Raw genomic sequence first — 446,473 nt, 5'->3', positions numbered from 1 at the left:
GCGCACGGCCTGAAGCGCGCGCTCCATCTGGTCGAAGGCTTCGCTCAGGTGCGCAGCGAGGGCGCTGCCGGCTTCGGTCAGGGTCAGGCCGCGAGGTGTGCGTAGGAATAGGCTGATTCCGAGGTATTCCTCCAGCTGCTTGATCTGCCGGCTGACGGCGCCCTGGGTGACGCTCAGTGCTTCGGCCGCACGATTGAAGCTGCGATGGTGAGCCACTTCTTCGAAAACGCGGAGCATGGTCAAGGGCGGCAGATTGCGCATGGCGGGGCCATCGGTAGGTACGCTCGGGGCGCGGGCTTTTTTTGCTGATTCTAGCGATGGCGATGCCTTTGGAATATGCGTTTCTCGGCATGGGCCTGCGATTCGGTCGTCGCTGGGCGGCTTCGGCTGGAGTCGTGCCTCGTGGCGCTGTAGTAGCGGCGTATTACCCGTCGCCCGCGTGACTGACTAAGCTCTCCCGCATGCCCGGCCATCAAGGCCGGGCCCTGCCGGGAGGATGCCCAAGATGGCCGCGAAGAAGATCCTGATGCTGGTCGGCGACTACGCCGAAGACTACGAAACCATGGTGCCGTTCCAGGCGCTGCTGATGGTCGGACACACCGTCCATGCCGTCTGCCCGGACAAGAAGGCCGGTCAGAGCATCCGCACTGCCATCCACGATTTCGAAGGCGACCAGACCTACAGCGAGAAGCCGGGTCACAACTTTGCCCTCAACGCCAACTTCGCCGATGTGCGCGCCGAGAACTACGACGCGCTGCTGATCCCTGGCGGCCGCGCCCCGGAATACCTGCGCCTGAATGCGAAAGTGATCGAGCTGGTGAAAGCCTTCGATGCGGCGAAGAAACCGATCGCCGCCGTTTGCCATGGCGCCCAGCTGCTGGCCGCTGCTGGTGTGCTCAAGGGCCGTGCCTGCAGCGCCTACCCGGCCTGCGGCCCGGAAGTGACCCTGGCCGGTGGCGAATACGTGGACATCCCGGTCGACGCCGCCCATGTCGACGGCAACCTGGTCACCGCCCCCGCCTGGCCGGCGCATCCGGCGTGGCTGGCGAAATTCCTCGAGGTACTGGGCACGAAGATCAGCCTGTAAACTGGCCCGTCATCGAAGCTGGAGCTGCTGTCCATGTGCGAACTCTATGTAAAGGCCGACCCGATTCTCTACGAGTCGCGCTCGCGCTCGCTGCGTATCCGGGGCGTGGTCACTACGCTGCGGCTGGAGAACCAGTTCTGGGACATCCTGCGCGAGATCGCCGAGGTGGACGGCATGACCACCAACCAGCTGATCACCAAGCTCTATGACGAAGTGATGGATTACCGCGGGGAGGTGGTGAACTTCGCTTCCTTCCTGCGGGTGAGCTGCACGCGCTTCCTCGCCCAGCGGCGAGACAATGTGGTGGAGCTGAGCCGGGTCCCGCGCAGCGCGTCCTGATTCAGCTTCCACGCACGGTAATTGCCGAATAGTCCGATCCCGGATGTTGGTGCGGTCTTCCTAGACTGCTGCGTTGCCAGCTTCCAGGAGTTTCTCCATGTCATCCAGTATCCGCTCGTTGCTCCTCTCTGCCCTGCTGGCGGGAGGCATTGTCGGCCTGTCGATCGCCGAGCCCAGCTCCGTGGAGCGCGAAGCGATCACGGCCTATCAGCAGACGGCATTCGTCGAGCAACTGCGCGACATCCACGAGTCCGCCGGCTTTGCCTTGCCTGTCGAGGTGGACTGGGAAAGCATCGCCCTGCCGGGGCAGGCCGCGAACTACGGTACAGAGGACTACTGGACCAACGTGTACTTCGTACCGCTGGCCGAGGCGCTGGAGATGCTGACCTCCTATCACCAGGGCAAACAGGCGGTGCAGGAAAAGCTGAAGCGGGTCGTGGTCCGCTACGACTCCCGCCAGGCTTCGACGGGAGATTACCGCAGCAAAGTGGCACTGGAATCGGGTGTGCTGAACATAAACTTCAAGCCTGCCTCGGCGGCCGAGCAAATCGAAGAACGCACCGAGGCCATCCAGTCGACCCTGGAAACCCTGCTCTGAATTCACCCGCCCAGCCGCGGCGTTCCCGGTGACGCTGTTCGCGGGCAAGCTCCGCTTGTACAGAAGAACACCGCAGCCGCAGGTCTAGGAGCGGGTTTGTCCGCGATTGGCCTGCCCCTGCGGAGAAAGTACGGATCGCACCGGCATGAAAAAGCCCGGCACATGGCCGGGCTTTTTCAGGGAGCGGTCACGCAGTGATTACTGCACTTCCACCGCCAGGTTCTCGGCGATCTTCTTCTGCCAGATGGCCGGGCCGGTGATATGCACCGACTCGCCATTGGTGTCGACCGCAACGGTCACCGGCATGTCCTTCACCTCGAACTCGTAGATCGCTTCCATGCCCAGTTCGGCGAAGGCCAGGACCTTGGACTTCTTGATCGCCTGGGCGACCAGGTAGGCGGCGCCGCCTACGGCCATCAGGTAGACAGCCTTGTTGTCCTTGATCGCCTCGATGGCGATGGGGCCGCGCTCAGACTTGCCGATCATGCCCAGCAGACCGGTCTGCTCGAGGATCTGGCGGGTGAACTTGTCCATGCGGGTCGCGGTGGTCGGGCCCGCCGGGCCAACCACTTCGTCACCGACCGGATCGACCGGGCCGACGTAGTAGATGAAGCGGCCCTTGAGGTCCACCGGCAGCTCTTCGCCCTTGTTCAGCATGTCGACCATGCGCTTGTGCGCAGCGTCGCGGCCGGTGAGCATCTTGCCGTTGAGCAGGATGGTCTCGCCCGGCTTCCAGCTCTGCACTTCTTCCGGGGTGATACTGTCGAGGTTGACGCGGCGCGCGGACGGGCCGGCTTCCCAGACGATTTCCGGGTAGGCGTCCAGGGACGGCGCTTCCAGTTCGGCCGGGCCGGAACCGTCGAGCACGAAGTGCGCGTGGCGGGTGGCGGCGCAGTTGGGGATCATGCAGACCGGCAGGGACGCTGCGTGGGTCGGGTAGTCCATGATCTTCACGTCGAGCACAGTGGTCAGGCCGCCCAGGCCCTGGGCGCCGATGCCCAGCTGGTTGACCTTCTCGAACAGCTCGAGGCGCATTTCCTCGATCTTGTTCTGCGGGCCGCGGGCCTTCAGTTCGTGGATGTCGATCTCGTCCATCAGGACTTCCTTCGCCATCACCGCGGCCTTCTCGGCGGTACCGCCGATGCCGATGCCGAGCATGCCTGGCGGGCACCAGCCGGCGCCCATGGTCGGAACGGTCTTCAGCACCCAGTCGACGATGGAGTCGGACGGGTTGAGCATGGCCATCTTCGACTTGTTCTCGGAGCCGCCGCCCTTGGCTGCGACGTCCACTTCCACGGTGTTGCCCGGGACGATGGAGTAGTGGATCACCGCCGGGGTGTTGTCCTTGGTGTTCTTACGCGCGCCGGCCGGGTCGGCCAGGATGGAGGCGCGCAGGACGTTCTCCGGCAGGTTGTAGGCGCGACGTACACCTTCGTTGATCATGTCGTCGACGCTCATGGTGGCGCCGTCCCAGCGAACATCCATGCCGACGCGGACGAACACGGTGACGATGCCGGTGTCCTGGCAGATCGGGCGGTGGCCGGTGGCGCACATGCGCGAGTTGATCAGGATCTGCGCCATCGAGTCCCGGGCGGCCGGCGATTCTTCACGCAGGTAGGCCTCATGCATGGCCTGGATGAAATCAACCGGGTGGTAGTAGGAGATGAACTGCAGGGCATCGGCGACGCTCTGGATCAGGTCGTCTTGCTTGATCACGGCCATGGAGCACGGTCCTCTTCAGGCAGGAAATACAGGCGCAAGGCCTGTTACGTCGGGAGTACGCCGGCACGGTTCCGGCGAAAAAAGGCGCCGTAGTATACCGCTGCGGCCGCTCGCCGCGCACCCGCCAGTGATCCGACCTTGGTCCCAGATGGCTCCGCAGACAGTGCCGGCTCGGTAAAGGAAGGCCTTCGGTCGCCCACATTCCGATCGGCTAGGCACTGGGGCGCTTTGATAGTAGAGTGAAGGCCAGGTGCCATTACGGGACGGAGCCCCATGAGCACGCTGAAACCACCTCTGAAGCAGCACGCCTTACAAAAACTACTCATCAGGCGATTCGGCATGGCCCTCGGGACCTATGCCTTGGCGCTGCTGTTGTTGTGGTTGGCCGTGTTCGGCGAGTTCTACCGCGCCCCCGCCAGCTTCGCCCTGACCTGCACGCTGCTGGTGGCCGGCAGCCAGGTGGTGTTCGCCTGGCTGTTTTTCAGCGGGCGCAACCAGCGCTTCAACGACCCGAGCATGACCGAGCCGCAGGTGCTGGTGGCGGTGGTCTGGCACACACTGTTCCTGGCCAATGTCGACAGCGCACGCGGCACGCTGATGGTGCTCTACGTGCTGATCCTGCTGTTCGGCGTGTTCCAGTTGCAGCCCCGGGTGTTCGCCCGCTGCGCGGCCCTGGCCTTCATTGCCTTCGCCGGACTCAATCTTCACGAAGCCTTCCAGCAACGCTTGCAACTGCCTGCCCAGGCGGTGCTGCAGTTGCTGGTGCTGTTCATCGTGCTGACCTGGCTGAGCCTGTTCGCCGGCTACGTGCAGTCGCTGCGCCAACGCATGCGCCAGCGCCGCTACGCCCTGCAGGCGCACCAGGACACCCTGCGCGGCATGATGCGCCAGCTCGAAGACCTGGTGGCCACCGACGAACTCACCGGGCTGTTCAACCGCCGGCACTTTCTGCGCCTGGCCGGCCGCGCGCTGGAGGAAATGCGTCCCGGCCAGCGCCATGGTCTGGCACTGATCGACCTGGACCACTTCAAGCGGATCAACGATGTCCATGGTCATGCCGCCGGCGATCGCGTGCTGCAGACCTTCGCAGCGGTGGCGCGGGCGTGCCTGCGAGAAGGCGACATACTGGCGCGCTACGGCGGGGAGGAGTTCGTCCTGCTGCTGCCTGACGCCGACGCCGACCGCCTGACCACCTGCTGTGAGCGCCTGCGCATGGCCTATGGGGCGGCGGAGCCGGTGGGGGTGAACATCGAAGTGCTCAGCCTCTCGGCGGGCATGACGCTGCTCGACGCCGACGATGATCTTGACGAGGCCTTGCAACGGGCCGACCAGGCGCTCTACCGTGCGAAACGCAGCGGGCGCAACCGCTGCGATGCCGCATGGGAGTGGACGCGTGCCTGAGATACAGGCCGGATCGCAACGCTTTTCGGTCAGCCCCGGAGTCAACCTGCTCGATGCCCTGCGCGGGGCCGGCGTCGCTGTGCCTTACAGCTGCCGGGCCGGCAGTTGCCACGCCTGCCTGGTGCGTTGCACCCGGGGTGAGGTGCTGGATGCCCTGCCCGATGCCCTGGATAGCGCGCGGCGCGAAGCAGGCTGGCGACTGTCCTGCCAATGCAGGGTCATCGAAGACCTCAGCGTGGAAGCCTTCGACCCGCAACGCGATGGCCTGCCCGCGAAGGTCGCCGAACTGGACTGGCCGGCGCAGGACGTGCTGCGCCTTCGCCTCACCCCGCAACGCCCGCTGCGCTACCGCGCCGGGCAACACCTGGTTCTCTGGAGCGCCGATGGCACAGCGCGCCCGTACTCGCTGGCCAGCGTGCCGGGGCTGGACCCTTGGCTCGAATTCCACATTGACTGCCGCGACCGCGGTGCTTTCGCCGATTTTGCCCGTAGTCTGAAGGTTGGCGACGAGCTGCGCCTGGGTGAACTGCGCGGCGGCGCGCTGCATTACGACCCGGAGTGGCACGAGCGGCCCATGCTGCTGATGGCTTCCGGTACCGGCCTGGCGCCACTCTGGGGTGTGCTGCGCGAAGCGTTGCGGCAGCATCACAGCGGGCCGATCCGCGTCATTCACCAGGCCCATGACCGCGACGGCCATTACCTGGCCGAGCCCCTGCAATCCCTGGCCGCGAGTCATCCGGAGCTGGATGTCACGCTGATGACCACGGCCGAGTCGGCCGAGGTTTTGGCGCAACTCCGGCTTGTTTCGCGGCGAACCCTCGCCTTACTCTGCGGCCATCCTGCCAGTGTCGATGCTTTCGCACGCCGTCTTTACCTCTGCGGCGTGCCCCGTGGCCAGACGCTGGCCGACCTGTTCTTGCCCCACGCCTGAACCGGTCCTCTCCCTTCAATAAGAACAAGGAAATGCCATGAGCGAACAGATTCTCGTCGAGCGCGAAGAGGGCCTGCTGACCCTGCGCCTGAACCGTCCGGACAAGATGAACGCGCTGACCCGCACCATGTACGCGGGGCTCGCCGATGCCCTGGAAGCGGCGCAGGAGGATCGTTCGGTGCGTGTGGTGCTGATCACCGGCAACGCCGAGTGCTTCACCAGCGGCAACGACATCGTTGATTTCCTCCAGGAGCCGCCGAGCGGCCCGGACAGCGCGGTGTTCCGTTTCATGCGCGCACTGATGGAGTTCACCAAGCCGGTGGTCGCCGCCGTCGCCGGCCCCGCCGTGGGCATCGGCACCACGCTGCTGCTGCATTGTGACCAGGTATTCATCGCCAAGGGCGCCAAGCTGAAGATGCCCTTCGTCAACCTGGGCCTGTGCCCGGAGTTCGGTTCCAGTTTCCTGGTGCCGCGCCTGGTCGGCCCGGTGAAGGCTTCCAGCCTGTTGCTGCGCGGCGAAGGATTCTCCGGCGAGCAGGCCGTGGCCTACGGCATCGCCAATGAGGCGCTGGAAGACGGTGCGGCTGCGCTGGAGCGTGCCCGCGAGGTTTGCCAGGCTTTCCAGCAGTTGCCGCCGGTCGCGGTGGCGCTGAGCAAGCGCCTGCTCAAGGCACCTTTCATCGAGGAACTGCGCCGCGTGGTGGCGGAAGAGGGCCAGCACTTCGTGCAGCGCCTGCATTCGCCGGAAGCCCATGAAGCGCTGAGCGCCTTCACCCAGCGCCGTCAGCCGGACTTCTCGAAGTTCCTCTGAGGCAGGTTGCTCACACAATCTGTGGAACGCGCTGTGGATAAGCTCTGGGGCAACCCGGCTACCTCCCGCCAGCCGTGGCCTGCAAGAGATTGAACGGTATTTGAACGATGTTCCGCAGGTTGCCCACATAAGGTGTGGAAGGTGCTGTGGATAAGCTTGGGGCCAAGGTGCCGAAGCCACGTGGCGTCTGGCTTTCAGCCGATTGGTTGCCCTTTGAGCAACCGCAAAGCAAAAGGCCGCCCCGGGGCGGCCTTTTCTTTTTCATTACAGCAGGATCAGACCAGCAGGTCGCCCACATGCAGCACCTTCATGGTGTTGGTGCCGCCCTGGGCGGTGTAGCTGTCGCCCTTGGTCAGGATCACCCAGTCACCCGTGGTCACCACGCCACGCTGCAGCAGCGCGTCGACGGCTTCCTGGCTGACGCGCTCCGGCGGCAGGGCAGCCGGATCGAAGGGGATGGTCTCCACGCCACGGAACAGCGCCACGCGGGCCTGGGTTTCGCGGTGCGGGGAGTAGGCGAAGATCGGCACCGACGAGCGGATGCGCGACATGATCAGTGGGGTGTAGCCGCTTTCGGTCAGGCAGATGATCGCCTTGATGCCCGGGAAGTGGTTGGCGGTGTACATGGCTGCCAGGGCAATGCTCTCGTCGCAGCGCTCGAAGGTCTGGCCGATACGGTGGCTGGACTTCTTGGTGGTCGGGTGCTTCTCGGCGCCGGCGCAGATGCGCGCCATGGCCTTGACCGCTTCCACCGGGTATTCGCCGGCGGCGGATTCGGCCGAGAGCATCACGGCGTCGGTGTAGTCGAGCACGGCGTTGGCCACGTCGGAGACTTCCGCGCGGGTCGGCATCGGGTTGTGGATCATCGACTCCATCATCTGGGTCGCGGTGATCACCGCCTTGTTGTAGCGGCGTGCGTGCAGAATGATCTTCTTCTGGATGCCCACCAGTTCGGCATCGCCGATTTCCACGCCGAGGTCACCGCGGGCCACCATCACGGCGTCGCTGGCGCGGATCAGGCCGTCGAGGGCTTCGTCGTCGGCCACGGCTTCGGCGCGCTCGATCTTGGCCACCAGCCAGGCGGTGCCGCCGGCTTCGGTGAGCAGGCGGCGGGCGTATTCCATGTCCTTGGCGTCACGCGGGAAGGATACGGCGACGTAGTCCAGGTCCATGCTTGCCGCCAGCTTGATGTCGGCCTTGTCCTTTTCGGTCAGGGCCGGCGCGGTGAGGCCGCCGCCACGGCGGTTGATGCCTTTATGGTCGGACAGCGGGCCGCCGATGATCACTTCGCAGACCAGCTCGTCCGCCTTCACTTCCTTCACCGCCATGACCACGCGACCGTCGTCCAGCAGCAGTTCGTCGCCTACACCGCAGTCCTTCACCAAGTCCGGGTAGTCGATGCCGACCACTTGCTGGTTGCCTTCGGTGCGCGGGTGGCTGGTGGAGAAGCGGAAGGTGTCGCCGACGGCCAGTTCGATGCGCTTGTTGGCGAACTTGGCGATACGGATCTTCGGACCCTGCAGGTCGCCCAGCAGCGCTACGAAGCGACCGTGCTTGGCGGCGATGTCGCGCACCAGCTGGGCACGCGCGCGGTGTTCGTCGGGAGTGCCGTGGGAGAAGTTCAGGCGGGCGACATCGATCCCGGCGAGGATCAGCTGCTCCAGGACTTCGGGGGAATTGCTGGCTGGGCCGAGGGTGGCGACGATCTTGGTGCGGCGAAGGGACATGCGGGACTCCTAGGGGAAAGCAGCGGTCAGGCCGTTCCCGGAGTGGGTCCGGAACGGCCAGGGCGCCATCTTACTCTCTTTCGGATGACTCTTTCAGGTAGCCCGCTCAGGGGCAGGCCTGATCACCAACAGATCGCATTCGACTTCCTCGAAGACCCGCTCGGCGGTCTGGCCGATCAGCGCATTGTCGAGCTGGCCACGGGCGACGGCACCCATCAGCAGCAGGTCGATGGCTTGTTCTTTCACGTAAGCCGGAATCACTTCTTCGGCGAAACCCTGGCCCAGATGGGTGAGCCGGCGATCGATCTGTGGATAGTCTGCCAGCAGCGTGTCGAAGGCTTCGCGGTGGTGGGCCTCGGTGCGCGCCACATAGTTATCGTAGTCCGCCAGCAGCTCGGCATTGAAGGCCAGGGTGTGCGGCAGGGCTATATAGGCGTGCAGGTAGTGGGCATCGAGCTGCAGGCGCTGCTCCAGCTCGCGAGCCACGCTGATCAGCCGATGGTCCAGCGCGGCCGGGGCATCGCCGGCATGCAGCGGGTCGACGGCGGCACACAGGTTTTTCCCGGCCCACTCGCCGTGCTGCACCAGCCACAGCGGCTGTGGGCAATGGCGGATCAGCTGCCAGTCGTTGTTGGTGAGGAACAGGCGCTTGAGCAGGTTGTGGTGGTGCGCGGACTTGAGCACCAGGTCCGGCGTGGTCTGTTCGCAGTGCAGGACCACCTGGTGATGCAGGGACTTGCCCCAGCGCACCTGGCAGTGCACGTCGAGGCCGGAGTCGCGCAGCGGCGCGGCCAGTTGCTGCAGCCAGGCCAGGCGTTCGTCGAGCAGGTTGCGCTGGGCAGCGTCCAGGTCGCCGCGCTCCAGCAGCAGGGCATTGTCCAGCGCCGGGTTGTACTCGCAGGCCAGAAGATCCAGACGTGCGCCGCAGCGCTGGGCGATCCAGCGGGCGCGGGTGAGGGCGGGCTGGTCCTCGCGGGTGGGGTCGATGATGACGAGCAGGTGCTGCAGCTTCATGGCGGAGTCCTCGCGCGCTCTGCGTTCTTTGCAGGGCAAGCGTAGACACTGGCGCCGGCCGCGCGCCTTGACCTGGCTCAGCGGTGCGCCGGTCCTGCCATCAGCTGCGCGGCGAGGTCTGGTTCAGTGCGCGGTCCAGATGCCGGGCACCCTTGGCGGCCAGTTCCCCGCTGGGGAATTCGGCGAGCTGGCGGCGCAGGTAGGCGATGGCCTTCTCGCGGTCCGGATGGGGATTGTCCGGCGCCATGTACATCAGGCCAAGCTGGTACAGCGCCTTTTCGCGGATGTCCGGCGGAATGGCCGGGTCATTGGCGCCCAGCAGGTAAAGCTGCGCCGCTTCGTCGACACGGCCCTTGAGTACGGCGCGGCGCGACAGCAGGGTCATGTCCGGGTCGAGGGTCGGCTTGTTCAGGTCCAGGTTGTACTGCGGCTGCCAGTCGGCCAGCAGCTGCCTGGCGGTTTTCTGTACCGGGTCCTTGGCGCGCTGGGCGATGATCAGCTCGCGGGCGTCGGCGTGTTCGGCAGCCTTGGTGCCGGTAAACTCGCGGTCGATGCGCTGGAAATAATCCATGGCTTTGCGATCGTCGCGCTGGTCGTTGTAGCGGCTCATGTAGATCAGGCCGATCTGGTACAGCGCGATGGCGCGCACTTCCGGGCCATAGTGGGTGTTGTCGTAGCCGGTGAGGTAGAGCTTCTCGGCATCCGCGCTCTTGCCGTCGCGAATGGCCTGGGCGCTGTAGGTCAGCAGGTCGCCTTCCTCTTCCACGGCGGCGGTCATGCGCTTGTTCTTCAGCTGCTTGTATTCGGCCACTTCACCGGTGGTGATCTGCGCGACGAACAGCGGCGTGGTAGGGGCGCAGGCGGCGAGCCAGGGCAGTAGCGCGGCGAACGGCAGGGCAATCGACAGGGAATGTGCGAAACGCATGGCAACTCCTTTGCGCCAAGGCGAAGTCCACGTGAGTCTAGTGGCGGGCTACAGTACGGCCAAGACGGGCCGATACACTTCCCAACGGAGGATATGCCCATGCGAACCCTTTTCCTCGCGCTGCTGGCGCTGAGTGTTACCGGCTGCACCAGCTGGTCGATGAACTATCACCTGAACAACGCCTATCGCGCGTACAAGAGCGGCGATTGCCAGCGTGTGCAGCTGGAGCTTTCGGAGACCGAGCGCAAGGCCCGCGCGCGGCCGTGGATCCAGCCGGAAATCTCCATGCTGCGCGGTCAGTGCCTGGAGCGTGAGAAGTTCTACGTTGATGCGGCGCAGACCTACCAGTTCATCATCGCCCGCTATCCCACCAGCGAGTATGCTTACCGGGCCAAGGCGCGGCTGGAAACGCTTCGGCTCAACGGCCGTCTTCCCGGCGACTCGCGCACCTACCCGGCTACGCCCTGACCGGCGGTCGTGGGCCGACTTGAGGCGGGCCGATAGCTGGCTAATCTCATGGATGCTTCACGCAAGGAGGTAGCAATGCGCGCCCTGTGGCTTTGTGCCTGGTGTTTCCCCCTGCTGGCTTCGGCGGATATCTACCGCTGGACCGACGCTCAGGGAAAGGTGCACTTCAGCGAAACGCCACCGCCAGGGGCGCAACGCGTCGAGGTCAAGCCGCAGGTCGTCGAACGTGATGCGGCGACCCGCGAGCGCGAAGAGCGTACCCGCCGCTTCTACGACGCGCGTCGAGATGAAAGCGCCGCCGCCCGGAACCAGGCAGCGGAGCAGCAGGCCAAGCTGGACCAGCAGTGCGCTCAGTGGCGCCATGACCTGGAGTCAATCAGTCACGGCGGGCGCTACTTCACGCAGGACGGCAGTGGTGAAAGGACTTACTACAGCGATGCACAGCTCAACGCCGCTCGTCAGGCGCTTAGCGCACGGCTGGCGGAAGGTTGTCGTTAGGACTGGCCCTGCGGGGGCGGCATCGTCATACTGGACGATATCTCATAGCGAAACGCCATTATGCGTCATCAACGACATATCGAGCGCCATCAGCTGCCCTACTACCTGAAGGTGTTCAACAGCATCACCGACAAACCGATGGGTTACCTGGGCAACGTGTCGCTGGATGGGCTGCTCCTGATCAGCCAGCTGCCGATGCTGGTGGGCGGCCGCTTCGAAATGCGCCTGAAGATCCCCAGCCACGACGGCAAGCTGCAACTGATCGAGTTCGCCGCCACCTGCCAATGGTGCCGCGAGGACGTCAATCCAGGTCACTACGATTCGGGTTTCAGCCTGGCGGCGCCACCAATGGAATACGTCGAGCTGGTCGATGCGTTGCGCCGTTATTTCAGTTTTCGCCGGCAGGTGGAGTCGGTCTGAAGCGCAGGACGCGCTGACCGATCTGCACGGTGTGGGACTCCAGGGAGTTGGCGTCCGGATTTGCCGCGACGCTACAGCGCGCCAGCCTTCTTCCAGCCCAGATAGCGGCTGATCAGTTCCGGCCCCAGCTGGCTCGGCCGCGCATCGAGCACCGGCACGCCATGGGCCATCAGCTTCTCGTGCAGCCCGGCGCGGGCGTTCAGGTAATCCACCGCGCCGCAGTAAGCCAGGGCTTCCTCGAAACCTTCCACCGGCGACTGGCGCAGGCGGTCGAGGACTTCCTCACGCAGGCTCGCCACCAGCACACGGTGCTGACGGCCCAGGCGTTTCACCGCCGCCACCAGTTCCTCGTCATCCTCGTCGCGCAGGTTGGTCACTATCACCACCAGCGCGCGGCGGCGCTGGCGGGTGAGCACGGCCTGCACCGCGGCGGGGAAGTCCGCCGGGCGCTGGCTGCTGCGCAGGTCGTAGACGCTGTTGAGCAGGGCGGTGAGCTGGGCGCTGCCCTTGGCTGGCGGCAGATGGCGTGGCTGGTCGCAGGCAAAGGTCATCAGGCCCACCGCGTCGCCCTGGCGCAGCGCGACGTAGGCCAGCAGCAGGCTGGCGTTGAGCGAGTGGTCGAAGTGCGAAAGGTCGCCGTCGTGGCTGCGCATGCGCCGGCCGCAGTCGAGCAGGAAGAGAATCTGCTGGTCGCGCTCGTCCTGGTACTCGCGGGCGATGGGCGTGCGCTTGCGCGCGGTGGCCTTCCAGTCGATCTGCCGCAAGGTGTCGCCGTCGCGGAATTCGCGCAGCTGGTGGAAATCCAGGCCCAGCCCACGGCGCTGCCCGGAGCGCACGCCGATGCGGTTGAGCCAGTGGTCCACGGCCATCAGTTCGGCGCCGTAGAGGCGGGCGAAATCCGGGTAGACGCGGGTTTCGTCGCGCTGCTCCAGGTAGCGCCGCCCTTTCCACAGGCGCAGCGGGCTGGACAGTTCGATCTCGCAGCGCGGGAAGACGAAATGCCCACGGGACAGCGGGCGCACGCGATAGCCCAGTTCGGTCTGCTCGCCGGGACGCAGCTCCACGGTCTGCGGCAGATATTCGAAGTCCATGCCGGCGGGCAGGTGGTCGAATACCGTGATGCGTTGCGGCTGGGCATAGCGGTGATGGAATTGCAGGCGCACCTCGCTCCAGCGGCCCAGCGGCAGGTTGCCGCTGAGCTGGCGCCTCAGCTCGGGCGACGGCGTGCGGCGCAGCCACAGGGCATCGGCCAGCGCCAGCAGGATCAGCGCGCAAAGCGCACCCCACCAGAGGCGACCGAGCAGCGCCGAACCCAAGTCCAGTGCCTGCGCCGCCCCCAGGGCGATGGCGATCGCCAGCAGGACGCCGAGCAGCGCGAGGAGCGCGCGCGAGGGTTTCATACGCGCGGCGCCGGTACCTGGTCGAGCAGCTGTTGCAGCACCTGGTCTACCGACAGGCCTTCGATCTCCAGTTCCGGCGACAGGCGCACGCGATGGCGCAGCACGGCCAGGGCGCTGCCCTTGACGTCGTCGGGGATGACGAAATCGCCGCTGCGCAGCAGGGCGCGCGCGCGGGCGCAACGCACCAGGGCGATCGAGGCCCGCGGTCCGGCACCCAGCGCCAGGCCCGGCCAGTTACGCGTGGTGCGGGCGATACGCACGGCGTAGTCGAGCACCTGGTCGTCGATGGGCAGGTCGGCGGCGATCTTCTGCAGGGCCAGCACGTCCTTGTCCTTGAGCAGGGCACGCATGGGCGCCACGTCGAGCATGTCGCTGCGCGCCGAGCGGGTAACCTGGCGCACCAGGGTCTGCTCCTCGCCTTCCAGCGGATAGTCGATGCGCAGCTTGAGCATGAAGCGGTCGAGCTCGGCTTCAGGCAGCGGGTAGGTGCCTTCCTGCTCGATGGGGTTCTGCGTGGCCAGCACCATGAACGGCTGCGGCACGGCCAGGGCGCGACCCTCGAGGGTGACCTGGCGCTCCTGCATCACTTCCAGCAGGGCGGCCTGGGTCTTGGCCGGCGCGCGGTTGATCTCGTCGGCCAGCAGCAGATGGGTGAACACCGGGCCCTTGCGCAGCTTGAACTGCTCGGTTGCCAGGTCGTACACCGCGTGGCCGGTGACGTCGCTGGGCATCAGGTCGGGAGTGAACTGGATGCGCGCGAAACCGCCGTCAAAGCAGCGGGCGAGGGCGCGCACCAGCAGGGTCTTGCCCAGGCCGGGAACGCCCTCGATGAGCACATGGCCGCCGGCGAGCAGGGCGGTGAGCACGTCGTCGATCACCTCCTGTTGGCCGATCAGGGCCTTCTGCAGTTCGTGGCGCAGTGCCTGGGCCAACTGGCTGGCGCGCTGGCGCTGGGCTGCCGCATTGGGTGTGGGGGTAGCGGGCTGTTCAGGTTGGTCACTCATAGGGCATTCCTGAGGCTTTGCAGGTGCGCGACCTGGCGGGTGAATTCGGCGACGGCCATGCGCTGTTGCGGATAGGGGCGCATGGCCTGGCTGATGGCGCTGACCGGCATGCGCGTCATGCGGCCCAGAGCTTGCCATTGTTCGGCGACCGGCAGGCGGTCGAAGCCGGGCTGGCGTTGCCGCGCCCGGCGCATCACGTCACGTTGCAGGCCCTGCAGCAGGGCGAGCTGGCCGCGCTGGCGGAGGATGAAGTCGGCGCCGGCGCGCAGGTGTTCTTCCAGTTGCCGGCGGCTGCGGTCCGGGTTGGGCTGCAGCGGGCCCTGGCGCAGGCCATTGCGCCACAGCACCAGAACGAGCAGCAGGACGGCGGCCAGCAGTGCCTGGGGGAAGTAGCGCATCAGCAAAGTCATCAGGCTGGTGCCGTCGGCGCGATAGACCAGGGTGACGGCGCTGTCCTGGGTCAGGTACCAGAGCAGCCAGGCGTTGTCGTAGGCGTCGAGTTCGCCGTTCTGCCAGATCCAGTTATCGGTGAGCACGGTGATCAACCCCTGGCCCTGTTGCAGTTGCAGCAGGTGGGTGGAGTCGGCGCTGTTGGCCCAGGCGTAGGCGAGGTTCTTCGAGTCGAACAGGTGGTAGTCGGTGTCGAAGTCGATGTAGGCCGGGGCCTTCTCGTTCTCCAGGTAGAGTTTGGTCAGCTCGGGGTAGGGATCGGCTTCCGCTGCCTCGCTTTCGTGGGCGCTGGAAGCCTGGTCGGGATGATCTTCTTCCGCTTCCGGCTTGTCCGTTTCTTCCTGCTGTTCGTCCTGGGACGCAACTGCTGAATCTTCTTCGGGCGTGGTGGATTTTTCCTCTTCCTTGTCCTTCAGGTCGGCGGTGAGGAATTGCTGCACGCCCAACTGGTCCAGCAGCGCGTCGCCGCTCTTGCCTTCTTCTTCGTCCCACAGGCTCTCGGCGGTGACGATGAGGTGGCCGCCGCGATTGGCCCAGTCGAGCAAACGGGCGTTCTGGGTAGGCGTGACGTTCTCGCGGGTCCCCAGCAGGATCAGGGTCTGGCCCTTGCTCGGCAGCTTGTCCAGCACTTCCATGCCGTGGGCGGTGGTGACTCGGATGCCGCGGCCGCGCAGGTACATCTCGGCGGCGAGATAGGGATTGGCGCGGGCTTGCGGGGAGGCGCCGTGCTCGATGGTCTCGGTGTAGGGCTCGAGGTTGCGGTACAGGTAGTAGCCGATGCCGCCGAGCACGAGCACGGCGAGCAGCACCAGCAGGACGAGGTTGCTGCGCTTCATGCCCGCACCTCGGTGCCGAACAGATGACGCCATTCGCCGCATAGCTGCTGCTTGAGTTCAGCCCGCGGCGCCCGGTGGCCGTAGGCGAGGGTCTGCCACTGCTGGGTCAGGCTGCGGGCGAAATTGTCCAGCGGCGGGTCGTTGAGCTCGGCCACGCGCACCAGCACTTCGCCTTCGGTGGTCGATTCGCGCAGCGGCACGCGGAAGTCGTGCAGCAGGCGGCTGAGCAGGGCCCGATAGAGCAGGCCGAGCGCCGCTCGGGGTTGCTCGTCCCACAGGCGCTCGGCTTCGCTGGCGACGTCGCAGGGCAGGGTTTCGGGCGCCAGGTCCAGTCCGAACAGCACGCTGGGTGCTTCGCGGCGCGGCTTCTGCGGCAGCCCGATGCGCTCGACGAACAGCCGCAGCCATTCGCGGTAGCGCCAGATGACCAACGCGATGACCGTGAACAGCAGGCCCCAGAGCAGCACTTCGATGCCTTGCGCCGCGAACTTGAAGGCCTTCCAGTTGCCCAGCGCCTCGAAGAAATTCTTCAGCCGCTTGGCCTCGTCCGGGTCTGCCGGCTTCTGTTCTTTCTTGTCTTCGTGAAGACGCCAACGGGTGACTTGCTCGCTGTTCCTGAACGGCGGCGCGGCGAGGATCTTTTCCGCGGCGCTGCGCGAGTCCTCGCTGTTGAGCTTCTGCTGGGTCAGCCGCGCGCCCTGGGGCCCGTCGGGGTTCTGATCGGGCAGCGGGCAACTCTGGCTGGCCTTGCTGCTGGTATCCGAGCCCGCAGCCAACGCGTCGTCGGCTGGCAGCAGGACGAACGCGCCGGCCATTGCCAGCAGCAGGGCATAGGCGCTGCCGACCAGGCGCTGGCGCAGGCGGCGGAATACCAGCTCGATATCCCAGGCTTCCAGTTCGGTGCGGCGGTTGAGGTAGAGGGTGAAGCCGCAGGCGACGTACACCGGTTCCCAGACGATCAGCAGCAGGGCGTAGATCAGGTTGCTGATGTGCTCCAGCCACGCCCAGTCGCCTTGTGCGGCACTGATCAGCGACTTCCATTCCCAGTCCTCGACCCACTGGTTGGGCAGCATCAGGTACATCAGCGTGGTCAGGCCCAGCCACAGCGCCAGTTCGAAATGCATGCCGATTATGGTCAGCCAGGTGGCGCCGCCGGCATTGCGCTGGCCGAGCACCACCAGGCGCTGGCTGCGCGCCTGGCCGGCGAGGCCTTCGAGCTGCAGCACCGGCAGGTCGAAACTGCGGGTCGGGCTGAAGCGACGCCAGAGCAGGCTGGGCAGCAGTTGCGCCTTGATCAGGCCGGGGAAGGCACGCAGCGCTTCCCTGAGCGTTGGCGTGTCGCCGAACAGCGAGCGCGACAGGATGTACAGCGGCAGGCGTTCGAAGGCGGGCTTGAGCCACCAGAAGATCAGGATCGCCCAGCTGGAGTAGTTCCACAGCAGCACGGACAGCAGCACGAATACCGGCAGGGTGACGATAGCCCAGCTGGCCATCAGCACGCCGGCGTGACGACGAGCGAGGAGGATGCCCAGGTCCAGCGCCTCCCAGGCGCTGCGCGGGCGAATGGCGACGCTGGCGTCAGTCAGGCGCATGGCGTCTCCGTCCGGCAAGGAGGAAATAGCTGGCCACCAGCAGCCACAGGCAGGCGCCGACCCCGTACTTCACCGTCGCCGAAAAGTGCGTGATGGAGGACCAGTAGCCCTCGACGAAGGCGGCGATCAGCAGCATCAGGATCACCCCGCCGATCAGCTGCACGGCGCGGGAGGCAGCCTGGCGCAGGGCTTCGAGGCGACTCAGGCGGCCGGGGGAGAGCAGCGCCCAGCCGAGCTTCAGGCCCGCGCCACCGGCGAAGGTGATGGCGGTCAGCTCGAAGGCGCCGTGGCCGATGACGAAGGACCAGAAGGTCTCGATGTAGCCGACCTGGGTCAGGTGACCGGCGACGGTGCCGATCACCACGCCGTTGAACAGCAGGAAGAACAGGCTGCCGACGCAGAAGAGCAGGCCGCTGGCGAAGGTCTGAAAGGCGATGCCGATATTGTTCATGATGTAGTGGCCGAACATCTGCCAGTCATCGCCGGCATCGCGCGTGCTAATGGGACCCAGGCGCGTGGTGTCCGGCGAGTACATCGATTCCATCTCGGAGACGCGCTCCGGCGTCATGACGCTGTAGACCAGGTCGGGGAAGTGATAGACCAGTACGCCCATCAGCAGCAGGCTGCCATAGAACAGCAGGCTGGCGAGGGCGATGCAGCGCCACTCCTCACGCACCAGCCGCGGGAAGCCGGCGACCAGGAAGCCGAGGATGCGCGCACCCAGGTGGCTGCGGTGGCGGTAGAACTGCTGGTGCCCGCGCATGGCGAGCTGCTGCAGCTGGTCGATCAGGTGGCTGCTGTAGCCGCGTTCCTGGGCCAGGGCAAGCTGCTGGCAGATGCGCCGGTAGTCGGCGGCGAACTCCTCGGGCTTGTCGCTGGGCTCCTGGCGCTTGCCGCCTTCCAGTTGTTCCAGGCGCTTGGCGAAACGCTTCCAGCTGCCCTGGTGGCGTTGTTCGAAGTAGGCCTGCTTCATGGGTGGCCCGTCCCGTTGCCCAGCAGGCCGCTGGCGATGCGGTTGAGGCGTGCTTCGGCCAGTTCGGGCGCGATGCCCAGTGGCGGCGCGAGGATGCCGGCGAGTTCTTCACGGCGAGCGGCCGAAAGCTGCGTGCCGCGTTCGGCGAAGCTCATCAGTGCGCGCTGCTCCTCCAGGCTCAGGGGCCAGGGGGCGAGTTCGGGCGTGGTCTGCGGCACCTGCGGGCGGCTCGGCGGCGGGTCGCGGTAGATCACCAGGGTGCCGGCGGCGAGGTCGCCCAGGCGCTTGAAGCCGGAGTTGGACAGGCAACTGAGCAGGCCGAGCGTGTAGGCGAACGGCAGGATATCGGCGAAGCGCAGCAGGTTGCGCAGCAGCGAGGCGGACCAGCCGATGGGGGTGCCGTCGTCGTGCACCACGCGCAGCCCCATCACCTGCTTGCCGGGGGAGCGGCCCTGGTTGAGCACTTCGAAAAGCACCATGTACCACCAGGTCATGATGAAGGTGAGGATCAGGCCCAGGCCCGTGCCCAGTTCGCCGAGGAAGGCGAGCAGCATGAACAGCGCCACCATCAGCAGGATGCGAATACCCAGGTCGATCAGGTAGGCGAGGGCGCGAGGCACGACACCGGCGGGACGCAGCAGCAGGTCGATGCCTTCCGGGGTCTCCACGTGGTAGCGGGTATCCAGGACGGGCGCCTGGGGAGACGCGTTGGAATGGAGGTCTGCTGGGCTCAAGGGAAACCGCTGTCGATGGCGTAGGTGCCAGATGCTAGCCAGCGCGGTGCGACGAGGCAACCGCGCTGGCAGGATTGGCCGATGCTGTCTTAGGGCGAGGGCGGCAGGACACCGAAGATGGTGCGGTAGAGCACGCCGATGGCAATGATCGACAACGGCAGCGTCCAGATCAGACCGATGCCCAGCGGAATGGCGCTGACGATCAGGATTACGCCGAGCACCAGGAACATCCCGAAGACCTTGAACCAGTGCTGGGTGATCGCCTTGCGCGAGGCTTCCAGCGCCTGCCAGGGGCTCAGCTTGCGCTCCACTACCAGCGGGATCGCCAGGATGTACGCGACGCTCAGGTAGATGCCGGGCAGCAGCAGGAACAGCACGCCGAGGTAGACCAGCAGGGTCATCACCAGACCCGTGATGAACAGCGGCACGAACAGCCCGAAGTGGCTGAACATCTCGTTGAAGGAGATGGGTTGGTCGGCGGCGCGGCGGATACCGAGCATGTTGATCCCGGCGAGGAACGGGTAGCCGACCGCCGCCGCGAGTATGCCTACCACCAGTTGCAGGATGGCCATGCCGAAGCCGGCCTCGGAGCCGCTGGCGACGTAGCCCAGGCCCAGCACCATGCCCAGGACGAAGCTGATCGCCTGCACGATGACCATGTAGATGATGAAGCCGACGATAATCGGCCCCTTGGTGCCGTTGACACGCTGCCAGGCATCCTTGATCAGGCTTTCGATGGAGAAGTCGTAGCCGCGGGCAAGGGCCTCCTCGATGCTCGGCACCGTGCCGCTGGCGACAGGGTCCTGCAGCGAACTGGTGGGCGGCGCGAAGGGGTTGGAGGAAGTATCGGTAGTCATGGTTTGCTCCTTTGGCTCGGGTCGGTAACGGCGCGGGAGTGGGTAAGGCAGGCTAATGCCGGTGATGCGGGCGACGCTCGGTGTGGCTCGTCCCGAAGGTGCGGAAGGGGCGCAGGGCGCCACTTCCAGCCGGGTTTCAGGCCTTGGGCGGCAGAACACCGAAGATGGTGCGGTAGAGCACGCCAATGGCGACGATCAGCCAAGGCATCACCCAGATCAGCGCGATACCCAGGGTCAGGGTGCTGAGCATGAACAGCAGGCCGAACACCAGCAGCAGGCCGAACACCTTGAACCAGTGCTGGGTGATGGCCTTGCGCGAGACTTCCATCGCCGCCCAGGGCGACAGGCCGCGTTCGACCACCAGCGGGATGGCCAGCATGTAGGCGATGCTCAGGTAGATGCCCGGCAGCACGAAGAGGAAGTAGCCGATGAAGATCATGAGGGTGCTCAACAGCACGCAGACCACCACCTGGAAGGTGCGGCCGAAGTGGCTGAAGACCTCGTTGAAGCGCAGCGGCTGATCGGCAGCACGGCGGATGCCGAGCATGTTCACGCCTGCCAGCAGCGGGTAGCACACCGCCGTGGCGACGAAGCTCAGGACGATGGAGCCGATGAAGAAGGCCACCAGTGCGCCGACCGCCATGCCGCCCGCGGCTTCGCTGTCGCCGAGCAGGCCCATGCCGGCGATGCCGGCGACGCCGACCACGGTGAGGAACAGGCTGAGCACGTTGACCAGGGCGAAGATCGCTGCGTAGAAGACCACGAAGCCGCCGATGATCAAGCCCTTGGTGCCCTTGGTGCGGCGCCAGGATTCGCCCAGCAGGTCGCCGATGCGGAAGTCGTAGCCGCGGCTCAGGGCGTCGGCGAGTGACGGCACGGAACCATGCGCTGCGCCCGGCTCGAGATTGCTCAGCGGGGCGCTGTAGGGATTTTGTGCAGCGATGTCTTGCATGAGGAAAGTCCTTTCCAGTGGGTGTGTCCTTGCGACGCCCATCATAAAGGTCTGGGCTGTCCATGTGCCAGCGAGGCGTTTTGGAAGTGTGGCAGGTCGCACTGTTAGACTGCGACGCACTCGCTTGCAGGCAAGGAAAAACAATGAACGCCAGTATCTTCTGGTACGACTACGAAACCACCGGTATCGACCCGCGCCGCGACCGTCCGCTGCAGGTGGCCGGCATCCGCACGGACGAAAATCTCAACGAGATCGGCGAATCGCTGAACCTCTATTGCCGCCCCAGTGACGACATCCTCCCGCACCCGGCGGCCTGCCTGGTCACCGGCATCACCCCGGATCGCCTGGAGGAGCGCGGCCTGGGCGAAGCCGAATTCATGACCCGCCTGTATGCCGAGCTCGCTCAGCCGGCCACCTGCGTGGCGGGTTACAACACCCTGCGTTTCGATGACGAGGTGACGCGCTACAGCCTGTACCGCAATTTCTTCGATCCCTATGCCCGCGAGTGGCAGGGCGGCAACAGCCGCTGGGACCTGATCGACATGGTGCGCACCGCCTATGCCCTGCGCCCCGAAGGCATCGTCTGGCCGCAGCAGGACGGCATCGTCAGCCTCAAGCTGGAGCGACTCACCGCGGCCAACGGCATCGACCACGGGCAGGCCCACGATGCCCTGTCCGACGTGCGCGCCACCATCGCCCTGGCGCGACTGGTACGCGACCGCCAGCCCAGGCTCTACGACTACCTCTATCGCTTGCGCGGCAAGCAGGGCGTGCTCGATCAGGTGCGCGTGCTGCAACCGATGGTGCACATCTCCGGCATGTTCTCCGGCGCCCGTCATTATCTGTCGGTGGTGCTGCCGCTGGGCTGGCACCCGCGCAACCGCAACGCGCTGATCGTCTGCGACCTGGGCGCCGATGTGTCGCCCCTGCTGGAACTGGACGCGGAAGCCCTGCGCAAGCGCCTCTATACCCGTCGTGATGAGTTGGCCGAGGGCGAGCTGCCGGTGCCGCTGAAGCTTTTGCACATCAACAAATGCCCCGTCGTGGCGCCGCTGTCCGTGTTGCGTCCGCAGGATCGTGAACGCATCGGCCTGGACCTCGACGCCTGCCTGGCGGCGGCGCGGACGCTGACCGATGCGAAAGCGAACTGGCAGGACAAACTCGCGCCCTTGTATGCCGAGGAAAGTTTCGCCGGCAGTGAAGATCCCGAACAGCAGTTGTATGACGGATTTATCGGGGACCGGGACCAAAGATTGTGCGAGCAGGTGCGCCAGGCCGATCCCTCGCGGCTGGCGAAAGAACAATGGCCATTCGACGATGCGCGACTTCCGGAACTGCTCTTCCGTTATCGGGCGCGGAATTTCCCGGAAACTTTGAATGCCACGGAACAGCAACAATGGCAGGACTTCTGCCGTGCGCGTTTGAGTCGGGCCGAGTGCGGCGCGCCGAATACGCTGGATAACTTTGCCGCGGCAATGAGCGAACAGTTGGTCAATGCCACGCCGGCCGGTCGTCTGGTGCTGCAAGAGTGGGAGAAGTATGCGCAGGTGCTGCGCGCGCGCTATGGCCTGTAGCGCGCTGTACTTTCCTTGCGGGCAATAAAAAACGCCAGCACCTGCTGGCGTTTTTCATCTCCGCAAGGCTTAGCCCAGCAGTGTGGCCCAGCCTTCCACGGCTTCGGCGCCCCACTTGGCTTTCCATTCCTTGAGGGTCTTGTGGTTGCCGCCCTTGGTTTCGATCACTTCACCGTTGTGCGGGTTCTTGTATTGCTTGACCTTGCGAGCGCGCTTGCTCACGGTGGTCTTTGCGGCGCGCGGCGATTTGCTCAGCTTCGCGTCCGGATCGAGCAGGGCGATGACGTCACGCAGGGACTTGCCATAGCTGCCCATCAGCGCGCGAAGTTTCTCTTCGAACTCAAGCTCTTTCTTCAGCTTGTCGTCCTGCTCCAGGGATTTCAGGCGCTCCTGAAGTTCCTTGATGGCTTCTTCGGTAGCGCGGTACTCGTTGATCAGCGACATGTTGGGTACCTTGTTCTGGGTCCAGCGGTGGCGGAAAGTTTGTAGTAGACATAATAGTCAGCGAAGTTGTTCAAGTAAATGCTTGGGAAAAGTTTTGTGAGTAATTGTCCGCTTATTTAAATAATTCATTCGCAGGTAATTATTCGGCGCACTGCGCAGCGCTGAACTGACTCTCGTCGGCGCACCGCGGCAATGGCTGATCTTTTCCCCGGCAGCCGCTAGAATGGCCGCCTTCGCGATGTATCTGGAGTACACCCATGCGCACTTTCCGACTGGTGATCGCCTGCCCCGACGGGGTTGGCATCGTCGCCAAGGTGAGTAATTTCCTGGCCACTTACAACGGCTGGATCACCGAGGCCAGTCACCATTCCGACAACGACAACGGCTGGTTCTTCATGCGGCATGAGATTCGTGCCGACTCCCTGCCGTTCGACATCGATGGTTTCCGCCAGGCCTTCGCGCCGATTGCCCGTGAGTTCTCCATGGAATGGCGCATCACCGACTCCTCGGTGAAGAAGCGCGTCGTACTGATGGCCAGCCGCGAGTCGCATTGCCTGGCCGACCTGCTGCACCGCTGGCACAGCGGCGAGCTGGACTGCGAGATCCCCTGTGTGATCGCCAACCACGATGACCTGCGCAGCATGGTGGAATGGCACGGCATTCCGTACTTCCATGTCCCGGTGGACCCGAAGAACAAGCAGCCGGCTTTCGAGCAGGTCTCGCGGCTGATCGACGAGCATCAGGCCGACAACGTGGTGCTGGCGCGCTACATGCAGATCCTGCCGCCGGACCTGTGCCAGAAGTACCGCCACCAGGTGATCAACATCCACCACAGCTTCCTGCCGTCCTTCGTCGGCGCCAAGCCGTACCACCAGGCGTCGCTGCGCGGCGTGAAGCTGATCGGCGCGACCTGCCACTACGTGACCGAGGAACTGGACGCCGGCCCGATCATCGAGCAGGACGTGGTGCGCATCAGCCACCGCGACAACATCGAAGACCTGGTGCGCCTGGGCAAGGACGTGGAGAAGCTGGTGCTGGCCCGCGGCCTGCGCTACCACCTGGAAGACCGCGTGCTGGTGCACGACAACAAGACCGTGGTGTTCGACTGATCCTCTCGTTCTAGACTGGGTACTCCGCAGGCTTCCGCCGTCATCGGCGGCGGATGCTGCGCTCAAAGGAGATGGCCGACATGAGCGACCCGAAGAACCCCGGCACCGCCACCCCGCCGCCCACCCTGGGCGAAGGCTGTACCAGCCGCTACGATCCCGACGCGCTGAGCGACGAGGACGGCACCGAGTTTCCCGGCGCCGCCGAGCTCTGGGATTCGCTCAAAGGCGAGGCGCCGTCCGAGGATGATACGACCTCCGGCGACTGAGCCTCAGGCGCGTTCGCGCATCCCGATCAGCTTGCGCAGCAAGGGCCGGCCCGCCATCAGGGCGAACACCGGCGCGCCCATCACCAGGTAGAAGTAGTAGGTCACCACGCGCCAGATCAGGATGGCCGCGGCCGCCGTGGACTTGCCCACCAGCGGGGCGAGCAGCGCGGCGCTGGTCAACTCCGTACCGCCAGCGCCACCCGGCAGCAGCGTCGCCAGGCCCGCCGCCAGTGACAGTAACTGGATCAGGAAAGCCCAGGCCCAGTGCAGGTCCACGCCCAGTGCTTTCAAGGTGATATAGAGCACCGAGAAGCGCAGGATCCAGTGGCAGCAGGTAAAGAAGAAGATCAGCAGCAGCCGGCGCTTGGGCTGGAGCAGGCAGCTCACCAGGGTGTCGCGGAAATGCAGGGCCTTGCGCGCCCAGTGCAGGCGCGTGCGTGGCTTCATCCCCAGGCGCTTGAACAATCGGCCGTTGGCCTTGATCACCCGGCGCTGGAAGCGCGCCAGCAGCACCACGCCGAAGAAGATCCCGCCCAGCAGCACGCCGCTGGTGATCAGTGAGGTCTCCAGGTTCGGGCTGACGCTGTGGGACAGCGCCCAGACCAGCACCGCCGCCAGCGCGCAGAGGAAGAACAGCAGATCGCTCAATTGGTCCACGGCGAAGATCGCGCTGCTGTGCGCCGGGCGCATGCCGTGGCGTGCCAGCAGGGCCATCAGGGTCAGCGGGCCGCCGGTGCCGCCGGGGGTGGCGTAGAAGGCGAACTCGGAGGCCATGATGATGCCCACCGAGCGTGCCTTGCCGATCTCGCCTGCGCGGCCGTTGAGCAGCACCCGCAGCTTCTGAGCATTGATCAGCCAGCACAGGCAGATCATGCCGAACATGATCAGCAACTGGTCGCGGGGAAAGGCGAGGACATGCGCCAGCATTTCGCGCCCGCCAAGCGCCAGCGGGATCAGTGAGGCGCCTATCAGGCCGAGCAACAGCCACCAGGCACGGCTCACGGGCGCACCTGCGAAGGAAAAAACGGAACGAGCGAGGCGAAGCGGATGGGCAGAGCCTCCGGTCGGAATCGAACTGTCATGCTGAGTGGACCGTGATCGGCATGTGGCGTTCGCCCAACTTTCCGTGGGAGCGGCGCCGCCTTGCGGCGGCGCCGCTGCCTCACTCGGCGGGCTTCTCGGTGGGAGACTCACCGGCGCCTTGCTCCAGCGCCTTGTTTTCCCAGCCTTCCTCGCCCGGAAGGATCAGGTTCAGCAGGATGGCGACAATGGCGCACAGGGCGATGCCCTTGAGGCCGAAATCGTCCGGGCCGGTGCCGGTGCCGATCAGCACGCCGCCGATGCCGAACACCAGGGTGACCGAGACGATGCACAGGTTGCGCGCCTGGGACAGGTCCACCTTGTGGCGGATCAGGGTGTTCATGCCCACCGAGGCGATGGTGCCGAACAGCAGGCAGAGGATGCCGCCCATCACCGGTACCGGAATGCTCTGCAGGATGGCGCCGAACTTGCCGATGAAGGCCAGACCGATGGCGAACACCGCCGCCCAGGTCATGATCTTCGGGTTGTAGTTCTTGGTCAGCATCACCGCGCCGGTCACTTCCGCGTAGGTGGTGTTCGGCGGGCCGCCGAACAGGCCGGCGGTGGAGGTGGCGATGCCGTCGCCCAGCAGGGTGCGGTGCAGGCCCGGGGTCTTCAGGTAGTTCTTGCCGGTCACGCCGCCCACGGCGATGACGCCGCCGATGTGCTCGATGGCCGGAGCCAGCGCCACCGGGACGATGAACAGGATGGCCTGCCAGTTGAATTCCGGCGCGGTGAACTTCGGCAGCTCCAGCCAGGGCGCGGCGACGATCTTCGCCACGTCGACCACGCCGAAGGCGAAGGACAGGCCGTAGCCCACCAGCACGCCGGCAATGATCGGCACCAGGCGCAGCATGCCCTTGCCGAACACCGCGACGATCAGGGTGGTCAGCAGGGCCGGCATGGAGATGAACATGGCGGTCTTGTAGGGGATCAGTTCGGTGCCGTCACCGGCCTTGCCCATCGCCATGTTGGCGGCGATAGGCGCCATGGCCAGGCCAATGGAGATGATCACCGGGCCGATGACCACCGGCGGCAGCAGGCGGTCGATGAAGCCAGTGCCCTTGACCTTCACCGCCAGGCCCAGGAAGGTGTAGACGAAGCCCGCCGCCACCACGCCGCCCATGGTCGCCGCCAGGCCGAACTGGCCCTTGGCGAGGATGATCGGGGTGATGAAGGCGAAGCTCGAGGCCAGGAACACCGGTACCTGGCGACCGGTGACGATCTGGAACATCAGGGTGCCGAAGCCGGCGGTGAACAGCGCGACGTTCGGGTCCAGGCCGGTGATCAGCGGCATCAGCACCAGCGCGCCGAAGGCCACGAAGAGCATCTGCGCGCCAGAAATGACCTGGCGCCACAGCGGTTCGTTGAATTCATCGGCCATCGATCAGGTTTCCTTCTGCTTGGTGCCGAAGATCTTGTCACCGGCATCGCCCAGGCCCGGCATGATATAGCCGTTCTCGTTCAGACACTGGTCGATGGATGCGGTCAGGATGAGCACGTCCGGATGCGCATCGTTGACTGCCTTGATCCCTTCCGGCGCCGCCACCAGCACCATGGCGCGGATGTCCTTGCTGCCGGCCTTCTTGAGCAGGTCGATGGTGGCGACCATGGAGCCGCCGGTGGCCAGCATCGGGTCGATGATCAGCGAGCGGCGCTCGGCAATGTCCGGCGCGAGTTTTTCCAGGTAGGTGTGCGCTTCGAGGGTTTCCTCGTTGCGCGCCACGCCCACGGCACTGACCTTGGCGCCCGGAATCAGGCTGAGTACGCCGTCGAGCATGCCGATGCCGGCGCGCAGGATCGGCACCACGGTGATCTTCTTGCCGGCGATCTTTTCCACCTGCACGGGGCCGGCCCAGCCTTCGATCTCGTAGTTTTCCAGCGGCAGGTCCTTGGTCGCCTCGTAGGTGAGCAGGGCGCCTACTTCCTGGGCCAGCTCGCGGAAATTCTTGGTACTGATATCGTGACGGCGCATCAGTCCGATCTTGTGGCGGATCAGGGGATGGCGGATCTCGAGGACGGGCATGGACGGGTTCTCCGGGCGGGCTGGCAAAAAAATTGCGGTAGCGTAATGCATCCTAGCTATCTTGGGCCACGATTGTCGGCGACATTCGTCCGCTGACCCTTGCTCCACGGCACGCCGATAGGTACCTTTGCGCACTTTTTCACGGGAGAACCCCATGTCCGTCGATCTCGCGCACATCCGCCAAGTCATGGCCGAAGCCGACTGCCTGTACACCAACGCCGAGGTAGAGGCCGCCATCGCCCGTGTGGCCGAGGCCATCAACGGCTCCCTGGCCGACACCAATCCGGTGGTGTTCTGCGTGATGAACGGCGGCCTGATCTTCTCCGGCAAGCTGCTGCCCCTGCTGAATTTCCCGCTGGAAGCCTCCTACCTGCATGCGACCCGTTACCGCAACGAGACCACCGGTGGCGAGCTGTTCTGGAAGGCCAAGCCGGAAATCTCCTTCATCGACCGCGAAGTGCTGATCATCGACGACATCCTCGATGAAGGGCACACCCTCTCGGCGATCATGGACTTCTGCAAGCACGCCGGCGCCAAGCGCGTGCACACCGCCGTGCTGATCGACAAGGATCACGACCGCAAGGCCCGTCCGGACCTGAAGGCCGACTACGTGGGCCTGTCCTGCATCGACCGCTACATCTTCGGTTACGGCATGGACTACAAGGGATACTGGCGCAACGCTGCCGGCATCTTCGCCGTCAAAGGCTTGTGACGATGAACGGGCCGCGTTTTCTCGACAGCGTGCTGTTCGACGAGGTCGCGGCCCGTGCCGCCGCCAGCCCCCGGCGCCGGCAGAACCACAACTTCCATGAGCAGACCGAGCCCTGCCATCGCCTGCTCAATGCACTGCAGCCGGACAGCTACATTCCGCCGCACTGCCATCGCCATCCGGACAAGGCCGAAAGCCTGCTGGTGGTGAAGGGCGCGCTGGGGCTGCTGATCTTCTCCGACAGTGGTGAACTGCTGACGACCCGCGTGCTGCGCGCGGGCGGCGAGTGCGTCGGCGCCGACCTGCCGCCCGGCACCTTCCACGCCATCGTCGCGCTGGAGCCGGACAGCGTGATGTTCGAAGCCAAGGCTGGCCCCTTCGTGCCGCTGGGCGAGGACGAGCGCGGCCAGTGGGCGCCGCGCGAGGGCGAGCCGGGCGCTGCCGAGTACCTGGCCTGGATGCGTTCGCACTTCCCGCTCTGAATGCCGCACGGGCGTAGAAGCGGACTCTGTCCGCGATGGGTTGGCCCAACTCCCGGTTCGAGCAAAGCGGCGATGAATCAATCGCGGACGGAGTCCGCTCCTACCCAAGGTCACGCATCGAGCTGTGTCGATGTGTGCATGGGTAAACGCGCATTTTTACCGATGCATGCTTTGCCTATCCTGCGACCCTCACCAGACAACCGTTCGAGGTTCGCATGTCCCGTCTCCTATATATCGATGGCCAATGGCAGGCCGCCGACAGCGGCGCCGTCCTGCGCCCGGTCGCTCCCGCCACCCGTGAGGCGCTGCCGGAAGTCGCCTGCGCCGGTGTGTCCGATGTAGAGCGCGCCGTTGCTGCCGCCAGGCGCGCCTTCGCCGACTGGAAACTGACCAGCGCCGCCCAACGCGCCGGTTACCTGCGGGCTTTCGCCGAGCAGCTCGAAGCCCGCCGCGAAACGCTGATCACCCTGCAGATGCAGGCCAGCGGCAAGCCGCGCCTGGAAGCCGAAATCGACATCGGCGACGCCATGGCCACCTTCGCCTACTACGCCGAACTGGCCGACCAGCTGGACGCCCGGCAGAACGCCGAGGTAGCCCTGCCTGACGCCGGCTACCGCTCGCAGACCCGCTTCGAGCCCATCGGCGTGGTCGGCCTGATCGTGCCGTGGAACTTCCCGTTGGTGACCAGCGCCTGGAAGGTCGCACCGGCCCTGGCGGCGGGCTGCACCGTGGTGCTCAAGCCCTCGGAAATCACTCCGCTGATCGAACTGGTGCTGGGCGAGATCGCCGACGCCATCGGCCTGCCGGCCGGCGTGCTGAACCTGGTGCCGGGCCTGGCTGATGCCGGCGCGGCGCTGTGCAGCCATCCGGGCATCGCCAAGCTGTCCTTCACCGGCAGCAATGTGGTTGGCCGCAAGGTCATGGAAGCCGCTGCAGCGCGCACCCTGCCCGTGGGCCTGGAGCTGGGCGGCAAATCGCCGATCCTGGTGTTCGAGGACTGCGACCTGGACGAAGCCGTGCAGTGGATCATCGCCGGCGTCTACTGGAACGCCGGGCAGATGTGCTCCGCCACCTCGCGCCTGCTGGTGCAGCAATCCATCGCCCAGCCGCTGCTGGCGAAGCTGAAGGTGGCGGTGGAGGGCCTGCGCGTCGGTGACTCGCTGCTCGGTGAGACCGACATGGGCCCGATGACCAGCGAAGCGCAGTACCGCAAGGTGCTCGACTATTTCGCGGTCGCCCGCGACGAAGGCCTGGCCTGCCTGACCGGCGGCGAAGCGACCGAGGGCTGGTTCATCCAGCCGACCGTCTACACCGACGTACCGGCGGACAGCCGCCTGTGGCGCGAGGAAATCTTCGGCCCGGTGCTGTGCGTGCGCACCTTCAGTGATGAAGCGGATGCCCTGCGTCAGGCCAACGACAGCGATTTCGCCCTGGCCGCCACCGTGTGCAGCGCCGATCTCGAGCGCGCCCAGCGTGTCGCCGAGTGCCTGGAGGCCGGCAACGTCTGGCTGAACTCGCCGCAAGTGGTATTCCCGCAGACCTCCTGGGGCGGCGGCAAGCGCAGCGGCATCGGCCGCGAGCTGGGCCCCTGGGGGCTGTCGGCGTTCTTCGATATCAAGCACATCACCGCGCCGCGCTGACCGGCGTCACCCCGTGCTCCAGGCGCAGGTCTTCGACCAGCGCCTGGAGCGCTTCGTTGTGCCCCGGCTCGTCGCGCACCACCAGGCTGTGGGTGATGCCGTAGCCGAGGCTGTCCGGCAGCAGCGCGCGCATCTCGCCCTGCTGCACCCAGCGCTCGGCATAGTGCGTGGGCAGGTAGCCCAGGTGAGTGCCCGCGCGCACGGCGTGGAGCACTGCCTCCATGTGCTGGGCGAAGGCCGTGCTGCGTTGCGGGTCGGCCGGCAACTGCACGTCGGCGACCGCATAGCCGTGCTGGATCCAGTCGCAGCTTTCCAGCTCTCCCGCGTCCTTCACTGGTTTGTCGAACAACGGATGCTCGCGCCCGCAGAACACCGCTACCCGCTCGTGGTACAGCGGCTCGTAGCGCAGGTTCGGCAGGCGCCGGCTGAAGCAGGCAATGGCCAGGTGCAGGCGGCCGCTGAGTACCAGGCGCTCCAGTTCGCTGGAGGATTCGATGAGGAAATGCAGGCGCACGTCCTGGTCGCGGCGGTTGAAGCGCGCCAGGGTCTGGTGGATGCGTGCGTCGGGGAGGGTGGCGATATTGTCGGCCAGGCCCAGGTGCAGTTCGCCGACCAGTCGCCCTGCGAGGGATTGCACCTGGTCGCGGAAGTCACCCAGCGCGGCGAACAGGTTCTGTGCGTAGTCCAGCACCCGCTCGCCTTTCTCGGTCAGGCGAAAGCCGCTCTTGCCGCGTTCGCACAGGCGATAGCCCAGTCGCGTCTCCAGGCTGGCGATGTGCGTGCTGATGGTCGACTGGCCCATGCCCAGTTCGCCCTGTGCGGCGGAGAATCCCCCGCAGCGCACCACGCAGGCGAAGATGCGCAGCAGGCGCAGGTCGAGGTCGGAGACGTTGTGCAGCATGGCGGTTTTCGATTCGTGAGTGGCGATGTATTGGGGGTGTTGCTTTGAAGGCTATCAATGTATCGCCGGGCTTGCCATGAGCGCCTGTCGTGGCGCTTCGGGCGCGTGCTAGAGTGCTCGGCCCTGTCCCGCGGAGGTGATGATGTCCGTTCGCATACCAGGCGCCTTGCTGGCGCTGTTGTTCTGCCTTCCGCTTGGTGTTGCCGCAGAGGCTGGTGCCGCACCGATGCACAGCCAGTTCCTGCCGCCGGACGACGCCGGCCTGCGCCAGGGCGAGCCGGAGCAGCAGCAACTGCTGCAGGTCACCGAATACAGTGTGGTGCTGGGCAACCAGCGCCAGTCCAACCAGCAGCCCATCCCGATCACTACGCCCGCGATGCTGCGCCTCAAGGGCAAGCCGCTGAACAAGGGCGCGCAGATCAGCCAGGTGGTGATCAGCTTCGATGGTGAGGGCAAGAGCCTGAAGAAGCCGGTCTACGACGAGAAGACCCGCGTGCTCAGCCTGTACTACCCGCAGGCGGCTTATCCACAGTTGCTCGACCTGTTGCGCAACGGCACCGTCTACGTGCAGTTCCTCACCTACGGCAACGGCCATATCTGGGCCGACCTGCACACCGGCGCGGTGCGTGCGCGTTGAGCCGCGCCCGACGCGGGGGTAAACTGCCCGACCCGTGGTGCCCGGCCTGAGCCGCTGCCGGCCGCGATTCCCGAGACAGCCGTAGAGAGAAGCGAGCGATGCGTAAAGACAAGAAGCAGGTGATTGGCGAAGAGATCAACGACGACGCCATCAAGCTGTTCCTCGACGTGGAACCGGCCGACGACACCCCGGCGTCCCTGCACAAGCTGGTCAAGGCCTACCGCGGCCTGCGCATCGACGACTTCGAGCGCTTCGTCGGTTTCTTCGTCGAAGCCGGCTACGACCTGTCCGCCAAGGATGCCCAGGGCCAGGACTTCATCGCCCTGATCCAGGATCAGCGCCAGGCCGAGCCCTACATCGAAGTGATCAAGGCAGCCCGCGGCTGATCGGTTCGATTCGCCGAAAAGCCCGCCTTGTGCGGGCTTTTTTGTTCGGGAACTCAGCGGGAAAACTCCATGTAGGATGGCGTGGAGCGAAGCGATACCCATCACTTCCGAGCCGCGAACGGCATGGGTATCGCTGCGCTCCACCCATCCTACGAACAGACTCGCCGGACCCTCGTCGAATCCCCGCCTAGACTTCTCCTCAGAACGATAACGACAAGGCGAGGACGAAGCCGTGCAAGTACAGCCCTATCTGTTTTTCCATGGTCGCGCCGATGAGGCCATTGCCTTCTACCAACACGCGGTGGGGGCTCAGCTGGGGGCGCTGATGCGCTTTGAGGAGGCACCGGGCCCCGCACCGGTACCCGATGGCTGGCTGGACAAGGTGATGCACGCCAGCCTGCAGATCGGCGAGACGGAAATCTTCCTGTCCGATGGCCGCGGCGAGCATAACGCCGCTTTCAATGGTTTCTCCCTGCACCTGACGTTGCGCAGCGTGGTGGCGGCGGAGCAGGCGTTTGCCGCATTGGCGGAGGAGGGGCGGGTGGAAATGCCGCTGGAAAAGACCTTCTGGGCGCAGCGCTTCGGCATGCTCACCGACCGCTTCGGCGTTGGCTGGATGGTCAGCTGTCACTGAGCCGCGCCGAACACGGAAACGAAAAAGCCCGCCGGATGGCGGGGCCTTTTCATGGGTACAGCACTCAGGACGCGGCGACGATCTGCAGACGGTCGGCGGTCATCTGGTTGACTTCGCGATAGGTCGCGGCGTCGGTTTCCAGCTGCTTCTCGCGGGCCGGGAAGATCTCCTTGAGCTTCGCGGTCCACTCGGCCGATTTGTAGCGCTCCGGGAAGCAGCGCTCCAGCAGGCCCAGCATGATCGAGACGGTGACCGAGGCACCCGGCGATGCGCCGAGCAGGGCGGCGATGCTGCCGTCCTGGGCCGCCACCAGTTCGGTACCGAACTGCAGGATGCCGCCTTTCTTCGGGTCCTTCTTGATGATCTGCACACGCTGGCCGGCGGTTTCGAGGCGCCAGTCGGCCGGGTTCAGCTCCGGGTAGAACTTGCGCAGGGCTTCGATGCGCTGGTCCATGGACTGCATGACTTCCTTCACCAGGTAGCGGGTGAGGTCCATGTTGTCGCGGGCCACGGCGAGCATCGGCAGCAGGTTGCTGGTGCGCACCGAGAGCGGCAGGTCGAGGAACGAACCGTGGCGCAGGAACTTGGTGGAGAAGCCGGCGTAGGGGCCGAACAGCAGCGAGGTCTTGCCCTCGACCACGCGGGTGTCCAGGTGCGGCACGGACATCGGCGGGGCGCCCACTTCGGCCTGGCTGTAGACCTTGGCCTGGTGCTGCTTGACCACTTCCGGGTTGTCGCAGCGCAGCCACTGGCCGCTCACCGGGAAGCCGCCGAAGCCTTTGCTTTCCGGGATGCCGGACATCTGCAGCAGCGGCAGTGCGCCGCCGCCGGCGCCGAGGAAGACAAACTTCGCCTTGACCTTGCGCGCATCGCCCGTCTGGGTGTTCTTGATGTCCACCAGCCAGCCGTCGCCGGAGCGTTCGAGGCCCACGACCTTCTGGAAGTAACGGACTTCGCTGCCTTCGCGGCTGGAAAGGTAGCCCAGCAGCTGGTTGGTCAGGGCGCCGAAGTTGACGTCGGTGCCGCTTTCCACACGGGTCATCGCGACCTGCTCGTCGGCCGGGCGGCCGGGCATGGTCAGCGGGGCCCAGTCGGCGATCTTCGCGCGGTCCTCGGTGTACTCCATCGAGGAGAAGGCGTGGTGCTGGCTGAGCAGCTCGAAGCGCTTCTTCAGGAAGGGAATGTCCTTGCCGCGCACGAAGCTCATGTGCGGAACGGGGTTGATGAAGTTGCGCGGTGCGCCGAAGGCGTCCTTCCCGGTCAGGTAGGCCCAGAACTGCTTGGACACTTCGAACTGGGCGTTGATGTTCACCGCCTTCTTGATGTCGATCGAGCCGTCGGCCGCCTGTGGTGTGTAGTTCAGCTCGCAGAGGCCGGCGTGACCGGTGCCGGCGTTGTTCCACGGGTTGGAACTCTCGATGGCTCCGGATTCCTGCAGTTCGACGATCTCGAGCTTCACGCCCGGATCGACTTCCTTGAGCAGGACAGCCAGGGTTGCGCTCATGATGCCGGCGCCGACCAGCAGCACGTCCATCGATTCGATTTCGTTCTGCGCCATTAACGCGTCTCCAAAACTATCAGCAGCCAGTTGTGACAGGGGGCTTTCGCTCAGGTGCGTAAAAATTGCCTGTCCGAATTCTTCTCAGGTCGCAAAGGACCTTTCGCGGATGTCTCGGGCCGTGGGCAGAGGAGGGAAATGCGCTCCTTCTCGGCAGTCCACGGCGGAACAGTTCATCCGCAAGTGCATGCGAAAGTGGCGCTTACGCGCGGCTTCCGGTGCCGAAAAAGCGATTCAGTGCTGCGGGGTCAGACGTCAATGGTGCTACCAACGCAAAACTCTTCATTGCTCGCCACACTCTCATGAAGTAGTGAAAAACCTTCGATCACGCTCTTTTGGAGGCGTGAAGCTCAAAGGGGATCGTCGTCGCGGGCCGGTCCGGTCTCCGTGCGGAGGGGGCGGCTGCATCCTTGCCAAGTTCTGCGCAACGAACGTACAAAGCGCGACGGCCAGTGACCGAGGCGAGTGGCGACTCTCTTTGAGGGGTGGCAGAGGCGAGACACGGTGTGTCGGCATCGTGCGGGGCCCGACCAGGAGGCGTCCTTATAATCGGGGGGCGATTATAACGGCGAAACACAAAAAAAAGCTCTGTACCTTAGACTTTTTTCCTAGTGTGTACCCCTTGATTGGCCATGTGTAACCCTCCCGCTACGTCTGGTCCGCACAGGGGGCAAGGCGGCTTATCGACGCGCAGTGAGGGAACCCTGAGAACGGGTTCCGCGTCCAATGGCCAAGCGCTATCTGACCGCGCTGCCCGCCGGTATACTGCCGGCCATCGCTTACCCCATGGAGAGATGAGCATGCTGCCTCGCCTGTTGCTCGGCTTTATTGCTGCCGCCAGCCTGACCTTGACCGGCTGCGCCCTCAGCCCGCAACAACTCAACCCGACGCCCGAGTTCAAGGGCCCGGTCGCCGCCGTTGGCCAGGGCCAGCCGGTGGTGGTGAAAGTCGTCGACGGTCGTCCGAGCACCGCGCTGGGTACCCGTGGCGGCCTGTATTCGGAAACCAGCCAGCTGACCGTGCGCAGCGAAGACGTCATCCCCAAGCTGCAGCTGCAGGCTGAGACCGCCGTGCGCCTGCTGGGCTTCACCCCGTCGGCCAACGCCTACAACGCGCCGCAACTGACCCTGACCCTGGCCGAACTGAAGTACCAGTCGCCCAAGGAAGGCATGTATGTCACCGAGGCCGACATTGGCGCCACTTTCCGCGCCGACGTGCAGAGCGGCACCCGCCGCTACAGCGGCCGCTACGGCGCCTCGACCAACCAGCGCTTCGGCATGGCACCCAACCAGGCGACCAACACCAAGCTGGTGAGCGAAGTGCTCAGCGACGCGCTGACCCGCGTGTTCAAGGACCCGACCATCGGCCAGACGCTGAACCAGCGCTGAGCGACGGGGAAATGAAGAAGCCCGCCGGAAGGCGGGCTTTTTAATGGGCGCTGAGTGGAGGCGATCAGGCGGCCTGGCGGTACGGGTCGACCTCGAAAGAACGCATGCGCTCGTCGGTTTCCGGCAGGTCCAGGTGCTCGTGGCCGCAGGCCTGGGTGTAGACCAGCCAATGGTCGTCCTGGACGTTGAACGACAGTTCGACGACCACGGCTTCGATTTCTTCGAGGTGTTCGATCAGGTAGGCATTTTCGTGGGGGATGATGTCGAGCATGGCGAATCTCCTTGGCGAAAGACCGGGTTTGCAGAATTCGATGAAGCCAGCACCGTGCCAGGGCGCGGGAAAGGCCTTAGACCATTTCTCGATAATTCTTACGCTCGTCGTAAATAAGCGTTGCGCGCTGGCTGCGAGGGCGACCCAGCGGATAAAATGCGCGTCGATTGTTTCTCATCCATGACGGGCCATGCCCGTTCGTCCAGACTGACCCCGCTTTGCTTCGAAGTCGTTGGCGTGCAGTTCTGAAGCGGAGGTTGTGATGTCGCTGCAGGCGCTCTGGAGTCTGTTCCAGGCCCATCCCGGTCGTATCGTGAACGACCTGGCCCTGTTCTTCGCCCTGGCCGGAGGCTGGCTGCTGCTGGCGACACGTCGCCGCGAGCGCCTGGCCCTCGCGCGCCTGGCCGCCGAGAGCGAAGTCGCGCCGGTGCCGCTGGACAGCCTTGAGCCGACCGCGCGGATGAACCGCTTCTTCTACCGTTTCGGCTTCGCCTGCATGGCGCTGGCCGTGACGGTAAGCTGGTACAGCACCCAGCTCTGATCCAGGACGGAAAATCGAAAAAGGCGCCCGAGGGCGCCTTTTTTCATGCCGGCTGCTTGAGCCGGTACTGGTTCAGCACAGGGTTGGCGTACTGCAGGATCAGGTGGCCGCGCTGCTCGCTGGGGCATTCGCCCAGGCGGCGCTCCCATTCGGTGCGTGCGCGCTGCAGTTCCTCGGCCTTGAACAGGGTCTCCGCGCGCGGCACGTTCAGTGCGGCGTCGCGCAGGTCGGAGGCCTCGTACGCGAGGTAGTGCACCGGGAACAACCGGTAATTGCCGAGGATCTGCCGGTCCAGCTCGGCGGCGAGCTGCTTGGCATCGGCGAAGTCGCCGGTGATCTCCTCGCCGAAGTTGATGTGCACCCGGCCCTTGTAGCCGGTGATGCCCTGGACGATGCTGCGGTCGTCCTCGCCCGGCGCCTTCCTGTATTCGCCGGTGGTGGCGCGGGTGAACAGCTCGCGGGCCTTGGCGGCATCGCAGGGGTCGTATTCGTAGCTGATGGACACCGGGATCAGGTGCAGTTGGCGGATCACCTCGGCGAAAGGCTCGTCCTTGCGGCTCATGTGGAACATCTTGAGGATCGCCGAATCGGTGCGGTCGTCACCGTCCTTGGCCCGTCCTTCGGCCTGGGCGATCCAGATCGACTGACCGTCCTGGCAGATCGAATGATTGATATAGGCCGAGAGGTTCTGGTACGCCGCCAGCTTCTCGCGGCGGCCGCTGATCGAGCGGTGCACGATGAAGCTCTTGTTCAAGCGCATCAGGTCGCTGACGAAGGGCTTCTGCAGCAGGTTGTCGCCGATGGCGATGCGCGGCGTCGGCAGCTTGGCGTGGTAGATCGCGTAGTTGCAGAAAGCCGGGTCCACCACGATGTCGCGGTGGTTGGCGATGAACAGGTAGGCACGGCCGGATTGCAGGCGCTCGACGCCTGAATAGGTGACGCCGTCTGTGGCATGCTCGATGGTACGGTCGACGTAGGGCTCGACTTTGTGCTGCAGCTCGCTGACGCTGCGGATGCCGGTGACTTCGCGGGCCAGCCGATGGGCTATAAGAGGTCTGAGCAGCCAGCCGAACGGACCGGACAGACGCGGAAAACGGTAACGCGCCAGCGCGCCGAGGAAGGCGTCGTCGCTCAGCAGGCGCTGCAGGACAGCCGGGACTTCGGTGTCGTTGTACGGTCGGATGGCTTCGAACTCGCCCATCATGCTCTCTATAGAATTCCAGGGGTATCACGGGACGGGCCGCGAACTAGACGGCCCGGACGGGTATGCCGCCGACTCGCCGGCCGGGCGGGCACCCAAAAAGACCGCGCGATTATAAACGGAAGTCACGGGGGAACCAGCGATGCTCGAAAGTCAGGCCTATTCCTGTCCCTATTGCGGAGAGCCGGCCGAGGCCGTGCTCGACCTCTCCGGAGGCGACCAGAGCTACTATGAAGATTGCCCGGTGTGTTGCCGGCCGATCCTGTTCCAGCTCCACACCGATGGGGTGGAATGGTCCCTGGAAGTCCAGCGCGAGGACGATTGATGCAGCGAATCTACGCACCTGCCGACCTGATCGAAGCCGAACTGCTGGGCGGCATGCTGGCCAACGAGGGCATTTCGTCGCACCTGGGCGGGCGCCACCTGGTCGGCGGCATCGGCGAGCTGCCGGGAATGGACCTGCTGCACTTGTGGGTGGAGGACGAGGTGGCGGAGCAGGCGCGCGAACTGATCGCCGCGTACAATGCCGCGCAACCCTTGCCGGGCTGTGCCGACGATCATGAAGGCGGTCCCGGCGTCCTGCTCTGCTGATGTCGCTTATCGAGTTCCCATGACGAGCCGCTACGCCCTGTTCCGCTGGAACCGCGAGCTTGCCGAAAACGCCGGCTTCCCCGCCGACCTGCAGCCGCAGTGGAATGTCGCGCCTGGCGCCCGTGTGCTGATGCTGCGCGAGGAGAACGGAGTGCGCCATGCCGACCTCGCCCGCTGGGGGCTGACGCCGGCCTGGCTGAAGGACCTGTCGCGAACCCCCGCTCACGCCCGCACGGAAACCATCGCCGAACAGCCGATGTTCCGTGACGCCTTCGCCCAGCGGCGCTGCCTGCTGCCGGCCAACGGCTTCTACGAGTGGCGCGGCGTGCGCAAGCGGCCGCACTGGGTATCAGGAGGTGGACTGATCTGCTTCGCGGGGGTGTGGGAGGCGTATCCGGTGGAAGGCCACATTTATTACAGCGTGGCGATGCTCACCCAGGCGGCGGGCGACCTGCGCCGGCCCTTGATCCTCGATGCGGCCGAGCAGGCGCAGTGGCTGTCGAACGAGACGCCAACGGCGCGCTTGCTGGAATTGCTGCAGTTGCCCCAGGCGCGGCTGCGCGAGCAGGCGCTGGCGAACTTCATCAATGACCCCGCCTGCAACGGGCCGGAGTGCCTGACGCCGGCCTGAGGGCATTCCCGCAGGTGCGGACAGCGGCGGCCGCTCCTGCGAAACCCCTGTCGCCCCAGGTGGCCGGTTGACGCCGCAGCGTCAGCCGCCGCGCGTCACACCTTGAACTGATTCACCAGCCTGCGCTGCTGCTCGGCCAGCTTGGTCAGCTCGGCGCTGGCCTGGGAGGCTTCGTCGGCGCCGCCGGCCACCTGGTTGGCGACCATGCCGATATTGGTGACGTTGCGGTTGATATCCTCGGCCACCGCGCTCTGTTCCTCGGCTGCACTGGCGATCTGGGTGTTCATGTCGTTGATCACCGACACCGCCTGGGTGATCGACTCCAGCGCCTGGGCCGCTTCGCCGGCATGACGCACGCTGGCCTCGGTCTTGTCCTGGCTCTGCTGCATCACCTGCACCACTTCGCGGGTACCGTTCTGCAACTGTTGGATCATCGACTGGATTTCCTGGGTGGCCTGTTGGGTCTTCTGCGCCAGGTTGCGCACTTCGTCGGCGACCACCGCGAAGCCGCGGCCCTGCTCGCCAGCGCGGGCGGCTTCGATGGCGGCGTTGAGCGCCAGCAGGTTGGTCTGCTCGGCGATGCCGCGGATGGCCACCAGAATCGCATTGATGTTCTCGCTGTCACGGGCCAGCGACTGCACCACGCCCACGGCGCGGCCGATCTCGCTGGCCAGCGCCTGGATCGCCGCCGAGCTGCTTTCGACGATGCGCTTGCCGTGGTGCGCGGCCTGGTCGGCATGGTTGGCTGCCTCGGCGGCGTGGGTGGCGTTGCGCGCCACGTCCTGGGCGGTGGCGGTCATTTCGTGGACGGCGGTGGCCACCAGCTCGATCTCCGCCAGCTGCTTCTGCACACCCTGGTTGGTGCGGATGGCGATGTCGGCGGTGTGCTCGGAGGAATCGCTGACATGCTGCACCGAGGTCACCACCTGGCCAATCATGCCCTGCAGTTTGACCAGGAAGGTGTTGAAGCCCTTGGCGATGGAGCCCAGCTCGTCGGCGCGGTCGCTGGAGAGGCGGCGGGTCAGGTCGCCTTCGCCCTGGGCGATGTCGTCGAGCATGCCGACCAGTTGGCGCAGCGGGCGGGCGATGCCGTGGCCGACCAGCCAGATCACGGCGAGGCCGATGGCGGCGATCAGCAGGCCGACCAGGGTCATGCCCAGGGTGTCGCTGTCGCGCTGGGTTTTCAGGTCGCTCTGCAGCCGGTTCAGGTCGCCCAGCACGGCTTCCTGCGGCAGTTGCAGCATGAGCGTCCAGCGCGCGCCGGAGTCGGCGATGGTGAAGGGCAGGAACAGCTCGATATGGCCGTGCTCCTTGTCCACCGACGTCAGCGGCTGGTCGAGGGTGAGCTTGGCGAGGTTGGCCACCTCATTGGCATCGAGCACGCTGCTCGCGGCTTCGCCGAGCTTGGCCGGGTCCTTGGTGTAGGCGACCAGGCGGCCGTTGGTGGAGATCAGCGCCATCTCGCCGGCGCCGTCGTAGAGCTGGCTGTCGGCGGTCTTGAGCAGGTCCTGGATAAAGTCCAGCGACAGGTCCACGCCGACGGTGCCCTTGAATTGGCCCTTGACCATGATCGGCGCGTTGAACGAGGACATCAGCACCATCTTGCCGGCCATCTCATAGGGGGCCGGGTCGATGATGCAGGGCTGGTGCTTCTCTTTCGGGCACAGGTAGTACTCGCCTTCGCGCACGCCGGTGGGCTGCATCTTCTGGCTTTCCAGGGTGTCGCCCATGGCTTCCACGGTCAGGCCGCCGTCCTTGCGGTACCACCAGGGCATGAAGCGCCCGCTGGCGTCGTAGCCTGGCAGGCCCGAGTACTGGCTGTCGTTGCCGGCGAAGGCGTTGGGTTCCCAGCCGGCGAAGGCGTCGAGCAGCTTGGGGTTCTGCGCCACGGTCTGGCGCAGCAGGTTGGACATTCCGGCGCGGCCGATGCCCAGCAGCGGCTGGCCATTGGCGTCGGTCTCATCCAGCAGGGCATTGGTGTTGGCCAGGTCGCGGGCAACCGTGAGGGGGTATTCCAGTTCGCGCTGGATCTGCGCGACCTGGCCACGGGCCAGGGCCACCAGGCGTTCGTTGATGACCTGTTCGAGCAGCGCCTGGGTGCGCTCCTGCACCAGCGCCTGGGTGCGTGATCCGGCGAACAGGGCGTAAAGCACCAGCGCCGCGACCACTGCCAGAACGCTGGCACCGGCCAGCGCCACCACGGAAAACTGGATCGACTTGAATTTCATACGGGTACCCGGAATGCGCCAGAGGTCTGCGTGTCTATCTGTATCGGCAGGCCCAGGTGTTTTCCTTAGGGGGCCGTTGTAATGGGTTGTAACGCGACCGTTCGCCGTCTGTCGCAGGATTGTCGGCGCTGGCCGGGAGGTCTAGCATGTGATGTCAAAATGAAATTATCTGGCCGCGATGAGCACCCGATACCGGTAATTGGATAGGGGGGAAGGGTGTCATCCGCGCTTATCTCGCAGGGAGGAACGACCTCCATCGAGTCCGCCACGACGAGCGATCCATGGCTCCATCCGCTGAGCCGGTCCGGTTTCCTAAGTCACTGCTGTGCCGGCTGTTTTCTGCCAGTTGCCGGGCATCGGGGGTGGGCCTACCATGCGCGCTGTCCGTGGGAGATTGCATTGTTTCGGGAGAGCAACATGCCCAGAGTTTTCCGTATCGCCGGCCTGGCCGCCGCGCTGATGCTGACCGCCTGCCAGCAGGTGAACACCACCAGCGGTGGCGTCGTCGGCGTCGAGCGCAAACAGACCATGTTCAGCATGCTGTCCAGCGCACAGGTCGACCAGATGTACGCGCAGTCCTACCAGCAGACCCTCGGCGAGGCCTCCAAGGCCGGCAAGCTGGATGCCAGCAGCAGCGACGCCAAGCGCGTGAAGGCCATTGCCGCGCGGCTGATTCCGCAGACCGGCGCGTTCCGCTCCGACGCGCCGTCCTGGCAGTGGGAAGTCAATGTGATCAAGAGCGACGAGCTCAACGCCAACTGCGGTCCGGGTGGCAAGATCATCGTCTACACCGGGCTGATCGATCAGCTCAAGCTCACCGACGATGAGCTGGCCGCGGTGATGGGCCACGAGATCGCCCACGCCCTGCGTGAGCACGGCCGCGAGGCCATGTCCCGCGCCTATGCCGAGCAGATGGGCCTGGGCATCGGTGGCGCCTTGCTGGGGTTGGGGCAGAACAGCGTGGACCTGGCCCATCAGGTGGTCGAGTACAGCCTGACCCTGCCCAACAGCCGGCAGAACGAGAACGAGGCTGACCTGATAGGCCTGGAATTGGCGGCGCGAGCCGGCTATAACCCCAACGCCGCGATGACCCTCTGGCAGAAAATGGGCCAGGCATCGAACGGCGATGCACCGCCGGAAATCCTCAGCACGCACCCGGCGGACAGCACGCGGATGGCCAACCTGCAGGCCGCCATCCCCAAGGTCATGCCGCTCTACGAGCAGGCCAAGACCCGTTAAGCAGTGGTTCGTGATTCTCTCGAACGGCCAAGGGTGGCGTAAGGTTGCGCTGCCCGATCCAGTGAACAGGGAGCACCCGTGAAAATCGCTGTACTTGGAGCCACCGGGCTCCTGGGCCACCATGCCGCCCGCGCGATCAAGGCGGCCGGCCACCAGTTGGTGCTGATCCACCGACCCTCGTCGCAGATCCAGCGCCTGGCCTACCTGGAGCCAGAGTGCCGGGTGGCCGAGCTTTTCGACCACCAGGGCATGGCCCGTGCACTCAGTGGGCTGGACGCAGTGATCTTCAGCGCCGGTTACTATCCGGTGCGCCCGCGTCGCTGGCAGGAAGAGGTCGCCAGCGCGCTGGACCTGACCAACCATTTCTACGCCGCCTGCCTGCAGGCGAAAGTGCCGCGCATCCTCTACGTCGGCTCGGCCTTCGCCATGCCCTCGCACCCGCAAGGGCTGCCGGGGCACGAGGGGCTGTTCTATGAAGGGCTGCCCACCGGCAAGAGTGCCTACGTCATGTGCAAATGGGCGCTGGACGAGCAGGCTCGCGAGCAGGCCCGCGGCGGCCTGCCGGTGGTCATCGGGATTCCCGGCATGGTCCTGGGCGAGCTGGACATCGGCCCGACTACCGGGCGCCTGATCACCGCCATCGGCCGCGACGAGATGCTGCATTACGTACCAGGCCGGCGGAACGTCATCGATGCTTCCGAGGCCGGGCGCGGTCTGTTGACGGCGCTCGAGCGCGGCCGGGTGGGGGAACGTTATCTGCTCACCGGGCATAACATCGAGATGGGCGCGTTGACCGCGACCATCGCCAGGCTGCTGGGCAAGCCCGCGCCGACCCCGATGCCGCTGCACCGTGCCCGCGCACTGGCGACGCTGGGCCGCTGGCGCTATCGCCTGACCGGCAAGATGCCGTTGCTGGACGACACTGCCATCGAGGTGATGGCCGGCGGGCAGTTCCTCGATGGCCGCAAGGCACGGGAGGAACTGGGCTTCGAGTCCCATGTGCCGCTGGAGGACACACTGGAGCGGGCCATTTCCTGGTTCCACGCCAACGATTACCTCTGATTGGCAACTCGTAGGATGGCGTGGAGCACAGCGATACCCATCAGCGCCGCGCATGGATTGCATGGGTATCGCTGCGCTCCACCCATCCTACAAAGACGTCGGCAGTTGTGCGTGAGCGCGGACCCAAAGAAAAAGCCCGGCAGATGCCGGGCTTTTTTGTCAGGGCAGTGCTTTCTCGGCGAAGGGCCGGTTGGGCAGCCCCATCTGCGCGCGGAAACTTTCCATGTCGAACAGCGTGCACAACTCCTGCACCTGATCCTGGCTGTTGAATACCCAGAAGCCCATGGCCGAGATGCTGACGATGCGGTCGCTGACCGGATACCCCAGCACCGGACGGGCGATGCTGCCCATCAGGGTGCTCCAGGTGAAGACCTTGTTGCCTTCGCGGATGCATTCTTCCACTGCCACTTCCAGGTCCTCCATGCCACTGCGGATTTCCTCCACCAGTGTCCGGTAGCCGGCATTGTCCAGCGGCTGGGCGGTGAAGGCACTCTTGTAGATGAAGTCCGGGCTGTGCAACTGCTCCACCAGCGCCAGGTGTCCCTTGTTCCAGGCGAGGTCGATGTGGTGGCGGGCGATTCGCTTCAGGTCTTTTTCCGGCATGGCGACGTCCTTTGTCATGGGAGGCTCAGGCGCCACTGTGTATCGCGGGCGATACACAGGCATTGGCCGGCGCGCCGGCCTCCTCGCGAAAAGCTGTCGGTCAGAATACCCCGGAGAGCTTCAGCGCATGGTAGATCGCGGCCAGGCCGAGGATGGCGAAGGCGGCGGCGGCCAGGCGACGAATCAGGTTCAGCGGCAGGCGCTCGGCGGCGAAGTTGCCGGCCAGTACCACCGGCACGTTGGCGATCAGCATGCCCAGGGTGGTGCCGATGACTACCAGCCAGAAATGCGGGTACTGCGCGGCCAGCATCACGGTGGCGACCTGGGTCTTGTCGCCCATCTCGGCGAGGAAGAAGGCGATCAGCGTGGTGAGGAAGGGGCCGAACTTCTTCAGCGAGCCCTCTTCGTCGTCATCCAGCTTGTCCGGAATCAAGGTCCAGCCAGCTACCGCCAGGAAGCACACGGCCAGTACCCAGCTCAGCGTGCTTTCCGAGAAGAACGAGGCGACCCAGCTGCCCACCGCGCCGGCGGCGAAATGGTTGGCCAGAGTGGCGGCGATGATCCCGGCGATGATCGGCCAGGGCTTGCGGAAACGCGCGGCGAGAACGAGCGCGAGCAGTTGCGTCTTGTCGCCGATTTCCGCGAGGGCAACGATCAGGGTGGGGACGAAGAGGGATTCCATCAGGCTTCCTAAAGGGGGCGGGTCGACTAAACACCATGACACGCGCCACCTGCCCGCCCCGGGTCAGGTTGCTCGTGTCATAGGTCTTGTCAAACCCCGGCCTGAACACTGCAGGCCTGGATCGTACGCGCCATGGTCTGCGGACCAAGTGTGTTGACGCGTACCGGGCGAGCAGGGCGCTCGCGGGAGACTACTCCCCTAGGACGGGGCGCATTCTGCCCAAGTCGCAGGACTTGGGCAAGCCTGCGCGGCAGATCAATCGCGGGCGGGGCGGATGTCCATGTCCTCGTAGCGGACGAAGCGGGTGCCGTTCTTGAAGCGGTAGCCCAGCCAGATCGCCAGGAACAGCGGGATGGTGATGTAGGTGGCAACGAGGCCGGCCCAGTCCACGTGATCGCCGACGAAGGCCTGGTAGTTCTGCCCCAGGGTGATGACCAGGCAGAGGCAGAAGGCGAAAAGCGGGCCGAAGGGGAACCACTTGGCGCGGTAGGGCAGGTCGTTGAGATTGCCGCCCTGCAGCACGAAGCCTTTGCGGAAGCGGTAGTGCGACACGGCGATACCCAGCCAGACGATGAAGCCGCACATGCCCGAGGCGTTGAGCAGCCAGGTGTAGACGGTCTTGTCGCCGATGAAGCTGGTGAGGAAGCACAGCGCGCCGATCAGCGTGGTGGCGTAGAGGGCATAGCGCGGCACGCCGCTTTCGGACACCTGGGTGAACAGGCGCGGCGCCTTGCCCTGGGTGGCCATGGTGTAGAGCATCCGGGTCGAGGCGTACATGCCCGAGTTACCCGCCGAGAGGATCGCCGAGAGGATCACCGCGTTCATTACGCCGGCAGCGGCAGCCAGGCCCGCGCGCTCGAACAGCAGGGTGAAGGGCGAGGTGCTGATGTCGCTGCTGTCGGTCTTGAGCAGGTTCGGATCGGTGTAGGGGATCAGCATGCCGATGACGAAGATCGACAGGATGTAGAACATCAGGATTCGCCAGAACACCTGGCGGATGGCGATGGGAATGGATTTTTGCGGATTCTCCGATTCGCCCGCGGCGACGCCGATCAGCTCGGTGCCCTGGAAGGAGAAGCCGGCGATCATTGCCACCCCGATCATCGCCTGCAGGCCGCCGACGAAGGGCGCATCCCCTGTGGTGAAGTTGCTGAAGCCGGGACTGTCGATACCATGCATGATGCCGATGATGCTGGCCAGGCCGATGCCGATGAAGACCACCACGGCCACCACCTTGATCAGCGCGAACCAGAATTCGCTCTCGCCAAAACCCTTCACCGAGAAGAAGTTGAGCATGAACATGATGCCGAGGAAACCGGCGCTCCAGACCATGCCCGAGACTTCCGGGAACCAGAACTTCATCACCAGCTGCGCGGCCACCAATTCGGCGGCGATGGTCACCGCCCAGTTGTACCAGTAGTTCCAGCCCATGGCGAAACCGAAGCCATCGTCGATGAAACGGCTGCCATAGGTACAGAAAGAGCCGGAATCGGGAATGTACGCCGCCAGCTCGCCGAGGCTGGTCATGAGGAAAAACACCATCAGGCCGATCAGCGCATAGGCCAGCAGCGCGCCGCCAGGACCGGCGGTGGCGATGGTGCTGCCGGAGGCGACGAACAGACCGGTGCCGATGGAACCGCCGATGGCGATCATGTTCAGGTGACGCGGCTTGAGAGAGCGCTTCAGATGATGTGGCTTCTCCTTGGGCCCCATGGCGAAAGTCAGTTCGACGTCATCTCTAATTCTTCGGTTCACAGGTGTCCTCGATAGTTCAGGGCGAGCGGCGATGCGCCGATCCAGCGGGCTGCGTGGAGTGTAGTGCGAGCCTTGGATCAGCGCCGGGCGCTGTAGATACGGAAGCCGTCGGCCTCGGCCAGGGTGCGGCAGGGACCCAGGTGCTGTTCGATCAGCGGCGGGTATTTCAGGAAGCTGTTGGCTACCAGGCGCAGCTCGCCGCCACTGGCCAGATGCCGGGCCGACTGGCGCAGCAGGTGCTCCGTGGCGGCGTAGCTGGTGTGCACGCCCTGGTGGAAGGGCGGGTTGCTGACGATGGCGGCGAGGCCTACCGGCGCGGCGTCGATGCCGTCGCCGGCGATCACTTCCCCGTCCAGGCCGTTGGCGGCGAGGGTCAGGCGGCTGCTCTCGATGGCGAAGGCGTCGACATCCAGCAAGGTCAGGCGGCTTTGTGGATAACGTCGCTTGAGCGTGGCGCCGAGCACCCCGGCGCCGCAGCCGAAGTCCAGTACGTGGCCGGCTGGCAACTGGTCCAGGTGCTCCAGCAGCAGCGCGCTGCCTCGGTCCAGGCGGCCATGGCTGAATACGCCGGGCAGGGTAACGACCTGCAGCGGGCCGTCGGCCAATGGCAGCTCGTAGCGTTGCGCAAGGGCATGCAGGTCAGGCGCTGCCGGTGCACCGTCGATGCGCGTGTGCCACAGCTGGCAGTGGCGGGCGCTGTCCAGCTTGCTGGCGCGGCCGAATTCACCGAGCTGCTTGCTGGCGCGTTCGACGCCGGCGCGCTTTTCGCCGACCAGGTACAGCTCGCCGTCCGGCACGCAGCTGGCCAGCGCGGCGAGCAGGTAGTCGGTCAGCTCGCGGGACTTGGGCAGGAACAGCACGGCGGCATCGAACCGGCCCGCGGGAGGCGTGGCGCCGAAGTGGCAGCGGCCGGGATAACGACCTTCCAACTGGCGGGCTTCACCGGCGTGCCAGCTCCAGCCCTGGGCTTGCGGCAGATCGCCGAGCAGGGCGTCGGCGGGCAGGCCGGCGAGCAGGACGCGGCCCTGGAAGCGCTCGATCTGGCGCAGCAGCACTTCACTGGTGGGGGCGTTGGACATGCGGCCTCCTGGCGAAAAAGGGCGCGAGTTTAGCAGGGCTGCCGCGGCAGAGCCTAGGCGAGCCGCACCTCGGCGTTCGTCCAGAAGTCGTCGCCACGCAGCTCCAGCGCGCCGGCCGCGACCTGTTCGCGCAGGCGCCAGGCGGCCAGCAGGTCGCTGACGAACAGCCCGTCGACGTAGGCCATGGTCGGGCCGATCAACGATTGCACCGGGCGCCAGGCCTCGCTGGCGCTGTCCAGCAGGATACGGTCGATGTGGGCGTAGCCGGCCCCGCTCAGCTGGCCATCCAGCCACAGGCGCAGCTCGGCGTTTTCCGCCAGGGCGCGTTGCCAGTCCGCGGCCAGATGCTGGCGCTCTGAGGCGTCCAGTTCGTGGCTGGCGGCCAGGGCGTTGGCCAGTTCGACGGGTTTGAGCATGGCGATGGCGTGGCGGTCTTCGCTGCGGCACTGGCCGCTGCCGGCGCCGACGCTGCGCAGGCTGACGCTGGCGGGCAGCAACGCACAGACGCGGCGTAGCAGCATCTGCTCGCTGGCACTGTCGCCGTGCCAGAGCGTGACGGAGGCGGCGTCCGGGCTGCGCAGCCAGGTGGCGTCGCTGGCCAGTTCGCTGGCGATCGCCCGCTCCTGCAGGGCTTCGCCGCCCAGCTTGTGCCAGAACGCAGCGCGCTGCCGGCAGGGCGGGACGTCTACATCGTTCAGAGGGCCGACCGCGAGGTCGTCCGGCAACACGCGGATCTTCTTCTCGGTCAGCACGCCTGCCTCGACCGCGCGGCGCAGGGCATCGGCGGCGCCGTCGCCGCAGACCAGATGCAGGCTCATGCCGCCACCACCCGGCGCGGCTCGCCGGCGAAGAAGCCGGCGGCGTTCTCGCTCAACTGGCCGACGATGCGCTGCCGGGCCTCGCGGCTGCCCCAGGCGCTGTGCGGGGTGACGATGAAGCGCGGGATGTCGCCAGCCAGCAACGGGTTGCCGTCCCTGGGTGGCTCGACGCTGAGCACGTCGAAGGCTGCGCCGCCCAGATGGCCCCGGCGCAGGGTGTCGGCCAGCGCCTGCTCCTCCACCAGGCCGCCGCGGGCGGTGTTGATCAGGAAGGCGCCGGGCTTCATCAGGTCCAGTTCGCGCTGGCCGATCAGGTTGCGCGTGGCATCGGTGAGCGGGCAATGCAGGGTGAGGGCGTCAACCTGCGGCAGCAGCTCGTCCAGCGCCAGGCGGTCGGTGCGCGGCGGGCGGCCGGGCAGGGCGCCGAGCAGCACGCGCATACCGAAGGCTTCGGCGAGCTTCGCCACCGCGCCGCCCAGTTCGCCGTGGCCGAGCAGGCCGAGGGTCTTGCCTTCCAGTTCGACAATGGGGAAGTCCAGCAGGCAGAACTGCGCAGCCTTCTGCCAGCGGCCCTCGCGGATCGCTGCCTGGTAGTCCGGCAGGCGTGTGGCCAGGGCGAGCAGCAGCATCAGGGTGTGCTGGGCCACCGACGGGGTGCCGTAGCCCTGGCAGTTGCTCACGGTCACGCCGTGCTGGCGCGCGGCTTCGAGGTCGACGTTGTTGGTGCCGGTGGCGGCCACCAGGATCAGCTTGAGGTCCGGGCACTGCTCGAACACCTCGGCGCCGATGCGCACCTTGTTGCTGATCGCCACCTGGGCGCCCTGCAGTCGCTCGGCCACCTGCTGCGTGTCGCTGCGCTCGTGCAGCACCAGTTCGCCGAACGGCGCGCGCAGCGGCGCGAGGTCGAGGTCGCCGAGGTCGAGGGAGGCATGGTCGAGGAAGACGGCGCGAGCAGGATTCATGAGCGATGACACCTTGATCGGAAGGGCGGGATGAAGGGGATTCTCGGCAGAACCGTCGCCGTGGACAACCCGGTCTGCCCGCGGACTTGGACGGACGGAACCGCGTATTGATGGTAGATGTTTGAGTGAAAAGTCTGACAGACGTTTCGGTTTTCCCTCATCTGCGACCGCGGGCCCGCTTCTTAGAGTGATTCCGTCGATTTCCCGAGGTGACTTGCGATGATGGGTTGGCTGATCTCCGGTCTGACGCTCTTTGGCATCACGACCGCTGGCGTATGGAGCGCACGGGTCTGGTCCCGTGTGGGCTCCGCCGCGTCCTTTTCCCTCACGCCCCGCACGCGACGCCGCCGTCCGGCGCGCTCCAGCGGCCCGGAGGCGCTGCTCTGCTTCGGCTCGCTGATGGCCGCCTGCGAAGGGCCGGCGGGAGCCGCGCTGGTACGCGAGCGCGGTGAAATGGCCGAACGGCTGGCAGCCGAACTGGCGGAATGCTGGGGCATCCGCGATGCCGGCTCGGCGCGCGCCACCCTGCAGGGCATGCTGCTGGAAGCGCACAGCCTGCCGCTGGACCAGGACTTCCGCCGCCTGCAACGCAACGAGCCGAGCGCCTTCGATGGTGAGCAGCGGTTGCGCTGGCAGCGCGCGAAGCAGGCCTGGAGCAAGGCCGGCCTGACCCTGCCGAAGGACATTTCCATGGCGGCCCACGACTACGAGTGCATCGCCTGGCTGGCGCGGCGCTGCCATGCCTGCGGTTATCTCGGCGAGGCCGAGGCCTGGCTTTGCCTGGCCTGGGTCGCCGAAGCAGCCGTACGCCATTTCGCTGACTGGCAGGCCTATGCCGCATCCTATGTGCTGGTGCGGGCCACCCTGCAACGTGACGGCCAACAGGATCCGCTGGCCATCCGTGCCTACAAGGAGCTGATGGAGGAGACGGGACAATGGCGGGCCAACCCTCTTGCGGGCATCCGTGTAGAGGACGTCGTGCTGCAGATCGAGCATGAGATTCCGCAGCGCGCCTGCCAGCCTGGCCAGTCACTGCTGGCCTTCGGATCGCTGATCGCGCTCTGCGCCGGCCTTCGCTCCGATCGACTGGCGATCGCCCCCGATGAACCCGACCTGCACCGCTTGTGGCTGGCGCGGCACTGGCGCGCCGAAGGCAAGGAGCAAGTGAAGGAACGTCTGCACTGGCTGCTGGAGACCGGCAGCCGGACACGCTTCGATGCCCAGCTGGAGCGTAACGTCGGTGGCCTCGGCGATGCCGCTGGCGAGGCCTGTCAGGAGCGTTTCGAGCAGGCGCGTCGGGCTCTGCTCAAGGCCGGACACGATCCCGAACTGGTTGACGGCTGCCGCACGGTGCTGGCCTACGACCTGGAGCGGGCCGCCTTCGGCGCGCGCCTGGCGTTCGCCGCCGGTCTGCTGGATGAGGCGAGCCTGTGGAATGCCCTGCGGCACATGGCGCGTCAGGCTCGCTCTGCATTCGACGACTGGGAGCAGTACCTGGTTTCGATGGTCGTCGGCCATGCGTTGGCCAACCAGGATCGGGATGCCGGCCGGCAACTGCTGCGTAGCGGTATGGCACTGCTCGATGGCATCAGCCCGTTCGCCGAATACCTTTCGCCCTGGCAGACCTGCCCGCTGGACAGACTGCCGGTACTGCACGCGGTGCCCTCTGCGGTCGCCCGCTGAGGCCGCCCCGGCGCCGGCCGGGCGCTTGTCGAAGTCCCGCCTGTTCGTATAAGAAGTGGAGCTTTCTCGACGGCTGTTCGGAGGCGCGATGTACTGGGCGGAATTTCTCACGGTGGCGTTCATTCACCTGCTGGCGGTGGCCAGCCCCGGCCCGGATTTCGCCGTGGTGGTGCGCGAGAGCGTGACCCACGGTCGGCGCGCCGGCACCTGGACGGCCCTGGGCGTGGGCAGTGCGATCTTCCTGCACGTGACCTACTCGCTGCTGGGCATCGGCCTGGTCGTGTCGCAGTCCATCGTGCTGTTCAACGCGCTGAAGTGGCTGGCGGCGGCCTACCTGCTGTACATCGGCTTCAAGGCCCTGCGGGCGCGTCCTGCCGAGCCGGCAACGGCTCAGTCCCTCGCCGCGCCCGTCGCCCGCACTGCGCGGGGTGCCTATGTCGCCGGCTTCGTCACCAATGGCCTGAACCCCAAGGCCACGCTGTTCTTCCTCTCGCTGTTTACCGTGGTGATCAATCCGCACACGCCGCTGCTGGTTCAGGCGGGCTATGGCGTGTACCTGGCGTGCGCCACGGCCGCCTGGTTCTGCCTGGTGGCACTGCTGTTCAGCCAGCAACGCGTGCGCGCCGGCTTTGCCCGCATGGGCCACTGGTTCGATCGGCTGATGGGCGTGGTGTTGGTGGGGTTGGGAATCAAGCTGGCGTTCAGCGAACTGCGTTGATGCCAGGAAGAAGGGCGCCTTGCGGCGCCCTTTGGGTTCTACTTCAGCGCCCGCAGATGGGCCACTTCCTCCGCCCTGACCGGCGCTGCCTGGTAACCCCAGGCCGAGCGCAGGAAGCTGGTCAGCTCCGCCACCTGCGCGTCGTCCAGGCGCCAGCCGAACGCCGGCATGCTCAGGCCTGTCGGGGCGCTCTGGGTGACCGGCACGCTGGAGCCATTGAGGATGATGCGGATCAGCGAGTCGGCGCTGGCGCCCAGCACCGCCGAGTTGCCCGCCAGGCGCGGGAAGGTGCTGCGGTAGCCGCGGCCGTCGCTGCGGTGGCAGGCGGCGCAGTTGTCCAGGTAAAGCTCCTCACCCAGGCTGGCCGGTTTGCCTTCGACCAGTTTCACCGTGGTGCTGTCGCTGCCTACGGCCGCCACCTCGCGTCCGGCCGAGAGCGATTTCAGGTACACCGCCACGGCCTTCAGGTCGGCATCGTTGAAGTATTGGGTGCTGTGCGCCACCGCCTCGCCCATCGGTCCGAATGCGGCTGTGTGGGTGTTGCGCCCGGCCTTGAGGAACTCCACCAGATCGGCCTCGGACCAGCCCTGCAGACTGCTGTCGGTGGCGCCCGCCAGGTCGGCGGCGTACCAGCCAGCCAGTTTGGCGCCGCTGAGGTAGGCGGCGCCGGTCTGGTCCAGGGCCTTCTCCTGGAAGGCGATGCCGCGCGGCGTATGGCAGGTGCCGCAGTGGCCCAGCCCCTGAACCAGGTAGGCGCCGCGGTTCCACTCCGGGGTCTGCGCAGCGACCGGCTGGTAGGGCTTGGCGTCGGTGAACAGGGCGTTCCAGATGCCCAGCGGCCAGCGCATGTTCAGCGGCCAGGGGATGGCGGAGGCCTGGTTCTCGGTGGGGTCGGCCTGTACGCCGTGCTTGAAGTAGGCGTAGAGGTCGCCGACGTCCTGGTCGGTAAGCCGCGAGAAGGACGGGTAGGGCATCGCCGGATAGAGGTGACGGCCGTCGGCGGCGATGCCCTTGCGCAGCGCATCGCCGAACTGCTCCAGCGTATAGGAGCCGATGCCGTTGCGGGTATCCGGGGTGATGTTGGTGGAGTACATCGCGCCCAGCGGCGACTGTAGCGCCAACCCGCCGGCGAAGGGGCGCTTCGCATCGGCGGTATGACAGGCGGCGCAGTCGCCCAGTCGGGCAAGGTATCTGCCGCGGGCAATGGCGGCGTCCAGGTCCTGGGCGGCATCGGCCTGGACCGATTCCATGGCCAGCAGGAGGGCCAGCGAAAGCAGAACGGTTTTCATGGCGTCTCTCCTCAGGCGGATACCAGCGGGCCGGGGTTCTTCAGGTACTGACGGCGGATGGCGTTGGCCGACCAGTACGCCAGTGCGCCGACGATACCGGTGGGGTTGTAGGCCATGTTCTGCGGGAAGGCGCTGGCGCCCAGGACGAACAGGTTCGGCACGTCCCAGCTCTGCAGGTACTTGTTCACCACGCTCTGCCCGGAGTGCTCGCCCATGATGGCGCCGCCGGTGGTGTGGGTGCTCTGGTAGTTCCGCCAGTCGAAGTGCGAGCCGGGCCTGGGGCCGCTGGAGACGCTGTATCCGGGGTTGAGCACACGGGCCATTTCTTCCATGCGCTGGATCATGAACTGCGCCTGGAGAATGTCGTTCTGCTTCCAGTCGAAGGTCATGCGCAGCATCGGCAGGCCGTGCTCGTCGGTGTAGCTGGGGTCCAGGTCCAGGTAGCAGTCGCGGTAGGCCATGCTCGAACCTTCGGCGTGCAGGCCCATGTTGTGGTTGTAGTTGTCCTTGATCGCCTGTTTCCAGCCGCTGCCCCAGCCCGGCGCGGTGTCCGGCAGGACCATCTGCTGGATCGGCCGCCCGCCGCTGGTGGAGGAGGACAGGTAGGCGCCGCCGACGAAACCATTGTTCTGGCTGAAGAAGGCCTCGTTGTTGAAGTCGTCCATGCAGGTGTAGCCGGCACCGGCGCCGACGAAGGGATTGAAGTGCTTGTCCTTGCCGAAGAACAGGTTCACCGCGGTGTTGGTCTGGTAGGCGTAGTTCTTGCCCACCACGCCGGTGCCGCTGATGGGGTCGTAGGGCTTGCCGATCTTCGAAAGCAGCAGCAGGCGCACGTTGTGCAGCTGGAAGGCGCTGAGGATCACCAGGTCCGCCGGCTGCTCGACCTCGCGGCCCTGGGCATCGATGTAGGTCACGCCGGTGGCCTTGCGCCCGGTGGAGTCGGTATTGATGCGGATGACCTTGGACTGGATGCGCAGCTCGAAATTCGGTTGGGTGAGCAGCACGGGAAGGATCGTCGACTGCGGCGAGGCCTTGGAATAGTTGAAGCAGCCGAAGCGCTCGCAGTAGCCGCAGTAGTTGCACGGTCCCATCTGCACGCCGTAGGGGTTGGTGTAGGGTTCGGTGCAGTTGGAGGCGGGGCAGGGGAAGGCGCTCAGGCCCAGTTCCTTGCCGGCCTGGGTCATCAGTTCGCCGGCGTAGAGGGTCTTCATTGGCGCGGTGGGGTAGGGGTTCTGCCGTGGCGCTTCGAACGGGTTGCCTCCGGCGACCCGCTGGCCGCGCAGGTTTCCGGCCTGGCCGGCGGTGCCGCAGACCTTCTCGAAGTGGTCGAAGTACGGCTCCAGTTCGTCGTAGGTCACGCCCCAGTCCTGGATCGTCATGTCCTCGGGGATTGCGCCGGCTCCGTGGCGCTCCAGGGTGTTGCTGCGCAGTTGCAGGTCATAGGGCTGCATGCGCCAGTGCTGGCCATTCCAGTGCACGCCTGCGCCGCCTACGCCATTGCCGGGCAGGAAGGCGCCAAGGCGACGGTAGGGCACGGCCTGGTCGGCAGGAGTGTGGCGGATGGTGAGGCTTTCCTTGGCGAGGTTCTGGAACAGCTTGTAGCGGATGCCGTAGGTCAGCTCGTCGGCCATGCGCGGGTAGGCGAAGTCGGGATGGGTGTTGCGCATTTCGCCGCGCTCCAGCGCGACGACCTTGAGGCCGGCGTCGATGAGTTCGCGGGACATGATCGAGCCGGTCCAGCCCAGGCCGATGACCACGGCATCGACGGGTGCCATTTTCAGTGCGCTCATGGGTTCAGCTCCTGCGCCCGGCGATGTTCACCGGGCCTTGGGGATAGCGGGCATTGGGGCGCGAGGCCCAGTCGGCGAAGTCGGCGCGGGCGCCAGGGAAACCGATCAGCTTCCACGAGGCCATGGTCCGGTTGCCGCCGTGGATGGGGTCGCTGAGCCAGCCTTCGCGGGTGTTCTGCAGCAGTTGCTGGAAGAACATCGGGGCAGGGCAATCATCGGTCAGCGTCAGAGCGCCTTTCTCCAACTGGCCGAGCAGCGCGTCCTGCCGGGCGGGCTCCAGTTCGTGGAAGTACTTGCCGGAGAACTGCTGCTGGCAGTGCGCGTTCAGCGCGGCGATGCCGACCCGGTAGATGTCGCGCGGCGCCAGCAGGCTCTGGAAGCCAAGCTCTGGCGCAGCCGGCAGGGACCGGCCCTTGAGGTACCAGATGCCGCCGTGGCCGTAGAGCGTCTCCATCTGCCGGTCGATGAATTCCGGCACGCCTTCGGCGACTGCGCCCGGGCCGTTGTCGTCGCTGGGGATCAGGCGCTCGCAGGCAGCCAGCAGGAACAGCCATTCAAGGTCGTTGAAGTACAGCGGCACATGGCTCGCGGAAGTCGGCTGGGCCTTGTCCGCAGGGGGTGGAGAGGCGTCGGCGCTGGCGCTTGCGGTGACCAGGCTGGCGCCGCCGAGCAGGGTCACGGCGGGGATGAGGGTGAGGGTGTTCTTCAGGAAGCGGCGGCGAGCGGGCTCGTCGTCGTTGAAGTCGTTGGACATGGGAAAGCACTCTCAGATGAAGAGACTTCCCATGCTAGGGAGTGCGGCGCCGGGTTCTTGTCCCCGTGTTCGGATGATGGGTGGGGAATTTTCCGTGCTTTCGGGCCCGGCAGCGGCGTGACCCGCTCAGTGTCGTGATCGACGGACCACAACGAAAAAGGGACGCCGAAGCGCCCCTGTTGCATGCCGGGTGAGGGGTCAGGCCAGCTCGATCGCCACCGCGGTGGCTTCGCCCCCGCCGATGCACAGCGAGGCGACGCCGCGCTTGCCGCCCTTCTTCTGCAGGGCGTTGATCAGGGTGACGATGATCCGCGAGCCGGTGGATCCGACCGGGTGGCCCTGGGCGCAGGCGCCGCCGTAGACGTTGACCTTGGCGTGGTCCAGGCCGTGTTCGCGCATGGCGAGCATGGTGACCATGGCGAAGGCTTCGTTGATCTCGAACAGGTCGACGTCGTCCTTGCTCCAGCCGGCCTTCTTGAACAGGTTGGTCATGGCGCCGATCGGGGCCAGGGTGAACTCGGCCGGGTCCTGGCTCTGGGTGGCGTGGGCGACGATCTTCGCCAGCGGCTTGAGGCCACGGCGCGCGGCTTCTTCAGCGGTCATCAGGACCAGCGCGGAGGCGCCGTCGGAGATGGAACTGGCGTTGGCCGCGGTGATGGTGCCGTCCTTGCGGAAGGCCGGACGCAGGCCGGGAATCTTGTCCAGGTTGGCGGTGAGCGGCTGCTCGTCGTCCTTCACCACGGTCTCGCCCTTGCGGGTGGTGACGGTCACCGGGACGATTTCCGAAGCCAGCGAGCCGTCCTCGATGGCGGCCTGGGCGCGCTTGAGCGACTCGATGGCATAGGCGTCCATCTCTTCGCGGGTGACCTTGTACTGGTCGGCGGTTTCCTGGGCGAAGGAGCCCATCAGGCGACCGGTGCGGGCGTCTTCCAGGCCGTCGAGGAACATGTGGTCCTTGATCTCGCCATGGCCCATGCGCAGGCCGGTGCGGGCTTTCTCGATCACGTAGGGAGCGTTGGACATGCTTTCCATGCCGCCGGCGACCATCACGCTGTTGGTGCCCGCCTTGAGCAGGTCGTGGGCCAGCATCACGGCCTTCATGCCCGAGCCGCAGAGCTTGTTGATGGTGGTGCAGCCGGTGGCGGCGGGCAGGCCGGCGTTGAGCGCCGCCTGGCGGGCCGGGCCCTGTTTCAGGCCGGCGGGCAGCACGTTGCCCATGATCACTTCCTGCACGTCCTCGGGCTGGATGCCGGCACGGGAAATGGCTTCGCGGATGGCGATGGCGCCCAGGTCGACGGCGGAAATGCCGGACAGGCTGCCCTGGAAGCCGCCCATGGGAGTGCGGGCGCCGCTGACGATGACGATCTCGGACATGACTAACCTCTTCGCTCTTGTTGTAGGAATCCCCGTAGGACCGGCTGCGCGTCGGCATAACTGCGTTGGAAGCAGGCTCGGAAGCCGCTTGCGGCTAACGCGCTTCAGCGCGGCCCCGCAGGGGCGAGCGAAGCGAGTCATGCTCATTTACAAGATGTAAACTCCGCTCCCTCGCCTGCTTCCGCCTTGTTCTGCTCTAGCTCGCAGGCCCTACACGGACTCCGGGTAAAGGTACCGGCCGTGAACGACCGGGCGTCAGGATTCTACCGCGTGACCGGATGTGGCCATAGAGTCATCGGCAAATCACTCTTTTGACTGATGAATGGACACACCGGGCGCTCTAGAGTCGGTCTCATCCTGATGAGATCCCGCCTTGAGAGTGCGTACGCCATGCTGAAGACCCGCGTCATCCCCGCTGCACAGAACGCCTACCAGTACCCGCTGTTGATCAAGAGCCTGCTGTTGTCGGGCAGCCGTTACGAGAAAGGCAGGGAAATCGTCTACCGCGACACCGTGCGTTACACCTATGCCACCTTCAACGAGCGCGTCGCACGCCTGGCCAACGTGCTGACCGAGGCCGGCGTAAAGGCTGGTGACACCGTGGCGGTGATGGACTGGGACAGCCACCGTTACCTGGAGTGCATGTTCGCCATCCCGATGATCGGCGCGGTGCTGCACACCATCAACATCCGCCTCTCGCCGGAACAGATCCTCTACACCATGAACCACGCCGAGGACCGCTTCGTGCTGGTCAACAGCGAGTTCGCCGCGCTCTACCAGGGCATCGCCGGGCAATTGACCACGGTGGAAAAGACCCTGCTGATCACCGACGGCGCCGACAAGACCTGCGCGCTGCCTGACTGCGTGGGCGAGTACGAGGCCCTGCTGGCCGCCGCCAGCCCGCGCTACGCCTTCCCCGATTTCGACGAGAATTCGGTGGCGACCACCTTCTACACCACCGGCACCACCGGTAACCCCAAGGGTGTGTACTTCACCCATCGTCAGCTGGTGCTGCACACCCTGGCGATGGCCTCGACCATCGGCAGCCTGGACAGCATCCGCCTGATGGGCACCAATGACGTCTACATGCCGATCACCCCCATGTTCCACGTCCATGCCTGGGGTGTGCCCTACGTGGCGACCATGCTGGGGGTGAAGCAGGTGTATCCGGGCCGTTACGAGCCGGAGCTGCTGTGCAAGCTGATCCGCGAGGAGAAGGTGACCTTCTCCCACTGCGTGCCGACCATCCTGCAGATGATGCTCAACGCAGCTGGCGCCAAGGACCACGACTTCGGCGGGCTGAAGATCATCATTGGCGGCAGCGCCCTCAACCATGCGCTTTACGACGCCGCCAAGGCCCGAGGCATCCAGCTCACGGCGGCCTATGGCATGTCCGAGACCTGCCCGCTGATTTCCTGTGGCTACCTCAACCAGGAGCTCTGCGCCGGCAGCGAGGATGAGCGCACCACCTACCGCATCAAGGCCGGCGTGCCGGTGCCGCTGGTGGAGGCGGCGATCATGGACGAGCACGGCCAGTTCCACCCGGCGGACGGCGAGTCCCAGGGCGAGCTGGTGCTGCGCGCGCCCTGGCTGACCCAGGGCTACTTCCGCGAGCCGGAGAAGGGCGAGGAGCTGTGGGCGGGTGGCTGGATGCACACCGGCGACGTGGCGACCCTCGACGGCATGGGCTTCATCGATATCCGCGACCGCATCAAGGATGTGATCAAGACCGGCGGCGAGTGGCTGTCGTCCCTGGAGCTGGAAGACCTCATCAGCCGCCACCCGGCGGTGCGCGAGGTGGCGGTGGTCGGCGTGCCCGACCCACAGTGGGGCGAGCGCCCGTTCGCCCTGCTGGTGCTGCGCGACGGCCAGGCGCTGGACGCCAAGGCGCTGCGCGAACACCTCAAGCCTTTCGTCGAGCAGGGCCACATCAACAAGTGGGCGATTCCCTCGCAGATCGCCGTTGTTACTGAAGTTCCCAAGACCAGTGTCGGCAAGCTCGACAAGAAGCGCATCCGGGTAGACATCGCCCAATGGCAGGAGGCGGGTAGCGCCTTCCTCTCCACGGTGTGACCGACGACCGGCAAGTCACGGTTTTCGGGCGCCGTGCCAAGCAAGCGCTTGGCACGGCGCAGCCCAGTGATCACGCCGCCTCGGGCCTGCGCAAGCGTCTAGTCAGGGCCTTTGTAAGAGAAATCACACTTTCGAGCGATCAAGCACCGTAGGACGCTGGCTATAGTCGCCACTACTCATAACAAAAAACACATGGAGTAGCGTCGATGAAAACCATGCAACATATCTGGCGCCTGGCGCGGTTGCCGCTGGCAGTCAGCCTGGCATCCACGCTGGCGACGCCGGCATCCGCCGTCAGCTTCAACATCGGGGAAATCGAAGGTTCGTTCGACTCGACGCTGTCCGTGGGGGCCAGCTGGTCGACGCAGAATCCGAACAGCAACCTCATCGGCATCAACAACGGCGGCAAGGGTCTGTCCCAGACCTCCGACGACGGCCACCTGAACTACAAGGCCGGCAAGACCTTCTCGAAGATCTTCAAGGGCATCCATGACCTCGAGCTGAAATACCAGGACACCGGCGTCTTCCTGCGCGGCAAGTACTGGTACGACTTCGAGCAGAAGGACGAGAACACCGAATTCAAGCCGCTGTCCGACCACAACCGCAAGGAAGCCGCCCAGGCCTCCGGCGCGCAGCTGCTCGACGCCTTCATCTACCACAACTACACCATCGGTGAACTGCCCGGCACCGTGCGCCTGGGCAAGCAGGTGGTGAACTGGGGCGAGAGCACCTTCATCCAGAACGGCATCAGCGTGATCAACCCGTTCGACGTCACCGCCTTCCGCCGCCCGGGTTCCGAGATCAAGGAAGCCCTGGTACCGGTGAACATGTTCTACCTCTCGCAGAACCTCACCGAGAACCTCTCTGCCGAAGGCTTCTACCAGCTGGAGTGGGATCAGACTGCGGTCGACAACTGCGGCACCTTCTTCTCCCAGCCGGACGTGGTGGCGGATGGTTGTACCCAGAACCTGGCGGTGCTGACCAACAACGCCGCTTCGATCCGCACCCTGAACGGCCTGCTCGGCCCGAACCTGGCGGTGACCCCGTCGCCCTGGAACGAAGGCCTGGTGGTCCAGCGCGGTCCGGACCGTGACGCCCGCGACAGCGGCCAGTATGGCTTCTCCCTGAAGTACTTCGCCGACAGCCTGAACACCGAATTCGGCGGCTACTACATGAACTACCACAGCCGCCTGCCGATCTTCTCCGGCCGTGGCGCCGACGCCTCCAAGGTCACCCAGATCAACCAGCTGATCACCAACATCGCGCGGATCAGTCCGACCCTGGCGGCCCAGGCCGGCGCGGCGGCGATGGCGGGCAACTCCAGCTACTTCATCGAGTACCCCGAAGACATCCGCCTGTACGGCCTGAGCTTCTCCACCACGCTGCCCACTGGCACCGCCTGGCAGGGCGAGATCAGCTACCGGCCGAACGCCCCGGTGCAGCTGAACACCACCGACATCCTGTATTCCGGCCTGGACCCTGTGTCCATCGGCGGCAACCACGTCTACGACAACGCCTCCGTGCTGACCGGCACCGCAGGCCAGGACCTGCACGGCTACCGCCGCAAGGAAGTCACCCAGCTGCAGACCACCTTCACCCACTTCTTCGACCAGGTCATGGGCGCCGAGCGTCTGACCCTGGTGGGCGAAGTCGGCTGGACCCACGTCGGCGGCCTGGAAAGCCAGAACAAGGCGCGCTACGGCCGTGACCCGGTGTTCGGCCCCGGCCCGCTGAACGGTAGCCTCAACGGCCGTCCGACCTGCGAAGCGCTCAACGTCTCCACCCTGGGCACCGCCAACGCCAACAACGTCAGCCGCAACTGCGAAAGCGAAGGCTTCACCACCGCTGATTCCTGGGGCTACCGCGCCCGTGCGATCTGGGACTACAACGACGTGTTCGCCGGCGTGAACCTCAAGCCCAACGTGGCCTGGTCCCACGACGTGGACGGCTACTCCCCCGGCCCCGGCGGCAACTTCGAGGAAGGCCGCAAGGCCGTCAGCCTGGGTATCGACGCCGACTACCTGAACACCTACACCGCCAGCCTGGCCTACACCAACTACTTCGACGGCAAGTACTCCACTGTCGACGACCGTGACTTCGTCAGCCTGAGCTTCGGTGTGACCTTCTAAGCCGGCCGTTCAACCGGCAAGCGGCCCGCCCTCGCGGCGGGCCATCCGGGCGGCCGGGTGACCTGCCGCCCCGGGCAGCAGACAAGACCCGCGATGCGCTGTTGGAAAGGCGGCCATCGCGGTGGGCAAAGACTCAACGAGGACGATAAACGCATGAGAACAACAAAGATCCTGCTGCACACGGGCGCCCTGGCGCTCAGCCTCATCGCCTCCCAGGTGATGGCGGCCGTCTCTGCCGATGAAGCGGCCAAGCTCGGCACCACCCTGACCCCGATGGGCGCGGAAAAGGCCGGCAACGCCGATGGCTCGATTCCGGCCTGGACCGGTGGCCTGGCCAAGAACGCCGGCACTGCCGACAGCAAGGGCTTCCTCAGCGATCCCTTCGCCAGCGAGAAGCCGCTGTTCACCATCACCGCGCAGAACATGGACCAGTACAAGGACAAGCTGACTCCTGGCCAGCAGGCCATGTTCAAGCGCTACCCCGACACCTACAAGATGCCGGTGTACCCGTCGCACCGTACCGCCACCGTGCCGGCGAACGTGCTCGAGGCGACCAAGAAGAACGCCACCAGTACCAAGCTGCTGCAGGGCGGCAACGGCCTGGAGAACTTCCAGGTGGCCAACCCCTTCCCGATTCCGAAGGACGGCCTGGAAGTCATCTGGAACCACATCACCCGCTATCGCGGCGGCCACGTGCGTCGTCTGGTGACCCAGGCCACTCCGCAGGTCAACGGCTCCTACTCGCTGGTGTACTTCCAGGACGAATTCGTCTTCCGCACCGACCTGAAGGACTACGACGCCAGCAAGCCGAGCAACGTGCTGTTCTACTTCAAGCAGCGTGTGACCGCGCCGGCACGTCTGGCCGGTAACGTGCTGCTGGTGCACGAGACCCTCGACCAGGTGAAGGAGCCGCGCCTGGCCTGGCTCTACAACGCCGGTCAGCGCCGCGTTCGCCGCGCCCCGCAGGTTTCCTATGACGGCCCGGGTACCGCCGCCGACGGCCTGCGTACCTCCGACAACCTGGACATGTACAACGGCGCGCCGGACCGCTACGACTGGAAACTGGTGGGCAAGCAGGAGCTGTACATCCCGTACAACAACTACAAGATGGACGATCCGAAGCTGAAGTATTCGGACATCATCAAGGCTGGCCACCTGAACCAGGACTTGTCGCGCTACGAGCTGCACCGCGTGTGGCACGTGACCGCCACCCTGAAACCGGGCGAGCGCCACATCTACGCCAAGCGTGACTTCTACATCGACGAGGACACCTGGCAGGCCGTGGCCATCGACCACTACGACGGTCGTGGCACCCTGTGGCGCGTGGCCGAGGCGTTCAACCAGTTCTACTACAACTACCAGGTACCGTGGTACACCGCGGAAACCCTGTATGACCTGCTGTCCGGTCGTTACCTGGTGCTGGGCCTGAAGAACGAGGAGAAATCCGCCTACGACTTCAACTACAGCGCCTCGGAAAGCGACTTCACCCCGGCAGCGCTTCGCCAGGAAGGCGTGCGCTGATCCCCCGATCCCCACGGGTGGTTCCGCGGTGAGAAAAGACCGGCCTTCGGGCCGGTTTTTTTATGGCTCATCATCTGTCAGATGAATGGAGGACGGAATGTCGGATGTCTTCCGGTCATCTTGTGGGCAAAGGTAACAAAATCGGCTTCTATTCCCGTTCGCGAGCGGCTAGGCTCGGTCCACAGTGCGACCTTCGTTGACCGCTACAAGAGCTAGAGCAATAGCCAGGCCGATGACCGACTTCTCGACTCTGCCAAGTCTGACCCCTGTACCGCCCGGTGTGGCCGGCAGCCGCTTCTTCCGGCCGCCGCTGCCACATGGCCACGTCGCGCGTTCGCGCCTGTGCCAGCGCATGGCTGCAGGGCTGGAGGGACGGCTGATCCTGGTATCCGCGCCGGCCGGGTTCGGCAAGAGTTCCCTGGCCATCGAATTCTGCCAGACGCTGGAAGAGCAATGGCGCAGCCTGTGGTTGGGGCTCAGTGCCAGGGACAGCGACCCCGGGCGCTTCCTCGAGCGCCTGCTCGAAGGCTTGCGCCTGCATTTCCCCACCCTCGGTGAAGAAGCCCTGGCCCTGCTGAAGATGCGCCAGCGCCACCAGCCGTTTGCCTTCGAAGCCTGGCTCGACGACCTGCTTGATGAACTGGTGGACAGCCTCTGCGTCGACCGCCCGCTGCTCCTGGTGCTGGACGACTACCACCTGGCCCAAGGGGCGGTGCTCGACCGCTGCCTGCAGTTCCTCCTCAATCACCAGCCCGCCGGCCTGGTCGTGCTGGTCACCAGCCGCCAGCGCCCGGACTGGCACCTGGCGCGCCTGCGCCTGTCGCGCCAGCTGCTGGAATTCACCGAACAGGACCTGCGCCTGACCGTCGAGGAGACCGCGCAACTGGTCTGCGCCACCGGCGCCCAGCTCGACGACAACGCCCTCGACAACCTGGTCGAGCGCAGCGAAGGCTGGATCGCCGGGCTGCGCCTGTGGCTGCTGGCCCATGGCGACGAACTGGCGGCCAACGTGCCTGATCTTTCGGTGCACGGCGCCGAAGAGCTGATCCGCGACTATCTGTTGGAAGAGGTGATCGACAAGCAGACTCCGGAGGTACAGATATTCCTGGCTCAGACGGCACGCTTCGAACGCTTCTCCGCCGAGCTGTGCGATGCCCTGCGGGACTCCCATGACAGCGCCTCGATCCTGCGTCATCTGCAGCAGCACCAGGTATTCCTCGTGCCGCTGGACGAGCAGGGCCAGTGGTTCCGTTATCACCACCTGTTCTCCGACCTGCTGCTGGCCCGCCCGCTGCCCGGTTCCGGGCCCTCGGCTGCCGCGCTGCACCTGCGCGCGTGCCGCTGGTTCAGCGCCCAGGGCTTGTTCGATGACGCCGTGGAGCAGGCCCTGCGCGCCGGCCATCCGGAAGTCGCCGCGAGCCTGGTGCAGAGCCTGTCCGAAGAACAATTGCTGGCCGAGCAGAACGTCGCCACGCTGCTGCGCTGGAAGATGGACCTGCCCGACAGCCTGCTGGCCAGCACGCCGCGCCTGATCGTGTTGTACAGCTGGGCGCTGGCGCTGGCCTGTCAGCTGGATGCGGCCGAGGAACTGGGCGCGCAGCTGTCGCGCTTCCTGCCCGCGGCGGATGACACCACCCAGCGCGACCTGCTCGCGCAATGGCAGGCCCTGGCAGGCGTGATCGCCCGTGGTCGTGGCGAGATCGAAGCGGCGGAGCGGCACTGCGAGGAGGCCCTGCAAGGCCTCGGTCCGGAGCGCTTCGGCCCGCGCCTGCTGTGCCTGTCGACCCTGAGCAATATCTCCATCGTGCGCGACGACCTGTGGCGTGCACGGGGGCTGAACAGAGAGGCGCTGGAACTGGCGCAACGCTTCGGCAATCCGCTGTTCGAGGCCATGGTGCATTACGACCGAGCCCGCGTGCTGCAAGCGCGTGGCGAGGTGCTGCGCGCCGAGGACGAAGTGCGTCAGGGACTGGCGCGGTTGGCCGGTCTGTCCTCGCAGCGTCGCTATGCGGTTCGCGGCCGGCTGATGCTTTACCAGGGCTACCTGCGCAGCTTGGCGCTGCAGCCGGACGAGGCGCGCAAATGCCTCAAGGCCGGCATCGAGGAGGCTCGCGCCTGCCGCGATATCAGCCTGGTGATCGGCTTCTGCGTGCTGGCCAGCCTGGAAGGGCGGCTGGGCAACTACACCCGCGCCTTCGCCTACCTCGCCGAGGTCGAGCGGATGATGCACGTGTGGGACGTACCGCCGGTCTACTACCTGTCGGCCATTACCCTGATCAAGTGCGAACTCTGGCTCGGTCAGGGCCAGGTCGAACTGGCCACTGCCTGGCTGGAGCGGCTGCGCGACACCTACACCGGCGACGAGCCGGCCACCCCGCCGGAGTGCTCGCCACAGTTGCCGCGCAACGTGGAGATGCTGCAGTCGCAGCTGGAGCGCCGCGAGGGTCGCATGGCCGACGCCGAGGCTCGGCTGCGCGCCGTGGCCAGCGGCGCCCTGCAAGGCGGTGCGCAGTTGCAGGCACGTTTCGCCCAGGGCCAGCTGGTTGCCCTGCTGCTGCAGGACGGCCGTGAACGCGAGGCTTCCTTCGAGCTGGGCGAATGCCTGAATGGACTGGCGGTCGGCCTGCTGATCCCGTTGCATGAAGTACTGCTGCAGCATCCGGACTGGCTGCGCGAGCAACTGGCCGTGCGGGCTTCTTCGCCGGCCATCGAGGCCTTGCGCGAACGACTGCCGGCTGCGCCGGAGCGCGGCATGGTGCTCCCCGATTGCCTGAGCGGCCGTGAGCTGGCGGTCCTGGAACTGATCGCCCAGGGCTGCTCCAACCAGGAAATCAGCGAACGCCTGTTCATCTCCCTGCACACGGTGAAAAGCCACGCCCGCCACATCAACGACAAGCTCGGCGTCGAACGCCGCACGCAGGCGGTAGCGCGGGCAAAGGAGATGGGGCTGTTGCGCTAGGGCGCTGGCCGAGCCTTCCGACGTCAACGGCTGGTATGGGAGCGGACTCTGTCCGCGATTGGCCCGAGACTGTACAGCGGTGGCAAGCGATCGCGGACGGAGTCCGCTCCTACCCATGCCGGTTCGAGCAGGAGCGGGCACCGGCGCAGCAAGCCGCCACGGCTGGCGCCAGACTCACATCCCCTTCTTCTTCTCCGCCTCCGGCGGCGCGCTCAGGTCCAGCCCCTTGGGCACCGGCTGTCCCTTGGCCGGCGCGGCCAACTGCTTCTGCACGTCCGCCTGGATTGCCTGCAGCACCGGCAGCAGGTCGCGCATGTTCTCGCGCACTTCCGGGTAGGCGTGCTTCTGCGCCAGTTCGTCCACGCGCATCAGCAACTGCACGCGCACTTCCGGTGGCAGGTGGATGAAGAGTTCCGGCAACTGCTTGGCGAGCTCCGCGCTGTAGAGCACCAGGTCCTGGCGGTCGAACTGCGCTGTCAGGCCGAGGTAGTCCAGCGCGCTGCTGGTCAGCATCGAGGCGGCCGCCTTGGCCTCCTGCATGCCTTGCAGGCGCACCGGGTTGCGCTGCTCGCTCTGCGCCAGGGTCATCCAGAACTCCACCGTCAGGTTGAACAGGATCGCCTGTTCGCGCAGCGAGTAGCTCATCAGGCCCAGCGCCTCGGCGCCGTAGGGCTGCTTGGCGGCGCGGAAGTTGAAGTACAGGCGCATCAGCTCCTTGAGCTTGAACAGCACCTCGCGCGCCTCGTTCTGCCGCAGCTCCAGCGGCGCGTAGATGTTCAGCTGCGGGCGGAAGTTATCCTCGCTGACCATGCGCTGGTAGATCGGCCCGGTGAACTCGCCGCTGCGCCGGGGCAGGCCGTTGACCTGGGTTTCGTCGATCTTCTTCAGCGCGTCGATCAGCACCTGGTAGTCGGCGCTGGTCCAGTTGCGCTGGATGTCGGGGATCTTCTGGCCCAGGTAATACAGGTCGGCGGACAGGGCTGGGCGGCACAGGAGCAGCAGCAGGACGACCAGCGGCCACAGCGAACGGCGAATGAGGATCGGCACGAACGGGCTTTCCTTGCGCGAAGGCGGGTCGGGCTAGGTTAGCGGGGCGAGCGGCCTGCGTCATCCGTCCTGGACCTCGACACTACCTAGGTTGGGCGCGGCGCTGCGGGCGCTGTGGTGTGATGGGGCTTTAGAACAACAAGCACGGGAGTCACTCGTCCATGACCGCCACATTGTCTGTGCAACCGCCGCTGGCCGAGGGCCTGGCCCGCTACGGTTTCGGCCCGCTGCCGCTGGCCGCGCTGAAGGCGCGCTACGCCTCGCCCGAATCCGGTTCGAAGTTCATCCAGGTCGACGGCTTCGACATCCACTACCGCGACGAAGGCAGCCCGGACAAGCCGGTGCTGGTGCTGGTCCACGGTGTAATGGCCTCGTTGCACACCTGGGACGGCTGGGTCGCCGAGTTGTCCCAGCACTTTCGCATCATCCGCCTCGACGTGCCCGGCTTCGGCCTCACCGGTGGCGGCCAGGATCGCGAGTACGACGGCGAGCGCCTGGTGAAGGGGTTCGGCATGTTCCTGGATCGACTGGACCTGAAGCACGTATCCATCGCCGGCAACTCGCTGGGCGGCTACATCGCCTGGAACTACGCACTGGCCAACGCCCACCGCGTCGAGCGGCTGATACTCATCGACCCGGCCGGCTACTACATGCAGAAGGTCCCGCTGATGATCGCCAGCGCGGTGCTGCCCGGCGCCGGCATCATGATGCCGATGTGGATGCCGCGTGCCCTGGTGGCCCAGGGCATCAAGGAAGTCTATGGCGATGCGCGCAAGATCAAGCCGGGCGTAATCGACCGTTACTACGACATCAGCCGCCGGCCGGGCAACCGCCGCGCGATGATCGATATCTTCCGCGTGCTGGTGAAGGCCAACCGCGAGGAGCTGCCTACCACCCCCAACCGCGTCGCCGCGCTGAAGGTACCGACGCTGCTGATGTGGGGCGAGCGCGACCGCTGGATTTCACCGCGCCACGTGCCGATGTGGCAGCGCGACGTGCCGGGGATCGAAGTGAAGGTCTATCCCGGCGTGGGGCATATCCCGATGGAGGAAATCCCCGAGGAGTCGGCGGCGGATGCGCTGCGTTTCCTGCATGCCTGATTGCTCGTCGCGCCACAAAAAGCCCGGCCAAGCGCCGGGCTTTTTCATGGGCGTAGGAGCGGACTTCGTCCGCGATGGTTTTCCCTCGGCAGGTCCTCCACCTGGGCGATGCCGATCGCGGATGAATCCGCTCCTACAGGGGAATACCTTGCCTGGCGCCAGAAACGACACCGCCCCGGCAAGGCGGGGCGGTGTTCGAAGCGAAAGGCGGATCAGCCAGCGTGAGCCAGTGGCTGCGGGTCGTACTCCTTGCGCACTTCGTAGAGCACATCGAGGTTGTTGTGCTGCCAGGGGTGGAAGTCGGACTTGAAGAAGTCCATGTATTCACGCAGCAGCGGGCGGAACACGCCGTGCTTGCCCCAGGTCCACTTGATGCCGTCGCGCCAGACGCGCCAGTTCCACAGCAGGCCGTCCACCTTGAGCATGTGCACCAGCCCGCGGAAGGTATCCAGCACGAAGAAGAAGGTGGCCATGCGCATCGCCCGGCGCAGCAGCTTGCGGCTGCCGCAGACCTGGTTGTAGACGTCGAAGGCCACCGCCTTGTGCTCGGTTTCCTCCAGCGCGTGCCAGCGCCACAGACGCTGCATCACCGGGTCGGCGCCCTCCATGGTGCGTGGGTCGGTCAGCAGCCCGTTGGCCATGATCGCGGTGATGTGCTCCAGCGCGGCGGTCGCGGCCAGCTGGCGCCTGGCCGGGAATTTCTTCTGGGTGAAGCGGATGCGCGCCTGGGCGCGTTTCTCGATGGCGGTGACATCGTAGCCCAGGTCGCGCAGACGCTGGCTGTAGGTCAGATGTTCGCGGCTGTGGTGGCCTTCCTGGCCGATGAAGCCGCGGATCTGCTCCTTGAGCACCGGGTCGCTGATCTGGTCGCGGAACTGCCGCACCGAGTCGATGAAGAAGCGTTCGCCGTCGGGGAAGAGCACCGACATGGCGTCGAACAGATGGGACTTGAAGGCGTCTCCACTATGCCAGTGACGCGGCAGCGGATCGGGCAGATCGAAGTCCATGTGCCGGGGCTTGATCTCCAGTCCTGCGGGGGTGGTGCTGGCCATGGCGGCTCCAGTGTTGTGGTTGTCCATGGTCAGTACTCTGGGCTTGTAGGGAAAGCGTCACAAGGTTATTGTCTGCCAACTTTCCGGTCATATCCGGCCAGCGGTCAACCTATAAGAAGAACGATGAAACAACCGCTCAATTTCACCGCCGAACTGGTGCCCGTCGCCTATGCGCAGGCACTTCTGGACCTCGCCGAAGAACTGGGCGTGCCGCGCACGCGCCTGTTCGAGCTGTCCCGCGTGCGCCCCGAGGTGCTGCAGAGCCCGAACGGCCGCCTGTCCTTCATCGACTTCAACCTGCTCGCCGGCTCTGCCCTGGCGTACTGCAACGAGCCGGCCTTCGGCCTGCTGCTGGGGCAACGGCTGAACGTCTCCACCCACGGCATCCTCGGCTACGCGGTGCTGTCCAGCGCCAACCTCGAGCGCGCCATTGCCTTCGCCTTGAAGTACTACCGGGTGCTAGGCCTGGCCTATGACCTGGAGATGGTGGAGGACAACGGCGTCTCCTACCTGCGCGCCAGCGAGTCGATCCCGCTCGGGCCCATGGGCCGCTTCGCCGCCGAAGGCCTGATGACCAGCCTGCACACCATTGCACGTTTTCTCGTCGGCGAGCCGCTGCAGGGCGTCAGCGTCGGCTTCGCCCATGCCGCGCCGGCCTACGTGCAGCGCTACACCGAGGTGTTTGGCGGCGAGGTGCTGTTCGACCAGCCGTTCCATTTCATCGGCCTGCCCAGCGAATACCTGGCGCGGCCCATGGCGTTGGCCAACCCCGCCACGGTGCAGATGTGCGAGCAGCAGTGCGAGGCGCTGCTGGCCACGCTGGACGTGCAGGAAGGCCTGCTGACCCGCATCCGCCGCCTGCTGCTGGCGCGCCCCGGCGAATTCCCCGACCTGGAGAGCGTGGCCGCCGACCTGCACACCAGCGGCCGCAGCCTGCGTCGACATCTTTCGAACCTGGGCACCACCTACCAGGAGGTGCTCGACGATGTGCGCAAGCGCCTGGCCCTGCAATACCTCACCACGACCCACCTGCCGCTCTACGAGATCGCGCTGCTGCTGGGCTTCAACGACCCGTCGAACTTCCGCCGGGCCTTCCGCAAGTGGACCGGCAAGCTGCCCACGGACTACCGCCAGGACGATTGAACACTCGATCCATCGACTCGCCAGGGCAGGGCGGAATCGGCGAAAATGTGCGCCGTGTTCTTCCGCAACCGAGCGAGTCTTCGATGAGCGACCAGCCTGCCCTGATCCGCGAAACCTTCCCCGTCGGCCCCTTGCAGTGCAACTGCACCATCATCGGCGACCCGCTGACGAAGAAGGCCATCGTCGTCGATCCGGGCGGCGACCACGAACTCATCCTGCAGCGCCTCGACGCGTTGGGGCTGAAGGTGGTCAGCATCATCCACACCCACGCGCACCTGGACCACTTCCTCGCCTCCGGGCAGATGAAGGAGAAGACCGGCGCGACGCTGCATCTGCACAAGGAGGACCAGTTCCTCTGGGACAACCTGGAGATGCAGTGCCGCATGTTCGGCGTACCCTATAAGCCGGTGCCCTCGCCGGACCAGTGGCTGGCCGACGACGAGGAGCTGGCCTGCGGTTGCGGCGTGGCGCTGCACACGCCGGGGCACACGCCCGGCTCCATGAGTTTCTGGTTCCCCAAGGACAAACTGCTGATTGCCGGCGACACCCTGTTCCGCCGCAGCATTGGCCGCACCGACCTGTGGGGCGGCGACTACGCCACCATCGAGCGTTCGATCCGCGAGCGCCTCTATTCGCTGGACGAAGAGGCGACCGTGGTCACCGGCCACGGCCCGGACACCAACCTGGGCGACGAGATGCGGGAAAACCCCTTCATCCGCGCTTAAGGTTGCTACGGAATTATTTGCACGACCTAAGCTCTAATCAGCCGCCCGCTAATGGGTGTTGCGCTATTTCGAGGAGTCATCCGACATGTTCACCGCACGTAGTCTGTCCATGGTTGCGGCTGCCACCGCCTTCGCCCTCATGGCCGGTTGCGCCTCCCAGAACCCCTATGACCCCAACACCCAGGCCCCGCCGGCCGAGGGCGGCATGAGCAAGACCGCCAAGTACGGTGCGCTGGGCGCGCTGGCCGGCGCTGTTGCCGGTGCCGCGATCAACCACGACAACCGCGGCAAGGGTGCGATGATCGGCGCCGCCGCCATCGGTGCCGCCGCCGCCGGCTACGGCTACTACGCCGACAAGCAGGAAGCCAAGCTGCGTCAGCAGATGCAGGGCACCGGTGTGCAGGTGGAGCGCCAGGGTGACGACATCAAGCTGATCATGCCGGGCAACATCACCTTCGCCACCGATTCGGCGAACATCGCGCCGTCCTTCTACACCCCGCTGAACAACCTGGCCAACTCCTTCAAGGAGTTCAACCAGAACAGCATCGAGATCGTCGGCTACACCGACAGCACCGGCAGCCGCCAGCACAACATGGACCTGTCCCAGCGTCGTGCGCAGTCCGTTGCAACCTACCTGACCTCCCAGGGCGTCGACGGCACTCGCGTCAGCACCCGCGGCATGGGCCCGGACCAGCCGATCGCCTCCAACGCCGACGCCAACGGCCGCGCGCAGAACCGCCGCGTGGAAGTGAACCTGAAGGCGCTGCCGGGCGCACAGACCCAGCAGTACCAGCAGTAAGCAGCGCCCATGAAAAAGCCCGCCGATTGGCGGGCTTTTTGTGCCTGACGGGAAGGGGGCGTAGGAGCGGACTCTGTCCGCGATCGGTTTCCGGCGCGTTGCGGGCCTATCGCGGACGGAGTCCGCTCCTACACAAGTCTGTCAGGCCTTGGCGGCGGGGAATTCGCGGTGCAGCTGGGCCAGCAACTGGTCCTTGCGCTCCCACAGCTGGTTCACCCACAGCTGGAACTCGGCGCGGTAGCCCTCGTCCTGGTCGTAGCTCCTGCCGATGAACTGGCGGGGGATTTCCATCTCCTCGAAGCGCACCACGACCGAGCGAAGGCGACCGGACAGCAGGCACCAGAAGGTTGGGCGGCCGTCGGGATAATGGATGGTGACGTTCACCAGGGTGCGCAGCTGCTCGCCCATGGCGTCGAGGACGAAAGCGATGCCGCCGGCCTTGGGCTTGAGCAGGTGCGGGAAGGGCGATTTCTGCTCGTCATGCTTGGCCTGGGTGAAGCGGGTGCCTTCGAGGAAATTGAAGATTGCCACCGGAATGCGGCTGAACTTGGCGCACGCCTTGCGGGTGGTTTCCAGGTCCTTGCCTTTCTTTTCCGGGTGCTTGGCGAGGTAGGCCTTGGTGTAGCGCTTCATGAAGGGGAAATCGAGCGCCCACCAGCACAGGCCGATCACCGGGACCCAGATCAGCTCCTGCTTGAGGAAGAAGCGCAGCAGGGGAATATGGCGGTTGAGCTGGTATTGCAGGACGAGGATGTCCACCCAGCTCTGGTGGTTGCTGGTGACCAGGTAGGAGTGGTCGTAGTGCAGCCCCTGCAGGCCCTTTACGTCCCAGTCGGTGTTGCGGACCAGGTTCATCCAGCCCTTGTTGCAGGTGATCCAGCTTTCGGCGATCACGCTCATGACTTTGCTGAGCGCCAGCTGGGCCGCATTGAAGGGCAGCAGCAGCTTGATGATCGACATGCCCAGCAGCGGAATGCACCAGCACAGCGTGCTCGTCACCAGGATCAGGGTGGCGAGGATGCCGCGCAGGGTGTGCGGGAGGAAACTCAACATCGAGGAATGGTCCTTGTACGTAGGCGCCCGGTCGGCCGGGCGCGTGATGCGTTCATGGGCACATCCCTAGTGCCTTGGTTGTCAGCCGTCCTTGCCGGAGTCCGCCTGGATCGCCGTCAGCGCGATGGTGTAGACGATGTCGTCCACCAGCGCGCCGCGTGAGAGGTCGTTCACCGGTTTGCGCAGGCCCTGCAGCATCGGCCCGATGCTGACGCAGTCGGCGCTGCGCTGGACCGCCTTGTAGGTGGTGTTCCCGGTGTTCAGGTCGGGGAACACGAACACGTTGGCGCGTCCGGCCACCGGGCTGTCGGGCGCCTTCAGGCGACCCACGCTGGCGATGGCGGCGGCATCATACTGCAAGGGGCCGTCGATCAACAGATCGGGGCGTTTTTCCCGCGCGATGCGCGTAGCTTCGCGGACTTTCTCGACATCTGCGCCGGTTCCGGACGCGCCGGTGGAGTAGCTGATCATCGCCACTCGCGGGGTGATGCCGAAGGCCTGGGCCGAGGCGGCACTTTGCAGGGCGATCTCCGCCAGGTCACTGGCCGAAGGGTCGGGATTCACCGCGCAATCGCCATAGACCACCACCTGGTCGGGCAGCAGCATGAAGAACACCGAGGACACCAGGTTGTAACCCGGCGCGGTCTTGATCAGTTGCAGGGCCGGGCGGATGGTGTTGGCGGTGGTGTGGATGGCGCCGGAAACCAGCCCGTCCACTTCGTCCAGGGCAAGCATCACGGTGCCCAGCACCACGTTGTCTTCCAGCTGCTGCTCGGCCATCGGCGCGTTCAGGCTCTTGCCCTTGCGCAGTTCGACCATGGGTTCGACGTAGCGGCTGCGCACCAGGTCCGGATCGACGATCTCCAGGTCCTCGGGCAGCACGATGCCCAGCATCTGCGCCACGGCCTGTACGTCGTCGGGCTTGGCCAGCAGCACGCAGCGGGCGATGCCGCGGGCGTGGCAGATGGCGGCGGCCTGCACGGTGCGCGGTTCGCTGCCCTCGGGCAGGACGATGCGCTTGTCGGCGCGGTTGGCGCGCTGGGTGAGCTGGTAGCGGAATACCGGCGGCGACAGGCGCAGCTCGTGCGGCGCGCCGCAGCGGTCCTTGAGCCACTCGAAGTCGATGTGCTCGGCGACGAACTCGGTTACGCGCTCGGCGCGCTCGCGGTCGTCCACCGGGATTTCCTTGTTCATCCGCGACAGGTCGCCGGCGGTGTCGAAGGAGCCGGTCTTCACCGTCAGCACCGGCAGGCCGCTCTGCAGTGCGCTGCGGCACAGCTCCATGATCCGCGCGTCGGGCGTCAGCCCCGAACACAGCAGCAGGCCGGCCAGCGGCACGCCATTCATGGCGGCCAGGCAGGCGGCGAGGATGATGTCGTCTCGGTCGCCCGGCACCACCACCAGCACGCCGGGCTTGAGCAGGTGCACGGTGTTCGGTGCCGAGGGCGCGCAGAGGATGATCTTCTGTACGCGGCGTTGTTCATAGTCGCCGGCGTTGAGCACGCTGGCGTCGAGCAGGTCCGCCACGTCGCGGGTGCGCGGGGCGTTCATCTCGTCCTGCCAGGGGATACAGCCGAGCAGCCGGACGTCGCCGTCGCGCAGCAGCGGGGAGTGTTCCTTCAGGCGTTCACCGAACAGGCGTGCGGCCTCGACCGCGTCGCGCGGCATGTCTTCGCTTTCGCCGCCACGCACCTTGTTCACGATCAGGCCGGCCAGGTGCGGGTCGCGCGGGCCGCCGAACAGCTGGGCGAGGATCTCGATGCGGTCCGACAACTCGCTCACCGTCTCGTTGTCGGGCGCAGAGACCAGGATCACCTCGGCATCGACGCTGCGCGCCAGGTGGGCGTTGATGCGCGCGGCGTAGCTGGCGTGCTTGGTCGGCACCATGCCCTCGACGATCATCACGTCCTTGTCGGCGGCGGCGCCGTTGTACATCCCGACTATGTCCTCGAGCAGTTCGTCGAGCAGGCCGTCGCCGAGCATGCGCTCGACCTTGGACAGCGACAGCGGGGTAGGCGCGTTGAGGCCGTGGGTGCGTGCGACCAGTTCGCTGGAGCGCTCCGGGCCGTCGTCGCCGATGTGCGGCTGGGCAATGGGCTTGAAGAAACCGACCTTCAGGCCGGCGCGTTGCAGGGCGCGGATCAGGCCCAGGCTGGTGGATGTCAGGCCGACACCGAAACCGGTCGGCGCGAGGAAGAAGGTGTGCATCCGGGCTCCTTAAGCCGTGCGGGAGTGGTCTGCGCCCTTGTGGGGCGCAACCGATGAATCTTCAGTCGAGGACCGCCAGTGTGTCGAGTGCGATCTGCTTCTCTTCATTGGTGGGGATCACCAGCACGCGGGGATGGCCGGGCAGGTGGATCGGCCCGCCGACGCCGCGTACGCAGCGGGCGTTGGCTTCGCCGTCGAGTTCGAGGTTGAGCACGTGCAGGTGCTTGACCGTGAGGTTGCGCACCAGCGCGGAGTTCTCGCCGATGCCGCCGGTGAAGATGATGCCGTCCAGCCGCGGCAGCGCACAGGTCAGCGAGGCCAGGGACTTGGCCAATCGGTAACAGAATACTTCGATGGCCAGCGCCGCATTGGCGTGGCCCTGCTCGCGGGCGTTTTCCAGGGTGCGCATGTCATTGGACAGCCCCGACAGGCCGAGCAGGCCGCTGTCGTGGTTGAGCATGTGGTCGATCTTCTCCAGGCTCCAGCCCAGGGTACGCGCCAGGTGGCTGTGCAGGTTCGGGTCGACGTCGCCGGAGCGGGTGCCCATCATCAGGCCTTCCAGCGGAGTGAGGCCCATGCTGGTGTCGCGGCTCTGGCCGTTGGCGATGGCACAGGTGGAGCTGCCGTTGCCCAGGTGCGCGGACAGCCAGTAGCTGTCGCCTACCGCCAGCCCGCTCATTTCCGCCGCCCGGTGGCTGACGTAGCGGTGGCTGGTGCCGTGGAAGCCGTAGCGGCGCACGTGCTGCTCGCGGTACAGCGGCTCGGGGATGGCGTAGCGGTAGGCGCGCTCGGGCAGGCTCTGGTGGAAGGCGGTGTCGAACACCGCGATATGCGGCAGGTCCGGGTAGAGCGCCATGGCGGCGTCGATGCCCACCAGGTTGGCCGGGTTGTGCAGCGGCGCCAGCGGCGAGGTCTCGCGGATGGCGCTGAGGACTTCATCGGTCAGGCGCGAGGCCTGGGTGAAACGCTCGCCGCCATGCACCACGCGGTGGCCGATGGCGTGCAGCTCGCCCTGTGCGGCCTGGGCTACCAGCGGCAGCAGGCGGGCGAGGGCGGCCTTGTGGTCGGCGCCGGGCAGCTCGAGGGTTTGCGGCTGCTCGTCGGTCTCGCCCTGCCAGCGCAGGCTCGCGCCGTTGGCGCCAAGGCGTTCGGCCAGGCCGTGGAGAATGAAGTCGTCGCGCCCCTCTCGAACCAGGGCGAACTTGATCGAAGAACTGCCGCAGTTGATCACCAGGATATTGCGAGCCGGCATGCCTACTCCTTGTTGCTGTCGGAATCCTTGGCGCACCAGCCGCAGGGGAATAGCCGGCCGATCTGCGCCTCGCGCTGTTGCGGGTCCAGCACCCAGGGCCGCGATTGCCACGGCGGCTCATGGCGCAGGTGCTGGGTGTGGCCGCAGGACAAGACTGCCACCCAATGGCCGTCTTCGTCCTGATGAAAGTCAAGCAGGCGCGGCGGGACCGCGTGATCCCGTCCGTCCGTCTTCGGGTCGCATTCGGGGGCGTCGCCGCGTAGACTTACGCGCTCAACTTCTATATCAGATAGGTTTCGAACCATGCAGATCGCGGCCAACAAGGCGGTTTCCATCGACTATACCCTGACCAACGACGCAGGTGAGGTCATCGACAGCTCCGCCGGCGGCGCTCCGCTGGTTTACCTGCACGGCGCCCACAACATCATCGGCGGCCTGGAAAAGGCCCTGGAAGGCAAGCAGGTCGGTGACGAGCTGGACGTGACCGTCGAGCCGGCCGATGCCTACGGCGAATACAGCGCCGAGCTGGTCGCCACCCTGACCCGCGAGATGTTCGAAGGCGTGGACGAGCTGGAAGTCGGCATGCAGTTCCACGCTTCCGCTCCGGACGGCGGCATGCAGATCGTCACCATCCGCGACATCGAAGGCGACGACGTGATTGTCGACGGCAACCACCCGCTGGCCGGCCAGCGCCTGAACTTCAAGGTGAAAGTGGTCGACATTCGCGATGCGTCCGCCGAAGAAGTTGCCCATGGCCACGTCCATGGCGAAGGTGGTCATCACCACTGATGGCTGTCGCCCGGTCGGCCATCGACCGGGTGAAGCCATCATTGAGCTGCTACGCTCAATCTTGAAAGGCGCCTTCGGGCGCCTTTCTCATGCAACCTGATCGACTGCAACAAGGCCAGGGCATTTTTCCCGCATCGACTGGGATTGCGCAGCACGACGGACACGTTGTCCGCTCCCTGCGCGGGCACTTCGTGCCTACTTCTTCAAGGAGCAAGCAATGAGCGCTTTTCACGATCTGACGCTGCATGGCCTCGATGGCCAGGATCTGCCGTTGGCCCCGCTCAAGGGCAAGGTCGTGCTGGTGGTCAACGTCGCCTCGAAATGCGGCCTGACCCCGCAGTACGCCGCTCTGGAAAACCTTTACCAGCAATACAAGGACCAGGGGTTCGTGGTTCTCGGTCTGCCGTGCAACCAGTTCGCCGGGCAGGAGCCGGGCAGCGAAGCCGAGATCCAGTCGTTCTGCTCGCTGAACTATGGGGTCAGTTTCCCCATGTCGGGCAAGCTCGAGGTCAACGGCTCCGAGCGCCATCCGCTGTACCGCCTGCTGGCGGGCGAGGGCGCCGAGTTCCCCGGCGACATCACCTGGAACTTCGAGAAGTTCCTCCTCGGCCCGGATGGCCGCGTGCTGGCCCGCTTCAGCCCGCGCACCACGCCGGATGATCCGGCGCTGATCCAGGCCATCGAGAAGGCGCTGGGCGCCTGATCCACCGGCGGGAGAGGGCGCATGCGCCAATCCCGCCGGCATTTCTCCCCTCCGTCTTGTTCCACGCCAGGTGTGGCGGCTTAATCGGGCGACCTGTTTCCGGAGCCCGCCATGAGCCGTTTCGCCGCCGAGTCCGCCTGCCTGCCCGCCACGCCCGATGCCTTGCGCGCGCTGATCGAACAGCGCCGCGCGGTGCGCCGTTTCCTCGATGATCCGGTGCCGGAAGCGGTACTGCGCGACTGCCTGGAACAGGCGGTGCTGGCGCCCAACGCGTGCAACCTGCAGCCCTGGAGCTTCCAGGTGATCCGCGATGCCGAGCTGCGCCGGCGGCTGGCGCCGGTGTGCCTGGGCCAGAACGCGGCGCGCACCGCGCCGGTGCTGATCGCCGTGCTGGCTCGGCCGGATACCTGGCGCGAGTCCTGCGCAGCGGTCCTCGAGCAGTGGCCGGAGCCGGAGGTGCCGAAGAAGGTGCGCGACTTCTACCAGCGCACCGCGCCCTTCCAGTACAACCAGGGCGTATTCGGGCTACGCGGAATGTTCAAGCGCGCGCTCTATGCGGTATTCGGCCTGCGCCGCGCGCTGATGCGCCAGCCCAACAGCCACGCCGAGATGCGCCTGTGGGCGGTGAAGTCCACCGCACTGGCGGCGCAGAACCTGATGCTGGCCCTGCAGAGCCACGGCTACGCCACCTGCCCCATGGAAGGCTTCGATGAAGTGCGGTTGCGCAAGGTGCTGGATATTCCTCGCCGCGCGGTGCCGATCATGCTGCTGGCGGCAGGGCGGGCGGCCGACAACGGCGTCTACAACCCGCGCCTGCGCTTCCCGCTGGAGCAGCGCGTCAGATGGCACTGACCGCATCGGGCTTGGTCAGCACGCCCATGCGACCGCCACCGAAGGACCAGTCGTCCGCCTCGCTGGTGGTGATCTGCACCATCACGTCCTCGCTGGCGATTCCCAGCCGCTCGCCCAGCAGCGCGTTCAGCCGCCGGTAGAACGCCTGCCTGGTCTGCGAATCCCGTGGCCGGCCGATGGTGATGGCGATCAGCACGAAATCGTCGCTGCGCGGACCGCCCAGGTAGTGGCGATTGAAGACGAACTCATGGGGCTCATGCTGGTGGATCATCACGAACTGGTCGCCCTCGGGCACGTTGAAGGCCTCGTGCATGGCGTCGTAGACGGTGTCGGCGAGTTCGCGCAGGTACTCGGGTTGCTTGCCCTTGCGCAGGGAGATGCGGACGGTAGGCATGGCGCCGTTCCTCGGTGAGTGATTGACGGGATCAGGCTAGCCCGGCAATTTGATCCTGAAAATCGGGAAATATTTAACAGATAGTTCGAATATTCAGGATGGTTGCCATGCCCCGTATCAACTTCGACCTGGACGTGTTGCGGACCTTCGTGACCGGCATCGAACTGGGCAGCTTCGCCCGCGCGGCGGATCGCCTGGGGCGCTCCACCTCTGCCGTCAGCGCTCAATTGAAGAAGCTGGAAGAGCAGGCTGGCACCCCGGTATTGCGCCGCGAAGGGCGCGGTATGGCGCTGACCGAGGCGGGCGAGACGCTGCTGGCGTATGCCCGCCGCCTGCTGGAATTGAACGACGAAGCAGCCGGCGCCTTGCGTGGCGGTGCGCTGGAAGGCCGGGTGCGCCTCGGCCTGCAGGAGGATTTCGGCGAAACGCTGCTGCCCGCAGTGCTGGCGCGCTTTGCCCGTGCCCATCCCAAGGTGCGCATCGAGGTGCGCACCGCGCGTAACCAGCAGCTCATCGAAGGAGTGCGCAACGGCGAGTTGGACCTGGCGCTGGCCTGGGAGACCGGCGAGCGCACGCCACACATGGAGCGCATTGGTGCGGTGGCGCAGTGCTGGATCGGCGCGTCGCAAGCGCTGCTGTCTCCCGGCGCGGAACCCCTGCCGCTGGTGATGCTGGAGGCGCCTTGTCTGCTGCGCAGCGCGGCGACGGCGGCGCTGGACCGGGCCGGCATTGCCTGGCGCGTGGCGTTCACCAGCGCCGGGTTGTCCGGCATCTGGGCAGCGGTCGGCGCCGGGCTGGGCGTTGGCCTGCGCACGCCGATCGGCCTGCCGGCCAGCGTCGAGCGGCTGGATTCCCAGCGCGCCGGGCTGCCGGTGATGGCGCCGCTGGGCCTGTGCCTGCACCGCAGCGAAGCCGAGCCGGAAGCAGTGGTCGAGCGCTTGCGTGAATTGCTGCAGAAAGGTGTGGCGGAACTGCTGGAAAGCCCGGCGATCCGCTGATCCGCTTCTGAGGGAAAATCACTGCGATCAATGGTGCTGGAGGAAGCGAGACGACCGGTCATATTCTTGCGCCCATGAACAGCATCCGACTCGACAAGCGTGACCTGATCCTCGCCAAGGGCTCCCTGGCGATGACCCGCAGCGGCTACCACGGCACCGGCGTGCAGGACATCGTCCAGGCCGCCGGCATCCCCAAGGGCTCCTTCTACCACTACTTCGAGAGCAAGGAAGATTTCGCCCTGCAAGCCCTGGAGCATCTGTACGCGCCGCGCCTGGCACGTTACGCCGAGGCGCTGGGCAACCCGGCATTGGGTCCGCGTGCGCGCATCCTTACTTATTACCGCGAACTCCTGGCGCATTTCGCCCGCCAGGAGAAGCTCGAATACCACTGCTTCATCGGCAGCCTGAGCTTCGAGATGGCCGAGCTGTCGCCGCCGATCGCCGAGCGCGTCGACGGCATCCTTCAGCAGTCCATCGATACCCTGCGCGACTGCCTGGCTGACGCCCAGCGCGCCGGGGAGTTGCCCGCCTCGGAGAACGTCGAGCAACTGGCCGAGTTCATCGGCAATGCCTGGCAGGGCGTGCTGGCGCGCATGAAAGTCAGCGCTTCGCTCAAACCGGTGGAGCGCTTTATCGAGCGCCTGGAGCACTTGCTACAGGCCTGATCTGCCTGAGTCATCACTCATTTTTCAGCCCAACTCAAAAAACGAGACGACCGGTCGCCTGGCCGTCATGGAGACTTCAATGACTGCATCCGTAGATACCCTGTTCTCGCCCTTCCGCCTGGGCGGCCTGGAACTGCCCACGCGCATCGTGATGGCGCCGATGACCCGCAACTTCACCCCGGGCGGCGTCCCCCACGCCCAGGTCGTCGAGTATTACCGCCGCCGCGCCGCCGCCGGTGTCGGCCTGATCGTGACCGAAGGCACTACGGTCAACCACAAGGCCGCCAACGGCTACCCGAATGTGCCGCGCTTCCACGGCGAAGACGCCCTGGCCGGCTGGAAGCAGGTGGTCGACGCCGTACACGCCGAGGGCGGCAAGATCGTCCCGCAACTGTGGCACGTCGGCGCCGTGCGCCGCCTGGGCACCGAGCCGGACGCCAGCGTTCCGGGCTACGGCCCAAGTGGCAAGGAAAAGGACGGCACCGTGCTGGTCCACGAGATGACCAAGGAGGACATCCAGGAAGTCATCGCCGCCTTCGCCCAGGCCGCCGTCGACGCCAAGTCCATCGGCATGGACGGCGTGGAGATCCACGGCGCCCACGGCTACCTGATCGACCAGTTCTTCTGGGACGGCAGCAACAAGCGCACCGACGAATACGGCGGCAGCCTGGCCAACCGTTCGCGCTTCGCCATCGAACTGATCCAGGCTGTGCGCGCGGCCGTCGGCCCCGACTACCCGATCATCTTCCGCTTTTCCCAATGGAAGCAGCAGGACTACAGCGCCCGCCTGGTGCAGACCGCCGAAGAGCTGGAAGCCTTCCTCAAGCCGCTGTCGGATGCCGGCGTGGATATCTTCCACTGCTCCACCCGCCGCTTCTGGATTCCGGAATTCGAAGGCTCCGACCTCAACCTGGCCGGCTGGACCCGCCAACTCACCGGCAAGCCGACCATCACCGTCGGTAACGTCGGCCTGGACGGCAGCGAGTTCCTGGCCTTCTTCGGCAACACCGAGGAAGTCGCCCAGCCGTCGGGCATCGACGGGCTGCTGGAGCGCCTGAACAAGGAAGAGTTCGACCTGGTGGCTGTCGGCCGCGCCCTGCTGGTCGACCCGGACTGGGCGGTGAAAGTGCGTGACGGTCGTCTGGAGGACATCAAGCCCTTCAGCCGAGATGCGTTGATGTCGCTGGCCTGATTCGCCATTCGGTGAATGAAAAGCCCCTGGCGCCCTCGGTGCCAGGGGCTTTTGCTATTGCTGAACCCTCGCGCAGCCGCTCCTTGGAGGAGCAATGTATTTTCTGAAAATCCGTGCTGGAGTTGCCCTCTCCCTCCAGGGAGAGGGCAAAGCCTGGCGCAGGATTTCCCCGGTCGGCCTGCGCTCTGGTTATGATTGATCATAAGCAATCTGAATGGTCTGAAAGCACCGTCCTAGGCGTTTACAAAACTTTTCCGAGACCCACCTTTCCGCATGCTGACTTCCCAGTCCGAAACGGGCAGAGTATGACCGCGTTCACACAAAAATAAGGCCGGGATACGGCCATAGGAGTAAGACATGCGGATCGGCTTGGTGGTCGATGCAACCTGCGACCTTCCCCCGGAGTTCCTTGCTGCCCACGACATTCGCGTACTGCCCATCGGTATCCGTGTGGGCGAACGGCGCATCGTCGATGACCGCGATCCCGACACCACCCTCAGGTTCTATTCCCAGGACCTGCCCAAGGTCGGCCCCGAGGACGGCAGCGAACCGCTGACGCCGGCGCAGACCCATGACTGGTTCCTGGAGCAGCTGGTCACCGACTTCGACTACGTGATCTGCCTGACCGTGACCAGCCAGCGCAGCCCGATCTTCGAGCACGCCACCCAGGCTTCCTTCAGCCTGCTGCAGACTTACAAGGAGCGCCGCGCCGCTGCCGGTATCGCCGGGCCGTTCGCGCTGCGGGTAATCGACAGCCAGACCGTGTTCGCCGGCCTCGCCGTGCTGGCCGCCGAAGGCATACGCCTGCTCGGCGAAGACCAGCACCCGAACGCGGTACGCACCCGCCTGGAGCAGCTCAGCCAGCAGATGAATACCTTCCTGGTCGCCAGCGACCTGGGACACATCCGCCGGCGCGGCTTCCAGAAGGGCGACCGCAGCAGCATCGGCGACCGCCTGCGCGGTGCCTTCCTCGGCCTGGGCTCGATGCTCGACATGAAACCGGTGCTGAGCCTGGTGCAGGGCGAGGACAAGCCGGTGTCGGTCTCGCCGAACTACGAGAAGTCCGCCGAGCGCCTGCTCAACTTCGCCCGCGCGCGGGTCGAGGCGGGCGAGTTGCTGGCGCCGCAGATGTGCCTGAGCTATGCCGGCGATCCCTCCGCCCTGCGTGACCTGCCCGGTTTTGCTGCGCTGGAAGCGGCCTGCCAGGCCAAGGGTGTGCAGGTGCACCTGGCGATGCTCAGCCCCACCGGCGGCATCAACCTTGGCGAGGGCGCCATGAGCCTGTCCTTTGCTGCCGAGCCCAAGCCTTTCGCCTGATCCTATTTGTGGATTTCGGGCTGGCCCAGACCGCCGGGGTGCTTCCCCGGCAGGGCTGTGCGGCAGGCTTCCTGAAGATAGCCTTCGAAACGCTCGATCACGTTGTCCCACGCCTGATGGATGGCGTGGTGACGCGCGTTGAGGCGCACCCGGCGCAAGCGCTCCGGGTCGCCCAGCAGCCAGCTCGCCGCTTCGAAGAAGCTCTGGTTCTCACCCGGCACAGCGAGCACACCGTTGTGGCCGTGGCGAATGTGCTGGCCGGCTGCCGCCTGGTCGAAAGCCACCACCGCCAGCCCTGAGGCCAGTGCTTCCAGCACCACGTTGCCGAAGGTTTCCGACAGGCTGGGAAAGAGGAACAGGTCGCCACTGGCATAGTGCCGGGCCAGTTCCTCGCCGCGCTGCAGCCCGCAGAAGACGGCTTCGGGCAGCTGCTTCTGCAGTAAGGCGCGTTGCGGTCCGTCACCGACTATCACCAGCCGGAGCTTGAGCTGCGGGTGCGCCGCGCACAGCGCACGGAAGCTGCTGCCCAGCAGCGGCAGGTTCTTCTCCGCCGCCAGCCGGCCGACGTGCAGTACGGCGATGTCCCGCTCGCCCAGGCCCCACTCGCGGCGCAGCGTTTCGTCGCGCCGTGATGGATTGAACAATTGGCTGTCGACGCCGCGCGAGAGTTGCGCCAGGCGCTCGAAACCGCGCCTTTGCAATTCCACGGACTGGCTGGCGCTGGGCACCAGGGTCTGCTGGGTGCGGTTGTGGAACCAGCGCAGGTACAGCGTCACCAGGCGCATCAGCGGGCCGAAGCCATAGTGCGCGCTGTACTGCTGGAAGTTGGTATGGAAGCCGCTGATCACTGGGATCCGCAGGCGCTTCGCGGCTCGCAGGGCTGCCAGGCCGAGCGGGCCTTCGGTGGCGATGTAGAGCACGTCCGGGCGGGTGCGCTTCCAGTGACGCAGCAGCTTGTGCAGGCACGACTGGCCCCATTGCAGGCCGGGATAGCCGGGCAGCGGCCAGCCACGGGTGAGGACGAGTTCGCCGTCGCTGTGCCGGCCTTCGTCGCCTTGCTGGCGCGGTCGCACGATCTGGATCTGGTGTCCGAGGCGCAACAGCCCCGAGGCCAGGCGGCCCAGGGTGTTGGCGACGCCATTGATTTCCGGCGGAAAGGTTTCGCTGATCAGCGCAATGCGCAGGGGAGTCGTGGTCATGCTCGCAGTGTCCCGGCGTGCGGTGGCGCGCCGATGACAGAGGGATGATCGATAGGTGACAGCGGCTCAGTCGCAGCCGAAGGAGGGGAACTTGCCCTGGTCGGCGACGCGCTGGCGAATGCGCTGGCAGTTCGCCCGTTCACGAGTCTCGTCGGAGTCGAGCAAGGGATTGCCGCTGTCGATCCGGCGCTCGTCGGGCGGACGAACGAGCGATCCTTCCTGGGTAATGCGGAAGGCGGGCTGACTCGGTTGCTCCCTGGGGGCGGCCGGTTGCGTCGGCAGTGTGCTGCTGAACCGGCTGTCGTAATCGTCAGCCAGGGCTGAACCCGTGGGCAGGGCGAGGAAAAGGGCAAACAGTGCGCGCATGGACATCTCGAGGCCGGGGAAAAACGTCATTGGACGGATTTTCCCGGCCGCGGTCAGCAGTCGCGAGGCAAACAGGAAGTTTCGGGCGGCGCCGGTGATCACTTCACCAATGCTTTCTCGCCTTCCTCGCGCACCCAGAACAACACCGCACCGGCCACGGCGGCGGGCATGGCGACCAGGTTGACCAGCGGGATCAGCAGCGCCAGGTAGGTCACCCCGCCAAAGCCCATGCAGGCCCAGCGCTTGCTGCGCAGCCAGGCGAGCATCTCGTTCCAGCCCAGCTTGTGGTTGTCCGCAGGGTAGTCGATGTACTGCACAGCCATCATCCACACGCCGAAAATCAGCCACAGCGGGGCGGCGATCAGGTTCAGGCCGGGGATCAGGCTGAGGATGAACAGCGCGATGGCGCGCGGCAGGAAGTAGCCGAGCTTGCGCAGTTCGCGGCCGATGGTGCGCGGGACCATGGCCATCAGCTCGCCCCAGCTGAACTCGGGGAAGTCGTCGGTGCCGCGCACCACCACTTCGACCTTTTCCGCGAGGAAGCCGTTGAAGGGCGCGGCGATGATGTTGGCGATCATGGTGAAGGTGAAGAACACGATCAGCAGTACCAGCGCCACGAACAGCGGCCAGAGGATGAACTGCAGGAAGCTGAGCCAGTCCGGCAGGCTAGGCATCAGCCAGTCTACCCAGTGGCTGAACTGGTTGATGGCGAAGCCGATCAGGCCGACGAACAGCAAGAGGTTGATGCTCAGGGGCAGCAGCACGAACAGCCGCAGGCCGGGGCGCATCATCAGTTTCAGGCCTTCGCTCAAGTATTGCGGGCCGCGCAGGGTGGACATTGGCTTCTCCAGGTGTGAACCGTTGGCGACCTTAGCAGACCCGGCGGACGACCGGCGAGCCGTCTGTTTTGCCGGGTATGTGCTGGCGTGGCAGCAGTCAGGCGACGGTATAGCGATAGCAGCGATTGCGTTCCTGCTTGGCCTGGTACATGGCGATGTCGGCGGCGCGGGTGAGGGCATCGGCGTCGCCGGCATCCTGTGGATAGAAGGCGATGCCGATGCTGGGCGTGACGAAGTCGATCACCTGGCCGCCCAGGTGGTACTGGGCGCCGAGCACGGCCAGCAGGCGTGTGCCCAGGGCTTCGGCCTGGTCCGGCTCGGCGTTTTCCAGCAGCACGGCGAATTCGTCGCCGCCCAGGCGGAAGGCCTGGTCCGGCTGGCGCAGGCTGCTGCGCATGCGCTCGCCTACCGTTCCGAGCAGGGCATCGCCGATGGCATGGCCGAAGCGGTCGTTGACCTGCTTGAAGCGGTCCAGGTCGATGTACAGCAGGGCCACGCGATTGGCGTGCACGACGACCTGCTGCAGTTGTTCGTTGAACGCCTTGCGGTTGCCCAGCCCCGTGAGGGTGTCGCGGTAGGCCAGGTCCAGCAGCTGCTTCTGATAGGCCACCTGATCACTGATGTCGCGCAGGATGCCACGGAAGCCCTGGAACCCGCCCTGGGCGTCGCGGATCGCCGAGAGCCGCGTTTCGCAGCTGACCAGCCGGCCATCGCGGCGCTTGAAGGGAGCGGAGAAGGTGGTTTCCTGTTCGTCGTCGCGAGCCTGCTCATAGAGGCTGCGGGCCCGGATCAGGTCCGCCTCCTGCAGCAGAATGCCGAAATGCTGGCCAGCGAGCTGCTCGGCGCTGTAACCGAGCATCCGGCACAACGCCGGATTGAGGGTGAGGATGATGCCTTGCGTGTCCATCTCGAAGAAGCCATCGCGGATCGCGTCGAGGATCGCCCGGTCCCGCGCTTCGCTCTGCTCCAGGCGGTCGAGCATGTGGTTCATCTCGCTGGCCAGCTGGCCCAGCTCGTCGGCTCCCTGGGGACCCAGGCGCGAAGGCGCGTCGTCCTGGCCGATGACCGCGACTTCCCGGTTCATGGTGGACACCCTGCGGATGATGCGGAATTCCAGTGCCACATAGGCGAGCAGCGTGGCGCCACCGAGCAGGCCAATGGTCAGGTAAAGGAACAGCCGGACGGACTGCCGGCCCTGCTGGTACAGCGGCCTGGGGCTGGTGAGCTCCAGGCGCAGTTGTGCCCGCCCGCGCGAATCGAGGTAGAGCAGGGACATCTGCTGGTTGTTTTCATCCAGCAGGCGCCGGGGACTGATCAGCGTGGCGCCGCGCCCGGTGGGAATATTCAGGGTGCGCCAGTCGTTGCCCTGCACCGGGTCCTGTGCCAGACGCAGGCTCGCGCCCATCTGGGTCTGCAGGCTGGACATGCGCGCGCTGTCGAGCAGCACGCCGGCGATGACCACGCCAGCCGGCTCGGCGGTGCCGGCGCTATTGCTGATCGGGTAGCTGAGCAGCAGCTGCGGCAGGCCTTCTATCTGCAGCAACTGGTCCAGGCTGTGGCGCGGATCGCCTTCGATATCCAGCGCGCCCAGTTCCAGGGCGGTCCGCAGGATGCCCTGGCGCAGTTGGTTGGCGTCGGGAACCTTCTGCTGGGGAAAACGCCGGGCCAGCCCGTCGAGTTTCCATTGCTGGGCGACTATCCGGCCTTTGCGGTCGACGTAGAGCACGTAGTCGAATCCCAGGATGCCCAGCAGGTCCTGGTCGAGATTTTCCTCGACGAAGTTTGCCTGCGGCAGGCGCATGAACCGGTAGCTGGCGTCCCACCAGGCGTAGCTGTGAACGACGTCAAGGTTGCGCTGTTTCTCGTAGGCGACGCGCTTGTGGACGATGCGCACCTCATCGGCCAGGCGCTGGCGGTCGCCGCGGTCGAAGCGGTCGAGCAGGATCAGGTCCGATAGCAGCCAGACCCCGGCAAGGCTCGCGACGAACAGGGGCAGGCACAGCCAGAGCAGGCGGGCACGAAGGTTCATGGTAATGCGTGTGACCTTTGTTCTGCTTGAGTCTAGCCATCCGGGCCGTGGGCGCGCGCTGCATAGGCCAAGCCTATGAGGCGCATTGAGATTGGACATTTCAGCAGGCCGCGAGCGCGGCGGTAAGCTACGCGCCAGGTGCTATCGAACCAGTTCGAGGGTCGTTTCGAGACTTCCTGACTTATCTCAACGAGCCGGGCGCGACAGCGGAAATCCCTGACTTATCTCAAGGGTTTCCCGGAGTTCTGCAGGAGAATGCAACTGTGATTTCGGTCACACCGCATTGCCTCCAGTCTCCGGGCGATGCGGTCCGCGCAACAAACCTTTCCGTGGAGCTGCCGTTCTCCCAACCTTCCCCCTGGTGCTTTGGCAGCTCCCTTTTCTTTTGCCCGCTTCAGTACTGGAGGCTGTCATGTCCGATCGTCATGCGCGCGTCATCATTCTGGGTTCCGGTCCGGCCGGCTACAGCGCCGCCGTCTACGCCGCCCGCGCCAATCTCAAGCCGCTGCTGATCACCGGGATGCAGGCCGGCGGCCAACTGACCACCACTACCGAGGTCGACAACTGGCCGGGCGACCCGCACGGCCTGACCGGCCCGGCACTGATGCAGCGCATGCAGGAACACGCCGAGCGCTTCGAGACCGAGATCGTCTTTGACCACATCCATGGCGTGGACCTGGCCGGCAAGCCCTTCGTACTCAAGGGCGATAGCGGCACCTACACCGCCGATGCGCTGATCATCGCCACTGGCGCCAGCGCGCGTTACCTGGGGCTGCCCTCGGAAGAGCGCTTCATGGGCAAGGGCGTGTCCGCTTGCGCCACTTGCGACGGGTTCTTCTACCGCAATCGCGAAGTAGCGGTGGTGGGCGGCGGCAACACCGCCGTGGAGGAGGCCCTGTACCTCGCCAATATCGCCAGCAAGGTGACCCTGGTGCACCGCCGCGACAGCTTCCGCGCCGAGAAGATCCTGCAGGACAAGCTGCGTGCCCGCATCGCCGAGGGCAAGATCGAATTGCGCCTGAATGCGCAGGTGGAGGAAGTGCTGGGCGACGACATGGGCGTCACCGGCGTGCGCCTGCGCCACAATGATGGCGAGGCTTCGGAGCTGAAGGTCGACGGCCTGTTCGTCGCCATCGGCCACACACCCAACACTTCGCTGTTCGAAGGCCAGCTCGATCTGAAGGATGGCTACCTGGTGGTCAGCGGCAGTCGTGATGGCAACGCCACCGCCACCAATATCCCCGGCGTCTTCGCCGCTGGCGATGTGGCCGACCATGTCTACCGCCAGGCCATCACCTCCGCCGGCGCCGGTTGCATGGCCGCGCTGGACGTTGAACGTTACCTGGATTCCCTGTAACGGCCCGAAGAGCCGGCGTGCAGGAAGGGGCCCCGCTTGGCGGGGCCTTTTTCTGTGCGGGCCGAACGTACTCTTTGTAGGGGCGAGCTTGCTCGCGAACCGCTTGGCACCCTGCCTGGCAATTTCGCTGCTAGCCTTGCCGGATGACGCCAGGTGTTCGCCCAAGAAAAAGCCCCGCATCAGCGGGGCTTTTCATCGAGCCAGGCGGCCTCAGCCGCGGCGCGACAGCGGCTGACGCTCGAAGTTGACGCCGGCCAGGCCCGTGCTCAGCAGGGCGCGTATGTTGGCATGGTCGGTGCCTTCGGGATTGTCGCGCACGGCGCGGTAGTGCTCGCCAAAGGCCAGAAGCGACTCTTCCTGGCTCAGGCCTTCGAGAATCGCGAAGCCCAGGGTCTTGCAGGAACCTTCGTTCTGCCCGGCGGGGTTTTCCACGCTGCCGTTGGTGAAGGCGCTGGGGGTGTAGCTGTAGTGCTCGGCGATGTACGCCAGGGTATCGGTGAACAGGTGCTGCTCGCTGCGCAGACGCGAGCGGAAATCGTTGAGGGTCATCAAGGCAAACTCTTAGTGTTTCTTCGCGGTATCGAAGGCCGCCTGTTGCTCGGGCGAGGCTTCCGTCTGGTACTTGGCCTTCCATTCGGCGTAAGGCATGCCGTAGATCTCTTCGCGGGCCTGGTCCGGGCTGACCGGCAGGTCCATGTCGTCCGCGGCCGCCTTGTACCATTTGGACAGGCAGTTGCGGCAGAACCCGGCAAGATTCATCAGATCGATGTTCTGCACATCCTTGCGGGTACGCAGGTGCTGCACCAGGGTGCGGAACGCGGCGGCTTCAAGTTCGGTGCGCTGCTCGTCGGTCAGGTTCATCGGCTCGGTCATGGCATGTCTCTCTACTAAGGCGCATCAGAGGCGCATGGCGGGGCTGGCGAGATTCTAAGAGGCGGGCGATCTGCCAGCAACGCCCGTTGGCCGACTGGCACGGGCGTGCAGGGTGGCTGCTGGGTAACTTCGCGGCTCAGCGCTGGGCGGCCAGGGCGATGGATACCGACTCGGCGAAGCGCAGGGCGTGGGGCTTGTCGACTTCCACCTCGGCGTAGCGCACGGCCGGGTTGGCCATGACCAGGTCGAGCAGTTCCTGGGTCAGGCGCTCGAGCAGGGCGAAACGGTTTTCCTCGACGTGGGCGATGATCGCCTTGGTGATGGTGCGGTAGTTCAGCGCGTGATCGATGTCGTTGACCTGCACCGCATCGCCAGCCGGGTAGAGGATGGTGAGGTTGATCAGCACATCCTGCTTGTTGAGGATTTCCTCCTCCTTGATGCCGATGTAGGTGCGCACGCGCAGGTCCTTGACCCGGATTCGCGCCATGCCCGGCTGCAATTGCGTCATATCACTTGCTCCGTCCGATCAGTTGCAGGAATTCCTGGCGGGTATTGGTGGATGCGCGGAAGGCGCCGAGCATCACCGAGGTGTTCATCACCGAGTTCTGCTTCTCCACTCCGCGCATCATCATGCACATGTGCTGCGCCTCGATCACCACCGCCACGCCGGCGGCACTGGTGACCTGCTGGACTGCCTCGGCGATCTGCCGGGTCAGGCTTTCCTGGATCTGCAGGCGGCGCGCGAACATGTCGACGATGCGTGCGACCTTCGACAGGCCCAGCACCTTGCCGGTGGGAATGTACGCCACGTGGGCCTTGCCGATGAAGGGCAGCAGGTGATGTTCGCACAGCGAGTAGAGCTCGATGTCCTTCACGATCACCATTTCGTCATTGTCCGAGGCGAACAGCGCGCCGTTGACGATCTCCTCCAGCGTCTGCCCATAGCCGTGGCAGAGGTACTGCATGGCCTTGGCCGCGCGCTTGGGAGTGTCCAGCAGGCCTTCGCGGGTCGGGTCTTCGCCGAGCCCTTTGAGAATCTCACGGTAGTGGTGAGACATGTCTTCGATCATGGTGGGAGTTCCTCGCGCCCGCGCCGGGCGGGTCATTTGAGGTGCCGGCCGCCGTTGACGGTGAGGGTAGTGCCGGTCACGTAGGGGCTGTCGAGCAGGTAGCGCACGCTCTGGTAGATCACGTCCGGGCCGGGCTCGATGCCCATGGCGGATTTCGCCAGGGTGCGGGCGCGGTAGGCGTCGTCGTCGCCTTCGTTGAACAGGATCAGTGCCGGCGCGATGCCGTTGACCTTGATACGCGGCGCAAGGCTCGCGGCGAAGGACAGGGTGAGGTTGTCCAGGCCGGCCTTGCTGGCGCAATAGGCGATGCGGTTGGCGCTGCCCTTGCGGGCGACGTCGTCGGAGAGGTGGATGATATCCGCCGGGGCCCCGCGCGCGGTCGCGTCGCGTTCGAGCAGGGGCGCGCAGCGCAGGTTGATCAGGTAGGGCGCGAGCATGTGCAGGCGGAACAGCGATTCGAAAGCCTGGGCCTCCTCGCCGGGGGTGTCGCCGATCCAGGCCGAGGCGTTGTGGATGATCGCGCGCAGGCGATTGGTATGGGACTTCAGTTGGTCGACGAAGGCGAGGATGCCGGCTTCGTCGGCCAGTTCGGCGTGCAGGCAGGTGGCGCCCAGTTCACGCAGTTCGGCAATGCCGGGCTTGTCCTGGCGATAGCTGACGATGACCGGCTGGCCGTCCCCCAGCAGGCGTTTCGCGCTATGCAGGCCGATGCGCTGGCTGGCGCCGGTGATCAGGATGGGGGCTGGGGTCTGGCCCATGCGCGCCTCGCGAAAATCCACTTCAGGGAGCGCCGCGGCGGACAATGTCCTAGCGGCCGGGTAGGGCAAAACTATACCAGCCCCGGCGCGGTGCGGCACGAATGGGGCATAATGGGCGGCCTTGTCTTGCCTTGTGGGAGTGAACATGAAAGTCGCCATTGTGTCCGGCTCGGTCTACGGCACCGCCGAAGAAGTCGCGCGCCATGCCAGGCGCCTGCTCGAAGCCGCCGGCTTCGAAGCCTGGTACGACCCGCGTGCAACCCTGGACGCCATGCTCGAGTTCGCCCCTGAAGCCTTCCTGGTGGTGACTGCCACCACTGGCATGGGCGACCTGCCCGACAGCTTCCAGCCGCTGTTCCATGCCATCCGCGACCGCCTGCCGGGCGAGTGGCGCGGCCGCCCGGGCGCTGTGCTGGCGCTGGGCGACTCCAGCTACGGCGATACCTACTGCGGCGGTGGCGAGCAGGTGCGTGAACTGTTCGCCGAACTGGGTGTGCAGGAAGTGGTGCCGATGCTGCGCCTGGATGGCAGCGAGACGGTGGACCAGGAAACCGATTCCGAACCGTGGCTGGCCGATTTCATCGCCGCGCTGAAGGCCTGATGCATCCGCGCGCCCGCTTTCTGATCGACACCCTGCAGCTCGCCCCGCATCCCGAGGGCGGCTTCTACCGGCGGGTGTTCGAATCGGGGCTCGTGGGCGCCGCTGGCCGGCTGCAGTCCTCGGCCATCCTCTTCCTTTTACCCGCCGGCACCGTCAGCCGCTGGCACCGCGTGGACGCCGACGAGCTCTGGCATTTCCACGAAGGCAGCCCGCTGGAGTTATTGATCGCCGAGCGGGCGGATGCCGAGGTACGTCGTGAAACGCTTGGCCCGGTGGGCGAGGGCAGCCTGCCGCAGCGCGCCGTGCCCGCCCATGCCTGGCAAGCGGCGCGTTGCCTGGGAGATTACGTGCTGGTGGGTTGCACTGTGTCGCCGGCTTTCGAGTTCGCCGGTTTCAAGTTGCTCGCCGACGATGGCCAGGCGCAGCGGGAATGGCCGCGCCTGATGGAGTTCACCGATCTGCTCTGAGGGACAAGGATGATCCCGGTACCGCTGTTTTCCCCGGCCCTGCTGATCACGCTCGGCGTGTCCGCACTGGCCGTCCTGGCCCTGCTGCTGTGGCTGCTGGCCTTGTGCTTGTTCCTCCGCGCGCGCCAGGGGTGGAGGCGCCACCGTACGGTTTCCTGGAGCCTGCTGGTGGTGCTGCTGGTGCTGTGTATTCCGCAGGCCTACATGGCTTACGTCTGGCATGTGGTTGGCGAGGAGATGCGGCAGGAAGAGGCGGCCCGTCACCCGACGCTCACTGAGCCGGCGCGCATCCGCGGCCTCGACGTGCCGGCCGGCTCGCGCCTGTCGTTGCCCGGCTCCCATGATTGGCAGGCCGCCGAGGAGGTCGAGTTTCCGGTGCCGACACCGGTTCACGGGATTCCCGCGCTCTCCGTGCGCTTCAGCTTCACCTGGGACGAGCAGGCGCCAGCGGGCGCTTCGGTGGAGTTGCCCGTCCATGAATTGCGCATCGCCGCGCCGGCCTCGGTCGATGGCTGGCACTGCGGCCCGCAGGCGCCTCTGCGCCTGGCGATGCGGGCGGAGTCGGAAGTCCTGCTGATGGGCTGCCAGATTGCGGCGGGCAATCATGCTGCCGGCCTGGATATTCCGACGGACAGCGAACTGATGCGCTACACCACGACCTACGGCGATGGCTTGCGCGACGCTGACGTCTGGCGCATCGACGTCCACACGCCGCTGCAGTTGGCGCAGCTGCCCCTGTCCGGCGTCACCCTGCTGCTGGACCGCGAGCGCAGGCTGTATGGCTTCGAGAGCGCCAACCTGGCGCGGGATTTCACCCTGGGCGAGATCAGCTACCCCGCCGGGACACAGGTTCAGTCGGTCAATCGCACCCTGCGTGACCGCGCTCCGGGCGCATGGCTGTTCACTCCCGTGAATGGCAAGGCAGCGCGGCGAGCGGACGGCGCGACGATCGCCGAAGGCATGACCGTGGTCCAGCAGCCTGACGGGCGCATCGAAGCCGAGTTGCCCAACGATAAGGCCGGCGTGATCGTCTTCGACACTTTCGACTTCTCGCCGGGGGACTCGGGTTCGTAAGCCCGCTTCACTCCGAGCCCTGCGGATGCAGCGGCATCTCCACCATCAACGCCAGCCAGGCCTTCGCCGCGTTCGACAGGTAGGCATCGCGGCGCCAGATGAAGCTGATGTCCCAGCGCAGGTCCGGCTGGCTCAGCAGTACGCGCACCAGCCCCGGCCGCTCAAGGTCCTTCGCCACCACCCGGGGCAGCAGCACTGCGCCTTGCCCGGCGGCGACCAGCGCGCCGAGGAAGTCCGCCTGGCCGCTGCGGCCGCCTTCCTTCGGCTCGAAACCGACCTCGCGGCAGGCTCGCAGCAGCCGGTCGTTGAGGGTGAAGCTCTGCTGGTAGAGCAGGAAGGGCGTGTCGGAGAGCTCCGCGAGCTCCAGGCTCTCGCGCCCCGCCAGCGGGTGTGCGGCGGGCAGCAGCACATCCAGCGGCTCGTTGCAGAAGGGCTGCCAGTCGAAGCCGGGATCGTCCGGCGTGAGGCCGCCGCCCAGTTCCAGTTCACCGCTGTAGACCATCTCTTCCATGGTCTTGCTGCCGCCCTCGATCAGGTGCACGTCGATGTTCGGGTAGCGCCGCCGGTATTCGGCGAAACGTCCGGCGAACAAAGCATCGGCGCCGAGCAGCGGCAGGCCCAGGCGCAGTTCCCCGCGGTGCAGGTGGGTGAGGTCGTCCAGCTCGGTGTGCAGTTCGCGGCGCAGGCGCAGCATGTCCTCGGCGCGGCGCAGCACTACTTCGCCAGCGGCGGTCAGGCGCAAGTGCGGGCCGCTGCGCTCCAGCAGTTGTACGCGCAGGCTCTGCTCCAATTGCGCGACCTGCTTGCTCACCGCCGACTGGCTGGCGTTCAGGTGTACTGCCGCCTGGGTGAAACTGCCGTGGCGCACGACTTCGGCGAAGGTGCGCAGCTGCTTGAATTCCATTCTGGAATGGCTCCGATTCGATCTATTCGCTTTGGGGATGATAGGCGTGGGAGTAGGCTTTGCGCCATTCCCCATCGATTTTCCTTCCCGCTCAACGCATCGAGATCGCCGCCATGTTCCGCCGTGCCGCCCGCCTGATTTTCGAACTCGCCGTCCTTGCCGCCTTCTGGTGGGTGGGCGGCTGGATCGCCACGCTCAGCGGCCTGCCGCTGCCGGGCGGGGTGATCGGCCTGGCGCTGCTGCTGGTGCTGTTCGCCTGCGGGGCGATCCGCCCGGCTCTGCTGCAGGGCGGTGCCGGCCTGCTGCTGGCGGAGATGCTGCTGTTCTTCATCCCCGCGCTGATGAGCCTGCTGGACTACGGCCCGCTGCTGCGCAGCGAGGGCTGGAAGATTCTGCTGGTGATCACCGCCAGCACCGTGATGGTGATGCTCTCCACCGCCCTGGCAGTGGAATGGATGTGCAACAGGAGTTCGCGCCATGAGCCTCGATAAGCAAGCCCTGTTCTGGTTGGCCGTGACCCTGGGCGGGTATCTGCTCAGCCGTACCCTCTACCGTCGTTTCCAGCAGTACTGGCTGTCGCCCATCGTCTTCGTGCCGGGGCTGCTGTTTGCGCTGGCCATCCCTCTGCAGGCCCGCTACGCCGACTACGCCCGCGACACCAGCTGGCTGGTGGCTCTGCTCGGCCCGGCCACCGTGGCCTTTGCCATCCCGATCTGGCAGCAGCGCGCCTTGCTCGCCCGCCACTGGCCGGCGCTGCTGACCGGCATGCTGGCCGGCTCGACCATGGCCATCGGCAGTTCCTGGGCGCTGGCCCATGCGCTGGCGCTGGACGGCCAGGTGACCCTGTCGCTGATCCCGCGCTCGATCACCACCCCCTTCGCCATGGAAATGTCCCACGACCTGGGCGGCGTGCCGGCGCTGACGGCGGCCTTCGTGATGATCACCGGGGTGTTCGGCGCGCTGATCGGCGGCGTGCTGATGAAGCTGCTGCGCCTGCGTTCCGCCCTGGCCCGTGGCGCACTGCTGGGCGTCGGCGCCCACGGCGCGGGCACCAGCCGGGCCTACGAGTTCGGCGGTGAGGAGGGTTCGGCGGCCGGCCTGCTGATGGTCCTGACCGGGCTGTTCAACCTGCTGCTGGCGCCGGTCCTCGCGTGGTGCCTGTAAGGCCTAGCTCAGCTCGTAGGCATCGAGCATGCGCGAGACGTCGGCGGGGGAGTTGAACATCATCACGTCGATGATCGACAGGCCCGCCTCGAAGGTCGGGCGCTTCTGTTCGTAGGGCACCAGCTTGGGTTCCTGGAAGCGCAGGATCAGTCCGGCGGCGTCGTACTTGCGGCGATCGAAGAAGCTCTGCCCGCCCGGCGGGTTCCAGTACTCCTCTACCCCCCCCAGCGCCTTGCAGATGTTCAGCGCCCATTCGTCCGGCGCGGTCGGTCGCTCCATCGGCAGGTCCATGCGCGAGAGCACCGGCATCTGCCGAGGGAAGCCCAGGTAGGCGCAGGTCGCCTCCAGGGTGGCCTTGTTCAGCGAGACGATGTCCTGGAACGGGTGGTCGAGGGAGGCTGCGATCATCTCGCGCACGTCACGGTAGTAAGGCGCTACCTTGCGGTACACGTCCAGCTGGGAGAACAGGCTACGCCGCCAGTCCCGGCGGTTGTCGACCTGCACGTCGCAGATCAGCGTCTCGCGGTGGTGCTTGACCCGTGGCACGCGGATGTACAGCCAGCCGTCCTGCTGCTTGAGGATGCGGTTGCGCTCGATCCAGCCGTGATGGATGTACTGCACCGTATCGAACAGCACGAACAGGTCGGTGTGCTTGATCAGGCTGAAGTAGCCCAGGTATGGAAAGAAATAGGGCTGCATGATGGCGGTTCGTTTCACGTCGGCTGCCTCGTTGGCCGAACTGGAGTCTCCTCCCGACTCCCGGGTACTACGCGAGCGTGTTGCAAAAGATATTGCGAAATGTTTCCAAATGGGTTGGAGACGCCGCAAAGGGCGTCGGGGCAGGTGCGAAAATCGGGCACGCTTCCGCCAGCCCTGACGTGCGAGCTGGCTGCCGCACTGTCTGGATAGCGCTTCTGGAGGGGATCGCCATGGCGCCCGGGAATGCCGGCGCCGCTGCAGGCGACTGTGCCCACTATAGGTGGGGATATCGTCCGCGCAAGGCGGATTGGCAGCCCGCGCTTATAGGGGAACATTCGCCAGACGCTGACGCAGGACAACTGTCAGTTCCGTGACAGTCGCCGGGCCGCCGGGCTGACTAGACTGCGCCATCGGACAACAACAACGAAGAGGCTACCGACATGCACGCCGCTCACCCGCTGCCCACCGTGAACGTCAAGGACCAGGTCTCCGCCGCCGAATGGCAGACCCGCGTCGACCTCGCCGCCTGCTATCGGCTGATCGCCCTGCAGGGCTGGGACGATCTGATCTTCACCCACATTTCGGCCAAGGTCCCCGGCACCGAGGACTTCCTGATCAACCCCTACGGCATGATGTTCCACGAGATCACCGCCTCGAGCCTGGTGAAGGTGGACCTGTCGGGCAAGAAGCTGATGGACAGCCCCTACGACATCAACCCGGCGGGCTACACCATCCACAGCGCCATCCATGAAGTCCGCCACGACGTCGAATGCGTGCTGCATACGCACACTGCCGCCGGCATCGCCGTGTCCGCGCAGAAGCAGGGCCTGCTGCCGATTTCCCAGCAGTCGCTGTTCGTCCTCTCCAGCCTTGCCTACCACGGCTACGAGGGCGTGGCGTTGAACCATGACGAGAAGGCGCGCCTGCAGGCTGACCTGGGCGAAGCCAACTTCATGATCCTGCCCAACCACGGCCTGCTGACCTGCTCGGGCACCATCGCCGACACCTTCCTGATGATGTTCACGATGCAGCGCGCCTGCGAGATCCAGGTGCTGGCCCAGGGCGGCGGCGCCGAGCTGATCATGATCCCGCAACAGATCCTCGACGGCGCCCGCGCCATGGCTGCCGCCGTCACCAAGAGCAAGCAGGGCATGGGCGGCGCGCTGGCTTGGCCGGCGCTGCTGCGCAAGCTGGACCTGCAGAACCCTGGCTACCGCGACTGATGGCGCTGGCCGGCATCGCCCTGCGCGACTGGCGCGCGCAGGGCAGCGACTTCACCTTCCGTGGCCTGCCGATCCGCTATTGGAGTGCCGGCAGCGGCGCTCCGCTGCTGCTGATCCACGGTTTCCCCACTGCCTCCTGGGATTGGCACACCCTCTGGCAACCGCTGGCCGAGCGCTACCGGCTGATTGCCTGCGACATGCTCGGTTTCGGCGATTCCGCCAAACCCAGGGGGCACGACTACCGCATCCTCGAACAGGCCGACCTGCAACAGGCGCTGCTGCAGCACCTGGGCGTGCGCGAGCCGGTTCACCTGCTGGTGCACGACTACGGCAACAGCGTCGGCCAGGAGCTGCTGGCACGACACGAGGAGGGCGGCTTCGCCCTGGCCTCGCTGGTCTTCCTCAACGGCGGGCTGTTCCCGGAAACCCACCGCGCGGTGCTCTCGCAGAAGCTGCTGCTCGGCCCGTTCGGTTTCCTGTTCGGCCGGCTGTTCGACCGAAAGCGTCTGGCGCAGAACTTCGCCAGGGTGTTCGGCCCGCAGACCCAGCCGTCGGAGGCGGAGCTCGATGCCTTCTGGGAGCTGATCCGCCACAACGACGGGCCGCGCGTCATGCACCGGCTGATCCATTACATCCTCGACCGTCGCCGGCATCGCGAGCGCTGGGTGGGCGCAATGCAGCGCACTTCGGTACCGCTGCGCCTGATCGATGGACCGGAAGACCCGATCTCCGGCGCGCACATGGTGGTTCGCTACCGGGAGTTGATCCCGCAGCCGGATACCGTCGAACTGCCCGGTATCGGCCACTACCCGCAGGTCGAGGCGCCGGAGCAGGTGCTACAGCACTATCTGGCGTTCCGACAGGAACGGGCTCCTTAGGTACGGACCGATCCATCAGCAGTTTCGGAACTGACTGATAGATCACCCCTGAGCGGCAACGGTAGTTTCCCCGGCTTTGTCCAGCCGGAGGCCGCTGCCATGCCACTCAGATCCGTCATTCCCGTCCGCCAGCCGCAGGGTTCGCTGCTGTACCGGGCGTTGCTGCACTTGCGCCGGGACTTCGCCTTCATCGCCGTTCCCGTGCTGCTGGTGCTGGTCGCTATCTGCGCGGCCGGCGGCTATTACGCCTGGCTCACGCAGGACTGGGTGCCGGCCGCACTGGGCGCACTGGCGCTGCTGCCGGCCTTCGGCCTGCTGCTGTTCTGGAGCGAGTACGACTGGTGGCTGTTCAAGCTCGGCCCGCGCTCGGAGCTGAACCTGCCGATGCGCTGACGGATCATCCCCTGGCCTTATCGGGCACCATTCAGCCTTGGTCGTCTTGGTTGTGACCGGATCGTGACTGCCGGACACTCCGGGAAAAACCATCCTGCCTGGAGCCCCAATCATGAGTGATGCCCTGCACTTCGACGGAAAAGTCGTGATCGTTACCGGAGCCGGTGGCGGCATCGGCCGTGCCCACGCCCTGTTGTTCGCCAAGTACGGCGCCAAGGTGGTGGTGAACGACCTGGGCGGCAGCACCCATGGCGAAGGCGCCAACGCCTCGGCCGCCGACCGCGTGGTGGCGGAAATCCGTGAAGCCGGCGGCATCGCCATCGCCAACCATGACTCGGTGACCGACGGCGAGAAGATCGTCCGCCAGGCCGTCGAGGCGTTCGGTCGTATCGACGTGGTGGTGAACAACGCCGGCATCCTGCGCGACAAGACCTTCCACAAGATGGAAGACGCCGACTGGGACCTGGTCTACAAGGTCCACGTCGAAGGCGCCTACAAGGTGACCCGCGCGGCCTGGCCGTTCATGCGCGAGCAGGGCTACGGGCGGGTGATCTTCACTTCGTCCACCTCCGGCATCTACGGCAACTTCGGCCAGAGCAACTACGGCATGGCCAAGCTGGGTCTCTATGGCCTGACTCGCAACCTGGCCATCGAAGGCCGCAAGAACAATATCTTCGTCAACGCCATCGCCCCCACCGGCGGCACCCGCATGACCGAGGGCCTGATCCCGCCGCAGGTGTTCGAGGCGCTCAAGCCCGAACTGGTCAGCCCGCTGGTGGTGTACCTGGGCAGCGAGGCCTGCCAGGAAACCTCCGGCCTGTTCGAAGTCGGCGGCGGCTGGATCGGCAAGGTGCGCTGGGAGCGCAGCCTGGGCGTGGGCTTCGACCCGCGCGAAGGCTTCAGCGTCGAGGATGTGGCGGCCAACTTCGCGCAGATCTGCAACTTCGACAACGCCGTGCACCCCAAGGACAACGTCGAGGCGCTGCGCGAGATGATGGCCAACCTGCAGAAATACGCCGGTTGATCCGGCCAGGCTGACCGGCGGAACGGCCAGCGGGGCTGTTCCACGGCGGCGAACGCAGTAAGGTGAAAGGGCCGGCTCAAAACCGGCCCTTTCGCTTTTCTGATTCCTGGCCCTAGGAGTTCGCCATGAGCGTGATAATCCAGAAGAACGGCCCGGTGACCACCCTGGTCATCGCCCGCCCTGCGGTGCGTAACGCCGTGGACCTGCCCACCGCCCAGGCGCTGGCCGATGCCCTGCGCGATTTCGAACAGGACGAGGAAGCCCGTGTCGCCGTGCTCACCGGCGCCGGCGGGACTTTCTGCGCGGGGGCGGACCTGGCGGCGGTGGCCGAGGGCGGCGAGCGGCGCAACCGCCTGGAGATGGAAGGCGACGGGCCCATGGGGCCGAGCCGGATGCAGTTGTCCAAGCCGCTGATCGCTGCCATTGAAGGTTATGCCGTCGCCGGGGGACTCGAGCTGGCGTTGCTGGCGGATTTGCGGGTGATGGCAGAGGACGCGGTGTGCGGGGTGTTCTGCCGGCGCTTCGGCGTGCCGCTGATCGACGGCGGCACCGTGCGCTTGCCGCGCATCGTCGGCCAGGGGCGGGCGCTGGACCTGATCCTGACCGGTCGCCCGGTGGGCGCGCAGGAAGCTTTGGCGATGGGCTTGGCGAACCGCGTGGTGCCCAGCGCAACGGCATTGGAAGCGGCGGAAGAACTGGCTCGGGAGATTGCCGACTTCCCGCAGCGCTGCATGCTGGCTGACCGGGCGAGCGTGTTCGCGCAATGGGAGCTGTCGTTCGACGTGGCGCTGGCCAACGAATTCCAGGGTGGGATGGCGGTGATCGAAAGCGGCGAGACGGCGGACGGGGCGAAGCGTTTCGCCGGTGGGGAAGGGCGGCATGGGCAGTTCTGATGAACTGAGGGCAACCTGAGAGCTCCCTCTCCCTGAAGGGAGAGGGGACTGTCCAGCGCGGGCTGAAGAACCGACGCTCGCCGGCTGACTCCTTGGACGAGCCATCGCTGCAGACGGCTCCCTCTCCCTTCAGGGAGAGGGCGGGGGAGAGGGAAAAGCCCGGGCGCCGGGCTTACCCCTTACATCTCCAGACAAAATCAATCGCGCTCGATGATCACGTAGGTCTTGCGCGTGGTTTCCTGGATATCCCAGATGCCCAGGCTGTTCTGCGGCAGCAGGAAGGCGTCGCCGGCCTGGAAGGCGATCGGCTCGCCGCCGTCCGGGGTGAAGGTGCCGCGGCCGGAGATGAAGTGGCAGAACTCCTGCTCGACGATCTGCCGGCGCCAGCGCCCGGGAGTGCATTCCCAGATGCCGGTTTCCACGCGATCGGTGCGCTCGACGGATTCCACGCGGGTCTGGGAGACCGGCTCGCCCAGCGGCACGGCGACCGGGCTGGCTTCACCGAGTTCGGCGTGCAGGGTGTTTTTCAGGTGGGTCAGTTTCATACGGGGCTCCAGTGGGCTTTCTATCCGGGGACTGGCTGTTGGCAAGCCGGTCGGCGTTTCAGCCGACCTTCCAGGTCATCAGGTTTTCCATGCTGGCGGCGACCTTCTCGGCCAGCCGGCGGCGCCAGGGCGCGCTGTGCGGGTTGGCCAGCACATCGTCCTCGTGCACGAAGCTGCGGATGATGGCGTTGTAGCCCAGCCAGCGGCAGGGCTCCGGCTCCCAGCCGCGCAGGCCGTCCTGCACGCTGCGGTCGTTGATCACCCAGGGCTGGCGGGTGAGGGCGCTGTCCTGGCCGAGGATCAGGTCGGCGAGGGTGCGGCCGCCCAGGTTGGTGGCGCCTACGCCTTCGCCGCCATAGCCGCCGGAGAGGGCAATGCCGTTGCGGCGGTCGATCAGCATGTGCGGGTGGAAACGCCGCGACATGCCCAGGTTGCCGCCCCAGGTGTGGGTGATGCGCACGTCCTTGAGTTGCGGGAACAGCTCGCCAAACAGGTAGCGGCGCAGGCCGACTTCATCATCGGTCAGGCTGAAGTCGTTGCGCAGCTTGCCGCCGAAGCGGTAGCCGCCGCGGGCGCCGAAGGCCAGGCGGTTGTCCGGGGTGCGCTGGCCGTAGGTGACCTGGCGGCTGAATTCGCTGAAGGCCTGGCCCTTGTCGAGGCCGATTTCCGCCCACACCGATTCGGGTAGCGGCTCGGTGGCTACCAGCAGGCTCTGCACCGGCAACTGGTAGTTGCCCAGCGGCGGCAGGTCGGCGGCGTAGCCTTCGATGGCCGGCACTATCCAGTGAGCCTTCAGCTCACCCTGGGCGGTGCGCAGCAGGCCCGGCTGCCAGTGGGTGACGCGGCTCTTCTCGAAAATCTGCGTGCCCTGGCGCTCCACTGCGTGGGCCAGGCCACGCACCAGCTTGGCCGGGTCGATGGTGGCGCAGTGCGGGGTGTGGATGGCGCCCAGCGCGCTGGGAATGCGCAGTTGTTCGGCCAGCTCGCTCTTGCTCAGCCAGCGGTAGTCGTCCTCGGTCAGGCCCTCGGCATGCAGGTGGGCGAGGTACTCGCGCAGGCGGGTTTCCTGCTCCGGATAGCGCGCGGCGGTATAGAGCACGCCGCCCTTGCGGTAGTCGCAGTCGATGCCTTCGCGGTCGAGCACACGGGCCACTTCATCGGGGATGTCGTGCAGCAGGTCGTAGGACGCGCGGCGCTGCTCGGGCGACAGGCCGGCGAGCAGGCGGTCTTCGCCCAGCATGTTGCCCATCAGCCAGCCGCCGTTGCGACCCGAGGCGCCGAAGCCGGCAGTTTCGGCCTCGACGATGGCGATTTTCAGCTGCGGCGCGCGCAGTTTCAGGTAGTACGCGGTCCACAAGCCGGTATAGCCGGCGCCGGCGATGGCCACATCGACGTCCAGGGTGCCCTGCAGGGAGGGCCGCGGGACGAGATCATCGTCCAACTGGTTCATCCACAGACTGATATGACGCCATGCCGACATAGACGACTCCAAAAGGAAGAAGGGGGAATGTCGGCAAGCCTAGATTTGGCGCGGGGTTCTGTCGTGCGCGCGGGTACGCGAGGATTGCTCGCGTACCCGCCGGCAGGGGCGCGTCAGGCCTCCTGCTGTTCCTCGCGCAGGCGCTTGAGGTATTCGCGTGGCGACTGTCCGGTCTGCTGGCGGAAGCAGCGATAGAAGGCCGAAAGCGAGTTGAAGCCGGCGGAGAAGGCCAGCTCGTCGATCCGTGAAGGCAGCGGCGGGCGCAGCTGGCTGAGCAGATGGGTCAGGCGCGTCTGGTTGACGTATTGGTAGAAGCTCAGCCCCATCACCTGGTTGAGCAGGTAGGAAATCTGGTTGCGCGTGTAGCCGGTGGCGGTGGCCACCTGGGTCAGGTCCAGGTCCGGCGCGAGGTACGGCTGGCTCTTGCTGAAATAGTCTTCCAGGTCGCTGGCCAACTGGCTGAGCTGGCGCGGCGAAAGGCCAAGCCGGCTGGTGGCCGGGCGCGGGTCGACGGATTGCGGCCGGCTTTCACTGCCTTCGCGCACCACCGAGGCGTATTCGTTGATGCGCCAGATCAGGCCGTCGCGCACGGTGATCGCTTCGCTGGAATGAAAAGTCGCCAGGCGCCCGCTCAACGTCACCGCGATGCGGTACTGGATGAAGGCGGTGTCGCCGTCCACGCGGATGCGGTCGATGTGGTCGAGGAACTCTTCCGGGCGGCTGGGCATGGTGCTCTGCACGTAGTCGCGCAGGTCGGCGTAGCCCAGGGTGCGGTTCTGGAAGAAGTCGTTGTACTGCACCTGCGGGTGATACAGCGCGAGCACCGCTTCGAGGTCGCGATGCTTCCAGCACTGGTGGTAGCGCAGCACCACCTCGCGGGTCTGCTCGGTCAGGTGGCTGTCGGTCGGGCGTTGGTCGATGGCATGCATAGGGGGCTAAGGATGCCCCAGACCGCGCTTCTCGGGTAGTGGCAAAGCACTTACAAGCCCCGGGCACTATCCATCGTCTCGATGATTCGTCATCGCCTGCACCAATATCGCCCGCCAGGCGCCGTCCTAGAAGGGGGATTCACTCTTTCGGGCGACACGCCAAATACCACCTTGGAGCGCTTACTCCCCGTCAGGTCGCTCAGTAGGGTAAGGCCACCTAGACACCGTCAGGAGAGCCGCATGACAACAAAAACAAGGCGCGGATTCTTCCAACCGCAACTTCTCGCCACTGCTGTCGCCCTGGGATGCGCCACCCAGGCTCAGGCAATCAACTTCAACATCGGGGAGATCGAAGGGCAGTTCGATTCCAGCCTGTCCGTGGGGGCCAGCTGGAGTACGCAGAGCCCGAAGCAGGATCTGATCGGCGCCGCCAACGGCGGCCACGGCATGACCCAGACCAACGACGATGGCCGGCTGAACTTCCGCAAGGGGCATACCTTCTCGAAGATCTTCAAGGGCATCCACGACCTGGAGCTGAAGTACGGGGACTTCGGCGTGTTCACCCGGGGCAAGTACTGGTATGACTTCCGCCTGAAGGACGAAAGCACCGACTGGAAGCAGATTTCCGATGACGGCCGCAAGGAAGGCGCCAAGTCTTCCGGGGCGCAGCTGCTCGACGCCTTCGGCTACTACAACTACGCCATCGCCGACATGCCCGGCACCGTGCGGGTGGGCAAGCAGGTGGTGAGCTGGGGTGAAAGCACCTTCATCGGCAACAGCATCAACACCATCAACCCCATCGACGTTTCCGCCTTCCGCCGTCCCGGTTCGGAGATCAAGGAAGGCCTGATCCCGGTGAACATGCTGTACCTCTCGCAGAGCGTGACCGACTCGCTCTCCGTTGAAGGTTTCTACCAGCTGGAGTGGGACCAGACGGTGCTGGACAACTGCGGCACCTTCTTCTCCACCACCGACGTCGCCGCCGACGGTTGCAACACCAACTACAACATCCTCGATCCGGCCACGCTCAATACCCTGAACTCGCCGGGGATCCATTCGCTGCTCAACTCCATGGGTGTCACGGTCAATCAGGAAGGCCTGATGGTGCCGCGCGGCGCCGACCGCGATGCCCGCGATTCCGGCCAATGGGGCCTGGCCCTGCGCTGGCTGGGCGACGATGTGGAGTACGGCGCCTACGCCATGAACTACCACAGCCGCACGCCCATCGTGAGCATGCAGAACGCCGGCAGGGCCGACATCATCAATGCCCTGCGCGTATCGGCGCTGGCCCAGCCGATCCTGCTGGGGCGTGGCAGCTACTTCCTCGAATACCCCGAGGACATCCGCCTGTACGGCCTGAGCTTCTCCACCACCCTGCCCACCGGCACCGCGTGGAACGGCGAGATCAGCTACCGGCCGAACATGCCGCTGCAGCTCAACACCACCGACATGACCCCGTTGCTCGCCACCACCGTGGCCGGCGGGTTCGCAACCGGTGGCGTAGCAGGCGCCCTGGCCCAGGCCAACGCGGTCAACCACGGCTACATCCGCAAGGAAGTGACCCAGGCGCAGACCACCTTCACCCACTTCTTCGACCAGACCATGGGCGCGGACCGCCTGACCCTAGTGGGCGAAGTCGGCGTGACCTACGTCGGCGGCATGACCAATGAAGTCGGCGAGCGCTACGGCCGCGATTCGGTGTACGGCGTGCCGGAGAATGCCACCGCGCGCAACGAGTACGGCAGCGGCGGCTTCTATACCTCGTCTTCCTGGGGTTACCGCGGCCGCGCCATCTGGGACTACAACAACGTCTTCGCCGGGGTGAATCTCAAACCGAACGTGGCCTGGTCCCATGACGTGCACGGCTACGGCCCGGTCTTCAATGAAGGCAGCAAGGCCGCCAGCGTCGGACTCGATGCGGACTACCAGAACACCTACACCGCGAGCCTGAACTACACGAACTTCTTTGGCGGTGACTACAACACCATCGTCGACCGGGACTTCGTTTCGCTCAGCTTCGGCGTGAACTTCTGACCTGCCTGCTCAAGGAATCGACATGAGAACGACAAGAATCCTCCAATGCGGTGCGCTGGCCCTGAGCCTGCTGTCCTGCGGCGTGATGGCGGCGGTATCCGCCGATGAAGTGGCCAAGCTCGGCACCAGCCTCACGCCCATGGGCTCGCAGAAGGAAGGCAACGCCGATGGCAGCATCCCGGCCTGGACCGGCGGCATCTCCCGCACCGCCGGCAAGGTCGACGGCAAGGGCTTCCTCGCCGATCCCTTCGCCGACGAGAAACCGCTGTTCACCATCACCGCGCAGAACGCCGACCAGTACAAGGACAAGCTTTCCGCCGGCCAGCTGGCGATGTTCAAGCGCTACCCGGACAGCTACAAGATCCCGGTGTACAAGACCCACCGCAGCTTCGCCCTGCCCGATGACATCTACGGCGCGATCAAGCGTAGCGCCGAGTTCGTCCAGCCGATCAACGACGGCAATGGCCTGGAGAACTTCGAGAAGAGCCGCTACTACGCCTTCCCGCTGCCCAAGAACGGCGTGCAGGCGCTGTGGAACCACCTGACCCGCTACCACGGCGGCAACATCTCCCGCGTGGTGGTGCAGGTCGTGCCGCAGACCAACGGCAGCTACACGCCGATCCGCTTCGAGGAATCGATCGCGGTGCCGCAGAACATGGCTGACCAGGATGCCAGCAAGACCAGCAACATCCTCACCTACTTCAAGCAGCAGGTAACGGCTCCGGCGCGCCTGGCCGGTAACGTCCTGCTGGTGCACGAGACCCTGGACCAGGTGAAGGAGCCGCGCCTGGCGTGGATCTACAACGCCGGCCAGCGCCGCGTGCGCCGCGCACCGCAGGTGGCGTACGACGGCCCGGGCACCGCCTCGGACGGCATGCGTACCTCGGACAACTACGACATGTTCTCCGGCGCCCCGGACCGTTACGACTGGAAGCTGGTGGGCAAGCGCGAGATGTACATCCCGTACAACAGCTACCGCCTCAACTCGCCGATGCTCAAGTATGACGACATCGTCAAGCCGGGCCACATCAACCAGGACCTGACCCGTTACGAACTGCACCGTGTGTGGGAAGTGGTCGGCACCCTGAAGTCCGGCGAGCGCAACATCTACGGCCAGCGCCACTTCTACCTCGACGAGGACAGCTGGCAGATCGCCGTGTCCGAGCTGTACGACGGTCGTGGCCAGCTGTGGCGCGTCGGCGAAGGCCACTCGATGGTCTTCTATCCGGAACTGGCTACCGGCTACGCCGCCGAATCGCTGTACGACATCCTTGCCGGCCGCTACGTGACCTTCGGCCTCAACAACGAGGAGAAGCGTGGCTACGTGTTCGGCAACAAGGCCTCCATGGCCGACTTCACCCCGGCCGCGCTGCGTAACACCGGCGTGCGCTGAGTAACACTCCGCTCCTTGGCCCCGGCATCCCGCGTGGATGCCGGGTTTCTTTTTTTGCCCTTCGATGCGGCGCCATCTCTAGCACGGGCCTCAGAGCGGCCTGCGCTATATCGCGCCATGAGTCTGGCTGATGGTCCTTTGCCCGCTCCGCCCAGGGGCATAGTCTGGCCGGCAAATGGCCGGAAGAAGCCCATGTCGACAATCGCCCTGCACAGCGCGGCGCTGCCGCGACTGCCACGCCAGCATCTGCCCCGCGAACGGCTGCACGCCAGCCTGAGCACCACCGAATGCCGCCTGCGCCTGCTGGTGGCGCCGCCCGGCTGTGGCAAGACGGTGCTGATGAGCGAGTGCGCGCGCCTGGCGCCCGCCGGTACCCGCGTGGTCTGGCTGGGAATGGGCGGCCGCGGGCTTTCTCCCGAGCAATTCTGCGAACGGCTGGGCGAGGCGCTGGGCGTACCCTGGTCCGGCGAGGAAGCACTGTGTGCCTGGCTGGAGAACGCCAGCGAGCCGGTCTGGCTGATGCTCGATGACTATCCCCGCGCCCCCGATCCCGCCCTCGATGACTGCTTCGACCGCCTGCTCGCCGTTGCCTCGCCGCAGATCGGCTGGTGGCTGGCCAGCCGCCGCCGCCCCGCCTGCAACCTTACCCGCCTGCTGCTCGAAGGCGAACTGCTGGAACTGGGCGCCGCCGCCCTCGCGTTGACCCAGGGCGAGCTGGACACCTATCTGCACACCGCCGGCCTGGAATGGCCCCAGGCCCAGCGCCAGGCCCTGCAGGAAGCAACGCACGGCTGGTTTGCCGGCGTGCGCCTGCGCCTGCTCAGCCTGGGCAACGACTCCGTCGCTCCCTGTGCCACCCAGATGAGCAACGCCGGCATCGGCCTGCTGCAGGATTATCTGCAACGCGAAGTCCTGGCGAGCCTGCCGGCGGAGCTGGCGGAAACCCTCTGCGGCCTGGCGCAGATCAGCCGCTTCAATCGCGAACTGTGCGACTACCTGTTCGACGAACCCGGTCTTGCGCTGGACGGCCTGCAGGCCTGGGGCGTGCTGATCGAGCCGGTGGACAACACTCAGCACTGGTTCCAGGTCGCGCCCATGGTTGCGGCGGCGCTGGCCAGCCTGTCGCGCTGGCCTGCGGCCAACCTGCACCGGCGCGCCTGCCAGTGGTTCACCCAGTGCGGGGAGATCCATTCCGCTTTCGAGCACTCGCTCTACGCCGAGCAGCCGGACGTTTCCGCCAGCCTGTTGCAGCGCCTGACCGAGGAACAGCTGCTGCACGGCCGCAACGTCGAGCGCGTGCTGCAACTGCGCGAATCGCTGCCCGACGAGCTGCTGTGCAGCACGCCGCGCCTGCTGATCCTCAATGCCTGGACCCTGTTGTTCGTCGGTCGCCTGGACGACGTCGAGGCGCTGCTGACCGGTTTCGACCGCTTCCTGCCGATGCCTGGCGAACACCGTCAGCGCGCGCTGGTGGCCCAGTGGCAGGGGCTCAACGGCATGCTTACCCACGCGCGCGGACTGCCCGGCTCCCGCGAGCAACTGCGCGAGGCGCTGGCGCACCTGCCCGAGGATGCCTGGGCGCAGACGCTGATCTGCCTGTCCGCGCTGACCCAGCAGGCCCAGGCGGAGGGGCGGCTGGCCGAGGCGCGACTGATCAACCGCGAGGCGCTGCGGCGCGCTCGCCTGCAAGGCAGCACCACCTTCGAAGCGCTGCTGGAACTGGACCGTGCCCAATGGCTGGAACAGCGCGGCGAATTGCAGCGCGCCGACGCGTTGTTGGCGCGGGTGCAGGAATACCTTGACGAGATGCGCATCACCTGCAACGCCATGGCCGGTCGCGTCGCCCTGCGCCGCGGCTGGCTGTGCCTGCGCCAGGGCCGCGACGACGAGGCGCGCGAGCTGTTCATCGCCGGCCTCAACGAAACCCGCCGCAGCCACGACCCGAGCCTGATCTACGGCTTCACCGGCATGGCCTGGCTGGACGCACTGGATGGCGACACCGACGGCGCCTTCAGCCGACTGCTGGAGGTCGAGCGACTGATGCAGCTGCAACACGTGCCGGAGCCGATCTATCGCGGCCCGCTGCTGCTTGCCAGCGGCGCGCTGCACCTGCGTTTGAACCGGGCCGGCCCGGCGCGGGAAATCCTCCAGCGGGTCGCCTCGCGCTACCGCACCGATCGTCTCAGCCCGCCAGCGGCAGCGCCGGACCAGATCCTGCGGGTCGAGCATCACCTGGCGCTGGCCGAACTCTACGACGGCGACGTGGACGCCGCGCTGCAGCGTCTGCAGGGCCTGCTTCCCGACCTGCTGCGCCAAGGCCGCAATACTCTCGCCTGCGAAGTCTGGCTGGCACTGGCCGAGGGGCACTTCATCTCAGGCAATCTGGACGAGGCGCGTAGCTCGCTGGACGAGGGCGTCGCCCTGGCCCAGCGCTTCGGCCTGCTGTCCTCCCTGCACGAAACCCAGCGCCGCCAACCCGGCCTGTTCGGCCTGCGCCCCAACGCGGGTGAGATCGCCCCGAACAACCTGTTGAGCCTGCGAGAGCTCTCGGTGCTGGAGCTGATCGCGCGCGGTTGTTCGAACCTGGAGATCGGCGAGCGGCTGTACATTTCCCTGCACACGGTAAAAACCCACGCGCGTCGGATCAACGGCAAGCTCGGCGTGGAGCGCCGCACCCAGGCGGTGGCGAGAGCCAAGGAGCTTGGTCTGTTGAAGGTCTGAGGCCTGTTGAAAGTCCGAGGCGTCAGTGCAGTGCCTTGGGCGGCACGCTGATCTCGGCCAGGCGCTGAGCCAGGCGCATCTGCTCGGCGGCATCGTCGCTGAGCAGCATCGCGCGCTCCAGGTCGTAGCGCTCCGCCTGCGGGCAATCCAGAACCTGGTACAGATCGGCGCGGGCGAGGTGATCGCTGGAACTGGGCGGCCCCAGCTCCAGTACGCGCTGGGCATCCTTGAGCGCCGCCAGCGGTTCCCCGGCGGCCAGGTGCAACTGGCGCAGGTTGCGCGACAGGCGCTGCAACATATCGGCGGCACTGGCGGTGCGCAGGTGCTCGGCGGACAGCTCTACGCTGGTGCCCATCTGCCGTGCCAGCAGGTCACGGCAATCGCGGGTGTAGAGGCGGCGGCCGGTAGCGGGGTCGAGCAGATGGTCGGCGCCGGGTACGCGCAGCAGGAAACGACCGGGGAAGTTCACGCCTACCAGGGTGATGCCGTTGCGCCGAGCCATTTCCAGGGCGATCAGCGCCAGCGATAGCGGCTGGCCGTGACGGCGCTGCAGCACCTGGGGGACCAGGGCGGCGCGCGGGTGCAGCGGGTATTGGTCGTCTTCGGCGAAGCCCAGTTCGCTCAGCCGGCGCAGCAGGAACTGCGCGCGTTCCGCATCGCCGTTGCCCTGGGGCAGCGCCACCGCGACCTGATGGGCAAGCGAATCGAACAGGCGCAGTGTCTGATCGGGCGGCAGGTGCGGTTCGTGCTCGGCGGCGATCCACAGGGCCGCTTCGAACAGGGCGGGCGGGTCCTGGGCAAGACAGGCGAGGCAGGCTTGACGCGGGTCCATGGCGTTCTCCGGCTGACCCTGCGGTTGTAACCGGAGCGCCGGGCACTCGTCCAGTGGCGCGGTCGTCGCCGGTGAAGGTGATGTGACAGGTGCTGCCTATACTCAAAGGGTCCGCCTACGGACCGCCGTTCACCCCCAAGCAAGGGAGCGCCGCCATGTTCGACATGATGGAAGCCACCCGGCTCGAGTCGCTGCATCTCTTCCAGGACCCGACCACGGGACTCAAGGCCATCATCGCCATCCACAACTCCCGGCTCGGCCCTGCCCTGGGTGGCTGCCGTTACCTGCCTTACCCCAACCAGGACGCCGCGCTGCGCGATGCCGCGCGCCTGGCCCAGGGCATGAGCTACAAGGCGGCGCTGGCCGGCCTGCGCCAGGGCGGCGGCAAGGCGGTGATCCTGCGCGCTCCGCACGTCGACAATCGGGGCGAGCTTTTCGAAGCCTTTGGCCGCGCGATCGATTCCCTCGGCGGTGCGTACATCACGGCTGTGGACAGCGGCACCTCCAGTGCCGACATGGACTGCATCGCCCAGTTCACCCGCCACGTCACCAGCACCACCAGTGGTGGCGATCCTTCCCCTCATACAGCTCTCGGAGTATTCGCCGGCATCCGCGCCAGCGCCCAGGCGCGGTTGGGCAGTGACGATCTCGATGGCCTGCGGGTGGCGATCCAGGGGCTGGGTAACGTGGGTTATGCGCTGGCCGAGCATCTGTCGGCGGCGGGGGCGGAGCTGCTGGTCAGCGACATCGACCCGGGCAAGGTGCAACTGGCGGTGGAGCAATTGGGGGCCCGGCCGGTGCCCAACGAAGCGCTGCTCACCACCCCGTGCGACATCCTCGCGCCCTGCGGGCTGGGCGGAGTGTTGACCTCACAGGTGGTCGGCCACCTGCGCTGCGCCGCTGTGGCGGGCGCGGCCAACAACCAGCTGGCCCATCCCGAGGTCGCCGATGAACTGGAGGGAAGGGGAATCCTGTATGCACCGGATTACGTGATCAATTCCGGTGGGCTGATCTACGTGGCCCTGCAGCACCAGGGCGAAGCGGTACCTGTCATCACCGCCCACCTTTCGCGCATCGCCGAGCGCCTGACCGAGGTCTATGCCCATGCCCAGGCGGAGCACCTGTCGCCTGCGCGAGTCGCCGACAAGCTGGCCGAACGTATTCTCTACGGGGAATATCCGGGCCACTGAAGCTGCAGCACCCTGCAGGAGCGCGCCATGCCCGCGATCACGCGGATGGCGCTGCGGTCCGGGGTTTCCGGTTGCACCTGGAATGCGCCGAGGCTCATTCCTCGGCGGCAGGCTCGCTGAAAATCTCGCTCAACGCATCCGGTTGGTTCTTGAAGGCGCGGGCGAAGGCGTCGCGGTTCCTGGCCATGAAGATACCGATCTCCTCGACCTGATCCTCCTTCAGCGAAGGCACCGCCTTCTGCAGCACGTCGGCCAGCGTTTCCGCCAGCTCCAGCATCTTGTCGTGCCGGTCGGCTTCTGCCTTATCCATGAACAGGCGCTCCGGATCGCGGCTGCTGCGGTACACCACTTCGACGGCCATTCATCACCTCTGTGCCTTCTCTTTGATTGGGGAGTTCGGAATTACTGTTTATTTATACAGTAAATCGATTGCGCAATGCTACTGCTGCGGTGCGAATCGTTGCCAGCAGCGTAGACGCAGAAAAGGGCTGTGCCGGTAATTGGCCAGTATTGGCTGCGGCCCAAAGCAGTGCGCCCGCCCCGAAGGCGCGCGCGACGCAGCCACGTGACTGGCGCAATGAATCGTCAGTCAGATGGCTCTGTAGGAAGGAATTCTTGCGAAGACGAGCTTCAGGACGCGATTGGCAGGCCGTTTTCGCCGCGCGTCATGGCTGCCAGCAACTGGGGCGCCGTGCCGCCTTGTTCGATGGCGATGCCGAAGCGGATGCTCTGGATGAAACGCTGAAGCTGTTCCGGGTCCTGCAACTGGGCGTAGCGGATCAGACGGCGCGCGGCCACGCCTTCCTCGGTGGAAAGGGTAAGGACGATGCTGCCGTCGGGCCGTTCAAGGCTGAAATTGACGCGGTATTGTTCCTGAAAGGCGTCGGTCAGTTTCTGAAAGGGGCTTTCCATCACTCGTTCCTGCCTGTTTTGTGGCGTGCCTCTGGATGGACTCAGGGGCTGCCGAAAAAGTTGCAGTCATCTTGTCGCAGCCTGTCTGTGGGATGACTGCGCAAGATCAATGGCGTAGCACTTGCAGGCTTCACGCCAACACAGCCATGTATTGCGGAGAACCGACGAATGAAACAGAACTGGGCCGAGCGTCTGAGCGAGCGGATGCATGGGTGCGCCGAATCCTTGGGCAACCTGCTGGTGGAGGGATTCCATTACCTGGCGCTGTTCGCCATCGGCGGCACGGTGTTCTGGTCGGCGGCGGTGGCCTTCGGCGAGATGGTGGGGAAGGGGCACGCCAGCATCGACGACATCCTGCTGCTGTTCATCTACCTCGAACTGGGTGCCATGGTCGGCATCTATTTCAAGACCAACCACATGCCGGTGCGCTTCCTGATCTACGTGGCGATGACCGCGCTGACCCGCCTGATGATCGCCGATATCCAGCACAACCATGTCCCCGACGACGGCATTATCCTGGTCTCGGTGGCGCTGTTGCTGCTGGCGCTGGCGATTCTGGTGGTGCGTTATGCGTCTTCGCGCTTCCCCTCGCCGAGCTCGCCGCAACGCAGCGGCGAACGTGACCTGATCAGCGACGACGAGCGCTGATCGCCCGGTGGCTTGACCCAGAGCCGCCGCCCGGGCGGCGGATGCACTACCATCGGTGCACCGCCACCTGAGAAGACCTGCTCCATGAAGGGATGGAAACTGTTCGCCCCGCTGCTGATCCTGGTGATCATCGCCATTACCCTTTACCTGCGCCTGCATACTCAGCCGCTGTTGCTGCAAGGTGAAGCGGACGCCACCACCGTCATAGTCGCCTCCAAGGCCAAGGGGCGCGTCGAGGCGCTTCATGTGCGGCGCGGCGATGATGTAAAGCAGGGCCAGCTGCTGATCTCCATCAGCAGTCCGGAGCTGCAAGCCCAGCTCGACTCCCTGCGCGCTGCGCGCAACCAGGTGCAGGCGAACCTCGACGAATCCCTTCATGGCACCCGCGAGGAAACCCTGCGCGCTTTGCAGGCCAGCCTGTCCCAGGCCCAGGCCGAGTTGCGCAACGCCGAGCTCGAGTACCAGCGCAACGAGGAGCTGGCCGGTCGCGGCTTCGTTTCCCAGGCGCAGTTGGACCTGTCGCGGCGTGGCCGCGACGTGGCGCGCAATCGCGTCGCCGAGGCCCAGGCCAATCTCGATGAAGGCACCCAGGGTGACCGCGAGGAGCGCCGTCGTGCCCTGGAGGCCGCCGTGCGCAGGGCCGACGCGCAGATCCTCGAGTTGCAGGCGCAGACGGATGACCTCAATGTGGTGGCGCCGGTGGATGGCGAGGTCGGACCGATTCCCGCGGAGCAGGGCGAACTGGTCAATGCCTACAGCCCGTTGCTGACGCTGGTGCGCTTGTCCGACAGTTATTTCGTATTCAACCTGCGCGAAGACATTCTTGCCGATGTGAAAAAGGGCGACGAAGTGGCCATCCGGGTGCCGGCTCTCAAAGGTATTGAAGTGGAGTCCAGGGTCGCCTACATCGCGCCGCTCGGCGATTTCGCCACCAAGCGCGCCACCCGCGCCACCGGCGATTTCGACCTGAAGACCTTCGAGGTGCGTCTGTATCCCGACCAGCCGGTACCGGGCCTGCGCCCCGGCATGAGTGCGCTGTGGCAGTGGAAGCAGTAAGGCGCAACCTGCTGCGTTTCGCCCAGGCCTTCGGCAGCGAAACGCGGGTCGCGCTGCGCAGCTGGACCATTCACTGGCTCGGCTGGCTCTGGCCGCTGCTGCTGTTTGTGGTGATCAGCGGCGTGTACCAGGCGGGGACGCTGCTGGACATGCCGGTAGCGGTGGTCGATGCCGACCACAGCAGCCTGTCGCGCAAGATCGTCCGCGAGCTGGACGCCGGTTCCCACGCCAAGGTCGAGGTGCTGGGTGGCGGCCTGCAGGAGGGGCTGCGTCGGCTGCGCATGGCCGACGACTACGCGCTGCTCTATATTCCTCGCGACTTCGAAGCCGACGCCCTGTCCGGCCGCCAGCCGGTCGCCGAGCTGTACTACAACTCGCTGTTCTATTCCGCCGGTTTCTACTCGACCCAGGATTTCAGCGGCCTGATGAGCTCGGTGAACGCCGAGTTGCGCCCGCGCCTGGCCGCCGGCATGGACCGCGCCATGCCCGCGCTGGCGAGCATCAGCGTGTCCTACGAAAGCCTGTTCAATGCCAGCGGCAACTACATCTACTTCCAGCAGTTCGCCGCCATCGTGCACCTGCTGCAACTGTTCGTGATCGTCGCCACCGTGCACGTACTGGCGCGCGAGGCGCCGGAGCTGCGCGCCTCCTCGCCGCACATCCTCCGCGCCCAGGCCCTGGGCGCGCGGCTGCTCGGCAAGCTGGCACCCTACACGCTGCTGTTCAGCACACTGCTGATGGTTGAGCTGTTCCTGCTGGTGGAGCTCAACGGCGCGCGGATCAATGGCAATACCTGGTGGATGCTGGCGATCACCCTTTGCTACGTGGTGGCGGCGCAGAGCGTGGGGCTGATGCTGTTCATCTTCACCGCCAACCGTTTCAGTGCCTACTCCTTGATCGGCCTGCTGATAGGCGTGGCACAGACATATTCCGGCGTGCTGTTGCCCGAGCTGGCAATGCCGTCGGTCGCCCGCATCATCTCCGAGGCTGAACCCCTGACCCACACCTTGCATGGCCTGTTCGACCAGTTCCTGCGCAGGGCACCGGCCGAGTCCGGCCTGTATACCTGCTGCAAACTGCTGCTCTACCCGCTGATCGCCTACATGATCGCCAAGATGCGCCTGCGCCGGCGCCTCGACCTGAGCCCGGCGTAAGGAGCTGCCATGGAGAATTTCTGGAAGGTCTTCCGCGAATCCCTCAGCGGCATGCTCGGCAAGCCGCTGTGGCTGCTGATGGTGCTGTCCGTGGCGCTGACCACCTTGCCCTATGCCCACCGCACCATGGACGACTTGCCGGTGGCGGTGATCGACATGGACCACAGCGTGGTGTCCCGCGAGCTGGTGCGCCAGCTGGATGCCGCGCCGAAGATCGCCACCGTCGGCTACGACCAGTTGCCCGAGGCGCAACACGATCTGGCCTGGCGCAAGCTGTTCGCCATCGTGGTGATTCCGCTGGACTTCGAGAAGCGCGTGCTGCGCGGCGAAGCGGTGACCGTGCCGATCTTCGGCGACGCCACCAACCGCATGGCCAACGGGCAGATCCAGCAAGACATCAGCGCCACCTACACCGAGCTGTCGCTGCGCTACAACCGCGAGCGGCTGATGCGCGGCGGCTTCTCCGAGGTGCAGGCCAACGTCCTGCTGCAACCCGCCGTCGGTCAGATGACCGACCTGTTCAACCCCGGCACCAGCTTCGCCGCCATCGTCCTGCCGGGGCTGGTGACCCTGATCCTGCAGCACAGCCTGCTGCTCTCCTGCACGCGGGTGAACCTCAACCTGCGCGGCGGCACTCCGCGCTCGCTGCGCCAGCCCACCTCGACGCGCTTCGGCCGCTACGCCGCGCAGCTCTCGATCTGGACGGTGCTGGCGATGCTTTTCTACGTGATCTGGCCGTGGATGATGGGCTACCGGCAGACGGCTTCGTTCTTCATGCTGATGGGCCTGGTACTGCCCTTCCTGCTGGCAGTGATCGCCATGAGCGAATTCATCGCCGAGGTGTTGCCTTCGGAGGAAGCGGTCTACCTGACCATGACTTTCATCACCCTGCCGCTGTTCTACATGGCCGGCTTCACCTGGCCGCCACAGGCCATGCCAGGGTGGGTGCAACTGCTGGCTGATGCGATTCCGTCCACCTGGGCGATCCGCGCGGTGGTGGAAATGAACCAGATGAACCTGCCGCTCTCGGCCGTGGCTGACCGTATCCTCGTCCTTTTCGCCATGGCGGCGGCCTATGGACTCTTGGGTACGCTGATCTACCAGTACCGCAACTGGCGCTGGGACCAGCTCAAGGGCTGGTAGGCTGCCGCTTTCGCCATCGAGAGGGAGTTTCGATATGACGATGTTCCGTTCCTGCCTGCTGCTCGGCGCCGCGTTGCTCGGCGGTTGTGGGTCCTACCACACCCTGCGCAGCGACGCTGTGGTGGACGCCAGCGACCTGAGGCTCAAGGGGACCTATTGCGGCGCCATTCCTCGCGTGTATGGCGGCGTGGTCTGGGATGCCTGCCAGCTGTATGGCGAGCCACCGGCCGATGCCGGTTATTCGCCGCCATCCACACCGGCGAACCACACCTTCGGCCCGCCGATCCTGCCTGTGCTGGACATGGCCTTTTCCGGAGTGGTCGACACCCTGGCCTTGCCTTACACGCTGTATCGGCAGAACCGCGACGGCAGCATCGAGCTGCGCCGCGACTGAGCGGAACTCGACTTCAAGGGAAATGAACCATGCTGGGTCGTTTGTTCGCGGTGCTGATAGTCACCGCTGGAGTCACCGGGTGCGGGTCAGTGCGGACGCTGGATGGTGACGCGCATGAGAGCGTGGGCGATCTGAAACTGGGCAGGACATACTGCACCGAGATTCCCCGCATCTATAGTGGTGTCGCCTACAACTTCTGCGCTTTGCACGGTGACCCGGGCGGTAGCCATCAGCGCAGCGCAGGGCTGTCGCCACCATCCCCCGACGCTCCCCAGGGGCTCTACTGGCCACTGTTCGACGGTCTGCTATCCGCTGCCGCCGACACGCTGGTGCTGCCTTATACGATCTACCGGCAACAACGCGACGGCAGTATCGAGCTGACTCGCGACTGATCCGTCTAGAGTGAAAGCTCCTACCTCTTCGGGAGCTCTCTGATGAAAGCACTGAACGGCAAGGTCGCGGTGGTCACCGGCGCGGCCAGCGGCATCGGCAAACAGATCGCCCTGACCCTGGCGCAGGCGGGCGCGGCGGTGGCCATCGCCGACCTGCAGCAGGACGCCGCCCAACGCGTGGTGACCGAGATCGAAGCCGCTGGTGGCAAGGCGCTGGCGGTGGCCATGGACGTGACCGACGAGCAGGCCGTGGACAGCGGCATGGAGCGAGTGGTGGACACCTTCGGCGGGCTCGACATCCTGGTCTCCAACGCCGGCATCCAGATCGTCAACCCACTGCAGGACTACGCCTTCGCCGACTGGAAGAAGATGCTCGCCATCCACCTCGACGGCGCCTTCCTCACCACGCGCGCGGCGCTGCGCCACCTGTACCCGGCAGGGCGTGGCGGCGTGGTGATCTACATGGGCTCGGTCCATTCCCACGAAGCCTCGCCGCTGAAATCGGCCTACGTCACCGCCAAGCACGGACTGCTCGGGTTGGCGCGCACCCTGGCGAAGGAAGGCGGGCCGCACGGCGTACGCTCCCACGTGGTATGCCCCGGTTTCGTGCGCACGCCTCTGGTGGAAAAGCAGATTCCCGAACAGGCGAAGGAACTGGGCATCAGCGAGGAGGCAGTGGTGAAGCAGGTGATGCTCGGCGGGACGGTGGATGGCGAGTTCACCACCGTGGACGACGTGGCGCAGACAGTGTTGTTCCTGGCCAGTTTCCCTTCGGCAGCGCTCACCGGGCAGTCGGTGCTGGTCAGTCATGGCTGGGGGATGCGCTGAGGCGCCAGCGGAAAAACAATGACCCCGTCTCGTAAGGGGACGAGCGGGGTCACTGGGTCGACTTGCTTGCGCCTGCTGGAGCCTTGGTTCACCCGGGGCGTCTGCCTCTGCCGGGGCCGGGCTCATTGCGTCGGTGCAGGTGTAGATTCCTACATCCGGGCGTCTGGTTATGTAGTGGATTTCCCCGTCATCGTGTCAGGAGGTTCTTCAGTCTGTAGGGCGGAGTCCAGAAGCTGCAGGTCAGACCGCCTTGGGCAGCGGCGCGAACAGCGCGTCGATATCCGCGTCGTCCAGCTGCCAGTCGCTGCCTGAGCCGTCGAGGATGCCGGCGGCCAGCGCGGCCTTGTCGCGCTGCAGCAGCTGGATCTTTTCCTCCACCGTGCCACGGGCGATCAGCTTGTAGACGAACACGGGCTTGTCCTGGCCGATGCGATAGGCGCGGTCGCTGGCCTGGTTTTCGGCGGCCGGGTTCCACCAGGGGTCGTAGTGGATCACGGTGTCGGCGGCGGTGAGGTTCAGGCCTACACCACCGGCCTTCAGGCTGATCAGGAACAGCGGCACGCGACCTTCCTGGAAATCCTTCACCGGTGCGCGGCGGTCGCGGGTATCGCCGGTGAGCAGGGCGTATTCCAGGTTGCGCTCGGCCAGCGCGTCGCCGATCAACGCGAGCATCGAGGTGAACTGCGAGAACACCAGCACCCGGCGGCCTTCGGCGAGCAGCTCTTCGAGCATGTCGAGCAGGTAGACTAGCTTGCCCGAGGTCACCGCGCGCGCGGATTTACCGGTGGGCGGCGGCGCTTCCTTGTTCACCAGGCGAATGTCGCAGCAGACCTGGCGCAACTTGAGCAGCGCTTCGAGGATGATGATCCGGCTGCGCGCCAGGCCACGACGGGCGATCTCGTCGCGCACCTTGCGATCCAGCGCCAGGCGCACGGTTTCGTAGAGGTCGCGCTGTGCTTCGCTGAGCTCGATGTGCTGGATGAACTCGCTCTTGGGCGGCAGCTCCGAGGCGACCTGCTCCTTGGTCCGGCGCAGCAGGAAGGGCCGTATGCGCGCGGCGAGGTGCGCCAGCCGGCCCTGGTCGCCGTGGCGCTCGATGGGCGTGCGGTAGTCCACGGCGAATTGCCGCGCATCGCCCAACCAGCCGGGCAGGAGGAAGTGGAACAGCGACCACAGTTCACCCAGGTGATTCTCCAGCGGCGTGCCGGTCAGGCACAGCCGATGGCGTGCGCGAAGATGCCGCGCGGCCTGGGCGGCCTTGGTGGTGGCGTTCTTGATGTTCTGCGCTTCGTCGAGGATCAGCAGGTGGTATTCGTGCTGCGCGAGCTTTTCGGCATCGCGCGGCAGCAGGGCGTAGGTGGTGAGGACCAGGTCGTGCTCGGCGATTTTCGCGAACGCCTTGCGCCGCCCGGCGCCGTGCAGGGCCAGCACGCGCAGGTCGGGGGTGAAGCGCTCGGCTTCGTCCAGCCAGTTGGGAATCAGGCTGGTGGGCATGATCACCAGCGCCGGGCTGGTCAGGCGTCCGGCCTGTTTTTCCAGCAGCACGTGGGCGAGCGATTGCAGCGTCTTGCCCAGGCCCATGTCGTCGGCGAGGATGCCGCTGGCGCCGACTTCGCGCAGGGTCTGCATCCAGCTCAGGCCCTCGTGCTGATAGGCGCGCAGTTCGGCGTTGAGGCCCGCGGGAATCTGCGCCGGCTGGGCGCGGTAGTCGCGCAGGCGATGGGCGATCTCGCGTAGCTGTTCGCCGCCCTGCCAGGTCAGTGGCAGCTCTTCCAGTTCGGTGAGGCGGGCGGCGTCCGGTGCGCCCATGCGCAGCCGGCGTACCGGCGGCTGTTCGCCGATGTAGAACTCGGACAATGTGCCCAGCATCGGCTTGAGCTTGCCGAATGGCAGCGAGACGCGCAGCGGGCGGTCGGAGGCGGTCTGCCAGGTGTGGATCGGGTTGCGCCCGGCATCCAGGCGCAGCACCAGTTGTTCATCGTCGGCATGGCGGGCGAGGGCGATCGGGTCGAGCAGCGCCGGCATGCGTCGGATCAGTTCGATCAGCGCCGGCAGCAGGCTGATGCGCCGGCCTTCCACCTCGATGCCCAGTTCCAGGTCGAACCACTGGCGGTCGTCGGTTTCCTCGATCTCCGCGTACCAGTTCTCCACCGGCGAGAGATCGAAGACGAATTCAGGCCGGATGTCGATTTCCCAGCCCTGTTCGCGCAACTGCGGCAGGCCTTCGCGCATGAACTCCTGCCAGGCGCTGTCGTCGGGCAGCTCGAACATTTCCCCGGCGCTGTCTTCCAGGGCCTCGCTGCGGCGCATCGCCGGCTTGAAGCCCAGCTTGCGTAGCTCCAGGCGCCAGGCGTGCTCCTGCTCCAGTTCGCGGCTCACGCGCACGATCTGGTCGTCGCGGAACACCCGGATCTCGCGGCCCGAGCGCGGGGTGACGCTTCCCGAAACCGGCATGTCGCCGTAGAGAAAGGCCAGTGCGGCGCGGTGCCGGGAGATGTTCTGCATGCGACCGCTGCGCAGGTCGAAGCCGCTGTGCACATGGCTGCCCAGGGTCAGCCGTGGCCGCGGCGCGAGCTCGTCGCGCTCCACGGCAGGCAGTGGAGATTCGGCGGGTGGCTTCATCCGAGTTTCCTTCCGGCAGTCCAGCCGAGTACGCAAACGCCCGATGATACCGCGATTTTTCTCGGGCGGGACGCGGAAGGAAACCGGCGGTCAGCGGGCGAAGCGTTTCGCCCCCGCTACACACAGCACGACGGCGACGGTGGCGCCAGCCATCAGCGGGCTGATCTGCTCGTGCAGCAAAAGACCGGCCAGCGCCAGGCCGAAGAATGGCTGCAGCAGTTGCAACTGACCGACTGCGGCGATGCCGCCGGTGGCCAGGCCGTGGTACCAGAAGAAGAAGCCGATCAGCATGCTGAACAGCGACACGTAGCCCAGGCTGAGCCAGGCCGGCCAGCTGGCGCCGGTGAAGGTTTCCGGCTGGGTGTACCAGGCCAGCGGCAACATGAGTGGCAGGGACAGCACCAGCACCCAGCAGATCACCTGCCAACTGCCCAGGTGCCGGGCGATGCGTCCGCCCTCGGCATAACCCAGTCCGCAGACCGCCACGGCGGCCAGCATCAGCAGGTCGCCGATGAAGTTGCCCGCGCCGCTTTGTGACAAGGCGAAGCCGGCGACCACGGCGCTGCCCAGCAGCGAGCAGATCCAGAACGCCGGGCGTGGTCGTTCGCCGGCACGCACCACGCCGAACAGTGCGGTAGCCAGCGGCAGCAGGCCGACGAAGACGATGGCGTGGGCCGAGTTGACGTGCTTGAGCGCCAGCGCGGTAAGCAGCGGGAACCCCACCACCACGCCGCCGGCGACCACCAGCAGAGGGAGCAGGTCCTTGCGCGCCGGCAGTTTCTGCCGCAGCACCAGCAGGATCGCCGCCGCCAGCAGGCCGGCGATACTGGCGCGGGCGAGGGTGAGGAAGGTCGGGTCGAAATCGGCTACCGCGACCCGCGTTGCCGGCAGCGAGCCGCTGAAGATCAGCACGCCGAGAAAGCCGCTGAGCCAGCCACCGAGGTTGCTGTTCGTGGCGAGAGTGGAAGTGTTGTTCATGGTGGTCTTCCGGCAGGAAAGCGAGCTTGCAGATTGCGCGCGGAGCCGCCCGGCGGCCAGTGACAGAAGGGTACAATTTGCGCAAACTGTCCGTAAATTATCTCGGTACACATTTCCCGGGGCAGGTGAGGGCCGCATGGGCAGACCAAAGAGCACGCGGGTCGATTCGGTAATACAGCACGTGCGCGAGCGCCTGGCTGCACGGGCGCTGGTGCCGGGAGAACGGCTGCCGTCGATTCGCCAGTTGGCCGAGCAGCTGGAGGTCTCCAAGACCACCGTCGTGGAAGCCTACGACCGGCTGACCGCCGACGGCGTGATCGCCGCGCGCCGGGGCTCGGGCTTCTATGTCGCCGGCCACGCGCCGCCGCTGTCCCTGGCAGACGTCGGCCCGACGCTGGACCGCAGCATCGACCCGCTGTGGATTTCGAGGCAGTCGCTGGAAGCCGCGGATACCTCGCTCAAGCCCGGCTGCGGCTGGCTGCCGCCGTCCTGGCTGCCGGAGGAGGAGCTGCGCCGCGCGCTGCGGCAGATCGCCCGCGAACCGCAGTCGGGGTTGCTGGAATATGGCCGTCCCTATGGCCATTCCGGCCTGCGCGAACAACTCGCCCGCCGGCTGGCGGACTACGGCGTGCCGGTCGGCCCGCAACAGGTGGTGCTCACCGACAACGGCACCCAGGCCATCGATCTGGTGTGCCGTTTCCTGCTGGAGCCGGGCGACTGCGTGCTGGTGGACGACCCCGGTTACTTCAACTTCCAGGCCCTGTTGCGGGCGCACCGCGTGCAGGTGGTGGGGGTGCCCTACACCCCGACCGGGCCGGACGTCGTCACCATGGCGACCTTGCTGGAGCAACACCGCCCGCGCCTGTACATCACCAACTCGGCCTTCCACAACCCCACCGGCGCGGTGCTCTCGCCGCTGGTTGCCCATCGCCTGCTGAAGCTGGCCGAGGCCCACGACCTGCTGATCGTCGAGGACGACATCTTCGGCGACTTCGAGCACGAGAGTGCTCCGCGGCTATCGGCCTTCGACGGGCTGGAGCGGGTGATCCAGGTCGGCAGCTTCTCCAAGACGCTGTCCGCTTCCGTGCGCTGCGGCTACATCGCCACCCAGCCGGAATGGTGCGAGCGCCTGGTGGACCTGAAGCTGGCGACCAGTTTCGGCAACAGCCCGTTCAGCGCCGAGATGCTGTACGAACTGCTGCGCAAGGGCAGCTACCGCCGCCACCTGGACAGCCTGCGCGGGCGCCTGGCCGATGCCATGGGCGAGACGCTGCTGCGCTTGCGCGCGCTGGATATCCGGCCGTGGCTGGAGCCTCGCGGTGGGCTGTTCATCTGGGCCCGGCTGCCGGGTGGGCTGGATGCCGCCGACGTCTCGCGGGCAGCCCTGGCGGAGAGCCTGGTGCTGGCGCCGGGCAACGTCTTCAGCCTGAGCCAGAGTGCCACCGGCTACCTGCGCTTCAACGTCGCTCAATGCCTCTCGCCCCGCGTCTTCGAGGGGCTGGCGCGGGCCATGGAGCAGTCGATCGGGCGCTGACAGACAATGAGCTCAGACCCGGCCGGCTTTTCTTTTTCTTGACGAGAATCCGGAGCATTTCCCTCTCCTGACGCCGGCAGAAAAGGGCGTCGGGCAGGACAATAAGCCCTGAGCCGACTGAAAAGCCTGCGGAAAGTTGAACAGTTGTACAGCACGATCTGAAAAATACCACTTCACGGTCGAAAAGGTAGGGCGAACCGCGCTCAGGTCAAACCTCTAGGATTATCGATTCAGCACCTCAGGCTCACGTTAAGTGACCTGGGGTGAATCGTTGGATCAGTGAAGAGGACGCCCCATGGCCGAACCGTGCCAGCTGTACCTGAAGGTTTCCATCAGCCGCGCCAGACTTGAGGCGTTCCTCTCCCAGGAGGCGGGCTCCGCCGCCTGTTTCAGGGACTTCGAACAGTGGCTTGACGGCAATCATCACCGACGAAGCGGCCTCACCTGGAATGAACTCTGCGAACTGGGGCAGGGCACTACCGCGGCGGCCTGGGTGGCGGGCTGGAGCCGGAACCTGCGTTCGCCGGCCTGGAACCACTACGACGAGGCGAGCCAGACCTGGAGTCTCGGCGTGCTGGAATTCACCGAGAGCAGGGATTGGGTGCTGGGCTCGATCAACGTGCTCAGGCGAATCGCCGACTTCAAGGACCTGCCCGGCACGGATTACCTGCTGATCTACGAATACCTGTTCGGCAAGGGCACGGTGGTGGCCGCCGTCGAGCTGACCCCTGGCGCTTCCCGCATCCTGCAGGAGCAGCCGCCGCCACGCCTCACCGCCGAGGCCGACATGATGATGAACAGCCTGTTGCGCGCCATGGACGTGACCGCCACCTATGCCGTTCAGCACATTTCCGACACAGATACTCACAAACGGCGTTGCTGAGTTCTTTTAATTGAGAACCAATATCATATAATTCTGCTTTTCAATCGCGCGCCTGGGCAAATGCCCGGGCCGCCTTGCAGGATTCATCTCGATGAGCGTTTTCCCGCGCCCAACCCATCCGGGAGCCGACGCATGAGCGCAGCCCAAGCCGGCGCCGTCGCGGCCCGCATCCTCAGTGCCGTGGTCGCTGGCTACGCACTGGCCTACACCGCTACGGCCTTCCTCAGCGTCTATCTGCCGATGTCGCGGCCGGACCGCGTCTCGCTGTCGAGCCTCGCCTGCTTCATCGTCTGGGTCGCGGCGATCCTCTACGCCTTTGGCGCAAAGAGCCCATGGCGTGCCGTCTGGCTCCCGGTGGCGTTGAGTGTCGTGCTCGGTTTCGCGGCTTTCCTGCCGACCGGCTACGGGGTGCGCCCATGAGCCTGCGTCAATCGATGTCCGGCCTGCACGGCTGGGCTGGGCTGCTGGTCAGCTGGATTCTTTTCGTCGTGCTGTTTTCGGGAACCGTCGCGGTATTCGACAAGGAACTCACCCGCTGGATGACACCGCAGCTGCATAAGCTGGAGCAGGTCAAGGTGGGCGCCGACCAGGTGCGCGAGCTGATCGTCGAGCGCGCGCCCAAGGCCCATGGCTACTGGATGCACCCGCCTACCGAACGCATGCCTTATTGGACGGCGGGATGGGAGCCGGCGGACTTCAGCGAGTTCCAGTCCTTCCTGGTGGACGCCCAGAGCGGCGAGGTGCTGCCCAGGACCGTGGGCGGCAACTTCTTCCTGGAACTGCACTACGAATTGCACGGCGGCATGCTGGGGCTCTATGTCGTCGGCGTGGCTGGTGTGTTCATGCTGGTGGCGCTGGTCAGCGGGGTGATCGTCCACCGGCGTATCTTCAAGGACTTCTTCACCCTGCGTCCGAAGGCTGCCCGGCAGCGCGCCTGGCTGGACGCGCACAACGTGCTGGGCGTGCTCGGCCTGCCGTTCCACCTGCTGATGGCCTACACGGGGCTGGCGATCTTCATCACCTTCTATATGACCGCCGGCATCAAGGTGGCGTACAAGAACGACCTGGAGCATTTCTTCCATGACGTACAAGGCGCCTTCGACCGTGAAGAGCTGGGCAAGCCCGCCAGACCACCGAAATCCATCGACAACATGATCCTCAAGGCGCGCGCGGCCTGGGGCGATGACAGCCAGGTGGGCTGGATCAACATCGAACACCCCAATGACGCGTCGGCGATGGTGCAGGTACGCAGGGCCGTGGACAGGGGCATGGTCAACGACCAGCGCACTGTATCCTTCGACTCCGGCACCGGGGCGCTCCTGCATGTGCAGAAGCCCTACCAGCCGGGCTACAAGACCTACGCCTGGCTGACCGGCCTGCACATGGCGCAGTTCGGCAACGACCTGCTGCGGGTGATGTATTTCGTCCTCGGCCTGGTGGGTTGCGTGATGGTGTTCGGCGGCCTGCAAGTGTGGGTCAGCAAGCGTGAAGCGCGTGCCCACCGTGGAGTGGCGCTGGTGCGCGTGCTCAACGGTGCTGTCTGCGGCGGCTTGCCCATCGCTTCGCTTGGCTTGCTGGCGGCGTCTCGCCTGCTGCCGGCCGAGCTGTTCCAGCGCACCCACTGGGAGGCCACAGCCTTCGTGGTGATCTGGCTGCTGGCGCTGGTCCACGCGCTGTCGCGTCGTGGCAGCCGCGCCATGGCTCGCGAGCAGTTCGTCGCACTGGCGGCGCTGGCGCTGCTGCTACCGGTGCTGAGTTTGTTCGGGCCCGAGCCGGGACGGGTGACGACCCATGTCGCCAACGGCGATTGGATGATGGTCGGTATCGATCTCGGTCTGCTGCTGATCGGTGGTCTCTGCGCCTTCCTCGGCTGGCGACTGGCACAGGAGCGTGCGGAGCCTGCCCGCGTACGTCGCGCACGAAATGAGGAGTACGCCTGATGTTGCTGGTGTTCGGTCTCAACCTGCTGGCGCTGGCGGCGGCCTGCCTGTCGCTGTCCCGCCATCATCGCGATCTGTTCGGCAGCGCGCCGTCCGAGTCGCGAGTGCGTTTGCTGCGCATCGTCGCGCTGGTGGATGGTGTGCTGGCGCTGGCCTACGCGATCCACGCTATCGGCGCTGAACTGGGGATCGTCTACTGGGCGTGCCTGCTGATGATCGCCGGTGCGACGCTGGTGCTGCTGCTGGCCTGGCGGCCACGCTGGGCACTGCCGACAGCGGCGGCGATGCCGGTGCTTGGCGGAGTTCTGGCCGTACTCGGCTGACGCCTTCAGGTTTTTGTAGGAGCGAGCTTGCTCGCGAACCCGCACGGCAATGTGCCTTTTCATAGGAGCGGACTCCGTCCGCGATGGGTCTGCCTCGCGTCAGGGGTTCCTGCGTCGCTTCGGTGTGCGCGCGGATTCCGTGTTCCGCCCCCTCGGGCGAGTTCCTCTTTCTCTGGAAGTCTGAAGAAGCGAAAAAGCAGGGTGCGCGCCGGTCTTCTCGTGTAGGAGCGAGCCATGCCCGCGAACCGTATGCCGCAGATATACGGCCGGATCCTTACTCCTCGAACGCCTGCCGATACTCCCCCGGCGTTCCACCGACCACCGAGCGGAAGCGGTTGGCGAAGTGGCTGGCGCTGGAGAAGCCGCAGGCCAACGCCACCTGGCTCAGCGGCTGGCGGGTGTCGCGCAGCAGGCGCTTCGCCAGGGCCACGCGGCGGGCCAGCACATACTGGTGCGGCGGCATGCCGAAGCTTTCACGGAACATCCGTGCGAAGTGGTACTCCGACAGCGCCGTCTGCATCGCCAGCTCGCCCAGGGACAGCGGTTGGTCCAGTCGCTGCTCCATGTAATCGGCCACGCGCCGGCGCATCACCGGCGCCAATCCGCCCTTGAGCTTCAAGCCTTCGCGCAGGCCCACCTGATTCAGTAGCAGATGATCGATCAGGTCGTGGGCCAGGGTGCTGGTGCGGATGCGTTCGCCCGGCTCGTGCCAGTCCAGTTTCACCAGTTGGCGGAAGCGTGCGGCCTGCTGCGGATCGTCCAGGAAGGTGCGTTCGTGCAGTTGCAGTTCGCGCGGCTCGCGGTCGAGCAGGCGGATGCAGCCGAGGGCGAACTGTTCCTGGCCGATGTAGAGGTGCGCCAGGCGGATGTCGCCGTTGACGATCCAGGCCGACTCGGCGCCGGCGGGCATCACGCAGAGCTTGTCCGGCGCGCCCTTGCTGCCGGGTGCGCCACGGCGAAAGGTGCCGGTGCCGTCGTTCAGGTAGCAGGACAGGGTGTGGTGGCTCGGCGCGTGATAGTCGCGGGCGTCGTGGCTGTTGCTCCAGATCGCCGCAGACAGCCCGTCGCCCAGTTCCGCACAACGCTCCAGGCGGGCATTGGGCGAGGCGTTCATCGACTGGAAGACTTCGAGCTGGGAAATGGCTGACATGGGCGTTCCTCTGTTGTCTTCAACTCTACCTGTGCGGGCGTGCCTTGCCAGCCCGGTTGTCGCAATAAGCGCAAGAATCTGCAAGCCGGGGTCGGGGCGGGACGGGAGACTGTTTCCCCAGTACTCCGGAGACCGCCATGAATCTCTCGCTCTATCTGCTCACCGTGCTCATCTGGGGCACGACCTGGATCGCTATCAAGCTGCAGGTCGGCGTGGTCGCCATTCCCCTGTCCATCGCCTACCGTTTCAGCCTGGCGGCGCTGGTGCTGTTCGCCCTGTTGCTGGTGTCGCGGCGGTTGCAGCCGCTGGGGCGGCGCGGACAGGCGATCTGCTTCGCGCAGGGGCTGTGCCTGTTCTGCGTGAACTTCCTGTGCTTCTACACCGCCAGCCAGTGGATCCCCAGCGGGCTGGTCGCGGTGGTGTTCTCCACCGCCACACTGTGGAATGCGCTGAATGCGCGCGTGTTCTTCGGCCAGCGCATTGCACCCAATGTACTGGGCGGCGGGGCATTCGGCCTGGCGGGGCTGGCGCTGTTGTTCTGGCCGGAGCTTTCCGGGCATCAGGCGACGCGGGAGACCTTCTACGGGCTGGCCCTGGCGCTGCTGGGCACGCTGTGCTTCTCGGCGGGCAACCTGCTGTCGAGCCTGCAACAGAAGGCCGGGCTGCGGCCGTTGTCGACCAACGCCTGGGGCATGCTCTATGGGTCGCTGATCCTGCTGGCGATCTGTCTGGTGCGGGGCGTGCCGCTGACCTTCGACGCGAGCCCGCAGTACGTCGGGTCGCTGCTGTACCTGGCAATTCCCGGCTCGGTGATCGGCTTCACCGCCTACCTGACGCTGGTCGGGCGCATGGGGCCGGAGCGCGCGGCCTACTGCACCGTGCTGTTCCCGGTGGTGGCGCTGAACGTCTCGGCCTTTGCCGAGGGCTACCAGTGGAGCCTGCCGGCGCTGGCCGGGTTGGGGCTGGTGATGGCGGGCAATGTGCTGGTGTTCCGCAAGCCCAGGCCGGTGTTGCAGCCGGCGCGGGCGTAGGATGGGGGGAGCTTGCGATACCCATCAGCGGTGTTCACACCTTGATCGATGGGATGGGTATCGCTTCGCTCCCCGCCATCCTGCGCAGAATCGCTGAGGTCTCAGGCTTTCCAGGCCTGCGGATTGACCAGGTTCTTCGGCCGCTCGCCACGCAGGGCGGCTTCGAAGTTGTCCAGCGCGCACTCGGCCATGGCCTGGCGGGTTTCGTGGGTGGCTGAGCCGATGTGCGGCAGGGTCACGGCGTTGGGCAGGGCGAACAGCGGCGATTCGGCCAGCGGTTCCCTCTCGTAGACGTCCAGGCCGGCGGCGAGGATGCGTTTCTCCTGCAGGGCTTCTACCAGCGCGGCTTCGTCGATCACCTGGCCACGGGCGATGTTCACCAGGATGCCGCTGGGCTTCATCAGCTCTAGCTCGCGCTTGCCGATCAGCTTGCGGGTCTTGTCCGACAGCGGCACCACCACGCAGACGAAGTCCGCCTCACCCAGCAGTTCCTCGAAGCCGCAGAAGCGTGCGCCGAATTCCTGTTCCAGCTCCGGCTTGTGGCTGTTGCCGTGGTAGAGGATGTCCATGTTGAAGCCGAAGCGGCCGCGGCGGGCGATGGCCGCGCCGATGCGGCCCAGGCCGAGGATGCCGAGCTTCTTGCCGTGCACGTCGACGCCGAAGTGCTGGGCGTCCACGGTGCGCTTCCACTGGCCGGCCTTGGTCCAGGCGTCCAGCTCGGCGGTGCGCCGGGCAGCGGCCATGATCAGGGCGAAGCCGAGGTCGGCGGTGGTTTCGGTGAGCACGTCCGGGGTGTTGGTCAGCGGGATGCCGCGCTGGTTCAGGTAATCCAGGTCGTAGTTGTCATAGCCCACCGAGACGCTGGAAATGACTTCCAGCTGCGTGGCCTGGGCCAGTTGCTTCTCGCCCAGCGGGCGGCCGACGCCGATCATGCCGTGGGTGGTCGGCAGGGCGGCGGCCAGTTGCGCGTCGACATCGCCCTGTTTGGGGTCCAGCACGGTGACGTTGAACTGGCTGCGCAGGCGGTCGAGGTGTTCCGGGGCAAGGCGGCTGAAGACGAAGACCTTCTTTTTCATGGCTCTCGGACGGCTGGGAGGCGGGAGGGGGGTTAACCCTACCATTGCCGGACCAGAGCGGCGCAAGGCTTGCGTGCGCGCCGGGCGATTGTCGAACGGGAGGTGGTTCGCAGCGGGGAAGAAGATGGGTTCGCGGGCAAGCTCACTGAACACCGGGGTAAGGAGTTACACAGTGAGCTTGCCCGCGAAACACGGCGAAAAGGACGGTCAGGGTCCCACATCGGCGAGGCCAGCGCCATCGGCCTGGAGCACACCGGGGAGATTTTCCCGCAGGTACGCGACCCAGGTCTTGATTTTCGCGTCCAGGTACTGACGCGACGGGTACAGCGCGTAGACGTTGAGGATCTGCAGTTTGTAGTGCGGCAGCACGCGCACCAGCGAGCCGTCGCGCAGGCCGTCGATGGCCGAGTAGACCGGCAGGGCGCTGATGCCCATGCCCGAGCCGATGGCCTCGGTCATGGCGTCGCCGACGTTCACCTGGAAGGGCGAGGGGCCGAGGGTGATCATCTCCTGGCCGTTGGGGCCGTCGAACAGCCACTTGTCCAACGGCAGCACCGGGCTGATCAGGCGCAGGCAGTCGTGCTCCATGAGCTCGGTCGGGGTTTTCGGCGTGCCGCGCCGGGCCAGATAGTCGGGCGAGGCGCAGAGGATGCTGTAGGTCTCGCCGATGCGCTGGGACACCAGGCCCGAGTCGGGCAGTTCCGAGGCGACCACGATGGCGACGTCGAAGCCTTCGTCGAGCAGGTCCGGCACGCGGTTGGCCATGGTCAGCTCGAAGGTCACGTCCGGGTGCAGCTGGCGATAGTTGGCAATGGCGCGGATCACGTAGTGCTGGCCGATGCCGGTCATCGAGTGCACGCGCAGGCGGCCCGCGGGGCGGGCATGGGCGTCGCTGGCCTCGGCTTCGGCCTCCTCGACATAGGCGAGGATCTGCTCGCAGCGCAGCAGGTAGCGCTGGCCGGCCTCGGTCAGGGCGATGCGCCGGGTGGTGCGGTTGAGCAGGCGGGTCCGCAGGTGGGACTCCAGATTGGCGACCGCACGGGATACGTAGGCGGTGGTGGTGTTCAGCTGCTGCGCGGCGGCGGTGAAACTGCCGGTTTCCGCGACACAGGCGAACGCACGCATGGTCTGCAGTGTGTCCATTGGGGCCTCGTCAGTGGGCGTCTGTCCCGGGTGGCGACGCCGATGAAGCGTTACGTCGTCGCCGGCGGCATGTCCTTGATGGGGGGCAATGCGCGGAGCAGAGCGGGGGCGTCCTATTGTCACATGGATGACGACACACATTGTTTCATTATCGGTAATAAACAATCACAAATCAGCCGGCTTATCCGTTCCCTTCCCCATCCCTAGAATTCAATCGCCGCCAGTGGCTTTGCCGGCACCTCCACGTTTAAAAGCCCCACGCTGAAAAGCTAGACCACTTCCAGGACCTCCACCGTGTCGCGTCACCTCGTGAAAGGACTGACGTTCGTCGGCTCCTTTGTCATTTTTTCAACAATCGCCGGATGTATCAGCACCAACGGTATCGCTCCGCAGGAACAGCGCCTGGGTGACACCGAGCTGGCCACCGACGCTGCGATCGCGCATGCCAACCAGGAAGCTGGCTGGCCGGCCGAGCAGTGGTGGCGCGCCTATGGCGATCCGCAGTTGAATGCCTGGGTGCAGACCGCGCTGGAGGGCAGCCCGACCCTGGCCCAGGCCGAGGCGCGGGTGCGCATGGCCATGGCCATGGCCGGCATCGCCGAGTCCGCCGAGTCGCCGCAGATCGGCGTGGACGCCTCGCTGACCCGCCACCGCTGGCCGACCGACTACTTCTACGGCCCGGGCGACCTGGCCGACAGCACCACCTTCAACAACAACGCCGCCCTGGGCTTCAACTATTCGCTGGACCTCTGGGGGCGCGAGCGCAGCAACACCGAGCGCTACGTCAACATCGCCAAGATGACCGCCGCCGAGGCGCGCATGGCCCAGTTGGAGCTGGAGGGCAACATCGTCCGCGCCTATATCCAGCTGTCGCTGCAGTACGCCAAGCTGGACATCGGCAAGGCCATGCTGGCGCAGCAGCAGGGCATCCTGGCCCTGGCCCAGCGCCGCCTCGCCGGTGGCATCGGCACGCATTTCGAAGTCAGTCAGGCGGAAGTCCCGCTGCCGGAAACCGAGCGCAAGATCGAAGCGGTGGACGAGGAAATCCAGCTGACCCGCAACCAGATCGCCGCTTTGGCCGGCAAGGGCCCCGGCGCTGGCGCTTCGATCCAGCGGCCGAGCCTGAAACTCGCCGAAGGCCCCGGCCTGCCCAGCAAGCTGCCGATGGAACTGCTCGGCCACCGCCCGGACGTGGTCGCCAGCCGCTGGAAGGTCGCCGCCCAGGCCAAGGGCGTGGACGTTGCCCGCGCCGAGTTCTACCCCAACGTCGACCTGGTCGCGAGTATCGGCTACAGCGCGGTGGGTGGCGGCGTACTGGAGTTCCTCAATGCCGAGAAATTCACCTACGGCGTCGGCCCGGCCATCTCCCTGCCGATCTTCGACGGCGGTCGCCGCCGCTCGCAGTTGAGCCAGGAATCCGCCGGCTACGACGCCGCCGTAGCGCAGTACAACCAGACCCTGGTCAACGCCCTCAAGGGCATCTCCGACCAGTTGATCCGCATGCACTCCATGCAACTGCAGGAAGGCTTCGCCGCCAAGTCCGTGGCCTCGGCCCAGCGCACCTACGACATCGCCACCAAGGCGTACCGTGGCGGCCTGACGGATTACCTCAACGTGCTCAACGCGCAGACCCGTCTGTTCCAGCAGCAGCTGGTGGAGCAGCAGGTTCGCGCCGCGCGCCTGGCCACCCACGCCGGCCTCGTCGTTGCCCTGGGCGGCGGCCTGATGGACAAGCAGGAAGGCCCCAAAGAGGCGAAGATGGTCCCCGAGACCGTCGATGTCCGCGCGGCCGGCGAGCGCTGAGATGGCGGGCGATTCCTTCAACGGCAGCACCGCCACCCGCCAGCTGGCGCCGCTGGACGCCCTGCGCCGCGCGCTGCTGGAGTGGGGCCGCAGTGACGGCGTCACCTGGGTGTATATCGCCAAGGTGCTGCTCGCCGCGCTGCTGACCCTGTGGCTGGCGATGCGCCTGGAGCTGCCGCAGCCGAGCACGGCGACCATCACCGTGTTCATCGTCATGCAGCCGCAGAGCGGCCAGGTGTTCGCCAAGAGCTTCTACCGGATCCTCGGCAGCCTGGTCGGCCTCTCCGTGATGGTCGCGCTGATCGCCATCTTCGCCCAGCAGCGCGAGCTGTTCCTGCTCGTCTCGGCGCTGTGGATCGGCCTCTGCACAGTGGGTGCTGCGCGTTACCGCGACTTCCGCTCCTACGCCTGCGTCCTTGCCGGCTACACCGCCACGCTGATCGGCCTGCCCGCCACCCTGCACCCGGAAGCCGCGTTCATGTCGGCGATCTGGCGGGTGCTGGAAATCAGCCTGGGGATTCTCTGCTCCATGGTGGTCAGCGCCACGCTGTTCCCGCAGACCTCCAGCACTGCCATGCGCAGTGCGCTGTACCAGCGTTTCGGCGCCTTCGCCGGATTCGTCCTGGACAACCTCGGCGGCGGCGAGCGGCCGAAGTTCGAGGCGGCCAACGTGGCCTTCGCATCCCAGGCCGTGGGCCTGGAAGCGCTGCGCAGCGCCACCCGTTTCGAAGACCCGCACATGCGCCTGCGCTCCGGTCGCCTGTCGCGCCTGAACAACGAGTTCATGGTCCTCACCACCCGTTACCATGCGCTGCACCAGCTGCTTTCGCGCCTGCGTGCCCAGCAAGCCGAGGCCGTGCTGCGCGCGCTGCAACCCTGCCTGGACGAACTCGCCCAGGTGCTCGCCCCGTGGCGCGGCCAGTCGGTCACCGACCGTGACGCCGAGCGTCTCGCCGCACAGCTGGAAAGCCACCGCACGCGGATGATGCAACGCATCCGTTCCGGTCGCGCGCAGCTGCTGGAAGAGCAGGACGAGCCCTCCGCGCTGTTGGACTACAACACCGCCGGCGAGCTGCTCTACCGCCTGGCCGACGACCTCTACAACTACGCCCTGACCCACGCCTCCCTGGCTGCGCACAAGCACGAGCGGGAGAACTGGAAGCACGGCTTCTCGCCCAAGGCCAACCTGGCCGCCTCGCTGGTGGCCGGTGGGCGCACCGCGCTGATGGTGCTGGTGTTCGGCATCTTCTGGATCGAGACCGCCTGGCCCAGCGGCAGCACCTTCGTGCTCAACGCCGCTGCCGTCGCTGCGCTGGTCTCGGCCGCGCCGGACCCGGCGAAGATGGCCATGCAGATGGCCGTGGGCACCTTCTTCGCGGCGATCCTCGGCTTCTCGGAAACCTTCTTCGTGTTCCCGCACCTGGACGGCTTCGCCCTGCTGGCGTTCGCCCTGGCGCCGGTATTCGCGGTGGGCGCATTCTTCTCGATCAAGCCCAGGTACGCCGGCTACGGCCTGGGCCTGCTGGTGTTCTTCAGCTTCGGCGCGATCCCGGCGAACCTCACCGTCTACGATCCGGGCCGCATGCTCAACGAGTACATCGCTCTGGTGCTGTCGCAGAGCCTGGCCGCGGTGGTCGCCGCGGTGATCATGCCGCCCACCAGCGCCTGGCTGTGGCGTCGCCTGGAGAAGGACCTGCGCCTGCGCGTGGTGGAAGCCATCAGCGGCAAGCTCGATGGCCTGGTTTCGTCCTTCGAGAGTGGCACCCGCGACCTGCTCAACCAGGCGTACGGCGTCGCCGCGCGCAGCCCGCAGATGCAACGCCGCTTGCTGCGCTGGACCTTTGTCGTGCTGGAGATCGGCCATTCGATCATCGAGCTGCGTGTCGAGCAGGAGAACCTGCCGGCCGAGTCCTGCTATGCCGAGTCGACGCCCTGGCGGCAGTCGATCCGCGCCATGGGCCGCGCCTTGATCCGCCTGTTCGTCAAACCCTGCGAGGCCAACCGTGAGCGCGCCCTGGCCGCCGTGGAGCAGGCCATCGATTGCGTGAAGACCACTGACGAGCCGCGCGCTCCGGACTTCGAAAGCTCGCCGCTACGCCGCGTGCTCAGCTACCTGCACTTCATCCGCAGCAGCCTGCTCGACCCGCAGTCGCCGCTGCGCGATGGCAAAACCTCTTCTGGAAGAACCACCCATGTTGCCTGACCTGCCCCGCGAGATCGCGTTCCACGGGGTCTACATGCCGACCCTGACCCTGATGTTCCTCGTCGCTGCAGTGATCTGCTGGGGCATCGACCGCATCTTCGCCTCCATCGGCCTGTACCGCTTCACCTGGCACCCGGCGCTGTTCCGCGTGTGCCTGTTTGCCTGCCTGTTTGGCGGCCTGTCCCTCACTATCTACCAGTAACGAGCGTGCACCCATGACTCTCAAATCCATCATCAGCCTGCTGGCGACCCTGATCATCCTGGCGGTCGCCGCGTTGATCGGCCGCGCCCTCTGGGTGAACTACATGGATACGCCCTGGACCCGCGACGGCCGGGTGCGCGCCGACATCATCAACGTCGCCGCCGATGTCTCCGGCGTGGTGGTCGACGTACCGGTGCGCGACAACCAGCAGGTGAAGAAAGGCGACCTGCTGATGCAGATCGACCCGGACCATTACCAGATTGCCGTGAAGCAGGCCGAAGCCCTGGTCGCCTCGCGCAAGGCTACCCTGCAGATGCGCCAGCTCAACGCCAAGCGCCGCCGCGCGATGGACGAGGAAGTGGTTTCCCGCGAGAGCCTGGACGACGCCAGCAACACCGCCGCTGCCTCCGAGGCCGACTACCAGCAGGCGCTGGCCGCGCTGGACGCCGCCAAGCTGAACCTGGAACGCACCCAGGTGCGCGCCTCGGTGGACGGCTACGTGACCAACCTCAACGTGCACCGTGGCGACTACGCCCGTGTGGGCGAGGCGAAGATGGCCGTGGTCGACGAGGACTCCTACTGGATCTACGGCTACTTCGAAGAGACCAAGCTGCCGCACATCCGCGTCGGCGACCCGGCCGAGCTGCAACTGATGAGCGGGGAGCGCCTGAAGGGCCACGTCGAGAGCATCGCCCGCGCCATCTACGACCGCGACAACCCCGAGAGCCGCGAGCTGGTGGCCGACGTCAACCCGACCTTCAACTGGGTGCGCCTGGCCCAGCGCGTGCCGGTGCGCATTCACATCGACGACGTGCCGGACGGCGTGCTGCTGGCGGCGGGCATCACCGCCACCGTGATCGTCAATCCGCAGAGCCGCAACGCGGAACACTCCGATGGCGCGGCTGCGGCGGCGCAGTGATCGGATCGGATGCATGAAAACGGGAGCTTCGGCTCCCGTTTTCATGAGCGGGCATCAGCCCAGTTGCGGCTGTACGCCGGCCAGCGCCAACGCTTCGTGCAGGGTCGGCAGGATGTATTGCGGCGGAACCAGGGCGGTGATGCCGTGCCGCTCCAGGTCCTGGCGCAGGTAGTCGTTGACCCGCCCGAACGCCAGCCGGATGCCCTTTTCCTGCAAGCGCCGGCACAACTCGCCCAGCGCCCTGGCCGCCGAGTAGTCCAGGCTGGTGATGGCCCCGGCATCGATGATGAACCAGTGCAACTCGCCGGGGGCCCGGTCGACCAGCTGGTTGACCTGCTCGGTGAAGAGGTTTTCGTTGGCGTAGAACAGGTCGGCGCCGAAGCGATAGACGATCAGCCCCGGCGAGGTCACCTGCCCATACTCCACCGGCCGGGCCAGCCAGCGCCCCTGCGGGCCCGGCTCGAGCATCTGGCTGTGGGGCCGGTAGCTGTGGCGGACGTGGTGCAGCAACGACAGCGCCATGGCCAGCAGGATGCCCTGCTCGACGCCGACCAGGACCACGGTGCCAGCGGTGACCAGGGCCATGCGGAACTCCGCCGGGCTTTCCGGACGCATTGACCGCAGCGCCTTCACGTCGATCAGCCCGAGGCCGATGGTGAAGACCACGGCGGCCAGCACGCAATGCGGCAGGTACTGCAGCCAGTTGCTGAAGAACAGCAGGACCAGCGCCACCACGGCGGCGAAACCCAGCTGCGCCAACTGGCTGCGGGCGCCGGCCTGGTCGGCCATGGCGGTCTGTGTCGGGCTGCCGTTGACGACGAAGGCGCCGCTCACCGCCGCGGCGGCGTTGGCGGCGGCCAGACCCAGGAGGTTCGCGTTCTGGTCGTCGTGTTCCTGATAACGGTCGGCGAACACCCGGCTGGCGGCCGAGGCCTGGGCGATGATCATCACGAAGCAGGCGAAGGCGATGGGCAGCAGGTCGAGCCATTGGTGCCACGCCAGGCGCGGCAGGACCAGCGAAGGCAGCCCGCCAGCGATGGGGCCGAGCACGGTAATACCGAGGCCGGCGAGGTCGAAGCTGGCGCTGGCGGCGATGCAGCCCACCAGCACCAGCAGCGGAACAGGCAGGTGCGGGCACCAGCGTTTGGCTGCCAGCAGGACGACCACGAGTGACAGGGATAGCGCGAGGGTCGGGCCGTGGGCCTGCTGCAGATGGCTGGCCAGGTAGAGCGCCTGGTGAACGCTGTCGCGTGCCGTGACCTCGATGCCGAGCAGGTCGCCCCCCATCGCCAGAGCCACCTGCACACCGACGCCGGCAAGAAAGCCGGCGAGCACGGTGCGCGAGAGGAAATCAGCAAGAAAGCCGAGCTTCAGCAGGCGCGCAATGAGCAGCATGCCCGCCGTCAGCAGGGCCACCCCGGCGGCCAACGCCAGGTATTCGGCGCTGCCGCTGGGCGCGGTGTCGGACAGTCTGCTGGAAAAGATGGTGGCGGTGGCCGAGTCCGCGGCCACCACCAGATGGCGCGAGGCACCGAACAGCGCGAAAGCCACCAGCGGCAGCAGGGCGGTGTAGAGGCCGGCCACCGCCGGCATCCCGGCAATGCGGGCGTAACCCAGCAACTGCGGGATATCCATGGCGGCCAGCGACACGCCGGACAGGACATCCCGCCAGCCGCGCGTGCGGGAGAGTGGGCGAATACCCGGGAACAGCTTCATGGAACCATCCGTCGATCGATGCGCCAGGGGCGACGACGCATTCCAACAGCTGCCCGGCCTACTGGGCAACGCCCGCTTTCCCCGCTGTCCATCGGATCGTCCGGATTGCGCAGTGGGAACGGCCGCTGGCGGTCAGTCGTCCTGCTGCAGGCGGTTCTTGTAGCTGCCGCGGATATTCATCGCCGCCAGGCACAGCTGCAACAGCACCAGCGCGTAGGCCTTGGCCGGCAGCCCCCAGGCGATCCACAACACGTTGCTGGCGATGAATACCCAGAAGCCCAGCTTGCGCCGCCTCCTGTCGCGGGAGCCCACCAGCCAGGCGGCGAGGACGGTGACCAGCATGGCCGGCCATTGCAGCAGGTCGATCAGTTCGTTCATGGGCGCTCGAGCTCAGGTGGATGTCCTGAACTCAGACCAGCCCCGGTGCGGCAAAGTGCGGACGAACTGGATAGCCGTCGAGCAGCGCGTTGGTCTTCTGCGGGTCCAGCTCGCCGTTGAAGGGCACGCCCAGCGCCTGGCGATGGATGCCGGTGGACGCCAGCCACAGGGTGTCCATACGCGCGGCGAGGGCGCCGGGCACGTCGGTCACCAGCGAGTCGCCGACGAACAGGATGTGCTGGGCGCCGCGCGCCTCCAGTTGTCGCTGGGCGATGCGGAAGGCCGACGGATCGGGCTTGCCATACCAGTGCACGCTGCCGCCTTCCTCGGCGAAGGCTTCGGCCAGGCGTCCCGCGCCGAACACCGTCTGGCCGCCGGAAACCACCACGCGGTCCGGGTTGGCGCACAGGAAAGGTTTGTCGATGGCGCCGCGCAGCGGGGCGAAGCGCTCTTCCAACTCGTCCTGCGGGAAGCTGCCGACACCCAGGATCAGCGACGCGGCGTGGATGTCGTCGCAGAAGCGCTCGCGAATCTCCGCCGGCCAGGTGGTCAGCGCATCGCCGACGCCGACGGTGTAGATGCCGCCGCGCTGGAATTCCCGTTCGTGGGTGAAGGCATCGATGGCCAGCTGGCCGGAGGTGGTGATGCCGGCGAACAGCTCGCGGGAGACGCCCAGGCGCACCAGGGTGTCGGCCATTTCCGGGACGCTGCGCGAGGCGTTGCTGAGGAACCACACCGGCTTGCCTTCGGCAGCGCGGCGGGCGAGCCAGTCGAGGGCGCCGGGGAATACGTCCACGCCGTCGATCAGCACGCCCCAGAGGTCGAGCAGGAAACCGTCGTAGTCGGCGCAGAAGGCGTCCAGGCCGGCGTGGTCGATGTAGCGGGTGTGGGTAACGGCGCTGAAGCGGGAGTTGGTCATGGCGTGCCTGTGAAGCGGTGGGAGTGCGCCCACGTTAGCGCACTCTCGCCATGACGGTGTGACCGATACGCCGATCAGTGCGCCGGGTGCCGCGGGCGCTCCTCGCCGAAGGTGTCCGCCAGCCAGGCCTTGAGCTGGCAGCCGGCGAAGGCCGAGGTGCTGCATTCGCCGCTGGCCAGGGCCTGCTGCAGCTTGCCGATGTCGGCCTCCTGCACGTAGGCGATGGCGTCGGTCATGTCGTCCTCGGCGCCGAAGCCGCCCTGGACCATTTCCTTGAGCGCGTCTTCCTTGCTCCAGCCCTGGATCACCGTGCGGTACATGGCGGCGAACAGGCCGGTGCGGTCACGCCCGTGCTTGCAGTGCATGAGTACCGGGCCGTTCTGCTCGGCGCTCTGCAGGGTGCGCAGGACCTTCAGCACGTCGGCGTCATCGACGCGGTCGGCGTGGGTCGGGAAGCTCACCGCCTGCATATCGTGCTGGCCGATCCATTCGCGGTCGTCGTCCTTGATGAAGCTCACCACGGTCCTTACCTGCAGGCGCTGCAGTTCGGGCAGGTCGGTGCTGCGTGGCAGGGCGCTGCGGAAGAGGGTTGGCGACATCTGGTAGAGGTTGAACGACTTGTCCACCGGCTTGGCCCAGTCGGCTGGCGTCTCGCCAGCGGCCAGGGCGAGCGGGGCCAATATCAGCAGGGCGGTGGTCATCGCGGCATGAAGCAGACGGGACATGGGCACTCCTCGAAAGTCCGCGCATCTTGCGCAAACCCGGGTCGTGCCGGGATGAAAAGGCGGTGAAGAAAGCGTGAAGAGCGCTCAGCGAGAACCGGCTGGCAAAAAGCGTGACAGCACGCCGGGGCGGAAGAACCACCAGACGCACAGCGGATAGCACAGGTAGTTCAGCGCGTAGATCAGCAGCGCTGCCGGGCTCGGGGTGTTCTTCCACGCGGCCATGCCGACCAGGATGGCATAGAGCAGCGCCAGCCCACCGCCGTACAGCGCGGTCAGCCGCCAGCGTTCGCCGGTATCCGCCAGCCGCTTGTGCCGACGGGCGAACCAGAAGGCCATGGCGGCGGCGATCACCGCCGCCACCAGCAGAGTCGCCGGCACACCGCCGACCCGCAGCAGCCCGCGCGCCACCACGTTGAGAAAGAAGGCGGCGAGGATACCGGCGAGGGCGAGGTAGCGGACCGGGTAAGTCATCAGACCCCCTTCAGCAAGTAGGCGCCGATGAACAGCAGCGCGCTGCTGGTCATCAGTGTGACGGCGAAGGCGCGGCCGTCGGCGAGATCGGCCATCAGGCCGTGCCACAGACGAGTCGAGGTGGCGGCCGCGTTCATCACCTCGCGATTGCGCAGCAGGCCGGCACTGTCATGGGTGCCCTTGAGCATCAGCGCGGCCAGCGCGCAGCAGGCGAAGCCGACGTAGATCGTGGTTTCGCACAGGGCCGCTGCGCTCAGCTCGCCCCGGTACGCCGTCACGCCGATGGCTACGGCAAGTTGCAGCAGGAGGAACGGCAGGAGGATGCGGCCGATGCGAAAGAGAAAGTGCTTCATAGCGAACCGTCGAGGCCGAAGCGCTTCTTCAGCACCTTGTCCAGCAGGCCGGTGGGCAGCCAGCGCGAGAGCAGCGGCAGGGCCCGGCTGCCGTTGCCGATGCGCACCAGGCGCGGGCGCGGGGACTTCTGCGCAGCAGCGAGCAGCTCGCGGGCGAAGTCGCTGGCGGGCGTAGGGTTGTCCTGGGAGGCGGCGGCGCGCGCCTGGATGAATTGACGCAACGGCCACCAGGCGGAGTCCTCGCTGACCACCGCGGCCATCTCGCGGCTGGCGTTGGCGCCGAAGTTGGAGGCGATGGCGCCGGGTTGCACTTCCATCACGTCGATGCCGAAGGGCGCCAACTCCAGGCGCAAGGCGTCGTTCAGCGCGTGCACCGCCGCTTTCGATGCGCAGTAGGCGCCGGCGAAGGGGGTGACCAGCACGCCGGACACGCTGCCGATGTTCACCACCAGCCCGCGCCGCGCCCGCAGCGCCGGGAACAGCGCGCGGGTGACGCCGACCACGGCGAACACGTTGGTTTCGAACTGCCGGCGGATCGCCTGGCTGCCGCCGTCCAGCAGCGGACCCATGGCGCCGTAGCCGGCGTTGTTGATCAGCACATCGAGGCCGCCGGCTTCGCGTTGCAGCCGCTCGGCGAGGCGCTCGACGGCGGGCTCGTCGTTGACGTCCAGCAGCACGCCACGGAAACCCGCCTGGCCGAGGGCGGCGACGTCTTCATCGCGGCGGGCGGTGGCCCAGACCTGGTAACCGGCGCTCTGGAAGGCGTCGGCGAGGGCGCGGCCGATACCGCTGGAGCAACCGGTGATGAGGGCGACGGGTTGGGGCATGGTCTGGCAGTCCGTGTCTGTGGGCGGGACTACCGTACCGGATTGTGCGGGGCAGGTGAATCAGTTGCCGAATCGACCGCTCACCCGCTCGGCGCGAAACTCCAGGGTGCTGGCGCGGTAGCCGGGGCGCAGCGGCGGCAGCGGCAGGCAGTCGCTCCAGCTGTCGCCGGCCAGCAGCGCGCCGGGGCCACGGTAGCGCGGCGCTTCGTAGAGGTTTTCGGCCAGATCGGTGGTATCGCCAGGGCGGTAGGCGGCGACTTTCCAGCGTAGTTCCAGCAGTGGGCGATTGGCGCCGTTCTTCAGGCTGACCGCCAGCGGCCGGCCGGGCTGGCACTGGTCGGGCTGGTAGGCGATGCGCAGTTCCAGGTGCTCGAGCTGGCGGGCGTCGCTGTTGTCCTGCCAGATGGCGAGGCCGATCACACAGGCCAGCCCGACCAGGCCGGCGCCGGAGATCGGCAGGGCGCGGGAGGGGTAGCGGATCAGCAGGATGATCCAGGTGACGATCAGCAGGATGCCGTACAGCATGGAGCGCTCCGCGCGGGGATTTCGAGCATTACATTAGCAGGCGGTGGGATAGGGCGGGTTGATGTGGCTCGGCTGTTGTAGGAGCGAGCTTGCTCGCGAACGTGGCCGGCGGCGTAGGAGCGGACCTTGTCCGCGAAATCCTTCGCGGCGGACTTCATTGTTGTCAGGGAACACTGCATTGCATCGCCCTTGTAGGATAGGGCCATGTCCGCGAACTTTCTGCCTCTGCCTCTGCCTCTGCCTCTGCCTCTGCCTTGGGTGTTCCAGCGTCGCTTCTGCGTGCGCATGGACTTCTTGTTTCGCCCCCTCGGGCGACCTCCTTTGGCAAACGCCCCAAAGTAGGCAAAGGTCTTGCCCCGGACATCCGGTTTTTCGCTTAGGCGAAAAATACCCTCGTTGAAACGAAGTTTCAGGGGCCCGCCGCGAAGGGCCATCCCTGGCCCATCGCGGCTCTCGCGACATCCATGTCGCTCAACCCCTGAAACTCCGCTTCAACGAGGCCTCCTGAACGGGGCGGTCTGGAGTGCTCTGGCATTTCTCTGGAAGCCTTCAGAGCCAAAGCCAAAGCCAAAGCCAAAGCCAGAGCTGGGGACTGGCAGATTGGGCTTTTCGTAGGAGCGAGCTTGCTCGCGAACAGCTTTGGCTCCTGCACTTTCTTTTGATGTCTTCCAGAGAACTATCCGCACGCGCCGAAGTGCCCCTTTCAGGAGGCCGAAGGTGATCGGAGTTTCAGGGGCCGAGCGACATGGATGTCGCGAGAGCGTTGCCGGGCCAGGGATGGCCCGTCAACGCGGGCCCATGGAACTCCGAGGAACCGAGGGTACTTTTCGCGAAGCGAAAAGCCGGATGGCAGGGGCGAGACCTTTGCCTACTTTGGGGCGTTTGCCAAAGGAGGTCGCCCGAGGGGGCGAAACAAGAAATCCGCGCGTACGCTGAAGCGGCGCCGGAACACCCAAGCCGAAGCAGCAAACACCTGCACCGTTGGAGTCGAGGCAAACGTCGGCCCTGCCGACGGATCGCGGACAAGGTCCGCTCCTACAGATTTTTGGTACGCCAATTTTGCGATCAGCATGCATTCCTATGAAGCAGTACCGCCATTTCGCGTGTGAAGTTTCCGTATCATCCCAAACCGCCTAAGGAGAGCTAACAGCGGCCAAGTCGACTCAGTACCTTTGCGCTCGGTGCTGAACACACTGTACTTGGCGGCGTGCCGCTCCCGACAGATTTTGCGGTCTTTGCTGATCCGTAGCTTTGCTATGGTCGGGTAACGCGCAGTCATACAAGACCCGAAAGGGGAAAGCTGCGGGCCGTTCCAAGTGCGGTGTTCAGGTACCCGATCGCCCCTACTGAACAGGGGGTGAAAATGAACAGTTACTTGGAGATTCACCATGCTTCGAATGACCACTTTCGTCACTGAGTCGGACCTTCGCCACCCGGAGGAGGTCCGCCATGGATAACGAAATCCTCATCCCCACCACCTTCATCCGTCACCGCCGCCAGTTGCGGGCGTTCCTGCTCGATGACGAGCCCTGGTTCTGCGTGCGCGACCTGGGACGGCTGATCAACCGGCCGCTGGACGAGCGCCTGCACAACAGCCTCGACTCCGACCAGTTGCAGAGCTGCTGGGTGCGCGACAGCTGCGGCGACTACGAAAAGGTCCTGCTGGTCAGCGAGTCCGGCGCCTATGCGGCGCTGATCTTCCACTTCCATCCGGAGAACCGCTGCATCCGCCATTGGCTCAACCGTCAGGTCGTGCCGGCGTTGCGCAGCGCGGAGCATCCTGCGGTGGGGCCCAGAGAGCGGCAACTGTGCTGGGCCGATCAGTACCTGGGCGTGCTTGAGTGGCACGGGCGGTTGTGGGTGCCGTTCGATGATTTGCCGGTTGTTGGCGTGCTGGATTGACGCCAGGGGTAGGCCGCTGGGCGAAAAATCTGGAACAGATTATCCGCCGGCCCGACTACGGCGGATAACGCTGGCGCGTTATGCGCCCTACGGGTGCCATCGTAGGCGGCGGGCAAAAAAAAGCCCCCGCACCGAAAGGTGCGGGGGCATTGGCGCCGATGGGGGGAAGCGCCGGATCCTGGCGTGGAATCAACGCACGACGGCGCGCAGCTCCACGTTCTCGGTGGTACGGCCGTAGACGTCTTCTAGACGCTCGATGTCGTCCTCGCCCAGGTAGCTGCCCGATTGCACCTCGATGATCTCCAGCGGGATCTTGCCCGGGTTGGCCAGGCGGTGGACCGAGGCGATCGGGATGTAGGTGGACTGGTTCTCGGTGAGCAGGAAGGTCTTGTCGTCACAGGTCACCTGGGCGGTGCCGGAAACGACGATCCAGTGCTCGGCGCGGTGGTGGTGCATCTGCAGCGACAGGCGTGCGCCGGGCTTGACGGTGATGTGCTTGACCTGGAAGCGGCCGCCCATGTCCACCGAGTCGTAGGAACCCCACGGACGGTAGACCTGGCAGTGGTTCTGGGTTTCGGTACGGCCGGCGGCGTCGAGCTGGTTGACCACCTTCTTGACGTCCTGCACGCGGTCCTTGTGGGCGATCATCATGGCGTCCTTGGTCTCGACCACCACGATGTCTTCCAGGCCCACCACCGAGACCAGCTTGCCATTGCCATGCACCAGGCAGTTGTGGCTGTCGTGCACCACCACGTCGCCCATGGTGACGTTGCCATCGGCGTCCTTGTCATGGACTTCCCAGATCGACGACCAGCTGCCGACGTCGTTCCAGCCGGCGGCCAGCGGGACCACGCAGGCGCGGCGGGTCTTTTCCATCACGGCGTAGTCGATGGAGTTGTCCGGGCAGCACTCGAAGGTGGCGGCGTCGATGTTGATCAGCTCGCCGTCGTGCTGGCTACGCTCCAGGGCGAGCAGGCAGGTGTCGTAGATGTCGGCGTCGTGCTTCTTCAGTTCTTCCAGGAAGCGGCTGGCGCGGAACAGGAACATGCCGCTGTTCCAGAAGTAGCCGCCGTCCTCGACGAACTGTTGGGCGCGGGCTTCGTCGGGCTTTTCGATGAAGCGTTCGACGCGGATGACGCCATCCGGCAGGCCGCGCTCGTCGCCGGCCTTGATGTAGCCGTAGCCGGTTTCCGGGCGATTGGCGGGGATGCCGAAGAGCACCATTTCGCCTTTTTCCGCGGCGTTGGTGGCCAACGCCAGGGCACGCTGGAAGGCGCGCTGGTCATCGATCACGTGGTCGGCCGGGAGCACCAGCAGCAGTTCGTCACGGCCTTCGGCGAGCAACTTCATGGCGGCGATGGCGACTGCCGGGGCAGTGTTGCGGCCGAAGGGCTCGAGCAGGATGGACTGGGTCTTCAGGTTCAGCGCTTCGAGCTGCTCCTGGACGATGAAACGGTGTTCCTGGTTGCTCACCACCACCGGCGGCTCCATGCCTTCGAACACCAGGCGCTCCAGCGTCTGCTGGAACAGGGTGTGTTCGCCGGTCAGGGCCAGGAACTGCTTGGGATACTGTTTGCGCGAAAGAGGCCAGAGTCGCGAGCCGCTACCACCGGAAAGGATTACTGGGATCATCGGGTTTCTCCTAAAGCGTTTGCGTTCTGTTGGCCGGCCCACGTCATGCGGGCCGGCGTGCGGTTTGGGTGACCTCTCCTGTGCTTGCCGTGGTTGCGGCGCACGGGTCCTGCTGCCGGTGTGGGGCCGGTCTTGTTGTTCTGGGTGGAGCGGGGCGCGTCAGGTGTTCGCGCGCCCCAGGACCCTCCCCGAGGGGAGGGCAGGCAGTTCGTGCCGGCGGGAGGTGTGGCGCCTCGTCCGCACTCCGGATGGGAGTGGCTGTGCAGCATCCGCCGGCGCATGGATCAGTCCGCCTTCACCGGGCGCTTGACCCACACCGGGTTCAGCTTGGCGCCGTCACCGGTGACGTAGAGGCAGACCACTTCGCCGCGCTCGAGGGTCACCGGCTTGAGGTCGCTGACCTTCTTCGCGCCGTCGAACAGCGCCAGGTTCACTTTCACCGGGTTGATCTCGCGGTCGCCGTGGCTCTGCGGGGCGACGTTGCTGACGACCTCGGTCTTGCCGTCGGCGGTCTTCAGGGTGAGGGCCTTGCCGCTGAGGTTCTGTACGCGAACCAGGGCCTTCTGCTTGTTCTTGAAGGGCGGCTCGGGCACCAGGCGCGGCTGGCCGCCGGGTTGGCTGACCAGGGTGTAGTAGGAATCCGGGTCGAGTTTCACCGGCAGGCTCTGGGAGCCGACCTTGGCGGTGTAGTTGCCCGGCGGGAGGAACTTGAAGTCGCTGGAGCCCAGCGGCGAGATGTCGTTCAGGGTGGCGTTGCCGACGCTGACGGACAGCTCGCCGCTGCCGGCGTTGTAGGCCCGTACGAAGGTGGAGCCCTTGGGAGCCTGCGGGCCGTAGAGTGCGCCTTCCCCACCGGCGAAGGCGCCGAAGGATGCGGCGCCCAGGGCCAGTGCCAGGGCGGACGACTTCAGGGTGCGAATGCTCAGTCGGTTAAAGGTCGTGCGGTTCATGGGGTGTACCTCCGTCTTCTCTCTGGTGGGCACGGGTGGTGCCCCTTTCAGCGCTCGGTGCGCCGTGGGTTCTGTGGTTCAGTGCGCTGCGCCCTGGTTGGAAGCCAGGCGCTCGTCGCGGCTGCCTGCTGCCCGCAATTGCGCCACCCAGTCCGGGTTGAACTGGCTCAGGTCGCTGTGCATCGGCAGGTAGCGTTCGGGGAATTCCCACACCAGCAGTTGCGCCGGCTTCTGCTTGAAGCCTTCGTCCTGCAGGATTTCGAGCATCGGTTCCAGCGGACCCTTGCCCTCCTTGGCGTAGTTGATGACATCCGCCGAGAGCGCCTGCTTGAGGGCGCCGGCGAAGTTCCAGCGCGGGTTGGCGCTGTAGCTGGTGCCGACCAGGGCAACCTGCGGCTGGGCGCTATCGCCGAAGAGGTCGCCGCCGCCGTTGTCGGTGGCGCCTGCGGCGTCCTCGGCCGGGTGGGTCTGGCGCTGCTGCAGCTGGTCTTCTTCAGGCAGCAGGTTGGTGAACAGCGGGTCCAGGGGCAGGAAGGTCAGCAGGTCGCCCTTGTGCGCGCTGCTCTTGCCGGCCTCGGTGACGAAGCTCTGGGTGGGCAGCTCGGAGCCGACGCTGGCGCGGATGCTTTCGCCCAGGCGCTGGGCCACGGCTTCGGCACCCAGCGGGGTCCAGTGGGTGTCGGTGCGCAGGAACACCTGGCCGTTGTCCTTGGCTTTTTCCATCGTTCCCAGCAGCTCGGGCGCGGCCATGCCGGCCTGGCGGGCGCGCTGCAGGAAGTCGGTGTAGAGCGAGGCGTGCAGGGCCGCCGGTTGCTCCTTGCCGACGTACTCGGGGTAGAGGCGGGTCTTGGCCGGGATGATCGCCAGCACCAGCTTCACGCCGCGGCGTTCCAGCTCCTGCTGCACGCCGCGCACCAGCGCCCAGTTGTCCTCGAGCTGCTGCTGGGTAGGGGCGGGCTTGAACTCTTCATCGGTGAACAGCCAGCCGTCCTTGCCGATCACCACGCCCGGGCGGCCTTCGTCGAACAGGGTGTAGTCCAGCGCAGCCCAGAGGTTGGTACCCAGGCGCTTGATGGGAAATTCGTCGTCGTAGTGGCCTTCGAAGGCGTGGGCCAGCTTGCCGTTGAGCACGGTGGTGCCCTGCGCGGCGGAGAAGCTGGGGAAGGCCTTCAGCGACCAGCCGGCAAGGCCCAGCAACATCCCGCCGAAGGCGGCGATGTAGGCGTACTGGAGGGGTTTGGCGATTCTCATGTTTTCCACTGGCATGATCTGGCCTCGCTCAGAACTGGAAGTAGAGGAACGGCGAGTAGCTCTGCGCCGAGAGCTTGAGCACCGAGGCGGCGAACAGCAGGAGCAGGGCGACGCGGGTGGCCAGTACCGGCAGCTGGGTCATCCAGTGCGGCTGGCAGACGGCGGCGCCGCTGGGCGAATAGGCGATGGCCGCCGGGTCCTGCTGGGCCATGGCCGGGGTGCGCGGCTGGGCGCTGGCCGGGCCGTCGGCATCGACCTGTTCGGTCTTCGCGGCGGCCTTGGGCGCCTTGCTCTGCATCGGCTGGTTGTAGAACTGGCGCAGGCCGAAGAAGGCGAGCACGAGGTAGGCGATCACCAGGGTGCCGATCTGCAGGCCGGTGAGGCTGGCGCGATTGAGCTCGGAGAGCTTCCAGTCGCCGAAGCTGAACATGGCTTCGTACATGCGCCAGGCCACGTGCAGGTTCTCGGCGCGGAAGATCACCCAGCCGACGATCACCAGCAGGAAGGTGAAGACCCACTTCAGCGGATTGAGCACGCGCGGCGCGGCGTTCACGCCCAGGGCGCGCTCGATGGCCAGCCACACGCCGTGCCAGGCGCCCCAGATGATGTAGGTGACGTTGGCGCCGTGCCACAAACCGCCCAGCAACATGGTGAGGAACAGGTTGCGGTAGGTCTGGAAGGTGGTGCCGCGGTTGCCGCCCAGGCTGATGTACAGGTAGTCGCGCAGCCAGGTAGAGAGGCTGATGTGCCAGCGCCGCCAGAACTCGGTGATGGATTGGCTGATGTAGGGCTGGTTGAAGTTCTCCATGAAGCGGAAGCCCATCATCAGGCCGAGGCCGATGGCCATGTCGCTATAGCCGGAGAAGTCGAAGTACAGCTGCGCGGTGTAGGCCAGCGCGCCGAGCCAGGCGTCGCCCGTGGTCGGGTCCTGCAGGGCGAAGCAGTGGTCGGCCACCGCCGCCAGGGTGTCGGCGATGAACACCTTCTTGACGAAGCCCTGCATGAAGCGCGTGCAGCCTTCGGCGAACTTGTCGACGGTGTGGGTGCGGTGGTTGAACTGGTCGACCAGGTCCTTGAAGCGCAGTACGGGGCCGGCGATCAGGTGCGGGAAGATCGCCACGAATGCCGCGAAGTCGATCAGGTTGTGCGTGGCCGGCGTATCGCCGCGGTACACGTCGATGATGTAGCTGATCGATTCGAAGGTGTAGAAGCTGATGCCGATGGGCAGCAGGATGTGGGTCAGCACGAAGGGCTGCATGCCGAACGAGGTGATGATCTCGTTGAGGCTGTCGACGCCGAAGTTGGCGTACTTGAAGTAGCCCAGCACGCAGAGGTCGACCACCACGCCGAGGATCAGCCAGCGCTGTGCGGCCTTGGTGCGTACGCCGGCGGCGCCGATGCGCAGGCCGATCCAGTAGTTGAACACGGTGACGCCGGCGAACAGCAGGAGGAAGTCCACCCGCCACCAGGCGTAGAAGATGTAGCTGGCGACCAGCAACAGGAGGTTCCGGTAGCGGTTCCCGCTCAAGTAGTACAGGCCTAGGAAGACCGGCAGGAACAGGAACAGGAACACGTTGGAAGAAAAGACCATTCCGCGTCTCTCTCTGGAGCTTCAAACCTTGAGTGGCTCCGGACCTTCCGGCGTCTTCTCGACGCCTTGAGGAAAGGCCGGGGCAACCCGCCAATTCCTCCCCATGTGGTGCTCAATCTGCTGCGCCCGCCCGCGTCTTTATTGCGTGGGTCGGGTGGTGTTGCTCGCCGGTGTTTCGGCGTTGGGGGTTCCCTCTCCCAAGCCCTATCCCTTCAGGGAGAGGGCTGGGGAGAGCGGCTTTGAGGCCCACTGCGAACTACCTGCTCTGGCAGGGCGAATAACGCGAAGCGTTATCCGCCGTGGTTTCGTGCCAGATCCTTCGGCGGATTACCGCAAGCGGTCATGCGCCCTGCGGGAGTTCCGCTTTCAAGGAAACGGGCGCTGCTTCAGCTCCCCGCCCCCTGGCGGTTGAAAACCTTGGTCACCTCACCCCCCAGGCGGAAGCTGTTGAACGGCTCCATCTTCTTCTTCCAGTCCTGGGTCTTGGGCGCGCAGCTGTAGAGTGCGCAGTAGGGTTCCAGCCAGGCGAACTTGCTGTTCTCCTTCAGGTCGGCCATGTCCTGGTCGTTGCCGGTCTTCTCGTCGAAGGCGTCCTGATCGTCCACGCCTTGCATCACGCGGTTGGCCAGGCGCTGCAGGGCGCCGTTGTTCTCCTGGCGCAGGTCGACGCCGTTCACCTGGGCGAAGGCGGCGATCATGGTCAGCGGTGGCAGCGAGTAGTTGTGGTAGGAGAGGGCACGCTGGCGACGCTTGAGTTCGTTGGGCAGGTAGCCGTCGGCGTCCACCTGGTTGGCGGCCACCTTGAATTCCTGCACCGACCAGTCGAACAGGTCGCGGCGGTTGGTCACCACGGCGGTGGACATCACCGACCAGGCGGCCCAGTAGGAGTGGTTGTTGATCTTCTTCAGCGGCAGGTCGCTCCAGTCGCGCACCACCTGGCTGCCCAGGGTGCTGAACCAGTTCTCGATCTCCTTCGACTGCTCGGTGTAGGCCATCAGCGGGCGGCTGCTGGAGAACTTCAGGCGCATGTAGGAGGACGACAGGCTGCCCAGCGCCCATTTGCGCATGGACTTGCCGGTATGGTTGTAGTCGCTGCTTTCCAGCGCGCCGGCTTCGGCCCAGGACGTCAGCCAGTTCATCGCGCAGTCCAGATCGCCCTTGTTGCCGCTGCGCATGTACTGGGTGATGAGCTTGGTGGCGCCGCGCTCCATGTCGGTGATGTCCTTGATCTGGCTGCGGAACTCTTTCTCCGCATCCGCATTCAGGGTGGCGCGCGCCGAGTCCGAGCCCTTGTACTTGCTGGTGAACTGCAGGCTGCCGGTGTAGGGCGTCGGCGGAGTCGGGCAGTTGCCCGAATCCTTTTTGCTGCCCTTGTCGCCGACGGCGGAGAAGTAGCCCGGCGGCGGCATCAGGTCGGCGGCATAGGTGGTGGCCTCGCCACCGAACAGGGCGCCTAGCACCGCGACGGTCAGGCCGATGCGGGCGACAACGGGTGTCTTGATCTTGCGTAGGCTGGGCATGGAATTAACTCCCTCGCGTCAGTTGGCGGCCACGTCGGCCGACTTGGCTTTGGGCGTCTGACAGAGCTTGGCCTCGACTTCCAGGCCCGCCGGCATGTCTTCCGGCGCCTCGATCTCCAGGGAGAGGAACTGCTGGTTCGACCAGTCCTCGTCGTTGCGCAGCTCGAAGACGTAGCGTCCGCCGGTGTCCACGGCCTTGGACTGCTCGATCTTCAGCTGCTCGCGACGACCGTTCATGTACCAGATGGTGTTCTTGAGTTCGTGCACGCCGGGGTCGGAATAGGTGACGTCGGCGGTGTAGCTGCCCGAGCGGATCGGCAGCGCGCCGCTGTTGAGCAGCACTTCGTTGCTGCCCGCATGCAGCTTGACCTTGCGGCTGATGGCCGGCTTGCCGTCGGCGCAGCCGTTGTCCACCAGTGGCATGGCCTGGCGGTAGAAGCTCTTCTGCGCCATGTCGTAGTGGGTGGCGAATTCCCAGATGAGGATCTTCGGCGGCTTGTCGTGGAATTCCTTGCTGGTCATGTAGGCCAGCAGGGAGCTGTCGAAGCCGCCGCCGGACACGGCGTTGTTGAGGATGTCGACCTTGCCGTACTGCTCCAGGAAGCCGGCGAAGTTGTAGGCCGGGCCGCTGTTGGAGGTGCCCACCAGCGCGACCTGGGCATCGCCGCCTTCACCGAACAGATCGCCGCCGCCCGAATCGCCCACCGGTTCGGTCTCGAAGCGATCGACGTATTGCGGTGCGTAGCTGCTGCCGCACAGCTGCGCGGCGGCCTTGTGGAAGGTGCCCAGCTTGGACAGCAGGCCCACGCGCTTGCTTTCGAATTCCTTCTTCGGAATGTCGTTGTAGGCGGGGATTTCCTTCAGCGTCTCGGCCACGATCTTCGCACTGCGCATCGCACCGTACGGCGTCCAGTGGTGGTCACCCTTGAAGTAGTAGGGGTGCTCTTCCTTCTCGTCGAACAGCGGCGAGAAGTCCGGGGTGTAGATGCCGGCCTTGCGGAACTGGGCGATGGTCGCCTGGTAGTTCTTCTTCGCCAGCTCGTAGTTGAAGCTGGCCTTCTCCTGCGGGTTGAGCTTCTCGCGGTTCACCAGGCCGCGGGTGGGCTGGTAGACCACCACCAGGTCGATGCCCTTGCGCTTGAGTTCGTCGCGCAGCTGCTTGAGCTCGCGCCAGCCCTCGGCTGTGGTGCCGAAATCGGTGCGCAGGTCGTAGGTGGTACGGAACAGCCAGTCTTCCTGGGCCGGCACCAGGTGAGTGAAGAAGCCCAGATACTTGGTGTTGTACGCCGCCTCGTTGGCGGCGGTGGGGCAGAGCCCGGCGGCCGGCTGCGCGGAATAGCTCGGCGCATCGGCGGCGTCGGCCTGGTGGGCGAGCAGCAGGGCGGCGGAGAGGCCCGACAGGCGCAGCAGGTTGATGGTCAGTTTTTTCATGGTCGTCGGGTCCTCAGTTCTGCAGTTCGGCCTGGCTTTCGACGGGGTCGATCAGCACCGCGCGTTGCTGGCGCACCAGCAGGTCCAGGATCTGGTCCTGCTTTTCGCCGAGCACGCCGTTGAAGGAGATGCCGGAAGATTTGGTCGGGCCGAGCATGGCCACCTTGTAGAGCTCCAGCGACAGCGGCGAATCCACCGACAGCGGGCCCGAGCCATTGCCGGCCAGCTTGCCGCCGACCACGATCAGCGAGACCTTGGTGTCGAAGGGGTCGAGGTCGATGTTGCGGTCGGTGTCGGACAGGTCCTTGATGTGCCCGTAGACGCCGATCAGCTTGTTGCCGGCCGCGAGGTTCTCGTAAAGGCGGATGTTCACGCTGTTACGGATGCGGATGCCGTGGCGCAGGTTGGCCAGCACCTGGTTGCCGTAGATGAGGTTGTCGCCCGACTCGTAGAGGGTGATGCCGTCGGAGTGGTTGCGGTACACCTCGTTGTAGGCCACCAGGTTGCGCTCGGAATTACGGTCGAGGACGATCCCGGAGAGGTGGTTGTCGTAGGTCTTGTTGTGGATGATCCAGCTGTCGTTGACCTCGCGGGAAACGATGATGCCGTGCTTCTTCTTCGTCCCGTAGACGGTGTTCTCGGCGATGATCAGCCGGTGCGAACGGTCGTGCGGGTCGATGCCGTAGACGATGTTGTTCTTGTAGGTATTGCCGCGTACCACCAGGTCGTCCGCCTCGTAGCAGTAGAAGCCGTACCAGGCGTCCTCGAATGTCGAGTTGAGCACCCAGCCCTGGGGGCGCGGGCGCTTCATGGTCTTGTCCATGCCCGGGCTGTACTGCGAGATGGAGATGCCGTAGGCCTTGGACGCGTTGTAGCCGAAGCTCTGGAAGTGGCTGTTGACCAGGTAGGCCTCGGCGCCGCCCCAGGAGATCAGGAAGGGGCGGAACTCGTTGGGCTCCTTGAACCAGGCCGGTTCCTTCTTTGCCTCGTTCCAGGCGGTGACCCTGGTGTCACGCACGAACAGCTTGCCGTCGTTGACCAGGAACGCGCCGCGGTCCTGGGACAGGCGCAGTTCCTTGACCTTGCCGTCGATTTCCAGGGTCGCGCCCTGGTTGACGACGATGGGCAGGCGGGCGATGAATACGCCGGGCTCGGTCTGTTCCAGGGCCGTCCTGGGCAACTTGCCGGCCAGCTCCGCGAGGTTCACGTAGCCGCCGTCGATGAAGATTGCCTGGGGCATCTGGCGCTGGCGTTTCACCCATTCGGCAAGGCGGTTCTTGCCACCGGTGAATTCCTTCAGGGGCTGCTGCTGGACCATGCGTTCGACGCGGGCCTGGCCGCGCTTGTTGCGCTCGATCTTCTTCTCCACCGCCTCGGCGGTGTAGCCGGAGAGGTCGGGCAGCTTGGGCGGCTCCAGGTGCAGCGGTTCGCTGGGGGCGGCGGTGACGGTGTAGTTGCCGGACTCTTTGAGCGTCTGGGTATGACCCGGTTCGCTGGCTGGGTGCTGTTCGGCGTTCTTTTCTTCTGCGACCTTGGCGCTGGTTTCGGCCTTGGCCGCGGGCTGCGCCGCCCAGGCCGGCGCGCCGGCGCTGAGCAGGCCGCCGAGCAGCAGCGCGGTCAGCGGCAGGGCGTGTATCGGGTGGCGGTTCATGGCCGTTTCTCCTTGCGCGCGGGCCTCCAGCGGATACCCGGCCACGCAGCGGGAGCGGCGTAAAGCGAGCTGGGGAATCCGGTGGAGGGTCATCGCTACAGTCCTCAGAAGTGCCAGATCACGTCGACGAAGGCGTGGTGCATGGTCGAGTCGACGTGGCTGCCGTAGGCATCGCCGGGCTTGAACACGCCGCCACGGAAGCGGATCAGCGCAGACGGCTCGTCGATCGCCTGGCTCATCGAAGCCGGCAGCAGGCCCTGCTTGAAGTACTTGGTCACGACGAGGTCGACTTCCTGGCCGATGTCCTTGGAATCGTTGACCAGAGGAGCGGTGATGCCGCTGCTACCGATATCCGAGTCGCTGTCCACACGGCGGAACTTGTTGTAGATGACGCTGGCGTCGTAGTCGTCGCGCAGCTGCCAGGAGCCGAACAGGGTGGCAGCCTCGAGGTTCGACAGTTCGCCGCGGAACGCCTCGCCGAAACGGTGCGCGCGGGCGCGGGTGCCGGTGAAGTTGGAGCGGTTGCTCTCGAGGCCGGTCTGTTCGAACTGGTCTTCGCCGTTCTTGCCGCCGCCACTGCCGCGGGCGTAGGCGCCGCCGACGCGCCATTGCTCGTCGATGTTCCAGCGCAGGCCCAGGTCGGCGCCGTAGGCATCCACGTCGCCGCTCTGCTTGCCGGCGGCGACGCGCTCGCCGTTCACCGGGACAGTGGTCAGGCGGTCGCGGTTGCCGGTCAGCCAGGTGGCGCTGGCCCAGTAGTTGATGGGCATCTGCGAGCGCCAGTTGTAGCCGTCGCCGTTGGCCTCGATGCCGACCCAGGTGAGGTCGCCGGTGGAGCGCTTGTCCAGCGAGTCGACGGTCTCGCCCGGGTCCGGCAGGCTGCCGCTGTCGTCGGAATGGTGCAGGCGCAGGCCGACCCAGTGCTGTGGCATCCACTGCGTGGAGATATCGCCGAAGACGTGGGTGCGGTCCTTGTCTTCCGGCGCGAGGTCGGTGATGTCGGTGCGGTAGTCGGAGAAGCGCTGGGCAGCGCCGAGGTGGGCGCGCAACAGGGTGGTGTCGAAGGTCCAGTTCAGCGCTTCGATGTTGGTGTCCTGCCACATGCCGCTGTCTTCGCGCAGGCGCTGGCGACCGAAGCGCAGGTGCTCGCCGGGGTATTGGGTGAGGCCGGCGTAATCGACCCAGAATTCGCGCAGGGCCAGGTAGGCGTCGTCGGGCTCGCGCTTGTTGTCGCTGCTGCCGCGGCTGGTGTCGTTGACGTCGTCGTTCTGCAGGGTGTCGGTCTGGATGGTGTCGGTGGCGGCGACCGCCTGGCCCATCACATAGGCGCTCCAGTCACCCCACTGGCCGAAGGCCCAGGGGCGGACGTCCAGGCCGATGCCATTGAGGTCGCCGCCACGGGCGGTGCCCAGGTCGCGGTCGTCCTCGGATTCGGCGGTCACCTTGATGTCGAGGCCGAAGTTCTTCGGCGGCTCTTCTGCCGCGTGGGCGAGGCTGCCCAGGAGGGTGCTGGCCAGGCTCAGGCCGGCGCCGACCATGACGGGGAACAGGCGTGCGCGGCGAACAGCGGTAGCCAGAGCTCGCGGCTTAATCCCTTCGATAAGAGCAAACGGCGGGGTGGTCATCGGGTCAATGCGCTTCATAGGTTTTCTTGTTCCTGATTGTTCTGCAGGAGGCTGACGGTGGCTTGCCAGTTGGCCCCGCGCGCTTGTTCTTCGCGCTTGAGCAACTGCTGGGCCGCAGTGCGGTCGGCCGGTTGTATCTGCGGCTCGATCTGCGCCATCAGGTCACTGGCGGTGGGGACCTGCTGGCGCTGGGCGAGCTCGCCGAACACGTAAGCGTTGACCAGGTTCGGCCGAATGCCACGGCCCTGCGAATACAGCTGTGCCAGGGCCATGTCGGCGCTCGCCTGGCCGGCGCGCGCGGCGATCAGCAGGTGGTCCACGGCCTTTTGCGGGTAGACCTGGCCGAGGAAGCCACGGCGGTAGATCTGGCCCAGGTAGTAGTGCGCCTGGGGCTCGGTGGCGGCGGCCTTGAGCAGGTGCTGTTCGGCTTTCTGCGGTTCCTGCGGCGCCCACTTGCCGTCGTAGTAGAGGCGGCCCAACAGCAGTTCGGCGCGGGGCTGCGCGGCGTCCTGGGCCTTCTTCAGGTAGTCGAGCATCTGGTCGAGGTCGCCCAGGTCGGGGTTGTCGTATTGCAGCTTGGCCAGGCTGACCCAGGCGGCCGGGTAGGTCGGTGCGATCTCGTTGAGCAGCGCTTGCGCGGCCTGCGGGTCGGCGGTGCCGATGTTCGGGTCGGCCAGCACGCCGGCCACCGACTCGACGCGCTCGGACGGAACGCGGCCAGCCTTCCAGCCTGCCTTGAGCGCTTCGATGTGGGCCTTCTGCTTATCCGCGTTGCCCTGTTTCTGGTACACGGTGGCCAGTTCCATCCAGCACACGTCCATGCGGGTCAGCCAGCGCTGGCAGACCTGCTCGACTTCGCCCAGGTGCTGGTCGTAGGTGCCCTGGGTGCGATACAGGATGATCTGCGCGAGGTCGGCCTGCGGCAGGCCCTGGGCGCGCCACTGGTCGATGCGCTGCTGCGGGTTCACGTTCGGCCAGGCCTGTGGGTACTGCAGGTAGAGGACGATCAGCGGAACCAGCGCGCTGTCCTCGCCTTCGTCGAAGGCGCGGGTCAGCAGCTGTTCGGCTTCGCGGTGCTCGGCGTCGGTGCCGCCGGGCTTGGCCGCCAGCCACTTGCCCAGGCGGGCGCGGGCGCGCGGCGAGCTCTCGGCGGCTTCGCGGTAGAGCTTCTCGGCGCGGGCCTGTTCCTCGGGATCGCCGGTGGCGGCCTGCATGTCGGCCAGTCCGACCTGTGCGTCGGCGTAACCCAGGGTCGCCAGGGACTGGAAGTTGGCCTGGGCGGTGGCGATGTCGCCGCGCTCCAGGGCTTCCTGGGCCAGTCGCTGGTCGGGCAGGCCGGCGCAACCGGCGGCCGCGGCGATGGCGAGCGCCAGGGCCAGGTGCGGGGCGTGTCGCAAGACAGGTCGATTCATGCGGGCGGTCCTCTTAGCGGGCGGTGGCCAGGGCCATCGCCTTGTTCAGCAGGGTGCGGCCCGGCAGGCCGCCGATGCTGACTTCAGTCGGGCGACCAGCCATCTGGCTGTCGAGCGGCTGGTCGGGGGTGATCTGCACACGGATTTCCGAGGACAGGTCGCCGTCCACCGGGGCGGTGCGCAGGATGCGGCCGCCGCGCACTTCGGCGTCGCCAGCGACCTGGAAGTTCACGTGGGTGCCGGGGGAGAGCTCGGCGGCGTTGCGGTAGGGGAAGCGCGCCTCGATGGTGGCGTTGCTGTCGCGCGGGGTCAGGGTGAAGATCACGTCGCCCTTGTTGGCGAACTGGCCGTTGGCGACGCGCTGCTCGACCACGCGGCAGTCGCACGGGCTGGTCAGGGTGCCTTTCATCTGGTGGCCGAAGAGCTTCTCGATGTTGCTCGGGTTGAGCTGTTCTTCGGTCAGGTTGCCCTTGAGCAGGTCCAGCAGGTTGGCGGAGAAGGAGGCGATGGGCGCGCCCTTGGCGACGTCGGCGCCCGGCTCCACCAGGCTTTCCACGGTGCCCTCGCGCGGCATGGTGATCTGCTGGCTGGCGACGCTCACCACGCCCGAGTCGGCGTGGGTGACGAAGTACAGGTTGTAGATCTGGTTGAGGATCACCGCGAAGGCGCCGACGCCAACCACGAAGATCGCGGTGCTCACGGTGACCGCGCGGAAGCGGCCGAAGAAGCCCATGCCGCCCGAGCCTGCGCCATGCTTGCGGGCCTTGGTGAAGTTCTCGCGCTGCAGGGTATTGAGCATGTCGCCGACGCTCACGACTTCACCGGCCAGGTAGGAGGTGATGAGGTAGCGCAGGGCGGCGATCTCGCGCGGCTTCAGGTGCTGGAATTCGCAACCCACGCGGGCGCTTTCGCGATCGTACGAGCGCACCTGGAACTCCACTTCCAGGGAGAAGCTGATGCTGTCGATCTGGAACAGCAGCTTGCCCTTGTGCAGGTCGCCGACCTGCACGGGTGTGTTGTTCGCGGCGGTGAACGCGAAGCCGCCGGCGGAGAGGTCCAGCAGACGGGCGTCGACGCCCTCGCGATGGGATCCGATGAAGCGGATGCGGGCGGGCAGCTTCACCCGCGCGTGTTGGCGCTGGGCTTCGGATTCGTGCACGACATTGACGTTGACGGCGGTATTCATGAGGTCGAGTCCTGTTCGTAGCTAAATGGGGGAAGGCTTTGCCAAAAGTGTCTTCAGACGATGGTCAGCAGTACGGCGACGAAAATACTGGCCGCGGAAAAGGTCATGGCTCGCGAGGACCAGGTGTTGAACCAGCGTTGGAAGCTGGCCAGGCCGCGGTCGAGCTTGGTGTTCTGGCGGGTCCACGACTGCTGGTCGAGGCGGAAGAACACGTAGATCTTCACCAGGGCACCGACGATCTGGTTGTAATAGAGGATCGCGGGATAGGCCGGCCCGATGTGGTGCCCCGACAGCGACAGCAGGAGCGTCAGGACGAAGCGGGTGATGCCGATCCACAGCAGGTAGATGAGCAGGAAGGCGATGCTGTACTTGATGCTGGCGATGATCGCGGCGACCAGGCCCAGCAGGCAGGTCCACATCGACAGGCGCTGGTCGAACAGCACCACGCTGGTGAACCAGCCCAGGCGTTGCGGGCCCAGGGCCAGGGCGCGGGAGTTCTGCCGCAGATTGTTGCCGTACCAGCGGAACATCAGCTTGCGGCTGGCCTTGATGAAGCTCTTCTCCGGCGGGTGCTCGACCGTGTTGATCGCCGCATCCGGCACGTAGAAGGTGTCGTAGCCCAGGCGCATCAGGCTGTACCAGCTGGACTTGTCGTCACCGGTGAGGAACTGGAAGCGGCCCAGGCGCCAATGGTCCAGGTGGTCGCTTTCCACGTCGGTGATGAAGTCCGGATCGGTGACCACGGCGGCACGGAATACCGACATGCGCCCGGTCATGGTCAGCACGCGCTTGGACAGGGCCATGGAGCACATGTTGATGTGGCGCTGGGCGAAACGCAGCTTGTGCCACTCGCTCATCACGTAGCTGCCCTGCACTTCGCAGAACTCGTTGGTGGTCAGGCCGCCGACGTTGGGGAAGAGCTTGAACCAGGGCACGGTCTTCTTCACCACGCCGGGCTCCAGCACGGTGTCGCCATCGATCACCGCGACCACCGCGTCTTCGTCCGGCAGGTGACGGGAGATGGCGCGGAAACCATGGGCCAGGCCGTCGCGCTTGCCGGTGCCGGGGATGCGCACGAAGTCGAGCTTCACGTGCTCCGGCGGGTTGAGCTTCTGCCACTGTTGCTTGATCAGCACCTCGTCGGACATCTCGACGATGGAGCACACCACGGTGGTGGGGTAGCCGCAGTGGATGGCTTCTTCGATGACCGAGCGATAGACCATGGAGGTGGTCAGCGCGTCGATACGGAAACTGGTGACCATCAGGAACACGTGGGACGGATCGGCCGCCTCGCCCAGCTTGCGGACCTTGCGGCGGTAGTGCGGATAGACCACGTAAAGGAACAGCATGCCGCGCAGGAAGTGCAGGCCGCCCATGGAGTAGCGCCAGATGCCGACCGCGCCGATCAGCAGCAGGAAGTCCTTGGAGTTGGCGTCGAACACGGTCGGTGGCACCAGCAGTGCCAGCAGCATCAGCAGGCTGAGGAAGACCAGCCAGCCCGTGGCTTCACCGATCACTCGTTTGTAGGTATCCATCGTCGAAATCCGTCTGTCGCTTCTTGGGGCGAGGAGGGAATAGCCGCCGGCGTTCACTTCGGGGCTGCCCTCTCCCTGACCCCCTCCCTGAAGGGAGAGGGGACTGTTCGGTGCAGGATGAAACCGTGGCGTCAGCCTGCAGGGACAACGCTCTCTCCCTTCAGGGAGAGGGCGGGGGAGAGGGCCGGCTCGCGTGCCGATCTCCCCCGCAGGTGCTGCTTGCGCTTACCAGCAGATGCCTTCGGCGCGCTCATCGGTGACGCTGGGCATGAAGCCGATCAGGTCGACGACCTTCTTGCCTTCGGGCGCCTGCTTCACCACGTCGACGAACAGCTCGTCGCCGTTGCCCAGTACCAGGACGTCGGAGGACTTCACGACGGCGTCCAGGTCGGAGACCAGCAAGGAAGAAACGTGCGGGATCTTTGATTCGATGTACTCCTTGTTCGCGCCATGGACGCGGGCGTACTCGACGTTGCGGTCGAAGATCTGCAGCTCGTAGCCCTTGCCGATGAGCATCTCGGCCAGTTCCACCAGCGGGCTTTCGCGCAGGTCGTCGGTGCCGGACTTGAACGACAGGCCGAGCAGGCCGACCTTGCGGCTGCCATGGGCGGCGATGATGTCGAAGGCCTTCTGCACCTGGTGCTGGTTGCTGCGCATGATCGAGCCGAGCATCGGGTGCTCGATGTCCAGCTGGCTGGCGCGGTAGGTGAGGGCGCGCACGTCCTTGGGCAGGCAGGAGCCGCCGAAGGCGAAGCCGGGCTTCATGTAGTAGCGCGACAGGTTCAGCTTGCGGTCCTGGCAGATCACGTCCATCACTTCGCGGCCATCGACGCCGACGGCCTTGGCGATGTTGCCGATCTCGTTGGCGAAGGTGACCTTGGCGGCGTGCCAGACGTTGCAGGTGTACTTGATCATCTCCGCGACCTCGATGGTCTTGCGGATGATCGGCGCGTCCAGCTCGCGGTAGATCTCTTCGAGCAGGTCGCCGGTCTGGGCGTCCAGTTCACCGATGACGGTCATGGGCGGGAAATCGTAGTCCTTGATCGCGGTGGATTCGCGCAGGAACTCCGGGTTGGTGCCCACGCCGAAATCGGCGCCGGCCTTCTTGCCCGAGCAGTCCTCGATGATCGGAATCACTACGTTGTTCACGGTGCCCGGCAGCACGGTGCTGCGCACGACCACGGTGTGGCGCTCCTTCTTCTCGCGGATGGCGTAGCCGATCTCGCGGCAGACGGACTCGATGTAGCCCAGGTCCAGATCGCCATTCTTCTTGCTCGGGGTGCCGACGCAGATGAACGACACGTCGGTGTCCAGTACGGCCTTCTTGAAGTCGGTGGTGCCCGACAGGCGACCGGTGCGGATGCCCTGCTCGAGCAGAGGCTCCAGGCCCGGTTCGACGATGGGCGACTTCCCGTTGTTGATCAGATCGATCTTGGTGGTGGAGACATCCACCCCAACGACTTCGTGGCCTCGTGCGGACAGGCAGCCGGCACATACTGCGCCAACATACCCAAGACCAAAGATGCTGATACGCATCGCATTCACCTCTTCAATGGTCGAACTGTTTAGAGTTGCCCTGTGGGGCGCTTTTTAAAGGTTGCAAGAACCCCCGAAGTTCACTGTTCAAGTGTCCTTCGTACTTCCTTCCAGGCAGGCATGGGAATCGAGTGCTAAACTTTCGAGCACAGTCTCGGTGCAAACTCTGAATGTTTGCCCTGTTATGTTTCAGACGGTTTGCAAAGTTGGTGCAAAGTCCGCCTGGCGTGCTCCAGTCTGGTTAGATGATTGCCTCGTCATCTGAAAAGTTCAGTTATTTCATGAGGTTGCAGTTCTGGTTAGGAATGGCTAGTGCCAGACGGAATAACCTTGGAACTGAAACTCCAACTTTCCATCGAGGCACTTTCGCATTGCCATCGATGGTCGTTGCGCAAATAGGATTTATCCGTAAGTCGGTTAGTTCCTTCCGCCCATCCCGCCTCTGAAATCATTTGAAATATCCAATTGATATCACTTGATGCTGCGCTGATGGCAAACCACGGCTTTTTTTGCTCAATGCAAAGTGCATGGTGCGTGAAAGTTCCATTGAATTTTTCGTTAAAAACGACCGGCTATCGTCGTCAATACATTCGTTCAGCTCCCGTTCAGCTTTCCATCTTGCAAACTGCAATCGTGAAATGCATGTCATGGCCAAGGGCTGTTACTGGCCAATGGATTACAAGGCGGGTAGCGAATCAGGACGATTTCCATCCTTAGGACCGGTCCGGATGCTCGAAAAAATTTCTCACGATTAATCCTGAAGCAGACGAACGGTCATTTTGACCGTTTTGTACGTGTGGTCTTCAAGGGGTGTTTTGGGCATAAAACGTACAAATCCGCCACTCTGGAGCGGGTGGTCTTATGGTCAATGGCTTACAGGCCACTTGGAATCAGCGGAAATTCAGGAGGCGAACCGGCGTGGGCAATCTGCGCTGGGCGACCCCGGTACGAGCTTGCTGGCGAATCGAACAGGCGCCCCGGCTGGTTTTTGGCGCGGAAACGAAAACGGGAGCCTCAAGGCTCCCGTTTGGTGCAGCAGGCAGGGCGAATCAATCGTCGGCGTGGTCGCGCAGGAACACCAGCTGGTCGGCCTTGGAGTGCTCGGCGCTGTACGCATAGCCCGCGTAGTTGAAGTCCTTCAGGCCTTCGGGGTGGGTAAGGCGTTCCTTGATCACGTAGCGCGCCATCATCCCGCGGGCCTTCTTGGCGTAGAAGCTGATGATCTTGTACTGGCCGTTCTTCAGGTCCTTGAACTCGGTGTCGATCACCCGTGCGTTGAGGGCCTTGCGCTTCACCGCACCGAAGTATTCGTTGGACGCCAGGTTCAGCAGTACGTCGTCGCCCTGTTCGGCCAGGGACTCGTTCAGCCAGCCGCTGATGCGCTCGCCCCAGAAGGCGTAGAGGTCCTTGCCCCGGCCGTTGGCCAGCTTGGTGCCCATTTCCAGGCGATACGGCTGCATCAGGTCCAGCGGGCGCAGCACGCCATAGAGGCCGGAGAGCATGCGCAGGTGGCGCTGGGCAAAAGCGAAGTCGGCTTCGCTGAAGTCCTCGGCCTGCATGCCGGTATAGACGTCACCCTTGAAGGCCAGCAGCGCCTGCTTGGCGTTGGCGGGGGTGAAATCCGGGTGCCAGCTACCGAACCGCGCGGCGTTGAGACCGGCCAGCTTGTCCGACAGGTGCATCAGCTCGGCGATCTGCGCCGGGGTCAGTTCCCGCAGGATGCCGATCAGCTCCTGGGCATCGTCCAGATGCTCGGGCAGGGTGAAGCGCTGCGTCACCGGCGCGGTGTCGTAGTCCAGGGTCTTGGCGGGGGAAATCACCATCAGCATCGTGCGGTCTCCTACAAGCGAGCGGCGATTGTAAGGAGTCGCGGGCGTTGGCTCCACCTATGGGGACGATTAGCGTCGGGTGAGTTTGGAAAGACATCTATAGAGGTGGGCGGGGAGGGACGGCATTCGGTACGAGTACCGGGGTAGATGCTGCATGCGGGGCTAAGAGGCTGATCTGCCGAAAAAAGAGGAGGGCGTTACTAGGGGTAGGACTCCTAAAACTAGCGCTGTCCGAGGCCGTCGCCAAGGTATTTCGTCGTACGACGAAAAAAACCTTCTTAGGAAGGAAAAAGACTTTTTATCGTCATGTTTTTTCCTGTATTTCTGGAGTCGTAGACCGCCGAACCCTGCAGACAGGTGGCGGCCCCGGCCCGGCCAGTCCCTTGTATGCAGTGCTCTCGAATCCTGCCGATCCCAGGAGCCCGAGAGCCGGTGGCTCACCGCACGGCGGAGCGCTGTAAAGGCATTCCGTCGTAACGCTCCTACAAGAGGTGACCTGCGTATGGATGACCACGGACGCTCCCGCCCCACCCAGCCCACCCTGTACGTCCTCGACACCAACGTCCTGATCCACGATCCCAACGCCTTGCTGAACTTCCAGGAGCACCACGTCGCGATCCCGATGACGGTGCTGGAGGAACTGGACAAGCTCAAGACCGGCAAACACACCGTGGCCGCGGAATGCCGCCAGGCGATCCGCCTGATCGATTCGGTGCTGGGCGAAGCCTCGCCCGAGCAGGTAGAGGATGGCGTGCCCATCCAGCGCGGCAAGAGCGGGCCGTGCGGCAGCCTGTCGATCCTCATGAGCAAGCGCGCCGAGCCGATCACCTGGCTGCCCGAACACCTCAACGACAACAAGATCATCAACCAACTGGTGGAGCTGAAGAGTCGCCATAGCAGCAAGCGCGTGGTGCTGGTCACCAAGGACATCAACATGCGCCTGAAGGCGCGCGCCTGCGGGGTGTTCGCCGAGGACTACCACACCGACCAGCTGGTCGATGACATCAACCTGTTGTCGCGTGGCTACCACTCGCTGAGCGGGTCGTTCTGGGACCGCGTCAGCAAGGTGGAGACCCGCCAGGATCGAGGACGCACCTGGCACCGCGTGCAACTCACCGACAATCTGCCGGCGGTGCACATCAACGAGTTCATCGTCGACGAGCAGGGTTTCGTCGGCTGGATCAAGGGCATCGACCAGGACGAGCTGACCATCCTCGACCTGCACCAGGAACCGCTGCTGCACCAGGAAGCCTGGGGCCTGCGGCCGCGCGACGTATACCAGTCGCTGGCGCTGTACGCGCTGCTGGACCCGGACATCCATCTGGTCAACCTGTCCGGCGCTGCCGGCTCGGGCAAGACCATCCTCGCCCTGGCCGCCGCCATCGAGCAGACCATGGTCACCAAGCGCTACAAGCGCATCATCGCCACCCGCAGCGTGCAGGGCCTGGACGAGGACATCGGCTTCCTGCCCGGCACCGAAGCCGAGAAGATGGAGCCCTGGCTCGGCGCGATCACCGACAACCTCGAAGCGCTGCATTCGGACGATGAATGCACCCATGGCAGCGTCGACTACATCCTCAGCAAGGTGCCGCTGCAGTTCAAATCGCTGAACTACATCCGCGGCCGCAGCTTCCAGCAGAGCCTGATCCTGATCGACGAATGCCAGAACCTCACCCCGCACCAGATGAAGACCATCATCACCCGCGCGGGCAACGGTTCGAAGGTGGTCTGCCTGGGCAACCTGGCGCAGATCGATACACCCTACCTGTCGGCCACCAGCTCCGGCCTGACCTACCTGACCGAACGCTTCAAGGACTTCCCCCATGGCGTGCACGTGACCCTGCAAGGGGTTCCGCGCTCGGTGCTGGCGGAGTTCGCCGAAGCGCACATGTAAGCCTTCCGCTTACTCAGCAGGGCCCGCCATCTGGCGGGCCTTCTATTTCCCGGATACGTCCGGTGTAAACGAAGGCTGAGGCCTGCACGGTTTGCTCCCTCTCCCTTCAGGGAGAGGGCTGGGGAGAGGGTGGAGAAGTTCAGCCAGTTTTCGGCGTTGAAGCTGACCCTGTTCCCCCTCCCTAACCCTCCCCCTGAAGGGAGAGGGAACCGTTGGGCAGAAGGCGCAAGCTGGCAGCCAGTCGGACATACCGTCGAACAGGGTGCGGACAGAGAGACTTGAACTCTCACCGCACATATACCTCTTCTTGTATACAATCCTCCCCCCAACGCGCCGCTCGCCGGTCTGCCAGCCCCGCGTGTCGAGGTTAAACTGTTCCCCTGATTCTCCGGAGAGTGCCCACCCGTGCTGACCCATCTCGATTCCCAGGGCCGCGCCAACATGGTCGATGTCACCGAAAAAGCGGTGACGTCCCGTGAGGCCGTGGCCGAAGCCCGGGTGCGCATGCTCCCGGCCACCCTGCAACTGATCCAGGACGGCGGCCACCCCAAGGGCGACGTGTTCGCCGTGGCGCGCATCGCCGGCATCCAGGCGGCGAAGAAGACCCATGAACTGATCCCGCTGTGCCACCCGCTACTGCTCACCAGCGTGAAGGTCGAACTGGCCGCCGAGGGTGAAGACACCGTGCACATCGTCGCCCGCTGCAAGCTGGCCGGACAGACCGGCGTGGAGATGGAAGCGCTGACCGCCGCCAGCGTCGCCGCGCTGACCATCTATGACATGTGCAAGGCCGTGGACCGCGGCATGACCATCGAAGGCGTGCGCCTGCTGGAGAAGCTCGGCGGCAAGAGCGGGCACTACGTTGCTGCACAAGGCGCAGCAGGAGACACCCCATGATCCGCGTGCAGTACTTCGCCCGCTACCGTGAAGCCCTCGGCCTGGATGGCGAGCAACTGAACTGGAGCCAGTCCCTGGGCAGCCTGGACGACCTGCGGCGCCTGCTGCTGGAGCGCGGTGGTGCCTGGGACGTACTCGGCGAGCAGAACCTGATGTGCGCGCGCAACCAGGAGCTGTGCTCCCTGGACGAGCCCCTCGCCGACGGCGACGAGGTGGCCTTCTTCCCCACCGTGACCGGAGGCTGAAGCCATGGCGATCCGCGTCCAGCCGGCGGCGTTCGATCCGGGCGCCGAACTCAACGCGATGCATGCCGCCAACGTCGGCGTCGGTGCGGTGGTCGGCTTCGTCGGCTACGTGCGTGATTTCAACGACGGCCGCGAAGTGGGTGGCATGTTCCTCGAACACTACGCCGGCATGACCGAGAAGGCGCTGGCGAAGATCGAGGCCGAGGCCAACGAGCGCTGGCCGCTGTTGCGCCTGGAAATCCTCCACCGCATCGGCCGCCTGGAGCCGGGCGAGCCCATCGTCTTCGTCGGCGCCGCCAGTGCGCACCGCCAGGCGGCCTTCGATGCCTGCAACTTCGTCATGGACTACCTGAAGACCCGCGCGCCGTTCTGGAAGAAGGAAGACACCACCGACGGCCCGCGCTGGGTCGAGGGCCGTTGCAGCGACCAGGCTGCCGCCGACCGCTGGGAGCGGTGAGCCCGCGCTGATGGCGATGCCCCGCACGCGCCGGGGCTGTACCTCCTAGGAGGAATGGGCTGCAAGGAGGAAGGGGCGCAGGCTGGCGCCAGCCCTTTTTGCTCCGCATCGGAGAGCCCCTCATGAGCCATCTCAGCACCCCGGACTTCCAGCCGCTGGAGATCGCTGTCCTCACCGTCAGCGATACCCGCAGCCTGCACAACGACACCTCCGGCCAGGCCCTGGTGACCTCGCTGCAACGCGCCGGACATGCCCTCGCCGAACGCCAGCTGGTGATCGACGACATCTACCAGATCCGCGCGGTGGTTTCGGCCTGGATCGCCGACCCCAAGGTCCAGGTCGGCCTGATCACCGGCGGTACCGGCTTCACCGCCCGCGACAACACCCCGCAAGCCGTCGCCCCTCTGCTCGAGCGCACCGTGGACGGCTTCGGCGAGCTGTTCCGGCAGATTTCCCGCGAGGAAATCGGCACCTCCACGATCCAGTCCCGCGCCATCGCCGGCATCACCAACGGCACGCTGATCTGTTGCCTGCCCGGTTCCACCGGCGCCTGCCTGACCGCCTGGGAAAAGATTCTCTTGCAGCAGCTCGACAGCCGCACCAAACCCTGCAATTTCGTCCCCCATCTCAAGCGCCTGCCCGAGCGCCCGGTGCTGGCCTGCGGTACGCGCTCATGAGCGCCTGCGGCTGTTCCGGCACCGGGTTGCGCCCGGTGGACGAGGCCATCGCCGCACTGATGGAGTTCGTTCCCCTGCCGCCGCCCACCGTGCGCGTCGACCTGGAAAACGCCCTGGGCCGCATCCTCGCCGAGGACATCCACTCACCCATCGACCTGCCGCTTTGGGACAACAGCGCGATGGACGGCTACGCCCTGCGCAGCGCAGACATGGGACCGGCAGGCGCACGGCTGAAAATCGCCGGCTGCATTGCTGCCGGCGATGCTGCCCGGGTCGAGCTGCAACCCGGACAGGCCATGCGCATCTTTACCGGCGCGCCTTTGCCGCCGGGAGCGGACAGCGTGAGCGCCCAGGAAGACTGCGAGGTCGAAGGCGACTGGCTGCAGGTACCCGTGGTCGAGCACGGCAGCCATGTTCGCCGTCGCGGCGAAGAGCTGTGTGAAGGCGACGCCTTGCTGAGTGCCGGGAAGAAACTGCGCGCCCAGGACCTCGGCTTGATGGCCAGCGTCGGCCTGGATCGCGTCAGCGTCTATCGCCCGCTGCGCGTCTGCCTGCTGAGCAGCGGCGACGAGCTGCGTGAGCCCGGTGAGTCCCTTGCCCCAGGGCAGATCTACAACGCCAACCGCTTCAGCGTTGGTGCATTGCTGCGCGGCTGGGGCATCGAGGTACATGACTACGGTGTGCTCGCCGACACCCTGGCAGCCAGCCGCGATGCGCTGAGCCTCGCCGCGTCCGAATGGGATGTGCTGATCACCAGCGGCGGGGTATCGGTGGGCGACCGCGACTACCTCAAGCAGGCGATCCGCGAGCTGGGCGAGCTGCACCTGTGGAAGCTGAAGATGCAGCCGGGCAAGCCGCTGGCATTCGGCAGCATCGCCGGCAAACCGTGGATCGGCCTGCCGGGGAATCCGGCTGCCGCGCTGGTCACCGCCCTGGTGGTGGCGCGTCCCTTCCTCTGGCGTGCCCAGGGACGTCGTGTGGTCGATTCCCTGCCGGTCACGTTACCGGCGGGCTTCGACTGGCCCAAGGCCAACTCGCGGCGCCAGTACCTGCGCGCGCGCCTGGAGCTTGGCGGCGATGGCGTCGCACGCATCTGCCTGCACCCGCAGCAGGGCTCGGCCATGCTGCGCGCAGCGAGCTGGGCCGATGGCCTGGCGGTGGTGGAGGCCGGGCGCGCTGTGCACGCCGGTGAGCCGCTGCCTTTCCTGTCTTTCAGCGAACTCGGCGCCTGACGCCGTTCCCGGCTGCCGGCGGGGGCCGGCGGCCTCCGCACTGCCCGGGGGAAGCATGCAACTGGTCTGCCCGGCGGGAAGTCTGCCCGCCTTGAAATCGGCCCTGCGCGAAGGCGCCGACGCCATCTACGTCGGCTTTCGCGATGACACCAACGCCCGGCACTTCGCCGGCCTCAACCTCGATGACCGCCAGCTGCGCCAGGGCGTGGAACTTATCCACAGCGCCGGCAAGCAGATGTACGTGGCGGTCAACACCTATCCCGGCGCGGCCGGCTGGGCTCGCTGGCAACGCGCCGTGGACCACGCTGCGGACCTGGGCGTGGATGCACTGATCGCCGCCGACTGCGCGGTGCTCGGCTACGCCGCCAGGCGCCACCCGAACCTCGCCCTGCATCTCTCGGTGCAGGGCTCGGCGACCAACGTGGCGGCGCTGGCGTTCTACCACGAGCGCTACGGCATCCGCCGCGCCGTGCTGCCGCGCGTGCTGTCGCTGGCGCAGGTGCGCCAGGTGGCGGCGAACAGCCCGGTGCCCATCGAAGTCTTCGCCTTCGGCAGCCTGTGCATCATGGCCGAGGGACGCTGCCACCTGTCCTCCTATGTCACCGGCGAGTCGCCGAATCTCTGCGGCGTCTGTTCGCCGGCGAAGGCGGTGCGCTGGAGCGAGGAGCCCGAAGGGCTGACCTCGCGTCTCAATGACGTACTGATCGACCGTTATGCGCCGAATGAGCCGGCAGGCTACCCGACCCTGTGCAAGGGCCGCTTCGTGGTCAACGGCGAACGCTTCCATGCCCTGGAAGAACCCACCAGCCTGAACACCATCGACCTGATTCCACAGCTGGCGGAAATCGGCGTGGCGGCAGTGAAGATCGAGGGTCGGCAACGCAGCCCGGCCTATGTCGAGCAGGTCACCCGCGTCTGGCGCCAGGCGCTGGATGCGTGGCAACGCGCCCCCGAGAACTACCGCGCCCTGACGCAGTGGCAGGACGCCCTGGACAAGCTCTCCGAAGGCCACCAGACCACCCTGGGCGCCTACCATCGTTCCTGGCAGTGAGGACCTCGTGATGAAACTCAGCCTGGGACCGGTGCTGTTCTACTGGGACCGCCGGACACTCCTGGATTTTTATGCGCAGATGGCCGAGCAGCCGCTGGATGCCATCTACATCGGCGAAACCGTCTGCTCCAAACGCCGCGCCATGTCGCTGGACAACTGGTTGGGCCTGGGGCGCGAGCTGCAGCAGCAGAGTGGGGCGCAGATATTCATCTCGGGCCTGGCGTTGATCGAGGCGGCGTCCGAGCTGTCGTCACTGCGACGTCTCTGCGCCAACGGCGAGCTGCAGGTCGAGGCGAGCGACATGGGCGCGGTGCAGATGCTTTCCAGTCTGGGCGTCGAATTCGTCGGCGGCCCGGCGCTCAACGTCTACAACGGCTACACCCTGGCGGAGCTGCATGGCGCCGGGCTGCGTCGCTGGGTGCCGCCGGTGGAATGCTCGGGCGAGCAGATCCACGCGGTGATCGAACAGGTCCGCAGGCTGGGCATCCACGATGTGGAAACCGAAGTGTTCGCCTACGGCCACCTGCCGTTGGCCTACTCGGCGCGCTGCTTCACCGCACGGGCGGAGAACCGGCCCAAGGACGACTGCCAGTTCTGCTGCCTGAACTACCCCGAAGGCATGCCGATGCTGAGCCAGGAAGGCATGCCGCTGTTCACGCTCAACGGCATCCAGACGATGTCCGGCGAGGCCAGCAACCTGCTGGCGGACTATGCCTCGCTGCGCGATTGTGGCGCCGACCTGCTGCGCCTGAGCCCTCGGGCCGAAGGCATGGTGGACGTCGTGCAGGCCTTCGACCGCGTGCGCAAGGGCGCCGCGCCGCCGCTGGCGGTGGAGGGTTGCAACGGATACTGGCATGGCCGGCCGGGCATGCTGCGCAGCGATGAGGTGAACCTGTGCTGACACTCGAATCCGGCGCCCTGCGCGCCGCCGACCGCCTGCTGCCGCTGGCCGCGCGCATCCCCCCCGGCTTGCAGCGAGCGGTGCTCCAGCGTGCCGCCAACCGCCTGTTCGCCGAGTCCTTGGCGGACGGTGCTTTCGACATCCTCGACGGCCACTGGCTGCGTTTGCAGGTGAGCGATCTGGGGCTCGCCTGGAGCCTCACGCGTGGCCGTGACGGCCTGCGCTTCGCCGATGCCTGCGCGCCCAGCGTGACCATCCGCGGCAGCTGGCGCGACTTCCTGCTGCTGGCGGGCCGGCAGGAAGACCCGGACACGCTGTTCTTCCGTCGTCGCCTGGTGATCGAGGGCGACACCGAGCTGGGCCTGGCGGTGAAGAACCTGATCGACAGCCTCGACCCGGACAGCCTGCCGGCCTGGCTGTGGAGCGCCATGCGCCGCGCGAGCCGGGTGGTGCAGGAGAACGCCTGAGCGGCTTTTCGTAGGATGGGTGGAGCTTGCGATGCCCGTGCTGTCCTGGCACGCCAATCGATGGGTATCGCTGCGCTCCGCCCATCCTGCGTCGGCGTCTGTTCTTCCGTCCTGCGCGGTGGCGGCTCAGGCCGGCATGCGCACGAGAAACTGCAGCTCCTCGTAGAGCATCTCGAAGTCCTGAACCGGCGCATCCTGCCCGTAGCGTTTCTTCAGGCCGTATTCGGTCAGGGTGATCTCGTGCTCGGCCTTTACCCCGTGGCGCGCCAGACAGTTCTGCACGCAATGCAGGTGACAGCCGTCCACCGCAATGATCGGTCGGCCGGAACAGGCCTTCTTCACCAGCGCCGGCACGTCGCCGCCGACTCCCGCGATGCAGGACATCTCCGCCAGGCCGTCACGGTCCAGGCGCAGGGCGAGGTCGTTGGCCAGCTGTGCAAGATTCGAGCAGCCGGAGCAGGAATAGACGAGGGGCAGATGGGGCGAGGGCGGCATGGGGACCTCCAGGGTGAGTCCCGCAGTGTCCCGCCGCCGTGGGGCGGCGCGACATGATCTGAATCAAGCGGGCGAACTGGTTACTACCAGGGAGGTAGGGCGCATGAAGCGGAACGTTCTATCCGCCGTCTGGCCCGATAGCGGATAAAGCCGTTGGCGTTATCCGCCCTGCAAAGTGCGGCTGCCATCGAGGTCAGACGAGGTGGTTCTCCACCGCCCAGACCGCAGCTTCCACACGTGAGCGCATGCCCAGCTTGTGCAGCACTCGCTTCACGTGGACCTTCACGGTGCCTTCGGTGATGTCGAGTTTGCGCGCGATCATCTTGTTGCTGTAGCCGTGGGCGAGTTGGCGGAGGATCTGCCGCTCGCGGTCGGTGAGTTCCTCGATGCCCTTGGGGCGGTCGTCGCCGCGCAGGGCCTGGGCCAGCACCTGGGTCAGCTGCGGGCTGATGGTGAGCTGGCCGGTGGCGGCCTGGCGGATGTGCTCCAGCAGGCGCTCGGGCTCCATGTCCTTGAGCAGGTAGCCGTCGGCGCCGGCGCGCAGCACGTTGATCACGTCGTTGCGGTCATCGGAGACGGTGAACACCACGATGCGCGCGTCCTCGCCGTTCTCGCGCATGGCGCGCAGGGTGTCGAGGCCGGTCATGCCCTTCATGTTGAGGTCGAGCAGGATCATGTCAGGCTCCAGCTCCGCCGCCATGCGCAGCGCTTCCTCACCGCTGCCGGCTTCGCCCACCACTTCCAGGTCGTCCTCGAATTCCAGTAGCTGGACCACACCCTTGCGCATCATCGGGTGGTCGTCGACGAGCAGGATGCGCGCGCGGTCATCGGTGGGGGCGGCCGTCATGGGTGGGTCTCCGGATACTGCGACAGGGGTTTGTGGGTGAAGCGCACGCTGACCCGAGTGCCTTGCGGTTCGCGCGGGGCGATGGCGAAGGTGGCTTCCAGGGTCTGGCTGCGCTCCCGCATGATGCTAAGCCCGTAGTGCCCGTTGCGGCTCTGCGCTGGGTCAAAGCCGACGCCGTCATCGTCCACGGTGATGCACACCTGGTCCTCGGCATCCTCGAACAGGGTGACTGTCGCGTGGTTTGCCTGGGCATGCCGTACCACGTTGGACAGGGCCTCGCGGACGATCTGCAGGATATGGATTTCCTCGTTGGGGTTGAGCGGAATGTGCGCCAGACGGTTATCCAGCTCGATGGCAAGCCCGCCGCGCTCGCCGAACTCCTCCACGGTTTTCACCAGCGCCGCTTCCAGGCTGGATTGCTCCAGGCTCAGGCGGAAGGTGGTGAGCAGTTCGCGCAGCTGACGGTAGGCGCCGTTGAGGCCTTCGCGCAGCTCGTCGAGAGTTTCGTCGATCTTCTGCGCAGGCACGTCACGCTTGAGCAGGGTGGCCAGGCGGCTGACCTGGATCTTCAGGTAGGACAGCGACTGCGCCAGCGAGTCGTGAAGCTCGCGGGCGATGGTGCTGCGCTCGGCGAACAGCGCCAGGCGGTTCTCCTGTTCCTGTTGCAGGGACAGGGCGAAGGTGCGCGCGATGTTGTCGCAGAAGCCCTCGACGAACTGCTGCTGCCAGTCTTCCAGGCGGCCGTCGGCGGTCTCGATGAACAGCTCGCCGAAGCGGTGCTCGCCGATGGACAACGGCTGCATCAGCAGCGGGTTGATGCCACGGATCGGGTTGTTGCAGTGGTCGGCCTGGGCGCGGCACTCACCGCAATTGCCCTGCAGGCAGAAGCTCCCGGTGATGCCGTCGGTGGTCAGGGAGGAATAGGCGCGCTCGACCCCGTCCTTGTTCAGGCACAGCGTTACCTTGCCGGCCTGCAGCACGCGTTCGAGCTGGTTGAGCAGCGGCTGCAGCGAGCGTTCGTCGTACGGGTCCTGGCCCAGGCGGCGGGCGCTGTCATAGAGCAGCTCCAGGCGCTGGTGACTGTTGGAAAGATCGCGGGTCTTGTCTTCCACCCGTGCTTCCAGCTCGCGATAGCTGGCCTGCAGCTCCTCGGCCATCTGGTTGAAGCGTTCGCCCAGTTGGCTCAACTCGTCCTCGCCGCTGCTACTGACCCTGGCGTCGAGGTCACCCTCGCCCAGGCGGCGGGCCGTGGTGGTGAGCTCGCGCAGCGGGCCGACGACGTGGTAGCTCAGGTCGTAGAGACTGATGAATACCACCAGCAGGCTGAGAAACAGGCACAGGCCCTGCACTGTGCTGAGCAGTTGCGAACGGTGTTCGGCGTTGCGCTGCAGCGTGCCGACAAAGCCGTCGATGTGCCCGACGAAGGTGTCGAGGGTGGCCAGGGCTGGCGCTTCGGAGAGATCGAGGCTCCGCAGTTCCTTGCGCAACTGGTCGTGCTGCTGGCGGATCGGCGCGTCGGCGTTGGAGCGGCGCAGCAGCCGGGTGATTTCATCGTTGTCCAGGCGGGCGGCGAGGGTTGATTGCAGGGCCTGGCGGTTGATCGGCGACGGGTCCAGCGCCAGGCGGTAGGTGAGCATCCGTAGTGAGCCGGCCTGGTTGATCACCGCCGCGTCCTGGTGCGAGTAGTCGGCGAACAGCAGTGCGCTGAACATGCCGGCCAATGCCAGGGAGACCAGCAGAGTGAGGTAGCAGCCGAAGCGCACGACGATGGATTTGCGCAGGGAAGGGCGTCCGGAGGGGGGACTACCCACAAAGAATCGGTCGTTGCCGGAAGGCTCGGCAGTGTGTGCCGTATTCATGGTAAATGCCTTTTAAAACAATAGGTTAAGCATTCATATCGGGGATACCCACTAGGAGGTAGCGGCGCGCATCTGCTCATGAATCGCCCTTTCGCTCATTGATGGCGATCAAGAGAAGGCGACTAGTCCTTACCTAACGTGCGGGCAAAGGCTGTCAGGAAGTGAGCTTAGCCATGTTGTCCCACCGTCAGAAACAGTACTCCGTGCTCGGTATGAGCACACTGGCGTTCGCCGTGAACTTCGCGGTCTGGACGATGTTTTCGATCATCGGTATCCGCATCAAGGAGGAGCTGGGGCTGTCCGAAGCCCAGTTCGGCCTGATGGTGGCGCTGCCGATCCTTACCGGTTCGCTGGTGCGCCTGCCGCTGGGGCTGATCACCGACCGCTTCGGCGGGCGCATCGTGTTCTTCATCCACATGCTGCTGGTGGCCATCCCGATCTACGGCCTGGCCTTCGCCACCCTCTACTGGCATTACCTGGTGCTGGGCCTGTTCGTCGGCCTGGCCGGTGGCTCCTTCGCCGTGGGCATCGCCTACACCTCCTCGTGGTTCGAGAAGGAGCGCCAGGGCACCGCCATGGGCATCTTCGGCGCCGGCAACGCGGGCGCGGCGATCACCAACCTGGTGGCGCCGATGATCGTGGTCGCTTTCGGCTGGCGCATGGTCCCGCAGATCTACTCGGTGGCCATGCTGGTGACCGCGCTGCTGTTCTGGTTCTGCACCTGGACCGACCCGGCCCACGCCAAGGGCGGCGACGCCGACCCGAGCCGTCCGCGCCCGACCCTGGCCAAGCAGCTGGCGCCGCTGGGCGAGCTGCGCGTGTGGCGCTTCGGCCTGTACTACTTCTTTGTCTTCGGCGGCTTCGTTGCCCTCGCCCTGTGGCTGCCCAAGTACTACATCGCCGAATACGGCCTGGACCTGCGCACCGCGTCCTTCATCACCATGCTGTTCACCCTGCCGTCGGGCCTGATCCGCGCCCTGGGCGGCTGGTTCAGCGACCACTACGGCGCTCGGGCGGTGAACTGGGGCGTGTTCTGGATCTGCCTGGTCTGCCTGTTCTTCCTGTCCTACCCGCCGACCACCATGACCATCCATGGCATCAAGGGCGACGTCAGCCTCGGCATCGGCCTGAACGTCTGGCTGTTCACCTTCCTGGTGTTCGTCGTGGGCATCGCCCAGGGCTTCGGCAAGGCCAGCGTGTACCGGATCATCCACGACTACTACCCGCAGAACATGGGCACGGTCGGCGGCATGGTCGGGGTCATTGGCGGCCTTGGCGGCTTCTGCCTGCCGATCCTGTTCGGCTACGCCGCCGACCACATTGGCGTGCGCTCCTCCTGCTTCATGTTGCTGTTCGGCCTCACCGTGATCTGCATGGTCTGGATGCACTACGCGATCAAGCAGCAGCAACGCCTCGACGGCCAGGCCCGGGCGGCCGACGTCGACGCTACTCCCATTCCTTCCAAATCCTGAGGTAGTGCCGTCATGGGCATGATCAATTCCCAACTCAAAGCCGCCAGCGGTCCGCTGCTGATCGACTGGCGCCCCGAGGATCCCGAGTTCTGGGCGCGCAGCGGCAAGCGTATCGCCGCGCGCAACCTGTGGATCTCGATCCCCGCGCTGCTGCTCGCCTTCGCCGTATGGATGATCTGGAGCACCGTCACCGTTCGCCTGAACGCCGCCGGCTTCAGCTTCAGCAACGACCAGTTGTTCCTGCTTGCCGCGCTGCCGTCGATCTCCGGTGCGACCCTGCGGATCTTCTATTCCTTCATGGTGCCGATCTTCGGCGGCCGGCGTTGGACGGCACTGTCCACGGCCTCGATGCTGATTCCGTGCCTCTGGCTGGGTTTTGCCGTGCAGGACCCGACCACTCCCTACTGGGTGTTCGCCTGTATCGCGCTGCTGTGCGGTTTCGGCGGCGGCAACTTTGCCTCCAGCATGTCCAACATCAGCTTCTTCTACCCCAAGAGCCAGCAAGGCACTGCCCTGGGCCTGAACGCCGGCCTGGGCAACCTGGGCGTCTCGGTGATGCAGTTCGCCGTACCGCTGGCCGTGGCCGGTGGCCTGTTCGGCGCTTTCGGTGGCGAGCCGCAGCAGCTGTCCGACGGCGGTCGGCTGTTCCTGCAGAACGCTGGCTGGATCTGGGTGCCCTTCATCGCCGCAGTCTCGGTGGCCGCCTGGTTCGGCATGAACGACATCGCCGATGCCAAGGCCTCCTTCCTTGAGCAGTCGGTGATCTTCAAGCGTAAGCACAACTGGCTGATGTGCTGGCTGTACGTGGCCACCTTCGGCTCGTTCATCGGCTTCTCCGCCGGCTTCGCCATGCTCAGCAAGACCCAGTTCCCGGACATCAACCCATTGCAGTACGCCTTCCTCGGCCCGCTGGTAGGAGCCCTGAGCCGGCCGCTGGGCGGCTGGCTGGCCGACAAGTTCGGCGGCGCGCGCATCACCCTGTGGAACTACGCGGCGATGATCGCCGGTGTGTTCGCCGTGATCAGTTTCCTGCCGGGTGCGAACGGCGCTGGCAGCTTCTTCGGCTTCCTCGGTTCCTTCATTGCGCTCTTCTTCTTTGCCGGCATCGGCAATGGCAGCACCTTCCGGATGATCCCGGTGATCTTCCGCAACGAGTGGGCGGCGCGCCTGAAGCAAGGCCACGTCACCGAAGCCCACGCGGCCAAGCGCGCCAGCATGGAGTCCGCGGCAGTGATCGGTTTCTCGGCGGCCATCGGTGCCTACGGCGGCTTCTTCATTCCCAAGGCTTTCGGTACTTCGCTGGCCATGACCGGCAGCGCCGAAGGCGCCCTCTACGTCTTTGTCGCGTACTACCTGAGCTGCATTGTCGCCACCTGGTGGTGGTACGCCCGTAAAGGGGCCGAGAGTCCCTGCTGACTGCCGTGGCGGGCGTGCCGTGCGCCCGCCACCCCCTGTTCCGCGAGCTTGATTAGCGTTTGAACGCCCGGCGTAGACCGGGTGAGGAGATACAGATGAGTTACCTACTCGACCGCCTGCAATTCTTCAAGAAGAAGCAGGGTGAATTCGCCGATGGTCACGGCGAGGTCACCAACGAAAGCCGTGCCTGGGAAAACAGTTATCGGCAGCGCTGGCAGCACGACAAGATCGTTCGCTCCACCCACGGGGTGAACTGCACCGGCTCGTGCTCCTGGAAGATCTACGTGAAGAACGGCCTGATCACCTGGGAAACCCAGCAGACCGACTACCCGCGCACCCGCCCGGACCTGCCCAACCACGAGCCGCGCGGCTGCCCCCGTGGCGCCAGCTACTCCTGGTACATGTACAGCGCCAACCGCCTGAAATATCCCAAGGTGCGCAAGCCGCTGCTCAAGCTCTGGCGTGAAGCCCGCGCTGCCCACAACGACCCGGTGGACGCCTGGGCCAGCATCGTCGAGGACAAGGCCAAGGCGAAAAGCTACAAGAGCGAGCGCGGCCTGGGCGGCTTCATCCGTTCGAGCTGGAACGAGGTCACCGAGATCATCGCCGCCGCCAACGTCTACACCGCCAAGACCTACGGCCCGGACCGCGTGATCGGCTTCTCGCCGATCCCGGCCATGTCGATGGTCAGCTACGCGGCTGGCGCCCGCTACCTGTCGCTGATCGGTGGCGTTTGCCTGTCCTTCTACGACTGGTACTGCGACCTGCCGCCGGCCAGTCCGCAAATCTGGGGCGAGCAGACCGACGTGCCGGAATCGGCCGACTGGTACAACTCCAGCTACATCATTGCCTGGGGCTCCAACGTCCCGCAGACCCGTACCCCCGACGCGCACTTCTTCACCGAAGTCCGCTACAAGGGCACCAAGACCGTAGCCGTCACCCCGGACTATTCCGAAGTGGCCAAGCTCACCGACCTCTGGCTCAACCCCAAGCAGGGCACCGACGCCGCGCTGGGCATGGCTTTTGGTCACGTCATCCTCAAGGAATTCCACCTCGAGAAACCCAGCGCCTACTTCGTCGACTACTGCCGCCAGTACACCGACATGCCGATGCTGGTGCTGCTCGAGCCGCACACCGACGGCGTGCTCAAGCCGACCCGCTACCTGCGCGCGGCGGACCTGGCGAACAACCTCGGCCAGGACAACAACCCCGAGTGGAAGACCATCGGCCTGGACGAAATCTCCGGCGAGCTGGTCTCGCCCACCGGCGCCATCGGCTACCGCTGGGGCGAGTCGGGCAAGTGGAACATCGAGGAAACCGAGGGCGGCGAGAAGCGTGAAACCCGCCTGGCCCTGACCCTGATCGACGGCCCGGAAAACGCCTGCGACGTCGGCTTCCCTTACTTCGCCGGCCAGGAACATCCGCACTTCAAGGGCGTGGACAACGACGAGGTGCTGGTACGCCGCGTGCCCTTCCGCGAGATCGTCGGCGCCGACGGCAAGACCCTGCGCGTCGCCACCGTGTATGACCTGCAGATGGCCAACTACAGCGTCGACCGTGGCCTGGGTGGCCGCAACGTCGCGGCCTCCTACACGGACGCCGACGTGCCCTACACCCCGGCCTGGCAGGCCCGCATCACCGGCGTGCCGGCTGCCCGCGCGATCCAGGTGGCCCGCGAGTTCGCCGACAGTGCCGACAAGACCCACGGCAAGGCCATGGTCATCATCGGCGCCGCGATGAACCACTGGTACCACATGGACATGAACTACCGCGCGGTCATCAACATGCTGATGATGTGCGGCTGCATCGGCCAGAGCGGTGGCGGCTGGGCGCACTACGTCGGCCAGGAAAAGCTCCGCCCGCAGACCGGCTGGGTCCCGCTGGCCTTCGGTACCGACTGGAGCCGTCCGCCGCGGCAGATGAACGGTACCAGCTTCTTCTACCTGCACAGCTCGCAGTGGCGCCACGAGAAGATCTCGATGCACGAAGTCCTCTCGCCGCTGGCCGATACCAGGCAGTTCCCCGAGCACGCGCTGGACTACAACATCCGCGCCGAGCGCATGGGCTGGCTGCCGTCCGCACCGCAGCTCAACCGCAACCCGCTGCACATCGCCGCCGATGCCGAGCGCGCCGGCATTCCGGTGCAGGACTACGTGGTCCGTGAACTCAAGGCCGGCAACCTGCGTGTGGCCAGCGAGCAACCGGACGATCCGCAGAACTTCCCGCGCAACATGTTCATCTGGCGCTCCAACCTGCTCGGCTCCTCGGGCAAGGGCCACGAGTACATGCTCAAGTACCTGCTGGGTGCGAAGAACGGCGTGATGAACGACGACCTCGGCAAGGCCGGCGGCCCCTGCCCGGGCGAAGTCGACTGGGTGGATGAGGGCGCCGAAGGCAAGCTGGACCTGGTCACCACCCTCGACTTCCGCATGTCCTCTACCTGCATGTACTCGGACATCGTCCTGCCGACCGCCACCTGGTACGAGAAGGACGACCTCAACACCTCCGACATGCACCCCTTCATCCACCCGCTGTCGGCTGCCACCGACCCGGCCTGGGAAGCCAAGAGCGACTGGGAGATCTACAAGGCCATCGCCAGGAAGTTCTCCGAGGTTTCCGTCGGCCACCTGGGCGTGGAGAAGGACCTGGTCACCGTGCCGCTGCTGCACGACACCGCCAACGAACTCGCGCAGCCGTTCGGCGGCAGCGACTGGAAGAAGGGCGAGTGCGAACCGGTTCCCGGCCGGACCATGCCGACCCTGCATGTGGTCGAGCGTGACTATCCCAACACCTACAAGAAGTTCACCTCCCTCGGCCCGCTGCTGGACAAGCTCGGCAACGGCGGCAAGGGCATCGGCTGGAACACCGACAAGGAAATCAAGCTGCTCGGCGAGCTGAACCACAAGGTCACCGAGCCGGGTGTCAGCCAAGGCCGCCCACGCATCGAGAGCGCCATCGACGCCGCCGAGGTGATCCTCGCCCTGGCGCCGGAAACCAACGGCCAGGTCGCCGTGAAGGCCTGGGAAGCGCTGTCGAAGTTCACCGGCCGTGACCACACCCACCTGGCGCTGCCCAAGGAAGAAGAGAAGATCCGCTTCCGCGACGTCCAGGCGCAGCCGCGCAAGATCATCTCCAGCCCCACCTGGTCGGGCCTGGAAGATGAGCACGTGAGCTACAACGCCGGCTACACCAACGTCCACGAGATGATCCCATGGCGCACCCTCACCGGACGCCAGCAGTTCTACCAGGATCACCCCTGGATGCAGGCCTTCGGCGAGGGCTTCGTCAGCTACCGGCCGCCGGTCAACACCCGCAGCACCGACAAGCTGTTCAACAAGAAGCCCAACGGTCACGCCGAGATCACCCTGAACTGGATCACCCCGCACCAGAAGTGGGGCATCCACTCCACCTACAGCGACAACCTGCTGATGCTCACCCTGTCGCGCGGCGGCCCGATCATCTGGATGAGCGAGAACGATGCCAGGAGCGTCGGCATCGAGGACAACGACTGGGTCGAGGTCTTCAACGCCAACGGCGCCGCGACCTGCCGCGCCGTGGTCAGCCAGCGGGTGAAGGACGGCATGGTGATGATGTACCACGCCCAGGAACGCATCGTGAACCTGCCGGGCAGCGAGACCACCGGCACCCGCGGCGGCCACCACAACTCGGTGACCCGCGTGGTCCTCAAGCCCACCCACATGATCGGCGGCTACGCCCAGCAGGCGTGGGGCTTCAACTACTACGGCACCGTCGGCTGCAACCGCGACGAGTTTGTCGTGGTGCGCAAGATGAACAAGGTCGACTGGCTCGACGAGCCGGAGCAGGGCGGACTGGGCGGTGACGCCCTGCCGCAACCGCTGCCCCAGGACATTTGAGGATTACTGCCATGAAAATTCGTTCGCAAGTCGGCATGGTGCTGAACCTCGACAAATGCATCGGTTGCCACACCTGCTCCATCACCTGCAAGAACGTCTGGACCAGCCGCGAAGGCGTCGAGTACGCCTGGTTCAACAACGTCGAAACCAAGCCCGGCATCGGTTACCCGAAAGAGTGGGAAAACCAGGAGAAGTGGAAGGGCGGCTGGAAGCGCAACGCCGACGGCTCCATCGTCCCGCGCATCGGCGGCAAGTTCCGCGTGCTGGCGAACATCTTCGCCAACCCCGACCTGCCGGAAATCGATGACTACTACGAGCCCTTCGACTTCGACTACCAGCACCTGCACACCGCGCCCAAGGCGCAGCACCAGCCGGTTGCCCGGCCGCGTTCGCTGGTCTCCGGCCAGCGCATGCAGAAGATCGAGTGGGGCCCCAACTGGGAAGAAATCCTCGGTACCGAGTTCGCCAAGCGCCGCAAGGACAAGAACTTCGACCAGGTCCAGGCGGACATCTACGGTGAGTACGAAAACACCTTCATGATGTACTTGCCGCGCCTGTGCGAGCACTGCCTGAACCCGGCGTGCGTGGCCTCGTGCCCGAGCGGCGCGATCTACAAGCGCGAGGAAGACGGCATCGTCCTGATCGACCAGGACAAGTGCCGTGGCTGGCGCATGTGCATCAGCGGCTGCCCGTACAAGAAGATCTACTTCAACTGGAAGAGCGGCAAATCCGAGAAGTGCATCTTCTGCTACCCGCGCATCGAGGCCGGCCAGCCGACCGTCTGCTCGGAAACCTGCGTGGGCCGCATCCGTTACCTTGGCGTGCTGCTGTATGACGCCGACCGTATTCACGAAGTGGCCACCTGCGAGAACGAGCGCGAGCTGTACCAGAAGCAGCTGGAAATCTTCCTCGACCCGTTCGACCCGAAAGTGATCGAGCAGGCGCGCAAGGACGGCGTGCCGGACAGCGTCATCGAGTCCGCGCAGAAGTCGCCGGTGTACAAGCTGGCCATGGACTGGAAGCTGGCCCTGCCGCTGCACCCGGAATACCGCACGCTGCCGATGGTCTGGTACGTGCCGCCGCTGTCGCCGATCCAGAACGCTGCCGCCGAAGGCCATATCGGCAGCGACGGGGTGATCCCGGATGTCGAGTCGCTGCGCATTCCCGTGCAGTATCTGGCCAACCTGCTGACTGCCGGCGACACCGCGCCGGTGCTGCTGGCCCTCAAGCGCCTGCTGGCCATGCGCGCCTACAAGCGTGCCGAGCACGTGGAGGGCAAGCAGGACCTGGACGTGCTGAAGAAGGTCGGCCTGACCGTGAACCAGGTGGAGGAGATGTACCGTTACCTGGCCATCGCCAACTACGAGGATCGTTTCGTCATTCCGTCCGCGCATCGCGAAGAGGCGCTGTCGGACGCGTTCGCCGAGCGTTCGGGTTGCGGCTTCAGCTTCGGCAACGGTTGTTCCAGCAACTCCAACTCCAGCGTCAACCTGTTCGGCGGCAAGCCGGTGGACAAGCGCAACGTCATCCAGACCGTGCAGATACAGGAGTGACAGCCATGGGCATTTCCCTTGAGAGCCATAGCCAGTTACTGAAGCTCAGCGCGCTGCTGCTGGACTATCCGCGCGTCGAACTGCGTGAGGAAAGCCTGGCGCTGCATGCGCTGATCCGCACCTGCGACCTGCCGGAAAAGCAGCGCGACAGCCTCGCCGCGCTGCTCAACGAGCTGTGCAAGGGTGACATCCTCGACGTGCAGGCCCGTTACGACGGCCTGTTCGAGCGCGGCCGCTCGGTCTCCCTGCTGCTGTTCGAACACGTGCACGGCGAAAGCCGTGACCGTGGCCAGGCGATGGTCGACCTGATGGACCGCTACACCCAGGCGGGCCTGGTCATCGACGTCAACGAGCTGCCGGACTACCTGCCGCTGTACCTGGAGTTCCTCGCCCTGCAGGACGCCGAGTCGGCGCGCGTCGGCCTGGCCGAAGTCGCGCACATCCTCGCGCTGATCGCCCTGCGCCTGGAAGAGCGCGGCAGCAGCTATGCGGCCGTCTTCCACAGCCTGCTGGAGCTGTCCGGCGAACAGCCTGACCTCGGCGCGCTCAAGCGCGACCGCGAGCAGGAGGTGCGCGACGACAGCCTCGAAGCCATCGACAAGGCCTGGGAGGAAACCCCGGTGAGCTTTACCGAGCCCGCCGCCGGTTGCCCGTCCACCAGCGCCCGGCGGATTTCCTCCGCCGCCGAACAACCCATGCAGTGGGTCGCCCAGCCGGTGCCGCAGATGCAGTACCGGGCGGCCAGAGAAGGAGTCTGAACATGTCCCTCGATCTTCTAGCCTTCGGGGTCTATCCCTACGTTGCGCTCGCCATCTGCCTGATCGGCAGTTGGGCGCGCTTCGACCTTTCGCAATACACCTGGAAAGCCGGCTCCAGCCAGATGCTGAGCAAGAAGGGCATGCGGGTCTACAGCAACCTGTTCCACGTCGGTGTGCTGTTCATCCTCGCTGGCCACTTCGTCGGCCTGCTGACACCGCACTCGGTCTACGGGCACCTCATCAGCACCGAGCAGAAGCAACTGCTGGCGATGGTTTCCGGCGGCTTCTTCGGCGTCCTCTGCTTCATCGGCCTGACCGGCCTGATCCTGCGGCGCCTGACCAATGAGCGCGTCCGTGCCGCCGGCAACGCCTCGGACCTGATGATCCTGCTGGTGCTCTACGTCCAGCTGATCCTCGGCCTGTCCACCATAGCCGCATCGACTCATCACCTGGATGGTTCGGTGATGGTCATGCTTGCTGACTGGGCGCAGTCCATCGTCACCTTCCAGCCGCTGGCCGCCGCCGAAGCGATCGCGCCGGTCTCGCTGGTCTACAAGCTGCACGTGACCCTCGGCCTGACCCTGTTCGTGCTGTTCCCCTTCACCCGTCTGGTGCACATCGTCAGCGCCCCGGTGTGGTACTTCGGCCGCCGCTACCAGGTGGTCCGCACCAAGCGTCGCGCAGCGTGACGAAGCGGCGACTAACGCCGGCGCGTTAGTCGCCCCACCTGATGCTCTTCCCCCTCTCCCTTCAGGGAGAGGGCGGGGGAGAGGGTTACCGGAGGTCATCGAAAATGAGTTGCTCCCACTACGAAGCCAAGGTCGAACACGTCGACCTGCCTGCCATCTCCGTCAACGGCGTCGCCATCGCCGAGGACGAACTGGCCCGCGAGCTGCAATACCACCCTGCTGCCAGCCATGCCGAGGCGCTGTACTCTGCCTGCCGTGCGCTGGTCGTGCGCCAGTTGCTGGTGCAGCGCGCCGACGCGCTGGGCCTTGCGGCCGACGCGGAAGAAGGCGAGGCCCCGGAAGAAGCGCGTATTCGCGCCCTGATCGACCGTGAGGTCGGCGTGCCTGAAGCCGACGAGGCCAGCTGCCGCCAATGGTACGAAGCCAACCCGAGCCGCCTCACCTCGCCGTGGCGGATGCGTCTGCGCCATGTGCTGCTCGGCTGCGCGCCGGACGATCTGGAAGGTCGCGCCAAGGCGCGCGAGCAGGCCGAGGAGCTGCTCGCCGAACTGCGCGAGTATCCCGAGCGCTTCGCCGAAAAGGCCATGCGCTTCTCCGACTGCCCGTCCAAGGACGACGGTGGCGACCTGGGCTGGATCGAGCCGGGGCAGACCGTTCCCGAGTTCGAGAAACGCCTGCTGCAACAGCACCCCGGCCTGCTCGGCCACCCGCTGGAAAGCCGCTATGGCCTGCATGTGGTCGAGCTGCTTGAGCGTGATGGCGGCGAGCCGCTGGACTTCGCACAAGCGCATCCACGCATCGCTGGCTACCTGCGCGCCCAGGTGCTGCAGCGTGCCGTCAGCCAGTACATCAGCGTGCTGGCCGGTGAAGCCCGGATCGACGGCTTCGTCTTCGACGGTGCGGAGTCGCCGCTGGTGCAGTGAACCGGTTCCGGACCCCTCTCTCCCTATTCCTCCCCCAAGGGCAGGGAGGGGCTTCGGAAACGGCCATGAATATCGGCCTTCGCCGCGGATGGCGAGGGTCGGCCGGAGTGAACACCATGTCCGAATGGATCGACGGCCAAGGCCGCAAGATCGACTACCTGCGCCTGTCCGTAACCGACCGCTGCGACTTCCGCTGCGTCTACTGCATGTCGGAGAACATGCGCTTCCTGCCGCGCCAGCAGGTGCTCACCCTGGAAGAGATCGAGCGGGTAGCGCGCCTTTTCGTCGAGCGCGGCGTGAAGAAGCTGCGCCTCACCGGCGGCGAACCGCTGGTGCGGCCCGGTATCGTTCACCTCTGCGAACGCCTCGCGGCGCTGCCTGGCCTGCGCGAGTTGTGCATGACCAGCAACGGCTCGCAGCTCGCCCGGCTGGCCGGTGATCTGCACGCCGCTGGCCTGACCCGCCTGAACATCAGCCTCGACACCCTCGATGCGCAACGCTTTGCTGCCATCACCCGCACCGGGCGCCTCGCGCAGGTGCTGCGGGGCATCGACGCTGCCCAGCAAGCCGGCTTCCAGCACATCAAGCTGAACTGCGTGGTCATGAAGGGCCGCAACGCCGACGAAGTCCCGGCGCTGGTGGACTACGCCATTGCCCATGGGCTGGATATCAGCTTCATCGAGGAGATGCCGCTGGGCCAGGTCGGCCGCGAGCGCGAGGAGAGCTTCTGCTCCAGCGACGAGGTCCGCGCGCTGATCGCCGAGCGCCACGAGCTGCTGGACAGCGCCGAACACAGTGGCGGCCCGGCGCGCTATGTGCGACTGGCGCAGCATCCGGGCACACGCATCGGCTTCATATCGCCGCACTCGCACAACTTCTGCGCCACCTGCAATCGCCTGCGCCTGACCGCCGAAGGCCGCCTGCTGCTGTGCCTGGGCCACGAGAACTCCCTGGACCTGCGCGGCCTGCTGCGCCGCCATCCACTGCACGACGAGCCCATCCTCGAGGCCCTGCGCGGCGCCCTGCAGCGCAAGCCTGCGCGCCACGAGTTCACCGTCGGCGACGTGCAGGTGCTGCGTTTCATGAACCTCAGCGGCGGCTGAAACAGACCTCCCTTGGCGGGCATGATGTCCGCCGCGTGCCTTGCGTTCCTTAATCTACCCGTAGGGCGAATAACGCGCAGCGTTATCCGCCACTTCGGTGCGCGCCAACGGATCACCCATTTGGAGGAGCGAGCTTGCTCGCGAACCGCCTTGGCTTCACGGCCTGGGATTGTTCGCGAGCAAGGATTGGGCGTCCCCCTCGGTCCTGCGAAGAGCACATCGCTCGCTGAAATACAGGCATAAAAAAGCCCCTGCGACATGAGCGTATCGCGGGGGCTTCGGGCATCTGCCAAAGGTGTAACCGTGGAAGCTACGGTAAATCATGCGAAAGAATCGATTCGAATCCTCCTCGGATCGCTTCAGGACGCATCCAGACTAAGGCGGGAGCCCGCCGCGCGACATTCCTCCGAAGGAGTAGCGCAGGGCGCGCAAAGGAGAGTGCGCCGCGCGGTCGCAGGACGATTGACGTTGTGTACTTTTTAGTCCAGATTGGATTTTAAGTTTACGCGCGCTTGCGCGTGGACGGACCAGAACAAGAAGTCGTTCGCCTGGGTCAGGGCAAGGCAATGCCGCTGCGACCCATAGTGTTGCGCCCCTGGACGAACAAGACATGCCGTACTCACTGCCAAGACGTAACGGCCGGCGCTCGCCCCGGCGACCACATAACGGAGTTCATCGATGAATCGCAAAGCCCTGCTGGGCGGCCTGATGCTGGCTGCCTTCGCCACCTTCTCCCACGCCGACGACAAGCCGCTGCGCATCGGCATTGAGGCGGCCTATCCGCCCTTCGCCTTCAAGACCCCGGAAGGCGGTATCGCCGGCTTCGACTACGACATCGGCAACGCGCTGTGCGAAGAGATGAAGCGCAAGTGCCAGTGGGTCGAGCAGGAATACGACGGCCTGATCCCCTCGCTGAAGGTGCGCAAGATCGACGCCGCGCTGTCCTCCATCACCATCACCGAAGAGCGCAAGCACTCGGTGGACTTCACCCACAAGTACTACTTCACCCCTGGCCGCCTGGTGATGAAGGAAGGCTCGCAGCTGGACGAGCAGTTCAGCCAGCTCAAGGGCAAGAACATCGGCGTGCAGCGCGGCTCCACCGCCGACCGCTTCGCCACCGAGGTACTGGGCAAGGCAGGTGCCAACGTGGTCCGCTACACCAGCCAGGACGAGATCTATCTGGACCTGCTGGCGGGCCGCCTGGACGGCACCTTCGCCGACTCCATCCCGCTGCAGATCGGCTTCCTGGATACCCCGCGCGGCAAGGGCTTCGCCTTCATCGGGCCGGAATTCAAGGACCCGAAATACTTCGGCGAGGGTGCCGGCATCGCGGTGCGCAAGGGCAATACCGAGCTGGTCGGCCAGCTCAACGCCGCTATCGATGCGTTGCGCGCCAACGGCAAGTACAAGGAAATCGAAGGCAAGTACTTCAAGAGCGATATCTACGGGGACTGATTTGCCCGTTGAGTTGCAGCCAAGGCCGCCTTCGGGCGGCCTTTTTCGTTGCGCCGAAATGCTCTTCGTAGGAGGGGTGGAGCGAAGCGATACCCATGCTGTCCCGTGTGCGGTCTTTTCGTTGGGATGGGGGTGTTTGCGCCGCTTCCGCGTGCGCGGGAGCTTCTTGTTTCGCCCCTTTTGTCAAACGTCGGATAGCCGCCTTCCCAAAAGGAACCAAAAAGTCTTGCCCCGGACATCCGGTTTTTCGCTTAGGCGAAAAATTCCCTCGTTGAACGGGGCCATTCGCAGCGCGCGGATATTTCTCTGGAAATCGTAAGGGCGAGAGCGAAGAGCGAGACGCGCAGTGCGCATTCGTAGGAAGGACGGGGGCGCCCAGCCCTTGTCCGCGAAATCCATCGCGGATGAGTTCGTTGTTGCCAGGAGGCACAAGGCTTTGCGCCTGCGTAGGAGCGGACTCCGTCCGCGATGGGCAACGTGCCGAGGTGAAGCAGTGGGAGAAGGCGCCGGCTCAAACCTCCTCCTTCAACTCCTTCAGGTGCTTGTACACCGTCGCCCGCCCCATGTTCAGCACGTTGGCCACATAGTTCGCTGCGCTCTTGCCCTTGAACGCCCCCTCCGCATGCAGCGCCAGCACCAGCTCGCGCTTGTGGTCGCGGTTGAGGGTCGACAGGCTCAGCTGGCGCTGCTGCAGCCAGCCGTGCAGGAAGGTGTTGATGCGCTCCTGCCAGTCGTCGCGGAACAGTGCGTCCGGTTGGGGAATGATCTTGGTCGAGGAGAGGAACAGGTCGAGCGCCGCCTTGGCGGTCTCGAACAGGGTGATGTTGAGGTTGATGCACAGCACCGCCAGCGGCTCGCCCTTGGCGTCGCGCAGCACGGTGCTGATGGAGCGGATCTTCTGGCCGTCCCAGTTGAGCTTCTCGTAGGGGCCGATGTTGCGCTCGTCGTGGCTGCCTTCGAGCATGTCTTCCAGCGCCGAGTCGTCGCCGATCTCGCGCTTGGAGATATTGTTCGCCAGATAGGCCACGCGCTGGTTGCGCAGGTCGTGAATGACCACTTCGGCATGGGGGAAGAACAGCGCGGCGATGGCGTCGGCGATGGCCTTGTAGTTGTCCAGCGGATCAGCGGCGGTCATGGGCAAGGCTCTCGGGGCGGGGGAGGCGGGCGCTGGCGAGTTTGCCGCAAGCGCCCGCGGGCTGTCACCGTCTGTGGCCTACAGGTTCAGCAGGCGCGCCGGGGAAAGCATTTCGGCACTCAGGCCGTGGCGGCTCAGGTGCTCGGGCAATGCCTCGTGGCGGATCAGTGCGGCGCTGGCCTCGCCCATTGCCGCCGAGGTCTGGATGCCGTAGCCGCCTTGCCCGGCGACCCAGTACAGGCCGGGCGTGGCCGGGTCGTAGCCGGACACCAGGTCGCCGTCGGCGAAGAACGAGCGCAGGCCGGCCCAGGTGTGGCTCGGACGGCGGATGCTCAGCGTGGTGTGCTCCTCGATCTGGTAGATGCCCAGTGCGATGTCCAGCTCTTCGGGCTGCACGTCGTGGGGCTCCACCGGGTCGGCGTTGGCCGGCGAGCCGAGCAGCATGCCGGCGTCGGGCTTGAAGTAGAAGGATTCGTCCAGGCTCACCAGAACCGGCCAGGCGTGGCTGTCCACACCCTCCGGCGGGCTGAACAGGAAGGCGGCGCGGCGCTTGGGCGTCAGGCCCAGGGGCGCGGCGCCGGCCAGTTCGGCGATCTTGTCGGACCAGCCGCCGGCGGCGTTGACCAGCACCGGCGCGCGATAGGTCTGCTGCGCGCAGCGCACTTCCCAAGCATCGTCGATGCGTTGGATTTCCAGGGCTTCGCTGTCCAGTTGCACGCTGCCGCCATTGCGCCGGATACCGCGCAGGTAGCCCTGCAGCAAGCCGTCGGTGTCGATGTCGGCGGCGCTGGGGTCGAGCATCGCGCCATGGACTTTCTCGCGGCGCAGCACCGGCACGATAGCGCAGGCTTCGTCGGCATCGAGCAGGCGCATTTCCGGCACGCTGGCGAGGGCGCTTTCGTACTGGCGCCGGAGTTCTTCGGGGTTGCCTTCGAAGTCCACTGTCATCTCGCCGCGGGGGGTGAGGATCGGGTGCTCGACGAAGCCCTCGGGCGGGTTGTCGAAGAAGGCACGGCTGGCGGCGGTCAGGGCGCGCACCTGCGGTGTACCGTAGGCGACGGTGTAGAGCGCCGCCGAACGGCCGGTGGAGTGATAACCGGCATGGGACTCGCGTTCCAGCACGGCGACCTTGCCGTGGCGGGAGAGGAAGTAGCCGGTGGAGGCGCCGGCGATGCCGCCGCCGATGATGAGGAAGTCGACTTCGATCATGGGAGTCTCCGGCTCAGGCGTTCTTGCGTTGCAGATGGTAGAGCGCATTGGCCAGGGCGACGTCTTCCAGGCCCAGGCCGATGGAGCGGAAGAAGGCGTGGCGCTGGTAGTCCGGCTTGCCGGCGCGGCCGCTGACCAGCTCCGGCAGGTCGCCACGGATGGCGCCGTCCCAACCATGCTCGTCGCGGGCCAGGCGCATCTCGCCGGCAGAAGCCGGGGTGGTGGCGCGGTAGTCGCAGTAGACGTCCATCTGCGCCAGCGACTTTGGCGGCACTTCGTGGGCGCGCGCGACGTTGGTGCTGATGGAAGTGATCAGGGCGGGTTTGGACAGGACCGACGGATCGAGCACCGGGGTGCCGGAAGAGGTACACAGCAGCACCACGTCGGCGTCGTCCACCACAGCTTCGACACTGGTGGCGGGTTCCGCGCGGGAGTCGATGGCGCCGAACTGTGCCAGCACGCCGGCGCTCAGGTTCGGCGAGTACACGCGGATGCTCTGCCAGTCACGCAGGCCGGATGCGTAGCGCAGGTGGGCGCGGGCGACCGCACCGCTGCCGACTATGGCCAGGCGCCTGGCGTCCGGGCGAGCCAGTTCCTGCACCGCGAGGGCGGTGGTGGCGGCGGTGCGTGCGGTGGTCAGGCTGCCGGCATCACACAGCAGCAGCGGCTGGCCGCTCTCCATGGACATCAGCAGGCTCCAAGCGGTGACCAGCGACTTGGGTTGGCGCACGATGTACGGCGAGGTCTTCACGCCGTAGACCTTCTGCGAGGCCAGTACGCCCAGGTAGTTGATGAAATCGCCGCCGCCATTGGGGAATTCCACCAGCTGCTGTGCGGGCTGCACGGCGCTGCCGGCGGCCAGTTCGACGAACATGTCGCGCATCGCCTGGAACACGTCGACCTGTTCGAGCAGGCGTTCGGCGTCAGCCTGGTTGAGGGTGAAGGGCGTGGCGGCGGACATGGCAGGACTCCAGGTGTGGATTTATTTTTCCATTCTGGACTCGTTTGTCTTGATCGGCAAGGGCGGGTGGACGGGTGGAGAAACCGCTTTTGAAGGAGCGAACCTTGTCCGCGATCACCGCGATAGCGGCGCAGTGGTCTGAATGCCGGCCTGACGGCCGGATCGCGGGCAAGCTCCGCTCCTACGTGAAATATCGTACCGGAGGCCTCTCCCCCGCCCTCTCCCTGAAGGGAGGGAGTGATCTCCGTGCCGGCTGATGCTGAGGTTTCATCGTGCACCATATGGTCCCCTCTCCCTTCAGGTAGAGGGTTAGGGAGAGGGGCAATAGCCGGTACGGGGTTTCAGAGAAAGACCGTTGCTCCTGCAAGAAAACCACCCCGGAGTGGGCTGGTATCAAAGCTTGAACTGCGCCATCAGCTCTTCCTGGCTGCCGGCCACGCGGCGCAGGTGTTCGCCGCAATCGCGGGTGTGCGCGGCGGTCTTGCGGTTCTCCACGGTCATGTCGCTCAGGCGGTGCATGTGCTGGTTCACCTCCTGGGTCGTGGCGGCCTGCTGTTCGGCGGCGGCGGCGATCTGGAAGGCCATGGCGTGCACGCCCTGCAGGGACTCGTCCAGCGCGCCGAGAGCCTCGATCACGGCCTGGGTGTCCTGCTCCAGGGTGTGGGCCTGTTCGCTGGCGCCGCTCATGCTCGATTGCGCCTGGACGGAGGAGTCACCCAGGCTTCCGACTATGGCGACGATCTCGTCGGTGGCGCTGCGGGTGCGCTGGGCGAGGCTGCGCACCTCGTCGGCGACCACGGCGAAACCACGTCCCGCCTCGCCGGCGCGGGCAGCTTCGATGGCGGCGTTGAGGGCGAGCAGGTTGGTCTGTTCGGCGATGGAGCGGATCACGTCCAGCACCGAACCGATCTGCTGGCTCTCGCCGGCCAGGGTCTGCACCACGCCGTCGGCCTCGCGCAGGCCGACCAGCAGCTGGTCCTGGCGGCCGATCATGTGCTTCAGCGTGCCCTGCATGGCGACGAAGGCCTGGCGGGCGGCGGCGCTGCCATCGGCGCTGCGGCTGGCGCTACCGGCAATTTCCTGCACGGTGGCGGCCATCTGGTCGACGGCGCTGACCACCATCTCCAGCGCTTCCTGCTGTTGGTCGAGGTGATGGCTGGTGCGCCCGGCGGCGTCGAGGATGTCGCCACTGGCGTCACCCACGGCCTCGCTGGCCTGGCGCAGGCGCTCGACGACCTGGCGCCAGGCGGCGGTCATGTCGCGCAGGGCCTGCATCAGCCCGCCGCTGGCGTTGGCGTCGTCGCTCAGCTTGAGTTCGCCACTGGCCAGGCGCTGGGCCAGTGCAGCCATGCTGGCCGGCTCGCCGCCCAGCGGGCGCATCACACTGCGGCTGACCAGCCAGGTGCCGGCAGCCACGCCCACCAGGGTCAGCAGGCCGAGTACGAGGATCTGCCACATCAGCCTGCGCACCGGGGCGAAGGCCTGGGCCTGGTCCATTTCCGCCACCAGCGCCCAGTGCAGGCCGTCGAGGTTCAGCGGGACGAAGGACTTCAGCGCCGTCTCGTTGCTCAGGCCGGGTTCGGTGAGGCGCCCCTGCTCGCCAGCCAAGGCTTTTTCGATGGCCTGGCCGGGAATGGCGGCGGGGGGTTCCTTGTCGCGGCGCACGTGGTGTTCGGCGAAGCGCACCGAATCCGAGCGCAGACTGCCGTCGCCGCCGACCAGGTAGGTCTCGCCGGCATCGCCCAGGCCCTGGCGGTTCTGCATCACTTCGTTGATCGAGGCGAGCGGCAGTTCCAGCACCAGCAGCAGTTGCAGCTTGCCGTTGTCCTTGATCGGCGCGGCCAGCCATTGCACCGGCTGCTGGTCGTTGGGCGCCTGCTCCAGGTCGCTGATGCTGGCCTTGCCGCTGTCCAGCGCGGTGCGGATGAACTTGCCGAAGGCGGTATCGCGCCATTCCGGTGCGCCGACATTCTGCTGATAGTCGATGCCACGGCCAAGGCTGAACACCACCTTGCCGTCGCCGGCCACCAGGCGCAGTTCGCGGTAGCCGAAGGTCTTGATGAAGTTCTCGAACACCGGGCGGTCGTAGTTGGCGGTGGTCACCAGGGATTCGCTGTCCAGCCCGGCGTAGTTACTGCCCAGGTTGGTGGCGAGGCTGCTGAGCTGGTCGTTGCGGGCCTTCCACGCATCCATCAGCTGCCGCTGCTTGATGCTGGCGACCGCCTCCAGGGCGTTCAGGCTTTGTTCTTCGAGGGCTCGGCTGGCCTGGAGATAGACCACGATGGCCATCACCAGCACGGGGATCAGGCCGACCGAGAGGAAACTCAGAGCGAGTTTGGCGCGCAAGGGCATGGGAGGATTCCGACGAGTTCTTGGAATTGTTCTCGCGTGCTTTGCAAGAAGCGTGCGAATTTTTTTACGTCTGTAAATAAAACTGAGCAAGAGTGGCCGGGGCGTGGCCCATCTCAGCGCAATGACGCGGATAATGGCGCGTGGCCATTGTTTGCGGGGGGATGCCGTACGGTCGTCCCAGCGGGTCCGGCAGGAGGAATGGCAGGCTCTGGGAAGGGGATTCGTCACCCGCGGTAACGCCGGTGGAAACAAAAAAGGCGAAGCCATGGGGCTTCGCCTTCTTCTGGTGCAACAAGCGATCAGTGCTTGCGCGGTACCGGCTTGAGCAGCTCGGTGGGTGGCATCTCGCAATTGATCTTGCGGCCCAGCAGTTCCTCGATCGGCGGCAGGGCGAAGGCATCGTCCTCGCCGGCGAAGCTGATGGAGGTGCCGGTGGTGCCGGCGCGGCCGGTTCGGCCGATGCGGTGCACGTAGTCGTCCGGATCTTCAGGCAGGGTGAAGTTGATCACGTGGCTGATGCCGTCGACGTGGATGCCGCGGCCGGCGACGTCGGTGGCGACCAGGACGCGGATCTTGCCTTCACGGAAGCCTTCCAGGACCTTGATGCGCTTGTGCTGCGGCACGTCGCCGGACATCTGGGCGGCGCTGATGCCGTCCTTGGTCAGGCGTTCCTCGATGCGGCGCACCTCGTCCTTGCGGTTGGCGAAGACCATCACGCGGGTCCAGTCGTTCTGCGCGATCAGGTTGTACAGCAGCTTGTACTTGTCGCTGCCGGCAACGGCATAGACGTGCTGCTCGACGGTATCGCTGGCGACGTTTTCCGGCTCGATCTCGACAATGGCCGGGTCGACGGTCCACTGCTTGGCCAGGTTCATCACGTCGTCGGTGAAGGTGGCGGAGAACAGCAGGGTCTGGCGTTCGCCCTTGTACGGGGTCTGGCGGATGATCTGGCGGACCTGGGGGATGAAGCCCATGTCGAGCATGCGGTCGGCTTCGTCCAGCACCATCACCTCGACCATGTCCAGGTGCACCTCGCCGCGCTGGTTGAAGTCCAGCAGGCGGCCCGGCGTGGCGACAAGGATGTCGCAGAAACGCGATTCCAGCGTCTTGAGCTGCTTGTCGAAGTCCATGCCGCCGACGAAGCTCATGACGTTCAGGCCGGTGTACTTGGCCAGGCCGATGGCGTCATTGGCGATCTGCACCACCAACTCGCGGGTCGGTGCGATGATCAGCGCACGCGGCTCGCCCATGTAGCGTTCTTTCGGCGGCGGGGTCTGCAGCAGCTGGGTGATGATCGAGATCAGGAACGCGGCGGTCTTGCCGGTGCCGGTCTGGGCGCGGCCGATGGCATCCTGGCCACGCAGGGTGAAGCCCAGCACCTGCGCCTGGATCGGCGTGCAGTAGGGGAAGCCCAGGTCATGGATGGCGTGCATCAGACGCGGATCGAGATTGAAATCGTGGAAACGCGTCTTGCCTTCGGCCGGCTCGACCACGAAGTCTTCCAGCTTCCAATTGTCCACCGCCGGCGGGCGCGGCTTGCGCTCGCGGCGCGGTTTCGGCTCGCGGGGCTTGTCGGCGCCTTCGGCCTTGGCATGCTCGTGCTTCGGAGCGTGATCGCGTTGTTCGCCGCGTTCGCCTTTGTCGGAACGCTCGGCGCGGGGTTTGTCGCTCTTCGGACCGCGGGCCGGCTTTTCGGCGGCATTGGCAGAGTCGCCTTGCGGACGCGGATTGCGCGGTTTGCGCGGACGCTTTTCACCGCTCTGGGCGGGTTCGGAGGCAGCGGGAGCGGGGGCTGCCGGCGTGGTGACGGGCTGCTCGCCATCACCCTTGCTGAAGATTTTCTTGAGTGCTTTGAGCACGGTGATCTCGTACTGGTTAAGGAATGAACGGCCGCCAGTGTAATGCAAGATGCCCGCAGGGCGAAGTGCCACGGGCATACTGCCTATTGACTTGGGCTACGGAAGGCTCTCCAGCAGCAGGCGGCGTACATTGCCGCCCATGATTGCAGCGATGTCCTGCTCGCTGAAGCCCGCTTTGGCGAGGCCCTCGGTCAGTTGGGCGAGGCCGGTGGTGTCGAAGGGCGCATTCACCGCGCCGTCGAAATCCGATCCCAGTGCGATGTGCTCGACGCCGACCTTGTCGGCGGCATAGCGCATGGCCTTGACGATGGCCTGCACGGAGGTTTCGCACACCGCGCCGTCCCAGTAGCCGATGCCGATCACGCCGCCGGTGTTGGCGATACCGCGCAGGTGCGCGTCGGTCAGGTTGCGCGGGCCGGGGCAGGTGCCGGCGACGCCGGTATGGGAAACGATCACCGGGCGCCTGGCGATGGCCAGTACGTCGTCGATCAGCGGACGCGAGGCATGGGCCAGGTCGATCAGCATCTTCCTGTCTTCCAGGCGCGGGATGACCTCGCGGCCGAACGCAGTCAGGCCGCCTTTCTTCAGGCCGTGGGCGGAGCCGCCGACCTCGTTGTCGAAGAAGTGGGTCAGGCCCATGATGCGGAAGCCCGCGTCGTACATGCGGTCGAGGTTCTCGAGCTTGCCTTCGAGCGGGTGCAGGCCCTCGGTGGCGAGTATGCCGGCGAGCTGCCTCGGGTCCTTCTGCCAGGCGGCGAGGTAGCGGGTGAGGTCGTCCCGGCTGCGCACCAGGGTGAGCTTGCCCTGGCTGTCAGCGGCGGCCTTGTCCAGCAGTTCGCCCTGGTAGAGCGCGCGTTCGAGCAGGCTGTTCCAGGTGCGTGCCGGCCAGCGCTGGGCGATGACCAGCGGGGTGATGTTGTCGCTGTCGGCGCTGTTGCTTTCGTAGTTCAGGCCGCGCGGCGTCTTGGTGACGGTGGAGAACACCTGCAGGCCGACGTGGCCTTCGAGCAGGCGCGGCAGGTCGGTGTGACCATGGTCGTGGCGATCCAGCAGGTTGCGGTCCCAGAGCAGGGCGTCGTCGTGCAGGTCGGCGACGAACAGTGCCTGGTGCAGCGCCCGGGCCGCGGGCGAGGCCTGGTAGGGCGGCGGGCTGGCCACGGTGTTCATCTTCCGGTCCAGATACCCCGGCAGGTTGAAGAAGATCCCCAGGCCAACGGCCAGCAGGACGAGCAGGACGATCAGCAGTTTGCGCATGTCAGCTTCCCAGCTTTGTTATTGGTTTTCTTGCGGGCGCAATCTAGCAGAAGGGTGGGCGCAGGGCAGCGGGGTTCAGCCGCAGAGGCAGTTACGGCCTTTCTGCTTGGCCTGGTAGAGGGCGCTGTCGGCGCGCAGGATCAGGCTCGGCAGGTTTTCCTGGATGTCCATCTCGGCCAGGCCCAGGGACACGGTGACGCCGGGCAATACTCCCACCGGCGAATAGAAGGAAGCGATCTGTTCCAGGCTCTGGCGCAGGCGGTTGCCGATACGCCGGGCTTCCTCGATGGCGATTTCCGGCAGGAGGATGACGAACTCCTCGCCGCCGAAGCGCGCCATGCTGTCCTTGGGGCGCAACTGGCTGCGCAGGGTGTGGGCGACCAGGCACAGCGCGTAGTCGCCGGCCAGGTGGCCGTGCTCGTCGTTGTAGTTCTTGAAGTGATCGACATCGAGCATGAGCATGCACATGGGCTGCTCGTTGAAGGCACAGCGTGTGCTCTCGCGGTCGTAGATGTGCTCCAGCCAGCGCCGGTTGAACAGGCCGGTGAGCGTGTCGATGTTGGCGTTCTGCTCGGTGTCGAGAATGATCCGATTGCCTTGGCGCACCCGCTCGCAAAGCACCGAGAGGAGGTTCTGCATGACCTGCGGGGAGTGCTCGAACAGACCGATCAGCGCCTCGCGGTGCAGGCGCAGCACGGTGGTCGGTTCGCTGGCGACGACATAGGCCGAAGGGTGGTCGCTGTCGATGAAGCTGATCTCGCCGGCGCAGTCGCCCGGATGCAGGGTGCTCACCGGCTGGTTGTCCAGCGAGCCCAGGTATACCGTTAGGTGCCCGGAGAGGACCATATAAAGGAAGTGATTGCGGTTGAACGGCGACAGCAGGATTTCGCCGCGCTCCAGTTCACAGGCGCGGAAATCCTTGAGCAGCTGTTGCAGGTTGGCCGCGGCCACGTTCTGGAACAGACGCAGGTGCTGGAGTTGGCGGATGTCTTCGTTCCACTGCGCAGCTTTCATGGTGCAGCGGGGATCGGGCGCAAGCTGATGATGTGCACGACTGACTCTCCCTGTAGTCCGCTTCGCACATTGAGCCATCAGTATTAGTCAGATTTGAGTACTGGCAATTCGCAGCCAGACCCGGCCGACCGGCGGTCGGCCGGGTGTTTCATCAGCTTTCCAACAGCTCCACATGGACCGCGTAACCGCCCAGACGGTCGGCCAATGCGGCGCGCGAGTCTGGGGCGAGGCCGCCGACGAACAGACGTGCTTTCTGCCCATGGCGGTCATCGGCGACCACCTCGATGCGCGGGGCCGGAGACAGGTGCCGGGTCTCGTCCTCGAGCACGCGACGAATGGCATCCAGGCGCAGCGCCGGCTTGAAGGTCTTGCCCACCGCGGTGACCGGGATGGCGTCCAGCAGCCAGACGTCCTTGGGCACCGCCGCGCGCTCGGGCACATGCTGCGCGGCGTGTTCGAGCAGCTCTGCTTCGCTCGCCTGCATGCCCGGCTTGAGCTGGATGTACACCACCGGCAGCTCGCCGGCCTTCAGGCAGGGTTTGCCCACGGCAGCGGCCATGGCCACGGCGGGATGGCGATGCAGGGCTTCCTCGATCATCTGCGGGTCGATGTTGTGGCCACCGCGGATAATCAGGTCCTTGCTGCGGCCGGTGAGCCAGATGTAGCCGTCGGCGTCGATCCGCCCCAGGTCGCCGGTATTGAACCAGTCGCCGTCGACCCAGATGTCCTTGTTCTTGCTGGCCTGCAGGTAACCCTTGAAGACCGTGGGGCCGCGCAGGCAGATGTTGCCGATTTCGTCTACGGCGGCGTCGCGCAGGTACTGGCCGTCGCCGTCGAGGATCACCGACTTCACTTCACAGTACGGCAGGCGCAGGCCGATGGAGCCGGGCCGGCGTTCGCCGCCGCGCGGGTTGCAGCTGGTGCCGCAGGTGCCTTCGGTCATGCCGTAACCTTCGATGACCTTCAGGCCTGTCTTGGCCTCGAACTGTCGGATCAGCTCCACCGGCATGGGCGCCGCGCCACACAGGGCGAAGCGCAGGCTGGAAAGGTCACGGCCTTCGCTGGGCACCTGCAAGAGGGCGGCGTAGATGGTCGGCACGCCGCTGAAACTGGTGACCTTGTAGCGCTCCACCAGCTTCCAGAAATCCTGGATCAGCGTCGGGTTGCGATAGCCCTGGGGGCCGGCCAGCAGCACTTCGCCGCCGCGCATGAAGGGGGCTAGACCGGTGACCATGACGCCGTTGACGTGGAACAGCGGCAGGCCGCAGAGCAGTACGTCGTTGCCGTCGTAGTCAGAGTTCAGGCCCATGATCTCGGCCATCGCCACTTCGTTGAAATGGCTGTGGGGGGCAAGCTTGGGCGTGCCGGTGGTGCCACCGGTGTGGAAGTAGGAGGCGACTTCGTCCGGGCCGATCACCCGGCCGCTTTCCAGATGGTCCGCCGGGCACTGCTCGAGCAGCTCGTCGAAGTCCAGCACGCCGTCGGGCAATGCGCCGCGCTGGGTCTTGATGGCCGAGCGCTGCGGCTCGGGCAGCAGGTTGGCGATGTCGACGGTAACGATGGCGTTCAGCTCCGGCAACTGCTCGCGCAGGCCGGCGACCTTGTCCCACAGATCGGTGCCGGGGAAGGGCGCCAGGCTGACGAGTACGCGGGAGTCAGCCGCGCGCACCAGCTCGGCGATGTGCTCGGGATCGAGCAGCGGGTTGATCGCGTTGACGATCCCTGCCGCTTCGCCACCCCAGATCACGTAGTGGGTCTGCGGCAGGTTGGGAAGCAGGAACGACACCGAGGTGCCCGGCCTTACGCCCAGGCGGTGGAAGGCATTGGCCGCCTGGGTGACGCGGGCGAACAACTGCTCGTAGCTGACCTTGAGTGGCTCCTCCGCCGCCGAGCCCTGCAGCAGGAAGCTCAGGGCGGTGGAGGGGCCGAACTGCTGCGCCGAGCGGCGCAGCAGTTCATAGGTGTTGGGCGGCAGGTCGCGGTCCTGCAGCGGGACCTGTTCCAGTGCTTCGACGTCACGCAGGCTGCTGATCGGGGCGTTCATGCTTCTTCTTGTTCTCCGCAGGGTCAGGGGATCACAGGCGCTCCCGCAGCCAGGCACCGATATCGCCGAGTTCCTCGTTGCTCACTTCGTGGCTCATCGGGTAGGTGCGCCATTGGGCGGGCACCTCGTTGGCCTGCAGGAAGTCGTATGCAGCGCGGCCCATGGCGGGCAGCACCACGTCATCGAAAGTGCCATGCAGGCAGAGCGCGGACAGTTGTCTTTTTGTAGCCGGCAGGCTTATGCCTTCGCTGAATGTCGGGCCATAGGTGGAGAGCGCCATGACGCCGCCCAGTTCGCCGTCCCAACGCAGGTAGCCGGTATGCAGCACCACCGCGCCGCCCTGGGAGAAGCCGGCGAGGATGATGCGTTTGGCCGCGATGCCCTGGTCGATCTGCCCCTGGATCAGCGCGATCACGCTGTCGGCCGAAGCTTCCAGCTGGGCTTCGTCGATGGCGCGGGCCGGTGCCATGGCGAGGATGTCGTACCAACTGGGCGCAGGCATGCCGTTGAACACCGTCACTGGGCGGGTCGGCGCCTGGGGCAGGATGAAGCGCGTCGACGTGAAGCTGCGCTGCAGCATCTGTGCTACCGGTTCGAAGTCGTAACGGTCGGCACCCAGGCCGTGCAACCAAATGACGCAGGAGTCGACGCTCTGGCTGGGTTCGAGGATCAGGGGCTGGGTCATGGAAGCTCCAGGATGGGGCAGGCGCTCTAGGAAGGGGCGCTGCGTGGGAGAAAGGGTGGAGGGGCGATGCAAGAAGATGTCGCATGGCCATAACTTGTGGGACTTGACTGCACAAAATCGTAGGAAGGTTCCTGGGCTGGTACGCCCCTTGCTATCGCTACTGTCAGGCTGTGCGGCCCCACTTCCGGTAACACTCTACCGACCCCATCCGGAAAGCTGTACCGGAAGTGGCGCAGCGTATGCCTTGGGCTGTTTCAGGGCCCGCTGCGCCGGCTGCGGTCAACAGCCCGCGCGGCGGGCCTTCGCCTTCACGCAATGATCCCTAGATGACCCGTTCCAGCGCGCAAGACCTGTGCGCTCGAAGGTGTGTTCGCGGCGCCCGTAGGATTTTTCATAGGCCGTCTAGACTCACCTTCAGGTCTCCATCCCGTTTGTTGTCTTGCTGGTGCCTCACGAGGGTACGGCGGTGGAACCGGGACTCCAAAACACTAAAAAAGCAACGGAGAAGATCGATGAAGATGGTGAAATCCACCCTGGCAGTGCTGACCACCGCCGCCGTGTTCGGCATCAGCGGCCTCGCGCATGCCGGCGCCACCCTGGATGCAGTGAAGAAGAAAGGCTACGTGCAGTGCGGTATCAGTGACGGTCTTCCCGGCTTCTCGTACGCCGACGCCAAGGGCCAGTACAAAGGCATCGACGTGGACGTCTGCCGCGCCGTGGCGGCGGCCGTGTTCGGCGACGCGACCAAGGTCAAGTACAGTCCGCTGACCGCCAAGGAGCGCTTCACCGCGCTGCAGTCCGGCGAGATCGATATCCTCTCGCGCAATACCACCTGGACCAGTTCCCGCGACAGTGCGATGGGCCTGAACTTCGTCGGCGTGACCTACTACGACGGCCAGGGCTTCCTGGTGAACAAGAAGCTCGGCGTCTCCAGCGCCAAGGAACTCGATGGCGCCACCGTGTGCATCCAGGCCGGCACCACCACCGAGCTCAACCTCTCCGACTACTTCCGTTCCAACAGCCTCAAGTACACCCCCATCACCTACGACACCTCCGACGAGAGCGCCAAGTCGCTGGAGTCCGGCCGTTGCGACGTGCTGACCTCCGACCAGTCGCAGCTCTACGCGCAGCGCATCAAGCTGGCCGCGCCGGACGACTATGTGGTGCTGCCCGAAGTGATCTCCAAGGAGCCCCTCGGCCCGGCCGTGCGCCAGGGCGACGAGGAGTGGTTCGACATCGCCCGCTGGACGCTCTTCGCGATGCTCAACGCCGAGGAACTGGGTATCAACTCGAAGAATGTCGAGGAACAGGCCAAGAGCACCAAGAACCCGGACGTCGCGCGTCTGCTCGGCGCCGAGGGCGACTACGGCAAGGACCTCAAATTGCCCAAGGACTGGGCGGTACAGATCGTCAAGCAAGTGGGTAACTACGGCGAGATCTTCGACCGCAACGTCGGCGACGGCAGCGACCTGAAGATCAAGCGTGGCCTCAACGCCCAGTGGAACAAGGGTGGTCTGCAGTACGCACCGCCGGTGCGCTGACCTGACCCGTTCCGGCGCCCGGAGTGTGGGCGCCGGAGTGTTTCGAACGACGTGAAGCCTGTCGGGCGGTCGCGGGCGTAGCCCGTGCCCGCCCGGCGCGGCTTGCGAGAGGGCTTACATGCAGAATTCCATCAAGGCCCAGCGCCCGCGGGGGGCATCGCTCAACGATCCCGTCGTGCGCGGCTGGGCATTCCAGATCATCGCCGTCATCGCCGTCGTGGCGGTCGGCTGGTTCCTCTTCGACAACACCCAGACCAACCTCGCCCACCGTGGCATCCAGTCCGGTTTCGGTTTCCTCGACCACAGCGCCGGCTTCGGCATCTCGCAGCACCTGATTGATTACAGCGAAAGCGACACCTACGGACGGGTGTTCATGGTCGGCCTGCTGAACACGCTGCTGGTCACGGTGATCGGCATCGTCTTCGCCACCATCCTGGGCTTCATCCTCGGTGTGGCGCGGCTGTCGCCCAACTGGCTGATCCGCAAGCTGGCGACCCTGTACATCGAGACCTTCCGCAACATCCCGCCGCTGCTGCAGATCTTCTTCTGGTACTTCGCCGTGCTCGGCCCGCTGCCGAACCCGCGGCAGAGCATCAGCTTCGGCGACCTGTTCTTCATCAACAACCGCGGCCTGCAGATGCCCGCGCCGATTGCTGCCGACGGCCTCGGCCCGTTCATCGTCGCGGTGATCCTGGCCATCGTCGGCTGGGCGGTGATCTGGAAGTGGGCCAAGGCCCGCCGCCATGCCACCGGCAAGGCCTTCCCGGTGTTCCTCAGCGGCCTGGCGCTGCTGATCCTGCTGCCGGGCCTGGTGTCGCTGGTGGCCGGGGCACCGTTCCACTGGGACGTGCCGGTGCTGCAGGGCTTCAACTTCCGCGGCGGCTGGGTGGTGATACCGGAGCTTGTGTCCATCGTGCTCGCGCTGTCGGTCTACACCGCCGCCTTCATCGGCGAGACGGTGCGCGCCGGCATCCAGGCGGTCAGCCACGGCCAGACCGAAGCGGCCGGCTCCCTGGGGCTGCGTCCGGGGCAGACGCTGCGCCTGGTGATCATCCCCCAAGCGCTGCGGGTGATCATCCCACCGCTCACCAGCCAGTACCTGAACCTGGCGAAGAACTCCTCGCTGGCCGCGGCCATCGGCTATCCGGACATGGTCTCGCTGTTCGCCGGCACGGTGCTCAACCAGACCGGCCAGGCCATCGAGACCATGGCCATCACCATGAGCGTGTACCTGGCCATCAGCATCAGCATTTCCCTGCTGATGAACTGGTACAACAAGCACATCGCGCTGGTCGAGCGCTGATCGGTATGGAGAGCAGAAACCCATGACTACTCATACTTTCAAGCCCGACCTGCCGCCCCCCGCGATGAGCGTGGGCGTGCTCGCCTGGCTGCGCGCCAACCTGTTTTCCAGCTGGTTCAACACCCTGCTGACGCTGGTCGGTATCTACCTGGTCTGGCTGATCCTGCCGCCGCTGCTGGAGTGGGCGATCATCAAGGCCGACTGGACCGGCACGACCCGCGCCGACTGCTCCCGCGAGGGGGCCTGCTGGGTGTTCATCGGTTCGCGCTTCGGCCAGTTCATGTACGGCTTCTACCCCGAGGAGTTGCGCTGGCGCGTGGACCTCACCGTGCTCTTCGTGGTGTTCGGTGCGGCGCCGCTGTTCCTCAAGCGCTTCGCCTACAAGGTGAAGTACGGCCTGGGCTTCCTGGTGGCGCTGCCGATCCTGGCCTACTGGCTGCTGCACGGCGGCTTCCTCGGCCTGGAGACCGTGCCGACCAGCGCCTGGGGCGGCCTGATGCTCACCGTGGTGATCGCCGCGGTCGGCATCTGCGGGGCCATGCCGCTGGGCATCCTGCTGGCGCTCGGGCGGCGTTCGAAGATGCCGGCAATCAAGGTCATCTGCGTCACGACAATCGAGTTCTGGCGTGGCGTACCGCTGATCACCGTGCTGTTCATGTCCTCGGTGATGCTGCCGCTGTTCCTGCCCGAGGGGATGAACCTGGACAAGCTGCTGCGCGCGATGGTGATGGTGGTGCTGTTCGAGGCCGCCTACATCGCCGAGGTGGTGCGCGGGGGCATGCAGGCCATTCCCAAGGGGCAGTACGAAGCCGCAGCCGCCATGGGCCTGGGTTACTGGCGGACCATGGGCCTGGTGATCCTGCCGCAGGCGCTCAAGCTGGTGATCCCCGGCATCGTCAACACCTTCATCGCGCTGTTCAAGGACACCAGCCTGGTGATCATCATCGGCCTGTTCGACTTCCTCAACAGCATCAAGCGCGCCACCGCGGACCCGGCCTGGCTGGGCATGGCCACCGAAGGCTATGTGTTCGCCGCGGTCGTCTACTGGATTTTCTGTTTCGGCATGTCCCGCTACTCCATGCACCTGGAGCACAAGCTGGACACCGGCCACAAGCGTTAGGAGTGAATCGTCATGTCTGAAGCCACCCAAAAGACCGCACAGCCGGCCATCGGCGATCACGTGATGATCACCATGAAGGGCGTGAACAAGTGGTACGGCCAGTTCCACGTGCTCAAGGACATCAACCTGGAGGTCAAGCAGGGCGAGCGCATCGTGCTTTGCGGGCCGTCCGGTTCGGGCAAGTCCACTACCATCCGCTGCATCAACCGGCTGGAAGAACACCAGCAGGGCAGCATCGTCGTCGACGGCACCGAGCTGACCAATGACCTCAAGCAGATCGAGGCGATCCGCAGTGAAGTCGGCATGGTGTTCCAGCACTTCAACCTGTTCCCGCACCTGACCGTGCTGCAGAACTGCATCCTTGCGCCCATGTGGGTGCGCAAGATGCCCAAGCGCCAGGCCGAGGAAATCGCCATGCATTACCTGGAGCGCGTGCGCATCCCGGAACAGGCCAACAAGTTTCCCGGCCAGCTCTCCGGTGGCCAGCAGCAACGCGTGGCAATCGCCCGCGCGCTGTGCATGAAGCCCAAGATCATGCTGTTCGACGAACCCACCTCGGCGCTCGACCCGGAAATGGTCAAGGAAGTGCTCGACACCATGATCGGCCTGGCGCAGAGCGGCATGACCATGCTCTGCGTGACCCACGAGATGGGTTTTGCGCGCACCGTGGCGAATCGGGTGATCTTCATGGACAAGGGCGAGATCGTCGAACAGGCGCCGCCCGACCAGTTCTTCGACAACCCGCAGTCGGACCGCACCAAGCTGTTCCTCAGCCAGATCCTGCATTAACTTCGGCGCAAGTACCCTCTCCCCAGCCCTCTCCCTGAAGGGAGAGGGAGCCTTTCGGCGTGCGTGGCGAGAGCAGAGTCATCCTGATGTTTTATGAGTTTCCCGTGCAGACTTGAGTCCTGCTCCCGCTCGGACAGTCCCCTCTCCCTTCGGAGCGGGGCGCGCAGCCAGGGTTAGGGAGAGGGTAGCCGCACGCACAGTCCTCCACCTGTTCGCACGCTCGTCCCCCGCGATGGCAAGCCCAGGCCGCAACGGCGTATGCTGCCAACTCCACCGCCGCACGGTGCGCTGTGAGAAAAACCGGCTGAACTCGGCCGCCTCCCCGGTGTTCCCATGTGCAGTGGTTCGTCAGGGATGGACTACCGTTCCAGGTAGCTCCCCTGCACCCGCCGTCCAAAGGAAGAGAGCCGACGTGAACCTGATCCTATCGCCAATGAACCTGAGCAAAGCCAAGGCCTGGAGCGCCCATGCGGTGACCTCCAGCGGTGTCATCCTCGCGCTGCTCGCGCTCCTTGCGCTGGTCGACAACAAGCCCCAGGCCTGCCTGCTGTGGCTGGGCGTGGCGCTGCTGGTGGACGGCCTCGACGGCACCCTGGCGCGCAAGTTCGACGTCAAGGCGGTGCTGCCGCACTTCGACGGCTCGACCCTGGACCTGGTGATCGACTACCTCACCTACGTCTTCATCCCCGCGATCTTCATCTATCGCTACGTGCCGCTGCCGGTGCACACCGAACTGCTGGCGGTGGGGGTGATCCTGGTGTCCTCGCTGTTCTGCTTCTGCAACGTCAACATGAAGAGCAAGGACAACTACTTCGTCGGCTTCCCGGCCGCCTGGAACGTGGTGGCGGTGTATTTCTTCGTGCTCGACCTGCATCCCTGGGTGAGCTTCGTCACCGTGCTGGTGCTGGCCGCGCTGACCCTGACCCGCATGAAGTTCCTGCACCCCTTCCGCGTGCGCCAGTTCATGCCGCTGAACATCGCCGTGACCTTCGTCTGGATGCTCAGCAGTGCGTTGCTGATCCTCCAGCAGCCAACGGACCAACCCTGGCTGCTCGGTTTGTGGTTCGCAGCCTCGGCCTACTTCGTCGGCGTCTGCGTGTGGCGCACGGCAATGGAGTGGTTTAACTGAGCCCCCCAGATCCGCGTTCGCTTTCTTCGTAGGATGGTGTGGAGCGAAGCGATACCCATCGATACCCGTGCAATCGCAGCATGGGTATCGCAATCTCCGCCCATCCTACGGTCCCGTGTCCTTCCGGGCTTCTTACGCCTGCCGCCCCATCAGTCTCTGCCGGAAAGCCCCCGGCGTTTCCCCGCATACCTGCTTGAACAAGCGCGCGAAGCTCGCCCGGTCGGCATAGCCGACATCGCTGGCGATGCGCTCCAGCGACCGCGCCGGATCGCCCAGCGCCTCCTGCGCCGACGCAATGCGCAGGCGTTGCACGTAATCGTTCGGCGACATCCCAACCTGCTCGCGGAAGCGCCGTAACAGCGTGCGCGTGGAGCAGTGCACGCGCTGCGCCAGGCTGGCGAGGTCGAAGGGCTGCGCGTAATTGTCTTCCAACCAGAGCAGCAGCGGCTGCAGTGGTGAGCCGGCGGGCAGCGGGTCAGGCAGCAGCGGGGTGAAGCGCCGCTGGCGGCCGCGTCCATGTTCGAACACCAGAGTTGCCGCCGCGCGGCGGGCGAGGGCAGCACCGGCATGGCGCTCGATGAGGTACAGGCACAGGTCCAGGCCGGCTTGTGCGCCGCCAGAGCAGAGACAGCCGTTGTCGTCGGTGCAGAGGGCGTCGATGTCCAGCCGCACCTGGGGATAGCGTTCGCGGAAGGTCGCTTCCAGCGCCCAGTGCGTCGTCGCCCGGCGGTCGTCCAGCACGCCGGCTTCGGCCAGCAGGAAGGCGCTGCTGCACAGGCTGCCCAACTGCACGCTGGCGGGCGCGCGGCGCAGCCAGTCGAGCAGCTGTTGATTGGCAGCGAAGGTGGTGTCGATATCCGCACCGGTGGCGGGAATCAGCAGCAGGTCGCATTGCTCGGCAATGTCGAGCCCGCCTTCCACTTCCACGCGGCCGAAGGGCAACGCCACCGGCGCGCCATCTGCGCTGACCCGCAGCACCTCGAAGCGGTGCTCGCCGGCCAGGCGGTTGGCGAGGTGGAAGCTGTCCATGGCCAGGCCAAGGCTGGAGCACAGGGTTTGCGGGCAGACGAACAGGGCTATCCTGAACATGGCGTCTCGCTTTCTGCTGGCGGCTGAGATGGCGCTATTGATCATAATGTTGTCGATATTGCCAATCGTGTCCAGTCGATCCAGTCCCGATACTGTGACCACCCTTCCCGACACGAGCCCCGCCATGGCCCACCCCAACGCCCAGCTGATCGAACGTTTCTACCAGGCCTTCCAGCGTCGTGACGGCGAGGCCATGGCCGCCTGCTACAGCGCCGACGTGCAGTTCAGCGACCCGGTCTTCACCGACCTGCGCGGCGCCGAGGCCGGTGACATGTGGCGCATGCTCACCGCCCGTGCCCAGGATTTCTCGCTGACCTATGAGGGCGTCGAGGCCGACGAGACACGCGGTTCGGCACGCTGGGTGGCGTCCTACACCTTCACCCAGACGGGTCGGAAAGTGATCAATCACATCCAGGCACATTTCCACTTCCGCGACGGATTGATCTGTCAGCACGTGGACGGCTTCGACCTGTGGAAGTGGTCGCGCCAAGCCCTGGGCGCCAAGGGCGCCCTGCTGGGCTGGGCGCCGCCGGTGCAGCGGGCGATCCGCGCCCAGGCCGCCAAAAGCCTCGCGGCGTACCGCGCACAACGGGTGGGGAAGGCCTGATCGCGGGCTTTCGGGCTCGCCCGTGACGGCGGGATAGGCTTAAATGACAGGCGACTGAGAGCCGGACGCCGCCATGATCACACTTTTCCAGTTCCCGCCCGCCTTCAACGTACCCAATGTCAGCCCTTTCTGCCTGAAGCTGGAGACCTTCCTGCGCCTCGCCGGGCTGGAGTACCAGATCAAGCACGTGATGGACCCGCGCAAGGGGCCCAAGGGCAAGCTGCCGTTCATTACGCTGGACGGCAAGGCTGTCGCCGACACGGCGATCATCATGCGCACGCTGCAGCAATATTACGAATTCGACCTCGATGCCGGCCTCGACGCCCGTGGTCGTGGCTGGGCGGTGTCGATCACTCGCCTGTGCGACGAGCACCTGGTGCCGTTGCTGGTGTACTTCCGCTGGCTGGACGAACAGGGCTTCCGTCAGGTGAAGGACGTGATGTTGCGTAGCGTGCCCGCGCCGCTGCGGCCGCTGGTGGGTGCGATGCTGCAGCGCAAGATTCGCGGTGACCTCAAGGGCCGCGGGCTGCTGCGCCACAGCCGCGAGGAACTGCTGGGCTTCGCCCGAGACGATCTCGAAGCCCTGGACGGCATGCTCGGCGACCTGCCGTACTTCGGCGGCGCCCAGCCGTGCAGCGCCGATGCCGCGACCTACGGTGTGCTGGCCAACCTCGTCCTCAGCACCCTGGAAACCCCACTCAACGATATGGCGCGTAGCTATGAGCGCCTGGTCGCTTACTGCGACCGTATGCAGGCGCGGGTGTGGGCGTCGTGACCGCCGCCGAGCCCAAGCCCTGGTTCGTCTACCTGGTGCGCGCCGAGAACGGCGCGCTGTATTGCGGTATCAGCGACGACGCGCAACGGCGCTTCGAAACCCATCGCACCGGCAAGGGCGCGCGCTTCTTCCATTGCAGCCCGGCCCAGGCGCTGGTCTATGTCGAGGCCTGCCCCGGCAAGGGCGATGCCCTGCGCCGCGAGCGCGCGATCAAGGCGCTGACCAAGAAAGCCAAGGAGCGCCTGGTGCTGGCCAATCCCTTCACCATCAGCGCCGTGGATGTCGTGCCATCCGAGGGATGAGGTAGGACTCATCCTACGTACGGGTTAAGCTGCCGGACCACCTTCCGGCCGCTGGAGCCACCCATGTCCGAGCTGATCCTGCACCACTACCCGACTTCGCCCTTCGCCGAAAAGGCGCGTCTGATGCTGGGCTTCAAGCAGCTGTCCTGGCGCTCGGTAACCATCCCGCCGCTGATGCCCAAGCCGGACCTCATGGCCCTTACCGGTGGTTACCGCAAGACGCCGGTGCTGCAGGTCGGCGCCGACATCTACTGCGACACCGCGCTGATCGCCCGCCGCCTGGAGCAGGAAAAGGCCGTGCCCGCGCTGTTCCCCGAGGGCCACGAGTTCACCTCGGCGAGCTTCGCCCTGTGGGCCGACTCGGTGATCTTCCAGCACGCCGTCAGCCTGGTGTTCCAGCCCGAATCCATCGCCATGCGCTTTGGCAAGCTGCCGCCGCAGTTCCTCCAGGCCTTCGTCGCCGACCGCAGCCAGCTGTTCAGCGGCGGCACCGCCAGCCGGTTGCCGGCCGAGCAGGCCAAGCATCAGTGGCCGGCTTTCATGGCGCGCGTCGAACAGCAACTGGCGCGAGAAGAAGGCGACTTCCTGTTCGGCGAGCCCTCCATCGCCGATTTCGCCCTGGCCCACTGCCTGTGGTTCCTCAAGGGCACGCCGGTCACCGCGCCGCTGGTGGACGACTACCCGTCGGTCGCCGCCTGGCTTGGCCGCGTGCTGGGCTTCGGCCACGGCGCGTCCAGCGAGATGAGCGCCGAGGAAGCCATTGCCGTGGCCCGCGACAGCCAGCCAGCGGCACTGCCGGAGGAAACCCTCGTCGATCCCAACGGCTTCGAGGCCGGCCAGCGCGTGGCGATCGCCGCCACCGACTACGGCTGCGACCCGGTGGAAGGCGAATTGCTGCACGTCGGGCTGGAGAGCCTGGTCCTGCGTCGCGAAGACGAGCGCGCCGGCACCGTGCACGTACACTTCCCACGCATCGGCTTCAGCATCCGCCAGGCCTGAGTCCGGCCGGACCGGGACACTGCCGCGTCACCGGCGTACGCAGGCGCGGCAGGTTCTCGGCCATCTCGCGGAAGTGTTGCAGGCGCTCGTAGCAGAGCGCCATTTCCCCGCTGTTGCTGTTGTACCAGGCGTCCGGCGCGCCGCAGCTGACCAGGCGAATGTTCAGCGGGCGCGGCGGGCGGAACAGGCGGAAGACCTCGTCGACCATCAGTTGCAAGTGGTCGCCATCGCGCAGCAGGGCGATCAGCGGCCCGGCGTCCGCTGGATTCATCGAAGGCGTGTCCCAGCTCAGGCGCCAGGCCGCGTGGTGCTGAATCGAGGACGCACGTCGCGTGTGCCGGATCCATTCGAACGCCTTGCTCGCCTGGCGGAATTCCTGGTCGCAGTAGACCGCCCGCTCATAGGGCAGGCCGATCAGCGGCGGCAGCCAGTCCAGCCGCACCATGTCGCTGCCGTAGAGCAGGCAGGCGATGTTGTAGTAGCGCTGCTCGTCCAGCGGGTGGCTGTCCCACGCCAGTACCTGGTCCGGTGGCGGCTTGGGCGTCTGCCATTCCAGCCGCCAGTAGTCGGCGATGTCCAGCAGGCGCGCGTCCACCTCGTCACGCGGCAGTTTCGCGTAAAGGTGAAACAGCAGGATGAAGCCAAGCTGGTCCGCCGCATCTTCCTCGCGCCCGAGCACCGGCAGGTCGTACTCGGCGATCAGCACGTGCCCCATCTCGTGCATCACACTGAACTCGGCGTTGGCCAGCACGAAGCGCGCGACATTCGGCGTGAGTGGCTGCGGTGCGGGGTCGGCGAAAAGCAGGCGGGTACAGAGCAGCAACAGCAGTGCGAAGCATGAGCAGTGCAGCCAGGGCTGCCCGGAGAGCGGAGACGCAGCGACAGGGAGAGCATTCAAGGCGGACATGGCGGCCACCGCGAGCGAGAGGCGCCTGATTTGACTCTAGCAGCCGCAGCGCGGGGGCTGCGGGGTGCTTTGTCGGAAGACTGTGCACAGGTCGCTTGAGGCGTCTGGCGCGGGAGTCTATCGTCCATCTCTCCTTGCACGACACTCATTGCTGAACACTCAATGCACGAGAAGGGACGCCGCGCATGCACGCCTACGATATCGAACTGCTGAAATATTCAACGCCCGCCGCCGGGGAGGAGCTCCAGGGCTGGTGCTTCGGCCTGCCGCCGGGTATTACACTCGAACAATGGCCGCTGGACCCGGATACCGGTTACCCGCTGATGCACGGCTTCACCCTGCGCCTGCCCGAGGACTATCGGGTGCACGGGCCGGAGATCGTTGCGCTGAGTTTCTTCTCGCTGTCGCCGGACCAGAACGACGGCGGCCCGAACTCGGTCGATGGCATTGCCGAGCAGCTTGTCTCGCCGGGCGAGCAGCCGCCGGCCGATCCAGATCTGCTGCCGTTCTGGCAAGCCGGCCGCGCCAGCCACCCGCGCCTGCACCGCATGGAGGATATTCTCGGCGGCGCCTATGCAGTGATCCTGCTGACCGAAGCGGAATTCAACGGTGCCGCCTGCCAGCCGCCACGACTGCCTGCGGGCAATCCGCTACTGGCGCAGACAGCCGCGCCGCAGTGGCTGGCGACGGGCTCGGCGAGCACCTTCGACACCACCATGAAGGAGGGCGACTACCTGTTCGGGCTGTTCGGCGGCATTCCCCAGCCGGGACTGGAGACGCGCTACCTGCTGCGCTGGTCGCCGCGCGCCAGCGACCCCAACGCCGGGGTCCAGCCCGACGAGTACGGTGGCACCGATTACCAGTCGTTCTACTACTGGGAAAACGATGACATTCATCGCGACAACTACCGGGAGCACGCCTGGAGCCAGGGCCACCAGCCCAACCACATCGGCGGCACCATGCGCCCGGTGCAGGGCATGCCGGACGTCAGCGCGTACTACATCGGTTTCGAGGAATACCTGGGCGGCTACAACTTCGGCACCGGCAACGCCCAGCTGGATTTCCGCGACATGAAGATCGACTGGGCCTGCTGATCAGACCAGCCCCGCGGGAAATGCCAGTTCCCGTGCGCACAAAAAAGCCCGTCGCGAGACGGGCTTTTCGTTTCAACCGGGGCTCAGTCCTTGCGGCGCTTGAGCTGGTCCTGCAGCTGGGTCGGCAGACCGCGGATGATCAGCATGTCGCGGGCCTCGTCGTACTCCACCTTGCTGCCCAGCAGGTGCGCCTCGAAACTGATCGACAGTCCCTCGGCACGGCCGGTGAAGCGGCGGAACTGGTTGAGGGTGCGCTTGTCCGCCGGGATCTCCGGCGACAGGCCGTAGTCCTTGTTGCGGATGTAGTCGTAGAAGGCGCGTGGCGCCTGGTCGTCCATCAGCTCGGAGAGTGCGTCCAGGGCCATCGGCTCGCCGATCTTGGCCTGGCTGGTGGCATAGTCCACCAGCACGTCGGTCTTCTCGCGGGCCTGTTCTTCGGGCAGGTCTTCGCTTTCCACGAAATCGCTGAAGGCCTTGAGCAGGGTGCGGGTCTCGCTCGGGCCGTCGACGCCCTCGGTGCAGCCGATGAAGTCGCGGAAATAGTCCGAGACCTTCTTGCCGCCCTTGCCCTTGATGAACGAGATGTACTGCTTGGACGTCTTGTTGTTCTGCCACTCGGAGATGTTGATCCGCGCCGCCATGTGCAGCTGGCCGAGGTCCAGGTGGCGCGACGGGGTCACTTCCAGCGACTCGGTCACCGCCACACCTTCGCTGTGGTGCAGCAGGGCGATGGACAGGTAGTCGGTCATGCCCTGCTGGTAATGGCAGAACAGCACGTGGCCGCCGGTGGAGAGGTTGGACTCTTCCATCAGCGTCTTCAGGTGCTCCACCGCCTGCTTGGAGAAGGCGACGAAGTCCTTGCCGCTGTCCAGGTACTCGCTCAGCCAGCCGCTGAACGGGTAGGCGCCGGACTCGCCCTGGAACAGGCCCCAGGCCTTGTTCGGCTTGGCGTTGTAGCTTTCGTTGAGATCGGCCATCAGGTTCTCGATGGCTTGGGAGTCGCCCAGCTCGGCATCGCGCGCGTGCAGTGTGGCGGGGTTGCCGTCGGGCTTCTTGTCGATCAGGTGGACGATGGCGTGGCGAATCGGCATGGCGGACCCGGATGTTCAGTGCCGGCGCCGCCGCGCGCATCGAAGCGGCGGCGGGGCGGGCGGATTGGAAAACGCCAGAGTTTACCCGACAAGGCGCCGGGATGCGCGACGCCGATTAGTCCGCCGCCGGCGCCAGCCCCTCGTCGCGCTCGCGTCGGTTGCGGCGCAGCTGGCGCAGGCGGCGGATCACATAGTTCAGGTGCAGGTGCAGCTCGTACAGCTCGTTGTAGTACGACAGCGGCACCTCGACCTTGGCCAGCTCGGCCTCCAGCTGCTCCAGGCGCTCGATCTCGGTGCTCAGCTCGGCGCTGCCGGTGCGCTCGTCCAGGCGCCGGTCGATCTCGCGCAGGTAGCGGTACCAGCGGTAGATGCGTGCGCGGATACGCCAGCGGTACAGCGGGCCGATGGATTTCATCAGCGGGATCAGGATGGCGATGAAGGGGATCAGCAGGATGATGTAGCGGTCCGCCAGGGAGGCGATGCGGAACGGCAGGAAGCGCTGCAGCAGCGGCGGGCCGCTCTTATAGTAGCGCTCGGCGTCTTCCTGCAGCGCCAGGGTGCGCGGCTCCGCGCTGGGGAAGGCGCCCGCCGCATCGAGCAGGCTGCCGCTCTTCATCACCGTGCGCGCCGCCTCGAGGATCAGTGGGGTGAGCGCCGGGTGGAAGTCGCCATTGACCACCAGCGTAGCAACCGGCGACAGGGTGGCGAGGTCCTGGTCCGGCACGTTCTGCGCCAGGTTCAGCAGGCCTTCGCTGACCTCCACGCGCTTGAGGAAGGGAATTCGCGCCTCATAGGCATGGGCGCGGCGAAAGCCGGTGAGCTTGAGGTCCGGGCTGGCGGCGAGGCGCTGGATCAGCGGGTTCTCTGCCGGGCCGACGAAGAAGGCGGCGTCCAGCTCCCCGGCCAGCAACTGGTTGGCCACCGCATTGCCGCCGCGAGCCTGCCAGCCGGCGGGCAGCGGATCGGTGGGAATCTCGTTGGCCTTGAGGATGGCCTCGGTCACCGCCTGGGTGCCGCTGCCGGAACCACCGATGGCGACGCGCAGGGCGAGCAGGTCGGCCAGGCGATCGATCTTCGCTTCGCGACGCTGGAACAGCCACAGCGGCTCCTGGAATACCGCGCCGAGCGTCTGCAGGTGGGCGCGCTGTTTGGGCTCCAGCTGCAGTTCCTGGCCGCTTTGCACCAGCGCCAGGTCCACGCCGCTGTTGCCGTCCAGCAGCTTGCCGAGGTTCTCCCGCGAGCCTGCGGTGCGCACCAGGTGCAGGTCGAAGCCCTGCTTGGCCAGCTCCTCCTTCAGCCGCTGGCCGAACACCGCGTAGCCGCCACCCGGCGCGCCCGTGGCCAGGGTGGCGCTCATCGGCGGCGGCGGGGCGACGAAGTAGAAGACCGCGGCGACCAGTGCGGCCAGCACCGGCACCAGCCAGAGGTTGGCGCGCACCAGGATGGCGAGGTCCTTGAGCATGTTCAGAAGGCGTTGCATGGGGAGTCCTTGTGACGGCGTTCCGTTCTGAAAAGATAGCCAGCCTGGGCGAGGGCGGCCGGCGAATCCGCCATCGGCAAGGTGCAAACCGCTATCATCGCAAGCCTCGAAACACGGCTGCGGACTTCAGGGCATGCGCATTCTCCACACCTCCGACTGGCACCTGGGCCAGCATTTCATGGGCAAGAGCCGCGAGGCCGAGCACCAGGCGTTCTGCGCCTGGCTGGTCGAACAGGTGCGCGAGCAGGCCGTGGACGCAGTGATCATCGCCGGCGACGTGTTCGATACCGGCGCGCCGCCCAGCTATGCCCGCGAGCAGTACAACCGCTTCATCGTCGAGCTGCGCGATACCGGCGCGCGCCTGGTGGTGCTGGGCGGCAACCACGACTCGGTGGCGATGCTGGAGGAGTCCCGCGATCTGCTGGCCTGCCTGGATACCCAGGTGATCGCTGCCGTCGGCACCGACCTCGATCGCCAGTTGCTGGTGCTGCCGCAGCGTGATGGCCAGCCAGGCGCCGTCCTCTGCGCGATTCCCTTCATCCGTCCGCGCGACGTGCTCACCAGCCAGGCCGGGCAGAGCGCGCAGGACAAGCAGCTGGCCCTGCAGCAGGCGATCCAGGCGCATTACCGCGAGCTGTTCGAGCGCGCCGCGGCGCAACGCGAAAAGCTCGGCCGGCAACTGCCGATCATTGCCACCGGCCATCTCACCACAGTCGGCGCGAGCGCCAGCGAATCGGTGCGGGAAATCTACGTCGGCACCCTGGAAGCCTTCCCGACCAGCGCCTTCCCGGCGGCGGACTACATCGCCCTCGGCCATATCCACCGGCCGCAGAAAGTTGGCGGTCTGGAGCACATCCGTTACTGCGGCTCGCCCATTGCGCTGAGCTTCGACGAAGCGACCCAGGGCAAGGAAGTGCTGCTGGTGGACCTGGACGACAGCGGCCTGCGCAGCGTCACCGCGCTGCCGGTGCCGCGCTTCCAGCCGCTGAAGTCGGTGTCCGGCAGCCTCGCCGAGCTGCCCGCCGAACTGGCCCGCGTCGCCCGCGAAGGCAGCGTGGAGCGGCCGGTCTGGCTGGAAGTCATGGTGCACACCGACGACTACCTGAGCGACATCCAGCTGCGCGTCGAGAAACTCTGCGAAGACCTGCCGGTGATCGTCCTGCGCACCCGCCGCGAGCGCGGTGCCGCGCAGGCGGCGTTGTTCAGCGAGGCCAAGGAAACCCTCGACGAACTCAGCCCCGAGGATGTGTTCCGCCAGCGCCTCGACGCCGAGGACCTGGAGGCGCCGCTGCGCGAGCGCCTGACCGGGCTCTACCGCCAGGTCGTCGCTGACCTGCAGGAGGAGCGTCCATGAGAATCCTCAGCCTGCGCCTGAAGAACCTCAACTCGCTCAAGGGCGAGTGGAAGATCGACTTCACCGCCGAGCCCTTCGCCGGCAATGGCCTGTTCGCCATCACCGGGCCCACCGGGGCGGGCAAGACCACGCTGCTCGATGCCATCTGCCTCGCGCTTTACCACCGCACGCCGCGCATGAGCGTCCTGTCGCAGAGCGGCAACGAGCTGATGACCCGCCACACCGCCGACTGCCTCGCCGAGGTGGAGTTCGAGGTGAAGGGCCAGCCTTACCGAGCCTTCTGGAGCCAGCGCCGCGCGCGCGACAAGGCCGAGGGCGCGTTGCAGGCGCCGAAGGTGGAACTGGTGCGCATCGACCGCGCCACCGGTGAGGGGCAGATTCTCACCGACAAGATCAACGACAAATTGAAGCAGACCGAGACGCTCACGGGCCTGGACTTCGAGCGTTTCACCAAATCCATGCTGCTGGCCCAGGGCGGTTTCGCTGCCTTCCTCGAGGCCAACGCCAACCAGCGTGCGGAGCTGCTGGAAGAACTCACCGGCACGGAAATCTACGGGCTGATTTCCCAGCGCGTGTTCGAGCGTACCCGTGAAGTGCGCGGCGCGCTGGACCAGTTGCGCGCCCGCGCCGAAGGCTTCGAACTGCTCGGCGCCGAACAGCGTGGCGAACTGGAACAGCAGGGCCGTGACGCCGCCGCGCAGGAAACTGCCTTGCAGGCGCAGCACGCGGCCGTTCAGGCCCAACGCCGCTGGCGCGAAGACCTGACCCGCGCGCAGCAGCAGGTGGAACAGGCCGGCGCGAAAGAGGCCAGCGCGCGCCAGGCGCTGGTGCAGGCACAACCTGATCTGCAACGCCTGGCAGACAGCGACCCCGCCGCGCGCCTGCAGCCGTTGCACCAGGCCTGGCGCAGCAGCCACGAGAGTGTCGAACAATGCCGTACGGCGCGGGAAGACAACCGCTCGCAGCAGGCCGTCAGCCGTGAGGAAATCGCCCAGGCCATGTGGGCAGCCAGCCAATACGCGCAGCAGGCACAGGTGGCGCGCGAGGACGAATACCAGGCCGTCAGCGAACAGCGGCAGGCGCTTCAGGCGCGTCTGGCGCAACATCCGCAGCGTGCCAGGCTGGGCGAGCTGCTCGGCGGTTGGCGCGCACAATTCTCCCAGCGCTCGCGTCTTGCGCAGGCCATTGCCGACCTGCAGCGGCAGGCACAGACGGCCGACCAGTCCTTGCAGGCAGCGACCGCACAGCGCGAGACGCTGCAAGGCAATGTCGCCTTCATGCAGCAGCAGCTCGAATCGGCTGGAGCGCAGGAAAGCCAGCATCAGCAGCAGCTCGAAGCCCTGCTCGGTGGCGCCAGCGAAGGTGAGTTGCGCGAGCGTGCGCAACAGGCACAGCTGCAAAGCCGTGGGCTCGACCGTCTCGAGCAACTGGCCCAGGCCCGCGCCCAGGCCACTGCGCAGCTGGCACGCTGGCAGCCTGAACTGGATGCGCTGCGGCAGAAAAAGGCCGAGCGCGACACGGCCATCGTCGCGCTGCGTGAGCGTTATCAGGCCACCAAGCAGCAGGTTGCCGACAAGGAAAAACTCCTGCAGCAGGAGCAGCGCATTCACCAGCTGGAGCACCTGCGTGCGCAGTTGCAGCCGGGCGAGGCCTGTCCGTTGTGCGGCTCGCCGGAGCACCCGGCGGTGGCGGCCTACCAGGCGCTGGATGTGTCGTCCACCCAGAGGGCGCTGGAGCAGGCGCGAAAGCAACTGGCCGAGCTGGAAAGCCAGGGCATCGCCCTGCGCGGCGAGCTGGCCGAACTGGATGCGCAACTGCAGCAGGGGCAGCGTCAGCTGGACGAAGCCCAGGCGGCGTTGGTGCAGCACCAGCAGACGTGGCAGCAACAGTGCGAAGCGCAGGGGATCGCGCTTGACGACGACCAGCAGCTCAGTGCCGAACGCGAGCGCCATGAGGCTTCGCTGGCTGCCTTGCAGCAGCAACTGAAGGTGCTGGAAGCGCTACGGGCCCAGCTTCAGCAGGTGCAGCAGCAACGCCAGCGCGCCGAGCGCGATCACGCCGAGGCCGCGCAGCAGCTGGCACTCTTCGACCAGCACCAGACCCACGAACGCCAGCGCCAGGAAGAGCGCGCGCAGCAACTCGCGGTTCAGCGTGCGGACCTGCAACAGCAGGACCAGGCACTCGCCGCCGCACTGGGCGAACTGGGCTACGGCATGCCGGAAGACGGCGAGCAGTGGCTGGCCGAGCGCACGGCGGAATGGCAGCAATGGCAGCAGGACCAGCAGCGCAGCCAGGAACTGGCCGTCGCCGAGCGTGATGCCGAACAGGCTGCCCGTGCGGCGCAACAGATCGCCGCGCAATGGCAGCAGCGCTGGCAGGCTGCCGGATTCGATACGCGTCAGGCGCTGGTGACGCAGGCAGCGCCGCAACAGGCATTGGCGCAGGCCGAGGAACAGTTGGCCGCCGCCCAGCGCCAGGCCGATGCCTTGCAGGGCCGTGAGCAGTCCCTGGCCGAACGGCTGGAGCAGGAGCAGGCGCGCCTTGCGCAGCGCCAGTCGAGCTGGCAGCAGGCACTGGCCGCGAGTCCCTTCGCCGACGAGACGGCCTACCTCGCCGCGCTGCTGGACGATGCCCAGCGCAGCGAACTCAGCCAGCTGCGCCAGCGCTTGGAAACGGCCATTACCGAATCCGTCACCTTGCGTGCCGCCGCGGCGCAGGACGTCGAGCGCCTGCAGGCCGAGCCCCACGGCGAACTGCCGCTGGAAGAGCTCGACCAGCAATTGCAGGCGCTTGTCACGCAGCTGCGCGAACTCGGCCAGCGCCAGGGCGAGATTCGCGCCCAGTTGCAGGGCGACGACAGCCGTCGCGCCAGCCAGCAAAGCCTGTTCGCGGAAATCGCCCGGCAGGAGGAGGAGCACGATCTCTGGCAGCGTCTCAACAGCCTGATCGGCGCCTCCGATGGCGCGCGCTACCGACGCTTCGCCCAGGGCCTGACCCTCGACCACCTGGTGCACCTCGCCAATCGCCAACTGCAACGCCTCCATGGTCGCTACCAGTTGGCGCGGCGCAGCGATGGCGAGCTGGAACTGGAAGTGGTGGACACCTGGCAGGGCGACACCGCGCGCGACTGCAAGACGCTGTCGGGCGGCGAGAGCTTTCTGGTCAGCCTGGCGCTGGCGCTGGCGCTGTCCGACCTGGTCAGCCACAAGACCAGCATCGATTCGCTGTTCCTCGATGAAGGCTTCGGCACCCTCGACGGCGAAACCCTGGAGGTGGCGCTGGACGCCCTCGACAGCCTCAACGCCACGGGCAAGACCATCGGCGTGATCAGCCACGTCGAGGCGCTGAAGGAGCGCATTCCGGTGCAGCTCAAGGTGCACAAGGGCGTCGGCATGGGCTACAGCCAGCTCGATGCGCGCTTCCGTTTCAACCCGGAGCGAACCGAGCAGGAGAAAGCCTGATGAAGATCCAGACGCGCCAATGCGACGAGAACGATCTGGCCGACTGGATCGAGCTGCGCCTGCAGCTCTGGCCGGGCGATCATGTCGAGGAGTTCCTCGATGAAGCGGGTGACATTCTTGCGCAGCCGCAGCGCTACGGCGCGTGGTTGGCCCGCGATGAGCAGGGCAGGGCGCTCGGGCTGGCGGAAGCCTCGGTGCGCCGCGATTACGTGAATGGCACGGAAGGCTCGCCGGTGCTGTTTCTCGAAGGCATCCATGTGCGCCATGACGCCCGCCGACAGGGCGTGGCGCGCGCTCTGGTGCACACGGTACAGGCCTGGGGCAGTGCGCGCGGCTGCGTGGATTTCGCCTCCGATGCAGCGCTCGACAACACCGCCAGCCATGCCTTGCACCGGGCGTTGGGCTTCGTCGAAACCGAGCGCGTCGTGTACTTCAGAAAGCCGCTCCACGATTGATCCATATCAGGCGGAACGCGAGTGCGGCAGTGCTGTCAACTTGCAATCGACGCCAGGCGAGATAGGCTCAAGACCGCGCAACTCAGCCAATCGCGCCCGAGTCGGCACCCACAGGTATCGTGATCTTTCGTAGAGGTGATTTGAGATGAAGCAATCCGCATCGGCTCCGAAGAAACCCGCAGCGGCCAAGCCCGCCGCGAAGCCGGCTGCCAAAGCGGCCAGCAAACCTGCCGCAAAACCTGCCGCAAAACCTGCCGCCGCCAAACCGGCGGCTGCCAAGCCCGCTGCCGCCAAACCCACCGCAGCAAAAGCCGCGGCGGCAAAAGCCGCTCCGCGCCGCGCCCCTGCGCTGGCCACTCCGTCGGACCTGAGCAAGAATGCCACCCGCGATCTGTCGGCTGCGCTCAACCGCCTGCTGGCGGATGTCTTTGCGCTGTACCTGAAGACCAAGAATTTCCACTGGCATGTCAGCGGGCCGCACTTCCGCGACTACCACCTGCTGCTGGACGATCACGCCACCGAGATCTTCGCGATGACCGACGCCATCGCCGAGCGCACCCGAAAGATCGGCGGCAACAGCATTCGCTCCATCGGTCACATCGCCAAGCTCAAGCGCATCCTCGACAACGATGCCGAGTTCGTCCAGCCGCTGGACATGCTGGCCGAACTGCAGGAGGACAACAAAGCGCTGACCTCCTACATGCGCGAGGTCCATGACCTGTGCGACGAGTACCACGACATCGCCACCGCCAGCCTGATCGAGAACTGGATCGACGAGACCGAGCAGCGCACCTGGTTCCTCTTCGAGACCAGCCGCCGTGGAGATGTGACCGGGCACTGATTCTGCTGCTTGCTGCAGAAGCGCGCCGTGCCTCTGCCAGGGGCACGGCGTTTTTCATGGCTATCGGGACGCGGAATACCGAGGCGCGGCGGATGCCGATCGCAGCCAGAGTCCGCTTCGCATGGGATGTGGTGCCGGCCAGCCTCTCTCCCGCCCTGGCTGCGCGCCCCGCTCCGAAGGGAGAGGGAGCCGCCCGTGCCGGCTGACGCCTTGGTTTCAGGCTGCCCCCTTTGCTCCCCTCTCCCAGGGATAGGGTTAGGGAGAGGGAAGCACAGGCGTGGTTTTTCAGAAGAAGACAGTTGCTCCTACCGGGCTGGGTTGCTCTGCCAGAAGGTGGAGAACTCCTCGAACGGATAGCGCGTGCCGTCGTAGTGGACGGTGGTGCTCACGGTCTTCGGCGCGCCGACGGCATCGCCTTCGTGCTCGCCTTGCACCTTCGCGCTGACGATCAGGTCGGCATAGCCGTGGTGGCTCTCCTTGCCCATGGCGAGGGTGAGCTGCGAGCGTTCGATGACCAGCTTGTCGCTGCTGCCGCAGACTGAGCCTTCCAGCGTCGTCCACTGCCGCAGGTAAGTGCGGAACACTTCCTTGAGCGTGTCGCCTTGCGGCGCGTAGAGGCTGAAGTCGTCGTAGGACCAGGCGTCCGGACAACTCGCGCCGCGCGCCACGCTGCCAATGACCAGGCCGAAGCCACGCACGTTGGGCGCCAGGCGATAGCGCGCGGTGTCCAGCCAGAGGCTCGAGCTGTCGATCTCCACCATGGCGTCCTCACCGATGCTGTCGTCGACTCGCGTCACCAGCGTGCCGCTGCGCGTGTCGAACTGGCCGACCAGCAGGTTCAGGTTGCGCTCGCCCGGCTCGGCCTTGTCGCCTGCTGCACGGTAGGCCACGGCTACCACCCGCAACTGCGGATCGTCCGGCCAGGGCTTGCAGGCGGCGGCGACCACCGGCCCTTCCGCTGCGGCCTCCGGTGCCTGCCAGCCTTGCTGGCCGAGCAGCCCGGCGAGGGACTGCAAGGTGGTGTCATCGCAGGGTTGCGCGGTGCGCTCCGCCGCGCCGGCGCTGCCGGCAAGGGCGAGCAGCGCGGCGCAGGTCCATTTCCTTATGGGGTACATCGGGTGCTCCTTGAGCGTGTGGGAAGGCAGCGGCTTTCGCTGTCCTTGCTGTTGTTCATGTGGGCGTTCGTCGAGCGGTTGCCTCGCCCTCGACAGGCCGGCCGCCGGTGGCGCACAGCTCCCATTCCCGCAGCGGTGTTCGGGGCCACGTGCTGTGCCGAACCCAGGGTCGATGGTCGCGTCGTACTGGCCCTGCATAGGGTGCGTCCTGGCGCGTCGCCTGCCAAGTGGCCGATAACGGTTGACAGTGCGGGCTCACGGAACGACAACACATTTGCCAACCCAAGGAGGACAACCCCGATGCTGCTGCGCGCCCAGGCTTCGACCCTGCTGATCATCGATATCCAGGAGCGCCTGTTCCCGGCCATTCACGACAACGAGGCGGTGCTTGAGCACAGCGCCTGGCTGCTGGCCGTCGCGCGCCGGCTGGGCGTGCCGGTACTGGCCACCGAGCAGTATCCGAAAGGGCTCGGTCCGACGGTGCCGGCGCTGCGCGAGGCATTGGCGCCGGCCGAGGTGCTGGAGAAGATCGCCTTCTCCGCTGTCGCTGATCCGGGCCTGTTGCAACTGCACGGCGGCGACCGCCGGCAGTTCGTGGTGTGTGGCACCGAGGCGCATGTCTGTGTGCTGCAGACGGTGCTGGGCCTGCTGGCCGAGGACCGCGCAGTGTTCGTGGTGGACGAGGCCGTCGGCTCGCGTCGCCCGCAGGACAAGGCGCTGGCGCTGGAACGGATGCGTCAGTCCGGCGCGGTGATCGTCTCGCGGGAGATGGTCGCCTTCGAGTGGATGGAGCGTGCGGGGACGGAAGTCTTCCGCGAGATCAGCAAGCAGTTCATCCGCTGACCTGCCCGCCCGTCAATGGGTGACGAACAGCCGGTCGCTGAGGAAGTCGAGGAACACCCGCAGCTTCAGCGACATGCGTCGGCCCGCCGGCCACAGCGCGTGGAAGCTGCCCAGGTGCGCGGTGTGTTCGCTGAGCACCTGCACCAACCGGCCGTCATTCAGCGCGCTGCGCACCGCGAAGTCGGGCAGGCAGGCGATGCCCATGCCCTGGCTGGCAACGCTGATCAGCGTGTCGGCGGTGTTGCAGATCAACCCGCCGTCCAGGCGGGGTTCCGCTTCTCCGGTATCCAGTTTCAACGGCCAGCGTTGTACCAGGCCGCTGCTGGGGTAGCGGTAATGCAGGCACAGGTGCTGGCTGAGGTCCGCCGGGCGCCGCGGTATGCCGTACTGGCGCAGGTAGGCCGGCGCGGCCACCAGCAGCAGGCTGAAGTCGCCCAGCATGCGCGCCTTGAGCCGCGAATCGCGCAGCTCGCCGCCGCGCACGACGAGGTCGAAACCCTCTTCGATGACGTCCACCAGGCGGTCGGTGAAGTCGATGTCCAACTGGATGCGCGGGTAGCAGCGGAGGAATTCCGGCAGTACCTGCGGCAGCAAACCCGCCACCAGCGGCATGCTGATCTTCAGTCGCCCGCGAGCCTGCTGGGTGGACAGCGCCAGTTCCTGTTCCGCTGCCTCCAGCTCGTCGATGATGCGCCGGCAGCGTTCGAGGAACAGCTGGCCTTCGTTGGACAGGCTCAAGCTGCGGGTGCTGCGGTGGAACAGGCGCACGCCGAGGCGTTCCTCCAGGCGCGCGACACTCTTGCCCACCGCCGAGGCGGAGAGACCGAGCAGACGCGCGGCCTGGACAAAGCTCAGGGTGTCGGCGACCTGGAGGAAGACGCGCAGGCCGTTGAGGCTGTCCATGGGCGGATATCCGTGTGTGCGGGCAGCCATTATGCCGCGCGAGGTGGGAGCGATTGCGGACACCGGCGTCCGTTTTGTTCGGAATCCTAGCCTGTTTTTCCGCAGTGCCGGGTTGTTTAGCGTGGGCTGGGTCTTCTTCGAAACATGACGGACCCCCACCATGAACCCTTCTCTCGACTCCCTCGACAATCGCCCCGAGCCCTCGCGCTGGTTGCTGTTGCTGGCCGCCAGCCTGACCGCGGTGCTGATCCCGCTGTGCTTCACCGGCCCGGCCGTGGTGCTGCCGGCCATCGCCCATGAACTGGGCGGCTCGGCAGTGGCGCTGAACTGGATCGTCAACGGCTACGTGCTGGCCTACGGCGCGGCGATGATGGCGGCTGGCAGCCTGGCGGACGTGTACGGGCGCAAGCGCGTCTGGCTGGTCGGCCTGGCGTTGTTCTGCCTGGCCACGCTGGCGATCCCGCTGGCCGGTTCGGTGGCGCTCGTCGACCTGCTGCGCGTGCTGCAAGGCGCGGGTGGCTCGGCGGCCTTTGCCGCGGCGATGGCGGCGCTGGCGCAGGAGTTCGACGGGCCCGTCCGCACGCGGGTATTCAGCTTGCTCGGTACCACGTTCGGTGTCGGCCTGGCATTCGGCCCGCTGCTGGCCGGCTGGCTCACCGACGGGCCCGGCTGGCGCTGGGTGTTCCTGGTGCCGGCGGTCTGTGCGCTGGCTTCGATGCCGCTGGTCGTACGCTTCTGCCGCGAGACGCGGGATCCGCAGGCACGCGGCCTGGATTGGCGCGGGGCGCTGAGCTTTACCGCCGCCCTCAGCCTGTTCACCTATGGGCTGCTGCTGGCGCCGGAGCAGGGTTGGACGAGCCTGGCCGTGGCCGGCACGCTGGCGCTCAGCGCGGTGTTGCTGGCCGTGTTCGTGGCGGTCGAGCGTCGTGTCGAGCGGCCCCTGCTGGACCTCTCGCTGTTCGGCCAATGGCGCTTCGTTGGCGTGCAACTGCTGGGTGCGTCGCCGGCATTCGCCTACGTCGTGCTGATCGTGCTGCTGCCGGGGCGCTTCATCGGTATCGAGGGGCAGGGCGCGCTGCAGGCCGGCTGGACCATGCTGGCGCTGTCGGCGCCGCTGCTGGTGGTGCCCTTCCTCGCGGCGATGTTGGCGAAGCATTTCAGTGCCGGCAGCCTCTCGGCGCTGGGCCTGGTGATCGTCGCGGGCGGCCTGTTCTGGCTGGCGCGCAACCTGGCGGGCGGCATTGCGCCCGATGCACCGCTGCTGGTGATCGGCGTTGGTATCGGTCTGCCGTGGGGGTTGATGGATGGCCTGGCGGTGAGCGTGGTCGAGCGTGAGCGTGCCGGCATGGCGACGGGCATCTTCAATACGGTGCGGGTATCGGCCGATGCGGTGGCCATCGCTGTGGTCGGTGCCTTGCTGGCAATGCTGATCGCGGCGCAGCTGGAGCCCCTGGGCCTGGCCACGGCGGAGCGTCTGATGAGCGCCAACCAGTTGGCCATCGGCAACCTGGCGGCGGTGGTCGAGCAGCTTCCGCAACTGTCGCCCGAGCGACTGCGCGGCGATTACGTGGCGGTGTTCAGCCGGGTGCTGGAGCGGCTCGCCGGGATCACCCTGGTCGTTGCGGGGCTGGTCTTCGTGCTGCTGGGGCGGGAAAGGATGCCGGTGCTCGCCGCCGAGGCTTGAACACCGGTTGGTGGCGGATAACGCGTGCCGCGTGATGCGCCCTACGGTCGGGCGCGACGGTGCTCCGGTTCGAGGAAGGTCCAGGCGACGAAGCGGCTCTGCTTCTGCCCCTGGGCCATGTCCACGGTGCGAATGCTGATGGCGCCGGCCTTCTTCAGGGCGCGGCGCAAGTCGTCGAGGTTGCCGGCCTTGGACACCAGCGAGCTGAACCAGCGCACCTGCCGGCCGACTTCTGCGCTTTCCACCGCGAGCTTGCGGAGGAAGGCGATCTCGCCGCCCTCGCACCACAGCTCGTTGCTCTGCCCGCCGAAGTTCAGCTTGGGCAACTGGCGCGACGGGTCGAGCTTGCCGAGGTTCTTCCATTTGCGCCGGCTGCCGCTGCTGGCTTCCTCCGGCGAGGAATGGAAGGGCGGGTTGCACAGGGTGGCGTCGAAGCGTTCGTCCGCGCTCAGAAGGCCGCGGAAGATGTGCGTCGGCTCGTGCTGCTGGCGCAGTTCGATGGCCTCGGCCAGGCCCGGGTTGCCGTTGACAATGGCGTGGGCGGAGGCCAGCGCGGCGGGTTCGATGTCTGAACCGAGGAAGCGCCAGCCGTAGTCGCGGTGGCCGATCAGCGGGTAGATGCAGTTGGCGCCGACGCCGATGTCCAGCACGCGTACGTCCGGCCCGCGCGGCACGCTGCCGCCGTTGTCCTCGGCGAGCAGGTCGGCGAGGTAGTGCACGTAGTCCGCGCGGCCGGGGATCGGCGGGCAGAGGAAACCGGCGGGAATGTCCCACTGGCCGATGCCGTACTGCGCCTTCAGCAGCGCGCGGTTGAACAGGCGCACCGCCTCGGGGTTGGCGAAGTCGATGCTCGGCTTGCCGTAGGGGTTGGTGATGACGAAGCGGCCCAGCTCCGGGCAGCCCTCGATCAGCGCCGGGAAGTCGTAGTGCCCCTGGTGGCGGTTGCGCGGGTGCAGCAGGTTCGGCCGCTTGGCGGCGGGGTCGCGCAGGGGCTGGGCTGGTTTTGCCTGGGCGGCGGGGCGTTTGGGCGGTCTGGGTGCTTTCGACATGAGGGCGCGCGGGACTGGGAAGCGGTGGGCGATTTTCCCACAGATGGGCGCGTCAGCCGAGCAGCACGTTGCCCAGGCGCTCGAACAGAAGGCAGCAGAGCAGCAGCGGGATCGGCAGGCCAAGCAGGGTGCCGAGCATATAGGGCCGCAAGCCTATGCCCGGGAGGGCGAGTCTGTAGTTCAGCCCGCCCAGGCGGTGGTCGGTCAGCTCTCGGCGCAGGGCGTCGATACTGAACTCCTCATGCAGCCCGATGGCGCGGTAGAGCAGTACCAGCAGTACGGCGAAGGCCAGCAGCAGGATCAGTCGGCGCAAGCGCCACAGGGCGGGACGGCAAGCATGCGGACGGGCTCAGGGGTACTGCAGGATGTCCTTGATCCTGGGCAGGTGCGCGGCGATCCAGCGTGGATCGATGGCGCCCCAGTCACGGATGCGGTAGTGGCCGGCGTTGTTGCGTTCGCCGTCGTGCTGTTCGAAGGCGCAGTCGATGTCCAGGTCGGCCAGCGCGGCCAGGGTGTCCTGGGCCGTGCGCCGGGGCATGCCGGTGGCTGCCATCAATGCCGGGACGCTGGTGGCGGCGCCGCTGTCGATCAGCCAGGCCACATAGAGACGGCGGTAGAAACTGCTTTTGGTCTTGCTCACTTCCATCGAGATGATTCCTTTGCGGACGGCTACAGCGGCAGCAGCCAGGGTACCAGCACAACGCTGACGATCATCACCAGAATCGTGAAGGGTACGCCAACCTTGACGAAATCGGCGAAACGATAGCGCCCCGGCCCCAGCACAAGGGTGTTCACCGGCGAGGAAATCGGCGTCATGAAGGCAGCCGACGCGGCCAGCGCGACTATCATCGCGAAGGCTTCCGGCGATGCGCCCAGGGCCTTGGCCGTGGCGATGGCTACCGGCGCCATGAGCACGGCTGTGGCGGTGTTGGAGATGAACAGTCCGATCACTGCCGTGAGCACGAACAGGCTGGCGAGGATGGCATAGGGCCCTGCATTGCCGAGCGCGCCGACCAGGCCGCTGACTGCCAGGCTGATACCGCCGGTCTTCTGTAGCGCCAGGGCGAAAGGCAGCATGCCGACGATCAGCAGCAGGCTCTGCCAGTGGATGGCGCGATAGGCGCTGTCCATGTCGATGCAGCGGAACGCGCCCATCAACAGGCAGGCGATCAGCGCCGCCATGACGTTGGGCACCAGACCGCTGACCATCAGGATCACCATCACCGCCAGGCTGAACAGCGCGTGCGGCGCCTGGCTGGCGGCGGGAGCGGCCTCGTCCACCTCGGCGGGCAGGCTGAGCACCAGGAAGTCCCGTCCGCGCGCCTGCAGCTGGCGGATCTCCTTCCAGCCGCCAATCACCAGCAGGGTGTCGCCGACCTTCAACTTGGCGTCCAGCAGGCCTTCCACCAGGGCCTCGCGGTTGCGCCGCAGGCCGACCACGTTGAGGCCGAACTGGCTGCGGAACTCCAGATCCAGCACGCTCTTGCCCAGCAAAGTGGATTCCGGTGGCAGGGTGACTTCGGCCATGCCCACCTCATGGGCACGCTCGGTGAAGTAGTCACCCTGCAGGCTCAGCGGCTCCAGGCCGAACTCGTGATACATGCCCAGCAGGTCGCTGCGGTCCCCGTAGATGTCCACCAGCAGCACGTCGCCGGCCTGCAGCATGATGCTGGCGCCGGGGCTGAGAATCTTCAGACGGAAGTGCACCATGCGCTCGATGGCCACCACGTTGGTACCGGCGCGGGCGCGCAGTTCCACGTCGCCCAGGCTCATGCCCACCAGTTGCGAATCGGCGCGGATACGCAGGCGACGCTCGCGCCCGGCCAGTTGATAGTCGCGGATCAGATCGCTCAGGGTGCGGCGCTTGGCGCTCTGCTTGTCGTCGCCATCGTCATCGCCCAGCCAGCGGCGTGCCACCAGCATGTAGCCGATGCCGAGCACCAGCACCACCAGGCCGAAGGGCGTGAAGCTGAAGAAGCCGAAGCCCTTCGAGCCCTCGCGCACCAGCTCGCTGTGGATCACTACGTTGGGCGCGGTGGCAACCAGCGTGAGCATGCCGCTGATCAGCCCGGCGAAGCTCAGTGGCATCATCAGCCGGCGCGGCGAGACATGCAGGCGTGAGGCGATGCTCAGCACCACGGGAATGAAGATGGCGACCACGCCGGTGGAGCTCATCACCGAGCCGAGCCCGGCCACGGCGAGCATCAACAGCACCAGCAGGCGCGTCTCGCTGGCACCGGCGCGGCGAGTCAGCCATTCGCCGATGCGGTAGGCCACGCCGGTGCGCACCAGGCCCTCGCCGATGACGAACAGCGCGGCGATCAGGATGACGTTGGGATCGGCGAAGCCGGCCAGCGACTCCTGCACGCTGAGGATGCCCGACAGCGGCAGGGCGACCATCACCAGCAGGGCGACCACGTCCATCCGTGGCCGGTTGATGACGAACAGCCCGACCGCGGTGGCGAGCAGGGCGAGGACCCAGATCAGTTGCAGACTCATGCGCTTCCCTAGCAGATGTTCGGCGCGCCATTGTGCCCGTTGTGGCGGGCACGTTGCGTTGATCCGATGCAGCTTAGCGAAGCCTCACGCCCCAGGTCACGGCAGCCGGGCGACCGGGGTGATCTGCTTCGGGTCGGTGCGCAGCTCGATCAGGGACGGCTTGCCGCTGGCCTGGGCGCGCGCAAAGGCGGCGGCGAAATCCTCGGTGCGCTCGACCCGCTCGCCATGGGCACCAAAGGCCTGGGCCAGGGCAACGAAGTCGGGGTTGCGCAGCTGCGTGGCACTGATGCGGCCGGGGTATTCGCGCTCCTGGTGCATGCGGATGGTGCCGAGCATGCCGTTGTTGACCACGATGACGGTCAGCGCCGCACCGTACTGCACCGCAGTGGCCAGTTCCTGCGGGTACATCATGAAGCAGCCATCGCCGGCGAAGCACACCACGCTGCGCTGCGGGTCGTGCAGCTTGGCGGCGATGGCGGCGGGGAATCCGTAGCCCATGGCGCCGTTGGTGGGGGCGAACTGGCTGCGCGGCGAGCGGTAGCGGTAGAAGCGGTGCACCCAGACGGCGTAGTTGCCGGCGCCGTTGCTGATCACCGCGTCGTCCGGCAGCGTCTCGTTCAGGTGCTGGATGATTTGCGTGAGATCCACGCCCAACGGTGGTTCTGCATTCTGCGGCGGGGCGATGTAGCTGAGGTAGTCGGCGCGGGCGGCGGCGGTCCATTCGACCCAGGGCGTCTCGGAGAGGGGCGCAAGGCCGGCGAGGGCGGCGGCGATCTCCGGCATGCCGGCCTCGATCATCTGATCGGCCTGGTAGACGCGGCCCAGTTCGCTGGCGTCGGGGTAGACGTGGATCATGCCCTGCACCGGGCGCGGGCTCTGGACCAGGGTGTAGCCGGCGGTCGGCGTTTCGCTCAGGCGTGACCCCAGCACGACCAGCAGATCGGCCTCCTGCACGCGGGCGGTCAGCTTGGGCGAGGCGCCGAAGCCGAGCTGGCCGGCGTACTGCTCGTCGCGGTTGTCGATCAGGTCCTGGCGGCGGAACGAAGCCACCAGCGGCAGGCGGTTGGCGCGGGCGAAGGCGCGAACCTGGGCGCAGGCCTCCGCTGTCCAGCCGGTGCCGCCGAGGATCAAGAGCGGGCGCCGGGCCTGGCTCAGTCGCTCGCGCAGTTCGACCATGGCTGAGGCAGCGGGTGCGGGGCGCATGAGCGACGTCGGTGCCACGTCGGCAACCTCTGCCGAGCCGAACAACACCTCTTCCGGCAGCCCGATCACCACCGGGCCGGGTCGTCCGGACTGGGCGACGCGGAAGGCACGGGCGACGATTTCCGGAAGGCGGCGGATATCGTCGATCTCCGTCGCCCACTTGGCCAGGCCGCCGAACATCTGCCGGTAATCCACTTCCTGGAAGGCTTCGCGGCCCTTGAAGGCGCTTTCCACCTGGCCGATGAACAGGATCATCGGCGTCGAGTCCTGCATCGCCGTGTGCACGCCGTTGGCTGCGTGGGTCGCACCCGGCCCGCGGGTGACGAAGCAGATACCGGGGCGGCCGGTGAGCTTGCCGTAGGCGTCCGCCATGTTCGAGGCGGCGCCTTCGTGGCGGGTGACAATGGTCCGGATACCCGACACGTCGTGCAGTGCATCGAGTACCGGCAGGTAGCTTTCGCCCGGGATGCAGTAGACGGTGTCAACCGCGTGGAGCTGCAGGGCATCGACGAGGATCTGGCCGCCGTTGCGGGCTGGAGAGTCTGGCATGGTTGTTCGCTTGAGGGGGACGGGTGCCGCTGATCTTCAGTCAAGCAGCGCTGCCTTCCAAGCGACGATTCTTCCGGAGGTCATTCCGGCAAGGAATGGCGGTACAGCCGGTGGAGCCTGTTGTCGGCGAAAAGTCACTGGCCGATCCTACGAGGGCACGGCACTATCTTCCTGCCATTTAGGAGGGCGTAGTCAATGAACGGATTCGATCTGGAACCCTATGTAGCGGCGGGCAGCATCGCGGACATCGCGGACATCGAGCGGCTCTGCGACATCGGCAGATTTCAGGATGCCTACGAACAGGCCTTGCGGCTGGGGCCGCTGGAGGAGTGGCGGGGGCCACAGGCCCTGGCGCTGGCCGCGCGGCTGCTGCGGCACCTGGGGGCGCAGCGGCTGGCAAGGGCTTTCGCCTGGCGCGCCTGGCGTGCCGACCGTCGCAGCTATGCCGGTTGCCTGGTGCATGGGCGAGAGCTGTTGTCGCGGCGCGGTCACTATTTCGTCTGGCGCTGGCTTCATCAGCTGGCTCCGCTCCATGGCACTGTCGATGAGGAGGCGGAATGGCTGTCTTTCATCGCGCTGCTGGCTGCGCATCTGCGTGACTTCACTCGCTCCCGCGAGACCATGGAGCGCGCGCTGGAACTGAGCCCGGGGCAAGCCTGGCTGCACGTCGAGCAGGCCTATTGCCTGGAGCAGGAGGATCGCTACGCCGAGGCGCTGCAGGCCTGCGAGCGGGTACTGGAGACCTGGCCGGATTACCGGGCGGCCCAGCAACAGGCCGCTGCCATGGAAATGCTGCTCGGCCGCGACGCCGAGGCCATGGAGCGCTTGCAGAGCGCAGCTCGGAACACACAGAGCGCGGCGTTGTTATCGCAGCTGGGCGGGTGGCTGATCGAGCATCAACGCCTCGACGAGGCCGAGCAGACCCTGCGCCGAGCCGAAGCCTGCGCCATCCTCAGCGACGTGGGACTCAAGCGCTGGTATGCAGCGCGCTACTGCGATATCGCCTGCCTGCGCGGTGACTACGAAAGCGGCCGGCTGCATGCAGAACAGGCCGGCCCCGGCTTCTACCAGGGGATTGCCAAGAAACTGCAGGCGCCCCAGGGACAGCGCCGCTTGCTGCCGGTGTCTTTCGTTCGACAGCATCACGTCACTTGCGGTCCAGCAACATTGACGGCGATTGCACGGTTCTGGGGACGAGGCGTCGAACATCTGCAGGTCGCGGAGGAGATCTGCTACGACGGCACACCACATTTCGCGGAGCGCAACTGGGCCGAGCGCAATGGCTGGCTGGCGCGTGAGTTCACTGTCGACTGGAACAGTTGTGTTGCGCTCATCGATCGCGGCATCCCGTTCACCCTCACCACGCAGACTACCGGCAGCGGACACCTGCAGGCAGTCATCGGTTATGACGCCCCCCGTGGCACCTTGTTGCTGCGCGACCCATCCCAGCGCGATTACAACGAACTGCTCGCCGAATCCTTCTTTGCCGAACGCAAGGCTTTCGGTCCGCGCGGCATGCTGATGCTGCCGGTCGAAGAGTCAGCGCGCCTGGAGGGCCTGGAGCTTCCTGACGCGGCGCAGTGGGATGCCTATTACGCCGTGATCGGCGCCCTGGAAGTGCATCATCGGGAACAGGCGCGGGAAGGACTCGCCAGGATGCTGCTGGACTGGCCGGATGATCGCCTGACCGCACAGGCCGAACGAGCCCTGGCCGGGTACGATGGCAGCGAGGCGGGCCGCCTGGCGGCTATCGAAAAATTGCTGAGGATGTTTCCTGAGGACGCCAACCTGAAGTTGTCCAAGGCATCGTCGCTGGAGCAGCTGGCGACCCGCGCGGAACAGCAGGAGTGGTATTCGCAGATCGCTGAGCACAGCGCGGACGTGTGGGTGCTGGTGCGTTACGCGCATTTCCTCGCCGAGGACGGTAGCCGCCAGGCGCAGGCGCAGGCGCTTTTCCAGCGGGCCCTGTATGGTCATCCGACGCTGGCGACGGCCTGGCAGGGGCTTGCCTCGCTGCACTGGGGCGAGGGCCGGCAGGAGGAGGCCACCGAGTTGTATCGGGTTGCCGCCTGCCTCGACGAGTTCAATGAAGGCCACGCGTTGGCCTACTTCCGAGCCAGCCGCTGGTTACGTCAGGGCGAAGTGGCGCTGGAATTCCTCTGGCAACGGGCTGAACGCCTGGGAAATCGCAACAGCGGGCCGGTGATCAGTCTGTGCCAGCTGCTCGATGAATTGGAGCGCGTGCAGGAGATGTTCACGCTGCTGGAGCGGGGGCTCGCGCGACTGCCCGAGGACCCCGAAATGCTGCTGTACGCCTCGGATGCCTATGGGCGCTACGGCCGGCTGGAGGAAGCCGAGGCCTGCCTGGGCCGGGCCGAGTCGCGGTGCCAGCGCGGGCGCTGGGTGCGCGCCCACGCCTGGCACCTGCAGCGCAGCGGCGCCGACCATGAGCTGGCCTTGCGGGAGGTGGGCGAGGCGCTCGAGCAGGAGCCGCTCAACCTGGGCCTGCAACGCCTGTACGCCGATCTGCTGCAGAAGCGCCAGGGACGGGCGGCGGCGCTCGCGCACCTGGCGGACCTCGTGGCGCGTTACCCCCATCACTGCGGGGTAGCGGAGATGCACTACGGATGGCTTTCGAGCGAGCCCCTGGTCGACAAGGAGCGAGCGTTGCGCCATCTGCTGGGGATAAACCCGGCCTATCCCTGGGCGCTGCGCGAACTGGCGGTTAACCTGGCCAACCAGGCGCGCGGCGATGAGGCGCTGGAGCAGGCCGAGGCCGCGCTTGGCTTGGAACCGCGCTCGTCCAACGGCGCCTCGACCATGGCCTTCGTGCGCCTGCGGCGCGGCGAGCGCGAGATGGCGCGGGAATACCTGCGGCTGGCGCTGGAGCGCTCGATCGACAACGACTACGCCATCGAGACACTGGTGGAACTGGCCACCAGCCGGGAAGAAAGCCTGGAGGCGCTGGCCCTGGTGGCCGACCAGCTCAAGCGGCAGGTGACCTTCGGTGACGGCCTGCTGGGCTACCAGCGCGTCGCGCAGCCGTTGCTCGAAGCGGAGGTGGTTCTGCAGACGCTGCAGGAGGCGCTGGCGCAGCGCCCCGACCTTTGGCAAGCCTGGCTGGCGGTCGCGATCCAGCAACGCGCGTGCGGTCAGCAGGAGGCCGCCAGCGCCCTGCTGAACAGCGCCATCGAGCGCTTCCCTCTGCTGCCGCGCCTTTACCTGGAGCTGGCCCAGCTGCACCTTGTCGCGAAGGACTTTGTCGTGTGTCGCGAGGTGCTGGAGAAGAGCTTCGCCATCAACCTCGTCTGGGTCCCGGCCATTCGCACCTACCTGGAATCGCTGCTGGAGGAAAATGCCGAGCTGGCGCCGGGGCTGGCACTGCTCAAGCGTGCGCTGCTGCGCGAGCCGGAGAATACTGCCTTGCGGGTCTGGCAGGCCTATCTGCTGGGGCGCGTGGAGCGCTTCGTCAAGCAGCGCGAGGCTCTGGAAAGGGCCCTGAAGGAAGAGCCGGATAACCAGTGGGCGTGGACTCAGCTACGAGAACTGGACGAGCGCGAGCGCACGCCGGAAGCGGCCGTCACGCTGGCCAGGCAACTGGTGGAGCTGCGCGCCGGTGATCCGGCCGCCTGGCAGGCCTTGGCCGAACTCAGCCAGGGCGACGAGCGTGGCGCGGCCCTACGTGAAGCCTTGCGCCTGGCGCCTTTCGGCTGGGCGGCGGGAGAGGGCTATCTGAAATGGCTGATCGAGCAGCGCCGCTTCGAGGAGGTGGGCGAGTGGCTCGATGGGCCGCCCTGGCAGGGCAACGCGCCGGTGGAGTTCGAGGTGTACCGCGCCCGCGCCCAGCGCGCCGCGGGGCGGAACCGGGAGGCGGTGGTCGTGCTGAGGCAACTGCTGGCGCGGGCGGAAAACTTCTTCGAAGGTTGGCGCCAACTAGCCGACTATCACGACGAGGATGGCGAGGCCGCGCCTTATGTCGAAGCCGCCCGGCAGATGGTCGCACTGCGCCCGCAACTGGCGATGGCCCATGGTTTCCTGGGGCATGCGCTGGTCGCCGCCGCGCAGCCTACCCAGGCGGAGGACTCCTTCGAGCGCGCCCTGGAGCTGGATGCCAACTACCCGTTCGCCTGGTTCCAGCTGTTCGACCTGCGCCTGGATCGCCAGGCGACTGTCGCCTGCGAGGAAATGCTGCACGCCATGGCCGTCCACACGACGGGGCCGGCCCTCTATCTGCGGATGGTGCGCCTCGGTGTGGCCGAGGACCGTTTCGCCGCGCACCTTCGCGACGGCCTGAAGCGCCTCGCGCAGAGTGACGAGGACGTCGGGGAAGTCTGGGGCCGGGCCGAAGATTCGGTGATGGGGGCCAGGCGCGAGCATGTCCTGGTGCAGGAGGTGGAGCAATGCCTGGAGCAGGGCAGCGCCAATTCGGTGGCCGCCCGCGCCTGGCTGCAGCGCCAGGCTGGTGCGCTGGTGCCGGGAGGGCTGCTGAGGGCGTTCAAGCGCATGCTGCCCAAGGATCGCCTGGGGAATCTCGCCGTGGCGATGTTGGGCCTGCTGGCCGACCGCCCCGCTGACAGTGCGGTGCTGCGCAGCACCTGCTACCTGCTGCGCGAGACGATGAAAAGAGACATGCGGATCTGGTCCCATGCCAGCTACGCGCTCTCCAACCATGGCGAGTGGTACACCCTGACCAGCATGCTGGGCGACTGGCGCGAGCGCAGCGACGCACCAGCCTGGGCGCTGGACAACCTTTCCCTGGGCCTGCGCGAGCTGGGCAGGGACGAGGAGGCAGGCGAGGTCTCCCGGCGCGCCCTGGCCCTGGATGACGGTGACCTGGAGGCCCGGTTGTGGCTGACTGTCGATCACGCGCTCAGCGATAACCTGGGCGAGTTGGCCAGCGGCTTGGCGGCGATTCCCGTGGAATCGCTGCGGCCTTACTACGCCTGCCTGTGGCACCTGGCGGAGGGCTATCGCGAGGCGCGTGAAGGTGGGCATGCGCGTCATGCGCACGGGCAATTCGAACTGGCGCGCCGGCAGGCGGCGGGCAGCCGCAGCCAGGCGGTCTATCGTCGGTTGCGGCGCCGGTTGGCCGCTGCGCTGGCATGGCAACAGCGGTCCTGGCTGGAACGCCTGTGGTGGCGGATTCAGCTGCACTGAGCCCAGCAGCGTGTTCCAACAGGCGGCACCGGCGGCCGATCAGGGCAGCCGGGCCGCCCGTCGGCGCAGGGCGCGGTGTCGGCTGGCGAAGAACAGGCGCAGGAAGAGTTTCACCAGAGGGGCGCCAAAGGCGGGCTTGACGGTAAGTTGATCGATCACACGGGTGCCCAGGGCACAGGGCTCCAGTGTGCGCTCATGGCGCCACAGATGCATGCCGGTCATTGGTGACTCCTCGATGAAGCCTTCACCATGGCGCACTTCGCGCAGGGTCAGGCGCTAGGTGCCTAGTGGGATCACGCCCAGCAACCACAGCCAACTGGTGAAGAGTGGCTGGCCGGGTATGACCAGCAGATCTTCGAGGTTGGTGATGCCCCGGGGGATGCTCATCCACAGCAGCGGTCGCATCTCGTCGCGCAGGCAGCGTACGTCGGTGATCCAGTGCCAGGTCAGGTCGGCATCGGCGCGCAGGGTGCATTCGAAGCGCAGCGAGAGGGTCATTGTTCTTCCCTGAAAATGCACAAGGCCCGCTTTCGCGGGCCCTGTGGTGGCGCTTACAGGCTGGCGATCTTCTCGCGCTGCTGGATCAGGTTGGTCACGGCCTGCTCGGCTTCAGCCAGCTTGGCGCGTTCCTTCTCGATCACTTCCGGCGGAGCCTTGGCGACGAAGCCTTCGTTGGACAGCTTGCCGCCCACACGTTTGACTTCACCTTCCAGGCGCTGGATTTCCTTGTCCAGGCGGGCCATTTCGGCGGCCTTGTCGATCAGGCCGGCCATCGGCACCAGCACCTGCAGGTCGCCGACCAGCGCGGTGGCGGACATCGGCGGCTCTTCGCCTTCGTCCAGCACGCGGATGGTCTCGAGCTTGGCCAGCTTCATCAGCAGCGGTTCGTTGTCGGCCAGGCGGCGGTGGTCCTCGGGCGAGGCGTTGTTAAGCACCAGGTCGATGCGCTTGGCCATGGAGATGTTCATCTCGCCACGGATCTGGCGGATGCCCAGCATCAGGGCCTTGACCCACTCGATGTCGCCCTCGGCGGCGGCGTCGATCTTCGCCTCGTCGGCAATCGGCCAGGGTTGCAGCATCAGGGTGTCACCGGATTTGCCAGCGGCGGTCTTGATGCGCTGCCAGATTTCCTCGGTGATGAACGGCATGAACGGGTGCGCCAGGCGCAGGGCGGTTTCCAGAACGCGCGCCAGGGTGCGACGGGTGCCGCGCTGACGCTCGATCGGCGCGTTCTCGTCCCACAGCACCGGCTTGACCAGTTCCAGGTACCAGGCGCAGTACTCGTCCCAGATGAACTCGTAGAGGGCCTGGGTGGCCAGGTCGAAGCGGAAGGCGTCCAGCTGGCGCGCCACTTCGATCTCGGTGCGCTGCAGGGCGGAGATGATCCAGCGGTCAACCGAAGACAGCTCGACCGGCTCGCCATTCACACCGGTGTCCTTGCCATCGGTGTTCTCGATGACGAAGTTGGCGGCGTTCCACAGCTTGTTGCAGAAGTTGCGGTAGCCCTCGACGCGGCCCATGTCGAACTTGATGTCGCGACCGGTGGAGGCCAGCGAGCAGAAGGTGAAGCGCAGGGCGTCGGTGCCGTAGCTGGCGATGCCCTCGGGGAACTCGGCCTTGGTCTGCTTGGCGATCTTCTCGGCGAGCTTGGGCTGCATCATGCCGCTGGTGCGTTTCTCCAGCAGTTCGTCGAGGGTGATGCCATCGACGATGTCCAGCGGGTCGAGCACGTTGCCCTTGGACTTGGACATCTTCTGGCCCTGGCCGTCGCGCACCAGACCGTGGACGTAGACGGTCTTGAACGGGATCTGCGCGCTGCCATCGCCATTCTTGATCAGGTGCATGGTCAGCATGATCATGCGCGCAACCCAGAAGAAGATGATGTCGAAGCCGGTCACCAGCACGTCGGTGGGGTGGAAGGTCTTCAGGTAGTCGGTCTGTTCCGGCCAGCCGAGGGTGGAGAAGGTCCACAGGCCCGAGCTGAACCAGGTGTCGAGGACGTCTTCGTCCTGGCGCAGGTTGGCGTCGCCCAGGTTGTGCTTGGCGCGTACTTCGGCCTCGTTGCGACCGACGTAGACGTTGCCGGCGTCGTCGTACCAGGCCGGGATGCGGTGGCCCCACCACAGCTGACGGCTGATGCACCAGTCCTGGATGTCGCGCATCCAGCTGAAGTACATGTTCTCGTACTGCTTGGGCACGAACTGGATGCGGCCGTCTTCCACGGCGGCGATGGCCGGTTCGGCCAGCGGCTTGGTGGAGACGTACCACTGGTCGGTCAGCCAGGGCTCGATGACGGTGCCGGAGCGATCGCCCTTGGGTACTTTCAGCGCGTGGTCGTCGATCTTCTCGAGCAGGCCGGCGGCTTCGAAGTCGGCGACGATCTGCTTGCGTGCGACGAAGCGGTCGAGGCCGGCGTAGGCGGCGGGCAGGCTGGCGTCGAGGTCGGAGTTGACGCTGCCGTCGAGCTTGAACACCTGGGCCGTGGCGAGGACGGCGGCGTCCTTGTCGAAGATGTTGATCAGCGGCAGGTCGTGGCGCTTGCCGACTTCGTAGTCATTGAAGTCGTGGGCCGGGGTGATCTTCACGCAGCCGGTGCCGAACTCGCGGTCGACGTAGTCGTCGGCGATGATCGGGATGCGCCGGCCCACCAGCGGCAGGTCGATGAAGGTGCCGATCAGCGCGGCGTAGCGTTCGTCTTCCGGGTGCACGGCGACGGCGCTGTCACCCAGCATGGTTTCCGGACGGGTGGTGGCGACGATCAGGTGGTCCTTGCCGTCGGCGGTCTTGTTGCCGTCGGCCAGCGGGTAGCGCAGGTGCCAGAGGTGGCCCTTCTCGTCGTGGTTCTCCACTTCCAGGTCGGAAATGGCGGTGTGGAACTTGGTGTCCCAGTTGACCAGGCGCTTGCCGCGGTAGATCAGGCCGTCCTCGTGCAGGCGCACGAAGGCTTCCTTCACGGCGTTGGACAGGCCTTCGTCCATGGTGAAGCGCTCGCGCGACCAGTCCACGGACGAGCCCAGGCGACGAATCTGGCGGGTGATGGTGCCGCCGGACTGGTCCTTCCACTCCCAGACCTTCTCCAGGAACTTCTCGCGGCCCAGGTCATGACGGGCGATGCCCTGTGCGGCCAGCTGGCGCTCCACCACCATCTGGGTGGCGATGCCGGCGTGGTCGGTGCCCGGCTGCCACAGGGTGTTGCGGCCCTGCATGCGGCGGTAGCGGATCAGCGCGTCCATGATGGTGTTGTTGAAGCCGTGGCCCATGTGCAGGCTGCCGGTGACGTTCGGCGGCGGGATCATGATGGTGTACGGCTCGCCGGAGCCTTGCGGGGCGAAGTAGTTCTCTTTCTCCCAAAGGGGGTACCAGTGGGATTCGATGGCGTGGGGCTGGTAGGTCTTGTCCATGAGCGCGGCGGGACCCTGATAAGGCTAGACGGAAAACCGCTGAGTATAACGGGAGGCGGGGCGCTCAGGCCACCAGCGCGGACGGGCGCCTGCCCAGCCCTGTGCGCAGGCTCGCTGGTCCCCGTTACGCAGGAGCGGACTTCGTCCGCGAGGGGTACCTGGCCGCTCAGCGGGTGGGGCGTTAGTTAAGGAGCGCGGTCAGGGCTTGCGCTGGGCCAGCAGGCGCTGCATCCGCGCCTCCAGCCGGCGCTGCAGTTCGGCCTCGATCTGCGGCGCGAAGTCGTCGATGACGTCCTGCAGGATCAACTGGGCGGCGGCGCGCAGCTCCAGGTCCAGGCGGTTCAGCTCGCTGGCCGCAGGCGAAACCGCCGGCGCGCGTGGCTGGGGCGCATCAGGCGCCTGGGGGGCGGGTGCGACGACGTCGGAAAGCAGCGGGATGTTGTCCGGCTCGAAGGATTCGGTGAGCAGGGGCGGCTCGGCGCCCGACTCGTCCAGCAGGTCCTGGATCTTCTTCAGGTCTTCGAGCAGGTGGTCGGGGTCGTGCGGGGGCTTGCGGTTGTCCATGGTCTTGGCTGAGACGCTCTCAAGGGCGCGGCAGGCGGTGGTCCTGCAAAGGATAGCCCTGCTCGCGGTAGCGACGGAAATTCTCCCGCGCGGCCTGACGAATCGCCGGTTCCTCGATTACCAGCTCGGCAACCCGGTTGAAGCGGTCGACAAAGGTGGGGATGGCCAGGGTCAGGTTGATCAGCAGGTCCCGGTGGCTTTCCGGCGGCTCGCCGAGGGCGAGCACGATCGGCGAGTCGGCGTCTTCTTCCACCGCGTTGTGTGGGATGAAGGTTTCGCCCCGGAAGTTCCACAGCCGGGCATCGATTGCCTCGCGCTGTGCCTCGCTTTCGCACAGCACGAAGATGCGCATGCCTTGCCGCCAGGCCTTTTCGGCCAGGCGGCAGGCGATGGTCAGGCGTGCGTCGGGATCGGCGCTGGGGATGACGTAGAAATCCACACGCGTCATGCGTTCGATCCCATCGGCAGGTTGCACTGTGCCATTACTTGGCGCGGTCCAGCAGGTACTGGGTCAGCAGCGGAACCGGACGGCCAGTGGCACCCTTGTCCTTGCCGCCGCTGATCCATGCGGTGCCGGCGATGTCCAGGTGCGCCCAGTGGAACTTCTTCGCGAAGCGCGACAGGAAGCAGCCGGCGGTAATGGTGCCGGCCTTCGGCCCGCCGATGTTGGCGATGTCGGCGAAGGGGCTGTCGAGCTGCTCCTGGTATTCGTCGAACAGCGGCAGTTGCCAGGCGCGGTCGTCGGCGACTTCACCGGCCTTGAGCAGTTGCTTGATCAGCGCGTCGTTGTTGCCCATCAGGCCCGAGGTGTTGGAGCCCAGAGCCACGATGCAGGCGCCGGTGAGGGTGGCGATGTCCACCACCGATTGCGGCTTGAAGCGCTCGACGTAGGTCAGAGCGTCGCACAGCACCAGGCGGCCTTCGGCGTCGGTATTGAGGATTTCGACGGTCTGGCCGCTCATGGTGGTGACGATGTCGCCCGGACGGGTCGCGCCGCCGCTGGGCATGTTCTCGGCGCAGGCCATCACGCCCACCAGGTTGATCGGCAGCTGCAGTTCCAGCACGGCGCGGAAGGTGCCGAACACGGAAGCCGCGCCGCACATGTCGAACTTCATCTCGTCCATGCCCAGGCCGGGCTTGAGGCTGATGCCGCCGGTGTCGAAGGTGATGCCCTTGCCGACCAGAACGTGCGGGGCCTCGTCCTTCGTCTTCGCGCCGTTGTACTGGAGCACGATCAGGCGCGGCGGCTGGTCACTGCCCTGGGCGACGGCGAGGAAGGAACCCATGCCCAGCTCGCGCAGTTTCTTCTCGTCGAGCACTTCGACCTTGAGGCCTTTGAACTCCTTGCCCAGCGCCTTGGCCTGTTCACCCAGGAAGGTGGGATGGCACAGGTTCGGCGGCAGGTTGCCCAGGTCGCGGGTCAGGGCCATGCCGTTGGCGATGGCCTGGGCTTCCCTGGCGCCCTGCTCGACGGCGGCGGCATCGGCCTTGTCGGCGAGCAGGGTGATTTTTCTGAGCTTCGGCGCTTCGGCCTTCTGGCTCTTGAAGCGGTCGAAGACGTAGGTGCCGTCGGCCAGGGTTTCTACCTGCAGACGGGCCTTGCCGTGGGCATTGCGGCCTTTCACCGCCAGATCGCCCAAGGCCAGGACGGCGTCTGCGCCGCCCAGGTTCTTCAGATTGTTAAGGACGGCGGAAACCAGTTTGCGGTAGGCGCGGTCGGAGAGTTCGCGCTCCTTGCCGGCGCCGACCAGCAGGACACGCTCGGCCTTAATGTTGGGTAAATCTTGCAGCAGTAGAGTCTGGCCCACCTTGCCTGCCAGATCGCCACGCTTGAGCAGCTTGGCGATGGCACCGCCGGTGGCTTCGTCGACGGCCTTGGCGGAAGCGCCGAGCTTGCGGCCTTCGCCCACGGCGACGACCAGGGTGGCGGTCTTGAGAGTTTCCGGACGTACGCTTTTTACAAGGAATTCCATGGCTGAGTGTCCCCGGGACAAAGAGCAGAAGGGTCTGCGAATGAAGATGGACTGCGCAGTGACAGGCCTGGCGAATCGCAGGATAATGCCGGCTATTTGCGCTGGGTCGCGTCCGCGCGCACCCGGCAATGCTTCACGGCGGCTAGTTTGAGCGCAGCCGCCTGAGCGTGACAACCCTGGAGTGTCCGGTTTGATTGTCTTCCGTTACCTGTCCCGTGAAGTGCTGATCACCATGAGCGCGGTGAGCGCCGTGCTGCTGGTCATCATCATGAGCGGCCGTTTCATCAAGTACCTGGCGCAGGCGGCCCAAGGCCTGCTCGATCCGGGTTCGCTGTTCATGATCATGGGCGTGCGCCTGCCGGGCTTTTTGCAGCTGATCCTGCCGCTGGGCCTGTTCCTCGGCATCCTGCTGGCCTATGGCCGCCTGTACCTGGACAGCGAGATGACCGTGCTGACCGCCACCGGCATGAGCCAGCAGCGCCTGCTGGCCATCACCCTGGCGCCGGCGCTGTTCATTGCCCTGCTGGTGGCCTGGCTGAGCCTGTGGCTGGCGCCGCAGGGCATCACCCAGATGCAGCTGCTGCTGAACAAGCAGGACGCGATGACCGAGTTCGACACCCTGGCGCCGGGGCGCTTCCAGTCGATGCGCGACGGCACGCGGGTGACCTATACCGAAACCCTGGCCAACGAGCGCACGGAACTGGGCGGCGTGTTCATTTCGGACAAGAACCGCCCGCGCAATGGCAAGGACGGCGGCACTTCGGTGCTGGTCGGCACAACCGGCGTGCAGGAAATCCATGCCGACGGCAGCCGCTATCTGATCCTCAAGGACGGCTATCGCTACGACGGCACGCCGGGCCAGGCCGATTACCGCGAGATCAAGTACGACACCTACGCTGCGCTCCTGCCCAAGCCGGAAGTGAGCAGCGAGATCGATGACCGCGATGCCATCCCCACCTCCCAGCTGCTGGGCAGCGATGACCCGCGCATGCAATCCGAGCTGCAGTGGCGTGTGTCCATCCCGCTGCTGGTCTTCGTGGTGACCGTGCTGGCGGTGCCGCTGTCGCGCGTCAATCCGCGCCAGGGCCGCTTCCTCAAGCTGCTGCCGGCGGTGCTGCTGTACATGGCTTACCTGGCGCTGCTGATTGCCGGACGCGGCATGCTCGACAAGGGCCGGATTCCCATGGCCCTCGGCCTGTGGTGGATCCACGGGATATTCCTGGCCATCGGCCTGTTGCTGCTGTACTGGGAGCCGCTGCGTCTGAAGCTGGCCGCCAAGCGAGCGAAGTCGGGCGGGGAGCTGAAGCATGCGTAAGCTGGATCGTTACATCGGCACGACTGTCTTCGTTTCCATTCTCGCGGTGCTCGGGGTGATCCTCGGGCTGGCCGAGCTGTTCGCCTTCGTCGACCAGTTGGGGCAGATCGATGACAGCTATACCCTCACCGAAGCCCTCAAGTTCGTCCTGTTGACCGCGCCGAGCCGTGGCTACGACATGCTTCCCATGGCTGCGCTGATCGGCTGCCTGGTGGGGCTGGGTACCCTGGCCAGCAACAGCGAGCTGACCATCATGCGCGCCGCCGGCGTGTCGCTGCAGCGCATCGTCTGGGCGGTGATGAAGCCGATGCTGGTGCTGATGTTCGCCGGCATCCTGGTCGGCGAATACGTGATTCCCTACACCGAAACCGCTGCCCAGAGCGGTCGCGCCCTGGCCCAGAGCGGCAACGGTTCGCAAAGCTCGAAGTCGGGCCTGTGGCACCGCCAGGGGCATGAGTTCATCCACATCAACGTGGTGCGGCCGGATGGCGTCCTGCTTGGGGTGACGCGCTACAACTTCGACGACAACCGCCGTCTGCAGACCGCGAGCTTCGCCCGCCAGGCCGTCTTCGAGAACAACCAGTGGCAGTTGCAGGATGTGACCACCACCGTGCTGCACGCCGCGGAAAAACGCAGCGAGGTCGTGAACCAGCAGAGCGAGACCTGGAACATCCAGCTCAGCCCGCAACTGCTCAATACCGTCGTGATGGAACCGGAGGCACTGTCGATCACGGGGCTGTGGAGCTATATCCATTACCTGCAGGAACAGGGCCTGAGTTCCAACCGCTACTGGCTGGCGTTCTGGACCAAGATTCTGCAGCCGTTGGTGACCGCGGCTCTGGTGCTGATGGCGATCTCGTTCATCTTCGGCCCGCTGCGCAGCGTGACCCTCGGGCAGCGCGTGTTCACCGGGGTGCTGGTGGGCTTCACCTTCCGCATCGCCCAGGACCTGCTAGGCCCGTCCAGCCAGGTATTCAACTTCCCGCCGCTGCTGGCGGTGCTGGTGCCGGCGGCGATCTGTGCGTTGCTCGGCACCTTGCTGCTGAAGCGGGCAGGCTGATCCCTTCGCGGGATAAATACTGCAGTCATGAAAAAGCCGGCAATCGCCGGCTTTTTTATTGCCTGAGGTTCAGCTGCGGCCCTGCGTTGCCTTGCGCACCGCCTTGGGAATCTGGATCACCACGCTTTCCGAATAGCGGTCGTGCCAGGTGCGCTTGTCCTTGTCCCAGAGCATCCAGAGGAAGCCCAGGCCGGCGCAACCCCAGGAGGCGATGGCGATGACGAAACGCAACAGCGCCTGCATCAGAGTGATGCGCGTTCCGTTGGCGTTCTGCACGCGCACGCCCCAGACCTGCATGCCCAGGGTCTGGCCGCTGTAGGTCCAGAACTTCGCGAAGAAGGCGAACACGCTGATGAACAGCAGGCTGGAGAGCAGCGGGTCACCGGTCAGCGCGCCCTGGTCGGCCAGCAGCCGGAGCTTTTCGCTGCCGTAGATCAGGCGCAGGAACACTTGCTGATAGATCAGTGTCACTACCATCAGCAAGGCCACGCAGAGCAGGAAATCGTAGAACATCGCGGCGAAGCGGCGGAGGAGCGTGGCGGGCGGGAAGTCTCCCTGGGGCTTGAGCTGCTGCGGCTTGGGCATGAGCGTCTTCTGTAGCGATCAGGTGGAAGAGGGCGGGGATTATACGGGTTCCGCCGTCCGGCGCTCTGTGGCGGAGGCTGTTCTAAGCTCAAACCATGTCGCTGCCCGTGGGGGAGTGGCAATGCGTCGCAGGTCGCGGCGCCGTCGCGCAAGGAACAAGGATGCCGCTACACAGCTATGCCCGGCGCAGGCTGCTGCCCCGTCTGGTCTTCTCCGTTTCCATGGCGCTGCTGCCGCTTCTGTTGGGTAGCGCCATTCTTTATTGGCAGAGCCTGCGAACCCTGTCCGCGGAAGCGCGGACCGCCGCCAACGAGGCGGTGCGGCTGTTCGATGTCATGCTGAACAACGCGGCGGGCGCCGCGCGCGTGGCCTTGCTGCATGTGGATGAGGGCTGCGACGACGCGACCCTGGTGTTGCGCGAGCAGGTGGCCGTGGTGCCTTTCGTCCGCTCGGTCAACCTGACCCGCAATGACAACATCTATTGCACGTCCCTGTTTGGTGACTTCCAGGCACCGCTGGACACTGACCTGTATGTTGCGGGTCAGCTACGCATGATGGCGGGCAATGAGGTGACGCCCGATTACGCGCTGTTGATCCTGCGTCTCGCGCAGGGGCGATTTGCCGCGCTGTCCACTGTGGATGGCCGCTACCTGAGCAACACCCTGCAACTGGTCGACCAGCGCAGCGACCTGCAGTTGCAGGTTGGCCGACAGTGGATGGACGAGCAGGGCCGCGTGTTCGACGGTGTTCCCGCGCCGCTGCCGCTGGGGCATGTCGAGCTGGCCTCCGAGCGTTTTCCGTACAAGGTGATCGGCGGCTTCCCCACGGGGGCGCAATGGAAGCATATCCGCGAGGATTCGCTGCCCTTGGTTGCGCTGATGCTGATGCTGGGCGGGGTATCCGGGATGGCCTGCTACTGGCTGTGGGGACGCTCGGCGACGCCGAGCCTGGAGCTGGAGCGTGCCTTGATCGCTGGCGAATTCGTGCCGTACCTGCAACCGCTGGTCGATGCCCGGGACGGCCGCTGGGTCGGCGCGGAAGTGCTGATGCGCTGGGTCCACCCACGGGAAGGCATGGTCGGCCCTGATCTGTTCATCCCCATGGCCGAACGATCCGGCCTTATCGTCTCGATGACCCGACAGCTGTTCCGCCAGGTCGCCGACGGGTTGGCGCCGCACGGGCATCTGCTGGGCAAGGGCTTTCACCTGAGCTTCAACATCAGCGCCCGGCACTGCACCGAGACTGGGTTGTTCGAGGATTGCCGGGCCTTCCAGGCACGCTTTCTGTCTCATCGCCCGGAACTGACCCTTGAGCTCACCGAGCGCGAGCTGATCGTTTCCAGCGAAGTGACCGACGAATTGTTCGACAAGCTCCACGGGTTGGGCGTCAAGCTCGCCATCGATGACTTCGGCACCGGCAATTCAAGCCTGGCCTACCTCCACCGCTTCAAGGTGGATGCGCTGAAGATCGACAAGAGCTTCGTGGCGATGATCGGAGTGGACGCGCTGTCATCCCATGTCCTCGACAGCATCGTCGAGCTGTGCGGCAAGCTGGACCTGATGATCATTGCCGAAGGCATCGAGACCGAGCACCAGCGGCAGTACCTGGCCGCTCGTGGGGTGAGGGTGCTGCAGGGGTACCTTTTTGACCGACCGATGCCCTTGGCCAGGTTCGTAGGCCTGCTGCAGGAACGGCGCGGCCCGCTCTGAAACGAACTGCGGTGCCGTCCCGACCGGGGCGGATTGGCCATGACGATTTTTCGCCTGCCTTTCGACCCGGAAAAAATAATTTCCGCTCTCCATCGTTCTTATCTGCGAAGAACTTGACTCGATAGCTCGCTCATGAATAACCGCTGAAGAATGTTTCCGGATTATTGAAGTTCACGTCGGTTTTCGAGTTTTCTGCGTTTTTTTAATCGTGATCGAGGCAGTAGCACTCGGCATTTAATAGAGGCGCCTGAACTTTGTTTGACGTTTTTTTCACAAATTCTTTATGTGATTTTTATAACTGGTACGGAAGTTCGAAGAGATGACGTCGGGAGAGTTGTTCGGCGATCATTCTGTTGCTGGACTGCTTGAGAAGTGGCCCTTGTCGCGTATGTGAAGTTTCGTTCTAATGCCGCGTATTTTCTGACGCTCCGGGCGTTTTCGGGTGTTGGAATAGCCGTACTTTCTGGTTAGCTATTTATTTATATTGCGGTCCCGCTAGCGACGACTGGTATTGAATTACCGGGTCGGCGGGGTGGCGATTCGCCATTTAACTAATAGAGTCTTTGAAAAAGGACCGTTCAAAGAGAGTCTGGATAATGCCGGTTAGTTCCCGTGGTTTTACCCTGATCGAATTGATGGTGGTCGCGGCGATAGTGGCAATCCTGGCCGCCATCGCCTATCCGAGCTACCAGCAGTACGTCATCCGGGGCAAGCGCTCAGCGGCCCAGGCCCAGATGATGGATATCGCCAATCGTCAGCAGCAGTACCTGCTTGCCAACCGCGCCTATGCCAGCAAGACGCAGTTGGAAAGTGGCGGCTACGCACTGCCCAGCGAGGTGTCGAGCAACTACAGCTATGACATCACCGTCGGCTCCGGCACGCCGCCGACCTTCACCATCACCTTCACCCCGAGTGGCTCCCAGGCCAGCGACGGCAACCTGACTCTAGGCAGCGACGGCAGCAGGTCGCCGTCAGGCAAGTGGTGACCGACATGGCGACCTTCCGGCGGCAACGGGGTTTGACCCTGATCGAACTGCTGATCAGCATCCTGATCATCTCGCTGGGCCTGCTCGGCCTGGCCAAGCTGCAGATGCGCATGCAACTGTCGGATATGGAGTCCTACCAGCGCGCCCAGGCGTTGCTGCTGCTCAATGACATCTCCAGCCGGATGTTGGCCAACGCCAACAACGCGGCCAACTACGTGACCGGGACCACTTCACCGGTTGGCTCGGGCATGACCTGTCCGACCACCACAGCCACGCGCCAGCAGTCGGATCTGGCGGACTGGTGCAACAGCCTCCAGGGCGCTGCCGAGGTTGGTGGCGGCAACGTCAAGGCCGGTGCGATGCTGGGCGGCCGTGGTTGCATCCAGTCGCTGGGCAGCAACCAGTACATGATCACGGTGGCCTGGCAGGGTATGAGCCCGGTTTCGGCACCGCCCACCAGCGTGTCCTGTGGCAGTGGCAGCTACAACGGTACTGGCTGCGCCAATGACCTGTGCCGGCGTGTGGTCACCACCGTCGTGCGGGTGGCCACTCTATGAGGCGCGCAACCCGGCAGCGGGGTTTCACCCTGGTCGAGCTGATGGTCGCGGCCACCGTCAGCCTGCTGATCATGGCGGGCGTCCTGACGCTTTACCTGAACCTGCGGCAGGCCAACGACGACATGGCCAAGACCAACTCGCTGATCGAGAACGGTCGCTTCGCGATCGGACTGCTGCAGGAAGACTTCGCCCATGCCGGCTTCTGGAACGGCTACGTGCCGCAGTTCGATGATCTCACGGCAAGCGACATCCCCGCCGACGTGCCCACGGACCTCGCGCCAGTGTGCTCCGAGTTCTCGACCTGGACGCCGCAGGACAAGGTCAATGCCGTGGGAATCGTCGTGCAAACCTATTCGGCGGTGCCCAGCGGCTGTTCATCGATCATCACCGACCTCGCCGCCAATTCCGATGTGGTGGTGATCCGCCATGCCGAAACCTGCTCGCCGGGGGTAGGCAATTGCGCGGCGGAGGTCAGTGGCAAGGTGTATTTCCAGTCCTCGTTCTGTGACTCGGAAATCGCCAATGCCTTCGTTCTGGGCACCAGCGGTTTCCTGCTGCACAAGCGGGACTGCACGACCCTGGCCGAGCGGCGCAAGTTCATCACCAACGTCTATTACGTGCGCACCTATGCCGTGACGAGTGGCGACGGCATTCCCACCCTGATGCGCGCACAGTTCGACTCGCCCGACGGCACCGCTCCCAACGTGCTCCAGCCAGCGCTGCCGCTGATCGAGGGGGTGGAGGCGTTCCGCGTCGAGTTGGGGCTGGACAACCTGAGCGATGCCGGCGCCGCGGTGAACTATGCACAGGCCGTGTCCTGGGCCGACATCACCACCAAGACCTCGCCCACCAACCGGGGCGACGGAATACCCGACGGCAACTTCGTGCATTGCGGCTCCACCTCCTGCACAGCCGCCGAACTGATCAACGTCGTCCAGGCGCGGCTCTATGTCCTTGCCCGCGCGCGCACGACGACCCCCGGATACAGCTCCGACAAGACCTTTGCCTTGGGCGGGGCCACGCTTGGCCCCTACACCGATGGCTACAAACGGCACCTGTTCACCTCCAGCGCCACGCTGGTGAACGTTTCCCGGCGGAGGCAGACGCCATGAAGATGAACGGCACGAAGGGCAAGCAGCAAGGGGCCACTCTGATCATCACCCTGGTGATGTTGCTGATGCTGATGCTGATGGTGGGCAGCGCCTACACCCTCAGCGGCACCAATCTCCAGGCGGTGGGCAACATGCAGTTCCGCAACGAGGCGATCGCCTCGGCCAATATCGGCATCGAGCGGGTGCTGGGGTCGGCGTTTACCACGGCGCCCGCGGCGGAGCAGCTCAATGTCGATATCAACAATGACGGCACTACCGACTATCAGGTCTCGATGGCTGCCCCGGTCTGCCTGAGTGCCAAGCAGAGTTCGGTTGCCTCGCTCTGCGGCCAGCAGACTCAGCCCATGTGCAGCCAGGACTGGAATACCGTCTGGGAACTCAATGCCACGGTTACCGATGCGGTGAGCGGGGCGGCGGTCAAGGTGCGGTCGGGTGTGCGAGTACAACTGACCAATACGCAGAAGCTTGCAGTGTGCGGAGTATGACGATGAAAGCTCAACGCAATCTCAGGCTGTTCCGACGCGCCTCCGCACTCTGCGCGCTCTTCGCTTCCTCCATGGCCGCATTCGCCGAGGATATCGACCTGTTCGTCGGCACGCCGCCCAATTCCGCGGATGCGCCCAACGTGCTTATCATCCTGGACAATACCGCCAACTGGAATACGCCATTCACCAACGAAAAAGCCGCTCTGGTCTCGGTGATCAATGGCCTGGCGGCCAGCAAGTTCCGTGTCGGCCTGATGATGTACACCGAGTCCGGCGGGGGCAACAAGGGCAACGATGGCGCCTATGTACGGGCAGCAATCCGTCTGCTTGATGCGACCAACAAGCCTAAATACCAGGCTCTGGTCAATGCTCTGGATGTTGGGGCCGACAAATCCAACGGCGGCAAGGCCGCCAAGGCAATGGAGGAAGCTTGGCTGTATTACTCGGCCAGTGCTCCCTATGCCGGCAACCAGAAAGAGAAAACCGACTACACCGGTAACACTGCTGGCGGTACGGCTTCCAATGCCATCTATGCCTTGAGCGGCAACGCACTGCCTTCGAAAGCGGGGAGTCCTTATGCGAATCCCATCGTTGCGGGCTGTGCGAAGAACTTCATTATCTACATCAGCAACGGTGCGGCACAGGACAATAACAACGACTTGACCCAGGCCACCGATGCGCTGAGCGCGGCGGGCGGTAACACGACGGCCATACCCATTTCACCCAGCGGCTCTCAGGATAACGTGGCGGATGAGTGGTCGCGCTTCATGAAGAAGAGCTCGCTCGCGATTACCACCTATACCGTGGATATCAACAAGGTGGTTACCGGGCAGGGGCCCGGCTGGACTGCGCTGCTCAAGAGCATGGCCAACGTCAGCAGCGGCAAGTACTTCGACGTGAGCTCCAACGGCAGCGAGATCGCCGATGCGCTGAACGCCATCTTCTCCGAGATCCAGGCCACCAACAGTGTGTTCGCTTCGGTCACCCTGCCGGTCAGCGTCAATACCCAGAGCACCTACCTGAACCAGGTGTTCGTCGGGATGTTCCGGCCCGACACCGATTCCTTCCCCCGTTGGGCTGGCAACCTCAAGCAATACAAGCTGGGTATGGTCGACGGCGCGCTGAAGACTGTGGATGCCGACGACCGCAGCGCCATCAACAGCAGCACCGGCTTCATCACCGAATGTGCGCGCAGCTTCTGGACACCCAACTCGACTGACAACTACTGGCAGTTCAAACCGCAGGGCGGCTGCCTGACCATCTCCGGAGCCGACGCTTCGAACTATCCGGACGGCAACATCGTCGAGAAAGGTGCCCAGGCCTACCGCCTGCGCCAGGGCGGCACGCGAACCGTCAAGACCTGCAGCGCCACCAATTGCAATGCCTTGACCAACTTCGATACCGCTAACGGAACCGCCATCGGGCTATTGGGCACCGCGAACACCACGGAGCGCGACATCCTGATCAACTGGGCTCGTGGTGACGACAGCCAGGACGAAAATACCAACTCCAACCTGACCGAGGTACGCCCCTCCGTGCATGGCGATGTGGTGCACTCGCGGCCGGCGGCCATCAATTACGGTACTGCAGCTTCACCCCAGGTCGTGGTCTATTACGGCGGTAACGACGGGATGCTGCGGGCCATCAATGGCAACCGCACCAGCTCCATTGGTTCAGTTCCGGCCGGTAGCGAACTCTGGTCGTTCATGCCGCCGGAGTTCTATCCCAACATCAAGCGGCTGCGTGACAACAGCGTCACCATTGCATTCCCTGGCCATACCACCGGTACGCCAACGCCGCAGCCCAAGTCCTATGGCATGGACGGATCGATCACCACCGTGCGTCAAGGTACCAGCACCTGGATGTACGCGGCGATGCGCCGTGGCGGCCGTGCGCTGTATGCCTTCAATGTGAGCACACCGGCCAGCCCGTCGCTGAAATGGAAGATCGGTTGCCCGAACCTGACCAACGACACCGACTGTACTTCCGGCTTCAGTGATATCGGCCAGACCTGGGCCACCCCGACGGCCTTCAAGGCTGCCGGTTATGGCGGCGGCAATTCCACTATCCTGGCCATGGGGGGGGGCTACGACAACTGCGAGGATGGCGATCCCAATACCTGCACCAGTTCGTCCAAGGGCAACCGGATCTACATGATTGATGCCGATACCGGAGCAGTGCTGAAAACCTTCACCACTGATCGTGGCGTTGTCGGCGATGTGACCATGGTGACCAATAGTGCCGGTCAGGCTGTCTATGGCTATGCTGCCGATCTGGGCGGCAACGTCTATCGGATATCCGGAGTGGACGCTGCCAGCGCCATCGGCACTACGGCGCCGACCAACTGGACCATGACCAGAATTGCCGCGCTGGGCTGCAACACCGCATCCAGCTGTACCGCAAACCGCAAGTTCCTCTACGGGCCGGAGGTGGCCTTCACCAATGGGCAGTATCTGCTCCTGCTGGGATCGGGGGATCGCGAAAAGCCGCTGCTCAGCTATACCTCCGCCTCCAGCGTCGCAAACCGCTTCTACGCCCTGCGGGACAACCCGAGCGCTTCGACCTGGCTGACCTCGGAGAATGCCACCTGCGGCGCCAACGTCATCTGCAATGCGTCTCTGCTGGGAATCACCGGTACCGCCACGCCCAGCAATTCCGACCTCGCTTCGCATCCCAAGGGCTGGTACCTGGGATTGGCGTCTACCGAGCAGGTGGTGACTTCCGCCCTGCTGCTGTTCGACACCATCACCTTCAGTACCCATGCTCCGCAGGTTGCAACCAGCACCAGCTGCGTCGGCCTGGGCACGGCACGCAACTACAACATCAACTACCTGAATGCATCGGCCACCGGCGACCGCTTTGAAGTGATCGCGGGGGGGGGGCTGCCGCCCTCGCCGGTAGCGGGGATCGTCCAGCTCGATGACGGTACTCAAAAACCCTTCATCATCGGCGGCGGCACCTGTGCCACCGATTCGTCGCTGCAAGGCTGCGAAGCGGTACCCCCCTCTTCGGGAACCCGGCCGAAATCCTGGGTGTTCTGGGATATCGAGAAGTAGGAGGGCAGGGCATGAAAAACATCCCCCGTCGTGAAGTGTCCGGCTTCACCCTGCTGGAGCTGATGGTGACCCTGGCGGTGGCGGCGATCCTGATCGGTATCGCCGTGCCGTCGCTCAGCGATGCCACGCTTGCCGGCAAGCTCAGCGCCAGTGCGAACGACCTGGTGGCTGGCGTGGCGATGGGGCGCAGCGAAGCGATCAAGCGCAATTCGGTGACCAGCCTGTGCGTGTCCAGCAATGGCAGCAGTTGCGGTTCCGGCGACTGGGATCAGGGGTGGATCGTGATTGCCGGCTCCACCGTGATCCAGAAACACCCGGCGGCGCCGACCGGGTTCAAGGTCACCTCGAGCGTGACCAGGATCGACTTCCAGCCAAGCGGCGTGGGTAATACCCAGGCCAGCCTCACCGTCTGCCGCTCGGCCCCGAGCGCCGGCGCCCAGGAGCGGGTGGTGAACGTCAGCGCCACCGGCCGCGCCTATGTCAGCAAGACCACCACCGGAACCTGCACCTGACGCAGCCGGATCGCAGGCAACAAAAAACCGGCCCGAGGGCCGGTTTTTCGTGGGTTTCGACAATTCATTCGAACTGCCGGAACTATGTGGTGGTGCCCCGGGAGAGACTCGAACTCTCACTCTGTCGCCAGAAACGGATTTTGAATCCGCCGCGTCTACCATTCCGCCACCGAGGCAATGGCGCGGCAGTATAGGGAGGCGCTCGGCGTCGGTCAATCGGCTCGATTGGTCAGAAATTGGCAATTCCAGTAAGATGTGCGCCCCTTCCAGATAGCTCTCGCCATGCGTGTCGCTGACTTTCATTTCGACCTGCCCGAGGCGCTGATCGCCCGCCATCCGCTTCCAGAGCGCCGCTCCAGCCGTCTGCTGGTGCTGGACGGTCCGAGCGGCGAGCTCAGCCATCGGCAATTTGCTGACATCCTCGGCTTCCTCAAGCCGGGTGACCTGATGGTGTTCAACAACACCCGGGTGATCCCTGCCCGCCTGTTCGGCCAGAAGGCCTCCGGCGGCAAGCTGGAAATCCTCGTGGAGCGCGTGCTGGACAGCCACCGCGTGCTGGCCCACGTGCGCTCCAGCAAATCCCCCAAGCCGGGTTCGAAGATCCTTATCGACGGCGGTGGCGAGGCGGAAATGCTGCAGCGCCACGACGCGCTGTTCGAACTGGGCTTCAGCGAGGACGTACTGCCGCTGCTGGAACGCGTCGGCCACATGCCGCTGCCGCCTTATATAGACCGTCCGGACGAAGACGCCGACCGCGAGCGCTACCAGACCGTCTATGCGGAACGCGCCGGTGCCGTGGCCGCGCCGACTGCCGGCCTGCATTTCGACGAGGCACTGCTGGAATCGATCCGCGCCAAGGGCGTGGAAACTGCCTTCGTCACCCTGCACGTCGGCGCCGGCACCTTCCAGCCGGTACGCGTGGAGCGCATCGAAGACCACCACATGCACAATGAGTGGCTGGAGGTCAGCCAGGACGTGGTCGACGCCGTGGCCGCCTGCAGGGCGCGCGGTGGGCGTGTGGTCGCCGTCGGCACCACCAGTGTGCGTTCGCTGGAAAGCGCCGCCCGTGACGGCGTGCTCAAGCCGTTCAGCGGCGACACCGACATCTTCATTTTCCCCGGGCGGCCGTTTCACGTGGTCGACGCCCTGGTCACCAACTTCCACCTGCCGGAGTCCACGCTGCTGATGCTGGTCTCCGCCTTCGCCGGCTATCCGGAGACCATGGCTGCCTATGCGGCGGCAGTGGAGCAGGGCTATCGCTTCTTCAGCTACGGCGACGCGATGTTCATCACCCGCAACCCCGCGCCGCGCGGCCCCGAGGACTGATCCATGAGTTTCATGACATTCGAACTGCTGGCCACCGAGGGCAGGGCCCGTCGCGGTCGCCTGACCTTCCCCCGCGGCGTGGTGGAAACCCCGGCGTTCATGCCGGTGGGCACCTACGGCACCGTGAAGGGCATGCTTCCGCACGACATCGAGGGCATCGGCGCGCAGATCATCCTCGGCAATACCTTCCACCTGTGGCTGCGTCCGGGCACCGAAGTGATCCAGAAGCATGGCGACCTGCACGACTTCATGCAGTGGAAGGGGCCGATCCTCACCGACTCGGGCGGCTTCCAGGTGTTCAGCCTGGGCGCGCTGCGCAAGATCAAGGAGGAGGGCGTGTACTTCGCCTCGCCGGTGGACGGCGCCAAGGTTTTCATGGGCCCGGAAGAGTCCATGGCTGTACAGCGCGCACTGGGTTCGGACATCGTGATGATCTTCGACGAGTGCACCCCGTACCCGGCCGAGTTTGATGTCGCCAAACGCTCCATGGAACTGTCGCTGCGCTGGGCCAAGCGCTCGAAGATCGCCCACGGCGACAGCCCCTCGGCGCTGTTCGGCATCGTCCAGGGCGGCATGCACGAAGAGCTGCGCATGCGCTCGCTCGAAGGCCTGCAGGAAATCGGCTTCGACGGCCTGGCCATCGGCGGCCTGTCGGTAGGTGAGCCCAAGGAAGAGATGATCCGTGTGCTGGACTTCCTGCCGCAGCAGATGCCGGCTGACAAACCTCGTTACCTGATGGGTGTGGGCAAACCGGAAGACCTCGTGGAAGGTGTGCGCCGCGGCGTCGACATGTTCGACTGCGTGATGCCCACCCGTAACGCGCGCAATGGCCACCTTTTCGTTGACACCGGGGTGATCAAGATCCGTAACGCGGTGCACAAGCACGACGAGTCGCCACTGGACCCGACCTGCGATTGCTACACCTGCAAGCACTTCTCCCGCGCCTACCTCTACCACCTGGACAAGTGCGGCGAAATGCTCGGCAGCATGCTCAATACCATCCATAACTTGCGGCATTATCAGCGGCTTATGGCTGGTTTGCGCGAGGCAATCCAACAGGGTACATTGGCGAACTTTGTCGACGCCTTCTACGCCAAGCGCGGCCTTCCCGTGCCGCCGCTGGCGGACTGACCTTTCTTATCGAAAAAGCTTTTGAGACAGGAGTTTCCAATGAGTTTTCTGATTCCCGCTGCCTACGCTGACGCCGCAGCTCCCGCCGCTGCTGCTGGCCCGGCCGGCACTGGCTTCGAGTGGATTTTCCTGGTCGGTTTCCTGGTCATCTTCTACCTGATGATCTGGCGTCCCCAGGCCAAGCGCTCGAAAGAGCACAAGAACCTGCTGTCCGGCCTGCAGAAGGGCGATGAAGTCGTCACTTCCGCCGGTATCGCCGGCAAGGTGACCAAGGTCGCCGAGGACTTCGTCGTCGTCGAGGTTTCCGACAACGTCGAGCTGAAGTTCCAGAAGGCCGCGATCGCCGCGACCCTGCCGAAAGGCACCCTGAAGGCGATCTGATTCTCCACTTAGAAACCCAACCGACGGGGCGCAAGATGCGCCCCGCGTCATAACGGGCGGTGTCATGCTCAACAAGTATCCCCTGTGGAAGTATCTGCTGATCCTGGCGGTCCTGGCCGTCGGTTTCATCTATTCCGCACCCAACCTCTATCCTGACGACCCGGCCGTCCAGATCAGCGGCGCGAGCACCGCGCTGCAGGTCACCCAGGCCGACGTCGACAAGGCCAGCAAGGCGCTCGCCGATGCCGGCATCGCCGTCAAGGCAGGCTCGCTGGGCAAGAACAGCGGCCTGATCCGCCTGGCCAGGCAGGAAGACCAGCTGCCGGCCAAGGATATCGTCCGCCGCGCGCTGGGTGACGACTACGTCGTCGCCCTGAACCTGGCCCAGACCACTCCGAACTGGCTGCGCAATATCGCCGCCCACCCGATGAAGCTGGGCCTGGACCTGTCCGGTGGTGTGCACTTCCTGCTGGAAGTGGACATGGACAAGGCTGTTGACGCTCGCCTGAAGGTCTACGAGAACGAGATCAAGAGCGCCCTGCGTAAGGAGCGCGTGCGCTACCGCAGCCTGCCCGTGCAGGACGGCGGTATCCAGCTGGGCTTCACCGAAGATGCCGACCTGGACAAGGCCAAGTCGATCATCGCCAAGGATTTCCGCGATTTCGAAGCCACCCAGAGCGAGCGCAATGGCCTGCAGGTCCTGCGCCTGGCCATGACCGCCACCAAGCTGGCGGAAATCCGTGAATACTCGATCAAGCAGAACCTGACCACCGTCCGCAACCGGGTGAACGAGCTGGGCGTGTCCGAGCCGCTGGTGCAGCGTCAGGGCGCCAACCGCATCGTCGTCGAACTGCCGGGCGTGCAGGACACCGCCGAAGCCAAGCGCATCCTCGGCAAGACCGCCAACCTGGAATTCCGCCTGGCCGCCGAGCCGGACGCGATCAAGTCCTCCACCGAGACTTTCGATTTCCGCGAGCCGCGTCGTCCGCCGGCGACCCTGGAGCGTGGCGTGATCATCACCGGTGACCAGGTCACCGACGCCAGCGCCAGCTTCGACGAGAACGGCCGTCCGCAGGTGAACATCCGCCTGGATGGCCATGGCGGCGAGCTGATGAACCGCGCAACCCGCAACAATGTCGGCCGCAGCATGGCCGTCGTGTTCATCGAGCAGAAGCCGATCACCCGCTACACCAAGCAGGTGGTCGACGGCGTCGAGCAGGAAGTCGCTGTTCCGGCGTTCAAGGAAGAGAAGCAGATCATCAGCCTGGCGACCATCCAGTCGCCGCTGGGCAACCAGTTCCGTATCACCGGCCTGGACGCCCCGGGCGAGTCCTCGGAGCTGGCCCTGCTGCTGCGCGCTGGCGGCCTGGCCGCGCCGATGTACTTCGCCGAGGAACGCACCATCGGCCCGAGCCTGGGTGCGGACAACATCGCCAAGGGTATCGACGCCTCCCTGTGGGGCATGGTCTTCGTTTCCCTGTTCATCATCGTCATCTACCGCTTCTTCGGCGTGATCGCTACCGTGGCCCTGGGCTTCAACATGGTCATGCTGGTGGCGCTGATGTCGATCCTCGGTGCGACCCTGACCCTGCCGGGTATCGCGGGTATCGTACTGACCATGGGTATGGCGGTGGACGCCAACGTGCTGATCTTCTCGCGGATACGCGAGGAACTGGCGGCGGGCATGTCGACGCAGCGGGCAATCCATGAGGGCTTCAATCGTGCCTTCACCGCGATCATCGACGCCAACCTGACCTCGCTGCTGGTCGGCGGCATTCTCTACGCCATGGGCACCGGCCCGGTGAAGGGCTTCGCCGTGACCATGTCCCTGGGTATTCTCACCTCGATGTTCACTGCCATTCTGGTCACCCGTGCAATGGTGAACCTGATCTACGGCGGCCGCGACGTTAAGAAGCTGTGGATCTAAGGGGCCAGCCATGAATATCAAGATCGGTACTATCAACTTCATGGGCGTGCGCAACATTGCGTTCGCCGCGACCCTCATCCTGACCCTGATCGCCCTTGGCAGCTGGGTCTTCAAGGGTATCAACTTCGGCCTGGACTTTACCGGCGGTACGTCGATCAAGCTGAACTACGAGCAGCCTGCCGACCTCTCCAAGGTGCGTGAGCAACTAGTCGCGGCCGGTTACAGCGAGGCCGTGGTTCAAAGCTTCGGTGATACCCGCGACGTGCTGGTGCGCATGCCCAGCGAAGATCCGGAACTGGGCAAGAAGGTCGCCACGGCGCTGCAGCAGGCCGATGCATCCAACCCGGCCAAGGTGAACGGCGTCGAGTACGTCGGCCCGCAGGTGGGTGAAGAGCTGCGCGACCAGGGCGGCCTCGGCATGCTGCTGGCGCTGGGCGGCATCCTGCTGTACGTGGGCTTCCGCTTCCAGTGGAAGTTCGCCCTGGGTGCCATCCTCTCGCTGATCCACGACGCCATCATCGTGATGGGCGTGCTGTCGTTCTTCCAGATCACCTTCGACCTGACCGTGCTCGCCGCGGTGCTGGCGGTTGTGGGGTATTCGCTGAACGACACCATCGTGATCTTCGACCGGGTGCGGGAGAACTTCCGCGTGCTGCGCAAGGCCAGCCTGATCGAGAACATCAACATCTCGACCAGCCAGACCCTGCTGCGGACCATCGCCACCTCGGTGTCGACCCTGCTGGCCATCGCCGCTCTGCTGTTCTTCGGCGGCGACAACCTGTTCGGCTTCTCCATCGCCCTGTTCGTCGGCGTGTTGGCGGGTACCTACTCGTCGATCTACATCGCCAACGTGGTGCTGATCTGGCTGAACCTGTCCAGCGAGGATCTGATTCCGCCGCCGAGCAAGGAAGTCGACGAGCGCCCGTAATAGAGCGTTTCCGGCCTTCCAGAGAAAACTCCCGCCTCGGCGGGAGTTTTCGTTTGCAGGTGGTGTGTCACGAAACGGCCGGAACTTTCTTGCAATTGGATCGCTCCAAGGCAAGGTAAAGGGCCATGCCCGAATGAGAAGAAAGACCAGGAGAACCCTATGAACAAGTCGTTGCTAATCGGTACCGTGCTGGGCGCTGTAGGCGTGACTGCCGGTGGCGCCGTGGCTACCTACAGTCTGGTGGACCGCGCGCCGCAATACGCCGAGGTGCTCGCCGTTCAACCGGTCAAGGAAACCATCAAGAATCCGCGCCAGGTCTGCAAGGACGTGGCAGTGACCCACCAGCGTCCGGTCAAGGACACTCACCAGATCGCCGGTACGGCGATCGGCGCTATCGCTGGCGGCCTGCTGGGCAACCAGATCGGTGGTGGCAACGGCAAGAAGATCGCCACCGTCGCGGGCGCCATCGGCGGCGGCTACGCGGGCAACAAGGTGCAGGAAGGCATGCAGGAGCGTGACACCTACACCACCACCGAAACCCGCTGCAGCACCGTCAACGACACCAGCGAGAAGGTCGTGGGCTACGACGTGAAATACCTGCTCGATGGCAAGGCCGGCCAGGTCCGCATGGACCGTGATCCGGGCTCGCAGATTCCGGTCGACAAGAGCGGCCGACTGATCCTGGGTCAGCAATAAGCAGTCGCCAGGTGTGGAACGAAAAGGGCGCCCGACGGGCGCCTTTTTCTTTGGTTCTTCAGGAAGCGCCTACTCGCGGGCACAAAAAACCCGGCATTGCCGGGCTTTTTCTTGCGTCATTCAGGCTCAGCGCTTGAGCGAGGCCGGCAGGTGCGGCTGGATGCTGGTCAGCAGGGCCTTGAAGCACTTGGTGTTGCCGGCCACGATCTGACCCTTCTCGAGGAACTCGTGACCACCGGTGAAGTCGCTCACCAGGCCGCCTGCTTCCTGGATCAGCAGGGCACCTGCTGCCATGTCCCACTCGGACAGGCCGAATTCCCAGAAGGCGTCGTAACGGCCGGCGGCGACATAGGCCAGGTCCAGGCTGGCGGCGCCAGCGCGGCGGATGCCGGCGGTCTGGCCGACCAGGCTGCGGAACATGCCCAGGTAGGCGTCCAGGTTGTCCATCTGGCTGTCGCGGAACGGGAAGCCGGTGCCGAGCAGGGCGCCTTCCAGGCTCTTGCGGTTGCTGACGCGCAGGCGGCGACCGTTCAGTGCGGCGCCACGGCCACGGCTGGCGGTGAACTCTTCCTGGCGGATCGGGTCAAGGACTACGGCGTGCTCGAGGCGGCCGCGGTACTTGCAGGCGATGCTGACGGCGTAGTGCGGAACGCCGTGGATGAAGTTGGTGGTGCCGTCCAGCGGGTCGATGATCCACAGGTAGTCGGCGCCTTCGCCGCTGCCTTCGAGCACGCCACCCTCTTCGCCCATGATCCCGTGGTTCGGGTAGGCCTTGCGCAGGGCAGTGACGATGGAGAGCTCGGCCGCGCGATCGACTTCGGTGACGTAGTCGTTGGCTTCTTTCTCGTTGACCGACAGGGTATCCAGGCGTTCGATGGAGCGGAAGATCAGTTCACCGGCGCTGCGAGCGGCGCGCAGGGCGATATTCAGCATAGGCTGCATGGAGAGGTCACCTGGGTCGTTAAAGAAAGCCGGACATTCTAGCAGAAAGCGCCAGCGTTCATAGAGCGACCTGTCGCCTGCGTGGCGCAAGACCCACTGCTGCGGTAGGATTCCCTCCCTTTTTCGCTTTCTGTGTGGAGTCGCGCGTTGCTCGACAAAATTCGCGTCGTGCTGGTCAACACCAGCCATCCCGGCAATATCGGCGGTACCGCCCGTGCGATGAAGAACATGGGTTTGTCGCGCCTGGTGCTGGTCGACCCGATGGACTTCCCCAGTGGTGAGGCGCGTGCGCGTGCTTCCGGTGCTGATGACATTCTCGACGCGGCCGTGGTCGTTCCCACCCTTGAAGATGCCCTGGCGGGCTGCAGTCTGGTGCTCGGCACCAGCGCCCGCGATCGCCGCATCCCCTGGCCGCTGCTCGATCCTCGCGAGTGCGCTACCTCCAGCCTGGAGCACGTCCAGCAGGGTGGTGAGGTTGCTTTGGTGTTCGGTCGCGAATACGCCGGCCTGACCAACGAAGAGCTGCAGCGATGTCAGTTCCACGTGCATATCCCGGCCAATCCCGAGTTCAGCTCGCTGAACCTGGCGACGGCAGTGCAGGTGCTGGTCTACGAGGTGCGCATGGCCTGGTTGGCCGTTCAGGGGCAGCCGACCAAGCAGGAGAAGGTCGAGTCCACGGCGATGCTCAACAGCGTACCGGTGACGTCGGATGAGTTGGAGCGCTTCTACGCGCACCTGGAATCGACCCTGGTGGACATCCAGTTCCTCGACCCGCAGAAGCCGCGCCACCTGATGTCGCGCCTGCGCCGCCTGTATGGCCGCGCCGGTGTCAGCAAGCTGGAGATGAATATCCTGCGGGGTATTCTCACCGAGACACAGAAGGCTGCCCGTGGGGAGCTTTCCAAGCGGAGTGATGAAGATGTTTGAGCGTGTACGCGAAGATATCCAGAGCGTATTCCATCGTGACCCGGCGGCGCGCAACGCCTTCGAGGTGCTCACCTGCTACCCGGGGCTGCATGCCGTATGGCTGCATCGCCTGGCCCATGGCCTGTGGACGTCCGGCTGGAAGTGGCTTGCGCGCATGGTGTCGAACTTCGGTCGCTGGATGACCGGCATCGAGATCCATCCGGGCGCGAAGATCGGTCGCCGCTGCTTCATCGACCACGGTCTGGGCATCGTCATCGGTGAAACTGCCGAGATCGGCGACGACGTAACCATCTACCAGGGCGTGACCCTGGGTGGCACCAGCTGGAACAAGGGCAAGCGCCACCCGACCCTGGCCGACGGCGTGGTGGTGGGGGCGGGCGCCAAGGTGCTCGGTCCGTTCACTGTAGGCGCTGGCGCCAAGGTCGGCTCCAATGCCGTGGTGACCAAGGAGGTGCCGCCGGGCGCTACCGTCGTGGGCATTCCCGGGCGGATCATTGTCAAGGACGATGCCGATCAGGCCGCCAAGCGCCAGGCCATGGCCGAGAAGCTCGGCTTCGATGCCTACGGCGTCAGTCAGGACATGCCCGACCCGGTGGCCCGCGCCATCGGCCAACTGCTCGACCACCTGCAGGCGGTCGATGGTCGCCTCGAGGGTATGTGCAAGGCTCTGACAGCCCTGGGTAGCGATTACTGTGCGAAAGATCTTCCGGTTCTGCGGGAAGAGGACTTCGCTGGAGTCAAGGACGAGGAGAGCAGCAAGTCGGCGCAGTGATGCGCCGGCCCTTGCATTGCTGCTACAATACGCCGCCGTTCGCTGGCTAATTCCGACTAAAGTAATAGGTCTTATAGTTGACTTAAATAGTCGGAAAAGAGCATACTCCCGCCATACCAGCGATTCTTCCGGATTTCCCCATGCGATTGACCACCAAAGGCCGCTATGCCGTCACCGCCATGCTCGATCTGGCGTTGCACGCCCAGCGTGGCCCGGTTTCTCTCGCCGATATCTCCGAGCGCCAGGGTATCTCCCTGTCCTACCTGGAACAGCTGTTCGCCAAGTTGCGCCGTGGCAACCTGGTGGTCAGCGTGCGTGGTCCGGGCGGCGGCTACCAGCTGTCCCGCGACATGACCGGCATCCACGTCGCCCAGGTGATCGATGCGGTCAACGAGTCGGTCGATGCCACCCGCTGTCAGGGTCAGGGCGATTGTCACTCCGGCGATACCTGCCTGACCCACCACCTGTGGTGCGACCTCAGCCAGCAGATTCACGAGTTCCTCAGCGGCATCAGCCTGGCCGATCTGGTCGAGCGCCGCGAAGTTCAAGAGGTCGCCCAGCGCCAGGACGAGCGTCGCTGCTCGGGCTCCAAGCCGCTGCGCCTCGACAAGATTGAAGCGTCCGCCATCGATTGAGCGAACGCCCGCCTGTAGGAGTTACCTGATGAGATTGCCGATTTACCTCGACTACTCCGCCACCACCCCGGTGGATCCGCGTGTCGCTCAGAAAATGGCCGACTGCCTGCTGGTTGACGGCAACTTCGGCAACCCGGCTTCGCGCTCCCACCTCTTCGGCTGGAAGGCCGAGGAAGCGGCTGAGAATGCCCGTCGCCAGGTCGCCGAACTGGTCAATGCCGACCCCCGCGAGATCGTCTGGACGTCCGGTGCCACCGAATCCGACAACCTCGCCATCAAGGGCGTGGCGCACTTCTACGCGACCAAGGGCAAGCACATCGTCACCTCGAAGATCGAGCACAAAGCGGTGCTGGACACCTGCCGCCAGCTTGAGCGCGAAGGCTTCGAAGTGACCTACCTGGAACCGACTCCCGAGGGCATCATCACCCCGGCGATGGTCGAGGCGGCGCTGCGTGACGACACCATTTTGGTCTCGGTCATGCACGTGAACAACGAAGTCGGCAGCATCAACGACATCGCCGCCATCGGCGAACTGACCCGCTCGCGCGGCATCCTGCTGCATGTCGATGCCGCTCAGTCGGCCGGCAAGGTGGACATCGACCTGGAGAAACTCAAGGTTGACCTGATGTCCTTCTCCGCCCACAAGGTCTACGGTCCCAAAGGCATGGGTGCGCTGTACGTGCGCCGCAAGCCGCGCGTGCGCCTGGAAGCCCAGATGCACGGTGGCGGCCACGAGCGCGGCATGCGTTCGGGCACCCTGGCGACCCACCAGATCGTCGGCATGGGCGAAGCCTTCCGCATCGCCAAGGAAGAAATGCACCAGGAAATGGCCCGCATCGAAGGCCTGCGCAAGCGCTTCTTCGATCAGGTGCAGGGCCTGGAAGAGCTGTACCTCAATGGCAGCTCCACTGCCTACGCGCCGAACATCCTCAACGTCAGCTTCAACTACGTCGAAGGCGAGTCGCTGATGATGTCGCTCAAGGACCTGGCCGTTTCGTCCGGTTCCGCCTGCACCTCGGCCTCGCTGGAGCCGTCCTACGTGCTCCGCGCCCTGGGTCGCAACGACGAACTGGCGCACAGCTCCATTCGTTTCAGCTTCGGCCGCTTCACCACTGAAGAAGAGGTCGATTACGCCGCCAAGAAGGTGGTGGAAGCCGTTTCCAAGCTGCGTGAGCTCTCGCCGCTGTGGGATATGTTCAAAGAGGGTGTCGACCTGTCCAAGGTCGAATGGCAGGCCCACTGACCCGCCCCATAGATGTGAGGATTAGCCATGGCTTACAGTGACAAGGTCATCGACCACTACGAAAACCCGCGCAACGTCGGCAAGCTCAATGCCGAAGATCCGGACGTCGGCACCGGCATGGTCGGTGCTCCGGCCTGCGGCGACGTCATGCGCCTGCAGATCAAGGTCAACGAGCAGGGCGTCATCGAAGACGCCAAGTTCAAGACCTACGGCTGCGGTTCGGCCATCGCCTCCAGCTCCCTTGCCACCGAGTGGATGAAGGGCAAGACCCTGGACGAAGCCGAATCCATCAAGAACACCACCATCGCCGAAGAACTGGCCCTGCCGCCGGTGAAGATCCACTGCTCGGTGCTCGCCGAAGACGCCATCAAGGCGGCCGTGCGCGACTACAAGCAGAAGAAAGGTCTGCTCTGAAGCGATTCGTTGAGTAAGGAGTTCCCATGGCCATCAGCATGACCGAATCCGCCGCCAACCACGTTCGCCGTTCCCTCGAAGGGCGCGGCAAGGGCGAGGGCGTTCGTCTTGGCGTGCGCACCACCGGGTGTTCCGGTCTGGCCTACGTGCTGGAGTTCGTCGACGAGCTGGCAGCCGAGGACCAGGTGTTCGAGAGCCACGGCGTGAAGGTCATCATCGACCCGAAAAGCCTGGTCTACCTCGACGGCACCGAGTTGGACTTCACCAAGGAAGGCCTCAACGAGGGCTTCAAGTTCAACAACCCGAACGTGCGCGGTGAGTGTGGCTGCGGCGAAAGCTTCAACGTCTGAGGTCGGGTGTGGGTAGTCCCTGTCATTTTGCGCTGTTCGACCTGCAGCCCGGCTTCCTGATCGATCTGGAAGCCCTCGGCAATCGCTACCGGGAGCTGGTGCGCAACGTCCATCCGGACCGTTTCGCCGATGCTTCCGAGCGCGAGCAGCGATTGGCGCAGGCCAAGGCCGCCGAGCTCAACGATGCCTACCAGACGCTGAAGAGCGTCCCGCGTCGTGCCCTCTACCTGCTGGCTTTGCGTGGCGATTCGTTGCCGCTGGAAGCCACGGTGCAGGACCCGGAATTCCTTCTGCAGCAGATGCAGCTGCGCGAGGACCTGGAAGACCTGCAGGACAGCGCCGATCTCGACGGCGTGGCGCAGTTCAAGCGTCAATTGAAAACCGCCCAGCAACAGTTGGAAGCGGATTTTGCCGACTGCTGGGATGATGCCGCCCGCCGTGACCTGGCCGAACGCCTGGTGCGACGCATGCAGTTCCTCGACAAGCTGGCGCAGGAAGTGCGGCAGCTTGAAGAGCGACTCGACGATTAATCCGCGTGGCCCCGAGTCGCGCCCGATAGCCTGATTAGAAACCGCATGGCCCTACTGCAGATCGCCGAGCCCGGACAAAGTCCCCAGCCACACCAGCGTCGTCTGGCGGTGGGGATCGACCTGGGCACCACGAATTCCCTGGTCGCTGCTGTGCGCAGCGGCGTCGCGGCGCCGTTGCCGGACGATCGCGGCGAAGTGATCCTGCCTTCGGCGGTGCGTTACCACGCCGATCGCATCGAGGTGGGTGAGAGCGTCCGCGCCACCGCCTCGCAAGACCCGCTGAACTCCATTATCTCGGTCAAGCGCTTCATGGGCCGCGGCCTGGAGGACGTGAAGCAGCTGGGCGGCCAGTTGCCGTACCGCTTCACCCAGGGCGAATCGCACATGCCCTTCATCGAAACCGTCCAGGGCGCCAAGAGCCCGGTGGAGGTCTCGGCCGAAATCCTCCGTGTCCTGCGTCAGCGCGCCGAATCCACGCTGGGTGGCGAGCTCGTCGGCGCGGTGATCACCGTTCCGGCCTACTTCGACGATGCCCAGCGTCAGGCCACCAAGGACGCCGCGCGTCTGGCTGGCCTGCATGTGCTGCGCCTGCTCAACGAGCCGACCGCTGCGGCTGTGGCCTACGGCCTGGACAAGAACGCCGAAGGCCTGGTCGCCATCTACGACCTGGGCGGCGGCACCTTCGATATCTCCATCCTGCGCCTGACCCGTGGCGTCTTCGAGGTCCTGGCCACCGGTGGCGACACCGCCCTGGGCGGCGACGACTTCGACCATGCCATCGCCGGCTGGATCATCGAGCAGGCCGGTATCTCGGCCGACCTCGATCCCGGCGCCCAGCGCCGCCTGCTGCAGACTGCCTGTGCCGCCAAGGAAGCCCTGACCGACAGCGCCAGCGTCGCCGTCGCCTACGGCAGTTGGTCTGGCGAGCTGACCCGCGCGCAGATGGATTCCCTGATCGACCCGCTGATCCAGCGCAGCCTCAAGTCCTGCCGCCGTGCCGTGCGTGATTCCGGCATTGAGCTCGAAGAAGTCAGTGCCGTGGTCATGGTCGGCGGCTCTACCCGTGTACCGCGTGTGCGCGAACTGGTGGGCGAGCTGTTCGGTCGCGAGCCGCTGACCGATATTGACCCGGACCAGGTGGTCGCCATCGGCGCCGCCATCCAGGCCGATGCCCTGGCGGGCAACAAGCGCGGGGAAGAACTGCTGCTGCTGGATGTTATTCCCCTGTCGCTCGGCCTGGAAACCATGGGCGGGCTGATGGAGAAGGTGATTCCGCGCAACACCACCATTCCGGTGGCCCGCGCCCAGGAATTCACCACCTACAAGGATGGCCAGACGGCCATGATGATTCACGTGCTGCAAGGCGAGCGTGAGCTGGTCAAGGACTGCCGGTCCCTGGCGCGCTTCGAGCTTCGCGGCATTCCGCCGATGGTGGCGGGCGCGGCGAAGATCCGCGTCAGCTTCCAGGTCGACGCCGATGGCCTGCTGGGTGTTTCCGCCCGCGAGCTGTCCTCCGGCGTCGAGGCGAGCATCCAGGTCAAGCCGTCCTACGGCCTGACCGACGGCGAAATCGCCCGCATGCTGCAGGATTCCTTCCAGTACGCCGGTGACGACATGGCTGCCCGCGCGCTGCGTGAACAGCAGGTCGAGGCCCAGCGCCTGCTGGAGGCCGTGCAGTCTGCGCTGGACGCCGACGGCGAGCGCCTGCTCGACGCCGACGAGCGCCTGGTCATCGATGCTGGCATGGACTCGCTGCGCGAACTGGCTACCGGCAGCGATGCCGCGGCCATCGAACTACAGATCAAGCGTCTGTCCCAGCTGACCGACGCCTTTGCCGCGCGCCGTATGGACGCTACCGTCAAAGCCGCACTGGCCGGTCGCCGGCTCAATGAAATCGAGGAATAAGCGAAGATGCCGCAGATTGTCTTTCTGCCCCACGCCGAACACTGCCCTGAAGGCGCGGTGATCGAAGCCCAGCCGGGCGAAACCATCATGAAGGCAGCGCTGCGCAACGGCATCGAGATCGAACACGCCTGCGAGATGTCCTGTGCCTGCACCACCTGCCATGTGATCGTCCGCGAGGGCTTCAACTCCATGGAGGCCTCCGACGAGCTGGAAGACGACATGCTGGACAAGGCCTGGGGGCTGGAGCCGGACTCGCGCCTGTCCTGCCAGGCGGTGGTCGGCGAGACCGATCTGGTGGTGGAAATTCCGAAATACACCATCAACCAGGTGTCTGAAGGTCACTGAGGCGGAGTGTTCGCATGAGTCTGAAATGGGTTGATGTACTCGAAATCGCCATCCAGCTGGCCGAATCCAAGCCGGACGTCGATCCGCGCTACGTGAATTTCGTCGATCTGCATCGCTGGGTGCTGGCATTGCCGGAATTCAGCGACGATCCCTCCCGTGGTGGGGAAAAGGTCCTGGAAGCCATCCAGGCTGCCTGGATCGAAGAGGCCGACTGAGGGGGCGGCTCACCGAGCCGCGTACCCATTTGTCATGAACCCGCGTATAATTCGCGGGTTTTATCTTTAGGTGAGCTGTCGAAAATTTCCCCGCGGGAATTTTCCAGTCGCCGGCCCTGTCGCAGTCGGGCCGGTTTCGCGGCTTCCGCCCCACGGGCGCAGCGCGCGGCAAACCCTAGAATCGCAGGAGCTCCTGGCCACGCCAGGGGCTTCTTGGCATTACCAACCTTGCTTTTCGGAGTTATTTCCATGGCCCTGCAACGTACCTTCTCCATCATCAAGCCCGACGCCGTTTCCAAGAACGTCATTGGCGAAATCCTGACCCGCTTCGAGAAAGCCGGCCTGCGCGTCGTCGCTTCCAAGATGGTTCAGCTGTCCGAGCGCGAAGCTGGCGGCTTCTACGCCGAGCACAAAGAGCGTCCCTTCTTCAAGGACCTGGTTTCCTTCATGACCTCCGGTCCGGTCGTTGTTCAGGTTCTGGAAGGCGAAGATGCCATCCTGCGCAACCGTGAACTGATGGGTGCCACCGATCCGAAGAAAGCCGACGCCGGCACTATCCGCGCCGACTTCGCCGTTTCCATCGACGAGAACGCTGTACACGGTTCCGACTCGGAAGCTTCGGCTGCCCGCGAAATCGCTTACTTCTTCTCCAGCACCGAGGTGTGCGAGCGCATTCGCTGATAACGGCGAATGAGCGAGGGTGAATCCATGACTGATACCGCTGTAAAGGCCAACCTGCTGGGCATGACCAAGCCCCAGCTCGAGGAATTCTTCGAGTCCATCGGTGAAAAGCGCTTCCGCGCCGGCCAGGTGATGCAATGGATTCACCACTTTGGCGCTGTGGAATTCAGCGCCATGACGAACGTCGGCAAGGCCTTGCGCGAAAAGCTCGAGGCCGTTGCCGAAATTCGTCCTCCGGAGATCGTCAGCCAGGACATTTCCGCTGACGGTACCCGCAAGTGGGTGGTGCGCGTGGCCTCGGGCAGTTGCGTCGAGACCGTGTACATCCCGCAGGGCGGCCGCGGCACCCTGTGCGTGTCGTCGCAGGCCGGTTGCGCGCTGGACTGCAGCTTCTGCTCCACCGGCAAGCAAGGCTTCAACAGCGACCTGACCTCCGCCGAGATCATCGGCCAGGTGTGGATCGCCAACCAGTCTTTCGGGACCATCCCGGGCAAGATCGACCGTGCCATCACCAACGTGGTGATGATGGGCATGGGCGAGCCGCTGCTGAACTTCGACAACGTCGTGAGCGCCATGAGCATCATGATGGAAGATCTCGGCTACGGTATTTCCAAGCGCAAGGTGACTCTGTCCACCTCGGGCGTGGTGCCAATGATCGACAAGCTCGCCGAGGTCACCGACGTGTCCCTGGCCCTGTCGCTGCATGCACCCAACGACGAACTGCGCAACAAGCTGGTACCGATCAACAAGAAGTACCCGCTCGAGATGCTGCTCGATTCCTGCTATCGCTACATCACGCGCCTGGGCAAGGAGCGCGTGCTGACGATCGAGTACACCCTGCTGGCCGGCGTCAACGACCAGCCCGAGCATGCTGAGCAACTGATCGCACTGCTCAAGGATTTCCCTTGCAAGATCAACCTGATTCCGTTTAATCCGTTCCCGCACTCCGGTTACGAGCGGCCGAGCAACAATGCCATCCGCCGTTTCCAGGACATGCTGCACAAGAGCGGCTTCAACGTGACCGTTCGTACCACCCGCGGCGACGATATCGATGCCGCCTGTGGTCAGCTGGTAGGCCAGGTGATGGACCGCACCCGCCGCAGCGAACGCTACATTGCTGTACGACAACTGGCTGCGGACGCCGAACAGGCCCCGACCAACGCCACTCGAAACTGACTAGGGAGGATTCCGATGACCCTGCGCGCCGCGCTGAGCTTACTGTTGGCAACCGTGCTGACGGGTTGCGTGACGACTGGTAAACAGGATCCTCTGAAGACCGAGAAGGGCCGGGAAGAGGCGCGCGACGCCTATATCCAGCTCGGTATCGGCTACCTTCGCGCGGGCAACGCCGAACAGGCCAAGGTACCGCTGCGCCAGGCGCTGGAAATGGACCCCTCCAGCGCCGACGCTCATGCCGCGCTGGCCGTGGTCTACCAGGCCGAGATGGAGCCCAAGCTGGCCGAGACGGAGTACCGCAAGGCACTGTCCGCCCGCTCCGACGATGCGCGCATCCTGAACAACTATGGCGGCTTCCTGTTCGAGCAGAAGCGCTATGACGAGGCTTACAAGGTCTACCTCAAGGCGTCCGAGGATGGCCTGTATCCCGAGCGTTCGCGTATTTTCGAGAACCTCGGGCTGGTCAGCCTTCAGCTCAAGCAACGCGACCAGGCCAAGGAATACCTGGAGAAGGCCGTCCGGCTGAACCGCAACCAGCCCAGTGCGCTGATCGAACTGGCTGAGCTGAATTACCAGGATCGTCAGTACGTTCCCGCCCGCGCTTACTATCAGGAATACCTCAAGCAGGGTCCGCAGACCGCGCGCAGCCTGCTGTTGGGGATTCGACTGGCAAAGATTTTCGACGACCGGGATACCGCTGCCAGCTACGGGCTGCAACTCAAGCGCCTGTATCCCGCATCTCCTGAATACCAGGCATACCAGGCGGATAAATGATGAATACGTCGCAGTCCGATGTCATCGGCACGACCCGCGCCAACCCTGGCGAAACACTGCGCCAGGCGCGCGAGAACAAGGGCTGGAGCACCGCTCAGGTCGCCGGCCAGCTGAACCTGACCGAGAACGCTCTGCGCCAGTTGGAGCAGGGCTCCTTCGATCAGTTGCCCGGTCACACCTTTGCCCGAGGCTACGTTCGCGCCTACGCCAAATTGCTGGGCATGGATCAGGCACAGATGGTCACGGCATTCGATCAGTACACCGGCACCGATGCGACCGGCAGCAATGTCCACAGCCTCGGTCGCGTGGTCGAGCCGGTGCGCCTGTCGCGCAACCTGCTGCGCCTGTTCAGCCTGATCCTGCTGGCCGTGCTGATCGGCTTCGGCTACTTCTGGTGGCAGGAGCGCTCCGCGCGCCCGGCCGAGACCGGCAGCCTGAACATGGAGCACGTCGAGGTCGAGAGCGCCGACGGCACCACCGAGATCCACACCCTCGACGAGCCGGAAGACCAGGCAGTCGCCGAGGACCAGGCCAATACCCCGGCGGTCCCGAACGAGCCGGCTGGCGATAACGGCGGCGCCGAGGCTCCGGCCGAAGGCACTCCGCCGGTTGCCGCTGTCCCTGCAGCTCCGGGTGCCCCTGCTTCTGCCGAGACCGCTCCGGCACAGGCACCGGCTGTCGCGGCCCAGCAACCGGCAGCACAGCCGCCCGTTGCCCCCGCAAACCCGACCGCCCCGGTTGCCCCCGTCGCTTCGACCGAGGCACCTGCCGCTCCGGTGGTCGCTGCCGCAGGGCAGGGTGTGGTCAAGGTACAATTCAGCGCCGATTGCTGGACCCAGGTGACCGATGCCGATGGCAAGGTCATCCTCGAGGGCCTCAAGCGCAAGGGTGATTCGCTGGAAGTCGCTGCCAAGGCGCCGGTTCAGCTGCGCCTGGGCTTCGCCCAGGGCGCCCAGGTCAGCTACAACGGCCAGCCGGTCGAAGTCACGCCGGCGCGCGGGGGCACCGCTCGCCTGAAGTTGGGTGGACAGTAAGATGCATTGCGAGTCTCCGATCAAACGTCGCCTGTCCCGCAAGATCTGGGTAGGTAACGTGCCGGTGGGTGGGGATGCCCCCATCGCCGTGCAGAGCATGACCAACACCGATACCCTCGATGTGGCCGCCACCGTGGCGCAGATCCGTCGTCTGGAAGACGCAGGCGCCGACATCGTCCGCGTCTCCGTGCCAGACATGGACGCCGCCGAGGCGTTCGGCAAGATCAAGCAGCAGGTCAAGGTGCCGCTGGTTGCCGATATCCACTTCGACTACAAGATTGCCCTGCGTGTGGCCGAGCTGGGCGTCGACTGCCTGCGCATCAACCCGGGCAACATCGGTCGCGAAGACCGGGTGAAGGCCGTGGTGGATGCCGCTCGCGAGCGCAACATCCCGATCCGCATCGGCGTCAACGCCGGTTCCCTGGAGAAGGACCTGCAGAAGAAGTACGGCGAGCCAACCCCTGAGGCACTGCTGGAATCGGCCATGCGCCACGTCGATCACCTCGACCGCCTGGACTTCCAGAACTTCAAGGTCAGCGTGAAGGCCTCCGACGTGTTCATGGCTGTCGCTGCCTACCGCCTGCTGGCCAAGGAAATCGAGCAACCCCTGCACCTGGGCATCACCGAAGCCGGTGGCCTGCGTTCGGGCACCGTGAAGTCTGCGGTCGGCCTGGGCATGCTGCTCGCCGAGGGGATTGGCGACACCATCCGCATCTCGCTCGCCGCCGACCCGGTGGAAGAGATCAAGGTCGGCTTCGACATCCTCAAGTCGCTGCGCCTGCGCTCCCGTGGCATCAACTTCATCGCCTGCCCGAGCTGCTCGCGGCAGAACTTCGATGTGGTCAAGACCATGAACGAGCTGGAAGGCCGCCTGGAGGACCTGCTGGTGCCGCTGGACGTCGCCGTGATCGGCTGCGTGGTCAACGGCCCCGGCGAAGCCAAGGAAGCCCACATCGGCCTCACCGGTGGCACGCCGAGCAACCTGATCTACATCGACGGCAAGCCGGCGCAGAAGCTGCAGAACGATAACCTGGTGGATGAGCTGGAACGGCTGATCCGCGAAAAAGCGGCCGAGAAGGCCGAGGCCGACGCCGCACTGATCGTGCGCGGCTGACCGCAACAAGGATCCTAAGTGAGCAAGTCCCTGCAAGCCATCCGTGGCATGAACGACATCCTGCCGGACCAGACCCCGGCCTGGCGCTATCTGGAACGCACCTTCGCCGGCCTGCTGGACAGCTACGGCTACAGCGAGATCCGTCTGCCGATCCTCGAATTCACCGAGCTCTTCGCCCGCGGCATCGGCGAAGGCACCGACGTGGTCGACAAGGAGATGTACACCTTCCTCGACCGCAACGGCGAATCCCTGACCATGCGTCCGGAAGGCACCGCCGGCTGCGTGCGCGCTGTGCTGGAGCATGGCCTGTCGGGCGGCGGCCAGGTACAGAAGCTGTGGTACACCGGCCCGATGTTCCGCTACGAGAAGCCGCAGAAGGGCCGCTATCGCCAGTTCCACCAGATCGGCGTGGAAGTCTTCAACCTGCCTGGCCCGGACATCGATGCCGAGCTGATCATCCTCACCTGGCGCCTGTGGCAGAAGCTGGGCATGGCCGACGCCGTGACCCTGCAACTGAATACCCTGGGCTCCAGCGAAGCGCGTGCACGCTATCGCGATGACCTGGTGGCCTACCTGCAGGAACGCTTCGAGCAGCTGGACGAAGACAGCCAGCGCCGCATGACCACCAACCCGCTGCGCATCCTCGACAGCAAGGTCGAGAGCACCCAGGCCCTGCTGGTCGGCGCGCCGAGCCTGCACGACTACCTGGACGAAGAATCGATCGCCCACTTCGAGGGCCTCAAGGCCCGCCTGGATGCGGTCGGCCTGCGCTATGAAATCAACCAGAAGCTGGTGCGCGGCCTGGACTACTACTGCCGCACCGCTTTCGAATGGGTCACCGACAAGCTCGGCGCCCAGGGCACCGTCTGCGGCGGGGGCCGCTACGACGGCCTGGTCAGCCAGTTCGGCGGCAAGCCGACTCCGGGCGTGGGCTTCGCCATGGGCGTCGAGCGTCTGGTGCTGCTGCTGGAAACCCTGGGCGTGGTGCCCGCCGAGCTCAATCGCCCGGCTGACCTCTATGTCTGCGCCTTCGGGGAGCCGGCTGAGCTGGCTGCGCTGACCCTGGCTGAAAAGCTGCGTGAGGCCATTCCCGACCTGCGTCTGCTGGTCAATGCCGGCGCCGGCAGCTTCAAGAGCCAGTTCAAGAAGGCCGACAAGAGCGGCGCACAGTTCGCAATGATTCTGGGTGACGACGAACTGGCCAACCGCGTGGTAGGTTTCAAGCCCCTGCGTGGCGAGGGCGAACAACAGAATATCGCCTGGGATGCTCTGCCCGAGCACCTGGCTGCCTGCCTCAAGCAGGCCTGAATCGAGCGGATAGGAGTATTGGGGTGAGTAACCGTACCGAAGAAGAACAGCTGGCTGACATCAAGGACTGGTGGCAGCGCAACGGCATGCCCCTGCTGACTGGTGCCGCGCTGGCGCTGATCGTGGTGTTCGGCTGGCAGGCCTGGAAGAAGTACCAGACCAATCAGTCCCAGGGCGCTTCCATCATTTACCAGAACCTGCTGGAAACTGCGCTGAACCCCACCGGCAAGCCCGACACCGCCAAGGTCGCCGAGCTGGCCAACAAGTTGACCACCGACTACGCCGGCACTCCGTACGCCCAGTACGGCCGCCTGTTCGTCGCCAAGGTAGCGGTGGACAGCGGCAAGCTGGATGATGCCGCTCTGGAGCTCAAGGCCATCGTCGACAAGCCGGTGGACGCCACTCTTGGCGAGCTGGCCCGTCAGCGTCTGGCCCGTGTCCTGGCAGCCCAGGGCAAGGCCGAAGACGGCCTCAAGCTGCTCGACGGCAATGTCGACAAGGCCTACGTCGCCACCCGCGAAGAACTGCGTGGAGACCTGCTGCTGCAGCTCAAGCGCAATGACGACGCCCGTGTCGCCTACGAAAAGGCCAAGGCTGCCCTGCCCGAAGACGCCGCCGTCGGCGCCCTGCAGATGAAACTCGACGACCTGGCCAAGGGAGACGCCTGAGATGTTGCGTTGGAAACACGTTGCACTGCTGGCACTGACTTTGATGGCTGTGGGTTGCAGCAGCAATAGCAAGAAAGAACTGCCGCCGGCCGAGCTGACCGATTTCAAGGAAGAGGTCCGCCTGGAGAAACAGTGGAGCCGTTCCGTGGGGGATGGCCAGGGCGACCTGTACAACCTGCTCGAGCCCGCCGTGGATGGCCAGACCATCTATGCCGCGTCCGCCGAAGGCCGCGTCATGGCCATGCAGCGCGAAACCGGCGAAGTGCTGTGGAAGAAAGACCTCGACCTGCCGATCTCCGGCGCCGTCGGCGTGGGCAGCGGCATGGTCCTGCTGGGCACCCTGCGTGGCGACGTGATCGCCCTGGATTCCGGTTCGGGCGAGCAGAAGTGGCGCGCCAAGGTCACCAGCGAAGTACTGGCTGCCCCGGCCACCAACGGTGACGTGGTGGTGGTGCAGACCCAGGACGACAAGCTGATCGGTTTCGATGCTTCTACCGGCAACCAGCGCTGGATCTACGAAGGCACCGTACCGGTACTGACCCTGCGCGGTACTGGCGCTCCGCTGATCGCGGGCCGCCTGGCCCTGGCCGGCCTGGCCAGCGGCAAGGTCGTTGCCGTGGACGTCGAGCGTGGCCTGCCGGTCTGGGAAGCGCGCGTTGCGATTCCCCAAGGCCGTTCCGAGCTGGACCGCGTGGTCGATATCGATGGCGGCCTGCTGCTGGTCGACAACGTTCTCTATGTCGCCAGCTACCAGGGCCGCGCTGCGGCACTGGATGTAGGTACTGGTCGCGTGCTTTGGCAGCGTGAAGCTTCCAGCTACGTCGGCGTCGCCGAAGGGACTGGCAGCGTGTTCATCAGCCAGTCCAGCGGCACTGTGGAAAGCCTCGATTCCCGTGGTTCGTCCTCGCTGTGGAGCAACGACGCCCTGGCTCGCCGCCAGCTGTCCGCTCCGGCCGTGCTGTCGAGCAACGTGGTCGTCGGTGACCTGGAAGGTTACGTGCACCTGCTGAGTCAGGTGGACGGTCGTTTCGTTGGCCGCGAGAAGGTCGACGGTGACGGCGTGCGGGTTCGCCCGCTGGTAGTCGGCAGCTGGATGTACGTGTTCGGCAACAGCGGCAAGCTGGTCGCCTACACGATTCGCTAAGCTGAGGGTTACTGCCGGCCGCTGCCGTGAAAAACGGCAGCGGCCGTCGTGTTTTGAAGATAATCAAATTTCCTGGAGAGCCGCATGGTTCCCGTAATAGCCCTGGTGGGCCGCCCGAACGTCGGCAAGTCCACCCTGTTCAACCGCCTGACCCGCACCCGGGACGCCATCGTCGCCGAGTACGCAGGTCTGACCCGCGACCGCCAGTACGGCGAGGCCAAGTGGCAGGGCAAGAAATTCATCGTCATCGATACCGGTGGTATCTCCGGTGACGAAGAGGGTATCGATGCCAAGATGGCCGAGCAGTCGCTGCAGGCCATCGAAGAGGCCGATGCCGTCCTGTTCATGGTTGACTCCCGCGCGGGCCTCACCGCCGCCGACGAGATGATCGGCGAGCACCTGCGCAAGAAGAACAAGCGCACCTTCCTGGTGGCCAACAAGGTCGACACTGTCGATCCGGACATCGCCCGCGCCGAGTTCAGCCCGCTGGCCCTGGGGCATGCGATCCCGATCGCCGCCGCCCACGGCCGTGGCATCACCCAGATGCTGCAGGAAGCCCTGGGCGAGATGTTCGCCCCCGAGCCGGAAGCGCCGGAGGACAACGACCTGCCCAGCGAGCTGGAAGAGGTCGCCGAGGGCGAGGAAGCCAAGCGCATCCCCGGCCCGAGCGAGAAGGATGGCATCAAGATCGCCATCATCGGTCGCCCCAACGTCGGCAAGTCCACCCTGGTCAACCGCATGCTCGGTGAAGAGCGGGTGATCGTCTACGACCAGGCCGGCACGACCCGCGACAGCATCTACATCCCCTTCGAGCGCAACGAAGAAAAGTACACCCTGATCGACACCGCCGGCGTACGCCGCCGCGGCAAGATCTTCGAGGCGGTGGAAAAGTTCTCCGTGGTGAAGACCCTGCAGGCGATCCAGGACGCCAACGTGGTCATCTTCGTCATGGACGCCCGCGAAGGTGTGGTCGAACACGACCTCAACCTGCTCGGCTTCGTACTGGAGACCGGCCGTGCGCTGGTCATCGCGCTGAACAAGTGGGACGGCATGGAATCGGCCGAGCGCGACTACGTGAAGACCGAACTCGAGCGCCGGCTGATGTTCGCCGACTTCGCCGACATCCACTTCATCTCCGCGCTGCACGGCACCGGCGTTGGCCACCTGTACAAGTCGGTGCAGGACTCCTTCCGTTCCGCCGTGACCCGCTGGCCCACCAGCAAGCTCACGCAGATCCTCGAGGACGCCATCCAGGTCCACCAGCCGCCGATGGTCAACGGCCGCCGCATCAAGCTGCGCTATGCGCACCTGGGCGGTGCCAACCCGCCGCTGATCGTGATCCACGGCAACCAGGTGGACGCGGTGCCCAAGGCCTATACCCGCTACCTGGAGAAGACCTTCCGCCGCGTGCTGAAGCTGGTCGGCACGCCGATCCGCATCGAGTACAAGGGCGGTGACAACCCGTTCGAGGGCAAGAAGACCCAGCTCACCGATCGCCAGGTCAACAAGAAGCGCCGCCTGATGTCGCACCACAAGAAGGCGGAGAAGAAGAAGAAGGACAAACGTAAATAACGTCTGTCAGGCTTTAGACCGCAAGCCGCAGGCGATAGAGTAGGGACTTCCCTCTCATCGCCTGCAGCCTGTAGTCACGCCATGCTCACCAGCAAACTGCCGAATGTCGGCACCACCATCTTCACCCGCATGTCCCAGCTCGCCGCGCAAAGCGCCGCGCTGAACCTTTCCCAGGGCTTCCCGGACTTTCCGGCTCCCGCGCCGCTGCTCGAAGCGGTCGCCCGCCACGTCATGGCCGGGCACAACCAGTACAGCCCGATGACCGGTCTGCCGGCTCTGCGCGAACAGGTCGCGGCCAAGGTCGCCAGCTTCTATGGCCGCACGGTCAGCGCCGACGCCGAGGTGACCATCGTTCCCGGTGCGACCGAAGGTATTTTCTGCGCGGTGCAGGCGCTGATCCGTACTGGCGACGAAGCCATCGTTCTCGACCCCTGCTACGACAGCTATGAGCCTTCGGTGGAACTGGCCGGTGGCCGTTGCGTGCACGTTGCGCTGAGCCAGCCGGACTTCCGCATCGACTGGCAACGCCTGGCCGATGCCATCACCCCACGCACGCGCCTGATCTTCCTCAACAGTCCGCACAACCCCAGCGGCGCGCTGATCGACCGTGCCGACCTGGATCGCCTGGCCGAACTGATCCGCGACCGCGAAATCTACGTGATCAGCGACGAGGTCTACGAGCACCTGATCTACGACGGCGTACAGCATGCCAGCGTGCTGGCCCACGACGAGTTGTATCCGCGCGCCTTCGTCATCAGCTCCTTCGGCAAGACCTACCACGTCACCGGCTGGAAGACCGGCTACGTGGTGGCGCCGCCGGCGCTGTCGGCGGAGATGCGCAAGATCCACCAATACGTGAACTTCTGCGGGGTGACCCCGCTGCAGTGGGCGCTGGCCGACTTCATGGCCGCGCACCCCGAGCATCTGCGCGAGCTGCCGGGCTTCTACCAGGCCAAGCGCGACCTGTTCTGCGACCTGCTGGAAGGCTCGCGCTTCACCTTCCAGCGTGCCGCCGGCACCTACTTCCAGGTGGTCGATTACTCGGCGATCCGCCCTGACCTCGATGACGTCGCCATGTCCGAATGGTTGACCACCGAGCACGGCGTGGCCGCGATCCCGGTCTCGGTGTTCTACCAGCAGGCCCCGGCGGACATGCGCCTGGTGCGTTTCTGCTTCGCCAAGAAAGAGGAGACGCTGCGCCAGGCAGCGGAACGCCTATGCGCGATCTGAGCCAACTTCCCGACCTCAAGCTTGCGCTGGTACAGACCACCCTGGCCTGGCACGACGCCAAGGCCAACCGCGAACGCTTCGAGGCGCTGCTGGAAAGCGCCCGTGGCGCGGACGTGGTGATCCTGCCGGAGATGTTCACCACCGGTTTCTCCATGGACTCCGATGCCCTCGCTGAGGCGGAGGAGGGCGAAACCTACGCCTGGCTGCGCGAGCAGGCGGGCAAGCTCGATGCCGTGGTCTGTGGCAGCGTGATCATCCGCGCGGCTGACGGCAGCCATCGCAACCGCTTGCTCTGGGTACGCCCGGATGGGGAAGTACAGCATTACGACAAGCGCCACCTGTTCCGCATGGCTGGCGAGCACAAGCACTACACGCCGGGCGAGCAGCAGGTGCTGCTGGAGTGGAAGGGCTGGCGAATCCGCCCGCTGGTCTGCTACGACCTGCGCTTCCCGGTGTGGAGCCGCGACGCCCAGGGTACCGACCTGCTGCTCTACACCGCCAACTGGCCAGCCGCGCGCCGCCAGCACTGGAACCGCCTGCTGCCGGCACGGGCCATTGAAAACCTCTGCTATGTCGCAGCGGTCAACCGCGTCGGTGAAGACGGAAAGGGTCACGCCTACTCCGGCGACAGCCAGGTCCTGGACTTCCAGGGCGACAGCCTGCTGGCGGCCGGCAGTGCCGACGGGGTGTTCCATGTCGCTCTGAGTGCGGCGGAACTGGCGGCGTACCGCGAGCGATTCCCGGCCTATCTCGACGCGGATCAGTTCGATATCCGAATTTAATCGGATGCCAATCGCGGACGAAGTCCGCTCCTACGAAAGCGTCATGCCCCGTAGGAGCGGACTCCGTCCGCGATGTTTCCTCCCCGCTCGATATTCTGCAACGGAGCACCCTTGTAGGAGCGTTATCAATACGCACTGGCGGTATTCAACCGCTGGATCGCCTCGTCACTGAGCTTCAGGTCCACCGCCGCGATCAGGTCCGGCAACTGCTCCAGCTTCGACGCACTGGCAATCGGCGCGGTGATGCTCGGGCGGGCCATCAGCCAGGCGAGGGCGACCTGCGTCGGCGTCGCGTTGAGATCGCCAGCCACTTCCTCCAGCGCATCGATAATGGCGAAGCCGCGCTCGTTCATGAAATTCTTCACCTTGTAGCCGCGCACGCTGCTCTTGCCCAGGTCCGCTTCGCTGCGGTACTTGCCGGTGAGAAAGCCCGCCGCCAGTGAATAGAAGCTGATGACGCCCAGCCCCAGTTGCTGCACCGTCGGCTCCAGGTTGGTCTCGTAGTTGGCGCGGTCGTAGAGGTTGTAGTTGGGCTGCAGGCTCTGGTAGTGCGGCAGTTTCAGGCGCTCGCACACTTCATGTGCCTCGCGCAGGCGCCTGGCCTCCAGGTTCGACGCGCCGATCACCCGCACTTTGCCGATCTCTATCGCTTCGGCAAAGGCGCCCATGGTCTCCTCCATCGAGGTGTGCGGGTCATCGCAATGGGACTGGTAGAGGTCGATGTAGTCGGTTTGCAGACGCTTGAGCGAGCGCGCCAGCGCCTGCTCGATATACACCGCCGACAGCCCCTTGTGGCCGTTGCCCATGTCCATGCCGACCTTGGTGGCGATGATCACCTGGTTGCGCTTGCCAGTCCTCTTCAACCATTTGCCGATGAGGATTTCCGATTCGCCGCCTTCATGGCCGGGGACCCAGCGTGAGTAAACGTCGGCGGTGTCGATGCAGTTGAGCCCGGCGTCGACCAGTGCGTCCAGCAGGCGGAATGAGGTCGCCTCGTCGGCGGCCCAGCCGAACACGTTGCCGCCGAATACCAGCGCGGGAATCTTCAGGCCGGACTGGCCGAGTTCGCGAGTACGCATCTGCTTTGGCTCCTGGGGCTGTGCGGGAAAGCTCAGTGTAGACGCCGTCCCTGCGGTCGCCGGGCGGAATGACCGGCAGTGGCGCGCCAGCTGGTCTATCATGGCGGCCAGCCCTATTGCCGAGTGCCCGCCATGACCACGACTCCCTACCTGCTGGACCAGCTGGAAACCGCCGACATGCTGTTGATCGACGGTCTGCACGCCTGGCAGTTCGAGCTCAACGAGGCATTGCTGGACCAGGCCGACGCCGCCGCCCACGCCGACCAGCCCTTCGCCAGCGAAGACGTGGTGCTGCAGATCGAGTCCATCGACGGCCGTGATCGCCGCGAATGGCGCTTCAGCTACAACCAGGTGATGGAGGCCAGCTACCAGGCCGAAGACGAGACCTGGCTGTTGCAGTCTGGCGACCAGCAGCACCGACTCTGCTGCCTGGGCGCAGTCGCCGCCAGCGGCGACGACGAGTAAGCACTCCGGTGAAAACGAAGGCCCCGCGAGGGGCCTTCTGCATTCCAGCGCTTCAGAAGGCCAGCGGGTAGCTGGTGATGAAGCGCACCTCGTCGTAGTCGCTGGCATAGCTGCTGCGGACGGTGGAGGTGCGCAGGAGGAAGGACAGCGCCTTCAGCGGCCCGCTCTGGATGGTGTAGCCCACATCGGTATCGCGCTCATACTCGTGGCCGTCGCTCTTGCCCGGTCGCGAGATGTCGGTGCCCTTGGTGTAGCGCGTCATCAGGGTCAGGCCCGGCAGGCCGAGGCTGGCGAAGTCATAGTCGTAGCGCAGCTGGTAGGAGCGTTCCTGTGCCCAGAAGAACCCGCCGTTGGTGACCCAGTTGACCAGGTACGGCTGCGGCGTGTTGCCCAGCAGCATAGGGAACATGTCCTCGCCCAGCATGCGCTGGTAAGTGGCCGAGAGCGTGTGGCTGCCGTGCTTGACACCGAGCCGTGCGCCATAGGCACGGTTGTCGATGCGACCGGACAGCGCCTGCCCCGATTCCTCGTTGTGGAAGTAGCTCAGGGTCCCGAGCAGCGCGGTGTTCTCCCCCAGCGGTTGCTTGAAGTTGGCGCCAACATAGTGCTGGTCGTAGATATCTTCGAGCTGCGCGAAGTAGTAGCTGGTGGAAAGGCCGGGCGCCCACTGCGCATCGACACCGCCCAGGTTCAGCTTGTTGCTGTCCTGGCTGGCGGGGCGGGTGGCCAGGTAGAACGACTCGCGATCGCTGGATGCGCGGGTGCTGGTGTTCCACAGTTGCGCGGCGGTGAACTTGAAGCGATCCGACTCCTTCGACTCCAGCATCACGCCCTGGAAGGTCTGCGGCAGCACGCGTACGTCGTCCTGGAAGATCACCGGCAGGCGCGGCTCCAGCAGGCCGACCTTCAGCGTGGTCTTCGAATAGCGCAGCTTGAGCGTGGCGCCGCCACGGCTGAAGTCATTCACCGGCTCGCCGGTCGTGCGGTCATAGGGCAGGTTGCTGTCGTTGCTGGTGCCGGCGCCACCGTCGAGTTTCAGGGCGTAGAAACCGGTGAAATCCAGGCCGACACCGAGGGTGCCTTCGGTGAAGCCGGAGCTGAACCGAGCGAGCACCGCCTGGGACCAACTGCCGGCCTGGGATTGCGGGGCGTTGTCCTGGCGGTAGTCGCGCAGCATGTAGAAGTTGCGCAGGGTGGTGTCCAGGCGGCTGTCGTCGATCAGGTCGGCCTGGGCGCAGAGGGGCATCAGCGCGCTGCACAGCAGCACACCGGCAAAGCGATTACGGAACATCGTCATCTCCTGGGCACCGTTCGCCGGGCGCGGGGCTCAACGTCGGCGAACGGGCTTGCGTCTTGTCGGGGCGGGCGCGATCAGTTCGCGACGGCGGCGCTATCCAGCGGTGGTGCGGCAGGCGGGGTCGTCTGCTCCTGGCCCAGGCTGCGGCGGAAGTGCTTGCGCCCGCTTCCCAGCAGCCACAGGCAGAGCAACCCGGCGAGGGTAACGATGATGCCGATGGAGGAACCGACCGCCTTCGGGTCCTTGAAATACTGGTCGGTGAGCAACGCCACCAGCGTGGTGCCGACGCCCAGGCCGATCAGGTTGGAGACCAGCAGGAACAGCGCCGATACCTGCGCCCGCAGGCGGTTGGGCGTGAGCACCTGCATCGCGGCCGCCGAGGTGGAGATGCAGAAGGCGCAGAAGAACATCGCCGGGCCCATCATCAGCACGGAGAGTTGCAGGCTGCCGGCGGTCACCGCACCGATGACGAAGGGAATGGTGCAGGCGACGCCGAGCATGCCGCTGATCATCGCCGCGTCGCTGCGCCCGTGCTTCTGCAACACGTCCACCAGCCAGCCGGCGCAGAACACGCCGGCAGTGTTGAGCACCAGCAGGATGCTGCCGAGGATGTAACCCACCTCCAGCGGCGTCAGGCCGTACTGGCGGATGTACATGGCCGGCGCCCAGCCCATCAGCGCGTACTGGCACATGGCGAAGAACGAGAAGCCCAGGTAGTGGCAGGTGAAGGTTGCACGGTGGCGGCGCAGGAAGCGCAGGCCGTCGCCGATGGTCGCCTTGTGCTCCGGGTTCGCCACCTTGCGCGCCGGATCACGGATGGTCAGCGCAATCAGCAGCGCCACCAGCACGCCGGGCAAGCCGACGATGAAGAATGCGATCTGCCAGGAACGCAGCTGCCCCAGCCAGCCCAGGTCGATGGCCGGCACGTCGCGCAGGGCCTCGATCACGTAGCCACCGACCAGGAATGCCAGGCCGCCGCCGAGGAAGGCTCCCATGGAGTACAGCCCCAGCGCGCGGCCGAGTTTCTCCTTGGGGAACAGATCGGCGAGCATCGAGTAGGTCGCCGGCGTCAGCGCAGCCTCGCCGACGCCCACGCTCATGCGCGCGAGGAACATCTGCAGGAAGTTCTTCGACAGCCCGCACGCGGCGGTGGCGATGCTCCAGAAAGCCACGCCGATTGCGATGATCCTGACCCGCGAGGAGCGGTCGGCGAGATAGGCGATGGGCAGGCCCATGAAGGCGTAGAACAGCGAGAACGCCAGCCCGCTGAGCAGGCTGAACTGGGTATCGGTGATCTGCAGGTCGGCCTTGATCGGCTCGATCATCAGCGAAAGGATCTGCCGGTCAACGAAGGAAAAGATGTAGGCCACCATGCACAGCACGACGACGTACCAGGAATAACGCGAATTACGGACGGATTGCGGGTGTGGGGATTGCGGGTTCACGGTTACTGGCTCCTGAAGCGGGTGAAGGCAGATGGCCAAGCACGTCGAGCTCGTTGTTGTTGTAGGTAACCGGGCGCCTCTGTACGCAAGGCAGGGGCGGCCGAAAGTGTCTGATTGCGTGACACGGTTTTTGGTTTGGCTGCCGCTTTCACGGCAGTGCAGGCAAGACTAGGGAAGGGAAGAGGCAGCGGTAATCGGGGCGAGTACCAGCATTGCGGAGACTTCCCCCTAGGGGTATAGGGGGAATCTTTAGGCGGAGGGCGCGTCAGGGATTCAGGCGTTGCCGGTCAGGGCCAGGACGAACGCAGCGCCGAAGACCACTGCCATGATGACGATCAGGAACAGCAGGCTGACACCGAAGGCGCGCCAGTTGGACAGGTAGCTGCCCCCGGCCGCGGCGTGCCGATCGAGCGCATCGGCGGTGTTCTGCTTGGCGTACTGGTGCATGGCAAAGACTGCGGCAATGTTGATCGGCGCGGCGGGGAAATTGTCCGGCAGGAACCAGGAAAGGATGAAGATCAGCACGGTGATACCGATGCCGACCAACCAGGCTTTCTGCACTTCCTGAGGGCGGTTCAGGCGCTTGAGGTTCTGCGCGATCACCCAGCTTCCGGCGATGGGCGTGCCGAAGAAGGTCGCGATGCCGGCAGCGGCCAGGCGAAAGAGTGGCTCGCCGGTTGCGGCGCTGGAGTTGTCCTGCAGCGGCGCAGCGGGCGTCTGGAAGGGATTGTCCTGCGGTGCGGTCATGTTTTCGCTCCTTCGAAAACGGCCCCGGACGCACGAGGCGTCCGGGGCAAAGGGACTTTCAGGTTACCAGGCTTACGCGGCTTTCGCGTGGCCCAGCGTCACCGCACGGTTCAGCGCACTGAACAGCGCACGGAAGCTCGCGGTGGTGATGTTTTCATCGATGCCGATGCCGTGCAGCGAACGACCACCCTCGACACGCAGTTCGATGTAGGCGGCCGCGCGGGCATTGGTGCCGGCGCCGATGGCGTGCTCGTTGTAGTCCATGATCTCGACGTCTACCGGCAGCGAGGCGACCAGGGCTTCCAGGGTGCCCTTGCCCTTGCCGTGCCAGCGGTGCTGCTCGCCCTTGTGGGTCACGTCGATGTCGATGGCGCAGACGCCGTTCTCTTCCTGCAGGCGATAGTTCTTCAGGCCGAACGGGGAAACGGCCTGCAGGTACTTGGTCTGCAGCAGGGTGTAGATCTGCTCGGCGGTCATCTCCAGGCCGAGGCGGTCGGTCTCGTTCTGCACCACCTGGCTGAACTCGATCTGCATGCGGCGCGGCAGGCTGATGCCGTATTCCTGCTCGAGCAGGAAGGTGATGCCGCCCTTGCCGGACTGGCTGTTCACACGGATCACGGCCTCGTAGCTGCGGCCGATGTCCGCCGGGTCGATCGGCAGGTACGGCACTTCCCACACGGCGTCGTCCTTCTGCTGGGCGAAGCCCTTGCGGATGGCGTCCTGGTGGGAGCCGGAGAAGGCGGTGTGGACCAGGTCGCCAACGTACGGGTGACGCGGGTGCACCGGAATCTGATTGCACTCTTCCACCACCTTGCGCACGGCGTCGATGTCGGAGAAGTCCAGCTCGGGGTCGATGCCCTGGGTGTACATGTTCAGCGCCATGGTCACCAGGCAGAGGTTCCCGGTGCGCTCGCCGTTGCCGAACAGGCAGCCTTCGACGCGATCGGCGCCGGCCATCAGGGCCAGTTCCGATGCGGCGACGCCGGTGCCACGGTCGTTGTGGGTGTGCAGGCTGATCAGCACGCTGTCGCGCTTGTTGATCTGGCGGCCGAACCACTCGATCTGGTCGGCGTAGTTGTTCGGGGTGGCGCACTCGACGGTGGCGGGCAGGTTGAGGATCAGGCGGTTCGCCGGAGTCGGCTGGAACACGTCGATCACCGCGTTGCACACCTCGACGGCGAAATCGGTCTCGGTGGAGCTGAACACTTCCGGCGAGTACTCGAAGCCCCACTGGGTTTCCGGTGCGGCGTCGGCCAGGCGCTTGATGGTCTTGCCGGCGGCCACGGCGATGGCTTTCACGCCGGCCTTGTCCTGGTTGAAGACGATCTTGCGGAAGCTCGGGGCGCAGGCGTTGTAGTAGTGGACGATGGCCTTCTTCGCGCCTTTGAGGGACTCGAAGGTTCGCTCGATGAGGTCGTCGCGGGCCTGGGTCAGCACCTGGATGGTGACGTCATCGGGAATGTGGCCGCCCTCGATCAGCTCGCGAACGAAGTCGAAGTCGGTCTGCGAGGCGGACGGGAAGCCCACTTCGATTTCCTTCAGGCCGACCTGAACCAGGCACTTGAAGAAGCGCATCTTCTTCTCGGCGTCCATCGGCTCGATCAGCGACTGGTTGCCGTCGCGCAGGTCGGTGGACAGCCAGATCGGCGCCTTGTCGATGATCTTGTCCGGCCAGGTGCGGTCCGGCAGGGTGATCTGGGTGAAGGCGCGGTATTTCTTCGACGGGTCTTTCAACATGCTCATGAGCGAAATCCTTGTTCTCTGCGGCCTGCGGGCCTGCGCATAAAAAACTGAATGAGGCGAAACCGGGGAGGGGGGCTCAGCTACGCAGTCGCGGGCTGACCAAGCGCAGGCAGGCGTGTTGGCGAAGCAGGATGAGGGTGTGTGCGGTTTTCATGAGTGCCAAGCTAAAGGCCTGGGAGAGCAATGGCAAGCATTTGGTAAAAATTGGTAGAAATACTCGTATTAGTGGATTTGTGGAGAGTTTATTGTCAAAAATGCGGTGTTTCAGCAATTTTTCCTGAGGCTTATCGCTGTGCTTAACTGATTCTGCGTCTTCGTGCCGCAGCGGAGCTTTATCACTCCGTGCGATCATTGCGCACCCGCTTCAGGCGGGGACCTTCCATCCGCAAGGACATTTCGTGACCCGTCGTACTCGACAAGGCGTAGGCACCTGGCTGGCGTTGTTCGCCATGCTGATGATCTATGTCGGCCCGCTGGTTTCCCAGTCGATGCCGATGGATCACGCCATGCCGATGGATCACGTCATGCCGATGGAGCGTGGCGCCGCCATGGGGCACGGCAAGGCCATGTCCCACGACATGGCCGGCATGGACGACATGGCCTGCTCCGACGGCCAGCGCGCCGCAGGCCATCACGCGACCCCTGTTTCCCACGGCGAGCAGCCGCTCACCGCCGACGCCTTCATGGAGAAGTGCGGCTACTGCAGCCTGCTGATCCACAGTCCACCGCTGACACCGCCGCCGGTCGTCCTCGACCACGGCCTGTCCGCCCTCGGCACGCCCGTCGCCCTTTTCGTTGCATCCCGAATTCCCGCCTCGCCGGTCTTCCCCGGCGCCCGCTCCCGCGCTCCTCCGTTCCTGATCGGCTGACCCGCAATCCCGACTCCCCGACCCCGGCGCGGATGCCTGCATTGGCCTGCGCGCCGTGCGAGTACGCGTGGAGCGGGCGTCATCACCGATCATGGAATTCATGGAATGACCCGCATGCCCCTGCGCCGTCGGCAAACTGCCGTCGGCCTGCGCGCCCTGTGCGCGCTCACCGCCCTTGGCGGTTTCACTGCCGTCCCCGTGCTGGCCGAGGAAGAAGATCACTCGGCGCACGCCACCAATGCGTCGGTTACCGAACTGTCGCCCAGTGTCATCACCGCCGTGGCGCAGAGTTCGCCGCTGACCGTGGTCACGGACCCCAGGCAGCCGCGCCAGCCGATTCCCGCCAGCGACGGCGCCGACTACCTCAAGACCATTCCCGGCTTCTCCGCCATCCGTAACGGCGGCACCAACGGCGATCCGGTGCTGCGCGGGATGTTCGGCTCGCGCCTGAACATCCTCACCAACGGCAGCACCATGCTCGGCGCCTGCCCGGCGCGGATGGACGCGCCGACTTCCTATATCTCGCCGGAAACCTACGACAAGCTCACCGTGGTCAAGGGTCCGGAAACCGTGATCTGGGGCCCCGGTGCCTCGGCGGGGACCATCCGCTTCGACCGCGAGCCGGAGCGCTTCGGCGAGCTGGGCATGCGCGTCAACGGCAGCCTCACCGCCGGCTCCAACGGTCGCTTCGACCGCGTGCTGGACGCCGCCGCCGGTGGTCCCGAGGGCTACCTGCGTTTCACCGGCAACAAATCGCAGTCCGACGACTACGAAGACGGCAGCGGCAACACCGTGCCCTCGCGCTGGAACAAGTGGAACGGCGACGTGGCGGTGGGCTGGACCCCGGACGCCGACACCCTGGTCGAGCTCACTGCCGGCAAGGGCGACGGCGAGGCGCGCTATGCCGGTCGCGGCATGGACGGCTCGCAGTTCAAACGCGAAAGCCTCGGCCTGCGCTTCGAGAAGTCCAACCTCGGCGAGGTGCTCGACAAGCTGGAGGCGCAGGTCTACTACAACTACGCCGACCACGTGATGGACAACTACAGCCTGCGCACGCCCTCGGGTATGGGCATGATGGCCGGCCCCATGGCCTCCAACGTGGACCGTCGCACCCTCGGCGGGCGCCTGGCCGCCACCTGGCGCTGGGACGACTTCAAGCTGATCACCGGGGTCGATGCGCAGACCAACGAACACCGCGAACGCAGCGGCATGGGCATCAACACCTACGACGAGCAGCCGTGGGACAAGGACGCCGTGTTCCACAACTACGGCGCCTTCGGCGAGCTGACCTGGTACGCCGCCGACCGTGACCGGGTGATCACCGGTGCGCGCCTGGACCGCGCCTCGGTCAAGGATTACCGGCAGAGCAGCGGCTCGGGGATGATGGCGATGCCCAACCCCACCGCCGACGACACCCGCGCCGACACCCTGCCCAGCGGTTTCGCCCGCTACGAGCATGATCTGGCGGACACGTCGACCACCCTCTACGTCGGCCTCGGCCACGTGCAGCGCTTCCCCGACTACTGGGAGCTGTTCTCCCCGGACAAGGGGCCGACCGGCTCGGTCAACGCCTTCGACAGCATCAAGCCGGAGAAAACCACCCAGCTGGACTTCGGCGCGCAGTACGAGGACGACAAGCTCAAGGCCTGGGCGTCCGGCTATGTCGGCGTGATCCGCGACTACATCCTGTTCGACTACCTGCCCGGCGGCATGATGGGCCGCACCTCCCAGGCGCGGAACGTCGATGCCCGCATCATGGGCGGCGAACTGGGCGCGGCCTACGTGCTGACCGGCAACTGGACCGCCGACGGCACCCTGGCCTACGCCTGGGGCAAGAACACCACCGACGACGCTGCGCTGCCGCAGATGCCGCCGCTGGAGGCGCGTTTCGGCCTGACCTACGAGGAAGGCGACTGGAGCGCCGGCGGACTCTGGCGCGTGGTTGCGCACCAGGGCCGGATCGCCGAGAACCAGGGCAACGTGGTCGGCTACGACTTCGACGAAAGCCCCGGCTTCGCGGTGTTCTCGCTCAACGGCGCGTACAAGCTGAGCAAGAACCTCAAGGTCAGCACCGGCGTCGACAACCTGTTCGACAAGGACTACGCCGAGCACCTGAACCTGGCGGGCAACGCCGGCTTCGGCTACCCGGCCAACGACCCCGAAGCCATCCACGAACCGGGACGTACGTTCTGGACCAAAGTGGACTTCTCGTTCTGAAGCCCGACCGGCCCCCGCCCGCCGGGGGCCTCCTTGCGTGAGGAGACCAACGAATGCAGAAGAAGACATTCGATTTCTACAACCTGGCCTGGCGCTGGCACTTCTATGCCGGGCTGTTCGTCGCGCCCTTCATGATCCTGCTGTCGCTCACCGGCATCATCTACCTGTTCAAGCCGCAGCTCGATCCGCTGATGTACAGCGACCTGCTGACGGTGAAACCGGAGGAGGTGCGGCTGTCCGCCGATGAGCAACTGATGCACCTGCATCACCAGAACCCGCAATTGCAGGTCAGCCAGTACCTGCCGGCACCGGCCGCCGACCGCAGCGCGCAGTTCGTTGCCCAGCTGGAGGGGCGTGAGGTGAACGCCTTCGTCGACCCGTACAGCGGCAAGCTGCTCGGTGTGCAGGACGCCAAGTCCAACCTGCAGGCCATGGCTCGCGCGCTGCACGGCGAGCTGATGATCGGCACCGTCGGTGATCGACTGATCGAACTGGCTGCCGGCTGGGGCATCGTGCTGGTGGTCTCCGGCCTGTACCTCTGGTGGCCGCGCAAGCGCTCGCTGCGCGTGCTGCTGTGGCCGGACCTGTCGCGTCGTGGCCGTGCGCTGTGGCGTGAGGTGCACGTGGTGGTCGGCTTCTGGGGTTCGCTGCTGATGCTGTTCATGCTGCTCACCGGCATGACCTGGACCGGCTTCTGGGGCAAGTCCTTTGCCGACGTGTGGAACCGCTTCCCCGCGCCCATGTGGAACGAGGTGCCCAAGTCGGACCTGGAGGCGCGCACGCTCAACGAGGCGCACCGACAGACCATTCCCTGGGCCATGGAAAACACGCCGATGCCGATGTCCGGCGGCGCCCACGCCGAGCACATGGCCCATGGCTCCGGCGGCATGGCGATGCCGCAGATCAGCCTGCAGCAGGTGGTCGACACGGCCGACCGGGCCGGCGTGGTGCCGGGCTACGCCGTCGCTTTGCCCAAGGGCGAGCAGGGTGTGTTCACCGTCTCGGTGTTCGCCGACGACTCGCGCAACGACGCCACCCTGCACATCGACCAGTACACCGGCAAAGTACTCGCCGATGTGCGCTGGAAGGACTACGGGCTGGTGGCCAAGGGCGTCGAATCCGGGGTGATGCTGCACGAAGGCAAGATGTTCGGCCTGTTCAACCAGCTGCTCATGCTCGCGGTCTGCCTGATGATCCTGCTCAGCGCAGTCAGCGGCCTGTGGGTCTGGTGGAAGCGTCGCCCGCAGGGGCGCCTCGGCGTGCCGCCGATGCCCCATGCGCTGCCGGTATGGAAGGGCGGGGTGGCGATCATGATCCTCCTCGGCGTCGCCTTCCCGCTGGTGGGTGCCTCCCTGCTGCTGGTCTGGGCGCTGGACTGGGCGGTGCTGTCGCGGATCAAACCGCGCAGCCCGGCGCTGGGCTGATGCATAGCTGTTCCAACCTGACGCCTGCCGCGAGGCAGGCTATGCTGCGGCGCGATCGTTGCGCCCGCGGCCCGATGACCGCCGCTGTGGCGGACCTGATCACAAGCCAACTGGAGTCTCGAACATGCGTAAAACCCTGCTCGCTTTCGCTGTGCTGCTGGGCTTCTCCGGCGCCGCCATGGCCCACGAATACGAGGCCGGCCACCTGCACATCGACCACCCCTGGTCGCTGCTGCTGCCGGCCAACTCGGTGAACGGCGCCGCCTACTTCATCGTGCAGAACCACGGCAAGGAGGCGGATCGCCTGCTCGGCGCCGACACCGACCGCGCCGCCAGTGCCGAGGTCCACCAGCACGTGGAGAAGGACGGCATGATGAAGATGCAGAAGGTCGAGGGGGTGGACATCCCCGCCGGCGGCAAGGTCGTCTTCGCGCCCGGCCAGTATCACCTGATGCTGTTCGGCCTGAAGAAGCCGCTCATCGATGGCGAGCGCTTCCCGCTGACGCTGCACTTCCAGAAGGCCGGTGACGTGAAGGTCGAGGTCGCGGTCCAGAAGGAAGCCCCGAAGGGCACCGACATGGGCCACGACATGCATGGCATGAACCACGAGTGATGAGCGATCGGCTCCTGCGCCCGCTGGTGTGGACGCAAGACGGCGAGTGGCTGCTGGGTTTCGACGGCAGCTACTCGAGCGACTCGATCCTGCGTATCGAGAGCGCTGCCGATGGTTTCATCCTGCGCGAGGAGCGTCTGGCCGAGACGCAGACCAAGCGCTACCCCTTTGCCGACCTGAAGGATGATGTCACGGCGGCCGACTGGACCGCCGTGGTCGTCGATGAGGAAGGCGAGCGCCTGGGCTTCGCCATTGCCCGCTATGAGATCTGGAATCGCCGCGCGGTATTGGACGACCTGTTCGTCCTCGCCGACGCGCGCGGGCAGGGCGTCGGCCGGCAATTGCTGGAAGGCTGCCTGGACTGGGCGCGCGGTACCGAGGCGCGCCACCTGTGGCTGGAAACCCAGAACCTCAACCTGCCGGCAGTGGGCTTCTACCGCTCCCGTGGCTTTACTCTCAGCGGGCTGTCCACCGATCTCTATGACCCGGCGCTGGTGCTGCCCGGGGAAATGGCGCTGTTCTTCAGCTACCCGCTGGCCTGAGTGCCGTGCGCGCCTGACGCGCCGCAAGAATCAGCGCGAAGCCGATGCAGTAGGCCAGTACGTCGAGCCAATCCGGCGTGGCGCCGAGCACGATGCGCAGTGCGCGATGGCCGATCTGCCAGTGGAAGGTCGCCGCGAGGTACTGGCCGAGCTCGATGATCAAGCCGCAGGCCAGTGCCGCACCTGCCAGCCATGACGCCGGCGCATCCAGCACGGCGCGCAGCAGGCAATACAGCCAGATCACCGCCAGCACGTCGCCGCCGAAACCGCGCAGCCAGCCGAGGTTCGCCCCGGCCGTGGCCAGCCAGACGAGCACGACGAACCCGAGCAGCGCGAAGATCGCGTTGCGTCCCTCGAAACGAAGCCGCATCAGGGCTTGAAGGCGCCGATGAAGATCGCCGGATCGACGCGGGCGTCGTTCAGGCTGACGTTCCAGTGCATGTGCGGCCCGGTGGCGCGACCGGTAGCGCCGACACGGCCGACCACGCCACCGCGCGGTATTGCGTCGCCGAGCTTCACGTCGATCTTCGACATGTGGCAGAACATGCTGATGAAGCCCTGGCCATGATCGACGAACACGGTGTTGCCGTTGAAGAAGTAGTTGCCGATCAGGATGACCTTGCCGGCGGCCGGCGACTTGATCGGGGTGCCGGCGGGCACGGCAAAGTCCAGCCCGGAGTGCGGGTTGCGCTCCTCGCCGTTGAAGAAGCGGCGCAGGCCGAAGGGGCTGGAAAGCGGGCCGTTGACCGGTTTGTCCAGCACCAGGTTGCTCGGCGTGCCGGGGCTGAAGCTGCGGTAGGCGGCGGTCTGCTCGGCCAGCTCGCGGTTGATACGCTTGAGGTCTTCGGGCAGCGGGTTCACCTGGCGGGTGTTCTTCAGGGTGATGCGCTGCTCCTTGTAGTGCTTGCTGCCCACGCTGAAACCGAGGTTGCGGCTGGCGCCGGCCTGCTTAACGACGACCTGCTGGCTGCCGGCCTTGGCAGTCAGCGGGATACCGACGATGGCAATCCAGTCGCGGCCTTCCTCGCGCACCACCAGCACCGGTTTGCCCTGGTAGGTGGCGGTCGGAACGGCGGCGTCCTGGCCCAGCTGGACCACGGCGACGCCGCCGGGCACGGGCTTGTTCAGGGTGCGGCTGATGAAGCCTTCGGCGTGGGCGGTCAGGGTGAATAGAGAGGCAATGAGCAGGCAGGGGAATCGGAACATGGCGCTATCCGTGGACGAGTCGGCGGACGAAGCGCGCAGTCTACACGGGCCGCTGCGGCGGGCGCGGAGATTTCGTCGAAAGCGGAATCCAGTTGTGCAGCAGACCAATCCATCCTACAAAAGCAGCTGCTAGCGGCGCAGCCCTTCCAGTTGCTGGCGCCACAGCTGCTCCAGCGACTGCACCTGCGCCGGGCCATAGATGGCGTGAGGCTTGCCCAGGTGCGCCGCCCACAGCTGGTCGCCATAGTCGTAGTGCCACCATTCGCTGGAGAGGTTGCTGAAGCCCGCCGCCAGCATGGCGTTGAACAGCATCCGGCGGTTGTCGCGCGCGCGGCGCTGGGCTTCGTCGGGCTTGGCGATCTCTTCGTAATGGCGGGTGTAGGAGCGCGGCGTTGCCTCGTCGAACAGGCTGCCCATGTCCAACCAGCGGCCTTCGCTGTTGCACAGGGTCAGGTCGATGGCACCGCCGGTGAGGTGCGGGCTGGGCGATTCGGCGCGGGTGCTGGGCGGCGCGACGAATTCGCGGGTGCGCCGGGTCAGCTCGCGGGGATCGGCGTCCGGCTCGTGCTGATGGAGAATGTCGTAGAGCGTGTCGTACAGGTGTTGCTGCACCGCGAAGGGCCGCCAGGCATCGAGGATCACCAGGCGGATGCCGTCCGGCAACAGGCTCGCGGCATGCAGCAGGCGCTCGAAGACTTCCGTGCGCGCGTAGCACTCCGGCTGCGCGTTCGGCACGCCCAGGCGGTGATACGCTGGCCACACCGCGAAGCCGGTGGCGATGCCCAGCGCCTGCAACGGCTGGTTGCACTCAACGATGGGCACACGGAAGGCTTCAGCCCAGTCCGGATCGGGTTGCGGCAGGATCGGCGCGAGCAGGTCGGTCATCGTTGATCAGTCCAGCAGGGAAAGAGTGACGGGCGCCTGGTGGTTGTCCTCCACGCGGACTTCCAGTTCGCCGTCGCCCAGCCTGGCCTTGAGGCGCTGGCCGTTCTTCGTCTGTGCCGCGCTGCGGATCGCCTGGCCCTTGTCATCCAGCAGGATGCTGTAGCCACGGCCGAGGGTCGCCAGCGGGCTGACGATGTGCAGCGTCTGCATCAGGCCGTCCAGGCGCTGGCGCTGCTCGCGCAGGATCGCGTTGGTGGCGCGGGGCAGGCGGGCGCTGAGGTTTTCCAGGCGCTGGCGCAGCAGCGCCAGATTGCGGCCGGGGTGCTGTGCGGCAAGGCGGGTGTCCAGCCGTGCGACGCGCTCCTGGCGGATGTGCAGCTGGCGCTCGAAGGCGCGGCGCAGGCGCATGTCCAGGTCGTCCAGGCGCTGGGACTGCTGGCGCAGACGCTCGCCGGGGTGGCGCAGGTGCCGCGCGCAGCCTTCCAGGCGCAGGCGCTCGCGGGTCAGGCGGTCCTGGATGCGCAGGATCAGCCGGCGACGCAGGCTGTCCAGGCGCTGCTGCAGGTCGCCACTGTGGGGCGCCAGCAGCTCGGCGGCCGCCGAGGGCGTGGGCGCGCGCACGTCGGCGACGAAATCGCTGATGGAGACATCGGTCTCATGGCCCACGGCGCTGACGATGGGCGTCACGCAGGCGGCGATGGCGCGGGCCACCGGTTCCTCGTTGAAGCACCAGAGGTCTTCCAGCGAGCCGCCGCCACGGGCCAGGATCAGCGCGTCGAAGCCCTGGGCGTCGGCCAGCTTCAGTGCACGGACGATTTGCCCGATGGCCTCGCGGCCCTGCACGGCGGTCGGGATCAGGGTCAGTTCGACCTGCGGCGCACGGCGGCGGAACACGCTGATGATGTCGCGGATCACCGCGCCGGTGGGCGAGCTGACGATGCCGATGCGCCGGGGATGGGCGGGCAGTTGCTGCTTGCGTTCGGCGGCGAACAGGCCCTCGGCGGCGAGCTTTTCCTTCAAGGCCTCGAAGGCCAGGCGCAATGCGCCGTCACCGGCCGGTTCGAGCGCATCGGCAATCAACTGGTAGTCGCCGCGCCCCTCGAACAGCGAGACCTTGCCGCGCACCCGCACGGCCAGGCCGTCGCGCAGGGCCTGGCGCACGCGCAGGGCGTTCTGACGGAACAGCGCGCAGCGCACCTGGGCGTTGCTGTCCTTGAGGGTGAAGTACATATGCCCGGACGCAGGCCGCGCGAGGTTGGAGATCTCGCCCTCGACCCAGACCTGCGGGAACACGTCCTCCAGCAGGTGGCGGGCGCGCTGGTTGAGCTGGCTGACGGTCAGAACCTCGCGGTCGAGGCCCAGCCGTTGGAAGGGATCATTCTGCATGGCGAAGGATGATAAGCGCGCCCGCGGACAGGGGCCAGCGCACGAGGTCCATGAATGCTTCATTCAGATCGTCCGGTTGCGTTGAGCCGGACCCACTGACTGAGATATAATGCCGCGCTTCCATTTTTCCCGATCGGGAGCCCCCGCCATGCTGCGCATCAGCCAAGAAGCCCTCACTTTCGACGACGTCCTCCTGATTCCAGGTTATTCGGAAGTCCTGCCCAAGGACGTGAGTCTCAAGACTCGTCTGACCCGTGGCATCGAACTGAACATCCCGCTGGTGTCCGCCGCGATGGATACCGTGACCGAAGCCCGCCTGGCCATCGCCATGGCGCAGGAAGGCGGCATCGGCATCATCCACAAGAACATGAGCATCGAGCAGCAGGCCGCCGAGGTCCGCAAGGTCAAGAAGCACGAGACTGCCATCGTTCGCGACCCGGTCACCGTGACCCCCTCGACCAAGATCATCGAGCTGCTGCAGATCGCCCGCGAATACGGCTTCTCCGGCTTCCCGGTGGTGGAAGAGGGTGAGCTGGTCGGCATCGTTACCGGCCGCGACCTGCGCGTGAAGCCGAACGTCGGCGACAGCGTTTCCGCGATCATGACCCCGAAGGAAAAGCTGGTCACCGCCCGTGAAGGCACTGCCCTGGAAGAAATCAAGGCGGCCCTCTACGAGAACCGCATCGAGAAGATGCTGGTGGTGGACGAGAAGTTCCGCCTCACCGGTCTGGTGACCTTCCGTGACATCGAGAAGGCCAAGACCTACCCGCTGGCTTCCAAGGACGACCTGGGCCGTCTGCGCGTCGGCGCTGCCGTCGGCACCGGCGCCGACACCGGCGAGCGTGTTTCCGCCCTGGTCGCCGCTGGCGTTGACGTGGTCGTCGTCGACACCGCCCATGGCCACTCCAAAGGCGTGATCGACCGCGTGCGCTGGGTGAAGGAAACCTTCCCGCAGGTACAGGTCATCGGCGGCAACATCGCCACCGGCGAAGCGGCCAAGGCGCTGGCTGACGCCGGCGCCGACGCCGTGAAAGTCGGCATCGGCCCGGGCTCCATCTGCACCACCCGCATCGTCGCAGGTGTCGGCGTGCCGCAGATCTCCGCCATCGCCAACGTCGCCGCAGCCCTGGAAGGCACCGGCGTTCCGCTGATCGCCGACGGCGGCATCCGCTTCTCCGGCGACCTGGCCAAGGCCATGGTGGCTGGCGCCTACTGCGTGATGATGGGTTCGATGTTCGCCGGTACCGAAGAGGCTCCGGGCGAGATCGAGCTGTTCCAGGGCCGCTCCTACAAGTCCTACCGTGGCATGGGCTCGCTGGGCGCCATGGCCGGCTCCACCGGTTCCTCCGACCGCTACTTCCAGGACGCCTCCGCTGGCGCCGAGAAGCTGGTGCCCGAAGGCATCGAAGGCCGCGTGCCCTATAAAGGCCAGCTGACCGCCATCGTCCACCAGCTGATGGGTGGCCTGCGCGCCGCCATGGGCTACACCGGCAGCGCCGATATCCAGGACATGCGCACCAAGCCGCAGTTCGTGCGCATCACCGGCGCCGGCATGGCCGAGTCCCACGTCCACGATGTGCAGATCACCAAGGAAGCCCCGAACTACCGCGTAGGTTGAGGGTTTTCGGTTAATGAGTCGGACACGGGGCTGCTTGATACAGCCCCGTGTCGTTTAAGAATTTCGCTACGAGAGATGGCCATGGCCCAAGACATTCACGCTCACCGGATACTGATCCTCGACTTCGGCTCCCAGTACACCCAGCTGATCGCCCGCCGCGTCCGCGAGATCGGCGTGTACTGCGAGATCCATCCGTTCGACATGAGCGACGACGAGGTTCGCGCCTTCGCCCCGCGTGGCATCATCCTGGCCGGCGGCCCGGAGTCGGTGCACGAAGCCAACAGCCCGCGCGCGCCGCAGGCCGTGTTCGACCTGAAGGTGCCGCTGTTCGGCATCTGCTACGGCATGCAGACCATGGCTGAGCAGATGGGCGGCAAGGTGCTGGGCTCTGACCTGCGCGAGTTCGGCTACGCCCGCGTCGACGTGGTCGGCAAGGCCCGCCTGCTGGACGGCATCGAAGATCACGTTGACGAAGACGGCGTGTTCGGCCTCGACGTGTGGATGAGCCACGGCGACAAGGTCACCGAGATCCCGGCCGGCTTCCACATCCTCGCCAGCACCCCGAGCTGCCCGATCGCTGCCATGGCCGACGATGCCCGCGGCTACTACGGCGTGCAGTTCCACCCGGAAGTGACCCACACCAAGCAGGGCGGTCGCATCCTCTCCCGCTTCGTGCTGGACATCTGCGGCTGCGAAGCCCTGTGGACCCCGTCCAACATCGTCAACGACGCCATCGCCACCGTGCGCGCCCAGGTCGGCAACTCCAAGGTGCTGCTCGGCCTGTCCGGCGGTGTCGACTCCTCGGTAGTCGCGGCGCTGCTGCACAAGGCCATCGGCGACCAGCTGACCTGCGTCTTCGTCGACAACGGCCTGCTGCGCCTGCACGAGGGTGACCAGGTGATGGCCATGTTCGCCGAGAACATGGGCGTCAAGGTCATCCGCGCCAACGCCGAAGAGCTGTTCCTCGGCCGCCTGGCTGGCGTCAGCGACCCGGAGCAGAAGCGCAAGATCATCGGCAAGACCTTCATCGAGGTCTTCGACCAGGAAGCCACCAAGCTGCAGGACGTGAAGTTCCTTGCCCAGGGCACCATCTACCCCGACGTGATCGAGTCGGCCGGCGCCAAGACCGGCAAGGCCCACGTGATCAAGTCGCACCACAACGTCGGCGGCCTGCCCGAAGACATGCAGTTCGAACTGGTCGAGCCGCTGCGCGAGCTGTTCAAGGATGAAGTCCGCAAGATCGGCCTGGAACTGGGCCTGCCCTACGACATGGTCTACCGCCACCCGTTCCCCGGCCCGGGCCTGGGCGTGCGCATCCTCGGCGAGGTGAAGAAGGAGTACGCCGACCTGCTGCGTCGCGCGGACCACATCTTCATCGAAGAGCTGCGCAACTTCGACTGGTACCACAAGACCAGCCAGGCCTTCGTGGTGTTCCAGCCGGTGAAATCCGTCGGCGTGGTCGGCGATGGCCGTCGCTACGCCTGGGTCGTCGCCCTGCGCGCCGTGGAAACCATCGACTTCATGACCGCTCGCTGGGCGCACCTGCCGTACGAGCTGCTGGAGAAGGTCTCGAACCGCATCATCAACGAGATCGAAGGTATCTCCCGCGTGACCTACGACGTGTCGAGCAAGCCGCCGGCGACCATCGAGTGGGAATGATCGGAGACGTTTAACGTTTCCTTAACGAAGGAAGCGGCACTCTCGCCGCTTTCTTCGGCGGGCGAGGACGGAAGCCCCGTCCTTGACCTGGCGCATGAGAGGCGTTAGCGCCTTCATGCACAGTTGCCATTGCCTTAGAGCAGCAGCCGGCCGCAAGAGCCTGGCGCCAGGCGCGAAACGCGCCAACCTCCGTGAAAGCCGATGGGGTCGCAAGTCCCTTGTTCGAAGTCCCTTGTTCGAGGATCTGGACCCATGTCGTTTACCCGTAGACAAGTACTCGGCGGCATCGCCGGCCTGGCCGTGCTCGGCCTCGGCGCCGGTGGTGCGCGCCTTTGGCTGGCGCGCCCGGAAGTCGCCGCCGAGCACGATTACGAACTGATCGCCGCGCCGCTGGACCTGGAGCTGGTGCCCGGCCACAAGACCCCTGGCCTGGGCTATGGCGGCCAGGCCCCCGGCGTGGAAATCCGCGCGCGCCAGGGCGACTGGCTGCGGGTGCGCTTCACCAACAAGCTGGACGAGCCGACCACTATCCATTGGCACGGCATCCGCCTGCCCATCGAGATGGACGGCGTGCCCTACATCTCGCAGCCGCCGGTGCAGCCGGGGGAGAGCTTCGTCTACCAGTTCAAGACGCCGGACGCCGGCAGCTACTGGTACCACCCGCACCTGATGAGCAGCGAGCAGCTGGGCCGCGGCCTGGTCGGGCCGCTGATCATCGACGAGCGCGAGCCGAGCGCGTTCACCCGCGAGAAGATCCTCTGCCTGAAGACCTGGCATGTGGACGAGGAGGGTAATTTCACGCCCTTCAGCGTACCGCGCGAGGCTGCACGCGAAGGCACTCGCGGGCGCCTGTCGACCATCAACGGCGAACGCACGCCGGTGATCGAATTGCCGGCCGGCGAGATTGTCCGGGTGCGAATCCTCAACGTCGACAACACCGTGACCTACCGCCTCAACCTGCCGGGTGCCGAGGCGAAGATCTACGCCATCGACGGCCATCCGGTGGAGCCGCGCGACTTCGGCAGGGGCCCGAACGACCAGTACTGGATCGGCCCGGGTATGCGTCTGGAGCTGGGCATCCGTGGCCCGGCGGAAGGGGCCGAGCTGTCGCTGCGCAACGGTCCGGTGCGCCTGGCGACCATCCGTGGCGTGGCCAACACCAAGGCGCCGACCGCGCAGTGGCCGGCTCCGTTGCCGCACAACCCGGTGGCCGAGCCGGACCTGAAGAACGCCGAGACCATCAACTTCAAATTCGAGTGGGTCGGTGCCATGTCCGACTACTCCAAGGGCCAGTCGGTGCCTTCGCTGTGGCAGATCAACGGCGTGGCCTGGCAGGGCGGAGAGGAGCACAAGCACAACGCACCGCCGCTGGCGAAGCTCAAGGAAGGCAACAGCTACATCTTCGTGCTGCGCAACATGACCCAGTACCAGCACCCGATCCACCTGCACGGCATGGCCTTCAAGGTGCTGGACTCCGATCGCCGGGACATCATCCCGTACTTCACCGACACCTACCTGCTGGGCAAGAATGAAACGGCACGCGTGGCGCTGGTGGCGGATAACCCCGGCCTGTGGATGTTCCACTGCCACGTGATCGATCACATGGAGACCGGCTTGATGGGAACCATCGCGGTGGGCGAGGCATGGTGCGGCTGACCAACAGCAAGGGGCACCCGACGGTGAAGGGACTGGTGCCGGTCATCGACCGCAGCCAGGATATCCCCTTCATGCGCGAAGCCATGGCGCTGGCCGAGCGGGGCGCGGCCCTGGGCGAGGTGCCGGTAGGGGCCGTGCTGGTGCTGGACGGGCAGATCATCGGTCGCGGTTTCAACCGGCCGATCACCTCATGCGATCCCAGCGCCCATGCCGAAATGGTCGCCATCCGCGAAGCCGCCGCCGCCGCGCAGAATTACCGGCTGCCCGGCAGCACCCTGTATGTGACGCTCGAGCCTTGCAGCATGTGCGCCGGCCTGCTGGTGCACTCACGCATCCAGCGCGTGGTGTTCGGCGCCACCGAGCCGAAGTCCGGTGTTGTGGTCAGTCGGGGCAACTTCTTCGAGCAGGACTTCCTCAATCACCGGGTGCTGGTGGAGGGCGGGGTGCTGGGGGAGGAGTGCAGCGCGATGTTGTCGGCTTTCTTCAAGGCGCGGCGCAAGGGCTCTCTGTAGGATCGAGGGGGACGCCCAGTCCTTGCTCGCGAACCCGCTCGGCCATGTGCAGCGCTTCGCCTATCGCGGACGGAGTCCGCTCCTGCCCAATGCTCGACATCCGCTTAGGAGCGGACTCCGTCCGCGATCGTTTCGATGTGGCAAGTCGGCGACGTCAGTTGGGGTCGAAGCCTCAGAGCTTCTGATCCCGCCCCTCGTCATCTTCGGGCTTGGTCTTGTTCACGCCCGGCAGGTGCAGGCCGCTTTCGGCGAGCTGGCCGCCTTCCATTTGCGGCTGGGTTACCCAGGTGAGGATGTCGTAGTAGCGGCGCACGTTCTGCACGAAGTGCACGGTCTCGCCGCCGCGCGCGTAGCCGTAGCGGGTCTTGCGGTAGTACTGCTTCTGCGCCAGGCGCGGCAGCATCTTCTTTACGTCGAGCCACTTGTTCGGATTCAGGCCTTCCTGCTCGGCCATCTTGCGCGCGTCGTCCAGGTGAGCGCCGCCAATGTTGTAGGCGGCCAGGGCGAACCACATGCGGTCCGGGTCCTTGATGCTGTCCGGCAACTCGTCCTTGATCTGCACGTAGTACTTGCTGCCGCCCTGGATGCTCTGCTTGGGGTCCAGGCGGTTGGCCACACCCATGGCCTGGGCGGTGCGGTTGGTCAGCATCATCAGGCCGCGCACGCCGGTCTTGGACGTCGCGTCGGGCTGCCACATGGACTCCTGGTAGCCGATGGCTGCCAGCAGACGCCAGTCGGCCTCGAGCTTGGTGCCGCTCTGGCGGAAGTGCTGTTCGTACTTGGGCAGACGTTGCTGCAGGTGCTGGGCGAAGGTGTACGCGCCAACGTAGCCCAGGACGTCCACGTGGCCGTAGTAGCGATCTTTCAGACGTTGCAGCAGGCCGTCCTGCTTGGCCTTGTCGAGGAAGGCGTTGACCTTCTCGATCAGGCTGTTGTCATCGCCGGCCGGCAGCGCCCAGGCCAGGCCCTTGGCATCGCCGAGGTCGAAGGCGACGCGGACGTTGGGGAAGTACACCTGGTTCATCGCCAGCTCGTTGGAATCCACCAGCGTCAGGTCGATCTCGCCCACATCCACCATGCGCAGCAGGTCAACCATTTCGTCGGCGTCGGATTCGCGGTATTCCAGCTTGGGGTACTGCTTCTTCAGCTCGGCCAGTTGCCCGGCATGGCTGCTGCCCTTCAAGACGACGATGCGCTTGCCCACCAGGTCTTCGGGGCGGGTAGGGCGCTGCGCACCGTTGCGGTAGACGACCTGCGGGGTGACGTCGAGATAGGAGTGCGAGTAGCGCACCTGGCCGTCACGCTCGCCGCCCGGCGTCAGGCCGGCGGCCGCCAGGTTCGGCCCGCCGTCGCGGCCGATGCGGTCGTAGAGGTCGTCGATGTTGTCGGCGGTTTCGATCTGCAGCTGCACGCCCAGGCTGTCGGCGAAACGTTTGGCCAGCTCGTATTCGAAGCCGGTATCGCCGTTGCGGTCCTGGAAGTAGGTGGCCGGACTGTTGCGGGTGATCACGCGCAGCACGCCGTCCTTCTGCACGCGCTCAAGGGCCGTCGGGGCTTTCGCCTCGCTACAGCCGGAAAGCAGCAGAAAGATACAGGTCGCCAAGATCCAGGCGGTGCAGCGCACACGGGACACAGTCAGGGCAAGCATCAGGGCAGTATACGCAAAGGCCGTTGTGCGCCATATCTCGACAGCTCGAAGCTTCTCTGCTAGCTGGGGTGCCGTTCGTCGGCATTTTTCCTGCTGAAGGCCGCTCGACTGGGATTTTTCCTAGGTCGCTCGAAGTCCTTCGAAGATGAATGGCGATTTCCGCCGCAGCAGCGGCAAGGAAGGTACTTGAAAGCTGCCGCCAAGCAACGCTTTACGGTAGAATGCACGGCCTCTGTGGGCCGGCCCGTCCGGCCCCACACACTTCCCCGTCTCCAGAGGCTGTTCCGACAATGCTGATCCTGCGCGGTGCTCCCGCCCTTTCCGCTTTCCGCCACGGCAAACTGCTCGACCTGCTGACCCAGCATGTACCCGCCGTCACCGGGCTGTATGCCGAGTTTGCGCACTTCGCCGAGGTCACCGGAGCCCTCAACGCCGAGGAAGAACAGGTCCTCGCCCGCCTGCTGAAATACGGTCCGAGCGTACCGGTACAGGAACCCGCCGGTCGCCTGTTCCTGGTGGTGCCGCGCTTCGGCACCATCTCGCCCTGGTCGAGCAAGGCGTCGGACATCGCCCGCAACTGCGGCCTGGCCAAGATCGAGCGCATCGAGCGCGGCATCGCCTACTACGTCAGCGGCGAGCTGAGCGAGGCCGACGCGCAAGCCGTCTCCGCCCGCCTGCATGACCGCATGACCCAGCTGGTCCTGAACCAGCTCGAAGAAGCTTCCGCCCTGTTCAGCCACGCCCAGCCCAAGCCGCTGACCGTGGTGGACATCCTCGCCGGCGGTCGCGCCGCGCTGGAGAAGGCCAACCTCGAGCTGGGCCTGGCCCTGGCCGAAGACGAGATCGACTACCTGGTGAAGAGTTTCGTCGAGTTGGGCCGCAACCCGCACGACGTCGAGCTGATGATGTTCGCCCAGGCCAACTCCGAACACTGCCGCCACAAGATCTTCAACGCCAGTTGGGACATCGACGGCCAGGCTCAGGACAAGAGCCTGTTCGGCATGATCAAGAACACCTATGAAATGCACCGCGAAGGCGTGCTGTCCGCGTACAAGGACAACGCCGCGGTGATGAAGGGCTTCGTCGCGGGGCGTTTCTACCCGAACGCCGAGACTCGCCAGTACGGCGCCAGCGAAGAGCCGGTGCACATCCTGATGAAGGTGGAGACCCACAACCACCCGACCGCCATTGCTCCCTTCCCCGGCGCCTCTACCGGCTCCGGCGGCGAGATCCGCGACGAAGGCGCGACCGGTCGTGGTGCGAAGCCGAAGGCCGGCCTGGTCGGCTTCACCGTCTCCAACCTGAACATCCCCGGTTTCGAGCAGCCCTGGGAAGTGCCCTACGGCAAGCCCGAGCGCATCGTCACCCCGCTGGACATCATGATCGAAGGCCCGCTGGGCGGTGCCGCGTTCAACAACGAATTCGGCCGTCCGAACCTGGCCGGTTACTTCCGTACCTTCGAACAGGCCATCGCCACACCGCGCGGTGAAGAAGTCCGTGGTTACCACAAGCCGATCATGATCGCCGGCGGCATGGGCAACATCCGCGAGGACCATGTGCAGAAGGGCGAGATCTCGGTCGGCGCCAAGCTGATCGTGCTCGGCGGCCCGGCCATGCTGATCGGCCTGGGCGGCGGTGCGGCTTCCTCCATGGCCACCGGCGCTTCCGCCGCTGACCTGGACTTCGCCTCGGTGCAGCGCGAGAACCCGGAAATGGAACGCCGCTGCCAGGAGGTCATCGACCGCTGCTGGCAGATGGGCGAGAACAACCCGATCAAGTTCATCCACGACGTGGGTGCGGGCGGCATCTCCAACGCCCTGCCGGAACTGATCAACGACGGCGGCCGTGGTGGCCGCTTCGAATTGCGCAACGTGCCCAACGACGAGCCCGGCATGAGCCCGCTGGAAATCTGGTGCAACGAGTCGCAGGAACGCTACGTGATGTCGGTGGACGCCGCCGACTTCGAGACCTTCAAGGCCATCTGCGAACGCGAGCGCTGCCCGTTTGCCGTGGTCGGCGAAGCCACGGAAGAGAAGCAACTCACCGTCGCCGACAGCCATTTCGGCAACAAGCCGGTGGACATGCCGCTGGAAGTGCTGCTCGGCAAGCCGCCGCGCATGCACCGTTCGGTCACCCGCGAAGCCGAGCTGGGCGATGACTTCGCTGCGGCCGGCCTGGACCTCGCCGAATCCACCGAGCGCGTGCTGCGCCACCCGGCCGTGGCCAGCAAGAACTTCCTGATCACCATCGGCGACCGCACCATCACCGGCCTGGTGGCCCGCGACCAGCTGGTCGGCCCGTGGCAGGTACCGGTGGCCGACTGCGCCGTCACCGCCACCAGCTTCGACGTCTACACCGGCGAAGCCATGGCCATGGGCGAGCGCACCCCGCTGGCCGTGATCGACGCTCCGGCTTCCGGCCGCATGGCGATCGGCGAGACCATCACCAACCTGGCCGCCGCGAGCATCGACAAGATCTCCGAAATCAAGCTCTCCGCCAACTGGATGGCCGCTGCCGGCCACCCGGGCGAGGACGCGCGCCTGTACGACACCGTCAAGGCTGTCGGCATGGAGCTATGCCCGGCACTGGGCATCACCATCCCGGTGGGCAAGGACTCCATGTCCATGAAGACCCGCTGGCAGGATGGCGACGCCGAGAAGAGCGTCACCTCGCCGATGTCGCTGATCATCTCCGGCTTTGCCCCGGTCAACGACGTGCGCAGGACCCTGACCCCGCAGCTGCGCCTGGACAAGGGCGAAACCGACCTGATCGTCATCGACCTGGGCCGTGGCAAGAACCGCATGGGCGGCTCCATCCTCGCCCAGGTCAATGGCCAGATCGGCCGCGCCGCTCCGGACGTCGACGACGCCGAAGACCTGAAAGCCTTCTTCGCCGTGATCCAGGGCCTGAACGCCGACGGCCACCTGCTGGCCTACCACGACCGTTCCGACGGCGGCCTGATGGCCACCGTGGTGGAAATGGCCTTCGCCGGTCATTGCGGCCTGGACCTGAACCTCGACGCGCTGGCCGAAAGCCGCGACGAGCTGGTTGCTGCGCTGTTCAACGAAGAGCTGGGTGCAGTCATCCAGGTTCGCAGCGCCGCCACTCCGGAAGTGCTGGCCCAGTTCAGTGCCGCCGGCCTGGAAGACTGCGTGGCGGTGATCGGCCAGCCGGTCAACGGCGCCGAGATCGACCTGGCCTTCAATGGCGAGCGTGTCTTCAACGCCCAGCGCCGCAACCTGCAGCGCATCTGGAGCGAGACCAGCTACCGTATCCAGCGCCTGCGCGACAACGTCGACTGCGCCGACCAGGAATTCGACGGTCTGCTCGACGAAGCCAACCCCGGCCTGTCGGTGAAGCTGACCTTCGACGTCAACGACAACATCGCCGCGCCCTACATCAAGAAAGGCGTGCGCCCGCAGATCGCGATCCTGCGCGAGCAGGGCGTCAACGGTCAGGTGGAAATGGCCGCGGCCTTTGACCGCGCCGGCTTTGCCGCCGTCGACGTGCACATGAGCGACATCCTCTCCGGCCGCACCAGCCTGGAGCAGTTCAAGGGCCTGGTGGCCTGCGGCGGCTTCTCCTATGGCGACGTACTGGGCGCCGGCGAAGGCTGGGCCAAGTCGATCCTGTTCAACGCCCGTGCCCGCGATGGCTTCCAGGCCTTCTTCGAGCGCAAGGACAGCTTCGCCCTCGGCGTGTGCAACGGTTGCCAGATGATGTCCAACCTGCACGAGCTGATCCCCGGCACCGAGTTCTGGCCGCACTTCGTGCGCAACCGCTCCGAGCAGTTCGAAGCGCGCGTGGCGATGGTCCAGGTGCAGGAATCGCAATCGATCTTCCTGCAGGGCATGGCCGGTTCGCGCCTGCCGATCGCTATCGCCCACGGCGAAGGCCATGCGGAGTTCGAGAGCGAGGAGGCGCTGCTGGAAGCCGACCTGTCCGGCACCGTGGCCCTGCGTTTCGTCGACAACCTGGGCAAGGTCACCGAAAGCTACCCGGCCAACCCGAACGGCTCGCCGCGTGGCATCACCGGCCTGACCAGCCGCGACGGCCGCGTCACCATCATGATGCCGCACCCGGAGCGGGTGTTCCGCGCCGTGCAGAACTCCTGGCGTCCGGACGAGTGGGAAGAGGACGGCGGCTGGATGCGCATGTTCCGCAATGCCCGCGTCTGGGTCGGCTGAGTCCGGTCCGATGCGATGCGTGAAAGGGGAAAGCTTCGGCTTTCCCCTTTTTCCTTGTGCCGTCCCTGGAGCAGAGCATCTTGGCTGAGGAGCAGAGGCTTCCGGAGGTTCGTGCGGTCGAGGCGGGACAGGTCCTGCGCCTGTGTCGTTGCGGGCAGTGCGCCTGCCTGCCGGATGCCGCAGCGAGCTGTGCCGACTCGCTGGAAGTGACGGTCGGGCGCGAGCGCCACCTGTTGCTCTGCCGTTGCGGGCTATCGATGAAACTGCCGTTCTGCGACGGCTCTCACGCGCCTGCTAAGCCGAGTCTGAAAGAACGCTGGCGACGCTTCAGTGGCAAGTGAGATCGAAGTCCGTCACAGATTTCGTACAAAGTCACTCACAGACGAACAAGCCAGATTCCCTGCGGTCGAACTTGCACCCTGACCCGTAAGTCATAAGAGGCAAAGTGCCACTATTTGTGGCAGCATTTGTCACCCGTGGCTCTCATTGTCATGGCTGTGTCCCTGTTTCGATCGGAGTCTCCGATGTACAAACTGTGTTTCTACGTTCCGGAAAGCCATCTGGAGCCGGTCAAGAAAGCGGTGTTCGCCGCCGGTGCAGGACGCATCGGTGCCTATGACAGCTGTTGCTGGCAGGCGCTCGGACAAGGACAGTTCCGCCCGTTGCAGGGCAGCAATCCGTTCATCGGCCAGGCCGGCAGCGTCGAGCAGGTCGCCGAATGGAAAGTCGAGATGGTCGTGGCCGACGAGTTGATTCATGACTCGGTGAAAGCCCTCAAGCAGGCCCACCCCTACGAAACGCCGGCCTTCGAGGTCTGGCGGCTGTCGGACATGGTGTTCTGAGCGAAAAAAGGCGCCCGCAGGCGCCTTTTTTCATGCTCGGGTATCAGTCGCGCAGATTGCCGAGGGATTGTCCCAGCGCTTCCGCGCGCGGTCCCACCAGTAGGTGGTAGATACCTTCCGATAGTTGGCTGATGCCCTGGCAACCCAGCCCGGTGAGGCGGCCTTGCTGCAACTGCTGGCCGTTCTTCACGGTTATCCGCAGACGCGTCAGCGCGACGGCCTCCACGCTCCGCAGATTGTCCCGGCCACCCAATGCCTGGAGCCATTCGCCGGCTTCCTGGGACGAGACGCGTTCCCCCGGTTGCTGGTCGTGATCCTCGCACACGGGTTGGGCTGCACTTTCCTGCAGGATGCCCACCGGCAGCGCTCGGCGGATCTCGTCGGCGATGCTGTCCGCTTCCGGGCCGACCACCACCTGCAGGCTGCCGGCCTTGCCGGGGCGGACTACGGCCAGGGCGCCCAGCGCCTTGAGCTGCGCGTCAGAGGCTTTGCCCCGGTCCGCCAGTTTCAGGCGCAGGCGGGTGGTGCAGGCATCCACGACCTCCAGGTTGGCGGCGCCGCCCAGCGCTTTGATGAAGGCCGGTGCGCGTTGTTCGGATGTGCTGGCGGTCGTCTCGCTCCCAATGTTCTCGTCGATTTCCTCGCGGCCGGGCGTCTTCAGCTGGAAGCGGCGGATGCAGAAATCGAACACGAAGTAGTAGGCGGCGGCGTAGCACAGGCCCAGCGGCCAGAGCATCCAGCCATTGGTGGACTTGCCCCAGCCCAGCGCCAGGTCGATGGCGCCCCCGGAGAAGGTGAAGCCCAGGCGGATGTTCAGCAGGTCGGTGATGGCCATCGACAGGCCGGTGAGCAGCGCGTGCAGCAGGTACAGCAGCGGCGCCAGGAACATGAAGGCGAACTCGATGGGCTCGGTCACGCCGGTGAGAAAGGCGGTCAGCGCCATCGACAGCAGCAGGCCGCCGACCAGCTTGCGCCGTTCCGGACGGGCATTGCGGTACATCGCCAGGCACGCGGCGGGGAGGCCGAACATCATCACCGGGAACATGCCGGCCATGAACTGGCCGCCCTTGGGATCGCCGGCGAAGTAGCGGGCGAGGTCGCCGGTGATCTGCCGGCCGGTTTCCGGATCGGTGAAGGCGCCGAAGACGAACCACATCAGGTTGTTGAGGATGTGATGCAGGCCGGTGACGATCAGCAGGCGGTTGAGCACGCCGAAGGCGAACGCGCCGAGGCTGCCGCTGCCCACCAGCAGGTTGCCCAGGTTGTCGATGACGTTCTGGACGGGCGGCCAGATCAGTCCGAACAGCACGCCCAGGCCCAGCGCGGCGAGACCAGTGACGATGGGCACGAAGCGCCGGCCGCCGAAGAACGCCAGGTACTGCGGCAGGGCGATGTCCTTGAAGCGGTTGTACAGCGTGCCGGCCACCAGCCCGCTGATGATCCCCGAGAGCACGCCCATGTTGATGTGGGGGTCGATGGCGTTGAGCGTCGACATCATCACCAGGTAGCCCACGGCGCCCGCCAGGCCGGCGGTGCCGTTGTTGTCGCGGGCGAAGCCGACGGAGATGCCGATGGCGAAGATCAATGCCAGGTTGGCGAAGATCGCGTTGCCGGCATCATGGATCAGCAGGATGTTCAGCAGGTCCTTGTCGCCCAGGCGCAGCAGCAGGCCGGCGATGGGCAGAATCGCGATCGGCAGCATCAGGGCGCGCCCAAGGCGCTGCAGGGTTTCGATGAAAGCGCCGTACAACTGCGCGAGCAGCTGGCGCGGGCCTTGTGCGGTCTGGATCAGGTCAGTGGTCATGGTTTGAGTCCGATTCTTGTTCTGGGGCGTCAGGTCTGCGGCCACAGGCGTGCGCAGGCTTCCCGCACGGCGCGGGCGCTGCCCAGGGCCAGCAGCTCCTGGCTGCGCTGGCGGCAGTCCTCGGCGTCGAGTTCACGCACCCGCGCCTTGATCTCACCCACCAGGCCGGGGCTCACCGAGAGTTCCTGCACGCCCAGTCCGATCAGCACCGGCGTGGCCAGAGCTTCGGAGGCCAGGGCGCCGCAGACGCCGACCCAGCGGCCATGGCGGGCGGCGCCGACGCAGGTCTGGGCGATCAGCCGCAGCAGCGCCGGGTGCAGTGCGTCGATGCGCGCAGCAAGCCCGGCATGGCAACGGTCCATGGCCAGGGTGTACTGCGACAGGTCGTTGGTGCCGATGGAGAGGAAGTCGGCGTGCTGGGCCAACTGATCGGCCAGCAGGGCGGCGGAGGGCACTTCGATCATCACGCCCAGTTCGGGACGTTGCTCGATGCCCAGCTCCTGCGCCAACTGATCCAGGCGCTGGCGGATGGCGATCAGCTCGCCCACCTCGCTGACCATGGGCAGCAGCACACGGCAGCGGTGCAACGGCGATACCTGCAGCAGTGCGCGCAACTGCTGGTCGAGCAGATGCGGCAGCGCCTGGCCGAGGCGGATGCCGCGCAGGCCCAGCGCCGGGTTTTCCTCGGCGGGCAGCGGCAGGTAGGCGAGGTGCTTGTCACCACCGACGTCGATGCTGCGGATGATCACGCGGCGCTCGCCCATGGCGTCCAGCACGTCCTGGTAGGCGTGCTGCTGTTCCCGCTCGCTCGGTGCCTGCTGACGGTCAAGGAAGAGGAACTCGGTGCGCAGCAGGCCGACTCCATCGGCGCCGGCGGCGAAGGCTTCAGCCGCTTCTTCCGGATTGGCGACGTTGGCGCCGATTTCGACTGGTCGGCCGTCACGGGTCAGGGCCGGTTGCTGGGCCAGCTTGCGCTGGCGTTCGCGGGCCTGCTCGCGTTGTTCTCGCTGGGCGGCAACCTGGGCGATCCGTTCGGCGCTGGGGTCGTATTCCAGTCGGCCCTGATCGGCATCCAGTACCAGCGTTCGGCCTTCTTCCAGCTCCAGCAGTTGGGGGCCGAGGGCCACCAGGCAGGGCAGGCCCTTGGCGCGGGCGAGGATGGCCACGTGGGAGGTGGCGCCGCCTTCGGCCATGCACAGGCCGGCAACGCCAGCACGGACCAGTGGGCCAAGGTCGGACGGGGTGATTTCATCGGCGGCCACCAGGCTGCCGTGCGGAACCGGCTGTTCGCCCTTGCTGCCAAGCAGGACGCGCAGCACGCGCTTTTCCAGGTCGCGCAGATCGTTGGCGCGCTCGGCCAGCAGCGGGTTGCCCAGTGCCTGGAGAATGCCGCATTGCGCCTGCACGGCGCGGTGCCAGGCGTGGGTAGCGCTCACGCGCTGGTCGATCAGCAGATCGGCGGCATCCAGCAGGCCGGGGTCTTCCAGCAGGGCGAGGTGGGCGGAGAAGATCGCTTCCTCGTCTGAGCGACCGTGTTTCCCGGCCTGTTGCAGGGTGGCGCGAACGTCATCGCGAACCCGCTCCAGGGCCAGGTCCAATGCGCGGTGCTGCTCGTCCGGCTGGGCATCGCCGGTGTCCGGCGGAAGCTGGATGGTGCCCAGGCGCACCAGTGGGCCGCTGGTCACGCCGGGGGAGGCGCAGACCCCGTTCAGCACGCCGGGCTCGTCCGCGCCGCGCGGCGCTGCCATGGAGACGGCGGGCTCAGGAATCGGGTGGGGTTTGCCGTCGGCGGTGCCCAGGGTCTTCAAGAGGGCATGGAGCGCCGCTTCGCTGTCATGGCCGCGGCAGATCACTTCCACTTCGTCCTGTTCGGCGACGCCCAGCCCCATGATGCCGACCAGACTGTCGATGCTGGCGCTGCGCCCGCCGAAATGCAGCTCGGTGCGGCTGGAGAACTCCTGCGCGGTCTTGCGCAACAAGGCAGCCGGTCGGGCGTGGAGGCCGCCGTGCAGCGCCACGCGGACGCGGCCACGGGTTTCGCTGCTGCCGCCGTGTCGTTCGTCGGACGCGGGCGTCGTGCCGGTCCGACTGAGTTGCAACAGCGGCGCGCCGACCTCCACCGACGTGGTGGTCAGCGGACGCAGCTGGAAGCCTTCGCCGTTGGTGACGATCAGCACTGTGATCAGGCTCTTGCTGCCGCGCGCCACCTTGTCCAGGTCGAAGCGCAGCAACGGCTGGCCTTCGTCGACCCGTGAGCCTTCCTGCACCAGTGCTTCGAAGCCCTGGCCCTGCAACTGGACGGTGTCCAGGCCCAGGTGCAGCAGCAGTTCGGCGCCGTTGTCGGCCTTCAGCGTCAGGGCATGGCGGGTTCGCGCAAGGTGCGTGACCACGCCGGCGCAGGGCGCATGCAGGCAGTCGTTCAGCGGGTCGATGGCAATGCCTTCGCCCATGGCGCCGCTGGAGAACACCGGATCGGGGACCCGGCTGAGCGGCATCACGGGCCCGCTCAAGGGGGCTTTGAGGGCCAGATTGTTGTTGTTCATGGTGGCTGCGCTCAGTGAGTGCGGGTGACCTTGCTCAGGTGCCGCGGCTGGTCCGGGTTCATACCGCGTGCTTCGGACAAGCCGGCGGCCATGACGTAGAAACTCTGGATCGCCAGGATCGGGTCCAGCGCTGGGTGGGCGGCGGTGGCCAGTGGCAGGTCGCGCCCGCTGATGTCGTTTGGAGCGGCCAGCAGCACGCGGGCACCACGCTGGCGCATGTCCTCGGCCAGGGCCAGCAGGCCGGCCTGTTCCGGGCCACGCGGGGCGAGGATGAGCAGCGGGTAGTGCTCGTCCACCAGGGCCATCGGACCGTGGCGGACTTCGGCGCTGCTGAAGGCCTCGGCCTGGATCGCCGAGGTTTCCTTGAATTTGAGTGCGGCTTCCTGGGCGACGGCGAAGCCAGTGCCACGACCGATCACCATCAGTCGCTCGCAGTCGCGCAGGGCGTGGATAGCGGGCGTCCAGTCGAGCGCCGCGGCGTGCTGGAGGTCGGCGGCGAGGCGCGCGCCTGCCTCGAGCAGGGCCTGGTCGCGTTGCCAGTGGGCCAGCAGGCGGGTGGCGGCGCTGAGGGTGGCGATGAAGCTCTTGGTGGCGGCGACACTGCGTTCGGGGCCGGCGCAAAGCGGCACGGTGAACTCTGCGGCAACCTCCAGCGGTGAATGCTCGGCGTTCACCAGGGCGACACTCAGCGCGCCGCGCTCGCGCAGGCGGTTGAGGGTGTCGACCAGATCCGGGCTCTGGCCGGACTGGGAGAAGGCGAAGGCGACCTGGCCGTGCACCTGCATCGGCGCCTGGCGCAGGGTCACCACCGACATCGGTAGCGAGGCCACCGGCAGGCCGGTGTGCTGCATGGTCAGGTAGGCGAAATAGCTGGCGGCGTGATCGGAGCTGCCGCGGGCGACGGTCATCGCCAATTGCGGCGCGACGTCGCGCAGGCGTTCGCCAAGCGCTGGCAGGCGGGTGTCCAGAACGGTCAACTGGCGCGCCACCACATCGGCGGCGGACAGCGCTTCTTCAAGCATCAGCGAGGTCAAACTGGTCTCCTTCGACCCAGACGGTCTCGAGGGTCAGGGAGCGGTCCAGGCGCACGATGTCGGCCCAGGCTCCGGGTGTGAGGCGACCACGCTCGGCCAGCCCCAGGTAATCGGCGGGGAACTGCGAGAGACGCTGCGAGGCCTCGGCGATGGGCAGGCCGATCTTCACCAGGTTGCGCAGCGCCTGGTCCATCGTCAGCGTGCTGCCGGCCAGTGTGCCGTCGGGCAGGCGCACGCCGCCCAGACACTTGGTGACGGTATGGCTACCCAGCTTGTATTCACCGTCGGGCATGCCGGCAGCGGCCGTGGAGTCGGTTACGCAATACAGGCACGGGATCGAGCGCAGGGCGACCTTGATGGCGCCGGGATGCACGTGCAGCAGGTCAGGGATCAGCTCGGCGAACTGCGCATGGGCCAGGGCGGCGCCGACCATGCCGGGCTCGCGGTGATGCAGGCCGGTCATCGCGTTGTACAGGTGGGTGAAGCTGGTGGCGCCGGCTTCCAGAGCCGCCACGCCGTCCTCGTAACTGCCCAGGGTATGACCGATCTGCAGGCGTACGCTGCGTTCGGCCAAGGCGCTGATCAGTGGCAGGTGGCCGGCGATTTCCGGGGCGATGGTAATGACCCGGATCGGCGCCAGGCGCAGGAACTCGTCCACCTCCTCGAGCACCGCGGCGTGGGCGAAGTTGGGTTGCGCACCGAGCTTGCCGGAGTTGATGAACGGGCCTTCCAGGTGCACGCCGAGCATTCTCGCGGCCTTGCCGCGCGGCGCCCGGCAGTAGTTGCCCAGTGCGTCGAGCACGACGCTGATCTCTTCTCGCGGCGCCGTCATGGTGGTGGCCAGCAGCGAGGTGGTGCCAAAGCGCAGGTGCGTGTGGGCAATCGCGGCAAAGGCGCTGGCGCCTTCCATGATGTCGTGGCCGCCGCCGCCGTGGACGTGCAGGTCGATGAAGCCGGGCAGGAGATAGGGCAGGTCGTTGTGCGACGGATCGCCGAGGGAGCCTTCGATGCGCTGGATTCGGCCTTCCTGCAGGTGCAGGTGGCCCACCATCCAGCCCTGGGGGGTGAGGATGTTGCCTTGGAGCATGGGGTGTCTTCCCGGATCAGCGCCGCAGTTCGGCGACGAAGTCGTAGTAGTCGTTGCGGCAGTAGGTGTCGGTCAGCTCGATGGCGGTGTTGTCTTCCAGGTAACCGATACGGGTCATCAGCAGCATCGCGGTGCCGGGCTTGATGCCCACCAGCGCGGCTTCTTCGGCAGTGGCGTTGACCGCCTGCACGTGCTGCAGGGCGCGCACCACCGGACGTCCGATGGCATCCAGATGCGCGTAGAGGGAGTCGCCCACCGCAGTCGGATCACCCAGCAGGCGTGCCGGCAGGCTGCTCTGCTCGATGGCCATGACCACGCCGTCGGCCTTGCGCAGGCGCTTCATGCGCACAACCTTCTCGGTGGGCGACAGGCCCAGGCGGATCACTTCTTCGTGGGTGGGAAGGCTGATCTCGCGCTCCAGCCAGGTGGAACTGGGGGTGAAGCCTTTCAGGCGGAGCATTTCGCTGAAGCTGGAGAGACGCGACAGCGGCTGCTCCAGACGCGGCGTGATGAAGGTGCCGGAGCCCTGGATGCGGTGCACCAGCCCCTGCTCCAGCAGGACCTCCAGTGCCTTGCGGGCGGTCACCCGCGACAGGCCGAGGTATTCGCTGAGGTAGCGCTCCGAGGGCAGAGCTTCCTCTGCACGCCAGTGGCCGGCGTGGATCGCGCTCTCCAGGCTGCGGGCCAATTGCAGATAGAGCGGGGTGGAGAGTGTCTCGTCCGGGCGCAGGGCCTCCAGGCGTTGCTCGGCACTGATCAGGGAGGGCTGGCTGGTCATGGTCGGCTCGTTGGCGAGGTAGTGGAATTAACGCTAATACCACTTAAATACCACGTCAACGCCACTCGATCGGTTCACAGGTGTCGGCCGACGAACTGTAGTCGCGGTCACAGATGGGCGATGATTCGGAGGTCAGCTGGGAGAAAGGCTTGCAGCGGATAGGAAGTGGCTTCCGGGTACAACGAAAAACGCCGCCATGGCGGGGCCGTGGCGGCGTTTCAGGGGAGTGCTGGTATCAGTATGGTCTGGTCAGGGGCGGATTTCGATCAGCGTGCCGTCCTTGACCAGGCTCCAGACTTCGCGCATGTCGGCGTTGGTCATGGCGATGCAGCCGTTGGTCCAGTCCAGGGTCGAGAAGTACCACTCGGGGTATTCGTCATCCATCGGCGTGCCGTGGATCATGATCATGCCGCCGGGCGAAAGGCTCTTTTCCCGTGCCTTGGCTACGTCGCGGGCGTTGGGATAGGAGATGTGCATGGAGAGGTTGTACTTGTCGCTGGTCTTGCGCCAGTCGACCCAGTAGAAGCCTTCCGGCGTGCGATTGTCGCCCTCGGCAAGCTTCGGCCCCTGCGGGCGTTTGCCCAGGGACACGCGGTAGCTCTTGAGCACCTTGCCGTTGCTCATGAGGTGCAGTTTGCGCTCAGACTTGAGCACGAGAATCTTGTCGATGTGGCCGTCGAGCGTGGGCGTCGCGTTGGCATGCGAGAACGCTGCGAAGGTCAGACAAAGTACGGCAATCAGCCAGCGCATCGAGTGGTGTTCCCCGGTAGTTCCTAATGCCTTAGAGGCGGTATATGAGCTTATTAGTTCTTTTTCTGTGCAAGCATTGGGAGAATCCCTTCATTGCGTACCGGGAAGTTCTGAACCATCCGATCCGCCAGGAAATATTCTAAGGTACGGCCCACGGTGGGGAAAGCCAGCTCGTCCCACGGAATGTCGGATTCTTCGAAGAGTTGCACCTCCAGGCTTTCATCGCCGGCGAAGAAGTCCGGGTCGGCCAGTTCGGCGCGGAAGAAGATATAAACCTGGCTGATATGCGGCAGATCAAAGACCGTATAGAGCTGCAGGCCATGGACGCGGGCGTTGGCTTCCTCGAGGGTCTCGCGGGCGGCGGCCTGTTCCAGGGTCTCGCCGTTTTCCATGAAGCCCGCTGGCAGCGTCCAGAAACCCTGGCGCGGCTGAATGGCGCGGCGGCACAGGAGTATTTTCCCTTCCCAGACCGGCAGGCAGCCGGCCACGATGCGCGGGTTCTGGTAATGCACGGTCTGGCACTGGTCGCAGACGAAGCGCGGACGGTTGTCGCCGCTGGGGATGCGCAGGTTCACGCCGGCGCCGCACTGGCTGCAGAATTTCATGCCGCTTCCTTGTTATCGAATGGAGCAATCTTGCGCGCTGCGCAAGGCGCCCAGCAAGGGGCGGGGGTTGGGTAGGGGCGTCTTTCGTGCCATGATCCTTCAATTAGAAGAATCGGCCCCCGCAGGATGTTCGGCATGCTGGACCAGCTGCGCCAACGCATACAGACGCATACGCCAAGCGACCTTGAAACGGACCACAGCTTCCCGGAAGCGGCGGTCCTGCTTCCCATCACTCCCCAGGAAGAGCTCGTGCTCACCCTGCGCGCGACCGGGCTCTCGACCCATAGCGGCGAAGTTGCCTTCCCCGGCGGGCGCCGCGACCCGGAAGACGTTGACCTGATCCATACCGCCCTGCGCGAGGCCCAGGAGGAGATTGCCCTGCCGCCTGGCCTGGTGGAAGTCGTCGGGCCGCTGAGCACCTTGGTTTCGCGGCACGGCATACTGGTCAAGCCGTTCGTCGGCTTCGTCCCCGATTTCGTGGAGTACCGCCCCAACGACGGTGAGATCGACGCCGTGTTCAAGGTGCCGCTGGAATTCTTCCGTGGCGACCCGCGGGAAACCACCCACCGTATCGATTATTTCGGCCGCAGCTGGTACGTCCCGAGCTACCTGTTCGAGGGCTACAAGATCTGGGGCCTGTCCGCGATCATGCTGGTCGAGTTGCTGAACCTGCTGTACGACGCCCGTATCGACCTGCACCAGCCGCCGTCGAAGTTCATCAAGCTGAGCTGAGACCCGATAATAAAGAGCGGCCCCCGCCTGAGGAGAAACCCATGAAGTACCGCCTGGGCTCGTCCCGAGTCGAAACCCATCCGGAAAGCTGGATCGCCCCCAACGCCACGGTCGTCGGCAAGGTACGCCTCGAAGCCGGCGCCAGCGTGTGGTTCAACGCCGTGCTGCGCGGCGACAACGAGCTGATCCACATTGGCGAGCACAGCAACGTGCAGGACGGCACCGTCATGCATACCGACATGGGCTTCCCGCTGACCCTGGGCAAGGGCGTGACCATCGGCCACAACGCCATGCTCCACGGCTGTTCGGTTGGCGACTACAGCCTCATCGGCATCAACGCGGTGATCCTCAACGGCGCGAAGATCGGCAAGTACTGCATCATCGGCGCCAACGCGCTGATCCCCGAGGGCAAGGAAATCCCCGATGGTTCGCTGGTGATGGGTTCCCCCGGCAAGGTGGTGCGCGAGCTGACCGAGCCGCAGAAGAAGATGCTCGAAGCCAGCGCCGCCCACTATGTGCATAACGCCCAGCGTTATGCCCGCGACCTGGCCGAGCAGGAAGAAGAATGAGTCAGGAACGCCCCGTGGCCTCGCCCTGCGTGTACGTCTGCACGCTGGACGACGCCGATATCTGCCTGGGTTGCCAGCGCAGCGCTGCCGAAATCACCCGTTGGGGCCTCATGGACAACGCCGAGCGCCGCGAGGTGCTCCTGCGTTGCGAGCAGCGCGCCCGCGAGCAAGGCGTACTGGCCTGAACCCGTTTTCCCGTTTCGAACTTTCCCTTCCCGAGGTTTCCCGCAATGCCCCGTATTGGAACTCCCCTGTCGCCGAGCGCGACCCGCGTACTGCTCTGTGGCTCCGGCGAGCTGGGCAAGGAAGTGGCGATCGAACTGCAGCGCCTGGGCTGCGAAGTCATCGCCGTCGATCGCTACGCCAATGCGCCGGCCATGCAGGTCGCGCACCGCAGCCATGTAATCAGCATGCTTGACGGCGTCGCCCTGCGCGCGGTGATCGAGCAGGAGAAGCCGCACTACATCGTGCCGGAGATCGAGGCCATCGCCACTGCAACCCTGGTCGAACTGGAGAACGAAGGCTACACCGTCATCCCCACAGCCCGTGCCGCCCAGCTGACCATGAACCGCGAGGGCATCCGTCGCCTGGCCGCCGAAGAGCTGGGCCTGCCGACCTCGCCCTATCACTTCGCCGACACCTACGAGGACTACGCCGCTGGCGTCGCCGCCGTGGGCTACCCGTGCGTGGTGAAGCCGATCATGAGCTCCTCGGGCAAGGGCCAGAGCGTGCTCAAGTCCGACGCCGACCTGAAGACCGCATGGGATTACGCTCAGGAAGGCGGCCGCGCCGGCAAGGGCCGGGTCATCGTCGAAGGCTTCATCGACTTCGACTACGAGATCACCCTGCTGACCGTGCGGCATATCGGCGGCACCACCTTCTGCGCGCCCATCGGCCACCGCCAGGTGAAAGGCGACTACCACGAGTCCTGGCAGCCCCAGGCCATGAGCCCGAAGGCGCTGGCCGAATCCGAGCGGGTGGCCAGGGCAGTCACCGAAGCGCTGGGTGGCCGAGGCCTGTTCGGCGTGGAGCTGTTCGTGAAGGGCGACGAAGTGTGGTTCAGTGAAGTCTCGCCGCGTCCGCACGACACCGGTCTGGTGACCCTGATATCCCAGGACCTCTCCGAGTTCGCCCTGCACGCCCGCGCCATCCTCGGCCTGCCGATCCCGGTGATCCGCCAACTGGGCGACTCGGCCTCGGCGGTGATCCTGGTGGAAGGCAAGTCGCAGCAGGTGTCCTTCGGCAACCTCGGCGCCGCCCTGAGCGAGCCGGATACCGCGCTGCGCCTGTTCGGCAAGCCGGAAGTGGACGGTCAGCGCCGCATGGGCGTGGCTCTGGCGCGCGACGAGTCGATCGACGCAGCCCGCGCCAAGGCCACCCGTTCGGCCCAGGCGGTCAAAGTCGAACTGTGAGCCGCTGGGCGGGGCTGATGTGGTGGGCGGCGGCGTTGCCGCTGCTGCCGCTGGCCCTGCCCATGGCCCTGCGCACACGACGCACGGCCTTGCGCCTGGCACCCGCTGCGGGCGTCAGCGAAGGCGTCGCGGGCGCAGAGCGTGCCGGCGAACCCTTCCGTCTGTTGCTGCTGGGTGAGTCCACCGTTGCCGGCGTGGGCGCGTCCTGCCTGGATTTTGCGTTGGCTGGCCGATTGGCCTCGGCGCTTTCCGGCCGTCTCCAGCGGCCCGTCGTCTGGCGTGCAGCAGGGGAGAACGGCATCACTGCCGGCGAAGCCTGTCGACGCCTGCTGCCGCTGGTGGCCGAGCAGGACTACGACCTTGTGGCACTGGTCTTCGGCGTCAACGACACCACGCACTTCAGTTCCAGCCAGCGCTGGCTGGCCTCCCTTGCGTATCTGATCGAACACTTCCGCCGCCGTGGCGCGCGGGTGGTGTGCACGGCGGTGCCGCCGTTGCAGCACTTCACGGCCTTGCCCTGGTTATTGCGGCAGTTGCTGGGTTGGCGCGCGACGCTGCTGGATCGTCAGCTCAGTGCTCTGGCGCTGGCGCACGGCGCGGGCTATTGCGGTGTGAGCCTGGAAATGCAGCCGCAATTCCTCGCCATCGATGGCTATCACCCATCGGCGTTGGGCTACCAGGTCTGGGGCGAGCACCTGGCCCAGTGGCTGGTGCAGTCGTAGGGCGCACAACCGTTCGCGGTTGTACGCCGACACATCCCGGCATGCCGCTGAGGCCAGGGCCGTGCCCGGAGCGACTTGCTCTTTGTATGAGCGAGCAGGCTCGCTCATACACAAAAGCCTCAGCGGATGTCGTTCAGGTCTGCCTCGCGGGTCTCGCGCAGGCACAGCACTGCCAGCAGGCTGAGCGCAGCTGCGACCGAGACATAGCCGCCTACCCAGCTCAGGCCGCCCATGCCCACCAGCTTCTGCGCGATGTACGGTGCCACCGAGGCGCCGAGGATGCCGCCCAGGTTGTAAGCCGCCGAAGCGCCGGTGTAGCGCACGTGGGTGGGGAAGAGTTCCGGCAGCAAGGCGCCCATGGGCGCGAAGGTCACGCCCATGAGGAACAGTTCCAGCGACAGGAACACCGCCACTTCCACCGACGAGCCCTGGCTCAGCAGCGGCTCCATGGCAAAGCCCGAGGCGATGGCGGCGAGGGTACCGACGATCAGTACCGGCTTGCGCCCGAAACGGTCGCTCAGCCAGGCGGAGACCGGCGTGGCAGCGGCCATGAAGAGCACGGCGATGCACAGCAGGCCGAGGAAATCCTCGCGGCTGTAGCCCAGGGTGCTGACGCCATAGCTCAGCGAGAACACCGTGGAGATATAGAAGAGGGCGTAGCAGACCACCATCGCCAGCGCGCCCAGCAGGGTCGGCCGCCAGTGCTTGGCGAACAGCTCGGCAATCGGCAGGCTCGAGCGCTCGTGGCGTTCCATGGCCTTGGCGAATACCGGGGTTTCCACCAGTTTCAGGCGCACGTACAGGCCGACGATGACCAGCACGGCACTGAGCACGAACGGGATGCGCCAGCCCCAGGTGCGGAACTGTTCTTCGCTGAGGAACATGGCCAGGCAGAGGAACAGGCCGTTGGCGGCAAGGAAGCCGATGGAGGGGCCCATCTGCGGGAACATGCCGAACCAGGCGCGGCGGCCTTTGGGTGCGTTCTCCGTGGCCAGCAGCGCAGCGCCACCCCATTCACCGCCCAGCCCCAATCCCTGGCCGAAGCGCAGCACGCAAAGCAGTATCGGCGCCCAGGCGCCAATGCTGTCGTAGCCGGGCAGCAGGCCGATGAGGGTAGTGGAGATGCCCATCAGCAGCAGCGAGGCCACCAGGGTCGACTTGCGCCCGATGCGGTCGCCGAAGTGGCCGAACAGCGCCGAGCCCAGCGGGCGGGCAAGGAAGGCGATGCCGAAGGTGATGAAGGCGCTGAGCGCCTGGGCGGTGCCGGAGGTCTGCGGGAAGAAAACCGGACCGATCACCAGCGCGGCGGCGGTGGCGTAGACGTAGAAGTCGTAGAACTCGATGGCGGTGCCGATGAAGCTGGCCACCGCGACGCGGGTGGTGGAGTTGGTCTGTTCGGCCGGTTGTGCGGCTTCGAGGGTAGCGCTGGTCATACGGGGGATATCCCTGGCAGTCAGGCGCGGCGACGACTCTGGCGGTCGTGTCCGGCGTTTCTTGAGGCATCGCCATGGCGTGAGTGCGAGCGCAGCCCGGGATCGGGGCAGGGTGGGCGCGGCTCGCGGTGGGTCAGGGCGAGGCCGGCTGCTTCGCAAGGCAACGACGCAGGGTCGAGGCTCGGCGGGGCGTGCGATTGACTGGCCGGCGCGGCGTCGAGGGTAACGACGGGCACAGGCGGGAGGCTGGGTAAGCCGTCCGGATTATAGGGGCGGGTGGGGCAGCTCAGGCAAGCTCGTCGGTGTAGGGGGCTTCCCTGGGCGGTGCGCCGGGCAGCCAGGCGCGCACGCTTTTCACCCGGTTTTCGCCGGACTGGAGGATTTCCAGGCGGTAGCGGCCGATCTTCAGGCACACCGCGCAGTCGGGTATCTGCTCTAGCGCTTCGGTGACCAGACCGTTGAGGGTCTTGGGACCATCGCTGGGCAGTTGCCAGCCCAGGGCGCGGTTGACATCGCGCAGGTTGGCCGAGCCCTCAATGACGTAGGTGCCGTCGGCCTGGGGGTGGATGTCCGGGTTGCGCAGGGTGTTCTGGTTGCTGAACTCGCCGACGATCTCTTCGAGGATGTCTTCCAGGGTGATGATGCCGATCACCTCGCCGTATTCGTCGACGACGATGCCGATGCGGCGCTTCTGCTTCTGGAAGTTGATCAGCTGGGTCGACAGCGGCGTGCTCTCAGGCACGAAATAGGGCTCCAGGCACGCGGCCTTGAGGCTGTCCTTGGTCAACTGATTATGCGTCAGCAGGCGGGCGATCTGGCGCATGTGCACCACGCCTTCCACCTGGTTGATGTCGTTGCGGAACACCGGCAGGCGCGTGTGGGTGGTGTTGCGCAGTTGGCCGATGATGGTTTCCAGCTCGTCGTCCAGGTCGATGCCCTGCACTTCGTTGCGCGGCACCATCAGGTCGTTCACCGTGATCTTTTCAAGGTCCAGGATGCTCAGAAGCATGTCCTGGCGGTTGTGGGTGAGCTTCTCGCTGGAGTCGGTGACCACGCTGCGCAGCTCGTCGTTGCTCAGCGGCTTGTTGCCGCGCTGGGTCGGGTCGAGGCCGCCCATGCGCAGCAGGAGGTTGCTGATGCCGGTCATCAGCCAGAGCAGGGGGCTGAACAGCTTCTGCATCCAGATCAGCGGCAGGCTGGCGGGGAAGGCCACGCGCTCGGGACGCAGGGCGGCATAGGTCTTGGGGGTGATCTCGCCGAAGATCAGCAGGACCAGTGTCAGCGCCACGGTGGCGACCGCCACGCCGGCCTCGCCCCACAGGCGCAGGGCCAGAAGCGTGGCGAGCGACGAGGCGATGATGTTGACGAAGTTGTTGCCGATCAGGATGGTGCCCAGCAGCCGGTCGGTGCGCAGCAGCAGCCAACTGGTGCGCCGCGCGCCCCGGTTGCCTTGCTTGGACAGGTGGCGCAGGCGGTAGCGGTCGAGGCTGAGCATGCCGGTCTCGACGCTGGAGAAGAACGCCGAGCAGAGAATCAGGAAGACCAGCAGGCCGATCAGGTAGCCGGGGTGGATCTCTTCCATGCGCGCATATCCTTCAGCGGCGCTCCGGCGCCGCCGTTAGCGTCAGATGTGCAGGATGAATTCCTTGACCAGCTTGCTGCCGAAGTAGGCCAGCATCAGCAGGCAGAAACCCGCGAGGGTCCAGCGGATCGCCTTGTGGCCGCGCCAGCCGAGCTGGTGGCGGCCCCACAGCAGCACGCCGAACACCACCCAGGCGAAGCAGGAGAGGATGGTCTTGTGCGCCAGGTGCTGGGCGAACAGGTTGTCGACGAAGAGCCAGCCGGAGATCAGCGACAGCGACAGCAGCGACCAGCCGCCCCAGAGGAAGCCGAACAGCAGGCTTTCCATGGTCTGCAGCGGTGGGAAGTTGCGGATCAGGCCAGACGGGTGCTTGTGCTTGAGCTGATGATCCTGCACCAGCAGGAGCAGTGCCTGGACCACGGCGATAGTGAGCAGGCCGTAGGCGAGAATCGACAGCAGGATGTGGGCGAGAATACCCGGCTGCTCGTTGATCGGCTCGATGGTGCCGTGGGGCACCAGCACGGCCAGCAGCGTGGTCAGCGCGCCGAGCGGATAAAGGAAGAGCAGCAGGTTGTGCACAGGGATGCGCAGGCACGCCAGCAGGGTCAGCGCGGTGACCGCGGCGGAGATCAGGCTGGCGGCGTTGAAGAAGTCCAGCGCCAGGCCCGCGGGAGTCAGCAGCTCCTGGCTCAGGCTGTAGGCCTGGCAGAGCAGGGCGACGAGGCCCAGCACGAGGAGCAGCGATTTTTGCGGCGGGGTGCGGCGGGCCAGGCTTGCGCCCTGGTAGGCGGTGGTGCCGATATAAAGGACGGCGGCGATCAGGCTGGGCAGCAGAGGTTGCATAAGTCCTTGGAACAGTCCTTCGACGGGGGACCCGAAAGGTAGTGAGTTTGGCACAGATCGCCCGCGCCTAGAAAGCGGCTGAGAACAGTTCGCTTCTGGCCTGCGAAGCGGTCCGTCACATCGGGATCATCGGCGGTGTTGGCGCTGGCCGCACTTGGTTATAATCGCCGGCTTGCTGACAAGCCAAACCCTGGTCCATCCGGGCCTGATTAGGAACGCGCATGTTCGAAAACCTTACAGATCGCCTCTCGCAAACGCTGCGCCACGTCACCGGCAAGGCCAAGCTGACCGAGGACAACATCAAGGACACGCTCCGCGAAGTGCGGATGGCCCTGCTGGAAGCCGACGTGGCCCTGCCGGTGGTCAAGGACTTCGTCGCCAAGATCAAGGATCGCGCGGTCGGCACCGAGGTTTCCAAGAGCCTGACCCCGGGCCAGGCCTTCGTGAAGATCGTCCAGGCCGAACTGGTCGAGCTGATGGGCGCGGCCAACGAGGACCTCGACCTCAACGCCGCACCCCCTGCCGTCATCCTGATGGCCGGCCTGCAAGGCGCGGGCAAGACCACCACCGCCGGCAAGCTGGCGCGCTTCCTCAAGGAACGCAAGAAGAAGTCCGTGCTGGTGGTATCCGCCGACGTCTACCGCCCGGCGGCGATCAAGCAGCTGGAAACCCTGGCCAGCGACATCGGCGTGACCTTCTTTCCGTCCGATACCAGCCAGAAGCCGGTGGCCATCGCCGAAGCTGCGATCCGCGAAGCCAAGCTGAAATTCATCGACGTGGTGATCGTCGACACCGCCGGCCGTCTGCACATCGACGCCGACATGATGGACGAGATCAAGCAGGTCCACGCGGCGATCAAGCCGGTGGAAACCCTGTTCGTGGTCGACGCCATGACCGGCCAGGACGCCGCCAACACCGCCAAGGCCTTCAACGATGCGCTGCCGCTGACCGGCGTGGTGCTGACCAAGGTGGACGGCGATGCCCGGGGCGGTGCGGCGCTGTCCGTGCGCGCCATCACCGGCAAGCCGATCAAGTTCCTCGGCATGGGCGAGAAGAGCGAAGCGCTCGATCCGTTCCACCCCGACCGCGTGGCCTCGCGCATCCTCGGCATGGGTGACGTGCTCAGCCTGATCGAACAGGCCGAGCAGAGCATGGACCGCGAGAAGGCCGAGAAGCTCGCGAAGAAGATCAAGAAGGGCAAGGGCTTCGACCTGGAAGACTTCCGCGATCAGCTGCAACAGATGAAGAACATGGGTGGCCTGGGCAGCCTCATGGACAAGCTGCCGATGCTCGGCGGCGTCAACCTGTCGCAGATGGGCAACGCGCAGAACGCGGCGGAGAAGCAGTTCAAGCAGATGGAGGCGATCATCAACTCCATGACCCCCGCCGAGCGCCGTGATCCGGAAGTGATCAGCGGCTCGCGCAAGCGCCGCATCGCCATGGGTTCGGGTACCCAGGTGCAGGATGTTGGTCGCCTCATCAAGCAGCACAAGCAGATGCAGAAGATGATGAAGAAGGTCACCGCCAAGGGCGGCATGGCCAAGATGATGCGCGGCATGGGGAGCATGTTCCCCGGCGGCATGCCCAAGATGTGAGGCCAGACGGCTCGCCGCCCGGCGGGCCGGACGCGCTGCGGCTTGCGGCGCGGGGCTTTAGCTCATAGAATATGCGGCCTTTCGGGCTATGTGCCCGAGGGCTGCATTTCTTTTTTGCAAGCAAACCATAGGAACAACGTACGCATGGTAACCATTCGTCTGGCTCGTGGCGGCTCCAAGAAGCGCCCGTTCTATCACCTGACCGTGACCAACAGCCGCAACGCTCGTGACGGCCGTTTCGTCGAGCGCGTCGGCTTCTTCAACCCTGTCGCCACTGGCGCCGAAGTCAAGTTCTCGGTCAACCAGGAGCGTCTGAACTACTGGCTGAGCCAAGGCGCTCAACCGTCTGAGCGTGTTGCTCAGCTGATCAAGGACGCCGCCAAGGCTGCCTGAGATCGATGAACACGAATCCTGCTCCCGCCGAGGAGATGGTTGTTCTCGGCAAGATCGTATCGGTGCACGGTATTCGTGGCGAGGTGAAGGTGTATTCCTTTACCGATCCGTTGGACAACCTGCTGGACTACCGTCGCTGGACGCTCAAGCGTGGCAACGAGGTTCGACAGGCTGAGCTGGTTCAAGGTCGCGTACAGGGCAATGTCCTGGTTGCGAAGCTGAAGGGACTGGATGATCGCGAGATCGCCCGAACCTTCGCTGAATTCGAAATCCTGGTCCCGCGCAGCGAGCTGCCGGTGCTGGACGATGGCGAGTTCTACTGGAGTCAGTTGGAAGGTCTCAAGGTGATCGACCAGAACGGGCAACTGTTCGGGATCCTCGACCACATGCTGGAGACCGGCGCCAACGATGTGATGGTAGTCAAGCCCTGCGCAGGCAGCCTGGACGACCGTGAACGCCTGCTCCCGTATACGGATCAGTGCGTGCAATCGGTGGACCTGGAAGCCGGCGAGATGCGGGTGGACTGGGACGCGGACTTCTAATTCATGTGGATTGGAGTCATTAGCATCTTTCCGGAGATGTTTCGCGCCATCAGCGACTATGGCATCACGAGTCGCGCGGTCAAGCAGGAGCTGATTCAGCTTCAATGCTTCAACCCGCGAAGCAACACCGAGGACCGTCACCAGACGGTGGACGACCGGCCTTTCGGCGGTGGTCCCGGCATGGTGATGAAAATCAAGCCGCTCGAAGGCGCACTGGGCGATGCCCGGCAAGCTGCAGGCGGACCGGTGAAGGTGATCTACCTCTCACCGCAAGGTCGCAAGCTGACGCAGGCGGCCGTGAAGGAACTGGCGAACGAGGAACGACTGATCCTGATCGCCGGGCGTTACGAAGGCATCGACGAGCGCTTCATTGAAGAGCATGTCGATGAGGAATGGTCAGTTGGCGATTACGTCCTGTCCGGGGGTGAGCTTCCGGCCATGGTGCTGATTGACGCGGTCACGCGGTTGTTGCCCGGTGCACTGGGCCACGTGGACTCCGCCGAGGAGGACTCCTTCACGGATGGCCTGCTCGACTGTCCGCACTACACCCGACCTGAGGTGTATGCAGACAAGCGTGTTCCTGAGGTGCTGCTCAGCGGCAACCACGAACACATCCGGCGCTGGCGTTTGCAGCAGTCCTTAGGCAGGACCTGGGAACGACGTGCCGATCTTCTGGATTGCCGCTCGCTTTCTGGAGAAGAGAAAAAGCTGCTGGAGGAATACATCCGCCAGCGGAACGATAGTTAACGTATCGATGGCGAGCGCCGAGCGCTTGTCTTAGGAGCACGAAATGACCAACAAGATCATTCAGCAGATCGAAGCTGAACAGATGAGCAAAGAGATTCCGGCGTTCGCCCCCGGCGACACCGTAATCGTCCAGGTTAAAGTGAAGGAAGGCGACCGTCAGCGTCTGCAGGCCTTCGAAGGCGTTGTCATCGGCAAGCGTAACCGCGGCCTGAACAGTGCTTTCACCGTTCGCAAGATCTCCAACGGCGTAGGCGTAGAGCGTACCTTCCAGACCTACAGCCCGCTGGTTGACAGCATCAGCGTCAAGCGTCGCGGCGACGTGCGCAAGGCCAAGCTGTACTACCTCCGCGAACTGTCCGGCAAGGCAGCTCGTATCAAGGAAAAACTGGCCTGATTCGCCGGTTGTTCCCGAAAAAAGCAGCCCACGGGCTGCTTTTTTCTTGCCCGTGATTTGTCTCGTCTGCCTTCGTCAGCGCATTAGAAGCACAACACCCGCAGTACCGGCAGCCACCCTCATTGCATCAGGTAGTAGTGGCATGAGCCCCAGAGAACAGGAAATCCTCCGTCGTACGGAGCTTTCCGAAACCCGAGTGACCAAGGCGATCTTTCCGCCAACCACCAATCATCACAACACCCTGTTTGGCGGTACCGCGCTGGCCTGGATGGACGAAGTTTCGTTCATCGCCGCGACGCGCTTCTGCCGTCTGCCGCTGGTGACCGTGTCCACCGACCGCATCGACTTCAAGCACCCGATTCCCGCGGGTTCCATCGTCGAGCTGATCGGCCGGGTGGTGAAGGTCGGCAACACCAGCCTCAAGGTCGAGGTGGAAGTGTTCGTCGAGAGCATGTCCGCCGACGGCCGCGAGAAGGCCATCCACGGGCTGTTCAGCTTCGTCGCCATCGATGACGAGAAGCGCCCGGTGCCGGTCCTGCCCGGCTTCGAGGCCTGAAACGCAAGAAGGCGCCCGTGGGCGCCTTCTTGCTTCATGCCTGTGTGCTTTCTGTAGGAGAGCGCCTCAATGGCGCAGGCTGATCTTCAGCGACGCCTGGGACAGGTCGATGTTCTGCAGGCTCAGGCTGCCCATGCTCTGCGTCTTGGGCGCTCCGGCGACGCGGATGTTGTCGAATCGCACCTCGCCGATGGAGCTGGGCAGGCGAACGTTGATCGAACCATCCGGGTTCAGGGATGAGGAGGCGTGCGCGGTGTCGTACTGCACGTCATGCAGCGAGGTCTCGGCATCGAGGCTGTCGACCACCGGCATCACCAGTCGCGACAGTTGCTTGATGGCGCCAACGCCATCGCCGCTCTCGGCGCTGACCAGCAGGCTCTGCAGGGTGTCATCGAAACCCTGGGCGCTGACGTCGCTCATCTCGCGGTCGCTCAGCGGCTTCAGACCCTTTGGCGCTTCGTGGCGGGTGATGCTCGCCGGCGCCTGGCGCTGCACGTCGGCGCTGGCCAGCTGGAACGGGCTGAGCAGGGCGGCGACCAGTGTCGCCGCGAGGCGCAGGTTGTTCTGCTTCTTCAGCGCGCGGCTGAGTTGGCGCTCGCTGATCCAGCCCTGCTGGATCAGGGTTTCGCCCAGGCGCAGTCCATTGGTGAGCTGGAGCTGGATGGCCTTATCCAGCTGGTGGGAAGTGATCAGACCCTTGCTGACAAGGATCTGGCCGAGGCGGGAGTTCTGTTGACTGGGCATGGCGTGGGCTTCGTGGGGCGCTATGATGGCGTGGTGCAATCATCGTCTTTCAGAAATTTCCTGTCACCAGCCTAAAGATAGGCAGACATGCCCGGTCGTCAGGTTGTTGCGGCCCGCGCCGTTTCGTTGGTACTCGCCGCGTTTGCCGGGGCTTCCTCGATGAGCGAAATCACCGTCCAGCCCGTGTCAGGCGCCAGCGGGCGTTCGGGGGTAGCGACACGCAGGCGACCATTCGGGTCCTTGGCGAACAGCAGTAGCGCCCGGCCTTCGTGCAGGGCCTGGTAGTCCTCCCAGCCGAAGTTCTCGCTGAGCAGCGTCGAGCGCATCTCCGCGCCGCGTGCGATCAGCCCGGCCATCTGCGGATAGGTGATCGGCGACTGGCCCAGCGGGCTGCCGCGATGACGGTCGCTGACCCGATGCTTCTCGCTGCGGCGGCTGTCCTGGCTGCTGGACAGGATGAAGCGTTGTCGCGGGTTGAACTCGTGACGGAAGCTCATGCACATCAGTGCGTTCAGTTCGGCGTTGGGCGACAGGGCCAGCAGGCGTCCCAGGCCGATCAGGTCCAGGTGCGCCTCGGCGTGCTGCGAGGCCGGGTTGCCGAAGTAGGTGGGCAGATTGTCCATGCGCGCGGCGCGGGTGTTCTCCCAGCTCGAGTCGGTGAGCAATACCTCCACTCCGGCGTTCTGCAGGCCGGTGCCGATGGCTCGGGCGACCGGGTTGGCGCCGATGATCAGGAATCCGGTAGGCTCCGGCTCGGCCACCTTCAGCAGGCGCGCCAGCGGCCGCGCCGTGGCGCTCTGCAGGATCACGGTGCCGATGATCACCAGGAAGGTCAGCGGCACGAGCACGCCGGCCTGGGCGTGGCCGGCCTCCTGCAGGCGGATGGCGAAGATCGCCGAGACTGCCGCGGCAACGATGCCCCGTGGCGCAATCCAGCTCAGCAGCGCCCGCTCGCGCCAGTTCAGCGAGGAGCCGGCGGTGGCGATCACGACGTTCAGTGGCCGCGCAACGAACTGGATCAACGCCAGCACCAGCAGGGCGATCGGTCCCAGGCCGAGCAGGGCCGGCAGGTCCAGGCGAGCGGCAAGCAGCACGAACAGGCCGGAAATCAGCAGGACGCTGAGGTTCTCCTTGAAGTGCAGGATGTGCCGCACATCGACGCCCTGCATGTTGGCCATGCGCAGGCCCATCACCGTGACGGCGAGCAGGCCCGATTCGGACATCACGGTGTTGGACAGCACGAACACGCCGAGGACGACCGACAGGGACGCCAGGTTGTGCAGGTAGTCCGGCAGCCAGTGGCGGCGCAGCGCGACCCCCAGCGCCTGGCCGCCGAGCAGGCCGAAGAGGATGCCGCAGCCGATCACGCTGATGAAGGTCAGCAGGCTGTCCGTCCAGCCCGAGCCTGCGTCGCTGGCGGCGATGAAGGTGTAGACCACCACGGCGAGGATGGCGCCGATGGGATCGATGACGATGCCTTCCCAGCGCAGGATGTTGGCGATGGTGGCGTTGGGGCGCACCACGCGCAGCATCGGCACGATCACCGTGGGGCCGGTGACCAGGGTCAGGGTGCCGAACAGCAGCGCCATTTCCCAGGTGAAGTCCAGCAGGTAGTGGGTCGCCAGGGCGATCACGCCCCAGGTGACCAGCGCACCGATGGTCACCATGCGGCGCACCACGGTGCCGATTTCCTTCCACTCGTCCAGGTGCAGCGTCAGGCTGCCCTCGAACAGCACCAGCGCTACCGCCAGGGAGACCACGGGAAACAACAGCGGTCCGAACAGGGCTTCGGGTGACAGTACGTGCAGGACCGGGCCGACCAGGATGCCGCTCAACAGCAGGAAGAGAATGGCCGGCAGGCGCAGGCGCCAGGCCAGCCATTGGCTGAGGAGCGCGGCGATGCCGATGCCGGCGAAGGCGTAGTAGGTGCTATGTTCGTCCATGGACTGTCCGGGGGTTGTGCAGGAGTGGTGAGGGGACGGTGTCTATGAAAGACTACTGGCGACACATTGTCCTTTGCCATGGCTACAGATGACTCCGGTTCCGCATTTCCTGATCGATCGCTTTCTCGATGCCCTCTGGCTGGAGAAGGGCCTTTCCGACAACACCCGCAGTGCCTATGGCAGCGACCTTGCGCTGTTCAATGGCTGGCTCGACGAGCGCAGTGTCGCGCTGGAGTCCGCCGGCCGCGATGTGATCCTCGATCACCTGGCCTGGCGTCTGGGGGAGGGCTACAAGGCACGCTCCACGGCGCGATTCCTGTCCGGATTGCGCGGCTTCTACCGCTACTGCCTGCGCGAAGGGCTGATTGCCGAGGACCCGACCCTGCTGGTGGAGTTGCCGCAATTGGGCAAGCCGCTGCCCAAGTCGCTATCCGAGTCGGATGTGGAGGCGCTGCTGGCGGCGCCGGAAACGGATGATCCGCTCGGCCTGCGCGACCGCACCATGCTCGAGGTGCTCTACGCTTGCGGGCTGCGGGTGAGCGAGTTGGTCGGGCTGACCCTGGAGCAGGTGAATCTGCGCCAGGGCGTGGTCCGTGTGCTCGGCAAGGGCAGCAAGGAACGCCTGGTGCCGCTGGGCGAAGAGGCGATCCGCTGGATCGAGCGCTACGTGCGCGAGGCCCGTGGCGACCTGCTGGCGGGGCGGCCGAGCGATGTGCTGTTTCCCAGCCTGCGCGGCGAGCAGATGACCCGCCAGACCTTCTGGCACCGCATCAAGCTCCACGCGAAAGTGGCCGGCATTGGCAAGAGCCTGTCGCCACACACACTGCGCCACGCCTTCGCCACTCATCTGCTCAACCACGGCGCCGACCTGCGCGTGGTACAGATGCTGTTGGGCCACAGCGATCTCTCCACGACGCAGATCTACACGCACATCGCACGTGCCCGCCTGCAGGACCTGCACGCCCAGCACCATCCGCGTGGGTGAGCGGGGTGAGCGGGGGCTCTTGCAACGCATGCGTTGCCCCGCGAACGACCGGCCATGGATGGCCGGGCCGGGGCTGAACTTGGGCAGGTTGTCTCGACAGGGATGTCTACACCTTGTTCGATCTTTGCACCGAGAGCTTCAACCACTACTCCCGCCGAAGCTTCCGGGTTGCGCGGTTCGCGAGCAAGCTCGCTCCTACAGAAGAACCGCCGAAGCTTCCCGCTACAGCCTTTGGCTCGGCCTTGCCGGCCCGGTGTGATAGTCTTCGCCGACTGACATCAGGAGCTTTCCATGCGTTTGTCCCGACTTCTGACTGCCGCGGCCCTCGGCCTCGTCAGCACCCTCGCACTGGCCGCCGAGCCGGACCAGGCGATCCGCGCCACCCTGCAGTCCCTGCAGCCTGACCTGCCCATCGAGAACATCACCAAGGGCCCCCTGGAAGGCATCTACCAGGTGCAGCTCAAGGGCGGTCGTGTGCTCTATGCCAGCGCTGACGGCCAGTTCGTCGTCCAGGGCAACATCTACCAGGTGAAGGACGGCAAGCCGACCAACCTGACCGAAAAGGCCGAGAGCGCCGGTGTGGCCAAGACCATCAACGCCATTCCCGCCAAGGACATGGTGGTGTTCCCCGCCAAGGGCGAGACCAAGGCGCACATCACCGTCTTCACCGACACCACCTGTCCATATTGCCAGAAGATGCACGCCGAGGTGCCGGAGCTGCAGAAGCGCGGCATCGAAGTACGCTACCTGGCCTTCCCGCGCCAGGGCCCGAACTCGCCGGGTGACCAGCAGCTGCAGGCCGTGTGGTGCTCCAAGGACCGCCAGGCCGCGATGACCGACATGTTCCATGAGAAGGAAGTGAAGGCCGCCAAGTGCGAAAACCCGGTGGATGCGCAGTTCGCCCTGGGCCAGATGGTCGGCGTGCAAGGCACCCCGGCAGTGATCCTCGCCGACGGCACCATGCTGCCGGGCTACCAGCCGGCCGGCCAGATCGCCAAGCTGGCGCTGGAAGCCAAGTAAGCCGCGGCTTGCGCGCCGATTGACTAATACGGAACCGCTTCGTAATGTTCGGTTCCTTTTGACTAGCGAACAGGCACCTCGCCTGTTCTGACTTGGTGCCTGCTGCCGTGCCCGCCTCGTTGCGGGCATCGGCGCGTCAGGTGCCCCGATGCTGTAATCATGGGGAGTTTCAGCGTGAATCCGGTGAAAGTGGGAATCTGTGGGTTGGGGACCGTCGGTGGCGGTACCTTCAATGTACTCAAACGCAACGCCGAGGAGATTGCCCGCCGTGCCGGGCGTGGTATCGAGGTTGCGCAGATTGCCGCCCGTCGCCCCAATCCGAAGTGTGATACCGGCAGTACCCCCATTACTGCCGACATCTTCGAGGTGGCGAACAACCCGGAAATCGACGTGGTCATCGAGCTGATCGGTGGCTACACCCTGGCTCACGAGCTGGTGCTCAAGGCCATCGAGAACGGCAAGCACGTAGTCACCGCGAACAAGGCGCTGATCGCCGTGCACGGCAACGAGATCTTCGCCAAGGCCCGCGAGAAGGGCGTCATCGTCGCCTTCGAAGCCGCCGTGGCCGGTGGCATCCCGGTGATCAAGGCGATCCGCGAGGGCCTGGCCGCCAACCGCATCAACTGGCTGGCCGGCATCATCAACGGCACCGGCAACTTCATCCTCACCGAGATGCGCGAGAAGGGCCGCGCCTTTGCCGACGTGCTCAAGGAAGCGCAGGCGCTGGGCTACGCCGAAGCCGACCCGACCTTCGACGTGGAAGGCATCGATGCCGCGCACAAGCTGACCATCCTGGCGTCCATCGCCTTCGGCATCCCGCTGCAGTTCGACAAGGCCTACACCGAAGGCATCACCCAGCTGACCACTGCCGACGTGAACTACGCCGAGGCGCTGGGTTATCGCATCAAGCACCTGGGCGTCGCTCGCCGCACCGATAAAGGTATCGAGCTGCGCGTGCACCCGACCCTGATCCCGGCCGACCGCCTGATCGCCAACGTCAACGGCGTGATGAACGCGGTCATGGTCAACGGCGATGCCGCGGGTTCCACGCTGTTCTACGGCGCTGGCGCCGGCATGGAGCCCACCGCTTCCTCGGTGGTCGCCGACCTGGTGGACGTGGTTCGCGCCACGACCGCCGACCCGGAGAACCGCGTGCCGCACCTGGCCTTCCAGCCGGACTCGCTCTCCGACCACCCGATCCTGCCGATCGACGCCTGCGAAAGCGCCTACTACCTGCGCATCCAGGCCAAGGACCATCCGGGCGTACTGGCCCAGGTGGCGACCATCCTCTCCGAGCGCGGCATCAACATCGAATCGATCATGCAGATGGAAGTCGAAGAGCATGACGGTCTGGTGCCGATGATCCTGGTTACCCACCGCGTGCTCGAGTCCCGCATCATCGAAGCCATCGCCGCGCTGGAAGCGCTGGATGACGTCGTCGGCAATGTCGTACGCATCCGCGTCGAACAACTGAACTGAATCGAACGCGGCGGCGCCTGCGCGCCGCCGCCAACCCGAAGGTTTCACACCATGCGTTACATCAGTACCCGCGGCCAGGCGCCCGCGCTGAACTTCGAAGACGTGCTGCTGGCTGGCCTGGCCAGCGACGGCGGCCTCTACGTGCCGGAAAACCTGCCGCGCTTCACCGTCGAAGAGATCGCCTCCTGGGCCGGCCTGCCTTACCACGAGCTGGCCTTCCGCGTGATGCGCCCGTTCGTTGCCGGCAGCATCAGCGACGCCGACTTCAAGAAGATCCTCGAAGAGACCTACGGCGTCTTCGCCCACAACGCCGTGGCGCCGCTGCGCCAGTTGAACGGCAACGAGTGGGTGCTGGAGCTGTTCCACGGCCCGACCCTGGCCTTCAAGGACTTCGCCCTGCAACTGCTCGGCCGCCTGCTCGACCATGTGCTGACCAAGCGCGGCGAGCGCGTGGTGATCATGGGCGCCACCTCCGGCGACACCGGCTCGGCCGCCATCGAAGGCTGCAAGGCCTGCGAGAACGTCGACATCTTCATCATGCACCCGCACAACCGTGTGTCCGAGGTGCAGCGCCGTCAGATGACCACCATCCTCGGCGAGAACATCCACAACATCGCCATCGAAGGCAACTTCGACGACTGCCAGGAAATGGTCAAGGCCAGCTTCGCCGACCAGGGCTTCCTGAAGGGTACCCGCCTGGTGGCGGTGAACTCGATCAACTGGGCGCGGATCATGGCCCAGATCGTCTACTACTTCCACGCCGCCATCCAGCTTGGCGCCCCGGCCCGTTCCGTGGCCTTCTCGGTGCCCACCGGCAACTTCGGCGACATCTTCGCCGGCTACCTGGCGCGCAACATGGGCCTGCCGGTCAGCCAACTGATAGTCGCGACCAACCGCAACGATATCCTGCATCGCTTCATGTCCGGCAACCGCTACGACAAGGACACCCTGCACGCGTCGCTGTCGCCGTCGATGGACATCATGGTCTCGTCCAACTTCGAGCGCCTGCTGTTCGACCTGCACGGCCGCAACGGCAAGGCCGTCGCCGAACTGATGGACAACTTCAAGGCCACCGGCAAGCTGGCCGTCGAGGATGACCGCTGGACCGAAGCCCGCCGCCTGTTCGATTCGCTGGCGGTCAGCGACGAGGAAACTTGCGAGACCATCGCCCAGGTCTACGCCGAATGTGGCGAACTGCTGGACCCGCACACCGCCATCGGCGTGCGCGCCGCCCGCGAATGCCGCCGCAGCCTGGCCGTGCCCATGGTCACGCTGGGCACCGCGCATCCGGTCAAGTTCCCGGAGGCCGTGGAAAAGGCGGGTATCGAGGCCGTTCCGGCGCTGCCGGCGCACCTGACCGACCTGTTCCAGCGTGAAGAGCGTTGCACGGTGCTGCCCAACGAACTGGCCAAGGTCCAGGCCTTCGTCAGCGCCCACGGCAACCGCGGCAAGCCGCTCTAAGGCGCGCTCAGCTGTCCGAACAAGCCCGCCTCTTGGCGGGCTTTTTCATGCCCGAGATTCAGGGGTGTGAAACATCGCGTCATGACCAACGGTACTGAAACCGGCGAACTTTATCGCCGATCGTGCGGTCTTTTCCCTGTGTTTTTCATTTCGCAACAAGGAGATACGCATGGACCGGCTGAGCGCCCTGCTGACCGAGACCTTCGCTCCCTACGCTCCCTCCCTGGGCCCGGCACGCCCCGACGGCGGCCGTATTCTGACCCTCACCAACGACGATGGAGACGTGGTGCTGCGGCGTGTCATCGAAGGCCAGCACCTGGCCGACCATGGGCAGAGCGAGGAGGCGGTGCAGACCATCCGCCGCGACCTGCTGATCTCCGAAGGCCGCATGGAGGACGATGTCGTCTCCCAGTTGCGCCAGCGTGCGCAGGTGCTGAGCTACGGCACCTGACCCGCCCTCGCAACGAAAACGCCGCCCAGTGGGCGGCGTTTTCGTTTGCGCGGCACGGTCTAGAGTTTGCCCAGGTATTTCAGGCGCGAGCGGATGCCGCCGGTGGTGCGCCCGTGTTCGCGGGCGATGGCGGCCACGGTTTCGCCGGCCTCGAAACGCCGCAGCAGTACTTGCTCCTCCTCCGCCTGCCACGGCTTGCCGGCCTGCTGCGGCAGGGCGCGCGGCCTGGGGGCGGGCGTCTCCAGCGCGTGGATGGCGTGGAAGAGAGCACGGATCACTTCCGGTGCCTGGCAGGGGTCGTCGACGGCCAGGGGCTGGTCGTGGCGCGGGTCGATGCCGTGGGCGAGCTTGCGCAGCAGGGTGAGGGATTCGCTGAGATGGTCGGCATTCATGGCAGCTCTCCAGGTGGAATTTCTCCGATGCTTGGGGAACCACGATCGATTGTCTGTCAGATGCAGCGGGGGATGCGGTTGAAATGGCGGAGCCGCTGTAGGAGGGGAGGTTGCTCGTGAACAGATTTCCCCTCAGCGCCATTCCTGGGACGTTCGCGAACAGGCTCGCTCCTACAGCCGCTCTGATCGTGCGCAAAAAAACGGCCCCGAAGGGCCGTTTTCATGGCAGCGGAAAGGATCAGCCGCCCAGATACGCGTCGCGCACCTTGGGGTTGACCAGCAGGTTGGCGCCGGTGTCCTGCATGACGATGCGGCCATTCTCCAGCACATAGCCACGGTCGGCGAGCTTGAGCGCCTGGTTGGCGTTCTGCTCGACGAGGAAGACGGTCACGCCTTCCTGGCGCAGCTGTTCGACGATGTCGAAGATCTGCTGGATGATGATCGGCGCCAGGCCCAGCGATGGCTCGTCGAGCAGCAGCAGCTTGGGCTTGCTCATCAGCGCACGGCCGATGGCGAGCATCTGCTGTTCGCCGCCGGACATGGTGCCGCCGCGCTGGTTGAAGCGTTCCTTCAGGCGCGGGAAGAGCGCCAGGACCTTGTCCATCTGCTCCTGGTAATCACCCTTGCTGGTGAAGAAACCGCCCATGGCCAGGTTCTCCTCCACGGTCAGGCGGGCGAACACGCGACGGCCTTCCGGCACGACGGCGATGCTCTTGCGCATGATCACGGAGGATTCCTTGCCGACCAGCTCTTCGCCCATGTAGGTGATGCTGCCCGAGGCCGCGCGCGGCGAGCCGCACAGGGTCATCAGCAGGGTCGACTTGCCGGCGCCGTTGGCGCCGATCAGGGTGACGATCTCGCCCTGCTGGACTTCCATGCTGACGTCGTGCAGCGCCTGGATCTTGCCGTAGAAGGTGGAAACCTTGTCGAACTTCAGCATGACTCAGGCCTCCCCCAGATAGGCTTTGATCACATCCGGGTTGCCGCGGATCTCTTCCGGGGTGCCGTCGGCCAGGGGCGTGCCCTGGTTGATCACGTAGATATGGTCGGAAATGCTCATCACCAGCTTCATGTCGTGCTCGATGAGCAGTACGGTCACGCCGTGCTCGGAGCGCAACATGGCGATCAGCGCCTTGAGGTCCTCGGTTTCCCGCGGGTTCAGGCCGGCCGCCGGCTCGTCCAGCATCAGTAGCTGCGGACGGGTCATCATGCAGCGGGCAATCTCCAGGCGGCGTTGCTGGCCGTAGGCCAGGGTGCCCGCCGGGCGGTTGGCGATGTCCTTGAGGTTGACGATTTCCAGCCAGTGCGAGGCGTAGTCCAGGGCCTCGGCTTCCGCGCGGCGGAAGGCCGGGGTCTTGAGCAGGCCGGCAAGGAAGTTGGTGTTGATGTGCCGGTGTTGCGCCACCAGCAGGTTCTCCACCGCGGTCATCTCCTTGAACAGGCGCACGTTCTGGAAGGTCCGCACCACGCCCTTGTGGGCGATCTTGTGGCCCGGCAGGCCCTGGATGGGCTCGCCGCGCAGCAGGATTTCGCCGCCGGTGGGCGCGTAGAAGCCGGTCAGGCAGTTGAACACGGTGGTCTTGCCGGCGCCGTTGGGGCCGATCATCGAGATCACCTGTTTTTCCTGGACCTTCAGGGCCACGTTATTGACGGCCAGCAACCCGCCGAAGCGCATGGTGAGGCCGGCTACTTCAAGAATCGGTCGGCTCATTTTCGCAACTCCAGGTGCGGGCGCTGCATGGGCAGGAGCCCCTGCGGACGCCAGATCATCATCAGCACCATGAGGGCGCCGAACATCAGCATGCGGTACTCGCTGAACTCACGCATCAGTTCGGGCAGCAGGATCATCACCACGGCGGCCAGGATGACGCCGAGCTGGGAACCCATGCCACCCAGCACCACGATGGCGAGGATGATGGCCGATTCGATGAAGGTGAAGGACTCCGGTGTGACCAGGCCCTGGCGTGCGGCGAAGAAGCTGCCGGCGAAACCGGCGAAGCAGGCGCCGAGTGTGAAGGCGGAGAGCTTGATCAGCGTCGGGTTCAGGCCCAGTGCGCGGCAGGCGATCTCGTCTTCGCGCAGGGCTTCCCAGGCGCGGCCCAGGGGCATGCGCAGCAGACGGTTGATCACGAACAGTACCAGCAGCACCAGCAGCAGAGCGACCAGGTAGAGGAACACGACCTTGTAGTTCGAGTTGTAGGCGATGCCGAAGAACTCGTGGAAGGTCTGCATCCCCTCGGGGGCGCGGCGCTCGAAGGTGAGGCCGAACAGGGTCGGCTTCTCGATGTTGCTGATGCCGTTGGGGCCACCGGTGAGCCAGGTCATGTTGCGCAGCAGGATGCGGATGATCTCGCCGAAGCCCAGGGTCACGATGGCGAGGTAGTCACCGCGCAATCGGAGCACCGGGAAGCCGAGGATGAAGCCGAAGAACGCGGCCATCAGGCCGGCAATCGGCAGGCACACCCAGAAGCCCAGGCCATAGTAGTGCGACAGCAGCGCGTAGCTGTAGGCGCCCACGGCGTAGAAGCCGACGTAGCCCAGATCGAGCAGGCCGGCCAGGCCCACCACGATGTTCAGGCCCAGGCCCAGCAGCACATAGATCAGGATCAGGGTGGCGATGTCCACCGCGCCGCGCGAGCCGAAGAACGGCCAGGCGAGGGCGATCAGGATCAGCACCATGATGATCTTGCGTTGCACGGAGGCGTGGGTCAGGCGTTCGGCCAGCTTGGTGTGAGGGTGCGACAGCGCCTGTTTCACGCTGCCGCCGAAGGCGAAGCGGTCACGCACCAGTTGCCAGACGAACATCAGCACGGCGCAGGCGGCGATGGTCCACAGGCGCGCGGGGCTGACGTTTTCCAGTTGCAGGCCGATGCCGATCACGCTGAGCTTCACGCCCAGCACCGGATAGGCGACGGCCATCACCAGCAGGGCGCTGAAGAATGCGGTCTTGAGTTTCTGGCTCATACCTTTTCCACCTCCGGGCGACCGAGCAGGCCAGTGGGGCGGAAGAGCAGCACGAGCACCAGCAGCGTGAACGCCACCACGTCCTTGTACTGGTCACCGAACACGTCGGCGCCGAAGGCTTCGGCAACGCCCAGCACCAGGCCGCCGAGCATGGCGCCCGGAATGCTGCCGATGCCGCCCAGCACCGCGGCGGTGAACGCCTTGATGCCGGCGAGGAAGCCGATATGCGGGTTGATCACGCCATACTGCAGACCCAGCAGCACCGCGGCCACGGCGGCCAGGGTGGCACCGATGACGAAGGTCAGGGCGATGATGTTGTTGGTGTTGATGCCCAGCAGGTTGGCCATCTTCAGGTCTTCTGCACAGGCGCGGCAGGCGCGGCCCAGGCGGGAGCGGGAGATGAACATGGACAGCCCGTACATGGTCAGCAGGGTGATGATGAAGATCAGCACCTGCATGTACGAAATGGTCACGCCGGTCATCTCGTCCGCGCCGATGATGAAGTTGCCCGGCAGCAGGTTGGGGATGGCCTTGTCCTTCGAATCCTGGGCCAGCAGGACCTCGTTCTGCAGGAAGATCGACATGCCGATCGCGGAGATCAGCGGAATCAGCCGGTTGCTTCCACGCAGGGGCCGATAGGCGATCCGTTCGATGCTGTAGCCGTAGGCGCTGGTGACGATGATCGCCGCGGCGAAGGTGCAGATGATGACGACAGGAAGACTCACGATTCCCATCATCGCCAGCCCCGTGATCACGATGAAGGCTACGTACGAGCCAATCATGTACACCTCGCCATGGGCGAAGTTGATCATGCCGATGATGCCGTAGACCATGGTGTAGCCGATGGCGATCAGGGCATAGGTGCTGCCGACGGTGAGGCCGTTGATCAGCTGTTGCAGGTAGTGATAGAGCTCAGGCATTACCTAACTCCTCGGGCGTCGCGTGAAGCGGCGCTTGTGGCGCGACGGACCCCCGGAATACTCGGATAAACAAAGCCCACTGCGGCTGCAGTGGGCTTTGTGTGGCGGCGGGTGGCTTACTTGGCTTCGGTCTTGGTGCCGTCCTTGTGCCACTGGTAGACCACGAAGTTGAAGTTCTTCAGGTCGCCCTTCTCGTCGAAGGCCAGGGTACCGGTCGGAGTCTCGAAGTTGTTGGAGCGCAGCGCTGCTGCCACCTTGTCGGTCTCTTCGCCACCGGCTTTCTTGATGCCTTCGGCGATGACCTGGACGGCCGCGTAGGCCGGGAACACGAACGGACCGCTCGGGTCTTCGTTCTTGGCCTTGAAGGCGTCAACCAGGGCCTGGTTCTTCGGATCCTGGTCGAAGGACTTCGGCAGGGTCACGTACAGGCCTTCGGAAGCCGGGCCGGCGATGGCGGAGATTTCTTTGTTACCCACGCCTTCCGGGCCCATGAAGCCGACTTTCAGGCCTTTCTCGGAAGCCTGGCGCAGGATCAGGCCCAGCTCCGGGTGGTAGCCGCCGTAGTAGACGAAGTCGACCTTGGCCTGCTTGAGCTTGGCGATCATCGCGGAAAAGTCCTTGTCGCCGGCGTTGATGCCTTCGAACAGGGCGACCTTGACGCCAGCGTCTTCCAGGGTCTTCTTCACGGCAGTGGCGATGCCTTCGCCGTACTGCTGCTTGTCGTGGATCACGGCCACGGTCTTGGGCTTGATGTGCTCGGCGATGAACTTGCCGGCGGTCGGGCCCTGCAGGCTGTCCAGACCGATGGTGCGGAAGATCAGCTTGTAGCCGCGGGAGGTGATGTCCGGGCTGGTGGAGGCGGCGGTGATCATCAGCACGCCTTCGTCTTCGTAGATGTCCGAAGCCGGTTGAGTGGAGCTGGAGCACAGGTGGCCAACGACGAACTTCACGCCATCGTTGACGATCTTGTTGGCAACGGCCACGGCTTGTTTCGGATCGCAAGCGTCGTCGTAGACCACGCCTTCGAGTTGCTTGCCATCGACGCCGCCAGCCTTGTTGATCTGCTCAATGGCCATCTTGGCGCCAATGAACTGCATCTCCCCATACTGGGCGACCGCGCCGGTCACAGGGCCCGCCAGAGCGATCTTGATGGTGTCCGCGGCCATGGAGAAGCTGGCAACGCCGGCCAGGGCCATGGCGGTGAACAGCTGGGAAAGACGCTGAGTACCCTTTTTCATAGTGCTCCACTCTTCTTGTGTTTTCGTTTTTGTAGTCCTGGTTGCCGAAGGCTTCAGGACCGGGATTGCCCCGGACAGACCCACCGGCAACTGTACCGGTACAGTGTAGAGTGCCGCCGGACCGCTTGAAAAGCAGGGGGCGGGCAGCCGATTGTGGGCATGTCGCAAGATTGACACAAACGTACAGAAAAACGGCGCTGTCTGACTTTTCCCCGTGGGTTTCCATCATCAGCGAAAACGTCGTCCGAACCTTGCCTGGCGTGGTCCCGGCGCTATCATTGCGCCGTTCGTTTACCAGGTGAGATCCATGACTGAAGAAGCTAGCACCCTCTATGCCAAGTTGCTTGGCGAAACCGCGAAGATTTCCTGGCAGGAGCTCGCGCCTTTCTTCGCACGCGGCAACCTGCTCAAGGTCGCGGGTTCCGCTGACCTGGTGGAGGTCGCGATGGGCGTGGCCGAGGACGACAAGGCGAAGGTCGCCGCCTGGCTGGCCGGTGGTGATCTGCACAGGGTTGACGAGAAACTGGCGCAGGACTTCCACGACCGCGATCCGGAACTCTGGGCGGTGGTGGTCGCACCCTGGGTGCTGGTGCAAGAAAGAGTTCGAAAAGAGTCTCTGCACTGACCCGGGGCGATTTCCAATTCGCAAAGGCCGGCTAGACTGTCGGGATTCCATAGAAGGAGATTCGCCATGTTCGAACCGGGCCATCTGCATCTTCAGTCTCTGCCGGGGCTGGGGCAGCAGGAGATCGACGCTCACATCAACTATGAAGTCCGCAAGGATGTGGAAAAAGGCACCATTGTCCACTTCGTCATGAAGGGCGAGATCGACGGTAATGCCTTTACCGAAGAATGGGACATGCCCAAGGAGCAGGCTTTCAACTTTGCCAGCGATGCCACCCGCATCGCGCAGAAGCATGGCCTGCACCCGCGGTTCGGCTCGATGGTGCGCAACCACAAGGAGTACGACGCGATGTTCGAGGACATCCGTCAGAAGCTCGGCACCAACCCTGGCGACCCGATCGACCTGGACAAGGTGATCCACGGCGACTCGTAAATCACGTATTCGACAAAAAGCCCGGCCATGCGCCGGGCTTTTTTTGTTGCTGGCTAGTGGCTCACCCAGCGCTGCCGCGCCCAGGCGCTCAGGCTGTCGACGCACAGCACCAGGAGCAGCATGGCAAGGATAACCGTGGCCGCCTGGGCCTGCTGGAACAGGCTGAGGCTGAAATACAGCATCTGCCCCAGGCCTCCGGCACCGACGAAGCCGAGCACGCTGGCCATGCGGATATTGTTCTCCCAGCGATAGAGCACGTACGCCACCAACTGCGGCCAGACCGCCGGCAGGGTGCCGTAGGCGAAGGCGGCGACGCGTCCGCCACCGGCCAGGCGTACGGCTTCGGCCGGGGCGGTCGGGGTGTTCTCCAACGCTTCGGCGAACAGCCGGCCGAGCACTCCGCCGGTATGCAGAGCGAGGGCCAGCGTGCCGGCATTCGGCCCGAGCCCGGCGGCCAGCACCATCAGCGCGCCCCAGACCAGCTCCGGCACCGCGCGCAGGGCATTGAGCAGCAGCCGTGACAGGCTCTGCGCTATGCGCCCGAAGCGCCCCGCCGCCGGCAGCGCCAGTAGCATGCCCAGCAGCGCCGCCAGCAGGGTGCCGATGGCGGACATGGCCAGGGTTTCCAGGGCGCCGCTACCGACTGCCGCGACATGCGGGGCGCTCAGGTCCGGCGAAAGGAAGTCGCGACCGTAATCGAGCATCTGGCCGAGGCCGCGTGCGTCGAACAGCCCGCCGGTGTCCATTTCCAGGTAGGCGAATGACGCGCCGATGGCGAGCAGGATCAGCAGCAGCCAGCCCAGGGTACGCAACAGGCCGGTCATTCGAGCCTCCCGCGCAGGAAGCGGCTGAGCAGGTCAGCGCCCAGCACCAGTAGCAGGAAAGTCAGCAGAATGCTTGCCACCTCGCCGCCGGCGAACATGCGCAGCGACAGGTCGATCTGCTGGCCGAGGCCGCCGGCGCCGACGAAGCCCATCACCACCGAGGCGCGAATCGCGCACTCCCAGCGGTAGACGGTATAGGAGATCAGTTCCGCCGCCGCCGAGGGCAGCACGCCGTAGGCGAAGGCCTGCAGCCGCGAACTGCCGCCCAGCAGCAGGGCGCGGGTCGGTCGCGGGTCCACCGATTCGAAGATTTCCGCGTAGACCTTGCCGAGCATGCCGCCGTAGGTGATGGCGATGGCCAGCACGCCGGCGGTGGGGCCCAGGCCCACGGCGCGGACGAACAGCAGTGCCCAGACGATTTCCGGCACGCTGCGCAGCACGATCAGCAGGCCGCGCACCGGCCAGCGCAGGGCGCGTGCCCACCAGGCTGGCAGTCCGCCGCGGGGCAGGGCGGAGAGCGACAGCGCACGGGTGGCCAGCAGCGAGGCGGGGAAGGCGATCAGCCAGGCCAGCGCCATGCCGGCGGTGGCGATGGCCAGGGTTTCCAGGGTGGCGCGGCCGAGCAGGGCGATGAATGCCTCGTCGTGGGCCGGCGGCCAGAAACCGCCGAGGAAGTTGGCCATGGTCCGCGCGTTGTCGCCGCTGAACAGACCGGCGATATCCAGCTCGGACAGACGCAGGCCCGGCCACAACAAGGCCAGGGCGAGCAGGGTAAGCAGCAGGCGGGTTAGCGCCGCAGGGTCGCGGGGCGGACTTTTCGACAGCGCAGGGTTCAGCATCGTGGAATCTGCACCACCACCGGTTTGCCCACCGGCGAGGAGGCATCCTGCTGGCCGAGCTGTTCATTGGCGTAGAGGCCGCGCAGGTCCTCGGGAGAGACGTTCTCCGCCGCCTTGTCGAAGGCGATCCTGCCGTCGCGCACGCCGACGATGCGTGGGAAGTGCTCCAGCGCCAGGTCCACTGCATGCAGGCTGGCGATCAGCGTCACGCCACGGTTCTGCGCTTCGCGGGTGAGCACGCCCAGGGTGTGGCCGGCGAGCACCGGGTCCATGGCCGAGACCGGTTCATCCGCCAGCAGCACCTCGGCCTGCTGGTACAGCGCGCGGGCGATGCCGACGCGTTGCAGCTGGCCGCCGGAAAGCTGGTCGCAGCGCTCGAACAGCTTGTCGCCCAGGTCCAGGCGTTGCAGCTCGCTGCGCGCGCCGGCGCTGTCGACGGGGTAGAGCAGGCTGGCCAGGCTTTTCCACAGCGGCCACTGGCCGAGACGGCCGGCGAGCACGGCGGTGACCACCCGCTGGCGCGGTGGCAGCGGCGGAGCCTGGTGCACCAGGGCGATGCGCGAACGCAGGCGCTGGCGTGCGGAGCCGCTCAGCGCCCAGGGCTGGGTGCCGAGCAGGTCGAAGCTGCCGGAAGCGGGTTTCAGTGCGGTGGCGAGGATGCGCAGCAAGGTCGTCTTGCCGGCGCCCGACGGGCCGATGATCGCCACCCGTTCACCGGCAGCGACGCTGAGGTCGATGCCGGCGAGCGAGCGCTGGCCGTTGGCGTGGATGTGCTCCACGCCGGTCAGTTTCAGCGTCACTTCAGGAGGCCGGCGGCGCGCGCCGATTCCTCGATGCCCTTGTAGTTGTCAGGCTGGGTTTCGATGAAGCGGCTGGCCGCCTGCAGGTCGAGGATTTCCTTGTCGCGCGGTTTGCTCGGGTCGAGGGCGAGGAAGGCCTTCTTGATCTTCTCGGCCAGGGCCGGATCGAGGTTGCCCCGCACGGTCCAGTTGTAGTCGTAGTAGGTCGGGGTGGTGGCGAAGACCTTCACCTTGTTGGTGTCGACCTTGCCGCTGTCCACCAGCTTCTGCCAGACGGAGGCGTTCAGCACGCCAGCGTCGACCTTGCCGGCCTGGACCCAGGCGACGGTGGCGTCGTGGGCGCCGGAGTAGGCCACGCGGGAGAAGAACTGCTCGGGCACCACGCCGTCCTTCTGCATGAAGTAGCGCGGCATCAGGCTCCCGGAAGTGGACGACACGGAACCGAAGGCGAAGGTCTTGCCCTTGAGGTCCTGGATCGATTTCACCTTCGGGTCGGCGGTGATGAATTTGCTGGTGAACTGCTGATCCTGCTCGCGCTGTACCAGCGGGATGGCATTTCCGGTCTTCAGCCGTGCCTGGACGAAGGTGAAACCGCCCAGCCAGGCCATGTCCAGGCGATCCGAAGCCAGGGCCTCGACCACGCCGGCATAGTCGGACACCGGGATGAACTTCACCGGCATGCCCAGCTGTTCTTCCAGATAGGCGCCCAGCGGCTTGAACTTGCGCAGCAGCTCGGTGGGGGCTTCATCGGGAATGGCCGAGACTTTCAGTTCCTTCGGGGTGTCGGCGTGGGTGAAAACGGCGGACAGGGACAGGGCAAAACCGGCGGCGAGCGCCAGGGAGCGTTTCAGCATGGGGAGAGTTCTCCGGTTCAATGGCGGAAAAAACTCCGGGATTATAGTGGCGGCGCGCTTGTTTGGCAGCCGTCCCGCCAGCGAAAGCAATGCCGGCCGGTCAACTTCTCGCCTGCTAGAATGCCGCTCCCCGTGCCCGTCCTGCTGTCGAACTGGAGATCATCCCATGTCGTCCCCTTTGCCATCCCTCGCTTTTGCCGGTCTCGGTTTGATGGGGGTACCCATGACGCGCCGCCTGCTTGCCGCCGGCTACCCACTGTCCGTATGGAACCGCTCCGCCGGCAAGCGTGAGCTGCTGGCCGCTGAAGGTGCCCAGGCTGTGGAAACGCCCGCACAGCTGTGCGCCGACGCCGAGGTGGTGATGCTCTGCCTGGCCGATACCGCCGCCGTGCGCGAAGTGGTGTTCGGCGCGGGCGGCATCGTCGAGAGCGGCCGCGCCGGACAGGTGCTGGTGGACTTCTCCAGCCTGGAGCCGGCCGCAACCCGCGAGATGGCCGCCGAGCTGGAAGCGCGTACCGGCATGCGCTGGATCGACGCGCCGGTTTCCGGCGGTACGCCGGGCGCCGAAGCCGGCACCCTGGCGATCATGGCCGGCGGTCGCGTCGAAGACATCGAGCGTGTGCGGCCGATCCTCGCCCACCTCGGCCAGCGCCTGACTCGCATGGGGGATGTCGGCGCGGGGCAGGTGACCAAGGTTTGCAACCAGATGATCGTTGCCTGCAACGCCCTGGTGATTGCCGAGGTGGTGGCGCTGGCGGAAAAGTCGGGCGTCGACGCCGGCCTGATCGCCCCGGCCCTGGCCGGCGGTTTCGCCGACTGCAAACCGCTGCAGATCCTTGCCCCGCAGATGGCCGAGAGTCGCTTCGAACCGGTGAAGTGGCACGTGCGCACACTGCTCAAGGACCTGGACACCGCCGTGAAGCTTTCCCGCGAAGAGGGTTCGGCCACGCCCATGAGCGGCCTTGCCGCGCAACTGATGCGCCTGCATGGCAGCCAGGGCAATCTCGAACGCGACCCGGCTACCCTGGTCGAGCAATACCGTCAAACGAAGGAATTCCCCGCATGAAGCTCTGCGCCAACCTGTCCCTGCTGTTCACCGAAGTTCCGCTGCTGCAGCGTATCGACGCCGCCGCCAAGGCCGGTTTCGAGGGCGTGGAGATCCAGTTCCCCTACGACGTCCCCGCGCAGGACCTGAAGGCCGCGCTGGACGAAGCCGGCCTGCCGCTGGTGCTGATCAACCTGCCGGCCGGTGACCTGATGCAGGGCGGTCCGGGCATCGCCGCCGTTCCGGAACGCGCAGCCGAATTCGAAGCCGCGTTGGCCAAGGCGCTGGACTATGCGCGCATCGTCAAGCCGCAGCACATCAACGTGCTGGCCGGCCGGCTGGTCGAGGGGCAGGAGCGCGAGGTCGCGCTGCAGACCCTCGCCGAGCGCCTGCGCGCCACCTGCGATGCCTTTGCCGGCAGCGGCACCGATGTGCTGATGGAAGCCATCAATTGCCACGACATGAAGGACTTCCTGCTCAATACCCCCGAGCACCTGCAGGACATGCTCGAGCGCGTGGCGCGGGAAAACCTGCGCGCGCAGCTGGACCTCTACCACATGGCGCGCATGGGCCTGGAGCTGGTGGATTGCATCTACGCACTGATGGGCCAGATCGGCCACGTGCAGTTCGCCGATTACCCCGAGCGCGGCGAACCGGGCTCGGGCGAGATGGAGTTCGAAGTGCCGCTGCAGGTGCTCGACGACGTGGGCTACGATGGCTGGCTGGGGGCCGAGTACCGTCCTACCGGCACCACCGCCGATTCCCTGCGCTGGCTGCCGCGCTGGCGCGCCGGCAAGTTCGACTTCTGATCCGGGACCACCGGCCTCAGGCCTGGTTGCGCAGCAGCGCCGGATCGCTGTCCTCGCGGTAGGCCTCGAGGAACTCCACCAGCGCGCTCAAGGGCAGGGGCCGGCTGAACAGGTAGCCCTGGGCCAGTTCGCAATGGTTATCGCGCAGAAAGGCCAGTTGCTGTGCGTGCTCCACGCCCTCGGCGATCACCTTCAGGTGCAGCTTCTGCGCCATGGCGATGATCGCCTGGGCAATCTCGCTGTCGCGGCGTGATTGCGGTACGTCACGGATGAAGGAGCGGTCCACCTTCAGCGCGTCCAGTGGCAACTGGCGCAGGTAGGACAGCGACGAGTAGCCGGTGCCGAAGTCGTCGATGGACAGGCTGACGCCCAGGTCGCGCAGACGGTTGAGCAGCGGGATGGCCTGGTTGATGTTGGACATCACGGCATTCTCGGTGACTTCCATTTCCAGGTAGCGGGCCGCCAGGCCGGTCTCTTCCAGGGTTCGCTGGACTTCGTCGACCAGGCTCTCACGCCCCAGGTTGCTGGCGCAGCAGTTCACCGCCACGCGCAGGCTGTGGTAACCCAGCTCATGCAGGCGGCGCAGGTCCTGGCAGGCACGGCGCAGCACCCAGGCATCGAGCGCGCCGATCAGGCCATTGGCGGTGGCCAGCCCGATGAAGCGGTCCGGCGCCAGCAGTCCGTGGGTGGGGTGCTTCCAGCGCACCAGCGCCTCGAGCTGCGCCACTTCGCCATGGTCTATGCGCAGGATCGGCTGGTAGTAGAGCACCAGCTCGTCGTCCCACAGCGCCTTGCGCAACTCTTCTTCCAGTTGCAGTTCCTGGGTGGCCTTGGTCTTCAGGTGCGGGCTGAAAAAATGGGTGGCATTGCGGCCGTTGCCCTTGGACTGGTACAGCGCGAGATCGGCGTGCTTGAGCAACTCCTCGGGCAGCTCGCTGTCGTTGGGGAACAGGCTGATGCCGACGCTCAGGGTCATCACCAGGCTGCGCCCGGCGATGCTGATCGGCTCCTTCATGCGCTGCATCAGGCGCTGGGCGAGGATGCGCGCTTCATGATCCTCGCCGAGGTCGGCGAGGATGCAGAACTCGTCGCCGCCAAAGCGCGCCAGCAGGTCGGTGCCGCGCAGCGCGCTGCGGATGCGCTCGGAAACGATGCACAGCAACTCGTCGCCGGCCGCGTGGCCGAGGGAGTCGTTGACCCGCTTGAAGTGGTCCAGGTCCAGCAGGATCACCGCCATGCCCTGACCCTTCTGGCGGTTGCGTTGCAGGCGCGCCTCGAACTCGTCGTTGAGGGCGTTGCGGTTATGCAGACCGGTGAGCCCGTCGAAACGCGCCAGTTTCTGCAGCGAGGCGTTGGCATTGTCCAACTGGCTGAGCAGGGCGTTGACCCGGCTCAGCTCGCTTTCCTTGCTTTCCAGGCTGTCCTCGATCCAGGCCGCCCAGAGCCCGGCCAGCACCACGGCGAGGGCCAGCAGGCCGACCATCAGTCCGAGCTGGATGGCGTTGTTGCGCCCCAGGTCCGCCACCGGCGCTACCCAACTGGGCAGGGTCAGGGTCAGTGCGGCCATGCCGGTGAAGTGCATGCTGGAGATGGCACCACCGAGCAGCAGGCTGGCGGCGATCTGGTAGATCCACTGGAGATTTGCCGGTTGGCGGTTGAGCACCGGGGCCAGGACCAGGGCGACGAAGGCGACCAGAACGGCAAGCAGCACTGACAGGGTGACCAGCAGCGGGTCGTAATGCTGCATGGGCGGCGTCTGGATGGCGGCCATGCCGGTGTAATGCATGCCGGCGATGCTGGCGCCGATGCAGCAGGCGGCCAGCAGGTACTGCAGCGGGCTCAGCCCGGCGTGGGCGAGCAGGCGCATGGCGACCACACAGATGCCGATGGCGATGAGCAGCGAAAGCAATGTCAGGCCGCCGGAGAAATGCAGCGGCACCGAGGCGTGGAAGGCCTGCATCGAAACGAAGTGCATCGACCAGATGCCGCTGCCCAGGCAGATGCCGCCGACCCACTGCCAGCGGTGGGCGTGTTGCGGCGCGCGGACCATTCGCGCGGCGATGCTCAGGGCGACGAAGCTGGCGACGCAGGCGATGAAGATGGCCAGCAGAACCAGCCAGGGGTTATGGGAACACTCCAGCAGCACAGCATCGGGTAAGGCGTCCTGGTGCCAGTCCATGGGCGGGATGCTCCGGATGTCGAGGGTGCGAAGGCAGATTGATATCACTTTTGTGTTGAGTCTAGAAAGTCGCCCACACGCTGCAAGCGGACGGTTGCTATTTCGCTGCAAGGCCATGGAGTGCGCGACGTACGGTAGTACCAGGTACCGGTTCGATCATTGTTCCGACCACTGACCGAAAGCGGGTAGCCAACTTGACACTTTTTTGACTAACTGCCCGCTAGAGTTGCGCCGCCGGCCGGCAGGATCGGCTATTTCATTTCCTATCCGACTATCGATGTAAGGAGTGCGCTCGATGTCCGAGGGCAAGCGCCGCCTCTTCCCTCAGGTCAGCCCCGCGCGGCTGGTCCTGCTGTTCTCGCTGGCTCTGGTGCTGTTCTACAACTTCGCCACCTGGCGGGCACTGAACAGCCTGGTTCCCATGGAAGGCCTGTGGGGCGTGGCTTTCTTCGCCTCCTTCGGCTTGTTCCTGTGGGCGGCCTTCACCCTGCTGCTGACCCTGGTGTCCTTCCGCCCGCTGCTCAAACCGGCGCTGACCCTGGTTGCGCTGGTGTCCGCGGCCGCGGCGTACTTCATGAATTCCTACGGTGTCGTGATCGATACCGTGATGGTGCAGAACGTCGTCGAGACCAACCCCGGCGAAGCCACAGCGCTGTTCAGCGCGCGCATGTTCGGCTACCTGCTGGTGCTCGGCGTGCTGCCGGCGGTGATCATCTGGCTGACGCCGGTGCGCTACAGCCCATTCTTCCGTGGCCTGCTGAACAAGGTATTGGTGATCTTCGGTTGCCTGGTGGTGGTCGCCGTCTGCGTGGGGGCGTTCTATTCCACCTACGCCCCGGTGTTCCGCCAGGAAGAGAAGCTGACCCACTTCATCAACCCGACCAACTACATCTATGCGGTGAGCAAGTTCACCAAGCAGCGCCTGGGCATCAAGGAAAACCTGGTGGTGCAGCCCATCGGCGAGGATGCGGTGATGCCGCGCAAGGTGAGCGCCGATGGCCGCAAGTCGTTGATGATCTTCGTGGTCGGTGAAACCGCACGCGCGGACCACTTCTCCCTCAACGGCTACGCCCGCGACACCAACCCGGAGCTGAAGAAGCTCGATATCGTCAACTTCGCCAACGTCAGCTCCTGCGGGACGTCCACTGCGGTGTCGGTGCCCTGCATGTTCTCCAAGTTCCCTCGCGAGGACTACAGCGACAAGAAGGGCAAGACCAATCAGGGCCTGCTGGATATCCTCCAGCGCGTCGGCGTGTCGGTGCTCTGGCTGGACAACAACAGCGACTGCAAGGGCACCTGCCTGCGCGTGCCCAACCGCGATATTCCGAAGGATCAGCCTGGCCCGTTCTGCGATGGCAGGAACTGCCTGGACGAAGCCCTGCTGCAGAACCTGCAGGCCTACATCGACGGCCTGAAGGACAACGCCATCATCGTCCTGCACGCCGACGGCAGCCACGGTCCGGAGTACTACGAGCGCTATCCCAAGTCGCTGGAGCGCTTCACTCCCGTGTGCCGCACCAACCAGCTGGGCAGTTGCAGCAGTGAGGAGCTGGTGAACGTCTACGACAACACCATCCTCTACACCGACTTCTTCCTGTCCAAGGTGGTGGAGCTGCTCAAGCAGAACCAGGAGCGCTTCGACACTTCGATGGTCTATGTCTCCGACCACGGCGAATCGCTGGGCGAGAATGGCGTCTACCTGCACGCCGCGCCCTATGCCATCGCACCGAAAGCGCAGACCCACGTGCCCATGGTGATGTGGTTCGGCACCGGTGCCCTCGGCGGCATGGGCGTAGACCGGGCCTGCCTGGAGAAAAAGGCGGCCAGCGACGAGTTGAGCCACGACAACCTGTTCCATTCGGTGCTTGGCCTGTACGGCGTACAGACCAGCCTGTACCAGCCGGAGCTGGATATCTTCCATTCCTGCAGGCGCGACATGACCGCTGCGCAGTGACCTGAGCGGCGGCCATGAAAAAGGCCCTGCGGCTTACGCCGCAGGGCCTTTTTGTCTTTCCGGGTTAATTACTTCTCGCGAACCAGCAGCACCGGGCGGTTGCTGACGCGCAGCAGGCCTTCGGCCACACTGCCCAGCATCAGGCGGCGGACGCCGCGGCGGCCGTGGGTGCCCATGACGATGATGTCGGACTTGGACGCTTCGGCCTCGATCTCGATGCGCTCGGCGATCTCTTCGCTGGCGCGTTCCTGGCAGACTCGCTCGAAGCTGGTTTTCACCGGGAACTCGGCGATCTTTTCCTTCGCCTTGCCGAGGATGTCGTCGGCGGCCTTCAGCGCGGCTTCGCGCAGCGGCTCCGGGTTGTAGTACACGGCGTAGTCGGGCAGATGGCGCAGCGGGCTGTCGACAATGGTGATGACACGCAGCTCGCCACCGCTCAGCTGGGCCAGCTTGGCCGCTTCGACCAGGGCGCGGTCGGAAACCGGACTGCCGTCCACCGCTACCAGAATGCGCTCGTACATGATGTGTTCCCTCAATGAGTGGCTTGGTAAGGAAACTCTATCCCCCCATGGGCGAGAATCCCTTGCGCAGCGTCAATGGTAGTCGGTGTGTCTGAAAATTCCGGGAATAGAGCGGCTCGATTCAACGACTGCGGTGACCGGAGCGCGGGAGGGATGGGCGGGCATGAAAAAAGCCGCCACCGGTTGCCCGGTGGCGGCTTCTGCATGACGCGCTGGCGGGATCAGCCCGCCACCAGCACGCGGATCGCCTCCAGGCGCAGCGAGGCCTTGTCCAGCATTGCCAGGCTGTCGTCGCGCTGCTTGCGCAGGGCGTCCAGCTCGCTGTCGCGCACGCTGGGGTTGACGGCCTTGAGCGCAGTCAGGCGCGCCAGCTCCTCGTCCAGGGTCGCCTTCAACTGCTGGCGAGCAGCCTCGACGCGCTCGGCATGGCGCGGGGTGATCTTGGTCTCGGCCTGGGCGAACTGCTTGGCCAGTGCGTCACGCTGCGCCTGCACGAACTTGTTGGCGCTGGCGCGCGGCACGCTTTCCAACTGGTCGTTCAGGGTCTCGAAGGACACGCGCGAGGACAGGTCGTTGCCGTTGGCGTCCATCAGGCAACGCAGCGCCACCGGAGGCAGGAAGCGGCCCAGCTGCAGCTTGCGCGGCGCCACGGCTTCGCTGACGAACAGCAGCTCCAGCAGCACGGTGCCGGGCTTGAGCGCCTTGTTCTTGATCAGCGCCACCGAAGTGTTGCCCAGCGAGCCGGACAGCACCAGGTCCATGCCGCCCTGCACCATGGGGTGTTCCCAGGTGAGGAACTGCATGTCCTCGCGAGCCAGGGCCTGGGCGCGGTCGTAGGTGACGGTCACGCCTTCGTCGTCGCCCAGCGGGAAGCTGGCGTCGAGCATCTTCTCGCTCGGGCGCAGGATCAGCGCATTCTCGGAGTGGTCCTCGCTGTCGATGCCGTAGGTGTCGAACAGTCGCTCCATGTAGATCGGCAGGGCGAACTGGTCGTCCTGTTCCTCGATCTCTTCCACCAGCGCTTCGCCTTCACCGGCGCCACCGGAGTTCAATTCCAGCAGGCGGTCGCGGCCGTTGTGCATCTCGGCTTCCAGCGCCTCGCGGGCGGCGGTGCCTTCGGCCAGCAGCGCCTCGAAGGCGTCGTCGTCGCCGCCGTCCAGCAGTTCCACCAGGCGCGGGCCGAAGCGGTGCTGCAGGGCGTTGCCGGTGGGACAGGTGTTGAGGAAGGCGTTCAGCGCCTGGTGGTACCACTGGAACAGGCGTTCCTGCGGGCTGTTCTCCAGGTGTGGCACGTGGATCTGGATGGTGTGCTTCTGGCCGATCCGGTCCAGACGGCCGATGCGCTGTTCCAGCTGGTCCGGGTGGGCCGGCAGGTCGAACAGCACCAGGTGGTGGGCGAACTGGAAGTTGCGGCCTTCGCTGCCGATTTCCGAGCAGATCAGCACCTGGGCGCCGAACTCTTCATCGGCGAAGTAGGCGGCGGCGCGGTCGCGCTCAAGAATGCTCATGCCTTCGTGGAACACGGTGGCCGGAATGCCGGACTTCAAGCGCAGGGCGTCGCCGAGGTCCATCGCGGTCTCGGCGTGGGCGCAGATCACCAGCACCTTGTACTGCTTGAGCATCTTCAGGGTGTCGATCAGCCACTCGACGCGCGGGTCGAAGCGCCACCAGCGGTTATTCTCGTCACCGTCGTCGGCCTGGGCCTGGAAGCTGACTTCCGGATAGAGGTCCGGGTGCTCGCCCAGCGGCAGCTCCATGTACTCGATCGGGTTGGGCAGCACGTATGGGTGCAGTTGGCGCTCGGGGAAGCCCTGCACGGCGGCGCGGGTGTTGCGGAACAGCACGCGGCCGGTGCCGTGGCGGTCCAGCAACTCGCGCACCAGGCGGGCGCGGGCTTCTTCATTGCCGCCCTCGACGCTGGTCAGCAGTTCGTCGCCCTCGCTGCCGAGGAAGCCATGGATGGCCTGGCGCGCGGCGGGGGAGAGGCTGCCCTGGTCGATCAATTCCTGCACCGCTTCGGCAACCGGGCGGTACTGGGTGCTTTCGGCACGGAAGGCTTCCAGATCATGGAAGCGGTCCGGGTCGAGCAGGCGCAGACGGGCGAAGTGGCTATCCAGGCCGAGCTGTTCCGGGGTCGCGGTGAGCAGCAGCACGCCGGGGATCACCTGGGAAAGTTGCTCGACCAGCTGGTACTCCGCGCTGGCCTGCTCCGGGTGCCACACGAGGTGGTGGGCTTCGTCGACCACCAGCAGGTCCCACTCGGCGGCAAACAGCGCGTCCTGTGCCTTCTCGTCCTCGCGCAGCCACTCCAGCGCCACCAGGGCCAGTTGGGTGTCTTCGAAGGGGTTGCTGGCATCGCTCTCGACGAAACGCTCGCGGTCGAAGAGGGCGACTTCCAGGTTGAAGCGCCGGCGCATTTCCACCAGCCACTGGTGCTGCAGGTTCTCCGGAACCAGGATGAGCACGCGGCTGGCGCGGCCGGAAAGCATTTGGCGATGGATCACCAGGCCCGCTTCGATGGTCTTGCCCAGACCCACTTCGTCGGCCAGCAGGACGCGCGGTGCCATGCGGTCGGCGACTTCGCGGGCGATGTGCAGCTGGTGGGCGATGGGTTGCGCGCGGGCGCCACCCAGGCCCCAAAGCGAGGACTGCAGCAGGCGGGTGCGGTGTTCCAGGGTGTGGTAGCGCAGACCGAACCAGGACATCGGGTCGATCTGCCCGGCGAACAGGCGGTCGCTGGCCAGGCGGAACTGGATGAAGTTCGACAGCTGGGTTTCCGGCACGGTGCGCTGGTCGTTCTGCGCGGTGAGGCCGTGGTAGATCAGCAGGCCGTCGACCTCGTCCACTTCGCGGACGGTCATCTTCCAGCCTTCGAAATGGGTGATCTCGTCGCCCGGAGCGAAGCGCACGCGGGTCAGCGGGGCATTGCGCTCGGCGTACTGGCGGGTATCACCGGTGGCGGGATAGAGCACCGTGAGCATGCGGCCGTCCAGCGCCAGGATGGTCCCCAGCCCGAGTTCCGCTTCACTGTCGCTGATCCAGCGTTGACCGGGTTGATACTGCGCCATGGACACCTCCCAAAAAAAGCCGGCTATGGTACCGGAACGCGCAGCTTTCAGCGATGGCCGTCAGCGCCTCCGGTCGACTGATCTGTGGTGTAACCAGTCCGGAATACGCACTCATCGCAAATCGTGGAAAGTGTAGCGAGACGCTCTCAAGTCTGTAGCCGCTGCGCCGATAGCCTGACCAGAGGACCTCCCCACAGGGCTTGCCGCACAGCCCAGGACCGCACGATGCTGCCGCCCATTCCCCATAGTCTGGCGCCCGTCACTGCCCAGCAGGACGTGCCCAAGCCGCGACCGGATGTCGCTCCGGTGACTCCGCCTGCGCCCAGCGCGGGGAATGCCGGCGTGGAGCTGGAGCGTCGCCCGGATGAGGAGGCGCTGCGCGAGGAATACCAGCGCCGACGCAAGCGTCGCCAACTGGCCGACGGCACCCCCGAAGGCGAGGCGCTGGAAGAACTGGAGGAAGTGGAGGAGCTGGGCGATGAAGTGCAGCCGGCCCAGCGCAAGGGGTTGTGGATCGATGTCGAGGTCTGAAGTGTCGAGTTAGACTCTTCGCATTGCTGATTCCCGAGCTTGCCATGCTGTTCGACGATGCCCCCATCCTGCTGCCCGATGCCGAACTGCGCCTGATTCCCGATTGGTGCCCACCCGAGCGCGCCGAGCGCTGGCTGCAGCAACTGGTTGCCGAGACGCCCTGGGAGCAGACCGTCGTGCACCTGCACGGGCGCGATTACCCGGTGCCGCGCCTGGTCAACTGGTATGGCGATCCCGCGGCTTTCTATTCCTATTCCGGCCAGACCCACGCGCCGCTGCCCTGGACGCCGCTGCTGGCGGAAATCCGCTCGGCGGTGGAGCAGGCCGCCGGCCAGCGCTTCAACGGCGTGCTGCTCAATTTCTATCGCGACGGCCAGGACTCCATGGGCTGGCACAGCGACGACGAGCCGGAACTCGGGCGCAACCCGGTGGTGGCCTCGCTGAACCTGGGCGGTACGCGGCGCTTCGACCTGCGGCGCAAGGGGCGAAACACAATCGAACATTCCATCGAGCTGCCTGGCGGTTCGCTGCTGGTCATGTCCGGCGCGACACAGCATTATTGGCAGCATCAGGTCGCGAAGACGCGCCGCCCGGTTGCTTCGCGCCTGAACCTGACTTTCCGCCTGGTGCATGCCCTGCCATGAGCAACGACGACAAGCTGATCGACTTCACCGCCGAGCGCGACAAGCGCATCCATGACGTGCACGAAAAGCGTCTGCAGGACGTGCGCAAGGCCTTCGAGCAGGCGCTGCCGCTGGGCAAGCCGCGCAAGAAGGGCAAGAGCAAGCCGAAGAAACGCTGAATTCCCCCTCCCAGGGCCGCAAGGCCCCGCTCTGCGCGGCTTCCCGCCGCACCGCACCCCTCCGGAAACTTGACCTGCGTCAGTGCTGCGGCCCTCCCCGGAAAGCGCCTTGTCGACCATTGATCCAGGTCAATTTGCGCCGCCCGGTCGCCGGTAATCTGCACACATCCCCAGACGATGTAGGCAACAGGAGGCCAGCATCATGTTCATCGACGAAGTGGTTCTCGCAGGCGTCCTTACCGTTGGTCTCATGGTTCTGTTCTTCGGTGGGGTCGGAATTTTCATCTGGAAGGACAGCCACAAGAAGAGCTGATCCTTACAGATTCACAGAGCACGCAAGGCACTTCGGGCGACTTAGGTCGCCCGTTTTTTTTTGCCTCGACGAAAGTCAGGATGACAAGTTGTTAGCTTGCTAATAATATTTCAAGCAACGATTCAGTTGTTCTCCATGCCGGCTATCTTTAACCCGACAGACCGGTATTGCTTTCGAGAGACCGCGTGCGACCTTCGCTACAGGCATTCCTGGCGCCGGATACGCTGGCGCTGAAATTTGCGATCAAGACCCTCCTGGCCGGTGGCCTGGCGCTCTGGTGCGCCTTCCGTTTCGACCTGGAACAGCCGCAATGGGCGCTGATGACGGTGTTCATCGTGTCCCAGCCGCTGTCGGGCATGGTGGTGGCCAAGGGCATATTCCGCTTGATCGGCACCGTGGTTGGCACCGTGATGTCGGTGGTGATGATCGCGCTGTTCGCCCAGACGCCCTGGTTGTTCCTGCTGGCTGTCTCGCTCTGGCTCGGCCTCTGCACGGCCGCCTCGACGACCCTGCGTAACCATGTTTCCTACGCCTTCGTGCTGTCCGGGTATACCGTGGCGATCATCGGCCTGCCGGCGATCAGCCATCCGCTGGGCGTCTTCGACCAGGCCGTCGCACGCAGTACGGAAATCTGCCTGGGCATCCTCTGCGCGTCGGCCATGAGTGCCATCCTCTGGCCGCGCCGTGTCGAGGCCAACCTGGGCAGGCAGGCCCACGCCACCTGGCTCACCGGCATGCAGGCCGCGCGTAGCGAGATCGATGCAGACGCCCGGCAGATCAAGGGCCTGCTGCAGGCGCTGGGCAAGATCGTCGAAGTGGACGTGCAACGCGACCACGCCTGGTTCGAGGGGTACCGCGGGCGGATGCGTTCGCGCGCGCTGCGGATTCTCTCCCGCGACTTGCTCAGCCTGCTGCGTACCGCCCGCGGTGTGGCCCGGCAACGCAGCGTGCTGGATGCCGAGGACCGCGCGCGCCTGCAACCCTGGTTCGAGGAACTGCGCGCCACCCTGGAGGACCCGCAGGTCGAAGCCATGCGTTCGCTGCAGGAGCGCCTGCAAGCTGCAGGTCTGGATGAGAGCTACTCCAACGACCTGCGCTATTGCCTGACCCGCTGCGCCCTGCTGCTGCTCAAGGCGCTGAACTCGGAGAAGACCATGCGCGCCGTGGCGGACGGGCGGGTGGACGATGTCGCCACCGGCACGCTGTCCTGGCACCGTGACTGGCTGATGGCGTTGTTCTACGGCCTGCGCAGTGCGCTGGCGCTGCTGGGCATGTCGGCCTTCTGGATGGCCACGGCCTGGCCTGCGGCCACCGGCGGAATGTTGCTGGCGGCGGTGATCTGCAGCCTGTTCGCCAATCGCGACAATGCCGTCACCATCGGTCTGGGCTTCCTGCGCGGCATTCTCTATGCGGTGCCCGCCGCCGCAGTGGTAACCCAGTGGCTGCTACCGCAGTGGAACGGCTTTCCGCTGCTCTGCCTGGCACTGGGGGTACCGTTGTTCTTCGCCCTGCTGGGAATGGCCACGCCGGCGCTGGCCGGCACCGCGACGTCCTTCTCGATCCACTTCATCACCCTGGTCGCGCCGAGCAACGTGATGAAGTACGACCTTGCCAACCTGCTCAATTCGGCCCAGGGCATCGTGATTGGCGTGGGCTTCGCCGTGCTCGTGTTCCGTCTGCTCACGCTCCCGGCGAACTGGCTTAACCGCCGGTTGATCCAGGCCACCTGCGAAGACCTCGGCCGCCTGACCCGGCGGCCGCTGGCCGAAGCCGAAAGCTGGTTCGGCGGGCGCATGGCCGACCGCCTGATCCGTCTGGCGCGCCACTACACCTTGTTGCCCAAGGAAGAACAGCGGCGCTGGCAGGACGGGCTGCTTGCCCTCGATCTGGGCAATGAGCTGATCCACCTGCGCGCCTGCCTCAGCGGTTCCCAGGGGCAACTGGGCAAGCGTCGTGACCAGTTCCTCGGCGCCCTGGGCGGCGTCCTGGAGAAGGGCCCCGGCGTGGGACGCGAGCAGCGTCTGGAAAGCCTGTGCCCGCCGCTGGAGCAAGCCCTGGCGCACGACGTGCAGGGCGACAACGAACCCAACCGCCTGGCCCGTGCCGCGCTGGCGCAATTGCGCCATACCTGGCGCCAGTGGTGCCGCCTGGAGGACGCCAATGGGACTGCATGAATTCGGCTGGGGCGGTGTGTTCCTGAGCCCGCTGTTCATCTATGCAGTGCTCGCCCTCGGCCTGACGGTCGTACTGCGCCTGCTGCTGCAGGCCACACCCTTCGGGCGCTGGATCTGGCACGAGGCGCTGTTCGACTGCGCCCTGTTCGTACTGATCCTGTGCGCCATCACCTGGGCGCTCAGCGCTGCGCCTTGAGAGGAGAAGCTGTATGCGCGGATACCTTCGCGTAACCGTCACCATCGTCCTGGTCATCGCCGCCGTCCTGGCCGGCACCTGGCTGTGGCGTTACTACATGCTGTCGCCCTGGACCCGCGATGCGCGGGTGCGCGCCGATGTGGTGGTCATCGCCCCCGACGTCTCCGGCTGGGTCACCGACCTTGCCGTGCAGGATAACCAGCAGGTCAAGGCCGGCGACCTGATCATGCGCATCGACCACGAGCGCTACGCGGCGAACCTCGAGCAGGCCAAGGCGCTGGCCGAGACCCGGCACCAGCAGTACCTGCTGCGGGTGAGCGAGGCTTCGCGGCGCAGCAAGCTGGGCATCGCGGCGATCAGCGCCGAGGACAAGGAAACCGCGCAGATCAACGCCGCCATCGCCAAGAGCGAGTACGACGAAGCCCAGGCCCAGGTGCGCCTGGCCCAGCTCAACCTGACCCGCAGCGAGATGCGCGCCCCGCGCGACGGCCAGGTCACCAACCTGCGCCTGGCCCAGGGCAACTACGCCCAGGCCGGCCAGGCGATGATGGCACTGGTGGACCAGAAGTCCTTCTACGTCACCGCCTATTTCGAGGAAACCAAGCTGCCCGGCATCCGCATCGGCCAGCCGGCGCAGGTGGTGCTGATGAGCGGCGACGTCGCCATCGACGGCACCGTGGAGAGCATCAGCAGCGGCATCACCGACCGCAACGCCATTCCCGACAGCCAGTTGCTGGCCAACGTCGAGCCAACCTTCAACTGGGTGCGCCTGGCGCAGCGCATCCCGGTGCGCATCCGTCTGGACAAGGTGCCCGAAGGGGTGCACCTGAGCGCCGGGATGACTGCCAGCGTTACCGTAAAACAGTGAGCGGAGCGTCTGCACGCTCGCGCTGAAGCCTGCAGGACAAGGCCGCGCAGAAGATCGATGCGGCAACCAGCGAGACGCCCACCCAGGGTGTCCAGCCGATGCTGGCCAAGCTGATAACCGCGCCCCCCAGCGCCGCGCCGAGGGCCACGCCCAGGTGCATCGCCGAGGTGTTCAGCGCCACCCCGGCGCTGCCGCTGGCCGGGTCGCTGACCAGCAGGTAGCTCTGCACTGCCGGGGAAATCATCCAGCTGATGGTGCTCCAGACCATCAGCGCACCGAGCAGTAGCCAGGGGTGGCCGAGGCTCAGCGGAATCGCCAGCATCGCCAGGCCGAACAGCACCGGCACCACCAGCAGCGCGCGGCGATGGCCGATGTGGTCGCTCAGCCAGCCGCCCAGGTATCCGCCACCGATGGCCGCCAAGCCGATCAGCAGCAGCGTGAGGGCGATGCCCTGGCTGTCGGTGATCCCGGCGACCTGCTGGAACCACGGCGTGATATAGGCGAACAAGGTGAAATGCCCGCCCAGCAGCAGGATCGACACCAGCTGTGCCAAGTTCAGCGACGGGCTGCGCAGCTGGCGCCTGTAGGCCGCGCCATTGGCTGGGCTGTCCAGTTTGCGGCGGGGCAGGGCTATCCGCAGCAGGGCGGCCAGAGGCAGGGAGTAAAGGGCGATGGCGGCGAAGATCCAGCGCCAGCCAAGCCAGTCGTTGACCAGCACGCCGGCCGGCACGCCGAACACCAGCGAGCCGCTGATGCCCATGAAGATCAGGCCGATGGCGCGCCCGCGCTGGGCCGGCGGCGCCAGTTCCACCGCCAGCAGGCTGGACTGCATGATCAACAGCCCGCAACAGGCGGCCATGCCGATGCGCATCAGCAGCAGCGAAACGTAACCGGGACTCAGCGCGGCGCCGGCGTTGAATGCGGCGAACACCAGCAGGGTGATGACCAGCAGCCGACGACAGTCGGCGCCACGGGTAAGCCAGCCGAGCAAAGGCGCGGCGATGGCGAAGCTCAGGGAGAACAGGCTGGTGAGCTGTCCGGCGAGGCTGAGGGAAACCTGCAGGTCATCGGCAAGGGACGGCAGGATGCCGGTGAGGATGGCTTCGGCAACGCCTGCGGCGAAGGTGCAGAGGGACAGCAACAGCAGTCGAAGGTCCATGGCGGCTCCGATTCCCGGTGAGGGGTTTCGGGCACGCAGCCTTCGGTTATCCCTGGTAGATGTGAAATGACGAGGGCAGGGTAGTCGAGGGAGAAACTGTATACAAGTTTCCGGGGCCGGCTGGCCGACCCCGGAACGCGCGTCAGCCGACCGTGATCGGCGGCAGCGCGGGCAGTTCGACGTCGAGTTTCTCGGTCGGCGCCATGACTTCGGCCTCGCCCTTGACCACGGCCTTGCCGTCCTGGTTGAGCACCACGGTGCCGATGCGCACGCGGTTCTTCGGCAGCTTCTCCAGCACTTCCAGCTCCACCGTCAGCTGGTCACCGAGCTTCACCGGGCGAGTGAAGCTCAGGTTCTGGCCGAGGTAGATGGTGCCCGGGCCGGGCAGGGTGGTGGCGATCGCCGCGCTGATCAGCGCGCCGGTGAGCATGCCGTGGGCGATGCGTTCCTTGAACTGGGTAGTGGCGGCGTAGTCGGCGTCCAGGTGCACCGGGTTGCGGTCGCCGGAGACTTCGGCGAACAGCTGGATGTCGCGCTCGGTGACGCTGCGCTGGAAGTTGGCCTTCTGGCCGACTTCGAGTTCTTCGTAGGGGACGTTTTGCACGGAAGTCATAGGGGCTCCTCGGATTTTTCGACCAGGGGAACGGGGCAATGCGCCGCCAGCCAGTCGATCAGGTTGCGGGTGACCTCGTCGCGGTTGCTCTCGTTGAACAACTCGTGGCGGGCGTCGGGATAAATCTTCAGTTGGACGTCACGAACCCCGGCCCGGGTCATCGCCTGGGCCAGATCGCGCAGGCGTTTGCCCTGGCTGACCGGGTCGCGCTCGCCGCCGATGACCATCACCGGCAGGTCGGCGCGGATGCTCGACAGGTGCTCCACGGGGGTGATGTCGGCCAGGCCGCCGAGCAGGTCGATCCACAGCTGGTTGCTGCAGCGGAAGCCGCAGAGCGGATCGGCGACGTACTTGTCGACTTCGAGCGGGTCGCGGCTGAGCCAGTCGAACGCGCTGCGGTTGGGTTTGAAGGCCTTGTTGAACGAGCCGAAGGACAGGAAGTCGATCAGCGCGCTGCGCCCCAGCGGGCCCTGGCGCCAACGCTCGAAGCGGGCGATGACGCGGGCGCTCTTGTACAGCGCCACGGGCTGGTAGTTGGACCCGGACAGCACCGCCGCCTTTACGCTGGCGCTGTGCTGCATCAGGTAGGCGCTGCCGATGTAGCTGCCCATGCTGTGGCCGAGGAGGATGATCGGCAAGTCCGGGTGCTCCTCGCGCACATGCTGGTTCAGCGTATGCAGGTCGCCGATCACCTTGCCCCAGCCGCCTCGGTCGGCGTAGTGGCCCAGTTCGCCGTTCTCGGCGGTGCGCCCGTGTCCGCGCTGGTCGATGGCATAGAGGTGGTAGCCGACGGCGCTCAGCGCCAGGCCCAGGCGCTCATAGCGGCCAGCGTGCTCGGCCATGCCGTGGGACAGCATCAGCGCGCCGCGGGACGGGCCTTCCGGCGCCCAGTGGCGGGTGTAGAGCGGTGTCTCGTCGCTGGCGGGGAGCCAGTAGGCGGCGTAGGGCATGGGGTCCATCCTGCTTCTTGTTCGTCGATTCTTATTGGAATGGGGCCATGGAGCGGGCCAGACGGGGCGATTTTGCCACGCCGGGACATCTTCTGTATGGATTGCCCGCTGCGTCTGTCTGGCACGCTGCGGGCCTTGTCCTGGGCGGCGGTCGGCTCTATCCCGCGCGATGCCCGGATGGTGGCGCAAGATTCACGCAGTCTATGACGTCGCCTGGAGTCTTTGCGATGACCAAAGGAACTGCTAGCTTCCGTTGAATGACCGCAATGACGGTTCGGTTTCGCTCAGGTATGAGGACAAGAATAAATGCAACCTGATTTCTGGAACGACAAACGCCCGGCCGGCGTGCCCAGCGACATTGACCTGACCGCCTACAAATCGGTGGTCGAAGTCTTCGAGCGCTCCTGCAAGAAATTCGCCGACCGTCCGGCGTTCAGCAACATGGGCGTGACCCTGACCTACGCCGAGCTGGACCGCCTGTCCGCCGCCTTCGGCGCCTACCTGCAGAAGCACACCGACCTCAAGCCCGGCGATCGCATCGCCGTGCAGATGCCGAACGTCCTGCAATACCCCATCGCCGTGTTCGGCGCCCTGCGCGCCGGACTCATCGTGGTCAACACCAACCCGCTCTACACTGCCCGCGAGATGCGCCACCAGTTCAAGGATTCCGGCGCCCGTGCGCTGGTCTACGTGAACCTGTTCGGCAAGCTGGTGCAGGAAGTGCTGCCCGATACCGGCATCGAATACCTGATCGAGGCCCAGATGGGCGACCTGCAGCCCGCGCTCAAGGGCCTGCTGGTCAACACCGTGGTCAAGCATGTGAAGAAGATGGTGCCGGAGTACAACCTGCCCCAGGCCGTCTCCTTCAAGGCTGCGCTGCGCCAGGGCCGTGGCCATGGTCTGCAGCCGGTCAAGGTCGGCCTGGAAGACATCGCGGTGCTGCAGTACACCGGCGGCACCACCGGCGTGGCCAAGGGCGCCATGCTCACCCACGGCAACCTCGTGGCGAACATGCAGCAGGTGCACGCTTGCCTGCAGCAGCACGGCCCGGACGGCAAGCCGCTGATGCAGGTCGGCAACGAGGTGATGATCGCGCCGCTGCCGCTGTATCACATCTATGCCTTCACCGCGAACTGCATGTGCATGATGGTCAACGGCAACCACAACGTGCTGATCAGCAACCCGCGCGACATCCCCGGCTTCATCAAGGAGCTGAAGAAGTGGCGTTTCTCCGCGCTGCTGGGCCTCAATACCCTGTTCGTCGCCCTGATGGATCGCCCCGAGTTCAAGGAACTGGACTTCTCCAACCTGAAGGTCACCAACTCCGGCGGCACCGCGCTGGTCACCGCTACTGCCGAGCGCTGGAAGGCCATGACCGGCTGCACCGTGGTGGAAGGCTACGGGCTCACCGAGACTTCCCCGGTGGTCAGCACCAACCCTTACGGCGACCAGGCGCGCCTGGGCACGGTCGGCATCCCGGTACCTGGCACTGCGCTCAAGGTCATCGACGATGACGGCAATGAGGTCGGCCTGGGCGAGCGTGGCGAGTTGTGCGTGAAGGGACCGCAGGTCATGAAAGGCTACTGGCAGCGCCCGGACGCCACCGCCGAGGTACTGGACGCCGAAGGCTGGCTGCGCACCGGTGATATCGCGGTGATCGACCCGGACGGCTTCACCCGCATCGTCGACCGCAAGAAGGACCTGATCATCGTCTCCGGCTTCAACGTCTACCCCAACGAGATCGAGGACGTGGTCATGGCCCACCCGAAAGTTGCCAATTGCGCGGCCGTCGGCGTGCCGGACGAGAAGTCCGGCGAGGCGGTGAAGCTGTTTGTGGTGGCCCGCGAGGGCGGCGTGACTGTGGAAGAGCTCAAGGCCTACTGCAAGGAAAACTTCACCGGCTACAAGGTGCCCAAGCACATCGTGCTCAAGGACGCCCTGCCGATGACCCCGGTGGGCAAGATCCTGCGCCGCGAGCTGCGCGAAACCGCCTGAGGCCGGCGTGAATGAAAAAGGGGCTGATCCTGGATCAGCCCCTTTTTTATTTTTGGCGGATTGTCGGCCCGGGCCGATCAACCACCACAGCCGCCGCAGCAGCCTTCCTTCTTGCGCAGGATTTCGTAGAGATCGTCCTTGAGCTGCAGCTTCTGCTTCTTCAGCGCCTCGATGGTGTCGTGGGAGGCGGGGGTGATGCCGGCTTCCATGTTCTTGATCTCCTGGTCGAGATCGTTGTGGCTATGGAAGAGCTTGGCGAAATGCGGATCTTCGGCTTTCAGACGGGTAATCTTTTCGCGGTATTCGGGAAACATGAGGGTTCTCCAGGAGAGTGCAGGAGCACTTTGCGAGATACCGTTCCGGAGAGTGTTGAGGTAGATCATTGAAGGCGCCGGGTGGAGAAGGACGAAATCGCCGTATCGAACTCTGATGATCTACCCCGCCACGGGGACTGGCCTGACGCCCATTTCCCAGTCTTTTTGCCGGTTTCATTTCTCAGAAATCCACTTTGTCGGACAATCCAACAAGGCTGCGAGCCTTCTGGGACGGGCTTTTCCGACGAGTGGAGTGTTGGTGACCGGAAAGCCTGTCTCTGGTCATTTTTCTTACGGACAAGCCTGTGTTTGGTGCTGGTCGCTGTTTCTCAAAGCTGATAATCTCGGCCCGCTTTTCGCTCCCCGAGCCTGGGGAAAGCGACATAAACACAACAAAGAACCGCGAACGCGGTAAAGATGAGCTGTTGCTTAGGAGTGGGCTTCCATGACCGACAATTTCTGGAAGGACAAATACCCAGTGGGGATCGCTGCCGAGATCAACGCTGACCAGTACCCGAACATCCTCGCGGTACTCAAAGAATCCTGCCAACGTTTTGCAGACAAGCCTGCCTTCAGCAACCTGGGCAAGACCCTGACCTACGGCGAGATGTACAAACTCTCCGGGGACTTCGCCGCCTACCTGCAACAGAACACCGATCTCAAGCCCGGCGATCGCATCGCCGTGCAACTGCCCAACGTGCTCCAGTACCCGGTCGTGGTCTTCGGCGCCATGCGCGCGGGCCTCATCGTGGTCAACACCAACCCGCTGTACACCGCGCGGGAGATGGAGCACCAGTTCAACGACTCCGGCGCCAAGGCGCTGGTGTGCCTGGCGAACATGGCGCACCTGGCCGAGGAAGTGCTGCCCAAGACCGGCATCCGCAACGTCATCGTCACCGAAGTGGGTGACATGCTGCCGCCGCTCAAGCGCTTCATTGTCAATTTCGTGGTCAAGAACATCAAGAAGATGGTTCCGGCCTACAACATTCCCAACGCGCAGAAACTCACCGACGTCCTGGCCAAGGGCCGTGGCAAGGCGGTGCAGGAAGTCTCGCCGCACAACGACGACGTTGCCGTGCTGCAGTACACCGGCGGCACCACCGGCGTGGCCAAGGGCGCGATGCTGACCCACCGCAACCTGGTCGCCAACATGCTGCAGTGCAAGGCACTGATGGGCGCCAACCTCAACGAAGGTTGCGAAATCCTCATCACCCCGCTGCCGCTGTACCACATCTATGCCTTCACCTTCCATTGCATGGCGATGATGCTCACCGGCAACCACAATATCCTGGTGACCAACCCGCGCGACCTGGCCAGCATGGTCAAGGAACTGTCGCAGTGGAAGTTCACCGGCTTCGTCGGCCTGAACACCCTCTTCGTCGGCCTGTGCAACAACGAAGGCTTCCGCAAGCTGGACTTCTCCGCGCTGAAGCTGACCCTCTCCGGCGGCATGGCCCTGCAACAGGCCGCTGCCGAGCGCTGGAAGGACGTCACCGGCTGCGCCATCTGCGAAGGCTACGGCATGACCGAAACCAGCCCGGTGGTCTCGGTGAACCCGTTCCAGAACATCCAGATCGGCACCATCGGCATTCCGGTTCCGTCGACCCAGTGCAAGGTCATCAGCGATGACGGCCAGGACCTGCCGCTGGGCGAACGGGGCGAGCTGTGCGTCAAGGGCCCGCAGGTGATGAAGGGCTACTGGCAGCGCCAGGAAGCCACCGACGAGATCCTCGACAAGGATGGCTGGCTGCGTACCGGCGACATCGCGATCATCCAGGAAGACGGCTACATGCGTATCGTCGACCGCAAGAAGGACATGATCCTGGTGTCGGGCTTCAACGTGTACCCCAACGAGCTGGAAGACGTGCTCGCCACCCTGCCGGGCGTGCTGCAGTGCGCCGCCATCGGCATCCCGGACGAGAAGTCCGGCGAGGCGATCAAGGTCTTCGTGGTGTCCAAGCCGGGCGTCACCCTGACCAAGGAGCAGGTCATGCAGCACATGCACGACAACCTCACCGGCTACAAGCGTCCCAAGTCCGTGGAATTCCGCGACAGCCTGCCGACCACCAACGTCGGCAAGATCCTGCGCCGCGAATTGCGCGACGAAGAGCTCAAGAAGATCAGGGCTTAAGCCGATATACAGGAAACCCGCCGCAAGGCGGGTTTTTTGATGGGGCAAGGAAGCCATGTCCCTTATCCGCTTGAGGTGAACGCCTTGAACACTGCCCTCCGTTTGCGCGCCAAGGTCCTGCTCCTGGCCATCGTTCCGATCCTGATCCTTACCCTGCTGCTGTGCGCCATTTCCACTGTTGCATTGAAACAGTTGGCGACCCAGCAGGAAGCGCAGATCCGCGAGAACCTCACCCAGGACCGCGAAGCCCAGCTGAAGAACTTTGTCGACGTCGCGCTGGCAGCCGTCGGCCCGGTCTACCAGGCAGCCACCCAGGGCGATGCCCAGGCGCGCGAGCAGGGTATCGCTATCCTCAAACGCCTCGAATACGGCAAGGGCGGCTATTTCTGGGGCTACGACACCCGCTCCGTGCGTGTCTTCCAGGGCACCAGCGACGAGCGCCTGGGCGAGGACTTCAGCGGGTATCGCGACCCCAATGGCGTCTATGCCATCCGCGAGCTGGTAGCGGCGGGGCAGAGCGGCCAGCACTACGTGCGCTACAGCTTCACCCTGCCCGGTGGCAACGCCATCGTGCCGAAGATCGGCTACGCCCACTTCCTGCCCAAGTGGAACCTGGTGTTCGGCACCTCGCTGAACCTCGACGACGTCGAGCGAGAAGTGAAGGAAGCCGGAGCGGCCTTCGACGCCAAGATCGACAATCTGCTGCTGCTCATGGGCGGCGCGGCGCTGGCGCTGCTGGTCGTGATCGGCCTGCTTGCCGGGCTGTTCAGCCGCACCATCGTCCAGCCCATCGTGCAGGTGCGCGATAACCTCGACGACATGGCCGCCGGCGACGGCAACCTGACCCACCGCCTGAACCTCGGCCGCCACGACGAACTGGGCGAACTGGCCGGCTCCTTCAATCGCTTCGTCGAGAAGATCCACGTGCTGGTGCAGCAGGTGGCCGGCACCACGAACCAGTTGTCCGGGCTGGTGGGCGACGTCGCCCAGCAGGCGCAGCGCTCCGAGCGTGCAATGGATGGGCAGCGCCACGAGACCGACCAGGTCGCCACTGCCATCAACGAAATGACCGCGGCCGCCCAGGAAGTGGCGCGCAGCGCGCAACAGGCTGCCGATGCCGCGCAACAGACCGACCGTGAGGGCCAGGCGGCCAAGCGCGAGGTGGACCTGTGCGTCTCGCAGATCAATGATCTGGTGGGTGAGGTACGCAGCAGCAGCGACTCCCTCGACACCCTGCGCCAGGACGTGCAGGGCATCGTCGGCGTGCTGGAAGTGATCCGTTCCATCGCCGAACAGACCAACCTGCTGGCGCTCAATGCCGCCATCGAGGCCGCACGCGCCGGCGAGGCCGGGCGTGGCTTCGCCGTGGTCGCCGACGAAGTCCGTGCCCTGGCCAGCCGCACCCAGCAGAGCACCGGGGAAATCCAGCAGATGATCGACCGCCTGCGCGGCACCACGGAAGGCTCGGTGAGCGCCATGCAGCGCGCCAGCGACATGGCCGAACGCACTCGCGGCCAGGCCAACCAGGCCGGTCAGTCGCTGGATGCCATCGCCCAGCTGATCGGCACCATCAACTCGATGAACGCGCAGATCGCCAGTGCCGCCGAGGAGCAGACCGCCGTGGCCGAGGAGATCAACCGCAGCGTGCACCAGATCGCCGGTGGCGTGGACAGCGTGGCCGACGATGCGGCCAAGGGCGCGCGTACCGCGACCGAACTCAATGGGCTGGGCGAGCGCCTGCGCCAGCTGGTCGGCCAGTTCCGCATCTGATCCGGCGGGGCGCAATGCCCCGCCAATCCGGGTCGCCAGGCAATCGGCATGGCGGCCCATGCCGGTCTTTTGCGACAATTCCCGGATTGTCGCCATGACAGCCCATTCCAGGGGCCGGCTCCGCACCTGCTCGCGCCGCTCCCGCCTGATGCCCGCGAAGCCGATGACCACAGACAGTACGCCGACCCCCGAACAGCTCCTGCAGCGCATGGACCACGCGATGATCCGCGACCGCCATCGCCTGCGCCGGCAGCTACACGAACTGCGCAAACACCCCGACGAAGCCAGGCTCGCCCAGTGGGCAGAGCGCTTCCAGGCCTCCTGCGCCAAGGTCGAGGCGCGCCGCGCGAGCATTCCGAAGATCCGCTACGACGACAGCCTGCCGATTGCCGCCAAGCGCGACGAGATCAAGGCCGCGCTGGAAAAGAGCCAGGTGGTGGTGATCGCCGGCGAGACCGGCTCGGGCAAGACCACCCAGCTGCCGAAGATCTGCCTGGAGCTGGGGCGCGGCACTCACGGCATGATTGGCCACACCCAGCCGCGCCGGCTGGCTGCGCGTAGCGTGGCCACCCGCGTCGCCGAGGAAATCGGAACACCGCTGGGTTCGCTGGTCGGCTACCAGGTGCGCTTCGAGGACCAGAGCGACGAAAGCACGCTGATCAAGCTGATGACCGACGGCATCCTGCTGGCCGAAACCCAGCACGACCGTTACCTGGAACGCTACGACACGATCATCGTCGACGAAGCCCACGAACGCAGCCTGAACATCGACTTCCTGCTCGGCTTCCTCAAGACGCTGCTGCCGCGCCGGCCCGATCTCAAGCTGATCATCACCTCGGCCACCATCGACCTGGAGCGGTTTTCGAAACATTTCGGCGATGCGCCCATCGTCGAAGTTTCCGGCCGCACCTATCCGGTGGAAACCTGGTACCGCCCGCTGGCGGCGGAAGTGGACGAGGACGGCGAAGCGCTGTTCGACGACCTCTCCGTGGACCAGGGCATCCTCCGTGCGCTGGACGAGATCGCCGCCCATGAGCGCGAGATCGGCAAGCGCCCCGGCGACGTGCTGGTATTCCTCCCCGGCGAGCGCGAAATCCGCGATGCCGCCGACATGCTGCGCAAGGCCAACCTGCGCCACACCGAAGTGTTGCCGCTGTATGCGCGCCTGACGCCGGCCGAGCAGCAGAAGATCTTCGCGCCCATGCCAGGGCGCAAGATCGTGCTCGCCACCAACGTCGCCGAGACCTCGCTGACCGTGCCGGGCATCCGCTACGTGATCGACAGCGGCACCGCACGCATCAGCCGCTACAGCTACCGCGCCAAGGTCCAGCGCCTGCCCATCGAGGCCGTCTCGCAAGCCAGCGCGAACCAGCGCAAGGGCCGTTGCGGCCGGGTCGAGCCGGGCATCTGCGTGCGCCTGTACAGCGAGGAAGATTTCAACGGCCGCCCGGCCTTCACCGATCCGGAGATCCTGCGCACCAACCTGGCGGCGGTGATCCTGCAGATGCTGCATCTGCGCCTGGGCGACATCGAGGCCTTCCCCTTCATCGAGCCGCCGGACGGCAAGGCGATCAACGACGGCTTCACCCTGCTGCAGGAACTTTCGGCAGTGAACCGCGAAGGCCAGCTGACGCCGCTGGGGCGCCAGCTCGCGCGCCTGCCCATCGACCCGCGCCTGGGCCGCATGCTGCTGGAGGCGGCGCAATTGGGCAGCCTGCCGGAAGTGCTCACGGTGGCCAGCGCGCTGTCCGTGCAGGACCCGCGCGAGCGGCCGATGGATCGCCAGCAGGCCGCCGACCAGGCTCACGCACAGTGGAAGGACCCGGACTCGGACTTCGCCGCGCTGATCAATCTCTGGCGCGGCTTCGAGGAGCAGCGCCAGGCGCTGGGCTCCAACCCGCTGCGCACCTGGTGCCGGAAGAATTTCCTGAATTACCTGCGCCTGCGCGAGTGGCGCGACGCGCACCGCCAGCTGACGCTGATCTGCAAGGAATTGCAGTTGCCCTTCGGCGCCAAGCCTGAGGGTACCCAGCGCAAGAACGAGCCCGCCCGCGAGCAGGCCAAGCCGCACGACAATCGTGGCCGCCAACCGGTCGCCAAGGCGGATGAACCGAAGGCCCGCGACATCGACTACGCCGCCGTGCACAAGGCGATCCTCTCCGGCCTGCTCAGCCAGATCGGGCAGAAAGCAGAGGAGGGCGACTACCTCGGCGCGCGCCAACGGCGCTTCTGGATTCACCCCTCCAGCGTGATCGGTCGCAAGAAGCCGCAGTGGATCATGGCCGCCGAGCTGGTGGAGACCACCAAGTTGTTCGCCCGCATGGTCGCGAAGATCGAGCCGGACTGGCTGGAACCGTTGGCCGGACACCTGGTGAAGAAGAATTACCTGGAGCCGCACTGGGAAAAACGCCGTGGCCAGGTGGTGGCCTATGAACAGGTCACCCTCTACGGCCTGATCATCATCGGTCGCCGCCCGGTTAACTACGGCCCCATCGATGCGCCGGTGTCCCGCGAGATGTTCATCCGCGAGGCGCTGGTGCGCGGCGAGATCAACAGCCGCGCCAAGTGCCTGTCGGCCAATCGCCAGTTGCTGGAGAAGCTCGACGAGCTGGAAGCCAAGGCGCGTCGGCGCGACATCCTCGCCGACGAGGAAACCCTGTTCGCCTACTACGACGAACGCCTGCCGGCGGACATCTACCAGTCCGCCAGCTTCGAGAAGTGGTACGAGCGCGAGCACAAGGCGAAACCGGACCTGCTGATCATGCGCGAGGAAGATGTCCTCGCCCGCGACGCCAGCGAAGTCACCGCTGGCCTCTATCCGGACCGCCTGCGCCTGGGCGACCTGCAGCTGCCGCTCACCTATCACTTCGAGCCGGGCCACGTGCGTGACGGCGTGACCGTGCGCGTCCCGGCGCCGCTACTGCCGCAGCTGCCCGCCGAACGCCTGGAATGGCTGGTACCGGGCCTGTTGGAAGCCAAGTGCATCGAGCTGGTGCGCAGCCTGCCCAAGGCGATCCGCAAGAATTTCGTGCCGGTGCCGGACTTCGTCCGTGCCGCGTTGGGCAAGATGGTCTTCGCCGAGGGCGCGTTGTCCGAATCCCTCGGCCGCGAGCTGCAGCGCATGACCGGCAGCCGCGTGCCGGAAGAGGCCTGGGCGGAAGCCGAGACCCAGGTGGAAAGCCACCTGCGGATGAATATCGAGGTGGTCGACGCCCGGGGCAAGTTCCTCGGCGAAGGCCGCGACCTGGCCGAACTCACCGCGCGTTTCGCCGAGGCCAGCCAGGCCGCGCTGGCGATCCCGCAGGCGGACAAGCCGCAAAAAGCGGTGGAAGCCAAGGGCTTTGGCGAGGTGGCGGAAAAGGTCCAGCAGAAGGTCGCCGGGCTGTCGATGACGGTCTACCCGGCGCTGGTGGAAGAGGCCGGCGTGGTGAAGGAGAACCGCTTCCCGACCCAGGCCGAGGCCGACTACCAGCACCGCCGCGCCCTGCAGCGACTGCTGCTGCAACAGCTGGCCGAGCCGGCCAAGTTCCTGCGCAGCAAGCTGCCCGGGCAGACGGACATGGGCCTGCTCTACCGCGAGCTGGGCCGGGTCGAGTCGTTGGTGGAGGACATTCTGCTGGCCAGCCTGGACAGCGCCATTCTCGACGGCGAGAAAGGCCTGCCGCGCGATGGCGCCGGGCTCGCATCACTGGCCGAGAAGAAGCGCGGCGCCTGGACCGAGCACGCCGAACGCATCGCCCGCCTGACCCTGGAGATCCTCAAGCTCTGGCATGGCCTGCAGAAGCGCTTCAAGGGCAAGATCGACCTCGCCATGACGGTGCCGCTCAACGACGTGAAGGGGCAGCTGGCCAAGCTGGTCTACCCCGGCTTCGTGCGCGACACGCCGCTGGAATGGCTCAAGGAATACCCGCGCTACCTGAAGGCAGTCGAGCAGCGCCTGGACAAGGTCGCAGGCCAGGTCCAGCGCGATCGCGTGTGGAGCGGCGAGATGGCCGGCTACTGGGAACAGTACTCGGCGCGCCTGGCCAAGCATGCCCAGGAAGGCAAGCGCGACCCGGAACTGATGATGTACCGCTGGATGCTGGAGGAGTACCGCGTCTCGCTGTTTGCCCAGCAACTGGGGACCAAGTTGCCGGTGTCGGACAAGCGTCTGTCCAAGCAGTGGAGCCAGGTCGAGGCCTGACTGCTGTTGCCCTTCGTAGGAGCGAGCTTGCTCGCGAACCGTGGTGCCAGGCTGGCTCCGGAGCTGTCTTGAGGAGGCACCCCTCTCCCTGAAGGGAGAGGGAACGCAGGCGATCCAATAGGCGAAGCCCCCGGCAAACATCCCTTCGCGAGCAGGCTCGCTCCTGCAGGGGGTGAATCCTCAATCGCGCTTCGGGATATTCAGCCCCCGCTGCACCGCCGGCCGCGCGAGGAAGCGCTCCAGCACGCGCTTGACGTTCTGGAAGTTGTCGAAGCCCACCAGTTCTCCGGCCTCGTAGAAACCGATCAGGTTGCGGATCCACGGGAAGGAGGCGATGTCGGCGATGGTGTAGCGCTCGCCCATGATCCAGTCACGGCCTTCGAGGTGGCGGTCGAGCACGGCCAGCAGGCGCCTGGCTTCGTCCACGTAGCGCTGTAGCGGACGCTTGTCCTCGTAGTCCTTGCCGGCGAATTTGTTGAAGAAGCCGATCTGGCCGAACATCGGGCCAATCCCGCCCATCTGGAACATCAGCCACTGCAGTGTTTCATAGCGGCCGCTGGCGCCGGGGGCGATCAGCGAGTCGGTCTTGTCGGCGAGATAGACCAGGATCGCACCGGACTCGAACAGCGCCAGTGGCTTGCCGTCCGGACCGTTGGGATCGAGGATCGCCGGGATCTTGTTGTTCGGGTTCAGCGAGAGGAACTCCGGGGACATCTGGTCGTTGCGCTCGAAGCTGACCAGGTGCGGCTCGTAGGGCAGGCCGAGCTCTTCCAGCATGATCGACACCTTCACGCCGTTGGGCGTGGGCAGCGAGTACAGCTGCAGGCGGTCGGGGTGTTCGGCGGGCCATTTGCGGGTGATGGGGAACGCGGAAAGGTCTGACATGCATACTCCGGTCAGGTGAGCGGGATCTTGAGTCGGTCCTCAGGATAGACCTCTGCGCGCCACCGGTCATGACCCGTGCGCGACAAACCGGTATGGTGCGGGCCCATAGACAATCAACCGGCCCCGATGCGGTCAATAGACAAGGAACCCAGCATGAGCCTGCAAGGCACCTACGATCCGCAGAACATCTTCGCCCAGATCATTCGTGGCGAGGCTCCCTGCTACAAGCTGTACGAGGACGACGACGTGCTCGCCTTCCTCGACCTGTTCCCGCAGTCCTACGGCCATGCGCTGGTGATTCCGAAGAATTCCCCGGCGCGCAACATCCTCGAGGTCGACCCCGATGCGCTGGCCAAGGTGATGCGCGTGGTGCAGCGCCTGACCGGCGTGATCGTCGAAGAGCTCAACCCCGATGGCGTGCAGATTGCCCAGTTCAACGGTGCGCCGGCCGGTCAGACGGTGTTCCACATCCACGTGCACATCGTCCCGCGCTATGCCGGCGAGGGCTTGGGTATCCACGCGGCGAACAAGGCCGATGCGGGGGAGCTGGAGAAGTTGCAGGCGCGCCTGGTTGCCCGTCTGAACGGCTGAGGCGCGCCCGGGACGGCGGTTACTCGACCGCCGGCTTGATGTCGAAACCGGTGCGGTTGTCGCTGACGATGCGGAAGGCGTTGTTGCCGCCCGGCTCCAGCGGTACCAGCAGTTCACGGCGCAGCATGGCCTTGCTGCACAGGCCTTCGCCGTCCTTGTCGCCGATGATGCCGACCACGTGCTTGCCCACCGGTACATGGAAGCTGGCCGACTCGCCCTTGCCGATGCGCGCGGCCACCTGGTGGTCGATGGTGAGGGCGACGTAGCAGCCGCCGCCGATGTAGCCCACGTCGCGGGTGACGTCGACCTTGACGCTGTCCTTGCCCGGTTGCTGGTAGGCCAGCAGGCGGTCGGTGGGGACGGGGTGGACTTCATCGGTCTGGTACGAAGCACAGCCGGAAAGCGCGAGCAGGGACAGGACGGCAAGGATCGAACGCATAGACTTCCTCCATGGACAATGCAGCCTAGGCTAGCCCATCCGCCCGGTTTCCGTCGGCTTGGCTACGCGTTGTGGGAAATTGGAGTAGTCTTCTGAGGACGTGAATCGGGCTGGAGCGCCCGGATGCCGCCATTTCGGCCGACCCGCGGGCGGTCGAGCCAAGGAGCAGGGCCGATGCACCGCAACAGCGATCCCGACCACCTGTTCGAGTCCAGCACCGGACCCACCGGGCTGGAAGAGGCGGACCATCGCCTGTTGATGCGGCTGATCTTCGCCTGCACCGGGGCGACCCTGGGGGTGTTCTCGATCCTGCAGTATCTCGCCGGCAACCTGTGGCTGTCCGGCGCGGAGCTTGTGACCTGCGGCTTGCTGCTGTGGGCGGCCCATCGGCTCAAGCGGGTCCGCCGGCTGGTGCCCTGGATCATTGCCTACCTGTTGCCGACCTTCTGCTTCATCCTCTACATCATCGTCATGCCCAATGCATCAGCCACGGCCTTCGTCTGGGTCTACCTGATGCCGGTGATGGCCTACCTGCTGCTGGGCAAGTGGCGCGGCTTCCTGCTCGCCGTGCCGTTCATGCTGGCCGCCACGCTCATGTACCTGCACGCCAACCGCCTGCGCCTGGATGCCCCGGGGCTGATCGACATCGGCAACGGCATCTTCTGCGGCATACTGGTGATTGCTTTCATGCATGTCTATGAGGAGCGTCGCGCCGCCGCCTACAAGCAGCTGCGGCGCCTGGCGCTGACCGATGCGCTGACCGGCGTGGCCAGTCGCGAGAGCTTCCAGCGCACGTTGCGGCGCTGCATCCAGGAGGCGGCGCGCTATGAGACGCGGCTGGTGCTGGTGGTGCTGGACGTCGACCACTTCAAGAACATCAACGACCAGTGGGGCCACGATGCCGGCGACAAGGCGCTGCAACACCTGTGCAATCGCCTGCGTTACCGTCTGCGCGCCACTGACCTGATCGGCCGGCTGGGGGGCGAGGAGTTCGGCCTGCTGCTGCCCTTCACCGACCGCTTCGACGCCAAGCCGCTGGTGGAGTCCCTGCGCCGGGACATCGACGAGGCGCCGCTGGTGTACCACGGTGAGCGCATCGAGATTTCCGCCACCTTCGGCCTCGCCGAATGGCCGGCGGACGGCCTGGATGCCGACGAACTCTATCGCTGCACCGACCGCCGTCTGTATCGCGGCAAGGCTGAAGGGCGTAACCGCCTGGTCTACAGCGACCCCGCCTGAGCGCGCTTCGCCGCCAGCGGCTCGGCGATGCGCGCATAGGCAGCGCGCAGCTGACGTGCCATCTTCCGTTCCACCCATTCGTAGCTCAGCCAGGACAACAGCAGGATCGCCGGGACGCTGAGGCCCAGTGTCTGATACGGCGTCAGGCCCAGTCGTTCGTGCAGCCAGTAGGCTGCCAGCCAGAGCACGATGACGTGCAGCAGGTACACCGAATAGGACCAGTCGCCCAGCGCGTGCAGCACCCGGCTGCGCTCGAACAGCGGCTCCAGCGCCACGCACGCGGCCAGCAGCGCGGCGGCAGGCAGGCCCCAGGTCAGCAGGCGCCAGGGATGGTCGGCGGGGAACAGCGCGATGGTCGCGACCGCTCCGACGGCCATCAGCAGGGCCAGCGGCCGGGGCCAGCCCAGCCAGCCGCGCCGGTAGAGCGTCGCCAGGCCCAGGCCAAGGAGGAACTCGAAGATGATCGGGTTGCGGTAGAAGTTGCTCAGCCACGGCTCGCGCGCCAGCACCTGCGCCACCAGCAGCACCAGGGCGGTCACCAGCCATGGGCGCCAGCGTTCGGCAACCAGGAAGGAAAGGGCGAACAGGCCGTAGAAGAGCATCTCGAAGTTCAGCGTCCAGCCCACCGGCAGCACCGGGTACAGGCCGAAGCCGCCGGGGTTTTCGCTGGGGATGAACAGCAGCGAGAGCAGCAGCGACCTGCCGCCGACGCCGTAGATCGGCATCACGTCGGCAAAGGCATGGATGATCAGTGCGGTGATCGCCGTGTACAGCCAGTAGGCCGGAGCCACACGGGCCAGGCGCTGGACCAGGAAAGTCAGTGGCGACATTGGCCGGCCGGCGCTGGAGAGGTGGATCACGAAGCCACTCAGGACGAAGAAGATGTCCACCCCGACCTGGCCGCGGGTGGAGAGAAGCCGGCCGCCGAGGCTGTCGGCGCGGAAATCGAAGAACACCTGCATGAAGTGATGGAACACCACCAGCCAGGCGGCCAGTGCCCGTAGTGCCTGAAGCGAAACCAGCATGGGTGGGCGAGTCCTCCGTCGGCGGATAAAAGAAAGGGGCGCGACTTTGCGCGCCCCTTTCCTCGACAGTAGGGTTTCGCCGATCGTTCACCGGGCCTGCTGGACGGTCGCCGCGGCCATGGCCGGTTCACGCTCCAGGCGCAGGCACAGCAGCGCGGTGGCGATGGCCGCGATCGGCAGCAACGCGCCCACCCAGGGCAATGCCGCCAGGCCCGGCCCGTGGTCGATGGTCAGGCCGCCGAGCCAGGCGCCCAGCGCGTTGCCCAGGTTGAACGCGGCGATGTTGAAGCTCGCCGCGACACTCTGGCCGGCGCCGTGAGCCTTCTCCAGTACCCACATCTGCAGCGGCGGCACAGTGGCGAAACCGGCGGCGCCGAGCAGGGCGATGAAGACCACCACGGCGACCTGGTTCTGCAGCGCGAAGCTCATCAGGCCCATGACCACCGCCAGGGCCACCAGACTGCCGAGCAGCGCGGGCACCAGCCGGCGGTCCGCCAGTTTTCCACCCAGCAGGTTGCCCAGCACCAGGCCGCCGCCGAACACCAGCAGCACCGGCGACACCGCGCTTTCGGAGAAGCCGGCCAGGCGGGTCAGCAGCGGCGACACATAGCTGAATACGGTGAACACACCGCCGAAGCCGAGCACGGTGGTCAGCAGGCCGAGCAGCACGGCGGGGCGCTTGAGCACGCGGAAGTCGTCGCGCAGGTTACCGGCGATGGGCGGGGCACTGTTGCGCGGTAAATACCCAGCCAGGATCGCCAGGGCCAGCAGGCCGATGCCGGTCACCACCCAGAAGGCCGCGCGCCAGCCATACAACTGGCCGAGCCAGGTGCCCAGCGGAACGCCGAGGATGGTGGCGACGGTGAGGCCGGTGAACATCAGCGCGATGGCCGAGGCACGACGCTGGGGCGGCACCAGGCTGGTGGCGACCACCGAACCGACGCCGAAGAAAGTGCCATGGGCAAAGGAAGTCAGCACCCGCGCCGCCATCAGCGTGGCGTAGTCCGGCGCCAGGGCGCAGGCAAGATTGCCCAGGGTGAAGATCACCATCAGTCCCAGCAGGGTGCGGCGCTGCGGCCAGCGCGCGGTGAGGGCGGTGAGCAGCGGCGCGCCGAGCACCACCCCCAGCGCATAGCCGGAAATCAACAAGCCGGCGGCGGAGATGGACACGCCGAAATCCTGGCCGACCTCCAGCAGCAATCCCATGATCACGAATTCGGTAACGCCGATGCCAAAGGCACCGGCGGTCAAGGCGTACAAGGCAATGGGCACGGTGGCTCTCCCGAAAGGGTTCGAAGAATGGGCGCCACCTTATCCCCCCGCGCATTGCTGATATAGACTGCCTAAGAGCAAATAACCTGTGAATTGAATTCAAGATGGCCCGGCCCGACGTCAACCGCTTCGGCGAAATGGAAGTGTTCATCCGCGTGGTGGAAACCGGCGGTTTTACCGCCGCCGCGCAGCAGTGCGGCATGACCCCCTCGGCGGTGAGCAAGCTGGTGGCGCGCCTGGAGGATCGCCTCGGCGCGCGACTGTTCAACCGCTCCACGCGGCGCCAGCAGCTCACGGCCGAGGGCGCCGCCTTCCATGAGCGCAGCCTGCGCATCCTCGCGGATCTCGATGAAGCCGAACGCGAAGCCTCGGCCAGCGCCGAGCCGCAGGGGCGGGTGCGGATCAGCTGCAACCTGCCGGTGGGGCGGCAGTTCCTGATTCCCGCGCTGCCGCTGTTCTTCGAGCGCTACCCCGGCGTGAACCTCGACCTGCAACTGACGGATGAGGTGGTGGACCTGCTGGAGGTGCGCGCCGACGTTGCCATCCGCAGCGGGCCGTTGCGGGACTCGCGACTGGTGGCGCGCTCACTGGGCGAGTCGGGACACCGCATCGTCGCCGCGCCGGCTTACATCGCGTGCCGCGGAGCGCCGCAGCATCCGCGCGAGTTGGCCGAACACAATTGCCTGGGCTTCAGTTACCGGCGCATCGAACCGGATTGGCCATTCCTCGGCGCGCAGGCAGGCGACCCGGAGCCCAGCGGCAACCTATTGGCCAGCGACGGCGACAGCGTGCGCCATCTGGCGTTGGCGGGGTTAGGGCTGGCGCGGCTGGCGGAATTCCAGGTGCGCGACGACCTGCTCGCCGGGCGACTGGTCGCGGTGCTGGAAGCCTTCAACCCCGGCGACCGCAAGCCGATGCACGCCCTCTACCTCGGCAAACCGGGGCACCTGCCCGCTCGGGTGCGCGCGGTGCTCGATTTTCTCGCCGAGCATGTGCGCATCGACTGATTCAGGCGGCTTCGAGCAGCGCCAGGGTATCGGCGGCGCCCATCATCTTCGCCGCGGCCATTGCCGTCAGGCCGCTGGCGTCGCGGGCGTCGCGGTCGGCGCCATGCTCCAGCAGGCAGCGGACGATGTCCGGGCGATTGAACATGGCGGCCATCATCAGCGCAGTCTTGCCGTCGGGGGAGGCGCCTTCTACTTCGGCGCCACGGCTGAGGAGCAGTCGCACCATCTCCAGATCGCCCTTGAAAGCGGCGCCGGCAAGGGGCGTCTGCCCGGCGTTGTTGCGCAGATCCGGGTCGGCGCCATGGTCGAGCAGTACGCCCACGGTATCGTGGTGGCCGTAGTAGCTTGCCAACATCAGCAGGCTGTCACCCTTGTGGTTGCGCAGATTGGCCGGCAGGCCCTGCTGCAACAGTTCCTTCAGACGCGGAGTATCCCCCTGGCGAGCAAGGTCGATCACCTGGTTGGCGAATTCCAGGGTCTGTTCGTCCATTTCCGGGCGGCTTTCTGCACTCATCCTGAAGTCTCCTTGGCAAATTCGGGAATGCACTGAAGGATAAGGACTAGCGCGCCTGGGCGCGCCAACACTCTGTCTATGGTGTCGGTGGAAATTTTCAATCCGTTGCTCCAGCACAGGCGTGGCGTGATTTATGTCCATGATCTTGCGTAAATGCCGCCCTCGCACTGCGACTTTTCGGCGAAAATTGCAGCATAATCAGCGATCAGCGGTTGCACCCTGGGTGAAACCGCAAACCGCCGGGCGGGCAAAGGTGCCCACCGCCGGTGGGAGTGGCACACTGCCCTGTTGCGGGGATCGCCATCCCGAAGCCTTCGCGCCAGGACGCGGAGCGACGACTATCCAGTGCCGGCCGATGGGCGGGCACCTTGATGCCTAACCTTGCCGCCCGGCCCGGCGGCGCAGATTGAGAAGAGGATTGACCGTGCATAAAGTCGTGATCAGCGGAACCGGCCTGTATACCCCGCCGTTCAGCATCTCCAACGATGAACTGGTGGAATCCTTCAACAGCTACGTCCGCAGTCACAATGAGCAGAACGCCGAAGCCATCGCCAAGGGCGAGATCGAGGCGCTGTCCGAATCCAGCTCCGCTTTCATCGAGAAGGCCTCCGGCATCAAGAGTCGCTTCGTGGTGAACAAGGAAGGCATCCTCGATCCGCAGCGCATGGCGCCGCGCATTCCGGAGCGTTCCAACGAGGACTGGGGCATCCTCTGCGAGATGGCGACCGCCGCCGCGAAACAGGCCCTGCAGCGCGCCGGCCGTACTCCCGAAGACATCGACGGGGTGATCGTCGCCTGCTCCAACCTGCAGCGCGCCTACCCGGCGGTGGCCATCGAAGTGCAGGCCGCCCTTGGCATCCAGGGCTTCGGCTACGACATGAACGTCGCCTGCTCCTCGGCCACCTTCGGCATCCAGGCCGCGGTGAACAGTGTGCAGTTGGGCCAGGCCCGCGCGATCCTGATGGTCAACCCGGAAATCTGCACCGGCCACCTGAACTTCCGTGACCGCGACAGCCACTTCATCTTTGGTGACGCCGCCACCGCCGTGGTCATCGAGCGCGCCGACCAGGCCACCAGCGAACACCAGTTCGATGTGGTGAGCACCAAGCTGCTGACCCAGTTCTCCAACAACATCCGCAACAACTTCGGCTTCCTCAACCGCGCGGCGGAGGAGGGCATCGGCAGCCGCGACAAGCTGTTCGTGCAGGAAGGCCGCAAGGTGTTCAAGGACGTCTGCCCGATGGTGGCCGAGCTGATCGGCGAGCACCTGGCGCAGAACGATATCCCGGTCAGCGACGTGAAACGCTTCTGGCTGCACCAGGCCAACCTGAACATGAACCTGCTGATTACCCGCAAGCTGCTCGGCCGCGATGCCGAGGCCCACGAAGCGCCGGTAATCCTCGATACCTACGCCAACACCAGCTCCGCCGGCTCGGTCATCGCCCTGCACAAGTACCAGGACGACCTGCCCGCCGGCTCCATCGGCGTGCTGAGCTCCTTCGGCGCCGGTTACTCCATCGGCAGCGTGATCCTGCGCAAGCGCTGATCGTGTCCGCCGACGACAGCGAGCTGTTGTCACGCCTGCTGGCCGGTGACCAGCAGGCCTTCCGCACCCTGGTAGCCACCTACCAGGGCGCGATGCGCGCCGTGGCCATTGCCATCGTCGGCGCCGCCCATGCCGACGAAGTGGTGCAGGATGCCTGGCTCGCCGCCGTGCGCAACCTGGACGGCTTCCAGGGCCGCTCAAGCCTCAAGACCTGGCTGCTGACCATCACCGCCAATACCGCCAAGTCCCGTCTGCGCAAGGTTCGCCGCGACGTTTCGCTGGACGAGCTGCCCGCGCCCCACGGCAGCATCGATGATTCCCGCTTCGCCGCCGACGGCCACTGGAGCCCGGCGCCGCTGGCCTGGCACGAGGATTCGCCCGAGGCCCTGCTGGCCGAGGACGAACTGCGCCAGTGCCTGGAAAACACCCTGCTGAGCCTCTCCGAACTGCAGCGCAGCGTGTTGCTGCTGCGTGAACGTCAGGGGCTGGAGCTGGAGGAAATCTGTAATCTGCTGGAGGTTTCGCTCTCCAATGTCAGGGTGCTTCTGCATCGCGCGCGGCTGAAGGTGTTCGCCAGCGTCGAACACTTCGAGGAGACCGGGGAATGCTGACCTGCAAGGAACTGGTGGCACGCTCCAGCGACCTGCTGGACGAACAGCTGGGCTGGCGCGAGAAGCTTGCGCTGCGCCGGCACCTGCTGCTGTGCCGCCATTGCCGGCGTTACCTGCGGCAGATGCGCCTGACCCGGGCAACCCTGCGCTTGCTGCCGGAGTCGCCGAGTCCCGATTCGGAACGCCTGGCCGACCATCTCGCTGAGTTGCGTCGGGACAGCGCGCGCCGCTGAAAACGACAGAATTAAGCGGTCAGCGCAGGATGAGCATGTCGTAGGATGGGTGGAGCGCAGCGATACCCATGCTGACTGTGCTTCGGATTGATGGGTATTGTTACGCTCCACGCCATCCTACTCAAGCACTTACCGGATACGCCCGAGTGATGCCGATCCTTCAGGGGCGGGCCATGCCGCGATCGCCTCTGCAGCACACTCTTGCAGCAAAATCCTCAGCTCAGACTTTGAGCCCGCCATGCATCCAGCCCGCCCGACAGCGCCCAGGTGCGCGGGTGTCCGAAGGCCTGCAACCGCTCCGCCAGCATCGCCGCGGAAAGCTCGTGGGGGCAGGCGCAGTAGATCACCACGTCCTTGTCTTCCAGGCTGCCACGCAGTTCGTCGAGCGCGCCGTCCAGGCTGAAGGCGATGGAACCGGGAATCGCCTCGTCATCGAACTGTGCCCGCACATCGAGGATCAGTGGCGGCTCGCCAGCATCCAGGCGCGCTCGTAGCTCGCCCACGCTGATGCGTGGAATCCGCGAGGTGCGCTTGAGCAGGCTGTAGCGCTGCCAGAGCTTCCAGGCGATGAACAGTGCGAAGGCGCCGAGCAACGCCGCGCCGCCGACGCTGGCGTACTCGGTAAGCCAGTCGAGGATGCGGTCCACCGCACTGCTGAAGATGCTTCCGAGCATCAGCGCGGAGCCGGCCCACAGCGCCGCGCCGGCGAAGTCGTAGGCGAGGAAGCGCGACAGCGGCGTGCCGGTCATGCCGGCCATGGTGGTGGTGAGCGCGCTGGCGCCGGGGAGGAAGCGCGAGATCAGCAAGGCACGCGGGCCGATGCGCAGGTAAAGACTCTGGCTCTGGCGAATGCAGCTGTCCGGCGACAGCGAAACCTTGCACACGCTGCGCAGCATGAAGCCCCCATAGTGCCGCCCGGCGCAGAACCAGATCAGGTCGGCAATCAGGCACGCGCACACGGCCACCGCCAGAGCCTGTCCCAGCGGCACGCCGCTGCCTTGCAGCGCCAGGGCACCGGCGACGATCAGCGCAGGGTAGGCCGGAATCGGCAGGCCCAACTGCTCGAGCAGGACGTTGAAGAACAGCAGGGTGAGGCCGTGCTGCTGGATCAGGGGTTGCAGTTCGTGCATGGCGAAGCCTGAGCGGGAAGGTCTTCCAGGGAGGGCGTCAGCATACCGGCAAAGTGGACTTCAGAAAGTGTCTGAAAGCCTAGTGGGAAGCGGCTTAGGACCTTTATGCCATAAAGAAATCAAAAGTTCCTTTGTAATAAAAGTTTTATCTACGAGCAACTGATCTGAAATAACCCCTCGCCAAGATTCCCAGCAACACAAACGGGGGCCGCCAGAACGGCCTGTGCGAGTCCTTGGGGGGCGCGCAGCAGCCAGGCACTCGGCGTGTTCAACGCAAATACCATTAAGGGGAATCTTCGATGATCCGTAAGCACTTCGCCGGTTACGCCGCCACTGCCCTGGCACTGGCCGTTTCCGCCCAGGCTTTCGCAGGCACAGTCACCACCGATGGCGCCGATATCGTTATCAAGACCAAGGGCGGTCTTGAAGTTGGCACCACCGACAAAGAATTCAGCTTCAAGCTCGGTGGCCGTCTGCAAGCGGATTACAGCCGCTTCGATGGTTTCTACACCAAGAACGGCAACAACGGTGACGGCGCCTACTTCCGCCGTGCGTACCTGGAGCTGGGCGGCGTCGTCTACAAGGACTGGAAATACCAGATCAACTACGACATGTCCCACAACTCCGGTAACTCTGACAACGGTTACTTCGACGAAGCTTCCTTCAGCTACACCGGTTTCAGCCCGGTTACCCTGAAGTTCGGCCGCTTCGACCCGGACTTCGGCCTGGAAAAAGCCACCAGCTCCAAGTGGGTGACTGCCACCGAGCGTACCTCCGCGTACGAACTGGCTGACTGGATCAACACCCACCAGGACGGCATGGGTGCCCAGGTTGGTGGCGTCGTCGCCAACATGGCTTACCTGGACGCTGGCGTATTCGCCAAGGACGCCGATGACACCGACGGCGACAGCGTCAAGCAGTTCAACTTCCGCGGTGTATTCGCTCCGCTGAACACCGACGGCAACGTCCTGCACGTTGGCGTGGACTACGCCTACCGTGACCTGGACGACACCGCCTTCGACTCCCGCATCCGTCCCCGTCTGGGCATGCGTGGCATCGCCACCAACGGCGGTAACGACGCCGGCGACAATGGCAACCGCGCGACCTTCGGCGGCGCCACCCTGAGCCCGGCCGGTTCCTACAAGGACGATTCCACCTGGGGCGCAGAATTCGCCTACGCCATCGGCCCGTTCTCGGCCCAGGCCGAATACCTCAAGCGCAAGCTGAAGGCTGATGCCGACGCTTACGAAGACATCAAGGCTGACGGCTACTACGGCCAACTGGCCTACACCATCACCGGTGAATCCCGCGTGTACAAGCTCGATGGCGCCAAGTTCGACACCATCAAGCCGGCCAACAAGGAAATCGGTGCCTGGGAAGTCTTCTACCGTTACGACCACATCAAGGTCGATGACCCGAACGTGGTCGTGGCTACCGCCACCCGCGACGTCGGCGACACCAAGGCCAGCACCAACACCGTGGGTGTGAACTGGTACGCCAACGAAGCGGTGAAAGTTTCCCTGGACTACGTTCACGTCAGCACCGACGGCATTCGCAACGCCAACGGCGACGACGACGGCAACGGTGTCGTGACTCGTCTGCAGTACGTGTTCTAAGAACGACCGCTCTACCGTTTGACTCCTTTGTGTGAACCCCTGCCTCGGCGGGGGTTTTTTTATACGCGTTCGCAAAGGAACGGACGTTCTACAGGGGGCAGGTCAGCGAAAGTTGGGGCCTGCGGGCCGACGCTGGAATTCGAATTCGAGCAGCTCATCGAATGGATTGCCCATTTCCAGTCGCGTCCAGCCCAGCTTGATGAGGAACGCCAGCGCTGCCGGGTTGTCCGGCTTCACGCTGGCCCGCCACAAGGGGCTGCTCTGCAGTTCCGGCCGGCTCATCACCAGCGTCATCACCGCGCGCCCGATGCCCGAGCTGCGTAACGCCGGGCGCACGGCGAGGTCGGTAACGAAGTAGTACGGACGCGCCGGGGTGGGCAGGCAAATCCCCACCACCGCGACCAGCAGGCCGCCACGCAGGATGCTGTACTGGGCCTTGTCCGAATCCTTCAGCACCTGTTCCAGCCAGTACCGATCCATCGGGCCCAGTTGCGCGTCGAGCAGCGGGTCGTCGAACCAGCTTTCGTACAGTGGAATGTCCTCCGGCTGGAAAGGGCGAATCTGCATGCGGGCGCTCTCCGGTGCAGCTTTGGGAAGTTTCACACTCGCATCTGCTGGGCGATTGCGTCAATCGACCCTGAGCGCTCGCGTCATTGAGGCGGCGCGCGGCCAGCACCTACCCTGCGGGCACTCAACCCACCGGGAGTCGACCATGCTGCGCAATCACTTCGAGACCGAGCACAACCTGTTCCGCGATGCGTTCCGATCCTTCCTCAACAAGGAAGTGGTGCCTCACCAGGAGGAGTGGGAGGAAGCCGGCGTGGTGGACCGCAGTGTCTGGCGCAAGGCGGGGGAGATGGGCTTCCTGTTGCCCTGGGCGGAAGAAGAGTACGGCGGAACCGCTCTGAAGGATTTCCGCTACGAACAGATCATGTGTGAGGAATTGGCCGCCATCAACGAGCCGGGCTTCATGATCCCGCTGCACTCGGCGCTATGCGGTCCTTACATCGCCGAATACGGCAACGCCGAGCAGAAGGCTCGCTGGCTGCCGGGGATCATCCGTGGCGAGAGCATTCTGGCGGTGGCGATGACCGAGCCTTCGGCGGGCTCGGACCTCGCTGGCATGCGCACAACGGCAGTGGACAAGGGCGACCACTTCGTCCTCAACGGTTCCAAGGTCTTCATCTCCAACGGCCTGCTGGCGGACCTGGTGATAGTCGCGGCCAAGACCGACCCGGCGAACAAGCACGCCATGGGGCTGTTCGTGGTCGAGCGCGGCATGGAAGGCTTCGAGCGTGGGCGCAACCTGAAGAAGCTGGGCATGAAGAGCCAGGACACCGCCGAGCTGTTCTTCAACAACGTGAAGTTGCCTAAGGAAAATCTGCTCGGCGACGCCAAGGGTGGTTTCTTCTACCTGATGAACATGCTGGCGCAGGAGCGCCTGACCAACGCCTGCGGCGCGGTGGCCGGCGCCGAGGCTGCGCTGAACGCGACCGTCGACTACGTGAAGGAGCGCAAGGCCTTCGACCGCCCGGTGGCGCATTTCCAGAACACCCGCTTCAAGCTCGCCGAGATGCGCACGCAGATCGACGTGGCGCAGGTCTTCACCGACCGCTGCGTGATGGACCACAACCAGAAGAAGCTCACCCCCGAGGTGGCCGCCGAGGCCAAGCTGTTCACCACCGAACTGCTGTGCAAGGTGGTCGACGAGGGTGTGCAACTGCATGGCGGCTGGGGTTACATGTGGGAATATCCGATCTGCAAGATGTACGCGAACGCGCGCATCCAGCGCATCTTCGCCGGCACCTCGGAGATCATGAAAGAGATCATCAGCCGCGGCATGAAGCTCTGAGGCCCGGCGCCCACGCATCGATTGAGCGAAACAGGAGTGCCCATGAACGGTCCGCTCGCCTCCCTGAAGATCCTCGATTTCTCCACCCTGCTGCCGGGGCCGTTCGCCTCGCTGCTGCTGGCCGACATGGGTGCCCAGGTGCTGCGGGTGGAATCGCCCACGCGCATGGACCTGGTGCGCGTGCTGCCGCCGCATGTAGACGGGACCTCCGCCAGCCACGCCTATCTCAACCGCAACAAGCGCTGCATCGCGCTGGACCTGAAGCAGGCCGAGGCAGTGGAGGTGGTGAAGCAACTGGTGCAGGAGTACGACATCGTGCTGGAGCAGTTCCGCCCCGGCGTGATGGACAAGCTCGGCGTGGGCTACGAGGCGCTCAAGGCGATCAACCCGAAGCTGATCTATGTCTCGATCACCGGCTATGGTCAGACCGGCCCGTTCCGTGACCGCGCCGGACACGACATCAACTACCTGGCGCTGGCCGGTGTGGCCAGCTACACCGGCCGCCGCGAGAGCGGCCCGTTGCCTCTGGGCGTGCAACTGGCGGACATCGGTGGCGGTTCGCTGCATGGCGTGATGGGCCTGCTGGCGGCGGTCATCCACCGGCAGCAGACGGGGGAGGGGCAACAGGTCGACGTGAGCATGACCGACTGCGCCTTCAGCCTGCACGGTATGGCCGGCGCGGGCTATCTCGCGGCGGGGGTGGAGCCGGAGATGGAAGGTCTCGCGCTCAACGGCGGCAGCTTCTACGATTACTACCGAACTCGCGATGGTCGCTGGTTCTCGGTGGGCAGCCTGGAGCCGCAGTTCATGCAGCAATTCTGCGCCGCCATCGGACGCCCGGAGCTGGCCGCGCGCGGGTTGTCGCCCAAGCCGGAGGACCAGCAGGCGCTCAAGCGAGAAATTTCCATCGAGTTCGAGAAACATGACTTCAGCCAATGGCAGAAGCGCTTCGCCGCGCTGGACGCCTGCGTCGAGCCGATGCTGTCGCTGGCCGAGGCGGTGGAGCATCCGCAGTTGGTCGAGCGCGGCGCGGTTACCCAGGTGCCCAATGGCAAGGGCGGTGAGCAGCGGCAGATGGCCTGCCCGATCCGCTTCTCCGCCGGTCTCCCCGAGCCGCGCCACATCGGCGCCGCACTGGGCGCACACACGGCTGAGGTGATGGCGGAGCTGGGCTATTCGGCCGAGCAGGTCGAGGCGTTGAAAGCGGCGAAGGTCATCGCCTGATTCGCATCATTCGCGGCGGGTTTCGCCGGTGAAGATCAGCGTCGCGCGGCAGCGCCGGCAGTAGTAGCGGCGGCCCTGTGCGACCAGGTTGTGGCGCTGGGACGAAAAGGGGAATTCATTGCCTTCGCCGCAGTGGCAGCGATACAGGTAGCGGGTAGAGCGGCGGCGCTTGATCTCGTACGTGTGGCAGCGATCAGGCGGCAGGCCGTAGATACCGCGCATGATCAGCTGCCACTCCTCGCCATGGGGGCGGATGCGCGGGCCGAACATCTGGTGGGCGATCAGGTGCGCCACCTCATGGGCCACGGTCTGCTGCAGGAAGTGTTCGTGGTTTTCCCGGTACAGCTGCGGGTTGAAGCGCAGCAGGTTTTCATCCAGGTGGGCGACGCCGGCCTTCTGGCCGCGTAGCCGGAAGCTCACTTCCGGGCGGGGAAAGCGCCGCTGGAAGAAGGCTTCGGCCTGCTGGTAGCAGGCTTCGACGCGAGCGTTGAGCTGTTCAGGCATACAGTGGTTCTCCGACGGGGGCAGATTATGCCGCAGTCGAAGCGCCGGTGGAGGATTTCTCGCGGCCGCTCGTCCGGGGTGCAGGTTCAGGCAAGCCGTAGGGCGTTTAGGCAAGCGAAAGGAAACCGGGCCACGAAGGGCCCGGTTTCCTTTGTAGAGGATGGATCAGGTGTATTCCGGGCCCACGCCGCTGCCCCAGAGGATGACCGACAGGGCCATCATCGCCACCAGCACCACCAGTCCTACCGCCAGCACCGAGCTTGAGAACAGGAAACCTTCATCCTTGTGGATGTTCATGAAGGTCGGGATGCCGACATAGAGCAGGTACACGGTGTAGCAGATCGCCGCTGTGCCGATGATCATGCCCAGCCACAGGTGCGGGTAAAGCGCCGCGAGGCCGCCGATGAACAGCGGGGTTGCGGTGTACGCAGCGAATACGATGCATTGGGTCAGCGATGGCGACGCGTCATAGGTGCGGGCCATCCAGTGGATGAAAGCGCCCATGATGGCGACGCCGGCGAGCATGGCGATGTAGGTCATGATGGTCAACTGGATGGCGCTGGCGGCTGTCAGCTTGACCGGTCCCGCACTGCCCAGCACCCAACCGACCTGCGTGGTGCCGATATAGGCCGAAATGACTGGAATGGCAGCGAGGATCAGGACGTGGGTCAGGTACATGTGGCTGATGGATTCTTCCTCGCCACGGATTTCCTGCCATTCCTGATCGGGATGGGTGAAGAGCCCCCACACATGATGGATCATGTCAGCATTCTCCTCTTCTTATAGAAGGTCGCCCCCCAGCGAGGCGCCGAATACGCGTAGCCAGCGTCATCCGGTGCCCGGCCGACCTATGCGACCTTAAGTCGCAGTATAGGAATGGCTGCAGGCCACGTCGTCCGTGGGGTTAGAGCAAATGGAAGTTTCACGGGCGGCTGTAATAGCGCTCCAGAATTTCCATGGCTTTATTGATCGACTGAAGGCGCGTGTTACTGCCACCGCGGTCGGGGTGGTGCTGGCTCACCAACTGGCGGTAGCGCAGCTTGATCAGTGCGTAGTCCACCGGCCCGTCTTCCAGCTCGAAGAGCGCCAGCGCGGCGGCCTTTTCCTCGTTGCCCTGCATGCGCGTCCAGAAGCTCTCCAGCAGCTTTTCCACGTCGTGTTCGGTGGTTTCCCTCAGATGCTTCTCGTCGAGGTAGTAGGCGCGGAGGGCGTCCTGCTCGCCGAGTGCCTGCACCCCGCTGATATAAGGACAGAGACGGATCGACAAAGGGCCGATCTCCAGGTGTGCGGCGTTCTCCTCCCACAGCCGGTCGCGCAGGCGATACAGCGCGTTGAACACCAGGAAATGGGTACGGAACAGCACCAGCTTGTCAGTCAGCGGCAGGTTGGGCACGTGGGTCGAGTGCCGAGCCTTCAAATGCTGGATCAGCTGGAATTCGGAGATTCCTTCAGTCGCTTCCTGCAGCAGCTGCAGGAGCTGGTCCGTCAGGTCGAGGGAAGATTCGAGATCAGGCGTCATGCTGTCAGATTAGCAGTAGCCCGATGGAGGGGCTGAGGTATGCGTCGCTTTGCGCGTAGAAATGCCTGCCAGTGTTTTTTGATGGATAGCGTCGGATAGGCCTTGATAGATCAGGGAAATGAGGATTGAGCACACGTTCGAGCCAGACTGCTTTGGATAGTAATTTGGAGCGAGATCGACACTTTTTCGACACCTGATAGTTAAGTAAGTTATCGTGAAAAGTTGAGCCTGGTAGGTAGGGAATCCTGCTCACACTGGAAAGTCGAAGCCACTATTACGTGTTCAGGCAGTCGTGGCGTTTCATCGGAACTCGCGTAAATGTCGTGTATATTTTTCTCAACTGCGTCGGGTTAGTGTCAATAGCCTCCGGTATAACGGGTTATCAACAAGGCTGGGATTTACTTTGCGTGCGTGCTCCATCGCCTCTGACAGGTCATATGGAACTACAGCACCGTCCAAATCGCTAATGGTTGCGTTAAGTAGGCGTATTAGTGCTGCCGCTTTGGGAGGACTATTAATAACGTCCATGCGCTTTTTCCCTTCGTTATCGCCAAAAAGGCCGTACTCAATCATCGACCAGCACTTGAATGGGACTAGGAAGCGTTCAATAGCTGATACTGCATTTTCGAACTCATTGCCCACCGTTGCAGGGAGGCTTGCTAGCTCGCTGCTTACGCCGGGAGTAGCGAGAGATCGCTCTTGAGGCCAGACCTTATCAAAGAATGGTTTGACGGCCGAGTTGAATAGTTCCTCTCTTGAGGAGGGTTTTGGGTTTGACGAGGATTTTTCAGCCATCTCGCTGACAAATTTTCTCACTGAGCCGGCAGCAAATGCGCGGACCTCATCGTCGATTACTCTAAGCAGTTGTTGGACTTTAAAGTATTCTATGGCAGGGCGTCTGTTGGATTTTATTGAGTGTAAACAGTCAATTATCAAACTAAATACTAAATTTTGTCTTGTCTCGCGTCCCAGTCGTTCATCGGCAGCGCGCGAAATCATCATATCGCCGATGATTTTTATGGTCTCTTTGAAGATTCTTCGCCGCGCAATCGAGCGCCAAAGTGCAAGTGATGCTGTGGAGTCCTCTTCCAATGGCCGAACTAGGTGGATTTTTGTCCATGCGGAGTCAGCATTCAGGAAGTAGCTGATAAACTCCACGAATCTGTGTTTAACAATAAGTCCACTTCGACCTTCTGCCGCAATCGCGGTGTCGCGCATTCGTTTAAGCTGGCTTCTTGGTTTAAATGGATTTTGGGGGTCGGGTGCCCTATTCCATAATGTAAAGAAGACGTCAAGCATACGCCCGACTGGGGTGTTGAGAGTGTCAAGATCTTCTGGCTCCTTCCTTGAAGAAGTCACCATTAGGTTGAGATTACTTTCCTCTTCAGTCGGTGTTTGTCCATTCGTTGTTTTAATGGCTATTGGCCAGATCTTGTACCAAGCGCGTAATCCTATCTTAGATTGGACTACGTGCTTGGCCCAAGCGCCAAGCCACGACGAAATTGCATCAGAGATAGGACTGATAGATTCAGTCGGAAGTTTGCTGATTAGCTGAAGGATTTCTTCTGCTTGAGCTTGCCTCTCTGCTTCGTCTATCTGTTCTGGGCGATGCTCCCAGCAGATGGACTCCAATACGCTTGGATAATCCTTGCCGCCTTCGTGGGCTGTTTGAAGCTCATTAATTATTTTGAGAAGATTTTTTTGCTCTCTTAGCCAGTCACCTGCCCTTCTTGATGAATCATCGTTCCAGCTCACTCGTTTTGTAGAAAGTGCACGCTGCAACTCAGCGAGGCGGGTTATTCCAGCCACTTCATCAAATTTCCTTTCGGGGTCGGGTTTTACCCATTCAGCACTACTTGCCTGCGGAAAACCTTCATCCTGATTCATCTTCCTTAATTCAGGATGGTCTGCAGCTCCCTCATTGAACCATTGGTGATCGATTTCAGAAATCTCTGCTCCCGAAAGTACGATGCGGTTTAGCTCTCTAAGTGCCCAGTATTTTCTCGCTCTAATAATTTCCTGTGAGTCTAGTCCTTTCCGCCAAAAACCTTTAGGAGGGCCTTTTCGAATACGAGATATTATCCTCCGCCGGTCTTCTATCATGAGGCCGTCAAATCGCAGAGCCCGCAAGGCGGTTATTTCTGGGAAAGCGTGCATATCCCAGAATTGCTCATCTTGTCTGCCTGCTAAAAACTCTGCCACTTCTGCGGGCGAGGCAAGTTCTTCGTTTTGGGCTAGGAATGCCCATAGTCGCATAAATATTATACTGTCCTTGCTTTTCCATCCCTTAACAACATTGCGGGCACGGTTTTTGTCTACCTCGAAAAGGTGCTTAACAACTGCACCTAAGAGTTTCACAGAAGGTGCAATTCCTGTCTTGTATTCATCAGGGTCTCTTTTGCCTTCATCCGCATACCAAACTTGCTCCAAGCCACCTAAGCGCCAGATTTGATTGTCGACATCCCAACCGACGCTTCTTGCGATCTCAATGCCGCGCTCAATTGATCTTTCAAGCCGCTGGGCGAGTGAAGCTAGAAATGGAGCCTGATTTATAGATTTGATATCTAAAATATTTAGATCAACTATTCCTCCGCTCACAATTTCTATGCTCAGGATGTCGTTGAAAGATTTTGGTTTTGAGGGGGTTCTCGGGGTTTTCTTATACCATCGATCAATTGGTTTGACGCTTAGTCTTGGGGCGACGAGGTTTACTATCTGACCTATCAAAGAGCTTGTTCTTTCTCCTTGGGCCAGCCTCTTTTTTATACCATATACCTCAATTGCCGGTCCTCTTTCTATATTTGACTCTTCCAGGGCTTCTTCAACAAGACGCCATGTTGTAGCCCATGGTTCGCCAAGCCCATGGATATCTTGCCAACTTAATATGTGCTTAATTGCAAGTAGTTCAGCGTGTCTGTCTTGGTTTAGTGCGAGGGCCCAGTTGACTGTTTCAAGTTCACTCATCCTATTTGACAAGAATAGAAGTGTTATGTCGAAAATCGCTCTATTTTTTTCATCTAAATACATGCTGGACTGATTCATTTAAATAGGCCCTCGTTCTGAGCTTATTTTTAAAATTGCATTCAGCCACTCGATTTCCGCACCGGCATTTGCAACTAGAGTTGTGAGGCGCTTTTTCTCATTAGTATTGCTCCGGCGGATTAGATGATCAAATAGGTCTCTATCCATGTCTTTGGATGTTTTCCTAGGAGTCTTAACTATTCTTCGGAGCTCTTTGTCTACTAGGCCGGGAACTCCGTTTATTGCAGAAAAGTCAGCCCAACGTTTGAAGGTGTCACGCAAAATAGAATGTCCATTTGCTGAGTCGTAGCTGATAGGGGTTATTCCTCTCGCCTTCCAATCCTCCAGTACTACAGGATCTGGGTTTTTTAGCCCCCAAAAAGTAAACCGCTCTTTTAAGTCCTCAAATCGAGTGTTGTCTGCGGCTACAGCATTAAGGAGATAGCGCATAGGAGGGTCGTTGGCGCTATAACCAATCAGAACTAAATTGAATAGACGTGCTGCGTCGTATATGAAGTCTGGGATGGTTCTGCGGCGTAGGTAGAACTCCCCGAAGTCTTGATCCGATAGAACAAACTCTGTCGATTGGCTATCTTTATTGTCTATCGCTCCATGTATATGAAGCACGCCGGAGAAATCTATACTTCTAGTAGGTCTAGGCATCGCGCCTAGAGAGAAAGTGGTTGCTTTCGATTTACGACGTTTCGCTTTTTCAAGAAGTAAATCAAAGTTCGTGGTTAGAATTGTTGAGGTGACTCCCCTATCGGCAAGTCTCATGAGGTATCTATGGATATCTACGGGCTTCTTATTGTCACCACGCAGTTGATTCGCTACAGCAGCTCTGACTTTGCTGTCTGATTTTGTTCTGCCGTCAAGTCTGCGTTCGAGCATTCCCAGGACCACATCATAATCTCCGAGTAGAAATCTCCGTGCCTCTGCTCGCTGAACATCATTCAGACTGGCTAGATTGACTTTTTTATTCTTCTCGTCGTCATACGTGAACTGCGAAATTACAGCGTGGGCGCCTGGGTCCAGTTGCTCATATACATCTACAACAAGCTTGCGGAAGTCTGGGAGCCCGGCTGGAATTGATATCCCGGCCCCGCAGATGAAAAGCACCTCTCCACGAGCGTGAGCTAAGAGGAGTCTTTCTGGGATCTGTGCTAGTCCGTCACCGAGTGCAATGACACGGTCTTCGATAGATACGTCTGTAGTCAAGCTTCAATCCCTTTCCGCTTGGTTTTGATTTCATGGATGGTGCACTGGTGAAGGGAAGAAGTCGATCCCTGCCGGCTACATATCAGAGTGTCCTTCAGACGCGGTTTCTGCCACCTGTTCCAGTGGGAGCAGCGAGCCGCAGTAGCTATGACGAACTCCCCCCAGCCTGTCATCGCGAGGGTGTTTTTGGCGGGCCCTCAACTCAATCGTCGTTCGTAGAAATGCTTTGGAGGGCTGTTCGGCGATTCGTCTACCTTTCTTGTTTCAAAATCACGCCTTGCACGCCGCACACGCTTATTAAGCGTGTCCCTTTTTTCTCATGAACCACTTGAGGGCTGCTTTCCTTGTCAGCTCTATCCCGCGTGGGCTCCGTTTAAATGCGCCTGCGCCTCGTCGTACTCAGGGCTGGTCTGCCCTGATTCCGGAATGATATTCCCTGTGTTTAACCACAAGGCGTATTGGGGATAGATGGAAATCAGGGCCTCTAGCTCTTGAGTGCTAACGCGGGTGCGCTTGTCGTACCTGACAGTACGCCATCGGGTTCCGCTGATCGTCGTTTTTCTAACCAGCTCATCGATAGTGGCCTTATCGATAATTGTTCTAATGCGGCTATCTATTGATTCCATAATAGTATTGTACATTACACATGTATAGCTCGCCTTCCGCACAGGCTTTGCGTATAGTTCGTCTGTAATATACAGATGGCTTATACGGAGCCACCTGCAATTTCCCATAAATTGTCAGATCGTAGCGTAGGGTGAGGTTATGGAACAGAACGGAGGCAAGGTTTCTCTCGGGCTAGTCGAGAATGCCCCAGTGCTGATGCCGTGGCGAAAATTCGCTTCGTGGATTGGTATGGATGAGGGCGTAGTAGAGGGCTGGATTCGCGTGGGCTACATCCCGCGTATCAAGATCGGCAACCGCGTCATGGTGAATGTGGCGCTGCTGAGTCGCCGTCTGCTGGAACAGGAGAGCCTCTAATGAGCCTTCTTTCTCCGCTCAGCGCTCAACGCGTTCGAGAAAAGCTAGCCGCTGCACGCCTGTCATTCCGCCTGAAGCGCAAGTCTCTGACCGATGGCTTCGCAGATGCAGCGCGCCGATTCCATGAAGAAGGACGGATGGAGCTTGCCTCCGCGCGATTGACCGTTGAGGCCAATCGCGATGACGACGTTCTTCCTTCTATGCGGTGCCTTTTCTCCCTCGCCGTGATTCATCCGCGTCTGCCTTCTGATCGTGAGGTGACTTCCGATGCTGTCGAAGTACGTTCGTCAACCTCACGCGCCGGACTGCGACTGCTCTGTCTGCTGGTCCCGTCGCGAACTGGTGAAGCCCGATCCCTCCCAGTCCACACCCTGCACCGAGTGCCACCCTACACGAGTGTTCGCGGTCGTTACCACGATGGCCAAGGTCGCTGGAGTGTGGCGCTCGATCCACTCGACGTACCGGGTGGAACCGGGTTTTACCTGCGCGAAACACATGCCCGCGCTCCGTCCGCCGAAGTACTGGCACGTTATCTACGACAGCGGGAAGCCAACTCCCTTCGTGCCGGTACACGAGCCATTCGAGCTGGAGAGCTGAGCCATGTCTGATGATCTTTTCGGCTGGCTGCTGTTCTTCTTCGGTCCCTTGGGCTTGCTGCTAATTTTCGCAGCGGCAGTCACCGAGCCCTCGAAAAAGGACCTCAAAGCCGAACTCGTCTTCGTCGATCCTGACGGCAGCTTGCGCACTACCACGGTGTTGCTTCTCGCCCTGGCCATTGCCAGCGCAAAGGTTTCCCAGGTCCAGGGCCGCCGCACCGGCTTGTCCGAACGCGCCTTTCCGTTCGGACAAACGGAGCGCCGGGCGAAGCGCACCCTTGACCGTCCCCCACCCTGAATAGCCTCCGCTCGGGAGTGAGGGGCAGCACTACCGCCCCGCGCTCCTGAGCCCTCGGCGGCGAGAGCGGGATGACAAGGGCAGCGCCCTTGGTGTTTCGAACCTCGCCACGCGCACCACCGCAAACCCAGGCACCACCACACCCGCTGAATGACGGCCACCAACGCGCCCAATTTGCAGCAGCGGGCCAACTCATGCCCGAAAAAGGCAAAGGAGCTTCAGATGAACATGTTTGCAACCACTGGCGGCGTAGTCGAACTCTGGGTCACCAAGACCGACACCTATACCTCCACCAAATCCGGCGAGATCTTCGCCAGCGTCCAGGCCATTTCCCCGATCCCGGAAACCGCTCGCGGCAACGCCAAGGGTTTCGAGATCAGCGAATACAACGTCGAACCGACTCTGCTGGACTCCATCGTCTTCGAAGGCGCTCCGGTGCTGTGCAAGTTCGCCAGCGTCGTCCGCCCGACCCAGGACCGTTTTGGCCGCACCACCAATACCCAGGTGCTGACCGAACTGTTGGCCGTGGGCAAAGAGGCCAGCGCACCGGCTCCGGCTGCTCGCCCGGCGCAATCCCAGCCGCAAGCCCAGCGCCCGACTCAGCCCGCCGCTGAGAAACCCTCCGACAGCAGCAAGTCCTGACGGCGAGGGTAGGTAGATGAAAGCGCCGCTCCGTTTCGCCTTCGGCTGGGTTCTGTACATCGCAATTCTTTGCGCGGTATCGCCTGCCGTGCGTGCGGTGCGCGAGTTCCTCGAACCCTACCCGCTGGACTCCGTGATCGCGGTGATCGCGGCGGCGTTCGCCCTCTTCGCGCTGTGGTGGTTCGTCCTGCGCTCCTTCTGGAGCTGGTGCGACCAGCCACGCAAGGAGGCTCGCTGACATGTCAGGCGTGGTTGCCGTTCAGGTCTGCACCAGCTGGGCGTCCACGGCGGACGGCCTCATGCAGTGCCAGCACCTCGAATGGCAACAGGCCTATCTGATTCCGCCCGAGGCCGCTGGATACGTAGACATCCTGGTCAACGGCGGTTTCTCCCCGGAAGCCTTCGGCATCGGTGCTGCGGGTGTCCTGGGAGCCTTCGTGACGGGGCTTTTGACTGGCTGGGTCGCGTCACTTCTTCGTAAAGCCAGATGACAGAGGAAACACCATGAACGCCATGAAACAACAGATCGCCAAGTTCAACCCGGTCCGCTCGTTCCGCAACCTGTGCATCGCCGGTTCCGTCACCGCTGCCACCTCGCTGCCGGCCTTCGCGGGCGTCATCGACACCAGCGCGGTGGAAGCCGCCATGACCGATGGCCAGGGCGACATGAAGACCATCGGCGGGTACGTGGTCGCTGCCCTGGTCATCCTCGCGGTGGCCGGCCTCATCTACAGCATGCTGCGCAAAGCCTAAGCGTGCTGTGGTCGGTGTGGTTGGGGGCCTTCTTCGCCGGGGCCTTCATCACGGGCTACCGCTGCGGCGAATTCTTCTGACTGCACTGATGTGCCGAACCTGGACCCCGCTTCGGCGGGGTTCTTTTTTCTGGACACACCACGATGAAACATCAATGCCACCGCCTCCTGCTGGTCGTGCTGCTTCTACTGAGCGCCCCGGTCCTCGCGGCTGACTATTCATGGACCGTCGCAGGTCAAGCGTGGACTACCGCGCCGTCACCGGGACAGGCGTGTGCGATCTGGGCCAAGGACATCACTTACCCCGGTGGCCAAAAGACCAGTTTTGGATTTGTCAGCGAAACGAAGTATTGGTGCCGGGTGGCTGCCAACAATGGCACTGGTTCGGTGACCCTGGACGTCTGGCGGACGGGCAATGCCTGCCCAGAAGGCACCGAGTATGACCCCAGCATCAAGGATGGCAGCAGCCAGTGCAAAGCCCCACCCAAGGACTGTTCGGCCACCCAGGGGGAGCCTTTCCCAGCCAAGGGCAACGATGCGCCGGTGATCAGTTCGGGAGGCCGCAACTACGTCGCCGATGGTGGTCCGCCGACCGCCTGCTACGAGCAATGCCAGTACAAGAGCGAATCCGGTCGCTCGACCAGCTGCTATCTGGTGAAGGGTTCGACCACTCAGGGCTTCTGCAATTACATCCTCCAGGGCACCGGGGAGAACTGTTCAGCCGACTCCTACCAGTTCTCCACTACCGGCGATCCACTGAACCCCACTACCGAGCCGCCCGATCCTGCCGTGCCTCCCTCTGATCCCAACGACCCCGGCTGCCCCGAAGGCTGGGCATGGTTGGGTACCACCTGTGTGAAAACCGATCCTTCCAACCCTGGCGATGGCGACGGGGACGGAGAGGGAGGCGGCAACACGGGCGGCGGAGCCGGGGGCGGTGATGGCTCCGGCAATGGCGATGGAAGCGGCTCTGGCGACGGTGACGGCTCCGGCAGTGGCAATGGAGACGGCAGCGGTTCCGGCAACGGCGATGGCTCCGGTAGCGGCAATGGCGACGGTGAGGGTGAGGGCGAAGGCCAGTGCGATCCCGCCAAAGACCCGAACGGCTGCCAGGGCGAAGGCCCCGGTACCGAGCTGAAAGAGCCCGAGGCCGGCAGCTGGGATGAAGCCAACAAAGAGTGGGACCAGAAGGTTCAGGACGCCAAGAAAGAACTCAAAGACGCGGTGAAAGCCAACATCGATCAGCTCAAGGGTGCCTTCGATCTCCAGCTCTCCACGGGCGGCGGACAGCTGCCTTGCTACACCGGCACGGTATGGGGAAAGCCCTACAGCCTCTGCGTCTCCGACTACGCCGACCAGCTCTCCAACATGCGGCTCGCGCTGCTGCTCATGGCTGCGCTGATCGCGGCCTTCGTCATCCTGAAGGAGTGAATCATGGAATGGCTATCAGGTGTCTTCGACCAGATCCTCAGCTTCTTCCAGTGGATCTGGGATTTCTTCGCCCAGGGCGTTTACGACTTCATCAAAGACGGCCTGGTCGTCGCCACCAAAGCGGCGATGTACAGCGCCCTGCAGACCTTCATTCTGCTGCTCGATGTCAGCTTCACCGTGGCCCGGGAGCTGATCGACAGCCTCGGTATCTCGGCGATGGTGCGCGGCATGTACGCAGCACTCCCGGCGGACATCGCAGCGGGCTTGGCGTTCTTCGGTATCCCCCAGGCGCTCAACATCATCATGTTGGCGGCGGCCACGCGCTTCTGCATGCGCTTCGTGCCCTTCATCGGGAGGTGAGTGAATCATGTCCATCAAGATTCACCACGGCCCCAACGGCTCGTACAAAACCTCCGGCGCGATTCAAGACGATGCTGTCCCCGCACTGAAGGACGGTCGCGTCATCATCACCAACGTCCGGGGCTTCACTCTGGAGCGCGCTTACGCCGTCTTCCCCGACCTGCCCAATACCGCCGAAATCATCAACCTCGATCTCGAATCGCTCGATGACCTCGACAAGATGCGCACGTGGTTTCAGTGGGCACCGCGGGGCGCGTTCCTGATCTTCGACGAAACCCAGCTGCTGTTCCCCAAGTCCTGGCGCGAAAAGGACCTGGAGAAGTTCGACTTCCCCGGCGGACCCGAGGCGGCGCACGCAGCGGATCGGCCCATGGGCTGGCTCGACGCCTGGACCCGGCACCGCCACTTCAACTGGGACATCGTCCTCACCACGCCAAACATCAGCTACATCCGCGACGACATCCGCATGACCTGCGAGATGGCCTACAAGCACTCCAACCTCGCGGTCATCGGCATCCCCGGCCGCTACAAGGAGGCCCAGCATGACGCCCTGCTCAACCGACCGCCGGCTGACGGCACCATCATCGAATACAAGCGAATCCGAAAGCAGACCTTCGCCCTCTACCAGTCCACCGCCACCGGTAAGACCCAGGACACTAAAGCCGGCAAGAGCCTCTTCCGGTCGCCTAAGTTGGTTCTTCTACTGGCACTGCTGGCCGCTTCTATTGGCTTTGTCTGGTACATGGGGCCTCTGCGCACGATTGGCGGTGAGGCTGCTCAAGCACCTGCCGAGCCTGTTGCTGAGCCTGCTCATGCCGCTACTGCGAGTGCTACGCAAAGTCCTGCTGTGGGTGTGTCGGCGCGTCCTGCTGCGACTGGGTTTCTTTCTGCTGGCCTTGTACCTGACGGGCCAGCTGGTGCGCCTGTTGACCTGAGCGCCCATCCCTTCGCAGACCGCCGCATCAGCATCCTTGCGCACGCCTACCGCCCCTCGAAGGGTGACATCTACATGTTCGCCCTGGATGACCCGGAAGGCAGGCATCTGGAGCTGACCAGCTGGCAACTGGTGGGCTCGGGCTACCACGTCACCGCAAAGGGCGAGTGCGTCGCCGAGCTGGCCTTCGAGACGTGGAAGCAAACCATCACCTGCGGCGGAAGCCCTCCGCGTGCACCTGCCGGGTTCACCCAGGCACCACCGCTCACAGCCGCCGCCAGCGTGCCGCAAGCCGAGCCACCTGCGCTGACCATCGTGCCCAACTCCGAATACGCCTCACGCCCCTGGAGGAACGCCAAATGACCCTGCACGGATTGTTCAACGCACTGGGGCTGCTCGCGCTCGCGTACGCCCTGGGATTCATCACGGCAATGCAGGTGATGCAGCCAGTCGGGGCGTTTCCGTTTTGAGTCGGCGAGCCGCGCCGCCGGCCGGGAGCGGAAGGCATGAGCGGTAGGCCGAAGGCGCGGCCGACGACCCTGTAACACGTCGGATAACCCAGTTACTCATTGGATAGCATTGGATAGGTTTGAATCATGACTAAGGCAGCAGAACACCAGATTCGCGCAGTACTTCAGGAAGACGGGCAGTTCTTCGAGTCGCCCAAAGGGCGCATCTTTTTCAGCAGTAGGGCAGGGGAGTTCACCGACCTTTCCGGGGTGCGTCTGTTGCGCTGCGGCGTGGATACGGTCCGGCAGTTGTACAACGGCCTGATTCGGCCCGAGGTTATGGCGATCTTCGATGAGCCGGAAGACATCGTGGAGTTCGCCGGCTACCAGTGGGCCAAGGGCCGTATTGGTCGCGACTCCGGCTACCAGCACCGGCTACAGAACGCCGATATGGGTCTGATCCTGCTGATCAAGAACCATAACGTGAAGCTGGAGAACATCGGCCCACATCTGAAGATCGAAGTGTCACCACATGCCCTGGATGGCGCTGATCCAGCGATCCTGCAAGGCGTGCTCGATGACTTGGCCGCAGGCGTGCTCTCAGCCTGCGAAACCAATCAATGCGCGGTGCATCTTGCGCTTGACGTGCAGGGTTGGACGCCTCCGTCTGACTTGGTGGATCGCATGCATTGCCGGTCCCGGCGTGTTCGCCAAATCAGTGGCATCGAGCGCATCGAGTTCGATGGCAACGCCTCGGTCTACGGCCGTGGTGAAACGTACATGTTCGGCTCGGCTAGCGGTCTGCAACTGAGCATCTACAACAAGACGCTCCAAGCCCGGGCGACCGACAAACTCGACTACTGGGAAAACGTCTGGGCCTCCCTCAACGGTGATCCCTTCGGTGATGGCGAACCCGCCTTCAACCCGCTGGAAACGGTGTGGCGTATCGAATTCCGCTTCCACCATTCGGTGGTACAGCAGTTCTCCGAAGGATCCACGATGACTTCGGGCGAGGTGATCGGCTGCCGTACCTACGCGGGCCTGTGCCCGCATCTGCAAGGCCTGTGGGGCTACGCCTGTGAGAACTTCCGGTTGTTGGATAGTGCGAAGGAGTTCAATCCGTTCTGGTCGCTCATCACCCTGGACACCCAGGTGCAGGTAGAGGCCGATCCGCTCATTGATCGCACTGAATATCGCCGCTACTACAAGACAGCTCAGGGTTTCTCGGGGAAGAACTGCGAGATGTTCCTGGGCCAGTTCGCCAGCCTGATTGCACGGGAGCGCGTACCACCAAAAAAAGCCCTTGAGGTCGGGAGAACGCTTCCCTTCTGGCACGTGATCGAAGATCACTACACCGCCAAGGGCTACAGCACTCGCGACCTCGAAAGGCACGTTATCGGGCTCATTAATGATCGGTACTTGAAGCGGGGGTACGCGATCTAATGGCGATCACCAAGCTGGAGGATGGGCGCTGGTTCGTCGACGTCGAACCCATTAAGGGGAAACGCTTCCGCAAGCGGTTCAAGACCAAGGGCGAGGCTCAACGCTTCGAAGCTTCGGTACGTGCGAAGCTGGTAGTGACACCGGAGTGGAATCCCAGGCCGAAGGACACACGCCGACTGTCTCAGCTCATTGAGCGTTGGTATGAGCTCCACGGGCACGCAATCACCAGCGGGCGTCGTCGTAAGAACATGCTGCTGTTCATCGCTGCGAAACTGGGGAATCCCATCGCTCAGACGTTTACCGTCTCAGACTTGGTGGCACTGCGTAAGGTTGAATTGGAGGAGGGGGCACTCCCGCGCTCGATCAACGTGCGTTACTCCTACCTCAAGTCCATCTATACCGAGCTGCGCCGGCTGGGTGACATTGACTATGCCAATCCCCTGGACACATTGAAGCCGCTGAAGCCTCAGCAGGAGGTAGTGTCGTTCCTGTCGAAAGCTCAGGTTGCGACCCTGGTGTCTGCGCTGCGGGACTATTCGACGTTCCCACACTTGGCGCTGATATCGGAGATTTGCTTGGCTACGGGAGCGAGATGGTCGGAGGCTCAACGTCTGACTTGGCCGATGGTTCGTGCCGGCTGTGTGGTGTTCGCCAATACCAAGTCGAAGCGTGTCCGCTCTGTGCCTATCTCCCAGGAGCTGCAAGACCGTCTTGAGGCCTACTTCGCCAAGAAAGACCGTTTCCCGTTCTGCCGAGAGGCATTCGCCCGTATGGTGAAACGCTGCGGTATCGAGCTACCGCGTGGCCAATGCACCCACGTCCTACGCCACACCTTCGCGTCGCACTTCATGATGAATGGCGGGAACATCCTTGCGCTCAAAGAGATCCTTGGGCACACGTCGCTGAACATGACTATGCGTTATGCACACCTGTCGCCCGAATACCTGCAAGATGCAGTTCGACTTAATCCTCTTGCAAGCGGCTTGGCTGAACATCTTAATGTTTAAGTTGTGTATATGGTAATTGGCTATTGGTCAGAAAAGAGCAGTGTCTCCAGTTGCTCCTTGTTGGGTACTTGCTTGCGTTCGATCATTCGAATTATTGCTATGCGCAGTAATTCGAAAGTTTGAATTAGGTCGTCATCGGCATGCTTTGGAAAGCCGTGTGCTGCCGCAGATCTGATGTTGTATAGCTTTACAATATCGCGCTGCTTCTGTAGCCGCATAGGGCCCCTAGGTTCTAGAAACGCTGCAAGCTGAGATGAAACGCGAAATACCAGCTCTGCCTTATGTGGTGCGAATATTGCCTCAAGCGCCCCCCATAACGAGACAATCATCATGGCAGTGTTAGGGATGCATTGAGCGTTCTCAAATGTTTCGATTGCAAACGAGAGCTCAGGCTTACTTGCTCTGAGATCAAGGGCGTTTTCCCAGTTTTTTACTACCCAGTCGATGCTCTCAATGATTTTGTCTCCACGAACTAGCCCGATATGCACGTGTCTGTCACGCTGTCCATTTAGCATTGCTGCAAATTCGCCACCTTTATCCTTTCCAGCTCGAAGTTTTAGACTTTCAATTGGGGTGGGTGATAATACTTGAATGGCAATTCCGGGGTCGACCCATAGACGCAGTAGTGATACTAGTGTATTTGCAACCAAAAAGTTCGGCAGGATGGCGTGCGAGTATTCTTTTGGTACGTGCAGCTCGGCGGTTATATCAATGCCTTTCTTATCGGAGATCGCTTGCCATGGGCCTGGATGAAATGAGCCAAAAGATTTTGGTTTCTCAAAAGCAAGTATGTCTGTGCTGAAAATATGAGCGTAGGTGCTGCGTAGCAGGACTCCGCTTCCAAAGTCTATAGTTTTGCTGTTGAGATTTATACCTGACAATCCAAGATGCAAATCCTCTGCTTTCTTTGATTCTTTCATGGCTTCTCCTTTCCTCTACAGTTTTCCTTCGAATGATTTTAGTTGTGAAACGGCAAAGCAGCGAGCTCGGAGGCTGCTTAGTATGGACGAGTGGCAAGGTTGCTACCTCTGATGTATCTTGAAGCCTTGAAGGCAAATCTTAGAGAGGGAGTATGAGTCGGTCAGATGCTGCATCGGATGCAGAGGAAAGCTTGCCCCCAAGTACGGCCCCTAATTTTGGGATTAAGGTGACGGGGCTCGATAGTGAAGAAATTTCAATCCAGCTTGGTACTAAGGTGGGTGAATGGGTCCGAGCGTTCAGTCGGTATATTGATTTGAGTGCGCTTGATGGCGTGACTATTGCCGTTGACTATGATCAAGCACTTGTTGATTTGGACAGGGGTTACGATACGACATATAAGTTGTCCGCAACTAAATCTCATGTTGTGGGTGTTGCGATGACTCCGTCGGTAATTCGAGAGGGTGAGCTTAAGTCGCATATTGTTTTTAATGCTGCTTTTATGGCTCCTCTCCTTGGTGTAGATGATTCGGAAGAGTATGGCCAGGCGCTGCACATTATTGCGCATGAGTGTGCTCATGTAGATGTCACTCATGCATACGATCGATGCTTTCCAAATACGCTTCTGCGAGAAGCAATCGGTAGTATTTTGGATAAATGTCGCTGGCAAGTAATTTTTGCGGTGTGGGATGAGTATGCCGTTACGTCAATGATTGGCAGAGTTGGCGCGAGTCAAACTGACGCTTATGAGCAGGCCTTTTTGAGTGAGTTGCTAACTTTTGATGATCGTGTGGCTAGCTTGATATCGGCATACAGGCTTCATGGGGACGTCAGTAAGGTTCTGGTTGAGGTGTATGGGGCGTGTGGGAATCTATTAAAGTACTCTGCCTATCATCTCGGGAATTTGCGCAGCTTTAATACAGAGTGGCGATCATGTCAGCAAAGCGTAGATGCGCTGGAGGGACATTGGTTTTTGCCCTATTTCGATCGTCTCGGTGGCTGCTGCAATTCTATTCATGATGAGTTCGGGCAGTGGGAAAGTCAGGAGCCCTTTCTGAAGATATCAGGTCTCGCAGAAGAGCTAGTGGAGCGAGCTGGCCTGTTCATTAATGTTCTTCCTGATGGGGCCATCTGGGTAGATATTCCTTGATATTCGTGCCATGGATGTTGCTCAGACTGCAGGTCGAGGTGAGTTCTCAGAAGATCAGCTCGATCTGCTCTGGTTTCCTTCGCGCATTGTGTTTTGATCCGATCAGGCGGGGCGTTCAGGCTGCCCATAGCTCTGCAGGATTCGACACTTCTTCGACACCCATTTTTCCTTCATAGAAAAAAGGCTTTTGGATCAATGGCTTGAAGGTGTGGTGTCCGCCCTTGGCGATTTGCGCGTAAAATGATCTGCTTTTCGTCTTGCCCTTTGGATTCCCGAGCACCATGGCCAGCACCCTTTCGGTCAACCAGAACAAACTGCAGAAACGCCTGCGCCGCCAGGTTGGCGAAGCGGTCACCGACTTCAACATGATCGAGGACGGCGACAAGGTGATGGTCTGCCTGTCCGGCGGCAAGGACAGCTACACCCTGCTGGACATCCTGCTGTACCTGCAGAAGGTGGCGCCGATCCAGTTCGAGATCGTCGCGGTGAACATGGACCAGAAGCAGCCCGGCTTCCCCGAGCACGTGCTGCCGGCGTACCTGGAGTCCATCGGCGTGCAGTATCACATCATCGAGAAGGACACCTACTCGGTGGTGAAGGAGAAGATCCCGGAGGGCAAGACCACCTGCTCGCTGTGCTCGCGCCTGCGTCGTGGCACCCTCTACACCTACGCCGACGAGATCGGCGCGACCAAGATGGCGCTGGGGCACCACCGCGACGACATCCTGGAAACCTTCTTCCTTAACATGTTCTACGGCGGCACCCTCAAGGCCATGCCGCCCAAGTTGCTGTCCGACGACGGCCGCAACGTGGTGATCCGTCCGCTGGCGTACTGCAACGAGAAGGACATCGAGGCCTACTCGGTGCTCAAGGAATTCCCGATCATCCCGTGCAACCTGTGTGGTTCGCAGGAAAACCTGCAGCGCCAGGTGGTCAAGGAGATGCTGCTGGGCTGGGAGCGCAAGTCGCCGGGCCGTACCGAGATCATGTTCCGCGCGCTACAGAACGTAGTGCCGTCGCAACTGGCCGACCGTAACCTGTTCGACTTCAACAGCCTGCGCATCGACGAGACCGCCACCCCGCGCTTCCTGGACGTCATGAACCTGTAAGAACTCGCAAGGACGCCCGATGCGCGATTACCCGTGGCTGTACGAATACTGCCTGAATCGCTTCGGCTCGGCCGAAGCGCTGGAAGCCCGCCTGCCGCAGCCGAAGTCGCCGGCCGAGCTGGCGGCGGTTGGCGATGATCGCTACCTGTCGCTGATCAGCCTGCGCATCTTCCGCGCCGGGCTCAAGCACAGCCTGGTGGACGCCAAGTGGCCGGCCTTCGAGGAGGTCTTCTTCGGCTTCGACCCGGAAAAGGTCGTGCTGATGGGCGGCGAACGTCTGGAAAACCTGATGCAGGACACCCGGTTGATCCGTCACCTGGGCAAGCTCAAGAGCGTGCCGCGCAATGCCCAGTTCGTCCTGGACATAGCCCGCGAGTACGGCAGTTTCGGCAGGCTCCTGGCCGATTGGCCGTCCAGCGATATCGTCGGCCTGTGGAGGCTTCTGGCCAAGCGCGGCAACCAGTTGGGCGGTATGTCCGCACCGCGATTCCTGCGCATGGCCGGCAAGGACACCTTCGTTCTCAGCGATGATGTGGTCGCGGCGCTCAAGGCCCAGGAAATCGTCGACAGGACGCCGACCAGCCTGAAGGATCTCGCGCTGGTGCAGAGCGCTTTCAGCCAGTGGCAGGAACAAAGCGGGCGGCCGCTGTGCCATATCTCGATGATGCTGTCATATACGGTCAATCACTGAAGACGCGGCCCGGCTGCGGAGGAGGGTGCATGGATTCGGCCATCGAACGCACGGGCGCGGCATTGGCGCGCGCCGAACGCATCCTGGTGATTACTGGCGCCGGTCTTTCCGCTGACTCGGGGATGCCGACCTATCGGGGGCTGGGCGGTCTATATAACGGCCGGACAGCGGAAGGCATACCCATCGAGGTGGCGATTTCCGGTCCGATGCTGCAGAAAGATCCCGCGCTGTGCTGGAAATACCTGGCCGAACTGGGCAAGGCTTGCCTGAACGCGCAGCCAAATGCCGGCCACGAGGCCATCGCCGAACTGCAGCGGCTCAAGCCGGAGTGCTGGGTGCTGACGCAGAATATCGATGGCTTCCATCGTCGCGCGGGCTCGCCTGCTGAGCGCATGATCCAGATCCATGGCCAGCTGGCGCCGTTGTACTGCCAGTCGTGCGGGCTGGAAAGCTCCGAGCTGGCAGGGCATCTGCAGGGGCCGTTGCCACCGAAATGTGCGCGCTGCGCAGGCGTGTTGCGTCCGCCAGTGGTGCTGTTCGAGGAGATGTTGCCCGAGGAGGCGATCGACACGCTGTATGCGCAATTGCGCAAAGGCTTCGACGCCGTTCTGCTGGTGGGAACCACTGCGAGCTTCCCCTACATCATCGAGCCGGTGCTGCGCACTCGGGACGCGGGGGGCTTCACCGCCGAGGTGAATCCAGGCCTGACGGACCTGAGTTCAGTGGTCGAAGAGAGAATGGTGGGTCGAGCCTTAGACATTATGCCGCGCCTGCTGGGTCACATTCCGCGATAAAAAACTTGCATTACCCCCATTGAGCGGGCAAATTAGCCCGCTATTAAATGGAACTAATGAGACACGGTCGTGCCCATGCTTAAACGCTTCGCACCCCTCGTGCCCATGAGTTTCGTTCTGCTGCTGGCAGCTTGCGCCAGCCATTCGCCGGAATCGCAGCCGAATCAGGTAGCTTCAGCGCCTGTCACTCGAGCTGCTCTCCAGGTCAATCAGCACAACATAGCGCTGATGAATGAGTCGCAGGACGAGGGGGCCAAAAACGATAACGGCAGTTCAACTGCCCATGTATCCGACATTCTGGACCGCGCGTTCTCGCTGATCGGTACTCCGTACCGCTTTGGTGGGAAATCGGAGCGGACGGGCTTCGATTGCAGCGGCTTCGTGGGCTATCTGTTCCGCGAAGAAGCGGGCATCAGCCTGCCGCGTTCAACGCGTGAGATGATCAATATGGACGTCCCGCTGGTCTCCAAAGAAGACCTGCAACCGGGCGACCTGATCTTCTTCAACAATCGTGGTCGCGGTCGGGTCAGTCACGCCGGCATTTATATCGGCGATGGACAATTCATCCATTCAGCCAGCCGCCGTGGCGGTGGTGTACGGGTGGATCGCCTGGACGAAAGCTACTGGCGCCTGAGCTTCATGGAAGCCAAGCGCGTGCTCGAGCCCGGCTACGAGCCGAAAACAGCGACTCGTTGAACTTAAAGTTTTACTTTAAGTATTGCGCTCAAGTCTCTGTTGGTACAAAGTGATGGCACTCCTTGACGGGATGCCATCACATGCTCGTTCCTCAGCGCATCATTCTTCTCGTTGTTTTCGCCTCGCTGGCCGCCTGCGCCAGTCGTACGCCTCCCTCGCCGCCTCCCGTGGTGAACGCGCCCGCTACTCCCGTCTACAACACCCAGGCTGCTGACGATGTCCTGATCCGTGCCATTGGTCTGGTCGGAACGCCTTATCGCTGGGGCGGCAACACGCCGGATGGTGGATTCGATTGCAGCGGCCTGATCGGCTACGTCTACCGTGATGCAACCGGCCTGATGCTGCCGCGCTCCACTCGCGAGATGATTTCCCTGCGCGCGCCTACCGTCGGTCGCGAGTCCCTGCAGAGCGGCGATCTGGTGTTCTTCGCCACCAGCGGTGGACGGGGCGTCAGTCATGCGGGTATCTATGTCGGGGAAGGGCGCTTCGTTCATGCGCCCAGAACGGGCGGGACCGTACGCCTGGACAGCCTCGACAGCGCCTATTGGCAGAAGGCCTTCCTGGAAGCCAAGCGCGTCCTCGCCGTCCAGAGTCTCGCCCTCCATCCCTGATCCTCAGGAGGGCTCATGACCACCCGCACGCTGAATCTGGACGACTCGCTCTACCAGTACCTTCTCGACGTATCCGTGCGCGATTCTCCCGTCAAGGCTCGCCTGCGAGCCGAGACTGCCAGCCTGCCGATGTCGCGCTGGCAGGTTGCCCCGGAGCAGGGGCAGTTCCTCGCCCTGCTGGTCCGACTGACCGGCGCGAAACGCATTCTCGAGATCGGCACCTTCACCGGCTACAGCGCCCTGTGCATGGCCGAGGCCTTGCCGGAGGGCGGGCATATACTCTGCTGCGACCTGCCTGGTGAGTACAATGACATCGCCCGGGGCTATTGGCGTGACGCAGGCGTCGACTCTCGAATCGAGCTACGCCTCGGTGCGGCGCAGGCCACCCTGGAGACTCTGATGGCTGGAGACCAGAAAGGCAGTTTCGATCTGATTTTCATCGATGCGGACAAGGCTAACTATCCCGTTTACCTCGAGCACGCCCTGACCCTGCTGCGCAAAGGCGGCCTGGTGGTTTTCGACAATGTACTTTGGAGCGGGCGGGTGCTGGAGACGAACCCGGAAAGTGCGGACACCCGAGCGATTCAACAGCTCAACCTTGCGTTGAAGACGGACGAGAGGGTGGATTATTCGCTGGTGCCGATTGGCGATGGCATGAGTCTTTGCCGCAAGCGCTAATTTCCAGGGTGAAATAAGAAAGGCACGCCAACCAGCGTGCCTTTTTCGTCACCATCGTGTGGCTCAGGCGACGTCGACCAGAATCACCTCACTGTCTTCCAGCGCCGTGACCTTCACCACCACCTCGTCGGCGATGGCAGCACCGTCGCGAGCCAGCAGTTCGACGCCGTTGACCTCGACCTTGCCGGTTGCCGGCACCAGGTAGCCGCGGCGGCCGTCGAGTTCATACTCGGCGCTCTGTCCGGCTTTAAGAGTGGCGGCGACCAGGCGGCCTTCGGCGCGAATGCGCAAGGCGTCGGCGTCGTTCTCATAGCCACTGGCGAGGGTCACGAAGCGCCCGGCGCGGTCGCCCTTCGGGAAGGGTTTAGCGCCCCAGGACGGCGTGCCGCCGCGTACCGATGGGATGATCCAGATCTGGAAGATCTTGGTGACATCCTTCTCCAGGTTGTACTCGGAGTGCACGATGCCCGAGCCCGCGCTCATCACCTGTACGTCGCCCGCTTCGGTACGGCCCTTGTTGCCCAGGCTGTCCTGGTGGGTGATCGCACCCTGGCGGACGTAGGTGATGATTTCCATCTCGCGATGCGGGTGCGGCGGGAAGCCGGTGCCGGCAGCGATTTCGTCATCGTTCCAGACGCGGAGGTTGCCCCAGTCCATACGCTCGGCGTCGTAGTATTCGGCAAAGGAGAAGTGGTGCTTGGCGTTGAGCCAGCCGTGGTTGGCGCCGCCGAGTTGCTGGAAGGGTCTGCGTTCGATCATGACTTAGTCCTCTTGGGGCGCGGCTGGCGGGTGGGCCTGGCCGCGCGGTTCATGGGACTATGTTCTCTCGCACTGTATCGATAAAAAAGCGCAAATATCGGCGCATATCGATCGACTAATTCGATTCTATTCCGCTGCGCGCTTCTCGCCCTGGTCGAGGAACTTGCTGAGGAACTGACGGGTGCGCTCTTCCTTCGGGTGAGCGAACAGTGCCTTGGCGTCGCCCTGTTCGACGATCACCCCCTTGTCGATGAAGATCGCCCGGTTCGCGACGTCGCGGGCGAAGCTCATTTCGTGGGTGACGATGACCATGGTGCGTTTTTCCTGGGCCAGGCCGCGGATAGTGGACAGGACTTCACCGACCAGTTCCGGGTCCAGCGCCGAGGTGGGCTCATCGAAGAGGATCACGTCCGGCTGCATGGCCAGGGCGCGTGCGATGGCGACGCGTTGTTGCTGGCCACCGGAGAGGCGCTTGGGGTAAGAGTCTTCCTTGCCGGCCAGCCCGACCTTCGCCAGTAACTGGCGGGCACGCTCGATGGCTTGGGCGCGTGGCTCCTTCTTCACGATAATCGGGCCTTCCACCACGTTCTCCAGCGCGGTGCGGTGAGGGAACAGGTTGAAGTTCTGGAAGACGAAGCCCACGTGCTGGCGCAGCTTGCGGATCAGTCCCTGCTGTCCGCTGAGCGGCCGTGAGGCGTCGATGAGGATGTCGCCAACCTGGATGGTCCCGCCATTGGGCGCTTCCAGCAGGTTCAGGCAGCGCAGCAGGGTCGTCTTGCCCGAGCCGCTGGGACCGATGATCGCGACCACTTCGCCGGCCTCCACGGTCAGATCGATCCCCTTGAGCACCTCCTGCCCTCGGAACTGCTTGGTCAGCTGGCGTACTTCGATCATGCGTCGTGCTCCTGGTCATGACGGTTGACCCGGTCTTCCAGGCGATTCTGCAGGTGCGACAGGATGCTCGCGAGGATCCAGTAGATGAGTGCCGCTGCGAGGTACAGGGTGAAGACCTCGAAGGTGCGCGCGGTAATCAGCTGGGCCTGGCGGAACAGTTCCGGGACCTGGATGGTGGCGGCCAGGGCGGTGTCCTTGACCAGCGAGATGAAGCTGTTGCCCAGTGGCGGCAAGGCGGTGCGCGCGGCCTGCGGCAGGATCACCCGGCGCAGGGTCTCGGCGCGGGTCATGCCGATGCTGGCGGCGGCTTCCCACTGGCCTTTGTCGATGGAGCCGATGGCAGCGCGGAGGATTTCGCAGACATAGGCGGCCATGTTCAGCGAGAAGCCGATCAGCGCCGCCGGCAACGGGTCGAGCTCGATGCCGGCCTGGGGCAGGCCGTAATAAATCATGAAGAGCTGGACCAGCAACGGCGTGCCGCGGAAGAACGACACGTAGATGCGCGCGATCCAGCGCACGGGGGTGAAGCCGTACAGGCGCATCAGCGCCAGTACGAAGCCGAGCAGCAGTCCGAAGAACATGCCGCCAACGCTGAGGACTACCGTAAAGACCGCGCCCTTGAGCAGGAAGGGCGCGGAATCCAGCGCTAGCTGCAGGCTTTCCTCGATCATTGGGTGACGTCAGCCTGGAACCATTTCTCCGAAAGTGTTTTCAGCGTGCCATCAGCCCTGAATTTCTCGATGGCCTTGTTCAGTGCCGCGAGCAGTTCCGGGTTGCCCTTGCGCAGGGCGATGCCGGCTTCCTGGCGAGCGAAGGGCGCGCCGGTCAGCGCCATGGCGCCCTTGGTCTTGTTGACCATGTCGAAGGCGGCGAGGCGGTCCACCAGGATCACGTCGATGCGGCCGCTGCGCAGGTCCTGGAATTTGGTGGGGTCGTCTTCGTAGGTGCGCACGTCAGCTTGCGGCACATGCTCGCGCAGCCACTGCTCATAGTTGGTGCCCAGGCCCACCCCGACCTTCACGCCAGCCAGTTTCTCCGGCGTGTCGTATTTGCCTTCGTCACCCTTGCGCACCAGTGCCTGGATGCCGGAGACGGTATAGGCGTCGGAGAAGTCGTACTTCTTCTTGCGCTCCTCGGAAATGGTCACCTGGTTGATCACCAGGTCCAGGCGCTTGGATTCCAGCGCAGCGAGGATGCCGTCCCACTTGGTCGGCTGCAGCTTGGCGGTAGCGCCCAGCTCCTTGGCGATCAGGTTGGAGAAGTCCACTTCGAAGCCGGCCAGCTTGCCGTTCTCGTCCTGGAAGCTGAAGGGCGGGTAAGTACCCTCGAGACCGACGCGGACTTCGCCCTTGGACTTGATCTGGGCAAGCAGGTCTTCGGCGGCCTGGGCCTGGCCGAAAAGGCTGGCGCCGAGGGTGAGGGTCAGGCTGGCAAGCAGAAAATGACGTCGCAGTGCGGAGAAGGTCATGGTGGTCCCCGTTTTTGGTGTTTTAAGCAGGTTAGTCAACGCGTGGCGACTATATGGGCAGAATTGTTATGCAATAAAATAATAAAAAATTACATACGTAGTTCTGATTGTTATTTGAGTGAGGTCGCTGAATGATAAGCGAACAGTGCCGGCGAGCCGCCTGTGTGGAGGAACAGGATCGGTCCCGGCTTGAAGAAGCGATTACGGCGGATGCCATCGAGCAATCCGGCCATGGCCTTGCCGGTGTAGACCGGGTCCAACAGCAGGCCTTCCTGGCTCGCCAGCAGGCGCACCGCCTCCAGCGTACCGGCGTTGGCTTCGCCGTAACGCGGGCCGAAATACTCATCCCACAGTTGCACTTTCGGTACTGCCGAGGCGTTGTGGCCGAGCAGCTCCAGCGTGCGTTCAATCAGCCCTTCCACCTTCGGCCGCTGTGCCGCGTCGGTGCGCGAGACGGTCACGCCAATGACGTCCAGCCCCGGCAGGGCATCGGCCAGCGCAATCGCCAGGCCCGCATGGGTGCCCGCGCTGCCGGAGGCGAGCGCCACGGCAGAAAACTCCTGGCCGCTGGCGCGAATCTGTTCCGCCAATTCCAGTCCGGCGCGCACGTAGCCCAGGGCGCCCAGTGCGTTGGAGCCGCCAATGGGCACGAGGTAGGGCTTGCAGCCCTCGCGGCGCAAGCGTTCGCCGGTCTGTGCCAGAAGTTCGTCCGCGGTATCGAGGTTGGGCACGAGCTCGACTTCGGTGCCGAACAGGTCCAGCAGCAGGCGGTTGCCGTTGCTCAGGTAGTTGTGGTCATCGGTGCCGATGGGGTTTTCCAGCAGCGCCACGCAGCGCAGGCCAAGCTTGGCAGCGACGGCGGCAGTCTGGCGCACGTGGTTGGACTGGATCGCGCCGGCGGTGACCAGGGTGTCGGCGCCGGCCTTCAGGGCATCGGCAGCGAGGAATTCCAGTTTACGTACCTTGTTGCCGCCCAGGGCGAAGGGCGTCGTATCGTCACGCTTCACATACAGATCGCGGCCCAGGTGTGCGGACAGCCGCTCCAGCTTGTCGAGCGGCGTCGGGCCGCCGGCCAGTTCGAGACGGGAAAAGCGGGCGAGAGCTTCACGCAGGGCGCTCATGGGGAATTCTCGGTGTGACGGCGGGATGCGTCACGATAGAGTGCGCGAAGGCTCGCTGCAATGTGGCTGGCCGACGCGTGACGCCGACTTGCACGGCAATGTCGCGCGATCATCATCCCGCTTTGCGTGGCAATCTCCGGAGGCTGTGAATCAATGTACGGACAGCGGCGCAGCGAACCGCTACGCTCCACCCTCAGATCCGGGATCACTGACCGGGCGATAACGAAAACAGGAAAACCAGGGCGGGAAATCCGATGACTTCAGCAGTACCCTCACGCGCTTCGCTGCCACGCTGGACGCTTCAGCTGCTCGGAGCCTTTGCCTTGTTGTTGGGGCTGAGCAGCCCGGCGCTGGCTGATCGGGTGATCCCTTCGGGAATGATGGTGGGCTTCGTCGACAGCGCCGTGTTCCCGGTGATCACCCTGAAGCGACCCAAGCCGACGCTGCTGCGCCAGGTCATGACGCTCGGGCTGTACAAGAAAACCATCAGTTACCCGTTGTCGGTGTCCATCCGCATCCGCGACGAGGACAACCGCTTCATGGTCTACGGGCAGTTGCCGAAAATCACCGGCAAGTTCGTCGGCATCAAGATGGGCCTGGACAGCCGTATCAGCCAGATCTGGGTCCTGACCCAGGCCGAAGCGGTGGAGTACGTTCGCCGGCCCGATACGCTGTTCCCGCCGAGCTGATGACCCTGCGCCCACCGTTCGTGCGAGTGGGCAGCCGGAACAGGCCGGGATCGGCTATCCTATGTGCCGTTTCGAACCTTTCAGAACCGGTCTACCCATGACGTCCTCTCAGCAGCCGCCCCGCGAAGACAGCGCCGACAACGCGCAGGAACAACCCAAACTCTCCCTGGCCGAGCTGGCCAAGGCCGCCCTTGCGGCGCAGCAGCAGGCGAGAACCGCCTACCAGCATCGCAAGCCTCACGACCAGGCCGAGTACCGCCCGCCGCACCCGCGCGGCTCGCGTCGCTCGATGGGCAAGCGCTGATATCACCTCTCGTCCGAAACACCTTCAGCCGGCGCTCTTGCGGGGGCGCTCCCTGAACTGCGGCGACCGGCATGGGTCGTATCCACATCGACCTTGCCATGCTGGCTGGCCATTCCTGCTCTCGCGAACCCGTCACGGATCGACACCCGCGCCGTCCTATGCCCAGGCAGGAGGAGCGCCTCGCGTTCAAGGAGAATCCATGAAAGTCCTCGTTCCGATCCTTTCCCTGCTGGCGCTCGCCGGCTGCATCACCATGACCGGCAACTACGAAGTCAGCGCCCACGACGAGTCCGGCAAGGCTCTGAGCAACGGCAAGTTCCTCGCCCATGGCAGTGGTATCTACACCGTGCGCAATTCGCTCTGCTCGGTCTACCCGAAGGCCATCGTCACCATCAGGGACGTGGAGACGGACCAGGAGCTGGAGGGCGAAAGCCCTTACCACTGCCGCTGATTCCCGTTGCGCCGCAAGCGCTCAAGATTTGCCGTGGCGCACGGCAAGCTCAGAGCGGCTTTTGCCTGTCCTCGCCGTGCTGGTAGACGTGACCTTCACCCATCGAATGTTCGGAGAAAATCGGCCGGAACATGGGGACCAGGAAGCGGTTGCCGAACTCGCTCAGATGATCGTCGTCGTAGTACATCGGCCGGCCCTTGTGGCTGGCTGAGCACTGCTGGTCATCGCACAGGTAGGGGATTGGGTCGAGAATGCGGGCGCCACATTGTTTGCTGGCGACGTCCTGTACCTGACTGACGAACGCATGGCGTTGCTGGTAGGCCTCGCGGCTGACAAAGAGTTTGCGCTCGCGCTTGAACAGCAGTGCGAGACCCAAAGCCTCTGGAACCCGTACACCCATTTCCGGGGTGGGGCGTACCAGGTACAGCGGATGGTTTGCCGCCAACGCGCAGGCGGTCTCGACGTAATGCTCGCGGTATTGCTTCAAGAGCCATTCGCTGGGCCTGTCCTGGGGCTTGGTGAAGTACAGGACCGGCTTATGGGGCGTGACGTCCGCTTCGCCCTCCAGCCCGCCGAAGACATAGTAGGACGTTCGACTGATCACGATCACCGGCGTGCCGGGCAGCAGGCTGGCCTGGGTCTGCTGCAGGCGGCTGAGGATCTTCTGGCAGACCTCCTGCTTGGGGCTGTCCAACTGGGCACCGAAGATGATCGGACAACCGCTGGTGCCGATGAACAGGACGCCGTCATCGGGCTCCGGCAGGCTGGCGACTATGGCATTGACGATTGCCTGGCCATGGCTATCGCCCAGCACGATGGCGCGGGTGTTCGGACCGCCATACTGGCACTGCGTCCTGGCATCGCACTCGCCGAGACGCGGATTATGGTTGTCGCGTTCGGCTGCCACGCGTTGCACCGCTTCAGGCAGGCGGTGGGCGAATTCGGCGTTGCGTATGACTTTTGCAGGTCCGGCCACGATGACCACGGCAATCACCACCAGCGCTGTCGCCACCAGCGGGCGCAGCTGGCCGAGCCGGCGGCCGCTGGGTTGTTCGATCCAGTGATACGACAGGTGCCCCAGCAGCAGCGTCAGCAGCAGGGCCGCGGCGACTGCCAGCGGCTGCATGGAGAGTTCGAAGTAGGTCAGTGCCACTACCAATGGCCAGTGCCAGAGATAGATCGAATAGGAACGTGTCCCCAGCCATTGCGCCAGTGCATTGGCCGTCAGCAGGGCCCGGTCGCGACGAGCCAGCAGTACCAGAGCCGCGCCGCCCACGGGAATGAGGCTGGGCAGGCCGGGCCAGCGAATCTGGGGCGTGATCAGCAGCAGCGCGCCAATGATGAGCGCCATGCCGGTGCGTTCTATCCAGGTGCTCTGCCGCGAACTGGGTTGCCAGCGGGACTGGATGAGAAAGACGACTCCGCCGGCCAGCAGTTCCCAGGCCCGGGCAGGAAAGAAGTAGAAGGCTTTCGACGGCGCCTTGAGCGCAAGCACCAGGCAATAGCCAAGTGATGCCAGTGCCAGTGCGCCCAGCAACGGCAGCAGCCATCGGCGACCGCCGAACCAGCGCCAGGCTGCTACCAGCAGCACAGGGAACAGCAGGTAGAACTGCCATTCCACCGACAGCGACCAGGTATGCAGGAGCCACTTGTCATGGGAAGCGACGTCAAAGTAGCCGGCTTCTTTCATGAACATGCGGTTGGAGGTGAACAGCACGCTACCCCAGACATGCTTGCCCAGGCGCTGGTAGTCCGATGGCAGCAGCAGGAACCAACCCAGCGCCAGCAGCACCGCGCAGAGCATCAGCAGTGCAGGAAGGATGCGGCGGGCGCGTGCGAGATAGAAGGACCAGAACGAGAAGCCACTGGGTGCGGCCAGCGCGCCGAGGATGATTCCGGTCATCAGGTAGCCGGAGATGACGAAGAAGACATCTACACCGACGAAGCCGCCGCTGAAGCAACTGAAACCGAAGTGATACAACACCACCGCGACAACCGCCCAGGCCCGCAGGCCATTGATGTCGTAGCGGAAATTACCTGCGCTGCGCACGAAAAATCCTCGAACTGCCATTCGGGTGTTGCCGGGTCGGTGGCATCACGCGAGAAAAAAATCTGCTTTGGCCGGGCCGAAGCGCGCCGCACTGTATCTCGCTTGATACGGAAATACCATTCGCGGAGAGGGAATGTCCGATAAGGAATTCGTGGGAAAACCCAACCAATCGAGGCTCCTGCCTTGACCGGAAGTGGCAGCTCAGGATTTCCCAAGCCGCCCCGCGCTCCATTGAGGTGGGGGCTCGAGCCGGCGCGTGAGGAAGCCGATCTAATAGGCCATCCGGCCCATCATGGAGCGCTGCAGCGCACCGGAGCTCATTAAGCTCGGCTCTGGAGCCTGCAGTGGGGCGACTGTCGTCGATGTTTCGTCAGGAGGAAGTGCTCAGCGTTGGCGATCTGATGGAGCAACTCTCGCATCGCACGAGCTTTCGTAACAACTACCTCAACCCGGCTCTGCTGGCGGGCTGCGTTGAGATGTCCCAGCCTGGTACTCCACGCAGCCCGACCCAAGGCTATCGCCTGGCCAGCAAGAGGGGCGGCTGAAGTGGAACGGATAACGCCATGGGCGTTACCCGCCGTTGGTGTCGTGGCGGATCCCCCGTGCCGGGTTCTGCGCCCTACGGGCTTAAGAAGTGCTCAGTGCGCGGGCGGGACGATCTTCTGCTGCTGCCCCTGCTGCAACGTCCACTCCACTACCTGAGCCGAAAGCTGGTCGGCGGCCTTGCCGAAGGCGCTGACCACCTCGGGCACCTGTTTGCCGCCCACCGGCTGGCGGACCTCGAAGGTGCGCGAGGCGACGATGCGCTGGCCGAGGGTGCGCACCAGGCGGGCGTCGTAGCGGATATGAATCACTGGATTGCCGTTCTGGTATTCGCTCTGGAAGGCGCGCAGGTCGCCGGTCAGGTCGAGGTCGGCCTGCAGGCTGGCTTCGTCGCTGCTCAGGGCGCGCACGCTGCCGTTGGCGGTGAAGGCGTCGAGCAGGCGATCACGCAGCAGGCCTGGGGCGCGGTTGCTCCAGCGCGCGCCCTGATAGCTGCTGATCTGGCTGCCCTGCGGGACTACGGCGATGCGGTTGCTGTCCAGCGCGAGGCTGGCGCTGGGCGCGCTGATGCGCAGCGACCAGTTCACCGGCGCATTGCTGCGCGCGGGCTGCTGGGTGGCCGGCAGCAGGTAGAAGTCGGGGCTCTCCGCTTCCGGGAGGATCGAGCAGGCGCCCAGCAGGCTGACCAGGGCGGCAACACCGAGCAGGCGTGGGAGGGCGGTCATGGCTGGAACTCCTTGTTGCGTTCGCGGCCGAGCAGGTAGCCGGTGGGGTTTTCCTGCAGGCGGCGGGTGACGCCGCGCAGGTCTTCCAGGGTAGAGCGCAGTTCGCGGATGGCCGGGCCGATCTCGCCGAGGCCATCGAGTCCGCCGTTCACCGAGTCGTAGTTGCTGTTGAGCAACTGCTCCACCCGCTCGCTGCTGGTACGCAGCGAGGCGAGGGTCTTCTGGGTGTCGTCGAGGATGTCCTGGCCCTTGCCGCCCAGCGTCTGGTTGGCGCGCTCGAGCAGTTGGCTGGCGTTGGCCAGGGTGATGCGCGCCTGCTCGCTGGCGGCGGCCAGCTCCTTGAAGGTCTGGCGGATGTCATCGCGCTGCTCGGCGACTACGCCGGTGGCCTGGTCGATGTGGTCCAGGGTGCGGCTGATGCGGTCGACGTTCTCCTGGGAGAACATGCGGTTTACGTTGTTGATCAGGTTATTGATATTGGTCGCGATGTCCTCGCCGTTGGCCAGCAGCTTGGCGAAGGGCGAGGGGATGGTCTTGATCACCGGCACTTCGCCGTCCTTGCTGGCCAGCGGCGGGCTGTCCTGGGCGGCGCTGGAAAGCTGGATGATGGCCTGGCCGGTGACGCCGGTGAGAGCCAGCTTGGCGCGCGTGTCTTCGCGGATCGGCGTGCTGTCGTACACGCGGATGCGTGCGCGGACCTTGCGCGGGTCGTTCGGGTCCAGGCGCAGGGACGTCACGTCGCCCACGCGGATGCCGCTGTACTGTACGGTGCCGCCTTCGGACAGGCCGGTCACCGCCTCGTTGAAGATCACGTCGTAGATCTTGTAATGCTGGTCGTTGCTCGACTGCGCCAGCCACAGCGCGAAGAGCAGCGCGCCGATCGACACGACCAGGGTGAACAGGCCGATCAGCACATGATGGGCACGGGTTTCCATTCAGCTTTCCTCCCGCAGGTGTTCGGTGGCCTGCAGCGCGGCACGGCCGCGGGGGCCGTGGAAGTAGTCCTGCACCCAGGCGTCGTCGGTCTGGGCGACCTGGTCCAGCGGACCTACCACCAGCACGCGCTTCTGCGAGAGCACGGCGACGCGGTCGCAGATGGTGTAGAGGGTGTCCAGGTCGTGGGTGACCAGGAACACGGTGAGGCCAAAGGCGTCGCGCAGGGTCAGGATGAGTTGGTCAAAAGCCGCCGCGCCAATCGGGTCGAGGCCGGCGGTGGGCTCGTCGAGGAACAGGATGTCCGGGTCCAGCGCCAGGGCGCGGGCCAGGGCGGCGCGCTTGACCATACCGCCGGAGAGCTCGGCTGGGTATTTGCCGCCGGCATCCGGCGGCAGGCCGGCGAGGGAAATCTTCACCTTGGCCATGAATTGCGCGTCGGCGCGGGACAGCCCGGCATGCTCGATCAGTGGCAGGCAGATGTTCTCGCTCACGGTCAGGGAGGAGAACAGCGCGCCGTTCTGGAACAGCACGCCGAAGCGCCGTTCCAGCTTCGAGCGCTCCAGCGGCGGCAGCGCCGGCAGGTTCTGCCCGAACACATGCACGCTGCCTTCGCTGGGTTGGCGCAGGCCGATGATGCTGCGCAGCAGCACCGACTTGCCGGTGCCCGAGCCGCCGACCACGCCGAGGATCTCGCCCTTCATCACGTCGAGATCCAGGTGCTCGTGCACGGCGTGGGTGCCGAAGCGGTTGGCCAGGTCACGGACGACGATGATCGGTTCGCTCACCAGCCCATCTCCATGAAGAACAGCGCGAAGACCGCATCCAGCAGGATCACCACGAAGATCGACTGGACCACGCTGGAGGTCGTGTGCTCGCCCACCGACTGCGCGCTGCCGCTGACCCGGAAGCCTTCCAGGCAGCCGATCACGGCAATGATGAAGGCGAACACCGGGGCTTTGACGATGCCCACCAGGAAATGCTGCACGGCAATGTCGTTCTGCAGCATGTAGAGGAACATGCGCGGTGAGATATCCAGGCTCAGGGCGCAGACCACGCCGCCGCCGAAGATGCCGGAGATCATCGCCAGGAAGGTCAGCATCGGCAGGGTCAGCAGCAGGGCCAGCACCCGTGGCAGCACCAGCAGCTCCATCGGGTCCAGGCCCAGCGCCTGGATGGCGTCGATCTCCTGGTTGGCCTTCATCGAGCCGATCTGCGCGGTGAAGGCGCTGGCGGTGCGGCCGGCGAGCAGGATCGCAGTGAGCAGTACGCCGAATTCGCGCAGGAAGGAGAAGCCCACCAGGTCGACGGTGTAGATCTGTGCGCCGAATTTCTGCAGCACCGTGGCGCCGAGGAAGGCCACCACCGCGCCGACCATGAAGGTCAGCAGGGCGACGATGGGCACGGCGTCCAGCCCGGTTTCCTCCATATGCGCGGCCAGCGAGGTGAGGCGCCAGCGACGCGGGCGCAGCAGGTTTCTGAGCAGCGTCTGCAGGGTCAGGCCGATGAAGCCGAGCACGCCGACCAGGTGTTCGCGGAAGGTCAGGGTGGCGATGCCGATGCGTTCCAGCACATCGACCAGCGCGTTGCCCGGCTCCGGTGCCTTTTCGTCCAGGCGGCACTGGGTGATGGCGCTGCCGACGGCGCGCAGCAATGCCTGGCGTTCGGCGGGAAGGTTGCGGGCGATCTGCTCCAGCTGGCTCATGCGCGCACCGCCGATGATCTCGGCAAGCAGCGCGGCGCCGGCGGTGTCCAGCGCGCCGAGACCGGCAAAATCCAGCTCGGCGGGGCACTCTGCGTGGCGCTGAGCGGCAACCTGGGCTTCCAGCGCGGAGAAATGCGCGAGCGTCCAGTCACCGCTGACGTGCATCAGTGGTGGGCTGGCGGAGGGGTCGAGTTGAAGCTGGCCGGGCTGGGCGGTCATCGTCATGGTTCGCATTCTAGCGGAGTTACACACTGCCATGATTGGACATGTGTGTCGCCTTTTAGAGCGGCTGCCCGGAGTTGTGACCCGCTCGGCGACATCCTCTTCAATTGACGCCCCAGGCCGCCAGCCACTAAGCTGCGCGCCTGCTTCAGGTGCTCTCGGTGCGAGCCGCGAGTGAAACAGGGAAGCCGGTGACATCGATGCGCAATCGACCATTCCGGCGCTGCCCCCGCAACGGTAAGCGAGCCTCGAACCGCAATCCGCCACTGTGCTCCGGCATGGGAAGGCGCGGTTCTTCGGAAACGCCACGCGCTTCCACTCGCAAGCCCGGAGACCGGCCTGTCGCATCGCATGGCATCGCGGGAGGCGCTGCCGACGCCGGCCGCCTGCGCCGCGCGTTGCCGTCCTCCGCCTGCCCCGACTGGTCAGTGCCGCGCGGGTGAGAGCGGCGGAGAATCCTTCAGTTGAGTTCCCTGTTCCCCAGGTCGACAGCCCGCGTGCTGGGCGACCTCTGCCGCATGCGCCCGCGCGCGCCACTGGCTCGTCTGCCCATTCAATTTCTCGTGCGCTGCTACCCGGCCGGCGGCCTGACGCCTGCGCAATGCCTATCTGGAGCATCCTTTCATGACTGAATCCCCGGAAAAGGACGAGCGCCATCGCTCGCGCATGCAGCGCAAGAAGGAGGTGATCGACGAGAAGATCGCCCAGGCCCAGGGCGAGCGCGGCGTGTTCCTGGTCAACAGCGGCAACGGCAAGGGCAAGAGCAGCTCGGCCTTCGGCATGGTCGCCCGCGCATTGGGCCACGGCATGAAGGTGGGCGTGGTGCAGTTCATCAAGGGCGCCGCCACCACCGGCGAGGAAGCGTTCTTCCGCCGCTTTCCCGATGAGGTCAGCTTCCACGTGATGGGCGAAGGTTTTACCTGGGAAACCCAGGACCGCCAGCGCGATATCGCCAAGGCGCAGGCGGCGTGGGAAGTCGCGCGCCAGCTGCTGGCCGACCCGGAAGTGGGCCTGGTGGTGCTGGACGAGGTGAACATCGCCCTCAAGCACGGCTACCTGGAGCTGGACACCGTGCTCGCTGATATTGCGGCGCGCCCGCCCATGCAGCACGTGGTTGCGACCGGCCGCGGGGTGCAGCCGGCCATGGTCGAGGCTGCGGATACCGTGACCGAGATGGGCCTGGTGAAGCACGCCTTCAAGGCCGGCATCAAGGCGCAGAAAGGGGTGGAGTTCTGATGCATCCCGTTGTGGCGGAGCGCGCCCGATGAGCTCGCGCCAATGCCCCGCATTGCTGATCGCCGCGCCCGCTTCGGGCCAGGGCAAGACCACCGTGACCGCCGCCCTGGCGCGCCTGCACACGCGCCTCGGACGCAAGGTGCGGGTGTTCAAGTGCGGACCGGATTTCCTCGACCCGATGATCCTCGCCCGCGCCAGTGCTGCGCCGGTCTACCAGCTGGACCTTTGGATGGTCGGCGAGCGGGAGAGCCGCCGCCTGCTCTGGGAGGCGGCCGGCGAGGCCGACCTGATCCTCATCGAGGGCGTGATGGGCCTGTTCGACGGCTCGCCCTCGGCGGCCGACCTGGCGCGGCGCTTCGATGTGCCGGTGATGGCAGTGATCAACGGCCAGTCCATGGCGCAGACCTTCGGTGCGATGGCGGTCGGCATGGCGACCTACCAGAGCGACCTGCCGTTCTCCGGCGTGCTCGCCAACCGCATCGGCAGCCAGCGCCACCGCGACCTGGTGCGCGACAGCCTGCCGGAATGGATTCGCTGGTATGGCGCGCTGCCGCGCGATACCGAAGTGGAGTTGCCCAGCCGCCACCTCGGCCTGGTGCAGGCCGACGAACTGGCCGACCTCGACGCCCGCCTGGACGCCGCCGCCGATGCCCTGGCGGCCAGCGCGAGTACCGAGCTGCCGGCGCCGGTGAGCTTTGCCGCGCCCGAGCCACGCAGCCAGCCCTCCGGCCTCGATGGCGTACGCATCGGTGTGGCGCGGGACAATGCCTTTGCCTTCCTCTATCAGGCCAACCTCGACCTGCTGAGCGAACTGGGCGCCGAACTGGTGTTCTTCTCGCCGCTGCGTGACGTGGCGCTGCCGGAGGTGGACAGCCTCTACCTGCCCGGCGGCTACCCGGAGCTGCACCTGCGGGCGCTGGCCGAGAACCGCGCGATGGCCCAGGCCATCCACGCGCACCACGAGATGGGCAAACCGATCCTCGCCGAGTGCGGAGGCATGCTCTATCTGCTCGACGCGCTGACCGACGTAGCCGGCGAACGCGCGCCGCTGCTTGGCCTGCTGCCGGGCGAGGCACGCATGCAGAAACGCCTCGCCGCGCTAGCGCTGCAGGCCGTGACGCTGCCCGAAGGCACCCTGCGCGGGCACACCTTCCACCACTCGATGCTCGACAGCCGCGAGAAACCGTTGGCCTGTGGCGTCTGCCCCAACGACAAGCCGGTGGCCGAAGCGGTGTTCCGCCGCGGCCGGCTCACCGCCTCCTACATCCACTTCTACCTGCCGTCCGACCCGGACGCCGCAGCAGCCCTGCTCAGACCATGAAGAGCGTCGGACCATGACCGAGCACGCCTACAGCCTTGAGGAGCGCGCCGCGCTCTACCGTGCCATTGCCGAGCGCCGTGACATGCGCCACTTCAGCGGCGGCACGGTGGCGCCCGAACTGCTCGCGCGTTTGCTCGAAGCGGCTCACCAGGCGCCCAGCGTCGGCCTGATGCAGCCGTGGCGGTTTATCCGCGTCACCTCGCGAGAACTGCGTGAATCGATCCATGCGCTGGTGGAGGAAGAGCGTGTGCGCACCGCCGAGGCGCTCGGCGAGCGTTCCGACGAGTTCATGCGGCTGAAGGTCGAGGGTGTGCTCGACTGCGCCGAGGTGCTGGTGGCCGCGCTGATGGAGGGGCGCGAGGCGCACGTCTTCGGCCGTCGCACGCTGCCGAACATGGACCTGGCCTCGCTCTCCTGTGCCATCCAGAACCTCTGGCTGGCTTCCCGCGCCGAAGGTCTGGGGATGGGCTGGGTCTCGCTGTTTGATCCGGCCGCGCTGGGCGAGCTGCTCGGATTGCCGGCAGGAGCGGAGGCCGTGGCGGTGATCTGCCTGGGGCCGGTCAGCGAGTTCTATCCCGCGCCGATGTTGGCCCTGGAAGGCTGGCGTCAGCCGCGCTCGCTGGACGAGCTGGTGTTCGAAAACCGCTGGGGAGAGAAGGCATGAGCCTGGCCTTGCTGAGCGTCCTCGGCGTGGCGCTGGACGCCCTGCTGGGCGAGCCGAAACGCTGGCATCCGCTGGTGGCGTTCGGGCGGTTGGCGGATCGATTGGAGCGGAGGTTCAATCGGTCGCGTGCGCCAGAGCGCCCTCTCCCTGAAGGGAGAGGGGATATTCGTGCCGTGCCACATTCCGATATTTCCGGCGAGCACAGTGCTGGCCAGCAACTCCAGATTAACTCCCTCTTTCTTCAGGGAGAGGGTGGGGGAGAGGGGGCATCAAGCCACTCCGAAATCTCCAGAAGCGATACCCCCGGCCTCGGCTGGCGCAGCCATGGCGTCACCGCCTGGGTGCTGGCGGTGATCCCGCTGACGCTGGTCGCGCTGCTGCTCAGTCTGCTGCCCTATGTCGGCTGGGTTGTACAGGCGCTCGCGCTGTATGCCGCGCTAGGCCTGCGCAGCCTGGGCGAACATGCCGAGCCGGTGGCAGTCGCCCTGCGCGCCGGCGACCTGAATGAAGCGCGGCTGCGCGTGGGCTACATGGTCAGCCGCGAAACCGCTGAGCTGGACGACACTGCCGTAGCCCGCGCCGCCACCGAATCGGTGCTGGAGAACGGCAGCGATGCGGTGTATGCCGCGCTGTTCTGGTTCGCCGTGGCCGGCGCGCCGGGCGTGGTGCTCTATCGCCTGAGCAACACCCTCGACGCCATGTGGGGCTACCGCAACGCACGCTTCGAACGCTTTGGCTGGGCCGCGGCGAAGGTCGACGATGCGCTCAATTACATTCCGGCGCGCCTGGTGGCGTTTACCTATGCGCTGCTCGGCCACACCCGTCTCGCCCTGTGCTGCTGGCGCACACAGGCGCCGCAATGGGACAGCCCCAACGCCGGCCCGGTGATGGCGGCCGGCGCGGGAGCGCTGGGCGTGTCGCTCGGCGGCTCCGCCCGCTACCACGGCGAACTCCACGAACGCCCCCAGCTGGGCGAAGGCCCGGCGCCGACCGCCACGGACATCTGGCGCGCGCAGGCCCTGGTGCGCCAGGGCGTGCTGCTCTGGCTGGCGGTCATCCTCATCCTGGGAGTGCTCTGATGCTCGAACATGGCGGCCGGTTGCGCAAAGCGGCGCAGCAGTACGGCATTCCGCTCGCCGAATGGCTGGACCTGTCCACCGGTATTTCGCCCTGGCCCTGGGCTTTGCCCAGCGTGCCGGCGGCTTCATGGATGCGCCTGCCCGAAGACGGCGACGGCCTGGAAGCCGCCGCTCGTCGCTACTACAGTGCCGAAAAGCTGCTGCCGCTGCCCGGCAGCCAGGCGGCGATCCAGTTGCTGCCGCGGCTGCGCCGGCCGGGCAAGGTCGGCGTCGTCTCGCCCTGTTACGCCGAGCACGCCGAGTCCTGGCGTGCCGCCGGGCACATCCTGCGCGAGGTCAGCGACCAGGAAGTCCCCCATCACCTGGAGCGCTTCGACGTGCTGGTGGTGGTCAACCCGAACAATCCCACCGGCCGGCGCATCGAGGCCGGCGTGCTGCTGGAGTGGCATGCGCGCCTGCAGGAACGCGGCGGCTGGCTGGTGGTGGACGAAGCCTTCATGGACTGCACGCCCGAGCTCAGCCTGGCGCCCAGTTGTGCCAGCCGTCCCGGGCTGATCGTGCTGCGCTCCTTCGGCAAGTTCTTCGGCCTGGCCGGTGCGCGCCTGGGCTTCGCCTTCGCCGAACCGCGCCTGCTGGAGAGCCTGGCGAAACTGCTCGGCCCCTGGTCGGTGAGCGGCCCGACGCGCTGGGTCGCGCAGGCGGTGCTGGGCGAGTTCCAGGAACACATCCAGCGGCGACGCGATCTGCATGAGGCCAGCCGGCATCTGGCCGGGCTGCTCGGGGAGCACGGTTTCGCCCCGCAGGGCGGCACGCCGCTGTTCCAGTGGGTGGTGTCGATGCGCTCCCACGCGCTGCGCGATCACCTGGCGCGCCAGGGCGTCCTCGTGCGTCTGTTCGAGACGCCGGCCAGCCTGCGCTTCGGCCTGCCCCCGGACGAGAAGGGCTGGGAGCGCCTGGAGCATGGCCTGCGCACCTTCAACCAGATGGAGAACCTGCGGTGAGCACGCTGATGGTGCAGGGCACCACATCCGACGCGGGCAAGAGCACGCTGGTAACCGCACTGTGCCGCTGGCTGCGCCGGCAGGGCGTGGCCGTGGCGCCGTTCAAGCCGCAGAACATGGCGCTCAACAGTGCGGTGACGGCTGACGGAGGCGAGATCGGCCGTGCCCAGGCAGTGCAGGCGCAGGCCTGCCACCTGGCGCCGCACACCGACATGAACCCGGTGCTGCTCAAGCCCAACAGCGATACCGGCGCCCAGGTCATCATCCATGGCCGCGCGGTGACCAGCATGAACGCCGTGGCTTACCACGACTACAAGCGCGTGGCGATGCAGGCGGTGCTCGACTCCCATCAGCGCCTGAGCGCGCAGTACCCGGTGGTGATGGTGGAGGGCGCAGGATCGCCGGCGGAGATCAACCTGCGCGCCAACGACATCGCCAACATGGGTTTTGCCGAGGCGGTGGACTGCCCGGTGATCCTGATCGCCGACATCGACCGCGGTGGCGTATTCGCTCACCTGGTCGGCACCCTGGAGTTGCTCAGCGAGAGCGAGCGGGCGCGGGTGAAGGGCTTCGTCATCAACCGTTTCCGCGGCGACATCGCATTGCTGCAGAACGGCCTCGACTGGCTGGAAGAGCGCACCGGCGTTCCAGTGCTCGGCGTGCTGCCGTACCTGATGGACTTCCACCTGGAAGCCGAGGACGCCATCGACACCCGCCAGGCCCGCAAGGCCGGCGAACGCCTGCGCGTGGTGGTGCCGGTGCTGCCGCGCATCAGCAACCACACCGACTTCGATCCGCTGCGCCTGCACCCGCAGGTGGAGCTGACCTTCGTCGGCCCTGGCCAGCCGATCCCGCCGGCGGACCTGATCATCCTGCCCGGCTCCAAGAGCGTGCGGCCGGACCTGGCCTTCCTCCGTGCCCAGGGCTGGGAAGAAGCAATCCGCCGACACCTGCGCTACGGCGGCAAGCTGCTGGGTATTTGCGGCGGCTTGCAGATGCTTGGCCGGACTCTGGCCGACCCGCATGGCCTGGAAGGCGCGGCGGGGGAGAGCGACGGTCTGGGCCTGCTGGATCTGACCACCGTGCTGGAACCCGAGAAGCAGCTGCGCAATGTCAGCGGCCAGTTGGCGCTGGAAGGCGCCCCGGTGAGTGGTTACGAGATTCATGCCGGCGTCACCGCAGGCCCGGCGCTGGCGAACCCGGCCGTGCGCCTGAGCGATGGTCGCACTGACGGCGCAGTGAGTGACGACGGTCAGGTGATGGGCACCTACCTGCACGGCCTGTTCGAGTCCGCCGCATCCAGTTCGGCACTGCTGCGCTGGGCCGGGCTGGGTGAGGTGCAGAGCATCGACTACCACGCCCTGCGCGAACGTGACATCGAGCGCCTGGCCGATCAGGTGGAGGCGCATCTGGATACCGAAAAATTGAGAGCGCTATGCGGACTGTAGGGCGCATAACCGTTCGCGGTTATCCGCCTTCTCTCCTCGCTGCGATTTCGGCGGATAACGCCGGAGGCGTTATCCGCCCTACGGGGCACTGGCGTCTTCGTAGGATGGGTGGAGCGCAGCGATACCCATCAGACCTGCGCTCAGCCGCGATGGGTATCGCAGGCTCCACCCATCCTACAAAAGCCTCGTGCTGAGGAAGTCTCCATGCTTGAACTGATCCTCGGCGGTGCCCGTTCGGGCAAGAGCCGCCTGGCCGAGCGCCTGGCGCAGGAAAGCGGCCTGCCGGTCACCTACGTTGCCACGGCCCAGGCCGGCGACGGCGAGATGTCCACGCGCATCCTCCAGCACCGCGAGCGCCGCCCCGAACACTGGGGCCTGGTGGAAGAACCGCTGGCCCTGGCCGACGTGCTGGAACGCCTGGCGGCGCCAAAGCAATGCGTGCTGGTGGACTGCCTGACCCTGTGGGTCACCAACCTGCTGATCCACGAAGATGGCTGGCGCCTGCGCAGCGAGATCGACGCGCTGCTGGAAACGCTGCCGCAACTGCCCGGACGAATCATTCTGGTCAGCAACGAAACCGGGCTGGGCGTGGTGCCGATGGGCGAGCTCAGCCGCCGATATGTCGACGAGGCCGGCTGGCTGCACCAGTCCCTGGCCGAGCTCAGCGAGCGCGTGGTGTTCACCGTCGCCGGCCTGCCCATGGTGTTGAAGGGGGAAGCGTTATGAGTCTGCAATGGTGGCTGCAATCGACCCAGCCGATAGACCGCGTCGCGCAGGACAAAGCCGCCGCGCGCCAGGACCAACTGACCAAGCCGCGCGGCGCGCTGGGCCGGCTGGAAGAGGAAACCATCCGTCTGGCCGGCCTGCAGGGACGCGAGCGGCCGGCTCTGGAGCACATCTGGATCGCCCTGTTCGCCGGTGACCACGGGGTGGTCGCCGAGGGCGTGTCGGCCTATCCGCAGGCGGTGACCGTGGAGATGCTGCGCAACTTCGTGCGCGGCGGTGCGGCGATCAGCGTGCTGGCCCGCGACCTCGATGCGCGCCTGGAGGTGATCGACCTGGGCACCGCCACGCCGCTTGAGCCGCTGGCGGGTGTGCTGCATGTGATGGTCGGCGCCGGCACCGCGAACTTCACGAAAGAGCCGGCGATGACCGCTGCGCAGTGCCTGATCGCTCTGGAAGCCGGCCGCGAATCCGTGCGCCGTGCGCAGCAGGCCGGTGCGGAGCTGTTCATTGGCGGTGAAATGGGGATCGGCAATACCAGTTCGGCGGCGGCGCTGGCCTGCGCCCTGCTGGATGAGCCGGCGCAGGCTCTGGTCGGCCCCGGCACTGGACTGGATGCGCAGGGCGTCGCACGCAAGGTCGAGGTGATCGATCGCGCGCTGGCGTTGCACCGCGCCCATTGCGACGAGCCCTTCGAGGCGCTGTGCCGTCTCGGCGGTTTCGAGATCGCCGCGCTGGTGGGCGCCTATCTCGCCTGCGCGCAGAAGGGCATCCCGGTGCTGGTGGACGGTTTCATCTGCACCACTGCCGCACTGTGCGCCACGCACCTGAACCCCGGCTGCCGCGACTGGCTGCTGTTCGCCCACGCCGGCGCCGAGCCGGGGCACAACCGCGTGCTGGCCGCGCTCAACGCCGAGCCCTTGCTGGACCTTGGGCTGCGCCTGGGCGAGGGCAGCGGCGCAGCGCTGGCGGTGCCGTTGCTGCGCCAGGCGTGCCGGTTGCACAGTGGCATGGCGACCTTCGCCGAGGCAGCGGTGTCGGACCGCCCGGCATGACATTGCGCCTGGAGTTGCTGCGTCACGGCGAGACCGAACTCGGCGGTGGCTTTCGCGGGCGCCTGGACGATGCGTTGACCGAAACCGGCTGGGCGCAGATGCGTGATGCACTGGGCAATGAATGCCGCTGGTCGGCGCTGGTCAGCTCGCCGCTGCAACGTTGCGCGGCTTTCGCCGAGGAGTTGGCGGCGCGCCATGGCTTGCCGCTGGGCTTCGAACCGGGCCTGCAGGAGCTGGATTTCGGGCAGTGGGAAGGCCTTTCGCCAGCTAAGCTGATGGAGACGGACGCCGTGGCGCTGGAGCGCTTCTGGAACGATCCTTACGCCTTTGCGCCGCCCGGTGGCGAGGCCATGGGCGACTTTGAATCCCGTGTCTTCGCAGCGCTGGAACGCCTCTACCAGGCCCATGCCGGATCGTCCGTGCTGGTGGTCACCCACGGTGGCGTGATGCGCCTGCTCGGCGCGCTGGCCAGCGGCCTGCCGGCAAAGCGCCTGCTGGAGGTGGTGGTGGCCCACGGCGAATGCATGGCGCTGGACGTGACCCGCAACGGCGACGGCTGGCGCATCCACAAGGCAAGCAACTGATGACACACCCGGACCGCGAGCAAGAGGCAGCCGAGCCCGCCGAGCAGAGCGGGGCGGACGCGCACGCCGTCCAACTCAGCGACTGGCTGCTGCCGTTGGTGGCGCTGCAGTTCCTCACCCGCCTGCCGGTACGCCTGGGGCACATGCCGACGCCTGAGCAGTTTGGCCGCGCCACCCTGTACTACCCGTTGGTGGGCCTGCTGATCGGTGCGGTGCTGTTCGCCATGGGCGGGTTGCTCGGCGGCGTGCACCTGTTGTTGCAGGCGGCGCTGATCCTGCTGGTGTGGGTCGCCTTCACCGGCGCGCTGCACCTCGATGGCCTGGCCGATACCGCGGACGCCTGGATCGGCGGCCTGGGTGATCGCGAGCGTACCCTGGCGATCATGAAGGACCCGCGCTGCGGCCCGGCGGCGGTGGTCGCGCTGGTGCTGTTGCTGCTGCTCAAATTCGCGGCGATCACCGCCGTCCTGGGCAATCACCAGCACTGGGGCCTGCTGCTGGCGCCCTGGCTGGGGCGCTGCGCGCTGCCGCTGCTGTTCTTCACCACCGACTATGCGCGCAAGGGCGGGCTGGGCCAGGCGCTGGCCGACCATCTCCCGCGTGGCGCAATGCCGTGGGTGCTGGCGGCCAACGCGGCGCTGATGGTGCTGGTGGGCCTTTCCGGCCTGCTGGCGCTGGCGGTCGCGTTGGCATTGTTCGTCTGGCTGCGCAGCCGCTTCATCGCCCGCCTGGGCGGCACCACCGGGGATACCGCCGGGGCGATGCTGGAGATGATCGAGTGCGCGGTGCTGGTGGCGTTGGCGCTCTGATTGCGTTCTCCACGCAAGGCGTGAGCTCGCGCAAGGGCCCCTCTCCCTGAAGGGAGAGGGGCAGTATGGTGCAGGTTGACGCCACGGTTTCAGTTGGCACGGACGGCGCCCTCTCCCTTCGGAGCGGGGCGCGCAGCCAGGGCGGGGGAGAGGGCTGAAGTTCGCGCAAGGAGGTCAGGCAGGTGCGAGCGAGGACCACCATTAGCGCCTTGGTCAATCAAAGGCGAAGTGTTCCGTCTTCAATCCCATGATCGAGCGCACCGGCTTGGCCATCGCTGATGCATGCCCCTTGGCGCGCGGCAGCAGGCGGGCGAAGTAGAAGTCGCTGGTGGCGATCTTCGCCTTGTAGAAGTCGCTCGACTCGCTGCCACCCTGGCGCAGGCGCTTGCGCGCGGCGGCTTCCTGCAGTGCCCAGGAATACGCCAGCGCGGCGTAGCCGGAGAACATCAGGTAGTCGTGGCTGGCGGTGCTCACCAGGTCGCGTTGCTTGCGGGCGGTGAGGGCTATGCGCAGCGTCAGCAGATTCCACTGCGCGCAGAGCTTGAGAAGCGTGAGCGCGCGGCCGCGCATGGCCGGCTCCTGCTTGAGCAGGTCGACGGCGAACTTCGCCACCTGCCGGGTGAAGTCGCGCACGGCCTTGCCCTGGGTCATCAGCAGCACCTTGCGGCCGAGCAGGTCCAGCGCCTGGATGCCGGTGGTGCCTTCGTAGAGCGTGGCGATCCGCGCGTCGCGGACGATCTGCTCCATGCCGTGTTCCTTGATGTAGCCGTGGCCGCCGAACACCTGCATGCCCAGGTTGGCGCTCTCCAGGCCCAGTTCGGTCAGGCAGCCCTTGAGGATCGGGGTGAGGAAGCCGAGCTTGTCGTCCCAGCGGTCGTACTCCGCGTTGTCGTTGGTCAGCAGGCCCTGGATCATCTTGTCGGCGTACTGGGTCGCCAGGTAGATCAGCGCGCGGCCGCCTTCGGCCACGGCCTTCTGGGTCAGCAGCATGCGGCGCACGTCGCCGTGGTGCATCAGGCTGTCGGCGATCTCGCCCGGTTCCTTGGTGCCGGAGAGGGCGCGCATGGAGCGGCGCTCACGGGCATAGGCCAGCGCGCCCTGGTAGGCCAGTTCGGCGGTGGCCACACCTTGTATGGCGGTGCCGATGCGGGCGCTGTTCATGAAGGTGAACATGCACTCCAGGCCCTTGTTCGGCTCGCCGATCAGGTAGCCGGTGGCGCCGTCGAAGTTCATCACGCAGGTGGCCGAGGCCTTGATGCCCATCTTCTTTTCCAGCGCGCCGCAGGTGACGCCGTTGCGCGGGCCGAGCGTATTGCCTTCGCCCGGAAGGAACTTCGGCACGATGAACAGCGAGATGCCGCGCGTGCCTTTCGGTGCGTCCGGCAGGCGGGCGAGGACGATGTGAACGATGTTCTCGGTGAGGTCGTGCTCGCCGGAGGAGATGAAGATCTTGGTGCCGGTGATCGCATAGCTGCCGTCGGCGTTCGTTTCCGCGCGGGTCTTCACCTGGCCCAGGTCGGTGCCGCATTGCGGCTCGGTCAGGCACATGGTGCCGCCCCAGCGGCCTTCGGTGAGCGGGGTGAGGTAGGTGCGTTTCTGCTCCTCGGTGCCATGCTGCATCACGGTGTTCATCGCGCCCAGCGACAGGCCCGGGTACATCGAGAACGGCCAGTTGGCGGTGCCCATCATCTCCTGCTTGAGCGCGCCCAGGCTCATCGGCAGGCCCTGGCCGCCGTATTCCACCGGGTGCGACAGGCCCTGCCAGCCGCCGGCCACATAGGCGTCATAGGCTTCCTTGAAGCCCTTGGGCGTGCGCACCTCGCCGTTCTCCAGGTGGCAGCCTTCCTCGTCGCCGCTGTGGTAGAGCGGGGCGATCACTTCCTCACAAAGCTTGGCGCATTCGCCGAGGATGGCGTCGACCATGTCCGGCGTGGCTTCGCCGCCATTCACCAGATTCTGGTAGTGGGCAGGGAAGTCGAAGACTTCATTGAGCAGGAAGCGGGTATCGCGCAGCGGAGCTTTGTAGACGGGCATCGGGGACCTCGGACCGTGATGCGCCCCGTCGGAAGCGCGGGGCTGGATGGCCGCAGTTATACGGCTGGCTCCGCGTGATGCCCTTGGCTGCGCCAACGCCATGCATTGGCAGATGGGACAATCGGCCAGATGGGACAATTGGTCGCGTCGGCCATTGACCGCTCCGCAGATGCGGGTATATACATGCATCCATGCTGACCACCCAATGCCTCTGCACCAAACTGCGCCGCTCGGCCCGCGCCGTGACCCGCGTCTATGACGATGCCCTGAAGGGCGTCGGGTTGACCACTGCGCAGTTTTCCCTGCTGCGGCACCTGTCGCGGCTGGAGCAGCCGAGCATCTCCGAGCTGGCCGAGGCCATGGGCCTGGACCGCAGCACGCTGGGGCGCAACCTCAAGCCGCTGGAGGCCGATGGCCTGGTGAAGCTGGAAGAGGGTGAGGATCAGCGCAACCGTATCGTGGTGCTGACTCCGGCCGGGCTCGAGCGCATCGTGCGCGGTCGCGATGCCTGGGACGCGGCGCAGTTGGACGTGGCGTCGCATCTGGGCGATGAAAAGTGCCGTCAGCTGGAAGCCTTGCTGGATGAACTGGCCGCGCTGGAGAGCTAGCGGCGGCCTGCATGCCATTTGGAAGAACGAACAAAAGCGGGTATATACCCGTGTAGGAGCAATCGATGTCGAAGCTGTCGCGCACGGGGTTCTGGATACTGCTATCCGGCGCCCTGATCCTCGCCCTGTCCCTGGGCATCCGCCATGGCTTCGGCCTGTTCCTCGCGCCGATGAGCGCCGAATTCGGCTGGGGGCGTGAGACCTTCGCCTTTGCCATCGCTCTGCAGAACCTGATCTGGGGTATCGCCCAGCCGTTCACCGGCGCCATTGCCGACCGCTTCGGCGCGATGCGCACGGTACTGGTGGGCGGCATTCTCTATGCCGTCGGGCTGGTGCTGATGGGCTATTCCGACTCGGCCTTCAGCCTGTCCATGAGCGCCGGCCTGCTGATCGGCATTGGCCTTTCGGGCACCTCGTTCTCGGTGATCCTCGGTGCGGTGGGGCGTGCGGTGCCGCTGGAGCGCCGCAGCATGGCCATGGGCATCTCGGCGGCAGCGGGTTCCTTCGGCCAGTTCGCCATGCTGCCGGGCACCCTGGGACTGATCGGCTGGCTGGGCTGGTCCGCTGCGCTGCTGGCGCTGGGCCTGCTGGTGGCCTTCATCGTGCCGCTGGCGGTGCTGATGAAGGACAAGCCGCTGCCGATGCAGGGCCACGAGCAAACCTTGGGCGAGGCGCTGCGCGAGGCGGCCGGGCATTCCGGCTTCTGGCTGCTGTCCCTGGGCTTTTTCGTCTGTGGCTTCCAGGTGGTATTCATCGGTGTGCACCTGCCGGCCTACCTGGTGGACCGCCACCTGCCCGCCACCGTCGGCACCACGGTGCTGGCGCTGGTAGGTCTGTTCAATGTCTTTGGCACCTACATTGCCGGCTGGCTGGGCGGGCGGATGAGCAAGCCCCGGCTGCTCACCGGCCTGTACCTGTTGCGCGCGGTGGTGATCGTCGCCTTCATCTGGGCGCCGCTGAGCGTCTGGACGGCCTACGCCTTCGGCATCGCCATGGGCCTGCTGTGGCTGTCCACCGTGCCGCTCACCAACGGCACGGTCGCGACCCTGTTCGGCGTGCGCAACCTGTCGATGCTCGGTGGCATCACCTTCCTGTTCCACCAGCTCGGCGCCTTCCTCGGCGGCTGGCTGGGCGGCTACGTGTATGACCACACCGGCAACTACGACCTGGTCTGGCAGGTTTCCATCCTCCTCAGCCTGCTGGCCGGTCTGCTCAACTGGCCGGTGCGCGAGCGCCCGGTCGAGCGTGCCGCGCTGGGGGCGGCGTGAAGCGCCCACTGGTGATCGCTCTGGTGCTGGGGCTTGGCCTGGCGCTGGCTGGTATCGCGTGGTGGGGCTGGCAGCGCGGCGGGCTGGCGTTGATGCAACTGGGCATGGGCAGTTGCTGATGCATGGCGCGCGAGGTAGCGTGGCGGGATAGTTCGAGGATCACAGCCATGCGTCTTTCCCTGCTCGCCCTGTCTCTGTTGTTGCCCCTGGCCGCTCAGGCCGCCGACTGCCCGGCGCTGCTCAAGACCCAGGGGGAATTGCCCAAGTTGCGCTCCAAGGATGTGCTCGACCTTTGCGAGCTCTATGCCGGCAAGCCCTTGCTGGTGGTGAATACCGCCAGCCATTGCGGCTTCACCCCGCAGTTCAAGGGCCTCGAGGCTGTCTACCAGAAGTACAAGGGACAGGGCCTGGAAGTGCTCGGCGTACCCTCCGATGACTTCAAGCAGGAAGATGCCGACTCCGCCGAAACCGCGAAGATCTGCTACGGCAACTACGGCGTGACCTTCAACATGACCTCGGTGCAGCACGTCAGCGGCGACGAGGCGATCCCGCTGTTCAAGGACCTCGCCCAGCAGGCCGACCAGGTTCCGCGCTGGAACTTCTTCAAGTACGTGGTGGACCGCCAGGGCAAGGTGGTGGCGGAGTTCTCCAGCCTGACCAAGCCGGATGATCCGGAGCTGCAGGCAGCCATCGAAAAGGCTATCGCCAGCCGACCCTGAGGTTCGAGGAATCATGATGAAGCCGGGCCAAGGCCCGGCTTTTTTGTGCGCCAGCGCAGGCGGAGGGGAAATTTCCTGTTACAGGTTTAGCCATGGGATGCGACAATTCGCGCCCGGCGGCATGGCAATTGGCCGCTGATGTCATGGATACGATTCAGGAGATTCACCCTATGGATGGCAAAGCCCTCTTCCTGGCTGCCTTGCTCGCACAGGCCATCGCCGCCCCGGCGTTCGCCGCACCCGCTACCAACAACCAGAGCGAAAGCCCCGCAGCCGCCGCTGCTCCCGCTCCCGCCGCCGAGTCGGACGAGGAGATGTCGCCCGAGACCTTCGTCGCCAGCCTGCACTTCCAGAAAGGCAAGGTGGTGGTCGGCGATAACCTCGCGACCTTCGATCTGCCGGAGAACTTCGTCTTCCTCGACGGCAAGGATGCCGAGCGCGTATTGGAAGCCTGGGGCAATCCACCCTCCGATCCGCCGCTGGGCATGCTGATGCCGGCAGGCGTCTCGCCGTTCGATGCCGAGTCCTGGGCCGTGACCGTGCAGTATGAGGAGAGCGGCTACGTCTCGGACGAGGACGCGGCAAAGATCGACTACGCGGAAATGCTCAAGGACATGCAGGACGACCTCAAGGAAGCCAACCCGCAGCGTGAGCAGCAGGGCTTCGAGTCGATCCAGCTGATCGGCTGGGCCGCGCCGCCGCGCTATGACGCGGCGGAGAAGAAGCTGTACTGGGCGAAGGAGCTGCAGTTCGGCGACGCCAAGGAGCACACGCTGAACTACAACATCCGCGCGCTGGGCCGCAAAGGTGTGCTGGTGCTGAACTTCGTTGCCGGCATGGAACAGCTGCCAGAGATCGAGAAGAACGTCGGCAAGGTGCTGGCGATGACCGAGTTCAACCCGGGCAACCGCTATGTCGACTTCAACCCCAGCGTCGACAAGGTTGCCGCTTATGGCCTGGGCGCGCTGATCGCCGGCAAGGTCGCCGCCAAGGTCGGGCTGTTCGCGACCCTGCTGGTGCTGCTGAAGAAGCTGTGGATCGTACCGGCCCTGGCCATCGGCTGGATTGCCCGCCGCTTCAAGCGCAAGCCGTCGAACGAAGGCTGATTCCCCAGCCTGACTTTCGAAGCACAAAACAGCCGGGCATTGCCCGGCTGTTTTATTGGCCGCTCACTACGGCGTACGGCTCTTCGTATGAGCGAGCTTGCTCGCGAAATGGGTGTCCGGCGGCATCGGTGCCAAGCGCTTCGCAAGCAAGCTCGTTCCTACAGGTCCCGCGCGTTGCGTGGAGCGGACATGAAAAAGCCGGGCAATGCCCGGCTTTTTCGTTCGTGCCGAAGGATCAGCCTTTATCGCCCTGGACGGTCTTGCCGCCCACGGTGCCTTCCTTGAGCATGATCTGGTATTCCTTGCCGTCGGACTCCTGCTGGTACAGGCGCACGAGGAGGAAGTCCCAATCCTTGGCAAACCAGAGGATGGTCTTGCGGTTGCTCTTGGTGGGGTCGCGCACGCGCTCCACCTTGATCGCGGTGATCAGGCCGGCCTGGGTGCGGACCTTCTCCTCGCCCAGCACGCGGAAGTCGTAGGTATCGGTATCGGTACCCTCGATCACCTGGTAGCTCATCGCCTTCTTGCCGACGGCCACGTCATGCTGCAGCGCAAGCTGGTAGGTGGACTTATCCAGCTGGCCCTTGTTCAGCGGCTGGCGCACCTGGTCGCCACGGTCACTGCCCAGCACCTGCTTTTCGGCCCAGTCGAAATCGAGCTCGGTCTGTTTGTTCTTGCCCAGGCCTTCGCGGGCCCAACGGTAGGTCAGCGGCAGGTAGGTGTCGTTCTCCACCTTGAAGGTGCTGCTTTCAGTCAGGCTGGCGAGCAGCATGGAGGCCTTGAAATCCAGTTCCCAGCGACCGCCGTCGCCTTGCTTGAGGCTGCGGGAGGCGGTCCCGCTGATCGGCATCTGTTTCCAGTCGGCGGTATAGCTGGCCTCGAACGGCTTCAGCTCGAAAGCCTGGGCCGGCAGGGCCAGTACAGCCATCAGGAACAGCAGGGCTCTACGCATCGCGAATCTCCTAGGTTCGGTACAAATGGCCGGAGGCGGGCAGAAGCTGCCCATCCAGCGTGGCGCCATGTTCACTCAGCCTTACTCGGCCTTCGGCGAACCAGCGCATGGCCAGCGGATAGATCACATGTTCCTGCACGTGAACGCGCTGCGCCAGCGTTTCCGGCGTGTCGTCAGACTCTACCGGGATTGCCGCCTGTACGACCAGAGGACCGCCGTCAAGTTCCTCGGTGACGAAGTGCACGCTACAGCCGTGCTCGGCGTCGCCGGCCTCCAGCGCACGCTGGTGGGTGTGCAGGCCCTTGTACTTGGGCAGCAGGGACGGATGGATGTTCAGCAGCCGACCCTGGTAGTGACGCACGAAGTCCGCGCTCAGGATGCGCATGAAGCCGGCGAGCAGCACCAGGTCGGCATCGAAGCCGTCGATGGCCTGGACCAGTGCGGCATCGAAGCTTTCGCGGTCGGCGTAGGACTTGTGGTCGAGGAAGCGCGTCTCGATGCCGGCCTTGCGCGCACGCTCGAGGCCGTAGGCATCCGCGCGGTTGGAGATCACCGCGCGGATCACTGCCGGCGTGTCAGCGCCGGCGAGACTGTCGATCAGGGCTTGCAGGTTGCTGCCGGAGCCGGAAATCAGCACCACGACATTGCAAGGTGTGGACATCAGTGGCCTTTCAGGTTGTTCAGGACCACGCGCTCGGCGTCGGCGGCGCAAGCGTCGATGCGGCCGATGACCCACGGCTGCTCGCCGGCGTCACGCAGGGCCTTCAGGGATGCCTCGACCTGGTCCTGGGCGACGCAGATGACCATGCCCACGCCGCAGTTCAGCACGCGGTGCATCTCGGTCTCGTCGACGTTGCCTTTTTCCTGCAGCCAGTCGAAGACCGCCGGACGCTGCCAGCTGGCTACGTCAACCACGGCCTGGGCGTTGTCCGGCAGCACGCGCGGGATGTTGTCCAGCAGACCGCCGCCGGTGATGTGGGCCATGGCCTTGACCGAGCCGGTCTGTTTGATCAGCTGCAGCAGCGGCTTGACATAGATGCGGGTCGGGGCCATCAGCAGATCGGCCAGGGGCTGGCCATCCAGCTGGGTGGACTCGATGTCGGCGCCGGAGACTTCGATGATCTTGCGGATCAACGAGTAACCGTTGGAGTGCGGCCCGGAGGAGGGCAGGGCGATCAGGGCGTCGCCGGCGACCACTTTCGAGCCGTCGATGATTTCCGATTTTTCCACGACGCCGACACAGAAGCCGGCCAGGTCGTAGTCTTCGCCTTCGTACATGCCCGGCATCTCGGCGGTCTCGCCACCGACCAGGGAACAACCAGCCAGCTCGCAACCGGCGCCGATGCCGGTGACTACGGTGGCGGCCACGTCGACGTTGAGCTTGCCGGTGGCGTAGTAGTCCAGGAAGAACAGCGGCTCGGCGCCGCAGACGACCAGGTCGTTCACGCACATCGCGACCAGGTCCTGGCCGATGCTGTCGTGCTTGTTCAGGTTCAGCGCCAGGCGCAGCTTGGTGCCGACGCCATCGGTGCCGGAGACCAGTACGGGTTGCTTGTAGCCGGCCGGGATTTCGCACAGAGCGCCAAAGCCACCCAGGCCGCCCATGACTTCCGGACGCGCGGTGCGCTTGGCCACGCCTTTGATGCGTTCGACCAGGGCTTCGCCGGCGTCGATGTCCACACCGGCGTCCTTGTAGCTCAACGAGGGTTGCTTGTTGCTCATAAATCCAGGCCTATAGAAGGGATGATTCGTCTTGCCGCCGGGTGCGCCGTTCGCGCTTCCCGGCCTGCGCGGGAGGCGCGGGATTTTATCAGGCTTGCCCGGCAGCGGCCATCTCGCGCTGTTGCCGCTGGCCGGACGGCTGTTTAAGGTATAGGCCTCATTGCCAGCTCATAGCGCGCTGGCATCTTCGTTTTCGCTGCGAGAGCCCGCCATGCGCCTGACCGCCCGCCTGTTGATCCTCTGCCTGTCGCTGTTCAGCCTGCCATCCTTCGCTGAAACGCTGGGCAACCTGTACCAGGTGCACGAACCGGTCGCCTCCCAGCAGCCGGACGAGCGCAATGCCGGCCTGACCCGTGCCCTGCAGACCCTGGTGCTGCGCCTGACCGGCAACGCCAGTGCCGCGCAGAGCCCGGCGCTGGCCGGTTACTTCAAGGACCCGCAGCAGCTGATCAGCCAGTACGGCTTCGAGAACGGCCCGCCCATGGCGCTGGTGGTGGACTTCGATCCGACCGCTACCGACAACGCCTTGCGCCAGGCCGGCCTGCCGGTCTGGGGCGCCAGCCGCCCGAGCGTGCTGGCCTGGTGGTTGAACGAAAGCGCCGACGGCAGCAGCCTGGTGGGCGACAGCCAGGAAGCCTCCGCCCCGCTGAATCGCGCCGCCCAGCGTCGCGGCCTGCCGCTGCGCCTGCCGATGGCTGATCTGAGCGAGCAGCAGGTCGGCACCGCCGAGAACCTCAACGCCGCCCAGCCCGACGCGTTGAAATCCGCGTCCGAGCGTTACGGCGCTGATGCCCTGCTGGCGGTGGACGCCAAGGAAGCCGATGGCAAGTGGACCGCCACCTGGCGCGTGTGGCTGGGTGACAGCCGTGAACAGGGCCAGGCCCAGGGTGATACCCCGGACGCGCTGGCCGATGCGGTGATGCTCGGTGTGTCGCAGCGCCTGTCGCAGCGTTTCGTCGGTTCGGCAGGCTCGGCCTCGGCCCAGGTCCTGCAGATCGAGGGCGCCGACCTCGCCCGTTACGCCGAAGTCTCGCGCCTGCTGGAGCCGATGGGCGCCAAGCTGGTGGAGGTCCAGGGCAGCAACCTCGTCTACCGCGTGACTGCCAGCACCGAGCAACTGCGTGCGCAACTGGCACTGGCCCGACTGCAGGAGGCCCCGGCCGAGCCGGCGCAACCGGCGGTGGACGCCAATGGTCAGCCGGTGCCGAACGCTGCCGTGCCGGCGCAGAGCACCCTGCGCTTCCACTGGTAACAAACAGCCTGGGTGCGGGCAAAGACCCGCTTCCAGGCGCCGGCGGCTCTGAGTCGCACGTGGTAGCTGCGTTATCCTTCTGATTTGGATAAACTTTCAGTCATCAAGGCCCACCCCAAGCGATTGACGAAACGCCCGGCCCCGCATGACTCCTATGCAGCTTCCCCTAAGCGTACGCCTGCGTGATGACGCAACGTTCGCCAACTACTACCCCGGTGCCAACGCCGCGGCGCTCGGCTACGTCGAGCGTCTGTGCGAGCCCGAGGCCGGGTGGACGGAAAGCCTGATCTATCTCTGGGGTGCCGAGGGCGTGGGCCGCAGCCATCTGCTGCAAGCGGCCTGCATTCGTTCCGAGCAACTGGGTGAGCCGTCCGTCTATCTGCCGATGGCGGACCTCGTAGCCTACGGTCCGGAGATCTTCGACAACCTCGAGCAGCGCGAGCTGGTCTGCCTGGACGAGATCGATGCGCTGGCCGGCAAGCGTGAGTGGGAAGAGGCGCTGTTCCACCTGTTCAACCGCCTGCGCGACTCCGGCCGCAAGCTGCTGCTGTCGGCCTCGGTCTCACCGCGCGAGCTGCCGGTCAAGCTACCGGACCTGAAGTCCCGCCTGACCCTCTCGCTGATCTTCCAGCTGCACCCGCTGACCGATGACGAGAAGCTGCGCGCCCTTCAGCTGCGCGCTTCGCGCCGTGGCCTGCACCTGACCGACGAAGTGGGGCGCTTCATCCTCACCCGCGGTGCGCGTAGCATGCAGTTCCTCTTCGACCTGCTGGACGAGCTGGACAAGGCCTCGCTGCAGGCCCAGCGCAAGCTGACCATTCCCTTCCTCAAGGAAACCATGGGCTGGTAGGCTCGCAGTTCCCTTGATTCCTGGTTTCCCAATCAGGCGTTTGTCGCTTCCTGCTGCAGGTCCTGACCTTCGCCAGCCCGCTTGCGGTCGTACTGGAAGCGCCAGCGCGTGTACATCAGCGCCGAGCAGAACAGCGACACGCTGAGGATGATCTCCGCCCAGCCAAAGATGGCATGGTTGGGGTCGAAGGCGTTGAGCACGCCGAGGATGAAGTACAGGTTGATCACGTAGCACGCCCAGGCGTGACCGCGTGCGCTGCCAATCAGGATACCCGGCGCGACCACCAGCAGCGGCAGCAGCTTGAAGCCCAGAAAGACCCACGGTACCCAACGCGCGCCACCGTGGGCGTCGGCGAACAGCACATCCCAGATGGCGATGAGCAGGATCAGCCCGATGAAGCTGCCGAGGGCGACCGCACGGCTGGCCGCCAACCGGGGTTCTAGCCATTCCATGGGCGGCAGCGGTTTGTTCTTGCGGGCCATTCAGCTCTCCAGTTTGCGGGCGACTTCGGCCAGGCGCTTGCCGAGCGCGCGGCACAGGGTGATTTCGTGTTCGTCCAGGCTGCGCTTGCCGTCGGCAGTGGCGAAGTGGCTGGCGCCATAGGGCGTGCCGCCGCCTCGGGTTTCCAGCAGGGCGGGCTCGCTGTAGGGGATGCCGGTGATGATCATGCCGTGGTGCAGCAGCGGCAGCATCATCGACAGCTGGGTGGTCTCCTGGCCGCCGTGCAGGCTGGCGGTCGAGGTGAACACCGCCGCCGGCTTGCCCACCAGGCCGCCGGTCAGCCACAGGCTGCTGGTGCCATCGAGGAAGTACTTGAGCGGCGCGGCCATGTTGCCGAAGCGGGTCGGGCTGCCGAGAACGAGGCCCGAGCAGTTCTTCAGGTCATCCAGGGTGGCATAGAGCGCGCCCTCCGGCGGGATGTCGGGGGCGACGGCTTCGCACTCGGTGGAAACCGCCGGCACCGTGCGCACGCGAGCCTCCAGGCCGCCCTGCTCGACGCCACGGGCGATCTGCCGCGCCATTTCGGCGGTGGCGCCGTGGCGGCTGTAGTACAGGACCAGGATGTAGGGAGCGCTCAAGGCAGGATCTCCAGCACTTTCTCCGGCGGACGGCCGATCACGGCCTTGTCGCCGACGATAACGATCGGGCGTTCGATCAGCTTGGGATGACTGACCATCGCCTCGATCAGCTGGTCGTCGGTCAGTGCCGGGTTGGCCAGGTTCAGGTCCTTGTACTCGTCCTCCCCGGTGCGCAGCAGCTGGCGCGCGCCGATACCCAGCTTGGCCAGCAATGCCTTGAGCTCGGTGGCGTTCGGCGGGGTTTCCAGGTAGCGGATGATTTCCGGCTGGATGCCGCGTTCCTCAAGCAGTTCGAGGGCGCCACGGGATTTGGAACAGCGCGGATTGTGAAAAATTGAAATCTGGCTCATGTGCCGGGACTCGCAAGGCCGATGAAGTGGCGGCTATTCTAACCGCCTCCTCGGACTGGACTGAACCGCTGTCGTTCGCCGCGATCCAGGAGTACGGTTTTTTCAGTGCAGCCAAAGGATATTTCATGCACGAACGCTTGCAGGGCCTGGTCGAATTCGGCCGCTATCTGGTCCAGCGCTTCCTCGCCGACAAAGCGCCCAACAGCGCCGCGGCCCTGACCTACACCACCCTGTTCGCGGTCGTCCCGATGATGACCGTGACCTTCGCCATGCTCTCGGCCGTGCCGGCGTTCGAAGGCATGGGCGAGCGCATCCAGCTGTTCGTGTTCCGCAACTTCGTGCCGTCCACTGGCGAGGCGGTCGAGGCCTATCTGCGCAACTTCACCGTGCAGGCGCGCCACCTGACCTGGTTGGGCGTGGCTTTCCTGGCGGTCACCGCCTTCACCATGCTGGTAACCATCGAGAAAGCCTTCAATGCCATCTGGCGCGTGCGCCAGCCGCGCCGGGGCGTGACCCGCTTCCTGCTGTACTGGGCGATTCTCAGCCTCGGGCCGCTGCTGCTGGGCACCGGTTTCGCCGTGTCCACCTACATCACTTCGCTGTCGCTGCTCTCCGGCCCCCATGCGCTGCCGGGGGCGGCGATGCTGCTCAAGTTCATGCCATTGCTGGCCAGCGTGGCGGCCTTCACCCTGATCTATGCGGCGGTGCCCAACGCGCGGGTGCCGTTCCTGCATGCACTGGCTGGCGGTGTCTTCACCTCGATCCTGTTCGAGGCGGCCAAGTCGCTGTTCGGCTTCTACGTGAGCTTCTTCCCCGGCTACAAACTGATCTACGGCGCTTTCGCCACCGTGCCGCTGTTCCTGCTGTGGATCTGGCTGTCGTGGCTGATCGTGCTGTTCGGCGCAGAGCTGGTCTGCAACCTGTCCTCGACCCGTCTCTGGCGGCGTCGCGCCCTGCCGCGGCTGTTGGTGATCCTGGGCGTGCTGCGGGTGTTCTTCGACCGCCAGCGCCACGGCCTGCCGACGCGCCTGGCGCATCTGCACCGCGCCGGCTGGCTGCTGCCGGAGGATGAATGGGAAGAGGTGCTGGATTTCCTCGAGGGGGAGCAACTGGTCTGCCGCGCCGGTTCTACCACTGCCGCCTGGGTGCTCTGTCGCGACCTTGGCAGCTACAGCCTGCACCATCTGCTCAATCGCAGCCCCTGGCCACTGCCATGCCTCGAGGCCTTGCCAGCGAAGCTGGACGAGCCCTGGTATCCGGAACTGCGGGACACCCTGGCGCGCTACCAGGCGGATCGGCAGGAGCTTTTCGGTGACAGCCTGGCGAAATGGTTGAAGCCGTCACATTCCGAGTGACGCAAAACGTCAGTTTGCGGCGATTCTGATTCTTTCGGCCCCGCAATCCGCCTCAGAAATGCGCCATTTCTCGCTGTATCGGAATTGGCACAGTTCTGGCTATGGTCTGGCTATGAAGCGGACGGACACAGATGTCCTGAAGAAGTTCCTCCAAGGCCAGCGAATCCATGAAAAAAGACCAGAACAACGTAGTGCACCTGCATCAGCGCGATCTGTCGAGCGCCCTGGAGCGGTTGAATAGAATCACTGGTCTGCAATTCAGCAGCTGGCCTGAATCGCTCCTTCCCACTGTTCCACAGGACATCGCCGAACCCGCTGCGGCTGAACCGGCGGACGAGGCACTGGTGCGCCAGCTGGGCTGAATCCTCAGAGGCTGGTGGCCACCGGGCGCGTTGCGCCGGCCTGCTGTTCCACCGCCTGCATGAAGACTTCTTCGGTGATGACGCGCGACAGCGGGATGGCCGCGCGCAGCTTGATCTGCGCATCCTCGATCCGCTGGGTAAACGCCAGGCGCGCCACGCCCGAGAGCAGGATGCGGCTCTGCTTGTTGACCGTGCCATGATCGACCACCACTTCCCGGCTGCGCTCACCATCTCGGTAGCTGAGCAGCAGCGTCACCGGCAGTTCCGCCACGCCGGGCAGATGTAGCCACACCGCGACGTTGAAGTCGGCCAGTCGTCCCCCGCTGGCCGCATTGGCCGGCCGTGCGCTGGCGACAATATGGCTGGGAACCTTGCTGACAAGCTGGTCTGTAGGCTGCATCGGGCTGTCCTGTCGATGGAGGCTGGCGTACATGGCGCCAGTCGCATTCTGAAGGCCGCTGAATGATCGGCGAGCGAGAGTCGTCCAGGAGTCAGGACGAACGTTCGAATTATAGGGATGAGGCTTCCGGGCATTCCGGGCTTACTGCCGATCTTGCCTGTGACATTTCTCCCAAAATCGACAATCAGGCCAGGCGCAGCGGGTGGCGGGCTACCAGTGGTGTGCTGAGGTTGGCGGCGGGCAGCGGCAGGATGGTCTGGTTGTCGAAGCTGGCCAGTTGCAGCCAGAGGTTCTCGCCTTCGACGAAGTTGCCGTGGGGCACCCAGAGCCCGTGATACCAGCCGTTGCCCGGCTCCGGCGTGCTCTGCAGGACGCCGGGATGGCGCTGCGCGTCGGGTGTACGGCGCAGCCAGACCGGGCGGGGAAGTCCTTTGAGGTAGCGCAGGCCGAGGTGCAGTCCTTCGCTGTTGAGATGGCGCCAACGCACCACGGCCAGGGTGGGTGTGCCGCCGTTGCCGGGTATCAGCAGCAGTTGGCCGACCGGAAGCTGCCCGGCCTGCTGGCCGCTACAGAGGATTCGCGCGCCGCCGGCGCTGACGTCCATCAGGGCGGCTTCCCGGCAGGGGATGGCCGAGCTGTCCAGCAGGTGTTGCTGGATCGCCGGAAGGCCTACAACCACTCGACAGGTGCCGTTCTGCTCGGCGCGCTCGTGGCGGCGCGCCTGGTGCCCAAGCCAGTGGTGGCGGATGCGCTCCAGTAGCGCGCCTTGCTCCAGGCGGCGCAGCGGCGCGGGATCATGCAGGGCGATCAGCAGCGCGCCCAGTTCCAGGCGACGTAATTGCTCGGCGGGCGCATCGACGGCCTGCTCGGCGGCCAGACAGGGCTGGTCGGAGCCCAGGTCGACCACGAAGCCTTCCTGTTCTTCATCGTCCCAGGGCTGCAGCCGGCCCAGCGCGGCCAGTGGCGCCAGGGCGCTGAATAGCTGAGGCGCCTCGCCATCGGTGAGGTGGAACGGATTGCTCAGGGCCAGCAGCAGGATCTGCTGGTACAGCCCGCGCAAGGTGCCGGCCGGCACCGGATCGAAAGCGGCGGCGACCGGTTCGTCCAGGCACTCCTGATGCTCGCCGATCCAGTACAGCAGGTGGCTGTCGCGCCAGAGGCTGCCGGGCGGCTGCTGGTACTGCTGGTAATGCCGCAGTAACGCCTGGGCGAGGAAGTGCTGGGCCATGTAAAGGCACCAGGCCATGTGCGGCCGCGATGGCTTGCGGCCATGCAGGATCTGCAGCAAAAGGCGTTTGAAGCCGGCT

427 protein-coding genes, 1 tRNA gene and 2 riboswitches (2 of these 430 only partly in view) are annotated in these 446,473 nt (G+C 65.2%); of the genes, 242 read left to right on the top strand and 186 right to left on the bottom strand.

The genetic code is table 11. The features are described from left to right. Positions 1 to 261 carry the 5' portion of a LysR substrate-binding domain-containing protein gene (locus tag MJ122_RS05290; RefSeq protein ID WP_239742684.1) on the bottom strand. 615 nt of this gene lie to the left of the window's left edge, so 261 of the gene's 876 nt are visible here — the first part of the coding sequence; its start codon is at positions 259 to 261; its stop codon lies beyond the left edge, outside the window. Between the two features lie 244 nt (positions 262 to 505). On the opposite strand from MJ122_RS05290, the gene MJ122_RS05285 reads away from it, so the two are divergent. The 3 genes from MJ122_RS05285 to MJ122_RS05275 all read left to right on the top strand — a co-directional run bounded on the left by MJ122_RS05285 (position 506) and on the right by MJ122_RS05275 (position 2,024). Then, positions 506 to 1,087, top strand: a complete 582-nt coding sequence (locus MJ122_RS05285) for a DJ-1/PfpI family protein (protein ID WP_239742683.1) — start codon at positions 506 to 508, stop codon at positions 1,085 to 1,087. Positions 1,088 to 1,120: 33 nt separating this feature from the next. Then, the gene (locus MJ122_RS05280) at positions 1,121 to 1,426 is read left to right on the top strand and encodes a ribbon-helix-helix domain-containing protein (protein ID WP_088419247.1); all 306 of its coding nucleotides are present in this window, start codon (positions 1,121 to 1,123) and stop codon (positions 1,424 to 1,426) included. A gap of 97 nt (positions 1,427 to 1,523) precedes the next feature. Next, positions 1,524 to 2,024: a hypothetical protein gene (locus MJ122_RS05275; RefSeq protein ID WP_239742682.1), complete on the top strand. Its 501-nt coding sequence runs from the start codon at positions 1,524 to 1,526 to the stop codon at positions 2,022 to 2,024. Between the two features lie 198 nt (positions 2,025 to 2,222). On the opposite strand, the gene MJ122_RS05270 is transcribed toward MJ122_RS05275, so the two are convergent. Then, complete coding sequence (locus MJ122_RS05270) at positions 2,223 to 3,746, bottom strand: fumarate hydratase (RefSeq protein WP_088419251.1); 1,524 nt, start codon at positions 3,744 to 3,746, stop codon at positions 2,223 to 2,225. Positions 3,747 to 4,019: 273 nt separating this feature from the next. On the opposite strand from MJ122_RS05270, the gene MJ122_RS05265 reads away from it, so the two are divergent. The 3 genes from MJ122_RS05265 to MJ122_RS05255 are packed head-to-tail and all read left to right on the top strand — an operon-like array spanning position 4,020 to position 6,889. Further along, a complete protein-coding gene (locus MJ122_RS05265) occupies positions 4,020 to 5,147 on the top strand; it encodes a GGDEF domain-containing protein (protein ID WP_088419253.1) in 1,128 nt (375 codons plus the stop codon). After that, on the top strand, positions 5,140 to 6,078 hold the full coding sequence (locus MJ122_RS05260; RefSeq protein WP_239742680.1) for an iron-sulfur-binding ferredoxin reductase: 939 nt from the start codon (positions 5,140 to 5,142) through the stop codon (positions 6,076 to 6,078). The genes MJ122_RS05265 and MJ122_RS05260 overlap by 8 nt, the downstream gene beginning before the upstream one ends. A gap of 37 nt (positions 6,079 to 6,115) precedes the next feature. Further along, complete coding sequence (locus MJ122_RS05255) at positions 6,116 to 6,889, top strand: enoyl-CoA hydratase-related protein (RefSeq protein ID WP_239742678.1); 774 nt, start codon at positions 6,116 to 6,118, stop codon at positions 6,887 to 6,889. 275 nt (positions 6,890 to 7,164) lie between these two features. Here MJ122_RS05255 and pyk read toward each other — a convergent pair whose 3' ends face one another. The 3 genes from pyk to MJ122_RS05240 all read right to left on the bottom strand — a co-directional run bounded on the left by pyk (position 7,165) and on the right by MJ122_RS05240 (position 10,555). Beyond that, positions 7,165 to 8,616, bottom strand: a complete 1,452-nt coding sequence (gene pyk / locus MJ122_RS05250; protein ID WP_017519697.1) for a pyruvate kinase — start codon at positions 8,614 to 8,616, stop codon at positions 7,165 to 7,167. Positions 8,617 to 8,709: 93 nt separating this feature from the next. After that, positions 8,710 to 9,630, bottom strand: coding sequence for a universal stress protein (locus tag MJ122_RS05245; RefSeq protein WP_239742676.1), 921 nt, complete (start codon positions 9,628 to 9,630; stop codon positions 8,710 to 8,712). Positions 9,631 to 9,730: 100 nt separating this feature from the next. Then, positions 9,731 to 10,555 (bottom strand): outer membrane assembly lipoprotein YfiO, encoded by an 825-nt coding sequence (locus MJ122_RS05240; RefSeq protein ID WP_239742674.1) that lies wholly within the window; start codon positions 10,553 to 10,555, stop codon positions 9,731 to 9,733. A 99-nt stretch (positions 10,556 to 10,654) separates the two neighbouring features. On the opposite strand from MJ122_RS05240, the gene MJ122_RS05235 reads away from it, so the two are divergent. The 3 genes from MJ122_RS05235 (at position 10,655) to MJ122_RS05225 (ending at position 11,941) form a co-directional block, all read left to right on the top strand. Further along, positions 10,655 to 11,023 (top strand): lipoprotein, encoded by a 369-nt coding sequence (locus MJ122_RS05235; RefSeq protein WP_024762630.1) that lies wholly within the window; start codon positions 10,655 to 10,657, stop codon positions 11,021 to 11,023. A 75-nt stretch (positions 11,024 to 11,098) separates the two neighbouring features. Continuing rightward, the gene (locus MJ122_RS05230; RefSeq protein WP_088419263.1) at positions 11,099 to 11,521 is read left to right on the top strand and encodes a DUF4124 domain-containing protein; all 423 of its coding nucleotides are present in this window, start codon (positions 11,099 to 11,101) and stop codon (positions 11,519 to 11,521) included. Between the two features lie 60 nt (positions 11,522 to 11,581). Continuing rightward, positions 11,582 to 11,941 carry a PilZ domain-containing protein gene (locus tag MJ122_RS05225; protein ID WP_017519702.1) on the top strand — a complete coding sequence of 120 codons (360 nt, stop codon included), beginning with the start codon at positions 11,582 to 11,584 and terminating at the stop codon, positions 11,939 to 11,941. Positions 11,942 to 12,012: 71 nt separating this feature from the next. On the opposite strand, the gene MJ122_RS05220 is transcribed toward MJ122_RS05225, so the two are convergent. The 8 genes from MJ122_RS05220 to MJ122_RS05185 all read right to left on the bottom strand — a co-directional run bounded on the left by MJ122_RS05220 (position 12,013) and on the right by MJ122_RS05185 (position 20,739). Then, a complete protein-coding gene (locus MJ122_RS05220) occupies positions 12,013 to 13,341 on the bottom strand; it encodes a DUF58 domain-containing protein (RefSeq protein WP_239742672.1) in 1,329 nt (442 codons plus the stop codon). Continuing rightward, positions 13,338 to 14,345 carry a MoxR family ATPase gene (locus tag MJ122_RS05215; RefSeq protein WP_088419267.1) on the bottom strand — a complete coding sequence of 336 codons (1,008 nt, stop codon included), beginning with the start codon at positions 14,343 to 14,345 and terminating at the stop codon, positions 13,338 to 13,340. The genes MJ122_RS05220 and MJ122_RS05215 overlap by 4 nt, the downstream gene beginning before the upstream one ends. Further along, positions 14,342 to 15,631, bottom strand: a complete 1,290-nt coding sequence (locus tag MJ122_RS05210; protein ID WP_239742669.1) for a DUF4350 domain-containing protein — start codon at positions 15,629 to 15,631, stop codon at positions 14,342 to 14,344. Before MJ122_RS05210 ends, MJ122_RS05215 begins: the two co-directional genes overlap by 4 nt. Then, positions 15,628 to 17,223: a DUF4129 domain-containing protein gene (locus MJ122_RS05205; protein ID WP_239742667.1), complete on the bottom strand. Its 1,596-nt coding sequence runs from the start codon at positions 17,221 to 17,223 to the stop codon at positions 15,628 to 15,630. The genes MJ122_RS05210 and MJ122_RS05205 overlap by 4 nt, the downstream gene beginning before the upstream one ends. Next, positions 17,210 to 18,196: a stage II sporulation protein M gene (locus MJ122_RS05200; RefSeq protein ID WP_239742665.1), complete on the bottom strand. Its 987-nt coding sequence runs from the start codon at positions 18,194 to 18,196 to the stop codon at positions 17,210 to 17,212. The genes MJ122_RS05205 and MJ122_RS05200 overlap by 14 nt, the downstream gene beginning before the upstream one ends. Continuing rightward, entirely contained in the window at positions 18,193 to 18,930 is a 738-nt protein-coding gene (locus MJ122_RS05195) for an RDD family protein (protein ID WP_239742663.1), read from the bottom strand. The genes MJ122_RS05200 and MJ122_RS05195 overlap by 4 nt, the downstream gene beginning before the upstream one ends. Before the next feature lie 89 nt (positions 18,931 to 19,019). Beyond that, positions 19,020 to 19,787, bottom strand: coding sequence for a DUF975 family protein (locus tag MJ122_RS05190; protein ID WP_239742661.1), 768 nt, complete (start codon positions 19,785 to 19,787; stop codon positions 19,020 to 19,022). Positions 19,788 to 19,923: 136 nt separating this feature from the next. Beyond that, the gene (locus MJ122_RS05185; protein WP_088419279.1) at positions 19,924 to 20,739 is read right to left on the bottom strand and encodes a hypothetical protein; all 816 of its coding nucleotides are present in this window, start codon (positions 20,737 to 20,739) and stop codon (positions 19,924 to 19,926) included. Between the two features lie 143 nt (positions 20,740 to 20,882). Here MJ122_RS05185 and sbcB point away from each other — a divergent pair, with 143 nt between their 5' ends. Continuing rightward, positions 20,883 to 22,313, top strand: a complete 1,431-nt coding sequence (gene sbcB / locus MJ122_RS05180) for an exodeoxyribonuclease I (RefSeq protein WP_239742659.1) — start codon at positions 20,883 to 20,885, stop codon at positions 22,311 to 22,313. Between the two features lie 69 nt (positions 22,314 to 22,382). On the opposite strand, the gene mvaT is transcribed toward sbcB, so the two are convergent. After that, entirely contained in the window at positions 22,383 to 22,757 is a 375-nt protein-coding gene (gene mvaT / locus MJ122_RS05175; protein ID WP_017519712.1) for a histone-like nucleoid-structuring protein MvaT, read from the bottom strand. Positions 22,758 to 23,014: 257 nt separating this feature from the next. On the opposite strand from mvaT, the gene purU reads away from it, so the two are divergent. Both purU and MJ122_RS05165 read left to right on the top strand, forming a co-directional pair. Then, the gene (gene purU, locus MJ122_RS05170) at positions 23,015 to 23,866 is read left to right on the top strand and encodes a formyltetrahydrofolate deformylase (RefSeq protein WP_017519713.1); all 852 of its coding nucleotides are present in this window, start codon (positions 23,015 to 23,017) and stop codon (positions 23,864 to 23,866) included. Positions 23,867 to 23,946: 80 nt separating this feature from the next. Continuing rightward, positions 23,947 to 24,132, top strand: coding sequence for a hypothetical protein (locus MJ122_RS05165; protein ID WP_239742657.1), 186 nt, complete (start codon positions 23,947 to 23,949; stop codon positions 24,130 to 24,132). Positions 24,133 to 24,135: 3 nt separating this feature from the next. On the opposite strand, the gene MJ122_RS05160 is transcribed toward MJ122_RS05165, so the two are convergent. From MJ122_RS05160 to upp, 3 genes are all read right to left on the bottom strand, one after another. Beyond that, entirely contained in the window at positions 24,136 to 25,134 is a 999-nt protein-coding gene (locus MJ122_RS05160; protein WP_017519715.1) for a lysylphosphatidylglycerol synthase transmembrane domain-containing protein, read from the bottom strand. A 160-nt stretch (positions 25,135 to 25,294) separates the two neighbouring features. Beyond that, complete coding sequence (locus MJ122_RS05155; protein ID WP_088419285.1) at positions 25,295 to 26,596, bottom strand: uracil-xanthine permease family protein; 1,302 nt, start codon at positions 26,594 to 26,596, stop codon at positions 25,295 to 25,297. 3 nt (positions 26,597 to 26,599) lie between these two features. Continuing rightward, a complete protein-coding gene (upp, locus tag MJ122_RS05150) occupies positions 26,600 to 27,238 on the bottom strand; it encodes a uracil phosphoribosyltransferase (protein WP_081516307.1) in 639 nt (212 codons plus the stop codon). A gap of 154 nt (positions 27,239 to 27,392) precedes the next feature. Here upp and MJ122_RS05145 point away from each other — a divergent pair, with 154 nt between their 5' ends. The 3 genes from MJ122_RS05145 (at position 27,393) to MJ122_RS05135 (ending at position 30,069) form a co-directional block, all read left to right on the top strand. Beyond that, the gene (locus tag MJ122_RS05145) at positions 27,393 to 27,950 is read left to right on the top strand and encodes a hypoxanthine-guanine phosphoribosyltransferase (RefSeq protein ID WP_017519718.1); all 558 of its coding nucleotides are present in this window, start codon (positions 27,393 to 27,395) and stop codon (positions 27,948 to 27,950) included. Positions 27,951 to 27,952: 2 nt separating this feature from the next. Next, positions 27,953 to 28,429: a WbuC family cupin fold metalloprotein gene (locus tag MJ122_RS05140; RefSeq protein WP_239742655.1), complete on the top strand. Its 477-nt coding sequence runs from the start codon at positions 27,953 to 27,955 to the stop codon at positions 28,427 to 28,429. Positions 28,430 to 28,644: 215 nt separating this feature from the next. Beyond that, on the top strand, positions 28,645 to 30,069 hold the full coding sequence (locus tag MJ122_RS05135) for an aldehyde dehydrogenase family protein (RefSeq protein ID WP_239742653.1): 1,425 nt from the start codon (positions 28,645 to 28,647) through the stop codon (positions 30,067 to 30,069). Here the strand turns inward: MJ122_RS05135 and MJ122_RS05130 are convergent. Further along, positions 30,053 to 30,970 carry a LysR family transcriptional regulator gene (locus MJ122_RS05130; RefSeq protein ID WP_239742652.1) on the bottom strand — a complete coding sequence of 306 codons (918 nt, stop codon included), beginning with the start codon at positions 30,968 to 30,970 and terminating at the stop codon, positions 30,053 to 30,055. The genes MJ122_RS05135 and MJ122_RS05130 overlap by 17 nt on opposite strands. A gap of 142 nt (positions 30,971 to 31,112) precedes the next feature. On the opposite strand from MJ122_RS05130, the gene MJ122_RS05125 reads away from it, so the two are divergent. The 3 genes from MJ122_RS05125 to MJ122_RS05115 all read left to right on the top strand — a co-directional run bounded on the left by MJ122_RS05125 (position 31,113) and on the right by MJ122_RS05115 (position 32,627). Then, positions 31,113 to 31,607 (top strand): hypothetical protein, encoded by a 495-nt coding sequence (locus tag MJ122_RS05125; protein ID WP_239742650.1) that lies wholly within the window; start codon positions 31,113 to 31,115, stop codon positions 31,605 to 31,607. 98 nt (positions 31,608 to 31,705) lie between these two features. Beyond that, positions 31,706 to 31,993 carry a PA4642 family protein gene (locus MJ122_RS05120; protein ID WP_017519723.1) on the top strand — a complete coding sequence of 96 codons (288 nt, stop codon included), beginning with the start codon at positions 31,706 to 31,708 and terminating at the stop codon, positions 31,991 to 31,993. A gap of 232 nt (positions 31,994 to 32,225) precedes the next feature. Then, a complete protein-coding gene (locus MJ122_RS05115) occupies positions 32,226 to 32,627 on the top strand; it encodes a glyoxalase/bleomycin resistance/extradiol dioxygenase family protein (RefSeq protein ID WP_088419295.1) in 402 nt (133 codons plus the stop codon). A 64-nt stretch (positions 32,628 to 32,691) separates the two neighbouring features. Here MJ122_RS05115 and mqo read toward each other — a convergent pair whose 3' ends face one another. Next, entirely contained in the window at positions 32,692 to 34,185 is a 1,494-nt protein-coding gene (gene mqo, locus MJ122_RS05110; protein WP_017519725.1) for a malate dehydrogenase (quinone), read from the bottom strand. A gap of 800 nt (positions 34,186 to 34,985) precedes the next feature. On the opposite strand from mqo, the gene MJ122_RS05105 reads away from it, so the two are divergent. Beyond that, the gene (locus tag MJ122_RS05105) at positions 34,986 to 35,573 is read left to right on the top strand and encodes a YajG family lipoprotein (RefSeq protein ID WP_017519726.1); all 588 of its coding nucleotides are present in this window, start codon (positions 34,986 to 34,988) and stop codon (positions 35,571 to 35,573) included. A 64-nt stretch (positions 35,574 to 35,637) separates the two neighbouring features. Here the strand turns inward: MJ122_RS05105 and MJ122_RS05100 are convergent, their stop codons facing one another. Then, positions 35,638 to 35,844, bottom strand: a complete 207-nt coding sequence (locus MJ122_RS05100; protein ID WP_088419297.1) for a hypothetical protein — start codon at positions 35,842 to 35,844, stop codon at positions 35,638 to 35,640. A gap of 262 nt (positions 35,845 to 36,106) precedes the next feature. On the opposite strand from MJ122_RS05100, the gene MJ122_RS05095 reads away from it, so the two are divergent. Beyond that, positions 36,107 to 36,385: a hypothetical protein gene (locus MJ122_RS05095; protein ID WP_017519728.1), complete on the top strand. Its 279-nt coding sequence runs from the start codon at positions 36,107 to 36,109 to the stop codon at positions 36,383 to 36,385. A 43-nt stretch (positions 36,386 to 36,428) separates the two neighbouring features. On the opposite strand, the gene MJ122_RS05090 is transcribed toward MJ122_RS05095, so the two are convergent. After that, positions 36,429 to 37,589 (bottom strand): 1-acyl-sn-glycerol-3-phosphate acyltransferase, encoded by a 1,161-nt coding sequence (locus MJ122_RS05090; RefSeq protein ID WP_088419299.1) that lies wholly within the window; start codon positions 37,587 to 37,589, stop codon positions 36,429 to 36,431. Between the two features lie 139 nt (positions 37,590 to 37,728). On the opposite strand from MJ122_RS05090, the gene MJ122_RS05085 reads away from it, so the two are divergent. Genes MJ122_RS05085 through MJ122_RS05075 form a run of 3 tightly spaced genes read left to right on the top strand, consistent with a single transcriptional unit; the run spans position 37,729 to position 38,808 of the window. Next, complete coding sequence (locus MJ122_RS05085) at positions 37,729 to 37,911, top strand: CPXCG motif-containing cysteine-rich protein (RefSeq protein ID WP_017519730.1); 183 nt, start codon at positions 37,729 to 37,731, stop codon at positions 37,909 to 37,911. Next, entirely contained in the window at positions 37,911 to 38,177 is a 267-nt protein-coding gene (locus MJ122_RS05080; RefSeq protein WP_239742648.1) for a DUF2007 domain-containing protein, read from the top strand. The genes MJ122_RS05085 and MJ122_RS05080 overlap by 1 nt, the downstream gene beginning before the upstream one ends. Positions 38,178 to 38,196: 19 nt before the next feature. Then, on the top strand, positions 38,197 to 38,808 hold the full coding sequence (locus MJ122_RS05075) for an SOS response-associated peptidase (RefSeq protein ID WP_239742646.1): 612 nt from the start codon (positions 38,197 to 38,199) through the stop codon (positions 38,806 to 38,808). Positions 38,809 to 38,903: 95 nt separating this feature from the next. On the opposite strand, the gene MJ122_RS05070 is transcribed toward MJ122_RS05075, so the two are convergent. Beyond that, the gene (locus MJ122_RS05070; RefSeq protein WP_239742644.1) at positions 38,904 to 41,036 is read right to left on the bottom strand and encodes a methyl-accepting chemotaxis protein; all 2,133 of its coding nucleotides are present in this window, start codon (positions 41,034 to 41,036) and stop codon (positions 38,904 to 38,906) included. A 417-nt stretch (positions 41,037 to 41,453) separates the two neighbouring features. Here MJ122_RS05070 and MJ122_RS05065 point away from each other — a divergent pair, with 417 nt between their 5' ends. Both MJ122_RS05065 and MJ122_RS05060 read left to right on the top strand, forming a co-directional pair. After that, complete coding sequence (locus tag MJ122_RS05065; RefSeq protein ID WP_088419307.1) at positions 41,454 to 42,275, top strand: M48 family metallopeptidase; 822 nt, start codon at positions 41,454 to 41,456, stop codon at positions 42,273 to 42,275. A 78-nt stretch (positions 42,276 to 42,353) separates the two neighbouring features. Further along, a complete protein-coding gene (locus MJ122_RS05060) occupies positions 42,354 to 43,337 on the top strand; it encodes an NAD-dependent epimerase/dehydratase family protein (RefSeq protein WP_088419309.1) in 984 nt (327 codons plus the stop codon). A gap of 159 nt (positions 43,338 to 43,496) precedes the next feature. Here MJ122_RS05060 and MJ122_RS05055 read toward each other — a convergent pair whose 3' ends face one another. The 6 genes from MJ122_RS05055 to MJ122_RS05030 all read right to left on the bottom strand — a co-directional run bounded on the left by MJ122_RS05055 (position 43,497) and on the right by MJ122_RS05030 (position 49,236). Then, the gene (locus MJ122_RS05055; protein ID WP_017519736.1) at positions 43,497 to 43,940 is read right to left on the bottom strand and encodes a ketosteroid isomerase-related protein; all 444 of its coding nucleotides are present in this window, start codon (positions 43,938 to 43,940) and stop codon (positions 43,497 to 43,499) included. A 100-nt stretch (positions 43,941 to 44,040) separates the two neighbouring features. After that, a complete protein-coding gene (locus MJ122_RS05050) occupies positions 44,041 to 44,622 on the bottom strand; it encodes a TMEM165/GDT1 family protein (protein ID WP_138522165.1) in 582 nt (193 codons plus the stop codon). A gap of 6 nt (positions 44,623 to 44,628) precedes the next feature. Continuing rightward, positions 44,629 to 44,833: riboswitch (yybP-ykoY riboswitch) on the bottom strand. Positions 44,834 to 44,877: 44 nt separating this feature from the next. Further along, a complete protein-coding gene (locus MJ122_RS05045) occupies positions 44,878 to 46,335 on the bottom strand; it encodes an amino acid permease (RefSeq protein WP_239742834.1) in 1,458 nt (485 codons plus the stop codon). A 119-nt stretch (positions 46,336 to 46,454) separates the two neighbouring features. Next, complete coding sequence (locus tag MJ122_RS05040) at positions 46,455 to 47,456, bottom strand: class I SAM-dependent methyltransferase (protein WP_239742642.1); 1,002 nt, start codon at positions 47,454 to 47,456, stop codon at positions 46,455 to 46,457. A 53-nt stretch (positions 47,457 to 47,509) separates the two neighbouring features. After that, entirely contained in the window at positions 47,510 to 48,274 is a 765-nt protein-coding gene (locus MJ122_RS05035; RefSeq protein WP_239742640.1) for a DUF1835 domain-containing protein, read from the bottom strand. Continuing rightward, positions 48,271 to 49,236: a 2-hydroxyacid dehydrogenase gene (locus MJ122_RS05030; RefSeq protein WP_239742636.1), complete on the bottom strand. Its 966-nt coding sequence runs from the start codon at positions 49,234 to 49,236 to the stop codon at positions 48,271 to 48,273. The genes MJ122_RS05035 and MJ122_RS05030 overlap by 4 nt, the downstream gene beginning before the upstream one ends. A gap of 219 nt (positions 49,237 to 49,455) precedes the next feature. On the opposite strand from MJ122_RS05030, the gene MJ122_RS05025 reads away from it, so the two are divergent. Together MJ122_RS05025 and MJ122_RS05020 are read left to right on the top strand one after the other, a co-directional pair. Further along, positions 49,456 to 50,919: a DUF1266 domain-containing protein gene (locus MJ122_RS05025; RefSeq protein ID WP_239742634.1), complete on the top strand. Its 1,464-nt coding sequence runs from the start codon at positions 49,456 to 49,458 to the stop codon at positions 50,917 to 50,919. A gap of 88 nt (positions 50,920 to 51,007) precedes the next feature. Next, positions 51,008 to 51,637 (top strand): LysE family transporter, encoded by a 630-nt coding sequence (locus MJ122_RS05020; RefSeq protein ID WP_088419323.1) that lies wholly within the window; start codon positions 51,008 to 51,010, stop codon positions 51,635 to 51,637. 38 nt (positions 51,638 to 51,675) lie between these two features. On the opposite strand, the gene MJ122_RS05015 is transcribed toward MJ122_RS05020, so the two are convergent. From MJ122_RS05015 to MJ122_RS05000, 4 genes are all read right to left on the bottom strand, one after another. Beyond that, the gene (locus MJ122_RS05015) at positions 51,676 to 52,926 is read right to left on the bottom strand and encodes a cytochrome c (RefSeq protein ID WP_239742633.1); all 1,251 of its coding nucleotides are present in this window, start codon (positions 52,924 to 52,926) and stop codon (positions 51,676 to 51,678) included. 11 nt (positions 52,927 to 52,937) lie between these two features. Further along, on the bottom strand, positions 52,938 to 54,716 hold the full coding sequence (locus MJ122_RS05010) for a GMC family oxidoreductase (RefSeq protein ID WP_239742631.1): 1,779 nt from the start codon (positions 54,714 to 54,716) through the stop codon (positions 52,938 to 52,940). Positions 54,717 to 54,720: 4 nt separating this feature from the next. Then, positions 54,721 to 55,470: a gluconate 2-dehydrogenase subunit 3 family protein gene (locus tag MJ122_RS05005; protein ID WP_239742629.1), complete on the bottom strand. Its 750-nt coding sequence runs from the start codon at positions 55,468 to 55,470 to the stop codon at positions 54,721 to 54,723. Positions 55,471 to 55,668: 198 nt separating this feature from the next. Beyond that, entirely contained in the window at positions 55,669 to 56,844 is a 1,176-nt protein-coding gene (locus MJ122_RS05000) for an acetyl-CoA C-acyltransferase (protein WP_239742627.1), read from the bottom strand. Positions 56,845 to 57,234: 390 nt separating this feature from the next. On the opposite strand from MJ122_RS05000, the gene MJ122_RS04995 reads away from it, so the two are divergent. The 4 genes from MJ122_RS04995 (at position 57,235) to MJ122_RS04980 (ending at position 65,526) form a co-directional block, all read left to right on the top strand. Further along, a complete protein-coding gene (locus tag MJ122_RS04995; protein WP_088419333.1) occupies positions 57,235 to 58,917 on the top strand; it encodes a fatty acid--CoA ligase in 1,683 nt (560 codons plus the stop codon). Positions 58,918 to 59,123: 206 nt separating this feature from the next. Beyond that, positions 59,124 to 61,046, top strand: coding sequence for a DUF1302 domain-containing protein (locus MJ122_RS04990; protein ID WP_239742625.1), 1,923 nt, complete (start codon positions 59,124 to 59,126; stop codon positions 61,044 to 61,046). Positions 61,047 to 61,199: 153 nt separating this feature from the next. Further along, positions 61,200 to 62,567 (top strand): DUF1329 domain-containing protein, encoded by a 1,368-nt coding sequence (locus MJ122_RS04985; RefSeq protein WP_017519746.1) that lies wholly within the window; start codon positions 61,200 to 61,202, stop codon positions 62,565 to 62,567. A gap of 232 nt (positions 62,568 to 62,799) precedes the next feature. After that, on the top strand, positions 62,800 to 65,526 hold the full coding sequence (locus tag MJ122_RS04980; protein ID WP_239742623.1) for a LuxR C-terminal-related transcriptional regulator: 2,727 nt from the start codon (positions 62,800 to 62,802) through the stop codon (positions 65,524 to 65,526). 174 nt (positions 65,527 to 65,700) lie between these two features. Here the strand turns inward: MJ122_RS04980 and MJ122_RS04975 are convergent, their stop codons facing one another. Continuing rightward, on the bottom strand, positions 65,701 to 66,573 hold the full coding sequence (locus MJ122_RS04975) for a hypothetical protein (protein ID WP_088419339.1): 873 nt from the start codon (positions 66,571 to 66,573) through the stop codon (positions 65,701 to 65,703). Between the two features lie 161 nt (positions 66,574 to 66,734). Between MJ122_RS04975 and MJ122_RS04970 the strand changes: the two genes are divergently transcribed. After that, complete coding sequence (locus MJ122_RS04970; protein WP_239742621.1) at positions 66,735 to 67,673, top strand: alpha/beta hydrolase; 939 nt, start codon at positions 66,735 to 66,737, stop codon at positions 67,671 to 67,673. Positions 67,674 to 67,885: 212 nt separating this feature from the next. Here the strand turns inward: MJ122_RS04970 and MJ122_RS04965 are convergent, their stop codons facing one another. Beyond that, entirely contained in the window at positions 67,886 to 68,725 is an 840-nt protein-coding gene (locus MJ122_RS04965; protein WP_239742832.1) for a metal-dependent hydrolase, read from the bottom strand. Positions 68,726 to 68,848: 123 nt separating this feature from the next. Here MJ122_RS04965 and MJ122_RS04960 point away from each other — a divergent pair, with 123 nt between their 5' ends. The 3 genes from MJ122_RS04960 (at position 68,849) to MJ122_RS04950 (ending at position 71,392) form a co-directional block, all read left to right on the top strand. Further along, positions 68,849 to 69,868, top strand: coding sequence for an AraC family transcriptional regulator (locus MJ122_RS04960; protein WP_239742619.1), 1,020 nt, complete (start codon positions 68,849 to 68,851; stop codon positions 69,866 to 69,868). A gap of 83 nt (positions 69,869 to 69,951) precedes the next feature. After that, the gene (locus MJ122_RS04955; protein WP_239742617.1) at positions 69,952 to 70,593 is read left to right on the top strand and encodes an MBL fold metallo-hydrolase; all 642 of its coding nucleotides are present in this window, start codon (positions 69,952 to 69,954) and stop codon (positions 70,591 to 70,593) included. Positions 70,594 to 70,678: 85 nt separating this feature from the next. Beyond that, on the top strand, positions 70,679 to 71,392 hold the full coding sequence (locus MJ122_RS04950; RefSeq protein WP_017519107.1) for an OmpA family protein: 714 nt from the start codon (positions 70,679 to 70,681) through the stop codon (positions 71,390 to 71,392). Positions 71,393 to 71,533: 141 nt separating this feature from the next. On the opposite strand, the gene MJ122_RS04945 is transcribed toward MJ122_RS04950, so the two are convergent. From MJ122_RS04945 to MJ122_RS04930, 4 genes are all read right to left on the bottom strand, one after another. After that, entirely contained in the window at positions 71,534 to 72,445 is a 912-nt protein-coding gene (locus MJ122_RS04945) for an acyltransferase (protein ID WP_239742615.1), read from the bottom strand. Between the two features lie 81 nt (positions 72,446 to 72,526). Continuing rightward, complete coding sequence (gene pta, locus MJ122_RS04940) at positions 72,527 to 74,653, bottom strand: phosphate acetyltransferase (RefSeq protein ID WP_239742613.1); 2,127 nt, start codon at positions 74,651 to 74,653, stop codon at positions 72,527 to 72,529. A 61-nt stretch (positions 74,654 to 74,714) separates the two neighbouring features. After that, a complete protein-coding gene (locus MJ122_RS04935; RefSeq protein WP_088419351.1) occupies positions 74,715 to 75,905 on the bottom strand; it encodes an acetate kinase in 1,191 nt (396 codons plus the stop codon). Positions 75,906 to 75,907: 2 nt separating this feature from the next. Next, the gene (locus MJ122_RS04930) at positions 75,908 to 76,240 is read right to left on the bottom strand and encodes a DUF3565 domain-containing protein (RefSeq protein WP_026079070.1); all 333 of its coding nucleotides are present in this window, start codon (positions 76,238 to 76,240) and stop codon (positions 75,908 to 75,910) included. On the opposite strand from MJ122_RS04930, the gene MJ122_RS04925 reads away from it, so the two are divergent. From MJ122_RS04925 to MJ122_RS04915, 3 genes are all read left to right on the top strand, one after another. Further along, positions 76,209 to 76,694, top strand: coding sequence for a peptidylprolyl isomerase (locus MJ122_RS04925; protein ID WP_017519102.1), 486 nt, complete (start codon positions 76,209 to 76,211; stop codon positions 76,692 to 76,694). The two genes, MJ122_RS04930 and MJ122_RS04925, sit on opposite strands and share 32 nt — an antisense overlap. A 217-nt stretch (positions 76,695 to 76,911) precedes the next feature. Beyond that, the gene (locus tag MJ122_RS04920) at positions 76,912 to 77,397 is read left to right on the top strand and encodes a glutathione peroxidase (protein ID WP_088419353.1); all 486 of its coding nucleotides are present in this window, start codon (positions 76,912 to 76,914) and stop codon (positions 77,395 to 77,397) included. Between the two features lie 111 nt (positions 77,398 to 77,508). After that, on the top strand, positions 77,509 to 78,249 hold the full coding sequence (locus tag MJ122_RS04915; protein WP_239742611.1) for a nitroreductase family protein: 741 nt from the start codon (positions 77,509 to 77,511) through the stop codon (positions 78,247 to 78,249). Here the strand turns inward: MJ122_RS04915 and MJ122_RS04910 are convergent. Next, positions 78,236 to 78,643, bottom strand: coding sequence for a tautomerase family protein (locus tag MJ122_RS04910; RefSeq protein WP_239742609.1), 408 nt, complete (start codon positions 78,641 to 78,643; stop codon positions 78,236 to 78,238). The genes MJ122_RS04915 and MJ122_RS04910 overlap by 14 nt on opposite strands. Positions 78,644 to 78,750: 107 nt before the next feature. Between MJ122_RS04910 and MJ122_RS04905 the strand changes: the two genes are divergently transcribed. The 4 genes from MJ122_RS04905 (at position 78,751) to MJ122_RS04890 (ending at position 82,815) form a co-directional block, all read left to right on the top strand. Next, positions 78,751 to 79,641 (top strand): LysR substrate-binding domain-containing protein, encoded by an 891-nt coding sequence (locus MJ122_RS04905; RefSeq protein WP_239742607.1) that lies wholly within the window; start codon positions 78,751 to 78,753, stop codon positions 79,639 to 79,641. A 74-nt stretch (positions 79,642 to 79,715) separates the two neighbouring features. Then, positions 79,716 to 80,306, top strand: coding sequence for a TetR/AcrR family transcriptional regulator (locus MJ122_RS04900; protein WP_017519097.1), 591 nt, complete (start codon positions 79,716 to 79,718; stop codon positions 80,304 to 80,306). 79 nt (positions 80,307 to 80,385) lie between these two features. After that, complete coding sequence (locus MJ122_RS04895) at positions 80,386 to 81,498, top strand: NADH:flavin oxidoreductase (protein WP_138522100.1); 1,113 nt, start codon at positions 80,386 to 80,388, stop codon at positions 81,496 to 81,498. Positions 81,499 to 81,855: 357 nt separating this feature from the next. After that, the gene (locus tag MJ122_RS04890) at positions 81,856 to 82,815 is read left to right on the top strand and encodes a DegV family protein (RefSeq protein ID WP_088419363.1); all 960 of its coding nucleotides are present in this window, start codon (positions 81,856 to 81,858) and stop codon (positions 82,813 to 82,815) included. 2 nt (positions 82,816 to 82,817) lie between these two features. Here MJ122_RS04890 and MJ122_RS04885 read toward each other — a convergent pair whose 3' ends face one another. From MJ122_RS04885 to MJ122_RS04870, 4 genes are all read right to left on the bottom strand, one after another. Further along, on the bottom strand, positions 82,818 to 84,014 hold the full coding sequence (locus tag MJ122_RS04885; RefSeq protein ID WP_239742605.1) for a glycosyltransferase family 1 protein: 1,197 nt from the start codon (positions 84,012 to 84,014) through the stop codon (positions 82,818 to 82,820). A gap of 66 nt (positions 84,015 to 84,080) precedes the next feature. Continuing rightward, positions 84,081 to 84,482: a hypothetical protein gene (locus MJ122_RS04880; protein ID WP_239742603.1), complete on the bottom strand. Its 402-nt coding sequence runs from the start codon at positions 84,480 to 84,482 to the stop codon at positions 84,081 to 84,083. After that, a complete protein-coding gene (cysZ, locus tag MJ122_RS04875) occupies positions 84,479 to 85,219 on the bottom strand; it encodes a sulfate transporter CysZ (RefSeq protein ID WP_088419369.1) in 741 nt (246 codons plus the stop codon). The genes MJ122_RS04880 and cysZ overlap by 4 nt, the downstream gene beginning before the upstream one ends. Before the next feature lie 97 nt (positions 85,220 to 85,316). Next, entirely contained in the window at positions 85,317 to 87,248 is a 1,932-nt protein-coding gene (locus tag MJ122_RS04870) for a diguanylate cyclase (protein ID WP_239742601.1), read from the bottom strand. 412 nt (positions 87,249 to 87,660) lie between these two features. On the opposite strand from MJ122_RS04870, the gene trxB reads away from it, so the two are divergent. Next, a complete protein-coding gene (gene trxB, locus MJ122_RS04865; protein ID WP_239742599.1) occupies positions 87,661 to 88,605 on the top strand; it encodes a thioredoxin-disulfide reductase in 945 nt (314 codons plus the stop codon). 210 nt (positions 88,606 to 88,815) lie between these two features. Here trxB and MJ122_RS04860 read toward each other — a convergent pair whose 3' ends face one another. The 5 genes from MJ122_RS04860 to folM all read right to left on the bottom strand — a co-directional run bounded on the left by MJ122_RS04860 (position 88,816) and on the right by folM (position 91,306). Further along, positions 88,816 to 89,154 carry a HopJ type III effector protein gene (locus MJ122_RS04860; protein ID WP_017519090.1) on the bottom strand — a complete coding sequence of 113 codons (339 nt, stop codon included), beginning with the start codon at positions 89,152 to 89,154 and terminating at the stop codon, positions 88,816 to 88,818. 12 nt (positions 89,155 to 89,166) lie between these two features. Continuing rightward, complete coding sequence (locus MJ122_RS04855) at positions 89,167 to 89,478, bottom strand: DUF1244 domain-containing protein (protein ID WP_017519089.1); 312 nt, start codon at positions 89,476 to 89,478, stop codon at positions 89,167 to 89,169. A gap of 136 nt (positions 89,479 to 89,614) precedes the next feature. Further along, on the bottom strand, positions 89,615 to 89,986 hold the full coding sequence (gene folX, locus MJ122_RS04850) for a dihydroneopterin triphosphate 2'-epimerase (protein ID WP_017519088.1): 372 nt from the start codon (positions 89,984 to 89,986) through the stop codon (positions 89,615 to 89,617). A gap of 1 nt (position 89,987) precedes the next feature. Next, positions 89,988 to 90,548, bottom strand: coding sequence for a GTP cyclohydrolase I FolE (gene folE, locus MJ122_RS04845; RefSeq protein WP_017519087.1), 561 nt, complete (start codon positions 90,546 to 90,548; stop codon positions 89,988 to 89,990). Between the two features lie 32 nt (positions 90,549 to 90,580). Next, complete coding sequence (gene folM, locus MJ122_RS04840) at positions 90,581 to 91,306, bottom strand: dihydromonapterin reductase (protein WP_239742597.1); 726 nt, start codon at positions 91,304 to 91,306, stop codon at positions 90,581 to 90,583. 145 nt (positions 91,307 to 91,451) lie between these two features. Here folM and MJ122_RS04835 point away from each other — a divergent pair, with 145 nt between their 5' ends. From MJ122_RS04835 to MJ122_RS04825, 3 genes are read left to right on the top strand one after another with little or no spacing between them, the layout of a single operon-like run. Beyond that, a complete protein-coding gene (locus MJ122_RS04835) occupies positions 91,452 to 91,907 on the top strand; it encodes a flavodoxin (protein WP_017519085.1) in 456 nt (151 codons plus the stop codon). Next, on the top strand, positions 91,907 to 92,374 hold the full coding sequence (locus MJ122_RS04830; protein ID WP_239742595.1) for a cupin domain-containing protein: 468 nt from the start codon (positions 91,907 to 91,909) through the stop codon (positions 92,372 to 92,374). Before MJ122_RS04835 ends, MJ122_RS04830 begins: the two co-directional genes overlap by 1 nt. Positions 92,375 to 92,383: 9 nt before the next feature. After that, positions 92,384 to 93,448 (top strand): hypothetical protein, encoded by a 1,065-nt coding sequence (locus MJ122_RS04825; protein WP_239742593.1) that lies wholly within the window; start codon positions 92,384 to 92,386, stop codon positions 93,446 to 93,448. Positions 93,449 to 93,455: 7 nt separating this feature from the next. Here MJ122_RS04825 and MJ122_RS04820 read toward each other — a convergent pair whose 3' ends face one another. Continuing rightward, positions 93,456 to 94,352: a LysR family transcriptional regulator gene (locus tag MJ122_RS04820; RefSeq protein ID WP_239742591.1), complete on the bottom strand. Its 897-nt coding sequence runs from the start codon at positions 94,350 to 94,352 to the stop codon at positions 93,456 to 93,458. 113 nt (positions 94,353 to 94,465) lie between these two features. On the opposite strand from MJ122_RS04820, the gene MJ122_RS04815 reads away from it, so the two are divergent. Both MJ122_RS04815 and MJ122_RS04810 read left to right on the top strand, forming a co-directional pair. Then, positions 94,466 to 94,843, top strand: a complete 378-nt coding sequence (locus MJ122_RS04815) for a CidA/LrgA family protein (RefSeq protein WP_239742589.1) — start codon at positions 94,466 to 94,468, stop codon at positions 94,841 to 94,843. Beyond that, entirely contained in the window at positions 94,830 to 95,516 is a 687-nt protein-coding gene (locus tag MJ122_RS04810) for an LrgB family protein (RefSeq protein ID WP_239742587.1), read from the top strand. The genes MJ122_RS04815 and MJ122_RS04810 overlap by 14 nt, the downstream gene beginning before the upstream one ends. Before the next feature lie 3 nt (positions 95,517 to 95,519). Here MJ122_RS04810 and MJ122_RS04805 read toward each other — a convergent pair whose 3' ends face one another. After that, complete coding sequence (locus MJ122_RS04805; protein WP_239742586.1) at positions 95,520 to 96,233, bottom strand: WbqC family protein; 714 nt, start codon at positions 96,231 to 96,233, stop codon at positions 95,520 to 95,522. 422 nt (positions 96,234 to 96,655) lie between these two features. Here MJ122_RS04805 and MJ122_RS04800 point away from each other — a divergent pair, with 422 nt between their 5' ends. The 5 genes from MJ122_RS04800 to MJ122_RS04780 all read left to right on the top strand — a co-directional run bounded on the left by MJ122_RS04800 (position 96,656) and on the right by MJ122_RS04780 (position 100,626). Then, entirely contained in the window at positions 96,656 to 97,438 is a 783-nt protein-coding gene (locus MJ122_RS04800; RefSeq protein WP_239742584.1) for a class II aldolase/adducin family protein, read from the top strand. Then, positions 97,438 to 98,316, top strand: coding sequence for an alpha/beta hydrolase (locus tag MJ122_RS04795; protein ID WP_239742582.1), 879 nt, complete (start codon positions 97,438 to 97,440; stop codon positions 98,314 to 98,316). The genes MJ122_RS04800 and MJ122_RS04795 overlap by 1 nt, the downstream gene beginning before the upstream one ends. 99 nt (positions 98,317 to 98,415) lie before the next feature. After that, positions 98,416 to 98,709 (top strand): hypothetical protein, encoded by a 294-nt coding sequence (locus MJ122_RS04790; RefSeq protein ID WP_017519076.1) that lies wholly within the window; start codon positions 98,416 to 98,418, stop codon positions 98,707 to 98,709. Positions 98,710 to 98,821: 112 nt separating this feature from the next. Further along, positions 98,822 to 99,733: an SDR family oxidoreductase gene (locus tag MJ122_RS04785; RefSeq protein WP_088419395.1), complete on the top strand. Its 912-nt coding sequence runs from the start codon at positions 98,822 to 98,824 to the stop codon at positions 99,731 to 99,733. Positions 99,734 to 99,858: 125 nt separating this feature from the next. Then, positions 99,859 to 100,626: a crotonase/enoyl-CoA hydratase family protein gene (locus MJ122_RS04780; RefSeq protein ID WP_088419397.1), complete on the top strand. Its 768-nt coding sequence runs from the start codon at positions 99,859 to 99,861 to the stop codon at positions 100,624 to 100,626. A gap of 197 nt (positions 100,627 to 100,823) precedes the next feature. Here the strand turns inward: MJ122_RS04780 and MJ122_RS04775 are convergent, their stop codons facing one another. The 3 genes from MJ122_RS04775 to MJ122_RS04765 form a co-directional block, all read right to left on the bottom strand. Next, positions 100,824 to 101,171, bottom strand: a complete 348-nt coding sequence (locus MJ122_RS04775) for a cupin domain-containing protein (RefSeq protein ID WP_239742581.1) — start codon at positions 101,169 to 101,171, stop codon at positions 100,824 to 100,826. A gap of 58 nt (positions 101,172 to 101,229) precedes the next feature. Further along, positions 101,230 to 102,651, bottom strand: coding sequence for an FAD-binding oxidoreductase (locus MJ122_RS04770; RefSeq protein WP_088419401.1), 1,422 nt, complete (start codon positions 102,649 to 102,651; stop codon positions 101,230 to 101,232). A 113-nt stretch (positions 102,652 to 102,764) separates the two neighbouring features. Further along, on the bottom strand, positions 102,765 to 103,580 hold the full coding sequence (locus tag MJ122_RS04765; RefSeq protein ID WP_088419403.1) for a nuclear transport factor 2 family protein: 816 nt from the start codon (positions 103,578 to 103,580) through the stop codon (positions 102,765 to 102,767). A 240-nt stretch (positions 103,581 to 103,820) separates the two neighbouring features. On the opposite strand from MJ122_RS04765, the gene MJ122_RS04760 reads away from it, so the two are divergent. The 3 genes from MJ122_RS04760 (at position 103,821) to MJ122_RS04750 (ending at position 109,728) form a co-directional block, all read left to right on the top strand. Further along, positions 103,821 to 105,614, top strand: coding sequence for a DUF1302 domain-containing protein (locus MJ122_RS04760; protein ID WP_088419405.1), 1,794 nt, complete (start codon positions 103,821 to 103,823; stop codon positions 105,612 to 105,614). A 22-nt stretch (positions 105,615 to 105,636) separates the two neighbouring features. Beyond that, positions 105,637 to 107,007 carry a DUF1329 domain-containing protein gene (locus MJ122_RS04755; RefSeq protein ID WP_239742579.1) on the top strand — a complete coding sequence of 457 codons (1,371 nt, stop codon included), beginning with the start codon at positions 105,637 to 105,639 and terminating at the stop codon, positions 107,005 to 107,007. Positions 107,008 to 107,199: 192 nt separating this feature from the next. Then, positions 107,200 to 109,728: a LuxR C-terminal-related transcriptional regulator gene (locus MJ122_RS04750; RefSeq protein ID WP_239742577.1), complete on the top strand. Its 2,529-nt coding sequence runs from the start codon at positions 107,200 to 107,202 to the stop codon at positions 109,726 to 109,728. Positions 109,729 to 109,750: 22 nt separating this feature from the next. On the opposite strand, the gene MJ122_RS04745 is transcribed toward MJ122_RS04750, so the two are convergent. Continuing rightward, complete coding sequence (locus MJ122_RS04745; protein WP_239742575.1) at positions 109,751 to 110,560, bottom strand: transglutaminase family protein; 810 nt, start codon at positions 110,558 to 110,560, stop codon at positions 109,751 to 109,753. A 155-nt stretch (positions 110,561 to 110,715) separates the two neighbouring features. Between MJ122_RS04745 and MJ122_RS04740 the strand changes: the two genes are divergently transcribed. Further along, on the top strand, positions 110,716 to 111,750 hold the full coding sequence (locus MJ122_RS04740) for a Glu/Leu/Phe/Val dehydrogenase dimerization domain-containing protein (protein ID WP_239742573.1): 1,035 nt from the start codon (positions 110,716 to 110,718) through the stop codon (positions 111,748 to 111,750). A 94-nt stretch (positions 111,751 to 111,844) separates the two neighbouring features. Here the strand turns inward: MJ122_RS04740 and MJ122_RS04735 are convergent, their stop codons facing one another. Together MJ122_RS04735 and MJ122_RS04730 are read right to left on the bottom strand one after the other, a co-directional pair. Further along, positions 111,845 to 112,111 carry a YebG family protein gene (locus MJ122_RS04735; RefSeq protein ID WP_017519065.1) on the bottom strand — a complete coding sequence of 89 codons (267 nt, stop codon included), beginning with the start codon at positions 112,109 to 112,111 and terminating at the stop codon, positions 111,845 to 111,847. Positions 112,112 to 112,380: 269 nt separating this feature from the next. Continuing rightward, complete coding sequence (locus MJ122_RS04730) at positions 112,381 to 112,662, bottom strand: DUF3509 domain-containing protein (RefSeq protein ID WP_017519064.1); 282 nt, start codon at positions 112,660 to 112,662, stop codon at positions 112,381 to 112,383. A 168-nt stretch (positions 112,663 to 112,830) separates the two neighbouring features. On the opposite strand from MJ122_RS04730, the gene MJ122_RS04725 reads away from it, so the two are divergent. The 7 genes from MJ122_RS04725 to MJ122_RS04695 all read left to right on the top strand — a co-directional run bounded on the left by MJ122_RS04725 (position 112,831) and on the right by MJ122_RS04695 (position 118,277). After that, the gene (locus tag MJ122_RS04725; RefSeq protein WP_017519063.1) at positions 112,831 to 113,310 is read left to right on the top strand and encodes a phosphate-starvation-inducible protein PsiE; all 480 of its coding nucleotides are present in this window, start codon (positions 112,831 to 112,833) and stop codon (positions 113,308 to 113,310) included. Between the two features lie 84 nt (positions 113,311 to 113,394). Continuing rightward, positions 113,395 to 114,366 carry an efflux RND transporter periplasmic adaptor subunit gene (locus MJ122_RS04720; protein ID WP_088419417.1) on the top strand — a complete coding sequence of 324 codons (972 nt, stop codon included), beginning with the start codon at positions 113,395 to 113,397 and terminating at the stop codon, positions 114,364 to 114,366. Further along, a complete protein-coding gene (locus tag MJ122_RS04715; RefSeq protein ID WP_239742570.1) occupies positions 114,348 to 115,520 on the top strand; it encodes an ABC transporter permease in 1,173 nt (390 codons plus the stop codon). Before MJ122_RS04720 ends, MJ122_RS04715 begins: the two co-directional genes overlap by 19 nt. Positions 115,521 to 115,529: 9 nt before the next feature. Next, a complete protein-coding gene (locus tag MJ122_RS04710; RefSeq protein ID WP_239742568.1) occupies positions 115,530 to 116,663 on the top strand; it encodes an ABC transporter permease in 1,134 nt (377 codons plus the stop codon). Positions 116,664 to 116,703: 40 nt separating this feature from the next. Continuing rightward, on the top strand, positions 116,704 to 117,057 hold the full coding sequence (locus tag MJ122_RS04705; RefSeq protein ID WP_239742830.1) for a YceK/YidQ family lipoprotein: 354 nt from the start codon (positions 116,704 to 116,706) through the stop codon (positions 117,055 to 117,057). Between the two features lie 122 nt (positions 117,058 to 117,179). Then, positions 117,180 to 117,449: a YceK/YidQ family lipoprotein gene (locus MJ122_RS04700; RefSeq protein ID WP_239742566.1), complete on the top strand. Its 270-nt coding sequence runs from the start codon at positions 117,180 to 117,182 to the stop codon at positions 117,447 to 117,449. 42 nt (positions 117,450 to 117,491) lie between these two features. Beyond that, complete coding sequence (locus tag MJ122_RS04695) at positions 117,492 to 118,277, top strand: 3-hydroxybutyrate dehydrogenase (RefSeq protein ID WP_088419427.1); 786 nt, start codon at positions 117,492 to 117,494, stop codon at positions 118,275 to 118,277. A 240-nt stretch (positions 118,278 to 118,517) separates the two neighbouring features. Here MJ122_RS04695 and MJ122_RS04690 read toward each other — a convergent pair whose 3' ends face one another. Further along, positions 118,518 to 120,548: a DEAD/DEAH box helicase gene (locus tag MJ122_RS04690; protein WP_239742828.1), complete on the bottom strand. Its 2,031-nt coding sequence runs from the start codon at positions 120,546 to 120,548 to the stop codon at positions 118,518 to 118,520. Between the two features lie 441 nt (positions 120,549 to 120,989). Continuing rightward, complete coding sequence (locus MJ122_RS04685) at positions 120,990 to 121,877, bottom strand: DMT family transporter (protein ID WP_017519056.1); 888 nt, start codon at positions 121,875 to 121,877, stop codon at positions 120,990 to 120,992. Positions 121,878 to 122,013: 136 nt separating this feature from the next. Between MJ122_RS04685 and MJ122_RS04680 the strand changes: the two genes are divergently transcribed. The 5 genes from MJ122_RS04680 to MJ122_RS04660 all read left to right on the top strand — a co-directional run bounded on the left by MJ122_RS04680 (position 122,014) and on the right by MJ122_RS04660 (position 126,557). Continuing rightward, positions 122,014 to 123,411, top strand: a complete 1,398-nt coding sequence (locus tag MJ122_RS04680; protein ID WP_088419429.1) for a PLP-dependent aminotransferase family protein — start codon at positions 122,014 to 122,016, stop codon at positions 123,409 to 123,411. A gap of 295 nt (positions 123,412 to 123,706) precedes the next feature. Then, complete coding sequence (locus MJ122_RS04675; RefSeq protein WP_088419431.1) at positions 123,707 to 124,294, top strand: hypothetical protein; 588 nt, start codon at positions 123,707 to 123,709, stop codon at positions 124,292 to 124,294. Between the two features lie 132 nt (positions 124,295 to 124,426). Beyond that, the gene (locus tag MJ122_RS04670; protein WP_088419433.1) at positions 124,427 to 124,714 is read left to right on the top strand and encodes a DUF3649 domain-containing protein; all 288 of its coding nucleotides are present in this window, start codon (positions 124,427 to 124,429) and stop codon (positions 124,712 to 124,714) included. Continuing rightward, entirely contained in the window at positions 124,711 to 126,234 is a 1,524-nt protein-coding gene (locus MJ122_RS04665; RefSeq protein WP_239742564.1) for a PepSY-associated TM helix domain-containing protein, read from the top strand. Before MJ122_RS04670 ends, MJ122_RS04665 begins: the two co-directional genes overlap by 4 nt. Further along, positions 126,234 to 126,557 carry a DUF3325 domain-containing protein gene (locus MJ122_RS04660; RefSeq protein WP_088419437.1) on the top strand — a complete coding sequence of 108 codons (324 nt, stop codon included), beginning with the start codon at positions 126,234 to 126,236 and terminating at the stop codon, positions 126,555 to 126,557. The genes MJ122_RS04665 and MJ122_RS04660 overlap by 1 nt, the downstream gene beginning before the upstream one ends. 274 nt (positions 126,558 to 126,831) lie before the next feature. Here the strand turns inward: MJ122_RS04660 and MJ122_RS04655 are convergent, their stop codons facing one another. Further along, a complete protein-coding gene (locus tag MJ122_RS04655) occupies positions 126,832 to 127,707 on the bottom strand; it encodes an AraC family transcriptional regulator (RefSeq protein ID WP_239742563.1) in 876 nt (291 codons plus the stop codon). Between the two features lie 137 nt (positions 127,708 to 127,844). Between MJ122_RS04655 and MJ122_RS04650 the strand changes: the two genes are divergently transcribed. Beyond that, positions 127,845 to 128,738, top strand: coding sequence for a DMT family transporter (locus MJ122_RS04650; RefSeq protein ID WP_088419441.1), 894 nt, complete (start codon positions 127,845 to 127,847; stop codon positions 128,736 to 128,738). Positions 128,739 to 128,839: 101 nt separating this feature from the next. Here the strand turns inward: MJ122_RS04650 and MJ122_RS04645 are convergent, their stop codons facing one another. After that, positions 128,840 to 129,814, bottom strand: a complete 975-nt coding sequence (locus MJ122_RS04645; RefSeq protein ID WP_239742561.1) for a D-glycerate dehydrogenase — start codon at positions 129,812 to 129,814, stop codon at positions 128,840 to 128,842. A 207-nt stretch (positions 129,815 to 130,021) separates the two neighbouring features. Next, entirely contained in the window at positions 130,022 to 130,957 is a 936-nt protein-coding gene (locus MJ122_RS04640) for a LysR family transcriptional regulator (RefSeq protein ID WP_017519048.1), read from the bottom strand. Positions 130,958 to 131,266: 309 nt separating this feature from the next. On the opposite strand from MJ122_RS04640, the gene MJ122_RS04635 reads away from it, so the two are divergent. The 4 genes from MJ122_RS04635 to MJ122_RS04620 are packed head-to-tail and all read left to right on the top strand — an operon-like array spanning position 131,267 to position 136,084. Then, positions 131,267 to 132,760: an efflux transporter outer membrane subunit gene (locus tag MJ122_RS04635; RefSeq protein ID WP_239742826.1), complete on the top strand. Its 1,494-nt coding sequence runs from the start codon at positions 131,267 to 131,269 to the stop codon at positions 132,758 to 132,760. Position 132,761: 1 nt separating this feature from the next. Further along, complete coding sequence (locus tag MJ122_RS04630; RefSeq protein ID WP_239742558.1) at positions 132,762 to 134,963, top strand: FUSC family protein; 2,202 nt, start codon at positions 132,762 to 132,764, stop codon at positions 134,961 to 134,963. A gap of 1 nt (position 134,964) precedes the next feature. Continuing rightward, on the top strand, positions 134,965 to 135,165 hold the full coding sequence (locus MJ122_RS04625) for a DUF1656 domain-containing protein (RefSeq protein WP_088419805.1): 201 nt from the start codon (positions 134,965 to 134,967) through the stop codon (positions 135,163 to 135,165). A 13-nt stretch (positions 135,166 to 135,178) separates the two neighbouring features. Then, positions 135,179 to 136,084, top strand: coding sequence for an HlyD family secretion protein (locus tag MJ122_RS04620; protein WP_239742556.1), 906 nt, complete (start codon positions 135,179 to 135,181; stop codon positions 136,082 to 136,084). Between the two features lie 54 nt (positions 136,085 to 136,138). Here MJ122_RS04620 and MJ122_RS04615 read toward each other — a convergent pair whose 3' ends face one another. From MJ122_RS04615 to MJ122_RS04580, 8 genes are all read right to left on the bottom strand, one after another. Then, positions 136,139 to 137,800 (bottom strand): SulP family inorganic anion transporter, encoded by a 1,662-nt coding sequence (locus MJ122_RS04615; protein ID WP_239742554.1) that lies wholly within the window; start codon positions 137,798 to 137,800, stop codon positions 136,139 to 136,141. A 132-nt stretch (positions 137,801 to 137,932) separates the two neighbouring features. Next, positions 137,933 to 138,178, bottom strand: coding sequence for a hypothetical protein (locus MJ122_RS04610; RefSeq protein ID WP_239742552.1), 246 nt, complete (start codon positions 138,176 to 138,178; stop codon positions 137,933 to 137,935). A gap of 31 nt (positions 138,179 to 138,209) precedes the next feature. Then, on the bottom strand, positions 138,210 to 139,097 hold the full coding sequence (locus MJ122_RS04605) for a TIGR01459 family HAD-type hydrolase (protein WP_239742550.1): 888 nt from the start codon (positions 139,095 to 139,097) through the stop codon (positions 138,210 to 138,212). Between the two features lie 74 nt (positions 139,098 to 139,171). Continuing rightward, the gene (locus tag MJ122_RS04600) at positions 139,172 to 139,822 is read right to left on the bottom strand and encodes a tyrosine-protein phosphatase (protein ID WP_239742548.1); all 651 of its coding nucleotides are present in this window, start codon (positions 139,820 to 139,822) and stop codon (positions 139,172 to 139,174) included. Positions 139,823 to 139,906: 84 nt separating this feature from the next. Then, entirely contained in the window at positions 139,907 to 140,293 is a 387-nt protein-coding gene (locus tag MJ122_RS04595) for a hypothetical protein (protein ID WP_088419457.1), read from the bottom strand. Next, positions 140,293 to 140,646 (bottom strand): hypothetical protein, encoded by a 354-nt coding sequence (locus MJ122_RS04590; RefSeq protein WP_239742545.1) that lies wholly within the window; start codon positions 140,644 to 140,646, stop codon positions 140,293 to 140,295. Before MJ122_RS04590 ends, MJ122_RS04595 begins: the two co-directional genes overlap by 1 nt. Next, positions 140,643 to 141,473 (bottom strand): SDR family oxidoreductase, encoded by an 831-nt coding sequence (locus MJ122_RS04585; RefSeq protein WP_239742544.1) that lies wholly within the window; start codon positions 141,471 to 141,473, stop codon positions 140,643 to 140,645. Before MJ122_RS04585 ends, MJ122_RS04590 begins: the two co-directional genes overlap by 4 nt. Before the next feature lie 60 nt (positions 141,474 to 141,533). Then, a complete protein-coding gene (locus tag MJ122_RS04580) occupies positions 141,534 to 141,998 on the bottom strand; it encodes a multidrug transporter (protein ID WP_088419463.1) in 465 nt (154 codons plus the stop codon). Between the two features lie 1,449 nt (positions 141,999 to 143,447). Here MJ122_RS04580 and MJ122_RS04575 point away from each other — a divergent pair. Beyond that, positions 143,448 to 143,900, top strand: a complete 453-nt coding sequence (locus tag MJ122_RS04575) for a Bro-N domain-containing protein (RefSeq protein ID WP_239742542.1) — start codon at positions 143,448 to 143,450, stop codon at positions 143,898 to 143,900. A gap of 189 nt (positions 143,901 to 144,089) precedes the next feature. Here the strand turns inward: MJ122_RS04575 and MJ122_RS04570 are convergent, their stop codons facing one another. The 13 genes from MJ122_RS04570 to yaaA form a co-directional block, all read right to left on the bottom strand. Then, the gene (locus MJ122_RS04570; protein ID WP_239742540.1) at positions 144,090 to 145,532 is read right to left on the bottom strand and encodes a mannose-1-phosphate guanylyltransferase/mannose-6-phosphate isomerase; all 1,443 of its coding nucleotides are present in this window, start codon (positions 145,530 to 145,532) and stop codon (positions 144,090 to 144,092) included. 284 nt (positions 145,533 to 145,816) lie between these two features. Beyond that, positions 145,817 to 146,482, bottom strand: coding sequence for an alginate O-acetyltransferase AlgF (gene algF / locus MJ122_RS04565; RefSeq protein ID WP_088419469.1), 666 nt, complete (start codon positions 146,480 to 146,482; stop codon positions 145,817 to 145,819). Positions 146,483 to 146,560: 78 nt separating this feature from the next. Further along, a complete protein-coding gene (locus tag MJ122_RS04560; protein WP_239742538.1) occupies positions 146,561 to 147,733 on the bottom strand; it encodes an alginate O-acetyltransferase in 1,173 nt (390 codons plus the stop codon). Between the two features lie 28 nt (positions 147,734 to 147,761). Continuing rightward, positions 147,762 to 149,324 (bottom strand): MBOAT family protein, encoded by a 1,563-nt coding sequence (locus MJ122_RS04555; protein ID WP_239742536.1) that lies wholly within the window; start codon positions 149,322 to 149,324, stop codon positions 147,762 to 147,764. Between the two features lie 386 nt (positions 149,325 to 149,710). Then, complete coding sequence (locus MJ122_RS04550) at positions 149,711 to 150,826, bottom strand: mannuronate-specific alginate lyase (RefSeq protein WP_088419809.1); 1,116 nt, start codon at positions 150,824 to 150,826, stop codon at positions 149,711 to 149,713. Between the two features lie 36 nt (positions 150,827 to 150,862). Then, positions 150,863 to 152,275, bottom strand: coding sequence for an alginate O-acetyltransferase (locus tag MJ122_RS04545; protein ID WP_088419473.1), 1,413 nt, complete (start codon positions 152,273 to 152,275; stop codon positions 150,863 to 150,865). A gap of 13 nt (positions 152,276 to 152,288) precedes the next feature. Next, the gene (gene algG, locus MJ122_RS04540; protein WP_239742535.1) at positions 152,289 to 153,926 is read right to left on the bottom strand and encodes a mannuronan 5-epimerase AlgG; all 1,638 of its coding nucleotides are present in this window, start codon (positions 153,924 to 153,926) and stop codon (positions 152,289 to 152,291) included. Positions 153,927 to 154,030: 104 nt separating this feature from the next. Further along, entirely contained in the window at positions 154,031 to 155,464 is a 1,434-nt protein-coding gene (locus MJ122_RS04535; protein ID WP_088419811.1) for an alginate export family protein, read from the bottom strand. Positions 155,465 to 155,565: 101 nt separating this feature from the next. After that, on the bottom strand, positions 155,566 to 156,963 hold the full coding sequence (algK, locus tag MJ122_RS04530) for an alginate biosynthesis TPR repeat lipoprotein AlgK (RefSeq protein WP_088419477.1): 1,398 nt from the start codon (positions 156,961 to 156,963) through the stop codon (positions 155,566 to 155,568). Between the two features lie 13 nt (positions 156,964 to 156,976). Beyond that, positions 156,977 to 158,149, bottom strand: a complete 1,173-nt coding sequence (locus MJ122_RS04525; RefSeq protein WP_017519028.1) for an HlyD family efflux transporter periplasmic adaptor subunit — start codon at positions 158,147 to 158,149, stop codon at positions 156,977 to 156,979. A gap of 53 nt (positions 158,150 to 158,202) precedes the next feature. Further along, a complete protein-coding gene (gene alg8, locus MJ122_RS04520) occupies positions 158,203 to 159,684 on the bottom strand; it encodes a mannuronan synthase (protein ID WP_017519027.1) in 1,482 nt (493 codons plus the stop codon). Positions 159,685 to 159,909: 225 nt separating this feature from the next. Continuing rightward, a complete protein-coding gene (gene algD / locus MJ122_RS04515) occupies positions 159,910 to 161,220 on the bottom strand; it encodes a GDP-mannose 6-dehydrogenase (RefSeq protein WP_026079054.1) in 1,311 nt (436 codons plus the stop codon). 1,049 nt (positions 161,221 to 162,269) lie between these two features. Next, positions 162,270 to 163,049 (bottom strand): peroxide stress protein YaaA, encoded by a 780-nt coding sequence (gene yaaA, locus MJ122_RS04510; RefSeq protein ID WP_239742533.1) that lies wholly within the window; start codon positions 163,047 to 163,049, stop codon positions 162,270 to 162,272. A 502-nt stretch (positions 163,050 to 163,551) separates the two neighbouring features. On the opposite strand from yaaA, the gene MJ122_RS04505 reads away from it, so the two are divergent. The 9 genes from MJ122_RS04505 to MJ122_RS04465 all read left to right on the top strand — a co-directional run bounded on the left by MJ122_RS04505 (position 163,552) and on the right by MJ122_RS04465 (position 170,870). Continuing rightward, positions 163,552 to 164,943: a PhoH family protein gene (locus tag MJ122_RS04505; protein ID WP_017519020.1), complete on the top strand. Its 1,392-nt coding sequence runs from the start codon at positions 163,552 to 163,554 to the stop codon at positions 164,941 to 164,943. A gap of 405 nt (positions 164,944 to 165,348) precedes the next feature. Next, entirely contained in the window at positions 165,349 to 165,840 is a 492-nt protein-coding gene (moaC, locus tag MJ122_RS04500; protein WP_088419489.1) for a cyclic pyranopterin monophosphate synthase MoaC, read from the top strand. Beyond that, the gene (locus MJ122_RS04495) at positions 165,837 to 166,085 is read left to right on the top strand and encodes a MoaD/ThiS family protein (protein ID WP_017519018.1); all 249 of its coding nucleotides are present in this window, start codon (positions 165,837 to 165,839) and stop codon (positions 166,083 to 166,085) included. The genes moaC and MJ122_RS04495 overlap by 4 nt, the downstream gene beginning before the upstream one ends. A gap of 4 nt (positions 166,086 to 166,089) precedes the next feature. After that, positions 166,090 to 166,542, top strand: coding sequence for a molybdopterin synthase catalytic subunit MoaE (gene moaE / locus MJ122_RS04490; RefSeq protein WP_088419491.1), 453 nt, complete (start codon positions 166,090 to 166,092; stop codon positions 166,540 to 166,542). A 122-nt stretch (positions 166,543 to 166,664) separates the two neighbouring features. After that, positions 166,665 to 167,219, top strand: a complete 555-nt coding sequence (moaB, locus tag MJ122_RS04485; protein ID WP_088419493.1) for a molybdenum cofactor biosynthesis protein B — start codon at positions 166,665 to 166,667, stop codon at positions 167,217 to 167,219. Further along, complete coding sequence (gene glp, locus MJ122_RS04480; RefSeq protein WP_239742531.1) at positions 167,216 to 168,451, top strand: gephyrin-like molybdotransferase Glp; 1,236 nt, start codon at positions 167,216 to 167,218, stop codon at positions 168,449 to 168,451. Before moaB ends, glp begins: the two co-directional genes overlap by 4 nt. A 55-nt stretch (positions 168,452 to 168,506) precedes the next feature. Beyond that, the gene (locus MJ122_RS04475; RefSeq protein ID WP_239742530.1) at positions 168,507 to 169,502 is read left to right on the top strand and encodes a peptidase U32 family protein; all 996 of its coding nucleotides are present in this window, start codon (positions 168,507 to 168,509) and stop codon (positions 169,500 to 169,502) included. Between the two features lie 10 nt (positions 169,503 to 169,512). Next, complete coding sequence (locus tag MJ122_RS04470; RefSeq protein WP_239742528.1) at positions 169,513 to 170,403, top strand: U32 family peptidase; 891 nt, start codon at positions 169,513 to 169,515, stop codon at positions 170,401 to 170,403. Beyond that, entirely contained in the window at positions 170,397 to 170,870 is a 474-nt protein-coding gene (locus MJ122_RS04465; RefSeq protein ID WP_239742526.1) for an SCP2 sterol-binding domain-containing protein, read from the top strand. Before MJ122_RS04470 ends, MJ122_RS04465 begins: the two co-directional genes overlap by 7 nt. 126 nt (positions 170,871 to 170,996) lie before the next feature. On the opposite strand, the gene MJ122_RS04460 is transcribed toward MJ122_RS04465, so the two are convergent. From MJ122_RS04460 to MJ122_RS04450, 3 genes are all read right to left on the bottom strand, one after another. Next, positions 170,997 to 171,365, bottom strand: coding sequence for a putative zinc-binding protein (locus tag MJ122_RS04460; protein ID WP_088419503.1), 369 nt, complete (start codon positions 171,363 to 171,365; stop codon positions 170,997 to 170,999). Between the two features lie 193 nt (positions 171,366 to 171,558). Then, positions 171,559 to 172,212 (bottom strand): two-component system response regulator NarL, encoded by a 654-nt coding sequence (narL, locus tag MJ122_RS04455; protein WP_088419505.1) that lies wholly within the window; start codon positions 172,210 to 172,212, stop codon positions 171,559 to 171,561. Continuing rightward, on the bottom strand, positions 172,209 to 174,071 hold the full coding sequence (locus MJ122_RS04450) for a histidine kinase (protein WP_239742525.1): 1,863 nt from the start codon (positions 174,069 to 174,071) through the stop codon (positions 172,209 to 172,211). Before MJ122_RS04450 ends, narL begins: the two co-directional genes overlap by 4 nt. Positions 174,072 to 174,244: 173 nt before the next feature. Here MJ122_RS04450 and MJ122_RS04445 point away from each other — a divergent pair, with 173 nt between their 5' ends. The 9 genes from MJ122_RS04445 to MJ122_RS04405 all read left to right on the top strand — a co-directional run bounded on the left by MJ122_RS04445 (position 174,245) and on the right by MJ122_RS04405 (position 187,315). Then, positions 174,245 to 175,543 carry a nitrate/nitrite transporter gene (locus MJ122_RS04445; protein ID WP_088419509.1) on the top strand — a complete coding sequence of 433 codons (1,299 nt, stop codon included), beginning with the start codon at positions 174,245 to 174,247 and terminating at the stop codon, positions 175,541 to 175,543. A 12-nt stretch (positions 175,544 to 175,555) separates the two neighbouring features. Continuing rightward, positions 175,556 to 176,959 (top strand): NarK family nitrate/nitrite MFS transporter, encoded by a 1,404-nt coding sequence (locus MJ122_RS04440; protein WP_239742522.1) that lies wholly within the window; start codon positions 175,556 to 175,558, stop codon positions 176,957 to 176,959. A 95-nt stretch (positions 176,960 to 177,054) separates the two neighbouring features. Then, positions 177,055 to 180,834: a nitrate reductase subunit alpha gene (locus MJ122_RS04435; protein WP_239742520.1), complete on the top strand. Its 3,780-nt coding sequence runs from the start codon at positions 177,055 to 177,057 to the stop codon at positions 180,832 to 180,834. An 11-nt stretch (positions 180,835 to 180,845) separates the two neighbouring features. Then, positions 180,846 to 182,387 carry a nitrate reductase subunit beta gene (gene narH / locus MJ122_RS04430; RefSeq protein ID WP_088419515.1) on the top strand — a complete coding sequence of 514 codons (1,542 nt, stop codon included), beginning with the start codon at positions 180,846 to 180,848 and terminating at the stop codon, positions 182,385 to 182,387. Between the two features lie 5 nt (positions 182,388 to 182,392). After that, positions 182,393 to 183,145, top strand: a complete 753-nt coding sequence (narJ, locus tag MJ122_RS04425) for a nitrate reductase molybdenum cofactor assembly chaperone (protein WP_239742518.1) — start codon at positions 182,393 to 182,395, stop codon at positions 183,143 to 183,145. A gap of 2 nt (positions 183,146 to 183,147) precedes the next feature. Continuing rightward, the gene (narI, locus tag MJ122_RS04420) at positions 183,148 to 183,834 is read left to right on the top strand and encodes a respiratory nitrate reductase subunit gamma (RefSeq protein ID WP_088419519.1); all 687 of its coding nucleotides are present in this window, start codon (positions 183,148 to 183,150) and stop codon (positions 183,832 to 183,834) included. A 104-nt stretch (positions 183,835 to 183,938) separates the two neighbouring features. Then, entirely contained in the window at positions 183,939 to 184,757 is an 819-nt protein-coding gene (locus MJ122_RS04415) for a peptidylprolyl isomerase (RefSeq protein ID WP_239742516.1), read from the top strand. Positions 184,758 to 184,873: 116 nt separating this feature from the next. Further along, positions 184,874 to 185,860 (top strand): GTP 3',8-cyclase MoaA, encoded by a 987-nt coding sequence (gene moaA / locus MJ122_RS04410; protein ID WP_088419523.1) that lies wholly within the window; start codon positions 184,874 to 184,876, stop codon positions 185,858 to 185,860. A gap of 678 nt (positions 185,861 to 186,538) precedes the next feature. Then, positions 186,539 to 187,315, top strand: a complete 777-nt coding sequence (locus MJ122_RS04405) for an ABC transporter substrate-binding protein (RefSeq protein WP_017519000.1) — start codon at positions 186,539 to 186,541, stop codon at positions 187,313 to 187,315. A 511-nt stretch (positions 187,316 to 187,826) separates the two neighbouring features. On the opposite strand, the gene MJ122_RS04400 is transcribed toward MJ122_RS04405, so the two are convergent. The 9 genes from MJ122_RS04400 to MJ122_RS04360 all read right to left on the bottom strand — a co-directional run bounded on the left by MJ122_RS04400 (position 187,827) and on the right by MJ122_RS04360 (position 199,828). Continuing rightward, complete coding sequence (locus tag MJ122_RS04400; RefSeq protein ID WP_088419525.1) at positions 187,827 to 188,450, bottom strand: PAS domain-containing protein; 624 nt, start codon at positions 188,448 to 188,450, stop codon at positions 187,827 to 187,829. 78 nt (positions 188,451 to 188,528) lie between these two features. After that, positions 188,529 to 189,659, bottom strand: coding sequence for an FAD-binding oxidoreductase (locus tag MJ122_RS04395; RefSeq protein WP_088419527.1), 1,131 nt, complete (start codon positions 189,657 to 189,659; stop codon positions 188,529 to 188,531). Positions 189,660 to 189,672: 13 nt separating this feature from the next. Further along, complete coding sequence (locus tag MJ122_RS04390) at positions 189,673 to 190,620, bottom strand: ornithine cyclodeaminase family protein (RefSeq protein WP_239742514.1); 948 nt, start codon at positions 190,618 to 190,620, stop codon at positions 189,673 to 189,675. 393 nt (positions 190,621 to 191,013) lie between these two features. Continuing rightward, complete coding sequence (locus tag MJ122_RS04385) at positions 191,014 to 192,972, bottom strand: methyl-accepting chemotaxis protein (RefSeq protein ID WP_239742512.1); 1,959 nt, start codon at positions 192,970 to 192,972, stop codon at positions 191,014 to 191,016. Between the two features lie 299 nt (positions 192,973 to 193,271). Then, a complete protein-coding gene (gene rhlB / locus MJ122_RS04380) occupies positions 193,272 to 194,831 on the bottom strand; it encodes an ATP-dependent RNA helicase RhlB (RefSeq protein WP_088419813.1) in 1,560 nt (519 codons plus the stop codon). A gap of 96 nt (positions 194,832 to 194,927) precedes the next feature. Continuing rightward, positions 194,928 to 196,085, bottom strand: a complete 1,158-nt coding sequence (locus MJ122_RS04375) for a dipeptidase (RefSeq protein WP_239742510.1) — start codon at positions 196,083 to 196,085, stop codon at positions 194,928 to 194,930. A gap of 75 nt (positions 196,086 to 196,160) precedes the next feature. Then, positions 196,161 to 197,099, bottom strand: coding sequence for a GGDEF domain-containing protein (locus MJ122_RS04370; protein ID WP_017522371.1), 939 nt, complete (start codon positions 197,097 to 197,099; stop codon positions 196,161 to 196,163). A gap of 151 nt (positions 197,100 to 197,250) precedes the next feature. Next, positions 197,251 to 199,143, bottom strand: a complete 1,893-nt coding sequence (locus MJ122_RS04365) for an acyl-CoA synthetase (protein WP_239742509.1) — start codon at positions 199,141 to 199,143, stop codon at positions 197,251 to 197,253. A gap of 31 nt (positions 199,144 to 199,174) precedes the next feature. Beyond that, complete coding sequence (locus tag MJ122_RS04360; RefSeq protein ID WP_088419537.1) at positions 199,175 to 199,828, bottom strand: alpha/beta fold hydrolase; 654 nt, start codon at positions 199,826 to 199,828, stop codon at positions 199,175 to 199,177. A gap of 512 nt (positions 199,829 to 200,340) precedes the next feature. Between MJ122_RS04360 and MJ122_RS04355 the strand changes: the two genes are divergently transcribed. The 5 genes from MJ122_RS04355 (at position 200,341) to pcsA (ending at position 205,710) form a co-directional block, all read left to right on the top strand. Next, the gene (locus MJ122_RS04355; RefSeq protein ID WP_239742507.1) at positions 200,341 to 201,369 is read left to right on the top strand and encodes an amino acid ABC transporter substrate-binding protein; all 1,029 of its coding nucleotides are present in this window, start codon (positions 200,341 to 200,343) and stop codon (positions 201,367 to 201,369) included. A gap of 118 nt (positions 201,370 to 201,487) precedes the next feature. Then, the gene (locus MJ122_RS04350; RefSeq protein ID WP_239742505.1) at positions 201,488 to 202,672 is read left to right on the top strand and encodes an amino acid ABC transporter permease; all 1,185 of its coding nucleotides are present in this window, start codon (positions 201,488 to 201,490) and stop codon (positions 202,670 to 202,672) included. Positions 202,673 to 202,694: 22 nt separating this feature from the next. Continuing rightward, a complete protein-coding gene (locus MJ122_RS04345; protein ID WP_017522366.1) occupies positions 202,695 to 203,792 on the top strand; it encodes an amino acid ABC transporter permease in 1,098 nt (365 codons plus the stop codon). A 12-nt stretch (positions 203,793 to 203,804) separates the two neighbouring features. Next, complete coding sequence (locus tag MJ122_RS04340) at positions 203,805 to 204,581, top strand: amino acid ABC transporter ATP-binding protein (protein ID WP_239742504.1); 777 nt, start codon at positions 203,805 to 203,807, stop codon at positions 204,579 to 204,581. A gap of 433 nt (positions 204,582 to 205,014) precedes the next feature. Then, entirely contained in the window at positions 205,015 to 205,710 is a 696-nt protein-coding gene (pcsA, locus tag MJ122_RS04335) for a phosphatidylcholine synthase (RefSeq protein WP_088419543.1), read from the top strand. A gap of 132 nt (positions 205,711 to 205,842) precedes the next feature. On the opposite strand, the gene MJ122_RS04330 is transcribed toward pcsA, so the two are convergent. Next, positions 205,843 to 206,799, bottom strand: coding sequence for a helix-turn-helix domain-containing protein (locus MJ122_RS04330; RefSeq protein WP_239742501.1), 957 nt, complete (start codon positions 206,797 to 206,799; stop codon positions 205,843 to 205,845). 124 nt (positions 206,800 to 206,923) lie between these two features. Here MJ122_RS04330 and MJ122_RS04325 point away from each other — a divergent pair, with 124 nt between their 5' ends. The 4 genes from MJ122_RS04325 (at position 206,924) to MJ122_RS04310 (ending at position 209,482) form a co-directional block, all read left to right on the top strand. Beyond that, entirely contained in the window at positions 206,924 to 207,406 is a 483-nt protein-coding gene (locus MJ122_RS04325) for a nuclear transport factor 2 family protein (protein ID WP_239742498.1), read from the top strand. A 73-nt stretch (positions 207,407 to 207,479) separates the two neighbouring features. Next, a complete protein-coding gene (locus tag MJ122_RS04320; protein ID WP_088419549.1) occupies positions 207,480 to 208,181 on the top strand; it encodes a glutathione S-transferase C-terminal domain-containing protein in 702 nt (233 codons plus the stop codon). Beyond that, positions 208,178 to 208,483, top strand: a complete 306-nt coding sequence (locus MJ122_RS04315) for a GIY-YIG nuclease family protein (protein ID WP_239742824.1) — start codon at positions 208,178 to 208,180, stop codon at positions 208,481 to 208,483. Before MJ122_RS04320 ends, MJ122_RS04315 begins: the two co-directional genes overlap by 4 nt. A 63-nt stretch (positions 208,484 to 208,546) precedes the next feature. Next, positions 208,547 to 209,482 carry a glutathione S-transferase family protein gene (locus MJ122_RS04310; protein ID WP_239742497.1) on the top strand — a complete coding sequence of 312 codons (936 nt, stop codon included), beginning with the start codon at positions 208,547 to 208,549 and terminating at the stop codon, positions 209,480 to 209,482. Here MJ122_RS04310 and MJ122_RS04305 read toward each other — a convergent pair. After that, entirely contained in the window at positions 209,463 to 210,389 is a 927-nt protein-coding gene (locus tag MJ122_RS04305; RefSeq protein WP_239742495.1) for a DUF4344 domain-containing metallopeptidase, read from the bottom strand. The genes MJ122_RS04310 and MJ122_RS04305 overlap by 20 nt on opposite strands. A gap of 185 nt (positions 210,390 to 210,574) precedes the next feature. Between MJ122_RS04305 and MJ122_RS04300 the strand changes: the two genes are divergently transcribed. Then, positions 210,575 to 211,483 (top strand): hypothetical protein, encoded by a 909-nt coding sequence (locus MJ122_RS04300; RefSeq protein ID WP_239742494.1) that lies wholly within the window; start codon positions 210,575 to 210,577, stop codon positions 211,481 to 211,483. Between the two features lie 83 nt (positions 211,484 to 211,566). Here the strand turns inward: MJ122_RS04300 and yejK are convergent, their stop codons facing one another. Both yejK and MJ122_RS04290 read right to left on the bottom strand, forming a co-directional pair. Further along, positions 211,567 to 212,574 carry a nucleoid-associated protein YejK gene (gene yejK / locus MJ122_RS04295; RefSeq protein WP_045210626.1) on the bottom strand — a complete coding sequence of 336 codons (1,008 nt, stop codon included), beginning with the start codon at positions 212,572 to 212,574 and terminating at the stop codon, positions 211,567 to 211,569. Positions 212,575 to 212,689: 115 nt separating this feature from the next. Further along, a complete protein-coding gene (locus MJ122_RS04290) occupies positions 212,690 to 214,054 on the bottom strand; it encodes a TAXI family TRAP transporter solute-binding subunit (protein ID WP_239742492.1) in 1,365 nt (454 codons plus the stop codon). Positions 214,055 to 214,187: 133 nt separating this feature from the next. Between MJ122_RS04290 and sbcD the strand changes: the two genes are divergently transcribed. From sbcD to MJ122_RS04270, 4 genes are all read left to right on the top strand, one after another. Beyond that, positions 214,188 to 215,408 (top strand): exonuclease subunit SbcD, encoded by a 1,221-nt coding sequence (gene sbcD / locus MJ122_RS04285; protein WP_239742490.1) that lies wholly within the window; start codon positions 214,188 to 214,190, stop codon positions 215,406 to 215,408. Beyond that, entirely contained in the window at positions 215,405 to 218,869 is a 3,465-nt protein-coding gene (locus tag MJ122_RS04280; protein WP_239742488.1) for an AAA family ATPase, read from the top strand. The genes sbcD and MJ122_RS04280 overlap by 4 nt, the downstream gene beginning before the upstream one ends. After that, a complete protein-coding gene (gene aac(6'), locus MJ122_RS04275; RefSeq protein WP_239742486.1) occupies positions 218,869 to 219,324 on the top strand; it encodes an aminoglycoside 6'-N-acetyltransferase in 456 nt (151 codons plus the stop codon). Before MJ122_RS04280 ends, aac(6') begins: the two co-directional genes overlap by 1 nt. Before the next feature lie 349 nt (positions 219,325 to 219,673). After that, positions 219,674 to 220,165: a DNA starvation/stationary phase protection protein gene (locus MJ122_RS04270; RefSeq protein ID WP_275590595.1), complete on the top strand. Its 492-nt coding sequence runs from the start codon at positions 219,674 to 219,676 to the stop codon at positions 220,163 to 220,165. 305 nt (positions 220,166 to 220,470) lie between these two features. On the opposite strand, the gene MJ122_RS04265 is transcribed toward MJ122_RS04270, so the two are convergent. Then, entirely contained in the window at positions 220,471 to 221,280 is an 810-nt protein-coding gene (locus tag MJ122_RS04265) for a hypothetical protein (protein WP_239742482.1), read from the bottom strand. A gap of 300 nt (positions 221,281 to 221,580) precedes the next feature. On the opposite strand from MJ122_RS04265, the gene MJ122_RS04260 reads away from it, so the two are divergent. Continuing rightward, entirely contained in the window at positions 221,581 to 222,123 is a 543-nt protein-coding gene (locus MJ122_RS04260) for a hydrolase (RefSeq protein WP_239742480.1), read from the top strand. Between the two features lie 12 nt (positions 222,124 to 222,135). On the opposite strand, the gene MJ122_RS04255 is transcribed toward MJ122_RS04260, so the two are convergent. After that, positions 222,136 to 223,026, bottom strand: coding sequence for a LysR family transcriptional regulator (locus tag MJ122_RS04255; RefSeq protein ID WP_239742478.1), 891 nt, complete (start codon positions 223,024 to 223,026; stop codon positions 222,136 to 222,138). A 160-nt stretch (positions 223,027 to 223,186) separates the two neighbouring features. Here MJ122_RS04255 and MJ122_RS04250 point away from each other — a divergent pair, with 160 nt between their 5' ends. Further along, on the top strand, positions 223,187 to 224,710 hold the full coding sequence (locus MJ122_RS04250) for an MFS transporter (protein WP_239742476.1): 1,524 nt from the start codon (positions 223,187 to 223,189) through the stop codon (positions 224,708 to 224,710). Between the two features lie 41 nt (positions 224,711 to 224,751). Here MJ122_RS04250 and rlmF read toward each other — a convergent pair whose 3' ends face one another. The 5 genes from rlmF to MJ122_RS04225 form a co-directional block, all read right to left on the bottom strand. Further along, positions 224,752 to 225,759 carry a 23S rRNA (adenine(1618)-N(6))-methyltransferase RlmF gene (gene rlmF / locus MJ122_RS04245; RefSeq protein WP_239742474.1) on the bottom strand — a complete coding sequence of 336 codons (1,008 nt, stop codon included), beginning with the start codon at positions 225,757 to 225,759 and terminating at the stop codon, positions 224,752 to 224,754. 52 nt (positions 225,760 to 225,811) lie between these two features. Then, the gene (locus MJ122_RS04240; protein ID WP_239742472.1) at positions 225,812 to 226,072 is read right to left on the bottom strand and encodes a hypothetical protein; all 261 of its coding nucleotides are present in this window, start codon (positions 226,070 to 226,072) and stop codon (positions 225,812 to 225,814) included. A gap of 36 nt (positions 226,073 to 226,108) precedes the next feature. Beyond that, positions 226,109 to 226,405 carry a winged helix-turn-helix domain-containing protein gene (locus tag MJ122_RS04235; protein WP_017522342.1) on the bottom strand — a complete coding sequence of 99 codons (297 nt, stop codon included), beginning with the start codon at positions 226,403 to 226,405 and terminating at the stop codon, positions 226,109 to 226,111. A gap of 23 nt (positions 226,406 to 226,428) precedes the next feature. Further along, positions 226,429 to 228,258 carry an SLC13 family permease gene (locus MJ122_RS04230; protein ID WP_239742469.1) on the bottom strand — a complete coding sequence of 610 codons (1,830 nt, stop codon included), beginning with the start codon at positions 228,256 to 228,258 and terminating at the stop codon, positions 226,429 to 226,431. A gap of 96 nt (positions 228,259 to 228,354) precedes the next feature. Beyond that, positions 228,355 to 230,010: a thiamine pyrophosphate-binding protein gene (locus tag MJ122_RS04225; RefSeq protein WP_239742467.1), complete on the bottom strand. Its 1,656-nt coding sequence runs from the start codon at positions 230,008 to 230,010 to the stop codon at positions 228,355 to 228,357. 195 nt (positions 230,011 to 230,205) lie between these two features. Between MJ122_RS04225 and MJ122_RS04220 the strand changes: the two genes are divergently transcribed. Beyond that, a complete protein-coding gene (locus MJ122_RS04220; RefSeq protein WP_239742465.1) occupies positions 230,206 to 235,167 on the top strand; it encodes a C39 family peptidase in 4,962 nt (1,653 codons plus the stop codon). 39 nt (positions 235,168 to 235,206) lie between these two features. On the opposite strand, the gene MJ122_RS04215 is transcribed toward MJ122_RS04220, so the two are convergent. The 6 genes from MJ122_RS04215 to MJ122_RS04190 form a co-directional block, all read right to left on the bottom strand. Beyond that, complete coding sequence (locus tag MJ122_RS04215) at positions 235,207 to 235,389, bottom strand: hypothetical protein (protein WP_239742463.1); 183 nt, start codon at positions 235,387 to 235,389, stop codon at positions 235,207 to 235,209. Positions 235,390 to 235,443: 54 nt separating this feature from the next. Next, on the bottom strand, positions 235,444 to 235,665 hold the full coding sequence (locus tag MJ122_RS04210; RefSeq protein WP_239742461.1) for a hypothetical protein: 222 nt from the start codon (positions 235,663 to 235,665) through the stop codon (positions 235,444 to 235,446). Positions 235,666 to 235,718: 53 nt separating this feature from the next. Beyond that, complete coding sequence (locus tag MJ122_RS04205; protein ID WP_239742459.1) at positions 235,719 to 238,568, bottom strand: valine--tRNA ligase; 2,850 nt, start codon at positions 238,566 to 238,568, stop codon at positions 235,719 to 235,721. 198 nt (positions 238,569 to 238,766) lie between these two features. After that, complete coding sequence (locus MJ122_RS04200; RefSeq protein WP_088419583.1) at positions 238,767 to 239,132, bottom strand: DNA polymerase III subunit chi; 366 nt, start codon at positions 239,130 to 239,132, stop codon at positions 238,767 to 238,769. A gap of 19 nt (positions 239,133 to 239,151) precedes the next feature. Continuing rightward, on the bottom strand, positions 239,152 to 239,580 hold the full coding sequence (locus MJ122_RS04195) for a DNA polymerase III subunit chi (protein ID WP_239742457.1): 429 nt from the start codon (positions 239,578 to 239,580) through the stop codon (positions 239,152 to 239,154). A gap of 34 nt (positions 239,581 to 239,614) precedes the next feature. Further along, positions 239,615 to 241,105 (bottom strand): leucyl aminopeptidase, encoded by a 1,491-nt coding sequence (locus MJ122_RS04190; RefSeq protein ID WP_239742454.1) that lies wholly within the window; start codon positions 241,103 to 241,105, stop codon positions 239,615 to 239,617. A 190-nt stretch (positions 241,106 to 241,295) separates the two neighbouring features. Here MJ122_RS04190 and lptF point away from each other — a divergent pair, with 190 nt between their 5' ends. Together lptF and lptG are read left to right on the top strand one after the other, a co-directional pair. Beyond that, positions 241,296 to 242,420, top strand: coding sequence for an LPS export ABC transporter permease LptF (gene lptF, locus MJ122_RS04185; protein ID WP_017522333.1), 1,125 nt, complete (start codon positions 241,296 to 241,298; stop codon positions 242,418 to 242,420). Further along, positions 242,413 to 243,480 (top strand): LPS export ABC transporter permease LptG, encoded by a 1,068-nt coding sequence (gene lptG, locus MJ122_RS04180; RefSeq protein ID WP_239742453.1) that lies wholly within the window; start codon positions 242,413 to 242,415, stop codon positions 243,478 to 243,480. The genes lptF and lptG overlap by 8 nt, the downstream gene beginning before the upstream one ends. 69 nt (positions 243,481 to 243,549) lie before the next feature. Here the strand turns inward: lptG and MJ122_RS04175 are convergent, their stop codons facing one another. Further along, entirely contained in the window at positions 243,550 to 244,065 is a 516-nt protein-coding gene (locus tag MJ122_RS04175) for an RDD family protein (RefSeq protein WP_088419591.1), read from the bottom strand. 161 nt (positions 244,066 to 244,226) lie between these two features. Between MJ122_RS04175 and MJ122_RS04170 the strand changes: the two genes are divergently transcribed. From MJ122_RS04170 to MJ122_RS04140, 7 genes are all read left to right on the top strand, one after another. Then, positions 244,227 to 245,774 (top strand): cyclic diguanylate phosphodiesterase, encoded by a 1,548-nt coding sequence (locus MJ122_RS04170; protein ID WP_239742451.1) that lies wholly within the window; start codon positions 244,227 to 244,229, stop codon positions 245,772 to 245,774. 596 nt (positions 245,775 to 246,370) lie between these two features. Beyond that, positions 246,371 to 246,760 (top strand): type IV pilin protein, encoded by a 390-nt coding sequence (locus MJ122_RS04165; protein ID WP_017522329.1) that lies wholly within the window; start codon positions 246,371 to 246,373, stop codon positions 246,758 to 246,760. A 5-nt stretch (positions 246,761 to 246,765) separates the two neighbouring features. After that, positions 246,766 to 247,317, top strand: coding sequence for a type IV pilus modification protein PilV (pilV, locus tag MJ122_RS04160; RefSeq protein WP_200860191.1), 552 nt, complete (start codon positions 246,766 to 246,768; stop codon positions 247,315 to 247,317). Then, entirely contained in the window at positions 247,314 to 248,429 is a 1,116-nt protein-coding gene (locus tag MJ122_RS04155; protein ID WP_239742449.1) for a PilW family protein, read from the top strand. The genes pilV and MJ122_RS04155 overlap by 4 nt, the downstream gene beginning before the upstream one ends. Then, the gene (locus tag MJ122_RS04150; protein WP_088419597.1) at positions 248,426 to 248,914 is read left to right on the top strand and encodes a hypothetical protein; all 489 of its coding nucleotides are present in this window, start codon (positions 248,426 to 248,428) and stop codon (positions 248,912 to 248,914) included. The genes MJ122_RS04155 and MJ122_RS04150 overlap by 4 nt, the downstream gene beginning before the upstream one ends. A 2-nt stretch (positions 248,915 to 248,916) precedes the next feature. After that, positions 248,917 to 251,970, top strand: a complete 3,054-nt coding sequence (locus MJ122_RS04145) for a PilC/PilY family type IV pilus protein (protein ID WP_239742447.1) — start codon at positions 248,917 to 248,919, stop codon at positions 251,968 to 251,970. Between the two features lie 11 nt (positions 251,971 to 251,981). Then, complete coding sequence (locus tag MJ122_RS04140) at positions 251,982 to 252,482, top strand: GspH/FimT family pseudopilin (RefSeq protein WP_239742445.1); 501 nt, start codon at positions 251,982 to 251,984, stop codon at positions 252,480 to 252,482. Positions 252,483 to 252,572: 90 nt separating this feature from the next. Here the strand turns inward: MJ122_RS04140 and MJ122_RS04135 are convergent. Continuing rightward, positions 252,573 to 252,658: transfer RNA gene (locus MJ122_RS04135), tRNA-Leu, on the bottom strand. 106 nt (positions 252,659 to 252,764) lie between these two features. Here MJ122_RS04135 and queA point away from each other — a divergent pair. The 6 genes from queA (at position 252,765) to MJ122_RS04105 (ending at position 258,871) form a co-directional block, all read left to right on the top strand. Then, positions 252,765 to 253,808 carry a tRNA preQ1(34) S-adenosylmethionine ribosyltransferase-isomerase QueA gene (gene queA / locus MJ122_RS04130; RefSeq protein WP_017522303.1) on the top strand — a complete coding sequence of 348 codons (1,044 nt, stop codon included), beginning with the start codon at positions 252,765 to 252,767 and terminating at the stop codon, positions 253,806 to 253,808. A gap of 12 nt (positions 253,809 to 253,820) precedes the next feature. Beyond that, positions 253,821 to 254,939 carry a tRNA guanosine(34) transglycosylase Tgt gene (tgt, locus tag MJ122_RS04125; protein WP_088419819.1) on the top strand — a complete coding sequence of 373 codons (1,119 nt, stop codon included), beginning with the start codon at positions 253,821 to 253,823 and terminating at the stop codon, positions 254,937 to 254,939. 39 nt (positions 254,940 to 254,978) lie between these two features. Then, the gene (yajC, locus tag MJ122_RS04120; protein WP_017522301.1) at positions 254,979 to 255,320 is read left to right on the top strand and encodes a preprotein translocase subunit YajC; all 342 of its coding nucleotides are present in this window, start codon (positions 254,979 to 254,981) and stop codon (positions 255,318 to 255,320) included. 64 nt (positions 255,321 to 255,384) lie between these two features. Further along, positions 255,385 to 257,247 (top strand): protein translocase subunit SecD, encoded by a 1,863-nt coding sequence (gene secD, locus MJ122_RS04115; RefSeq protein WP_239742443.1) that lies wholly within the window; start codon positions 255,385 to 255,387, stop codon positions 257,245 to 257,247. A gap of 10 nt (positions 257,248 to 257,257) precedes the next feature. Next, positions 257,258 to 258,175: a protein translocase subunit SecF gene (secF, locus tag MJ122_RS04110; protein ID WP_088419607.1), complete on the top strand. Its 918-nt coding sequence runs from the start codon at positions 257,258 to 257,260 to the stop codon at positions 258,173 to 258,175. A gap of 159 nt (positions 258,176 to 258,334) precedes the next feature. After that, positions 258,335 to 258,871, top strand: coding sequence for a glycine zipper 2TM domain-containing protein (locus tag MJ122_RS04105; protein ID WP_017522298.1), 537 nt, complete (start codon positions 258,335 to 258,337; stop codon positions 258,869 to 258,871). 126 nt (positions 258,872 to 258,997) lie between these two features. Here the strand turns inward: MJ122_RS04105 and suhB are convergent, their stop codons facing one another. Beyond that, the gene (gene suhB, locus MJ122_RS04100; RefSeq protein ID WP_017522297.1) at positions 258,998 to 259,813 is read right to left on the bottom strand and encodes an inositol-phosphate phosphatase; all 816 of its coding nucleotides are present in this window, start codon (positions 259,811 to 259,813) and stop codon (positions 258,998 to 259,000) included. A gap of 147 nt (positions 259,814 to 259,960) precedes the next feature. On the opposite strand from suhB, the gene trmJ reads away from it, so the two are divergent. From trmJ to MJ122_RS03995, 21 genes are all read left to right on the top strand, one after another. Then, complete coding sequence (gene trmJ / locus MJ122_RS04095; RefSeq protein ID WP_239742440.1) at positions 259,961 to 260,740, top strand: tRNA (cytosine(32)/uridine(32)-2'-O)-methyltransferase TrmJ; 780 nt, start codon at positions 259,961 to 259,963, stop codon at positions 260,738 to 260,740. Beyond that, entirely contained in the window at positions 260,733 to 261,512 is a 780-nt protein-coding gene (gene cysE / locus MJ122_RS04090) for a serine O-acetyltransferase (protein ID WP_239742438.1), read from the top strand. Before trmJ ends, cysE begins: the two co-directional genes overlap by 8 nt. A 140-nt stretch (positions 261,513 to 261,652) precedes the next feature. Beyond that, complete coding sequence (gene iscR, locus MJ122_RS04085) at positions 261,653 to 262,147, top strand: Fe-S cluster assembly transcriptional regulator IscR (protein WP_088419609.1); 495 nt, start codon at positions 261,653 to 261,655, stop codon at positions 262,145 to 262,147. Positions 262,148 to 262,175: 28 nt separating this feature from the next. Further along, positions 262,176 to 263,390, top strand: a complete 1,215-nt coding sequence (locus MJ122_RS04080; RefSeq protein WP_017522293.1) for an IscS subfamily cysteine desulfurase — start codon at positions 262,176 to 262,178, stop codon at positions 263,388 to 263,390. 27 nt (positions 263,391 to 263,417) lie between these two features. After that, positions 263,418 to 263,804 (top strand): Fe-S cluster assembly scaffold IscU, encoded by a 387-nt coding sequence (iscU, locus tag MJ122_RS04075; RefSeq protein ID WP_015478505.1) that lies wholly within the window; start codon positions 263,418 to 263,420, stop codon positions 263,802 to 263,804. 26 nt (positions 263,805 to 263,830) lie between these two features. Further along, positions 263,831 to 264,154: an iron-sulfur cluster assembly protein IscA gene (gene iscA, locus MJ122_RS04070; RefSeq protein ID WP_239742436.1), complete on the top strand. Its 324-nt coding sequence runs from the start codon at positions 263,831 to 263,833 to the stop codon at positions 264,152 to 264,154. 8 nt (positions 264,155 to 264,162) lie between these two features. After that, entirely contained in the window at positions 264,163 to 264,684 is a 522-nt protein-coding gene (gene hscB / locus MJ122_RS04065) for a co-chaperone HscB (protein WP_088419611.1), read from the top strand. Between the two features lie 45 nt (positions 264,685 to 264,729). Then, positions 264,730 to 266,589: a Fe-S protein assembly chaperone HscA gene (hscA, locus tag MJ122_RS04060; protein ID WP_239742434.1), complete on the top strand. Its 1,860-nt coding sequence runs from the start codon at positions 264,730 to 264,732 to the stop codon at positions 266,587 to 266,589. 6 nt (positions 266,590 to 266,595) lie between these two features. After that, the gene (gene fdx / locus MJ122_RS04055) at positions 266,596 to 266,934 is read left to right on the top strand and encodes an ISC system 2Fe-2S type ferredoxin (RefSeq protein ID WP_017522289.1); all 339 of its coding nucleotides are present in this window, start codon (positions 266,596 to 266,598) and stop codon (positions 266,932 to 266,934) included. Between the two features lie 14 nt (positions 266,935 to 266,948). Then, positions 266,949 to 267,149, top strand: coding sequence for a Fe-S cluster assembly protein IscX (gene iscX / locus MJ122_RS04050; protein ID WP_017522288.1), 201 nt, complete (start codon positions 266,949 to 266,951; stop codon positions 267,147 to 267,149). Positions 267,150 to 267,398: 249 nt separating this feature from the next. Continuing rightward, complete coding sequence (ndk, locus tag MJ122_RS04045; protein ID WP_024762960.1) at positions 267,399 to 267,830, top strand: nucleoside-diphosphate kinase; 432 nt, start codon at positions 267,399 to 267,401, stop codon at positions 267,828 to 267,830. Between the two features lie 27 nt (positions 267,831 to 267,857). Beyond that, on the top strand, positions 267,858 to 269,006 hold the full coding sequence (gene rlmN / locus MJ122_RS04040) for a 23S rRNA (adenine(2503)-C(2))-methyltransferase RlmN (protein ID WP_088419821.1): 1,149 nt from the start codon (positions 267,858 to 267,860) through the stop codon (positions 269,004 to 269,006). Between the two features lie 15 nt (positions 269,007 to 269,021). After that, positions 269,022 to 269,780: a type IV pilus biogenesis/stability protein PilW gene (pilW, locus tag MJ122_RS04035; RefSeq protein ID WP_017522285.1), complete on the top strand. Its 759-nt coding sequence runs from the start codon at positions 269,022 to 269,024 to the stop codon at positions 269,778 to 269,780. Next, positions 269,777 to 270,814, top strand: coding sequence for a RodZ family helix-turn-helix domain-containing protein (locus tag MJ122_RS04030; RefSeq protein ID WP_239742432.1), 1,038 nt, complete (start codon positions 269,777 to 269,779; stop codon positions 270,812 to 270,814). Before pilW ends, MJ122_RS04030 begins: the two co-directional genes overlap by 4 nt. A 1-nt stretch (position 270,815) precedes the next feature. Next, the gene (gene ispG / locus MJ122_RS04025) at positions 270,816 to 271,928 is read left to right on the top strand and encodes a flavodoxin-dependent (E)-4-hydroxy-3-methylbut-2-enyl-diphosphate synthase (RefSeq protein WP_088419617.1); all 1,113 of its coding nucleotides are present in this window, start codon (positions 270,816 to 270,818) and stop codon (positions 271,926 to 271,928) included. Between the two features lie 18 nt (positions 271,929 to 271,946). Then, positions 271,947 to 273,236 carry a histidine--tRNA ligase gene (gene hisS / locus MJ122_RS04020; protein WP_017522282.1) on the top strand — a complete coding sequence of 430 codons (1,290 nt, stop codon included), beginning with the start codon at positions 271,947 to 271,949 and terminating at the stop codon, positions 273,234 to 273,236. A 23-nt stretch (positions 273,237 to 273,259) separates the two neighbouring features. After that, a complete protein-coding gene (locus MJ122_RS04015) occupies positions 273,260 to 273,904 on the top strand; it encodes a YfgM family protein (protein WP_017522281.1) in 645 nt (214 codons plus the stop codon). A 1-nt stretch (position 273,905) separates the two neighbouring features. Next, positions 273,906 to 275,048 (top strand): outer membrane protein assembly factor BamB, encoded by a 1,143-nt coding sequence (bamB, locus tag MJ122_RS04010; protein WP_088419619.1) that lies wholly within the window; start codon positions 273,906 to 273,908, stop codon positions 275,046 to 275,048. 84 nt (positions 275,049 to 275,132) lie between these two features. Next, positions 275,133 to 276,620 (top strand): ribosome biogenesis GTPase Der, encoded by a 1,488-nt coding sequence (der, locus tag MJ122_RS04005; RefSeq protein ID WP_088419621.1) that lies wholly within the window; start codon positions 275,133 to 275,135, stop codon positions 276,618 to 276,620. Between the two features lie 81 nt (positions 276,621 to 276,701). After that, on the top strand, positions 276,702 to 277,850 hold the full coding sequence (locus tag MJ122_RS04000; RefSeq protein WP_239742430.1) for a pyridoxal phosphate-dependent aminotransferase: 1,149 nt from the start codon (positions 276,702 to 276,704) through the stop codon (positions 277,848 to 277,850). Beyond that, entirely contained in the window at positions 277,838 to 278,632 is a 795-nt protein-coding gene (locus MJ122_RS03995; RefSeq protein WP_239742428.1) for an amidohydrolase, read from the top strand. Before MJ122_RS04000 ends, MJ122_RS03995 begins: the two co-directional genes overlap by 13 nt. A gap of 125 nt (positions 278,633 to 278,757) precedes the next feature. On the opposite strand, the gene MJ122_RS03990 is transcribed toward MJ122_RS03995, so the two are convergent. Further along, entirely contained in the window at positions 278,758 to 279,711 is a 954-nt protein-coding gene (locus tag MJ122_RS03990; protein ID WP_239742426.1) for an aldo/keto reductase, read from the bottom strand. Between the two features lie 132 nt (positions 279,712 to 279,843). Between MJ122_RS03990 and MJ122_RS03985 the strand changes: the two genes are divergently transcribed. Continuing rightward, the gene (locus MJ122_RS03985; RefSeq protein WP_026079405.1) at positions 279,844 to 280,176 is read left to right on the top strand and encodes a DUF5629 family protein; all 333 of its coding nucleotides are present in this window, start codon (positions 279,844 to 279,846) and stop codon (positions 280,174 to 280,176) included. A gap of 52 nt (positions 280,177 to 280,228) precedes the next feature. Here the strand turns inward: MJ122_RS03985 and MJ122_RS03980 are convergent, their stop codons facing one another. The 4 genes from MJ122_RS03980 to leuA all read right to left on the bottom strand — a co-directional run bounded on the left by MJ122_RS03980 (position 280,229) and on the right by leuA (position 285,408). Further along, positions 280,229 to 281,467 (bottom strand): OprD family porin, encoded by a 1,239-nt coding sequence (locus tag MJ122_RS03980; RefSeq protein ID WP_239742424.1) that lies wholly within the window; start codon positions 281,465 to 281,467, stop codon positions 280,229 to 280,231. Positions 281,468 to 281,547: 80 nt separating this feature from the next. Next, positions 281,548 to 282,918 carry an MFS transporter gene (locus tag MJ122_RS03975; RefSeq protein WP_088419631.1) on the bottom strand — a complete coding sequence of 457 codons (1,371 nt, stop codon included), beginning with the start codon at positions 282,916 to 282,918 and terminating at the stop codon, positions 281,548 to 281,550. A gap of 273 nt (positions 282,919 to 283,191) precedes the next feature. Further along, the gene (locus MJ122_RS03970) at positions 283,192 to 283,665 is read right to left on the bottom strand and encodes a hypothetical protein (RefSeq protein WP_088419633.1); all 474 of its coding nucleotides are present in this window, start codon (positions 283,663 to 283,665) and stop codon (positions 283,192 to 283,194) included. 72 nt (positions 283,666 to 283,737) lie between these two features. Continuing rightward, a complete protein-coding gene (gene leuA / locus MJ122_RS03965) occupies positions 283,738 to 285,408 on the bottom strand; it encodes a 2-isopropylmalate synthase (RefSeq protein ID WP_239742423.1) in 1,671 nt (556 codons plus the stop codon). 398 nt (positions 285,409 to 285,806) lie between these two features. Here leuA and MJ122_RS03960 point away from each other — a divergent pair, with 398 nt between their 5' ends. The 5 genes from MJ122_RS03960 to MJ122_RS03940 all read left to right on the top strand — a co-directional run bounded on the left by MJ122_RS03960 (position 285,807) and on the right by MJ122_RS03940 (position 291,073). Beyond that, on the top strand, positions 285,807 to 286,277 hold the full coding sequence (locus MJ122_RS03960; RefSeq protein WP_239742421.1) for a DUF2946 domain-containing protein: 471 nt from the start codon (positions 285,807 to 285,809) through the stop codon (positions 286,275 to 286,277). A gap of 105 nt (positions 286,278 to 286,382) precedes the next feature. Further along, entirely contained in the window at positions 286,383 to 288,494 is a 2,112-nt protein-coding gene (locus MJ122_RS03955) for a TonB-dependent copper receptor (RefSeq protein WP_239742419.1), read from the top strand. Between the two features lie 53 nt (positions 288,495 to 288,547). After that, positions 288,548 to 289,918 (top strand): PepSY domain-containing protein, encoded by a 1,371-nt coding sequence (locus tag MJ122_RS03950; protein ID WP_239742417.1) that lies wholly within the window; start codon positions 288,548 to 288,550, stop codon positions 289,916 to 289,918. A 124-nt stretch (positions 289,919 to 290,042) separates the two neighbouring features. Beyond that, on the top strand, positions 290,043 to 290,531 hold the full coding sequence (locus MJ122_RS03945; RefSeq protein WP_239742415.1) for a copper chaperone PCu(A)C: 489 nt from the start codon (positions 290,043 to 290,045) through the stop codon (positions 290,529 to 290,531). Further along, a complete protein-coding gene (locus MJ122_RS03940) occupies positions 290,531 to 291,073 on the top strand; it encodes a GNAT family N-acetyltransferase (protein ID WP_239742413.1) in 543 nt (180 codons plus the stop codon). Before MJ122_RS03945 ends, MJ122_RS03940 begins: the two co-directional genes overlap by 1 nt. Here the strand turns inward: MJ122_RS03940 and MJ122_RS03935 are convergent. The 4 genes from MJ122_RS03935 to xseA all read right to left on the bottom strand — a co-directional run bounded on the left by MJ122_RS03935 (position 291,054) and on the right by xseA (position 294,550). Continuing rightward, positions 291,054 to 291,443 (bottom strand): DUF2809 domain-containing protein, encoded by a 390-nt coding sequence (locus MJ122_RS03935; protein WP_239742411.1) that lies wholly within the window; start codon positions 291,441 to 291,443, stop codon positions 291,054 to 291,056. The genes MJ122_RS03940 and MJ122_RS03935 overlap by 20 nt on opposite strands. Continuing rightward, positions 291,443 to 292,279, bottom strand: a complete 837-nt coding sequence (locus MJ122_RS03930) for a M23 family metallopeptidase (RefSeq protein WP_239742409.1) — start codon at positions 292,277 to 292,279, stop codon at positions 291,443 to 291,445. The genes MJ122_RS03935 and MJ122_RS03930 overlap by 1 nt, the downstream gene beginning before the upstream one ends. Before the next feature lie 129 nt (positions 292,280 to 292,408). After that, entirely contained in the window at positions 292,409 to 293,164 is a 756-nt protein-coding gene (locus tag MJ122_RS03925; RefSeq protein ID WP_239742407.1) for a M15 family metallopeptidase, read from the bottom strand. Between the two features lie 6 nt (positions 293,165 to 293,170). Then, the gene (xseA, locus tag MJ122_RS03920; protein WP_239742405.1) at positions 293,171 to 294,550 is read right to left on the bottom strand and encodes an exodeoxyribonuclease VII large subunit; all 1,380 of its coding nucleotides are present in this window, start codon (positions 294,548 to 294,550) and stop codon (positions 293,171 to 293,173) included. Positions 294,551 to 294,698: 148 nt separating this feature from the next. Here xseA and guaB point away from each other — a divergent pair, with 148 nt between their 5' ends. From guaB to tadA, 4 genes are all read left to right on the top strand, one after another. Continuing rightward, positions 294,699 to 296,168, top strand: coding sequence for an IMP dehydrogenase (gene guaB, locus MJ122_RS03915; protein ID WP_088419656.1), 1,470 nt, complete (start codon positions 294,699 to 294,701; stop codon positions 296,166 to 296,168). Between the two features lie 81 nt (positions 296,169 to 296,249). Further along, positions 296,250 to 297,827: a glutamine-hydrolyzing GMP synthase gene (gene guaA, locus MJ122_RS03910; RefSeq protein WP_017522260.1), complete on the top strand. Its 1,578-nt coding sequence runs from the start codon at positions 296,250 to 296,252 to the stop codon at positions 297,825 to 297,827. A gap of 252 nt (positions 297,828 to 298,079) precedes the next feature. Further along, positions 298,080 to 299,483 (top strand): multicopper oxidase family protein, encoded by a 1,404-nt coding sequence (locus MJ122_RS03905; protein ID WP_239742401.1) that lies wholly within the window; start codon positions 298,080 to 298,082, stop codon positions 299,481 to 299,483. Next, the gene (gene tadA / locus MJ122_RS03900) at positions 299,474 to 299,995 is read left to right on the top strand and encodes a tRNA adenosine(34) deaminase TadA (RefSeq protein ID WP_239742822.1); all 522 of its coding nucleotides are present in this window, start codon (positions 299,474 to 299,476) and stop codon (positions 299,993 to 299,995) included. The genes MJ122_RS03905 and tadA overlap by 10 nt, the downstream gene beginning before the upstream one ends. 172 nt (positions 299,996 to 300,167) lie before the next feature. Here the strand turns inward: tadA and mltF are convergent, their stop codons facing one another. Further along, on the bottom strand, positions 300,168 to 301,643 hold the full coding sequence (gene mltF, locus MJ122_RS03895; protein WP_017522256.1) for a membrane-bound lytic murein transglycosylase MltF: 1,476 nt from the start codon (positions 301,641 to 301,643) through the stop codon (positions 300,168 to 300,170). A 290-nt stretch (positions 301,644 to 301,933) separates the two neighbouring features. Here mltF and purL point away from each other — a divergent pair, with 290 nt between their 5' ends. From purL to MJ122_RS03880, 3 genes are all read left to right on the top strand, one after another. Further along, a complete protein-coding gene (gene purL, locus MJ122_RS03890; RefSeq protein WP_239742397.1) occupies positions 301,934 to 305,830 on the top strand; it encodes a phosphoribosylformylglycinamidine synthase in 3,897 nt (1,298 codons plus the stop codon). A gap of 56 nt (positions 305,831 to 305,886) precedes the next feature. Next, positions 305,887 to 306,171 carry a CDGSH iron-sulfur domain-containing protein gene (locus MJ122_RS30010; protein ID WP_345772972.1) on the top strand — a complete coding sequence of 95 codons (285 nt, stop codon included), beginning with the start codon at positions 305,887 to 305,889 and terminating at the stop codon, positions 306,169 to 306,171. Positions 306,172 to 306,354: 183 nt separating this feature from the next. Continuing rightward, a complete protein-coding gene (locus MJ122_RS03880) occupies positions 306,355 to 306,672 on the top strand; it encodes a YqfO family protein (protein ID WP_017522254.1) in 318 nt (105 codons plus the stop codon). Between the two features lie 43 nt (positions 306,673 to 306,715). Here MJ122_RS03880 and nagE read toward each other — a convergent pair whose 3' ends face one another. The 7 genes from nagE to MJ122_RS03845 form a co-directional block, all read right to left on the bottom strand. Beyond that, positions 306,716 to 308,422, bottom strand: coding sequence for an N-acetylglucosamine-specific PTS transporter subunit IIBC (gene nagE, locus MJ122_RS03875; RefSeq protein ID WP_275590591.1), 1,707 nt, complete (start codon positions 308,420 to 308,422; stop codon positions 306,716 to 306,718). An 83-nt stretch (positions 308,423 to 308,505) separates the two neighbouring features. Next, on the bottom strand, positions 308,506 to 311,019 hold the full coding sequence (gene ptsP / locus MJ122_RS03870; RefSeq protein ID WP_239742393.1) for a phosphoenolpyruvate--protein phosphotransferase: 2,514 nt from the start codon (positions 311,017 to 311,019) through the stop codon (positions 308,506 to 308,508). An 11-nt stretch (positions 311,020 to 311,030) separates the two neighbouring features. Continuing rightward, positions 311,031 to 312,053 (bottom strand): SIS domain-containing protein, encoded by a 1,023-nt coding sequence (locus tag MJ122_RS03865; protein WP_239742390.1) that lies wholly within the window; start codon positions 312,051 to 312,053, stop codon positions 311,031 to 311,033. Then, on the bottom strand, positions 312,034 to 313,140 hold the full coding sequence (gene nagA, locus MJ122_RS03860; protein ID WP_239742387.1) for an N-acetylglucosamine-6-phosphate deacetylase: 1,107 nt from the start codon (positions 313,138 to 313,140) through the stop codon (positions 312,034 to 312,036). Before nagA ends, MJ122_RS03865 begins: the two co-directional genes overlap by 20 nt. 16 nt (positions 313,141 to 313,156) lie before the next feature. Continuing rightward, positions 313,157 to 313,918 (bottom strand): GntR family transcriptional regulator, encoded by a 762-nt coding sequence (locus tag MJ122_RS03855; RefSeq protein WP_088419674.1) that lies wholly within the window; start codon positions 313,916 to 313,918, stop codon positions 313,157 to 313,159. 249 nt (positions 313,919 to 314,167) lie between these two features. Continuing rightward, complete coding sequence (locus MJ122_RS03850; RefSeq protein WP_017522248.1) at positions 314,168 to 314,668, bottom strand: L,D-transpeptidase family protein; 501 nt, start codon at positions 314,666 to 314,668, stop codon at positions 314,168 to 314,170. Positions 314,669 to 314,721: 53 nt separating this feature from the next. Further along, the gene (locus tag MJ122_RS03845) at positions 314,722 to 315,273 is read right to left on the bottom strand and encodes an NUDIX hydrolase (protein WP_017522247.1); all 552 of its coding nucleotides are present in this window, start codon (positions 315,271 to 315,273) and stop codon (positions 314,722 to 314,724) included. Between the two features lie 126 nt (positions 315,274 to 315,399). Between MJ122_RS03845 and MJ122_RS03840 the strand changes: the two genes are divergently transcribed. The 5 genes from MJ122_RS03840 to MJ122_RS03820 are packed head-to-tail and all read left to right on the top strand — an operon-like array spanning position 315,400 to position 318,708. Further along, entirely contained in the window at positions 315,400 to 316,005 is a 606-nt protein-coding gene (locus MJ122_RS03840; protein ID WP_026079400.1) for a CoA pyrophosphatase, read from the top strand. Between the two features lie 41 nt (positions 316,006 to 316,046). Next, entirely contained in the window at positions 316,047 to 316,574 is a 528-nt protein-coding gene (locus MJ122_RS03835; protein ID WP_088419678.1) for a gamma carbonic anhydrase family protein, read from the top strand. Beyond that, positions 316,571 to 316,759 carry a DUF1289 domain-containing protein gene (locus MJ122_RS03830; RefSeq protein WP_088419680.1) on the top strand — a complete coding sequence of 63 codons (189 nt, stop codon included), beginning with the start codon at positions 316,571 to 316,573 and terminating at the stop codon, positions 316,757 to 316,759. The genes MJ122_RS03835 and MJ122_RS03830 overlap by 4 nt, the downstream gene beginning before the upstream one ends. Positions 316,760 to 316,804: 45 nt before the next feature. Continuing rightward, entirely contained in the window at positions 316,805 to 317,986 is a 1,182-nt protein-coding gene (purT, locus tag MJ122_RS03825) for a formate-dependent phosphoribosylglycinamide formyltransferase (protein WP_088419682.1), read from the top strand. Next, the gene (locus tag MJ122_RS03820; protein ID WP_239742385.1) at positions 317,983 to 318,708 is read left to right on the top strand and encodes an SGNH/GDSL hydrolase family protein; all 726 of its coding nucleotides are present in this window, start codon (positions 317,983 to 317,985) and stop codon (positions 318,706 to 318,708) included. The genes purT and MJ122_RS03820 overlap by 4 nt, the downstream gene beginning before the upstream one ends. Positions 318,709 to 318,827: 119 nt before the next feature. Here the strand turns inward: MJ122_RS03820 and MJ122_RS03815 are convergent, their stop codons facing one another. From MJ122_RS03815 to MJ122_RS03805, 3 genes are all read right to left on the bottom strand, one after another. Continuing rightward, positions 318,828 to 320,141, bottom strand: a complete 1,314-nt coding sequence (locus MJ122_RS03815) for an MFS transporter (protein ID WP_239742381.1) — start codon at positions 320,139 to 320,141, stop codon at positions 318,828 to 318,830. 286 nt (positions 320,142 to 320,427) lie between these two features. Beyond that, positions 320,428 to 321,723: an HlyC/CorC family transporter gene (locus tag MJ122_RS03810; RefSeq protein WP_088419689.1), complete on the bottom strand. Its 1,296-nt coding sequence runs from the start codon at positions 321,721 to 321,723 to the stop codon at positions 320,428 to 320,430. Positions 321,724 to 321,765: 42 nt separating this feature from the next. Then, on the bottom strand, positions 321,766 to 322,566 hold the full coding sequence (locus tag MJ122_RS03805) for an inner membrane protein YpjD (protein ID WP_088419691.1): 801 nt from the start codon (positions 322,564 to 322,566) through the stop codon (positions 321,766 to 321,768). Positions 322,567 to 322,787: 221 nt separating this feature from the next. On the opposite strand from MJ122_RS03805, the gene ffh reads away from it, so the two are divergent. From ffh to MJ122_RS03775, 6 genes are all read left to right on the top strand, one after another. Next, entirely contained in the window at positions 322,788 to 324,161 is a 1,374-nt protein-coding gene (ffh, locus tag MJ122_RS03800) for a signal recognition particle protein (protein WP_054907390.1), read from the top strand. Between the two features lie 144 nt (positions 324,162 to 324,305). Then, complete coding sequence (gene rpsP / locus MJ122_RS03795) at positions 324,306 to 324,554, top strand: 30S ribosomal protein S16 (protein WP_017522237.1); 249 nt, start codon at positions 324,306 to 324,308, stop codon at positions 324,552 to 324,554. Positions 324,555 to 324,559: 5 nt separating this feature from the next. Further along, the gene (gene rimM, locus MJ122_RS03790) at positions 324,560 to 325,096 is read left to right on the top strand and encodes a ribosome maturation factor RimM (RefSeq protein WP_045210464.1); all 537 of its coding nucleotides are present in this window, start codon (positions 324,560 to 324,562) and stop codon (positions 325,094 to 325,096) included. A 3-nt stretch (positions 325,097 to 325,099) separates the two neighbouring features. Continuing rightward, entirely contained in the window at positions 325,100 to 325,843 is a 744-nt protein-coding gene (gene trmD / locus MJ122_RS03785) for a tRNA (guanosine(37)-N1)-methyltransferase TrmD (RefSeq protein WP_024766884.1), read from the top strand. 43 nt (positions 325,844 to 325,886) lie between these two features. Next, positions 325,887 to 326,237: a 50S ribosomal protein L19 gene (gene rplS / locus MJ122_RS03780; RefSeq protein ID WP_017522234.1), complete on the top strand. Its 351-nt coding sequence runs from the start codon at positions 325,887 to 325,889 to the stop codon at positions 326,235 to 326,237. A 142-nt stretch (positions 326,238 to 326,379) separates the two neighbouring features. After that, complete coding sequence (locus MJ122_RS03775) at positions 326,380 to 326,793, top strand: acyl-CoA thioesterase (protein ID WP_026079396.1); 414 nt, start codon at positions 326,380 to 326,382, stop codon at positions 326,791 to 326,793. 66 nt (positions 326,794 to 326,859) lie between these two features. On the opposite strand, the gene MJ122_RS03770 is transcribed toward MJ122_RS03775, so the two are convergent. Beyond that, on the bottom strand, positions 326,860 to 327,537 hold the full coding sequence (locus MJ122_RS03770; protein ID WP_239742378.1) for a hypothetical protein: 678 nt from the start codon (positions 327,535 to 327,537) through the stop codon (positions 326,860 to 326,862). 98 nt (positions 327,538 to 327,635) lie between these two features. Then, complete coding sequence (locus tag MJ122_RS03765; RefSeq protein WP_088419697.1) at positions 327,636 to 329,480, bottom strand: sodium:proton antiporter; 1,845 nt, start codon at positions 329,478 to 329,480, stop codon at positions 327,636 to 327,638. Between the two features lie 88 nt (positions 329,481 to 329,568). Here MJ122_RS03765 and xerD point away from each other — a divergent pair, with 88 nt between their 5' ends. From xerD to MJ122_RS03740, 5 genes are all read left to right on the top strand, one after another. After that, on the top strand, positions 329,569 to 330,465 hold the full coding sequence (gene xerD / locus MJ122_RS03760; protein WP_017522230.1) for a site-specific tyrosine recombinase XerD: 897 nt from the start codon (positions 329,569 to 329,571) through the stop codon (positions 330,463 to 330,465). 291 nt (positions 330,466 to 330,756) lie between these two features. Next, positions 330,757 to 331,485, top strand: coding sequence for a thioredoxin fold domain-containing protein (locus MJ122_RS03755; RefSeq protein ID WP_017522229.1), 729 nt, complete (start codon positions 330,757 to 330,759; stop codon positions 331,483 to 331,485). 174 nt (positions 331,486 to 331,659) lie between these two features. Next, a complete protein-coding gene (locus MJ122_RS03750; protein ID WP_026079395.1) occupies positions 331,660 to 332,964 on the top strand; it encodes a homoserine dehydrogenase in 1,305 nt (434 codons plus the stop codon). Positions 332,965 to 333,015: 51 nt separating this feature from the next. Further along, complete coding sequence (gene thrC, locus MJ122_RS03745; RefSeq protein ID WP_239742375.1) at positions 333,016 to 334,425, top strand: threonine synthase; 1,410 nt, start codon at positions 333,016 to 333,018, stop codon at positions 334,423 to 334,425. Between the two features lie 169 nt (positions 334,426 to 334,594). After that, positions 334,595 to 334,876 (top strand): DUF3509 domain-containing protein, encoded by a 282-nt coding sequence (locus MJ122_RS03740; RefSeq protein WP_017522226.1) that lies wholly within the window; start codon positions 334,595 to 334,597, stop codon positions 334,874 to 334,876. A gap of 59 nt (positions 334,877 to 334,935) precedes the next feature. On the opposite strand, the gene MJ122_RS03735 is transcribed toward MJ122_RS03740, so the two are convergent. From MJ122_RS03735 to MJ122_RS03710, 6 genes are all read right to left on the bottom strand, one after another. Further along, the gene (locus tag MJ122_RS03735) at positions 334,936 to 335,268 is read right to left on the bottom strand and encodes a hypothetical protein (RefSeq protein ID WP_239742373.1); all 333 of its coding nucleotides are present in this window, start codon (positions 335,266 to 335,268) and stop codon (positions 334,936 to 334,938) included. Positions 335,269 to 335,506: 238 nt separating this feature from the next. After that, complete coding sequence (locus tag MJ122_RS03730) at positions 335,507 to 336,208, bottom strand: ATP-binding cassette domain-containing protein (protein WP_017522225.1); 702 nt, start codon at positions 336,206 to 336,208, stop codon at positions 335,507 to 335,509. A 3-nt stretch (positions 336,209 to 336,211) separates the two neighbouring features. Further along, positions 336,212 to 336,979 carry a high-affinity branched-chain amino acid ABC transporter ATP-binding protein LivG gene (gene livG / locus MJ122_RS03725; RefSeq protein ID WP_017522224.1) on the bottom strand — a complete coding sequence of 256 codons (768 nt, stop codon included), beginning with the start codon at positions 336,977 to 336,979 and terminating at the stop codon, positions 336,212 to 336,214. Then, entirely contained in the window at positions 336,976 to 338,232 is a 1,257-nt protein-coding gene (locus MJ122_RS03720) for a high-affinity branched-chain amino acid ABC transporter permease LivM (RefSeq protein WP_088419707.1), read from the bottom strand. Before MJ122_RS03720 ends, livG begins: the two co-directional genes overlap by 4 nt. Beyond that, complete coding sequence (gene livH, locus MJ122_RS03715) at positions 338,229 to 339,152, bottom strand: high-affinity branched-chain amino acid ABC transporter permease LivH (RefSeq protein ID WP_017522222.1); 924 nt, start codon at positions 339,150 to 339,152, stop codon at positions 338,229 to 338,231. The genes MJ122_RS03720 and livH overlap by 4 nt, the downstream gene beginning before the upstream one ends. Positions 339,153 to 339,268: 116 nt before the next feature. Further along, positions 339,269 to 340,390: a branched-chain amino acid ABC transporter substrate-binding protein gene (locus tag MJ122_RS03710; RefSeq protein WP_088419709.1), complete on the bottom strand. Its 1,122-nt coding sequence runs from the start codon at positions 340,388 to 340,390 to the stop codon at positions 339,269 to 339,271. Positions 340,391 to 340,697: 307 nt separating this feature from the next. On the opposite strand from MJ122_RS03710, the gene MJ122_RS03705 reads away from it, so the two are divergent. Together MJ122_RS03705 and MJ122_RS03700 are read left to right on the top strand one after the other, a co-directional pair. After that, positions 340,698 to 341,015 carry a DUF2288 domain-containing protein gene (locus MJ122_RS03705; RefSeq protein ID WP_017522220.1) on the top strand — a complete coding sequence of 106 codons (318 nt, stop codon included), beginning with the start codon at positions 340,698 to 340,700 and terminating at the stop codon, positions 341,013 to 341,015. Positions 341,016 to 341,081: 66 nt separating this feature from the next. Then, entirely contained in the window at positions 341,082 to 341,447 is a 366-nt protein-coding gene (locus tag MJ122_RS03700; protein WP_088419711.1) for a DUF5064 family protein, read from the top strand. Between the two features lie 53 nt (positions 341,448 to 341,500). Here MJ122_RS03700 and phnE read toward each other — a convergent pair whose 3' ends face one another. The 4 genes from phnE to MJ122_RS03680 are packed head-to-tail and all read right to left on the bottom strand — an operon-like array spanning position 341,501 to position 344,764. Further along, a complete protein-coding gene (gene phnE / locus MJ122_RS03695) occupies positions 341,501 to 342,271 on the bottom strand; it encodes a phosphonate ABC transporter, permease protein PhnE (protein WP_239742371.1) in 771 nt (256 codons plus the stop codon). Further along, the gene (locus MJ122_RS03690) at positions 342,268 to 343,110 is read right to left on the bottom strand and encodes an ABC transporter permease (protein ID WP_239742367.1); all 843 of its coding nucleotides are present in this window, start codon (positions 343,108 to 343,110) and stop codon (positions 342,268 to 342,270) included. The genes phnE and MJ122_RS03690 overlap by 4 nt, the downstream gene beginning before the upstream one ends. Beyond that, entirely contained in the window at positions 343,104 to 343,910 is an 807-nt protein-coding gene (locus MJ122_RS03685) for a phosphonate ABC transporter ATP-binding protein (protein ID WP_239742365.1), read from the bottom strand. Before MJ122_RS03685 ends, MJ122_RS03690 begins: the two co-directional genes overlap by 7 nt. Beyond that, a complete protein-coding gene (locus MJ122_RS03680) occupies positions 343,907 to 344,764 on the bottom strand; it encodes a putative selenate ABC transporter substrate-binding protein (RefSeq protein ID WP_017522215.1) in 858 nt (285 codons plus the stop codon). The genes MJ122_RS03685 and MJ122_RS03680 overlap by 4 nt, the downstream gene beginning before the upstream one ends. A gap of 166 nt (positions 344,765 to 344,930) precedes the next feature. Here MJ122_RS03680 and MJ122_RS03675 point away from each other — a divergent pair, with 166 nt between their 5' ends. Beyond that, positions 344,931 to 345,830, top strand: a complete 900-nt coding sequence (locus MJ122_RS03675; protein ID WP_088419721.1) for an NAD(P)-dependent oxidoreductase — start codon at positions 344,931 to 344,933, stop codon at positions 345,828 to 345,830. After that, positions 345,827 to 346,618, top strand: a complete 792-nt coding sequence (locus tag MJ122_RS03670) for a TIM barrel protein (RefSeq protein WP_239742363.1) — start codon at positions 345,827 to 345,829, stop codon at positions 346,616 to 346,618. The genes MJ122_RS03675 and MJ122_RS03670 overlap by 4 nt, the downstream gene beginning before the upstream one ends. Positions 346,619 to 346,634: 16 nt before the next feature. On the opposite strand, the gene MJ122_RS03665 is transcribed toward MJ122_RS03670, so the two are convergent. Further along, positions 346,635 to 348,797 (bottom strand): bifunctional diguanylate cyclase/phosphodiesterase, encoded by a 2,163-nt coding sequence (locus tag MJ122_RS03665; RefSeq protein WP_239742361.1) that lies wholly within the window; start codon positions 348,795 to 348,797, stop codon positions 346,635 to 346,637. Between the two features lie 295 nt (positions 348,798 to 349,092). Between MJ122_RS03665 and MJ122_RS03660 the strand changes: the two genes are divergently transcribed. Beyond that, the gene (locus MJ122_RS03660; RefSeq protein ID WP_088419727.1) at positions 349,093 to 350,751 is read left to right on the top strand and encodes a phosphoethanolamine--lipid A transferase; all 1,659 of its coding nucleotides are present in this window, start codon (positions 349,093 to 349,095) and stop codon (positions 350,749 to 350,751) included. 68 nt (positions 350,752 to 350,819) lie between these two features. Here the strand turns inward: MJ122_RS03660 and MJ122_RS03655 are convergent, their stop codons facing one another. Both MJ122_RS03655 and rapA read right to left on the bottom strand, forming a co-directional pair. Then, the gene (locus MJ122_RS03655) at positions 350,820 to 351,272 is read right to left on the bottom strand and encodes a universal stress protein (RefSeq protein WP_017522210.1); all 453 of its coding nucleotides are present in this window, start codon (positions 351,270 to 351,272) and stop codon (positions 350,820 to 350,822) included. 221 nt (positions 351,273 to 351,493) lie between these two features. Then, a complete protein-coding gene (gene rapA / locus MJ122_RS03650; protein ID WP_172419250.1) occupies positions 351,494 to 354,346 on the bottom strand; it encodes an RNA polymerase-associated protein RapA in 2,853 nt (950 codons plus the stop codon). A 219-nt stretch (positions 354,347 to 354,565) separates the two neighbouring features. On the opposite strand from rapA, the gene MJ122_RS03645 reads away from it, so the two are divergent. The 7 genes from MJ122_RS03645 to MJ122_RS03620 all read left to right on the top strand — a co-directional run bounded on the left by MJ122_RS03645 (position 354,566) and on the right by MJ122_RS03620 (position 359,224). Then, the gene (locus MJ122_RS03645; protein ID WP_088419731.1) at positions 354,566 to 354,871 is read left to right on the top strand and encodes an aspartate-semialdehyde dehydrogenase; all 306 of its coding nucleotides are present in this window, start codon (positions 354,566 to 354,568) and stop codon (positions 354,869 to 354,871) included. Between the two features lie 44 nt (positions 354,872 to 354,915). Then, on the top strand, positions 354,916 to 355,515 hold the full coding sequence (locus MJ122_RS03640; protein WP_239742358.1) for an alpha-ketoglutarate-dependent dioxygenase AlkB: 600 nt from the start codon (positions 354,916 to 354,918) through the stop codon (positions 355,513 to 355,515). Further along, positions 355,512 to 355,673: a hypothetical protein gene (locus MJ122_RS03635; RefSeq protein WP_088419735.1), complete on the top strand. Its 162-nt coding sequence runs from the start codon at positions 355,512 to 355,514 to the stop codon at positions 355,671 to 355,673. Before MJ122_RS03640 ends, MJ122_RS03635 begins: the two co-directional genes overlap by 4 nt. A gap of 202 nt (positions 355,674 to 355,875) precedes the next feature. Beyond that, positions 355,876 to 355,986: a cytochrome c oxidase subunit CcoM gene (gene ccoM / locus MJ122_RS30165; RefSeq protein ID WP_017522205.1), complete on the top strand. Its 111-nt coding sequence runs from the start codon at positions 355,876 to 355,878 to the stop codon at positions 355,984 to 355,986. Positions 355,987 to 356,171: 185 nt separating this feature from the next. Next, complete coding sequence (locus MJ122_RS03630) at positions 356,172 to 358,160, top strand: FUSC family protein (protein WP_239742355.1); 1,989 nt, start codon at positions 356,172 to 356,174, stop codon at positions 358,158 to 358,160. After that, positions 358,147 to 358,356: a DUF1656 domain-containing protein gene (locus tag MJ122_RS03625; RefSeq protein WP_037010214.1), complete on the top strand. Its 210-nt coding sequence runs from the start codon at positions 358,147 to 358,149 to the stop codon at positions 358,354 to 358,356. Before MJ122_RS03630 ends, MJ122_RS03625 begins: the two co-directional genes overlap by 14 nt. Before the next feature lie 13 nt (positions 358,357 to 358,369). After that, a complete protein-coding gene (locus tag MJ122_RS03620; RefSeq protein ID WP_239742352.1) occupies positions 358,370 to 359,224 on the top strand; it encodes an HlyD family secretion protein in 855 nt (284 codons plus the stop codon). Here MJ122_RS03620 and MJ122_RS03615 read toward each other — a convergent pair. The 3 genes from MJ122_RS03615 to MJ122_RS03605 all read right to left on the bottom strand — a co-directional run bounded on the left by MJ122_RS03615 (position 359,208) and on the right by MJ122_RS03605 (position 361,946). Further along, complete coding sequence (locus MJ122_RS03615; RefSeq protein ID WP_239742349.1) at positions 359,208 to 360,383, bottom strand: MFS transporter; 1,176 nt, start codon at positions 360,381 to 360,383, stop codon at positions 359,208 to 359,210. The genes MJ122_RS03620 and MJ122_RS03615 overlap by 17 nt on opposite strands. A gap of 142 nt (positions 360,384 to 360,525) precedes the next feature. Continuing rightward, positions 360,526 to 360,996 carry a MaoC family dehydratase gene (locus MJ122_RS03610; RefSeq protein ID WP_017522200.1) on the bottom strand — a complete coding sequence of 157 codons (471 nt, stop codon included), beginning with the start codon at positions 360,994 to 360,996 and terminating at the stop codon, positions 360,526 to 360,528. Continuing rightward, positions 360,993 to 361,946, bottom strand: a complete 954-nt coding sequence (locus tag MJ122_RS03605) for an alpha/beta hydrolase (protein ID WP_239742347.1) — start codon at positions 361,944 to 361,946, stop codon at positions 360,993 to 360,995. The genes MJ122_RS03610 and MJ122_RS03605 overlap by 4 nt, the downstream gene beginning before the upstream one ends. A 306-nt stretch (positions 361,947 to 362,252) precedes the next feature. On the opposite strand from MJ122_RS03605, the gene fadD2 reads away from it, so the two are divergent. Continuing rightward, complete coding sequence (gene fadD2 / locus MJ122_RS03600) at positions 362,253 to 363,941, top strand: long-chain-fatty-acid--CoA ligase FadD2 (protein ID WP_088419745.1); 1,689 nt, start codon at positions 362,253 to 362,255, stop codon at positions 363,939 to 363,941. A gap of 77 nt (positions 363,942 to 364,018) precedes the next feature. Here fadD2 and MJ122_RS03595 read toward each other — a convergent pair whose 3' ends face one another. Then, positions 364,019 to 364,255 carry a YdcH family protein gene (locus tag MJ122_RS03595; RefSeq protein WP_017522197.1) on the bottom strand — a complete coding sequence of 79 codons (237 nt, stop codon included), beginning with the start codon at positions 364,253 to 364,255 and terminating at the stop codon, positions 364,019 to 364,021. Positions 364,256 to 364,700: 445 nt separating this feature from the next. Here MJ122_RS03595 and fadD1 point away from each other — a divergent pair, with 445 nt between their 5' ends. The 3 genes from fadD1 to hrpA all read left to right on the top strand — a co-directional run bounded on the left by fadD1 (position 364,701) and on the right by hrpA (position 372,339). Continuing rightward, positions 364,701 to 366,386: a long-chain-fatty-acid--CoA ligase FadD1 gene (gene fadD1 / locus MJ122_RS03590; protein WP_239742345.1), complete on the top strand. Its 1,686-nt coding sequence runs from the start codon at positions 364,701 to 364,703 to the stop codon at positions 366,384 to 366,386. 84 nt (positions 366,387 to 366,470) lie between these two features. Then, the gene (locus tag MJ122_RS03585; protein WP_088419825.1) at positions 366,471 to 368,156 is read left to right on the top strand and encodes a methyl-accepting chemotaxis protein; all 1,686 of its coding nucleotides are present in this window, start codon (positions 366,471 to 366,473) and stop codon (positions 368,154 to 368,156) included. Positions 368,157 to 368,319: 163 nt separating this feature from the next. Next, positions 368,320 to 372,339, top strand: coding sequence for an ATP-dependent RNA helicase HrpA (gene hrpA / locus MJ122_RS03580; RefSeq protein ID WP_239742343.1), 4,020 nt, complete (start codon positions 368,320 to 368,322; stop codon positions 372,337 to 372,339). 180 nt (positions 372,340 to 372,519) lie between these two features. On the opposite strand, the gene MJ122_RS03575 is transcribed toward hrpA, so the two are convergent. Continuing rightward, positions 372,520 to 373,224: a glutathione binding-like protein gene (locus tag MJ122_RS03575; RefSeq protein WP_239742340.1), complete on the bottom strand. Its 705-nt coding sequence runs from the start codon at positions 373,222 to 373,224 to the stop codon at positions 372,520 to 372,522. 153 nt (positions 373,225 to 373,377) lie between these two features. Here MJ122_RS03575 and MJ122_RS03570 point away from each other — a divergent pair, with 153 nt between their 5' ends. Continuing rightward, a complete protein-coding gene (locus MJ122_RS03570) occupies positions 373,378 to 373,815 on the top strand; it encodes an HIT family protein (protein WP_017522192.1) in 438 nt (145 codons plus the stop codon). Positions 373,816 to 373,834: 19 nt separating this feature from the next. Here MJ122_RS03570 and MJ122_RS03565 read toward each other — a convergent pair whose 3' ends face one another. Then, the gene (locus MJ122_RS03565) at positions 373,835 to 374,254 is read right to left on the bottom strand and encodes a hypothetical protein (protein ID WP_017522191.1); all 420 of its coding nucleotides are present in this window, start codon (positions 374,252 to 374,254) and stop codon (positions 373,835 to 373,837) included. Positions 374,255 to 374,428: 174 nt separating this feature from the next. Here MJ122_RS03565 and MJ122_RS03560 point away from each other — a divergent pair, with 174 nt between their 5' ends. Further along, entirely contained in the window at positions 374,429 to 375,493 is a 1,065-nt protein-coding gene (locus tag MJ122_RS03560) for a GGDEF domain-containing protein (protein WP_239742338.1), read from the top strand. Here the strand turns inward: MJ122_RS03560 and MJ122_RS03555 are convergent. After that, positions 375,475 to 376,518 carry an acyltransferase gene (locus MJ122_RS03555; protein ID WP_239742336.1) on the bottom strand — a complete coding sequence of 348 codons (1,044 nt, stop codon included), beginning with the start codon at positions 376,516 to 376,518 and terminating at the stop codon, positions 375,475 to 375,477. The two genes, MJ122_RS03560 and MJ122_RS03555, sit on opposite strands and share 19 nt — an antisense overlap. An 87-nt stretch (positions 376,519 to 376,605) precedes the next feature. Beyond that, on the bottom strand, positions 376,606 to 377,790 hold the full coding sequence (locus MJ122_RS03550) for an MFS transporter (protein WP_239742334.1): 1,185 nt from the start codon (positions 377,788 to 377,790) through the stop codon (positions 376,606 to 376,608). A 104-nt stretch (positions 377,791 to 377,894) separates the two neighbouring features. Here MJ122_RS03550 and MJ122_RS03545 point away from each other — a divergent pair, with 104 nt between their 5' ends. Continuing rightward, a complete protein-coding gene (locus tag MJ122_RS03545) occupies positions 377,895 to 378,797 on the top strand; it encodes a LysR family transcriptional regulator (protein WP_239742332.1) in 903 nt (300 codons plus the stop codon). 1 nt (position 378,798) lies between these two features. Here the strand turns inward: MJ122_RS03545 and MJ122_RS03540 are convergent, their stop codons facing one another. Next, on the bottom strand, positions 378,799 to 379,311 hold the full coding sequence (locus MJ122_RS03540) for an ankyrin repeat domain-containing protein (RefSeq protein ID WP_239742330.1): 513 nt from the start codon (positions 379,309 to 379,311) through the stop codon (positions 378,799 to 378,801). A 424-nt stretch (positions 379,312 to 379,735) separates the two neighbouring features. On the opposite strand from MJ122_RS03540, the gene MJ122_RS03535 reads away from it, so the two are divergent. The 3 genes from MJ122_RS03535 to MJ122_RS03525 are packed head-to-tail and all read left to right on the top strand — an operon-like array spanning position 379,736 to position 381,701. Beyond that, positions 379,736 to 380,857: a beta-ketoacyl-ACP synthase III gene (locus MJ122_RS03535; RefSeq protein WP_088419829.1), complete on the top strand. Its 1,122-nt coding sequence runs from the start codon at positions 379,736 to 379,738 to the stop codon at positions 380,855 to 380,857. Next, on the top strand, positions 380,857 to 381,468 hold the full coding sequence (locus tag MJ122_RS03530; RefSeq protein ID WP_239742818.1) for an RNA polymerase sigma factor: 612 nt from the start codon (positions 380,857 to 380,859) through the stop codon (positions 381,466 to 381,468). The genes MJ122_RS03535 and MJ122_RS03530 overlap by 1 nt, the downstream gene beginning before the upstream one ends. After that, a complete protein-coding gene (locus tag MJ122_RS03525; protein ID WP_088419765.1) occupies positions 381,462 to 381,701 on the top strand; it encodes a zf-HC2 domain-containing protein in 240 nt (79 codons plus the stop codon). The genes MJ122_RS03530 and MJ122_RS03525 overlap by 7 nt, the downstream gene beginning before the upstream one ends. Positions 381,702 to 381,916: 215 nt before the next feature. Here the strand turns inward: MJ122_RS03525 and MJ122_RS03520 are convergent, their stop codons facing one another. Further along, entirely contained in the window at positions 381,917 to 382,831 is a 915-nt protein-coding gene (locus MJ122_RS03520) for a DedA family protein/thiosulfate sulfurtransferase GlpE (protein ID WP_088419767.1), read from the bottom strand. A gap of 299 nt (positions 382,832 to 383,130) precedes the next feature. Between MJ122_RS03520 and MJ122_RS03515 the strand changes: the two genes are divergently transcribed. Then, the gene (locus MJ122_RS03515; protein WP_239742328.1) at positions 383,131 to 384,447 is read left to right on the top strand and encodes an OprO/OprP family phosphate-selective porin; all 1,317 of its coding nucleotides are present in this window, start codon (positions 383,131 to 383,133) and stop codon (positions 384,445 to 384,447) included. Between the two features lie 102 nt (positions 384,448 to 384,549). Here the strand turns inward: MJ122_RS03515 and MJ122_RS03510 are convergent, their stop codons facing one another. Beyond that, entirely contained in the window at positions 384,550 to 385,014 is a 465-nt protein-coding gene (locus tag MJ122_RS03510) for a GNAT family N-acetyltransferase (protein WP_239742326.1), read from the bottom strand. A 145-nt stretch (positions 385,015 to 385,159) separates the two neighbouring features. Between MJ122_RS03510 and MJ122_RS03505 the strand changes: the two genes are divergently transcribed. Then, positions 385,160 to 386,299, top strand: a complete 1,140-nt coding sequence (locus MJ122_RS03505; RefSeq protein WP_239742325.1) for an acyl-CoA dehydrogenase family protein — start codon at positions 385,160 to 385,162, stop codon at positions 386,297 to 386,299. Positions 386,300 to 386,341: 42 nt separating this feature from the next. Continuing rightward, positions 386,342 to 387,523, top strand: a complete 1,182-nt coding sequence (locus MJ122_RS03500) for a CaiB/BaiF CoA-transferase family protein (RefSeq protein WP_239742323.1) — start codon at positions 386,342 to 386,344, stop codon at positions 387,521 to 387,523. Between the two features lie 6 nt (positions 387,524 to 387,529). Here MJ122_RS03500 and MJ122_RS03495 read toward each other — a convergent pair whose 3' ends face one another. The 5 genes from MJ122_RS03495 to MJ122_RS03475 all read right to left on the bottom strand — a co-directional run bounded on the left by MJ122_RS03495 (position 387,530) and on the right by MJ122_RS03475 (position 393,785). After that, complete coding sequence (locus MJ122_RS03495) at positions 387,530 to 388,027, bottom strand: SprT family zinc-dependent metalloprotease (protein ID WP_088419775.1); 498 nt, start codon at positions 388,025 to 388,027, stop codon at positions 387,530 to 387,532. Positions 388,028 to 388,192: 165 nt separating this feature from the next. Next, positions 388,193 to 388,789 (bottom strand): Yip1 family protein, encoded by a 597-nt coding sequence (locus MJ122_RS03490; protein ID WP_088419777.1) that lies wholly within the window; start codon positions 388,787 to 388,789, stop codon positions 388,193 to 388,195. 160 nt (positions 388,790 to 388,949) lie between these two features. After that, on the bottom strand, positions 388,950 to 389,546 hold the full coding sequence (locus MJ122_RS03485; RefSeq protein WP_239742321.1) for a DNA-J related domain-containing protein: 597 nt from the start codon (positions 389,544 to 389,546) through the stop codon (positions 388,950 to 388,952). A 336-nt stretch (positions 389,547 to 389,882) separates the two neighbouring features. Then, positions 389,883 to 392,588 carry a hypothetical protein gene (locus tag MJ122_RS03480; protein WP_239742319.1) on the bottom strand — a complete coding sequence of 902 codons (2,706 nt, stop codon included), beginning with the start codon at positions 392,586 to 392,588 and terminating at the stop codon, positions 389,883 to 389,885. Next, the gene (locus MJ122_RS03475; protein WP_239742317.1) at positions 392,589 to 393,785 is read right to left on the bottom strand and encodes an SIR2 family protein; all 1,197 of its coding nucleotides are present in this window, start codon (positions 393,783 to 393,785) and stop codon (positions 392,589 to 392,591) included. 855 nt (positions 393,786 to 394,640) lie between these two features. Here MJ122_RS03475 and MJ122_RS30160 point away from each other — a divergent pair. From MJ122_RS30160 to MJ122_RS03410, 12 genes are all read left to right on the top strand, one after another. Continuing rightward, positions 394,641 to 394,766, top strand: coding sequence for a hypothetical protein (locus MJ122_RS30160; RefSeq protein ID WP_345772971.1), 126 nt, complete (start codon positions 394,641 to 394,643; stop codon positions 394,764 to 394,766). Between the two features lie 267 nt (positions 394,767 to 395,033). Then, positions 395,034 to 395,363: a DUF5447 family protein gene (locus MJ122_RS03460; RefSeq protein ID WP_239742314.1), complete on the top strand. Its 330-nt coding sequence runs from the start codon at positions 395,034 to 395,036 to the stop codon at positions 395,361 to 395,363. A gap of 3 nt (positions 395,364 to 395,366) precedes the next feature. Continuing rightward, on the top strand, positions 395,367 to 395,660 hold the full coding sequence (locus tag MJ122_RS03455) for a hypothetical protein (RefSeq protein ID WP_239742312.1): 294 nt from the start codon (positions 395,367 to 395,369) through the stop codon (positions 395,658 to 395,660). Positions 395,661 to 395,882: 222 nt separating this feature from the next. Further along, on the top strand, positions 395,883 to 396,302 hold the full coding sequence (locus MJ122_RS03450) for a DNA-binding protein (RefSeq protein ID WP_239742310.1): 420 nt from the start codon (positions 395,883 to 395,885) through the stop codon (positions 396,300 to 396,302). 16 nt (positions 396,303 to 396,318) lie between these two features. After that, positions 396,319 to 396,540: a hypothetical protein gene (locus MJ122_RS03445; protein WP_239742308.1), complete on the top strand. Its 222-nt coding sequence runs from the start codon at positions 396,319 to 396,321 to the stop codon at positions 396,538 to 396,540. A 1-nt stretch (position 396,541) separates the two neighbouring features. Continuing rightward, entirely contained in the window at positions 396,542 to 396,793 is a 252-nt protein-coding gene (locus tag MJ122_RS03440; RefSeq protein ID WP_239742306.1) for a hypothetical protein, read from the top strand. A 13-nt stretch (positions 396,794 to 396,806) separates the two neighbouring features. Continuing rightward, on the top strand, positions 396,807 to 397,055 hold the full coding sequence (locus MJ122_RS03435; RefSeq protein WP_239742304.1) for a major capsid protein: 249 nt from the start codon (positions 396,807 to 396,809) through the stop codon (positions 397,053 to 397,055). Between the two features lie 143 nt (positions 397,056 to 397,198). Further along, on the top strand, positions 397,199 to 398,485 hold the full coding sequence (locus tag MJ122_RS03430; RefSeq protein WP_239742301.1) for an attachment protein: 1,287 nt from the start codon (positions 397,199 to 397,201) through the stop codon (positions 398,483 to 398,485). 3 nt (positions 398,486 to 398,488) lie between these two features. Then, a complete protein-coding gene (locus MJ122_RS03425) occupies positions 398,489 to 398,845 on the top strand; it encodes a DUF2523 family protein (RefSeq protein WP_088416441.1) in 357 nt (118 codons plus the stop codon). Positions 398,846 to 398,852: 7 nt separating this feature from the next. Then, positions 398,853 to 400,142, top strand: a complete 1,290-nt coding sequence (locus MJ122_RS03420) for a zonular occludens toxin domain-containing protein (protein WP_239742299.1) — start codon at positions 398,853 to 398,855, stop codon at positions 400,140 to 400,142. Between the two features lie 233 nt (positions 400,143 to 400,375). Then, positions 400,376 to 401,671, top strand: coding sequence for a hypothetical protein (locus MJ122_RS03415; RefSeq protein ID WP_239742297.1), 1,296 nt, complete (start codon positions 400,376 to 400,378; stop codon positions 401,669 to 401,671). Then, positions 401,671 to 402,678 carry a tyrosine-type recombinase/integrase gene (locus MJ122_RS03410; RefSeq protein ID WP_239742295.1) on the top strand — a complete coding sequence of 336 codons (1,008 nt, stop codon included), beginning with the start codon at positions 401,671 to 401,673 and terminating at the stop codon, positions 402,676 to 402,678. The genes MJ122_RS03415 and MJ122_RS03410 overlap by 1 nt, the downstream gene beginning before the upstream one ends. Before the next feature lie 20 nt (positions 402,679 to 402,698). Here the strand turns inward: MJ122_RS03410 and MJ122_RS03405 are convergent, their stop codons facing one another. Beyond that, positions 402,699 to 403,598, bottom strand: a complete 900-nt coding sequence (locus MJ122_RS03405) for a hypothetical protein (protein WP_239742293.1) — start codon at positions 403,596 to 403,598, stop codon at positions 402,699 to 402,701. 152 nt (positions 403,599 to 403,750) lie between these two features. Here MJ122_RS03405 and MJ122_RS03400 point away from each other — a divergent pair, with 152 nt between their 5' ends. Beyond that, positions 403,751 to 404,746: a hypothetical protein gene (locus MJ122_RS03400; protein WP_239742291.1), complete on the top strand. Its 996-nt coding sequence runs from the start codon at positions 403,751 to 403,753 to the stop codon at positions 404,744 to 404,746. A gap of 115 nt (positions 404,747 to 404,861) precedes the next feature. Here the strand turns inward: MJ122_RS03400 and MJ122_RS03395 are convergent, their stop codons facing one another. Beyond that, the gene (locus MJ122_RS03395) at positions 404,862 to 405,029 is read right to left on the bottom strand and encodes a hypothetical protein (protein ID WP_239742289.1); all 168 of its coding nucleotides are present in this window, start codon (positions 405,027 to 405,029) and stop codon (positions 404,862 to 404,864) included. Here MJ122_RS03395 and ttcA point away from each other — a divergent pair. The 6 genes from ttcA (at position 405,028) to MJ122_RS03365 (ending at position 409,325) form a co-directional block, all read left to right on the top strand. After that, the gene (ttcA, locus tag MJ122_RS03390) at positions 405,028 to 405,855 is read left to right on the top strand and encodes a tRNA 2-thiocytidine(32) synthetase TtcA (protein WP_239742286.1); all 828 of its coding nucleotides are present in this window, start codon (positions 405,028 to 405,030) and stop codon (positions 405,853 to 405,855) included. The two genes, MJ122_RS03395 and ttcA, sit on opposite strands and share 2 nt — an antisense overlap. A 19-nt stretch (positions 405,856 to 405,874) precedes the next feature. Next, positions 405,875 to 406,546, top strand: a complete 672-nt coding sequence (locus MJ122_RS03385) for a DNA-3-methyladenine glycosylase I (protein WP_239742284.1) — start codon at positions 405,875 to 405,877, stop codon at positions 406,544 to 406,546. 29 nt (positions 406,547 to 406,575) lie between these two features. After that, positions 406,576 to 407,340 carry an NAD-dependent protein deacylase gene (locus MJ122_RS03380; protein WP_239742282.1) on the top strand — a complete coding sequence of 255 codons (765 nt, stop codon included), beginning with the start codon at positions 406,576 to 406,578 and terminating at the stop codon, positions 407,338 to 407,340. Positions 407,341 to 407,445: 105 nt separating this feature from the next. Beyond that, positions 407,446 to 408,036 carry a C40 family peptidase gene (locus MJ122_RS03375; RefSeq protein WP_051168008.1) on the top strand — a complete coding sequence of 197 codons (591 nt, stop codon included), beginning with the start codon at positions 407,446 to 407,448 and terminating at the stop codon, positions 408,034 to 408,036. An 80-nt stretch (positions 408,037 to 408,116) separates the two neighbouring features. Continuing rightward, positions 408,117 to 408,647 carry a C40 family peptidase gene (locus tag MJ122_RS03370; RefSeq protein WP_239742280.1) on the top strand — a complete coding sequence of 177 codons (531 nt, stop codon included), beginning with the start codon at positions 408,117 to 408,119 and terminating at the stop codon, positions 408,645 to 408,647. A gap of 15 nt (positions 408,648 to 408,662) precedes the next feature. Continuing rightward, complete coding sequence (locus MJ122_RS03365) at positions 408,663 to 409,325, top strand: class I SAM-dependent methyltransferase (protein ID WP_239742276.1); 663 nt, start codon at positions 408,663 to 408,665, stop codon at positions 409,323 to 409,325. Positions 409,326 to 409,388: 63 nt separating this feature from the next. On the opposite strand, the gene MJ122_RS03360 is transcribed toward MJ122_RS03365, so the two are convergent. From MJ122_RS03360 to MJ122_RS03340, 5 genes are all read right to left on the bottom strand, one after another. Beyond that, positions 409,389 to 410,084, bottom strand: coding sequence for a pirin family protein (locus MJ122_RS03360; RefSeq protein WP_239742274.1), 696 nt, complete (start codon positions 410,082 to 410,084; stop codon positions 409,389 to 409,391). Between the two features lie 126 nt (positions 410,085 to 410,210). Then, entirely contained in the window at positions 410,211 to 410,978 is a 768-nt protein-coding gene (tcyN, locus tag MJ122_RS03355; protein WP_239742273.1) for an L-cystine ABC transporter ATP-binding protein TcyN, read from the bottom strand. Continuing rightward, complete coding sequence (tcyL, locus tag MJ122_RS03350; RefSeq protein ID WP_239742814.1) at positions 410,975 to 411,646, bottom strand: cystine ABC transporter permease; 672 nt, start codon at positions 411,644 to 411,646, stop codon at positions 410,975 to 410,977. The genes tcyN and tcyL overlap by 4 nt, the downstream gene beginning before the upstream one ends. Next, the gene (tcyJ, locus tag MJ122_RS03345) at positions 411,646 to 412,446 is read right to left on the bottom strand and encodes a cystine ABC transporter substrate-binding protein (protein ID WP_088416452.1); all 801 of its coding nucleotides are present in this window, start codon (positions 412,444 to 412,446) and stop codon (positions 411,646 to 411,648) included. Before tcyJ ends, tcyL begins: the two co-directional genes overlap by 1 nt. A 110-nt stretch (positions 412,447 to 412,556) precedes the next feature. Then, positions 412,557 to 413,567, bottom strand: coding sequence for a D-cysteine desulfhydrase (locus MJ122_RS03340; RefSeq protein WP_239742270.1), 1,011 nt, complete (start codon positions 413,565 to 413,567; stop codon positions 412,557 to 412,559). A gap of 254 nt (positions 413,568 to 413,821) precedes the next feature. Between MJ122_RS03340 and MJ122_RS03335 the strand changes: the two genes are divergently transcribed. From MJ122_RS03335 to MJ122_RS03325, 3 genes are all read left to right on the top strand, one after another. Further along, positions 413,822 to 414,256 (top strand): hypothetical protein, encoded by a 435-nt coding sequence (locus MJ122_RS03335; RefSeq protein ID WP_239742268.1) that lies wholly within the window; start codon positions 413,822 to 413,824, stop codon positions 414,254 to 414,256. A gap of 97 nt (positions 414,257 to 414,353) precedes the next feature. Further along, positions 414,354 to 414,560, top strand: a complete 207-nt coding sequence (locus tag MJ122_RS03330; protein ID WP_088416454.1) for a hypothetical protein — start codon at positions 414,354 to 414,356, stop codon at positions 414,558 to 414,560. Between the two features lie 199 nt (positions 414,561 to 414,759). Beyond that, a complete protein-coding gene (locus MJ122_RS03325; RefSeq protein ID WP_017522161.1) occupies positions 414,760 to 415,011 on the top strand; it encodes a hypothetical protein in 252 nt (83 codons plus the stop codon). 49 nt (positions 415,012 to 415,060) lie between these two features. Here MJ122_RS03325 and MJ122_RS03320 read toward each other — a convergent pair whose 3' ends face one another. Continuing rightward, entirely contained in the window at positions 415,061 to 417,061 is a 2,001-nt protein-coding gene (locus tag MJ122_RS03320; protein ID WP_239742266.1) for an acyltransferase family protein, read from the bottom strand. Positions 417,062 to 417,405: 344 nt separating this feature from the next. On the opposite strand from MJ122_RS03320, the gene MJ122_RS30155 reads away from it, so the two are divergent. Then, positions 417,406 to 417,606 carry a Fic family protein gene (locus tag MJ122_RS30155; protein WP_345772970.1) on the top strand — a complete coding sequence of 67 codons (201 nt, stop codon included), beginning with the start codon at positions 417,406 to 417,408 and terminating at the stop codon, positions 417,604 to 417,606. Positions 417,607 to 417,699: 93 nt separating this feature from the next. On the opposite strand, the gene MJ122_RS03315 is transcribed toward MJ122_RS30155, so the two are convergent. The 4 genes from MJ122_RS03315 to MJ122_RS03300 are packed head-to-tail and all read right to left on the bottom strand — an operon-like array spanning position 417,700 to position 421,192. Then, entirely contained in the window at positions 417,700 to 418,329 is a 630-nt protein-coding gene (locus tag MJ122_RS03315; RefSeq protein WP_239742264.1) for an ABC-type transport auxiliary lipoprotein family protein, read from the bottom strand. Further along, a complete protein-coding gene (locus MJ122_RS03310) occupies positions 418,326 to 419,264 on the bottom strand; it encodes an MlaD family protein (protein WP_088416458.1) in 939 nt (312 codons plus the stop codon). The genes MJ122_RS03315 and MJ122_RS03310 overlap by 4 nt, the downstream gene beginning before the upstream one ends. Next, positions 419,265 to 420,050, bottom strand: a complete 786-nt coding sequence (locus tag MJ122_RS03305; protein ID WP_088416459.1) for an ATP-binding cassette domain-containing protein — start codon at positions 420,048 to 420,050, stop codon at positions 419,265 to 419,267. It lies immediately after the preceding gene. After that, positions 420,047 to 421,192 (bottom strand): MlaE family lipid ABC transporter permease subunit, encoded by a 1,146-nt coding sequence (locus MJ122_RS03300; RefSeq protein WP_239742262.1) that lies wholly within the window; start codon positions 421,190 to 421,192, stop codon positions 420,047 to 420,049. Before MJ122_RS03300 ends, MJ122_RS03305 begins: the two co-directional genes overlap by 4 nt. A gap of 130 nt (positions 421,193 to 421,322) precedes the next feature. Then, positions 421,323 to 421,547: riboswitch (cobalamin riboswitch) on the top strand. Positions 421,548 to 421,813: 266 nt separating this feature from the next. On the opposite strand from MJ122_RS03300, the gene cobO reads away from it, so the two are divergent. From cobO to MJ122_RS03250, 10 genes are all read left to right on the top strand, one after another. Next, entirely contained in the window at positions 421,814 to 422,425 is a 612-nt protein-coding gene (gene cobO, locus MJ122_RS03295; RefSeq protein ID WP_239742260.1) for a cob(I)yrinic acid a,c-diamide adenosyltransferase, read from the top strand. A 28-nt stretch (positions 422,426 to 422,453) separates the two neighbouring features. Next, entirely contained in the window at positions 422,454 to 423,746 is a 1,293-nt protein-coding gene (locus MJ122_RS03290) for a cobyrinate a,c-diamide synthase (RefSeq protein WP_239742258.1), read from the top strand. Positions 423,747 to 423,759: 13 nt separating this feature from the next. Continuing rightward, positions 423,760 to 424,410: a 5,6-dimethylbenzimidazole synthase gene (bluB, locus tag MJ122_RS03285; RefSeq protein WP_239742257.1), complete on the top strand. Its 651-nt coding sequence runs from the start codon at positions 423,760 to 423,762 to the stop codon at positions 424,408 to 424,410. Further along, positions 424,407 to 425,489 (top strand): adenosylcobinamide-phosphate synthase CbiB, encoded by a 1,083-nt coding sequence (cbiB, locus tag MJ122_RS03280; protein ID WP_239742254.1) that lies wholly within the window; start codon positions 424,407 to 424,409, stop codon positions 425,487 to 425,489. The genes bluB and cbiB overlap by 4 nt, the downstream gene beginning before the upstream one ends. Continuing rightward, the gene (gene cobD / locus MJ122_RS03275) at positions 425,489 to 426,490 is read left to right on the top strand and encodes a threonine-phosphate decarboxylase CobD (RefSeq protein WP_239742251.1); all 1,002 of its coding nucleotides are present in this window, start codon (positions 425,489 to 425,491) and stop codon (positions 426,488 to 426,490) included. The genes cbiB and cobD overlap by 1 nt, the downstream gene beginning before the upstream one ends. Positions 426,491 to 426,498: 8 nt before the next feature. Then, complete coding sequence (locus MJ122_RS03270) at positions 426,499 to 427,938, top strand: cobyric acid synthase (RefSeq protein ID WP_239742812.1); 1,440 nt, start codon at positions 426,499 to 426,501, stop codon at positions 427,936 to 427,938. Between the two features lie 204 nt (positions 427,939 to 428,142). Next, entirely contained in the window at positions 428,143 to 428,664 is a 522-nt protein-coding gene (cobU, locus tag MJ122_RS03265) for a bifunctional adenosylcobinamide kinase/adenosylcobinamide-phosphate guanylyltransferase (protein ID WP_239742249.1), read from the top strand. Further along, complete coding sequence (gene cobT / locus MJ122_RS03260) at positions 428,661 to 429,716, top strand: nicotinate-nucleotide--dimethylbenzimidazole phosphoribosyltransferase (protein ID WP_239742247.1); 1,056 nt, start codon at positions 428,661 to 428,663, stop codon at positions 429,714 to 429,716. Before cobU ends, cobT begins: the two co-directional genes overlap by 4 nt. Further along, positions 429,713 to 430,300, top strand: a complete 588-nt coding sequence (cobC, locus tag MJ122_RS03255; RefSeq protein ID WP_088416469.1) for an alpha-ribazole phosphatase family protein — start codon at positions 429,713 to 429,715, stop codon at positions 430,298 to 430,300. The genes cobT and cobC overlap by 4 nt, the downstream gene beginning before the upstream one ends. Positions 430,301 to 430,386: 86 nt before the next feature. Further along, positions 430,387 to 431,109, top strand: coding sequence for an adenosylcobinamide-GDP ribazoletransferase (locus tag MJ122_RS03250; protein WP_239742810.1), 723 nt, complete (start codon positions 430,387 to 430,389; stop codon positions 431,107 to 431,109). Positions 431,110 to 431,322: 213 nt separating this feature from the next. Here MJ122_RS03250 and MJ122_RS03245 read toward each other — a convergent pair whose 3' ends face one another. Further along, positions 431,323 to 433,143, bottom strand: a complete 1,821-nt coding sequence (locus tag MJ122_RS03245; protein ID WP_239742245.1) for an acyl-CoA dehydrogenase C-terminal domain-containing protein — start codon at positions 433,141 to 433,143, stop codon at positions 431,323 to 431,325. Between the two features lie 191 nt (positions 433,144 to 433,334). Between MJ122_RS03245 and MJ122_RS03240 the strand changes: the two genes are divergently transcribed. The 5 genes from MJ122_RS03240 (at position 433,335) to MJ122_RS03225 (ending at position 436,844) form a co-directional block, all read left to right on the top strand. Then, entirely contained in the window at positions 433,335 to 433,751 is a 417-nt protein-coding gene (locus tag MJ122_RS03240) for a MarR family winged helix-turn-helix transcriptional regulator (protein WP_088416471.1), read from the top strand. Between the two features lie 74 nt (positions 433,752 to 433,825). Then, positions 433,826 to 435,019, top strand: coding sequence for an MFS transporter (locus MJ122_RS03235; RefSeq protein WP_239742807.1), 1,194 nt, complete (start codon positions 433,826 to 433,828; stop codon positions 435,017 to 435,019). Beyond that, positions 435,016 to 435,138 (top strand): hypothetical protein, encoded by a 123-nt coding sequence (locus MJ122_RS30005; RefSeq protein ID WP_275590609.1) that lies wholly within the window; start codon positions 435,016 to 435,018, stop codon positions 435,136 to 435,138. The genes MJ122_RS03235 and MJ122_RS30005 overlap by 4 nt, the downstream gene beginning before the upstream one ends. Before the next feature lie 48 nt (positions 435,139 to 435,186). Further along, on the top strand, positions 435,187 to 435,738 hold the full coding sequence (locus tag MJ122_RS03230) for a glutathione peroxidase (RefSeq protein ID WP_239742243.1): 552 nt from the start codon (positions 435,187 to 435,189) through the stop codon (positions 435,736 to 435,738). Positions 435,739 to 435,908: 170 nt separating this feature from the next. Continuing rightward, the gene (locus MJ122_RS03225; protein WP_088416473.1) at positions 435,909 to 436,844 is read left to right on the top strand and encodes a DUF2167 domain-containing protein; all 936 of its coding nucleotides are present in this window, start codon (positions 435,909 to 435,911) and stop codon (positions 436,842 to 436,844) included. Between the two features lie 235 nt (positions 436,845 to 437,079). Here the strand turns inward: MJ122_RS03225 and MJ122_RS03220 are convergent, their stop codons facing one another. The 3 genes from MJ122_RS03220 to purM are packed head-to-tail and all read right to left on the bottom strand — an operon-like array spanning position 437,080 to position 439,518. Beyond that, positions 437,080 to 437,796, bottom strand: a complete 717-nt coding sequence (locus tag MJ122_RS03220; protein ID WP_088416474.1) for a DUF3108 domain-containing protein — start codon at positions 437,794 to 437,796, stop codon at positions 437,080 to 437,082. A 10-nt stretch (positions 437,797 to 437,806) separates the two neighbouring features. Further along, a complete protein-coding gene (purN, locus tag MJ122_RS03215) occupies positions 437,807 to 438,457 on the bottom strand; it encodes a phosphoribosylglycinamide formyltransferase (RefSeq protein WP_239742242.1) in 651 nt (216 codons plus the stop codon). Beyond that, positions 438,457 to 439,518, bottom strand: a complete 1,062-nt coding sequence (purM, locus tag MJ122_RS03210; RefSeq protein ID WP_239742240.1) for a phosphoribosylformylglycinamidine cyclo-ligase — start codon at positions 439,516 to 439,518, stop codon at positions 438,457 to 438,459. The genes purN and purM overlap by 1 nt, the downstream gene beginning before the upstream one ends. Positions 439,519 to 439,729: 211 nt before the next feature. Here purM and MJ122_RS03205 point away from each other — a divergent pair, with 211 nt between their 5' ends. After that, positions 439,730 to 440,770, top strand: coding sequence for a DUF2066 domain-containing protein (locus MJ122_RS03205; RefSeq protein ID WP_239742237.1), 1,041 nt, complete (start codon positions 439,730 to 439,732; stop codon positions 440,768 to 440,770). A gap of 145 nt (positions 440,771 to 440,915) precedes the next feature. Further along, positions 440,916 to 441,620, top strand: a complete 705-nt coding sequence (gene hda, locus MJ122_RS03200) for a DnaA regulatory inactivator Hda (protein WP_026079383.1) — start codon at positions 440,916 to 440,918, stop codon at positions 441,618 to 441,620. 32 nt (positions 441,621 to 441,652) lie between these two features. Here the strand turns inward: hda and MJ122_RS03195 are convergent, their stop codons facing one another. The 3 genes from MJ122_RS03195 to arsC are packed head-to-tail and all read right to left on the bottom strand — an operon-like array spanning position 441,653 to position 443,049. Continuing rightward, positions 441,653 to 442,102, bottom strand: a complete 450-nt coding sequence (locus MJ122_RS03195) for a DUF2069 domain-containing protein (RefSeq protein ID WP_088416478.1) — start codon at positions 442,100 to 442,102, stop codon at positions 441,653 to 441,655. Continuing rightward, on the bottom strand, positions 442,103 to 442,699 hold the full coding sequence (wrbA, locus tag MJ122_RS03190) for an NAD(P)H:quinone oxidoreductase (RefSeq protein ID WP_239742236.1): 597 nt from the start codon (positions 442,697 to 442,699) through the stop codon (positions 442,103 to 442,105). Further along, positions 442,696 to 443,049 carry an arsenate reductase (glutaredoxin) gene (gene arsC / locus MJ122_RS03185; protein ID WP_239742234.1) on the bottom strand — a complete coding sequence of 118 codons (354 nt, stop codon included), beginning with the start codon at positions 443,047 to 443,049 and terminating at the stop codon, positions 442,696 to 442,698. The genes wrbA and arsC overlap by 4 nt, the downstream gene beginning before the upstream one ends. A gap of 125 nt (positions 443,050 to 443,174) precedes the next feature. Between arsC and MJ122_RS03180 the strand changes: the two genes are divergently transcribed. After that, positions 443,175 to 444,404: a YihY family inner membrane protein gene (locus MJ122_RS03180; RefSeq protein ID WP_239742232.1), complete on the top strand. Its 1,230-nt coding sequence runs from the start codon at positions 443,175 to 443,177 to the stop codon at positions 444,402 to 444,404. Between the two features lie 167 nt (positions 444,405 to 444,571). After that, entirely contained in the window at positions 444,572 to 444,766 is a 195-nt protein-coding gene (locus MJ122_RS03175) for a hypothetical protein (RefSeq protein ID WP_088416482.1), read from the top strand. A 4-nt stretch (positions 444,767 to 444,770) separates the two neighbouring features. On the opposite strand, the gene MJ122_RS03170 is transcribed toward MJ122_RS03175, so the two are convergent. Further along, complete coding sequence (locus tag MJ122_RS03170) at positions 444,771 to 445,166, bottom strand: hypothetical protein (protein WP_239742228.1); 396 nt, start codon at positions 445,164 to 445,166, stop codon at positions 444,771 to 444,773. Between the two features lie 184 nt (positions 445,167 to 445,350). Beyond that, positions 445,351 to 446,473: the 3' portion of a PilZ domain-containing protein gene (locus tag MJ122_RS03165; protein WP_088416484.1), read on the bottom strand. 287 nt of this gene lie beyond the right edge of the window; only the last 1,123 of its 1,410 coding nucleotides appear in the window; its start codon lies off the right edge, out of view; its stop codon occupies positions 445,351 to 445,353.

It is taken from the genome of Pseudomonas sp. DP-17 (assembly GCF_022380625.1).
Lineage (GTDB): Bacteria > Pseudomonadota > Gammaproteobacteria > Pseudomonadales > Pseudomonadaceae > Pseudomonas > Pseudomonas nitroreducens_A.
This window is presented reverse-complemented; position numbering and strand designations above follow the sequence as displayed.

Coding starts and splice junctions, on each gene's coding strand:
- MJ122_RS05285 (WP_239742683.1), top strand. CDS start 506: ATGGCCGCGAAGAAGATCCTGATGCTGGTCGGCGACTACGCCGAAGAC.
- MJ122_RS05280 (WP_088419247.1), top strand. CDS start 1,121: ATGTGCGAACTCTATGTAAAGGCCGACCCGATTCTCTACGAGTCGCGC.
- MJ122_RS05275 (WP_239742682.1), top strand. CDS start 1,524: ATGTCATCCAGTATCCGCTCGTTGCTCCTCTCTGCCCTGCTGGCGGGA.
- MJ122_RS05270 (WP_088419251.1), bottom strand. CDS start 3,746: ATGGCCGTGATCAAGCAAGACGACCTGATCCAGAGCGTCGCCGATGCC.
- MJ122_RS05265 (WP_088419253.1), top strand. CDS start 4,020: ATGAGCACGCTGAAACCACCTCTGAAGCAGCACGCCTTACAAAAACTA.
- MJ122_RS05255 (WP_239742678.1), top strand. CDS start 6,116: ATGAGCGAACAGATTCTCGTCGAGCGCGAAGAGGGCCTGCTGACCCTG.
- pyk (WP_017519697.1), bottom strand. CDS start 8,616: ATGTCCCTTCGCCGCACCAAGATCGTCGCCACCCTCGGCCCAGCCAGC.
- MJ122_RS05245 (WP_239742676.1), bottom strand. CDS start 9,630: ATGAAGCTGCAGCACCTGCTCGTCATCATCGACCCCACCCGCGAGGAC.
- MJ122_RS05240 (WP_239742674.1), bottom strand. CDS start 10,555: ATGCGTTTCGCACATTCCCTGTCGATTGCCCTGCCGTTCGCCGCGCTA.
- MJ122_RS05235 (WP_024762630.1), top strand. CDS start 10,655: ATGCGAACCCTTTTCCTCGCGCTGCTGGCGCTGAGTGTTACCGGCTGC.
- MJ122_RS05230 (WP_088419263.1), top strand. CDS start 11,099: ATGCGCGCCCTGTGGCTTTGTGCCTGGTGTTTCCCCCTGCTGGCTTCG.
- MJ122_RS05225 (WP_017519702.1), top strand. CDS start 11,582: ATGCGTCATCAACGACATATCGAGCGCCATCAGCTGCCCTACTACCTG.
- MJ122_RS05220 (WP_239742672.1), bottom strand. CDS start 13,341: ATGAAACCCTCGCGCGCGCTCCTCGCGCTGCTCGGCGTCCTGCTGGCG.
- MJ122_RS05215 (WP_088419267.1), bottom strand. CDS start 14,345: ATGAGTGACCAACCTGAACAGCCCGCTACCCCCACACCCAATGCGGCA.
- MJ122_RS05210 (WP_239742669.1), bottom strand. CDS start 15,631: ATGAAGCGCAGCAACCTCGTCCTGCTGGTGCTGCTCGCCGTGCTCGTG.
- MJ122_RS05205 (WP_239742667.1), bottom strand. CDS start 17,223: ATGCGCCTGACTGACGCCAGCGTCGCCATTCGCCCGCGCAGCGCCTGG.
- MJ122_RS05200 (WP_239742665.1), bottom strand. CDS start 18,196: ATGAAGCAGGCCTACTTCGAACAACGCCACCAGGGCAGCTGGAAGCGT.
- MJ122_RS05190 (WP_239742661.1), bottom strand. CDS start 19,787: ATGACTACCGATACTTCCTCCAACCCCTTCGCGCCGCCCACCAGTTCG.
- MJ122_RS05185 (WP_088419279.1), bottom strand. CDS start 20,739: ATGCAAGACATCGCTGCACAAAATCCCTACAGCGCCCCGCTGAGCAAT.
- sbcB (WP_239742659.1), top strand. CDS start 20,883: ATGAACGCCAGTATCTTCTGGTACGACTACGAAACCACCGGTATCGAC.
- mvaT (WP_017519712.1), bottom strand. CDS start 22,757: ATGTCGCTGATCAACGAGTACCGCGCTACCGAAGAAGCCATCAAGGAA.
- purU (WP_017519713.1), top strand. CDS start 23,015: ATGCGCACTTTCCGACTGGTGATCGCCTGCCCCGACGGGGTTGGCATC.
- MJ122_RS05165 (WP_239742657.1), top strand. CDS start 23,947: ATGAGCGACCCGAAGAACCCCGGCACCGCCACCCCGCCGCCCACCCTG.
- MJ122_RS05155 (WP_088419285.1), bottom strand. CDS start 26,596: ATGGCCGATGAATTCAACGAACCGCTGTGGCGCCAGGTCATTTCTGGC.
- upp (WP_081516307.1), bottom strand. CDS start 27,238: ATGCCCGTCCTCGAGATCCGCCATCCCCTGATCCGCCACAAGATCGGA.
- MJ122_RS05145 (WP_017519718.1), top strand. CDS start 27,393: ATGTCCGTCGATCTCGCGCACATCCGCCAAGTCATGGCCGAAGCCGAC.
- MJ122_RS05140 (WP_239742655.1), top strand. CDS start 27,953: ATGAACGGGCCGCGTTTTCTCGACAGCGTGCTGTTCGACGAGGTCGCG.
- MJ122_RS05135 (WP_239742653.1), top strand. CDS start 28,645: ATGTCCCGTCTCCTATATATCGATGGCCAATGGCAGGCCGCCGACAGC.
- MJ122_RS05130 (WP_239742652.1), bottom strand. CDS start 30,970: ATGCTGCACAACGTCTCCGACCTCGACCTGCGCCTGCTGCGCATCTTC.
- MJ122_RS05125 (WP_239742650.1), top strand. CDS start 31,113: ATGTCCGTTCGCATACCAGGCGCCTTGCTGGCGCTGTTGTTCTGCCTT.
- MJ122_RS05120 (WP_017519723.1), top strand. CDS start 31,706: ATGCGTAAAGACAAGAAGCAGGTGATTGGCGAAGAGATCAACGACGAC.
- mqo (WP_017519725.1), bottom strand. CDS start 34,185: ATGGCGCAGAACGAAATCGAATCGATGGACGTGCTGCTGGTCGGCGCC.
- MJ122_RS05105 (WP_017519726.1), top strand. CDS start 34,986: ATGCTGCCTCGCCTGTTGCTCGGCTTTATTGCTGCCGCCAGCCTGACC.
- MJ122_RS05100 (WP_088419297.1), bottom strand. CDS start 35,844: ATGCTCGACATCATCCCCCACGAAAATGCCTACCTGATCGAACACCTC.
- MJ122_RS05095 (WP_017519728.1), top strand. CDS start 36,107: ATGTCGCTGCAGGCGCTCTGGAGTCTGTTCCAGGCCCATCCCGGTCGT.
- MJ122_RS05090 (WP_088419299.1), bottom strand. CDS start 37,589: ATGATGGGCGAGTTCGAAGCCATCCGACCGTACAACGACACCGAAGTC.
- MJ122_RS05085 (WP_017519730.1), top strand. CDS start 37,729: ATGCTCGAAAGTCAGGCCTATTCCTGTCCCTATTGCGGAGAGCCGGCC.
- MJ122_RS05080 (WP_239742648.1), top strand. CDS start 37,911: ATGCAGCGAATCTACGCACCTGCCGACCTGATCGAAGCCGAACTGCTG.
- MJ122_RS05075 (WP_239742646.1), top strand. CDS start 38,197: ATGACGAGCCGCTACGCCCTGTTCCGCTGGAACCGCGAGCTTGCCGAA.
- MJ122_RS05070 (WP_239742644.1), bottom strand. CDS start 41,036: ATGAAATTCAAGTCGATCCAGTTTTCCGTGGTGGCGCTGGCCGGTGCC.
- MJ122_RS05065 (WP_088419307.1), top strand. CDS start 41,454: ATGCCCAGAGTTTTCCGTATCGCCGGCCTGGCCGCCGCGCTGATGCTG.
- MJ122_RS05055 (WP_017519736.1), bottom strand. CDS start 43,940: ATGCCGGAAAAAGACCTGAAGCGAATCGCCCGCCACCACATCGACCTC.
- MJ122_RS05050 (WP_138522165.1), bottom strand. CDS start 44,622: ATGGAATCCCTCTTCGTCCCCACCCTGATCGTTGCCCTCGCGGAAATC.
- MJ122_RS05045 (WP_239742834.1), bottom strand. CDS start 46,335: ATGGGGCCCAAGGAGAAGCCACATCATCTGAAGCGCTCTCTCAAGCCG.
- MJ122_RS05040 (WP_239742642.1), bottom strand. CDS start 47,456: ATGTCCAACGCCCCCACCAGTGAAGTGCTGCTGCGCCAGATCGAGCGC.
- MJ122_RS05035 (WP_239742640.1), bottom strand. CDS start 48,274: ATGAGCCTGCATCTGGTCTGCGGCGACGGCGCCGCCGATGCCCTGCGC.
- MJ122_RS05030 (WP_239742636.1), bottom strand. CDS start 49,236: ATGAATCCTGCTCGCGCCGTCTTCCTCGACCATGCCTCCCTCGACCTC.
- MJ122_RS05025 (WP_239742634.1), top strand. CDS start 49,456: ATGATGGGTTGGCTGATCTCCGGTCTGACGCTCTTTGGCATCACGACC.
- MJ122_RS05020 (WP_088419323.1), top strand. CDS start 51,008: ATGTACTGGGCGGAATTTCTCACGGTGGCGTTCATTCACCTGCTGGCG.
- MJ122_RS05015 (WP_239742633.1), bottom strand. CDS start 52,926: ATGAAAACCGTTCTGCTTTCGCTGGCCCTCCTGCTGGCCATGGAATCG.
- MJ122_RS05010 (WP_239742631.1), bottom strand. CDS start 54,716: ATGAGCGCACTGAAAATGGCACCCGTCGATGCCGTGGTCATCGGCCTG.
- MJ122_RS05005 (WP_239742629.1), bottom strand. CDS start 55,470: ATGTCCAACGACTTCAACGACGACGAGCCCGCTCGCCGCCGCTTCCTG.
- MJ122_RS05000 (WP_239742627.1), bottom strand. CDS start 56,844: ATGTCCGAGATCGTCATCGTCAGCGGCGCCCGCACTCCCATGGGCGGC.
- MJ122_RS04995 (WP_088419333.1), top strand. CDS start 57,235: ATGCTGAAGACCCGCGTCATCCCCGCTGCACAGAACGCCTACCAGTAC.
- MJ122_RS04990 (WP_239742625.1), top strand. CDS start 59,124: ATGAAAACCATGCAACATATCTGGCGCCTGGCGCGGTTGCCGCTGGCA.
- MJ122_RS04985 (WP_017519746.1), top strand. CDS start 61,200: ATGAGAACAACAAAGATCCTGCTGCACACGGGCGCCCTGGCGCTCAGC.
- MJ122_RS04980 (WP_239742623.1), top strand. CDS start 62,800: ATGACCGACTTCTCGACTCTGCCAAGTCTGACCCCTGTACCGCCCGGT.
- MJ122_RS04970 (WP_239742621.1), top strand. CDS start 66,735: ATGACCGCCACATTGTCTGTGCAACCGCCGCTGGCCGAGGGCCTGGCC.
- MJ122_RS04965 (WP_239742832.1), bottom strand. CDS start 68,725: ATGGCCAGCACCACCCCCGCAGGACTGGAGATCAAGCCCCGGCACATG.
- MJ122_RS04960 (WP_239742619.1), top strand. CDS start 68,849: ATGAAACAACCGCTCAATTTCACCGCCGAACTGGTGCCCGTCGCCTAT.
- MJ122_RS04955 (WP_239742617.1), top strand. CDS start 69,952: ATGAGCGACCAGCCTGCCCTGATCCGCGAAACCTTCCCCGTCGGCCCC.
- MJ122_RS04950 (WP_017519107.1), top strand. CDS start 70,679: ATGTTCACCGCACGTAGTCTGTCCATGGTTGCGGCTGCCACCGCCTTC.
- MJ122_RS04945 (WP_239742615.1), bottom strand. CDS start 72,445: ATGTTGAGTTTCCTCCCGCACACCCTGCGCGGCATCCTCGCCACCCTG.
- pta (WP_239742613.1), bottom strand. CDS start 74,653: ATGCACACCTTCTTCCTCGCGCCGACCGGTTTCGGTGTCGGCCTGACA.
- MJ122_RS04935 (WP_088419351.1), bottom strand. CDS start 75,905: ATGCCGGCTCGCAATATCCTGGTGATCAACTGCGGCAGTTCTTCGATC.
- MJ122_RS04925 (WP_017519102.1), top strand. CDS start 76,209: ATGCAGATCGCGGCCAACAAGGCGGTTTCCATCGACTATACCCTGACC.
- MJ122_RS04930 (WP_026079070.1), bottom strand. CDS start 76,240: ATGGAAACCGCCTTGTTGGCCGCGATCTGCATGGTTCGAAACCTATCT.
- MJ122_RS04920 (WP_088419353.1), top strand. CDS start 76,912: ATGAGCGCTTTTCACGATCTGACGCTGCATGGCCTCGATGGCCAGGAT.
- MJ122_RS04915 (WP_239742611.1), top strand. CDS start 77,509: ATGAGCCGTTTCGCCGCCGAGTCCGCCTGCCTGCCCGCCACGCCCGAT.
- MJ122_RS04910 (WP_239742609.1), bottom strand. CDS start 78,643: ATGCCTACCGTCCGCATCTCCCTGCGCAAGGGCAAGCAACCCGAGTAC.
- MJ122_RS04905 (WP_239742607.1), top strand. CDS start 78,751: ATGCCCCGTATCAACTTCGACCTGGACGTGTTGCGGACCTTCGTGACC.
- MJ122_RS04900 (WP_017519097.1), top strand. CDS start 79,716: ATGAACAGCATCCGACTCGACAAGCGTGACCTGATCCTCGCCAAGGGC.
- MJ122_RS04895 (WP_138522100.1), top strand. CDS start 80,386: ATGACTGCATCCGTAGATACCCTGTTCTCGCCCTTCCGCCTGGGCGGC.
- MJ122_RS04890 (WP_088419363.1), top strand. CDS start 81,856: ATGCGGATCGGCTTGGTGGTCGATGCAACCTGCGACCTTCCCCCGGAG.
- MJ122_RS04885 (WP_239742605.1), bottom strand. CDS start 84,014: ATGACCACGACTCCCCTGCGCATTGCGCTGATCAGCGAAACCTTTCCG.
- cysZ (WP_088419369.1), bottom strand. CDS start 85,219: ATGTCCACCCTGCGCGGCCCGCAATACTTGAGCGAAGGCCTGAAACTG.
- MJ122_RS04870 (WP_239742601.1), bottom strand. CDS start 87,248: ATGAACCTTCGTGCCCGCCTGCTCTGGCTGTGCCTGCCCCTGTTCGTC.
- trxB (WP_239742599.1), top strand. CDS start 87,661: ATGTCCGATCGTCATGCGCGCGTCATCATTCTGGGTTCCGGTCCGGCC.
- MJ122_RS04860 (WP_017519090.1), bottom strand. CDS start 89,154: ATGACCCTCAACGATTTCCGCTCGCGTCTGCGCAGCGAGCAGCACCTG.
- MJ122_RS04855 (WP_017519089.1), bottom strand. CDS start 89,478: ATGACCGAGCCGATGAACCTGACCGACGAGCAGCGCACCGAACTTGAA.
- folX (WP_017519088.1), bottom strand. CDS start 89,986: ATGACGCAATTGCAGCCGGGCATGGCGCGAATCCGGGTCAAGGACCTG.
- folE (WP_017519087.1), bottom strand. CDS start 90,548: ATGATCGAAGACATGTCTCACCACTACCGTGAGATTCTCAAAGGGCTC.
- folM (WP_239742597.1), bottom strand. CDS start 91,306: ATGGGCCAGACCCCAGCCCCCATCCTGATCACCGGCGCCAGCCAGCGC.
- MJ122_RS04835 (WP_017519085.1), top strand. CDS start 91,452: ATGAAAGTCGCCATTGTGTCCGGCTCGGTCTACGGCACCGCCGAAGAA.
- MJ122_RS04830 (WP_239742595.1), top strand. CDS start 91,907: ATGCATCCGCGCGCCCGCTTTCTGATCGACACCCTGCAGCTCGCCCCG.
- MJ122_RS04825 (WP_239742593.1), top strand. CDS start 92,384: ATGATCCCGGTACCGCTGTTTTCCCCGGCCCTGCTGATCACGCTCGGC.
- MJ122_RS04820 (WP_239742591.1), bottom strand. CDS start 94,352: ATGGAATTCAAGCAGCTGCGCACCTTCGCCGAAGTCGTGCGCCACGGC.
- MJ122_RS04815 (WP_239742589.1), top strand. CDS start 94,466: ATGTTCCGCCGTGCCGCCCGCCTGATTTTCGAACTCGCCGTCCTTGCC.
- MJ122_RS04810 (WP_239742587.1), top strand. CDS start 94,830: ATGAGCCTCGATAAGCAAGCCCTGTTCTGGTTGGCCGTGACCCTGGGC.
- MJ122_RS04800 (WP_239742584.1), top strand. CDS start 96,656: ATGCACGCCGCTCACCCGCTGCCCACCGTGAACGTCAAGGACCAGGTC.
- MJ122_RS04795 (WP_239742582.1), top strand. CDS start 97,438: ATGGCGCTGGCCGGCATCGCCCTGCGCGACTGGCGCGCGCAGGGCAGC.
- MJ122_RS04790 (WP_017519076.1), top strand. CDS start 98,416: ATGCCACTCAGATCCGTCATTCCCGTCCGCCAGCCGCAGGGTTCGCTG.
- MJ122_RS04785 (WP_088419395.1), top strand. CDS start 98,822: ATGAGTGATGCCCTGCACTTCGACGGAAAAGTCGTGATCGTTACCGGA.
- MJ122_RS04780 (WP_088419397.1), top strand. CDS start 99,859: ATGAGCGTGATAATCCAGAAGAACGGCCCGGTGACCACCCTGGTCATC.
- MJ122_RS04775 (WP_239742581.1), bottom strand. CDS start 101,171: ATGAAACTGACCCACCTGAAAAACACCCTGCACGCCGAACTCGGTGAA.
- MJ122_RS04770 (WP_088419401.1), bottom strand. CDS start 102,651: ATGTCGGCATGGCGTCATATCAGTCTGTGGATGAACCAGTTGGACGAT.
- MJ122_RS04765 (WP_088419403.1), bottom strand. CDS start 103,580: ATGCATGCCATCGACCAACGCCCGACCGACAGCCACCTGACCGAGCAG.
- MJ122_RS04760 (WP_088419405.1), top strand. CDS start 103,821: ATGACAACAAAAACAAGGCGCGGATTCTTCCAACCGCAACTTCTCGCC.
- MJ122_RS04755 (WP_239742579.1), top strand. CDS start 105,637: ATGAGAACGACAAGAATCCTCCAATGCGGTGCGCTGGCCCTGAGCCTG.
- MJ122_RS04750 (WP_239742577.1), top strand. CDS start 107,200: ATGTCGACAATCGCCCTGCACAGCGCGGCGCTGCCGCGACTGCCACGC.
- MJ122_RS04745 (WP_239742575.1), bottom strand. CDS start 110,560: ATGGACCCGCGTCAAGCCTGCCTCGCCTGTCTTGCCCAGGACCCGCCC.
- MJ122_RS04740 (WP_239742573.1), top strand. CDS start 110,716: ATGTTCGACATGATGGAAGCCACCCGGCTCGAGTCGCTGCATCTCTTC.
- MJ122_RS04735 (WP_017519065.1), bottom strand. CDS start 112,111: ATGGCCGTCGAAGTGGTGTACCGCAGCAGCCGCGATCCGGAGCGCCTG.
- MJ122_RS04730 (WP_017519064.1), bottom strand. CDS start 112,662: ATGGAAAGCCCCTTTCAGAAACTGACCGACGCCTTTCAGGAACAATAC.
- MJ122_RS04725 (WP_017519063.1), top strand. CDS start 112,831: ATGAAACAGAACTGGGCCGAGCGTCTGAGCGAGCGGATGCATGGGTGC.
- MJ122_RS04720 (WP_088419417.1), top strand. CDS start 113,395: ATGAAGGGATGGAAACTGTTCGCCCCGCTGCTGATCCTGGTGATCATC.
- MJ122_RS04710 (WP_239742568.1), top strand. CDS start 115,530: ATGGAGAATTTCTGGAAGGTCTTCCGCGAATCCCTCAGCGGCATGCTC.
- MJ122_RS04705 (WP_239742830.1), top strand. CDS start 116,704: ATGTTCCGTTCCTGCCTGCTGCTCGGCGCCGCGTTGCTCGGCGGTTGT.
- MJ122_RS04695 (WP_088419427.1), top strand. CDS start 117,492: ATGAAAGCACTGAACGGCAAGGTCGCGGTGGTCACCGGCGCGGCCAGC.
- MJ122_RS04690 (WP_239742828.1), bottom strand. CDS start 120,548: ATGTTCGAGCTGCCCGACGACAGCGCCTGGCAGGAGTTCATGCGCGAA.
- MJ122_RS04685 (WP_017519056.1), bottom strand. CDS start 121,877: ATGAACAACACTTCCACTCTCGCCACGAACAGCAACCTCGGTGGCTGG.
- MJ122_RS04680 (WP_088419429.1), top strand. CDS start 122,014: ATGGGCAGACCAAAGAGCACGCGGGTCGATTCGGTAATACAGCACGTG.
- MJ122_RS04675 (WP_088419431.1), top strand. CDS start 123,707: ATGGCCGAACCGTGCCAGCTGTACCTGAAGGTTTCCATCAGCCGCGCC.
- MJ122_RS04670 (WP_088419433.1), top strand. CDS start 124,427: ATGAGCGCAGCCCAAGCCGGCGCCGTCGCGGCCCGCATCCTCAGTGCC.
- MJ122_RS04665 (WP_239742564.1), top strand. CDS start 124,711: ATGAGCCTGCGTCAATCGATGTCCGGCCTGCACGGCTGGGCTGGGCTG.
- MJ122_RS04660 (WP_088419437.1), top strand. CDS start 126,234: ATGTTGCTGGTGTTCGGTCTCAACCTGCTGGCGCTGGCGGCGGCCTGC.
- MJ122_RS04655 (WP_239742563.1), bottom strand. CDS start 127,707: ATGTCAGCCATTTCCCAGCTCGAAGTCTTCCAGTCGATGAACGCCTCG.
- MJ122_RS04650 (WP_088419441.1), top strand. CDS start 127,845: ATGAATCTCTCGCTCTATCTGCTCACCGTGCTCATCTGGGGCACGACC.
- MJ122_RS04645 (WP_239742561.1), bottom strand. CDS start 129,814: ATGAAAAAGAAGGTCTTCGTCTTCAGCCGCCTTGCCCCGGAACACCTC.
- MJ122_RS04640 (WP_017519048.1), bottom strand. CDS start 130,957: ATGGACACACTGCAGACCATGCGTGCGTTCGCCTGTGTCGCGGAAACC.
- MJ122_RS04630 (WP_239742558.1), top strand. CDS start 132,762: ATGGCGGGCGATTCCTTCAACGGCAGCACCGCCACCCGCCAGCTGGCG.
- MJ122_RS04620 (WP_239742556.1), top strand. CDS start 135,179: ATGACTCTCAAATCCATCATCAGCCTGCTGGCGACCCTGATCATCCTG.
- MJ122_RS04615 (WP_239742554.1), bottom strand. CDS start 137,800: ATGAAGCTGTTCCCGGGTATTCGCCCACTCTCCCGCACGCGCGGCTGG.
- MJ122_RS04610 (WP_239742552.1), bottom strand. CDS start 138,178: ATGAACGAACTGATCGACCTGCTGCAATGGCCGGCCATGCTGGTCACC.
- MJ122_RS04605 (WP_239742550.1), bottom strand. CDS start 139,097: ATGACCAACTCCCGCTTCAGCGCCGTTACCCACACCCGCTACATCGAC.
- MJ122_RS04600 (WP_239742548.1), bottom strand. CDS start 139,822: ATGTCCCGTCTGCTTCATGCCGCGATGACCACCGCCCTGCTGATATTG.
- MJ122_RS04595 (WP_088419457.1), bottom strand. CDS start 140,293: ATGACTTACCCGGTCCGCTACCTCGCCCTCGCCGGTATCCTCGCCGCC.
- MJ122_RS04590 (WP_239742545.1), bottom strand. CDS start 140,646: ATGAAGCACTTTCTCTTTCGCATCGGCCGCATCCTCCTGCCGTTCCTC.
- MJ122_RS04585 (WP_239742544.1), bottom strand. CDS start 141,473: ATGCCCCAACCCGTCGCCCTCATCACCGGTTGCTCCAGCGGTATCGGC.
- MJ122_RS04580 (WP_088419463.1), bottom strand. CDS start 141,998: ATGCTGTACGGCATCCTGCTGATCGTCACCTGGATCATCCTGCTGATC.
- MJ122_RS04575 (WP_239742542.1), top strand. CDS start 143,448: ATGGATAACGAAATCCTCATCCCCACCACCTTCATCCGTCACCGCCGC.
- MJ122_RS04570 (WP_239742540.1), bottom strand. CDS start 145,532: ATGATCCCAGTAATCCTTTCCGGTGGTAGCGGCTCGCGACTCTGGCCT.
- algF (WP_088419469.1), bottom strand. CDS start 146,482: ATGAACCGCACGACCTTTAACCGACTGAGCATTCGCACCCTGAAGTCG.
- MJ122_RS04560 (WP_239742538.1), bottom strand. CDS start 147,733: ATGAGAATCGCCAAACCCCTCCAGTACGCCTACATCGCCGCCTTCGGC.
- MJ122_RS04555 (WP_239742536.1), bottom strand. CDS start 149,324: ATGGTCTTTTCTTCCAACGTGTTCCTGTTCCTGTTCCTGCCGGTCTTC.
- MJ122_RS04545 (WP_088419473.1), bottom strand. CDS start 152,275: ATGAAAAAACTGACCATCAACCTGCTGCGCCTGTCGGGCCTCTCCGCC.
- algG (WP_239742535.1), bottom strand. CDS start 153,926: ATGAACCGCCACCCGATACACGCCCTGCCGCTGACCGCGCTGCTGCTC.
- MJ122_RS04535 (WP_088419811.1), bottom strand. CDS start 155,464: ATGGTCGGCGCCGGCCTGAGCCTGGCCAGCACCCTCCTGGGCAGCCTC.
- algK (WP_088419477.1), bottom strand. CDS start 156,963: ATGAATCGACCTGTCTTGCGACACGCCCCGCACCTGGCCCTGGCGCTC.
- MJ122_RS04525 (WP_017519028.1), bottom strand. CDS start 158,149: ATGAATACCGCCGTCAACGTCAATGTCGTGCACGAATCCGAAGCCCAG.
- alg8 (WP_017519027.1), bottom strand. CDS start 159,684: ATGGATACCTACAAACGAGTGATCGGTGAAGCCACGGGCTGGCTGGTC.
- algD (WP_026079054.1), bottom strand. CDS start 161,220: ATGCGTATCAGCATCTTTGGTCTTGGGTATGTTGGCGCAGTATGTGCC.
- yaaA (WP_239742533.1), bottom strand. CDS start 163,049: ATGCTGATGGTGATTTCCCCCGCCAAGACCCTGGACTACGACACCGCG.
- MJ122_RS04505 (WP_017519020.1), top strand. CDS start 163,552: ATGGATGACCACGGACGCTCCCGCCCCACCCAGCCCACCCTGTACGTC.
- MJ122_RS04495 (WP_017519018.1), top strand. CDS start 165,837: ATGATCCGCGTGCAGTACTTCGCCCGCTACCGTGAAGCCCTCGGCCTG.
- moaE (WP_088419491.1), top strand. CDS start 166,090: ATGGCGATCCGCGTCCAGCCGGCGGCGTTCGATCCGGGCGCCGAACTC.
- moaB (WP_088419493.1), top strand. CDS start 166,665: ATGAGCCATCTCAGCACCCCGGACTTCCAGCCGCTGGAGATCGCTGTC.
- glp (WP_239742531.1), top strand. CDS start 167,216: ATGAGCGCCTGCGGCTGTTCCGGCACCGGGTTGCGCCCGGTGGACGAG.
- MJ122_RS04475 (WP_239742530.1), top strand. CDS start 168,507: ATGCAACTGGTCTGCCCGGCGGGAAGTCTGCCCGCCTTGAAATCGGCC.
- MJ122_RS04470 (WP_239742528.1), top strand. CDS start 169,513: ATGAAACTCAGCCTGGGACCGGTGCTGTTCTACTGGGACCGCCGGACA.
- MJ122_RS04460 (WP_088419503.1), bottom strand. CDS start 171,365: ATGCCGCCCTCGCCCCATCTGCCCCTCGTCTATTCCTGCTCCGGCTGC.
- narL (WP_088419505.1), bottom strand. CDS start 172,212: ATGACGGCCGCCCCCACCGATGACCGCGCGCGCATCCTGCTCGTCGAC.
- MJ122_RS04450 (WP_239742525.1), bottom strand. CDS start 174,071: ATGAATACGGCACACACTGCCGAGCCTTCCGGCAACGACCGATTCTTT.
- MJ122_RS04445 (WP_088419509.1), top strand. CDS start 174,245: ATGTTGTCCCACCGTCAGAAACAGTACTCCGTGCTCGGTATGAGCACA.
- MJ122_RS04440 (WP_239742522.1), top strand. CDS start 175,556: ATGGGCATGATCAATTCCCAACTCAAAGCCGCCAGCGGTCCGCTGCTG.
- MJ122_RS04435 (WP_239742520.1), top strand. CDS start 177,055: ATGAGTTACCTACTCGACCGCCTGCAATTCTTCAAGAAGAAGCAGGGT.
- narH (WP_088419515.1), top strand. CDS start 180,846: ATGAAAATTCGTTCGCAAGTCGGCATGGTGCTGAACCTCGACAAATGC.
- narJ (WP_239742518.1), top strand. CDS start 182,393: ATGGGCATTTCCCTTGAGAGCCATAGCCAGTTACTGAAGCTCAGCGCG.
- narI (WP_088419519.1), top strand. CDS start 183,148: ATGTCCCTCGATCTTCTAGCCTTCGGGGTCTATCCCTACGTTGCGCTC.
- MJ122_RS04415 (WP_239742516.1), top strand. CDS start 183,939: ATGAGTTGCTCCCACTACGAAGCCAAGGTCGAACACGTCGACCTGCCT.
- moaA (WP_088419523.1), top strand. CDS start 184,874: ATGTCCGAATGGATCGACGGCCAAGGCCGCAAGATCGACTACCTGCGC.
- MJ122_RS04405 (WP_017519000.1), top strand. CDS start 186,539: ATGAATCGCAAAGCCCTGCTGGGCGGCCTGATGCTGGCTGCCTTCGCC.
- MJ122_RS04400 (WP_088419525.1), bottom strand. CDS start 188,450: ATGACCGCCGCTGATCCGCTGGACAACTACAAGGCCATCGCCGACGCC.
- MJ122_RS04395 (WP_088419527.1), bottom strand. CDS start 189,659: ATGATCGAAGTCGACTTCCTCATCATCGGCGGCGGCATCGCCGGCGCC.
- MJ122_RS04390 (WP_239742514.1), bottom strand. CDS start 190,620: ATGTCCGCCGCCACGCCCTTCACCCTCAACCAGGCTGACGCCGAACGC.
- MJ122_RS04385 (WP_239742512.1), bottom strand. CDS start 192,972: ATGCCCTTGCGCGCCAAACTCGCTCTGAGTTTCCTCTCGGTCGGCCTG.
- MJ122_RS04375 (WP_239742510.1), bottom strand. CDS start 196,085: ATGCGCAAACTGCTGATCGTCCTGCTCGTCCTGCTGGCCGTTGGCCTG.
- MJ122_RS04370 (WP_017522371.1), bottom strand. CDS start 197,099: ATGAAAGCTGCGCAGTGGAACGAAGACATCCGCCAACTCCAGCACCTG.
- MJ122_RS04365 (WP_239742509.1), bottom strand. CDS start 199,143: ATGAACGCCCCGATCAGCAGCCTGCGTGACGTCGAAGCACTGGAACAG.
- MJ122_RS04360 (WP_088419537.1), bottom strand. CDS start 199,828: ATGACCCAGCCCCTGATCCTCGAACCCAGCCAGAGCGTCGACTCCTGC.
- MJ122_RS04355 (WP_239742507.1), top strand. CDS start 200,341: ATGAAGATGGTGAAATCCACCCTGGCAGTGCTGACCACCGCCGCCGTG.
- MJ122_RS04350 (WP_239742505.1), top strand. CDS start 201,488: ATGCAGAATTCCATCAAGGCCCAGCGCCCGCGGGGGGCATCGCTCAAC.
- MJ122_RS04345 (WP_017522366.1), top strand. CDS start 202,695: ATGACTACTCATACTTTCAAGCCCGACCTGCCGCCCCCCGCGATGAGC.
- MJ122_RS04340 (WP_239742504.1), top strand. CDS start 203,805: ATGTCTGAAGCCACCCAAAAGACCGCACAGCCGGCCATCGGCGATCAC.
- pcsA (WP_088419543.1), top strand. CDS start 205,015: ATGAACCTGAGCAAAGCCAAGGCCTGGAGCGCCCATGCGGTGACCTCC.
- MJ122_RS04330 (WP_239742501.1), bottom strand. CDS start 206,799: ATGTTCAGGATAGCCCTGTTCGTCTGCCCGCAAACCCTGTGCTCCAGC.
- MJ122_RS04325 (WP_239742498.1), top strand. CDS start 206,924: ATGGCCCACCCCAACGCCCAGCTGATCGAACGTTTCTACCAGGCCTTC.
- MJ122_RS04320 (WP_088419549.1), top strand. CDS start 207,480: ATGATCACACTTTTCCAGTTCCCGCCCGCCTTCAACGTACCCAATGTC.
- MJ122_RS04310 (WP_239742497.1), top strand. CDS start 208,547: ATGTCCGAGCTGATCCTGCACCACTACCCGACTTCGCCCTTCGCCGAA.
- MJ122_RS04305 (WP_239742495.1), bottom strand. CDS start 210,389: ATGTCCGCCTTGAATGCTCTCCCTGTCGCTGCGTCTCCGCTCTCCGGG.
- MJ122_RS04300 (WP_239742494.1), top strand. CDS start 210,575: ATGCACGCCTACGATATCGAACTGCTGAAATATTCAACGCCCGCCGCC.
- yejK (WP_045210626.1), bottom strand. CDS start 212,574: ATGCCGATTCGCCACGCCATCGTCCACCTGATCGACAAGAAGCCCGAC.
- MJ122_RS04290 (WP_239742492.1), bottom strand. CDS start 214,054: ATGCAACGCCTTCTGAACATGCTCAAGGACCTCGCCATCCTGGTGCGC.
- sbcD (WP_239742490.1), top strand. CDS start 214,188: ATGCGCATTCTCCACACCTCCGACTGGCACCTGGGCCAGCATTTCATG.
- MJ122_RS04280 (WP_239742488.1), top strand. CDS start 215,405: ATGAGAATCCTCAGCCTGCGCCTGAAGAACCTCAACTCGCTCAAGGGC.
- MJ122_RS04265 (WP_239742482.1), bottom strand. CDS start 221,280: ATGTACCCCATAAGGAAATGGACCTGCGCCGCGCTGCTCGCCCTTGCC.
- MJ122_RS04260 (WP_239742480.1), top strand. CDS start 221,581: ATGCTGCTGCGCGCCCAGGCTTCGACCCTGCTGATCATCGATATCCAG.
- MJ122_RS04255 (WP_239742478.1), bottom strand. CDS start 223,026: ATGGACAGCCTCAACGGCCTGCGCGTCTTCCTCCAGGTCGCCGACACC.
- MJ122_RS04250 (WP_239742476.1), top strand. CDS start 223,187: ATGAACCCTTCTCTCGACTCCCTCGACAATCGCCCCGAGCCCTCGCGC.
- rlmF (WP_239742474.1), bottom strand. CDS start 225,759: ATGTCGAAAGCACCCAGACCGCCCAAACGCCCCGCCGCCCAGGCAAAA.
- MJ122_RS04235 (WP_017522342.1), bottom strand. CDS start 226,405: ATGGAAGTGAGCAAGACCAAAAGCAGTTTCTACCGCCGTCTCTATGTG.
- MJ122_RS04230 (WP_239742469.1), bottom strand. CDS start 228,258: ATGAGTCTGCAACTGATCTGGGTCCTCGCCCTGCTCGCCACCGCGGTC.
- MJ122_RS04225 (WP_239742467.1), bottom strand. CDS start 230,010: ATGCCAGACTCTCCAGCCCGCAACGGCGGCCAGATCCTCGTCGATGCC.
- MJ122_RS04220 (WP_239742465.1), top strand. CDS start 230,206: ATGAACGGATTCGATCTGGAACCCTATGTAGCGGCGGGCAGCATCGCG.
- MJ122_RS04215 (WP_239742463.1), bottom strand. CDS start 235,389: ATGACCGGCATGCATCTGTGGCGCCATGAGCGCACACTGGAGCCCTGT.
- MJ122_RS04210 (WP_239742461.1), bottom strand. CDS start 235,665: ATGACCCTCTCGCTGCGCTTCGAATGCACCCTGCGCGCCGATGCCGAC.
- MJ122_RS04205 (WP_239742459.1), bottom strand. CDS start 238,568: ATGGACAAGACCTACCAGCCCCACGCCATCGAATCCCACTGGTACCCC.
- MJ122_RS04200 (WP_088419583.1), bottom strand. CDS start 239,132: ATGGACAACCGCAAGCCCCCGCACGACCCCGACCACCTGCTCGAAGAC.
- MJ122_RS04195 (WP_239742457.1), bottom strand. CDS start 239,580: ATGACGCGTGTGGATTTCTACGTCATCCCCAGCGCCGATCCCGACGCA.
- MJ122_RS04190 (WP_239742454.1), bottom strand. CDS start 241,105: ATGGAATTCCTTGTAAAAAGCGTACGTCCGGAAACTCTCAAGACCGCC.
- lptG (WP_239742453.1), top strand. CDS start 242,413: ATGCGTAAGCTGGATCGTTACATCGGCACGACTGTCTTCGTTTCCATT.
- MJ122_RS04175 (WP_088419591.1), bottom strand. CDS start 244,065: ATGCCCAAGCCGCAGCAGCTCAAGCCCCAGGGAGACTTCCCGCCCGCC.
- MJ122_RS04170 (WP_239742451.1), top strand. CDS start 244,227: ATGCCGCTACACAGCTATGCCCGGCGCAGGCTGCTGCCCCGTCTGGTC.
- MJ122_RS04165 (WP_017522329.1), top strand. CDS start 246,371: ATGCCGGTTAGTTCCCGTGGTTTTACCCTGATCGAATTGATGGTGGTC.
- pilV (WP_200860191.1), top strand. CDS start 246,766: ATGGCGACCTTCCGGCGGCAACGGGGTTTGACCCTGATCGAACTGCTG.
- MJ122_RS04155 (WP_239742449.1), top strand. CDS start 247,314: ATGAGGCGCGCAACCCGGCAGCGGGGTTTCACCCTGGTCGAGCTGATG.
- MJ122_RS04150 (WP_088419597.1), top strand. CDS start 248,426: ATGAAGATGAACGGCACGAAGGGCAAGCAGCAAGGGGCCACTCTGATC.
- MJ122_RS04145 (WP_239742447.1), top strand. CDS start 248,917: ATGAAAGCTCAACGCAATCTCAGGCTGTTCCGACGCGCCTCCGCACTC.
- MJ122_RS04140 (WP_239742445.1), top strand. CDS start 251,982: ATGAAAAACATCCCCCGTCGTGAAGTGTCCGGCTTCACCCTGCTGGAG.
- queA (WP_017522303.1), top strand. CDS start 252,765: ATGCGTGTCGCTGACTTTCATTTCGACCTGCCCGAGGCGCTGATCGCC.
- tgt (WP_088419819.1), top strand. CDS start 253,821: ATGACATTCGAACTGCTGGCCACCGAGGGCAGGGCCCGTCGCGGTCGC.
- yajC (WP_017522301.1), top strand. CDS start 254,979: ATGAGTTTTCTGATTCCCGCTGCCTACGCTGACGCCGCAGCTCCCGCC.
- secD (WP_239742443.1), top strand. CDS start 255,385: ATGCTCAACAAGTATCCCCTGTGGAAGTATCTGCTGATCCTGGCGGTC.
- secF (WP_088419607.1), top strand. CDS start 257,258: ATGAATATCAAGATCGGTACTATCAACTTCATGGGCGTGCGCAACATT.
- MJ122_RS04105 (WP_017522298.1), top strand. CDS start 258,335: ATGAACAAGTCGTTGCTAATCGGTACCGTGCTGGGCGCTGTAGGCGTG.
- suhB (WP_017522297.1), bottom strand. CDS start 259,813: ATGCAGCCTATGCTGAATATCGCCCTGCGCGCCGCTCGCAGCGCCGGT.
- cysE (WP_239742438.1), top strand. CDS start 260,733: ATGTTTGAGCGTGTACGCGAAGATATCCAGAGCGTATTCCATCGTGAC.
- iscR (WP_088419609.1), top strand. CDS start 261,653: ATGCGATTGACCACCAAAGGCCGCTATGCCGTCACCGCCATGCTCGAT.
- MJ122_RS04080 (WP_017522293.1), top strand. CDS start 262,176: ATGAGATTGCCGATTTACCTCGACTACTCCGCCACCACCCCGGTGGAT.
- iscU (WP_015478505.1), top strand. CDS start 263,418: ATGGCTTACAGTGACAAGGTCATCGACCACTACGAAAACCCGCGCAAC.
- iscA (WP_239742436.1), top strand. CDS start 263,831: ATGGCCATCAGCATGACCGAATCCGCCGCCAACCACGTTCGCCGTTCC.
- hscA (WP_239742434.1), top strand. CDS start 264,730: ATGGCCCTACTGCAGATCGCCGAGCCCGGACAAAGTCCCCAGCCACAC.
- fdx (WP_017522289.1), top strand. CDS start 266,596: ATGCCGCAGATTGTCTTTCTGCCCCACGCCGAACACTGCCCTGAAGGC.
- iscX (WP_017522288.1), top strand. CDS start 266,949: ATGAGTCTGAAATGGGTTGATGTACTCGAAATCGCCATCCAGCTGGCC.
- ndk (WP_024762960.1), top strand. CDS start 267,399: ATGGCCCTGCAACGTACCTTCTCCATCATCAAGCCCGACGCCGTTTCC.
- rlmN (WP_088419821.1), top strand. CDS start 267,858: ATGACTGATACCGCTGTAAAGGCCAACCTGCTGGGCATGACCAAGCCC.
- pilW (WP_017522285.1), top strand. CDS start 269,022: ATGACCCTGCGCGCCGCGCTGAGCTTACTGTTGGCAACCGTGCTGACG.
- MJ122_RS04030 (WP_239742432.1), top strand. CDS start 269,777: ATGATGAATACGTCGCAGTCCGATGTCATCGGCACGACCCGCGCCAAC.
- ispG (WP_088419617.1), top strand. CDS start 270,816: ATGCATTGCGAGTCTCCGATCAAACGTCGCCTGTCCCGCAAGATCTGG.
- bamB (WP_088419619.1), top strand. CDS start 273,906: ATGTTGCGTTGGAAACACGTTGCACTGCTGGCACTGACTTTGATGGCT.
- der (WP_088419621.1), top strand. CDS start 275,133: ATGGTTCCCGTAATAGCCCTGGTGGGCCGCCCGAACGTCGGCAAGTCC.
- MJ122_RS04000 (WP_239742430.1), top strand. CDS start 276,702: ATGCTCACCAGCAAACTGCCGAATGTCGGCACCACCATCTTCACCCGC.
- MJ122_RS03995 (WP_239742428.1), top strand. CDS start 277,838: ATGCGCGATCTGAGCCAACTTCCCGACCTCAAGCTTGCGCTGGTACAG.
- MJ122_RS03990 (WP_239742426.1), bottom strand. CDS start 279,711: ATGCGTACTCGCGAACTCGGCCAGTCCGGCCTGAAGATTCCCGCGCTG.
- MJ122_RS03985 (WP_026079405.1), top strand. CDS start 279,844: ATGACCACGACTCCCTACCTGCTGGACCAGCTGGAAACCGCCGACATG.
- MJ122_RS03980 (WP_239742424.1), bottom strand. CDS start 281,467: ATGTTCCGTAATCGCTTTGCCGGTGTGCTGCTGTGCAGCGCGCTGATG.
- MJ122_RS03970 (WP_088419633.1), bottom strand. CDS start 283,665: ATGACCGCACCGCAGGACAATCCCTTCCAGACGCCCGCTGCGCCGCTG.
- leuA (WP_239742423.1), bottom strand. CDS start 285,408: ATGAGCATGTTGAAAGACCCGTCGAAGAAATACCGCGCCTTCACCCAG.
- MJ122_RS03955 (WP_239742419.1), top strand. CDS start 286,383: ATGACCCGCATGCCCCTGCGCCGTCGGCAAACTGCCGTCGGCCTGCGC.
- MJ122_RS03950 (WP_239742417.1), top strand. CDS start 288,548: ATGCAGAAGAAGACATTCGATTTCTACAACCTGGCCTGGCGCTGGCAC.
- MJ122_RS03945 (WP_239742415.1), top strand. CDS start 290,043: ATGCGTAAAACCCTGCTCGCTTTCGCTGTGCTGCTGGGCTTCTCCGGC.
- MJ122_RS03940 (WP_239742413.1), top strand. CDS start 290,531: ATGAGCGATCGGCTCCTGCGCCCGCTGGTGTGGACGCAAGACGGCGAG.
- MJ122_RS03935 (WP_239742411.1), bottom strand. CDS start 291,443: ATGCGGCTTCGTTTCGAGGGACGCAACGCGATCTTCGCGCTGCTCGGG.
- MJ122_RS03930 (WP_239742409.1), bottom strand. CDS start 292,279: ATGTTCCGATTCCCCTGCCTGCTCATTGCCTCTCTATTCACCCTGACC.
- MJ122_RS03925 (WP_239742407.1), bottom strand. CDS start 293,164: ATGACCGACCTGCTCGCGCCGATCCTGCCGCAACCCGATCCGGACTGG.
- xseA (WP_239742405.1), bottom strand. CDS start 294,550: ATGCAGAATGATCCCTTCCAACGGCTGGGCCTCGACCGCGAGGTTCTG.
- guaB (WP_088419656.1), top strand. CDS start 294,699: ATGCTGCGCATCAGCCAAGAAGCCCTCACTTTCGACGACGTCCTCCTG.
- guaA (WP_017522260.1), top strand. CDS start 296,250: ATGGCCCAAGACATTCACGCTCACCGGATACTGATCCTCGACTTCGGC.
- MJ122_RS03905 (WP_239742401.1), top strand. CDS start 298,080: ATGTCGTTTACCCGTAGACAAGTACTCGGCGGCATCGCCGGCCTGGCC.
- mltF (WP_017522256.1), bottom strand. CDS start 301,643: ATGCTTGCCCTGACTGTGTCCCGTGTGCGCTGCACCGCCTGGATCTTG.
- purL (WP_239742397.1), top strand. CDS start 301,934: ATGCTGATCCTGCGCGGTGCTCCCGCCCTTTCCGCTTTCCGCCACGGC.
- MJ122_RS03880 (WP_017522254.1), top strand. CDS start 306,355: ATGTACAAACTGTGTTTCTACGTTCCGGAAAGCCATCTGGAGCCGGTC.
- ptsP (WP_239742393.1), bottom strand. CDS start 311,019: ATGAACAACAACAATCTGGCCCTCAAAGCCCCCTTGAGCGGGCCCGTG.
- nagA (WP_239742387.1), bottom strand. CDS start 313,140: ATGCTCCAAGGCAACATCCTCACCCCCCAGGGCTGGATGGTGGGCCAC.
- MJ122_RS03855 (WP_088419674.1), bottom strand. CDS start 313,918: ATGACCAGCCAGCCCTCCCTGATCAGTGCCGAGCAACGCCTGGAGGCC.
- MJ122_RS03850 (WP_017522248.1), bottom strand. CDS start 314,668: ATGCGCTGGCTGATTGCCGTACTTTGTCTGACCTTCGCAGCGTTCTCG.
- MJ122_RS03845 (WP_017522247.1), bottom strand. CDS start 315,273: ATGAAATTCTGCAGCCAGTGCGGCGCCGGCGTGAACCTGCGCATCCCC.
- MJ122_RS03840 (WP_026079400.1), top strand. CDS start 315,400: ATGTTCGGCATGCTGGACCAGCTGCGCCAACGCATACAGACGCATACG.
- MJ122_RS03835 (WP_088419678.1), top strand. CDS start 316,047: ATGAAGTACCGCCTGGGCTCGTCCCGAGTCGAAACCCATCCGGAAAGC.
- MJ122_RS03830 (WP_088419680.1), top strand. CDS start 316,571: ATGAGTCAGGAACGCCCCGTGGCCTCGCCCTGCGTGTACGTCTGCACG.
- purT (WP_088419682.1), top strand. CDS start 316,805: ATGCCCCGTATTGGAACTCCCCTGTCGCCGAGCGCGACCCGCGTACTG.
- MJ122_RS03815 (WP_239742381.1), bottom strand. CDS start 320,141: ATGACCAGCGCTACCCTCGAAGCCGCACAACCGGCCGAACAGACCAAC.
- MJ122_RS03810 (WP_088419689.1), bottom strand. CDS start 321,723: ATGGAAGAGATCCACCCCGGCTACCTGATCGGCCTGCTGGTCTTCCTG.
- MJ122_RS03805 (WP_088419691.1), bottom strand. CDS start 322,566: ATGCAACCTCTGCTGCCCAGCCTGATCGCCGCCGTCCTTTATATCGGC.
- ffh (WP_054907390.1), top strand. CDS start 322,788: ATGTTCGAAAACCTTACAGATCGCCTCTCGCAAACGCTGCGCCACGTC.
- rpsP (WP_017522237.1), top strand. CDS start 324,306: ATGGTAACCATTCGTCTGGCTCGTGGCGGCTCCAAGAAGCGCCCGTTC.
- rimM (WP_045210464.1), top strand. CDS start 324,560: ATGAACACGAATCCTGCTCCCGCCGAGGAGATGGTTGTTCTCGGCAAG.
- trmD (WP_024766884.1), top strand. CDS start 325,100: ATGTGGATTGGAGTCATTAGCATCTTTCCGGAGATGTTTCGCGCCATC.
- rplS (WP_017522234.1), top strand. CDS start 325,887: ATGACCAACAAGATCATTCAGCAGATCGAAGCTGAACAGATGAGCAAA.
- MJ122_RS03775 (WP_026079396.1), top strand. CDS start 326,380: ATGAGCCCCAGAGAACAGGAAATCCTCCGTCGTACGGAGCTTTCCGAA.
- MJ122_RS03770 (WP_239742378.1), bottom strand. CDS start 327,537: ATGCCCAGTCAACAGAACTCCCGCCTCGGCCAGATCCTTGTCAGCAAG.
- MJ122_RS03765 (WP_088419697.1), bottom strand. CDS start 329,480: ATGGACGAACATAGCACCTACTACGCCTTCGCCGGCATCGGCATCGCC.
- xerD (WP_017522230.1), top strand. CDS start 329,569: ATGACTCCGGTTCCGCATTTCCTGATCGATCGCTTTCTCGATGCCCTC.
- MJ122_RS03755 (WP_017522229.1), top strand. CDS start 330,757: ATGCGTTTGTCCCGACTTCTGACTGCCGCGGCCCTCGGCCTCGTCAGC.
- thrC (WP_239742375.1), top strand. CDS start 333,016: ATGCGTTACATCAGTACCCGCGGCCAGGCGCCCGCGCTGAACTTCGAA.
- MJ122_RS03740 (WP_017522226.1), top strand. CDS start 334,595: ATGGACCGGCTGAGCGCCCTGCTGACCGAGACCTTCGCTCCCTACGCT.
- MJ122_RS03735 (WP_239742373.1), bottom strand. CDS start 335,268: ATGAATGCCGACCATCTCAGCGAATCCCTCACCCTGCTGCGCAAGCTC.
- MJ122_RS03730 (WP_017522225.1), bottom strand. CDS start 336,208: ATGCTGAAGTTCGACAAGGTTTCCACCTTCTACGGCAAGATCCAGGCG.
- livG (WP_017522224.1), bottom strand. CDS start 336,979: ATGAGCCGACCGATTCTTGAAGTAGCCGGCCTCACCATGCGCTTCGGC.
- MJ122_RS03720 (WP_088419707.1), bottom strand. CDS start 338,232: ATGAGCCAGAAACTCAAGACCGCATTCTTCAGCGCCCTGCTGGTGATG.
- livH (WP_017522222.1), bottom strand. CDS start 339,152: ATGCCTGAGCTCTATCACTACCTGCAACAGCTGATCAACGGCCTCACC.
- MJ122_RS03710 (WP_088419709.1), bottom strand. CDS start 340,390: ATGAAAAAGGGTACTCAGCGTCTTTCCCAGCTGTTCACCGCCATGGCC.
- MJ122_RS03705 (WP_017522220.1), top strand. CDS start 340,698: ATGACTGAAGAAGCTAGCACCCTCTATGCCAAGTTGCTTGGCGAAACC.
- MJ122_RS03700 (WP_088419711.1), top strand. CDS start 341,082: ATGTTCGAACCGGGCCATCTGCATCTTCAGTCTCTGCCGGGGCTGGGG.
- phnE (WP_239742371.1), bottom strand. CDS start 342,271: ATGACCGGCCTGTTGCGTACCCTGGGCTGGCTGCTGCTGATCCTGCTC.
- MJ122_RS03690 (WP_239742367.1), bottom strand. CDS start 343,110: ATGCTGAACCCTGCGCTGTCGAAAAGTCCGCCCCGCGACCCTGCGGCG.
- MJ122_RS03680 (WP_017522215.1), bottom strand. CDS start 344,764: ATGCTGAAACGCTCCCTGGCGCTCGCCGCCGGTTTTGCCCTGTCCCTG.
- MJ122_RS03675 (WP_088419721.1), top strand. CDS start 344,931: ATGTCGTCCCCTTTGCCATCCCTCGCTTTTGCCGGTCTCGGTTTGATG.
- MJ122_RS03670 (WP_239742363.1), top strand. CDS start 345,827: ATGAAGCTCTGCGCCAACCTGTCCCTGCTGTTCACCGAAGTTCCGCTG.
- MJ122_RS03665 (WP_239742361.1), bottom strand. CDS start 348,797: ATGGACTGGCACCAGGACGCCTTACCCGATGCTGTGCTGCTGGAGTGT.
- MJ122_RS03660 (WP_088419727.1), top strand. CDS start 349,093: ATGTCCGAGGGCAAGCGCCGCCTCTTCCCTCAGGTCAGCCCCGCGCGG.
- MJ122_RS03655 (WP_017522210.1), bottom strand. CDS start 351,272: ATGTACGAGCGCATTCTGGTAGCGGTGGACGGCAGTCCGGTTTCCGAC.
- MJ122_RS03645 (WP_088419731.1), top strand. CDS start 354,566: ATGCTGCCGCCCATTCCCCATAGTCTGGCGCCCGTCACTGCCCAGCAG.
- MJ122_RS03640 (WP_239742358.1), top strand. CDS start 354,916: ATGCTGTTCGACGATGCCCCCATCCTGCTGCCCGATGCCGAACTGCGC.
- MJ122_RS03635 (WP_088419735.1), top strand. CDS start 355,512: ATGAGCAACGACGACAAGCTGATCGACTTCACCGCCGAGCGCGACAAG.
- ccoM (WP_017522205.1), top strand. CDS start 355,876: ATGTTCATCGACGAAGTGGTTCTCGCAGGCGTCCTTACCGTTGGTCTC.
- MJ122_RS03625 (WP_037010214.1), top strand. CDS start 358,147: ATGGGACTGCATGAATTCGGCTGGGGCGGTGTGTTCCTGAGCCCGCTG.
- MJ122_RS03620 (WP_239742352.1), top strand. CDS start 358,370: ATGCGCGGATACCTTCGCGTAACCGTCACCATCGTCCTGGTCATCGCC.
- MJ122_RS03615 (WP_239742349.1), bottom strand. CDS start 360,383: ATGGACCTTCGACTGCTGTTGCTGTCCCTCTGCACCTTCGCCGCAGGC.
- MJ122_RS03610 (WP_017522200.1), bottom strand. CDS start 360,996: ATGACTTCCGTGCAAAACGTCCCCTACGAAGAACTCGAAGTCGGCCAG.
- MJ122_RS03605 (WP_239742347.1), bottom strand. CDS start 361,946: ATGCCCTACGCCGCCTACTGGCTCCCCGCCAGCGACGAGACACCGCTC.
- fadD2 (WP_088419745.1), top strand. CDS start 362,253: ATGCAACCTGATTTCTGGAACGACAAACGCCCGGCCGGCGTGCCCAGC.
- MJ122_RS03595 (WP_017522197.1), bottom strand. CDS start 364,255: ATGTTTCCCGAATACCGCGAAAAGATTACCCGTCTGAAAGCCGAAGAT.
- fadD1 (WP_239742345.1), top strand. CDS start 364,701: ATGACCGACAATTTCTGGAAGGACAAATACCCAGTGGGGATCGCTGCC.
- hrpA (WP_239742343.1), top strand. CDS start 368,320: ATGACCACAGACAGTACGCCGACCCCCGAACAGCTCCTGCAGCGCATG.
- MJ122_RS03575 (WP_239742340.1), bottom strand. CDS start 373,224: ATGTCAGACCTTTCCGCGTTCCCCATCACCCGCAAATGGCCCGCCGAA.
- MJ122_RS03570 (WP_017522192.1), top strand. CDS start 373,378: ATGAGCCTGCAAGGCACCTACGATCCGCAGAACATCTTCGCCCAGATC.
- MJ122_RS03565 (WP_017522191.1), bottom strand. CDS start 374,254: ATGCGTTCGATCCTTGCCGTCCTGTCCCTGCTCGCGCTTTCCGGCTGT.
- MJ122_RS03560 (WP_239742338.1), top strand. CDS start 374,429: ATGCACCGCAACAGCGATCCCGACCACCTGTTCGAGTCCAGCACCGGA.
- MJ122_RS03555 (WP_239742336.1), bottom strand. CDS start 376,518: ATGCTGGTTTCGCTTCAGGCACTACGGGCACTGGCCGCCTGGCTGGTG.
- MJ122_RS03545 (WP_239742332.1), top strand. CDS start 377,895: ATGGCCCGGCCCGACGTCAACCGCTTCGGCGAAATGGAAGTGTTCATC.
- MJ122_RS03540 (WP_239742330.1), bottom strand. CDS start 379,311: ATGAGTGCAGAAAGCCGCCCGGAAATGGACGAACAGACCCTGGAATTC.
- MJ122_RS03525 (WP_088419765.1), top strand. CDS start 381,462: ATGCTGACCTGCAAGGAACTGGTGGCACGCTCCAGCGACCTGCTGGAC.
- MJ122_RS03520 (WP_088419767.1), bottom strand. CDS start 382,831: ATGCACGAACTGCAACCCCTGATCCAGCAGCACGGCCTCACCCTGCTG.
- MJ122_RS03515 (WP_239742328.1), top strand. CDS start 383,131: ATGATCCGTAAGCACTTCGCCGGTTACGCCGCCACTGCCCTGGCACTG.
- MJ122_RS03510 (WP_239742326.1), bottom strand. CDS start 385,014: ATGCAGATTCGCCCTTTCCAGCCGGAGGACATTCCACTGTACGAAAGC.
- MJ122_RS03505 (WP_239742325.1), top strand. CDS start 385,160: ATGCTGCGCAATCACTTCGAGACCGAGCACAACCTGTTCCGCGATGCG.
- MJ122_RS03500 (WP_239742323.1), top strand. CDS start 386,342: ATGAACGGTCCGCTCGCCTCCCTGAAGATCCTCGATTTCTCCACCCTG.
- MJ122_RS03495 (WP_088419775.1), bottom strand. CDS start 388,027: ATGCCTGAACAGCTCAACGCTCGCGTCGAAGCCTGCTACCAGCAGGCC.
- MJ122_RS03490 (WP_088419777.1), bottom strand. CDS start 388,789: ATGATCCATCATGTGTGGGGGCTCTTCACCCATCCCGATCAGGAATGG.
- MJ122_RS03485 (WP_239742321.1), bottom strand. CDS start 389,546: ATGACGCCTGATCTCGAATCTTCCCTCGACCTGACGGACCAGCTCCTG.
- MJ122_RS03480 (WP_239742319.1), bottom strand. CDS start 392,588: ATGAATCAGTCCAGCATGTATTTAGATGAAAAAAATAGAGCGATTTTC.
- MJ122_RS30160 (WP_345772971.1), top strand. CDS start 394,641: ATGGATGAGGGCGTAGTAGAGGGCTGGATTCGCGTGGGCTACATCCCG.
- MJ122_RS03460 (WP_239742314.1), top strand. CDS start 395,034: ATGCTGTCGAAGTACGTTCGTCAACCTCACGCGCCGGACTGCGACTGC.
- MJ122_RS03455 (WP_239742312.1), top strand. CDS start 395,367: ATGTCTGATGATCTTTTCGGCTGGCTGCTGTTCTTCTTCGGTCCCTTG.
- MJ122_RS03450 (WP_239742310.1), top strand. CDS start 395,883: ATGAACATGTTTGCAACCACTGGCGGCGTAGTCGAACTCTGGGTCACC.
- MJ122_RS03445 (WP_239742308.1), top strand. CDS start 396,319: ATGAAAGCGCCGCTCCGTTTCGCCTTCGGCTGGGTTCTGTACATCGCA.
- MJ122_RS03440 (WP_239742306.1), top strand. CDS start 396,542: ATGTCAGGCGTGGTTGCCGTTCAGGTCTGCACCAGCTGGGCGTCCACG.
- MJ122_RS03435 (WP_239742304.1), top strand. CDS start 396,807: ATGAACGCCATGAAACAACAGATCGCCAAGTTCAACCCGGTCCGCTCG.
- MJ122_RS03430 (WP_239742301.1), top strand. CDS start 397,199: ATGAAACATCAATGCCACCGCCTCCTGCTGGTCGTGCTGCTTCTACTG.
- MJ122_RS03425 (WP_088416441.1), top strand. CDS start 398,489: ATGGAATGGCTATCAGGTGTCTTCGACCAGATCCTCAGCTTCTTCCAG.
- MJ122_RS03420 (WP_239742299.1), top strand. CDS start 398,853: ATGTCCATCAAGATTCACCACGGCCCCAACGGCTCGTACAAAACCTCC.
- MJ122_RS03415 (WP_239742297.1), top strand. CDS start 400,376: ATGACTAAGGCAGCAGAACACCAGATTCGCGCAGTACTTCAGGAAGAC.
- MJ122_RS03410 (WP_239742295.1), top strand. CDS start 401,671: ATGGCGATCACCAAGCTGGAGGATGGGCGCTGGTTCGTCGACGTCGAA.
- MJ122_RS03405 (WP_239742293.1), bottom strand. CDS start 403,598: ATGAAAGAATCAAAGAAAGCAGAGGATTTGCATCTTGGATTGTCAGGT.
- MJ122_RS03400 (WP_239742291.1), top strand. CDS start 403,751: ATGAGTCGGTCAGATGCTGCATCGGATGCAGAGGAAAGCTTGCCCCCA.
- ttcA (WP_239742286.1), top strand. CDS start 405,028: ATGGCCAGCACCCTTTCGGTCAACCAGAACAAACTGCAGAAACGCCTG.
- MJ122_RS03395 (WP_239742289.1), bottom strand. CDS start 405,029: ATGGTGCTCGGGAATCCAAAGGGCAAGACGAAAAGCAGATCATTTTAC.
- MJ122_RS03385 (WP_239742284.1), top strand. CDS start 405,875: ATGCGCGATTACCCGTGGCTGTACGAATACTGCCTGAATCGCTTCGGC.
- MJ122_RS03380 (WP_239742282.1), top strand. CDS start 406,576: ATGGATTCGGCCATCGAACGCACGGGCGCGGCATTGGCGCGCGCCGAA.
- MJ122_RS03375 (WP_051168008.1), top strand. CDS start 407,446: ATGAGTTTCGTTCTGCTGCTGGCAGCTTGCGCCAGCCATTCGCCGGAA.
- MJ122_RS03370 (WP_239742280.1), top strand. CDS start 408,117: ATGCTCGTTCCTCAGCGCATCATTCTTCTCGTTGTTTTCGCCTCGCTG.
- MJ122_RS03365 (WP_239742276.1), top strand. CDS start 408,663: ATGACCACCCGCACGCTGAATCTGGACGACTCGCTCTACCAGTACCTT.
- MJ122_RS03360 (WP_239742274.1), bottom strand. CDS start 410,084: ATGATCGAACGCAGACCCTTCCAGCAACTCGGCGGCGCCAACCACGGC.
- tcyN (WP_239742273.1), bottom strand. CDS start 410,978: ATGATCGAAGTACGCCAGCTGACCAAGCAGTTCCGAGGGCAGGAGGTG.
- tcyJ (WP_088416452.1), bottom strand. CDS start 412,446: ATGACCTTCTCCGCACTGCGACGTCATTTTCTGCTTGCCAGCCTGACC.
- MJ122_RS03340 (WP_239742270.1), bottom strand. CDS start 413,567: ATGAGCGCCCTGCGTGAAGCTCTCGCCCGCTTTTCCCGTCTCGAACTG.
- MJ122_RS03335 (WP_239742268.1), top strand. CDS start 413,822: ATGACTTCAGCAGTACCCTCACGCGCTTCGCTGCCACGCTGGACGCTT.
- MJ122_RS03330 (WP_088416454.1), top strand. CDS start 414,354: ATGACGTCCTCTCAGCAGCCGCCCCGCGAAGACAGCGCCGACAACGCG.
- MJ122_RS03325 (WP_017522161.1), top strand. CDS start 414,760: ATGAAAGTCCTCGTTCCGATCCTTTCCCTGCTGGCGCTCGCCGGCTGC.
- MJ122_RS03315 (WP_239742264.1), bottom strand. CDS start 418,329: ATGACCGCCCTCCCACGCCTGCTCGGTGTTGCCGCCCTGGTCAGCCTG.
- MJ122_RS03310 (WP_088416458.1), bottom strand. CDS start 419,264: ATGGAAACCCGTGCCCATCATGTGCTGATCGGCCTGTTCACCCTGGTC.
- MJ122_RS03300 (WP_239742262.1), bottom strand. CDS start 421,192: ATGACGATGACCGCCCAGCCCGGCCAGCTTCAACTCGACCCCTCCGCC.
- cobO (WP_239742260.1), top strand. CDS start 421,814: ATGACTGAATCCCCGGAAAAGGACGAGCGCCATCGCTCGCGCATGCAG.
- MJ122_RS03290 (WP_239742258.1), top strand. CDS start 422,454: ATGAGCTCGCGCCAATGCCCCGCATTGCTGATCGCCGCGCCCGCTTCG.
- bluB (WP_239742257.1), top strand. CDS start 423,760: ATGACCGAGCACGCCTACAGCCTTGAGGAGCGCGCCGCGCTCTACCGT.
- cbiB (WP_239742254.1), top strand. CDS start 424,407: ATGAGCCTGGCCTTGCTGAGCGTCCTCGGCGTGGCGCTGGACGCCCTG.
- cobD (WP_239742251.1), top strand. CDS start 425,489: ATGCTCGAACATGGCGGCCGGTTGCGCAAAGCGGCGCAGCAGTACGGC.
- MJ122_RS03270 (WP_239742812.1), top strand. CDS start 426,499: ATGGTGCAGGGCACCACATCCGACGCGGGCAAGAGCACGCTGGTAACC.
- cobU (WP_239742249.1), top strand. CDS start 428,143: ATGCTTGAACTGATCCTCGGCGGTGCCCGTTCGGGCAAGAGCCGCCTG.
- cobT (WP_239742247.1), top strand. CDS start 428,661: ATGAGTCTGCAATGGTGGCTGCAATCGACCCAGCCGATAGACCGCGTC.
- cobC (WP_088416469.1), top strand. CDS start 429,713: ATGACATTGCGCCTGGAGTTGCTGCGTCACGGCGAGACCGAACTCGGC.
- MJ122_RS03245 (WP_239742245.1), bottom strand. CDS start 433,143: ATGCCCGTCTACAAAGCTCCGCTGCGCGATACCCGCTTCCTGCTCAAT.
- MJ122_RS03240 (WP_088416471.1), top strand. CDS start 433,335: ATGCTGACCACCCAATGCCTCTGCACCAAACTGCGCCGCTCGGCCCGC.
- MJ122_RS03230 (WP_239742243.1), top strand. CDS start 435,187: ATGCGTCTTTCCCTGCTCGCCCTGTCTCTGTTGTTGCCCCTGGCCGCT.
- MJ122_RS03225 (WP_088416473.1), top strand. CDS start 435,909: ATGGATGGCAAAGCCCTCTTCCTGGCTGCCTTGCTCGCACAGGCCATC.
- MJ122_RS03220 (WP_088416474.1), bottom strand. CDS start 437,796: ATGCGTAGAGCCCTGCTGTTCCTGATGGCTGTACTGGCCCTGCCGGCC.
- purN (WP_239742242.1), bottom strand. CDS start 438,457: ATGTCCACACCTTGCAATGTCGTGGTGCTGATTTCCGGCTCCGGCAGC.
- purM (WP_239742240.1), bottom strand. CDS start 439,518: ATGAGCAACAAGCAACCCTCGTTGAGCTACAAGGACGCCGGTGTGGAC.
- MJ122_RS03205 (WP_239742237.1), top strand. CDS start 439,730: ATGCGCCTGACCGCCCGCCTGTTGATCCTCTGCCTGTCGCTGTTCAGC.
- hda (WP_026079383.1), top strand. CDS start 440,916: ATGACTCCTATGCAGCTTCCCCTAAGCGTACGCCTGCGTGATGACGCA.
- MJ122_RS03195 (WP_088416478.1), bottom strand. CDS start 442,102: ATGGCCCGCAAGAACAAACCGCTGCCGCCCATGGAATGGCTAGAACCC.
- arsC (WP_239742234.1), bottom strand. CDS start 443,049: ATGAGCCAGATTTCAATTTTTCACAATCCGCGCTGTTCCAAATCCCGT.
- MJ122_RS03180 (WP_239742232.1), top strand. CDS start 443,175: ATGCACGAACGCTTGCAGGGCCTGGTCGAATTCGGCCGCTATCTGGTC.
- MJ122_RS03175 (WP_088416482.1), top strand. CDS start 444,572: ATGAAAAAAGACCAGAACAACGTAGTGCACCTGCATCAGCGCGATCTG.
- MJ122_RS03170 (WP_239742228.1), bottom strand. CDS start 445,166: ATGCAGCCTACAGACCAGCTTGTCAGCAAGGTTCCCAGCCATATTGTC.